Source organism: Pseudomonas sp. PLMAX (genome assembly GCF_046042685.1).
Lineage (GTDB): Bacteria > Pseudomonadota > Gammaproteobacteria > Pseudomonadales > Pseudomonadaceae > Aquipseudomonas > Aquipseudomonas putida_AE.
In genome coordinates, this window is sequence record NZ_CP064949.1 from 1,347,639 (window position 1) to 1,799,138 (window position 451,500).

The window sequence follows — 451,500 nt, forward strand, 5'->3', positions numbered from 1 at the left end:
TCCGGCAACCGTCGCCACACCTCGTTCTCCGCGGTATTCGTTTCCCCTGAGATCGATGACAAGGTGGAAATCGAGATCAATCCGGCAGACCTGCGGATCGACACCTATCGTTCCTCCGGTGCCGGTGGTCAGCACGTAAACACCACCGACTCGGCCGTACGTATCACCCACGTACCGACCAACACCGTGGTCAGCTGCCAGAACGAACGTTCCCAGCACGCCAACAAGGACACCGCCATGAAAATGCTGCGGGCCAAGTTGTACGAGCAGGAAATGCAGAAACGCAACGCCGCGTCCCAGGCGCTGGAAGATACCAAGTCGGACATCGGCTGGGGTCACCAGATCCGTTCCTACGTTCTCGATGCCTCGCGCATCAAGGACCTGCGGACCAACATCGAACGCAGCGACTGCGACAAGGTACTCGACGGCGATATCGACGAATACCTGGAAGCCAGCCTGAAATCCGGTCTGTAATACACTGACACACCGCGATCCCCTGTAGGAGCCGGCTTGCCGGCGATCCCCAGCCGCAGGCCGGGGACAACGAACCAGATGGAATATTTAAAGACATGAGCGACCTAGAACTCGACCCGCAAGCCCTGCAACAGGAAGAAAACTCCCTGATCGCCCTGCGCAAGGAAAAGCTTGCTGCCGAGCGCGCCAAGGGCAATGCCTTCCCGAACGACTTCCGCCGCGAAAACTACTGCAATGACCTGCAGAAACAGTACGCGGACAAGACCAAGGAAGAGCTGGCAGAGGCTGCAATCCCGGTCAAGGTTGCCGGTCGCATCATGCTCAACCGTGGCTCGTTCATGGTGATCCAGGACATGACCGGTCGCATCCAGGTCTACGTCAACCGCAAGACCCTGTCCGAAGACACCCTGGCTGCGGTGAAAACCTGGGACATGGGCGACATCATCGCCGCCGAAGGCACCCTGGCCCGTTCCGGCAAGGGCGACCTGTACGTTGAAATGACCAACGTGCGCCTGCTGACCAAATCCCTGCGCCCGCTGCCGGACAAGCACCATGGCCTGACCGACACCGAACAGCGCTATCGCCAGCGTTACGTTGACCTGATCGTCAACGAAGACGTGCGCCAGACCTTCCGCGTGCGTTCGCAAGTCATCGCCCACATCCGCAGCTTCCTGATGAAGCGTGACTTCCTGGAAGTGGAAACGCCGATGCTGCAGACCATCCCGGGTGGCGCGGCAGCCAAGCCGTTCGAAACCCACCACAACGCGCTGGACATGGAAATGTTCCTGCGTATCGCGCCAGAGCTGTACCTCAAGCGCTTGGTGGTTGGCGGTTTCGAGAAAGTGTTCGAGATCAACCGCAACTTCCGTAATGAAGGCGTTTCGACTCGTCACAACCCTGAATTCACCATGTTGGAGTTCTACCAGGCCTACGCCGACTACGAAGACAACATGGACCTGACCGAAGAACTGTTCCGTGAACTGGCTCAGTTGGTCCTGGGCAGCACCGACGTGCCTTACGGCGACAAAGTGTTCCACTTCGGCGAGCCGTTCGTGCGCCTGTCGGTATTCGACTCGATCCTCAAGTACAACCCTGAGTTGACCGCCGACGACCTGAACGACATCGACAAGGCTCGCGACATCGCCAAGAAGGCCGGCGCCAAGGTGCTGGGCTTCGAAGGCCTGGGCAAACTGCAAGTGATGATTTTCGAAGAGCTGGTCGAGCACAAGCTGGAACAGCCGCACTTCATCACCCAATACCCGTTCGAAGTGTCGCCGCTGGCCCGTCGCAACGACGAGAACCCGAACGTCACCGACCGCTTCGAGCTGTTCATCGGTGGTCGTGAAATCGCCAACGCCTACTCCGAGTTGAACGACGCGGAAGACCAGGCCGAGCGGTTCATGGCTCAGGTGGCCGACAAGGACGCCGGCGATGACGAAGCCATGCACTACGACGCCGACTTCGTTCGCGCGCTGGAGTACGGCATGCCGCCGACGGCGGGTGAAGGCATCGGCATCGACCGCCTGGTGATGCTGCTGACCAACTCCCCGTCGATCCGCGACGTGATCCTGTTCCCGCACATGCGGCCGCAAGCGTAAGTGTTTCAACTAAAAAGCCGCCTGAAATAGGCGGCTTTTTATTGCCTGTCTGGTACAAACGTATCAAATAGTTACTTTTGAAGTAGAGAGGAATACCTGTCGTGAACTCTGCAATAGCTCAAGAAGGTGCAGCGGGTATCGCCACTGCGGTCGCTGAAAGCGTTCAGTACCAGGGCCGCAAGGCCAGCCGGCAGGGCAGCGAACAGCGTCGACAGGACATTCTCGATGCCGCGATGCGCATCGTCGTGCGTGATGGCGTACGGGCCGTGCGCCACCGTGCGGTAGCCGCTGAGGCTGAAGTGCCATTATCGGCGACCACTTACTACTTCAAGGATATCGATGACCTGCTCACCGATACCTTCGCCCAATACGTGGAACGCAGCGCGGCCTACATGGCCAAGCTGTGGGTGAACAACGAGGGCCTGTTGCGCGACATGATCGCCAGCGGCGACGGCAGCCCGCAGGCGCGTTCAAAACTGGCGGACGACATTGCGCGGTTGATGACCGAGTATGTTCATCGGCAACTGGTGACCCGTCGTGAACACTTGATGGCCGAGCAGGCGTTCCGTCAGGAAGCACTGTTGAACCCGCGCCTGGCCGAATTGGTGCGCTCCCATCAGCAAATCCTGTTGCAGGGATCCTGCCAGCTCTTCCAGGTGCTGGGCTCCCACGAGCCGCAACAGGATGCCAAAGTGTTGACGGCGATAATCGGACGGATGGAATATCAGGGCCTGCTCAACGACGCCGAGCCGGGCGCCGAAGAGGAAATGCTCGGCATACTGACGCGTTATATGCATTTGGTGCTGGCGTCGGTTTAATCCCTGTAGGAGCGAGCTTGCTCGCGATGGTCTGACATTCAACATCTTTGTTGTCTGACACACTGCCATCGCGAGCGAGGTTTGCTCCTACAGTGGACAGTGTTGTTTCAAAGGGAGTGTTGAATGAGAGTCTGGCGTGTCGTAGTGATCGCCTTGTCGTTCCTGCTGCTCAGTGGCTGCCTGGTGACCTTCAAGGAGCCGCTGCCCACGAGCGAGCCCGTGCCCAAGGGGTTGCTCGGAAAATGGACCAGCACCAACGCCTGGGGTGAGCCGGTCAACCTGGAACTGACGCGCATCGGCGACAATCGCTATCAGGCGGTGAGCTACTTCAGGGCCAGGCCCAAGGAGCGCGAAGCCTATCCCTTCACCGTGTCGCGCCACGGCAGCCGCTGGTATCTTTCGGCGAAAGTGCCGGCGCAGTTCGGCGGGCATTTCACCATTGGCGGGTTTGAACTCACCGACAAGCATGAACTGGTGGTGTACAACCTCGACCTCGAACAAATCAAGCAGGCCCTGGGGCAGAACGTCTTGAGCGGCGAGAGCTTTCAGACCGACGACGGCGATGGCGTGTTGATCAACAGTCAGATGGACCAGGTGTCCGCCTACCTCGACGACCCGGCCAATTCCGATGTGTTCGTCGAAGTGGTGCGTTACCAGCGCCAGGCCAAAGCCAAGTAAACCAGCACAGAAGATTTCTATGGGAGTTTCGGGTGGACGATTACCAGCAGTCGATACGCATTTTGTCCGATCGCATTGTGCTGGCACAGACGCCGATTCGCGTCCTCGATGCGGTCAAATGGGACGACAACATCCGCAAGGGTTTCCTCAAGGCCAAGGGCAAGGAAATGCCGGCGGTGGACCGCGACTACTACCTCAACCGTCCGTTGGCTTTCGATTCCAGCAAGGTGAAGCTGGAGTTCCAGAACATCGAGCGCGACATCACCCGCCAGCTGGGTCAGTTCAACCCGGTCGGGCAGATCATGCGCCGCATGTGCAAGGAATACCGCATGGTGGTGCGCATGCTCGAAGCGCGCGGCACCGAGGATTTCGGCCTGATTTCCCAGGAGTTGTACGGCGCTGCGTCCGACGCGTTCCATGCCGGCGACCCGACGTTATCCGACCTGGGCATGATGTTGTCCGAATACCTGAACAACATCGACGGTCGTGGCGACCTCAAGGATGAACCGAAGACGCTGACGGCCAAGGATGCGGTCGACATGTTGCAGCATCGCCTGAACAAGGTGTTTGGCGAAGCCGAGGAAACCATCCGGGTGTTCGAGTCCGACGGGATCGTCGCCGATGCGGCGGCCGGCGCCGACTACATCAAGATCCGCTCCGACGCGATGTTCAACCAGCGCGACGTGCGCGCCCTTGAGGTTCACGAAGGGCTGGTGCACGTGGGCACCACGCTCAACGGCCTGAACCAGCCGATCTGCACCTTCCTGTCCAAGGGCCCGCCGTCGTCGACGGTGACCCAGGAAGGCCTGGCGATCCTGATGGAAATCATCACCTTCGCCTCCTATCCGAGTCGCCTGCGCAAACTGACCAACCGCACTCGCGCCATTCACATGGTGGAAGAGGGCGCGGACTTCCTGCAGGTGTTCGAGTTCTTCCGCGAACAAGGTTTCGAAATGCCCGAGAGCTACAGCAACGCCAGTCGCGTTTTCCGCGGCTCGGTGCCGACAGGTCTGCCCTTTACCAAAGACTTGTCCTACCTCAAGGGCTTCATCATGATTTACAACTACATTCAGCTGGCGGTGCGCAAAGGCAAGCTGGAGCAGATACCGCTGCTGTTTTGCGGAAAGACCACCCTGGAAGACATGCGCACCTTGCGCCTGCTGGTGGACGAAGGGTTGGTGGTACCGCCCAAATACCTGCCGGAGCAGTTTCGCGACATGAACGCGTTGTCGGCGTGGATGTGCTTCTCCAACTTCCTCAACCACCTGAGCCTGGACCGGATCGAGGCGGATTACTCCAATATCCTTTAATCACGACACCTTCTGTAGGAGCTGGCTTGCCAGCGAAGAACGATAACGCGGTGCGGCAGGTAAACCCGCGTTACGGCGTTCGCTGGCAAGCCAGCTCCTACAGGGTCAGATATTCACATATATCGCGAGGTTTCAACGGATGAGAATCCTCGGCATCTTCTGCCTTCTCCTGGCCCTGAGCGGTTGCAGCTCCCTGCTGTTCTACCCCGAGCCCGGCCAGCTGTTCACCCCGGAAAAAGCCAAGCTCGAATACCGCGAGGTCACCCTGACCACCGCCGACGGCCTCAAGCTGAACGCCTGGTGGCTGCCGGCGAAAAAGGGTGTCGAGGTCAAGGGCACCGTCCTGCACCTGCACGGCAACGGCGGCAACCTGCCCATGCACCTGGGCGGCAGCTGGTGGTTGCCCAAGGAGGGTTATCAGGTACTGCTGGTGGACTATCGCGGTTACGGCTTGTCCGAGGGCGAGCCGAGCCTGCCGGCGATCTATCAGGACATCGACGCCGCGTTCAAATGGCTCGACCAGGCACCCGAGGTCAAGGGCAAGCCGCTGATCCTGCTGGGCCAAAGCCTCGGTGGGGCGATGGCCGTTCACTACCTGGTGCAACACCCTGAGCGGCAAAAACAGCTCAAGGCGTTTGTGCTCGATGGCGTGCCCGCCAGCTACCGCAGCGTCGGTCGCTATGCGCTGAGCAATTCATGGGTGTTCTGGACGTTCCAGGTGCCGCTGTCCTGGCTGGTGCCCGACGGTGACAGCGCGATCAATTCCATGGCGCAGCTCAACGGCGTGCCGAAACTGATCTATCACAGCATCGACGATCCGATCGTGCCTCTTTCCAACGGCATCCGTCTGTATCAAGCTGCGCCGCCGCCGAGAGTGCTGCAACTGACCCGAGGCGGTCACGTGCAGACATTCGCCGACCCGGTGTGGCGCAAGGTCATGCTGCGTTTTCTTGAAGACCCGCAGCATTTCAACGGCCTGCGCCGCCTGGGCGAAATCCCCAATTACCCGGCGCCCGAACCTTCTGAAAATGAACCACCAGAGAGCCCGCAATGAGTGAAGAACGCAACGCCATCCCGCTGATCATCACCGGTATCTGCAGCATCCTGGGCACCGTCGCTGCCTTGTGGTGGTACGGCTACCTGCATTTCGCCAAGCCAGAGGATGCGTTGCTGCTCAACGAATTCACCATGCTCAAGACCGTGCCCGGCGAAGACTACAAAGTCTCCCTGGAACCGGCGGCGCAAGTGGCGCAGTGCATAGATGGGGTGTTGGTATTGTTCGACACTGAGCAGAAAGGCCTGACCGGCGTGCTTGTCAACGAGCGGAAAAAAGCCGTGCGTTGCATGGGGCAGGAAACCCCGCAGAAGCTGGAACAATAAACCGAGATCAAATGTGGGAGCGGGCTTGCTCGCGAAGGTGGTGTGTCAGTCAACATTTCTGTTGAATGTGAAACCGCCTTCGCGAGCAAGCCCGCTCCCACATTTAGTTTTGCATATAGCCAATTACTGAGTGTTGGCACTCACCGCCGAACGCGGGATCACCGGCTGGTTGTCATTGGAAATCGTCACTTCCACCCGGCGGTTCTGCGCCCGGCCCGAAGTACTGGTGTTATCCGCCACCGGGTATTCCTTGCCATAACCCTGAGCGACGATGCGGGTCGGGTCGACACCCATCTTCACCAGTGCCATGCGCACGGAGCCCGCTCGGCGTTCCGACAACGACTGGTTGTGCGAGGCGGTGCCGGTACTGTCGGTGTAGCCCTCGACAATCGCCTTGCGATCCGGGTTGTCCCGCAGGTACTGCGCCAGTTTGTTGATGTTCACCAGACCGTTGGATTTCAGCTCGGCCTTGTCGGTGGCGAACAGCACATCACCGAAGGTCACCAGCGTGCCGCGATCGGTCTGCTTGGCGTTGAGGCTGTCCTGCAGTTGTTTGATCTGCTGGTCGCGGGCGTCCAGACGGGCTTGGGCCCGTTGCGCGGAAGCGTTTTTCAGGTTGGCTTCGGCGGTGCGCAGGGCGATGGTCTGTTTCGCCACTTCGACACGCTGGTTGGTCAGGTAGGCCAACTGGTCGACCTTGGCCGCGTCTTCCTTGTCCAGATAAGCCTTGTCGGCTTTGTCCAGGTAATCGCTGGCTTCCTTGGTTTCCAGCGCCGCGACTTTGCTCGCCTGCGGGTTGGCTTGCAGGCCAGCATAGTTGGTGCGGGCCTGTTCAAGGCTAGGGTTCGGTGGCGTAGAGCACGCAGCCAGGGCGACGCTTGCGGCCAGCAGGGCAGGGATCATCACGTGTTTGTAATTCATGCTTTTGGAAATCATGGTTTCGTCCTTTTAGTCGAAAAGAAATACGTCGGGCCGCGCCGTTACTGAACGGTGCGCTGGCTTTCCTGACGCAGTTCCTGAACTCCTTTCTGAGAGTCCTTCACAGTCTGTTCGGCTTTCATCGCCTGGGCTTTGCGCTCGGCGACGCGAGCATCCCATTCAGCCTGTTCGGCCAGGGTCCTGGCTTGATCGTACTTTTTGTCGTGCATGGCAATTTCAGCTTGCTTGAGCTTGTCCTGGGCAGCCTTCATTTCCACCGCAGCGAATTCGGTACCACCGGCGCTGACGGCATCGTTGACCGCGGACTCGGTGACGGCGAATTGCTCGCTGGGTGGGTTACCGGCGCAACCGGCCAGTACCAGGCTGCCGCCGATCGCCAGTGCCGCCATTTTCAGGCTGTGCAGGGAAGAAAATGTGCCAGTTCGGGTTTTCATCGTTTTCAACTCCATGGGGCTAACTCCTGAGAAACGTGAACATCCATCCTGGGCAAGGAGCCGAAAGCTACCGTTTTGGGGGCGTTTTGATACGGCCGTCCCAGGCGTGGTTACTGGGTTGACCCGAGGCGTTTTTCGAAAGTTCAGAGAAATTAGCCTGCTACCGAAAAAAACTTCGATTCAGTGGACAGGGCTCTATATCGAGGAGTACGGCGATGAACATGGCTGTTCACGCCCCCTCGAAGGGGGGCGCGAGCAGCGGTTTTCAGAAGGGGATGAATACGGGGAAGTCAGTGTTTCTGCTTGTCGTTACCGGTCGACAAGTCGTGCAGATGACGACGGGACAACGCTAGAAAACGTGGGGTAGGGCCGATGTCTTCGTACAGCGGATCGCCTTCTTCATCCGTGGCGACCACGGTCGAACCTTTCACGTAGGGAAAGCTTTTTTCCAGCTCTTCCAGGGCGGCCCCGATCAGTTCGCCCAACAGTTCTTCGGGGCTGCGCTTGGGGTACATTTCGATGATCGCCGCAAGCCGTGCGGCAGCCTCCACGTCCAGATGAATCGAATAGCCTGTATCGGTCAGGCGACCTTTGGCGTTTTCTTCCCAGTGGTTGGCAAGCTCGCGGATTTTCATAATGACCTCATTGCGCTCCTGCTCCAGGCAGGCGGGGAATGTCCGGCAGGCGCCGGCGACAGCCGTTGTACGGCTTACTCTTGAGACTAGCTTCAACGCCAAAGGTTTACAGGCCCTTCGTCGTCTTGCTTGTAAGAACCGGTCTGGAGCGGCACTCTTAAGGTTCCTGGTCGACCGGATTTTTCCCTGGAGAACTGTTGATGACCGATATTGATGCACGCTTGCGCGAAGACGTTCACCTGCTGGGTGAGTTGTTGGGCAATACCATTCGTGAACAGTACGGGGACGGCTTTCTCGACAAGATCGAGCAGATCCGCAAGGGCGCCAAGGCGGACCGCCGCGGCTCCATGGACGCCGAACTGAGCGCCAGCCTCAACCAGTTGACGGAGGACGAATTGCTGCCGGTGGCGCGGGCCTTCAACCAGTTTCTCAACCTGGCCAACATCGCCGAGCAGTACCAGCTGATTCACCGTCGCGAAGAATCCCAGGCCGCGCCCTTCGAAGCGCGGGTGCTGCCGGAGTTGCTCGCCCGCCTGCGTGCTGAAGGTCATGGCGCCGAGGCCCTGGCCCGGCAACTGGGTCGGCTGGAAATCGAACTGGTGCTGACCGCGCACCCGACCGAAGTCGCGCGCCGCACGCTGATCCAGAAATACGACGCCATCGCCGCGCAACTGGCGGCCCAGGACCATCGCGACCTGACCAGCGCCGAGCGCGAGCAGATCAAGTCGACCTTGCAGCGCCTGATCGCCGAAGCCTGGCACACCGAAGAAATTCGCCGCACGCGCCCGACGCCGGTCGACGAAGCCAAATGGGGCTTCGCGGTGATCGAGCATTCGCTGTGGCAAGCGATCCCCAATTACCTGCGCAAGGCCGACCAGGCCCTGCACGCTGCCACCGGCCTGCGTTTGCCACTGCAAGCCGCACCGATTCGCTTTGCCTCGTGGATGGGCGGCGACCGCGACGGCAACCCGAACGTGACGGCGGCGGTGACCCGGGAAGTGCTGCTGCTGGCGCGCTGGATGGCGGCCGATCTGTACCTGCGCGATGTCGATCACCTGGCTGCCGAGTTGTCGATGCAGCAGGCCAGCGAGGAATTGAAGGCCAAGGCAGGCGACAGCGCCGAACCCTATCGCGCGGTGCTCAAACAGCTACGCGAACGCCTGCGGGCGACGAGAAACTGGGCGCACACCGCGTTGTCGACCCCGACGCCGGCACCGGCCGATGTGTTGCAGAACAATCGCGAGCTGCTCGACCCGCTGGAGTTGTGCTACCACTCGCTGCATGAGTGCGGCATGGGCGTGATTGCCGACGGTCCGTTGCTCGATTGCCTGCGCCGGGCAGTGACCTTCGGCCTGTTCCTGGTGCGCCTCGATGTGCGTCAGGACTCGTCGCGCCACACCGCGGCCATGACCGAAATCACCGACTACCTTGGCCTGGGTCGCTATGAGGACTGGAGCGAAGAAGAGCGCATCACCTTCCTGACGCGCGAACAGAATAACCGTCGGCCCTTGCTGCCGGCCCACTACAAGCCCTCGGCCGACACCGCCGAAGTGCTCGCGACCTGCCGGGAAATCGCCGCCGCGCCAGGGGCGTCGCTGGGTTCCTACGTGATCTCGATGGCCGGTGCCGCTTCCGATGTGCTGGCCGTGCAGCTGTTGCTCAAAGAGTCCGGGGTGCTGCGGCCGATGCGCGTGGTGCCGCTGTTCGAAACCCTCGCCGACCTCGACAACGCCGGCCCGGTGATCGAGAAGCTGTTGCTGCTGCCGGGTTATCGCTCGCGCCTGCAAGGCCCGCAGGAAGTGATGATCGGTTATTCCGACTCGGCCAAGGACGCCGGGACCACGGCCGCCGCCTGGGCACAATACCGGGCGCAGGAGCGGCTGGTGGATATCTGCCGCGAACAGCAAGTGGAACTGCTGTTGTTCCATGGTCGCGGTGGCACCGTGGGGCGTGGTGGCGGCCCGGCCCACGCGGCGATCCTGTCGCAGCCACCCGGTTCGGTTGCTGGACGTTTCCGCACCACCGAGCAGGGAGAAATGATTCGTTTCAAATTTGGCCTGCCGGACATCGCCGAGCAAAACCTCAACCTGTACCTGGCCGCGGTACTCGAGGCGACCTTGCTGCCGCCACCACCACCAACGCCTGAGTGGCGCCACTTGATGGACGAATTGGCCGCCGACGGAGTCAGCGCCTACCGCGCCGTGGTGCGGGAAAATCCACAGTTCGTGGAATATTTCCGCCAGTCCACCCCGGAACAGGAACTGGGGCGCCTGCCGCTGGGCAGTCGTCCGGCCAAGCGCCGCGCTGGCGGGATCGAAAGCCTGCGGGCCATCCCGTGGATCTTCGGCTGGACCCAGACCCGCCTGATGCTGCCGGCCTGGCTCGGTTGGGAAGCGGCCCTGAGCAAGGCGCTGGAGCGCGGTGAAGGCGCACTGCTTGCGCAGATGCGCGAGCAATGGCCGTTCTTCCGCACCCGCATCGACATGCTGGAAATGGTCCTGGCCAAGGCCGACGCGGATATCGCGCGGTCTTACGATGAGCGGCTGGTCGAACCGGACTTGCTGCCGTTGGGCGCGCACTTACGCGACCTATTGTCGCAGGCATGCACCATCGTTCTCGGGCTGACCGGTCAGTCGCAGCTGCTGGCACATAGCCCAGCCACCCTTGAATTCATCCGCCTGCGCAACACTTACCTCGACCCGCTTCATCTATTGCAGGCCGAGTTGCTGGCACGCTCGCGGCAACGAGATGTGGCACAGGATAGCCCGGTAGAACAGGCGTTGCTGGTGTCTGTGGCGGGGATTGCCGCCGGTTTGCGCAATACCGGCTAAGGTTTGTTGTCGTGCTTTGGAGCATCCGGCGCGAGCGTCGGATGTGCTTCGATAGCGGGTGCAAAAGTGCTGCCAAGCGACAGTTAATGATGGGGTTGCGACTTGGGGAACCGGGTTACAGGGTCACGACAGACAGCGGTTTCTCCGACTTTTGGCGGCTTGTGTGGGCGCAGCCTGCTGTGTATCTTGAGCAGCCTTTGGCCGTTTGGGCGGTCACGACCCTATTTTTGAGATTGGCCCCACGAGGCGAATCTGACGTTATCTAAATAAAAAATTGAGGAGCACATCGATGCGCGTCATTCTGCTGGGAGCTCCCGGGGCCGGTAAAGGTACTCAGGCTAAGTTCATCACCGAAAAATTCGGCATTCCACAAATCTCCACGGGCGACATGCTGCGCGCCGCGGTCAAGGCCGGCACCGAGCTGGGCATCAAGGCCAAGAGCATCATGGATGCCGGCGGCCTGGTGTCCGATGACTTGATCATCGCCCTGGTCAAGGACCGTATCGCCCAGCCCGACTGCGCCAACGGTTTCCTGTTCGACGGCTTCCCGCGCACCATTCCCCAGGCTGAAGCCCTGGTGACTGCTGGCGTCGAGCTGGATGCGGTGGTTGAAATCGCCGTTGAAGACGAAGAGATCGTGCAACGTATCGCCGGTCGCCGTGTTCACGAGGCCAGCGGCCGCGTTTACCACATCGTCTACAACCCGCCGAAAGTTGCCGGCAAGGACGACATCACTGGCGAAGAGCTGGTGCAGCGCAAGGACGACACCGAAGAAACCGTGCGTCATCGCCTGTCGGTCTACCATTCGCAGACCAAGCCGCTGGTGGCCTTCTACCAGGAGCTGTCGGCTGCCAATGGCAAGCCGAAGTACAGCCATATCGAAGGCGTCGGTTCGGTTGAAGCAATCACCGCCAAGGTGCTTGCAGCCCTGAGCTGAAAAATCGCTTGATCTTCTACGGCCCGCTTGCGGGCCGTAGTTGTTTATACTGACGCACTTTTTTCCGATCACTCTTGTGGATACATCGATGAGCACCTTGCTGGCCCTGGACACCGCGACTGAAGCTTGCTCCGTTGCCTTGCTGCATGACGGCAAAGTGACGAGCCATTACGAGGTGATTCCGCGCCTGCATGCACAGAAGCTGCTGCCGATGATCCAGCAGTTGCTCGCCGATGCCGGCACCACCCTGCAAGCGGTCGACGCCATCGCCTTCGGTCGCGGGCCGGGCGCGTTCACCGGCGTGCGCATTGCCATCGGTGTGGTGCAAGGCCTGGCGTTTGCGCTCGATCGCCCGGTGTTGCCAGTGTCGAACCTGGCCGTGCTGGCCCAACGCGCCTATCGCGAGCATGGTGTGAGCCAGGTCGCGGCGGCCATCGATGCGCGTATGGACGAGGTGTATTGGGGCTGCTACCGCGAGACGGCGGGGGAGATGCGCCTGGTCGGCGCTGAAGCGGTATTGCCACCGGAGTCGGCTGCCTTGCCGGCCGATGCCAGTGGCCAGTGGTTCGGTGCAGGCACCGGCTGGGGTTATGCCGAGCGCATCGCTGTCGAGCTGAGTGGCCAGGACGCGGGCATGTTGCCCCATGCCGAAGATTTGCTGACCCTGGCGCGCTTTGCCTGGGCGCGGGGCGAGGCGATCGTGGCGGATGAGGCGCAGCCGGTTTATCTGCGGGATAAAGTGGCGACGCCTAAGGCGCGTTAATCCTCCAGACCGAGTTGGTCCCATCGCGAGCAAGCCCGCTCCCACAGGTTCTCCACCACCCTGTGGGAGTGGGCTTGCTCCCACAGGATCTCCGCTAACCCTGTGGGAGCGGGCTTGCTCGCGAAGGCGATCTATCTGACAAAGCCAATCGTCAGTTTGTAACTCCAGCTTTTAAACCTTTTGCCTTTTATGTGTTCTAGTTATCACTAGGCGGTTTGCGATGTGGTTTAGGTGCCACTAGACTGCCATTACTGATACCGAGCATGCACCTATGCGTATAGACGGCGTTTCCTCTCAGTCCTACCCCATCAAGCGCAAGCCTCGCAAAGACCAGGTAGTGCATGACGAGTCCGTCGATATCGAGGGTGAGCTGGAGTTTGCCAGCGAAGAACAACTGGCTTCCCGTGCCGCCAAGGCCGCCGCGCAAAAGCTCAGCAATCTTCCCGCCCGTCAGCAGGACATGCTTTATCACCGCGCGATGAGCAAGAGCGTGGCAACGGCGCTGGCCAGTTACCTGAGCACCGCCAGTTTCGTCGATTGGGATGCGCAAGTGCTGGGCCTCGACCTGTACATCTGATGCTGCCTTACTACCTCGGTTGTCCGTCCTGGAGTGAAAACGCCTGGCGCGATTACCTGTACCCGCCCGCGGCCAGGCCCGCCGATTTCCTCAGTCTTTATGCCCAAGTGTTCAACGCCGTGGAAGGCAATACGACCTTCTACGCGAGCCCGGCTGCCAGCACCGTGCAGCGCTGGGCCGAGGTCATGCCCGGACACTTTCGCTTCACCGCGAAGTTTCCCCGCGAGATCAGCCACGGCGGTGACCTGCGCGAACAACTGACCGCCGCCGAAACCTTCACCCAGCTACTCAGCCCCCTCGGTGAGCGGGTGTCCCCACTGTGGTTGCAGTTGTCGAAGAGCTTCACACCACACCGCTTGCCGGAGCTGGCCGGATTTATCGATGGGCTGCAAGGGCCATTGGCGGTGGAAGTGCGCCATGACGACTTTTTCGCCAAGGGTGACAGCGAGCGCGAACTCAATCGCCTTCTACTCGATCGCGGCGTCGAACGTATCTGCCTCGATCCCCGTGCGCTGTTCAGCTGTACCTCGACCGAGCCCTCGGTGCTTCACGCCCAATCGAAGAAACCCCGGGTGCCACCACGCCCGGCAGCGTTCACGCAATTTCCGCAGGTGCGTTTCATCGGTCATCCGCAGCTTGAAGCCAACGATCCGTTCCTGGAGCCGTGGGTGGAAAAAATCGCCCTGTGGATCGAAGAGGGCCGTACGCCCTACATCTTCCTGCACACCGCCGACAACGTGCTCGCGGCGAAACTGGCGCAACGTTTTCACACACGCCTGATGTTGCGACTGCCTGGCTTGCCGGCGCTGCCTGAGCTATACAGAGAGCCCGCGGCCGAGCAACTTGGCTTGCTCTGACAGCGGACTCGTTTTCCTGCACAGGAGCCTGCCAATGGATGCGCAAACCCTTCGAGCCCAAGCGTTCAGAGTCCTGCACGAACGCCAAGGCGCTTTTGTGATTCCCAATCCGTGGGACGCCGGCTCGGCGAAAATGCTCGCCAGCCTGGGTTTCGAGGCGCTGGCGACTACCAGTGCCGGGTACGCTTTTTCCCAGGGCCGCCCCGATGGCGGCCTGACGCTGGACGACACCCTGGCCAACGTCCGGGCGATTGTCGCCGCCACCGACCTGCCGGTCGCAGTCGATCTGGAAAACGGCTTTGCCGATGATCCCGCCGAGTGTGCACAAAGCATTCTGGCAGCCGCGGCCGCCGGTGCCGTCGGCGGTTCGATCGAAGACTTCACCGGCCGTGCGGACGGTCCGATTTATTGCTTCGAACATGCTGTGGCGCGCATCGAGGCCGCCGTCGCTGCCGCCCGCAGCTTGCCTTTCGCGTTTACGCTGACTGCCCGGGCCGAGAATTACCTGCATGGCAATCCGGATCTGGCCGACACCATTCGCCGCTTGCAGGCGTTCGCCGAAGCCGGCGCCGACGTGTTGTATGCGCCAGGGTTGCGCAGCGCTGAAGAGGTATTGGCCGTGGTCCGCGCCGTGGCACCGAAGCCGGTCAACGTGTTGATGTCCGGCGGCTTGAAGCTGACGGTCGAGCAACTGGGCGAAATGGGCGTCAAGCGCATCAGTGTCGGCTCGGCGCTGGCCCTGGCGGCGTTAGGCGAGTTCTATCGCGCCGCCGAGGAGATCAAGACGTCGGGCACGTTCGGCTTCACGACGCGCTCCATGCCGTATGCCCAGGCCAATCAATTTTTCAAAGGCTGACGATGCGGTTTCGCGGGTGGCTTTTGCTGTTGATCATTGCAGCGGCGGGAGTGGGCGTCTGGCGCGGCTGGATCTCCCTGCCGCCACAGTGGAATCCCTGGGCGCCGCTCGATGTGAAAGCTGAGCCTAACCTTCTGACCCGCTACAAACTGATGCGTCTGCGCGATGATCCGCAGCTGTGCGACCAGGCGTTGAGCAGCTCCGGTTTGCGCGTGACCCGTCAGGCCGATAGCCCGGACGCCAAATGTCCGCTTACCGATACCCTGCGTGTCCAGGGCAGTGACGTGGCCCTGAGCAGCAGTTTCCTCGCCAGTTGCCGCTTGGCGGTGTCTTTCGCCCTGTTCGAGCATCACGCGCTGCAACCCGCGGCGCAGGCGGTCTATGGGCAAGCCGTCACGCGGGTCGATCATCTCGGCAGCTTTGCCTGTCGCAATGTCTACAGTCGCGAGAATGGCAGGCGTAGCCAGCATGCGTCGGCCAATGCCCTGGATATCGCCGGTTTTCGCCTGGCTGACGGTCGGACCATCAGCGTGCTCAAGGATTGGCCGAAGGGTAACCAGGACGCCGCGTTTCTAAGGCAGGTCCGCGATGGCGCCTGTGGCCTGTTCAGTGTGGTGTTGAGCCCGGATTACAACGCCGCCCATCGCAATCACTTTCATGTCGATGTCGGGCCTTGGTGGGTCTGTCGTTGAGGCTCAGGCGGCCAGGCGCAGGTTCTGCAGCACGATCGGGCGTGCCCAGCGGCTGTCGAAATCGAGCTGTTTCTGTTGCTCCACCATCTCTTCGGGCGAGAATGGCGGGAAGGGCTTGTCCAGCAGCTCGAGTTCGAACTCGGCGATGGGCAGGTGCAGCGCCCGCGGTTGCGGCGCCGGGCCAGTTTCTGGCAACGGTTGGCCGGCGGTGAGCACGATCGGGCGCACCCAGCCGCTCTCGAAGTCCTGCTGTTTTTGCTGGGCAACGATTTCTTCAGGCGGGAAGGGCGGGAACGGCTTGTCGGCCAGGTCCATTTCGAATTCGGCAATCGGCAGGAACAGCGGCTCGGGCGGACGAACTTCGTTGTCTTTCACATCGCATTCACGCTGGGAAACGATGTGCGCCAGCAAGTCGCTGCCTACGGTGGGCTCAACCGGGCTGTCGAGGTCGACCGGGGGAAAATTCAACGATTCAGGCAGCACTGCTTCACCCGACTGATCGGCCAGCGCACGGGCAAAGAAATCCTGCCAGAGGTGACTGACGCCGCTCAGCGCCTGGGTGTTGCGCAGGTTGTAATCGCCGTAGGGCGAGATAAAACCTGTGATTGTGGGTTGAATGTCTGACATTTCTCTCGGTCGACGCTCAGCTCTGGCAAAATGCTTGATAGTTTTGTTATCGGCCGTTTTTGCCGATCATTAATTTTTTGAGCGTGTTTTCCGATGATTGATCAACCAGCGGCCTGCCGCATCCATGTCGAGGCGCTGGGCGTGGCCTTCGAGCCCCAGGCCGAGCAATGGGCCGAGCGCCTGGGCCTGCCGCTGCAAGTGGCGGACGGCGAGTTCGCGTTGCAGGTGGGTGACCAGGGTTTGCAGCTGCAACAGCTGGGGCCGGATGCGCCCGGCCCGGTTCGGGTGGATTTCGTCGAGGGTGGCGCGGCGCATCGCCGGTTGTACGGTGGCGGCAGCGGGCAGATGATCGCCAAGGCCGTCGGCATCGCCCAGGGCGTGCGCCCGCGTGTGCTGGATGCCACCGCCGGGCTGGGCAAGGATGCGTTCGTGCTGGCGAGCCTGGGCTGCGAGATGAGCCTGATCGAGCGTCAGCCCTTGATCGGTGCCCTGCTCGAAGATGGCCTGGCCCGGGGCGCGGAAGATTTCGACGTGGCGCCCATCGTGGCGCGCATGCGCTTGCTCAAGGGCAACTCGATCGAGGTGATGCGCAATTGGGAAGGGGAGCCGCCGCAGGTGATCTACCTCGACCCGATGTTTCCCCATCGTGAGAAAACCGCCCTGGTGAAGAAGGAAATGCGCCTGTTCCGGCCGCTGGTGGGGGATGATCCGGATGCGCCGGCCTTGCTCGAAGCGGCGTTGGCGCTGGCCACCCACCGAGTGGTGGTGAAGCGCCCGCGCAAGGCGCCGTGCATTGAAGGGCCGAAGCCGAGTCATGCGCTGGATGGCAAGTCCAGCCGGTATGACATCTATCCGAAGAAGGCGCTCAAGCCGTAAGACCGAGTCGCCTGCTTCGCGAGCAAGCCCGCTCCCACAGGGATTTGTGTAACGCCTCGAACCCCTGTGGGAGCGGGCTTGCTCGCGAATACGCCGGCACAATCACTACAAATCCATCAGGCTCACTCAGGCCGATAAGCCCGCATGAACAACCCCACCACTTCCTGCACATGGCTCTCCGCCGCATCGCCGGTCAACGGCTCGCCGCAACCGTAAAGCAACCGGAAATTCGCCGCGCCCTTGAGCAGGCAGAAGAAGTGTTCCGCCGCGTTGCGCGGTTTATCGATACTCAACACACCACTCTCGTCGATCCGCGCCAGCAACCGCTCCATGCCATGCAGCATGCGCTGTGGCCCGGCCTCGAAGAAGATCAGCGAGAGTTTCGGGTCCTGGCTGCCCAGGGCCATGATCAGCCGGTGCAGGTTCACCGACTCGTCGCTGTTGATCAGCTGATGAAAGCCGCGGGCGATATTCAGCAGCACCGTTTCCACTGCCACGCCATCGGGCAATTCAAAGAACAGCGACGGCAATTGCTCCTCGCACTTGGCCACCACGGCAGCGGAGAACAGCGTCTCCTTGTCGTTGAAGTGGCTGTAGACCGTCAGCTTCGACACCCCGGCCTGCGCTGCAACGGCATCCATGCTGGTGTTGGCGTAACCCTTGGTCAGAAACAGCGTTTTCGCTGCATCGAGGATCGCCTGGCGCTTGGCCAGATCCTTGGGGCGGCCCGGGCCATTGGGTGCTGAAAGATTGTTCGGCATATTCGCTTTTATTACTGGACTGGTGAGTTTGCTATTAATAACATACTCGTCAGTATAATTATTCCAAGCACCATTGGCGAAAGGTCCTTCACCATGTTCCGCTATGCCTTGCCCCTCGCGTTGCCAGTCAGCCTGGCGTTCTTATTGACCGCGTGTGGTCACGAGGAGGCGCCCGTGGCCAGCGTGCGCCCGGCCATGGTGGTCCAGCCAGAGCCTTCGGCCCAGGCGATGGAAAGTTATCCCGGTGAAGTGCGCGCCCGTTTTGAACCGGACCTGGCGTTCCGCATTGGCGGCAAAGTCAGCCGACGACTGGTCGACGAAGGGCAGCGGGTCAAGGCCGATCAACCACTGGCAGAACTCGACCCCCAGGACGTGCGCCTGCAACTGGAAGCCACCCGTGCCCAGGTCGCGGCCGCCGAAGCCAATTTGAACATGGTGCGCGCCGAGCGTGATCGCTACAAAACGCTGATGGAGCGCCAGCTGGTCAGCCGCTCGCAGTACGACAATCACGAAAACCTGTACCGCTCCGGTGAAGCGCGCCTTAAACAGATCAAGGCCGAATTCAACGTCTCGACCAACCAGGCCAGTTACGCGGTATTGCGCGCGCCGCAGGATGGCATCGTTGCCAAGCGTGCGGTGGAAGTCGGGCAAGTGGTCGCGGCCGGGCAAACGGTGTTCACCTTGGCCACCGATGGCGAGCGTGAAGTGTTGATCAGCCTGCCGGAGCAAAGTTTCGGCCGCTTCAAGGTCGGCCAGCCGGTGGCGGTGGAGTTGTGGACGCAACCGGATCAACGCTTCGCCGGACACATCCGCGAGCTGTCGCCGGCCGCTGATCCCAAGTCCCGCACCTTCGCTGCACGTATCGCCTTCAATGCCGGCAAGGTGCCGGCCGAACTCGGCCAGAGCGCCCGTGTCTTCGTGCAGACGGCCGAAGCCGTGGCGTTGTCGGTGCCACTGTCGGCGCTGACTGCGGAAAACGGCGTGACCTACGTCTGGGTCGTCAGCGCCAACAACACCTTGAAGAAGACCCCGGTGCGGGTCGGCGCCTTCGGTGAGAAAACCGTTCCGGTGCTCGAAGGCCTCAATGCCAGCGACTGGGTGGTGGCCGCCGGCGTCCATGTGCTTCTCGACGGGCAGGCCGTACGCCCGGTGGATCGCTCCAACCGCGTGGTCAATCTGGCGGACAAGGAGTAATCCCCGATGGGTTTCAATCTTTCCGCCTGGGCGCTGCGCAATCGCCAGATCGTCCTGTTCCTGATGCTCTTGCTGGCGATCGTCGGCGCACTGTCCTACACCAAGCTGGGTCAAAGCGAAGACCCGCCCTTCACCTTCAAGGCCATGGTCATCCGCACCAACTGGCCGGGAGCGACCGCGCAGGAAGTCTCGCGCCAGGTCACCGAACGCATTGAAAAGAAGCTGATGGAAACCGGCGAGTACGAGCGCATCGTGTCGTTCTCCCGCCCCGGTGAATCCCAGGTAACCTTCATCGCCCGTGACTCCATGCACTCGGTGGATATCCCGGAACTCTGGTATCAGGTGCGCAAGAAGGTCAGCGACATTCGTCATACCCTGCCGCCGGGTATCCAGGGGCCGTTCTTCAACGATGAATTCGGCACCACCTTCGGCAATATCTACGCGCTGACCGGCGAGGGTTTCGATTACGCCGTGCTCAAGGACTACGCCGACCGCATCCAGATACAGCTGCAGCGGGTCAAGGATGTAGGCAAGGTCGACCTGCTCGGTTTGCAGGACGAGAAGATCTGGATCGAGCTGTCCAACGTCAAGCTCGCCACCCTCGGGCTGCCCTTGGCGGCGGTGCAACAAGCCCTTGAAGAACAGAATGCGGTGTCTACCGCGGGGTTCTTTGAAACCACCAGCGAGCGATTGCAGCTACGGGTCTCGGGGAATTTTCAGACGGTAGAGGAGATCAAGAACTTCCCGATTCGCGTCGGCGATCGGACGTTCCGCATCTCGGATGTCGCGAACGTGCGTCGCGGGTTCAACGATCCACCGGCTCCGCGTATGCGCTTCATGGCTGAAGACGCCATCGGCCTGGCGGTGGCGATGAAGGACGGTGGTGACATCCTGGTGCTGGGCAAGGCCCTGGAAATCGAGTTTGCCCGTATCCAGAAGAATCTCCCGGCCGGCATGCAATTGCGCAAGGTCTCCGACCAACCGGCCGCGGTGAAAACCGGGGTCGGCGAGTTCGTCCAGGTGTTGGTCGAAGCGCTGGCCATCGTGTTGCTGGTGAGCTTCTTCTCCCTCGGTGTGCGCACCGGCATGGTGGTGGCCCTGGCCATTCCGCTGGTGCTGGCGATGACGTTCGCCTGCATGTATTACCTGGGGATCGGCCTGCACAAGATTTCCCTCGGCGCACTGGTGCTGGCGCTGGGCTTGCTGGTGGACGACGCCATCATCGCCGTGGAAATGATGGCGATCAAAATGGAGCAGGGCTTCGATCGGATCAAGGCGGCGAGCTATGCCTGGACCAGCACCGCCTTCCCGATGCTCACCGGTACGCTGATCACCGCCGCCGGTTTCCTGCCGATCGCCACCGCGCAATCGGGCACCGGCGAATACACCCGTTCGATCTTCGAAGTGGTGACCATTGCGCTGCTGGCATCCTGGGTGGCGGCGGTGCTCTTCGTGCCGTATTTGGGGGAAAAACTCCTGCCGGACCTGGCGAAAATTCATGCAGCCAAACATGGTGCCGGCCAACCCGATCCTTACGCTACGCCGTTTTATCAGCGCGTTCGGCGTCTGGTGGAATGGTGCGTGCGCTGGCGTAAAACCGTGATCACCGCGACCGTGGTGCTGTTCATTGCCTCCATCGTGCTGTTCCGCTTCGTGCCGCAACAGTTCTTCCCGGCCTCCGGCCGTCTGGAGTTGATGGTCGACCTGAAGCTGGCCGAAGGCGCATCCCTGAGCAATACGGCCGAAGAGGTCAAGCGCCTCGAAGCGTTGCTCAAGGACAAAGCCGGAATCGACAACTACGTGGCCTACGTCGGCACCGGTTCGCCGCGTTTTTACCTGCCGTTGGATCAGCAGCTGCCCGCCGCGAGCTTCGCCCAGTTTGTCGTCCTGGCGAAAACCATCGAGGATCGCGAACCCCTGCGCACCTGGCTGATCACCACCCTCAACGAACAATTCCCGGCCTTGCGCTCGCGGGTCACGCGCCTGGAAAACGGCCCGCCGGTTGGCTATCCGGTGCAGTTCCGGGTGACCGGTGAACACATCGAGGAAGTCCGCGCACTGGCCCGCAAAGTCGCGGCCAAGGTTCGCGAAAACCCCCATGTGGTCAACGTCCACCTGGACTGGGAAGAGCCGAGCAAGGTGGTGTACCTGAACATTGATCAGGACCGTGCGCGGGCCCTGGGGGTGAGCACGGCGAACCTGTCGAAGTTCCTGCAGAGCTCGCTGACCGGTTCCAGCGTCAGCCAGTACCGCGAAGACAACGAGTTGATCGAGATCCTGTTGCGCGGCACCTTGCACGAGCGCACCGAGCTGTCGCTGCTGCCAAGCCTGGCGGTGCCGACCGACAATGGCCGCAGCGTCGCCCTGTCGCAGATTGCGACCCTGGAATACGGCTTTGAAGAAGGCGTGATCTGGCACCGCAATCGCCTGCCCAACGTCACCGTGCGTGCCGATATCTATGGCAAGGAACAACCGGCGACTTTGGTGCAGCAGATCATGCCGACACTTGATCCGATCCGCGCTGAACTGCCCGACGGCTACTTGCTGGATGTCGGCGGTACCGTGGAAGACTCGGCACGCGGGCAGAACTCGGTGAAGGCTGGCGTGCCGTTGTTCATCGTGGTGGTGTTGACCTTGCTGATGCTGCAGTTGCGCAGTTTCTCACGCACGGCAATGGTGTTCCTGACGGCGCCCTTGGGCTTGATCGGAGTGACGCTGTTCCTGATGGTGTTCCGCCAGCCGTTCGGCTTTGTCGCCATGCTAGGGACCATCGCGCTGTCGGGGATGATCATGCGTAACTCGGTGATCCTGGTGGATCAGATCGAACAGGACATCGCTGCCGGGTTGAAGCCTTGGCAGGCGATCATCGAGGCCACGGTGCGGCGGTTCCGGCCGATTGTGTTGACCGCGCTGGCGGCTGTGCTGGCGATGATACCGCTGTCGCGCAGTGTGTTCTTCGGGCCGATGGCGGTGGCGATCATGGGCGGTTTGATTGTGGCGACGGCGTTGACGCTGTTGTTCCTGCCGGCATTGTATGCGGCCTGGTTCCGGGTCAAAAAGGAGCCGATCTGACCTTGGGCGGCCTTCGGGCCGACCCTTTGCTCGCGGCTGTACCCGATCTGCTGTAGGCGCTGGCTTGCCGGCGATGACGGCCTGACAGCCAAACCGAGCCAGCGGAACTTCCTACAGCCATATCAGAACCGTCCGATATTGAGCCCGAGGCCCGGATGTTGTACTCAAGATTCGGTTTCACGAGTTCTGAGACGGCATCAATGAAAAAGCCACCCATGCTGAAGGGGAGGTCAGACCCGGTTTTCGATTTGCTGACAAAATCGCCACACAAGGAACGCCGAAAGCCCGAACAGCGCAGTACGCTAGCCTGTTGCTCGCCGGGGGTTCTGCGGGTCAACGATGACGTGGTGGTGCAGGACGGCCAGGGCAATACGGTTCATGTTCCGCCTCTCGCCGCGGGGCTCGCGGCTCGATTGCGGGTGCTGTCGAAGTGGATCAATCAATCCCATGACGATCCGCATCGGGCGGATTACCTGCACCCGTTGATCAAGGGTATCGCGCTGCATTTCGCGCTGGGTTATGAGCATCCATTTCGTGATGGCAACGGTCGCGTCGCACGGGCGTTGTTCTACTGGTTCATGTTCAAGAATGATTTCTCGGCGTTTCGTTACATCGCGATCAGCGTCTTGCTACGCAATGCGCCGGTGAAATACGGACGCTCCTATCTCAATAGCGAAGCGGATGACCTGGACTTGACGTACTTCATCGATTTCCAGTGTTGGGTGGTGCTGCGTGCTGTCAGCAGCTTTACCGAGGCTTATAGGAAAAGTCTGGTTAATGCCGAGAGCTTCGATCGTTGGTTGTCGGAGTCCGGGTTTTTTGAGCGGGTAGGAGCTGCCGAAGGCTGCGATCTTTAGATCTTGTTTTTTAAATCAAAATCAAGAGATCGCAGCCTGCGGCAGCTCCTACAGGTGGTTGTTACAGTGTGCCGAATACTTTCTTGGCCAAACTGGTCGCCGCAGCCGCCGGGTTCTGGCGGATGGTTTCTTCCTGTTTGGCAATCATCTCGAACAAGCCGTTCAACGCCTGTTCGGTCACATAGTTCTCGACGTTGGCACTCTTCGCGTCGATCACGCCCATGGTCGCGGCCTGACCGGCGAACGAGTTGTACTGCTGGGCCAGGCCGACCTGGTCGGTGGCTTGCTTGACGATCGGCAGGAACCTGGCGCGGATCTGTTCGCGGCTGGTCTTGTTCAGGTACTGGGTGGCTGAGTCATTGCCGCCACTGAGGATGCCCTTGGCGTCTGCAACGGACATTTTCTTCACCGCGTCGACGAGGATCGGCTGGGCCTGGGTCACGGCGGTTTCCGCCGCTTTGTTCATACTGGTTTCCAGTTGATCGACCTGATCACCCATGCCGAACTGTTTCATTTTGCTGGCGACCTTGCCCAGTTTGCCCGGCAGTTCGATCTTCACGTCCGGATTGTTGCTGAAGCCGCCCGGGGTGCCGAGTTGTTTCACGGCCAGTTGCGCGCCTTGGGTCAGGGCGTCCTTGAGTCCGCCGGTGGCGTCTTTCTGCGACAGGTCAGTGAGGGACAGCGCCATAGCGCTGGCAGAGATCATCAAACCTGCGCACAGGGCGGTAAAACGGATTTTTTTCATGAAGCGGATCCTTGTCATTGGCGCCTGAAGAAGAGCAGCGCCAACGACAATTTAACGGATTTCGCCTGCAATATCGCCTCGCAAACCGATCCAGGCATCTGGCATTACATCAGGCATCCGGCTGCGCGGTTGCGGCGACGTTGTCGACCCGTATGTCCAGTGGCTGCAAATAGTCGACACCCAACTCTACCGGGTAGCGTTCAGTGTTGATAAAGATGAGCCGTCCTTCGTTTTCGATTTGTGCACGGATTGCGTAGGTGTGACCTGGCTGAATATCCGCGGTGCTGTACTCAAGATTGAAACTCAACCCGGCGGTCTCAGCATTGCGGGTAACCTGGACAGCGAGCTGCCTGGCCGGTGCATCAGCCAGGGAGACGTCCTCCAGGCTGACTTGAAGTGTCGAGTTCGGTGCGAGCCCGATCCTCTGCAGATAGTGAACGGTACCGTTGATGCTCTTGGTGTTTTCGTTGTTCATCATGATTTCCTTATCCAACGATTCGTCGAAGATGACGAGTGCCAAGCATATGGTTGGATTAGCCAAACCCCTGTAGGGGAATTCGGCAAATCCACGACGAATCTTCCTGAACATCCATGTTCAGGGTCGTCAGGAATTTCAGGGCGCGGTGGGTGGCGGTTGATCCGCCGCATCTTCACTGCGATGCAACGCCACCTGACGGATCGACAAGCGAATCTCCGCCGGCAATACCCGCTTGGCCGCGCCTTCTGCCAGTTCACCGAGCAGTTCGTGGTAGCTCAGCTTGCCGGCTTCGTCGCGCTTGAGCACTTCAAGGTCGAGCATCGTCTGGATGAAGTGGCGGAACAGGCTCTTGTCGAAGAATTCCGGGGCGTTCAGGCCATGCAGGATCGACAGGCGCTGGGCCATGACCGTGCACAGGTCTTCCAGTTCTTCGGCGCTGATGCTGTTCTGGCCGCTGTTGAGCAGCAGGGAGACGGTCATGTAGAAGCGCTGCAAGGTCTGGGCGATGCTTTTCGACAGCAGCGTCAGCAATACGAAATGCCGTGAACTTGGTGCCGGACGCAGGTAGACGTCGTTCTCGAAGCGCAACAGACCTTGCTCGACGAAGGCTTGCAGCCACTGGTCGATCACCGCATCCAGCTCGTCCAGCGACCAGCGAATGAACAACTCTGCTTGCAGGTAGGGGTACAGCGCACGGGTGTAGCGCAGGATCTGTTCGCGGCTCATGCGCGACGCGCTCTGGAAGAAACTCGCCAGCAGCGCCGGCAGCGCAAAGATGTGCAGCACGTTGTTGCGGTAGTAGGTCATCAGGACGGCGTTCTGCTCGTCCAGATAGAGAATCTTGCCCAAGGCATCGCTCTGCTCGGAGAGCAGGTCCATGTCCTTCACATGCTCGATCAACGCCCGGCCGTCACCTTCCGGCAACGTGGTGTGCGGTGAGTACGGGACTTTGCGCAACAACGCCAGGTACAGGTCGAGCACCCGCGCCATGGCGCGATCGTCCAGGGCCAGGCGGCTGGTGGACAGTAGCGCCAGCGCGACCAGGTTGACCGGGTTGATCGCCGCCGCTTCGTTCAAGTGCTGTGCGACTTTCTCACCGAGGCGGTTGGTGGTTTCGTTGAGCCAGGCGGGTTTGAACTGCGGGCCCAGTTCCTGCTTGCGCCAGTCCGGCTGTTCGCTGTCGAGGAATTCCGCGAGTTTGATCGGCTCACCGAAGTTCACCGCGACCTGACCGAAGCGCTGCTTGAGGGCGCCGATGACTTTGAAGATGTCGAAGATCGATTCTTTCTTCTTGGTCGCGCCACGCAACTCGCCAAGGTAGGTGCGGCCTTCCAGCACGCGCTCGTAACCGATGTACACCGGCACGAAGACGATGGGCATGCGCGACGAGCGCAGGAAGCTGCGCAGGGTGATCGCCAGCATCCCGGTCTTCGGCTGCAGCATGCGCCCGGTGCGCGAACGGCCGCCCTCGACGAAGTACTCCACCGGGAAGCCCTTGGTGAACAGGGTATGCAGGTATTCGTTGAACACCGAGGTGTACAGCGGGTTGCCCTTGAACGTGCGGCGCATGAAGAACGCGCCGCCACGGCGCAGCAGGCTGCCGATCACCGGCATGTTCAGGTTGATACCGGCGGCGATGTGCGGCGGGGTCAGGCCGTTGCGAAACAGCAGGTACGACAGCAGCAGGTAGTCGATGTGGCTGCGGTGGCACGGGACGTAGATCACTTCGTGACCCTGGGCGACCTTCTGTACGCCTTCGATGTGGTTGACCTTGATGCCGTCGTAGATCTTGTTCCAGAACCAGCTCAGCACCACTTCCAGGAAACGGATAGCGGTGTAGGTGTAGTCCGAGGCGATCTCGTTGCCATAGCGCAGGGCCTGGGCCTTGGCTTTCTCCGGCGAGATGTTCTCGCGCTCGGCTTCGTCGAGGATCGCTTGCCGGACCAGGGGCTGGTTGACCAGGCCCTTGACCAGGTTGCGTCGGTGGGAAATGTCCGGGCCGATCACTGCGGCCTTCAGGTTGCGGAAGTGCACCCGCAGGATGCGCTGGGCCATGCGCACGGTGCGCTCGTGGCCCTTGTTGTGCTCGATCAGTTCGCGCAGGTGGATGGGTGCGGAGAACTGCACGCGGGTCTTGCGTCCCAGCACGATGATGCTGAGCAGGCGACGCAGGCGCCCGGTGACCGCCCAGCTGTCGGCGAACAACAGTTTCCATGGACTGTTTTCGCTGTCCGGCGACTGGCCCCAGAACACGCTGACCGGAATGATCTGCGCGTCTTCGGCGGCGTTCTGGCTCAAGGCGCTGACCAGGCGGGTCAGGGTGGGCGGCGCACCGCGCTTGTCCTGGCGGCCGAGCCAGTCCGGGTCCGGGGTCAGGTAGAAGAACGCGGCCGGTTCCAGCAGGTTGCCCACCGATACCGGCAACACCGGCCGCGGCAGGCCGGCCTTGGTGCATTCGGTGTCGACCACGGCGAGGTCGGTCAGCGAAGGGTTTTGCAGGACGTAGAACACCGGACGACTGCGGTCGAGGTTGAGGGTGAACGACGACTGGTTGATCGTCTCCGAGCGAACCCAGAGGTACAACAGTCGGCGCAGGGTGCCAAACACAAGACGGCGGAACGGGGAGCGGGTCATACGGCTTCTGCGTGAGTGAATAAAACCGAGCGGTTGCTCGGGCGCTCGATAGTGTGCCGTATTCATCGAAAATCGGCAAAAAAGCGGTCAACCAATCTGTAGTTGAGAGTTTCTGTGCCTGTCATATACTCGGCCGCTCAAAATAAAAACAACGGGGGTACTGAAAATGGCTACGCGCGAAACCGGCAACGTGAAGTGGTTCAACGACGCCAAGGGCTACGGCTTTATTCAACGCGAGGACGGGGTGGACGTGTTCGTGCATTACCGCGCGATTCGCGGCGAAGGGCATCGTTCGCTGACCGAAGGCCAGCAGGTTGAGTATGGGGTGGTGACTGGCGAGAAGGGGTTGCAGGCCGAGGATGTCGTAGGTCTGTAACTCGGATCTTCAGATCAGCCAGAACCAATGTGGGAGCGGGCTTGCTCGCGAATGCGGTGTGTCAGTCAACGTTGATGGCGACTGACACACCGCATTCGCGAGCAAGCCCGCTCCCACATGTGTTTGGCGTCGTTTACGCGGTTTTCCAGGTGATCTCTTCTTCACCATCGGCGCTGATGCGAATCCAGCGATCCGCCGTCTCTTCACCTTCTTCCTCGACCCAGCTACCCGGTGCGCAGCGCACTTCGACGTTCAGCGCGGCAAACGCGGCGCGGGCGCAGGCGATGTCGTCGTCCCACGGCGTCTGGTCGCTTTCCAGGTACAGGCTGTTCCACTTTCCTACGGCCTTGGGCAACCAGGTCACCGGCACATTGCCCGCCTTGCACTTGTAGGTCTGGCCTTTCTGTACCCAGTCGGTGCACGGGCCCAGTGCCGTGCCGAGCCAGGCCGAGATGGCCTTGTGGTCGACGTCGGCGTCTTTCAGGTAAATCTCGATATCGGGTTGGCGCATGGATGTCCTCACTGCGTGTCTGAAAAATCCATTCGCGGATTTAGCCGGCCTCGGGCCGTTGCCCAAGGCCAAAAATGTTTGAAGTTATTGAAGTACGAAATAATCGTAGCGCATCGATACGGTGACCTCGAAGGGTTCGACCTGCTCGATCACCGCTGCCCGGCGTTCGGCACTCGCACGCCAGCCGTGGGGCGTCATGGCCAGCAGGTTCGCCCGGTCCTGGCCGCTGGTGAGCGTCAGTTTGAAGGTCAGGGTTTCACTGTGCGCCAGCGCCATGCCTTCGGGCACCAGGTCCAGGTGCTTGTCGTCGATGTACTCGCGCACTTCGTCGTACAGCCGCTCGCGTAATTCCATCAGGTGGCCGCTGGTCGGTCCGACTTTCATCAGGCCGCCGCCGGGGCTGAGCAGGCGTTTGGCTTCGTCCCAATCCAGCGGGCTGAAGACGCTGGCGAGGAACTGACAGCTGCCCGACGCCAGAGGTACGCGGGCCATGCTGGCGATCAACCAGGTGAGCCCGGGATTGCGTTTGCACGCACGCTTGACCGCTTCCCGGGAAATGTCCAGGGCGTAGCCGTCGGCCACCGGCAAGGCGTCGGCGATCTGCGCGGTGTAGTAACCCTCGCCACAGCCGATGTCGACCCAGCGCTGTGGCGCGTAGCCGGCAGCCAGCTGCGCCAGGCGCTTGGCCACCGGCGCGTAATGGCCGGCGTTGAGGAAGTCGCGGCGGGCTTCGACCATCGCCTGGTTATCCCCAGGGTCGCGGCTGTTCTTGTGCTGCACCGGCAACAGGTTCAGGTAACCCTGGCGCGCGCGGTCGAAACGATGCCCGGCGGGGCAGGCCACGCCGTTGTCCACCGCGCCCAGCGGTTCGCTGCAGATCGGACACGCGAGCATCAGGCGAGCAACTTGATCAGGGTCTGGTAGTAAATCTCGGTCAGCACGTCGAGGTCAGCCGCCAGTACGCGCTCGTTGACCTGGTGGATGGTCGCGTTGACCGGCCCCAGTTCGACTACTTGCGTGCCCATGGTCGCGATGAAGCGGCCGTCGGAGGTGCCCCCACTGGTGGACGCCTTGGTGTCCCGACCGGTGATGTCCTTGATGCTCGACGACACCGCATCGAGCAGGGCGCCCGGCTCGGTGAGGAACGGCAGGCCGGACAATGCCCAGTCGATGTGCCAGTCCAGGCCGTGCTTGTCGAGGATGTCGGCGACGCGCTTTTGCAGGCCTTCGACGGTGGATTCGGTGGAGAAGCGGAAGTTGAACACGGCGACCAGGTCACCCGGGATGACGTTGGTCGCGCCGGTGCCGGAGTTGACGTTGGAAATCTGGAAACTGGTCGGCGGGAAGAAGTCGTTGCCGTGGTCCCAGTGCTCGGCGGCCAATTCCGCGAGGGCCGGGGCGGCGAGGTGGATCGGGTTCTTCGCCAGGTGCGGATAGGCCACGTGGCCCTGCACACCGCGTACGGTCAGCTTGGCACCGAGTGAGCCGCGACGGCCGTTCTTGACCACGTCACCGACCAGGGTGGTGCTCGACGGTTCGCCGACGATGCACCAGTCCAGACGCTCCTTGCGCGCAGCCAGGCGCTCAACCACTGCCTTGGTGCCGTGATGCGCCGGGCCTTCTTCATCACTGGTGATCAGGAAGGCGACCTTGCCTTTGTGATCCGGGTAGTCGGCGACGAAACGCTCGGCGGCCACGGTCATCGATGCCAGGCTGCCTTTCATGTCCGCCGCGCCACGGCCGCAGAGCATGCCGTGCTCGTCGATCACCGCATTGAACGGGTCGATCTGCCAGGCCGTTACCGGGCCCGTCGGTACCACGTCGGTGTGGCCGGCGAAGCACAGCACCGGGCCGTCGTGTTTGCCGTGGGTGGCCCAGAAGTTATCCACATCTTCGATGCGCATCGGTTCCAGGGCAAAACCGGCATCGCCCAGGCGCTGCATCATCTGCTTCTGGCAATCGGCGTCGACCGGGGTCACGGACGGACGGCGGATCAGGTCGATGGCGAGTTGAAGGGTCGGCGAAAGGTCGGCGTGGGCCGTCATGGAAAACTCCGGAAAACTTGAAATTGGCACCGGGCTAATGTGGGAGCGGCGGTTCGACGCTTCGACTTGCTCGCGAATGCAGTGTGTCAGAAAACATAAATGTTGATTGTTACACCGCATTCGCGAGCAAGCCCGCTCCCACAGGTATTGAGTACGGCCAGTGAGACTGTAATCACGCCAAGCCCCGCAAAATGGCGGTTATCTTAAAGCAAAACGGCGACCATTGGCCGCCGTTTAGTGTATCCGGCCTTATTTAGACCACGGGTGCCGTTTGCGCCTCGACCGACGGCTTGGGCAGCGAAGACAGGAACGCCATGATCAGCGCGGCCAGGTACGGCAGCGACTGCACCAGCAACATGGTCACCCAGAAGCGCATGTCGTTGCTCGGCATGCCGTTCACCAGGTAGATCCCCAGGGCCGCGCCCCACAACAGCAACATGATGAACACTTCTTCGCGGGCCTCGGAAATCGCCACCCAGAAGCCGTGGTTATCGGCATTCTTCGGCGTGCGGAAGAACGGAATGCTGCTGGTGAAGAAACCGTACAACACCGCCTTGGCGATGGTGTGCGACAACGCCAGCCCGGCCAGCGCCGCGCAGAAGGCATCCTTGAGGTTCACGCCCACCGCGCGACGGTAGAGGAAGATGATCTTGCCGACCTTGAACACGAACAGCGCCAGGGGCGGGATGGCGAAAATCAGCAGCGGCGGGTCGACCCGTTGCGGCACGATGATCATCGCCGCCGACCACAACAATGCGCCGACGGTGAAGAAGATGTTCATGCCATCGGCCACCCACGGCAGCCAGCCCGCGAGGAAGTGGTAGCGCTGGCCGCGCGTCAGCTCGGTGTCCTTGCCGCGCAGCAGGCTGCGGGTGTGACGCTTGATGATCTGGATCGCGCCGTAGGCCCAGCGGAAACGTTGTTTCTTGAAGTCGATGAAGGTATCAGGCATCAAGCCTTTGCCGTAGCTGTCGTGGTAATACGCCGCCGACAGGCCTTTTTCGAACACCCGCAGGCCCAACTCGGCGTCTTCACAGATGCACCAGTCGGCCCAGCCCAATTCTTCGAGCACCGAGCGGCGGGTCATGGTCATGGTGCCGTGCTGGATGATCGCGTCACGGTCGTTGCGGGTGACCATGCCGATGTGGAAGAAACCTTTGTACTCGGCGTAGCAGAGCTTCTTGAAGGTACTTTCGTTCTGGTCGCGGTAGTCCTGCGGCGACTGCACCACGGCGATCTTCGGATCGGCGAAGTGCGGCACCATGTGCTTGAGCCAGTTGGGGTGCACGCAATAATCGGAATCGATCACCGCGATCACTTCGGCATCCTTGGCGGTGTGCGGAATCAGGTAGTTCAGCGCGCCGCCCTTGAAACCGGCCAGGGGCGCGACGTGGAAGAACTTGAAGCGCGGGCCGAGGGTTGCGCAGTAGTCGCGCACCGGCTCCCAGACCGCCGGGTCCTTGGTGTTGTTGTCGATGATCAGGACTTCGAAGTCCGGATAGTCGAGGTTGGCCAAGGCGTTGAGGGTCTGTTTGACCATCTCCGGCGGCTCGTTGTAGCACGGCACGTGGATCGACACTTTCGGACGGTAGCTGGAGTCGCCTTCCACCGGCAGGAACTCGCGTCGGCGCTTATGCACCCACACGGCCTCGGCCAGTTCATGGGCCTCGGTCAGCAACACGATGAACACCCCGAGCGCACCGAGGGCGAGCAGGAACCCAACGGTCAGGCTGAACCAGGTGCTGTATTGCAGGCTGTAGTCATAACCGATCCACACCAGCACCGAACCGCAGAGGAACGCGATAAAGGTCAGGAAGGTGCGGCCACGCTGGCGCAACGCCGAGCCGTCGATCATCAACAGGGTCAACGACAGCAGGGCCAGCACCACCGAACCCACGGCCAGCACGCGCCATTGCGGAATGGCGACCACCGGGCCTTCGAAGTTGAATTTCTGTTGGCGCGCGGCGTTGAACACGCCCCAATAAGCACCCACCGAGCCTTCGTCACTGGCCTTCCACGGCTGGTCGAAGGCTTCGATCACGAAGTAGTTGAAGCCCTGGCGGTTGAGCTTGTTGACCAGGGTTCGCAGGTAGATCGCCTGGTCTGCCGGCGACGCATCGGCGCCCCCGCGCATGCGGCCGTTGCTCGGCCAGCCCACTTCGGAGAGCAGCAGCGGTTTTTTCGGGAACATCTTTTTCAGGTCGCGGGCGCGGTCGAGGACGAACTGCCCGGCCTTGTCCATCGGGATGAATTCCCAGTACGGCAGCACGTGGGCGGCGATCAGGTCGACGTGCTTGGCCAGTTCCGGGTGCTCTTCCCAGACGTGCCACTGTTCGGACGTGGTCACCGGCACTTTCACGGCAGCGCGGACGCGGTCGAGCATGACGCTGAGTTCCTGGGCGGTGATTTCCTTGCGGAAGATCGCTTCGTTACCGACCACCACGCGAACCACACTGCGTGAGGTGTTGGCGATTTCGATGGCGCGGGTGATTTCGCGCTCGTTGCGCTCCTGGTCCGGGCTGATCCAGATCCCCAGGGTCACGCGCAGGCCAAACTCTTCCGCCAGCTTGGGAATGTTCTCCAGCGTACCGTCGACCGAGTAAGTACGGATATTGTCCGTCAACTTGCTCATGATCTCCAGGTCACGACGCATTTGATCGTCGGTCGGGTACTGCTCTTTCTGCGGGAATTGACCCTGCTGGAAAGGTGAGTACGAGAAGCCGGAGATCTGTTCGGGCCAGTTGGGGGCGGTCACCGGGCGGTTGATCAGCGCCCAGAAGCCGGTAAACAAGGCAGCGATGGCGAGCACCACCACCAGGTTGAGTCCAAATTTACGCGATGACATAGTTATTTCGGGTTCCAAAGACTGTGGAACGAAGGAACGGTCGGACCGCCGAGGGGCGCGCATCCTACACTGGGCATTCTCTGAACGTACAGCGGACAGGGAATTACCCGATATTGGGCAGTTTGATTTCGTTAAAGTTCTTTCAGCTTTTCATGTAACTGATTTTGTCTTCATATCGCCATATAATGCCCGCCGGTTTTTGGGGTTATGGTCATGAGTACAGAAGATCCGCGGTTTGCAGGCATCGCCCGTTTGTATGGCATCGAAGGCCTTGAGCGCTTGAAAGCGGCGCATGTGGCGATCGTCGGTGTCGGTGGCGTCGGCTCCTGGGCGGCGGAAGCCATGGCGCGTTGCGGTGTGGGCGAGATATCACTGTTCGATCTGGATGATGTCTGCGTGAGCAACGCCAACCGCCAGTTGCATGCGCTGGACAGCACCGTCGGCAAACCCAAGGTCGAGGTGATGGCCGAGCGCCTGCGCGGGATCAACCCGGACTGCACGGTGCACGCGGTGCCGGATTTCGTCACGCGCGAGACCATGGCCGAGTACATCACGCCGAACATCGACTGCGTGATCGACTGCATCGACAGCGTCAACGCCAAGGCGGCGCTGATCGCCTGGTGCAAGCGGCGCAAGATCCAGATCATCACCACCGGCGGTGCGGGCGGGCAGATCGACCCGACGCTGATCCAGGTCTGCGACCTCAACCGCACGTTCAATGACCCGCTGGCTTCGAAAGTACGCTCCACCTTGCGTCGCGACTATGGCTTCTCGCGCACCGTGACCCGTCATTACAGCGTGCCGTGCGTGTTCTCCACCGAACAACTGCGCTACCCGAAACCGGATGGCAGCATTTGTTTGCAGAAGAGTTTTGTCGGCGATGGCGTGAAGCTCGATTGTGCCGGCGGCTTTGGCGCGGTGATGATGGTGACGGCGACCTTCGGCATGGTCGCGGCGACCAAGGCGGTGGACAAGATTGTGGCGGGTGTAAGGCGGCCGGCGGAGCGGGTCAAACCCCTGGGAGCTGCCGCAGGCTGCGATCTTTTGATCTTGAAAATAAAGATCAAAAGATCGCAGCCTGCGGCAGCTCCTACACGTCGCTTAGGCTCCGCATCCGCTGGAGAACAGCATTCAAGCCGTTACTGCGTGACTGCGACAACTGCCGCCCCAGTCCCAACTGATTGAACCACTCCGGCAAATCCACCTGCCGCAACTCGACCGCAGACAAGCCGTTGACCCGCGCCAGCAGCAATGCCACCAAACCGCGAATCAACCGCGCATCGCTGTTGGCGCTGAACTGCCAATGACCGCCCTGCAACTCGCCCACCAGCCACACCTGGCTTTCACAGCCGTGCACCCGGTTGGCGTCGCACATCTGCGCGTCGCTCAAGGCGGGCAGACGCTCGCCCCATTGCATCAGCAAACGCGCACGCTGTTCCCAGCCAGCGGCAGCCTGAAAAGTTGCGAGTGCAGTCACGGCATCGGCGGGCAAGCTCATCGCAGCAACTCCAGCGCCTGGTCCAGCGCTTCAAAGAACCGTTGAAGATCCTCGGAATCGTTGTACAACGCCAACGACACCCGAATCGCCCCGGACAGCTCAAGACTTTTGAGCAATGGCATGGCGCAGTGATGACCGGCGCGCACGGCGATGCCCTGCTCGGTCAGCAAGTGCGCCAGATCCGAGTTATGCACACCTTCGACGGTAAAACTGGCCAGTGCTACCTGCGGTTTGCCCAGCAACCGGATGCCGTTGCGTGACTCAAGGCCTTTCAACAGACAGGCATGCAGCGCCGCTTCATGGGCCGAGACCGCGTCCTGATCGAGACCGGCGAGGTAATCCAGGGTTGCCCCCAGCCCGATGACACTGGAAATCGGCGGCGTTCCGGCCTCGAAACCCAGCGGGGCAGGGCGAAAGCGCGCGCTGAGGTAATCCGCGTCCAGCACCATTTCGCCGCCGAACTGCCAATGGCGCAGTTGCTTGAGCGCTTCATTGCGCCCGAACAGAACGCCCAGGCCATCGGGGCCGTAGAGCTTGTGGCTGGAAAATACATAGAAGTCGCAGCCCAACGCCTGCACGTCATGGCGGCCATGGACCACGCCCTGGGCGCCGTCGATCACGGTCAAGGCGTTGTGTGCCTTGGCCAGCGCCAGCAGCGCGGGTAACGGTTGCCAGGCGCCAATAACGTTGGACAACTGGCTGACGGCCAGCAGGCGTGTGCGAGGGCCGATCATGGGTGCGGCGGCTTCAAGGTCGATCACACCGTCGGCATCCAGCGGCAGGATCACCAGCTTCAGGTCGCGACGGTGCGCCAGTTGCTGCCACGGCAGCAGGTTGGCGTGGTGTTCCAGGGCGCTGATGACAATCTCGTCGCCTGGATTGAAAAGAGGTTCCAGGCCATAGGCCAGGAGGTTCAGCGCGCTAGTCGCGCCGTGGGTAAAGACAATTTGACCGCTGTCGCCGGCATTCAGCCAATGGGCGGTTTTGCGCCGACTGTCCTCGAACGCCTGGGTGGCATGGGCGCCGGGCAGGTGTTGCGCCCGATGCACGTTGGCCGCGCCGTTGGCGTAGTAATGCGCCAGGGCATCGAGCAGGGCTTGCGGTTTTTGCGTGGTGGCGGCGTTGTCCAGATAGGTCTGGCCTTGCCGTTGCAGGGCGGCGATGGCCGGAAAGTCGGCACGCCAGGGAGAGAGAATCATCATGCTATCGGGCCCTGGTGAACATGGGCGGGGTGTACGCCTGACCATTATGGGTTCGATTCTGCTCACGATGGCGGTTTCGAGGACGCCATCGCGAGCAGGCTCGCTCCCACAGGCTTAGTTGTGAGCGTGCAGCGCTTCGTTCAGTTCGATGGCCGATTTGTGGGTTTTGCATTCCACGGCACCGGTTTCCGAATTGCGGCGGAACAGCAGGTCGGCCTGGCCGGCCAGTTCCCGGGCCTTCACGACCTTGACCAGCTTGTTGTTCTCGTCCAGCAGCGCCACTTTGGTACCGGCGGTCACGTACAGGCCCGACTCAACGGTGTTGCGATCGCCCAACGGGATGCCGATACCGGCGTTGGCGCCGATCAGGCAGCCTTCGCCCACCTTGATCACGATGTTGCCGCCGCCAGACAGGGTGCCCATGGTCGAGCAACCGCCGCCCAGGTCCGAGCCCTTGCCGACGAATACGCCAGCGGAAACGCGGCCTTCGATCATGCCCGGGCCTTCGGTGCCGGCGTTGAAGTTGATGAAGCCTTCGTGCATCACGGTGGTGCCTTCGCCCACGTAGGCGCCCAGGCGCAGGCGCGCGGCGTCAGCGATACGCACGCCGGCCGGTACCACGTAGTCGGTCATTTTCGGGAACTTGTCCACCGAGAACACTTCCAGCAGCTCGCCGCGCAGGCGGGCTTCGAGTTGGTGCTCGGCCAGTTCGGCCAGGTCAATCGCGCCCTGGCTGGTCCAGGCGACGTTCGGCAGCAGCGGGAACACGCCCGCCAGGTTCAGGCCGTGGGGCTTGACCAGGCGATGGGACAGCAGGTGCAGCTTGAGGTAAGCCTCAGGCGTGGAGGTCAGTTGTGCGTCTTCAGCCAGGATGGTGGCGACCAGCGGCTTGTGGCTCTCTGCCAGACGGGTCAGCAGGGCGGCCTGGGCAGCGTCGACGCCTTTCACGGCTTCAGCCAGCTGCGAAGCTTGCGCGGTGGTGAAGGTGATGGCCTGGTTGCCTTCGCTGTAGCCCAGGATCGGCGCGATGGCAGCGACCAGTTCGGCAGAAGGGTTGAGCAGTGGCTGTGCGTAGAACACTTCCAGCCACGCGCCTTGGCGGTTTTGAGTGCCGACACCAAAGGCCAGGCTGAACAGGGTAGTGGACATGTTGATACCTCTAACAAATTGGAACGGGCTGCTTACTTGAGCGCGGCCGCGTAGATATCTGGCTTGAAGCCAATCAGGGTTCGGTCACCGAGATCGAGCACCGGGCGCTTGATCATCGAAGGTTGTGCGAGCATCAGTTCGATGGCTTTCGGCTGGTCGAGATCGGCTTTGCGTTCGTCGTCGAGCTTGCGAAAGGTCGTGCCTGCACGGTTCAACACCACTTCCCAGCCGTGCTCGTTGCACCATTGGGTCAGGTGTTCACGGTCGATACCGACCGCTTTGTAATCATGGAAGTCATAGCTGACAGCGTGTTCATCGAGCCAGGTGCGCGCCTTTTTCATGGTGTCGCAGGCCTTGATGCCGAAAAGGTGCAACGTTTTACTTGAAACGGTCAAGGAATCGCCCCCTTTACAGGTGTCGGAAATAAAAGGTGTCGGATTATGCCATGGCCGGACGGTTTCGCGGCGCTTGAGGTCGATTTCCCACTGCAAAACCTGTGGGAGCCAGCCTGCTGGCGATAGCGTCGGATCTGTCGGCATCAGTATTGAATTTGGCGCCGCCATCGCCAGCAGGCTGGCTCCCACACGGGGGCTGCGACATAGGTACAACGGTCAGACGTATCCTAAGCGGCTAATATGGCAGTTCAACGCTGTCGATAGTCTGAGATTTCCGTTTTATGCAAACCGCCTACACCGTCCTGATCCTGTTGATGCTGGTAGGCGTTTCGCGCTTGCTCGGGCGGGTGATCCCCCTGCCACTGCCGTTGGTACAAATTGCCGCGGGCGCCTTGCTGGCCTGGCCGACCCTCGGCCTGCATGTGGCGTTGGACCCTGAATTGTTTCTGTTCCTGTTCCTGCCGCCTTTGTTGTTTTCCGACGGTTGGCGCATGCCCAAGCGTGAATTCTGGCAACTACGTGGCCCGATCCTGACTCTGGCGGTGGGGTTGGTGCTGTTTACCGTGGTCGGCGCCGGGTATTTCATTCACTGGTTGCTGCCGACTATCCCGCTTCCGGTAGCCTTTGCCTTGGCCGCAGTACTGTCGCCCACGGACGCCGTGGCGGTCTCGGCGATCTCGCAGAATCGCTTGCCCACGCCCTTGATGCACATCCTGCAGGGCGAAGCCTTGATGAACGATGCCTCGGGTCTGGTGACGTTCAAGTTCGCCCTTGTGGCGGCAGTGACCGGTGCGTTCTCGCTGGCCAATGCCAGCGTCACCTTCGTCTTGGTGGCAGTTGGGGGGCTGGCCATCGGCGTGGCATTGAGCTGGTTGGTGGGGCGCCTGCGCTCCTGGATGATCGCCCGTGGCTGGGATGACCCGGCCACCCACGTCGTCTTCATGTTGTTGCTGCCGTTTGCCGCTTACGTGCTGGCCGAGCGCGTGGGGGCGTCGGGCATCCTGTCGGCGGTCGCGGCGGGGATGATGCAGAGCTGGCTCGATCTGCTGCCGCGCCAGACCAACACGCGGCTGCTCAATCGCAGCGTCTGGTCATTGCTCGAGTTCGCCTTCAATGGCTTGATCTTCCTCCTGCTGGGCTTGCAGTTGCCGGACATCGTCAAGGCCGTGGCCAGCCATGAAACCTCGCTGTGGCCGACGCTGTTGTATCGATGCTTCGATGTGCTGGCCATTTTCCTGGTGTTGCTGGTACTGCGGTTCGTCTGGGTGCAAAGCATCTGGCGACTGTCCATTGTGCTGCGTCGCTGGCGTGGCAAGGATGAGATCACCCGGGTGCCGAGCGCGCGTTCCTGCTGGTTGCTGACCGTCGGTGGCGTGCGCGGGGCGGTGACGCTGGCGGGTGTGCTGTCGGTGCCGATGCTCATGGGCACCGATGCATTTCCCGAACGTGACCTGCTGATCTTCATCGCCGCCGGGGTGATTCTGCTGTCGTTGATCGCCGCGTGCATTGCCTTGCCGTTGCTGCTGCGCGGCATCGAGAAAAGCCCGGACGACAAGCGCCGCAATGAAGTGCGCGACGCCTGGCGCAAAACCGCCGAAGCGGCGATCCATGCCCTTGAAACCGAAGAGGTCAACCCACAGGACGCCGCGCAAGCGGCGCTGGCGGCAGAGCTCAAGGCGCGAATCATGTCCGAATATCGGCATCAGCTGGAGGTGTTCAATGACTCGGCCGAAGCCCAGGCACTGGCGTTCCAGATGGATTTGCTGGAGCGGCGTTTGCGCTTGAAGGCGCTGCGGGCTCAGCGCCTGGAGCTGTACAGCCTCAGTCGTCATCACCAGATCGGCGATGACGTGTTGCGTGAGGTGTTGGGTGAGCTGGATCTGAGTGAAGCCAAGCTCGGCCAGGTGAAATAACCCCGCGGTTATTTGCGGCGCTGGATGAAGTCGCGGATACGTTGCGCAGCCTCGACACACTCGGCCAACGGCGCAACCAGCGCCATGCGCACACGGCCGGCACCCGGATTGACGCCATCGACATCCCGCGACAGGTAGGAGCCCGGCACCACGGTCACGTGCTCCTGCTCGAACAGGTCGCGGCAGAAGGCTGCGTCGTCCCCGGCCACATTCGGCCACAGGTAAAAACCGCCGTCCGGGCGTTGCACGTCCAGCACCGGGCTGAGGATTTCCAGCACGGCGTCATACTTTTCGCGATACAGCGCACGGTTGGCGCGTACGTGCACTTCGTCGTTCCACGCGGCGACGCTGGCCAGTTGGGTTTGAACCGGCATCGCGCAGCCGTGGTAGGTGCGATAGAGCAGGAAGCCCTTGAGGATGTCCGCGTCACCGGCCACGAAGCCAGAACGCAGGCCCGGCAGGTTGGAGCGCTTGGAGAGGCTGTGGAAGACCACGCAACGCTTGAAGTCCTTGCGACCCAATTCCACGCAGGCGCTGAGCAGCCCGGCCGGCGGGGTCTGTTCGTCGAAATACAGCTCGCTGTAGCACTCGTCCGCGGCGATCACGAAGTCGTGTTCGTCAGCCAGGGCGATCAGCTTCTTCAGGGTCTCGACCGGAATCAGAGCGCCGGTCGGGTTACCCGGCGAGCACAGGAACAGGATCTGGCAGCGTTTCCAGATGTCCGGGGAAACGGCATCGAAATCCGGGTTGAAGCCGTTTTCGTCCAGGCACGGCAGGTAGTGCGGCTGGGCCCCGGCGAGGAACGCAGCGCCTTCATAGATCTGATAGAAGGGGTTGGGGCTGACCACCAGCGCGTCGTCGCCACGATTGACCACGGTCTGGGTGAAGGCGAACAGCGCTTCGCGGGTACCGTTGACCGGCAGCACGTTGCGCGCCGGGTCGATCCAGCCGTTCGGCACGCCGAAGCGACGCTCGCACCAGGCGGCGATGGCTTCGCGCAGGGCCGGGATGCCGAGGGTGGTCGGGTACACGGCCATCTGATCCAGGTTGCTGGCCAGGGCCTCGGCGACGAAGCTTGGCGAGCGGTGCTTGGGTTCGCCGATCGACAGCGCGATAGGGCGCTTGTCGGGGTTGGGCGTGACGCTGCCGAGCAGGGCGCGGAGCTTTTCGAACGGGTAGGGCTGGAGCTGGGTCAGGGCGTTGTTCATGAGGGCCTCGTTCAATGTGGGAGCGGGCTTGCTCGCGAAAGCGGTGTGTCTGTCGCCATCAATGGTGTTTGACAGGACGCTTTCGCGAGCAAGCCCGCTCCCACAGGGGGAATATGTATATTCAGATACTGATGCGCGACAACTTGATATCGGGTTCCTGGTTAACACTCAACTGCTCGACGATTGCGTCTTGTAACCGACTGCACAACAACGGGTCGGACAACGGCTGGTTGTTTGCGTCGGTAATGAAGAACACGTCTTCCACGCGCTCGCCGAGGGTGGCGATCTTGGCGTTTTGCAGCGACAGGTCGAACTCCAGGAAAATCGTGCCGACCCGTGCCAGCAGGCCAGGGCGGTCAGGGGCGGTCAGTTCCAGTACGGTCACCGGACGCTGGGCGTCATTGTGGATCGTCACCTGTGGCGCAAAGGCGAAATGCTTGAGCTGGCGCGGCACCCGACGCTGGATGATGGTCGGGTAGTCGTCCGGGTTGCGCAGGGCTTCGGCCAGGCCGTCACGGATCTGCTTGACCCGCGCCGGATTATCGCCGATCGAGTCGCCGTCGGTGTCGAGCACAATGTAGGTGTCGAGGGTGAACTGGCTGCTGGAGGTGATGACCCGGGCGTCATGGATGTTCAGGTTGAGCTGGTCCATCGCGGCCACGGTCACGGCGAAGAAGTCGTGCTGGTCCGGTGCGTAGATGAAGATCTGCGTGCCGCCCTCGAACTCGCGTTGGGTGGTTTCCTTGATCAGCACCAGCGGCCCGCCGTCGGCCGGCTGCTGGAGGATCGCATCGCTGTGCCAGGCGACGTCGCCGGCGGTGTGGCGCAGGAAATAGTCATCACCCAATTGCGCCCACAATTGCTCGACGTCGTCCGGGTCGGTGCCACCCCGCACGAGGATGTCCAGCGCGGCGCTCTGGGTCTGGCGGATCTGTTCTTCGCGGTCCACCGGGTTTTCCAGGCCGCGGCGCAGGGCGCGCTTGGTCTCGGTGTAGAGCTGGCGCAGCAGGCTGGCCCGCCAGGAATTCCACAGCGTCGGGTTGGTCGCGTTGATGTCGGCGACCGTCAGCACGTACAGGTAGTCGAGGCGGGTTTCATCGCCCACGGCCAGGGCGAAATCATGGATCACCTGCGGGTCGGACAAATCCTTGCGCTGGGCCGTGGTCGACATCACCAGGTGGTTTTGCACCAGCCAGACGATCAGGCGGCTGTCCCACACTGGCAGTTGATGGCGCTGGCAGAAGGCGGCGGCGTCCACTGCGCCGATCTCCGAGTGATCGCCATGCCGACCCTTGCCGATGTCGTGGTACAGGCCGGCAAGGTAGATCAGTTCGGGCTTGGGCAGCTTGGCCATGAGCTTGCTGGCCAGCGGGAATTTTTCCGAAACCTGGGTGTACTGCAACTTACGCAGGTGCTTGATCAGGTTCAGGGTGTGGGCGTCGACCGTGTAGATGTGGAACAGGTCGTGCTGCATCTGCCCGACGATGAAACCGAATTCCGGCAGATAACGCCCGAGAATGCCGTAGCGGTTCATCCGGCGCAGGTTGCGGTGGATGCCGATCTTGCATTTGAACAGCTCGATGAACAGGCTGGTGTTGCGAATGTCGTTGCGGAAGTTGTCGTCGATCAGGTGGCGATTTTCGCGCAGCAGACGAATGGTGTCGGCGCGCACGCCCTTGATTTCCGGTTGCTGGGCCATCAGCACGAAGATCTCGAGCATGGCGAACGGCGTGCGGCGGAACACATTGTCGTTACGCGCCTCGATGTAGCCGTCGTGCAGCTGGAATCGCGAGTTGACCGGCTGTGGCGGCGCTGCATCCTCCGGTGCGAGGATGACTTCCTCGAAGTGCTGGATGATCAGGTCGCTGAGCTGGGCAATGCTCATGACCACGCGGAAATACTGCTGCATGAAGTTCTCGACGGCCTGCTTGGCGTCGTCCCCTTCAAAGCCCAGCAGCCCGGCAATGGTGCGCTGGTGATCGAACAGCAGGCGGTCTTCGGCGCGCCCGGCGAGCATGTGCAGGGCGTAGCGGACCTTCCACAGGAACTCCTGGGAGGAGGCCAGCAAGGCGTTTTCGCTTTCGACCAGGAAACCTTCGCCGGCCAGTGCCCGCAGGTTCAAGGTGCCGTACTCGCGACGGGCCACCCACAGAATCGTCTGGATATCCCGCAGGCCGCCGGGCGAGCCCTTGACGTTGGGTTCCAGGTTGTATTCGGTGTCGTTGTACTTGTGGTGACGGGCTTTCTGCTCGGCGCGCTTGGCGAGGAAGAAGTCCTTGCTCGGCCACATGTGCGCGGTGCTGGTGACATCCAGCATGCGCTGGCGCAAGTGCTCCGGGCCGCAGATGGTGCGGCTTTCCATCAGGTTGGTGACGACTGTCAGGTCGGCGCGGGCTTCGATGGCGCACTCCTCGACCGACCGAACGCTCTGGCCGACTTCCAGGCCGATGTCCCACAGCAGGGTCAGGAAGCGCTCGATGGAATCGCGGAAAACCTCGTGGTCGGCGCTGTCGAGCAGGATCAACAGGTCGATGTCGGAGTAGGGGTGCAGCTCGCCACGACCGTAGCCGCCGACCGCGACCAGCGCGATGTCGGCGTCCTCACTCCAGTCGAACTGCTCCCAGGCCTTTTGCAGGAGGTTATCGACGAACCAGGCACGGTCCTCGATCAATCGGCGAATGTCCCGGCCGCTGCGAAAGCGTCCGTCGAGCACTTCGCGCGCCTGGCGGATCGCCTTCTTGAAGGCCGCGATCGGGCTGGCCTTCAGGGCCAGTTCAGCCTGGAACTGGCCACGATCGAAGAGTTCGGGATCCACCTGCGGCATTGATTGGCTTTCCTTTCTATAGGCTGGGTTCGGTGAGCGGATCAGGCCGAAACGCGGGGGATGGTGTCATCGCTGCGCAGGGTGAAGATCTCGTAACCGGTCTCGGTCACCAGCAGGGTGTGTTCCCACTGTGCCGACAGCTTGCGGTCCTTGGTGATCGCGGTCCAGCCATCGCCCAGCACCTTGGTGTCGGCCTTGCCCTGGTTGATCATCGGCTCGATGGTGAAGGTCATGCCGGCCTTCAGTTCCATGCCGGTACCGGCACGGCCGTAGTGCAGGATCTGCGGCTCTTCATGGAACACCTTGCCGATGCCGTGGCCGCAGAACTCGCGAACCACCGAGAAGCCGTTTTTCTCGGCGTGCTTCTGGATGATTTCACCAATGTCGCCCAGGCGGCAGCCAGGCTTGACGATCTCGATCGCCTTGTACATGCATTCCTGGGTCACTTGCGACAGGCGCTCGGCCCAGACCGGCACGGTGCCGACGTGGAACATGCGGCTGGTGTCGCCGTGGTAGCCATCCTTGATGACGGTGACGTCGATGTTCAGGGTGTCGCCATCCTTGAGCGGCTTGTCGTTCGGGATGCCGTGGCAGACCACATGGTTGATCGAGGTGCAGATCGACTTGGGATAGCCCTTGTAGTTCAGCGGGGCAGGGATAGCCTTCTGCTCGTTGACGATATAGTCGTGGCAGATCTGGTTCAGTTGATCGGTGGTAACGCCCGGTTTGACATGTTCAGCAATCATTTCCAGCACATCGGCGGCCAGTTTGCCGGCGACGCGCATTTTTGCGATGTCCTCGGGGGTTTTGAGGGTGACGGTCATACAGGCTCTCTCTGCGCTCGATGGCGCTTTCTTGACGAAAAGGGCGTTGCGCGATCGATCTTCGCAGCCCTGAAAAACGCGATTCTAACAGACGATCAGCGCAAATCCGCGGCTCAGTGCATCGCTTCTCCTTATAGAATGGTGCATTCTGGGCGGATTCCAAGGGCTGGCGATGTGCGTTCGCCTCGATTTGAGAATCCGGGTTCCGTTTTTTCCATCCTTGTGGTATAAAATGCGCCGCTTTCCGGGGATGCCCCGAAAAGCCTAAATCCACACACGTGTCGACACGATGACCTGGGTGCCGCAAGCGAAATGCTGGTGGTTGGTCATTGGGATACGTGGAGGCCAAACCCGACTTATTAAGGAACTATCATGTCCCAAGTCAACATGCGCGATATGCTGAAGGCCGGTGTGCACTTCGGTCACCAGACCCGTTACTGGAACCCGAAAATGGGTAAATACATTTTCGGCGCGCGTAACAAGATCCACATCATCAACCTTGAAAAAACCCTGCCAATGTTCAACGAAGCTCTGACTTTCGTAGAGCGTCTGGCCCAGGGCAAAAACAAGATTCTGTTCGTCGGCACCAAGCGTTCCGCTGGCAAGATCGTTGCTGAAGAAGCAGCACGTTGCGGTTCGCCGTACGTCGATCACCGCTGGTTGGGCGGCATGCTGACCAACTTCAAGACCATCCGTGCTTCCATCAAGCGTCTGCGTGACCTTGAAGTACAAGCCGAAGACGGTACTTTCGCCAAGCTGACCAAGAAAGAAGCGCTGATGCGCTCCCGTGACCTGGAAAAGCTGGATCGTTCCCTGGGTGGTATCAAGGACATGGGCGGTCTGCCAGACGCTCTGTTCGTTATCGACGTTGATCACGAGCGCATCGCGATCACCGAAGCCAACAAGCTGGGCATCCCGGTTATCGGCGTAGTCGATACCAACAGCAGCCCGGAAGGCGTTGACTACATCATCCCAGGCAACGATGACGCAATCCGCGCTATCCAGCTGTACATGGGTTCGATGGCTGACGCTGTTATCCGTGGTCGCAACAACGTTGCCGGCGGCACCGTAGAGTTCGCAGCTGAAGAAACTCAGGCTGCAGCTGAGTAATTGACGCCCTGGCGTTGACTCAGTAAGCAAAAAGGGGGCTTGGCCCCCTTTTTGCCACCTCGAAAACCATTTGTCGGCGCCCACTGCTCTATCTGTAACGTGCGGCAGCTAACAAGGGTGGTTCGGGAAGAATTGAACGCCCGTTCGATCGGGTGGAATGGTTGATAACCTATCCAAGAGGAATTTTGAAATGGCAGAGATTACTGCAGCGTTGGTCAAAGAACTGCGCGAGCGTACTGGCGAAGGCATGATGGACTGCAAAAAGGCCTTGACCAAGGCCGGCGGCGACATCGAGAAAGCCATTGATGACATGCGTGCTTCGGGCGCCATCAAGGCTGCCAAGAAAGCGGGCAACGTTGCCGCTGAAGGCGCCATCGCCATCAAGGCTGACGACAAGTCCGCCGTACTGCTGGAAGTGAACTCGCAGACCGACTTCCTGGCACTGCAAGACGACTTCAAGAACTTCGTTGCTGCCAGCGTAGAAAAAGCATTCGACGAAAAACTGACCGACGCAGCTCCGCTGATCGCCGCTCAGGAATCGGCTCGTGAAGCCCTGGTGGCCAAAGTTGGCGAAAACGTCAACATCCGTCGCCTGGTTCGCGTTGAAGGTGACGTGGTCGGTACTTACCTGCACGGTAACAAGATCGGTGTTGCTGTTGTTCTCAAGGGCGGTGATGTTCAGCTGGCCAAAGAGATCGCCATGCACGTGGCGGCAAGCAACCCTGAGTTCCTGCTGCCATCGCAGGTTTCGCCAGAAGCCATCGAGCGTGAAAAGGGCGTTTTCCTGTCCTTGAACGAAGACAAGATGAAAGGCAAGCCAGCTGAAATCGTCGAGAAGATGATTGCCGGCCGTATCACCAAGTTCCTGGCCGAAGCCAGTCTGGTTGAGCAAGCTTTCGTGATGAACCCGGAAGTCACCGTAGGTGCCCTGGCCAAGAAAGCCGGCGCTGAAATCGTTTCCTTCACCTACTTCAAAGTGGGCGAAGGCATCGAGAAGCCAGTTGACAACTTCGCTGAAGAAGTTGCCGCACAACTGGCTGCCGCCAAGCAATAAGACGGTTTTTTAACTGTCGCCCTGAAGAGGCTGCCCGCTCACGCGCGCAGCCTCTTTTCAGATGGGTTGCCAATTTTTAATTGGCTTCCACTTGGAACTGGCTTACAAAGCCATGTTCCGATGGCGCTGAAGCAGCGTCACGCTAGAGTGAACGCCAGCTGAAAAACAGCTCGCAAAGAATTTTTAAAATACGCCGCAGGAGAGATTCGCAATGGCTCAGCAGGGCAGTGGTTATCAGGCTCGCTATAAACGCATTCTACTCAAGCTTAGCGGCGAGGCCCTGATGGGCTCGGAAGAGTTCGGGATCGACCCGAAGGTTCTGGATCGCATGGCGCTGGAAGTCGGCCAGCTGGTCGGCATCGGTGTCCAGGTCGGCCTGGTGATCGGCGGCGGCAACCTGTTCCGCGGCGAAGCGCTGAGCAAGGCCGGCATGGATCGGGTCACGGGCGACCACATGGGCATGCTGGCCACTGTGATGAACGCCCTGGCCATGCGCGACGCGCTGGAACGTGCCAATATCTCGGCCATCGTGATGTCGGCCATCTCCATGGTTGGCGTGACCGATCACTACGATCGCCGCAAGGCCATGCGCCACCTGAACTCCAAGGATGTGGTGATTTTCGCGGCCGGCACCGGTAATCCGTTCTTCACCACGGATTCGGCGGCTTGCCTGCGTGCAATCGAAATCGATGCCGATGTCGTGCTCAAGGCAACCAAGGTCGATGGCGTCTACACCGCTGACCCATTCAAAGACCCGCATGCCGAGAAGTTCGATCATCTGACCTACGATGAAGTACTGGATCGCAAGCTGGGCGTGATGGATCTGACGGCCATTTGCCTGTGCCGCGACCACAAGATGCCGCTGCGCGTCTTTAACATGAACAAGCCCGGCGCCCTGCTGAATATCGTCCATGGTGGCGCTGAAGGGACCCTGATCGAGGAAGGCCAACAATGATCAACGAAATCAAGAAAGACGCTCAAGAGCGCATGCAGAAGTCCGTGGAATCGCTGGCGCACAACTTCGGTCGGATCCGTACCGGCCAGGCGCACCCAAGCATTCTGGAAGGTGTGATGGTTCCGTATTACGGCGCCGATACCCCGATCAAGCAAGTGGCGAACATCACCGTCAAGGACGCCCGTACCCTGCAAGTCGTTGCCTTCGAGCGCAACATGCTCGGTGCCGTCGACAAGGCCATCGGCAGTGCAGGTCTGAACCTGAACCCGACCAACCTGGGTGAGTTGCTGCTGATCTCCATGCCGGCCCTGACCGAGGAAACCCGCAAGGGCTTCACCAAGCAGGCGCGTGATGTAGCTGAAGATGCCCGTGTTGCCGTGCGCAACATCCGTCGCGATGCCAACAGCTCGCTGAAGGATCTGGTCAAGGAAAAGGAAATCAGCGAAGACGAAGAGCGTCGCGCAACTGGCGAAATCGATGATCTGACCAAGAAGTACGTGGCTCAAATCGACGCGAACCTGGCGCAGAAAGAAAAAGACCTGATGGCCGTATAAGGGTCGCGTGTTCATGGAAAAGACCAAGCAGATTGCACCTTCCGCGGTGCCGCGCCATGTCGCGATCATCATGGATGGTAATAATCGCTGGGCGAAAAAACGCTTTATGCCGGGTGTCGCCGGGCATAAAGCGGGTGTGGATGCGGTGCGTGCAGTCATTGAGGTGTGCGCCGAGGCAGGGGTCGAAGTATTGACCCTGTTCGCGTTCTCCAGCGAGAACTGGCAGCGCCCGGCCGATGAAGTCAGTGCCTTGATGGATCTGTTCTTCAAGGCATTGCGTCGTGAGGCCAAGCGCCTCAACGACAACAACATCAGCTTGCGTATCATTGGCGACCGCTCGCGCTTCCACCCGGAGCTCCAGGCCGCCATGCGTGAAGCCGAGGCCATGACGACCGGCGCCAATCGCTTCGTCCTGCAGATCGCCGCCAACTACGGCGGTCAGTGGGATATCGCTCAAGCCGCACAGCGTCTGGCGCGTGAAGTCCAGGCCGGGCATCTGCGGCCGGAAGACATTACCCCGGAACTGCTGCAAACCTGCCTGGCCACCGGCGACCTGCCGTTGCCGGACTTGTGCATCCGTACCGGTGGCGAGCATCGCATCAGTAACTTCCTGCTGTGGCAGCTGGCCTACGCCGAGTTGTACTTCTCCGACCTGTTCTGGCCGGACTTCAAACACGATGCCATGCGCAATGCGCTGGCCGATTTCGCATCTCGCCAGCGCCGCTTCGGTAAAACGAGCGAGCAGGTCGAGGCTGGAGCCCGGGTTTAATGCTTAAACAACGAATCATCACCGCGCTGATCCTGCTGCCGATTGCCCTGGGTGGGTTTTTTCTGCTGGAGGGTTCCGCTTTTGCGCTGTTCATCGGCCTGGTCGTAACCCTGGGCGCCTGGGAATGGGCGCGCCTGGCCGGTTTCGCTGCGCAAGCGTTTCGTGCCGGCTATGCCGCCGTCGTCGCCTTGATGCTGTTCGTCATGTACATCCTGCCCGGCCTTGCGCCCTGGGTGTTGGGGGCTTCGGTGCTCTGGTGGGCGCTGGCGACTTACCTGGTGCTGACCTACCCGCGCTCCAGTGAGCATTGGGCGAGCGCCGCCTGCAAGCTGCTGATCGGCCTGTTGATCCTGTTGCCGGCCTGGCAAGGCCTGGTGCAGATCAAGCAGTACCCGCTGGGCAACTGGTTGATCATGGCGGTGATGGTGCTGGTCTGGGGCGCGGATATCGGTGCCTATTTCTCCGGACGTGCGTTTGGCAAGCGCAAGCTGGCGCCGCAGGTCAGCCCGGGCAAAAGCTGGGAAGGCGTGTACGGTGGCCTGGCCCTGAGCCTGGTGATCACCACCCTGGTTGCCCTGGTGCGCGACTGGACGGTGGCCGAATTGTTCAAGGGGCTGATCGGCGCCGCGCTGATCGTGTTCGTCTCGGTGGTGGGTGATCTCACCGAAAGCATGTTCAAGCGCCAGTCCGGGATCAAGGACAGCAGCAACCTGCTGCCGGGGCATGGCGGCGTGCTGGATCGCATCGACAGTCTGACCGCGGCGATCCCGGTATTTGCCGTACTGTTGTGGATGGCTGCACCATGAGCCGTCCTCAGCAGATTACCGTCCTCGGGGCGACCGGCTCGATCGGTCTGAGCACCCTGGATGTCATCGCCCGCCACCCTGAGCGCTACCAGGTCTTCGCCTTGAGCGGTTTCACTCGCCTGAGCGAGCTGCTGGCGCTGTGCGTGCGTCACGCCCCGCGGTTTGCCGTGGTGCCTGAGGCCGCTGCTGCCCGCGGCTTGCAGGATGACCTGCGCGCTGCCGGTCTTGCCACTCGCGTGCTGGTGGGGGAGGAGGGGTTGTGCCAGGTGGCTGCCGACCCTGAGGTTGATGCGGTCATGGCGGCCATCGTCGGCGCCGCAGGCCTGCGCCCGACCCTGGCGGCCGTCGAGGCCGGCAAGAAGATCCTCCTGGCCAACAAGGAGGCGCTGGTCATGTCCGGCGCCTTGTTCATGCAGGCCGTGCGCAAAAGCGGCTCGGTATTGCTGCCGATCGACAGTGAGCACAACGCGATTTTCCAATGCATGCCCCGGGATTTTGCCCGTGGCCTGGAACCGGTCGGCGTACGCCGGATCCTGCTGACCGCTTCTGGCGGTCCGTTCCGGCAGACGCCCATCGCCGAGCTGGCGCATGTTTCACCCGAGCAGGCCTGTGCCCACCCTAACTGGTCCATGGGGCGCAAGATCTCGGTCGATTCGGCCAGCATGATGAATAAAGGGCTTGAACTGATCGAGGCCTGCTGGCTGTTCGATGCCAAGCCGTCCCAGGTTGAAGTGGTGATCCACCCGCAAAGCGTGATTCATTCGCTGGTCGACTACATCGATGGTTCGGTATTGGCCCAGTTGGGTAACCCGGACATGCGCACGCCGATCGCCAACGCGCTGGCCTGGCCGGAGCGAATCGACTCGGGCGTGCCGCCGCTGGACCTGTTTGCCGTCGCGCGCCTGGACTTCCAGGCCCCCGACGAAGATCGATTCCCGTGCCTGCGACTGGCGCGCCAGGCAGCGGAGGCGGGTAACAGCGCTCCGGCGATGTTGAATGCGGCAAATGAAGTCGCTGTCGCGGCCTTTCTCGACGGACGGGTTCGTTACCTGGAAATCGCGAGTATCATCGAGGAAGTCCTCAATCTCGAACCTGTGGTTGCAGTGAATGATCTTGAGGCGGTGTTCACGGCGGATGCCAAGGCGCGTTTGCTGGCTGAACAATGGTTGAGTCGTCAAGGGCGGTAAGTGCTGCGATGCAGGACTGGATAGGAATGCGGAGAAAATAGATGAGCGCGCTCTATATGATTGTCGGCACCCTGGTCGCTTTGGGCGTGCTGGTTACCTTCCACGAGTTCGGCCATTTCTGGGTCGCGCGTCGCTGTGGGGTCAAGGTGCTGCGTTTCTCCGTGGGCTTCGGCATGCCGCTGCTGCGCTGGCACGACAAGAAGGGTACCGAATTCGTGGTGGCTGCCATTCCATTGGGTGGCTACGTGAAGATGCTCGACGAGCGTGAAGGTGAAGTGCCGGCCGATCAGCTCGAGCAATCCTTCAACCGCAAAACCGTGCGCCAGCGCATTGCTATCGTGGCGGCGGGGCCGATTGCCAACTTCTTGCTGGCAATGGTTTTTTTCTGGGCGTTGGCGATGCTCGGCACCGAGCAGGTGCGCCCGGTCATCGGCGCTGTCGAGTCCGGTAGCCTGGCTGCCAAGGCGGGCCTGAACGCAGGTCAGGAAATCGTTGCCATCGACGGCGAGCCCACTTCCGGCTGGGCTGCGGTCAATCTGCAACTGGTCCGTCGCCTGGGTGAAAGCGGTTCCCTGCAGCTGCTGGTTCGCGAGCAGGGCACTACAGTGGATTCGCCGCGCGAGCTGGTGTTGGACAACTGGCTCAAAGGTGCCGATGAACCTGATCCGATTCGTTCCCTGGGCATTCGCCCGTGGCGCCCGGCATTGCCGCCCGTCCTGGCTGAACTGGATTCCAAAGGCCCGGCCCAGGCCGCCGGCCTGAAGACCGGTGACCGCCTGTTGGCGCTCGATGGCAAGGCCGTGGATGACTGGCAGCAGGTCGTCGATATCGTTCGTATGCATCCTGATACCAAAATCATGCTGCGGGTGGAGCGTGACGGTGCTCAAATCGACGTTCCTGTGATGTTGGCTGCCCGTGGCGAAAAAAAGGCACCCAGTGGTTACCTGGGGGCAGGGGTAAAAGCTGTCGATTGGCCACCAGAGATGATTCGCGAAGTCAGTTTCGGGCCGTTGGCAGCCGTGGGGGAAGGGGCTCGACGCACCTGGACGATGAGCGTGCTGACCCTCGATTCGCTGAAGAAAATGTTGTTCGGCGAGCTCTCGGTAAAAAACTTGAGTGGACCGATAACCATTGCTAAAGTGGCGGGCGCTTCGGCCCAGTCGGGTGTCGCTGATTTCCTGAATTTCCTTGCTTATCTGAGTATTAGCCTGGGGGTTCTGAATTTGCTGCCCATTCCTGTGCTGGATGGGGGGCATTTGTTGTTTTATCTGATCGAGTGGGCGCGTGGTCGTCCCTTGTCGGATCGGGTGCAAGGTTGGGGGATACAGATCGGCATCAGTTTGGTGATCGGGGTGATGTTGCTTGCTCTGGTTAATGATCTGGGTCGACTGTAACGCTTCGCTGAATTGCGAATCTGCCGCATTTTGCGGCAGTTTTTATTGCCAGTTGGAATAAGAAAGGACTTCATGAAACGTCTGCTGCTAACTGCGGTTCTCACCGTATTGATGATCGCCGAAGTTCACGCCGAGTCCTTCACTATCTCTGATATTCGCGTCAATGGCCTCCAGCGGGTCTCCGCGGGTAGCGTCTTTGGTGCTTTGCCGTTGAACGTCGGTGAACAGGCGGATGATCGACGCCTGGTGGAGTCCACTCGTGCGCTGTTCAAAACCGGGTTCTTTCAAGATATCCAACTGGGCCGCGATGGCAACGTCCTGGTTATCACGGTAGTCGAGCGTCCGTCGGTTGCCAGTATCGAGATCGAAGGCAACAAGGCGATCTCCACCGAAGACCTGATGAAGGGTCTCAAGCAATCCGGCCTGGCCGAAGGCGAGATCTTCCAACGCGCCACCCTCGAAGGCGTACGTAACGAACTGCAGCGCCAGTACGTCGCCCAGGGTCGCTACTCGGCTACCGTCGACACTGAAGTGATCCCGCAGCCGCGCAACCGCGTCGGCTTGAAGGTCAACATCAACGAAGGCACCGTTGCCGCTATCCAGCACATCAACGTGGTAGGCAACACGGTCTTCCCTGATGAAGACCTGATCGACCTGTTCGAACTCAAGACCACCAACTGGCTGTCGTTCTTCAAGAACGATGACAAGTACGCCCGTGAAAAACTCTCCGGTGACCTGGAGCGCCTGCGTTCCTACTACCTGGACCGCGGCTACATCAACATGGACATCGCTTCGACCCAGGTGTCCATCACGCCGGACAAGAAGCACGTCTACATCACCGTCAACATCAACGAAGGTGACAAGTACACCGTTCGTGACGTGAAGCTCAGCGGCGACCTGAAAGTCCCTGAAGACCAGGTCAAGTCCCTGCTGCTGGTACAGAAAGGCCAGGTGTTCTCGCGCAAGCTGATGACCACCACGTCTGAACTGATCACTCGTCGCCTGGGTAACGAGGGCTACACCTTCGCCAACGTCAATGGCGTGCCTCAGCCCCACGATGACGACCACACGGTAGACATCACCTTCGCTGTCGATCCAGGCAAGCGTGCCTACGTGAACCGCATCAACTTCCGTGGCAACACCAAGTCCGAAGACGAAGTGCTGCGTCGCGAAATGCGCCAGATGGAAGGCGGCTGGGCCTCGACCTACCTGATCGACCAATCCAAGACCCGTCTGGAGCGTCTGGGCTTCTTCAAGGAAGTCAACGTTGAAACCCCGGCTGTACCGGGTGTCGATGACCAGGTTGACGTCAACTACAGCGTTGAAGAGCAGGCGTCCGGTTCGATTACCGCCAGCGTCGGCTTCGCCCAGAGTGCGGGCCTGATCCTCGGTGGTTCGATCACCCAGAACAACTTCCTCGGCACCGGTAACAAGGTCAGCCTCGGCTTGACCCGCAGCGAATACCAGAGCCGCTACAACTTCGGTTACGTTGACCCCTACTGGACTGCCGATGGCGTCAGCCTGGGCTACAACGCGTTCTACCGTACGACTGACTACGATGACCTCGACGTCGACGTAGCCAGCTATGCCGTGGACAGCCTGGGTGCCGGCGTGAGCGTCGGTTATCCGATCAGCGAGACTTCGCGCCTGACCTTCGGCCTGACGGCCCAGCAGGACGAGATCAAGACCGGTGTGTATACCGTCGACGAGATCTTCGATTTTGTTAACAAGGAAGGCGACAAGTACCTGAACTTCAAGGCTTCGGCCGGTTGGTCCGAGTCCACCCTGAACAAGGGCGTACTGGCGACCCGTGGTCATTCCCAGAGCCTCGTGCTGGAATCCACGGTTCCAGGCAGCGACCTGTCGTTCTTCAAGCTCGACTACCGTGGCCAGTTGTTCCAGCCACTGAGCGACAACTACACCATGCGCCTGCATACCGAACTGGGTTATGGCGATGGTTACGGTTCGACCGATGGCTTGCCATTCTATGAAAACTACTATGCTGGTGGTTTCAACTCGGTTCGTGGCTTCAAGGACAGCACCCTGGGTCCTCGCAGTACGCCAAGTACCGGCAAGAACCCTGGCACTGCGCTCGACCCGGACCAGGATCCGCTGCCGTTCGGTGGTAACGTCCTGATCCAGGGTGGTGTTGAAGTCCTGTTCCCGCTGCCGTTCGTCAAGGACCAGCGTTCCCTGCGTACCTCGGTATTCTGGGATGTGGGTAACGTATTCGACTCATCGTGCTCTGATTCCACCAACGCTGATGGCACGAAGTCCAACACCAAGTGCAACGACATCAGTCTGAGCAATATGGCCAGTTCCGTCGGTGTGGGTGTGACCTGGGTCACCGCACTGGGTCCTTTGAGTTTCGCGCTGGCGATGCCAGTCAAGAAACCGGATGACGCTGAAACTCAAGTGTTCCAATTCTCCCTCGGTCAGACGTTCTAAGCGTCTGCCCCAAGATAACGACAATGGATTTTGTAGGAGTGCATCGTGCGTAAGTTGACTCAATTGGTTCTCCTGGCTTCCGTACTGGTTGCAGGTCCGGCATTTGCCGACATGAAAATCGCCGTCCTGAACTATCAGATGGCTCTGCTGGAATCCGATGCGGCCAAGAAATACGCCGTGGATGCCGAGAAGAAATTCGGTCCTCAGCTGAGCAAGCTCAAGACGCTGGAAAGCAGCGCCAAGGGTATCCAGGATCGCCTGATGGCCGGTGGCGACAAAATGCAGCAAGGCGAGCGTGAGCGTCTGGAGCTTGAATTCAAGCAAAAGGCCCGTGACTTCCAGTTCCAGTCCAAGGAACTGAACGAAGCCAAAGCCGTTGCCGACCGTGAAATGCTGAAGCAGCTCAAGCCGAAACTGGACAGCGCTGTGGAAGAAGTCATCAAGAAAGGTGCTTTTGACCTGGTCTTCGAGCGTGGTGCAGTGATTGATGTCAAACCTCAGTACGACATCACGCGCCAGGTTATCGAGCGCATGAATCAGCTGAAGTAATCCATGACAGTGACCATTAAGCTCGGCCAGCTGGCCGAGTTCCTCGGCGCCACGCTACGTGGCGACCCGGAGAAAGCAATTACTGGGCTAGCCACCTTGCAGGAGGCTGGCCCAGCTCAGTTGAGCTTTCTCGCAAACCCCCAATACCGCAAATACCTGGCAGGCAGTCAGGCGGCAGCGTTGTTGCTCAAGGCCGCTGACGCCGAAGGTTTTGCCGGGGATTGCCTGGTGGTGCCCGATCCTTACGCTGCTTACGCGCGTATTTCCCACCTGTTCGATCCCAAGCCCAAGGCGGCAGCCGGTGTTCATCCGACGGCAGTGATTGCCGCGGATGCGGTGGTCGATCCGGCGGCGAGTATCGGTGCATTTGCGGTGATCGAAAGCGGGGCGCATATTGCTGCCGGTACGACCATTGGTGCGCACTGCTTCATCGGCGCCCGCAGCGTCGTTGGCGAAGGCGGCTGGCTGGCACCGCGCGTCACGCTGTATCACGACGTGCGCGTCGGCAAGCGGGTGGTGATCCAGTCCGGTGCGGTGCTTGGCGGCGAAGGCTTCGGCTTTGCCAACGAGAAAGGCATCTGGCAGAAAATTGCCCAGATCGGTGGTGTCCTGGTCGGCGATGACGTGGAAATCGGCGTGAACACCGCCATTGACCGTGGTGCGCTGGCCGATACCGTCATTGGCAATGGTGTGAAACTCGACAACCAGATCCAGATCGCCCACAACGTTCAGGTCGGTGATCACACCGCCATGGCGGCCTGCGTTGGGATCTCCGGCAGCACTAAAATCGGCAAGCATTGCATGCTCGCCGGTGGCGTAGGGCTGGTGGGGCATATCGATATTTGCGACAACGTTTTCATCACCGGGATGACCATGGTGACCCACTCGATCACCGAGCCGGGTGCCTATTCTTCCGGAACGGCGATGCAGCCAGCCGCCGAGTGGCGCAAAAGCGCGGCCCGTATTCGTCAGCTCGATGACATCGCGCGGCGTCTGCGACAGCTGGAAAAGCAAACTGGGGACGTGACCCCTGGCGGTAATGCTTCATCAGATGGCTGATACCATTTCCATATCAAGTGTGCACAGCCGCTAGACTGCGTCCTTGATTTGCTAGAGGAGTGTGCATCAGTCGCGCGCTCCCAATCTTTACATAGGCTTCCCCCCGAAATGATGGACATCAACGAGATTCGCGAATACCTGCCTCACCGTTACCCGTTCCTGCTGGTGGACCGGGTAGTGGAGCTGGATGTTGAAGGCAAGCGCATTCGCGCCTACAAGAATGTCAGCATCAACGAACCCTTCTTCAATGGTCACTTTCCTGCGCATCCAATCATGCCGGGCGTACTGATCATCGAAGCGATGGCTCAGGCTGCAGGGATCCTTGGTTTCAAAATGCTCGACGTGAAACCCGCCGACGGCACCCTTTATTACTTCGTCGGCTCCGACAAGCTGCGCTTCCGCCAGCCTGTTCTGCCGGGCGACCAGCTGATCCTGGAAGCCAAGTTCATCAGCTGCAAGCGGCAGATCTGGAAGTTCGAGTGCCAGGCTTCGGTCGATGGCAAGCCGGTCTGCTCCGCTGAAATCATCTGCGCGGAACGCAAACTATGAGTTTGATCGACCCTCGCGCAATCATCGATCCGACGGCCGTCCTGGCTGACGGTGTCGAGGTCGGCCCGTGGTCGATCATCGGCGCAGGTGTGGAAATCGGCGAGGGGACCGTGATCGGGCCGCATGTGATTCTCAAGGGCCCGACCCGAATCGGTAAGCACAACCGTATCTACCAGTTTTCCTCGGTAGGTGAGGACACGCCCGATCTGAAATACAAAGGCGAGGAAACCCGCCTGGTGATGGGTGACCACAACGTCATCCGCGAAGGTGTGACGATTCACCGTGGGACCATTCAGGACCGTTCGGAAACCACCCTGGGCGATCACAACCTGATCATGGCCTACGCCCACATCGGTCACGACAGTGTCATCGGCAACCACTGCATCCTGGTCAACAACACGGCGCTGGCCGGCCACGTGCACGTGGAAGACTGGGCGATCCTGTCCGGTTTTACCCTGGTTCACCAGTATTGCCACATCGGTGCCCACAGCTTTTCCGGCATGGGTACCGCGATTGGCAAGGACGTCCCGGCCTATGTCACGGTGTTCGGCAACCCGGCCGAAGCCCGCAGCATGAACTTCGAAGGCATGCGCCGTCGCGGTTTCAGCGAAGACGCGATCCACGCCCTGCGTCGTGCCTACAAGGTGGTCTATCGCCAGGGCCTGACGGTTGAGCAAGCGCTCGCCGAACTGGCCGAATCCTCTGCCCAGTTCCCGGAAGTGGCGGTGTTCCGCGACTCCATACAGTCCTCGACCCGCGGCATCACCCGCTAACCATGGCCAATTTGCGTATTGCGCTGGTGGCGGGCGAGGCTTCCGGCGACATTCTGGGCGCGGGTCTGATGCGCGCGCTCAAGGCTCGCCATCCGGCGGTCGAGTTCATCGGAGTCGGCGGCCCGTTGATGCAGGCCGAAGGCCTGACGTCCTACTTTCCCATGGAACGTCTGTCGGTCATGGGCCTGGTGGAAGTGCTGGGCCGCTTGCGTGAATTGCTGGCGCGCCGAAAAAAGCTGGTGGCTGACCTGATCGCCGCGAAGCCGGACGTGTTCATCGGTATCGATGCCCCGGACTTCAACCTCAACATCGAACTCAAGCTGCGTCAGGCCGGGATCAAGACCGTGCATTACGTCAGTCCATCGGTCTGGGCCTGGCGGCAGAAGCGCGTGCTGAAGATTCGCGAAGGTTGCGACCTGATGCTCACCCTGTTCCCGTTCGAAGCGAAATTCTACGAAGAGAAGGGTGTGCCGGTGCGGTTTGTCGGGCACACCCTGGCCGATGCCATTCCGCTGGAAGCCGATCGCGCTGCGGCGCGGGCCGAACTGGGATTGCCCGACGGGCCGTTGGTGGCGCTGATGCCCGGCAGTCGTGGCGGCGAAGTCGGCCGTCTCGGTGCATTGTTCCTCGATACGGCCCAACGCCTGCGGGCACTGCGCCCCGGTGTGCGGTTTGTCGTGCCTTGTGCCAACCCACAGCGCCGGGCGCAGCTTGAAGAGCTGCTGGCCGGTCGCGATTTGCCGCTGACCTTGCTCGACGGCAAGTCCCATCTGGCTTTGGCAGCCTGCAACGCCGTACTGATTGCCTCGGGGACCGCAACGCTTGAAGCCTTGTTGTACAAGCGGCCGATGGTGGTTGCCTATCGCCTGGCACCGCTGACGTTCTGGATTCTCAAGCGCATGGTGAAGAGCCCGTACGTGTCCTTGCCGAACCTGCTGGCCCAGCGCCTGTTGGTGCCCGAGTTGTTGCAGGACGATGCCACGGTCGAAGCCTTGGCCCAGACCCTGTCGCCGCTGATCGAGGGTGGCGAAGAGCAAACCCGCGGTTTTGATGAAATTCACCGGACCCTTCGTCTGGATGCCTCCAACCAGGCTGCGGATGCAGTGCTGAACCTGATCGACCCAGTAAAATGAGTAAGACAAGCATGCAGATGGGGCTGGATTTCACCTTGGTCGCTGAAGTGGAAGAACTGGTTGCCGGTGTCGACGAAGTCGGTCGCGGCCCGCTATGCGGCGCCGTGGTGACCGCGGCGGTGATTCTTGATCCGAACCGTCCGATCCTCGGGCTGAACGACTCGAAGAAGCTCACCGAAGCCCGGCGCGAAAAACTCTATGACGAAATCTGCGAAAAAGCCCTGAGCTGGTGCATTGCCCGCGCGGAAGTCGAAGAGATCGATGAGCTGAACATCCTCCATGCCACAATGCTGGCCATGCAGCGCGCCATTGCCGGGCTGCACGTCCAGCCGAAACTGGCGATGATCGACGGCAACCGTTGCCCGAAGTTGCCGATGCGTGCCGAAGCGGTGGTGCAGGGCGACGGCAAGGTCCCGGCGATCGCCGCGGCATCGATTCTGGCCAAGGTCAGTCGCGACCGTGAAATGGCTGCTTTCGAATTGATCTACCCGGGTTACGGGATCGGCGGGCACAAAGGCTACCCGACGCCCGTTCATCTGGAAGCGCTGGCACGCCTGGGGCCGACACCGATTCACCGGCGCTCGTTTGCCCCGGTGCGCCTGGCCTATGAGGCCCGAGAGAGTCTCATCGAGTCTTAGTTGCAAGGCTGATTTTTTTCACCAAGGCCCGGTACAATCCGGGCCTTGTTGTTTTCATGACTTAATGCAGGATCACTATGCCGGCTTCATTCGTTCACCTACGCCTGCACACTGAATACTCCCTGGTCGACGGTCTGGTGCGGATCAAGCCGCTGGTCAAGACCCTGGTCGGCATGAACATGCCTGCCGTAGCGGTCACTGACCAGAACAACATGTGTTCCCTGGTCAAATTCTATAAAAACGCCATGGGTGCCGGGATCAAGCCGATCTGCGGCGCCGACCTGTGGTTGTCGAACAAGGATCCGGACAACCCCCTGAGCCGGATCAGCCTGCTGGTGATGAATGCCGCGGGTTATCGCAACCTCACCGAATTGATCTCTCGAGGTTTCATCGACGGTCAGCGCAATGGCTCGATCATCATCGAGCGCGAATGGGTGGCCGAAGCCAGCGACGGCCTTATCATGCTGTCGGCGGCCAAAGAGGGCGAGATCGGCCAGGCCATGCTCAGCGGCAACCCGGACGAAGCGGAAACCCTGGCGCGTGAGTGGATGGCGGTTTTTCCGGATCGTTTCTACCTGGAAATCCAGCGCACCAACCGCCCCAACGATGAAGAGCAACTGCACGGCGCCGTGGCGCTGGCCGAGAAAATCGGCGCACCGCTGGTCGCGACCAACGACGTGCGCTTCATCAAGCAGGAAGATTTCGCCGCCCACGAAACCCGCGTATGCATCGGCGAGGGCCGGGCCCTCGACGATCCGCGCCGCTCGAAGAACTACAGCGATCAGCAGTACCTCAAAAGTGCCGAGGAAATGGCCGAGCTGTTCAGCGACATTCCCGAGGCGCTGGAAAACACCGTCGAGATCGCCAAGCGCTGCAACATCGAAGTCAAGCTGGGCACGCACTTCCTGCCCAACTTCCCGATCCCCGATGGCATGACCATCGACGAATACTTCCGCAAGGTGTCCTTCGATGGCCTCGAAGAGCGGCTGTCCGTCCTGCTGCCCAAGGACACCACCGAGGACTATGAAGCCAAGCGCCAGGTCTATGTCGACCGGCTGAATTTCGAGCTGGATATCATCATCCAGATGGGGTTCCCCGGTTACTTCCTGATCGTGATGGACTTTATCCAGTGGGCCAAGAACAACGGTGTGCCGGTAGGTCCTGGCCGGGGGTCGGGTGCCGGGTCGCTGGTGGCCTATGTGCAGAAGATCACCGACCTCGACCCGCTGGAATATGACCTGCTGTTCGAACGTTTCCTCAACCCGGAACGGGTCTCCATGCCCGACTTCGACGTCGACTTCTGCATGGACGGTCGCGACCGGGTGATCGACTACGTGGCCGAGAAATACGGCCGCAACGCGGTAAGCCAGATCATCACCTTCGGTTCCATGGCGGCGAAGGCTGTGGTCCGCGACGTGGCGCGGGTGCAGGGCAAGTCCTACGGCCTGGCGGATCGCCTGTCGAAGATGATCCCGTTCGAAGTCGGCATGACCCTGGAAAAGGCCTACGAACAGGAAGAAATCCTGCGTGACTTCATCAAGGTCGATGAAGAAGCCGCGGAAATCTGGGAGATGGCCCGCAAGCTTGAAGGCGTTGTGCGTAACGTCGGCAAGCACGCCGGTGGTGTGGTAATCGCACCCACCAAGCTCACTGACTTCTCGCCCATTTATTGCGACGAAGCAGGCGATGGCCTGGTAACCCAGTTCGACAAGGATGACGTCGAAGCCGCCGGCCTGGTGAAGTTCGACTTCCTCGGCCTGCGGACCCTGACGATCATCGACTGGGCGCTGAAGACCATCAACCGCGACCGCGCCAAGGTCAACGAGCCGCCGCTGGACATCGCGTTCATCCCGCTGGACGACAAACCGACCTATTCGCTGCTGCAAAAAGCCGAAACCACAGCGGTGTTCCAGCTTGAATCCCGAGGCATGAAAGAGCTGATCAAAAAGCTCAAGCCCGACTGCCTGGAAGACTTGATCGCACTGGTGGCACTGTTCCGTCCCGGCCCGCTGCAATCGGGCATGGTGGACGACTTCATCAACCGTAAGCACGGTCGCGCGGAACTCGCGTATCCGCACTCGGACTACCAGTACGAAGGCCTCAAGCCAGTATTGGCCCCGACCTACGGCATCATCCTGTATCAGGAACAGGTGATGCAGATCGCCCAGGTCATGGCCGGCTACACCCTCGGTGGTGCGGACATGCTGCGCCGGGCCATGGGTAAGAAAAAGCCCGAGGAAATGGCCAAGCAGCGCGGCGGTTTCATCGAAGGTTGCGCGACCAACAACATCGACGCGGACCTTGCCGGTAACATTTTCGACCTGGTGGAAAAATTCGCCGGTTACGGCTTCAACAAGTCCCACTCCGCCGCCTATGGCCTGGTGTCGTACCAGACCGCGTGGCTGAAAGCGCACTACCCGGCGCCGTTCATGGCCGCGGTACTCTCGGCGGACATGCACAACACCGACAAGGTCGTGACCTTGATCGAAGAAGTGCGCACGATGAAGCTGCGTCTCGACGCGCCGGACGTGAACACTTCCGAGTTCAAGTTCACGGTGAACGACGAAGGCCGGATCATTTATGGCCTTGGCGCGATCAAGGGTGTGGGCGAGGGGCCGGTGGAGGCGATCACCGAAGCGCGGCAGGACGGTCCGTTCAAGGACCTGTTCGATTTCTGCGCCCGGGTCGACCTCAAGCGCATCAACAAGCGCACCCTCGACGGCTTGATCCGCAGCGGTGCGCTGGATCGCCTGGGCCCGTATTTCCACGACGAAGCCAAAGCCTATCAGGCCAATATCGACCGCAACCGTGCGGTACTGCTGACCGCGATGGAAGAGGCGATCAAGGCTGCCGAGCAAACCGCCCGTACCCATGACAGCGGCCATGCCGACCTGTTTGGCGGGCTGTTCGTCGAGGAAGACGCCGACGTCTACGCCAATCATCGCAAGGCCAAGGAACTGACCCTCAAGGAACGGCTCAAGGGCGAGAAAGACACCCTGGGCCTGTACCTGACCGGTCACCCGATCGACGAATACGAAGGCGAAATCCGCCGTTTCGCCCGTCAGCGCATCATCGACCTCAAGCCCGCGCGCGATACCCAGACCGTTGCCGGCATGATCATCGCCCTGCGGGTGATGAAAAACAAAAAGGGCGACAAGATGGGCTTCATCACCCTCGACGACCGTTCGGGGCGGATCGAAGCGTCGTTGTTCGCCGATGCGTTCCATTCCGCGCAATCGCTGTTGCAGACCGATGCGATGGTGGTGGTCGAAGGCGAAGTCAGCAACGACGACTTCTCCGGTGGTCTGCGCTTGCGGGTCAAGCGGGTGATGAGCATGGAGGATGCGCGCACCAACCTGGCCGAGAGCCTGCGCCTGAAGTTGCACGCCAAGGATCTCAAGGGCGATCAGCTACGCTGGCTGGGTGAGCTGTTGAAGCGTCACCGCGGTGCGTGCCCGATCACCATGGACTACACGAGTCCCGATGCGAAAGCCTTGCTGCAGTTCGGCGAAGGCTGGCGAATCGACCCGGCGGATGCGTTGATTCAAGCCCTGCGTGACCAGTTCGGGCGAGACAACGTCTTCCTCCAATACCGTTAACGGTCAGGGTGTCGCTTTTAACTTTGAGCGGGGCCCTGAGCTTGACCAGAATTTAATCTCGACCTGAACGCGCCTGTCCCTTATGGTAGGGCGCGAATAGACAACCGGCCGGCCCAAGCTCTCTTGGACGTCGACCCAAGACGGACGCCTATGAACCCGAATTTTCTAGATTTCGAACAGCCGATCGCCGACCTGCAAGCCAAGATCGAAGAGTTGCGCTTGGTCGGTAATGACAATTCGCTGAATATCGGCGATGAGATTTCCCGCCTGCAGGACAAGAGCAGCACGCTGACCGAGGACATCTTCGGCAAGCTGACCAGCTGGCAGATCGCGCGTCTGGCGCGTCACCCGAAGCGTCCATATACCCTGGACTACATCGAACACATCTTCACCGAGTTCGACGAGCTGCATGGTGACCGTCACTTCTCCGACGACGCCGCCATCGTTGGCGGTATTGCCCGTCTGGAAGACCAGCCAGTAATGGTCATCGGTCACCAGAAAGGCCGCGAAGTGCGCGAAAAGGTTCGCCGCAACTTCGGCATGCCGCGTCCGGAAGGCTACCGCAAGGCCTGCCGCCTGATGGAAATGGCCGAGCGTTTCAAGATGCCGATCCTGACCTTCATCGACACCCCGGGCGCTTACCCTGGCATCGACGCTGAAGAGCGCAACCAGAGCGAAGCGATTGCCTGGAACCTGCGCGTGATGGCTCGCCTGAAAACCCCAATCATCGCCACCGTGATCGGTGAAGGTGGTTCTGGTGGTGCGCTGGCCATCGGCGTTTGCGATCAGCTGAACATGCTGCAGTACTCGACCTACGCGGTGATCTCGCCGGAAGGTTGCGCATCGATCCTGTGGAAAACCGCCGAGAAAGCACCGGACGCCGCTGAAGCCATGGGCATCACCGCCGAGCGCCTCAAGGGCCTGGGCATCGTGGATAAAGTGATCAGCGAGCCACTTGGCGGCGCACACCGTGATCCGGCTGCTGCCGCTGCCTCGATCCGCGCCGAACTGAGCTCGCAACTGGCAATGCTGAAGAAGTTCGACAACGATGCGCTGCTGAAGCGCCGCTATGATCGTCTGATGAGCTACGGTCTCTAACGCGGTACCCCTGTAGGAGCTGCCGCAGGCTGCGATCTTTTGATCTTGATTTTTTAAGATCAAAAGATCGCAGCCCGCGGCAGCTCCTACAGGGTTCCATGAGAAGCGATCAATCTCTATGAATCCTTCGAAGAGTGATCTGCCTTTTCGGCTTTTGCTAAATCTTCAGCCTTGGCGCAATGCTGCACATTGGCACATCGCCTTCTCCGGTGGCCTCGATTCCACCGTCCTCCTGCATCTTCTCGCACACCTCGCCAAATTCCAGTCCCTGCCACCACTGAGCGCCATCCATGTCCATCACGGCCTCCAGGCTGCGGCTGACGCGTGGCCGGATCACTGTCAGTCGGTCTGTGATGCGCTGGGCGTGCCGCTGCAAGTCGTCCGCGTCCAGGTGCAACCCGGCGCAAGCCTTGAGCGTGCAGCCCGCGATGCGCGTTATGCGGCGTTCATTGACGCCACTCAAGCCAATGAAGTCCTGCTGACGGCCCAGCACCGTGACGATCAGGCGGAAACCTTGCTGTTCCGCCTGTTGCGAGGGGCCGGCGTAAGGGGGCTGTCAGGGATGCCACGCCAGCGCCCGTTGGGCAAAGGGCATCTGTTGCGGCCTTTGCTCGATGCTACCCGGGCCGAGCTTGAGGCGTATGCGGCGGAGCATCAATTGAACTGGATCGAGGACCCTTCCAACCAGGACCGGCAATTCTCGCGCAATTACCTGCGTCATCAGGTGTTTCCTGCATTGACCCAGCGCTGGCCGCAGGCGATGGCTTCCATGGCCCGCAGTGCCGCGCATTTGAGCGAGGCGCAGGGGTTGCTGGATGATCTGGCGCAAATTGACTTGAGCCACGCCAGCGCCGCCAGCGAATTCGATTGGCTGAATTTACCCTCGCTGGAATTGGCATCGCTGGAAAAACTCTCCGATGCTCGCCAGCGCAATGCGCTCAGCCACTGGCTCGAACCGCTGACTCAGCTGCCGGATAGCGACCATTGGTCGGGTTGGCTCGATTTGCGCGATGCCACCGGCGACGCCCGGCCGATCTGGCGCCTGGCCGATGGCGAACTGCATCGGGCGGGCGGGCGTATCTGGTGGTTATCCGGTGCCTGGTTGCGCGCGGCTCCAGCGCCTGGCGCATGGCTGGAACCCGCTCAGCCGCTGGCGTTGGCCGACAACGGCATGCTCACGCTCAGTGGGCAAATCCCCGATGGCCCCTTGCAGATCCGCTATCGTGAAGGGGGCGAAGTGATGGAGCTGCCCGGCCGCGGCCATCGCGACTTGAAGCGTTTGCTCAACGAACGTGGGGTGCCGCTGTTCGTGCGCGGCAGATTGCCGCTGCTGTACAAGGGCGAGCAATTGCTGGCGGTGGCTAACCTGGCGGGGCTGGATGGCGAAGCGACGGGTGGCTGGCATTTACATTGGCAACCGCCAGGCGAAGATCAAGGTTTGAGCTGAAAGGGGCTTTCCGGTAGACTACGCTCCCTTCTTGATACAACTTCTGTGGATTCGCCTGAATTGCAGGAGTTGCCGATTACCAAGCAGTCTTTGCTGGGCGATTCCAAAAAATGTGTAGCGAGCAACGAACCGGTGTTTCATTTCCCGGTCTGTCCCAACGCGGCGGTTTTTTTGAAAGGTGCACTGTGATTAATGCAGGTGATCGGGGGCTTCGGCCTTCCTTCGCTTTCCCCGGCGGCTCGGACCGCTTTAACGCAGACTTCTAGGGTTTTTCATGACGCGCTACATATTCGTCACGGGCGGTGTTGTTTCTTCATTGGGGAAAGGCATTGCATCGGCATCATTGGCGGCCATCCTGGAGGCGCGGGGACTTAAGGTCACCATGCTGAAGCTGGACCCGTACATCAACGTCGACCCGGGCACCATGAGCCCGTTCCAGCACGGTGAAGTGTTCGTCACCCACGACGGCGCCGAGACCGACCTGGACCTGGGCCACTACGAGCGGTTCATCCGCACGACCATGACCCAGAACAACAACTTCACCACCGGCCGTGTCTACGAGCACGTGCTGCGCAAAGAGCGCCGTGGTGACTACCTGGGTGCAACCATCCAGGTGATTCCGCACATCACCGACGAAATCAAGCGCCGCATCATCAAGGGCGCGGGCGATGCCGACGTGGCGATGGTCGAGATCGGTGGCACCGTGGGTGACATCGAATCGCAACCGTTCCTCGAAGCAATCCGCCAGCTGCGTTTCGAAGTCGGCGCCAAGCGCGCGATGCTGATGCACCTGACGCTGGTGCCGTACATCGCCACGGCCGGCGAAACCAAGACCAAGCCAACCCAGCACTCGGTGAAGGAACTGCGTTCCATCGGCCTGCAACCAGACGTGCTGGTGTGCCGCTCCGACCACCCGATCGATGTGTCCTCGCGTCGCAAGATCGCGCAGTTCACCAACGTTGAAGAACGTGCGGTGATCGCGCTGGAAGATGCCGACACCATCTACAAGATCCCGGGCATCCTGCACTCCCAGGGCCTGGACGATTTCGTCGTCGAGCGTTTCGGCCTGCAATGCGGCGGTGCCGATCTGTCCGAGTGGGAAGCCGTGGTCGACGCCAAGCTCAACCCTGAGCACGAAGTCACCATCGCCATGGTCGGCAAGTACATGGAGCTGCTGGACGCCTACAAGTCGCTGATCGAAGCGATGAGTCACGCCGGCATCAGCAACCGTACCAAGGTCAACCTGCGCTACATCGATTCCGAAGACATCGAGAACCAGGGCACCGCGCTGCTGGAAGGTGTCGACGCGATCCTGGTGCCAGGCGGCTTCGGTCTGCGTGGCGTGGAAGGCAAGATCACTGCCGTCCAGTACGCTCGCGAAAACAAAGTGCCATACCTGGGTATCTGCCTGGGTATGCAAGTGGCCGTGATCGAGTTCGCGCGTAACGTGCTGGGCTGGAAAGACGCCAACTCCACCGAGTTCGATCGTGCCAGCGGTCACCCGGTAGTCGGCCTGATCACCGAGTGGGAAGATGCCACCGGCGCCGTTGAAATCCGTACCGAAGCGTCCGACCTGGGCGGCACCATGCGCCTTGGCGCGCAGGATTGCCTGCTGGAGCCGGGTTCCCTGGTTCACGGCTGCTACGGCAAGGACGTGATCGTCGAGCGTCACCGTCATCGCTACGAAGTGAACAACAACCTGCTGCCGCAGATCATCGAAGCCGGCCTGAAAATCTCCGGTCGTTCCGGTGATGGCGCGCTGGTCGAAGTGGTTGAAGCGCCGGATCATCCATGGTTCGTCGCTTGCCAGTTCCACCCTGAGTTCACCTCGACGCCTCGCGACGGTCACCCGTTGTTCAGCGGTTTCGTGAAGGCCGCTTTGGCTCAACACCAGAAGAAGGCGTGAACCCCATGGCGCAGAAGATCATCCGCGTAGGCGATATCGAGATTGCCAACGACAAGCCAATGGTGCTTTTCGGTGGCATGAACGTGCTGGAAAGCCGCGACATGGCGATGCAGGTCTGCGAAGAGTACGTGAAGGTTACCCAGAAACTGGGTATCCCTTACGTGTTCAAGGCCAGCTTCGACAAGGCCAACCGTTCCTCCGTGACCTCTTACCGTGGCCCCGGCCTGGAAGAGGGCATGCGGATTTTCCAGGACATCAAGCAAGCCTTCGGCGTGCCGATCATCACTGACGTCCACGAGCCTGAGCAGGCCGCGGTCGTCGCTGAAGTCTGCGAGATCATCCAGCTGCCGGCCTTCCTGTCGCGCCAGACCGACCTCGTGGTCGCGATGGCCAAGACCGGCGCGGTAATCAACATCAAGAAAGCCCAGTTCCTCGCACCTCATGAAATGAAACACATCCTGAGCAAATGCGTGGAAGCGGGTAACGATCAGTTGATCCTCTGCGAGCGCGGTTCGAGCTTCGGCTACAACAACCTGGTGGTCGACATGCTCGGCTTCGGCATCATGAAGCAGTTCGAATACCCGGTATTCTTCGACGTGACCCACGCGCTGCAAATGCCTGGCGGTCGCTCCGATTCCGCCGGTGGTCGTCGCGCCCAGGTCACCGACCTGGCGAAGGCCGGCATGAGCCAGTCCCTGGCGGGCCTGTTCCTGGAAGCCCACCCGGATCCGGACAACGCCAAATGCGACGGCCCTTGCGCCTTGCGCCTGGACAAACTGGAGCCATTCCTGGCCCAGCTCAAAGCCCTGGACGAACTGGTGAAGAGTTTTCCTGCCATAGAAACCGCGTAATATCGGCAACCCCGATCCTGTGTAGGAGCTGGCTTGCCATCGATGAGGCCCGAAAGGACGCCATCGCCAGCAAGCCGGCTCCCACAAATGTGACCTGTAGGAGCTGGCTTGCCAGCGAAGGGGCCCGAAAGGACACCATCGCCAGCAAGCCGGCTCCCACAAAGTAATGCGAAACTTATAAATCGAGCGGTACAGCGTTTTCGTCAACTTTGGAGTGTTTACAACAATGGCTAAAATCGTCGACATCAAAGGTCGTGAAGTTCTCGACTCCCGTGGCAATCCCACCGTGGAAGCGGATGTGCTTCTCGACAACGGCATCATCGGCAGCGCTTGCGCGCCGTCCGGTGCTTCCACTGGCTCGCGTGAAGCGCTCGAGCTGCGTGATGGCGACAAGAGCCGTTACCTGGGCAAGGGCGTCCTGAAGGCCGTCGCCAACATCAACGGTCCGATCCGCGACCTGTTGAAAGGCATGGACCCAAGCGACCAGAAAGCGCTGGATCACGCGATGATCAAGCTCGACGGTACCGAAAACAAGGCAACCCTGGGCGCCAACGCGATCCTCGCCGTTTCCCTGGCCGCGGCCAAGGCAGCAGCACAGGACCAGGACCTGCCGCTGTACGCTCACATCGCCAACCTGAACGGCACCCCGGGTGTCTACTCGATGCCGGTTCCGATGATGAACATCATCAACGGTGGCGAGCACGCCGATAACAACGTCGACATCCAGGAATTCATGGTGCAGCCGGTTGGCGCCAAGTCTTTCTCGGAAGGTCTGCGCATGGGCACCGAGATTTTCCATCACCTCAAGGCTGTCCTGAAGGCCCGTGGCCTGAGCACTGCCGTGGGTGACGAAGGTGGTTTCGCACCGAACCTGGCTTCCAACGAAGACGCTTTGAAAGTGATCTCCGAAGCCGTGGCCAACGCCGGTTACAAGCTGGGCACCGACGTGACCCTGGCCCTGGACTGCGCAGCCAGCGAATTCTACGAAGACGGCAAGTACAACCTGTCCGGCGAAGGCCAGGTGTTCACCGCTGAAGGTTTCGCTGACTACCTCAAAGGCCTGACCGAGCGTTACCCGATCATCTCCATCGAAGATGGCCTGGACGAGTCCGACTGGGCTGGCTGGAAAATCCTCACCGACAAGATCGGCGAGAAGACCCAGCTGGTAGGCGACGACCTGTTTGTGACCAACACCAAGATCCTGAAAGAAGGCATCGATAAAAAGATCGCCAACTCGATCCTGATCAAGTTCAACCAGATCGGCACCCTGACCGAAACCCTGGAAGCCATCCAGATGGCCAAGGCCGCTGGTTACACCGCCGTGATCTCGCACCGCTCCGGCGAAACCGAAGATTCGACCATTGCCGACCTGGCTGTGGGCACCTCGGCTGGCCAGATCAAGACCGGCTCCCTGTGCCGTTCCGACCGCGTTTCCAAGTACAACCAACTGCTGCGTATCGAAGAGCAGTTGAATGGCAGGGCCAAGTACAACGGCCGCAGCGAATTCCGCGGCTGATGTAAAAAAAGACACCGGATTGTGTCGGAAAAATCGCTACAGCGACGTTTTTGCCACTAATCTGATGCCTTGCAAGCACAAGCCTGGTTCTTCCAGGCTTCGTGCTATCAGTAGCTTCATGTTTTGGTGTGGCTGTCTTTTTTCACTGGATACCTGATATTCGATGCGCAGTCCCAATTGGTTGTTCCTCGTCTTGCTCCTGCTGCTGGCTGGCCTGCAGTACCGCCTGTGGGTGGGAAATGGCAGTCTGGCGCAAGTGGCCGAGCTGACTCAGCAGATTGCCGATCAGCAAGCTGAGAACCAGACGTTGCTGGAGCGCAATCGGGTGATGGACGCTGAAGTCAGTGAGTTGAAAAAGGGCATGGAGACCGTTGAAGAGCGGGCTCGCCATGAATTGGGCATGGTCAAGGACGGTGAAACCCTTTACCAGTTGGCACAATGAACCTGTCTCTGCCGGCCTTCTGGGCCGTGATTCCTGCCGCGGGCGTCGGTGCCCGTATGGCCGCGGACCGTCCCAAGCAATACCTGCAACTGGGCGGGCGCACTATTCTCGAACACAGCCTTGGCTGTTTTCTCGATCATCCTGGTCTGAAGGGCCTGGTGGTCAGTCTTGCTGTTGATGATCCTTATTGGCCGAACCTGGCGTGTGCTGGCGACAAACGCATTCAACGCGTTGACGGCGGCGCCGAGCGTTCCGGATCGGTGCTCAATGCGTTGCTGCACTTGCATGCGTTGGGTGCGGACGATGAGGATTGGGTACTGGTGCACGATGCCGCGCGGCCCAACCTGAGTCGCGATGACCTGGACAAGTTGTTGGGGCAACTGGCGGATGACCCGGTGGGCGGTCTGTTGGCGGTTCCAGCGCGGGATACGCTTAAACGGGTCGACAAACAGGGTCGTGTCGTCGAGACCGTGGATCGCAGTGTGATCTGGCAGGCCTATACACCGCAGATGTTTCGCCTGGGTGCACTGCATCGGGCGTTGGCGGACAGTCTGGTGGCGGATGCTGTCATCACCGATGAGGCGTCAGCCATGGAGTGGTCCGGGATGGCACCGCGCCTGATTGAAGGGCGGGCGGATAATCTCAAGGTTACGCGCCCCGAAGACCTGGAATGGTTGCGGCTGCGATGGGCCAACCGCCGCTAAAAGATCGCAGCCTGCGGCAGCTCCTACAAGGGCCGGTACATCCGCACAATGATGGTTGTACGCGATCCCTGTAGGAGCTGCCGAAGGCTGCGATCTTTTGCTCTTAACCCTGATACTCCGGCCGTTCGGCCAATCCCTCCTTCAAATAATCCACCAACTTGCGCACCTTGGGCGACAAATGCCGTTGCTGCGGATACAACGCCCAAACCGCCGTATTGGGCGGTTGATGCGCCTCCAGCAGCGAAATCAGTGCGCCACTTTTCAAATGCTCCAACACGTAATAATCCGGCAGCTGACACAACCCCACGCCCTGTAGCGCCGCCTCCAGCACCGCTTGCCCACTGTTACACCGCCAGTTTCCCTGCACCCGTTGCGAAAACTCCCGCCCGTTCTGTTCCAGTTGCCAGAGGTCCGAACTGCCTACAAGGCAATTGTGCCGGCTCAATTCCGACAAGCTGTGTGGCCGACCATACCGTTCCACGTAGGAAGGCGACGCGCACAGATACATGCGCCGTGGCGCCAGGCGCGTGGCCACCAGTCTTGAATCCTGCAAGCGCCCCAGGCGGATTGCCAGGTCCAGGCCCTCATGCACCAGGTCAAGCTGGCGGTTGCTGAGTTCGATGTCGATCCGCAGTTGTGGATAAAGCCCCATGAAACGCGTCACCAGCGGCACGATGAAGCGTTCGCCATACGCCACGGCACAGGTCATGCGCAGCATGCCCTTGGGTTCGCTGGTCAAGTCGCCGACCGCCCGCAGCGCTTCTTCGCGGCCATCCTGCAAACGCTGGCAATGTTGCAGAAAGGTTTGTCCGGCCTCGGTCAGTGTGACCCGGCGGGTGCTGCGATAGAGCAAGCGGGTTTGCAGGCGCTCTTCCAGGCGTACGATTTGTCGACTGATATGCGAGGAAGAAACCCCCAGGCGTTCCGCGGCGGCGGTGAATTGGCTGCATTCGGCAACGGCGACAAATTCGTCGATCCCTTCCCAGCGATTTTCAGACATGAAGGATTATCCCTGTACGGCAATAATATTTTGCATTTGCCTCGATTATTCATCGTGGAGCCATGTATTACACTCCTTGTCTCGTTTTTATTCACTGGAGAATCACCATGATCAAGTCACGCGCCGCCGTTGCCTTCGAGGCCAAGAAACCGCTTGAGATCGTTGAAGTCGATGTCGCCATGCCCAAGGCCGGTGAAGTGTTGCTGCGCGTGGTGGCTTCCGGTGTCTGCCATACCGATGCCTACACCCTATCGGGCGCTGACCCGGAAGGCATTTTCCCGTCGATCCTCGGTCACGAGGGTGGGGCGATCGTTGAAGCGATCGGCGAAGGCGTGACCTCGGTGGCGGTGGGCGATCATGTGATCCCGCTGTACACCCCGGAATGTCGCCAGTGCAAATTCTGCCTGTCGGGTAAAACCAACCTCTGCCAGGCGATTCGTGCGACCCAGGGCAAAGGCCTGATGCCGGATGGCACGTCGCGTTTTTCCTACAAGGGCGAAACGATTTTCCACTACATGGGTACTTCCACTTTTTCGGAGTACACCGTGCTGCCGGAAATCTCCGTGGCCAAGATTGCCAAAGAGGCGCCACTGGAAAAAGTCTGCCTGCTGGGCTGTGGTGTCACCACCGGCATCGGTGCTGTACTAAACACCGCCAAGGTGAAACCTGGTGATACCGTGGCCATTTTCGGCCTCGGCGGCATCGGTCTGTCGGCGGTCATCGGTGCGGTCAAAGCCAAGGCTGCTCGCATCATTGCCATCGACATCAACCCGGCCAAATTCGAGATCGCCAAACAGCTGGGTGCAACCGATTGTGTAAACCCGAAAGACTTCGATCGTCCGATCCAGGAAGTCATCGTCGACATGACCGATGGCGGCGTCGACTTCTCCTTCGAATGCATCGGCAACGTGCAATTGATGCGTGCCGCCCTTGAGTGCTGCCACAAGGGTTGGGGCGAGTCGGTGATCATCGGCGTCGCCGGTGCCGGCCAGGAAATTTCGACCCGTCCGTTCCAGCTGGTCACCGGTCGCGTCTGGCGCGGTTCGGCGTTCGGCGGTGTGCGTGGCCGTACCGAGTTGCCAAGCTACGTGGAGATGGCCGAGACCGGCGAAATCCCGTTGGACACTTTCATCACCCACACCATGGGCCTTGAAGATATCAACAAGGCGTTTGACCTGATGCATGAAGGCAAGAGCATCCGTTCCGTCATTCATTTCTAAGGAGCAGCAGAAAGTCTCAAGCCGCAAGCTGCAAGTGGGTTTGACGCCCTCTTGCAGCATAGAGCTTGAAGCTTGCAGCTGAAAAAAGCCCATGACCCTGGAAAATATCTCCTGCCAGAAAAGCTTCGGCGGCTGGCACAAGCGTTATCGCCATCGCTCGGAAACGCTCGGCTGCGACATGGTGTTCGCCGTCTACCTGCCGCCACAAGCAGAGCAGGGCGGCAAATTGCCGGTGCTGTACTGGTTGTCCGGCCTGACCTGCACCGATGAGAACTTCATGCAGAAGGCCGGCGCCATGCGCGTGGCCGCCGAGCTCGGGCTGATTATCGTCGCGCCGGACACCAGCCCTCGCGGTCCCGACGTACCGGGTGATCCGGATGGTGCCTGGGATTTTGGCCTCGGCGCCGGGTTCTACCTGAACGCCACCCAGGAACCCTGGTCGCGGCACTATCGGATGCATGACTATGTCGTGCAGGAATTGCCGGCATTGGTCGAAGCGCATTTCCCGGCGTCGGACAAGCGCGGCATCAGCGGTCACTCCATGGGTGGCCACGGTGCGCTGGTCTGTGCCTTGCGCAATCCGGGGCGTTATCTATCGGTGTCGGCGTTCTCGCCGATCAACAATCCGATGGACTGCCCTTGGGGCCAGAAAGCCTTTTCCCGCTACCTGGGAGAGGACCGTTCGAAATGGCGCGAATGGGATGCCTGTGCGTTGATCGCCGAGGCTGACGAAAAGCTGCCACTGTTGGTGGATCAAGGCGATCGCGACGATTTCCTCGCCACCCAGCTCAAGCCGGAAGCCTTGCAACAGGCGACCAAACTGGCCGGTCATCCGCTGACGTTGCGTCTGCAACCGGGCTACGACCACAGCTATTTCTTCATCGCCAGTTTCATCGAAGATCACTTGCGGCATCACGCGCATGCTCTAGCAGCTCAATAGCAGGTAGAATCACGCCCTGACAAAATTCGGGGCGTTTTTTTATGCGTATTGGCCACGGCTATGATGTGCACCGTTTCGCTGAAGGCGATTTCATCACTCTGGGCGGCGTGCGCATTGCACACAGCTTCGGACTGCTCGCTCACTCCGATGGTGACGTCCTGCTGCATGCCTTGAGCGATGCCTTGCTCGGTGCCGCTGCACTGGGTGACATCGGCAAGCATTTCCCGGACACCGACCCGCAATTCAAGGGCGCCGACAGCCGTGTGCTGTTGCGCCATGTCGTCGCATTGATCCACGCCAAAGGCTGGAAAGTCGCTAACGTCGACAACACCATCGTTGCCCAGGCACCGAAAATGGCCCCGCATATCGAATCGATGCGCGCGCTGATTGCCGCGGATCTTCAAGTTGAGTTGGATCAAGTGAACGTGAAAGCTACCACCACCGAAAAGCTCGGCTTTGTCGGTCGCGAAGAGGGCATCGCCGTGCACTCCGTTGCCCTGTTGTTGCGCGCATGAACGAACTGCAATTGCTCGGCCCGCGGGCCTATGGCGAAGCGCTCGGCAGCGCCGTGCTGAAAGCCATCGCGGAAGATTTCCAGGTCGACGAAGTCCTCGATATCCCCCTGAGCGGTGACGGCGAACACCTGTGGATCTGGGTGGAAAAACGCGGCCTGAATACTGAAGAGGCGGCACGCCGAATCGCCAAGGCGGCGGGCGTGTCATTGCGTACCGTCAGCTATGCCGGGCTCAAGGATCGTCAGGCGCTGACGCGTCAGTGGTTCAGCGTGCAGCTGCCGGGCAAGGCCGATCCGGATCTGTCGGCGGCAGAAAACGATACGCTGAAAATCCTCAAGACCAGCCGGCATAAACGCAAGCTGCAACGCGGTGCCCATTCGGCCAACGGCTTCACATTGCGCCTGACGCAGTTTGCCGGCGACAAGGCGGCGATCGAAGAGCGCCTGCAGATGATCGCCAGGCAAGGCATCCCCAATTATTTCGGTGCCCAGCGTTTCGGGCATGACGGCGGCAACGTGGTCGACGCCCGTGCCTGGGCTGCGCGCAAGGCCTTGCCGGAGCAGCGTAACGTGCGTTCGCGGCTGCTGTCGACCGCCCGCAGTTTCCTGTTCAACCAGGTGTTGGCCGCGCGTGTCGCCGACGGCACCTGGCAGCGTGCCCAGGTGGGCGATCTGCTGGCGTTCACCGACAGCCGCAGCTTTTTTCCCGCAGGCGAAGCCGAGTGCAGCGACCCGCGACTGGCGATTCTCGATCTGCACCCGACCGGTCCGCAGTGGGGTGAAGGTGACTCGCCGACCACGGGCGCTGTCCATGAACTGGAGCAGGCGATCGCCGCACGCGAGGCAGATCTTCGCGATTGGTTGATCAACGCCGGAATGAGCCACGAACGTCGCATCCTGCGGCTGCCCATCGGTGGGTTGACGTGGCATTATCCCGAACCTGACATTCTGCAACTGGAATTCGTCCTGCCGGCCGGATGCTTCGCCACCGTATTGGTGCGCGAGCTTGTTGATCTGGTGCCGGTGGGGCAGACGGACAGCCCATGCGTATTCTGATTTCTAACGACGACGGGGTTACCGCACCCGGACTCGCCGCGCTTTATGCTGCGCTGGCGGATTACACCGAGTGCGTGGTTATAGCCCCGGACCAGGACAAAAGCGGCGCGAGCAGTTCGCTCACGCTCGACCGTCCGCTACATCCGCACACGCTGGCCAATGGCTTTATCAGCGTCAACGGTACGCCGACCGATTGCGTGCACCTGGGCCTCAACGGCTTGCTGGAACGTGAGGCGGACATGGTGGTGTCCGGCATCAACCTGGGCGCCAACCTGGGGGACGACGTGCTGTACTCCGGTACCGTGGCGGCGGCACTCGAAGGTCGCTTCCTGGCGCGTCCCTCCTTTGCCTTTTCGCTGGTCTCGCGACAGGTCGACAACCTGCCCACGGCGGCCTACTTTGCGCGCAAACTGGTCGAGGCCCATGCGGATCTCGAATTGCCACCGCGTACGGTACTGAACGTGAACATTCCCAATTTGCCGCTGGAGCACATCCGCGGTATCCAGTTGACCCGCCTCGGGCATCGCGCTCGCGCGGCGGCACCGGTGAAGGTGGTCGACCCGCGAGGCAGGTCCGGGTACTGGATCGCGGCGGCAGGGGATGCTGAGGATGGCGGCCCCGGCACCGATTTCCATGCCGTGATGCAGGGCTATGTTTCCATCACCCCGTTGCAACTGGATCGCACCTTCAATGATGCCTTCAGGAGCCTCGACGGCTGGTTGGAGGGGTTGCACCCATGACCCGTGGACAAGACGACATGCTGCATCGCGGCATCGGCATGACCTCGCAACGGACCCGCGAACGCCTGATTCAGCGCCTGTACGAAGAGGGGATTTCCAACGCCAAGGTGCTGGAAGTCATTCGTCGTACGCCGCGTCACCTGTTCGTCGACGAGGCGCTGGCGCACCGGGCCTACGAAGACACGGCGCTGCCCATCGGCAATAACCAGACCATCTCCCAGCCTTATATGGTGGCTCGCATGAGCGAGTTGCTGCTCGAAGCCGGGCCGTTGGACAAGGTCATGGAGATCGGTACGGGGTCGGGTTATCAGACGGCGGTGCTGTCGCAACTGGTCGAGCGGGTCTTTTCCGTTGAGCGCATCAAGGTATTGCAAGACCGGGCCAAGGAACGCCTGGTCGAGCTGAACCTGCGTAACGTGGTATTTCGCTGGGGCGATGGCTGGGAGGGTTGGCCTGCGCTGGCGCCCTACAACGGCATAATCGTGACGGCCGTGGCCACCGACGTACCCCAGGCGCTGCTGGATCAACTGGCGCCTGGGGGGCGTCTGGTGATCCCGGTCGGCTCAGGAGAAGTGCAACAATTAATGCTGATCATCCGGGAGGAACATGGCTTTTCCAGGCGTGTCCTGGGGTCGGTGCGCTTCGTCCCGTTACTCAATGGTCCACTGGCCTGAGCATTTATTTAAACGCGCTGAATTCTCTTCGATTGCCTCTGTCTTACAGCGGCATCGATTTGATTAAACGGATAGTTTTGTCAGACAGCAAACGTGTGCGCCAAGCCATTTCGCTTCAATAAGGGTAAAGCCGGCACGGCCCGTTATACTTGCGACACTTCGTGCCGAAACACGGCAAATCACATTTTCAGCCACCACAAAGGGAGCGGCGGGTGAGTCTCACAGTCATAGCGCAGCGTATGGGTACAACGAGCTTTCAGCGCCTGGTGACTGGCCTTGTCATGAGCACCTTGCTGGTCGGTTGCTCCAGTAACAAATCCAGCGATGTGGGCGTTGTCGATCGCAACAAAACAGTCGCCCAGCGTCCGGCCGTGACCACGGGGCAGTACGTCGTTCGACCCAAGGACACCCTGTTTTCCATCGCCTTTCGCTATGGCTGGGACTACAAGGCGCTGGCGGCACGCAACAACATCGCGCCGCCGTACACCATCCACCCAGGTCAGACGATTCGCTTCGATGGTCGCAGCGGTTCAACGCCGACAGCCGTGGTCAGCTCGTCCAGTTCCTCGCCTTCATCCTCGAGTAAAACCACGGTCATCCGTCGCTCTGCGGACGGTACGACCACCACCACACCAGTGGTTGTACCGTCCGTCGCCAACAAGCCGGCACCCGCTCCACTGCCTCCACCGGGTCCAGCCCCGACCGGCTGGGGGTGGCCATCTAATGGCATTTTAATTGGCAAATTCTCCTCAAACGGTAGTTTGAATAAAGGAATTGATATCGCAGGGGATTTGGGACAGCCTGTTTTAGCTGCGTCTGATGGGACGGTGGTATACGCCGGGAGTGGCTTAAGGGGCTACGGCGAATTAGTCATCATCAAACACAGTGAAACCTACGTCAGTGCCTACGGACATAACCGCAGGCTGTTGGTTCGGGAGGGGCAGCAGGTCAAGGTCGGACAGACAATTGCCGAAATGGGGTCAACGGGTACAGACCGGGTGAAACTGCATTTTGAGATTCGCCGCCAAGGTAAACCTGTAGATCCGCTGCAATTCCTGCCACGTCGTTGATCGCTTCCAGCCTGTTCCGTTTCTTACGTAGAGGGGACAGGCTCCAGCGTTGCCAAGGATAAAGGCGCCGCTTGAGCTTGAGGTCGAACTCACCAAAGGACTATAACAATGGCTCTCAGTAAAGAAGTGCCGGAGTTTGACATCGACGATGAGGTTCTCCTGATGGAGACCGGCATCGGCACGGATTCGATGTCGAATGATGAAGGGGCGGCTCCACCTTCCGTTCGTGCCAAATCCAAACACTCCGCGACATTGAAGCAACACAAGTACATCGATTACACGCGGGCACTTGATGCCACGCAGCTGTACCTCAATGAAATCGGCTTTTCCCCTCTACTGTCCCCCGAAGAAGAAGTTCATTTTGCGCGCCTGTCGCAAAGTGGTGATCCGGCCGGGCGCAAACGCATGATTGAAAGTAACCTGCGGCTGGTGGTGAAAATCGCCCGGCGTTACGTCAATCGGGGTCTGTCGCTGCTCGACCTGATCGAAGAGGGCAACCTCGGCTTGATCCGGGCGGTGGAGAAGTTCGACCCTGAACGCGGCTTCCGCTTCTCGACCTACGCAACCTGGTGGATCCGTCAGACCATCGAGCGCGCGATCATGAATCAGACCCGGACCATCCGGTTGCCGATCCATGTGGTCAAGGAGCTCAACGTGTATCTGCGGGCTGCACGGGAGCTGACGCAAAAACTCGATCATGAACCCTCCCCCGAAGAGATCGCCAACCTGCTGGAAAAACCGGTAGCGGAGGTCAAGCGCATGCTCGGCCTCAACGAACGGGTTTCTTCGGTCGACGTCTCGCTGGGTCCGGATTCGGATAAAACCCTGCTGGACACCCTGACCGACGATCGCCCAACCGATCCATGCGAACTGCTGCAGGATGACGACCTGTCTCAAAGCATCGACCAGTGGCTCTCGGAGTTGACCGACAAGCAGCGCGAGGTGGTTGTACGCCGCTTCGGCCTGCGCGGGCACGAGAGCAGCACCCTGGAAGATGTAGGCCTGGAGATTGGCCTGACCCGGGAGCGGGTCAGACAGATTCAGGTTGAAGGTCTGAAACGCCTGCGGGAGATCCTGGAGAAAAACGGGCTGTCGAGCGAGTCGTTGTTTCAATAAGCCGTTCGTTAGTGCTCACTGAAAAGCCCCGACTGGTTCGGGGCTTTTCGTTTTTGGGCGATAGCGCAGCTTTGTAGCTTCCAGATGTAAGTCATCGCTTACTCTTTTCGTAAGTGTTCACTATTTTTACAGGTTGGCAGTCGACCCTATTGTTCAGAGGTCAGTCCTATCTATCTGAAAAACCGGTAGATTTTTCTATATGAAGGGGATGTGACAAGCCATCCCAGGCCCAGGCGGGCGATTGCTCCCGGCGGTAAACACTCTAGTATCGGCGTTGTGTCTACGGACAGACACGCCCTTCACGGACGAGGGGGAAAGGACATCGCAGGAAGCGATTCATCAGGATGATGAAAAGGGAATACAGGGAATATGGAAAAAATGTGGGCGGGTCATACCGCCCCTTTTTTTTGCCTGCATGTAGGAGCTGCCGAAGGCTGCGATCTTTTGATCTTAAAAAAAGGCCCTTGTGGGGCCTTTTTCCGGAACGCGGGGGTAATCAGCGTTCGAGGTGTTCGATCTTGCCTGGCTTGCCATCCCACTCCGCAGAGTCGGGCAATGGATCTTTGCGTTCGGTAATGTTCGGCCAGATTTCAGCCAGCTCAACGTTCAGCTGGATGAAGTTTTCCATGCCTGCAGGTACTTCATCTTCGGAGAAGATGGCCACAGCCGGGCATTCAGGTTCGCACAGTGCGCAGTCGATGCACTCATCCGGGTGAATCACCAGGAAATTCGGGCCTTCGTAAAAGCAGTCCACCGGACAGACTTCTACGCAGTCGGTGTACTTGCACTTGATGCAGTTGTCGGTGACGACGAAGGTCATTTCTAATTTTCTCCTCAGGCGCGGCTTGCTGCGCCCCTTCACGTAGGGGTCGCAAGGTTTGGGAGCGATAGTCTGCAGGCCAGGCTAAAAGCCAGCAGCATCCCAAACCGCGCGAGATTCTAACAGCTTGCAAGCCAGTGCGTTAGACCCGTGTCTTTAGTGTATAGAGCATTTCGAGTGCGCGACGTGGTGTCATGTTGTCCAGATCGAGTTTGGCCAGTTCGTCCAGCACCGGATGTGGCAGGCTCGCGAACATGTCGCTCTGCTGCGGAGTGGCCGGTTTGCCTTTGGTCGGCGCAGGCGCTTCATGGGGCAGGGCAGTGTCTTCCAGGCGGCTCAAGTGCTCACGGGCACGCAGGATCACCTCGTTCGGCACGCCGGCCAACTGCGCGACCGCCAGGCCATAGCTCTGGCTGGCTGGCCCTGGCAGTACATGGTGCAGGAACACGATGCGTTCGTTGTGTTCTGTGGCATTGAGGTGCACGTTGGCCACCAGCGGCTGGGCTTCCGGCAGCACCGTCAGCTCAAAGTAGTGGGTGGCGAACAGCGTGTAGGCCCGCAGGTGCGCCAGGCGTTCCGCCGCCGCCCACGCCAGGGACAGGCCGTCGAAGGTGCTGGTGCCGCGCCCGACTTCGTCCATCAGCACCAGGCTGCGTTCGGTGGCGTTGTGCAGGATGTTCGCGGTTTCGCTCATCTCGACCATGAAGGTCGAACGGCCGCCGGCCAGGTCATCGCTGGAGCCGATCCGGGTGAAAATCCGGTCGACCAGGGACAGCTCACAGCTGGCTGCCGGGACGAAACTGCCGATGTGCGCCAGCAGTACGATCAACGCCGTCTGGCGCATATAGGTGGACTTACCGCCCATGTTCGGACCGGTGATAACCAGCATGCGGGTATTGTCGTCGAGGCTCAGGTCGTTGGCCACGAACGGGGTGGTCAATACCTGTTCAACCACCGGGTGGCGACCCTGGTTGATGCGCATGCACGGCTCGCTGACAAAACGCGGGCAGTTCAGGTCGAGGTTCAGCGCGCGTTCGGCCAGGTTGCTCAGCACGTCAAGCTCGGCCAGTGCCGCGGCCGTGTCCTGCAGCGGTGGCAGTTGGGCGATCAGGTCTTCGAGCAGCGCTTCGTAGAGCATCTTCTCGCGCGCCAGGGCACGGCTCTTGGCTGACAGTGCCTTGTCTTCAAATGCCTTCAGTTCCGGCGTGATGAAACGCTCGGCACCTTTGAGGGTCTGGCGGCGGATGTAATCGGCGGGTGCGGACTCAGCCTGCTTGCTCGGCAGTTCGATGAAGTAGCCGTGGATGCGGTTGTAGCCGACTTTCAGGTGAGACAAGCCAGTACGGGCTTTTTCCCGGGCTTCGAGGTCGATCAGGAATTGCCCGGCGTTCTCGCTGAGCGATTGCAGTTCATCGAGTTCGCTGTCGTAACCGGTTTTCAACACGCCGCCGTCACGGATCACCGCGGGTGGATTGTCGATGATGGCTTTTTCCAGCAGTGCCGCCAGTTCCGGGTAGGTGCTGGTGGTGGTTGCCAGTTGGTTGAGGTGCGGCGCTTCCAGCTCGGTCATTGCCACTTGCAGTTGCGGCAGCGCGCCGAGGGCGTCACGCAGGCGAGCAAGGTCCCGTGGACGGGCATTGCGCAGGCCGATCCGGGCAAGAATGCGCTCGATGTCGCCGATTTCCTTGAGCTGCGGTTGCAGCTTTTCGAAACGGTAGCCGTCCAGCAGGCAGGTGATCGAGGTCTGGCGCGCCAGCAAAACGTTCAAGTCGCGCAGCGGGCGATTCAGCCAGCGGGTCAACAGGCGGCTGCCCATGGCGGTCTGGCACCGATCGACCACCGATTGCAGGGTGTTGTCGCGACCACCGGCCAGGTTGGTGTCCAGTTCCAGGTTGCGCCGGCTCGCGCCGTCCAGCACGACGGTATCGTCCAGGCGCTCGTGGCGCAGGCTGCGCAAGTGCGGCAGGGCGGTGCGCTGGGTTTCCTTCGCATAGGCCAGCAGGCAGCCGGCGGCACCGATGGCCAGGGTAAGATTTTCGCAACCGAAGCCTTTCAGGTCCTGGGTCGAGAATTGCTGGCACAGACTTTTCAGTGCCGAGTCACGCTCGAAATCCCAGGGTGCACGGCGGCGCACGCCACGACGCTTCTCGGCCGGCAGATCCTTGGGCCAGTCATCCGGGATCAGCAACTCCACCGGATTCACTCGCTCCAGTTCCGCCAGCAGGTTTTCCCAGCCTTTTATTTCCAGCACGCTGAAGTTGCCGCTGGTGATGTCCAGCACCGCCAGGCCGAACAGGCGCTCATCGCCCAGGACAGCGGCGATCAGGTTGTCCCGGCGCTCATCGAGCAGCGCTTCATCGCTCACCGTGCCAGGGGTGATGATCCGCACCACCTGACGATCCACCGGGCCTTTGCTGGTGGCCGGGTCGCCGACCTGCTCGCAGATCACCACGGATTCGCCGAGCTTCACCAGTTTCGCCAGATAACCTTCCGCCGCGTGGTAAGGAATACCGCACATCGGAATCGCCTGGCCAGCCGACTGCCCGCGAGCGGTCAGGGTGATGTCGAGAAGCTTGGCGGCCTTCTTCGCGTCTTCATAGAAGATCTCGTAGAAGTCGCCCATGCGGTAGAACATCAACTGGTCAGGGTGCTGGTTCTTCAGGCGCCAGTACTGCTGCATCATCGGCGTGTGCGAGGACAGGTCGGAGAGGGCTTTATTCATCGGATTGCCAGGAAAACTCGTTCAAAAGGTGTGGGGCAAAAGCGGGCATTGGCACGGCTTTTCCGCGATGGGCGCAAGGTTACCATGGGCAGTCTTGTCGACGCAGGCATCCACGGCCGGGTGACGTTTTTATTGAGCGATTCATGCATGGGTTATGCAATTGAGCAATTGTCGTGGCAAAAAACTTCGAGCATTATGCGCATTATGCAAAAACGCAATGTTTCAACAGTTTTAAGAGCGCTGCTCGATCAGCACGGTATCTCCCCCACGGAGCTTCACCGTCGCACCGGCGTGCCTCAATCCACGCTGTCGCGCATCCTCGGCGGGAAGATTGTCGATCCTTCGGATAAACACATCTCGAAGATCGCCGATTACTTCGCCGTGAGTACCGATCAGTTGCGTGGCCGCGCAGTTATCGCGCCGACGACCACTACCCGGCGTGAAGCCGCACACTCGCAACTTACCGACATCAGTCTGTGGGACGACGACACCCCCATCGATGACGACGAGGTCTCAGTACCTTTTCTTCGCGAGGTTGAATTGGCTGCGGGATCAGGAAGATTCGTCATCGAAGAGAGCGAGCGCGCCAGCCTGCGCTTCGGCAAGCGCAGCCTGCGGCATAACGGCGTGCAGTTCGACCAGGCCAAATGCGTGACAGTGCGCGGCAACAGCATGCTGCCGGTGCTCCGCGACGGCGCCACGGTGGGCGTCAACGCCGGCAAGCGCGGGATTGGCGATATCGTCGATGGCGATCTCTACGCCATCAACCATAACGGCCAATTGCGGGTGAAACAGCTGTATCGACTGCCCACCGGGATTCGCCTGCGCAGCTTCAACCGCGAGGAGCATCCGGACGAGGACTATTCGTTCCAGGATATGCAGGAAGAGCAGATCCTGATCCTGGGTCATGTGTTCTGGTGGGGCATGTACGCCCGTTAATCACTGGTTTGCCTGCCTGAAGGAGCCATTCTTGCGGATTGAAAAATGCATTAATGCATTGACTGTATATGCATCCGTGCATAATCTGGTGCTCTACCGTTTGCGTACCCTGGAGGCCCGACATGACAAACGAGCAACAACTGTTGCTGGACCTGCCGATCTGGCTCGTCGTCACGCTCGCAGTGGTCAGCGGGGTGTCCGGGGAAATGTGGCGTGCTGACAAGGAGGGTGCCCGAGGCTGGTCGTTGTTGCGCCGACTGGCCTTGCGCTCCGGGGCCTGCATGGTCTGTGGCCTCTCGGCGATGATGTTGCTGTACGCCGCCGGGATGTCGATCTGGGCCGCGGGAGCCTTCGGGTGCCTCACCGCGATAGCCGGGGCCGACATGGCCGTCGGACTGTACGGGCGCTGGGTGGCCAGGCGTATCGGTATCGATGACAGGCCGCCGCGCGATTCTCGCCCTGACCAGCAGTGAATGGCTGTCGCTGCGCACGGCACAACACGGCGCAACAATTGCCGGCGAGGCTTATGTGGGGCAGGTCTGTAATCTTGTGCTCAGGGTGCGGCGCTCCCAGCCCCACCTTGCGAATTTCATGCATCAATCAAGGAGCGAGCGATGCACCTCACCGAGCAACAGTTACTCATGATTTTTCCAGGCGCCCGCACTCAAGCAGGGGCGTTCATCCTGGTCCTCAATAACGCCATGGGGCGCCGTAATATCAGTACCCCCGGGCGCATCGCCGCCTTCCTGGCGCAAATCGGCCACGAGTCCGGGCAGTTGCAGCATGTGCGAGAGTTGGGCAACGAGAAGTATTTCGAGAAATACGATACCGGGGACTTGGCCGAGCGCCTGGGCAATTCTCCTGAGCCCGACGGCGACGGACAACGCTATCGGGGTCGTGGCCTGATCCAGGTCACCGGCCGCAGCAATTATCTGCAGTGCAGTCGGGCGCTGTTTGCTGATGAGCGCTTGTTGCAACAACCCGAACTGTTGGAACTGCCACAGTGGGCCGCCGAATCCGCGGCCTGGTTCTGGGAGCGAAACGGCCTCAATGAACTGGCCGACGGCGATGAGTTCAACCGTATTACCCGACGTATCAACGGTGGCTTGAACGGGTTGCAGGATCGTTTGCTGCTGTGGGAACGGGCAAAGGCCGTGTTATGCCCGCCTGCAAGCCCGTGAGGCCTGTGTCAGAGCGCTTGCCCGCGCACATCTTGATAGTCCGTCACTTGCAAGCGCTACTCGCTCGTGTACGTTAGCCTCATTCCGTCCGATCAGGAGTTGACCGTGAAAGAAATCACTCAGCTGGCCGCTGAACTTGGCAGGCGTCTGCAGGTTCTCAATGCCCACGTCACCGCCGCCGAGTCCTGTACGGGCGGCGGTATCAGCGAGGCGATTACCCGGATACCGGGTAGCTCGGCGTGGTTCGAGGCCGGTTATGTCACCTATTCCAACCGCCAGAAGACGCTTCAGCTGAATGTCCCGACCGAGCTGTTTTCAACGGTGGGAGCGGTCAGTCGGGAGGTGGTCGAGGCCATGGTCCGTGGCGCACAGAAAAAAAGCAGTGCGCGTTTTGCCGTGGCGGTCAGCGGGGTGGCAGGGCCGGACGGCGGTTCTCCCAGCAAGCCGGTGGGCACCGTTTGGCTGGCGTGGGGCGTCGACGACCAGGTGTTCAGCGAGGTACAGCACTTCGCCGGTAACCGCGACGAGGTCCGCCGACAAACGGTGAAGGCCGCGCTAGAGGGGCTGCTGCGCCATGCCGCGGGAGAAATCTCAAATCAGGGGTAGGCGATCCGCAAACGCTGTGGAATAATACTGTCTACTTATACAGGTGTTGGCCGTCAGGCCTTATTGATTACGTGAGGACTTTAATGGACGACAACAAGAAGAAAGCCTTGGCTGCGGCCCTGGGTCAGATCGAACGTCAATTCGGCAAGGGTGCCGTAATGCGTATGGGCGATCAGGACCGTCAGGCGATCCCGGCCATCTCCACTGGCTCTCTGGGTCTGGACATCGCTTTGGGCATTGGCGGTCTGCCAAAAGGCCGCATTGTTGAAATCTACGGTCCTGAATCTTCCGGTAAAACCACACTGACCTTGTCCGTGATCGCCCAGGCCCAGAAAGCCGGCGCGACCTGCGCCTTCGTCGATGCCGAGCACGCCCTCGACCCTGAGTACGCCGGCAAGCTGGGCGTCAACGTCGACGACCTGCTGGTTTCCCAGCCAGACACCGGTGAGCAAGCCCTGGAAATCACCGACATGCTGGTGCGTTCCAACGCGGTTGACGTGATCATCGTCGACTCCGTGGCAGCGCTGGTGCCAAAAGCTGAAATCGAAGGCGAAATGGGTGACATGCACGTGGGCCTGCAAGCCCGCCTGATGTCCCAGGCGCTGCGTAAAATCACCGGTAACATCAAGAACGCCAACTGCCTGGTGATCTTCATCAACCAGATCCGCATGAAGATCGGCGTGATGTTCGGCAGCCCGGAAACCACTACCGGTGGTAACGCGCTGAAGTTCTACGCCTCGGTTCGTCTGGATATCCGCCGCACGGGTGCGGTGAAAGAAGGTGATGAAGTCGTCGGTAGCGAGACCCGCGTCAAGGTTGTAAAGAACAAGGTGGCTTCGCCGTTCCGTCAGGCCGAGTTCCAGATTCTTTACGGCAAGGGCATCTACCTCAATGGCGAGATGATCGACCTGGGTGTGCTGCACGGTTTCGTTGAAAAGTCCGGTGCCTGGTATGCCTATAACGGCACCAAGATCGGCCAGGGTAAAGCCAACTCGGCCAAGTACCTGGCGGATAACCCGGATATTGCCGCAACGCTCGAGAAACAACTGCGTGACAAGCTGCTGTCGCCGGCTTCGGTAGCGGACGCCAAGGCTTCTGCGGTCAAAGAGACCGAAGACGATCTGGCTGACGCTGATATCTGATTGATCCGATGACCGCCGTACTCGATACCCTCGTCGCGGTGCGGCGAACCGCAATGGACCTGCTCGCGCGACGCGAGCACGGTCGAGTCGAGCTGACGCGTAAACTGCGTCAGCGCGGCGCTCTCCCCGAAATGATCGAAACAGCACTCGACCGGTTGACGGAAGAGGGCTTGTTGTCCGAAGCCCGCTACCTTGAAAGCTTTGTTTCCTACCGTGCCCGTTCCGGCTATGGCCCCTTGCGCATTCGTGAAGAGTTGGGGCAGCGCGGCCTGCAACGCAGCGACATCGAACTCGCCTTGCGCGAGAGCGGCATCGACTGGCAGGAGCAGTTGCAAGATACCTGGCGGCGCAAATTCTCCGGGCACTTGCCTATAGACGCTCGGGAGCGTGCCAAGCAAGGCAGGTTCCTGGCGTATCGGGGATATTCCATGGAAATGATCAGCCGCTTGTTCAGCGGCCGAGGGATGGACGATTGACTGAAACGGCCCGCTATTTCGATAGCGGGCCGTTTTTTTTGCCTCACATGACCTTTACTGACTCTCGCGTACGCGGCTGCACTGTTGGTTGGTTTTGTGCCCAGTTCTCCGCCAGGTTGATGTAATCCACCAGCTCGCGCAGTCGGCCTTGATTACGGGCGGTGAAGGTGAAGGCCAGTCGCGCCAGGTGACTGAACTGTGCTTCATCGTGCTCTTCGCCGTTGTAGGCGTGTTGATGAAATTGATCGCTCAGGCACAGGTCGGCGAATGCCTCCTGCATGTGTTCCAGTGCCTGGTCACTGAGCTTGTGGTTCATGCGAATCACGAACTGATGCTTGAGCCAGCGGCTGGAGTGGTAATTGCTGTAGAACTGGTTGATCTGCTCCACCGCTTCTTCGGCACTGTAGACCAGCTTCACCAGCTTCATGTCGGCGGGCAGGATGTAGTGGTTTTCCTCCAGTTGCTGGCGGATGAAGTCCAGCGCGCCCTGCCAGAATTTGCCGCCCGGCGCGTCCAGCAGTACCACGGGCACCAATGGGCTTTTACCTGTCTGGATCAGCGTCAGGACTTCCAGTGCTTCGTCCAAGGTGCCGAAACCACCCGGGCACAACACCAGGGCATCCGCTTCCTTGACGAAGAACAGCTTGCGCGTGAAGAAAAAATGGAAGGGCAGCAGGTTGGTCGTGCCCTGGACGGTGGGGTTGGCATGTTGCTCGAAGGGCAGGGTGATGTTGAATCCCAGGCTGTGCTCAAGGCCAGCCCCTTCGTGGGCCGCGGCCATGATGCCGCCTCCCGCACCCGTGATGACCATCATGTCCGAGCGCGCCAGGGCGGCGCCGAGTTCCCGGGCGAGGCCATACAAGGGGTGTTCCACTGGCGTGCGTGCTGAGCCGAAAACAGTGACCTTGCGTCGCCCCTTGAACTGCTCCAGAACCCGGAACGCGTGCTCGAGTTCGCGCAGGGCCTGCAGGGTTATCTTGGCATTCCAGCGGTTGTGGTCTTCCTGGGCCATGCGCAGCACAGTCAGGATCATGTCGCGGTAGATCGGGATGTTCGGGCTATTGGGTGAAACCAGGTTGAGCTGTTCTTCGACCTTGCTGATGAGGTCGTGGCCGCTTTCTTGAAAATGACGGCTCAGGAGGTCATTCGGTTGGTAAGGCATTCAACTTCTCCTTCTGCACAGAGCCATCGGCGTCGACCCTTCAGCGTCGATGCCACGCCACTTCATGTGGCGCTGTCTGCCCAGGCCCATGCCTGGGCGATCCACTTGACCCGACCGGTGATCGAGTCATCCATACCGGCTCTGTTTTTCCCTTGGATGAAAGAAACGTTCGCACAGCGCAAGGTGTAACGGGCGGCACCTTTTCATGCCCTGACAAATGAACGTGGATACCTGAAATCTAGACCCTTGCGATGATTCGTGTTGCCTTGATCATTGCGCCGCAAAGTCTTTCCTGGCAACCGTTTATTGACGATTTGCGAGGTGGTTTCACCGCTCGTCTGAACCCGCCCCGAGTATGCTGTGCTCTGATTTACTAAGTTACAGGTACTACACGACAACTTGGCGTCAAGGGCAGGGCGCAAGGTACAAGCGGTTAAAGGATTTTTCGCTCATTACGAGCGAAGCGCAGGGAGCCGGTAAGCCATGGCCAGGGTCATTCTGGAGATCGATACGCAACTGTATCGATTGCTGAAGTCATCAGCCGAGATCAATCATTTGAGTCTCGAGGAGGAGTGCTGCCGGCGTCTTATGGGCGCGGAGCGGCGTTCACGCTATTTGCAGGCGCTGGTGGCGGAACTGCGCGCCGAGGATGAACAGCGGCGCGCAAAATCCCACTGACTTACTTTTTCTTCTGGGTCGCTTTCGGGCAATCCGATTCCTGGTAGCTGGCAGAGCCCACCGCACGGTTGGTCTTGACCTCGGTGAAGTCATAACGCATGACCGCGCCCTTGGCCATCAGCTTGCGGAAGGACGGGTTGTTGCAGACCGAGGCGCCAAGCTGGAAGTACACGGCCTTGGGGTCGGCGCGCATCTTGTTGGCGTGACTGCTTTGCACGCTCAGGTGGTTGATCAGCGTATTGCCCTCGACCGTGTAGCCCTGATCGAGAATGTCTTCATTGATCGCCCGTGGAGTGCCGACGCTGCTTTGCGTGGCGACGTTGCGCAGCTCTCTGTTCAGATTCTGCTCACTCAAGGACGCAGCCTGAGCGTTGAAGGACGACGCCAGCAGAATGGCAGCGGTGGGAACGATAAGGCGCAGCATGAAACTCTCCTGGGGCAGTGATGGGGGTTTGACCCATCACATGACTGTGCGTTCAGTGGCGGCGAATTATAGGGGAGCGGGCCTGGACGGTACAGGTTTGCTCTGGTGGGTCTGGTAAACTGCCTGCACTTTCAGCCTGCGAGTGCTTTTCGTGTCGATCTCTTTTTTCTGCCGTGGCCTGCGATGAACCATGCCCCCAACGCCGTAGCCCGTCTGCGCGACCAGCGCGAAGAGGAAGGCATCAAGCCGATCCAGGCTCGTGGCTGGCGGGCGACTCGCTGCCGCGCGTGCCGCGTGATCGAGAGTCACTGCCTGTGTGCCTGGCGTCCGCAGGTCGAGACCCGCTCCGGGGTGTGCCTGATCATGACCGGCAAGGAAGTGTTCAAGCCCAGCAACACCGGCTGGCTGATTGCCGATGTGGTGCGTGACAACCATGCCTTCATCTGGTCGCGTACCGAGGTCGATCAACAGTTGCTGGCGTTGCTGTCCGACCCGCAATGGCAGCCTTATCTGGTGTTCCCGGGTGAATATGTCGCGCCTGAGCGGGTGACTCACAGCGTGGCAGTCGATGACACCCGGCGACCGCTGTTCATATTGCTGGACGCGACCTGGACCGAAGCCCGCAAGATTTTCCGCAAGAGCCCTTATTTCGACTCGCTGCCGATCCTTAGCCTGTTGCCCGAGAAGCTCTCGCGCTATCAATTGCGCCGTTCCACCCGCAGCGAACACCTGTGCACCGCGGAAGTCGCGGCGTTGTGTCTCGATCTGGCGGGCGATGTAGAGGCGGCATCGGCACTCGATGCCTATTTCGATGTGTTCAGCCAGCATTACCTCGACGCCAAGCGTCAGCTGGAGATGAATGTTTCGACCCCGGCGCACACCGAGTTGATGGCCTATGTTCAGCCAGCAGTGGTATTGATGGACTGATTGTCGCCGATGCTGCAATAAAGTGTGCCGGCCATGTCGCTTGACCACCCCGGTTTCGCTGGGCATGCTTGGCGCCGATTAGGGTGCGGCCAGAGTTTGAAACGCCGTTTTTTGCGTTGAACGTGCCCTGTTGGTGCAGCTCCGTGGCTGTTACCTCGAGTTGTTTTGGCGATGCCCGAATGCATCGGGCGTCCCATGAAAAACAGGATCATTTGAAAAATGGCCACATACGAAATCCTGATTGCCGATGACCATCCGCTTTTTCGTTCCGCCCTGCATCAAGCGCTGACCCTGGGCCTGGGCCCGGATGTGCGCCTGGTGGAAGTGGCGAGCATTGCCGAGCTGGAGACCCGCCTGACCGAAAAGGCTGACTGGGACCTGGTGCTGCTGGATCTGAACATGCCGGGTGCGTACGGTTTTTCCGGGTTGGTGCTGTTGCGCGGCCAGTATCCGCAAATTCCTGTGGTCATGGTCTCGGCCCAGGAAGAAGCGACGATCATGGTGAAATCCCGGGAATTTGGTGCAAGCGGTTTCATCCCCAAGTCCAGCGACCTGAGTGTCATCCAGAAAGCCGTGCGCGCGGTGCTCGATGGCGATGTGTTCTGGCCACCGCAGGCGTTCGAAGCCGTCAGCGTTTCAGATGAAGCCAAGGCGGCGAGCGAAGGCCTTGCCAGCTTGACGCCGCAACAGTTCCGGGTGCTGACCATGGTCTGCGAAGGGTTGCTGAACAAGCAGATTGCCTACGAACTGAGTGTGTCCGAAGCGACCATCAAGGCCCACGTCACCGCGATTTTTCGTAAGCTGAATGTGCGCACTCGCACCCAGGCGGCGCTGCTGCTGCAACAACTTGAGTCAATTTCAAGCCATTAAGCGCTGGCACCTTCACGCTTTTTTGACTTTGGTTAATCTAGCTTTCCCACTCCCTTTTTTGGTCAGTTCCTACTCTATGTCACCTTTCAAAGGCCAGACCGGCCTGAAACGTATCCTCAATGCTTCCGGCTACTCGCTGGACGGCCTGCGCGCAGCCTTCACCGGCGAAGCGGCTTTTCGGCAACTGGTGTTGCTCAACGTCATCCTGATCCCACTGTCGTTCTTCTTGAACGTGAGTCGTGTCGAGCAGGCGTTGCTGATTGCGGTCTGCCTGCTGGCGCTGATCGTCGAGTTGCTCAATTCGGCCGTGGAAGCGGCCATCGACCGCATTTCCCTGGAACTGCACCCGTTGTCGAAAAACGCCAAGGACATGGGCAGTGCCGCGCAATTCGTCGCCTTGACCATGATTGCGCTGGTCTGGGCGGTGATCCTGCTTTAAGCGATCGCTGGCAGGACGATCTCGTCGCTGCGCTGCACCCCGGCGGTGAACGCGCGGCACAGGTCGAGGAACTCACGCATCGCCGAGGTCTGGTACTTCTGCTTGTGCCAGATGAAATAGAACTGTCGCGCCAGGTCCAGGTCCGGGGTCTCCACCGCGACCAGGCTGCCGCGACGGAACGCATCCCGCAGCGCCAGCCGCGAGATGCAGCCTATCCCCAGGCCGGACTCCACGGCGCGTTTGATGGCTTCGGTGTGTTCCAGCTCCAGGCGGATGTTCAGCGCGCTACGGTGATGGCGCATGGCCTGGTCGAAGGTCAGGCGCGTGCCTGAACCTTGTTCACGCAAGATCCACGCTTCATGGCTCAGTTCCTCCATGGTCGCGGTGCCGCGTTTGGCCAGCGGGTGCTGTGGCGCGCAAAAAACCACCAGCTCATCTTCGACCCAGCTTTGCACTTCGATGTCCGGGTGGCTGCAATCGCCTTCGATCAGACCCAGGTCAATTTCGTAGTGGGCGACCTGTTGCACAATGTTGGCGGTGTTCTGCACATGCAGCTTTACCTGGCTTTCCGGGTGGCGCTGCATGAAACCGCCGATCAACAGGGTCGCAAGGTAGTTGCCAATGGTCAGGGTTGCGCCCACCGCCAATGAGCCGAAACCCGACTTGCCATTGAGCAGGTCCTCGATCTCCTTGGCCTGGTCGAGCAGGGCGACCGCCTGGGGCAGCAGCTGTTTACCCAGGGCGTTGAGGCTCAGGCGTTTGCCGGCGCGATCGAACAGCTGGCAGCTGCACTGGCGCTCCAGCTCGGTAATCGACGTGCTCGCCGCCGACTGCGAGAGGTTGAGCAGGCCCGCAGCACGGGAGACGCTTTCCTGCTGGGCGACGGCGACGAACACTTGAAGTTGACGGAGAGTAAATCGCATATCGATATAACCGATAACCCTTATCTTAATAATCCAGTTAACAGATATTGTCGGCGCTATTAGAATGCGATGCAATTGCGCACCGCCGGTCTCTTCCTGAAAGAGCAAGCGCAGACCCAATCTCCAGGAGTCCCCGTACATGAGCAACATGAACCACGAGCGTGTCCTCAGTGTTCATCACTGGAACGACACTCTGTTCAGCTTCAAGTGCACCCGTGATCCGGGCCTGCGCTTCGAGAACGGTCAGTTCGTGATGATCGGCCTGCAACAGCCCAATGGCCGCCCGCTTATGCGCGCTTACTCGATCGCCAGCCCGAACTGGGAAGAGCATCTCGAGTTCTTCAGCATCAAGGTGCCTGATGGTCCGCTGACTTCCCAGCTGCAGCATCTGAAGGAAGGCGACGAGATCATCATCAGCAAGAAGCCTACCGGCACGCTGGTGCTGGATGACTTGAAGCCTGGCAAACATTTGTACCTGCTCAGCACCGGTACCGGTCTGGCGCCGTTCATGAGCGTCATCCAGGACCCGGAAACCTACGAGCGTTTCGAAAAAGTGATCCTGTGCCACGGCGTACGTTACGTCAATGAAGTCGCCTACCGCGAATTCATCACCGAGCACCTGCCGCAGAACGAGTTCTTCGGCGACGCGCTGCGTGACAAGTTGATCTACTACCCGACCGTGACCCGCGAGCCGTTCGAGAACGAAGGTCGCCTGACCGACCTGATGCGCAGCGGCAAGCTGTTCAGCGACATCGGCCTGCCACCGATCAACCCGCAGGACGACCGCGCCATGCTGTGCGGCAGCCCGAGCATGCTCGACGAGACCAGCGAAGTGTTGAACAGCTTCGGCCTGAAGGTTTCGCCGCGGATGCGCGAGCCGGGTGATTACCTGATCGAGCGTGCGTTCGTCGAGAAATAAACGCAGCCCATAAAAAACCCGCATCGCCTGTTCCGGCAATGCGGGTTTTTTTATGCCCGTCACATTCCTGCGGGAATGACTTCAAGGACCCGGATCAGCTCCGGACTCGGATAGTGCCAGCGCACATCCACATCCCAGAACTGCGCACCATATTCCCGTTCCGGCGCAGGCGTCTGGTACGCCGGACGCGGATCTTGCGCCAGGCATTGCTCAATCAGCTCAACCAAGGGCTCTGCAAGGCGCTGAGCATGCCCGTGAGCCTGTTGCAGGGCCGAGTCCGTCCACTGCACGGCGATAAGCGACGGCGCAGCGCTGGCGATACTGTTGCTGGCTGTGTCGATGATGTCTGCATATGGCACGTAGGGTTTGATATCGAGGATCGGTGTGCCATCCAGCAGATCGATCCCGGATATCCACAGGCGATCCGCTTCGACCTTGTCCAGCTTGACCACGGACTGGCCAATGCCATTGGGCCGGTGGGTAGCGCGCGTGGCGAACACGCCCATGGATTTGTTGCCGCCCAGGCGCGGAGGGCGGACTTTGAGTCGTGGCTTTTCCTCCAGGGCCTGGTGGAACAGGAACAGCAGCCACACATGGCTGACCTGTTCCAGGCCCTGCACCGCGTCCCCTTGATCGAACGGTGCCACCAGTTCCAGTACGCCACGGGCGGCCGGGGCCAGTTGCGGCTGGCGTGGAATGGCGAATTTCTCCTTGAAGCAGGAGCGCACGAAGCCGATGGGGGAAACGCTGTAGGTCATGGTTTGGGGTCGAGGCAGAATTAAGGCGCGCATGATAACCCGTTCGACCAGCATTCAGTTGTGCCTGTGCCGGCCCCTTCGCGAGCAAGCCCGCTCCCACATTTGATATAGGGTACACAGGAGATCAGTGTGGGAGCGGGCTTGCTCGCGAAGGCCGTAACGCCGATTTCAGAGGCTGAACCCACCGTCCAGCGGAATGATGTTTCCGGTCATGTAGGCCCCTGCCGTACTCGCAAGACTGATGGCCAAAGCCGCCATCTCTTCCTCGCGGCCCCAGCGCTTCATCGGGATCAACGAGGTGTCCTGCGCCAATGCCTGCTCATCATTGCCGATATGCTGGGTCATTTTGCTCGGAAAGCGCCCCGGTGCGATCACGTTTACGTTGATGTGCTGGCTCACCAGTTCCCGCGCCAGGATCCGCGACAGTTGATGCAAGGCCGCTTTGCTCGGCCCATAGGCATAGGCCTGTTCGCCAAAGGATGAAATCCCGGCGACTGAACCGATATTGATGATCCGTGCCGGGTTCGCAGGCGAACCCGCCTTGCGCAACAGCGGCAGAAATTGCTGGATGCAGTTGAATACTGACGTCACGTTCAGTTGCATGACCTTTTCCCAGCCCTTGATCGGGTAGCTCTCCAAGGGTGCCCCCCAGGTGGTCCCGGCGTTGTTGACCAGGATATCGAGGTGGGTCATCTGCTCTCCCAGTCGCGTGGCCAACTGCTGTACGCCTTCTTCCGTGGCCAGGTTGGCGGCTACCGCGTAACAGCGTCCGAGCGCACCGAGCTCATCGGCGGTTTGCCGGCAGGCTTCGACATCGCGGGCACAAACGTAGACGGTAGCGCCAGCCTCGACATAGGCCTTGGCGATCATTTTGCCGATGCCACGGGTGCCGCCGGTCACCAGTGCGGTGCGGCCTTGGAGGGAGAAGTAGGGATGCATGGCGAATCCTGAAGACTGTAGGTCATTACACCCTAGCCGTCAGCAGCGGTCAGCGGAGCCATTATTTTTGCGCGGAATGAGGGGTCATACGGCGTCGGCCCTTGTAGGAGCTGGCTTGCCAGCGAAGAGGCCCGGGAGCCTTGCGGCGATCAATCAGCCGCTTTCGCTGGCAAGCCAGCTCCTACAAGGGGTTGCAATCAGCCTTGGGGGTTATTGCGGGCGCACGCGCAGGGTCAGGCCCTTGAGGAAGTTGCGCAGCAACTGGTCGCCGCACGGGCGGTAGTTGGTGTGGCCGAACTTGCGGAACAGCGCGCTCAGCTCAGGCTTGGACACAGGGAACTCGGCGGCCTTGAGGATCGCGTGCATGTCGTCTTCTTTCAGCTCGAAGGCCACGCGCAGCTTTTTCAGGATGATGTTGTTGGTCACCGGCACTTCGATGGGCTGCGGTGGACGGCTTTCGTCCTTGCCGCGCTTGAAGATCACCAGGCCGTCGAGGAAATGCGCCATGACTTCGTCCGGGCAGCGTACGAAGCCTTCCTCGTCTTCCTCTTTCTTGTCGAGGTAGGTCAGCAGGTCGGCCAGGGTCACGTCCATGCCGCCGAGCTTGATGATCTCGATGACTTTCTTGTCGCTGATGTCGAGCATGTAGCGCACGCTGCGCAGTACGTCGTTATGAATCATGGTGTGCAATCCTGATATTCAGCAGTGGGCGCCGCACAAGCCGCGGCGCCAGAATGTGTGGCGGCGTGAGAGGCCTTAGAACTTCTCTTTGCCGGACAGGTAGCGCCATTGCCCCAGGGGCACCTTGCCGATGGACACGCCTCCGATGCGGATGCGGCGGATGCCCACGACCTTCAGGCCGACGGCCTGGCAGAACAGGGCGATCACGCCCGGTTGCGGGTTCTTCATGGCGAAGCGCAGGCGGTTTTCGTTCTGCCAGCTGGCCTTGACCGGCGGCAGTTCCTTGCCCTTGTAGGTCAGGCCGTGGTTCAGGCGGTTGAGGCCGTGTGCAACCATCTCGCCTTCAACCTCCACTACGTATTCCTGCTCGATCTTGCTGGAGTCGGCGGTGAGCTTGCGCAGGATCTTCCAGTCCTGGGTGAACACCAGCAAACCGCTGGCATTGGCCTGCAGGTCGGTGCTGGCGGTCAGGCGCTGGAAGTGGCCCTTGAGCGGGCGCTTGCCGTAGCGGTGCTCTTCGCTCAGGGTTTCGGCGCTGATGGTCGCCATGGCGCTGTCCGCGTCCATGCCCGCGGGCACGTTGAGCAGGATGGTCACCGGCTCCGGCGCGGTGGCCTTGGCGTCCTTGTCGAGCTCGACTTTCTGGGTGCCGACCTTGAACTGCGGCTCGTCGACGACTTCGCCGTCGACGGTGACCCAGCCGCCCTCGATGAACAGCTCAGCCTCCCGACGGGAACAGCCGACGAGTTCGATGAGGCGTTTGGAGAGTCGAATCGGGTCAGTCATGACAGGGCCGTAACAAAAAAGGGGTGGGCATTGTACCTGCGTGGCGCCGGTTAATCGCGATTCCATTTGTACCATGCGTTTTTTTGTAGGAGCTGTGTTGTGTCAGCCGTTGCGCGTCAGCTGTTGAGCCTGCCGCAAACGCATATGCAACAACGGATAAGGCTGCCCCATGCCATCGACCTCCGAACGACCGATGACCTCGAAGCCCTGCTTGAAGTAAAACCCCAGGGCTTGCGGGTTCTGTTCGTTGACGTCCAGTTGATCGGCGTTGAGGTTTTCCAGGGCATAACGCAGTAACCGTTTGCCCAGACCCTGGCCGCGATGCGCCGGGTCGATGAAAAGCATCTCGATCTTGCCCGCCGCGACTCCGGCGAATCCGGTAATTCGTTGCTGCGAGTCCTTGGTGCAGATCAGCATCACCGCGTCGAGGTAGCGGGTCAGCACCAGGTTCTTCAACAGTTCGATATAGCTGTCCGGCAGAAAGTCGTGGGTGGCGCGGACCGAGGCCTCCCAGACCCTGGTCAATTCTTCGTAGTCGCTTTGTTTCGGTGTGTGAATGACCGAATGTTGGCGCATGCCAGCCTGCCCCTTGGGTTGTTGGAGATGAGAATCCGTTCCTCACCAAACGATAGCCGTAAAAAAGCCCCGCATCTCTCAAGAGAGCAGGGCTTTTCGTATTTTTTGCGTTTAGATCTGTTCAGCCCACAGGTCGTATTCGTCGGCATCGGTCACTTTGCACCAGACCTTGTCGCCTGGCTTCAGGTTGCTGCCGTTGTCGATGAACACGTTGCCGTCGATTTCCGGGGCATCGAAGAAGCAGCGGCCGACCGCGCCTTGCTCGTCGACTTCATCGACCAGCACTTCGATTTCACGGCCGATGCGCATTTGCAGGCGCGCCGAGCTGATGGCCTGCTGGTGCGCCATGAAGCGCTCCCAACGGTCCTGCTTGACGTCGTCCGGCACGACTTCCAGGTCCAGATCGTTGGCCGGTGCGCCTTCTACCGGCGAGTACTGGAAGCAGCCGACGCGGTCGAGCTGGGCTTCGGTCAGCCAGTTCAGCAGGTACTGGAAGTCTTCTTCGGTCTCGCCGGGGAAGCCGACGATGAAGGTCGAACGGATGATCAGGTCCGGGCAGATTTCGCGCCAGTTCTTGATCCGCGCCAGGGTCTTGTCTTCGAACGCCGGGCGTTTCATCGACTTGAGCACTTTCGGGCTGGCGTGCTGGAACGGGATGTCCAGGTACGGCAGGATCTTGCCGGCCGCCATCAACGGGATCAGCTCGTCGACGTGCGGGTACGGGTAGACGTAGTGCAGGCGCACCCAGACACCGAGGGTGCTGAGGGCTTCGCAGAGTTCGGTCATGCGGGTTTTCACCGGCGCGCCGTTCCAGAATCCGGTGCGGTACTTCACGTCGACGCCGTAGGCGCTGGTGTCCTGGGAGATGACCAGCAGTTCCTTGACGCCGGACTTGACCAGGCGCTGGGCCTCGTCGAGCACGTCACCGACCGGACGGCTGACCAGCTTGCCACGCATCGACGGGATGATGCAGAAGCTGCAGCTGTGGTTGCAGCCTTCGGAAATCTTCAGGTAGGCGTAGTGGCGCGGGGTCAGCTTGATGCCTTGCGGCGGCACCAGGTCGATCAGCGGGTTGTGGTCCTGACGCGGCGGCACGACTTCGTGCACGGCGTTGACCACCTGCTCGTACTGCTGCGGGCCGGTCACGGCCAGCACGCTCGGGTGCACGTTGCGAATGTTGCCTTCTTCGACGCCCATGCAGCCGGTCACGATGACCTTGCCGTTTTCCTTGATGGCTTCGCCGATCACTTCCAGGGACTCGGCCTTGGCCGAATCGATGAAGCCGCAGGTGTTGACCACCACGACGTCGGCGTCCTGATAGGTGGACACCACGTCATAGCCTTCCATGCGCAGCTGGGTGAGGATGCGCTCGGAGTCGACCAGTGCTTTCGGGCAACCCAGTGATACGAAGCCAACCTTTGGATTGGCCGGCGCAGGAGTGGTGGACATGTCTAACCTCGGTGTTTTGTGACGCCGCTTGCCGGGTTGGGCAAAACCGACGGACGGGCGCTTGAACTGCGCCTCTGATCAAAAAGTGCGCAATTCTAGCGATGAGACGTTCACTTGACCAGCTTTATGCAGGGAAATACGACGAGTGCTGCGCTATGCTTCGCGCCGTTGGGCTTTACCGATTTTTTACAGTCAACAAAACGTCTGTAACAGCAAGTAAAACAGCGCATGCTGCATGACAAAGCATAGTGCTTCTTCACAGAAGCCCGGGTCTGGGTAGTAGGAGTGGTGGATGGGTCAGGCAAGTAGTCAGGCTGAGGGTGCCGGTCATACGGCGGCCAAGCCTATTGGCATGCTGGTCGCGGCGGTCGGGGTGGTTTATGGCGATATCGGCACGAGCCCGCTGTACACCCTCAAGGAAGTCTTTTCCGGGGGCTATGGCGTACCGGTCAACCATGACGGCGTGCTGGGGATTCTGGCGCTGATCTTCTGGTCGCTGATCTGGGTCGTGTCGATCAAGTACATGATGTTTGTCCTGCGCGCCGACAACCAGGGTGAAGGCGGGATCATGGCCTTGACCGCGCTGGCCCGGCGGGCGGCAGCAGGACACGCGAAATTGCGCACGATCCTGGTGGTCTGCGGACTGATCGGTGCGGCGCTGTTCTATGGCGACAGCATGATCACCCCGGCGATTTCCGTACTGTCGGCCATTGAAGGCCTGGGGCTGGCATTCGACGGCATCGACCACTGGGTGGTGCCGCTGTCGCTGATCGTGCTGGTGGCGTTGTTCCTGATCCAGCGCCACGGCACCGCGCGCATCGGCATCCTGTTCGGGCCGATCATGGTCACCTGGTTTGTGGTGCTGGGGGCATTGGGTGTCCATGGGATCATCCAGCACCCGGAAGTGTTGCAGGCGATGAACCCGGCGTGGGGCGTGCGCTTCTTCGTGGTGCATCCGGGCATGGGCGTGGCGATCCTGGGCGCGGTCGTGCTGGCACTGACCGGTGCCGAAGCGCTGTATGCCGACATGGGCCACTTCGGCCGCAAGCCGATTGCCCGCGCCTGGTTCATCCTGGTGCTGCCGGCGCTGGTGCTCAATTACTTCGGCCAGGGGGCGCTGCTGCTGGGCGATCCGGAAGCCGCACGCAACCCGTTCTATCTGCTGGCGCCAAGCTGGGCGCTGATTCCGCTGGTCGGTCTTTCGACCCTGGCCACGGTGATCGCTTCCCAGGCGGTGATTTCCGGGGCGTTCTCCCTGACCCGCCAGGCGATCCAGCTCGGCTACATTCCGCGCATGCACATCCAGCACACCTCCAGCGCCGAACAGGGCCAGATCTACATCGGTGCGGTGAACTGGGCGTTGATGGTTGGCGTGGTGCTATTGGTGTTGGGTTTCGAATCCTCCGGTGCCCTGGCCTCGGCCTATGGCGTGGCGGTGACCGGGACCATGCTGATGACCAGTATCCTGGTGTCGGCGGTGATACTGCTGCTGTGGAAGTGGCCGCCGGTGCTGGCGGTGCCGATCCTGCTGGGTTTCCTGCTGGTGGACGGGGTGTACTTCGCCGCCAATGTGCCGAAAATCGTTCAGGGCGGGGCATTCCCGGTCATCGCCGGTATCGCGCTGTTCGTGCTGATGACTACTTGGAAACGCGGCAAGCAATTGCTGGTGGAGCGTATCGACGAGGGTGGCTTGCCGCTGGAGATTTTCATCAGCAGCATCGCCGTGCAACCGCCGCATCGCGTGCAGGGCACGGCAGTGTTCCTCACCGCGCGACCGGACGCCGTTCCCCACGCGCTGTTGCACAACCTGTTGCATAACCAGGTACTGCACGAGCAGGTGGTGTTGCTGACCGTTGTCTACGAGGATATTCCACGCGTGCCGGCGAGCCGGCGCTTCGAGGTCGAATCCTACGGCGAAGGCTTCTTCCGGGTGATCCTGCATTTCGGTTTCACCGACGAGCCTGACGTGCCGAAGGCGCTGAAACTCTGTCATCTCGATGAACTGGATTTCAGCCCGATGCGCACCACGTACTTCCTCAGCCGCGAGACGGTCATCGCCTCCAAGCTCGAAGGCATGGCCCGCTGGCGCGAGGGGTTGTTCGCGTTCATGTTGCAGAACGCCAACGGCAATTTGCGCTTCTTCAATCTGCCGTTGAACCGGGTGATTGAGTTGGGGACGCAGGTGGAGATGTAAGATCAAAAGATCGCAGCCTGCGGCAGCTCCTACAGGTGTACACATTCCCCTGTAGGAGCTGCCGCAGGCTGCGATCTTTTGGGGACATCACGCATCCATAAAAAAGCCCCCGCATCCAAAAGGCTGCGGGGGCTTTTTTGTGCGGCTCAGATCACTCCTGAGCTTCTGTTTCCTGCACTTGGCGCTTCTGGATCACATCCACCAACCGCTGTGCCAGGGCCGGGTAGTTTTCGTCGAAGTGGTGGCCGCCGGGCAATTTGATGACTTCGCCCACGGCGGTCTTGTCGGTACAGCCGCTTTCGTCCACTTCTTCTTCACCGTAGATGCACACCACTTTCGCGGCGGGCAGCTTGGCCATTTCCGGGCCGGTGGCGGCTTCTTTGCCGGCGTTGCCGAGCCAGCCTTCGACTTCGATCTCGAAGCTGCCGGTGCGGGCGAAGGCCAGCAGGATAATGGCGTCGACGCGCTGCTGCTCGGACTCTGCCAGGCGGTTGTAGATCGCTGGCAGCACATCGGCGCCGAACGAGTAGCCGGTCAGGATGAAGCGCTTGGTGCCCCATTTCTGCCGGTAGTGCTGCATCAGCTCGGCGAGGTCCAGGGCGCTTTGCTCGGGGCTCTTGTGCTGCCAGTAGTAGCGCAGGGTGTCGATGCCGACCACGGGGTAGCCGATCTTGGCCATTTCGCCTGCCACGTCGCGGTCGAGGTCGCGCCAGCCGCCATCACCCGACAGGAACAGGGTCACGGTGTCCTTGGCCTGGCCGGCGGGCACTTCGACCACTGGAATCTGCAAGCCGCCCGCGTCCTTGTCGCCACCGACCAGCAGTTTGCGCAGTTCGTTGTTCAGCACTTGCGGCAGGTTGATGTCGTAGTCGCTGATGCTGGTTTCAGCGTTGGGCTGGTCGCGCACGAAGCCGGCGCTGGTGTCGTCCGGGTTGTCGTTCCACGCCACTAGCCAATGGCCATGGGCGGCGCTTTTCGGCAGCAGGTGGGTGCAGCCGGGTTTTTCCAGGGCCAGGTCCACCGACACGGCCTGGGCCTTGTCGTTCTTCTGCTCGGACAACCAGCGCCAGGCCAGCACCGCGCCCGGGCCGATGCCGCTGACCAGCGTGGCCGGGCCTTTCAGTTCCCGCAGGCCCGACTGCAGAGCACGGCTTTGCAGCAGGCAGTCCTTGGGCAGGATCACCTGGACAATCTCTGCCGAACCGCTGCGGCTCAGGGTCAGCAATTGCTTGTCGCTGAGTTTCTGTTCTTCATTGACCGCCACCAACACCTGAGCCTTTGCCGTGGTGCCAGGGATAACCCGGGTCATCGCGGCGCCGTCGTTCGGGGTCAATTGCTCAAGGGTCGGTTCCGGTGCCGGGCGTTTGAGGTACCAGTAGCCACCACCGAGAATCAGGGCAACCACTACCAGGGTGCCCAGTACATAGCGCAGGGAGCGTTGAATCATCAGCGTTTCACCAATCCAGTCAAGCCGCCCGCGATCAGGGCGGCAGTGTCGGCCAAGGCAACCAGCGGATCGAGTCCGGCGGGCACGGCCATATAACGGGGTTCCCAGTCAGGCTGGAACTTGTCTTTGAAGCGGCGCAAGCCTTGGAAGTTGTAGAGCTGCTCACCACGGCGGAATACCATCGAGCCCAGGCGCTGGGTCAAAGGTGCACCGCGACGGGGTTGCAACCCCGACAACGGCACCATACCCAGGCTGAAGCGCGCGTATCCGTGACTCTTATAATGTTGGATCAGGCCGACCATCATGAACTCCATGGTCAGCTTGGGGGCGTCCGGGTGTGCGCGCATCAGGTCGAGGCTGGCCAGGTCATGGCCGTAGGTCTCGAGCAGGTTGGCGAACGCCACCGGGCGTCCTTCGAAACGGATCACTGCAATGCGAAAGTGCTTGAGGTAATCGTCGCTGAAGCGGCCGAGGGAGAAGCCTTTCTCGCGCACGTTCTTGCCGGTCAGCCAGGCATCGGAAATTACCTTGAGTTCATCCATCGGCGCCTGGCCCGGCTCATGGATCTCCAGCGACAGGCCGTCGCGGGTGCCACGGTTCCAAGTGTAGCGCAGGTCCTTCATCTCCTTGCCCTTGGCCTCGAGGTCAAAGCGCACGAGATCGACCCTGGCCTCTTCGCCCAGCTTGATCGCGGTCAGGCCAATGTCCATGTAGTACGGCAGGTTCTCCGCACGCACTTGATAGAACACGGGGCGGGCGTGATGGATGTCGCACAGGTCGCGGAACTGCCAGATCATTTCCGCCCGTTGCTGCCCCGGACCGATCGGGTCATACAGTGCGACAAGGCTGCGGCCGCGGCGGGCATACATCAGGAACGCCTCGTCGTTGGGGTGGAACAGCAGCGCCTTGTCGCCGGTCAGGGCCAGGCCGCCATCCGGCTGGGCGGAGGCCATGAGGATCTTGCTCGCGCGCGCAAGCTCATCGGGTGTCGGCAGGTGGATCACCGGGCGAGCGGTGCGCAGCAACCAGGTCAGGGACACCACCACCAGCAGGACCGCCGCGCCGAGCAGCGAGCGCAAGCCACGGGGGGCATCGGCATCCAGGGTGAACTGCCACCAGAGTTGGTGGCTGTACGGAACGTCCTGATAGGCGAACAGCAGCAGCCACATCGAGGCGCCGAGCACGCACACGCTGGCCACCAGGTAAAGGGGCGAGAACGGCAGTTCGGTCAGGCGGCTGGGGCGATAGAACGAGCGGCGGAAAACCCCCAGCAGGCTCGCCGTCAGCACCATCAGAGTGGCTTCCTCCCAGTCGAACCCCTTGAGCAGGGAGAGCAGGGCGCCAACCAGCAGCAGAATGGTGGTCAGCATCCACGCCGCCGACAGGCGACGACGCAGGCCTTGGGCCAGCAACAGGCACAACACGCCGATCAGGCTGGCGCCAAAGTGCGAAGCGTCGACCAGGCGGTGCGGGATCAGAAAGCCGATGTGTTCAAGGCGCGTGTCGATTTCCGGAGTCGCGCCGGAGAACAGCAAGACCACGCCGGACAGGAAGACCAGCACCGCCAGGATAGGCGCGGCCAGGCCGGAAGCGGCGCGCAGGGTCTGGCGAGTCTGGAACAGACGCTGGCCTTCGCTGATCAGCAGGAACAGACAGGCCACCAGCATCGGCAGCACCACATAGATCAGGCGATAGAGCAGCAGGGCGGCAGCCAGTGGTGCGGCGCCGAGTGTGTCGGAGAAGGCCGCGAGCAAGATGGCTTCGAACACGCCGACCCCGCCCGGCACATGGCTGAGCACGCCAGCGGCCAGGGCCAGCAGGTAAACCAGCAGAAACGCGCCGAACGGCGGCGCTTCCGGCAACAACAGATAAAGCACGGTGGCGGCGGCGGCTACGTCCAGTGCGGTAATGATCAGCTGGAGGAAGGTCAGGCGGCGCCCGGGCAGGCGCAAGGTGCGGCGGCCGATCCTGACCAGCAGGTTGTCGGCGTAGGGTTGTTCCGGCAGGCGACGGCGGTAGATGCCGATGGCCAGTACCGTGAACAGCAGCAACACAGCCGTCGCCAGGGTGCCCAGCAAGACTTGCGAAAGCCCCAGGGCGGCGGAAGCGTCGGGCAGGTCGCTGAGTGTCGCCAGCGCGGCGAGCGGGGGCAGGGCGCAGCCGAGCGAGAGGCTGGCGAACAGTGTCATGCGCGCGACTTCGGTCGCCCCAAGGCCATGGCGCGCATACAGGCGGTAGCGAACCGAGCCGCCGGACAGCATCGAAAGACCAATGGCATTGCCGATGGCAAAAGCGGTGAAACCGCCCAGTGCCAGGGTTCGCGGGGCCAGGCAAACGCCGGCGTAGCGGCTGGCGGACCATTCGTAACCCAGCAAGATGATGAAACCGACGACGGTAGCGCCCAGCGCGCCCAGCAGTGCCGGTTGCGGAACCTCGAGGATCGAGTCGTGCAACGCGTTCAGGTCGAGCTCGCTCAACAGGTGACGACAGGCAATCAGCGCGATGGTGAACAACAACAGGGTAACCGCCAGGCCGATGGGTTGGCGGTATTTGCTGATTCGATCAAGCAAGCGCAGGCGTTGCGCCTTGATCGGTTGTGTCGCTGTGACGGTGTCTTGTGGATCTGACGAGTTGGCGCGCATCAATCACCTCTTGGATTGTGCGCGACAGGATGGGGGTATCCAGCCAAGTTACCAATCCCTGTAGAAAAAAATAATCACAAATATTAACGCCCGGCACCGAGTCCCGGTAACGGTTCGTCGACAGTCGTAGAGGGCTCAGCCTGGGATTGAGCATAGTCGGAACTCAGTGAATCGGTGACCCGGAGGGCTCACTGAAGAGTGACAGGTCATTGTTGCGAAAGGACTTTTTCAACAGATACAAAAAAGGCCACTCTTTCGAGTAGCCTTTTTTGATGTTTGGTTGCGGGAGCCGGATTTGAACCGACGACCTTCGGGTTATGAGCCCGACGAGCTACCAGACTGCTCCATCCCGCGTCTGTGTGGCGGCATTCTATAGAGAATCGCCGGGGTGTCAACCGTTAATCCCCAATTGGGTCAAATAAGTGTGAGAAAGGGCAAAACAGGGGAGGAGGTGACTTAAGTTTCGGAATCTGAACGATTTCTCATCACAACGTGCTTTAAGTCGTCGTGAGGAGTGGGCATGCCGATGACAAAACTGACGCGCACAAAAAAGGCCACTCTTTCGAGTAGCCTTTTTTGATGTTTGGTTGCGGGAGCCGGATTTGAACCGACGACCTTCGGGTTATGAGCCCGACGAGCTACCAGACTGCTCCATCCCGCGTCTGTGTTGGCCATTCTATAGAAATACGCGGGTGTGTCAACCTGCTATTTTGATAAAACCTGTTCCTGTTCAATCGCTTAGCTGTAAATTGCCGCACTCTGGAGGCCTGAGAGGCAGGCATGGCAAGGGCTGCGGCTCTATTGCAGTGAACTTCTCGATTGAGAAAATAAATTTCTGGCCGGTTCCAACGAATGAAAAAGATCCGTCCGGGTACTGGTGCTATATACAGTTGTCAGTGAGATACTGTTTTTCCTACACCGCGTGACGCTATTTCTACTTCATGAACACCGCGTTGAAATGACCCAGCGAAAGATCATCCACGTCGATTGTGACTGTTTCTACGCCGCCATCGAGATGCGGGACGACCCGCGCCTGGCTGGAAAACCCCTGGCGGTAGGCGGGTCGGCGGACCGGCGCGGGGTGATTGCCACCTGCAACTATGAAGCGCGGGCCTATGGCGTGCGCTCGGCCATGTCCTCCGGGCATGCCTTGAAGCTGTGCCCGGACCTGACGATCGTGAAGCCGCGCATGGAAGCTTATAGAGAAGCGTCCAGGGAAATTCACACGATCTTTCGCGATTACACCGAGATCATCGAGCCGCTTTCCCTGGATGAGGCCTACCTCGATGTGTCGGACAGCGCGCATTTTGGCGGCAGTGCGACGCGCATTGCCCAGGACATTCGCCGGCGCGTCTCCAATCAGTTGCACATCACCGTCTCTGCCGGGGTGGCGCCCAATAAGTTCCTGGCCAAGATCGCCAGCGACTGGAAAAAGCCCAACGGCTTGTTTGTCATCACCCCGGATCAGGTCGAGGCGTTTGTCAGCGGCTTGCCGGTGAGCAAGTTGCACGGGGTGGGTAAAGTCACCGCCGACAGGCTGGGCAAGCTCGGCATCGTCGACTGCTCGCAGCTGCGTGAGTGGAACAAGTTGGCGCTGGTGCGCGAATTCGGCAGTTTTGGCGAGCGACTCTGGAGCCTGGCCCGTGGGATCGATGATCGCCTGGTGCATAACGACAGTCGCCGCCAGTCCATCAGTGTCGAAAACACCTACGACGTCGACTTGCCGGACCTGCGCAGCTGCCTGGACAAACTGCCGGAACTGCTGGAAACCCTCGCATCGCGCATGGCGCGAATCGACAGCAGCTATCGGCCGGGCAAACCCTTCGTCAAAGTGAAGTTCCATGATTTCACCCAGACCACGCTGGAGCAGGCCGGGGCAGGGCGGGATCTGGGCAGTTATCAGTTGTTGCTGACCCAGGCGTTCAACCGTGGAGGTAAACCGGTGCGGTTGTTGGGGGTGGGGGTGAGGCTGGAGGATTTGAGGGGTGGGTTCGAGCAGATGGAGTTGTTTGAGCGTTAAACGTCAAAAGATCGCAGCCTGCGGCAGCTCCAGGGAATCTGAACCCCTGTAGGCGCTGCCGAAGGCTGCGATCTTTTAACAGGTGCCTCAGTTCGGTCGCGGATCCGCCGCCACCAGTCGCCCGGCATCCTTGGTCAGGGACTTGAGGAATTCGGTCTGCAACTCCGGATCGTTGCGGGTCAGCTCGATCAGGCTTTGTTCCAGTTCGGTGGCTTCTTCTTCCAGGCCCAGCTCCGACAGGCGCTTGACCCGGTGCACCCACTGGCTCACTTCGTCGTCTTCAAGGTCGTCGTAAATCAACCCGTGGGCTTCGAGCAACTTGCCGCGCAATGTGCTGCTGACGGCCAGCGACGAATCGCTGTGCACATCGTCCTTGGCGTCCTGGACGTTGATCTGCAGCTTGCTCAGGTGGTTGAGGTCATGTTCGGCGAACGGGCTGTCCAACAGGTTCAGGCGCAATACGCCATTCTTGTCGGTGCTCATCTCGAAGGTTTCCTTGCCGGCCTTGACTTCGACCGGACGCTCGCTCCAGGGCAGGCTCGAATACTCCGTGCGCTTGTCGAGCTGGACTTCGTCGATGCCGGCCAGGTTCTGCTGGGCGCGTCCGTGGGACTGCACGTTCATGAACGGGTTGAGCCCGGCGAAGCCGTAGCTGAACCAGTCCCGGGTCATGCTGTCCGGCAGATTGCCCAGCGCGAACACGTTGGCCACATTGGCGCCGACACCGGCCACCACCGCGACCGCGCCCAGCGGGATCTCATAGACCTCCCGCCAGGGTTGGTACGGGGTGTAGCGATCGTAATGACGGGTGACCTCGAACTCGGTGACTTCAAAAGTCTTCTGCTCGTGGATTTTCACCCGGCGTTGCGGCAGCTCAAGCACCTTGGGCTCGCCAACATCGATCTGCAGGCTGTGATCGAGCAGTTTGCGCTCGACACGTTCCTCGTGCTCGCTGCGTTGTGACATGTGATTGGCACAGCCGCTGACCAGCAGGGCGCCGCACAGGGCGGCACCACCGAGGCCTAAGGTGTTTCGCTTGAACATGATGTCTCTATCTGGTTTCAGCGGCGGATACGGGCCTGAAGGAAAGGCAGCACGTCGGCGACCGGCAGCGCTTGCGGCTCGGCCTCGGTACGGCTCTTGTACTCCAGGTTGCCTTCGGCAAGACCGCGGTCGCTGACCACGATCCGGTGAGGAATGCCGATCAGCTCCATGTCCGCGAACTTGATGCCCGGGCTGGTTTTCTTGTCGCGGTCGTCCAGCAGCACTTCGAAGCCGGCGGCAGTCAGTTCTGCATACAGCTTGTCGGTGGCTTCGCGAACCAGTTCGGTTTCGTAGCGCAGTGGCACCAGGGCAACCTGGAAGGGCGCCAGGGTGTCGCTCCAGATGATGCCCTTGTCGTCGTTGTTCTGCTCGATGGCAGCCGCGACCACGCGGGACACGCCGATGCCGTAGCAACCCATTTCCAGGGTAACCGGCTTGCCGTTCTCGCCCAGCACTTCGCACTTCATCGCCTTGCTGTACTTGTTGCCCAGCTGGAAGATGTGCCCGACTTCGATGCCGCGCTTGATTTCCAGGGTGCCCTTGCCATCCGGGCTTGGGTCGCCGCTGACCACGTTACGCAGGTCGGCCACGGTCGGTACTGGCAGGTCGCGTTCCCAGTTCACGCCGAAGTAGTGCTTGTCGTCGATGTTGGCACCGATGCCGAAATCGCTCATCAGCTCGACGGAGCGGTCGATGATGATTGGCAGCGGCAGGTTCAACGGACCCAGGGAACCGGCGCCGGCGCCAATGGCGTCACGCAGTTCGGCATCGCTGGCCATGACCAGCGGGCTGGCCACGCCTGGCTGGTTCGCCGCCTTGATTTCGTTCAGTTCGTGATCGCCACGGATGATCAGGGCAATCAGCTTGCCTTCTTCCTCAGCGTGCACGATCAGGGTCTTGATGGTCTTCTCAATCGGCAGATTGAATTTTTCCACCAGCGCGGCAATGGTCTTGGTGTCGGGCGTGTCGACCAGGCGCAGTTCTTCGGTCGCAGCGGCGCGCGAGGATTCGCGTGGCACGGCTTCGGCCTTCTCGATGTTCGCCGCGTAGTCGGAACCGTTGCTGAAAACGATATCGTCTTCGCCGGACTCGGCCAGCACGTGGAACTCGTGGGAACCGGCGCCGCCGATGGAGCCGTTGTCGGCTTCCACAGGGCGGAACTTCAGGCCCAGGCGGGTGAACACGTTGCAGTACGCCTGGTGCATGCGGTCGTACGTAACCTGCAGCGAAGGCTGGTCAGCGTGGAACGAATAGGCGTCCTTCATGATGAATTCGCGGCCGCGCATCAAACCGAAGCGTGGACGGATCTCATCACGGAATTTGGTCTGGATCTGATACAGGTTGATCGGCAGCTGCTTGTAGCTGCTCAACTCGTTGCGCATCAGGTCGGTGATGACTTCTTCATGGGTCGGGCCTGCGCAGAAATCGCGACCGTGGCGATCCTTGAAGCGCAGCAATTCAGGGCCGTACTCTTCCCAGCGCCCGGATTCCTGCCACAGCTCAGCCGGTTGAGTGCTCGGCATCAACACTTCGAGCGAGCCGGCGGCGTTCATTTCTTCGCGAACGACGGCTTCGACCTTGCGCATCACTCGCAAGCCCATCGGCAGCCAGGTGTACAGGCCCGAGGCGAGTTTGCGGATCATGCCGGCGCGCAGCATCAGCTGATGGCTGATCACGACCGCGTCGGAAGGCGTTTCTTTCTGTGTGGCAAGCAAAAATTGACTGGTGCGCATGGTTGGCCGTTATCGATTGCTGATGACGAGAAATGACGGAGCATTGTACGGGCGAGTTCCGCTGGCGTACAGGCGTGCGGTCGGTGCGGTGGCAGCAGGACGGAATTGACTCCGTCCTCTGTAGGAATTCTGCGGGTGTTTCCTAGGATTCTTCCACGACCTGGGTCGGAACCGGTTCAGGCGTTGGTGTCGGACCGGCGCGACGGTTCTCCTGGAACCAGTGCAGGGCGATCAGCAGCAACGTCGGAACGCCCAACAGGGCGGTGATCAGGAAGAAATTGTGATAGCCAAACTTCTCTACCATGACCCCCGAATAACCACCGATCAGGCGCGGCAACAAGAGCATGATCGAACTGAGCAGGGCGTACTGGGTGGCGGAGAACTTGAGGTTGGTCAGGCTCGACAGGTAGGCGACGAACGCCGAGGTCGCCAGGCCCGAGCTGAAGTTGTCCAGGGAAATGGTCAGGATCAGCATGTTCAGGTCGGCGCCCATGTCGGCGAGCATCAGGAACAATATATTGGTGCCCGCCGACGCGACACCGCCGATGAACAGGATCGGCAGGATGCCAAAGCGCACGATCAGCAGGCCGCCCATGCCGGCGCCCACCAGGGTCATGATCAGGCCGAAGATCTTGCTGACGCTGGCGATCTGGTCCTTGGTGAAACCCATGTCGATGTAGAACACGTTGGCCATCACGCCCATCACCGTATCGGACATCCGATAGGTGGCGATCAGCCCCAGCAACAGCAGCGCTTGCCAGCGATAACGCAGGATGAAGTCGTTGACCGGCGTCAGCACCGGCGCCAGGCCCCGGCGACCCATGGCCGACAGGCACAGGGCGGTGAGCGTGGTGTAGAGGATGGCGCGCAGGAACGCGCGGTCTTCGAGCAGCAGGTCGAGCAGGCTCTCACCTTCGAACAGCACGCTGGCAAAGTCGGTGTTGTACAGCTGGGTAAACATGGCTGGCACGGACACCAGCAGCACGATCAGGACGAACACCGAGGCCAGTTGATGGACGAAGCTGTAGCGCCCGGCTTGCAGTTGCGTACGCAGCGGTACGGCAGGTTCGCGCATGAACAACGAGGTGAGCAGTGCCGGGACCATCAAGGCGCCGAACAGCAGGTAAGTGCCGGCCCAGGCCGAATGCTTGTAGTTGAAGCCGGTGGAGCCGAAGCCTTCGGCGAAGAACAGGGCGCCGGCCGTGGCCAGCAGCGCCGCGATGCGATAACCGGACATGTAGCTGGCGGCGAGCGCCGCCTGGCGACTGTCGTCGGCGATTTCCAGGCGGTAGGCATCCACTGCAATGTCTTGCGTGGCCGAGGCGAAGGCGACGACCACCGCGATGGCGATCAGCCAGGACAAATGCTTTTGCGGGTCACAGAAGCCCATCCCGACCAGGCCGAGAATCACCAGCCCTTGCGACAATACCAGCCAGGAACGGCGTCGGCCGAGTTTGCCGAGCAACGGCAGGCGCCATTGGTCGAGCAGGGGCGACCAGACCCATTTGAAGGCATACGCCAGGCCGATCAGGCTCGCGTAGCCGATGGTTTCGCGCGCCACACCGGCTTCACGCAACCAGACCGAAAGCGTCGAGAACACCAGCATGTAGGGCAAGCCGGCGGCGAAACCCAGCAATAACAGTACAAGCGTCGAAGGGCTGGCATAGGCAGCAAGCGCGGCGCGCCAGGTTTTACGGGGCATGGGCTGGAGTCTGCCTCAAGAAATACGGAAACAAAGCGCGCACTCTAACCGCTGTGCTCTACCGGGCGCCACCCATGACGCTGAATATCAACACGATTGTTCTGGATACTGATGCCCTCCATGCGCAATCGTGCGCGCTGTTCGTCCCCGGAGGGACTGCCTGCGGGCAGGCTCAGGCGCCCGCCGGCACCGAGTACGCGGTGCCAGGGTAATTTGCTGTCGCCGGGCAGTTGGCTCAGTGTCCTGCCGACCCAGCGAGCGGCGCGTCCCAGTCCCGCCAGTTCGGCGAGTTGACCATAACTCACGACCTTGCCTTCGGGTACTGACGCGAGCGTCAGGTAGAGCGCCGTGCGTCGGATTTGCGCGGGACTGTCGGGTTGTTCTGTCGGCTCGATCACGTTCGCAGTTCCTGAAGTCGTTCGCAGTACCGTCTGTAGGGTAAATGCTGGATCGCCAATTGAGAAATGAACTCAATAGAAATAGTTGGGTCAGTCCTTGCTAGGGTCTTATTCCTGCGGATAATGCCGACTTTTTTTCGCGAACCTGAGCCTTTTATTTGCTTATGTTGTCTAGAACCTTGCTATGCCTCGCTGTCGTCACTGCCTCCACTCCCTTGCTCGCGGATACCGTCTGGTTGAAGAACGGTGACAAGCTGAGCGGCAAGATCATCCTGTTCGATGGCGGCAAGTTGCTGGTCCAGACCGAATATGCCGGCGCGGTGCCGATCGACTGGAAGCAGGTCAAGACCCTGGAAAGTGATCAGCAACTGCTGGTCAAGCAGGACGCCTACACCGGCGAGAAGGCCAAGTCGCTGCACGCGGCGGATGACGGCAAGGTGACCTTGGAAAACGGTGATGGGCCCAAGACGGTAGAGCTGGCGAGTGTCCAGCAAATCCTCAAGCCCAAGCCGGTGGTCGAGGATCTGGTGTGGAAAGGCAATATCGATGCGGCCCTCGATTACCAGCGTGCCGAGAAAGATACCGATGATTACGACATCGACTTCAAGACCACTGCGCGTCATGGCCGCTGGCGGCACATCGCAGAAGGCGAGTACAACCGCGAGTATCAGGATGACGTGACCACCACGGACAATTGGCGGGGAGAGTACTCCCTCGACCGTTTCCTGACGGACAAATGGTTCTGGCAAGGTCGCCTGGTGTACAAGCGTGACAAGGTCGAAGACCTTTCCCGCCAGCGCACCGTCGGTACCGGTCCTGGTTACCAGTTCTGGGATGACGAGCTGGGCGCATTCTCCCTGGGCTCGCTGATCAACCGCACGGATTACCAATTCAGCGATGGCAGCAAGGAGAACTTCTATTCTGTCGCGATGAAGTGGGACTACAACCGCTACCTGATTGGCAAGAAAGTGGAGTTCTTCACCAATGGCGAGGTGGGCAAGCCGCTGTCGGGCGTGGCCGAGTATGCGCTGGATGCCGAGATGGGGCTGCGTTACAAGGTGACGGATTGGGCGTCACTGAACCTCAAGGCCGAGCGAGACATTATCGACGGGACTGATGATGCTGACCTGGACAAGACCCGGTACACGGCAGGGTTTGGCGTGACCTGGTAAGACGCAAAAAGATCGCAGTCTGCGGCAGCTCCATGTAGGAGCAGCCGAAGGCTGCGATCTTTTTTTGCCTGTGAAAAACCTGCAGGCACAAAAAAGCCCCGCTGTTGAGGGCGGGGCTTTTTACTAAAGCAAGTACAAGTTAGATAACTTGAACTTCTTCAGCTTGCATGCCTTTCTGACCGCGGGTAGCGATGAAAGAAACCTGTTGGCCTTCTTTCAGGCTTTTGAAGCCGTCGGATTGGATAGCTTTGAAGTGAACGAACAGGTCGTCACCGGATTGTGGAGTGATGAAGCCGAAGCCTTTTTCATCGTTGAACCACTTAACGGTACCGGTTTGGCGATTAGACATGGTGTAACTCCTTGAACAAAGATAACTGCGACTCAGGAAAAACCCTGGCCGAGACTGAGTGCAAAGAGCAGGAAAAATTCTTGTAGATGGTTGGATCGAAATTCAACATATCGTGTAGAGATTCTCAGTGACACAAGCAGCACAGTGACGCCACCTTAACCCTTTTTCCGGAACGTGCCAATGCTTCTTGCGAAGGTTTCTCTGTTTTAAGGATCGACGGTGTGTCGGTTCGTCGCCAGCGCAGGTAATTCCAGGATGTCCGGCGAGAATTGCAGCGCGCACTTTGAACCCGGCGGCGCGCCCGGTAAGATGCCGGACAGATTTTTTCCACCTCGCTATTCAGGACACCCGCCATGAGCATCAAATCGGACAAGTGGATTCGCCGCATGGCGCAGGAACACGGCATGATCGACCCTTTCGTCGAGCGCCAGGTGCGTGGCAGCGACGATAGCCGTGTGATCTCCTACGGCGTGTCCAGCTACGGCTACGATGTGCGTTGCACCAACCACTTCAAGGTGTTCACCAACATCAATTCGGCGATCGTCGACCCGAAGAACTTCGACGCGGGCAGCTTCGTCGACATCCACAGCGACGTGTGCATCATTCCACCGAACTCCTTCGCCCTGGCCAGCACCGTCGAATACTTCCGCATCCCGCGTAACGTATTGACCATCTGCCTGGGTAAAAGCACCTACGCCCGCTGCGGCATCATCGTCAACGTGACGCCGCTCGAGCCTGAGTGGGAAGGCCACGTGACCCTGGAATTCTCCAACACCACCAACCTGCCGGCGAAAATCTACGCCAACGAAGGCGTGGCGCAGATGCTGTTCCTTGAGTCGGACGAAGAGTGCGAAGTGTCTTACAAGGACCGTGGCGGCAAGTACCAGGGGCAGCGTGGCGTCACCCTGCCGCGCACCTGAGTCAGCCGTCTGACGAACCGTGGGAATTCCTGGGCGAGCGTACACTCTATGGAGTGTACTGTTCCGATCTGCGCAAGGCGGGTCGGGCCATCGCCCAGGAGTGCTATATGAAGATCGACCCCCGTATCAGTGCCGAACTGGCAAGGCTTGAGCCCAATCAGGTTGGCGTTTTGGCCTGGTCCTTGTTGGCACATCCGCCAATCAGCATGGCCGGTGGCATCCCCGGCCAGCCTGATCCCGATACCCCCAACGAACAACCGACCGAACCTGGTGAGCCGACGCTGCCCGACGAGCCGCCTCCTGCACCGGTCGCCTGAGATATTCTCCTGTACCTGTGGGAGCGGGCTTGCTCGCGAAGGTCGTTAACGATGACGCGGGCTTCCTGACAATACGCGGTGCCCTTACGTCCATCGCGAGCAAGCTCGCTCCTACAAGGGCGAGTACACCGGCCATACTTCGTTGTCGCCGATGACAAAAATTCTGCAGTCGTCACCCCTTTCAACCTGATAGCCACCGGTGAACGCGCCGAAGGCCGGAAGCAGGCTGATTTCCTCGCCAAGCCTGAAACAGGCCAGCCGCAGGGTCTGCCGACCCCGACCGTGGAGCCGATAGACCGGATGCACGTGACCGGCAAGCACATGCCGATGCGGATGCGGCTCGGGTTCGTGCTGCAAGGCGAATGGCCCCAACAACAACGGCTCAGGCACCACGCGAATGTTCAAGGAGGCCGGCGGATCCCCGGCGCGCTTGTCGTGGTTGCCGCGAATCAGCGTCATGGCCAGCCCGGCGTTGCGTACTCTCCAGTCAGCCAAGGCTTTCAGCGTGGCGCTCGCATGGGAGCCCGGACCGTGAAGAAAGTCCCCGAGGAAAATCAGCTGGCGGCAGGGCAGGGTGGCCAGTAGTCCATCGAGCACGGCGATATTGCGGTGGGTGGTGCCTTGGGGCACCGGTTGGCCAAGGCTGCGGTAAGCGGCGGCCTTGCCGAAATGCACGTCGGCGATCAACAGGGCTTGCTGCGCGGGCCAGTAGAGGGCTTTTTCCGGCAGCAGCCAGAGCTCCTCGCCGGCCAGTTGCACAGGGTAGGGGGTACTCATCAGGCTTTCCCTGTACTGGCGGTTTTCTCGAGGTCGCTGACCATGCGCCGGATGCGGTCGGCGAGTTTTTCTGAACTCATGCTCTCGCGCATGCGTTCCACCAGCAGTGGAAACCCAAGTGGCGTAGGACGTTTGACGTGATGCAGGTCGAGACTGAGTGAACTGATGTGCGTCAACGTCTGTTCCAGGCGATGAATATCCAGTTCCTCCCGTAGGACTTCTTCGCCGGCCTGGGCCAATAGCAGATTGCCTGCGTCGTACTGTTTGAACACTTCGAAGAACAACCCGCTCGAGGCTTGAACTTGCCGTGTGCTTTTCGGTGCGCCGGGGTAACCGGCGAACACCAGCCCGGCGATCCGGGCGATTTCCCGAAAACGCCGCAAGGCCAGCTCTCCGGCATTCAGGCTGGCGACTACGTCCCCCAGCAAATGCTCTGGACTCAACAGGCTTGGGTTCAATGCTTGCGCCCAATCCACGGGGGTGGCGCTGAGCAGTTCCAGCCCATAGTCATTGACCGCGATGGAAAACGTCAGCGCCTGCTGCTGGCTGACTCGCCACGCCAGCAAACTCGCCAGGCCCAGATGCACCTGGCGGCCGGCGAAGGGATACAGGAAAAGGTGCCAGCCCTCACGGGACTTCAGCGCCTCGGCCAGCAACGATTGCGACGTCGGCAAGCCAGACCAGCGTTGCTGCACCTCCAGCAGTGGACGCAATGCCTGCATTTCCGGGCCGCTGAACTCGCCGCGCGCCGCCGCACTGAACCGCTCCACCACCGCTTGCGCCAGTTCATTGGAAAGGGGCATGCGCCCGCCATTCCAGCGCGGTACCGCAGCTTTTTTCACGGTGCTGCGCTTGACATAGGCGGTCATGTTTTCCACGCGCACCAACTCCAGCAGGCGCCCGGCAAACAAAAAACCGTCACCCGGCTTGAGCCGCGCGATGAAGCCTTCTTCGACACTGCCCAGTTGCTTGCCACCGCCGCCCTTGCTCCAGAACTTCAATTGAATGCTCGCGTCGCTGACAATCGTGCCGATGCTCATGCGGTGGCGTCGGGCCAGTCGCGCATCGGGTACCCGCCAGATACCCTGTTCATCCGGTTCGACCCGGCGGTAATCCGGATAGGCTGTCAGGGAAAACCCGCCATGGCGTACGAAAGCCAGGGCCCAGGTCCAGTCCGCCACGCTGAGATCGCGATAAGCCCAGGCTGTGCGGACCTCATCAAACAACTCATCGGGCACAAACCCACCGCCCAGGGCCATGCTGACCAGGTGCTGGACCAGCACATCCAGGGGTTTATGGGGGGAGTTTCGCGGTTCGATCCGGCGCTGCGCTACTGCATCCTGTGCCGCCGCGGCTTCGATCAGCTCCAGGCTATGGGTCGGCACCAGGGTCACCCGTGAAATTCGCCCCGGCGCATGCCCCGAACGCCCCGCACGCTGCATCAGCCGCGCCACGCCTTTGGCCGAGCCAATTTGCAGCACCCGTTCCACCGGCAGGAAATCCACTCCCAGATCCAGGCTGGAGGTGCAGACCACCGCCTTGAGTTGACCTTCCTTGAGGGCGCGTTCCACCCAGTCGCGGGTTTCCCGGGACAACGAACTGTGATGCAGTGCGATCAGCCCGGCCCAGTCCGGCCGGGCCTCAAGCAAGGCCTGGTACCAGATTTCCGATTGCGCTCGCGTATTGGTGAAGACCAGGCTGCTGGCGCTGGCATCCAGTTGCGCGGCGACCTGCGGCAACATTTTCAGGCCGATATGTCCGGCCCATGGAAAGCGTTCGATCCCGGGCGGCAGCAGCGTGTCCACCTGCAGTTTCTTGGGCGTGCGGCCTTGAACGCTGATGCCGCCGCCCTGTGGGATCAATACCTGTTCGGCGTGGGACTGATTACCCAAGGTCGCGGATACGCCCCACACGATCAATTGCGGATGCCAGCGGCGCAGACGGGCGAGGGCCAGTTGCAGTTGCACGCCGCGTTTGTTGCCAAGCAATTCGTGCCATTCGTCGACCACCACCATGCGCAAGGTCGAGAGCGCTGTTTGGGCGTCGGCTCGGGCGAGCATCAAGGTCAGGCTTTCCGGGGTGGTAATCAGCGCGGTTGGCAGGCGTCGGCTCTGGCGCGCCCGTTCGCTGCTGCTGGTATCGCCCGTGCGCAGGCCGACACTCCAGGGAATCTGCGAATCCTGCAGCGGCGCCTCCAGTGCGCGGGCCGTGTCGGCGGCCAAGGCGCGCATGGGGGTTATCCACAATACGGTCAGGGGAGCGGCCACAGGTTTGCGTTTGCGAGGTGTTTCAAGCGCAGGCGAAGAGTGGGCGAAGCGATTGAGCGCGCCAAACCAGACCGCGTAGGTTTTGCCGGCGCCGGTGCTGGCGTGCAACAAACCGGACTGTCCTTGTTTTACTGCGGCCCATACCTGTTTCTGAAAGTCGAACGGCTGCCAGTCGCGCGCGGCAAACCAGCGTTTTGCGAAGTCGGTGGTGGTTCCCATGCCGGCGGTGTGCGCTCTGAGAGTGTTCCTTCAGTGACCACGGCGCAGCGCGAAAGGTTTAATGACTGAACGCGATTCAGAATTTCTCATATTCGGAAATAACTGTGTGTTTGGTTGAAACCTATTGGCCGATTGGCCGTGGTTTTATCGCTGCGCTGTTGTCCATGAACATGAAAAGGAACATTCAGATGAAGTCAGTTCGTACGGGGCATTTGCACGCCGATATGATCACGGAGGGTGGGAGGCATCTCGCGTTTCGAGCAGCGCCAATGCTCGAATACTACGAGTTGCCAGGCCTGCACTGCCTTGGGGCGAGCAATGGTAAGGACAAAACGTTTTACATCTATTTGCCGCAGGGTATCGAGAGTGGCGGATTTCCTCTGGGGCTGTGTGAGCGCTCGCCCATGATCATTCATGTGACGGGCGACTCGGAAACGGAGTTGTATCGAGGGTCGCTTGATTTGATGGTAGGGGGCGATGCACAGTTTGCCGGAAGTTTCCGTGGCCTGGACGCCGAAGGTATCGAGGTGGAGAACGGCAGCTTCAGGCTCGAGCATGCCAGTGGCTGAGCTTCAAATGAAAGGGAAGCCCCAGCTTCCCTTCCATCGGCGACCGTTACTTCAGGTTGCCGCTGAGGAACTGTTTAAGGCGTTCGCTCTTCGGGTTGCCCAGCACGTCCTCCGGCGCGCCTTCTTCCTCCACCAGGCCCTGGTGCAGGAACAGCACCTGGCTCGACACTTTGCGCGCGAAGCTCATTTCGTGGGTGACCATGATCATGGTCCGGCCTTCTTCGGCCAGGCCCTGGATCACCTTGAGCACTTCGCCCACCAGTTCCGGGTCCAGCGCCGAGGTCGGTTCATCGAACAGCATCACTTCCGGCTCCATCGCCAACGCGCGGGCAATCGCCACCCGTTGTTGCTGGCCGCCGGAGAGGAACGCCGGGTACTGATCCGCTACGCGCGCCGCCAGCCCGACCTTGTCGAGGTAACGCCGGGCACGGTCTTCGGCTTCCTGCTTGCTGCAGCCCAGCACCCGGCGCGGGGCCATGGTGATGTTTTCCAGCACCGTCATGTGGCTCCACAGGTTGAAATGCTGGAACACCATGGCCAGGCGGGTGCGGATACGTTGCAGTTCATCGGCGTCGGCCACGTGCATGCCGTGACGATCCTTGATCATGCGGATAGCCTGGCCGTCGAGGCTCATGGCGCCGTCGTTGGGTTGTTCGAGGAAGTTGATGCAGCGCAGGAAGGTACTTTTCCCGGAGCCGCTGGCACCGATCAGGCTGATGACGTCACCCGTGTTGGCCTTGAGCGAAACGCCCTTGAGCACCTCATGATCGCCATAGCTTTTATGCAGGCCTTCAATGGTCAGTTTGTACATGGAGCATGCATCCTCAAGGCGAAAGTAGGTAGCCGCTGCGATAGGCTTCGGCGCCCGCGACGTGGGCGATCACCATGCCGGCCGTGGCCATGCGGCGCAGCGAACGGGCGTACATCAAGCCGGCGGCGGTGCAATGGACAGGCGTGACGCGGTCGCTGATCGGGTCAATGATTTCGGCGATCAGTTGCCCGGCTTCGAGGTATTGCCCCGGCAGGGCACTGAACACCAGCAAGCCGCCGACCGGTGTCGCCACAGGTTCTACCCCGGCCAGGGGAGTGGCCGGGTAGGGCAGGTCGGGCAATGGCGCCGGTTCACCGGCAATCGCGCCAAATTGAATCAGGTAATCGATCAGCGCCTGGCTGTCGAGGCTGGCCATTGGGTGGCTGACGTCGCCCTGGCCGCGCAGTTCGACGGTGACCGAAAAACTGCCATGGGGAATGTCGAAGTGTTCGCCGAAGCGCTCTTTCAGCTGCCACCAGAGCAGGGTGAAGCATTCATCGAACGACTGGCCGCCGGAATCGGTCGCCAGCAGGCTGGCCTGCGCACCGATGTAGCGGGCCAGCGGCTCGACCTGCGGCCAGGCCTCGGGTGTGGTGTACAGGTGGGCGACAGCCTCGAAATCGCAATGCAGGTCCAACACCATGTCAGCGTCGCAGGCCAGCCGTTGCAGGGTCAGGCGCTGGGATTGCAATTGGGTGCTGGCGGTCTGCCGCGCCAAGGCATGGCGCAAGCTGTCGCGGATCAGTTCGAGGTTGCGCTGCGGGTCGTCGCCGAGTTGGCCTTCGATCGCGTTGCCGACCTCTTCGCTCAAATCAACGAACCAGCGGTTGAAGTTCTGCCCGCTTTCGAGCTCATAGCGGCCCAGCGGTACATCCATCAGCACCTGTTCCAGGCCGGCCGGGTTGGCCACGGGTACCAGGACGATTTCGCTGCGCAGCCGGCCGGCGGCTTCCAGCTCCGCCAGGCGTTGCTTGAGGTGCCAGGCCACCAGCATGCCGGGCATTTCATCGGCATGCAGGGACGACTGGATGTAGATCTTGCCCTTGGCCGGTTGTGGGCCGAAGTGAAAACTGTGGATCTGTCGTGCGGTCCCCGGCAAGGGGGCCAGCAGGTCGTGTATCTGGTGGCGCATTTTTCTTGTATCCCGAAGCGGGTCCTAGTGGGTCGGCCCGAGGAAGGCCAGCCAGCGGCGTTCGGCGAGGCGGAACAGGCCGACCAGCGCAAAGGTGACGGTCAGGTAGATCAGCGCGGCGATGCCAAACGACTGGAAGGTCAGGAAGGTCGCCGAGTTGGCGTCCCGCGCGACTTTCAGGATGTCCGGGATGGTCGCGGTGAACGCCACGGTGGTCGAGTGCAGCATCAGGATCACTTCGTTGCTGTAGTACGGCAACGAGCGACGCAGCGCCGAAGGCATGATCACGTAGGCATACAGCTTCCAGCCTGTCAGGCCGTAGGCCTTGGCCGCTTCGACTTCACCATGGGCCATGCTGCGGATCGCCCCGGCGAAAATCTCCGTGGTGTAGGCGCAGGTGTTCAGGGCGAACGCCAGGATGGTGCAGTTCATCGCATCGCGGAAGAAACTGTCGAGCACCGGTTGCGCGCGCACGGCGGCCAGGCTGTAGATCCCGGTGTAGCAGATCAGCAACTGGATATACAAAGGCGTGCCGCGGAACAGGTAGGTGTAGAACTGCACCGGCCAGCGGATGTAGGCGTGCGGTGAGACCCGGGCGATCGACAGCGGAATCGAGACGATGAAGCCGATGAAGATCGACGCACTGAGCAACCACAGGGTCATGGCCAGGCCAGTGATGTTCTGGCCGTCGGTGTAGAGGAAGGCTTTCCAGTATTCCTGCAGGAGTTCGATCATCGTACGGCCTCCCGGGTACCGGCGGCGTAGCGACGCTCGAGCCAGCGCAGAATGAAGTTGGAGGCGCTGGTGATCATCAGGTAGATCAGGGCGGCGATTACCAGGAAGTAGAACAGTTGATAGCTGCTTTTACCCGCATCCTGGGCAGCCTTGACCAGGTCGGCGAGGCCGATGATCGACACCAGTGCAGTGGCCTTGAGCATCACCATCCAGTTGTTGCCGATACCCGGCAGGGCATAGCGCATCATTTGCGGGAACACCACGATGCGAAAACGCTGGCCGCGCTTGAGCCCGTAGGCAGTGGCCGCTTCGACCTGGCCGCGAGGCACGGCGAGGATGGCGCCGCGGAAGGTTTCGGTGAAGTACGCGCCGTAAATGAAGCCCAGGGTCAGAACGCCTGCGCTGAACGGGTTGATCTCGATGTATTCCCATTCCATGTAGTCGGTGAGCGACGTCAGCCAGGTTTGCAGGCTGTAGAAGATCAGCAGCATCAGCACCAGGTCCGGCACTCCGCGAATCAGTGTGGTGTAGCACTGGGCAAGCAGGCGCAGCAATTTGACTTTTGACAGCTTGGCACTGGCGCCGAGCAGGCCGAGCAATACGGCCACCAGCAGCGACATCGCCGATAACTTGATGGTCATCCAGGTGCCTTCCATCAGCAGCGGGCCAAAGCCCTTGAGGCTGAAGGCGGAGAGCCCCAGGTTTTGTAAGAGGTTTTCGAACATAAATCAGCAACCTGATCGGATGAAAAAAGCGCCCATCGCGAGATGGGCGCCGGGCATTACTTGCCGCTGTACAGGTTCAGGTCGCCAAAGTGTTTCTTTTGAATGGTGGCGTAGGTGCCATCATCGTGTAACGCTTTGATACCTTTATCCAAAAGGGCTTTCAGCTCGGTGTTACCTTTCTTAATACCGATTGCAGTCTTGGCTGGCAGCAGTTCGCTGTCGACTGGCTTGCTGATTTCGTAGCCTTCGCCTTTTGGCGACTTCAGGAAGCCGAGTTCAGCTTGCAGCATGTCCTGGATCGCGGCATCGAGACGACCGGAAGTCAGGTCGGAATACACCTGGTCCTGGTTCTGATAAGCCTGGGTTTTCACCCCTGCCTTGTCCAGCACGGCCTTGGCGTAGGCTTCCTGGATGGTGCCTTGTTCGTAGCCGACGGTCTTGCCTTTCAGCGAAGCGACGTCTTCGGTCAGGCCAGAACCTTTCTTGAACACGTAGGCGGTCGGGCCGGAGAACAGCTCGTTGGAGAAGTCGATGACTTTTTCGCGGGCTGGGGTGACGGTCATCGAAGAGATCACGCCGTCGAATTTATTGGCCTTGAGCCCAGGAATCATGCCGTCGAAATCGCTTTCGACCCATTTGCACTTGACCTTCAGCTCGGCGCAGATCGCGTTCCCCAGGTCGATGTCGAAACCTACCAGGTTGCCGTCGGCCGCTTTCGACTCGAACGGTGCATAGGAAGGGTCAACACCAAAACGCAATTCCTTGTATTCCTTTGCCAGCGCGGAACCGGCTGCCACGCACAACGCCAGTGCAGAAAGGGTCAGCAATGCTTTTTTCATTATTCAATCCCTAAGAACCAATATGAGCGCTTGTGGCGCAGAATTATTGTTACTGGTAAGCGTAAGCCCTGATGAAAGTAGCAATTTCCGAACCATAGTGCCGAACAAGCGTTTAAAAGGTGTTCGGGAAATTGCAGGAGGCGATTAGTGCACGAAATTGGGCGTCATGAAAAGCCCGCACTTTTTTGGTTCTGCGCGGTGCTCGCAAAGATTGGGTTCAGCCGAGCAAATCCTGCAATGTACCCAGGTGATCAGCTTCTTCGACCGACTTGTCCTGGCGCCAGCGCAGCATCCGTGGAAACCGCACGGCAATCCCGCTTTTGTGGCGTTTGGACAAGGCAATGCCCTCGAAACCCAGTTCAAACACCAGGCTCGGCTTGACGCTGATCACCGGGCCGAATTTTTCCACCGTGGTTCTGCGCACGATGCTGTCGACCTGGCGCATCTGCTCATCGGTCAACCCCGAATACGCTTTGGCGAACGGCACCAGCGCGCGCTCGCTGGCGTCCGGTGGCGCGTCCCAGACGGCGAAGGTGTAATCGCTGTAGAGACTGGCCCGGCGGCCATGACCGCGCTGCGCATAAATCAGCACTGCGTCGACACTGAAGGGGTCGACTTTCCATTTCCACCAGACCCCCATGTCCTTGGTGCGACCGACGCCGTAGAGGGCGTCCCGAGCCTTGAGCATCATGCCTTCGACCCCGAGCTTGCGCGATGCTTCCCGCTGCCGGGCGAGGTCGAACCAGTCTTCTCCGGTCAACAGCGGCGAGGCGAGCAGCAGTGGATTGTTGGCCTGGGCGATCACCTGCTCCAGCTGACTGCGCCGTCGGCTTTGCGGTTGGTTGCGCCAGTCCGCGCCTTCCCATTCCAGCAAGTCGTAGGCGAGGATGACTACCGGCACGTCATTGAGAATCTTGCGGGTGAGGTTCTTACGGCCGATCCGCTGCTGCAACAGGGCGAAAGGTTGCACGGCGGGGGCATCCGGGGCCGGATCAAAGGCATCTTCGGTCGCCGATCGAGTGGTTTTCCAGGCAACGATTTCCCCGTCGATCACGGTGCCGTCGGGCAGGCAGTGGATCAGGCTGTCGAATTCCGGAAAGCGATCGGTGACCAGCTCTTCACCCCGCGACCAGATCCACAGGCGCCCATCGCGCTTGACGATCTGCGCCCGGATGCCGTCCCACTTCCATTCCACCTGCCAATGGCTGGCGGCACCGAGCAGCGCTTCGAATTGTTCGACCGGTTGCGCCAGGGCATGGGCGAGGAAAAACGGATACGGCTGACCGCCGCGTTGCGCATGCTCGTCGGGCGATTGCGCGGCGATCAACTTCAGGTAGCTGGCGGCACTCGGCCGGTTGGACAGGTCGGTGTAGCCCACCATCCGCTGGGCCACGCGCTTGCTGTCCAGCTGCGCCATGGCGGCCAGGGCCCGGGTCACCAGTAACTTGGAGACGCCGACGCGAAAGCTGCCGGTGATCAATTTGATGCACAGCATCAGGCTGGGACGGTCCAGTTGCGACCAGAGCACCGGCAGGCGTTCGGCGAGCACTTGCGGGGATTCGCCGCGCAGTGGCAGCAGTTTTTCTTCGATCCACACCGCCAGGCCGTCGTTGGAGCGGTAGGGCATCTCCGGCAGCACCAGGGAAATGGTTTCCGCCATGTCGCCGACCGCCTGGTAACTCTCTTCGAACAGCCAGGGTGAAAGCCCGGAATACGCGACGGCCAACTCCCGCAGCACGCGCACCGGCACCAACTGCCTGGGGCGACCTCCGGACAAAAAGTACACCGCCCACGCGGCATCTTCCGGTGCAGCCTGGGCAAAGTAATCCTGCATCGCCGCCAGCTTGGCGTTGCTCGACGTCGTGGCGTCGAGCTCGGCGTACAACTGGGCAAACGCCTTCATGGCGACGCCTCGATGGCTTCGGCTGTCGATGCCTCCTCTTCGTCGCCGTACTCGGTACTGAATCCTTGGGCGTCCAGGCCTTGTTCACGCAAGTGGCGCACCAGTACTGCGACTGAACCGTGGGTGACCATCACCCGTTGCGCACCCGTCTGTTCGATGGCCCAGAGCAAACCGGGCCAGTCAGCGTGATCGGACAGCACGAAGCCGCGATCCACACCGCGTCGCCGACGTGCCCCGCGCAAACGCATCCAGCCGCTGGCGAAGCCGTCGCTGAAGTCACCGAAGCGGCGCATCCAGGTGCTGCCACCGGCGGAGGGTGGAGCGATGACCAGCGCTTTACGCAGGATTGGATCGTTTTTCTGGAAGTCGCCGGCATAGAGCGTCGGTGGCAGGTTTATTCCACTCTCGCGGTAAACGCGGTTCAGCGGCTCGACCGCGCCATGGGCCAGGATGGGCCCCAGGCTGGCATCGATGCCGTGGAGGATGCGCTGGGCCTTGCCGAAGGAATAGCAGAACAGCACGCTGGTTTTGTCTTGCGCGGCGTTGGCTTGCCACCACTGGTTGATCTCGGCAAACACTTGCGCCTGGGGCTGCCAGCGGTAGATCGGCAGGCCGAATGTCGACTCGGTGATAAAGGTGTGGCAGCGCACTGGCTCGAAGGCGGCGCAGGTGCCATCGGGTTCGATCTTGTAGTCGCCTGACGCCACCCAGACTTCTCCGCCATATTCCAGGCGTACCTGGGCCGAGCCGAGGACGTGGCCGGCGGGGTGGAAACTCAGGGTGACGCCGTGATGCAGCAGCCGCTCGCCATACGCCAGGGTTTGCAGGTCGATGTCCTGGCCCAGTCGCGCACGCAGAATCCCCTCGCCGGGTGCCGCCGCCAGGTAATGCTGGTTGCCAGTACGGGCGTGGTCGCCATGGGCGTGGGTGATGACCGAACGCTCGACCGGCTGCCACGGGTCGATGTAGAAATCGCCGGCAGGGCAGTACAAGCCTTCGGGTCGCGCGATGACAAGGTCCACGTTGCTATCCAGGTGGAGGGGCTTGTTAGCTAGGAGGCTGGCGCGCTGGGAGAAGTTCTATCGGGATTTCCCGGGTAAACCACCTACCTCTGTAGGAGCGAGCTTGCTCGCGAAAGCGGCCTCACATTCAACATGTATGTTGACTGGTACTCCGCCTTCGCGAGCAAGCCCGCTCCCACATTTTGGCTAGGCGTTATTTGCCAGGTGTCAGGGTCAACCGCTTGGTCCCATACACCCGGTCAAAATTCGCCGGCTGCATCGGCAAGCTCTGGTACTGCCCCTTCAGCCACGGCTCGATGCCGTTGAGGTAGTTCGGGCTGGCCGGGTTGCCGGACTGGCCGGTGGTGATCTGGCCCATCAACGGTTCGGGCTGGCCGAAGTCGACGATCAGACGCATGGCCGGTGCCCGCGTGGTGTTGAAGTCCTGGCCTACGGCATACGCGGCCGTGTTGAGGGTCGTCTGGTCGCCGCCAGCCGGTTGTGGCCCGCGCACAGTCTGCCCACTGGCGTTCTTCCACTCATAGCGGTGAAGTTTGCCCCACTGCCAGGCTTTGTGATCGCCGCCCAACTGACTGTCGCCCGCGCTGATCGCTGCTGCGAGGCTGCGGGCGAGGATCGCCGGTTTGTCTTCTTTCTGCGCGGTGTGCACATCGTCCCAGAACGGACTGTCTTCACGCCCCAGCAAGTGATCGGCCTGCGCCGCGTAGGACAACGAGCCATTGGCGATGAAGGCTTGCCAAGCCGGGCTGCCTTGCGGTCCCAATTCATCGAGGAAAATCTGCCGGGTGCTTTCCTGCAGGAACAGCTGGTAGATCGCCGCGTCGGCAGAAGTCGGGCTGAGTTTGCCGTCAAACGCCATCAGGCGGGTCAAGGCCTCGCGAGCCTTGCCACGATCGGCCACTGGCAAAGCCTCGATGGCCTGCTTGAGCGGCTGGGACATACCCGGTGCCTGGAACATTTTCTTCAGCTTGGCGGCGAAGGTGGTGGTCTGGTCGTACTGCATGGCGATCAGGCTGCGGGTGTCATGTTTGCCCACGCCGGCGAGCTCGGCCAGGCGTTCGCCACGTTCCGGTGCCGACCAGGAATTGGACAGCTGCATGCCATAGCCATGGGGAATGACCCGCTGGTTGGCGGTGCCGAGCCAGCCCTGGGCGGGGTCCTGATCGTAGGGGTGCAGCATCGGGTCGGCGTAACCGTCCCAATCGTAACGCCCCTCCCAACCCGGCGAGGGCAGCAGGCCTTCGCCTTCGCGGCGGTTCGGATAACGACCGGTGACCTGCCAGCCAATGTTGCTGGCATCGGCAAACACCAGGTTCAGGGCAATGGCGCGAATTTCGCGGCTGGCGTCCGACGCTTTTTCGACGTTCTGCGCACGGGACAAGTCAAAGAAGGCGTCCAGGCTCTTGTCGTCGGTAAAGCTTGGCGTTTGCAAGGCCAGGCCGAAACCGCTGCCCTGGGCCAGGCCCTGGGCACTGTTGAGCAGGGGACCGTGGCGGGTTTCGAACACGGCTTCGCGAATCGGCCGCTGGCCTTTGACGAAGTAGGTTTCGTTGCGCACGATCGCCGGCTGCCACTTGCCAGCGGTTTCGTAGGACAGCCCGTTGCCCTGGCGTTTGATTTTTTCCAGGAACAGGTCCTGGTTATCGCCCATGACGGTCGTCATGCTCCAGGCCACTTTGCCGTTGAACCCGTCCAGTATCATCGGCAAGCCGGCGATGGTCGCCCCGGAAGCCTGATACTTCGGTGCGCGGATCTGCACGTAGCTGAACAGCGACGGCACCCCCATCGGGCCATGGCTGTCGCTGGCCAGCAGGCTTTTACCGCTGCGGCTGCGTTGCGGGGCAATGGCCCAGTTGTTCGATGAAGTGGCGCCCAGCAGATTCAGCCCGGACAGCTGGTCGGTGGCCTTGCTGATGTCAGCCAGCCCCGGTACTTGGCCGTTGAGCTTGATGCCCTGGAGCTTTTCACTTTCGCCCAGGGGCAGTTTTTCATCCGGGGCCGAAGGGGTCAGCCACGGCAGTTTGTCGGTGGTGACGGTCTGGGCCAGCACCAGCGAGGCAATCTCCTCGGGCAGGTTGGCGGACTGGCTGAAGTTGAACAGGCAGAAAATCAGCGCCGAATCTTCCGGCTGCCAGTACTCGGGCTTGTACCCGGTGGCGACGAGGTCGGCTGGCAGCTTGTCGCGGTAGCGGAACAGATAGGCGTTGACCCCGCGGGCATAGACTTCGAAGAAGCGCTTTAGGCGCGCAGAAGAGGCCTTGTACAACTCGCCGGCGTTTTTCTTCAGGTTGACCGCGCGCATATAGCGGTCGGCGTCCAGCACGTCCGAGCCCTGCATCTCGGCCAATCGACCCTGGGCGAGCAAGCGCAGGGTGACCATCTGGGTAATGCGGTCACTGGCGTGCACATAGCCGAGGGCGAACAGCGCATCGTGAAAACTGTTGCTTTCGATCAACGGCATGCCCATGGCATTGCGCCGCACCGAAACGTTCTGCGCCAGCCCTTTGAGCGGCTGTACGCCAGAGGTGGGCGGGAGGGTGTCCTGGGCATTGAAGCTCTGACAACCGGTCAGGCTTAAAATACCCGCCACTGCTGCGGCAACGCCGAACCGGGGTAGAAAATGTGAAAGGGCTGGCGAGGCCATGGCAAAGCTCCTGCGGGGTAGAGGCGGCGGCGCGCAATAAAGGCGCTACGTTAGTGAGCAGGAGGGGCCCGCGCAAGCGGGGCGCGGGGTTATTTCAACAACCCGCCTGATGGTGCCATCCGTCGAGCCTGTTATTTCTGACAGTAGACAATCAATTGTGCCGAAGGGACTCTGGTTTCCTGCTCACGCTGAAGGTGTTCAGCGTTCCAGGCGACGGAGTTTGTGCATGAACAGCAAATGGCTGGTTAGCTTCGTGGCACTCTGCCTCGGTGTCGGCGCACTGTTCTTTTCGGCGAAGCAGGCGACGGTCGAGCGCAGCCCCTATGCCTTGTTTGAGCCACACATGACGGTTGGGCAAAAAGCCGAGGTGCAACAGCAAATCGACCGACAACTCCTTAGTCAGTCCGGAGGGCATCAAGTCAGTTCGACCCAAGTGATTTACGACAACGGTGCCGTTGTGCTGACCTTTCCGGTACCCGGCGACGAAGGTCAGTCAGATCGCGCCTGTGATTACGGTTACGTGTGTCTGTGGAGCGCTGCGGATTTCGCAGGCAGGAAATTGTCGTTGCTCAGCACTTCGAAAAGCCGGCCGGTCAATCTGTCCGACTACGGTATGAGTGCCCAGGTCGCCTCCTGGCAGCACAACAACAAGGCCCATTCAGTGAAGATCTTCGGCGTGGATGGGCCTGGCGCCAGGGGCAACATGGTGATGAGCAATATCAGGGAGGTGATCCTTGGCAAGGGCTGCTGTCCGTTCAGTATTCCCGAAGATATCCGCATCATCGACACCTGGACGGAGATCACTGCCCAGCGCCGACTGACCGGGCATAACGCTCGGATCGTGAGCATCGCATTCGCCCCCATGTCCATGTTGTTTGCGCAATAGGCAGTCGGACAAACCATCCACTCGCTGAACCGATTTTGTCCTCAATACTGGCCGACTAGTGGCCTTGCAAGCCCAAGGCCGATGTCTATGCTGACGCGTAACTAACCATGTCGACCGTTATCGGCGGATGTGGTCCCTCGAACCAGACTGTCAGAGTGCGCAACCCAAGGCACCAACACACTTGCAGGACGTTATCCGGAAATGGAGTTCGCTTATGAGCACGTTAGGGCTGGCCCGACCCCGGGCTATCAAGAGAAGGATGTCTTGATGAGAGTGTCGTTATAAGGACCCCCTCCGATCGAACATCACCAATCACCTGATGGGTTCCTCCTCCTTGGAGGAACGCGTGTGCCTGTTCTGTTGAACGTAGTGGTGGATTTGAAAGACCGGCAACTTTCATAAACGCGCAAAGGTGATACGACCATGTTTAACCTGCATCACAAGGCTGACCTGCTGGAAATCGAACGCTTCAGCTGCGCGCTGACCGAGGCCAACGCCAAGCTGGCTGCTGTCAGTCGGTCAATGGCGATGATTGAATTCACCCCCGATGGCATCGTCCTCGAGGCCAACGAGAATTTTTGCAAGGCCATGGGTTACAGCGCCGAAGAAGTGCGCGGCAAACATCACCGGATGTTCTGTGAAGAGGCGTTTTACCGCAGCGAGGAGTACGCCAGGTTGTGGCGTGATCTCGCCCGGGGCGAACCGATCAGCGGCACTTTCCTGCGCTTGAACAAGAGCGGCAAGGAGATCTGGCTCGAAGCCAGCTACATGCCGGTGTTGGGTCCCGACCGGCAGGTGCGCAGCGTGATCAAGGTGGCTACCGACATTTCCGCCCGGGTCAACCAGGACCACGAAAACCAGAGCAGGCTCGCCGCCATTGGCCGCTCCATGGCGGTGATCGAGTTCACCCCCGAAGGCCGTGTGATCACGGCGAACGACAACTTCCTGAAAACCACGCAATACTCGCTCAATGAAGTCGTGGGTCAGCATCACAGCATGTTCTGCCATCGCGCCGAAGCGGAATCCCAGGGCTACAAGAACTTCTGGGCCTCGCTGAACCGCGGCGAATATCACTCCCATCGATTCGAGCGCAAGAGCAAACAGGGCCAGACGATATTCCTGGAAGCCTCCTACAACCCGTTGTTCGACGCCAAGGGCCGCCTGTACAAGGTGGTCAAGTTCGCCAGCGACATCACCCGACAGATGACCACCCTGCAATCCGCCGCGGACTCGGCCCACAGCACCTCGGTGCAAAACGACGCCTGCGCGCGCAAGGGCTCCGAGGTAGTGCAGCAGACGGTGCAGATCATCCAGGACATCTCCAAGGACTTGAACCAGGCGGCGCTGAGCATCGATGCGGTGAACAAGCAGTCCGAGATCATTGGCACCATCGTCCAGACCATCCGCGGGATTGCCGATCAGACCAACCTGCTAGCGCTCAACGCCGCCATCGAAGCGGCCCGCGCCGGCGAGCACGGGCGAGGGTTTGCCGTGGTGGCCGATGAAGTGCGCAGCCTGGCCGCACGCACCAGCCAGGCCACCCTGGAGATTGTCGATGTGGTGCGCAAGAACCACGACCTGTCATTGAGTGCGGTGTCGAGCATGCAGTCGAGCCTGAGTCGAACCGGGCTGGGCGTGGAGCTGGCGAACGAGGCGGGGGAGGTGATCCTGGAGATCCAGCAGGGCTCGCGACATGTGGTGGACGCGATCAGCCAGTTCAACTCGACGTTGCAGTTGAACTGACCGAATTGCAGGAGCCTGCAAGCCGGCTCCTGCAGTTACCGCAAGGTCTTCAGCGATGGGCAATGTTTTCCAGTGCCAGGTTGCGGGTGCGCGGGCCAAACATGCCGATGGTCAACATGACGATCAACATGCTGCTGACGATGAACGCCAGTACGCCCGGGGTGCCGAAGTGTTCGAGGAAAATACCGATCAACAAACTGCTGAAGACAGTCGACAAACGGCTGAACGAATAGCAGAACCCTACCGCCCGGGCGCGGATGTTGGTAGGGAATAATTCGCTTTGGTACGAGTGATAGCTGAAGCTCAACCAGGCGTTGCAGAAGGTGATCATCACCCCGCAGAAGATCAGGCCGAACGCGCTGGTTTGCAGGGCGAACAATGTGCCAAAGGTCATGGCACCCAGTGCCGAGCCGACGATCTGCCACTTGTTCTCGAAACGGTTGGCAAATTTCACGAACAGTAACGGCCCCAGCGGATAGGCAAGGGTGATGATGAACGCATACATCAAGCTGTGCGTGATGCTTACACCCTGGCCATTGAGCAACGCTGGCAACCAGTTGCCGAAACCGAAGAAACCAATGGCCTGGAACACGTGAAACACGATCAGCATCAAGGCCCGGCGGCGATACGGTGGCTGCCAGATATCGGCGAAACGCCCCTTGCCCTGGATGTCCACCGCTGCCAGTTCCGGCTCGTCCAACGGTTTGCCCTGATCCTTCACGCAGCGTGCCTCGATGCGGGCGAGAATCTGGTCGGCCTCCTCGAACCGTCCGTGCTGCGCCAGCCAGCGCGGCGATTCCGGCAAGCGTGAGCGCAACCACCAGATGAACAACGCAAACACCGCGCTGGCCAAAACCACCCAACGCCAGCCCGACACACCGAACGGCGCTTGGGGTACCAGCCACCATGACATCAGCGCCACTGCCGGTACCGACAGGAATTGCACGAAAAAAGCGAAGGCGAATGCCGAGCTGCGCATGCGCTTGGGCACCAGCTCCGAGAGGTAGGCATCAATGGTCACCAGTTCGATGCCCAGGCCGATGCCCACCAGGAAGCGCATGCAGATGATGCCCAACGCCGAACTCTGCACACCCATCAATACGGTGGAAACCGTGTACCAGATCAACGCGAAGGTGAAGATCGCGCGTCGGCCGAAGCGGTCGGCCAAAGGGCTCAACAGGCTGGCGCCGAGGAACAGGCCAAGAAACGTCGCCGAAGCGAAGGCGGCTTGATCGGAGAAACCGAACACACCCTGGTTGCCAGTGGCGAAGATGCCGTCGCTGATCAGGCCGGGGCTGATGTAGGCGGTCTGGAACAGGTCGTAGAGCTCAAAGAACCCACCGATTGATAGTAGCGCCACCAGGCGCCAGAGGGTGGAGACGGCGGGCAGGCGATCGATGCGGGCGGAAATCTGCGCGGCGCGCAGTGGGTCGATGTCATCTGCCTGGGCAGCAGGGGCGTGAGCAGTCATGGGCTGGTCCAATTTTATGATGGAGAAGCTTAGCCTGCTATCGGATATCAATGATTGTGAATCCCGGTGCCTGAACACCGAGATTCGCCAAGTTATTGCAATGAATGGTTACATTTTGCTGATTTATAGCGCTCGACCGCTCAAGGCAGGCCGTTACAGCAGTGTTTAAGGAAGCCCGGATGTTGCGCCAGACGTTTGAAATACTCGTCGACGGCCGAATAATCGGGACGCTCCATGGGCGTCATCAGCCAGCGGTTGACCGAGAGGCCAATGACAATGTCGGCCACGCTGAATTTTGCCCCGGCGACATAGGCTTTGGTGGTCGCGAGCTGGTGTTCGAGGATGGCCATTTTCTGGTTCCAGCCGCGCACGCCGACTTCGATGCGATGGGCTTCCTGGTACTCCGGATCCTTGCGCACCAGCGCCATGAACGCATAGCTCCAGGACGAATTGAGATCGGTAGCCTGCCAGTCCATCCACTGCTCCACCCGGGCGCGGGCGGCCGGGTCGCTGGGCAGCAGCTCCGTGTGGTGGTGCTGGTGCCTGGCGCTCAGGTAGCGGCAGATGGTGTTGGATTCCCACAGCACTCCCGCCTCATCGATGATCACCGGCACCTGTGCGTTGGGGTTGTACCGCAGAAACTCGGGGCTGTGAGTCGAGGCAAAACCGCTGCCCCAATCCTCGCGTTCGTAGGAAAGGCCCAGCTCCTCACAGGTCCACAGGACCTTTCGGACGTTGATCGACGAGGCTTTTCCCAGAATCTTCAGTGTGTGTTCCATCGAACTACTCCAACGAGAGGCGTATATCCAATTGTAGGAGCTGCCGCAGGCTGCGATCTTTTGATCTTGATTTCAAGAGCGAAGATCAAAAGATCGCAGCCTGCGGCAGCTCCTACAGGAAGCGAGTTATAGCATCAGGTACTCTCACGCACCTTCAACTCAAACCCCATGTCCTGCACCGGTCTGGCCACGGTATTACCGGCCATCAGCGTCAGCATCTGCTCCGCCGCGCGACGGCCGATGGCTTCACGCGGGGTGTTGATGCTGCTCAGGCGCGGGACCATGTGTTCTGACATCGGCAAATCGTTGAAGCCCAGGATCGCCACCTGTTCGGGGATCTTGATCCCGCAGCGCATGGCTTCAAGCAAGGCGCCCTGGGCCAGGTCGTCGTTGCCGAAGAAGATCGCATCGACGTCCGGATGACTGGCCAGCAGTTGCAGGAACAGTTCGCCACCCAGGCCGACGGACGAAGAGCGCGGGGTCAGCACTTCCAGGTCCGGGTCGTACAGGCCGGCCTTTTTCAGGGCCTTGCGGAAACCTTCACCGCGCAGCAGCGTGCGTTGATCCAGTTGCGCGCCGATGTAGGCCAGGCGCTTGCGTCCGCGCGAGAGTAAATGCTCGGCCGCCGTTTCACCGGCCGCCAGTTGCGAAAAGCCAACGCAATTAAGACCGGCCGCGCTGTCCAGTTCCATCATGTACACGCAGGGGATGTTGCTGGCTTCGATCATCCGCCGCGAACTTTCGGTGCGGTCGAATCCGGTCAGCAGCAAACCCCGTGGCTGATAGGCCATGTAGTTGCGCAGCAGGTTTTCTTCTTCGTCGCGCGAGTAATGAAAGTTGCCGATCAGCACTTCGAAGCCCTTGGGGCGTAGTACCTGATGGATGGCTTCCAGGGTGTCGATGAACAGCAGGTTGGACAAGGACGGCACCAACACCACCACCGAATGGCTCTGCGCCGAGGCCAGGGCACGGGCCGCGGGGTTGACTACGTAGTTGAGTTCCAGCGCGGCTTTCTGGACTTTTTCCACGAGTTCCGTGGCCACCGTGCTGACCCCGCGCAGGGCCCGGGAGGCGGTAATCGGACTGACACCGGCCAGGCGTGCCACTTCGTTGAGGGTAGGGCGGCCAGTGGTGCGGGTATTTTTATCGTTTTTAGTTGGAGTCATCGACGGCTTGCCAAACAAAATTCAAGGCACTAAGGTAGCGCTGTCTCGATGCAGCTGCAAATGCGTGAGCGGGGGTTCGCCTGATCCTCGCTTTTTGGCGTTGGGAACACACATGCTGCAACCCACAAAATGACAAGAAAGGCGTCGGCAACTTCTGCTTTTGGTCTAGTGTCATAACTGGCAAAGGTAGCGCTGTCTGCGCGCTGAGGTGTTACATGAATCATCCCATCACCGCCCTGGTCATCATGGGCGTTGCCGGTTGCGGCAAGACGTGCGTCAGCGAGGCCCTGTGCCAATTGAGCGGCGCCACTGCCATCGAAGGCGACTCTTTCCACCCTGCCGCCAATATCGACAAGATGAGCGCGGGGATCCCCCTGAACGATGAAGACCGTGCCGGCTGGCTCGACAGCCTGTGCGATGAACTGCGCCGTATCGATGCCATGGGCCAGCGCCCGGTGCTGACCTGCTCGGCGCTCAAGCACATCTACCGCGAACGCCTGCGCAGCGCCTTGCCGGGCCTGGGTTTCGTGTTCCTGGAGTTGACCCCGGAAGTTGCCGCTGAACGCGTCTCCCATCGCCCGGGTCATTTCATGCCGGCCACCTTGATCGAAAGTCAGTTCGCCACCCTCGAGTCTCCCAAGGGCGAGCCGCTGACACTGGCGCTCAATGCCTCGATCCACAGCGTTGAAGAACTGGCCGTTCAGGCCCACACCTGGTGGCAGGCCAACGGCCTGAAGCAGGCGGTATGAACGTGCTTGCAAAGACAGCGCTGTCCACGCGACTTCTGATTAACCCGCTTTAATAACAACAACAACCAGGAGACACCCCTAATGTTTGGCATGTCCCACGAGACGTTCCTGCTGCTCGACGCAGTGGTTACGGTGATCGGGCTTATCGTCCTGATTACCAAGTTCAAGTTGCACCCCTTTCTTGCCCTGATCATTGCCGCCGCCTTCCTCGGCCTGACTTCCGGCATGCCGATCGGCACCATCATCAAGGCGTTCCAGGACGGCTTCGGTGGCGTGCTCGGTTTCGTCGGCATCATTCTCGCGCTGGGCACAATGCTCGGCAAAATGATGGCCGAGTCGGGCGGGGCGGACCAGATCGCCCAGACCCTGATCCGCGCTTTCGGCAAGGACAAGGTGCAGTGGGCAATGATGTTTGCGGCCTTCCTGGTCGGCATCCCGCTGTTCTTCGAAATCGGTTTCGTGCTGCTGATTCCACTGGTGTTCATCGTTGCCCGGCGCACCGGCGTGTCGATCATCAAGATCGGTATCCCGCTGCTGGCGGGTCTGTCCGCGGTACACGGCCTGGTGCCGCCGCACCCGGGTCCGTTGCTGGCCATTGGCGTATTCGGTGCCGACATCGGCAAGACCATTCTGTACGGCCTGATCGTTGCGCTGCCAACCGCCATCATCGCTGGCCCGATCTTCGGTACGTTCATTGCCAAGCACATCCCTGGTCACCCGAACCAGGAGCTGGTGGATCAACTGGCCCGCGAAACGGATTCGGCTGAACTGCCGAGCTTCGGCATCACCCTGGTGACTGTGCTGCTGCCGGTATTCCTGATGCTGCTCAAGACGTTTGCCGACGTGGCGCTGCCGGATGGCAACATCTTCCGTTCGTTCATGGACCTGATCGGTCACCCGATTTCGGCATTGCTGCTGGCATTGCTGCTGTCGCTGTACACCTTCGGCTACAAGCAGGGCATCGGTTCCAGCCAAATGATGAAATGGCTGGATGCGAGCCTGGCGCCGACCGCTGCGATCATTCTGATCATCGGTGCCGGCGGTGGCTTCAAGCAGATGCTGGTGACCAGCGGCGTGGGTGACGTGATCGGCCACATGGCGGTCAATGCACAGATCTCGCCGATCCTGCTGGCCTGGCTGGTGGCGGCGGTGATCCGCATCGCGACCGGTTCGGCGACCGTGGCGACCATTACCGGCGCGGGCATCGTGGTGCCGGTGGTGGGGATGATTCCAGGGGTTAACCGTGAGCTGCTGGTGTTGGCGACCGGTGCCGGTTCGTTGATCCTGTCCCACGTTAACGATGCTGGTTTCTGGCTGGTGAAGCAGTACTTCAACATGACCGTGGCCGAAACATTCAAGACCTGGACGGCGATGGAAACCATCCTCTCCGTAGTCGGCCTGGGCTTTATCCTGTTGTTGTCGCTGTTCGTCTAAGCGTTTAGCCAGACACGAAAAAACCGCAGCGATGCGGTTTTTTTGTGGGTGATGCATTTCAAGGCTGACATGAAACCAATGTGGGAGCGGGCTTGCTCGCGAAAGCGGTGTGTCAAAACCATCAATGTTGACTGATACACCGCTTTCGCGAGCAAGCCCGCTCCCACAGGTGTTATGTGTTAGGCGTTGGATTTGGTGACGAGCCCATCCGCCCGGAACATTCCGCGAATCCCGCGCACGGCCTGGCGAATCCGGTCCTGGTTCTCGATCAGGGCGAAGCGCACGTGATCATCGCCGTACTCGCCAAAACCGACACCCGGCGAGACGCAGACCTTGGCTTCGGCCAGCAGTTTCTTGGCGAACTCCAGTGAGCCCAGGTGCGCGTAGGCCTCGGGAATCTTGGCCCAGACGTACATCGACGCTTTCGGGTTTTCCACCATCCAGCCCAGTTCATGCAAGCCCTTGACCAGCACGTTGCGCCGCTGCCTGTACTGCTCGGCGATGTCGAGCACGCATTGCTGATCGCCTTCCAGCGCGGCAATGGCCGCCACTTGCAGCGGGGTGAAGGTGCCGTAGTCGTGGTAGCTCTTGATCCGCGCCAGGGCGTTGACCAGTTCCGGGTTGCCGACCATGAAGCCAATACGCCAGCCCGCCATGTTGTAGCTCTTGGACAGGGTGAAAAACTCCACCGCAATGTCCTTGGCGCCGGGCACCTGCATGATCGACGGGGCTTTCCAGCCGTCGTAGACGAGGTCGGCGTAGGCCAGGTCATGCACCACCAGTACGTCGTATTGCTTGGCGAGGGCGATCACCCGCTCGAAGAAATCCAGCTCCACGCACTGGGCGGTGGGGTTGGACGGGAAGCCGAGGATCATCATCTTCGGCTTCGGGATCGAGCCGCGAATGGCCCGTTCCAGTTCGGCGAAGAAGTCCACGCCCGGCACCAGCGGCACCGAACGCACCTGGGCGCCGGCAATCACGGCACCGTAGATGTGGATCGGGTAGCTCGGGTTGGGCACCAGCACGGTGTCGCCCTGGTCAAGGGTGGCCAGCATCAGGTGCGCCAGGCCTTCCTTGGAACCGATGGTGACGATGGCTTCGCTTTCCGGGTCGATGTCGACCTCGTAGCGTTGCTTGTACCAATTGGAAATGGCCCGGCGCAGGCGCGGAATGCCCTTGGACGTGGAGTAGCCATGGGTGTCTTCGCGCTGGGCGACGGTCACCAGTTTTTCGACGATGTGCGGCGGCGTGGCGCCGTCGGGGTTGCCCATGCTCAAGTCGATGATGTCTTCGCCACGACGACGGGCGGCCATCTTCAGCTCGGCAGTGATGTTGAAAACGTAGGGGGGGAGTCGATCTATGCGCGCAAAGCGGCGCGGCGAACCTTGTTCGGCCATTGTTGCCTCGGATAACGTAAGCGCCCGGAACCGTCCGAGCGACGCTGGTCACTGCGGTGACCTGTGGCGGAATGTAAGGGCAGCTGTGGCAGACTGTCCAGCCTCAAAGTAAACAAAATTTTGCGAAGGAAAGGGTTAGATGGAGTTTACCAGTGGCTTCTTGTTGAGCCTGTCGCTGTGCCTGGACATCGGCGTGGCCAATATCGCGATGATCACCCTGGCGATGCAGCGCGGCTATTTTCAAGGCTTTGCGTTGGGCCTGGGTACCTGTGTCGGCGACCTGATCTACGCCGTGCTGGCGCTGGCCGGCATGACCGTGTTGCTGCAATACGAAACGGTGCGCTGGGTGCTATGGATCGGTGGTTCGGCGCTGTTGGTGTATTTCGCGGCGAAGATGATTTACTCGGCGATCCACCATGAGGCGCTGCTGGCCGAAACCGCCGAGGTCGGCCACAACTCCCATCGCAAGGAGTTTTTCCGTGGGATTTTTCTCGCCATGTCGTCGCCCAGCGCCATTCTCTGGTTCGCCGCGGTTGGTGGCACGTTGATCGCCCGCTCCGGTGGGGGCGGTGCGCTCAGCTCGTCCTTGTTCCTCGGTGGATTCCTCTGCGCCGGGCTGTTGTGGTCCGCTGGCCTGTGCTTCGCGGCGAGTCACGGCGGCAAGTTGCTCGGCGACAAGTTGCTGCGCTATTCCTATATGGCATCGGCGGCGATCTTCTGCTATTTCGCGGTGTACGTGATCCTATCGGGCTACAACGAGTTTGTCGGTGCAGCCGCCGTCGAGCAGTTGCACGCCCTGTAACTGGGCGATTCGGGTTTGGCTTCTATACTCCCAGCCGAATCCACTTTTACTTCCAGGAGTCGAGTCATGGATGAGCAAACACGCGTCGAAGTGACGGAACCACGCTTCGAACACGGTCACTTCCTGCTGATTGCGGGGCTTGGCGGACAATTTACCCAGCAAACCGTAAAAGGCATTCCTGATCTCTGGGAAAAATTCATCCCCCACATTGGAAATGTTCCGGGGCAAAAAGGCGAAGTGACCTACGGCGTCTGCTGCAATTTCGACGGCAAGGGCGGCTTTGATTACATCGCTGGCGTCGAGATCAGCAAGCTCGATGATTTGCCTGAACAGTACCGCTGGGTAGAGGTTCAGCCTCAGCAGTATGTGGTGTTCGAACACAAAGGCTCGCTGGACACCTTGCCGCAAACCTTCCAGTACATCCATGGCACCTGGCTGCCGCAGTCCGGGCGCGAGCTGTTGAACGCCCCGGAATTCGAACGCTACAGCGAAGACTTCAACCCCAGGCTCAATACCGGCACGCTGGAACTCTGGCTACCGCTCAAGGCGTGACAAGTGCATCGGGAGGCGGATCAGCCGGTTCGTCTCTCGATGTTGCGCCGTTGCTGATTTATCATCCCCGGCCTTTCCCTCGCCGATTCCGAGCTGCCATGAACACTGTCATCCGCCACGTCACGCCTGCTGACCTGGACCGCTGCTACGCCATCGAAACCCTTGCCTACGAAGGCGACGAAGCCGCGACCCGGGAGAAAATCGCCACCCGCATCGCCACCTGGCCCGAGGGTTTCATCGTTGCTGAAGTGGACGGCGTGGTCGCCGGTTTCATCAATTCCGGCGCGGCGTTCCAGGTGGAAATGTCCGACGAGGCTTTCAAGGAACTGATCGGCCACGACCCGGCCGGACCGCACGTGGTGATCATGTCGGTGGTGGTGCACCCGGACTATCAGGGCCAGGGCCTGGCGAAGCACTTGATGGGCGAGTTCATCGAGCGCATGCGCGGGATGGGGAAAACCAGCATCGACCTGATGTGCAAGGAGCGGCATATTCCGCTGTATGCAGGCTTTGGCTTTGCCTACGTCAAGCCCTCGGCGTCCGACCATGGCGGCATGGCGTGGCACGAGATGGTGCTCAATCTCTGAACCCGACGCAGACCCCCTGTAGGAGCGAGCTTGCTCGCGAAGAACCCAGGCACACCGCGTTTATCCAGAATGCACGCGTTATCGTTGACGACCTTCGCGAGCAAGCTCGCTCCTACAGGGGCATGTGTGTCAGTCAGAACACGAGGCCCATCCGCCGCTCATACCCGATCCGCCCCTTGTACGCCTCGCCACTGTCGACAAAACCATACCTGGCATACAACGCAATGGCGGCGTCGTTGTCGGCATCCACCGACAATTCCAGCCCGCGGATTTCCGGCCACGCCAGGCGCGCCGCTTCGGGCAGCGCTTGCAGGCAAGCCTTGCCATAACCTTTGCCCTGGGCGCGTTGATCGACCTGCAAAGCGTGCAGCGTAGCGCTGTGTTCGTCAGCCCAGGCGGGCAACACCGGTGGGCGTTTGAGCAGCAGAAAGGCAACCGGCACCGCATCAGCCAGCAAGGCAAAGCCTTTGACGCCGGGGCCGGGCTTCGATAGCAGGGTGTGCAATGCACCGTGAATGTCGCCGGAAAACCTGATCTGTTCCGGATGCACTTCGATGGCCTCCACCTGCTGGCGCTGCAGCGCATTCAGGCTTTCGTAAGGCACGAGTCGGGCTGTCACTGGAGTGTCCTTTTTCCAATAGAAATGAGCCTCGGATTCTAGCGAGTTTGCGCTCGTGGATTATTTTTATTTCGACTGTCGATCTGGCGGATCGCCGGACGACTAAGGGTGTCTTCCAAGAAAAACCACGGAGAACCACCATGAGTGAGACCAATGAAATCCAGACCCTGATCGCCAATTACCGTGAGGCGGTCATCTCGAAGGACGTCGATAAAATCATGGCCCTGTACGCCGACGACATCGTCTCCTACGACGCCGTCAAGGCCCTGCAATTTCGCGGCAAGGCGGCCTATCGCGCGCATTGGCTGGAATGCATGGAAATGTGCCAGGGCCAGCACAAGTTTGATTTCGACCACATGAACATCGTGGCCGACGAGCACATAGCCTTCGCCCATTGGCTGGCCCATTGCGGCGGCACCAACGAGAAGGGCGAAACCCAGGCCTGCTGGATGCGCGTGACCGCCTGCTACCGGCGCGAGGCCGGGCAATGGCGCATCGTCCACGAACACTGGTCGGCCCCGTTCGACATGATGAGCGGCACGACCTTGTTCAACCTGGAACCCTGATCGTCGGCAAGCCGTGCGAAACGGCCCATCTGCGACCATAGTTGATCCGTTCAATCGGGAGAGCGCGATGAAGTATTTATGCCTAGTCTACAGCGATGAGCGCCTGCTGCATTCGCTGCCGGAAAGTCCCAAGGACGAGGAGTGCGTGGCCTACGCAGAGGCAATCCAGGGCAGCGGCCGGATGGTTGCCGCCGAGGCGCTGGAGTCGGTGCAGACCGCCACCACGGTGCGCATGCGCAACGGCAAGTTGTCGATCACCGATGGCCCGTTCGCCGAAACCAAGGAGCAGTTGGCCGGCTTCTACCTGATCGATGCCAAGGACCTCAACGAAGCCCTGCAGGTCGCCGGGAACATCCCGGCGGCACGGGTCGGCAGTGTCGAAGTGCGCCCCGTCCGGCAGTTGAATACTTAAGATGCCGGGGCTGCCGGTACAGGCCAGGGTCGAGCAGGTTTATCGCCAGGAGTCGCGACGCATCCTGGCGACCCTGATTCGCCTGCTCGGCGATTTCGACCTGGCCGAGGAGGCCTTGCACGAAGCGTTTTTCGTTGCCGTGGAACGTTGGCAGCAGGACGGCGTGCCGGACAATCCGCGTACCTGGCTGGTGTCCACCGGGCGTTTCAAGGCCATTGATGTGCTGCGCCGGCGCGCGCGGTTCAATGCTTCGCGGCCATTGTTACAGGCGCAGCTGGAGGCGCTGGAGCAGGCCGACTGGAGTGAAGAAGACGTGGAAGACGATCGCCTGCGCCTGATCTTCACCTGTTGTCACCCGGCACTGGCGGCAGACGCCCAGGTGCCGTTGACCCTGCGTGAAGTCTGCGACCTGACCACGGAAGAAATCGCCCGGGCCTTTCTCTCGGCACCCGCCACCATCGCCCAGCGCATCGTGCGCGCCAAGGCGAAAATCCGTGATGCGAAAATCCCCTATCAGGTGCCATCCCTGGCGGAACTGCCCGAGCGCCTCGACAGCGTGCTGCGGGTGATTTACCTGGTGTTCAACGAAGGCTATTCGGCGTCCGGCGGCGCGCAAGTGACCCGCGAAGACCTGACCCGCGAAGCGATTCGCCTGGGGCGTTTGTTGCTGGAGTTGCTGCCGGAGCCGGAGGTCATGGGCTTGCTCGCTTTGATGTTGTTGCACGAGTCCCGACGCCTGGCCAGGACCTGCGCGGACGGCGACCTGATATTGCTGGATGACCAGGACCGCTCGTTGTGGGACGCGCAGATGATCGCCGAAGGCTGTGCGCTGGTGGAGCGGGCATTGGGTACCCGACGATTCGGCCCGTATTGCCTGCAAGCGGCGATTGCCGCGGTGCATGCCGAAGCGCCGTCGATCGAGGAAACCGACTGGATGCAGATCGTCGGGCTGTATGACGTGTTACTGCGGGCGTGGCCGTCGCCGGTGATCGAATTGAACCGGGCGGCGGCGATATCCAGGCGCGATGGACCGTTGGCGGGGCTGACGCTGGTCGAGGCGATTCTGGCGCGGGGGGATCTGCTCGATTACCACCTGGCGCATTCGGCGCGGGCGGAGTTCTGTCGGCAGTTGGGCAGGGTGGAGCAGGCGCGGGCGGCCTATGAGCGGGCGCTGGAGTTGACGCAGCAGGCGCCGGAGCGGCGGTTTATCGAGGCTCGGTTGCGGGCGTTGGAGTGATGTGATGTTTGCTGGCCCCTTCGCGAGCAAGCCCGCTCCCACAGGGTAATGAGTCGACCACAATTTTTGTGTACAGCAGTGATCACTGTGGGAGCGGGCTTGCTCGCGAAGAGGCCAGTAGCTACACCCCTATTCCAGCATCTTGCCCAGCAACCAGCTTCCCGCCGGCCCCGGCGGATGCAAGCGCGACCACAAGGCATCCACCGACACCGTTTTCGGCCAACCGCGCACCTCCAACTCCTGCAACGTCCCCGCGCCAAAACGCCCTACCAACCAGCGTGGCAGTGGCGCCCAGCCAAATCCGCCCTGGGCCATTTCCAGCAGCATCAAGTAACTCGGTGCCGACCAGACCCGGCCCTTGGCGCGGCTTTCATAGGGATTGACGATGGTCGCCAGGCGCAGCTCGCGATGCTGTTGCAGCGTGTCCTGGTCAATATTTTTCTGCTTGGCCAGTGGATGTTTACGCGACACGAACAGGGCGAATTCCGTGCGTTCGTCCACGGTCGAGCTGACCAGGTCAGGCGGGTAGCTGTCCTGCATTTCGGCGAAGGCGACGTGGGCCCGACCGCTTTGCACCAGTGCCACCAGGTCCTCGCATTCGGCAATCAGGCATTCGAGTTCCAGGTCTGGATAACGCGACTCGAAGGCACTGAGTGCCACTTCGAAACGATCGGACTGGTAGGTGTCGGAAAGCGCCACGGTCAGCTTCGCCTCGACGCCCTGGGACAATTGGCTGGCGGTCATCTCCAGCCGGCTGGTGGCGGCCAGGATCTCTTCGGCCCGTTGCAGTACGACATGCCCGTCGGGGGTCAGGCTGGGCTTGCGGCTGCTGCGGTTAAACAGGGTCAGGTTCAGATCGATTTCCAGGCTGGCCACGGCGGCGCTGATGGTCGACTGGCTACGGCCCAATTTGCGTGCCGCCGCGGAAAACGAGCCTTGGGTCGCGGCCTGGACGAACGCCTGCAGCACTTCCTGGGATGCCATGAACTATCGCCTTGATCGATGGTTATTGGTTATGAAGTATCGGTAAGAAGATGGATGATGGCAACCATCGTCACTCAAGGAGTCCGGCCATGAGCGCCAATAAATCCATTACCGAACGTATTTTCCAGGCCATCGGTTTCGAGCTGCTGGCCATCCTGATCTGTACGCCATTGCTGGCCTGGATCATGGACAAACCGATGCTGGAAATGGGCGCTGTCACAGTGGTCATTGCCGTGTTGGCCCTGGCGTGGAACGTGGTCTTCAACGGTCTGTTCGACCGCGTGCTCAAGCGTTTCGCCATTGCGCACAACGCCTGGGTCCGCGTGGTGCACGCGCTGTTGTTCGAGGGCGGGCTGGTCGCCCTAGGCGTACCGTTGATTGCGTGGTGGCTGAAAGTCAGTCTGTGGCAAGCGTTCCTGCTGGATATCGGCGTGCTGCTGTTTTTCCTGCCGTACACCTACGTTTACCACTGGGTGTATGACGTGGTGCGGGAGCGGTTGGTCATTCGCTCTACCTGTAACGCGTAACCTGTAGGCGCCCGGCTTGCCGGCGAAGGCGTCCTCCAACATGGCGTTGGTCTTTCGGACGCCTTCGCCGGCAAGCCGGGCTCCTGCAAGGGCTGCTTTATTCAGAAAATCTGGGTGAACAACCAGTACAAACTGCCCGACAACACTATCGCCGCCGGCAAGGTCAGCACCCAGGCCATCAGCAGGTTGCGGATGGTCTTCATCTGCAAGCCGCCGCCATTGGCGACCATGGTCCCGGCCACCCCTGACGACAACACGTGGGTGGTCGAGACCGGCAAGCCGAACATGTCGGCGGCGCCAATGGTCAGCATGGCCACGGTTTCCGCCGAGGCGCCTTGGGCGTAGGTCAGGTGGGTCTTGCCGATTTTCTCGCCCACGGTTACCACGATGCGCTTCCAGCCGACCATGGTGCCCAGGCCCAGCGCAATTGCTACGGCGATCTTCACCCACAACGGAATGAAGCGCGTGGCGTTGTCGATCTGCTGCTTGAACAGCTGCAGTTTGCCGTTGGTGTCGGCGTCGAAGTTACCGACCTTGTTCTTGTCCATCAGGCGGATGGTTTCGCTGGTCAGGTACATGTCGTTGCGCACGTTGCCCATGGCTTCGGCCGGGACTTTGGACAGCGAACCATAGCCCTTCACTTCATTACCGATGTTGCCGGCCAGTGCCGCGAGGGCGGGGATCAGTTGCGGCGTGACCTCCTTGCTGCGCACGTAATCGGAGAGGATCGGTCGCGGATCGGCCGGTGCCGGCAACGGCGCACTCTTGACCAGCGCCTGTTGGGTCACTTCGGCCACGGCGGCGAACTGCAACGCCTGGTCTGCAGGCATGGTGCGGTTCAGTGCATAGGCCATCGGCAAGGTCCCGACCAGGATCAGCATGATCAGCCCCATGCCTTTCTGACCGTCATTGGAACCGTGGGCGAAGGACACGCCGGTGCAGGTCAGGATCAACATGCCGCGAATCCACCATGGCGGCGGGGTGTTGCCCTTGGGCTCCTTGTACAGCGCGCGGTTCTTGACGAAGGCCCGCAGGGCCAACAGCAACAGCGCGGCGCAGCCGAAGCCGACCAGCGGCGAGAGCAATAGGGCGTATCCCACCTTGGTCGCCTGCGCCCAGTCCACGCCGCTGGTGCCGTCACGCCCGTGCATCAGCGCATTGGCCACGCCGACACCGATGATCGAGCCGATCAGGGTGTGCGACGACGAGGCCGGCAGGCCCAGCCACCAGGTGCCGAGGTTCCACAGGATCGCGGCGATCAGCAGGGCGAAGATCATCGCGAAACCGGCGGATGAACCGACTTGCAGGATCAACTCCACCGGCAGCAGCGCGATGATGCCGAACGCCACCGCGCCACTGGACAGCAGCACCCCGAGGAAGTTGAAGAACCCGGACCAGACCACCGCGAAATTCGGTGGCAGCGAGTGTGTGTAGATCACGGTGGCGACGGCGTTGGCGGTGTCGTGGAAACCGTTGACGAACTCGAAGCCCAAGGCAATCAGCAAGGCCACGCCCAGCAGGATGAATGGCGTCCAGGTGGTCACCTCCGTGCCGAGTTCGTTCATGTCGTGCATCAGGCTGTAGGCGGTGAACAGCAGCCCGATGCCCAGCACTGCAAAAAACACCACGAGGGTGAGCGCACCGGGTTTTTTATCGAATTGCGGTTTGGCGCTGCTGGCGGGCGCCGGGGCGGCGGTAAAGGAGGGGGTAGCCATGCCGGACATTCCTGAGGAGGGAAGGAGTGTCGTTGATGATCGTTGCAAAATATTACAGAGAGACTGCCCTGTGTCAGTGTTTGGTTTTTTATGATTCTTGAAAGATCGCAGCCTGCGGCAGCTCCTACAGGGGCTGCGATTTTTTGACCTTAATAATCCTGCCGCTTACGGAACGCCCAACGTCCCGCAATCAAGGTAAAGGTCGCAACCAGCGCCACCAGGATCCAGAACCCTTCAGGGTCTTGGGACAGCGGCACCCCACCCACGTTCATGCCGAAAAAACCGGCAATGATGTTGATCGGCAGGGCCAGCACCGTCACCACCGTCAGGGTGAACAGGGTGCGGTTGCTCTGTTCGTTGAGGTTGGCGGCGATTTCTTCCTGCAGCAGCTTGATCCGTTCCCCCAGCGCCGTGAGGTCGTTGATGATCAAGGCAAACTCCTCGGTGGACTTGCGCAGTTCCTTGACGTCCTCCTTCTGCAGCCAGGGTGGCGGGCGATTGAGCAGGCGCAGCAACGACCCCGGCTCCAGCGCCAGCAGGCGTTGCAGGCGCACCAGCACCCGGCGATTGGCCCCCAGTTCCGCGCGGTTGGTCGACAGGCGCGAGGACAGCAGTTCATCTTCGATCTGATCCACGCTCAGGCTGGTCTTGCGCACGATCTGGGTCAGCACTTCGCCCTGGTCGCGCAGCAGATGCACCAGCAACTCCAGCGGCGAGCGGAAGCATTCACCGGCCTTGACCGATGAGCGCAGCTTGTCCACCGAATGCAGCGGTTGCAGGCGCGCGCTGATGATCAGTCGACTGCGGGCACAGACCCACAGGGTCGAGACATCGGAGGAGGTCATGCTGCTGAGGTTGAACACCACGTCGTTGACCACCGCCAGCAACGCCGAATCGACATGTTCGATGCGCGTCGATCGTGAACCTTCATGCAAGGCTTCGAAAAACTCGTCGGGCAGTTCCAGGTGGCTCTTCATCCAGCGCTCGCACGCGGCATGGGCGAGGTTCAGGTGCAGCCAGAGAAATTGCTCGGCGTCCTGCGGGTGTTGCAGGTACTGCAAGGCCCTGGCCGAATCGATTTCCTGGCCGCGTTCACCGGGGCGAAAACTGAAACCGTACAGCAGGCCGAACAGATCCGGATCGCGATGGCTGTGATCGATGCTGTGGTTCATGAGGGCTCGCATGGGGGGCGCCTGTCGCGTGTTTTACAGGTTCACGTGAGCCGCATCATCGCAAGGCTGGATGACGGATTTGTGACCTCGGCCTGATCGGTCACCCAAACGCAAAAAAGCCGCACGATGGGGAGCATCGTGCGGCTTTTTTTCGGGTGCATCAGTCGTCTTTCTTGTTCTTCAGGACTTCGCCGGTGGCGGCGTTTACGTCCACGTCCCATTCAACGTTGTTGGCGTCGCGCAGTTCCACTTCGTACTCGTAGCTATTGAAGTGGTTGTCCAGGTCACTGTCGGTAATCGTGGCACCCGGGTGCAGCTTCAGCACGATCTGGTTCAGTTCCTCCAGTGGCTTGATCTTGCCGTCCTTGACCAACTGAGGGATCTGGTCGACGGGAACATCAGCCTGGGCCAGGCCAGCGGTGAGGGTCAGGGTTGCAGCGGCGAACAGGGCAGTCAGGGTTTTCATAAGCTTCTTTCCTTGGATGAGCTGTTTAAGTGGGATCAGAATAACTGTGGCAACTTAATTCAGACTTAAATTCCCTTGAATCGAATGATCAATAGCCGTTATTGCGTATCACCTGCGCCACACTCGCCGCCGCCGGGCGTTTATAGAACTTCAGAAGCTCGCTGGCGCGGTTGGTGAAGATACCGTCGACGCCAGCCGCCATGACCTTCTGGTAATCCACCGCCTCATCGATGGTGTAGACGTGGACCAGCAGGCCCTGATCGTGGGTGTACTGGTTCATCCACGGTTGTACCAGGTCGGCGTAGCTCTGATCGCCACCCTGGGTCAGCGCGGCGGACGGGCCGGTACCGATCGCGCCCTGGGCCTTGGCGTAGTCGACCCAGCGCTGGAACTCGGCTTTGTCCTTGGGTTGCTGTTTGGCGTAGTAAGCGGCTTTGTCCTTGTCGCCGGATTGCGCGAAGCTCACTGTCGACTTGGGTTCGATGCTGCCTTCGCCAACCCACAACAACAAGATCTTCGGCACCTGTGGCATTTCCTTTTGCAGCAATTCGAGGCTGCTTTTCTCGAAGGTTTGCAGCACCACCTTGCCTTTGCCCTGGCCGACGCCCAGTGCGCTCTTGGCCAGCTTCGACCCTGCGGGGCTCAGCCAGCCGCGATCCTGGAGTTTTTCCTTGAGATCGCGTTCGATGCCGGGAAACTGCTTGGGCTCCTTGGTCTCGATGTACAGGCCGGGCTTGTGCAGCGGATTGCCCTGGGCGATGTCGATGATTTCATCGAGGGTGAGGATTTTCAGGCCGGCAAACGCAGGACGCGCGCGATCCGGGTAGGCCGCGTTGAACCAGCTGCCGGCATCCAGGGTTTTCAGCTCGGCCATGGTGAAGGCATTGGCCGGGCTGTCCTTGCGCTCGGGGAACTTGCTGGCGACGTCGGTGGTGCGTTGCAGGTTATTGTCGTGCAGGGCGAACAGCACGCCATCCTTGCTGCGCTGCAGGTCCAGCTCCAGGTAATCGGCGCCGAGGTCGCGGGCCAGTTTGTAGGCGGCGGCGGTGGATTCCGGTGCATCGAAAGATGCGCCACGGTGGGCGATCACCGCCGGGTGCGGAATGCCCATTCGGGTGGCCAGCGCGGCGGGGCCGGGCTCGCTGGCGGCCTGGGCCTGGCCGAGGCCAAGCAGCAAACTCAGGAGCAGGGCGCTGTGGGTGAAGGTGGCCGGCATGGTCGAGATCCTTTCGTGACAGGTTTCAAAGAGGTCTCTTTTAACAACTGAGCGTTGCCAGCGCTATCGCGAGACCGACATAAACGTGTTGAAAGCTGATGTCGGTCAGCGTTTTTGTGTTCTTGTCTGCATTATTCTTCGTCCCGGCAACTTCCCCGGCAGAGGGAAAACCATTCGCTGGCCATGCGTGTAAACCATCGATCACTTCTTGTGAGGTTTCCATGCGCATCACTTCCCAGCTCATCTGCCAGGCCGCCGACCAGCTCCAGGGCTTCGTCGGCCTCAATCGCAAGACTGGCCACTACATCGTGCGTTTCAGCGAAGACTCGTTCGGTATGGACGTGGCTGACGACGGCATCATCCCCACCAGCGAATTCGTCTGGGTGCCTGGCCCGGAGCAGACCATGACGCTCAAGCGCGAGTTGATCCAGTTGTTGCTGGATCAAAATATTGATGAGCGAATCAACATCACCGAGCCGTTGCGGGTGTACATGGACAGGCGGGAAGTGCCGGAGATTTCGGCGGTGAGGAGTCTGGTGCGGGGTTAGTGGGCTTTCTCGCTGTTGCTGTTGCTTTGGCTTTTGATCTTGATCTTCTTGTCCCATCGAGAGGCTTCGTTCCGGTTCTGTCCAGCGCGGCGGGCCCCTGTAGGAGCGAGCTTGCTCGCGAAAAAACCGAGAGCACCGCGGGGTGTCAGGCTCCCCGCGTCATCGTTGACCTCCATCGCGAGCAAGCTCGCTCCCACAGGTATCGCGTACAGCCGCAAAATGTCAGGCCGTCATCGCTGGCAAGCCCGCTCCTGCAGAGGTTGGGGTGAACTCATAGGCCCGCTCAACAAGGCAAACCCGGGTATGACACTGCGCATACCAGGTCGAACGCCCAAGCTCACGAATTGCCCGGTGCTCGGGATGCTGCTTCCACGCCAGGATCGCCGCCTCACTGGCCCAATATGACACCGTAATCCCCAGCCCATCATCGCCCCGCGCCGACTCTACACCGAGGAACCCCGGCTGCTCACGCGCCAGCGCCACCATCCGTCCGGCCGCTTCGGCGTACCCCTGGTCACCCTCGGTTCGTAGCGAAGTGAAGATCACTGCGTAATAGGGCGCAGCAATCATGACCGCCGCTCCACGCACGCTGCGATCAAGGCCCCCACCAGCGGCGGCAGGGTACCCTCGAGGGCAGCGCGTTCCGGCTGGAACAGCGTGGCGACAAAGAACGGATGACCGCTGAGCTCGACCGCGCGCAAACCGTGTTCGGCATCATGGCCGACGGCATGAAGCGCGTGCTGGAGCAGTTCCCGTTCGAACTCGGGATTCACTCCGTAGCGGCAGCGATAGCCCTCACGAATTTCACAGGTTTCATATGCCCTGGCGATCAGCGAGCCCTCCCGCAAATGAATAGTGTCGACCGCCTCAACCAGTGAACACGCCAGCGGCGTGAGCAATGCCCGCGATGCATCGGGAGCCGTCTCGCCATGTTCGGCATCCGCCCAGCCGAGCACGTTGCGCGCATATTCCAGCACCGCGTGTTGAAACCCGCCGCAGGTGCCGAGGAAAGGTCGCCGCTGTTCACGGGCAAAGCGAATCGCCCGCAAGGCACCGTCCATGCTGCGATACGGGCTGGCGGGCACGCACCAGAAACCGTCGAACCCGGCGAGCGGCGTGTTGGCATGCAAGCTATCGGTGGCCAGCCACTGCCCTTGCACGTTTCGGCCGCTGTGTTCGGCGGCCATGCCGAGCGCCACCGGGATGGCCTGGTGGGCGGTGACTTGAGGGTCTTGATCACCGATCAGGGCGATGCGAATGACGCGGTTTTCCATGGGTGACCTCGGCGCTTGTTGATTCCTGGCAGCCACTATAGATTGGCGTTCACGCACTCAATATTGGCGTTATCCCAAGTGATCAATGCAGCGACGCACTATCGACTGGACTACCCAGACCTGGCCCTGGTGCTCGCCTTGGTGCGCGGCGGCTCTCTGGCCCGGGCCGCGCAGCTGATGAAAGTGGATGTCTCGACGGTGTTTCGCGCCGTGCGTCGACTGGAAGCCGCACTGGGCCAGCCGTTGTTCGAAAAAAGTCGCGCCGGCTACCTGCCCACGACCTTGGCGCAGGCCCTGGCGGAACAGGCCGAGCGCGCCGAACAGGCTTTGGAAGCCGCCAGGGTCGGTGTGGAGCAGGGCGGTGAAGTGGTCAGCGGCACCGTGCGCCTGACCTGCACCGATTCGGTCCTGCAAGGCTTACTGCTGCCGGCGCTGGCGCAGTTCATGCCGAACTATCCGGCGTTGATCCTTGAGCTCAGTACGTCCAACGACTTTGCCAACCTCAGCCGCCGCGATGCCGACATCGCCTTGCGCCTGACCCGTACGCCACCTGAGCACCTGGTTGGGCGACGCCTTGCAGGGATTGGCTACCGAGTGTGTGCCAGCGCCGGTTATCTTCAAGGGGTCGATGCGACCGATCTGGTGTCACTGACCTGGATCGCCCCTGACGACTTCCTGCCTGATCACCCGACAGTGGCCTGGCGTCGTCAGGCATTGCCGGGGGTGATGCCGGCTTATCGCTGCAACAGCATGCTGTCGGTCACCGAACTGGTGCGGGCGGGGTTGGGCGTGGCGGCGTTGCCGGACTTTCTGATCGGTGATGGATTACAGCCACTGGGCGAGCCGTTGCAAGGATACGACACCGCGCTGTGGCTGCTGACCCGCCCGGATTGCCGAGCCTTGCGCTCGGTGGTGACGCTGTTTGACGAGCTGGGGCGGGCGCTGAAGTTACCCTAGGCGGTTCAGGCCTTTGGCTCGTCCTTGCGCACGAAGTGCTGATGCATTTCCGTGGTCAGGTTTTCGATGCGCTCGGTGAGGGCTTTGGTCATTTCCGTGAGGCGGGTGTTTTGCTCAAGCAGCGCCAGCAGTTGCGCGCTGTTTTTCGCCGCTTCCGCCTGGCGCTCACTGTTGGCGATCGCCAGCGCTTCGCGGTGTTGCGCATCGGCATCGGATTGGGCTTTGTCCCGCGCGGCCTGGCGGGTCTGGGCCAACAGGATCAGGGGTGCGGCATAGGCCGATTGCAGGCTGAACGCCAGGTTGAGCAGGATGAACGGGTAGGCATCGAAATGGGTGACACCGAACAGGTTCAGGCACACCCAGGCCACCACGATCAGCGTTTGTGCGCCGAGAAAGGTCGGTGTACCGAAGAACCGCGCAAAGGCCTCGGCACGCAGGGCGAATTTGTCATTGCCGAAGGTCGGCGCCAGGTGGGCATGGCGGCGATGGAAACGCAGGTGATCGACGGGGGCGGTGGTTTCGTTGCTCGTGGAATTCATGATGCTCTCTGCAGGCGCTGGGACTGAGGCTCACTATAGCCTCGGCACGAGTTTCATTCTGAAACACATTCTGCCGTACACATTGAAGCGATCAGTTCTTCGACGCCGCAGTCGAGATTGTCAATTATTGCACCTGATAGCAGGCCAGGAACATGTCCAGCGCCGATTCCACCACGGTGCCTTGCATCTCGGTCGACAAAGCCGGCAAGCCCAGGGAAATCTGCGGCCAGAAGGCAAAGGATTTGAGCATGCCATGCAGCTGTTGCGCGGCAAATTCCGGGGCGACCGCTTTCAGGCGTCCATCCGCCTGGGCGGCTCGAATCCATATCGTGAGGTTTTCTTCGCGCTCCCCCATTCGCGTCACCATGCTTTGCGCGCGCTCCGGAGAATGGATGGTGGCGGCGATGGCCACCCGCGCCAGATCGAGCAGATTTTCATCGCTCAATACCGAAAGCTTTACCGTCAGCATATGACGCATCTGGTCACGCAGGGGCAGGTCGGGGCGGTAAGGCACTTCCTGTTCCGCCGTGACCCGGACCCACAATTGATTGAGGATTTCAGCGAACAACTCTTCCTTGCTGGGGAAATGGTTGTACACCGTGCGCTTGGACACACCGGCGGTGGCGGCAATCCTGTCCATGCTGGTGATGTCGAATCCATTGGCACGGAATTCGACAATCGCCGCCTGAATGATGGCTTCGCGTTTGCGGTCGGTGAGGCGCTGTGGAGCTGTCATAAATACGCTTCGGCAGGAAGAAAGGAAAATTACACTCGGTAGTTTACTTGTGATCGGCTTTGATGCAACCTTGAAACTACACTGTGCAGTGTAATGTTTTGTTAATCCTGCCCGGTAAAACTAGAGTGCTCGGCTGATGCGTGCGTGTCTCGGCCATTTATCGTCCCAAAAACGGAAAACCGTGAAGCTTGCGGTTTTCCTGGAGTCATTGCCCCATGGCCAAATCAACTTCCGCGGCGAACAGCGCCTCCCAACCTGAAGCTTCCCGACAGGCTCAAGGACAGTTTCAAAACCACAGGCCGATTCAGCGTTTAAGCCTTGGCAAAACCTTGCGCATCCTCTGGAACGCGATGTTCCACAAACCGCGCAACACCCGGCCGACGGCGCCTGTACCGATGCAACCCCTGACGCAAGCGGCGTTGCTGGCAGCGCCCAACCACAGCGTCTATCGCCTCGGTCATTCCACGGTATTGCTCAAGCTGCGGGACAAATTCTGGATCACCGACCCGGTCTTCGCCGAACGCGCCTCCCCCGTGCAATGGGCCGGCCCCAAGCGTTTTCACCAGCCGCCGATCAGCCTCGAGCAATTGCCGCCGATTGAAGCGGTGATCCTGTCCCACGATCACTACGATCACCTGGACTATCACGCGGTGCTCAAGCTTGCCGACAAGGCCAGGTACTTCCTGACCCCGCTGGGCGTGGGTGACACTCTGATCAAGTGGGGAATCGACGCCAGCAAAATCCGCCAGCTGGACTGGTGGCAGGGTACCGAGGTCGAGGGCATCCAGTTCGTCGCCACCCCCTCGCAGCACTTTTCCGGTCGCGGCCTGTTCGATGGCAACAGCACCCTCTGGGCCTCGTGGGTGATGATCGATGGCGATACGCGGATCTTTTTCAGTGGCGACAGCGGCTACTTCGACGGCTTCAAACGCATTGGTGAACAATACGGCCCGTTCGACCTGACCCTCATGGAAACCGGCGCCTACAACGTCGACTGGCCCCATGTGCACATGCAGCCTGAGCAAACCCTGCAAGCCCACCTCGACCTCAAGGGCCGCTGGCTGCTGCCGATTCACAACGGCACCTTCGATTTGTCGACGCATGCCTGGTACGAACCCTTCGACCGCATCCTGGCCCTGGCCTGGGAGCGCAATGTCTCGATCACCACGCCGCGGATGGGCGAGGCGTTCAATATGCTGGCGGCGCAGCGCGGTACGGCGTGGTGGTATGAAGTCGAACAGCAGGTCTACCAGGATCAGCAAATCCTCGGGTGAAGCGCCTACAGAACGAGACGAGTTTTCCTATGTGATTCAGGGCAAGTGATGACGGATATTCCCGGCCACGTCGGTAGGCTGGAAAGCTCACCCCGTACCACAAGGATGTCATTCACATGGATGTAAGGATAAAAGGCTGCATGACGCGGCTGGCCCAGGTTGTTCTGCTTTCGATCGCAAGCTACGCCAACGCACAACCATTGGAGTACTTGAGTGTCGATGAAATCAGCAAGGAAATGCAGCGCGGCCAGCTGAGTGCCGAGGCGCTGGTGCAACACCTGCAACAACGCATCGACAGGCTCGATAAAAACGGACCCACGATCAATTCGGTCATCGAGCTCAACCCCGATGCGCTGGCGATTGCCAGGTCGCTGGATCGGGAGCGAGAACGAGGGCATGTTCGCGGCCCCATGCACGGTATTCCGCTGTTGTTGAAAGACAACATCGATACGTCTGACCAGATGCAGACCAGCGCCGGATCATTGGCCATGATCGGGCAACCCGCCGCCGAGGATGCCTTTATCGTGCAACGGCTAAGGGCCGCAGGCGCGATCATTCTGGGCAAGACCAACCTCAGCGAGTGGGCAAACTTTCGTGACCCCGCGGTCCCCGACGGCTGGAGTGGCCGAGGCGGGCAAACCAGGAACCCGCATCTGTTAAGCCAGACGCCCTGCGGTTCAAGCTCCGGGTCCGGTGCGGCAGTGGCCGCAGGTTTTGCACCCTTGAGCGTAGGGACGGAAACCGCCGGCTCGATTATCTGTCCGGCATCGCTCAATGGGGTGGTGGGGGTCAAGCCCACCGTGGGGTTGTTGAGTCGCAGTGGCATTGTCGCTGTGACACACAAACTCGACACCCCTGGGCCGATGGCTCGCAGCGTTCGCGATGCGGCACTGCTGCTCAACGCCATGACGGGCAATGACGCCGCCGATCCGGTCAGTAAACCCCGAGCCCTCGATGGCGTGGACTACACGGCATTGCTCCGACCTGGTTCGCTGGTGGGGCGAAGCCTCGGTTACCCACTCAAGTTCGATGTGAGCGGCGAGGCCGCGCAGAGCGATCCTCAGTTTTCCCGGGCGCTGGAAGTCATGCAGGCCGCCGGCGCAAAATTGATACCCATTGAGCTCAAAGACCCGCAGTCGGCGCAGGTGGAGGAGGCCCTGTCCATGGGAATCAAACGACACCTGCCTGAATACCTCGCGCAACGCACCGGCCTGCCCATCAAGAGCCTGGAAGACCTTGTCCGTTTCAATCAACGCATACCTGGGGTCGAAGACCATGGGCAAAGCGTGTTGATCGCGGCCAACAACCTGGTGTTTGACCCGCTTACCTACGAGCAACTGTGGCAGACAATCCAGAGTGAAAACGCCGCCGCCATCGATGACGTCCTGGTGCAGCACCAACTGGATGCCGTGGTGCTTGATGTCGGCTCACCGGGGTTGAATGTCGTTCCGCTGGCGGGCTACCCCAGCATCATGGTGCCTACCGGAGCGGATGAAGACGGGCTGCCCACGTCGGCATTATTCTTCGGTGCACGCTGGAGCGAAGCCAGCCTCCTGGCATTGGCGTATGGCTATGAACAAGCCTCCCATGCGCGGCCAATACCTGCATTCAGGCCCTAGTTTCAGTTCCATGCACGTCTGGTCGTAGCGCAAGTGATGGTGCTGCGACCTCATTCAACCATCGCAAAATCCGCCCGCGCCACCGGATTCGGCGTAGGGCCTTTCACGTTCATCCCTCTACCCGGCGCAAACCCCGGGAAAAACACCAGCCCCTCAGCTTCAAGCCTGTATGCCAAGGCCAGACGAGTGACATCCAGCACCTCCTGCCGCGCCTCGAAGCGCTCGATGGCCTGCACGGAAACCCCGGCTTCGCGGGACAAGACTTCCACGCTCCAGCCCAGCATCGCTCGGGCCTGGGCGCAGTGGGCCGGGGTGAATTGGAAAAGGGCGATACGTTCCAGGGTGATTTTCATCGCTTGAGAGGCCATGGGGGTTCTCCGGGCTCGAGAGTACTGGTTTTAAATATACTGTGTTTTTGTACAGTTGTTTTCGATCCGGATCAAACGCATTTTTCGATTTTTCTGTTTCATACCCCCATGGCCAGACGGAAGGTCACTGCCTTTATGGCTTGGATGACTCATCCAACCCCGGCGCCTCGCGTACGATAAAGTGATCCAGATTCTCGATATTGGCGCTGAACACCCCGAACGTCTGCTCGGGGTTTTTCTTGCTGGGCACCTGCCGCAACGCAGGCTGGACGCCATAAAAGAAGCAATACAATGGCTTCCCGCTCTCGATGGCGTGCTTGATTTCCTCCAGGAACGCCTTGCATTTGCGGTAGCTGTCGATCAGCTTCTTGTTCAGGTAAACGTTGACCGAGTAGGGCGTCTTCTCGAACCAGACCTTCTTTTCGAAGTCGATGCGAAAGCTCTGGGTGTAGTCCTTGATCTGCTTGATCCTGCCCCAGTAAATCAGTCCCGGGTTGTCTTGCAGGTACTCGATCTTCTTGAAAAACGAGGCATAGGGCGCGGTGTGCTGGCCAATCTTCAGCGGCATGCGCTTGAGCAGCGCCTTGTCCTCGAAGTTCGACACGAAACATTCCACCGGATGGGCGAAGACACTGGTCTTGTCCGGCGCCGACTCGCGGCCGGATTGCTCGACGCTGCTGATCGTCGATGCCGCTGCTGGCTCAGCTCCTTGCAGATCGGCAGCCACCGTCGGGTGCGACGGCTTGCGCACATACTCACGCCGACTGAGTAATAATTCCGACGGGAAATGTTCCTCGCGACTGTCATCCGTTTCCTCGCCGACCGAAGCCGGGGTCTTCAGGCTCACATAAGGACAACCCGCGACATGCCGCGTACTCGGCAGATTCTTGAAGTGCGGCGTGCGCACGTAGTTGACGTTTTTGGCGTTGAACGTGCCCAAACCGTTCGCCGCATCAAACGCCAGGCGACAGGCATCGTTGGGGCACTGGAAATGTTCCTGTGCGGAATCGAACGCCATCGACTCGTCGAAATTCAGGTCGCGCACGTCATAGATCGACAGTTTTTCCTCGAGGCCGAGGCAATAGGCGAGGTCGAATTTCATGGGGTTACCACTGCGCCCGATGGGAACCCAGTTCAGACGCTGCAAGCGTCCACTGCACGGGCGTCCCGCTGATCTTCAGCGGCACATGCAGGCGATGTGCCGGGCCCCATGGCGTTTGCTCGACCAGCATGCCCTGATCCTGTTCGTCTTCGGCCCGCAATGGCTCGGCGCTACCGGGACCCTGGTCGATCAACAGCTTCGCCGTACGCGCCAACGACAGCCGCGCCGAACCACCCAGGCCGTTGTTCAAGCGTTCTGCCAACAAGCGGATCGCACTGGCCGCCATCAGATACCCGGTGGCGTGATCGAGCGCCTGCAGTGGCAAGGGCGTCGGTTTGTCCGCCTGCTGGCTGAGCATGCCCGCGTGCGCGATGCCGCTGCTCATTTGCACCAGGCTGTCGAAGCCGCGACGGTTCTGCCACGGACCGCTCCAGCCGTAGGCGTTGAGGCAAACGTCGATCAGGCCGGGAATCCGCTGCTGTCGTTCGGCGGCACCATACCCCAGGCGCTCCAGGGCATCGGCGCGGTAACCGTGGAGCACGATGTCGGCGTCCTTGAGCAGGCTTTCGAATACCTGGCGATCGGTTTGGTCGTGCAGATCCAGGCGTGCACAACGCTTGCCCAGCGTCATCTCCGGCACCACGCCCGGCTCGTTCCAGGTGGGTGGGTCGATGCGCAGTACATCGGCGCCAAGGCTCGCGAGAAAGCGGCTGGCGACCGGGCCTGCGAGTACGCGGGTCAGGTCCAGCACCTTGATTCCGGCCAAGGGGCGCGCCACCGAACCTTGCCAGATTGTGTTCTGCGGAGTGTGGCCGGCGGTGAACTGAATCAGCGGTTCGGCGTTGACCGCGAGGCCCTGCGGATGGACCTGCCACTGTTCCCACGTGCGCATTTCGGCGGCACAGCCACCGGCATCGACCACGGCCTGTTCCAGGTCAGTCCTGGCCCATTGCGCCACTTTAGCTGCCATCGACTTGCGGTCGACGCAAGCGCCCAGCACGGCTTCAGCGGCGGCGCGGTGATGGGGCGCATTGGTGTGCAGACGAATCCAGCCGTCCTTCGTGGCGTAGTCGCCAGCAATCGGGTCCCACAGTGGCGGGACCTTCCAGCCCAGCGGGCGGATCGAACTGGAAAACCAGAAGGAGGCCAGGCGCCGGTCGACTTCAAGGCCGGGCAAGCGTCCGGTTTGCTGGTGCAGCAATTCGCTGACTGCCTGGCCGGCGGCGCCGATGCTGGCGCACGCCAGGTCGGTGACGGCGAACGCCGAGGGCAGGGCGCCGCTGGAGGTGAATGTCAGGGGGGTGAGCGGCAAGCCGAGTTCGGCTTGAATGGACGTGAGTAGATCAGTCATCGAAGGGCTCTCCGGTACGAGAGCCCGAGCATAAAAAAAAAAAACCTCAGAGCTGATGAAAACCCCGTAGGAGCTGCCGAAGGCTGCGATCTTTGATCTTGAAAAATCAAAAGATCGCAGCCTTCGGCAGCTCCTACAGGTAAGGATCACACCCGGAACTGATCCATCAGTTTCATCTGCTGGGTGGTCAGGGCATTGAGCTGGCTGCTGATCTGCGCCGATTCGGTGGCTTGGCCGGTCAGGGTTTCGGTGACCGTACGGATCGCCGAGACGTTGCGGTTGACCTCTTCGGCCACGGCACTTTGCTGTTCGGCGGCGCTGGCGATCTGCAGGTTCATGTCGCTGATCACCGTGACCGCGTCGCTGATCTTGCCCAAGGCCTGCACCGCTTGCTGGATCTGCCCGGCGTTGCTGTGGGCCTGGGTCTGGCTCGAGTGCATGGTGGCGACCACACCGCGGGTGCCGCTCTGGATGCGCTCGATCACCAGGCGAATCTCTTCCACCGAGTCCTGGGTGCGCTTGGCCAGGTTGCGCACTTCGTCGGCGACCACCGCAAAGCCGCGACCGCTCTCGCCGGCCCGGGCAGCTTCGATCGCCGCGTTGAGCGCCAGCAGGTTGGTCTGTTCGGCGATGCTGCGGATCACCTCCAGTACCGAGCCGATCTGCTCGCTGTTGACCGCCAGTGCCTCGACTTCAGTCACGGCCTTGCTGACTTCGTCGGCCAGTTGATTGATGTCGCGGGTGCTGCGCTCGATGATCTGCATGCCATCGCGGGCCGACTGATCGGCGCCCTTGGCCGCACTGGCGGCGTTCGATGCGCTGTTGGCGACATCGTGGGCGGTGGCGCTCATTTCATTGGAGGCGGTGGCGACCTGGTCGATTTCGCGAAATTGCACCTGCATGCCTTCGCTGGTCTGGCGAGCGATTTCCGAAGACTGGTCGGCGGTGCCGCGGGCATCGGTAATGCTCTGCTTGATCTGCGCGATGGTCGGCTGCAGCTTGTCGAGGAAGCGGTTGAACCAGCTGACCAGTTCACCCAGTTCATCCTTCTTGCTGTAATGCAGGCGCTGGGTCAGGTCGCCGTCGCCACTGGCAATCGCCTTGAGCATCTCGGCCACGCTGTTGATCGGCCGGGTCACGCCTGACGCGGTCAGCCACATCAGCAGCAGGCCGAGCAGGCCGGCAACGACGGCGACCAGGATCGCCTTGAGCGTGCCGCTTTGCTGGGCATCGTCGAGCACTGCTTGCAGCTTCACCGAATCGGCCAGCAGCACTTGCTTGGGCAAGTCGATCACCACGCCCCAGGGCTTGGCGTCGGCAATCGGGCTGACCGGGTACACCGCGCGGATCAGGTCGCCTTGTTGAAGAATCTTCGGCGCACCGCCGGCCAGCGATTGCTGGATGTCCTTACCCTCTGCGCCCAGGGTGTCGCCGATGCTTTTGCCGACCTTGCCAGCGTCGACACTGTAGGCGGCGAGCACGCCGGTGCCGGAGACGATCAGCATGTGCCCGGCGTTGTTGAACAGCTCGCGCTGGGAGTCGACGGCCGCGGCCTGCAGGGTGTCGAGGGCGATGTCGATACCGACGACGCCGATGACCTTGCCGTCCACCAGCAGCGGCAGGGAAATGGTGGTCATCAACACTTCCTTGTCCGCGACGGTGTCGGCGTACGGGTCCAGCAGGCAGGTACGCTTGCTGTCCCGGGGGCAGGTGTACCACACGTTGTAGGGTGTGCCGCTGAGGTTCAGGGTGGTCTTGGTCATGTCTTCTTCGACCATGATCGTGTTGAGTGCGGTCCCTGCGCTTCGGCTCCAGTAAGTGGCGAAACGACCGATTTCGTTGGACTGGCGGGCGGCGTCTCCGACGAATTCGCTGTCCTTGCCATCCAGGCCATTGGGCTCGAACGCCAGCCAGATCCCCAGCACCTTGCCGTTGCGCTCGAAGGCGGTCTTCAGGCTCTGGTTGAGCTCCTCGCGCAGGGTGCCGGCGTCCAGCGAACGCTTGGCTGCCATGTTGCGCAGGTCCTTGATCTGGTCCGCCAGGGCGGTCACCACCGTCAGGGTTTCACCGAACGTCTTCTGCACCCGCACCGCTTGCTCGGCGGCCTTGGCCTGGAGCAGGTCTTGCACACTGTCGGTGAGCATTGTGCTGCTGGAAGCGCTGACCAGTTCATCGTTCTGATTGGTCTGGTAGAGGTTCATGCCCACGATCGCTGCGACCACGCCAAGCAGGCACAGACCGGACAGCAGGACGATTTTCAGGCGGATGGACAGTGAGTCGAACATGGGGCGAGCTCGCGAATGGATGAGAGGTTGGCTGTGAGCCATGGCGGCTCGACACGCCAAATCCATTTAGCGCCATTCCAGCACATCGGCGGGGGGTACAGATTGCATGAGTGGGCTGCCGACGAACGGTCATGTTTGAACGTTTGCGCGGGAGAATGTGCCGAAAAGCCGGTGAAAAACGGGGAAGTTTGTCGGCGTTATGCCAGTGATTCCGGTCGCGACCAGATCCACAGGTTGCCCAGTCCCATGCCGGCAATCGCCAGGTAGATCGGCCAGCCATGATCGAGCATCACCAGCATGAGCCCGGCACAGAACAGCATGCTGACAGTGGCGCTGACCTTGGCCCGGCGCGCAATGATTTTGCCGTTGCGCCAGTTACTGAGAATGGGGCCGAACAGCCGATGGTTTTCCAGCCAGGCACTCAGGCGCGGTGAGCTTCGGGTGGCAGCCCAGGCGGCCAGCAGGATGAATTCGGTGGTCGGCAGGCCGGGTATGACGATGGCGACCAGGCCGATGCCGAGGCTGACGTAGGCCAGCAGGCCGAAGAGGAAGCGGGCGAGTTTGGAGGAGGCAGGCATGGGGCGCTTGATCAGAATTCTTTGGACTGACTCGGTCCCCTGTGGGAGCGGGCTTGCTCGCGAAGGCGGTGTGTCAGGCGACATTGATATCACTGACACGACGCCTTCGCGAGCAAGCCCGCTCCCACAGTGGGGGGTGGGGTGTCAGACGATTTCCGGGGTGGTGGCGTACGCTTGTTCCAGCAATACCGTGTAGCGGTTGAAGGCGTCAATGGCGCCCTTGTCCAGTTCGGCTTCTTCCTCTTCGCCAAGTTCCAATTCATCGAGGGTCTTGACGAAATTTTTCCAGCCTTGCGCGCGGCCACCTTCAGGTTCGCCAAGGTGGCGGGCGCCGAAGGTTTCGCTCAGGCCCAGGCCCACGGCACGCTTGATCAGGAACGCTGCGCCCAGCTTCGAGCCTTCGGAGACGAAAAGCCAGCCCAGGGCCTGGGCCTTGCTCGGGTTTTGCAGCGCACCAGCCACGGGCGCCGGAACTTCGGTGTCGAGGTCTGCCAGGTCGGCCTTGGCTGCATCGGCACGGCATCGGGCCGGCAGGTCCGGGACGATGGCTGTCAGTTCGGCATCGTTGTACAGCGCCACCAGCTCCGATTGGAACAGGTATTGCGCCACCACAAAACGGGCGAAGTTGGCCTGGGTTTCAAAGGGTGCGTGGGCTTTGACCAGTGCATCGAGCTTGCTGTGGGGCTCGTTGGTGACCTGGTTCAAGCGTTGCGAGCGCAGGGTGGGGCGTTGGGCGGTGTCCTGGGTGGTCATGGCAAATCCTTGAAAAGAAGAGGCGCTTGGTAACGAGACGAATGAGCAGGCGCGTGACAGTAAAAAATCCTCACCGGGCGGCTATCAGAGCGCCGCCCGGTGTGCACAGGTTCAGATGTCCCAGACCAGATTGATCGCGAAGTTGCGTCCAGGCTGAGTCAGGCGATCGAGGTTGGCCGGTTGCGTCACCGACGCTTCGCCGACGTTGTCGTAGCCACGCACGTCATCCCACAGCCAGTACTTCTTGTCGGTCAGGTTGTAGACGCCGCCGCTGACGGTCACGTCGTCGGTGACCTTGTAGTAGGCGCTCAGGTCGAGAATGCCGAAGCCCGGGGTCTTGAACTGGCTGCTGACGCCGTCCGGAGACTTGAAGTTGCTGTCGTCGACGCGGTCCTTCTTTTTCACCAGGGTCCAGCTGAGCAGGCCGCCGTAATGGTCCTGGTCATAACCGAGGCCGAACACGCCGGTCAGTGGATTGACACTGTTGATCGGCTCGCCGTTGTCGTTGTTGCGACCGTAGGCGTAGGCCACCGAGCCCTGGGTATAGAGGCCTTGGGGGGCGCCAAAGGCGTCGAGGTTCAGACGGCCCCTGACCTCCGCACCCTTGATGGTGGCGTGCTTGATGTTGGCGCTCTGGAAGGTCGGTTCGTCGTAGCCCGGGGTGACCGCGTCTTCGTTGATGAAGTCGCGGTACTTGTTATAGAACACCGCCACATCGAAGGAGCCCTGCTCGAAGTTGCCCCGCAGGCCGGTCTCGTAGCTCTGGCTTTTTTCCGGGTCCAGGTCCGGGTTCGGTTCCACCCGGTAGCCGGTAGCGGAGTTTTCAAAGCGCCCGTACAGCGCCTTGGCGGTCGGGGTGCGGAACCCTTCGGCGTACTGGCCATACCAGGTGTAGTTTTCCGTCAGGGCATAGGTCAGGCCGAATTTGGGCGAGACTTTGTGCCAGGTCTTGTTGCCGTCGCTGACGGTACCAAGGCCGTCCGGGTCCACGGTGTTGAGGAACTCCTGGGTGATGTCCGGCTTGAGTTCGGTGTAGTCGTAGCGCAGGCCGGGCAGGAAGGTCCAGTCGTTCCAGCTGATCTGGTCCTGTGCGAACAGGCTGTAGGTGTTGATGGTCGGGTCCGGGAAGTCGCTGGATTTCTTCAGCACGTCCGCCGGGCTGGGAGCACCGATGGCGGTGCAGCCGCGACCGACCGCCAGGCAGGTGGCGTTGCCGCTGCGTGAGCCGGTGACTTTCTGCTGCTTGAGGGTAGTGCCGTAGGTCAGAAGGTGTTCGGTGTCGGCAATGCTGAAGCCCTTCTCAAATTGAGCGTCGAAGACCCACTGCTTTTCTTCGTAGACCGTGTCCCGGGTACGCAACACCTTGCGGGTGATCGGGAAGTAGACCTCGTCAGTGCTCTGGTCGGTCTTGGCGATCTGGTGGTTCAGGCTCCACTTGACGTTATCCACCAGCAGGCTGTCGAGCGCGAAGCTGTGCTCCAGGCCGAAGCGTTCACGGGTAATGGTGTCGTTGCCGGTACGCGACTGGTACATGCCGCCGGGCAGGATGCTGTCGGGAATGGTCGGCGCGCCTGCAAAGTAAGGACCGCCATAGGCGCTTTTCTGATCGGTGTCGCGATCGTCCTTGTATTTCTCGTAGGTCAGGCCCAGGCGTGCATCGTCCTTGTAGTTCCAGCCGAGCTTGGCCAGCACGTTGGTGGCGCGCACATCTTCAGGGTTGGCGGCGGTGCGGGTCAGGCCGGTGCTGTTGTTGCTGCCGTAGGATTCGGTTTCATGACCGTCGCGCTGGCTGTAGTGCAGCAGGCCGTCGAACTGGTCGGCGCGACCGGCCACGGTGGCGGATTTCAGCCAGCTTTCGTCCGCGGAGCTGTAGCCGGTCTTCAGGCGGGCACCGACGTCCTGGCCTGGCTTGATGATGTCGTCCGGGTCCAGGGTGTAGTAGCTGACGGCACCACCGATGGCGTTGCTGCCGTAGAGCACCGAAGCCGGACCGCGAAGGATTTCCACGCGCTTGATGATCTCGGGGTCGACGTAGTTGCGCTGGGTCTTGGCGTAAGGACCGTTGAAGAAACCGTTGGGAATTTCGACACCGTCGATCTGGGTCAGAACTCGGTTACCGTCGATGCCGCGGATGTTGTAGCCGCTGATCCCGCCACGGGTACCGGCACCGCCCACCGAAACGCCTGGCTCGTAGCGCACCAGGTCCTTGATGGTGTTGACGTTGTTGCGGTCCAGCTCTTCGCGGGTGTGGACGGTGACGGTGCTGGGGACGCTGTTCACGTCCTGCTCGTTACGCGTGGCGCTGATCGTCACCTGTTGCAGGTTCAGGGTGCCGGCATTGCTGCGGCGTTCCAGCACGATGTTGTTGCTGCCCAGTTTTCGATAGCTCAGGTTGGTCCCCACCAACAGGCGATCCAGGGCCTTTTCCGGTGGCAGCGAGCCACGCACGCCCGGCGAGCTCATGCCTTGCGCCAGTTCGGCGGAAAAGCCCACCTGCCAGCCTGTCACGGCGGTAAAGGCATTGAGTGCCGAGACCAGCGGCTGTGGCGCAATGGTGAACGCGTAATCGCCCATTTTGCGCGACGGCTGCTCGGCTGCAGTGGCGGCCATGACCGGCGCAGTACCGGCCATCAGGATGGCGGCGGTCAGCAGCGACAGTACGCGGGAAGGTGAAGAGGCTGGGCGGGTAAGGCGAGAGGACATCGATAGCGCTCCGTGTCGCACGAATCTTTATAGGTGCTGATTGGCATCAAGGATGCGAATCAATTGCATTGGCTATAACGAGACGTACGAGCTTCGGCTATCGAGTAAAAATAATTCTCATTCAGTTCAAGATGACCAGTGCCGGGAATTCCTGGAGCCGGGCCGAGGTGATGTGCGCCAGGGAGCGGACCACGTCCAGCGGCTGGTCGAGACGGTAGTTTCCGGTCACGGCGACATCAGCCAACTGCTCGTTGTTGTTGATGATCCAGCCCGGATAGTAGCGACGCAATTCCGCCAGCACCTGGCTCAGCGGGCAGTTTTCAAACACCAGGCGGCCCTGGACCCAGGCCAGGTCGGTGGCTGCATCCAGTTTGGCCGGGCGGTCGAAACCGTTGGGGCCGATGCGGATGCTTTCCCCAGCGGTCAGGCGTACCAGGGCGTTGTCGCCGCTGGCGCGCAAGTCGACATCCCCGCGCTGCACCCGAACCTGGGTCACGCCGTCGAGGTAACGCACGGCAAACGCGGTATCGCGGACACTCGCGGTGACCCGCCCGGCGTCGATCTCCAGCGGCAGGCCGCGATGGGGCTGCACGTCGAAAAACGCCTCGCCCTGATACAGGCGGGCCACGCGCTTCTGATCGTTGATGGTGCTGGAAAAGGCCGAGTTGGTGTTGAGCAGGACTTGCGAGCCGTCCTCCAGTTGCAGGCGCTGGCGCTCACCGACCACGGTCAGGTGATCGGCCTGCAGGCGCATGGGCAGATTGCTGAAACTGAACAAACCGAGGATCAGCACGGCGGCAGTGGCCAGGGGTTTCCAGTGCGGACGCAGGCGCGACAGCACGCTGACTTTTGTGGGCTGCGTTGCCAGGGTTTGCGCGCATTGGGTGACTGGCGCACCGTTCCAGATCGCCTGGGCCCTGGCAAACGCTTCGGCGTGCGCCGGGTCGGCCGCGAGCCATTGGTGGAACTGGCGGGTCTGTTCTTCGCTCGGGCTGTCCAGCACGATCAGCCAGTCCAGGGCCTGGTCCATCGCCTCGGCTGTAGCCTGCGCCGGGGCAGGCGAAGGGGCGCGGTGGGTGTCCGTCACGGTGTTTACTCGGAAGGTTGAGAGATGCAGTTTCAAGCTTCAAGCTACATGCTGCAAGCTCGGTTCGGCGGTGGAGCTTGCAGCTTAAAGCTTGCCGCTGCTGTTCTCTGCGACAGCCATACATATCGTCATGATCAGTTTCAGCTCTTTCTGCACGGTACTGAGCGAGACGCCGAGTTTCTCGGCGATCTCCAGGTAGCTGTGGCCGTGCAGGCGGCTGAGGATGAAAATCTGCTGCTGGCGGGCACTGAGTTGACTGAGGCGCACGTTCAAACGCTCGAGCAGTTGTTCGGCATGGGCGGCGTCTTCGGCACTGCTGGCGGGGGCGGCGACGCTTTCCACCACCTCCAGTGGCACGTCGTCGACCATGGTGCGCGCATGGATGCGCCGCGCACGCAAGTGGTCCAGCGCCAGGTTGCGGGCGGTCTGGAAAACGAAGGGTTCCAGGTGATCGATGGCCCGCTCGCCGAGCGCCCGGGTTACGCGCAGGTAGGTCTCCTGCAGGAGGTCTTCGGCGGTGCTGTGATTGTTGACCATCCGCTCCAGCGTGCGCAGCAGGGAGACTCGCTGGGTGATGAAGACGTCGTTGAAGCGCGATTGACTCACGGGAGGACCTGATCCATTTTAAGCGAATGATAATGCTTATCATCTACTTGAATGGTCAAGTCCTGATTTGTGAAGGTTTACGCACGACCCTGCAAATAGGTCGCGTAATCGGGAATCCGATGGGCGTGGGCCTGATCCATCAGCGGGCTGCTGAGCAGGTAGTCGGCGCTGCATTCGTTGCATGCCACCGGGATGTTCCAGACCGCCGCGACCCGCAGCAATGCCTTGATGTCGGGGTCGTGTGGCTGTGGTTCGAACGGGTCCCAGAAGAACACCAGCATGTCGACCCTTTGCTCGGCGATGCGTGCGCCGAGCTGTTGGTCGCCGCCCAGGGGGCCGCTGATCATGCTCTCCACGGGCAGGTCCAGGCGTTGTTGCAACAACAACCCGGTGGTGCCGGTGGCGACCAGTTCATGTTGGGCCAGGCGGTCTTTCTGGCGCTCTGCCCAGTCCAGCAGGAACACCTTGCAGTGGTCGTGGGCGACCAGGGCGATGCGTTTGCGCGCAGCGATGGTCTTTTGGGTGAAGCTGATACCGATCATGGAGTGTTCCACAGGCGATTTGCGAGGGTGATTCTGAGGACGCCATCGCCAGCAAGCCGGCTCCTACAAGGCGCGTCGTATGCGATTCCTGTAGGAGCCGGCTTGCTGGCGATGGCGATCATGCAGGCGCCGAATTATTCGGCGTGGCATAGCGCCAGGCAGTTATCGAGCATGCGGTTGGAGAAGCCCCATTCGTTGTCGTACCAGGCCAGCACCTTGAGCAGCTTGCCGCTGGACTTGGTGTGGTTGGCGTCGAAGATCGACGACAGCGGGTTGTGGTTGAAGTCGCTGGAAACCAGCGGCAAGGTGTTGTAGCCGAGGATTTTCGAGTGCTGGGCGGCTTGCTTGAGCAGTTCGTTGACTTCTTCCTTCGACGCTTCGCGCTTGAGCTGCACGGTCAGGTCGACGAGGGAGACGTTGATCACCGGCACGCGCACGGCCATGCCGGTCAGTTTGCCCGCCAGTTCCGGCAGCACCAGGCCCACCGCTTCGGCAGCACCGGTCTTGCTCGGGATCATGTTCTGGGTGGCCGAACGGGCGCGGTACGGGTCGCTGTGGTAGACGTCGGTCAGGTTCTGGTCGTTGGTGTAGGCATGGATGGTGGTCATCAGGCCGCTTTCGATGCCCAGTTCGCGGTGCAGCACCTGAGCCACCGGGGCCAGGCAGTTGGTGGTGCACGAGGCGTTGGAAATAATCTGGTGCGACTGGCGCAGAATGTCGTGGTTGACTCCATATACCACGGTGGCGTCGGCGCCTGCGGCCGGGGCCGAGATGATCACTTTGCGTGCGCCGGCCGTAATATGCGCGGCGGCTTTGGCCCGGTCGGTGAACAGACCGGTGCATTCGAACACCACATCGATCTTTTCCGCGGCCCAGGGCAGGTCGGCCGGATTGCGGATGGCGCTGACCGAAATGCGGTCGCCGTTGACGGTCAGACTTTCCTGGTCATGCTGGACATCGGCTTCGAACGTGCCGTGAACCGTATCGTACTTGAGCAAGTGCGCATTGATAGCGCTGTCTCCCAGGTCGTTGATGGCGACGATCTGCAAATCCTGGCGATAGCCTTGGGTATAGAGTGCTCGAAGGACGTTACGACCAATGCGGCCAAAACCATTGATTGCGATTCGTAGAGTCATTTATCAGCGCCGCCGTCGTTTTGTTGTTGGAATTACAAGATTATTCGCAAAAAAATAGAAAACAAGCCTTTTTAATGGCAATATTTTATTCAATCTACAACGAGTGACCTGAATTAACTGGTCCAACCGATCAAGAAAACCGTCTGTCATCCCATCGACACCGGCCTTTGATCAGCATAGACAATCAGGTCGCCACATCCGTTAGCCTGGAGTTCTACACATGCATCCCCGCGTCCTTGAGGTCACCGAACGGCTTATCGCCCGCAGTCGCGCCACGCGTGAGGCTTACCTTGCACTGATTCGCGATGCCGCCAGCGACGGTCCGATGCGCGGCAAGCTGCAATGCGCCAACTTCGCCCACGGCGTGGCCGGTTGCGGCAGCGACGACAAGAACAGCCTGCGGATGATGAACTCCGCCAACATCGCAATTGTTTCGTCATATAACGACATGCTCTCGGCGCACCAGCCGTATGAAGTCTTCCCCGAACTGATCAAGAAGGCCCTGCGCGAAATCGGCTCCGTCGGCCAGTTCGCCGGCGGTACCCCGGCCATGTGCGATGGCGTGACCCAGGGCGAGCCGGGCATGGAGCTGAGCCTGCCGAGCCGCGAAGTCATCGCGCTGTCCACCGCCGTTGCGCTGTCCCACAACATGTTCGATGGCGCGCTGATGCTCGGCATCTGCGACAAGATCGTCCCGGGCCTGATGATGGGCGCGCTGCGCTTCGGCCACCTGCCGATGATCTTCGTCCCGGGCGGGCCGATGGTGTCGGGTATTTCCAACAAGCAGAAAGCCGACGTGCGCCAGCGCTACGCCGAAGGCAAGGCCAGCCGCGAAGAGCTGCTGGAGTCGGAAATGAACTCCTACCACAGCCCCGGCACCTGCACCTTCTACGGCACCGCCAACACCAACCAGCTGTTGATGGAAGTCATGGGCCTGCACTTGCCGGGCGCTTCCTTCGTCAACCCGAACACGCCGTTGCGCGACGCCCTGACCCGCGAAGCGGCGCACCAGGTGACGCGCATTACCAAGCAGAACGGCGACTACCTGCCGATCGGTGAAATCGTCGACGAGCGTTCGCTGGTCAACTCCATCGTCGCCCTGCATGCCACCGGCGGCTCGACCAACCACACCTTGCACATGCCGGCGATCGCCATGGCGGCGGGCATCCAGCTGACCTGGCAGGACATGGCCGACCTCTCCGAGGTGGTGCCGACCCTGAGCCACGTCTACCCGAATGGCAAAGCCGACATCAACCACTTCCAGGCCGCGGGCGGCATGTCGTTCCTGATTCGCGAACTGCTGGACGCCGGGCTGCTCCACGAAAACGTCAACACCGTGCTCGGTCACGGCCTGCGCCGGTACACCATGGAGCCGTTCCTCGACAACGGTGAACTGGTCTGGCGCGAAGGCATCACCGAAAGCCTCGATGAAAGTATCCTGCGTCCGGTCGCCCGCGCATTCTCGCCGGAAGGTGGTCTGCGGGTGATGGAAGGCAACCTCGGTCGCGGCGTCATGAAAGTTTCCGCGGTGGCGTTGGAAAACCAGATCGTCGAAGCGCCCGCCATGGTGTTCCAGGATCAACAGGACCTGGCCGATGCGTTCAAGGCCGGTTTGCTGGAGAAGGATTTTGTCGCGGTGATGCGCTTCCAGGGCCCGCGTTCCAACGGCATGCCGGAACTGCACAAGATGACGCCGTTCCTTGGCGTGCTGCAGGATCGCGGCTTCAAGGTGGCACTGGTCACCGACGGGCGGATGTCCGGTGCGTCGGGGAAAATCCCGGCGGCCATCCATGTCAGCCCCGAAGCTTATGTGGGCGGCGCTTTGGCACGGGTGCAAGAGGGCGATATCATCCGCGTCGATGGCGTTAAAGGCACCCTGGAGCTTAAGGTGGACGCCGAAGAATTTGCAGCGCGCACACCAGCCAAGGGTTTGTTGGGCAACAACATCGGCACCGGTCGCGAACTGTTTGGTTTCATGCGCATGGCCTTCAGCTCGGCGGAGCAGGGGGCCAGCGCCTTCACTTCTGCCCTGGAGACGCTTAATTGAAACTGGCTTTGGTCGGTGACATCGGAGGCACCAACGCACGTTTCGCGTTGTGGAAAAACCAGCAATTGGAAAGCGTCCAGGTGCTGGCGACGGCCGACCACGCCAGCCCGGAAGAGGCGATCAGCCTCTACCTGAGCGGACTCGGCTTGGCGCCGGGTTCCATCGGCTCGGTATGCCTGTCGGTGGCAGGCCCCGTGAGCGGCGACGAATTCAAATTCACCAACAATCACTGGCGTTTGAGCCGCAAGGGTTTCTGCAAGACCTTGCAGGTCGATCAGCTGCTGCTGGTCAACGATTTCTCGGCCATGGCCCTGGGCATGACCCGTCTGCAACCCGGTGAGTTTCGCGTGGTGTGCGAAGGCACGCCGGAGCCGTTGCGCCCGGCGGTGGTGATTGGCCCGGGTACGGGGCTGGGCGTTGGCACGTTGCTCGATCTGGGCGACGGGCGTTTTGCCGCGTTGCCGGGGGAGGGCGGTCACGTCGATCTGCCGCTGAGCAGCCCGCGCGAGACTCAACTGTGGCAGCACATCTTCAACGAGATCGGCCATGTCAGCGCTGAAACGGCGTTGAGTGGCGGCGGCTTACCCCGAGTCTATCGGGCGATCTGTGCGGTGGACGGTCATACGCCTGTGCTCGAAACCCCGGAGGCGATTACGGCTGCCGGGTTGGCGGGCGATCCGATTGCCCTGGAAGTGCTCGAACAATTCTGCTGCTGGCTCGGTCGCGTGGCCGGCAACAATGTGCTGACCACCGGTGCGCGTGGTGGTGTGTTCATCGTTGGCGGGGTGATCCCGCGCTTCGCCGATTTCTTCCTCGAAAGTGGCTTCGCTCGATGCTTTGCCGACAAGGGTTGCATGAGCGATTACTTCAAGGGGATTCCGGTGTGGCTGGTGACGGCGCCGTATTCCGGGTTGATGGGGGCAGGGGTAGCACTGGAACAATCTGTCCCAGTGTGAAATGCGATCAAAAATGTGGGAGCAGGCTTGCTCGCGAAAACGGTTTTACATTCAACACATTCGTTGATTGACACACCGCTTTCGCGAGCAAGCCCGCTCCCACAATTGTTTCTGTGGTGTTTGTAAAAATGGTGCTTAAGGCATAATCCGCCCAATTCAAATAATAAGGACGCCTTCCTGTGAGCTCAGTCAACAAGTCGATTTTGTTGGTCGATGACGATCAAGAGATACGCGAGTTGCTGGACACCTACCTGACCCGCGCGGGTTTCCAGGTGCGTACCACGCCCGATGGCGCAGGCTTTCGCCAGGCCCTCAACGACGCTCCCAGCGACCTGGTGATCCTCGACGTGATGCTGCCGGACGAAGACGGTTTCAGCTTGTGCCGCTGGATTCGCCAGCACCCGCGTCAGTCCCAGGTGCCGATCATCATGCTCACCGCCAGCTCCGACGAGGCCGACCGGGTCATCGGCCTGGAGCTGGGGGCCGACGACTACCTGGGCAAGCCCTTCAGCCCCCGGGAATTGCAGGCGCGCATCAAGGCCTTGCTGCGCCGGGCCCAGTTCGGCCAGGAGCGCTCCGGCGGCGAAGTGCTGGCCTTCGATGACTGGCGCCTGGACATGGTCAGTCATCGCCTGTTCCACATCGATGGCGAAGAGGTGATTCTGTCCGGTGCCGATTTCGCCCTGTTGAAGCTGTTCCTCGATCACCCCCAGGAAATCCTCGACCGCGACACCATCGGCAACGCCACCCGGGGCCGGGACCTGATGCCCCTGGACCGCATCGTCGATATGGCGGTCAGTCGTCTGCGCCAGCGTCTGCGCGATACGGAAAAACCACCGCGGCTGATTCGCACCGTACGGGGCAGCGGCTATCAGCTGGCAGCCAGTGTGGTTGCCGCCAATGGTCACTGATTTCCTGCGCAACTTGGCCGGCCGCGTGCCGGTGCCACGCTCGCTGCTCGGGCGCATGTTGCTGCTGACGTTACTCGCGGTGTTGTTTGCCCAGACCTTGTCGAGCGTGATCTGGGTTTCCCAATTACGTGCGACCCAGCTGGAAGGCCTGGTCACCAGCGCGCGCAGCCTCGCTCACTCGATGAACGCCAGCGTCAGTTACCTGCGCTCGTTGCCGGTGGCCTATCGCCCGCTGGTGCTCGACCAGCTGCGCAGCATGGGCGGTACGCGGTTCGTGGTGACGCTCAATGACAAACCCCTGGGCATGGAAGTGTTGCCGATCACGCCCCGCAAGGAAGCGGTGATCAAGGCGGTGGACCAGGTGCTGCGCCAGTCCCTCGGCCAGGACACCGACATCTCGGTAACCTTTGTCAGCCCCGAAGACCTGCGGATCTTCAACGCTGGTCTCAAGCTCGACGAACTGCCACGTTCCTGGGCGCACTACGCGCTGACCCTGGAGCCGGTGAACCCGCCGGTGCTGGTCACGCAGATCCAGATGGCGCCGGGCGAATGGCTGTACATCGCCTCGCTGTTGCCTGAGCCCTACACCAGTCTTGAAGAACAAGGCCTGCCGGCGCAGCAGGTGTGGTTCATCGTCCTCACCAGCGGCTTCCTGCTGTTGTTCATCGGCCTGTTGGTGCACTGGCAAAGCCGGCCGCTCAAGCGCCTGGCGCGGGCGGCGAGGGACCTGTCGCTGGGCGCCGACGTCGAGCCGGTGGCCGAAGGCGGCGGCAGTGAAGTGGTCGAAGTCGGCCGCGCCTTCAACACCATGCGCGAGCGCATCAGCCGTTACCTGACCGAACGCAGCCAGTTGTTCAGCGCGATTTCCCACGACTTGCGCACCCCGATCACCCGTTTGCGCCTGCGGGTCGAATTGCTCGAAGACGAACAGCTGCAAGCCAAGTTCGGGCGTGACCTGGATGAGCTGGAGCTGCTGGTCAAGGGCGCGCTGCAATGTGTGAAAGACACCGACATCCACGAGAACATCGAGCAGGTCGACCTCAACCATGTGCTTGAATGTCTGGTCGAGCCGTACCTGTCACCCAACGGTAACGGTCGCGTGACCCAGCAAGGCCGCGCCCTGGCGGCCTATCCGGGCAAACCGCTGGCGCTCAAGCGTTGCATCGGCAACCTGATCGACAATGCCCTGAAGTACGGCCAGAACGCCCACCTGCACATCGATGATGACGACAGCGCGTTTGTCCTGCATGTCGATGATGAAGGGCCAGGGGTTCCCGAGCAGCGACTGGAGCAGGTGTTCGAGCCGCACTTTCGTCTGGCCGGGCAGCAGCAGGGGTATGGGTTGGGGTTGGGGATTGCGCGCAATATTGCCCATAGTCATGGAGGGGAAGTGAGTTTGCAGAATTTGCGTGAGGGGGGGTTGCGGGTGACCCTGCAACTGCCCCGCAGTGTTGATTAGCAATACCGCGTTATCGTTCTTCGCGAGCAAGCCCGCACACAGTTGGAATGCATTCCAATGTGGGAGCGGGCTTGCTCGCGAAGGCGTCAGTGCATTCAACGCAATTTCAAAAGGGAAATGTCACAGCTTGGTGACATAACACGCCCCCTTCGTTACAAGCCCACCACCGCCCGTTGTTTAGACTGCCCCTCAGTCATAACAACAAAAAAGGCACCCCATGGACTCTTCTCAACCCGCCTTCAGCAGCTGGCTGAACGCACCGGCCCATCAGCAATGGCTCGCCGCCGAAGGCTTGCGCCTACTGGCATTCGCCAAGGCATCAAGACTGCCTGAAGGCTTCGGCAATCTCGACGAAAAAGGTCGTCTGCCGGCCGACGCCCAAGCCCACACCATGAACACCGCGCGCATGACCCACAGCTTCGCCATGGCGCATATCCAGGGCCTGCCGGGTTTTGCCGACCTGGTGGATCACGGCATCCAGGCCCTGCGCGGACCCTTGCGCGATGCCGTGCACGGTGGCTGGTTCGCGCTCGCCCAACACCGTGACGGTAACACCGGCAAGAACGCCTACCTGCATGCCTTCGTGGCCCTGGCCGCGAGTTCCGCGGTGGTCGCGCAACGGCCCGGTGCGCAGGCCTTGCTCGATGACGCGATCGACATCATCGACAGTTGTTTCTGGAGCGAAGAAGAAGGCGCCATGCGCGAATCCTTCAATCGCGACTGGAGCGAAGAGGAGGCGTACCGCGGCGCCAACAGCAACATGCACGCCACCGAAGCTTTCCTCGCCCTGGCCGATGTCACCGACGACAAGCGCTGGTTAAACCGCGCCCAGCGCATCGTCGAGCGAGTGATTCATGGTCACGCCGCCGCCAATGACTATCTGGTGATCGAGCATTTCGACCGCGACTGGCAACCGCTGCGCGAGTACAACCACGACAACCCGGCCGATGGTTTTCGCCCCTACGGCACCACGCCGGGACACGGTTTCGAATGGGCTCGATTGCTCTTGCATCTCGAGGCTGCGCGAGTACGCGCCGGCATGCTCACCCCAGGCTGGCTGGCCACCGACGCGCAAAAACTCTTCGAGCACAACTGCCGCCACGGCTGGAACATCGACGGCGCGCCGGGCCTGGTCTACACCCTCGACTGGGACAACAAGGCAGTGGTCCGCCATCGCCTGCACTGGACCCATTGCGAAGCCAGCGCCGCCGCCAGTGCCTTGCTCAAGCGCACCGGCGATGCGCAATACGAATACTGGTACCGACTGTTCTGGGAATTCTGTGACAGTCATTTCATCGACCGATGCGATGGCAGTTGGCATCACGAACTCGACCCCTTGAACCGCCCAAGTGCCGATATCTGGCCCGGAAAACCCGACCTCTATCACGCCTGGCAGGCGGTGCTGATCCCGCGCCTGCCGTTGGCGCCGAGCATGGCCAGTGCGCTGGCAGCATTGTCCCAGAGCGGTTCTGTGTAACCATGCGGTGACATTCGCGCGTCCCTTCGTTACCTGCGAAGGGCCGTCCCCTGTTTAAAATCCTCTGCAGCGCAAGCACCAGACTTGCATGCATAACAACAAGAAAGGTACTTCTCGATGAATGCGATTTCTCGCCTCGCTACTGTCATTTCCCTCGTCTCCCTGTCTGCGCTTCCGCTCAGTGTGCTTGCCGCCGAATCCAAAGGTTCCGTGGAAGTCGTTCACTGGTGGACCTCGGGTGGTGAAAAGGCAGCGGTCGATGTGCTCAAGGCTCAAGTCGAAAAAGACGGCTTCACCTGGAAGGACGGCGCAGTCGCCGGTGGCGGCGGTGCGACGGCCATGACCGTGCTGAAAAGCCGAGCCGTAGCGGGTAACCCGCCAGGCGTTGCCCAGATCAAGGGCCCGGACATTCAGGAGTGGGCATCGACCGGTCTGCTCGACACCGACGTCCTCAAGGACGTTGCCAAAGAAGAGAAGTGGGACAGCCTGCTCGACAAGAAAGTCTCCGATACCGTGAAGTACGAAGGTGATTACGTGGCCGTGCCGGTGAACATTCACCGGGTGAACTGGCTGTGGATCAACCCGGAAGTCTTCAAGAAAGCCGGTATCACCAAGAACCCGACCACCCTCGAAGAATTCTACGCTGCAGGCGACAAGCTCAAGGCTGCCGGCTTCATTGCGCTCGCCCACGGCGGCCAGCCTTGGCAGGACAGCACCGTGTTCGAAGCCGTTGTGCTTTCGGTCATGGGTGTCGATGGTTACAAGAAAGCCCTGGTTGATCTCGACAACGGCGCGCTGACCGGTCCGGAAATGGTCAAGGCGCTGACCGAACTGAAGAAAGTAGCGACCTACATGAACGCCGACGGCAAAGGTCAGGACTGGAACCTGGAAGCGGCCAAGGTCATCAACGGCAAGGCCGGCATGCAGATCATGGGTGACTGGGCCAAGTCCGAGTGGACCGCCGCCAAGAAGGTCGCCGGCAAGGACTACGAGTGCGTAGCGTTCCCGGGTACCGACAAGGCCTTCACCTACAACATCGACTCGCTGGCAGTGTTCAAGCAGAAGGACAAAGGCACTGCTGCCGGTCAGCAGGACATCGCCAAAGTCGTATTGGGTGAGAACTTCCAGAAAGTCTTCAGCATCAACAAGGGCTCGATCCCGGTGCGCAACGACATGCTGGCGGACATGGGCAAGTACGGTTTCGATGCGTGCGCCCAGACCGCGGCCAAGGACTTCCTGACTGACGCCAAGTCCGGCGGCCTGCAACCGAGCATGGCGCACAACATGGCGACCACGCTGGCGGTACAGGGTGCGTTCTTCGACGTAGTGACCAACTACATCAACGACCCGAAAGCCGACCCGGCTGATGCGGCCAAAAAACTCGGCGCGGCGGTTCAGTCGGCCAAGTAACCCTTAGCACCGCAGGCCCCTCCTGTGGGAGCGGGCTTGCTCGCGAAGGCGTCGCTTCAGTTGATACATGTTTCGCCTGACACACCGCTTTCGCGAGCAAGCCCGCTCCCACAAGGGAATGCCCTTGTAATCTTTATTGTGGATTTCCCCATGAGTTCTGTTGCTGTGTTCAGCAAGGCCTCGCCGTTCGATGCATTGCAACGCTGGCTGCCAAAACTGGTGCTGGCGCCGAGCATGTTCATCGTGCTGGTGGGCTTCTATGGCTACATCCTGTGGACGTTCGTGCTGTCGTTCACCACATCGACCTTCCTGCCCAACTACAAGTGGGCGGGCCTGGCGCAATATGCGCGGCTGTTCGACAACGACCGCTGGTGGGTGGCGAGCAAGAACCTGGCGCTGTTCGGCGGCATGTTCATCGGCATCACCCTGGTGATCGGCGTGCTGCTGGCGGTTTTCCTCGACCAGCGCATCCGTCGAGAAGGCTTCATCCGCACCATTTACCTGTACCCGATGGCGCTCTCGATGATCGTCACCGGTACTGCATGGAAATGGCTGCTCAACCCGGGCATGGGCCTGGACAAATTGTTGCGTGACTGGGGCTGGGAAGGCTTCCGCCTGGACTGGCTGATCGACCCGGATCGCGTGGTCTATTGCCTGGTGATTGCCGCTGTCTGGCAAGCCTCGGGCTTTATCATGGCGATGTTCCTCGCCGGCCTGCGCGGCGTTGATCAATCGATCATCCGTGCCGCGCAGATCGATGGGGCGAGCATGCCGCGCATCTACTGGGAAGTGGTGCTGCCAAGCCTGCGCCCGGTGTTCTTCAGCGCGGTGATGATCCTGGCGCACATCGCGATCAAGAGTTTCGACCTGGTGGCGGCGATGACCGCCGGTGGCCCGGGCTACTCCTCGGACCTGCCAGCGATGTTCATGTACTCCTTCACCTTCAGTCGCGGCCAGATGGGCATGGGTTCGGCCAGTGCGATTCTGATGCTCGGTGCGATTCTCGCAATCATCGTGCCTTACCTGTACTCCGAGCTGAGGACCAAGCGTCATGACTAGTCTCGCTGCCAAACCTGCCATCAGCTTGAGTCGCATCGCGATCTACGCCGTGCTGATCCTCGCCGTGATGCTCTACCTGATTCCGCTGGTGGTCATGCTGTTGACCAGTTTCAAGACCCCGGAAGACATCAGCACCGGCAACCTGCTGAGCTGGCCGACCGTGGTCAGCGGCATCGGCTGGGTCAAGGCCTGGGCCACGGTTGACGGTTATTTCTGGAACTCGATCAAGATCACCGTTCCGGCGGTGCTGATCTCCACGGCCATCGGTGCCCTGAACGGCTACGTGCTGTCGATGTGGCGTTTCCGTGGTTCGCAGCTGTTTTTCGGCCTGTTGCTGTTCGGTTGCTTCCTGCCGTTCCAGACCGTCCTGCTGCCGGCCTCGTTCACCCTCGGCAAGATGGGCCTGGCGAGCACCACCACGGGCCTGGTGTTCGTGCACGTGGTCTATGGCCTGGCGTTCACCACGCTGTTCTTCCGTAACTACTACATCAGCATTCCCGATGCGCTGGTGAAAGCGGCACGCCTCGACGGCGCGGGTTTCTTCACCATCTTTCGCCGGATCATCCTGCCGATGTCGACGCCGATCATCATGGTCTGCCTGATCTGGCAGTTCACTCAGATCTGGAACGACTTCCTGTTCGGGGTGGTGTTCTCCAGCGGGGATTCACAACCGATCACGGTGGCGCTGAACAACTTGGTCAACACCAGTACCGGGGCCAAGGAATACAACGTTGATATGGCCGCGGCGATGATCGCCGGGCTGCCGACCCTGCTGGTCTATGTGGTCGCAGGCAAGTATTTCGTGCGCGGGCTGACGGCCGGCGCAGTCAAGGGGTAATCATGGCTACGCTCGAACTTCGCAATGTAAACAAGACCTATGGCGCCGGCCTGCCGGACACCCTGAAGAACATCGAACTGTCGATCAAGGACGGTGAGTTCCTGATCCTTGTCGGCCCGTCGGGCTGCGGCAAGTCGACCCTGATGAATTGCATCGCCGGTCTCGAGACCATCACCGGCGGCGCAATCATGATCGGCGACCAGGACGTCAGCGGCATGAGCCCCAAGGATCGCGACATCGCCATGGTGTTCCAGTCCTACGCGCTGTACCCGACCATGAGCGTGCGCGAGAACATCGAGTTCGGCCTGAAAATCCGCAAGATGAGCCAGTCCGCCATCGATGAGGAAGTCACTCGCGTCGCCAAGCTGTTGCAGATCGAACACCTGCTCAATCGCAAGCCCGGCCAGCTCTCCGGTGGTCAGCAACAGCGTGTGGCGATGGGCCGTGCCCTGGCGCGGCGGCCGAAGATCTATCTGTTCGACGAACCGCTGTCCAACCTCGACGCCAAGCTGCGGGTCGAGATGCGCACCGAAATGAAACTGATGCACCAGCGCCTCAAAACCACCACGGTGTACGTGACCCACGACCAGATCGAGGCCATGACCCTGGGGGACAAAGTGGCGGTGATGAAGGACGGGATCATCCAGCAGTTCGGCACGCCGAAGGATATCTACAACAACCCGGCCAACCTGTTCGTGGCGAGCTTCATCGGTTCGCCGCCGATGAACTTCATCCCTCTGCGTTTGCAGCGCAAGGACGGTCGCCTGCTGGCGCTGCTCGACAGCGGCCAGGCCCGTTGCGAGCTGCCGCTGGGCATGCAGGACGCCGGGCTCGAAGACCGCGAAGTGATCCTTGGCATGCGCCCTGAGCAGATCGTACTGGCCAGCGGCGAGCCCAATGGCTTGCCGAGCATTCGCGCCGAAGTCCAGGTCACCGAGCCAACGGGGCCGGACACCCTGGTGTTCGTCAACCTCAACGACACCAAGGTCTGCTGCCGCCTGGCGCCCGATGTTGCGCCGCAGGTTGGCGAGACTCTGACGTTGCAATTCGATCCGGCGAAAGTGCTGCTGTTCGATGCCAAGACAGGTGAGCGGCTGGGGGTGGCTGGCTTGCCGAAAACCGAAGCTCACGCCGCCAACGTGGCCCAATTCAAAGGCCGCTGAAGATCAAAAAATGTGGGAGCAGCCCGCTCCCACAGGGGATGTAACCGCGTTAGATAAAAACAGTTAATAACAATAAGACGAGGATGTAGGGATGAAGAAGAACAACAACGCTCAGCTTATCTGCCAGTTATCGGCGATTGCGGCAATGATGCTGGCCGGTAGCGTGCACGCGGCTGATGCGTTCAGCGCCGATTCCGAATGGATGACGGGCGATTGGGGTGGTGAGCGGACCAGGCTGATCGAGCAGGGCATCGACATCAAGATGGACTACGTCGGTGAAGTGGGCGGCAACCTCGATGGCGGTTTCAACGATGACAAGACCGCACGCTACAGTGACCAGTTCGGCCTGGGGGCGGCGCTGGACCTGGAGAAACTGTTCGGCTGGGACAACACCCAGGCCAAGATCCAGCTCACCAACCGTAACGGTGAGAACATCTCCAACGATCGCATCGGCGACCCGCGTGCCGGCACCTTGAGTTCCTCCCAGGAAGTCTACGGCCGTGGGCACATGGTCCGGCTGACCCAACTGTGGATCAAGCATCAGTTCTTCGACAACAAACTCGACATCAAGGCCGGTTACTTCGGTGAAGGTGAAGACTTCAACACCTTCCCCTGCGAATTCCAGAACCTGGCGTTCTGCGGCTCCCAGGTGGGCAACTGGGCCACCAACATCTGGTACAACTGGCCGGTCAGCCAGGCGGCGATCCGCGTGAAGTACAACTTCTCGCCCGAGTGGTATGCGCAGATCGGCGCGTACAACCAGAACCCGTCGCAACTGGAGCACGGCAACGGCTTCAAGCTCAGCGGCAGCGGTACCGAAGGCACCGTCCTGCCGGTGGAACTGGTGTGGTTGCCCAACCCAGGCAAGTTGCCGGGCGAATACCGTGTTGGTTACTACAAAAGCACCGCCAGCGCCGATGACGTGCTTGAAGACGACAACGGCAACAACGCGGCCACCAGCGGCAACGCCTATCGCAGCCACAGCAGCAAGCACGGCTACTGGTTCGTGGCGCAACAGCAACTCACCAGCCATAACGGTGACGCGACCCGCGGTCTGAACATCGCCGCCAACGCGACGTTCCACGACAAGGACACCAACATCGTCGACAACTACCAGTCGCTGATGTTCGTCTACAAAGGCCCGTTCGATGCACGTCCGAAAGATGACATGGGGATCGGTTTCGCCCGCATCCATGTCAACGATGACGTGAAGAAAAACGCCGAGCTGGTCAACGCCTCCAATGGTGTCAGCGATTACAACGATCCGCTGTTCTCGCCGCTGCGCGACACCGAATACAACTACGAGCTCAACTACGGCTTCCACGTGACCAACTGGCTGACCGTGCGTCCCAACCTGCAATACATCACTCACCCGGGCGGTGTGGATGAAGTCGATGACGCTTTGGTCGCCGGCCTGAAAATTCAGTCGGTGTTCTAACGCGACTGCGATAAGCTCCTCACCATGTGCGCATTTTGCGGACGGCCAAGGCTGTCCGCTTTTTTTTGCCGGCGGCGCACCCCGGTAACAGATGATTTTCAGGACCGTGGCACATGCTTGAGCATCCGCTACAACGCTTCTTCAAATCCTTGCGTGAACGGCCGGTGTTCGCGTGGGAGCGCTATCAGAAGCGCGACGTGCTGGTGATCGATCATCCGCTGTGTCAGGCGGTGTTCAGTCGCCAGGGTGCGCAGTTGCTGCACTTCCAGCCCAAGGGCCAGAAACCCTGGCTGTGGTGCGCGGCGAAGTGGCCGCAGGTCGGGGCCATTCGCGGAGGCGTGCCGGTGTGCTGGCCATGGTACGGCCGCCACCCGAGCGAAAACGCCTGGCCGTCCCACGGTTGGGCGCGTTTACTCGACTGGAAACTGATCGACAGCAGTAACGATGACGATGGCGTGCGCCTGCACTGGCAGCTGGAGCTGTGCGACTGGCAGGTAGACCTGCATGCGCACCTGGGGGAACGCATGGATTTGCGCCTGAGCACCGAGCATCAGGACGACATGCCGTGCCAGTTGAGCCAGGCTTTGCACGCTTACTGGCGTATTGGTGATGTCGGTGAGGTAGCGCTGTCTGGGCTCGATGGCGCGCAGGGTTACGACCAGTTGAACCGGCAGGTTTGCCAGCAGGAAGGCGAGTTGCGCGTCGAAGGTGGCTGCCAGCGGGTGTTCCAGCATGACGGTGAGTTACAGCTTAACGATCACGCCTGGGAGCGGGCGTTGTGCATCGATACGGGCGCCAGCGCTGACACGGTTGTGTGGCATCCGGGTTCGCGGCCGTTGCTGGGGGTGAGTTGGAGCGAGATATCCGAATTCGTTTGTGTAGAGGCGGCGAGTGGCGGCACCGACAGCCTGTGCCTGAAGCCTGGGGAGCGGGCGCATTTGAGTTTGCAGGCGCGGGTGGGGGCATGATTTTGTGGTGTTGCCGCTGGCCTCTTCGCGAGCAAGCCCGCTCCCACATTCGACCGCATTCCAACTGAAGAAACCGGATCAAATGTGGGAGCGGGCTTGCTCGCGAAGACGGTCTGACAGGCCGCAAAGAAATCAAACCTGACTAGTTGAACTCGTCGCCCACCGGATACCGGCTGGCATTCAAGCTCTCCTTGATCTTGCGCAAATGCGGCTGGAAATCCACCCCGCGCCTCAAGGTCATGCCAGTGGCGAGCACATCGAGCACGGTCAGCTGGATGATCCGCGAAGTCATCGGCATGTAGATGTCGGTGTCTTCCGGCAGCGGAATGTTCAGGCTCAAGGTGCTGGCCTTGGCCAGGGGCGAGTTCTCTGCAGTCAGGCCCAGCACCGAAGCACCGTTCTCCCGGGCAATGCGTGCCACTTCCACCAGTTCGCGGGTGCGGCCGGTGTAGGAAATAATCACGAACAACTCGCCGGTGTGCGCCACCGAGGCAATCATGCGCTGCATCAGCACATCGGCATGGGCGGTCACGGCGAGGTTGAAGCGGAAGAACTTGTGCTGCGCATCCAGCGCCACCGGAGCCGAGGCGCCGAGGCCGAAGAAGTGGATCTGCCGGGCCTGGATCAACAGGTCGACGGCGCGGCTGATCAGGTTCGGGTCCAGCGCCTGCAGGGCACTGTCCAGGGAGGCGATGGCGCTGCCGAAAATCTTCTTGGTATAGGCTTCAGGGTTGTCATCCGCCTCGACCGCACGGCTGACATAGGCCGCGCCACTGGCCAGGCTCTGGGCCAACTGAAGCTTGAGCTCGGGGTAACCGCTTACGCCGAACGAACGGCAGAAACGGTTGACCGTCGGTTCGCTGACGGACGCCGCCTGGGCGAGGGCGGCGATGCTGAAGCGGGTGGCCTGCTGCGGGTTGAGCAGGATCACCTCGGCCACTTTGCGTTCGGCCTTGTTCAGCTCTTCAAGGCGACTCTGGATTTGCTCCAGTAAATTTCGCACGCGGTCCATATAAGTATCCTTTACACCTGCGCCGATAAGCGCGCGGCTAATGCAAAAAGGGCCTTTGGTGTGGCCCATAACGGTGGCCTATCCTACTGATGGCTCCGACCGACCACCACACGGAATCTGTATTTTGCGAAAATGTTGTGGTTATTACTACATTTTCCCTTGAGTGAAGCCTTGAAAAAAGGTATTTGTAGCTTAACTTGATAAAAGAACAAACATCATGCCTTCGATTACGGTTGAACCGTGCACCTTCGCCTTGTTCGGCGCCTTGGGCGATCTGGCCCTGCGCAAGCTGTTTCCTGCCCTTTATCAACTCGACGGCGCAGGCCTCTTGCACGAGGACACGCGGGTCATCGCGCTGGCCCGGGAGCCTGGCAGCGAACAGGAGCACCTGGCGTTCATTACGTCCGAGCTGCGCCGCTACGTCGGTGCCAAGGAGCTGGACGAAGCCGTGCTTGAGCGCTTCCTCGCACGCCTGAGCTACCTGCACGTCGACTTCCTCAAGTCCGAAGACTATGTGGCCCTGGCTGAAGTGGCCGGCAGCGCGCAACGGGTCATCGCCTATTTCGCCACACCGGCAGCCGTCTACGGGGCGATCTGCGAGAACCTGGCCAAGGTCGGCCTGGCGGAAAACACCCGCGTGGTACTGGAAAAACCCATCGGTTCGGACCTGGAGTCCTCGCGCAAGGTCAATGACGCCGTGGCGCAGTTCTTCCCGGAGAACCGCACCTATCGCATCGACCACTACCTGGGCAAAGAGACCGTCCAGAACCTGATCGCCCTGCGTTTTGCCAACAGCCTGTTCGAAACCCAGTGGAACCAGAACTACATCTCCCACGTGGAAATCACCGTGGCCGAGAAGGTCGGCATCGAAGGCCGCTGGGGCTACTTCGACAAGGCCGGCCAGCTGCGGGACATGATCCAGAATCACCTGCTGCAACTGCTTTGCCTGATCGCCATGGACCCGCCGGCCGACCTGTCCGCCGACAGCATCCGCGACGAGAAAGTCAAAGTGCTCAAGGCACTGGCACCGATCAGCCCGGAAGGCCTGACCACCCAGGTGGTGCGTGGCCAGTACATCGCCGGCTACAGCGAAGGCAAACCGGTGCCCGGATACCTGGAAGAACCCAATTCCAACACCCAGAGCGACACCGAGACGTTCGTCGCCCTGCGTGCCGACATCCGCAACTGGCGCTGGGCCGGCGTGCCGTTTTACCTGCGTACCGGCAAACGCATGCCGCAGAAGCTGTCGCAGATCGTCATCCACTTCAAGGAACCGTCGCACTACATCTTCGCTCCCGAGCAGCGCCTGCAGATCAGCAACAAGCTGATTATCCGCCTGCAACCGGACGAAGGCATTTCCTTGCGGGTGATGACCAAGGAACAAGGCCTGGACAAGGGCATGCAGCTGCGCAGCGGTCCGTTGCAGCTGAATTTTTCCGACACCTGGCGCAGCGCACGGATTCCCGATGCCTACGAGCGGTTGTTGCTGGAAGTGATGCGCGGCAATCAGAACCTGTTTGTCCGCAAAGATGAAATCGAAGCCGCGTGGAAGTGGTGTGACCAGTTGATCGCCGGGTGGAAAAAATCCGGTGATGCACCCAAGCCGTACGCGGCCGGGTCCTGGGGACCGATGAGCTCCATTGCTCTGATCACGCGGGATGGGAGGTCGTGGTATGGCGATATCTGATTTGAAACTGCCGCAGGGCGTCAGCGCCCATGCGTTCAAGAGCCCGGTGCTGCTGGCTGAAAGCCTGGCACTGAATGTGGCCAAGCACCTGAGCGATGCCATTGAAGCCCAGGGCACGGCGACCCTGGTGGTCTCCGGTGGTCGCAGCCCGGTGGCGTTTTTCCAGCACCTGGCCAAGCAGGCGCTGGACTGGTCGAACGTGGTGGTCAGCCTCGCCGATGAACGCTGGGTGCCGGTAGAGCACGCCGACAGCAATGCCGGCCTGCTGAAGAAATATCTGTTGCAGGGGCCTGCGGCCAAAGCGCAGTTCCTGAGCCTGTACAGCGCCAGCGCCAACCTTGAACAGGCCGCCGATCACGCCGACCGTTTGCTTTCCGAGCTACCGGTGATCGACGTGCTGGTGCTGGGCATGGGCGATGACGGCCACACCGCGTCGCTGTTCCCCGGCAGCCCGAACCTGGCCGAAGCCTTGAAGGCTGACGGGACCCGTCGTTGTTACCCGATGCTGGCACCCACCGTGCCGCGTCAGCGCCTGACCATGAGTCGTGCGCTGCTGGCCTCGGCCAAACACAAGATTCTGTCGATTTCCGGTCAGTCCAAGCTGACCACCCTGGATACCGCACTGGCCGGTGACGATGTCGCCGCACTGCCGATTCGCGCGTTTTTGCAACCCACGTTAGAGATTTACTGGTGCCCATGAGCCAAGGAACAGCCGCTATGACAAACCCATCCCCGACCGTTTCCATGGCGGACAAAGTTGCCCTGATCGACAGCCTCTGCGCCAAGGCGCGGATCCTGCCGGTCATTACCATTGCCCGCGAGCAGGACATCCTGCCGCTGGCCGATGCCCTCGCGGCCGGTGGCCTGACCGCCCTGGAAGTGACCCTGCGCTCGCAGTTCGGCCTCAAGGCCATCCAGGTGCTGCGTGAGCAGCGTCCGGAGCTGGTGACCGGTGCCGGCACCGTGCTGGATCGGCACATGCTGGCCGCGGCCGAAGCTGCGGGTTCGCAGTTCATCGTCACGCCAGGCATCACCCGTGACCTGCTCGAAGCCAGCGTCGCCAGCCCGATTCCCCTGTTGCCAGGCATCAGCAATGCCTCGGGCATCATGGAAGGCTACGGCCTGGGCTATCGCCGCTTCAAGCTGTTCCCGGCGGAAGTCAGCGGCGGCGTCGCGGCCATCAAGGCCCTGGGCGGCCCGTTCGGCGAAGTGAAATTCTGCCCGACCGGCGGCGTGGGTCCGTCCAACATCAAGAGCTACATGGCATTGAAGAACGTCATGTGCGTGGGCGGTAGCTGGATGCTTGATCCGGAGTGGATCAAGAACGGCGACTGGGCCCGCATTCAGGAATGCACCGCCGAGGCCCTGGCGCTGCTGGACTGATCAGCTTCACCCCAACACTTCGTTGTGTGCTTTACGGCTTTACGGTGCGCTTGGTCGGTGCACCGTTTTTTTTGCCCGCAAAAAAAACCTGTAGGAGCGAGCTCGCTCGCGAAAAACCTGGGAACAACGCGGGGTGCCAGGCAACCCGCGTTATCGTTAACGTCCATCGCGAGCAAGCCCGCTCCCACAGTAATCTCAGCGCAACTCAGTCAACGCCGACGTCAACACCATCATATCCGCCGCCGTAGTCGTCAGCCCCGGCGTGATACGAATACACGGCCCACACGCCGCCCCGCTGCGCACCACGGTGAACAGGTTGTAGTCCTTGAGCAGGCGTTCGACCATCGGCTGTTGATCGGCATGCGCAGTAAAGCGCATCGACGTGATGCCGCAATACAACCGTGGGTCATCCGGCGTCATCACTTCGATGCCCGGCAGCTCCCGTGCCGGCCTCACCCACAGGTTGCGCAAGTAGTTGAGTCGCGCACCCTTGGCGGCGGCACCGCCCATCGCATGATGCTCCTCGATGACCAGCGGCAGGGTGAGCAAGGCCGGAATGTTCGGTGTGCTGTACGGCGTGCGGGCGCGGATGTCGGTGGCCGGGAAATGCATCTCGCCCATGTCCGGGTCGATGTCGGCCAGGCGCTCGGGGGCGATATGGACGAAGCCCAGGGTCAGCGGCGCACCGATCCACTTGTGCAGGTTGTAGGCGGCGAAGTCGATGCCCAGCTCAGCGAGGTCGAACTCGAACTGGCCCAGCGCATGGGCGCCGTCGAGAATCACGTCGATGCCATGTTCTTTGGCGGCGGCGGCAATCGCCTGGACCGGCATCACCAGGCCCGTGCGGTGGGTGACGTGGGTCAGGGCCATCAGCTTGAGCCGCGGATAACGCGCGAAGGCTTCGCGATAAGTGCCTAGCAGGCTGTCGAAACTGGCGGGATGCCGGTGTTCGATCTCGACCACTTCAACGCCGCGGTGGCGCGCCAGCCAGCGCATGGCGCCCTTGACCGTGTCGTACTCCAGATCGCTGAACAGTACCTGGTCGCCTGGCTGTAGAAGGTTGTAGTTGCGGATCAACGATTGCAAACCGTCCGTCGCGTTGCGGGTGAGGGCGACGCTTTCTGCGGCAACGCCAACCAACCCGGCTACCTGCGCGCTGATCTTCTGGCTCTCGCCCTGTTCGAAACGCTGGCGCACATAGACCGAGTTGCTGCGGTTGATCAGTTCGATGTTGCGCTGATATTCCTCGACCACCGTGCGCGACATACGGCCGAAGTAACCGTTTTCCAGGTTGATCGGGCCGGGTTGCACAGCGTAGCGGTCGGCAAAGGTTTTCCAGAATGCTTCATCACGGGCGCGGCGGGTGTTATCGGGCATGGGGTTACTCGGTTCAATGACGGGGTGCGGGTTTGCCATGTTTGGCGCGCAAGGGCTCGAGCAACTCGGACAAGCCGTTGTGATCGATTTCCTGCATCAGGGCCAGCAGCCCGCCCAATTCGCCGTGGGGAAAACCTTTCCGGGCGAACCAGTTGAGGTAGGGGCCCGGCAGGTCGGCGATGATGCGGCCCTTGTATTTGCCGAATGGCATTTGCCGGGTAATCAGTAATTCGAGCTTTTCAGGGTTCATCAATCGGCCGTCTTGAATCAATCAGTCTGGAAAATACAGGCATTCTGCATGCAGGCCAAATGACAGATCATGCAAATAAAACGGATACAGGTTTTAGGATAAATTCTAAGTAATTGAAAAATAACGAATTACCAATCAATTCCGGGCTGGCATGACCAGTGCAATAGCTATTGCATCTTTCATCAACCCGCGAGGAATTGAAAATGACCGACATGAATAAAGAAGCGATTTCTGTACTCAACGACCTGATCGAAACCTGCAAGGACGGTCAGGAAGGGTTCAAGACTTGCGCTGAAGACATCAAACAACCTGAACTCAAAACCCTGTTCGTGGAACGTTCTGCCGATTGCGCACGCGCTGCCGCTGAACTGCAGAGCCTCGTACGCTCGATGGGTGGCGATCCGGAAACTTCCACCAGTGTTAGCGGTGATCTGCACCGTCGCTGGGTCGACGTGAAGTCGATGTTCACCGGCAAGGACGAAGAGGCTGTGTTGAATGAAGCCGAGCGTGGTGAAGACCATGCGAAGAAGGCTTACAAGGACGCCATTGAAAAAATCAGCAAGCACAACCTGGTAAGTATTCGCGATGTGGTTGAGCGTCAGTACCACGGCGTACAGCGCAATCACGATCAGGTGAAAGCCCTGCGTAACCAGGCTCGCGCACGCTCGTAAGCGTTCGTAAGCTGTCAAAAACGCCAGCCAGCCTGGCGTTTTTTTGTGCCCTGTGAATAACACCGCAAAAACCCTTGTAGGAGCTGCCGAAGGCTGCGATCTTTTGGCGGCTTTGAACCCGCTGAAGAGCAAGATCAAAAGATCGCAGCCTTCGGCAGCTCCTACAGAATCCGCGTTTTATGAGAGGTCGTGGGAGAAGCCGTCTATCGTTAAATCGTCCTCTCGAGAGTCCATTTAGTGCCTATCACCCTGCAGGCTTTGTTCGCGCCTGACCTGCGCGCCGTGCAATTCGCGATCAAGACCCTGATCGGCGGGGGCGTGGCGCTGTGGCTCGCGTTGCGCTGGGGCCTGGAGCAACCGGCCTGGGCGTTGATGACGGCCTTCATCGTGGCCCAGCCGTTGTCCGGGATGGTCCTGCAAAAAGGCCTGGCGCGACTGTTGGGGACATTGGTCGGGACGATCATGTCGGTGGTGTTCATGGGCGTCTTTGCCCAGACTCCCTGGCTGTTCCTGCTGGCCCTGGCGTTGTGGCTCGGGCTGTGTACCGCCAGTTCAACACTGCTGCGCAGCGCCTGGTCCTATTCATTCGTGCTGGCCGGTTACACGGTGGCGATCATTGCCTTGCCGGCCATCAACCATCCGTTGACGGTGTTCGATCAGGCCGTGGCGCGTTGCACGGAAATCAGCCTGGGGATTATCTGCGCCACGGTCAGCAGTGCCTTGATCTGGCCGCTGCGGGTGGAACGCCAATTGGCCGAGCAGGCCCGGGCCGCCTGGCAAAGCGGGATCAATGCCGCGCGGGCGACCCTGGCTGGCGATGGCCAGGCGCGCAAAGGCCTGCTGGAAATCCTCGGACGAATCGTCGCGGTGGACGCCCAGCGCGAACACGCCTGGTTCGAAGGCGGCCAGGGACGCCAACGTGCGCGGGCCATCAGCGGTTTGAGCCAGAAGCTGTTGATGCTGTTGCGCATTGCCCGTTCGGTGCGCCGGCAGTGGAAGCAGTTGGAACCGCAGGAGTCCGAGCAGTTGTTGCCGTGGATGAACGAGGTCCAGGAGGCGCTGGGCAGTGCCGATGCCGCGATCCTGCAAGCCTTGCGCCCGCGTTTGCTCGATGCTTCCCATGACCCGCACATCAGTTCTGCGCAGAGTTATTGCCTGGTCCGTTTCACTTTGTTGATGGACACCGCCATGGCGGCCAATGCGGCGCTGAAAGCGGTGGAGGAGGGCCGTGACGCAGTGGTTCCGCCGAGAACCCTGACGCCGCACCGCGACCTGTCGTTAGCCCTGGTCTTCGGCGCCCGCAGCGCCTTGGCCTTCCTGGTGGTGTCGTGCTTCTGGCTGGCAACCGCCTGGCCCGCCGCGGCGGGTGCACTGGTGTTGACCTGCGTGGTGTGCAGCCTGTTTGCCAGCCGCGAGAACGGCGCGCAGATCGGCATGAGTTTCATGCGCGGTATTTTCCTGGCCATTCCGGCGGCGTTTGTCGTCGGGCAGATTTTGCTGCCGCAATGGAGCAGTTTCGCCATGCTCTGCCTGGGCATGGGCGTGCCGCTGTTTTTCGGCGCGCTGGGCATGGCCAAGCCGCAGATCGGCGCCACGGCCACTTCGTTCTGCCTGCATTTCATTGTGCTGGTGGCCCCGCTGAACCAGATGCAGTTCGGCGTCGCGACCTTCTTCAACAGTGCCCAGGCCATGGTGATCGGCGTCGGTGCGGCGGTGCTGGCGTTCCATTTGCTGATCCTGCGCAACCCGACCTGGCATGGCCGACGTTTGCTGGTGGCAACCCTGGACGACCTGGTGCGCCTGACCCGGCGCAACCTGGCCGGTGCCGAAAGCTGGTTCGGCGGGCGCATGGCCGACCGTTTGCTGCAACTGGCTCGGCACTATCCGGAACTGCCGGAACCGGCGCGCAGTCGCTGGGACGACGGCCTGCTCGGCCTGGACATCGGCGACGAATTGCTGCACCTGCGCTTGAGCCTGGCGGTGGCGCAGGTACCGGTCACGGCGCCGCAGCGGCGTTATCTCGACGACCTGGAAAATGTCCTGCGCCAGGGCCCTGCCGGCAGTCGCGCCGAGGCCTTGGCCGAACCCAGCGAAGCGTTGCTGCAAACCCTGTACGCCTTGCCCCCCAGCGATGCGCTGAAGCTGGCCCAGGGCGCGGTGCTGCAATTGCAAAACAGCTGGCGCGCCTGGTGCCGCCAGCAGGAGGAAATTCATGGGCTTGCGTGAGTGGTCGGTGGGCGGCGTGCTGCTCAGCCCATTCCTGATTTACCTGGTGCTGGCACTGCTGGTCACCGGCGCCTTGCGCCTGTTATTGCGCCTGACCCCGGTGAGCCGCTGGATCTGGCATGAAGCATTATTCGATTGCGCCTTGTACGTCTGTGTATTGACCGTGATCACCGTCGTCCTCGGACCTTTATAAGGAGTTGAACATGCGTACCCCCGTACGTGTAGCCGTCACCCTGTGCCTGGTGGCCGTGGCGATTTTTGCCGGCGTCCATCTGTGGCAGTACTACATGCTGACCCCCTGGACCCGGGACGCGCGCATCCGTGCCGATGTGGTGGTGATTTCCCCGGATGTGTCGGGCTGGGTGCGTGAGCTCAAGGTCCACGACAACCAGGAAGTAAAGGCCGGCGACCTGTTGCTGAGCATCGACCGCGATCGTTTCGAGGCAGCGCTGGAGAAGGCCCAGGCGGTGGTGCAGACCCGCCAGCAGCAACTCAATCTGCGCGAGCGCGAAGCCAGCCGACGCGCCAGTCTCGGGCCGCAGGCGATCAGTGCCGAGCTGCGGGAAAATGCGCAGATCAACGCCGGCATCGCCCGGGGCGAATTGCGCGAGGCCCAGGCCGAAGCCAAGGCCGCACAAATCAATCTCGACCGCAGCCAGATCCACGCCCCGCGCAACGGCCACATCACCAACCTGCGCCTGGCCCAGGGCAACTATGTGAACGCCGGGCAGTCAGTCATGGCCTTGATCGACGACTCGACCTTCTATGTGCAGGCGTACTTCGAAGAAACCAAGCTGCCGCGGATTCGCGTCGGCGACCCGGTGAAAGTCTGGTTGATGAGCGCCGGGGACGCTTTGCAGGGGACGGTGGAAAGCATCAGCCGGGGGATTACCGACCGCAATACCACGCCGGATGGGCAGTTGCTGGCGGAAGTCGAGCCGACGTTCAACTGGGTGCGGCTGGCGCAACGGATTCCGGTGCGGATCAAGCTGGACAAGTTGCCGGAAGGGCTCAACCTGAGTGCGGGGATGACGGCGAGCGTGCAGGTGCAGGAGCCTTGAAAAATCAAAAGATCGCAGCCTTGTAGGAGCTGTCGAGTGAAACGAGGCTGCGATCTTTTAACGTAATCAACCGATACTGATCGCCGGCAACTCGGTCAAAGTCACCGACTGTTGCTTGCGCGGCGCCAGGATCTCCGCCTCGCCATCCACCACCAGCTCGTCGCGCTGGTTGAACACGCGAGTGGCAATGCGCACACGAAACTTCGGCAGTTTCTCGAGGATTTCCAGGCGCACGGTCAGGGTGTCGCCAATCTTCACCGGCTTCTGGAAGCTCATCTGCTGGCCGATGTAGATGGTGCCCGGCCCAGGCAGCTCGCAGGCGACCGCGGCACTGATCAGCGCACCGCTGAACATGCCGTGGGCGATACGTTCCTTGAACATGGTGGTCGCGGCGTATTCGGCGTCCAGGTGCACCGGGTTGTGGTCGCCGGACATGGCGGCGAACAGCTGGATGTCGCGCTCTTCAACGGTTTTGCTGAAGCTGGCGGTCTGGCCGATTTCGAGGGCTTCGTAAGGGGTGTTGGTAACCTGGGTCATGTGTCTGGATTCCTGTGACGAATTAAAAAATTCACAAAAAACTATTCGGTTCGCTGTGGTCGCGGATTGCTCAACGCCTGGTTGATCCAGGCCAACACGTCGCTCGTCACTTCATCGCGGTTGATGTCGTTGAACAGTTCGTGCCGTGCCTGCGGGTAAACGGTCAGTTGCAGGCTCTGGCTGCCAGCCTCGCGCAGCGCGTTGGCCAGATCATTCAGACGCTTGCCCTCACTCACCGGATCACATTCGCCGCCGATCACCAGCAGCGGCAGGCCCGGATCGATCTGGGCGAGATTGGACGCTTTGCTGATTTGCTGCAAGCCGCCGAGTAAATCGATCCACAGCTGGTTGGTGCAGCGAAAGCCGCACAGCGGATCGCTGGCGTACAGGTCGACCTCGACCGGGTCACGGCTGAGCCAGTCGAAGCGGGTGCGCGCCGGTTTGAATTTCTTGTTGAACGAGCCGAACGACAGCCATTCGATCAGGGCGCTGCGGCCCTTGGGGCCCTGGCGCAGACGTTCGATACGCGCGATCTGGCGGGCCGCCCGATAAAGGGCCACGGGCTGGAAGTTCGAACCGCTGAGAATGGCCCCGTGCAGGCTGGCGCTGTGATGCAACAGATAGGCCTGGGCGATGTAGCTGCCCATGCTGTGCCCCAGCAACACAATCGGGGTCCCGGGGTGCTGCTGGCCGAGGTGCTGGTTGAGGCACGCCAGGTCGCCCACTACCTTGGCCCAGCCATCGCTGTCGGCGAAGTGTCCGAGCGTCCCGTTTTCGGCAGTTTTGCCATGTCCACGCAGGTCCGGCGCGTAGACGCCGTAGCCCTGTTCGCAGAGTTTTTCCGCCAGGCGCCCGTAGCGACCGCTGTGTTCTGCCATGCCGTGGGCCAGCAGGATCACGGCCCTGGGGCTGCCAGCAGGTAGCCACTGGTTGACGAAGAGGCGGCTGCGGTCACTGGCGGTCAGCCAGAACGTGTCGTGGATCATGGCGATTCCTTTCCATGCATGGGCGCGGGGTGGTTGCATTGTATAGCGCATAACGGCGCTGGCATCAGCCCACGCCACGGCGGGAAGATTCACACGGTCTATGACGCCCTTGCCCATATTTGCCTGATTCGCCATAGCTGCTAGTGTCCGTGAAGCTCCGCGTTCTGTATTTGAGAAATGACAGATCAGCGGCCCCGGATCGGTTCAGGTAAAGAGGACAAGAACAATGCAACCTGATTTCTGGAATGACAAACGCCCGGCCGGCGTCCCCCTGGACATTGATGTCGCTGAATACAAGTCGGTCATCGAGGTGTTCGAGCGTTCCTGCAAGAAGTTCGCAGATCGCCCGGCCTTCACCAACATGGGCGTCACCCTGACCTACGCCGAACTGGAACGCTACAGCGCCGCGTTCGCCGGTTACCTGCAAGCCCATACCGACCTGGTGCCGGGGGATCGCATCGCGGTGCAGATGCCCAACGTCCTGCAATACCCCATCGCCGTGTTCGGCGCCTTGCGCGCCGGGCTGATCGTGGTCAACACCAACCCGCTGTACACCGCGCGGGAGATGCGTCACCAGTTCAAGGATTCCGGCGCCCGGGCACTGGTGTACCTGAACATGTTCGGGCAGAAAGTCCAGGAAGTGCTGCCCGACACCGACATCCAGTACCTGATCGAAGCGAAGATGGGCGACCTGATGCCGGCCGCCAAGGGCTGGCTGGTCAACACGCTGGTGAGCAAGGTGAAGAAAATGGTCCCGGCCTATTCCTTGCCCCAGGCGATTTCCTTCAAGAGTGCGTTGCGCATGGGCCGCGGCCTGGGCATCAAGGGGTTGAAGGCAGGCCTCAACGACATCGCCGTGCTGCAATACACCGGCGGCACCACCGGCCTGGCCAAGGGCGCGATGCTGACCCACGGCAACCTGGTGGCCAACATGCAGCAGGCCCGGGCCTGTCTCGGCCAGTTCGCGGCCGACGGCCGGCCGCTGCTGCGCGAAGGCCAGGAGGTGATGATCGCGCCGCTGCCGCTGTACCACATCTATGCATTCACGGCCAATTGCATGTGCATGATGGTGACCGGCAATCACAACGTGCTGATCACCAATCCCCGGGACATCGGCGCTTTCATCAAGGAGCTGAAGAACTGGCGGTTCTCGGCATTGCTGGGGCTCAACACGCTGTTCGTCGCGCTGATGGACCACCCGGACTTCAAGACCCTGGACTTCTCCAGCCTCAAGCTCACCAACTCCGGCGGCACCGCGCTGGTCAAGGCCACGGCCGAGCGCTGGGAGCAACTGACCGGTTGCCGCATCACCGAAGGCTACGGCCTGACCGAAACTTCGCCGGTGGCCTGCACCAACCCCTATGGCGACCAGTCGCGCATCGGCACGGTCGGCCTGCCGGTGCCGGGCACCACGCTGAAGGTGATCAACGACGAAGGCGTCGAGCAGCCATTGGGCGAGCGTGGCGAGCTGTGCATCAAGGGCCCGCAGATCATGAAGGGCTACTGGCAGAAACCCGAGGCGACCAACGAAGTGCTGGATAGCGAGGGCTGGTTCAAATCCGGCGACATCGCGGTGATCGACCCGGACGGCTTCGTGCGCATCGTCGATCGCAAGAAGGACATGATCATCGTCTCGGGTTTCAACGTGTACCCGAACGAAATCGAAGACGTGGTCATGGCTCACCCGAAAGTCGCCAACTGCGCGGTGATCGGTGTGCCGGACGAGCGTTCGGGCGAGGCGGTGAAGTTGTTCGTGGTGGCCCGTGAGGCGGGGGTCAGCCTTGAAGAGCTGAAGGCCTACTGCAAGGAAAACTTCACGGCGTACAAGGTGCCCAAGCACATCGTCCTGCGTGAGTCGTTGCCGATGACGCCGGTGGGCAAGATTCTGCGGCGGGAGTTGCGGGATATCGCGTAACAGGTTGTAGAGCGGGGCGCTCTCCAAAGATCGCAGCCTTCGGCAGCTCCTACAGGAATCACATTCCCCTGTAGGAGCTGCCGAAGGCTGCGATCTTTTGTTTTGAGCCCCCGATTTTCGGGGGTTTCAAGGCGATATAGGTTTTTTGCTCTAAAATGACCGCTTGTCATTCTTGAGTCACAATTGTGACTGTAGAGGCCGCTTTTGGCTCTAGGCGACCCTTGGCAAAGCTGCTACTCTCGGCGCGTTTTGTGCTTCTCGGCCTGTATGAAAGCCCAGATTCACCAATAACCAAACACCAATAATAATCGCATCAAATGCGGTGCTGAATTCGCGTTGCTGAGGAGTGGGCTTCCATGATCGAAGACTTTTGGAAGGATAAGTACCCAGCTGGAATTGCTGCCGACATCAATCCAGACGAGTACCCGAATATTCAGGCAGTGTTGAAGCAATCCTGCCAACGCTTCGCCAACAAACCGGCATTCAGCAACCTGGGCAGGACTATCACCTACGGTGAGCTGTACGAATTGTCCGGTGCCTTTGCCGCGTACCTGCAACAGCATACCGATTTGCAGCCGGGCGATCGAATCGCCGTGCAGCTGCCGAACGTGCTGCAGTACCCGGTTGCCGTCTTCGGTGCCATCCGCGCCGGGCTGATCGTGGTCAATACCAACCCGCTGTACACCGCGCGGGAAATGGAACACCAGTTCAATGACTCCGGTGCCAAAGCCCTGGTTTGCCTGGCTAACATGGCGCACCTGGCTGAAACCGTGGTGCCGAAAACCGGGGTCAAGCACGTCATCGTCACGGAAGTGGCGGACCTGTTGCCACCGCTCAAGCGTCTGCTGATCAACAGCGTGATCAAGTACGTGAAGAAGATGGTGCCGGCCTATCACTTGCCAAAAGCGGTGAAGTTCAACGACGTGTTGAGCAAGGGCCATGGCCAACCCGTGACTGAAGCCAACCCGGCCAGCAGCGATGTCGCAGTGCTGCAATACACCGGCGGCACCACTGGCGTGGCCAAGGGCGCTATGCTGACCCACCGCAACCTGGTGGCGAACATGCTGCAGTGCAAGGCACTGATGGGCTCCAACCTCAATGAAGGTTGCGAGATCCTGATCACGCCGCTGCCGCTGTACCATATCTATGCGTTCACCTTTCATTGCATGGCGATGATGCTGATCGGCAACCACAACATCCTGATCAGCAACCCGCGCGACCTGCCGGCGATGGTCAAGGAACTGTCGAAGTGGAAGTTCAGCGGTTTCGTCGGCCTCAACACCCTGTTCGTGGCCCTGTGCAACAACGAAGGCTTCCGCAAGCTGGATTTCTCGGCGTTGAAAGTCACCCTGTCCGGCGGCATGGCCCTGCAACTGGCGGCGGCGGAGCGCTGGAAAGCGGTCACCGGTTGCGCCATCTGCGAAGGTTACGGCATGACCGAAACCAGCCCGGTGGCCACGGTCAACCCGATCCAGAAGATCCAGATCGGTACCATTGGCATTCCGGTGCCGTCGACCCTGTGCAAAATTGTCGACGATGCTGGTGTCGAACAGCCAATGGGCGAAATCGGCGAACTCTGTGTGAAAGGTCCGCAGGTGATGAAGGGTTACTGGCAGCGCCAGGAAGCCACCGATGAAATCCTCGACAGCGAAGGCTGGTTGAAGACCGGTGACATCGCGCTGATCCAGCCTGACGGCTACATGCGCATTGTCGATCGCAAGAAAGACATGATCCTGGTCTCCGGATTCAACGTGTACCCGAACGAACTGGAAGACGTGCTGGCGACCCTGCCGGGCGTTCTGCAGTGCGCGGCCATCGGCGTGCCGGACGAGAAGTCGGGGGAAGCGATCAAGATTTTCATCGTCGCCAAACCGGGCGTGACCCTGACCAAGGAACAGGTGATGGAGCACATGCGCGCCAATGTCACCGGCTACAAGGTTCCGCGCTCCGTGGAGTTCCGCGATGCGCTGCCAACCACCAACGTCGGCAAGATCCTGCGTCGTGAGTTGCGCGATGAAGAGTTGAAGAAGATCAAGGCGAAGAACGCCGCGTAAAACAAAAAGCCCCGCAGATGCGGGGCTTTTTGTTGAAGATCAAAAGATCGCAGCCTTCGGCAGCTCCTACAGGGCTGCGGTCTTTTCGATTATTGGCGGAACGGCGCGAAATTGACGTTGGTGCCCGCCGGGCGCATGTCCTGCAGGAAGGAATCCTTGTCGGCGCTCAGTTCCAGGCTCAATGCCGCCTTGCGCTTGCCTTCGTTGCGTACCACCAGGCCTTCGAGCTTCTCGCGCAGGAACACGGTCGGCACTTTCAGGTGCAGCAGTTGGTCGGTGTCCGGGGTGTGCATCAGCAGGTGAATCCACTCGTACTGACCAACGGCCAGGCGCGTCACCGGGATATCGAACCACCAGATGTTGCGGTTGCGGTTCAGTTCGGTGAAATGGCAGTTGTTGACGCCAAGCACAGCACCGCCCAGTTCCAGGTTTCTGCGGGCAATGGCCTGCTTTTTATCGATTTTCATAACATTCCTACAAAATTGGATCTTCAGCGCCGGGGCCTGAATACGTTGCGCATTCTCGGGGGTTGGCCGGTAAACATAAAGCCCAACCTGCCCGGATCGATGAAATGTCGCGGTAAAAATAAATGAAACTCCGTGCAAACGCCTCCGGTCAACCTTCTGTAACCACTTTATTCATCAATATTGTTCGGGAGAAACACCATGAGCAGCACAGGCGATAAAGTAAAAGGCATGGCCAACGAAGCAGCCGGCAACGTCAAGCAAGGCGTTGGCAAGGCCACCGGTAATGACAAGATGCGCGCCGAAGGCGTGGTGCAGGAAAAGAAAGGCGAAGCTCAACAAGCAGTGGGCAAAGCCAAGGACGCTGTTAAAAAAGGTGTCGACAAGGCCTGATTCGGCCTTGATTGGTGACAGCGACGGCCATCCACGGATGGCCGTTTTTATGTCAGCCTGAACTTGAGCAGGGAAATTGTTTCAAAGTCGCCAGGTAATCTACTTTTGATGTAGAAAACAGCCCCTGAGTCGCCATGACTTCAACCCATCCTGATTGCGGCGAATGGAGACGCTAATGATTTTTCCGGACATGAAAGGTCTGCCCATGCACCGTGTGATGATGCGCACGGTCACTGAATTCGTCGACGACGAAATGTCGACCTATGCCTCGGCGCTGGCGTATCAGATGCTGTTTTCGCTGTTCCCCTTCATTCTGTTCCTGATCGCCCTGATCGGTTTCCTGCACCTGCCGGACTTCTTTTCCTGGCTGCGCCTGCAGTCGGAACTGGTGTTGCCGCCCCAGGCGCTGGAGCAGGTCAACCCGGTGATCGACCAGCTCCAGCAATCCAAGGGTGGCCTGCTGTCGGTGGGTATCGTGATTGCCCTGTGGACCGCGTCGGCCGGCGTGCGGCTGATGATGAGCGCGATGAACGCCGCCTACGATGTGGTCGAAGGCCGTCCGGCGTGGAAGCGTTTTCCCTTGTCGATCATCTACACCGTCGGCATCGCCGGCATGCTTTTGATCGCCGCCGCGCTGATGGTGCTCGGCCCACAAGTGATGGGCTGGATCGCTGCGCAAGTCGGTCTCGAGTACTTCATCGTCACCCTCTGGACCATTGCACGCTGGCCGGTGATCGTGATCCTGCTGATGGTCGCCGTGGCGCTGATCTATTACGTCATGCCTGACGTCAAGCAGGAGTTTCGCTTCATCACGCCCGGCTCGGTCCTGGCGGTGGTGGTGTGGATCATCGCGTCGCTGGGCTTCGGTCTGTACGTCAAGGAGTTCGCCAACTACAACGCCATGTATGGCAGTATCGGCGCGATCATTGTGCTGTTGCTGTACTTCTACATCTCCGCCGCGGTGTTGCTGCTGGGCGCGGAGATGAATGCGGTGATCGAGCACATGTCGCGAGAGGGCAAGGACCCTGGCGAAAAGGTCCCCGGCGAGCATGGCCCCGTGCATGAGGAAAAACAGCACGTATCGGGACTGGGCCGCGATCACTCACAACCGAAACCGACCATAGACGAAACCTGACCATGATTCGTGAAATTCTGAAGATGGGCGATGAGCGCCTGTTGCGCATTGCCCCGCCGGTGCCGGCCGAGATGTTCGACAGCCCCGAGTTGTGGCAACTGATCGACGACATGTTCCAGACCATGGAAAGCGTTGGCGGGGTCGGCCTGGCCGCGCCTCAGATCGGCGTCGACCTGCAACTGGTGATCTTCGGCTTCGAGCACAGCGAACGGTACCCGGACGCCGAAGCGGTGCCGCAGACCATCCTGATCAATCCGCTGATCACGCCGCTGAGCCCGACTTTGGAAGAAGGTTTCGAAGGTTGCCTGTCGGTGCCTGGGCTGCGCGGTGCGGTGGATCGCTATCAACACATCCGCTACGAAGGCTTCGACCCCAAGGGTGAGCCGATCGTGCGCATCGCTTCGGGCTTTCATGCGCGGGTGGTGCAGCATGAGTGCGATCACCTGATCGGTCGATTGTACCCGTCGCGCATCAGCGATTTCAGCAAGTTCGGGTTTACCGAGGTGATGTTCCCGGATCTGGATCCCAACGCAGACGACTGATCCGTTACCGCGCAAGGCCCATGGCAATCATCGGCTTGCTGCGCGCGTATCGACTCAGGCGCTCGACCAGGGCGTAAGGCATCGGCGGATCGAAGACGAAGCCACGACGCTGATAGAACTCCCGCAAGTCCGGATGACAGAACAGCCATACCGGTCTTTCAACCTGGTTGATCGCTGCGGCGATCAATGCGCCCGCGACACCCTGTTCGCGACAGGCCGGGTCGACAAACAGCCCGGTCAGCCAAAACCCGCCGGACACCGGCCGCAAACACAGCGCACCGACGATCCCGTCGCGCCGCGCCACCCACAATTGTGCGTCGCGAACCGCCTTCATCGACGATTGGTGGGCGCGATAAAACTTGTTCATCAATGGCCATAACGGCTCGTCGAGCCGGGTGTACAGGGTATCGGGCATGGTCTGGGACTGTCGGTGCGCAAAGCCTGCGATTATAAAAGAACACGCCGGCGGCGATAGGTGTATACCTGATCTCACATCCCCAGTCAGTGGAGTACGCATCATGTCCAAAGGTATGGATTCAAAGAAAGCAGCGAAGAAAAAACCGCTGAAATCGGCGATCGAAAAGCGCACGGAAAAGAAAGCCAAGAAGGTGGGCGTGTTCGGTCATTGATCTGGTGCTGATGACCGCTCCCATGCAAGATGGGAGCGGTACAGCCAATGACCCGAGGGAGAAAGGCCGGCATGGAGCTCAAGACAAACGCGGCGCTGATCATCATCGACCAACAGAAAGGCATCCTGCAGCCGAAACTCGGTCGCCGGAACAATCCCCACGCCGAAGAACGCATGCTGGAACTGCTGGCCCACTGGCGCCACAGCGCCAGGCCGGTGATCCACGTGCAGCATTTGTCCAGGTCAGAGGATTCAGTGTTCTGGCCCGAGCAATCCGGGGTGGAATTTCAGTCGCGGTTTCAGCCAGCGGCAGGCGAACGACACATTCAAAAACAGGTGCCGGATGCGTTTTGTTCCACGGGGCTGGAGGCGGTTTTACGTAAGGCGGGGATCGAGCAATTGGTCATCGTCGGCGTAGCGACGCACAACTCGGTGGAATCCACGGCGCGCACCGCAGGCAATCTGGGGTTTGACACCTGGGTAGCGGAGGATGCCTGCTTTACCTTCGACAAGGCCGACTTTTTCGGCAATGCCCACTGCGCCGAAGAGGTCCATGCGATGTCGCTGGGCAACTTGCATGGCGAGTACGCCACGGTCGTCAGCACCGCACATATTCTGGATAAAGCTTTGTAGGAGCCGCATCGCAGCTCCTACCGATCAGTCAATCAGGCGCCGTGGCACTTCTTGAACTTCTTGCCGTTGCCGCATGGGCAAGGATCGTTGCGGCCAACGTCTTTCAAGGCGTTGCGCACCGGTTCCTGGTGGGCGTGGCCGCAGTTCGGGCCGTGGACATGGCCATGGTCGTGATCATGCTGGTGATGGTCATGATCGTGATTGCAGTCTGGGCCATGGACATGGGGTTGCTGGGTCATCGGGGTTACTCCGGAATTAGATCGGCGGGGATTATCACGCCATTACGCGTCAGGTGCACGTAGTGGGCGATGAATAAACCGGTTTCCATCTCACCTTCCAGACGATAGGGAACGGCCTGCTCGGGGTTTTTCAGCTGTTTGACCAGGTCCTTGACCTTGGGCCACAGGTTGGTGCGGATCGGCACCTTGTAGAAACGGCTGCTCCTGGGGTTCACGGTGACCCAGTGCTCATGCTCGCCTTCGGCCAGCAGGATGTCGCCCAAGTGGATGCGATATTCCAGGCCACGCACGGTCAACTCGCTGTCATTGCGGTTGTCGATGCGAAAATGCAGGACGAACCGTTGCTCCATCAGCTTGGCCCGCACGACTTCGACCCTGACCAGATGGACCTCGGGGTCCGGCTCGTCGGAGCTGAACCAGGATGCACAACCGCCGAGCCCCAGACAAAGAACCAGCGTGAGCAGAAAGCGTTCGAGTCTCTGGGTGATCATGGTCGTTTCTCCCTTGAACCCTGTAGGAGCTGGCTTGCCAGCGAAGGCGGAGTGGCTGGCACACCGTGTCGTATGCATCGCCAGCAAGCCGGCTCCTACAGACCGCGTCGCCTGCATCGCCAGCAAGCCGGCTCCTACAGATCGGGTCGATCTCCTGACCTTGTATCAGCTACCGAAATACCCCGAACAGCACTTCTTGAACTTGTGCCCGCTGGCGCAAGGGCAGGCGTCGTTGCGTCCGATGTCCAGTTGCACGGTCGGGTCGATGAAGTACCAGCGCCCCGCATTCTGTACGAAGGACGAGCGTTCACGGTGGCTGTGTTCGCCGCTGCCGTCGTGCCAGCGCGCGGTGAACGTGACGAAGGCATGCTCCGGCTGGCCGCCGAGCACTTCGGAGCTTTCGACTTCAAGGCCCAGCCAGGTGCTCTGGGCGCTCCAGTCGGTGATCGATTGACGGTCGAGTCCGGCCTGCTGGGCGGGCAGGGTGGTCGCCACCAGATAATCGATCAGGCCCAGCACGTAGGCGCTATAACGCGAGCGCATCAGGGCTTCGGCGCAGGGTGCCGGATGTCCGGCATGGTAATGGCCGCAACAGGCGTCGAGCAGGGTGCCGCTGCCGCAGGGGCAAATGGATGTACTCATTGCGTTACCACCAATATTTCCCGAAGTTTTCCGGATTGGCCCAGAACCGCGAGTTGAGCCAGTCGGGTACTTGTTTGTATTCAAGCAGATCATAGGTGAACAGGGTCAGTACCTGCTCGTCACGCTGGAAACGTTCGCTGGCTTGCAGTGCCAGTGAGAAAAAATCTGTTTCCTGCCAGCCGCTCGCCGGCAAGTCGGCCAGTACCGCGATGCGGCTGGCGTTGAGGTTGCGGATGCCGCCAAGCAGGTTCAGGCCATCACGCTTGGGCAAATGTTCGAGGCAATCGACCACCAGCGCCAGGTCAAAGCGCAGCGCCGCCAACTCTGCGGGCAACGGCCCGGGCGCTGCGTGCGCCACGCTGCTGTCCGGATGCGCCAGCTTGAAAGCCTCAAGCGCGGGGAACTCGCTGGCGCCAATCAACAACAGGCGCGCGGGGGCGTAACGGTCGAGCAAAGCGGCCAGCGCCTGCTGCGGCGTGCGCGAAGAAATACCTGCAATCATCGAAGATCCTCAATCAGATTTGCCAAGACTAGCCTGCCCGCCAGTTCGATCCTAGAGCGGGTTTGCGGCAAAAGTCACAATCCCCCGCGAACACGAGACAAAACTGCTATGGCCTATTGCTGGCGGAGATTAAAACTCCGGTCTTTACTCCCTGAATCGGTTCTAAGCCGATCCTTCAGGAGAAAACTAGATGAGCATAGTTCGGACAGCATTACCCCTGGTTCTGCTAACCAGTGTGTTGACTGGTTGTGCAGGTTTGCAGAAAACCGACTGGCCGATCTGTGCGGCGGTCGGTGGTGTCGTCGGCGCAGGTCTCGGGGCAATCGAGAGCTCGTCATGGGCCGGCTACGGCGCGCTGATTGCCGGCGGTACGGCGGCAGCCTATTGCTGGGTCCATGGTGATGGTGACGAAGACGGTGATGGTGTACTCGACAGCCGCGACAAGTGCCCGGGCACGCCAAAAGGCGTACGGGTCGATGCCGATGGCTGCCCACCACCAGCACCTGCTCCAGTGGTTGAAGAGGCCGTGGTGGTCAAGGAAGAAACCATCGTCATTCGCGATGTCAACTTCCAGTTCGACTCGGCCAAGCTGACAGCCGCCGATAAAGACAAACTCAACACCATTGCCACTCACCTGAAACAGGAAGCAGCCAGCGCCCAACTGACCGTGACCGGTCACACCGACAGCGTGGGCAGCGATGCCTACAACCAGAAACTGTCGGACAAACGCGCCCACTCGGTGGTGGAGTATCTGATCGAAAGTGGTGTGCCTCGCAGCAGCTTCGTGTCGGTCACCGGGGCCGGTGAAAGCCAGCCGGTTGCCGATAACAAAACCGCTGACGGCCGCGCGATGAACCGTCGCACGGAAATCAAAATCAACCGCTAAACCCCTCGCATCCACGGCTTGTGCAGTCGTGGATGCGGGTCTTTACTCCTGTGTAACCGGCATTGGCCGGTGACACAGGAGCTTTCAAAAATGAGCAATCTCACACGGACCGTCTTGCCGGTTCTGCTGCTGGGCAGCCTGTTGACCGGTTGCGCTACTCACAGCGATGGCACTGCCCCCCTCAATCAACGTACCTGGCCGATCTGCAGCCTCCTTGGCGGACTCGTCGGCGGAGGTCTGGGCGCTATCGGAAGTAGCGGTTGGGCGGCCGGTGGAGCGGCGCTGGGTGTCTTGACCGGTGGTTTGATCTGTTATGCCCAGGACGGCGACGAAGACGACGATGGCGTATTCGACCGTCGCGATCGCTGCCCCGACACGCCCGCCAATACCCCTGTGGAGCATCATGGTTGTCCGCTGCCCCAATACCCGGCCAGCGTGAAACCTGAACCTGTACAAGCCGAAGTCATCACCCTGAGCGATGCCGACGATGTGCTGTTTGCCTTCAATAGCGCTGACTTGACCCCCTCCATGCAAAGCAAACTCGATTCGATCATGGGCAAACTGCAGGACGCCAGCGTCGCGAGCATCAAGGTGGTCGGTCATACCGACAGCGTTGGATCGGATGAGTACAACCTGCAACTGTCGCAGCAACGTGCAAGCAGCGTCGCCGGCTATCTGCTGAGCCAGGGCGTTGCACCGAACAAGGTCACCAGCGAAGGCAAGGGCGAAAGTGAGCCTGTTGCCGATAACGAAACCGAAGAAGGGCGCGCGAAGAATCGTCGCGTGGAATTGCACGTCAATCGCTGAGCCGCGCAATAGAGCCGTCGGGCGATGATTTTCGTCGTTCCGTCGGCCATTTGCCATCTTCCTCGAGAATTTCCGTTTGCCCTCTGGCTTATCCTGCATGGAAGCCGTTACTGTGCGAGCAAATAATAATTCTCATCGGGGGCGCGTATGAAGGTGATATGGGGGCTGGGGAAGCTGTTGACCCTGGTGTTCTGGCTGGTGGTGCTGGTCAATCAGCTCACGCCGTTCGTCTATCCGCTGCACCTGCTGGTCGACCTGACCGGCTGCCTGCTGGCGGGGCTTCATCTGCTGGAGGCGGTGTTCTGCTTCCGCACGCTCAGGGGCCGCGCCCACCCTTGGCTCGATCGCCTGAAGATCCTCTTTTTCGGCGTTTTCCACCTGCAAACCATCCCGGCTCCCACCGTATCTAAGGCTTCCCATGCGTAAACTCTGTCTGCTCGCTGCCCTCATCAGTCCATTGGCTTGCGCCCAGGTGGTGAGCGTTGAAACCAACTCGTTGATGCGCCTGCCCAACACCGCCAGCACCTTGCGACTGGAACGCCTGGAAGTGGCCGACTACGGCACCTTGCTGATTCCCTCGAACGTGACCGAAGTCACCGTCGGCGAACTGCACTTGGGTCGCGATGCGCGAATCACCATCGTCCCCGGCGAACAGGCGCTGGAACTCAAGGTCAATCGGGCCGAGTTGTCCGAGGGCAGCCAGATCACCGCGCGGGGTGCACCGGGGACTTACCAGAAGGCCGCCCGTTCCGGGCGCAATCTGGACTTGCAGATCAAGGCCCTGAATGCCCCGCAATTACGGGTGGATGCTCGCGGTGGCGCGGGTGCGCCAGGGTTCGTCGGCCTCGACGGGGCCAACGGTCAGGCACCGGGTTGCGCCTGGGGCCAGGCGGGTCGCGGTGCCGATGGCAGCGATGGCAGTGATGGCCAGGCCGGTGCGCCGGGCGCGGCGGTCAAGCTGGCCGTGCCGCGCGATTACCCGGCAGACAAGATCAAGGTTCAAGTGGCCGGCGGTGCCGGTGGCGTGGCCGGGCCTGGTGGCAAGCCAGGTGCCGGCGGCAAGGCCAAAGGCTGTCTTGTCTACAAGGCCGATGGCGGCAAGAGCGGCAAGCCTGGTATTGACGGACAGCCAGGAATGGAGGGGGCTGCAGGGTCTGTGACGGTGCAGCGGTTGTAAACCATTTTTTGAATGGTGATTTTCCTGTAGGAGCTGGCTTGCCAGCGATGACGCCAGCACAGCCTACACCTCCGTCGCCTGACTCACCGCCTTCGCTGGCAAGCCAGCTCCTACAGGGGATCACCGCCAGACACAAATCCCGGCAACACCCAAAAAACCTGTAATTGGATGGACTCGCCCCAGCCGAGGCGTCAATGCGCCACGGTGGCAGTCTAAACAGCCAACGACAGCGAGGGCGTGTCCATGAAAAAGCATAGTTCGATTGATCAATCCCTGTCTTCTACCGATTTGTCGGCCTGCACAACCTTGGCGGTCGATCTGGCCAAGCAGGTTTTTCAGGTCGCCGGTGAAGATGTTCTCGGCCAGGTGCGCTTCGAGCAACGGATCAAGTCGCGCGAGGCGTTCTATGAGTTTCTCCAAAAGTTGCCGCCTCATGTTGTGGTTTTGATGGAGACCGGTCCGGGTGCTCAAGCCTGGGCCCGGCAACTGCAAGACCAAGGTAATTCGGCGCGAATTCTTCCAGCCGGTTTGGTGGCCAAACATCGCAGTGGGCCAAAAAATGATCGCAACGATGCGTTGGCGATTCTGCGGGCTGGTCGCGATGAAAAAATCTGCGCAGTACCGGTCAAAAGCGTCGCGGCGCTGGCCATGCAGGCGTTGCATCGCGCCCGTCAGGGCTATGTGCGTCGGCGCACGGCCGTCAGTAATCAGATGCGCGGCCTGCTGCTCGAGCACGGTGTCGCCTTGGCGCAAGGCGATGTTGCGATCAGCCAGAAAATTCCGCGGGTGCTGGAAGATGCTACCCAGCCGGTGCCGGCCCTGCTGCGTGAACTGATCGACGAACTGCTGGCCGAGTGGCGCCATTTGGGCGAGCGCATCAGCGTACTGACGGGACGCCTGGAAGTGGCCGCCAACGCCGACATGACGGCGAAGCGACTGATGACTGTGCGCGGCATCGGACCAGTCACCGCCACGGCCCTGGTGGCCAAAGGAAACCAAGCCTGAGCGATTTCCCAATGCCCGCAAGTTTGCCGCGTACTTTGGCATGGTGCCTGACCAGCACAGCAGCGGGGAAAAGATCCGGCTGGGGGACATGACCAAGCGAGGTGATGCTTATTTACGCAGCCTGATGATCCAAGGAGCCCACGCGGTGCTGCAACAACTACGACCTGATTCCCAGCAACCCGATGACCGCCGCTTGTTGCACTGGATGAGCCGGTTGGGTCGTAAGGAAGCTGCGATCAGGCTAGCCAACCGCAACCTGCGAATCGTCTGGGTGCTTCTACAGAATGACCAGACTTATCGTCGCCACGCCGGAGATGGCCAGCAGGCAACGATGAGCCACTGAGCGACAGAGTTCTGCCACCGAGGTACCAACTGTCCGACCCTTTGCTGAAAAAAATTGACCCCAGGTAAGACCGGCGTGGATTGATGCCTAAGCTCCTACTGGCCTTCGAGGCCTGAATGTAATCGGCATACCACGAGCTTTTCCAATTTTGGCCAGAAGCCGAAGACGGCTTCCACGAATAGGCCTTATACATAGATGCAACGGGGCGACGGTTTTTTAAAAGCGGGTAGACAGTGGGGGCGAGTCCATACATAGGAGCTGGCTTGCCAGCGATGACGCCAGCACAACCAACACCTCCTTCGCCTGACACACCGCCTTCGCTGGCAAGCCAGCTCCTACAAGGGATCACCGCCAGGCACAAATCCCGGCAACATCCAAAAAACCTGTAGGAGCTGGCTTGCCAGCGATGACGCCAGCACAACCAACACCTCCTTCGCCTGACACACCGCCTTCGCTGGCAAGCCAGCTCCTACAAGGGATCACCGCCAGGCACAAATCCCGGCAACACCCAAAAACCTGGAGCTGCCGCAGGCTGCGATCTTTTGATCTTGTTTTTAAAAGCAACATCAAAAGATCGCAGCCTGCGGCAGCTCCTACAGGGGAATTATCTAGAACATCGGTCGTGCCGCCGCAATCGCCACCAACACCAACCCGACAATCAGATTGATCCCCACCAACCGACGAATCCTTCCCAGTACCGCAGCCCCCGCCGGCCAATCCTGGGCCGTCACCGCCGTGCGCAACTCCGGCAACATCAACGCCTGGATCCGGATGAACAACGCGGTCATCACCACATACAAGCCCATCATCACCTGCACGTAACGCGGTGCGCTTTCAAAACCTGTGTATTGCAGATGAATCATGCCGACGCCGCTGATCGGCAACAGCACCACCGCGACCCAGACCCAGCGAAAGAAACCTTGAAACACTTCCACCCACAGCTTCAGCCGGGCAGGGCCCTCCAATGCCTTCAAGGCCGCGGGGCGCAAGACCATCCAGGCGAAAAACATGCCGCCGACCCACACCAGTGCGGCGAGGACATGCAGGCTATAAATGAGGCTAAAAGGTGTCATCGGGTTACTCCGTTCTGCGCGGGATTCATTAGCGGGGTATGATAGCGACCGAACCGAACTACTGAAAATTTATCCAGCGTTTTTTGCGCCCGACAATCCATGATCAGCACCGAACTCAAAACCACGATCCAGGGCGCCTATTCGCGTTTTCTCGAAGCCAAGAGCCTCAAGCCGCGCTACGGCCAACGCCTGATGATCGCCGAAATCGCCAAGGTCCTCGGTGACATCGACACCGACGACGAAGGCCGGCGCAGTGGCGACCCCGCGATTGTCGCGGTGGAAGCCGGCACCGGTACCGGCAAGACCGTAGCCTATAGCCTGGCGGCCATCCCCACTGCCAAGGCGGCGGGCAAGCGCCTGGTGATCGCCACGGCCACCGTCGCCCTGCAGGAGCAGATCGTCTACAAGGATCTGCCTGACCTCATGCGCAACAGCGGGCTGAATTTCAGCTTTGCGCTGGCCAAGGGGCGTGGACGCTACATGTGCCTGTCCAAGCTCGACATGTTGCTCCAGGAAGGTCACGCACAAACCGCCACCGCCCAGCTGTTCGAAGAAGAAGGCTTCAAGATCGAGGTCGATGAGGCCAGCCAGAAGCTGTTCACCAGCATGATCGAGAAACTTGCCGGCAATAAGTGGGACGGTGACCGCGACAGCTGGTCCACCGCCCTGGAGGACGCCGACTGGGCGCGCCTGACCACCGATCACAGCCAGTGCACCAACCGCCATTGCCCGAACTTCGGCCAGTGCGCCTTCTACAAGGCCCGCGAAGGCATGGGCAAGGTCGATGTGATCGTCACCAACCACGACATGGTCCTGGCCGACCTGGCGCTGGGCGGCGGTGCCGTGCTGCCCGATCCGCGCGACACCATCTACGTGTTCGACGAAGGCCATCACCTGCCGGACAAGGCCATCGGCCACTTTGCCCATTACACGCGCCTGCGCTCCACCGCCGACTGGCTGGAAACCACCGCGAAGAACCTCACCAAGCTGCTGGCCCAACACCCGTTGCCCGGTGATCTGGGCAAGCTGATCGAGCAGGTGCCGGAGCTGGCGCGGGAGATCAAGACCCAGCAACAGTTCATGTTCACCGCCTGTGAGCAGATCGCCGATTTCAAGCCCGGCGAAGATGTCGAGGGCCGCGAACGCCCACGCCACCGTTTCGTCGGCGGGGTGATTCCCGAGCACATGCGCGAAATGGGCGTCGAGCTGAAGAAGGGCTACGCGCGCCTGACCGACCTGTTTACCCGCCTCACTGAATTGCTCAAGGAAGGCATGGACGGCGAGGTCAATATCGGCATCGCCAGCAACCAGGCCGAGGAGTGGTATCCGTTGTTCGGCAGCCTGTTGTCGCGCTCATCCGGCAACTGGGAATTGTGGGTCGCGTTCACCGCTGAAGACCCGGAAGACAACCCGCCCATGGCCCGCTGGCTGACCCTGGCGGAAAGCGGCTCGCTGTTCGATATCGAAGTTAACGCAAGCCCGATCCTGGCGGCGGAAATGCTCCGGCGCAACCTGTGGAACGTTGCCTATGGCGCGCTGGTGACGTCGGCCACCTTGACCGCCCTGGGCACCTTCGACCGCTTCCGCATGCGCGCCGGCCTGCCGAAAAAGGCCGTGACCGCCGTGGTGCCGAGCCCGTTCCATCACGCCGACGCCGGTGTATTGCGGGTGCCGAACCTGAACGCCGATCCCCGGGATGCGGCGGCCCATACCGCCGCGATCATCCGTGACCTGCCAGACCTGGTCGAAGGGTCTCGGGGCACGCTGGTGCTGTTTTCCTCGCGCAAGCAGATGCAGGACGTGTTCGACGGCCTGGACCGCGACTGGCGCAAGCAGGTGTTCATTCAAGGCAACCTGTCGAAACAGGAAACCCTGAACAAGCACAAGGCGCGGGTCGATGGCGGTGATTCCAGCGTGCTGTTCGGCCTGGCGAGTTTTGCCGAAGGGGTCGACTTGCCCGGTGCCTACTGCGAGCACGTAGTGATCGCCAAGATTCCGTTCTCGGTGCCGGATGACCCGGTCGAAGCGGCGCTGGCCGAATGGATCGAGGCCCGAGGCGGCAATCCGTTCATGGAGATTTCCGTGCCGGACGCCTCGCTGAAACTGGTCCAGGCCTGCGGGCGCCTGCTGCGCACCGAAGAAGACCGCGGCACCATCACCTTGCTCGATCGGCGCCTGGTCACCCAGCGTTATGGCAAGGCGATCCTCAATGCGTTGCCTCCCTTCCGCCGTGAAATTTCCTGATAAACCGGTGGGCAGTTTTGCCCGCCGCGTTGTCTATCTCTCTACCATCGCTTTTCCATTGGCCCGCCCGGGTCGCTAGGGAGAATTCCGTTCTCATGATTCGCTGTTCGCTACCTGCCGTTCTTGCCCTGATGTTCGCCACGCCCTTGCTGGCAGCGCCCGCCGGGCAGCAGACGCTGTTCAATTTCGTGCGCCCCGCCGACGTGGTCCAGGTGGCGACCCAGGACGCCAGCCTGCCGCAGTCCAACGCCGAACAGACGCCCGAAGGCGAAGTGCTGCGCCGGGTCACCTTCAACCCTGTTGCGCGGCCAACGCTGCGCCTGTCGCCGCAGACCGGTGCCTGGGACTGGTCGCAGTCGGGCGTCATGAGCTTGCGGATCCAGAGCGCCATGAATTGGGCCGTGACCCTGTACGTGACCATTCAGAGTAACGACGGCAAGACGTTGGTCAGTCGCGTCGACCTGCCAGCCGGCCCCGCACAGACCCTGTTGGTGCCATTGCAGCCGACTTCGCCGCTGAGCCAGGGCCTGAAGGCGGGTCCGCCGATGCCGATGACGATCGACGGCCAGCGCATTTTGCTGGCCAGCAGTGCCGGTGAGCTGGACCGCAGCCAGGTGGTGTCGGTCAGCCTGTCCATGGATCAACCGAAAGTCGCCCAGAGCATCCTGCTGGAGCGCTTTGGCGTGCAGGATGGCGAAGGTGTGACCCAAGCGGTCTATGGCGGCCTGGTGGACGCCTATGGCCAATCGACCCGGGCCAAATGGCCAGAAAAGGTCGGTAGCGACGAACAACTGAAAAGCGCCGCAGCCAAGGAACAACAGCAGCTGAAAACCTGGCTGGGTGAGCGCGAAAAGTCCTCCCTGGACACGTTCGGCGGCTGGACCAACGGGCCGACGTTCAAGGCCAGCGGTTTTTTCCGCACCGAGAAACGCGACGGTCGTTGGTACCTGGTGACGCCGCAGGGGCATCCGTTCTATTCGCTGGGGGTCAACACCGTTGCGGCGGACGTCAACCAGACGTATGTCGCCGGTCGGGAATGGATGTTCGAATCCCTGCCCAAGGCTGATGAACCACTGGCCAATCACTTCGGGGAAGGCGACAACCGCGGTGGTAATGGTGTCGACAAGGGGCGGGGTTTCAGTTCTGGAAAGTGGTATGACTTCTATGGCGCCAATCTGCAGCGTCTGTACGGTGACCCTTGTGCACTGGGCAGCAATACCAAGGCCGGCGTTGCTGAAGCGGCCAAGGCCGACGCGGTAGAAGCAACGGCCGAGAAGGCTGCCGAGCCTGCCGTCGCACCCTCAACGGCCGAATCCGGAGTCGCCGAAGCGGCCAAGGCCGGCGCCGCCGATGCGACGGTGGCAAAAGCGGCTGAGCCACCACCTGCCGAACCCTGCAAAACGACCTTTGATGAGCAGCGCTGGACCGGCCAAACCCTGGAGCGCCTGCAAGCCTGGGGATTCAACACCCTCGGCAACTGGAGCGCACCGGCACTGGGTGACGCGCAGCGCATGCCGTACACCTTGCCATTGTCGATCGTCGGCGATTACGCCAGCATCAGCACTGGCAACGACTGGTGGGGCGGGATGCCCGACCCATTCGACCCGCGTTTCGCCATGGCGACCGAGCGCGCGGTGGCCATTGCTGCCCGCGACCACCGCGACGATCCATGGCTGATCGGTTACTTCGCCGACAACGAACTGGCCTGGGCCGGTCCCGGCGATGACCCGAAAGCCCGTTATGCGCTGGCCTATGGCACCTTGAAAATGACCACCGACGTGCCGGCCAAGCGCGCGTTCCTCAAGCAGTTGCGTGACAAATACCGCAACCAGGCGGGCTTGTCGAAAGCCTGGGGTATCGATCTGCCAGCCTGGGAACTGATGGAGGACCCGGGCTTCGTGCCGCCGCTGCCAAGCGCCGAGCACCCGGAAATCGAGGCCGACTTCAAATACTTCCAGAAGGTCTTCGCCGACACCTACTTCAAGACCATTTCCGATTCGCTGGAGTGGCACGCGCCGAACCAGCTCCTGCTTGGTGGCCGGTTTGCCATCAGCACCCCGGAAGCCGTTGAGGCCTGTGCGCAGTACTGCGACGTATTGAGTTTCAACATGTACACCTTGCAACCCCAGGACGGTTACGACTTCGCCAGGCTGCGCAGTCTGGACAAACCGGTATTGGTCACCGAGTTCAACTTCGGCTCGACCGATCGCGGCCCGTTCTGGGGCGGCGTGACGCAACTGGCGAAGGAAGAAGACCGTGGCCCGGCCTACGCGAATTTCCTGAAGCAGGCGCTGGGCGAGCCGTCGATTGTCGGCGTGCACTGGTTCCAGTACCTCGACCAACCCGTGACCGGGCGCCTGCTGGATGGCGAAAATGGTCACTTTGGCCTGGTGGGGATAACCGATCTGCCGTTCCAGGGCTTTGTCGACAGCGTGCGCAAGAGCAATCTGGCGACGGTCGATCAATTGGCCAAAGAGGCCCAGAAGGCCGCCGCCGAGGTCGACAAGGCGAACCACGACGCCGAGGGCGGGCGCAAGGCCGAAGCCGGCAAAGGCCCGGGGAAGGGCGCTGGTGGGCATTCCGGTCAAGGTCATTAAACGCCGGGATCGCAACCCTGTAGGAGCTGCCGAAGGCTGCGATCTTTTGATTTTAACCTGGGTGTTGAATTGACCGCCCAGCCCGCCCCTGTTCCCAAAACCCTCAAGGGCTGGAACAATGCGGCCCACTTTATAGAACGTTTCCGGGGAGTTGCGGGTGCAGATTCAGGGTCATTACGAGCTTAAGTTCGAGGCAGTGCGTGAAGCGTTCGCGGCGCTGTTCGACGATCCTCAGGAACGTGGCGCCGCGTTGTGCATCCGGGTCGGCGGCGAAACCGTCGTCGACTTGTGGGCCGGCACCGCAGACAAGGACGGAGCCGAAGCCTGGCACAGCGACACCATCGCCAACCTCTTCTCCTGCACCAAGACCTTCACCGCCGTCACCGCCCTGCAACTGGTGGCCGAAGGCAAGCTGCAACTGGATGCCCCGGTGGCCCGCTACTGGCCTGAATTCGCCGCCGCCGGCAAAGAATCGGTGACCCTGCGCCAACTGCTTTGCCATCAGGCCGGTCTGCCGGCGTTACGCGAGTTACTGGCCCCCGAAGCGCTTTACGACTGGCAAACCATGGTCGACGCCCTGGCCGCCGAAGCGCCATGGTGGACGCCGGGTGAGGGCCACGGTTATGCGGCCATCACCTATGGCTGGCTGGTCGGCGAGCTGCTGCGCCGTGCTGACGGTCGTGGCCCCGGTGAATCCATCGTGGCGCGGGTTGCCAAGCCTTTGGGCCTGGATTTTCACGTCGGCCTGGCCGATGAAGAGTTTCATCGCGTGGCGCACATTGCCCGTGGCAAGGGCAATGTCGGCGATGCCGCGGCCCAGCGCCTGCTGCAAGTGACCCTGCGCGAGCCAACGGCCATGACCACCCGTGCTTTTACCAATCCACCTTCGGTGCTGACCAGTACCAACAAACCTGAGTGGCGGCGCATGCAGCAGCCGGCGGCCAATGGCCACGGCAATGCCCGCAGCCTGGCCGGGTTTTACGCCGGTTTGCTCGATGGCAGCCTGCTGGAAGGCGAATTGCTCGACGAGCTGACCCGCGAGCACAGCCTCGGCGAAGACAAGACACTGTTGACCCGAACCCGTTTCGGCCTGGGCTGCATGCTCGACCAACCGGATGTGCCCAATGCGACCTTTGGCCTGGGCGCGCGAGCCTTCGGGCATCCGGGTGCGGGTGGCTCTGTTGGTTTCGCTGACCCGGAACATGATGTGGCATTCGGTTTTGTGACAAATACCCTGGGGCCGTACGTCTTGATGGATCCGCGCGCACAAAAGCTTGTGCGGGTACTGGCCACTTGTCTGTAAATCACGCTCAAGGGTTCCGGAGCTGGAACCCGACGGCCTTTTCAGTTTCCAAGCGTCTGTTTATGCGGGCTGACCCGGCCTGATTTTATTACTTCATTTTTGTGGATATCCAATGTCAACCAAACCCACCCTCGCCTTGGCACTGTGCTTCGCTATTACCGGTTGCGCGCAGACTCCTAAAAATGATGCAGACGGCGGCAGTTGGTGGCCGTTCGGGTCTTCCGACAAAGTCGCGGCCAAAGAGCCTGTCAAAGAGCCGGCCAAAGAACCGGCCCCAGCTCCCTTGAAGCCCACCGCAGCCGCTGCGGTGACCAAGACTGACAGTTCCAGCCCTTGGTACTGGCCGTTCGGCTCCGAGGAAGTGCTCGACAAGAAACCAGAGGTAAAACCTGAGGCCAAGCCCGTCGAAGTCGCCAAGGCCGAGGCCGAGGCGGGCGGCAAGTGGTGGTGGCCGTTCGGCGGCAAGGATCAAAGCACTGCCAAAGCCGTACCGATGCCTGATCCGAAAGTCACCCAAGCCTGGCTTGACGACTACGAGCCGCGTCTGCGTACAGCGATCAAGGACAGCAACCTGCAACTCGAACGCCGTGAAAACGTCCTGGTGGTCACCGCGCCGGTAGAAGGCTCGTTCAACCCGGACCGCCCGGCCATGCTGCTGCCGGTAACGCTCGGCCCGTTCACTCGCGTTGCGAAAATCCTTGAAGCCGATCCGAAGACTGCCGTGCTGGTACTCGGCCACAGTGACACGTCGGGCGCAGCGCCGGCTAACGTGAAGCTGAGCCAGGAACGTGCGCAATCGGTGGCTGCGATCTTCCGCCTCAGCGGTCTGCAGCGCGATCGCCTGATGCTGCGTGGCATGGGTGGTGAAGCCCCGCGTGCCGCCAACGACAGCAATGAAGGCCGTGCCCTGAACCGCCGCGTGGAGCTGCTGGTAACGCCGCAAAACACCATGGTCGCCTTGCTGAGCAAGTACAACATGCCGGCCCCGGCGCCTGTGCGCATGGTCGCTGCCCAGGACATCAAGCCGGTTGCCAAGCCTGTGACGCCAGCACCTGCCGATGCGAAGAAAGCGGCTGCACCGGTGGCGAAGAAAGCGCCGGCCAAGAAAGCCGCCGCGAAGAAGACCCCGGCTAAAACGGCAACGCCCGCGAAGAAGACGACACCGGCCAAAGCCGCAGCCGACACTAAAAAAGTCGCCGCCGCCGATACTACAAAGAAGTAATTCGTCAACCATAAGGAATGCGCCATGACCAAGGCCCTGGCTGATATGCGCCGCGACTACACCCGTGATGGCCTGACCGAGGCGCAAGCCCCGGCCGAGCCGTTCGCGCTGTTCCACCAATGGTTTGCCGACGCGGTGAAAACCGAGCAGGCACCGGTGGAGGCCAATGCCATGACCTTGGCCACTGTCGACCAGGAGGGGCGGCCGCATTGCCGCATCCTGCTGCTCAAGGGCCTGGACGCCCAAGGCTTCACCTTCTTCACCAACTACGACAGCGCCAAAGGCCAGCAACTGGTGGCGAATCCATTCGCGGCCATGACGTTTTTCTGGCCGACCCTGGAGCGTCAGGTGCGGATTGAAGGTCGGGTGGTGAAAGTCACCCCAGAAGAATCCGATGCGTACTATCAGGTGCGCCCGCTGGGCAGTCGCCTCGGTGCCTGGGCTTCGCCGCAGAGCCGGGTGATTGCCGATCGGGGTGAGCTGGAGTCGCTGCTCAAGGATACCGAGCAACGTTTCAGCGATAGCCAACCCCACTGCCCTGAACACTGGGGCGGTTATCGCCTGCTGCCAGAACGCATCGAGTTCTGGCAGGGCCGTCCGAGCCGTCTGCACGACCGGCTCAACTATCGCCTGCAGGGTGCCCACTGGATTCTTGAACGCCTGGCACCTTAAGCAGTCTACCGCTCGGGATATGCTGCCGCTGCGGCCTCAAGCCACTGCGGCAGGTCTCGACGCCTGATTTTCTGAGCCCGGGCGCTCGCCAACCGTTCGAGCATGAACGCTTTTTTCTGCTCGTCCTTGCCGGCCAGCGCCAACGCCAGGTCCCGGTCCATCCAGCGTCTGATGCGCACGTACAGCCACCCATGGAAGTACAGCCCGGCGACGGTAGTGACGACAATGATAAAGTAATCCATCCATATCCCTGCTCAGTGGCGCTGTTCTGCGAACAGACCGCGACTGTGTGGTGAGTGCGTGGACAGGCCTGTACGAAGCCTGAATCGAAACATTTTTATCCGGGCAAGACCGTGACAGGCGTCTGGCTGCGGAGTTTAATGGTTACTTGTCCTTTGGAGTTGATGCTATGCGTAAGTCTGTTCTGCTGGTTGCTTCCTTTTCCACCATGGCGATGTTGCTCACTGGCTGCCAATCGAGCTTGACCGGTGACTCCTATTCCCGTGACGAAGCGCGTCGCGTGCAGACGATTCGCATGGGTACCATCGAAGCCCTGCGACCGGTGAAAATCGAAGGTACCAAGACGCCAATCGGCGGCGCGGCGGGTGCAGTGGTGGGCGGTGTCGGTGGTAGCGCCATCGGTGGTGGCCGCGGCAGCATTGTCGCAGCAGTTATCGGTGCCGTCGCAGGCGGCCTGGTAGGCTCGGCAGCCGAAGAAGGCCTGACCCGCACCCAGGGCGTGGAAATCACCGTGCGCGAAGACGACGGCAGCATGCGCGCCTACGTGCAACAGGTTCAGGAAAACGAAGTGTTCCGCGTTGGCGAGCGCGTGCGCATTGCCACGGTTGATGGCACCAGCCGCGTTTCCCACTAAGCGGGAATACGGGTAAAAGAAAACCCCGACCAGGTGACTGGATCGGGGTTTTTCTTTAGCACATGAATTGTTCCCTACGCGGTTTGCAGCACAGGCTTGCGACTGGCCGCCGCCGTTACGGCATAGCCAATCAATGCGGCCAGGATCGAACCGGTCAGGATCCCCATGCGGTCCATGCCTGCGTAGTCACTGACGCCCGGCTCAAAGGCCAGCGAACCGACGAACAGGCTCATGGTGAAGCCGATGCCGCAGAGAATCGCCACGCCCAGCACCTGGCCCCAATTGGCCCCCTGGGGCAGGGCGGCGATGCCGGTTTTCACCGCCAGCCAGGTCAGGCCGTACACGCCGACGGTCTTGCCCAGCAGCAGGCCGATCGCGATGCCCATTGGCACGGCGTGGGTGAAGCTTTCGGCGGTCACGCCACTGAGGGACAGGCCGGCGTTGGCGAAGGCGAACAGCGGCAGGATGCCATAGGCCACCCACGGGTGCAGCGCGTGCTCCAGTGAAAGCAGGGGAGAGGGTTCGGCGTTTTTCGTACGCAAGGGGATGCAGAATGCCAGCGTCACGCCGGCCAGCGTGGCATGCACTCCACTCTTGAGCACGCAGACCCAGAGGATCAGGCCAATGATCATGTAGGGGCCGAGCTTGACCACGCCGAGGCGGTTCATCCCGATCAGCGCCGCGATGCAGGCGGCGGCCAGTGCCAGGGACAGGGTCGACAGTTCGCCGGAATAGAAAATCGCGATGATGACGATCGCGCCGAGGTCGTCGATGATCGCCAGGGTCATCAGGAACAACTTCAGCGACACCGGCACGCGTTTGCCCAGCAGCGCCAGTACGCCCAGCGCGAAGGCGATGTCGGTGGCGGTCGGGATCGCCCAGCCGTCCAGGGCCGGTGGGTTGTCACGGTTGAGGAACCAGTAGATCAGCGCCGGGACCACCATGCCGCCAATGGCGGCCGCGCCGGGCAGGACGATCTGCGACGGTTTGGACAGCTGCCCGTCGAGGACCTCACGCTTGACCTCCAGCCCGATCAGCAGGAAGAACAGCGCCATGAGCCCGTCGTTGATCCACAGCAGCAGCGGCTTGGCGATTTTCAGCGCGCCGACCTGAGCGACCACGGGGGTTTCCAGCAGGCCGTTGTAGAGCCACGACAATGGGGAGTTGTTGATGATCAGCGCGAGGATAGCCGCGGCGATCAATAACAGACCGCTGGCAGCTTCCAGCTGAAAGAAACGCGTGAACGTGCTACGCAGAGGCAAAGTCGCTCTCCATCGATAAAGTCAAAAGGTGGCACACCCTAACCCGTACCGTTTGTTGTTAAAACAAAAGTTATATTCTTTTTTGTTATATGTCGTTACAGCGCGATTCTTCGGGCAAGGACCTGAGCCTAGCAGTTGCCGGATGTATTGGAACTCAGCTGTACCTGTGTTTGATGTAGGATTTTTCCTAAGCTTGCAGGTTGAGGCTTTTGACAGGGCCGCCTATTGCCTGATCCATCGAGATAACCACCATGAGCGACAACCGACAGTGGTCCCGCGAAGCCATCCGGATCATCGAAGCCGACTTCCAGCGCAGCGCCGACACTCACCTGATCCCCTTGTCGCTGCCAGGTTTTGCCGGCATCGAGTTGTACTTCAAGGATGAGTCGAGCCATCCCACCGGCAGCCTGAAACACCGCCTGGCGCGGTCGCTGTTCCTGTATGCGCTGTGCAATGGCTGGCTCAAGCCCGGTGCGCCGGTGATCGAGGCGTCCAGCGGCTCGACGGCGATTTCCGAGGCATACTTCGCGCGTTTGCTGGGGGTGCCGTTCATTGCCGTGGTGCCGGCCAGTACGTCGAGGGAAAAGATCGCACAAATCGCGTTCTATGGCGGGCAGACGCATCTGGTCGCGGATCCGACGCAGATCTACGCCGAGTCCGAACGCCTGGCGCGCGAGCACGACGGCCACTTCATCGACCAGTTCACCTACGCCGAGCGTGCGACCGACTGGCGTGCGAACAACAACATCGCCGAATCGATTTTCCAGCAGATGCGTTTCGAAAAGCACCCGGAGCCGAGCTGGCTGGTGTCCAGCCCCGGGACTGGGGGGACGACGGCGACCCTGGGGCGTTACGTACGTTATCGGCAGCACGCCACCCGCGTGTTGTGTGCCGATGCCGAGCGCTCGGTGTTTTTCGATTACTACCAGACCGGCGATGCCAGCCTGCGCCTGGATCACGGTTCGCGGGTCGAAGGCATTGGTCGGCCCCGGGTGGAAGCGTCATTCCTGCCCAAGGTCATCGATGCGATGGTCAAGGTGCCGGACGCATTGTCACTGGCAGCCATGCATTACCTGGCTGAACGTCTGGGGCGGCATGTCGGTGGATCGAGCGGGACCAACCTGATTGGCGCGTTGATGGCGGCGCAGCAGATGGCGGCGGCGGGGGAGCAGGGGTCGATCGTGGCGATTCTGTGCGACAGCGGCGAGCGCTATGCCACGACCTATTACGATCAGGCGTGGCTCAAGGCCGAGGGGTTTGAGTTGAGCGGGTTGATCGATGCGGTGGCCGCGACGGTCGAGCGCGGGGAGCCGCTGCCGGCGAGCGTGTTGCGCGCCAATATCTGACCCCCCTGCACCTGTAGGAGCTGGCTTGCCAGCGAATGCGGTTCGTCATTCAACAGAAACGTTGGCTGATCCACCGCCTTCGCGAGCAAGCCCGCTCCCACAGGGGGTTGGCGTCAGGCTTCGAGGCCCAGGATGTCCCTGGCCACCGCTTCGGCGATGCGAATGCCATCGACCCCCGCCGACAAAATCCCGCCCGCATAACCCGCGCCTTCACCCGCCGGGAACAAGCCTTTCACGTTCAGGCTCTGCATCGACTCGTTACGCGTAATGCGCAGCGGCGACGAAGTACGGGTCTCGATCCCGGTCAACACCGCGTCATGCAGCGAGTAACCGCGAATCTGTTTCTCGAACGCCGGCAAGGCTTCACGAATCGCTTCGATGGCGAAGGCCGGCAAGGCCAGCGCCAGGTCGCCCAGGGCAACGCCCGGTTTGTAGGAGGGTTCGACGCTGCCCAGCGCGGTGGACGGCTTGCCGGCGATGAAGTCGCCGACCAATTGCGCCGGTGCTTCGTAGTTGCTGCCACCGAGCACAAAGGCGTGGGATTCCAGGCGTTCCTGCAGCTCGATACCGGCCAGCGGGCCGCCCGGATAATCGACTTCCGGGGTAATCCCGACAACGATCCCGGAGTTGGCGTTGCGCTCGTTGCGCGAGTACTGGCTCATGCCATTGGTGACCACGCGGTTCGGCTCGGAGGTCGCCGCCACCACCGTACCGCCCGGGCACATGCAGAAGCTGTAGACCGAACGGCCGTTCTTGGCGTGGTGCACCAGTTTGTAGTCGGCGGCGCCGAGTTTCGGGTGGCCGGCGTACTTGCCCAGGCGCGCGCGGTCGATCAGCGACTGCGGGTGCTCGATACGGAAACCGACCGAGAACGGCTTGGCTTCCATGTACACGCCGCGACCGTGGAGCATGCGGAAGGTGTCCCGGGCACTGTGGCCCAGGGCCAGGATCACGTGTTTGGAGTGGATCTGCTCGCCGCCATCGAGTTCGACGCCGACCAGTTGGCCGTCTTCGATCAGCACGTCGGTCACCCGTTGCTGGAAGCGCACTTCGCCGCCCATGGCGCGAATCTGCTCACGCATGTTTTCCACCACGCCCGTCAGACGGAACGTACCGATGTGCGGTTTGCTGACGTAGAGGATTTCTTCCGGGGCGCCGGCCTTGACGAATTCATTGAGGACTTTACGGCCGATGAACTTCGGGTCCTTGATCTGGCTGTAGAGCTTGCCGTCGGAGAAGGTCCCCGCGCCGCCCTCGCCGAATTGCACGTTGGACTCGGGGTTGAGCACGCTTTTACGCCACAGGCCCCAGGTGTCCTTGGTGCGCTGGCGCACTTCGGTGCCGCGTTCGAGGATGATCGGCTTGAAGCCCATCTGCGCCAGCAGCAGCCCGGCGAAGATCCCGCACGGTCCGAAGCCGACGACGACAGGGCGCACGCTCAGGTCGGCCGGCGCCTGGCCAACCATTTTGTAGCTGACATCCGGTGCCACGTTGACGTTACGGTCATCGGCGAACCTGTTCAGTACCGAGGCCTCATCGCGAACATCGAGGTCGATGGTGTAGATGAAGCACAGCTCGGAGGACTTTTTGCGCGCATCGTAGCTGCGCTTGAACAAGGTGAAATCGACCAGGTCATCGCTGGAGATGCCCAGGCGCTGCAGGATGGCAGGGCGCAGGTCTTCATCGGGATGGTCGATCGGCAGCTTGAGTTCGGTGATTCGTAACATGGCAGGATCCGGTTCGCGGGGCGCACAACTGCGCCAGGGCGTTTGAAACCGGCGATTATAAGCCCCAAAGGCGCAGGCCCGTGAGGCTAAAACGATCAGTCGTCGCGCGAACCGCCGAAATACCCGCAACCGCGCTGTACCTTGCCATCGATGCGCAGTTCGGCAGTCATGTGCTGCAGACTGCCTGTGCTGTTGTCGATGCAGCGTTGTGGCGCGACCCACAGTTCTATGTGCTGGTTGTTGGCTTCGGTGCTGAGGTTGAAGCGGCCTTCGCCCAATTGTTCTTCGACGTAGGGCACGGCCAACGGTGGCTGGCCGGCGCGTTCCACGACCATGCCTTTGCCGGTGACGCTCACGCTCCACTCGGGGGCATGGCCGGTGGCGCGCAGGATCAGCGGCTTGAAATTTGGATCGGCGCAGGCGGTGGCGGAGCGCTCGACGCGGTACAGCGTTTCCACGTCGAGCTGATCTTCGCCGTTACCGGGAACGATGCGCCCACGCACGTCGGCAAACAGCTTGCCCTGGGCATCGGCGAGGCTCGCGGCCTGTTGCAGGACGCTGGTGCTGCCCGTGTCATTGACCAGGTAACGGCGTTGCTCGCCGCACGGCTGGAACAGCAGTTTGCCGTCGGCGGCGCTCAACTGGCCCTGCAGGCGGGTCTGCCCGACGTGGGAGGCACTTTCACGCTGGCCGTCGAACAACTGGCAGGCCGCGAACAGGGGGAACAGGGCAACAAGGACTAAGGAACGGGCAGCACGCATCTTGGGGTCTCCTGACAAGTGCCGCCACGTTACTCAGCCTGACCGTTCATCACAACCCTGCATTACGCCGGGCTTTTTGTAGGAGCTGGCGCAGCCTGCGATCTTTTGATGTTGTTTGAGGCGATTGAAAATCAAAAGCCAGATCAAAAGATCGCAGCCTGCGGCAGCTCCTACCCCACGTGAAAGGTCTGGCCCGTCTGCAAGCCTTCGACGCTTTTGGCGTAGGCCAATGCCACATCCTCGGCAGGAACCGGCTTGTAGCCACGGAAATAGGGGGCATAGCTGCCCATGGCTTCGACGAGGACGGTCGGGCTGATCGAGTTCACGCGTAAGCCGCGTGGCAACTCGATGGCGGCAGCGCGGACGAAACTGTCCAGCGCACCGTTGACCAGCGCAGCGGATGCGCCACTGCGGATCGGGTCGTGGCTGAGTACGCCGGTGGTGAGTGTGAAGGATGCACCTTCATTGGCGAACTCACGGCCGATCAGCACCAGGTTGACCTGGCCCATCAGCTTGTCCTTGAGGCCCAGGGCAAAACTCTCTTCGCTCATTTCGGCCAACGGTGCGAAGGTCACGTTACCGGCGGCGCACACCACTGCATCGAATTTGCCGGTCTGTTCGAACAGTCGGCGAATCGACGTGCTGTCACTGATGTCCACCTGAAAATCACCGCTGCTGCGGCCAATGCGGACGATCTCGTGGCGCTGGGACAGCTCTTTGTCGACGGCCGAACCGATGGTGCCGCTGGCGCCAATCAAAAGAATTTTCATACTGGCTGATCCTCGTTGGATTGAGTAAGGCTTCAGTTTAGAGTGGTTTTTTCCGGCGATAAGCGCACTAATGGGCAACCTTTGGTTTTCAAATGGAAACAATCCATGAGCGAAATGGATGACCTGGCCGCCTTCGCGATATTGATCGAAGCGGGCAGTTTTACCCTGGCGGCGCAGCAGTTGGGTTGCAGCAAGGGCCAGTTGTCCAAGCGCATCAGCCAGTTGGAAGCGCAGTTTTGCGTGGTCCTGCTGCAGCGCACCACGCGGCGCTTGAGCCTGACGGCGGCGGGCGCGGCGTTGTTGCCCCAGGCCCAGGCGCTGGTGGTGCAAGTCGAGCGCGCGCGCCAGGCCCTGGCACGCCTGAAGGACGACATGGCGGGCCCGGTGCGGATGACGGTTCCGGTGTCGCTTGGGGAAACTTTCTTCGATGGTTTGTTGCTGGAGTTCTCCGCCCAGTATCCCGAGGTGCAGATCGAACTGGAGCTCAACAACAATTACCGTGACCTGTCCCGGGACGGCTTCGATCTGGCGATCCGCTCCGATGTGGCGATCGATCAGCGCCTGGTGGCGCGGCCGTTGTTGGCGTGGCGGGAATTGACCTGCGCCAGCCCGGCCTATCTGGAGCAATACGGTGAACCGCAGACGCCTCAGGCGCTGGCCGAGCACCGCTGCCTGCTCAATAGCCACTACAGCGGTCGGGAGGAGTGGCTGTATCACCAGCAACACGAACTGTTGCGGGTACGGGTTTCCGGTCCGTTCGCCAGCAACCATTACAACTTGTTGAAAAAAGCCGCCCTGGCTGGCGCCGGCATTGCCCGTTTACCGTCCTACGCCTTACCGGAGGAATTGGCTGACGGGCGTTTGCGCTGGCTCCTGCGTGATTATCAGACCCGGAGCATGCCGATGTACCTGGTGCACCCGTATCAAGGTGGGTTGCCCAGGCGCACGCAGGTGCTGGCGGATGATTTGATCGGCTGGTTCAAGCGCAGCGGCGAGGCGCTGGACAGGCTTTAACGTGAAAGCCTGACACGACACAAAACCTGTGGGAGCGGGCTTGCTCGCGAATGCGGAGTGTCAGCCAGCATTGATGTTGAATATGAAACCGTATTCGCGAGCAAGCCCGCTCCCACAAGGTTTCTCATTGTCAGTTAGGTTGTGGCGGGCATAAAAAAACGGCCCGCGAAGGCCGTTTTCTGGTTACCCCGAAGGCTTAGCCACCGAGGTACGCATCACGCACTTTCGGATCGGTCAGCAGCGCTTCACCGGTGCCTGTCATCACTACCCGGCCGTTCTCCAGAACGTAGGCGCGGTCAGCGATTTTCAGGGCCTGGTTGGCGTTCTGCTCGACCAGGAACACCGTCACACCGTCCTTGCGCAGCTGTTCGATGATGTCGAAGATCTGCTGGATGATGATCGGGGCCAGGCCTAGCGAAGGCTCGTCGAGCAGCAGCAGCTTGGGCTTGCTCATCAGCGCGCGGCCGATGGCGAGCATTTGCTGTTCGCCGCCGGACATGGTGCCGCCACGCTGGCTGAAGCGCTCTTTCAGGCGTGGGAAAAGTCCGAGGACCTTGTCCATCTGTTCCTGATAGTCGCCCTTGGCGGTGAAGAAACCACCCATGGAGAGGTTTTCTTCCACGGTCAGGCGGGAAAACACCCGACGACCTTCCGGCACCACGGCAATGCTCTTGCGCATGATCTGCGAAGAATCCTGGCCGACCAGTTCCTCACCCATGTAGCGGATGCTGCCGCTGTGGGCCCGAGGCGAACCGCACAGGGTCATCAGGAGTGTGGACTTGCCGGCACCGTTGGCGCCAATCAGGGTCACGATCTCGCCCTGGCGGACTTCGACGTTGACGCTGTGCAGGGCCTGGATCTTGCCGTAGAAGGTGGAAACGTTTTCGAATTGCAGCATTTACGCTTCCCCCAGGTAGGCTTTGATCACTTCAGGATTGTCGCGGATCTGTTCCGGCGTACCGTTGGCCAGGGGGGTGCCCTGGTTGATCACGACGATGTGGTCGGAAATGCTCATGACCAGTTTCATGTCGTGTTCGATCAGCAGCACAGTGACGTTGTGCTCTTCACGCAACATGCCTATCAGCGCCTTCAGGTCTTCGGTTTCCTTCGGGTTCAGGCCGGCGGCCGGCTCGTCGAGCATGAGGATCCTCGGACGGGTCATCATGCAGCGGGCGATTTCCAGGCGCCGTTGCTGACCGTAGGCCAGGGTACCGGCCGGACGGTTGGCGAACTCCTTGAGGTTGACCTTTTCCAGCCAGTACTCGGCGAACTCCATGGCCTCGCGTTCGCTCTTGCGGAAACCCGGGGTCTTGAACAGGCCGGACAGGAAGTTGGTGTTCAGGTGGCGATGCTGGGCGATCAAGAGATTCTCGACCGCGGTCATGTCCTTGAACAACCGCACGTTCTGGAAGGTACGCACCACGCCCTTGAGGGCGATCTTGTGGCCCGGCAGGCCCTCGATCGGCTCGCCATCGAGCAGGATGCTGCCGCCGCTCGGCTTGTAGAAGCCGGTCAGGCAGTTGAACACGGTGGTCTTGCCGGCGCCGTTGGGGCCGATCAAGGCAACCACTTGTTTCTCTTTCACGCTCAAGGCAACGCCGTTGACCGCCAGCAAGCCGCCGAAGCGCATGCTCAGGTTTTCTACTTTAAGGATCTCGCGGCTCATTTGCGCAGCTCCATGTGAGGACGTTGCATGGGCAGCAGACCCTGAGGGCGCCAGATCATCATCAGTACCATCAAGGCACCGAACATCAACATGCGGTACTCACTGAACTCACGCATCATTTCCGGCAGCAGGATCATCACCACCGCCGCCAGGATCACACCCAGCTGCGAGCCCATGCCACCCAGCACCACGATGGCGAGGATGATCGCCGACTCGATGAAGGTGAACGACTCCGGTGTCACCAGGCCCTGGCGCGCAGCGAAGAAGCTACCGGCGAAACCGGCGAAGCTGGCACCCAGGGTGAACGCCGAGAGCTTGATGATGGTCGGGTTCAGACCCAGTGCACGGCAGGCGATTTCGTCTTCACGCAATGCTTCCCACGCGCGGCCAAGCGGCATGCGCAGCAAGCGGTTGATGACGAACAGCGCACCCAGGGCCAGCAACAGCGCAACCAGGTAGAGGAAGATCACCTTGTTGATCGAGTTGTATGCCAGGCCGAAATACTCGTGGAAGGTTTGCATGCCTTCCGCGGCTTTACGTTCGAAGGTCAGGCCGAAGAACGTCGGTTTCTCGATGTTGCTGATGCCGTTCGGACCGCCCGTGAGGCCGGTCAGGTTACGCAGGAACAGACGGATGATTTCACCGAAGCCCAGGGTCACGATCGCCAGGTAGTCACCGCGCAGGCGCAGCACCGGGAAGCCGAGCAGGAAGCCGAAGGTGGCGGCCATCAGGCCGGCGATCGGCAGGCAGATCCAGAAGCTCAGGCCGTAGTAGTGCGACAGCAGCGCATAGCTGTAGGCGCCCACGGCGTAGAAGCCGACGTAACCGAGGTCGAGCAGGCCCGCCAGGCCGACCACGATGTTCAGGCCCAGGCCGAGCATCACGTAGATCAGCACCAGCGTCGCGATATCCACCGCGCCGCGAGAACCGAAGAACGGCCAGACCAGGGCGCCGGCGATCAAGGCAATGATGATCCAGCGCTGGGTGGTCGGCAGGGTCAGGAAGTTACTGGCCTTGGCCGGGATCAGCGGCATGCTTGGCGACGAGCGCCAGGCCGAGCTGATCTGCTGGTCGAACAGCACGCGCAGGAACATCAGCACCGAACACACGGCGATGGTGATCAGGGTGGCGTCGCTGGTGCCATGAACTTCGAGGTTGATGCCGACGATGGTCAGCTTCAGGCCGAGTACCGGGTAGGCCACGGCCCATACCAGCAAGGCACTGAACAGTGCCTGTTTAAGATTCCTAGTCATACCTTCTCAACCTCCGGACGGCCCAGCAGGCCGGTTGGCCGGAACAACAACACCAAAACCAAGAGACCGAAAGCCACGACGTCCTTGTACTGGTCGCCGAAGACATCGGCACCGAAGGCTTCCGCCACACCCAGTACCAGCCCGCCGAGCATGGCGCCCGGAATGCTGCCGATACCGCCCAGTACCGCCGCGGTGAAGGCCTTGAGGCCGACCAGGAAACCGGCGTTGGGGTTGATCACGCCGTATTGCATGCTCAGCAGCACGGCCGCGATGGCCGCCAGCGCAGCACCGATGACGAAGGTCAGGGCGATGATGTTGTTGGTGTTGATACCCAGCAGGTTGGCCATCTTGATGTCTTCGGCGCAGGCACGGCAGGCGCGACCCAGGCGAGAGCGGGAGATGAACAGCGTCAGGCCGAGCATGGCGACCAGGGTCACCACGAACACCACGATTTGCATGTAGGAAATCAGCACTTCATGTGCACCACCTGGCCCGAAGGTAAAGTTGCCCGGAATCAGGTTGGGGATGGATTTGTCCTTGGAGTCTTGCGCCAGCAGAACCGTGTTCTGCAGGAAGATCGACATGCCGATGGCGGAAATCAGCGGGATCAGACGGTTGCTGCCGCGCAACGGGCGGTAGGCGATCCGTTCGATGCTGTAGCCGTAGGCACTGGTGACGACGATGGTCGCCAGGAAAGCGGCGGTCATCAACAGCGGAACACTGTCGAGTCCCAGCATGGCCAGCCCGGCGATGGCGATGAACGCCACGTAGGAGCCGATCATGTACACCTCGCCGTGGGCGAAGTTGATCATTCCAATGATGCCGTAAACCATCGTATAGCCGATGGCGATCAGGGCATACGTGCTGCCAATGGTCAGGCCATTAACCAGCTGTTGGAAGAAGTGATAGATGTCAGGCATTACAGCGCTCCTAAAAACCTGATACGCATTTCACTGGTGGAGTCATTTTCCCGCCCGGGCCCCGTGGATCTGCATCCACTTCGAATCCGGGGTTTGCCAGCGAACCGCTGATGACGGTTTTGAGATTTTCAGGTGGGGAGACTGGCGGATCACGCCAGCGCGGCCCAGGTACGTTCGTAAAACAAAGCCCACGGCACGCCGTGGGCTTTATTGGCAGTCAGTCAGGCAAGACCTTACTGAGGCTTGGCTTCAGTTTTTGGTTTGCCGAAGTGCCACTCGTAGACCACGAATTTGAAGTCTTTCAGGTCGCCTTTCTCGTCGAAGGCCAGGTCGCCAGTTGGAGTCTTGAAGGTACCCGCGTGGATGGCTTCAGCCACTTTGGTCGCGTCTTCGGACTTGGCGGCCTTGATGCCGTCGGCGATCACGGTCACAGCCGAGTAGGCCGGGAACACGAACGGACCGCTCGGGTCTTCTTTCTTGGCCTTGAACGCATCAGCCAGGGCAACGTTGGCCGGATCCTGGTCGAAGGATTTCGGCAGGGTCACCAGCAGGCCTTCGGAAGCGTCCTTGGCGATCTGCGAGATGGAGTCGTTACCCACGCCTTCCGGACCCATGAACTTGGCTTTCAGGCCTTTTTCCTGGGCTTGACGCAGGATCAGGCCCAGCTCCGGGTGGTAGCCGCCGTAGTAGACGAAGTCGACGTTGGCTTGCTTGAGCTTGGCGATGATCGAGGAGAAGTCCTTGTCGCCGGCGTTGACGCCTTCGAACACGGCAACCTTGGTGCCTTTCTTCTCGAGGGTCTGTTTAACGGCGGTGGCGATGCCTTCACCGTATTGCTGTTTGTCGTGCAGGACGGCAACGATTTTCGGTTTGACGAAATCGGCGATGTAGTTACCGGCGGCAGGGCCTTGGGCGCTGTCCAGGCCGATGGTGCGGAACACCATTTTGTAACCACGAGCGGTGATGTCCGGGCTGGTGGCAGCCGGGGTGATCATGATCACGCCTTCGTCTTCGTAGATGTCCGAAGCCGGTTGAGTGGAGCTGGAGCACAGGTGACCGACCACGAACTTGACGCCGTCGTTGACGACTTTGTTCGCGACCGCTACCGCTTGTTTTGGATCACAGGCGTCATCGTATTCGACGGCTTCGAGCTTCTTGCCGTCTACGCCGCCTTTGGCGTTGATCTGTTCAATGGCCATTTTGGCGCCGCTGAACTGCATGTCGCCGTATTGGGCTACAGGACCGGTCTTGGGGCCGGCGATGCCGATCTTGATGGTGTCAGCTGCGAACGAATGGCTGGCAACCCCGGCCAGAACCATAGCGGCAAACAGTTTGGAAATCTGCTTAGTAGCCTTAGTCATAGTGCTCCACTCTTACTGTTGTAATTTTTATAGTCCTGGCGCCGTTGGCAGCAGAACCGGGTCAGATATCTACGACATCCCCCGGAAAAGCCCCCCGGCAACTGTACCGGTACAGTGTAGAGCGCCGATTGTCAGCCTGGGAAGCTGGCGCCAGGGGGCAAAACTTGGGGGTGTCGCTTTTTTGAAAGAAAAAGTCAGAATTGCGGCGGGGTTTTGACGGGCTTATAGCCAGATTCCGTGCATTCCTTGGCTTTCCTGCGCTTTTCATTCGGTCACTCAAATTGCATCTGGGTTTTTCTGCCTGACCACCGACGTTATCATTGCGTCGATTTCTTTTCCGGACCGGACCCATGACTGAAGAACCTAGCACCCTCTATGCCAAACTGCTCGGAGAAACCGCATCTATTTCCTGGAAGGAACTGGAGCCGTTCTTCGCCAAGGGTGCCCTATTGTGGGTCGACCCGAGCCTCGATTTGATCGCCGCAGCCGAAGCTGTAGCCACTGATGAAGGCGAGAAAGTGGCTGCCTGGCTGGCCGAAGACAAGGTCGCCAAGCTGTCTGAAACGCGGGCGCTGGATCTTTTCGAGCGCGATCCACAGCTGTGGGCTGTGGTGGTTTCGCCGTGGATCCTGATCCAGGAAAGAGCGCAGGCCTGAGTGCGCGCACCATGGTGGTGCCATGGCTGAGACAAGGAAAGTGTGTAGCCGAGTAGCGTGATGGCAGGTTGCCGTAGAGAAAGGCCACGCTTCACGGTGACGTAAACGTAACGGGAACAGTTGGTAGGACAGCTGAGCGGCTGACCAATTGTTTCTGGATGTTGAAAGGCCGTTGAATTCGAGATCGTTTTCGCTGGCAAGCCAGCTCCTGCAGGAATTGATATCGAACACCTATTTCGTGAACGACACCGAACCCTGTAGGAGCTGGCTTGCCAGCGACGGGAGCGACTCGGTATCACGCCTTGATCAGTAACTCTTGCCTGTGTGGTTATTCAACGAAATCACCTTGGTCTTGCCAATCCGGTGACGATAGATCTCACGCAGGTACTTGATCGCTTTCTTCACGCAATCGCGCGACAGCCGTATGTCGTTGATCGAGACGAACTTGTCCTTGTCGTTGATCAGCTCGCGATACTTCTTCTCGTACATCGGCTTGATTGCGTACCAGTTGGTATCGAGGATTTTCGCCGGGTTCTCGAACTCGTTGAGCAGGTCGTCGATCAGGTCTTCATCGAAATGTTCGTTGATGATGAAGTCCAGGACCGAGTTGTCCAGGGTGTCATCGAAGCGGTACGGCGTACGGGCAAAGCAGCGCTTGATGAACGCCACGATCAAGGTCAGGAAATCGTCCGACAGGCACGGGCTCTTGGCGATCAGGGTGGTCAGCGACAGGTTGGCCGAGGCGCCGATCACCAACGCATAGCGCTTGAGCGTGGTGTTGGGGAACAGGCTGTTGAGGTGGGTCTTCAAGCGGTTCAGGTCCATGTAGGACAGCTTGTAGTCCTTGGGCAGGGAAACGATCGACACCACCGATGAGCAGTTCTTGAAGAAGTGCAGATCGTGCAGGGCGGCCGCGTCATACCCCGAATTCTTGTACTGCTCCAGCGCCGCGCGATAGCGCTTGGACTCGATGGGCAGCAGGCTGATGCCTTCGATGGCCTGGGTGACCTTGTTGAAGTGCGGCAGGTCGATGGAGCGGAAGAACAGGTCGTCGATGTTCAGGCGCTGCGGTTCTTTGTCGAAGACCTTGAACTTGTCGCTGCTCGGCGGCGGGGTTTCCGGCACCACGGATTCGGCATAGGCAATGGCCACCGGGCCGGCGAGACTCATGAACAGGTCGTTGGCGTCCAGGCGAATGGTTTCGCCGATGTCGATGCCCGCACGGCGGAAATAGTTCTGGTCGTAGTCGGTGGTGACCGCCTGAGCCGTCAGAATGTTGAAGATCTGCTGCGAGATGTACTGGTTGGCATGCTTTTCCATCGCGTTGACGTCGATGTTCTGGATGTTGCCGTCATCGCTTTCTTCGGCATAACGCATGATGTCGTTGGAGATCAGCATCATCGCGTTCCATGGGCGGATACGACCCATGACGCTGGCTTCACTGCTGTCTTCGTTGGCGAAGTTGTAGGAGAAGTCCCATTCTTCCGACAGGTATTTGCACAGCAGGCGGCCGGCGTTGATGTGCAGCGCCTCGGACATTTCACTGCGGTGATCGGATATGTTTGGCAGTACGCAGATGCCGCTGGTGAAGATCGGTTCGAAGACGAAGGAATGACCGCTTTTGCTGTCGTGCTCGTCCATCGGCCGGGTGTCGAACGTCTTGTTCATGTACGAGTGTTGCTGGGCCAGGCCGAATTCCGAAGCCATGCCCGAACCGGTACCGCCACCGGCACTGAAGATCGAGAAATACAGGCGCGACTGGTTGGCCTTGATGCCACAGCTGTCGATCAGGTACGAGTGGATCATCTTCCAGTCGGGGCTGGAGAAACGCTGGGTGTCCTTGTTCAGGATGATCTTGGCCAGGTACTGGCCGAGAATCGGCGCGTTACCGGCACCACCGGCATGGACTTCCGACAGGTCCATGATTTTCATTTTGCTGTAGTCGCGCAGGAAACCGCTCTTTTCGCCTTTGCGCGAGAAGCGGATACGCCCGGCGATGTCCTTGTCCAGGTCGCCCAGCATCACCAGCGGTTCGACCAGGAACACCGGTTTGGTCGCCTTGTTCGACCCCAGGCGCAAATTGTTGCGAATCCACTGTGCCGGGCTATAGCCTTTTTCCGCATAGCGCTTGTCTGGCGACAGGCGATCTTCGTTGTTGAATTCGTTGAGGTAGAACTTGCGGGCGTTGTAGACCAGTTCCGCGACATCCAGCGCGATGTTCGAACCGCAGCGGCCCAGGCCAATCAGGCACACCGAAGGGAATTCCTGATCGTTGTGCTGTTCGTTGTCACCTTCCAGATGCGCTGGGCGCGGGAACACCATGTCGCGCAGGCCGTCGAGGTTGTCGAGGATGCGATCGGTGTTGGTTTCGGTGAAGTACAGGTATTGCTGGGTCGCCAGCGGGCGCGACGGCGTCAATGGCTTCGACGGTGCGGGGCTGTTCGCCGCCGGGCTCAGCGTCAGGTCGGAAAGCGCAGGGGCTGGATTGTTTTTAGAAGTCATTGTTCGCCATGTACCTGGGCTGGTGGGTCGGGCAACCTGTTGTCGTCGACCATCACGGAATGAGAACTCGCGTCTTTTATCAGCGCGAATTGTCCCGGGCGGCGCAGCCAATTGGCGCGTCGCCCGGCGGAATCCTTTCCTGAGTCTTGATAAATCGGCCAGTATTCGCTGTTCTTTAATCAAAAGGAGGCAAAATGATGTCAACGCTACCGTCCCTGGGTTTTGCCGGAATCGGCCTGATGGGCTTGCCGATGTGCCAGCGTTTGCTCGCCGCGGGTTACCCGCTGACGGTGTGGAACCGCAATCCGGCCAAGTGCGCAGAGCTGGTCGAGGCCGGGGCACGCCAGGTCGCCACACCTGCCGAGTTGTGCCAGCACGCCGAGGTGGTGATGTTGTGCCTGGCGGATACCTCAGTGGTCCGGGAGGTGGTTTTCGGCGAGTCGGGCATTGCCGAGGGGGCGAAAAAGGGTCAGCTGCTGGTGGATTTTTCCAGTCTGGAGCCCACGGCGACCCGGGAAATGGCGACAGAACTCGGCAAGACCGGCATGGGTTGGCTGGATGCGCCGGTGTCCGGTGGGGTGGTGGGGGCCGAAGCCGGCAGCCTGGCGATCATGGTCGGCGGCAGCGCGGCAGACCTTGAGCGGGTCAAACCGGTTTTGCAGAGGCTCGGCCAGCGGGTGACGCACATGGGCGCGGTGGGAGCAGGGCAGGTGACCAAGGCCTGCAACCAGATGATCGTTGCCTGCAATGCGCTGGTCATCGCCGAAGTGGTGGCCCTGGCGGAGCGCTCCGGGGTCGATGCCAGCCTGATCGCCGAGGCATTGGCCGGTGGGTTTGCCGATTCGAGGCCCTTGCAGTTCCTTGCACCGCAAATGGCCCAGAGCCGTTTCGAACCGGTCAAATGGCACGTGCGGACCTTGCTCAAGGATCTGGATTCAGCGGTGAAGTTTTCCCGCGAACAAGGTTCGGCGACGCCGATCAGCGGCCTGGCCGCGCAATTGATGCGCCTGCATGGGGCCCAGGGTTTCCTCGAGAAAGACCCCTCTACATTAGTGCAGATGTACCGTGCACAAGACTCAGGGGCGTGACGCTGTACGATTGCTTGCGCTGGTTGATTTCGTTCAGCACGGGCCGCAGTTCCGCCAGCGGTACCGGGCGACTGAGCAGGTAACCCTGGACGAAGTCGCAGCCGTGGCGCTCGAGAAACTGGTACTGCTCGAAGGTTTCGACGCCTTCGGTGACCACCTCCAGATGCAGGGTGTGGGCCATGACGATAATGGCCTGGACGATCTCCATGTCCTGGGTGGCGATTGGAATGTCCTGGATGAATGAGCGGTCGATCTTCAGCGTGTTCAGCGGCAAGCGCTTGAGGTAAGCCAGGGATGAGTAACCGGTGCCGAAGTCATCGATCGACAGCGACACGCCGAGGGCGCGTACCTGGCGCAGCGACACCAGCGTATCGGCGATGCTGCCCATCAGCGCATTCTCGGTGACCTCCAGTTCCAGTCGGTGGGGCTCTACCCCGGCGCTGTGCAACGCCAGGGAGATTTCGTCGCTCAATTCTTCGCGCGCCAGGGTCAGGGGCGAGCAATTGATGGCGATCTTCAGGTTCGCGCAACCCTGGTGCGACAGCTCGCCCAGGTCCTCGCAGGCCTTGCGCAGCACCCAGTTGTCCAGTTCGGTGATCAGGCCATTGGCCTCTGCGATGCCAATGAAGCGGTCCGGCGCAAGAAATCCATGGACCGGGTGCTGCCAACGGATCAAGGCTTCGAGTTTGCTGACCTGGCCGGTTTTCAGGTCATAGATCGGTTGGTAATAGAGCATCAGGCCGGTGTCTTCGCGCAGGGCATGGCGCAGTTCTTCTTCCAGTTGCAGTTCCAGCATGGCGCGCGCCTTGAGGTTGGCACTGAAGAAATTCAGCCCATTGCGGCCACTGTCCTTGGATTGATACAGCGCCAGGTCGGCGTTTTTCAGCAGTTCTTCGCAAGTCTTGCCGTCCTCGGGGAACACGCTGATGCCGATGCTGGTGGTCATGACCATGCGCCGCCCGGACAGCTCGATGGGTTCCTTGAGCTTCTGCATGATGCGCTGGGCCATCTGGCGCGCTTCATCACGGTCATGCAGGTCGATGAGGATGCAGAATTCGTCGCCACCAAAGCGTGCCACCACATCTTCATGGGTGCGCACCGAGCTCTTGATGTGCCGGGCGAGCACCTTGAGCAGTTCATCGCCGGCATCGTGGCCGAGGCTGTCGTTTATGCGCTTGAAATGATCGATGTCGAGGAACAGGACGGCGAGCATGCCGCCTGCCTGGGTGCGCTCCAGGAGCTTCTCGGCGAACAGCTGGTTGAACCCGCGACGGTTGACCAGGTTGGTCAGGGCGTCGTAGTGCGCCACCTGTTGCAGGGACATGCGCGCCTGGTCCAGTTGGCTGAGCAGCGAGTTGACCCGCAGCAGGTCGCGGTCCTTGTGCTGCAGCTTCTTGTCCGCCAGCGCCGCGCTGATGCAACTGCCGATGATCAGCAGGGTCATGACGGCGACCGTCAGGCCCAGTTGCAGATGGTTGTTTTCACCCGGCTGGGGCAGCAGGCTGCCGTTTGGCAGGACCAGGGAGAAGGCGGCCATGCCGGTGAAATGCAGGGTGAAGATGCCGGCTCCCAGCACCAGGCTGCCGCCGCATTTGAGCAACTGATTGAACAATCCCTCACCCGTGCGCAGATAGCTGGCCAGCAGCAACGCCGCCAGACTGGCGCCGATGGCGATCATGATCGAAAGGATGAACAGCCCGGGATGGTAATAAGCCGTCGCTTGCGTACGCATGGCGGCCATGCCCACGTAATGCATGGTGGCGATGCCCAGGCCGATGATGATCGACGCCTTGCAGCATTGCCGGAAATTCAGGGCGGGCAGGCTGAGGGTGTGCATCGCCAGCCATGACGCACACAGGGCGATCAACAGGGACACAAGGGTGATGGGCAAATGGTACTGCACGTCGATCGGCGCCTGGAACGCCAGCATGCCAATGAAGTGCATGGCCCAGATTCCGCCGGCCAGGCATCCGGCGCCGATCCAGCGCCAAAGGCGTTGGGACGCTGGTTTTTGCGCCTGGGCAACCCGTTCGGCCATATCCAGTGTGGCAAAACTGCCAGCGCAGGCGACCAGAAAAGCCAGCAGCACCAGGAAAGGGTCATGTGCGCAATGGAGTATGACCTGTCCGCTGTCTGCCAGCTCTGTGGTGAAATGCAGACCAAGCCACTCCATAGCGTGCCCCGTGGTTGTCTCCCTGCCGGCAATCAACGCTGGCGAATGTGTTGGAGTATAGAAGCCGTGCATCGAACGCAAGGAATAGTGGCACATTGTCTCCCAATGATTTTGGAATGGGCTTTAGTGCGTTTGGAAATAAAATGTCGCATGGGCCGCGTCGGTGCCCATGGGCGGGTATCAGCTTTACGAATAATTACAGACAGTCCCGGCCCGCATGACTAGATTGCAGGTTCCGGGTGGCAGGCAAGCCCCCATAACAATAAAAAAGAGACGGACCCATGCAGAACTCGACCCAAGCGGCGAATGCCTGGCGCATTCTGTTCCTGCTGTTCCTGGCCAACCTGTTCAACTTCTTCGACCGCACCATCCCCGCCATCATCATCGAACCGATCCGCATGGAGTGGCACCTCAGCGACTTTCAATTGGGGATCATCGGTACGGCATTCACCATCGTCTACGCGATCGCCGGCCTGCCGCTGGGGCGAATGGCCGATACCGGCTCGCGCAGCAAGTTGATGGGCTGGGGCCTGGCGGCATGGAGCGGCCTGACCGCAGTCAACGGCATGGTCGGCAGCTTCTGGAGTTTCCTGATCGTGCGCATGGGCGTCGGCATCGGCGAAGCCAGTTACGCGCCAGCCGCCAATTCGTTGATCGGCGACCTGTTTCCGGCACATCGCCGGGCGCGGGCCATGGGCATCTTCATGCTCGGGCTGCCGTTGGGTCTGCTATTGGCGTTCTTCACTATCGGCGCGATGGTCAAGGCCTTCGACAGCTGGCGCGCCCCGTTCTTCATTGCCGCGGTACCGGGGCTGATCCTGGCGATCTTCATGTTTTTCATCAAGGAACCGAAACGTGGCGCGGCCGAAAGCGTGCAGGTGTCCCAGGAGAAGATCGACCGGCCGATCCGCCGGGTGCTGGCAGTGCCGACCTTCCTGTGGCTGGTGATGGCGGGACTCTGTTTCAACTTCGCCACCTATGCCTGTAACTCGTTCATGGTGCCGATGCTGCAACGTTATTTCCTGATGCCGTTGCAGGAGGCCGCAGTGGCGACGGGGGTGATCGTCGGCGTCACCGGGTTGTTCGGCCTGACGTTGGGCGGCTGGGTGGCGGACAAGATCCATCAGCGGGTTGCCAACGGTCGTCTGCTGTTCGCCGCGTTCAGCCTGATCATTTCAACCCTGTGCACGGCGTGGGCGCTGCATTCGGGGCGGATCGAGATCGGCGTGTTCGTGGCCATCTTCAGCCTGGGCTGGTTGTTTGCCTATAACTTCTATACCTGCGTTTACACGGCAATCCAGGACGTGGTCGAGCCGCGCCTGCGGGCCACCGCCATGGCCTTGTTCTTCGCCGGGCTGTACCTGTTGGGCGGTGGGTTGGGGCCCGTGGTGGTCGGCGCCTTGTCCGATCACTTTGCCCACACGGCGATGCTCGCGGCGGGTGCCGGGCAGATGACCGAGGCGTTCAAGGCGGTGGGCCTGCATGACGCGATGTACCTGATCCCGGTAGCGCTGTTCTTCACCATGGTGTTCCTGGTGTTGGCGTCGCGGTGTTTTGTGCGCGATGCCAAGCGGATGAAGGATGGGTTGGGTAGCGTAGTCGAGCCTGAGGGGGCCGCGGCGACTGCTTAATCGCTTTCGCGAGCAAGCCCGCTCCCACAGGGGGATTGCATTCCAGATGTGGGAGCGGGCTTGCTCGCGAAGAGGTAATAAGTAGCACTACAAAACTCAAGCAAACAAAAAAGGCCCGCATCGCTGCGGGCCTTTTTGTTCAAGCGGTGAAGCGGGGGGACTTAACCCGCCACCAACACCCGAATCGCTTCCAGTCGCAGCGCAGCCTTGTCGAGCATGGCCAGGCCTTGTTCGCGTTGTTTGCGCAGCGCAACCAGTTCGCTGTCACGTACGGTCGGGTTGACCGCTTGCAACGCGGTCAGGCGTGCCAGTTCTTCGTCGGTATCGGCGGCGAGGCGACGTTGCGCCTCTGCCACGCGTTCGGCGTGACGTGGGTAGATCTTGTCTTCGCCGGCGTTGATGCGAGGCGTCAGCTGATCGCGCTGGGCCTGGATGAACTTGTTGGCGCTGGCGCGCGGTACGCTTTCGAGTTGATCGTTCAAGGTCTCGAACGAGACCCGGGCCGACAGGTCATTGCCATTGGTGTCGAGCAGGCAGCGCAGGGCGGCCGGCGGCAGGTAGCGGCCCAGTTGCAGCGAACGCGGGGCAACCACTTCGCTGACGTAGAGCAGTTCCAGCAACACGGTGCCGGGTTTCAGCGCCTTGTTCTTGATCAGCGCCACGGCGGTGTTGCCCATGGAGCCGGACAACACCAGGTCCATGCCACCCTGGACCATCGGGTGTTCCCAGGTGATGAACTGCATGTCTTCGCGAGACAGCGCCTGGTTGCGGTCGTAGGTGATGGTCACGCCTTCGTCGTCGCCCAGCGGGAAGCTGGCGTCGAGCATTTTTTCGCTCGGCTTGAGGATCAGGGCGTTTTCCGAATGGTCTTCGCTGTCGATGCCGAATGCATCGAACAGGGTTTCCATGTAGATCGGCAGGGCGAACTGGTCGTCCTGCTCGAGGATGGCCTCGACCAGCGCTTCACCTTCGCCGGCACCGCCGGAATTGAGCTCCAGCAAGCGGTCGCGGCCGGTGTGCAGCTCGGCTTCCAGGCGCTCGCGCTCGGTGCGGGCTTCGTCGATCAGCGCTTGCCATTCGCCATCGTCGGCTTCTTCGAGCAACGGCAGCAGGCGCGGGCCGAACTGATGTTGCAGGGCGTTGCCGGTCGGGCAGGTGTTGAGGAAAGCATTCAGGGCTTCGTGGTACCACTGGAACAGGCGCTCTTGCGGGCTGGTTTCCAGGTACGGCACGTGCAGTTCGATGGTGTGCTTCTGGCCGATCCGGTCCAGACGACCGATACGTTGTTCCAGCAGGTCCGGGTGGGACGGCAGGTCGAAAAGCACCAGGTGGTGGGAGAACTGGAAGTTGCGGCCTTCACTGCCGATTTCCGAACAGATCAGCACTTGCGCGCCAAACTCTTCGTCGGCGAAGTAGGCGGCGGCGCGGTCACGCTCGAGGATGTTCATACCCTCGTGGAACACCGTGGCCGGAATGCCGGAACGCACGCGCAGGGCGTCTTCCAGGTCCATGGCGGTTTCGGCGTGGGCGCAGATCACCAGCACCTTGGTGCGCTTGAGCATTTTAAGCTGGTCGATCAGCCACTCGACGCGCGGGTCGAATTTCCACCAGCGCTCTTCTTCGTTGGCGTCCGGCTGGGCCTGGAAGCTGACTTCCGGGTACAGCTCGGCGTGATCGCCCAGCGGCAGTTCGAGGTATTCGTCCGGGCACGGTAGCGGGTAAGGATGCAGATTGCGCTCCGGGAACCCCTGGACCGCGGCCCGGGTATTACGGAACAGCACGCGGCCGGTGCCGTGGCGGTCCAGCAGTTCACGCACCAGGCGGGCGCTGGCTTCGGTGTCGCCATCGTTGACGGCGGTCAGCAGGGCTTCGCCTTCGTTGCCGAGGAAGCCGTGAATGGTTTCATGGGCTTGCGGCGACAGGCGACCTTTTTCCAGCAGCTCCTGAACGGCCTCGGCTACCGGGCGATAGTTTTCGCTCTCGGCGCGGAAGGCAGCCAGGTCATGGAAGCGGTTTGGGTCGAGCAGGCGCAGACGCGCGAAGTGACTATCCTGGCCCAGCTGTTCCGGGGTGGCGGTCAACAGCAAGACGCCCGGGATGGTTTCAGCCAGTTGCTCGACCAGCGAGTATTCCGGGCTGACCTGGTCTTCGTGCCACACCAGGTGGTGGGCTTCGTCGACCACCAGCAGGTCCCAGCCGGCCGCGAACAGCGCGTCCTGGGCTTTCTCGTCATCCACCAGCCATTCCAGGGCCACCAGCGCGAGCTGGGTGTCTTCGAACGGGTTGGAGGCATCGCTTTCGATGAAGCGTTCTTCGTCGAACAGCGCGACCTGCAGGTTGAAGCGTCGGCGCATTTCTACCAGCCACTGGTGCTGGAGGTTTTCCGGCACCAGGATCAGCACGCGATTGGCGCGGCCCGAAAGCAGTTGGCGATGGATCACCAGACCGGCTTCGATGGTTTTGCCCAGGCCCACTTCGTCGGCCAGCAGAACCCGAGGCGCGATGCGGTCGGCCACTTCGCGGGCGATGTGCAGCTGGTGCGCGATCGGTTGCGCACGCACGCCACCCAGGCCCCACAGCGACGACTGCAGTTGGCGGCTGGTGTGTTCGAGGGTGTGATAACGCAGGGCGAACCAGGCCAGGGGGTCGATCTGCCCGGCGAACAGACGGTCGCTGGCGAGACGGAACTGGATGAAGTTCGACAGTTGGGTTTCCGGCAGGGTGACCACTTCGTTCTGCGCGTCGAGGCCGTGATAGACCAGCAGGCCATCGACGTCGTCGACTTCGCGTACGGTCAGTTTCCAGCCTTCGAAGTGAGTGATGGTGTCACCCGGCGAAAACCGCACACGGGTGAGGGGCGCATTCCGTAGCGCGTACTGGCGAGTGTCGCCAGTGGCCGGGTAGAGCACGGTCAGCAAGCGGCCGTCCTGTGCCAGAACGGTGCCCAAACCCAGCTCCGCTTCGCTGTCACTGATCCAGCGTTGCCCCGGTTGATACTGCTGCGCCATGCTGCCTGACTCCCACCTTGAAAAAGCGGGCTATCTTAACGGAATCAGGTCTCCAGACCAAAGGATTACCTGTGTGGGAACTGCCTTGGGCTGCGATCTTTTGATCTTGCCAGGCTGAAGAAATCGTAGCCTGCGAACGTTCCCACCGTGCCAATCGACTCACAGTTTGCGACCGATGGCTCAAGTCGCCGTTACTGCGGCCGACAGCCTGCTGACAGGAGACTGATAATATGCTGCCACCGATGCTCCCCTTGAGTGCCGTGCCGATCACTTCCCAGCACGACCCGGTTCGCCCGCGCCCGGACATCGCGCCCGTCGTGCCGGTGCAGGAAAGCGCCAGCGACAGCACCATCGACCTGCAAAACCGCGATCCGGAAGAGGCCGCGCTGCTGCTGCGCGAAGAACAGCGGCGCAAGCAGGAGCAGCAACGCCGCCGCCGTGAAGCCGACGAGGACCCCGAAGCGCACCTGGCGATCCCGGGTGACGAACTCAATGCCGACAACACCGTGCCGGTGGCTCCGTTGATGGAAGACCAGCCTCGTCAGGGCCTGTGGGTCGATATCGAGATTTGAGCCCGTGACTGGTCAGCGCCGTCGCCAGACCGCATTATTGGCACATTCCTGCCAAGCGATGCACTGACACCATGAGCCAAGACGACAAGCTGATCGACCTGAATGCCGAACGCGCCAAGCGTGTCCATGACCTTAACGACAAGCGCCTGAACGAAGTGCGCCAGGCGTTCGAGCAGGCCATGCCATTGGGCAAGGCGAAGAAAAAGCCGAAGAACAAACCGAAAAAGCGTTGAGTCTTCCTGCATCGATTGATGCAGGTCAGTTTTCCCCCGCCTTCCAGGCCCGGTCCCGGGCAACATTGATCCCGGTCAATATTTTCTCCTGCCCGATTGGTTACCTTGGCCCCATCGCAACAGGGCAACTGCAGGAGACGCGTCATGTTTTTCGATAACGTGGTGATCGCCGGAGTGCTGACCGTCAGCCTCATGGTTGTATTTTTTGCAGGGTTCGGATTTTTTATCTGGAAAGACTCGCACAAGCGCAAAGAGCCGTAGGTCTTTCTGGATGCAATGAGCACGCAAGGCATTTTGGGCAACTTCGGTTGCCCTTTTTTTTGCCTGCGCAAACGTGTCTGACCATGCACAACCCTGTGGGAGCGGGCTTGCTCGCGAATGCGTAGTATCAGTCGATACAAATATCGCCTGACATTCCGCATTCGCGAGCAAGCCCGCTCCCACAGGGGGAATGACGGTGTCTGGAATATTCAGGCAATAAAAAAGGCGCGGTCCATACGGAGCGCGCCTTTCTCAGTTCGGCTGCCTGTCAGCTGCCGAGTGCCTTCGACGCCAGCCAGAACAAGCCGGCCGACAGCGCCACGGTGGCTGGCAGGGTCAGGACCCAGGCCAGCAGGATGGTCTTGACGGTGCCGCCTTGCAGGCCGCTTTTGTTGGCGACCATGGTACCGGCAACGCCCGAGGACAGGACGTGGGTGGTGGACACCGGCAGGCTGAAGATGTTGGCCATGCCAATCAGGCTCGCGGTGGTGATCTGCGCCGACATGCCCTGGGAATAGGTCATGCCTTGCTTGCCGATCTTTTCGCCGATGGTCAGTACCACGCGTTTCCAGCCGACCATGGTACCCAGGCCCAGGGCCAGGGCGACCGCCAGGATCACCCAGAACGGAGCGTATTCAGTGGTCGTGGTCAGGTCTTTGCGCAGCTTGTCCAGGTCAGCCTTTTCCCGCGGGGCCAGGGTTGGCAGTTTGCTGACTTTCTTCGCCGTGTCGTCCAGGCAGAGCAGGTAGCGACGCACTTCGATGCGGCTTTCCGGCGGCAGCGAGTGATAGTCGGCTACACCCTTGAGGGTGCCAAGCAGGGCATTGATGGTCGGTTCGGTCTGTTGCGGGTTGCAGCGGAATTTCTCCGGCAGATCGCCTTCGACGCTTTTGCCCAGGGCCAGGAATTCGCCGAGGGTTTCGGCGTTGCGCTGGTAGAACTGGTTCAGGTGCAAGGTGGCGTCGCGGGTACGTTCGATCTGGTAGGTGGTGCTGTTCAGATCAAGTACGAACTGCGCCGGCACGATGCCGATCAGCACCAGCATGATCAGGCCGATACCTTTCTGACCATCGTTGGAACCGTGCACGAAGCTCACGGCCATGGCCGAGATCACCAGCACCAGGCGGTTCCAGAATGGCGGGTGTTTCTTGTCGTCGATCTTGCGGCGCTGCTCCGGCGTCTTGTGCATCTTCGACAGCGGGCGCCACCATTTCAGACCGATCAGAATCAGCGCAGCGATCAGGAAGCCTGCCATTGGCGAGAACACCAGCGACATACCGATATCAATCGCCTTCTGCCAGTTCACGCCATCGGCCAACGCAATATCGTTGATCAGGGCGTTGGCCAGGCCTACGCCGAGGATCGAACCGATCAGCGTATGGGAGCTGGAGGCAGGGATACCGAAGTACCAGGTGCCCAGGTTCCAGGCGATGGCGGCGGCGAGCAACGAGAACACCATGGCCAGTCCGTGACCGGTGTTCACATTGATCAGCAGCTCCACCGGCAGCAGGTGGACAATGGCATACGCCACGCCAACGCCGCCCAGCAAAACGCCGAGGAAGTTGAACACACCGGAAAAGAACACCGCCAGATGAGGCGGCATGGCTTTGGTGTAGATAACAGTGGCTACCGCGTTAGCGGTGTCATGAAATCCGTTGATGAACTCGAAGGCGAGGACAAAAGTCAGGGCGAGCAGGAGGCTCACAAGCACCCAAGCATCCAGTCCGCTGAATAAATCGATCATGAAGGTTTTCTGACCCGGTCATAAGGGGGCGCGATTATGCCAGAAAAGACTGGAAATCGATGCACTTGCTGCTCATCGGTAACATTCTTCAACGAATTATTTTGCTTTGGAGCCTGAATTTCCTGCGCTTTTGCGGGTCTTGCAAGTACTTGAATTTCTTTGGAAAGCCCGCAGGCACAGGGGTTCGCCACGCCTGGAGGGACCTTGCGCGCGCTTGTATGAAATTTCTGAAAATAGTGTCAGATACGTGCCTTCAGCCTTATCAGGTCGGCAAGGCGGCCGCTGCCCGCTCGTGGCGGGCGCAAAAAGGCAACATCAGTACATCCCGCTTTTAACGGATGCAATGCAGACCCCGGCAGGTATTAAAAGCCCAGGACGTCACGGCTCCTCGGCTTTCAGTTCCTTTTCCATTTTTTCCAGTTCCTGCTTGAATACCTGATCCTGAACGGTGGCGCGTTTGCGCCAGGGCTTGCGTTCCGGTTCGGGCTGGGCGGCGTAGGTGGTGACTTCCCCGCCGTAAACTTCCTTGTAACGTTGTTCCTGGCGCTCAAGTTCCGCGCGCAGTTCGTCTTTTGTCACGGTGCTACCTGATTGAGTTGAGGTGAATTCTGGTGAAACGCGCTGCACTCGATGTATTGACCGCACTCGTCAAAAGCAAAAAGCCCTTACAGGCATCATTTTTGCGACAGTGTGCTCATTACTTCCATGTTGCAGGCGGCCACGGCACCAGAGATATATAGCTGACGTAGCATCAGTTCCTGTTTCAGCGAGCGCGTTGGCGCGATGCGGATGCAGTCGGCGTCATGGGCTTGCTGAGGAGAGCGGCGATGGAACATCGCGCCACCGGTAGCGGGATCGGCTAATAAAAAACCGATTGGCTACTGAATTACATTATAGCGAGCGATTGACAGAACACTATCACGATAGAGTTAAAAGTGGATCTTGATGTGTGATTGTTTTCTACCCATAACCCGTTAGTGGCAACTTGGGCACTGGATGATGCCATTGTACGGCGATGCCTTTTTGGCGCCATTAAGTCGCACAACTTAAGACCATTACATTGCGCCTTGAAGTCGGCAGATGCGCCCGCGCAAAAAAAACATGGATTGCGATTATCGATCGATGGTTCGATAATCGCCCAATCTTGTCGGCCCGGGCTTGTGTACCCTACAGCCAGTCGCCTGTAATGGATCGACGATCCGTCTGGGAAAAGGACCTAGTATGAACGATCAACTGCGCAACTCCTTCGCTTCGGTGGCACCGCCGATCGTTGCTTCCCCCGCCAAGCGGATCCAGGCCCTGACCGGCGACCCGGACTTCATGACCTCGCTGGCGCGTGGACTGGCCGTGGTGCAGGCGTTCCAGGAGCGCAAGCGGCACCTGACCATTGCCCAGATCAGCCACCGGACGGAAATTCCCCGCGCCGCCGTGCGCCGTTGCCTGCATACGTTGATCAAGCTCGGTTACGCCACCACCGATGGCCGCACCTATTCGCTGCTGCCCAAAGTGCTGACCCTGGGCCACGCCTATGTGTCCTCGACGCCGCTGGCGGTTTCTGCACAGCCTTACCTGGACCGCATGAGCGAGCAACTTCACGAGGCCTGCAACATGGCCACGCTTGAAGGCGATGACATCTTGTACATCGCCCGCTCGGCCACCACCCAGCGCCTGATATCGGTCGACCTGTCGGTGGGTGGGCGCTTGCCGGCCTATTGCACGTCGATGGGCAGGATCCTGCTCGCCGCCCTCGATGACACGTCATTGCACGAGTATCTCGACCACGCCGACCTGCAAGCCAAGACCAGTCGAACCCTCCATACCCCCGAGGCATTGCTCGAATGCCTGCAGGAGGTGCGACAACAAGGGTGGTGCATCGTCGACCAGGAACTGGAGCAGGGGCTTCGTTCGATCGCGGTGCCGGTGTACGACGCTTCCGGCCAGGTGGTCGCGGCGCTCAACGTCAGTACCCACGCCGGGCGGGTCAGCCGCAGCGAACTTGAACAGCGTTTCCTGCCGGGCCTGTTAAGTGCCAGCCGCGACCTCAGCACCCAGCTGTTTACCTAAGCTGTTCGATAATCGCACAGACTCGCGTCTGGCGAATTGACGCTCTTTCCCTTGGCTCATTAATGTCGCGGCAGCGTCATCCGGCGCTGTCGATCTCGATCCGGCACCGGACGACGACCCCATAATAATGAGAAGAGGCACCCGATGCGCACATTCCCCGACTGTCGCCGTTCTCCCCGGTTTTTGTGCCGGAACCCGATCGCCTGATCCTGACACCCCCTTTACCGTGACAGCCCTGTTAAAGGCTGGCACCTGTTCGACTGCGTTTTGCGTGGAAAAAAATAATGAACCAGCCCCAGTCTGCTGTAGGTAACTGCCTCGACGTGCAGTCCTTCATCAATGCCCAACCCATTTCGCGCTATCAGTGGCGCGTGGTGATCCTGTGTTTCCTGATTGTCTTCCTCGATGGCCTCGATACCGCGGCCATGGGTTTCATCGCGCCCGCGCTGTCCCAGGATTGGGGCATCGACCGGGCCAGCCTCGGCCCGGTGATGAGTGCGGCGCTGATCGGCATGGTCTTCGGCGCACTGGGTTCCGGTCCGCTGGCTGACCGCTTTGGGCGCAAGGTCGTTCTGGTCGGGGCGGTGCTGCTGTTCGGTGCCTTCAGCCTGGCTTCGGCCTACAGTACCAACGTCGACCAGTTGCTGGTGTTGCGTTTCCTGACCGGTCTCGGCTTGGGCGCGGGCATGCCGAACGCAACCACGCTGCTGTCGGAATACACCCCGGAGCGCAAGAAGTCCCTGCTGGTGACCAGCATGTTCTGCGGCTTCAACCTGGGCATGGCCGGGGGTGGATTCATTTCGGCGAAGCTGATTCCGGCCTTCGGCTGGCACAGCCTGCTGCTGATCGGCGGGATCCTGCCGTTGATCCTCGCTGTCGTATTGCTGGTCTGGCTGCCGGAGTCGGCGCGTTTCCTCGTGGTGCGTAATCGCGGCACCGACAAGGTACGCAAGACCCTGGCACCCATCGACCCGACAGTGGTGGGCCAGGCCTCGAGCTTCAGCGTGCCGGAACAGAAAACCGTGAAGGCGCGTAACGTGTTTGCGGTGATCTTCTCCGGCACCTACAGCGTCGGTACCTTGCTGTTGTGGCTGACCTACTTCATGGGCCTGGTGATCGTCTACCTGCTGACCAGTTGGCTGCCGACCCTGATGCGTGACAGTGGCGCGAGCATGGAGCAGGCCGCGTTCATCGGCGCGTTGTTCCAGTTCGGCGGGGTGTTGAGCGCGGTGGGCGTAGGCTGGGCGATGGACCGCTTCAATCCGCACAAGGTCATCGGCATTTTCTACCTGCTGGCCGGGGTGTTTGCCTACGCGGTAGGGCAGAGCCTGGGCAACATCACAATCCTGGCGACCCTGGTGCTGGTGGCCGGTATGTGTGTCAACGGCGCGCAATCGGCGATGCCGTCGCTGGCCGCGCGCTTTTATCCGACTCAAGGGCGGGCCACCGGGGTTTCGTGGATGCTCGGGATTGGCCGCTTCGGCGCGATCCTCGGTGCATGGATGGGCGCGACGCTGCTGGGGCTGGGCTGGAATTTCGAGCAGGTGCTGACGGCATTGGTGATTCCGGCGGCATTGGCAACAACGGCGGTGCTGATCAAGGGGGTGGTCAGTCATGCAGATGCGACCTGATCATGCCTTTGTAGGAGCTGCCGCAGGCTGCGATCTTTTGCAGGCGACAAAACGATAGCCAGACAACAATGTGTTCGATAAACGAACACTCAGTCGATTATCGAATTGTTTGGCCTGTGCCATGGGCTTAATCTTTAACCATTGCGGCGCTGCGCATCGGCGCCTTTTTTTACTACGTCGAAATAACAAACGGGAGCTCGCTCTGCGTGATCTCGAAGCCCGGAGAAGCATGATGCGTGAAGTTTATATCTGCGACGCGATTCGCACCCCCATCGGCCGTTTCGGCGGCGGCCTGTCGGCAGTTCGCGCCGACGACCTGGCCGCGGTGCCGATCAAGGCGCTGATGGAGCGCAACCCTTCGGTGGACTGGACGGCGGTGGACGAAGTGTTCCTCGGCTGCGCCAACCAGGCCGGTGAAGACAACCGCAACGTGGCGCGCATGGCGCTGCTGCTGGCGGGGCTGCCGGAAACCATTCCGGGCGTGACCCTCAATCGCCTGTGCGCTTCGGGCATGGACGCCATCGGCACCGCGTTCCGCGCCATCGCCAGTGGCGAAATGGAGCTGGCGATTGCCGGTGGCGTCGAGTCGATGTCCCGCGCGCCATTCGTGATGGGCAAGGCTGATGCAGCGTTCTCGCGCAACATGAAGCTGGAAGACACCACCATCGGCTGGCGCTTCATCAACCCGTTGATGAAAGCCCAGTACGGTGTGGATGCGATGCCGCAAACCGCCGACAACGTCGCCGATGATTACCAGGTGTCCCGCGCCGATCAGGACGCGTTCGCCTTGCGCAGCCAGCAACGCACCGCCGCCGCGCAAGCCGCGGGCTTCTTCGCCGAAGAAATCGTCGAAGTGCGCATTGCCCACAAGAAGGGTGAAACCGTGGTCAGCCAGGACGAACATCCGCGCGCCGACACCACCCTCGAAGCCCTGACCAAACTCAAGCCGGTCAACGGCCCGGACAAAACCGTCACCGCCGGCAACGCTTCGGGCGTCAACGACGGTGCCGCCGCCTTGATCCTGGCTTCGGCCGAAGCGGTGAAAAAACACGGCCTGACCGCCCGCGCCAAAGTGCTGGGCATGGCCAGCGCCGGTGTTGCGCCACGGGTGATGGGCATCGGCCCGGTGCCCGCCGTGCGTAAACTGATCGAACGCCTCGGCGTGGCCGTCAGCGATTTCGACGTGATCGAACTCAACGAAGCCTTCGCCAGCCAAAGCCTGGCGGTACTGCGTGAACTGGGAATCGCCGACGACGCGGCCCAGGTCAACCCGAACGGTGGCGCCATTGCCTTGGGCCATCCGCTGGGCATGAGCGGTGCGCGCCTGGTACTGACCGCATTGCATCAGCTGGAAAAAACCGGTGGCAAGAAAGGCCTGGCGACCATGTGCGTCGGTGTCGGCCAGGGTCTGGCCCTGGCGATCGAGCGCGTCTGACGCGCTCTGCCACTAACAAGAAATCGAGGAAAGCTTCATGACTGACAAGCCTGGTTATCGTCGCCCGCAGGAAGGCACTCAGCCTGAGTACCTGCATCCGACCTACCAATCCACCAACCTGCGCTCGCCGTCCAAGCCATTGGTGTTTTTGCCGCATTCGTTGTCGGAAATCACCGGTCCGACCATTCGTGCCGAGCGCGTCAATGAGAAGGATAACGACCTGACCGCCCAGCATGAAGGCGAACCACAGGGCGAACGCATCATCATTCACGGCCGTGTGCTGGATGAGAACGGCCTGCCGGTGCCGGGGATCCTGGTGGAGATCTGGCAGGCCAACGCCGCCGGTCGCTACAACCATGCCCGTGACCTGCACGACGCGCCGTTGGACCCGAACTTCACCGGCACCGGCCGCACCGTGACCGACGCCGATGGCTGGTACCAGTTCCAGACCATCAAGCCCGGCGCGTATCCGTGGGGTAACCACCACAACGCCTGGCGCCCGGCGCACATCCATTTCTCGCTGTTCGGACCGAGCATCCTGACGCGCCTGGTCACCCAGATGTATTTCCCGGGCGACCCGCTGCTGGCGTACGACCCGATCTACAACTGCGTGCCCGATACCCGCGCCAAAGAGCGTTTGATCGCCTCGTTCGATCTGGAAAAAACCATCCCGTCCTATGCCCTCGGTTATCGCTGGGACATCGTCTTGCGCGGCCGCGACGCCACGCCGATGGAGAAATAAGATGACGCTGAATGCGACCACGTCCCACACCGTCGGGCCGTACTACCACATCGGACTGACCTGGCTGAACCGCGAAGACCTGACCGTCGAGCAAACCCTGGGCGAGCGCGTGGCGATCACCGGGCAGGTGGTCGATGGCAACGGCGATGTGGTCAACGACGCGATGCTGGAAGTCTGGCAGGCCAACGCCGCCGGCAAGTACGACCACCCCGAAGACGAGCAGGACAAACCCCTGGACCCGAACTTCGAAGGCTTTGGCCGGGTGCCGGTGGATGCCGAAGGGCGCTTCCGTTTCACCACCATCAAGCCGGGCACGGTCGAAGGCCTCAAGGGCACGACCCAGGCACCGCATCTGGTGGTGCTGGTGTTTGCCCGTGGCCTGGTGAAGCACTTGCTGACGCGGATCTACTTCGATGGCGAGCCGGCTAACGTGGCGGATCCGTTGCTCGAATGCGTGCCGGCAGAACGTCGCGGCACCTTGCTGGCGAAGCAGGATGCGTCGGGTGTATACCAGTGGAACGTTGTTCTGCAGGGTACCGATGCCGAGACGGTGTTCTTCGATTATTAAGTGAACACCGCATCCCCTGTAGGAGCTGGCTTGCCAGCGATGGTCGTTAACGATGACGAGTATCCATTGGTTTACCGTGTCGCTCTTGCGTCCATCGCTGGCAAGCCAGCTCCTGCAGGGGGTTGATGCATTTGTGGAACGGGACTGTTGCAAAGTATGTCTAGACTCTCTCAGTCCCCATTGAGTAAAAAACAATGACATCGATCACCGCTACAGAACCTCTGTACACCGGCGAAGAACGTAACAAGCGGATCTTCGCCATTGTCGGCGCTTCGTCCGGCAACCTCGTCGAATGGTTCGACTTCTATGTCTATGCCTTCTGTGCGATCTACTTCGCGCCTGCCTTTTTCCCCTCCGACAACCCCACCGTGCAGTTGGTCAACACCGCGGGCGTATTTGCCGCCGGGTTCCTGATGCGCCCGATTGGCGGCTGGATCTTCGGCCGGGTCGCGGACAAGCACGGGCGCAAGAATTCGATGCTGATATCGATTCTGATGATGTGCTTCGGCTCGCTGCTCATCGCCTGCCTGCCGACCTACAAGGACATCGGTGTCTGGGCGCCGATCATGCTGTTGTTCGCGCGCTTGCTCCAGGGCCTGTCGGTGGGTGGCGAATATGGCACCACCGCCACCTACATGAGCGAAGTCGCCCTCAAGGGCCAGCGCGGTTTTTTCGCCTCGTTCCAGTACGTCACGCTGATCGGCGGGCAGTTGCTGGCGGTGTCGCTGGTGGTGGTCCTGCAGCAGTTCCTCAGTGAGGACGAATTGCGTGCCTACGGCTGGCGGATTCCGTTCGTGGTCGGTGCGATGGCGGCGCTGGTTTCGCTGTATCTGCGCCGTTCGCTGAAAGAAACCACCAGCAAGGAAATGCGCGAAAACAAGGACGCCGGCAGCATCCGCGCACTGTTCCGCGACCATAAAGCCGCGTTCATCACCGTGCTCGGCTACACCGCCGGTGGCTCGCTGATTTTCTACACCTTCACCACGTACATGCAGAAATACCTGGTGAACACCGCCGGCATGCACGCCAAGACCGCCAGTTACATCATGACCGGCGCACTGTTCCTTTATATGTGCATGCAGCCGTTCTTCGGCATGCTCGCCGACAAGATCGGCCGACGTAACTCGATGCTGTGGTTCGGCGCCTTGGGTACTTTGTGCACCGTGCCGATCCTGCTGAGCCTGAAAAGCGTCACCAGTCCGTTCCTGGCCTTTGTGCTGATTACCGTGGCACTGGCAATCGTCAGTTTCTACACCTCGATCAGCGGCCTGGTAAAAGCCGAAATGTTCCCGCCCGAAGTACGCGCACTGGGCGTCGGCCTGGCGTACGCGGTGGCGAATGCGATCTTCGGCGGTTCGGCGGAGTATGTTGCCTTGAGCCTTAAAGCGGTCGGGATGGAAAACTCCTTCTACTGGTACGTGACGGTGATGATGGCAATCGCGTTCCTGTTCAGCCTGCGCCTGCCCAAGCAAGCCAAGTATCTGCATCACGACCTTTGATCCATACCCGCGGGCCCGAGCGGCCCGCGCCTGCAGGGATTGTTTATGAACGAGCGACCGGGCAATCAATTGTTCGATGCCTATTTCACTGCCCGCGACATGCGTGAAGTGTTCTGCGATCAGGGCCGGGTCCAGGCCATGCTCGATTTCGAAGCGGCCCTGGCCCGTGCCGAAGCGCGGGTTGGCCTGATTCCGCACACGGCGGTGGCGCCGATCGAAGCCGCTTGCCAGGCCGGGCATTACGATTTTGCGGCCCTGGGCGAGGCGATTGCCACGGCGGGTAATTCTGCGATTCCGTTGGTCAAGGCGCTGGGCAAGCAGATCGCGGCGAGCGATGCCGAAGCCGAGCGCTACGTGCATCTGGGCGCCACCAGTCAGGACGTGATGGACAGCGGCCTGGTGCTGCAATTGCGCCGGGCGCTGGAATTGATCGACAGCGATCTGGCGCAACTGGGCCAGACTCTCGCTACCCAGGCCCAACGTCATGTGGCCACGCCACTAGCCGGGCGCACCTGGTTGCAGCACGCGACGCCGGTGACCCTGGGCATGAAAATCGCCGGTTGGCTGGGGGCGGTGACCCGCAGTCGTCAGCGTCTGCTGGAACTCAAGCCACGTCTGCTGGTGCTGCAATTCGGCGGCGCTTCCGGGACCCTCGCGGCCCTCGGCGAGCAGGCGATGCCGATTGCCCAGGCGTTGGCCGAAGAGCTGCAACTGACGCTGCCCGACCAGCCCTGGCACACCCAGCGCGATCGCCTGGTGGAGTTTGGCTCGGTACTCGGACTGATCGCCGGCAGCCTGGGTAAACTCGGTCGCGACATCAGTCTGTTGATGCAGACCGAAGCCGCCGAGGTGTTCGAGCCTTCGGCGCCGGGCAAGGGCGGCTCCTCGACCATGCCGCACAAACGCAATCCCGTCGGCGCGGCCGTGCTGATTGGCGCGGCGACGCGCGTACCAGGCCTGCTGTCGACCTTGTTCAGCGCGATGCCCCAGGAGCACGAGCGCAGCCTGGGGCTGTGGCACGCCGAGTGGGAAACCCTGCCGGAGATCTGCTGCCTGGTCTCCGGCAGCCTCAAGCAAGCACTGCTGATCACCGGTGGGCTGGAAGTGGACGCCGCCCGCATGGCGCGCAACCTCGACCTGACCCAGGGCCTGGTGCTCGCCGAGGCGGTGAGCATCGTCCTTGCGCAACGGGTCGGCAGGGACACCGCGCATCATCTGTTGGAGCAATGCTGCAAACGCGCCGTGGCCGAGCAACGTCATCTGCGCGCGGTACTCGGCGACGAACCGCAAGTGACCGCCGAGTTGTCGGCGGCTGAACTCGATCATCTGCTGGACCCCGCCCACTACCTCGGTCAGGCCCGTACCTGGGTCGAGCGAGCGGTGGCTGAACATTCTGCGTTGACTGCGTGAAGGAGACTGCTGTGGCTTTCGTACAACTCGCCGATGGCGAACTGCACTACCAAATTCAAGGGCCGCAACTCGACGGACCGGTCGATGCGCCGGTGCTGGTGCTGTCCAACTCGCTGGGTACTGACCTGCACATGTGGGACGCGCAAATTGCGGCGTTCAGCGAGCATTTTCGCGTGCTGCGTTTCGACACCCGCGGCCATGGCAAGTCCTTGGTGACGCCGGGACCGTACAGCATCGAGCAACTGGGCCGCGACGTACTGGCGCTGCTGGATGCGCTGCACATCGAGCGCGCGCATTTCTGTGGACTGTCCATGGGCGGGCTGATCGGCCAGTGGCTGGGCATCAATGCCGGCGAGCGCCTGAACAAACTGGTGGTGTGCAACACCGCGGCGAAAATCGGCGATCCGTCGGTGTGGAACCCACGCATCGAAACCGTGCTGCGCGATGGCCAGGCCGCGATGGTCGCCCTGCGCGATGCGTCGATTGCGCGCTGGTTCACCCCGGATTTCTCAGCGGCCAATCCGGCCGCGGCCAAGCAAATTACCGACATGCTGGCGGCCACTTCGCCTGAAGGTTACGCGGCCAACTGCGCAGCGGTGCGTGATGCCGACTTCCGCGATCACTTGTCTTCGATCAAGGCACCGCTGTTGGTGGTTGCCGGGACTGAAGATGCAGTGACGCCGCCCTCCGGTGGACACTTCATCCAGGAGCACGTGCAGGGCGCCGAGTACGCCGAGTTCTACGCCGCGCACTTGTCCAACGTCCAGGCTGGCGCTGCGTTCAGCGAGCGGGTACTGGCGTTCTTGTTGGCTCATTGAAGGGGATTGTTGTGGACGAGAAGCAACGTTACGACGAGGGCATGAATGTCCGTCGCGCGGTACTGGGCGACGCCCATGTCGACCGCAGCCTGACCACCCTGACCGAGTTCAACTCGGAGTTCCAGGAAATGATCACCCGCCACGCCTGGGGTGACATCTGGACCCGTCCGGGCCTGCCGCGCCACACCCGCAGCCTGATCACCATCGCCATGCTGATCGGCATGAACCGCGAGGGTGAACTCAAACTGCACCTGCGCGCCGCCGCCAACAACGGCGTGAGCCGTGGCGAGATCAAGGAAGTGATCATGCAGAGCGCGATCTACTGCGGCATTCCCGCCGCCAACGCGACATTCCACCTGGCCGAGTCGGTGTGGGATGAGTTGGGGACTGAATCGCGGGTGTGAATGCACCGTAGATTTTGAACATACCGAAGATCTAGTGTGGGAGCGGGCTTGCTCGCGAATGCGGTGTTTCAGTCGACATCATTGCTGGCTGACCGTCCGCTTTCGCGAGCAAGCCCGCTCCCACATTTGTTTTGTGTTTACAACAGGCTGATCGGATAGCTGACGATCACGCGGTTTTCATCGAACTCATTGTTGCTGTAGTCGCGACGCATGGTCGAGTTGCGCCATTTCACGTTCAGGTCTTTCAGCGCACCGCTTTGCACGGTGTAGCCCAGTTCACTTTCACGCCCCCATTCCTTGCCATCGGTGATCGTCCCCGTGTGCACGTTGTCGCCGCTGATGTAGCGGTTCATCAGGGTCAACCCCGGCACGCCAAGGGCGACGAAGTTGTAGTCGTGGCGCACCTGCCAGGATTTTTCCCGGGCGTTGTCGTAGCTGGAGTTGTAGCTGTCGTTGGCCAGGGTTCCGCCGCTGGTGCCGTTGACGCGCATCCACGGGCTGTCGCCGGTGAGTTTCTGCAGGCCGACGTAAAAGGTGTTGCCACCGTACTTGGCCGAAAGCAGCCCGTACATCGTCTTGTTGTCCAACTCGCCGGCCCGGGCGCTGCCGTCATCCTTGCCGTAGAAGAAGCCGAGATTGGCACCCAGGGTCCAGGCGCCGAGCGGTTGGCTGTGGGTCAGGTTGATGAATTGCTGGCTGTAGATGTCCTTGAGTTCGGCGTTCCACACAGCGATCTGGGTGCGTTTCTCGTTGAACAGGTACTCGCCGCCCTGGAAGTTGAAGCGATCGGAGGTGAATGCGGCTTTGCCGGTCATCGACATGTCGCTCATGCTGCTGTCGTCGCGCGGGCTGTTCTGGCGGAACTGGCCGCCGTACAGCGTCAGGCCGTCGAATTCCTTCGAGGTGATCTGGCCGCCACGGAAGGTCTGCGGCAGCGAGCGGCCGTCGTCCGAACGCAGGATCGGCAGCACCGGCATCCATTCGCCCACCTTCGCTTCGGTCTGCGACAGCTTGGCCTTGAACGCCACGTTGGTGCGCCCGAAGTTGTCGGCCGGGCGGCCGTCACTGTCCAGCGGCAGCAACTGTGTGCCACCGGTGCCTTTGCCGCCATCGAGTTTCACCGAGTACAGGCCCAGCACATCCATGCCGAAGCCGACGATGCCCTGGGTATACCCGGACTTGGCGTCAAGAATGAAGCTTTGTGTCCACTCTTCGGCCTTGCCCTGGGTCTTGGTCGGGTTGGTGAAGTTGCGGTTGATGTAGAAGTTGCGCAGGTTCAGGTTGACCTTGGCTCCTTCGACAAACCCCGACTCTTCGGCCTGGGCGGGCAGGGCTGCGCTCGCCAGGGCGATGGCAATCAGGCTGGGAACGAAGTAATGCGCGGGAGAAGGCATGGGCTCGGGTCTCTCTAATTCTTGGGGATGAAACAGGGTGATGCCGCAACCTGGGGTTGCAGACGTGCATGCGAGATCGGGACAAGCGGGGCGGATCAGCCGGAGAGGGTAGAGTGCGGGGGCATCGTATCGAACCTGTTGTTATTGGTTTTGTGGATCAAATGGTGATGTGAATGTACTAGGTGGTTCAATCTGTGAAAGCAGGTTTTGGGCGATTATCGAACGTAAGATTGGCCGGGGTTTGTGTTGTCGATACTGGCCCCTTCGCGAGCAAGCCCGCTCCCACATTCAACCGGGTTCCTCCAGAAAGAATACGATCGAATGTGGGAGCGGGCTTGCTCGCGAAGGGGCCGGATCTGACAACGCATACTTTCCTGCAACCAACAAAAAGCCCACCAAAAGGTGGGCTTCATGTTTTTTCACAGCACCATCAGAACAACTTCAACTTCGGCGCTTCTTCCTTCAACGGCTCGTTCTTCGCCGTCTGTTCGTTCCAGCCACCACCCAGGGCCTTGTACAGGTTGACCTGGCTGACCAGCTGCGCCAGGCGGTCGGTGATCAGTGCCTGTTGGGCACTGAACAGCTGACGCTGGGCATCGAGGAAGGTCAGGTTGCTGTCGACACCGATGCGGTACCGACGCTCGGCAAGACGGTAGTAGTCCTGGTTGGCATTGACGAAGTCCTGCTGTGCCTGCAACTGCTGCACGTAGGTCTGGCGCGCGGCCAGGCCATCGGCGACTTCCTGGAAGGCCGTCTGGATGGACTTCTCGTAGTTCGCCACGCCAATGTCTTTCTGGATTTTCGAGTAATCCAGGCTGGCGCGCAGGCTGCCGGCGTTGAAGATCGGCAGGTTGATCTGCGGCTGGAACAGCCAGGTGCCCGAGCCACCCTTGAACAGGCCGGACAGGTCCGGGCTCAGGGTGCCGGCGTTGGCCGTCAGGCTGATGCTCGGGAAGAACGCCGCCCGCGCCGCGCCAATGTTGGCGTTGGCGGCCTTGAGGTTGTACTCGGCTTGCAGGATGTCCGGACGACGCTGCAGCAAGTCCGACGGCAGGCCTGGCGGTACTTCGGCCAACAGATCGTCCGCCAGCGGTTTGGCCGCCTGCAGGTTGGCCGGGATGCCGGTGCCGAGCAGCAATACCAGGCTGTTCTCATCTTGAGCGACCTGACGGGTGTACTTGGCCAGTTGCGCACGGGCGTTTTCCACCGAGGTGCGCGACTGCGCCAGGTCCAGGGCCGAAGCGACCCCCACTTCGTTGCTGCGCGCGGTGAGCTTGTAGCTCTCCTCGAACGCGGCGAGGGTGTCCTGGGTCAGCTTGAGCAGTTCCTTGTCGGCCTGCCAGGTCAGGTAGGCGTTGGCCACACTGGCCACCAGGCTGATCTGCGTGCTGCGGCGGCCTTCTTCGGTGGCGAAGTACTGCTGCAGCGCTTCTTCGTTCAGGCTGCGAATCCGCCCGAACATGTCGAGCTCGTAGGCACTGATGCCGACCGTGGCCGAGTAGGAACTGCTGATGCCCGCTTCACCGGTCTGCGAAGCGTCAGCCGGCAGGCGCTGACGGCTGCCGCTACCGTTGGCCGAAACGGCCGGGAACAGATCGGCGCGCGAGATGCGGTATTGAGCCGCAAAGGCATCGATGTTCAGGGCCGCGACACGCAGGTCGCGGTTGTTTTCCAGGGATACCTGAATCAGCTGCTGCAGCGCCGGGTCATGGAAGAACTGCCTCCAGCCCTGCTCGGCAGCAGCCTGCGCCGGTGCCTGGGCCGGCGAATACGCCGGGCCCTGAGGGTATTGACCTGCCACCGGAGCGTCCGGCCGCTGATAGTCAGGTATCAGCGAGCAGCCACTTAGCACGAAGGCGGCGACTGCCAGGGAGAGTAGCGACTTGCTCATTGGCCAGCCTCTTTAGGAGTTTCAGTAGCGTCTTCCTGGTCGACGTTTTTACGCTGACCCATGGCCGACACGGTGACGAAGAACAGTGGGACCCAGAAGATCGCCAGAACGGTTGCCGTGATCATACCGCCAATCACGCCGGTGCCGATGGCATGCTGGCTACCGGAACCTGCGCCCGTGGAGATCGCCAGGGGTACCACACCGAGCACGAAGGCGAGGGAGGTCATGATGATCGGTCGCAGACGCATGCGGCAGGCTTCGATGGCTGCCTCACGCAGGCTGCGCCCTTGTTCGTGCAGTTCCTTGGCGAATTCGACGATCAGGATGGCGTTTTTCGCCGCCAGGCCGATGGTCGTCAACAGGCCCACCTGGAAGTACACGTCGTTGGACAAACCACGCAGGCTGGTGGCCATCAGCGCACCGATGATCCCCAGCGGAACGACCAGCATCACCGCGATCGGAATCGACCAGCTCTCATACAGCGCCGCCAGGCACAGGAACACCATCAGCAGCGAAAGGGCGTACAGCGCCGGCGCTTGCGAGCCGGACAGCCGTTCCTCGTAGGACAGGCCGGTCCAGGAAATACCGACACCCTTCGGCAGTTTGGCGGCAAGGGCTTCAACTTCGGCCATGGCTTCACCGGTGGAATAACCCGGAGCCGGGGCGCCGAGGATTTCCATCGCTTCTACGCCGTTGTAGCGGGCCAGTTTCGGCGAGCCGTAGATCCACTCGCCCTTGGCGAACGCCGAGAACGGGACCATGGTGCCGACGCTGTTGCGCACGTACCACTTGTTCAGGTCTTCAGGGCTCATGCGTGAACCCGGCTGGCCTTGCACGTAAACCTTCTTCACCCGACCACGGTCGATGAAGTCGTTGACGTAGCTACTGCCCAGGGCGATCGACAGGGTGTTGTTGATGTCGGCGATGGTAATGCCCAGGGCACTGGCCTTCTCGTCGTCGATTTCCAGTTGGAATTGCGGTTCGTCGTTCAGGCCGTTCGGACGGACCTGGGTGAGGATCTTGCTTTGCGCCGCCATGCCGAGGAACTGGTTACGCGCTTCCATCAACTTGTCGTGACCGATACCGGCGCGGTCCTGCAGGAACACGTCGAAACCGGTGGCGTTACCCAACTCCAGTACCGCAGGCGGGGCGAAGGCAAACACCATGGCGTCACGGAAGGTGAAGAAGTGCTGTTGGGCACGGGCCGCGACCTTGAACACGCTGTTGTCGGCGTTTCGATCTTCCCATGGGCGCAGCATGATGAACGCCATGCCCGAGCTCTGGCCACGGCCGGCGAAGTTGAAGCCGGTCACGGTAAACACCGAGTTCACCGCATCGCCTTCACCGCCATCCTTGCCAGGACGCAGCAGGTATTCGCGCATTTCGTCCACGACCACCTGGGTGCGCTGGGCGGTCGAACCGGCTGGGGTCTGTACCTGGGCGAACAGTACGCCCTGGTCCTCTTCCGGCAGGAACGCCGTCGGAATGCGGGTGAACAGCCAGATCATGCCGACGACGATGATCAGGTAGGCCAGCAGGTACGGCGCCTTGTGCGTGAGCATGTTGCCCACGCCACGCTCGTAGCTACTGACACCACGGTCGAAGTTGCGGTTGAACCAGCCGAAGAAGCCGCGTTTCGGGGTGTGATGCTCGCCTTTCGAAATCGGCTTGAGCATGGTGGCGCAGAGCGCCGGGGTGAAGATCAGGGCAACCAGTACCGACAGGGCCATGGCCGAGACGATGGTGATCGAGAACTGCTTGTAGATCACACCGGTGGAACCGCTGAAGAACGCCATCGGCAGCAATACCGCCGAGAGCACCAGGGCGATACCGACCAGGGCACCCTGGATCTGGCCCATGGATTTCTTGGTCGCTTCCTTGGGCGACAGGCCTTCTTCGCTCATCACCCGTTCGACGTTTTCCACCACGACGATGGCGTCGTCCACCAGCAAGCCGATGGCCAGCACCATGCCGAACATGGTCAGGGTGTTGATGCTGAAACCGGCCGCCGCGAGGATGCCGAATGTCCCGAGCAATACCACCGGAACCGTCATCGTGGTGATGATGGTGGCACGGAAGTTCTGCAGGAACAGGAACATCACCAGGAACACCAGCGCAACCGCTTCGACCAGGGTGTGCACCACGCCCTTGATCGATTCGGTCACCACCGGCGTGGTGTCGTACGGGAACACCACTTCCATCCCTTCAGGGAAGAACGGCTTGAGGCTGTCGATGGTCGTGCGCAGGGCCTTGGCGGTATCCAGGGCGTTGGCACCGGTGGCCAGCTTCACGGCCAGACCGGACGCCGGGGCGCCGTTGAACTGGGCGTTGATGCTGTAGTTCTCGCCACCCAGGCCGACTTCGGCGACATCTTTCAGGCGAACCTGGGAACCGTCCTTGTTGACCTTGAGCAGGATCTTGTTGAATTGCTCGGCGGTCTGCAGGCGCGTCTTGCCGATGATCGTCGCGTTCAGCTGGGTGCCGGGCAGGGCGGGCAGGCCGCCGAGCTGGCCGGAGGACACCTGGACGTTCTGCGCGGCGATGGCGGTCTTGACGTCGACCGGGGTCAGATTGAAGTTGTTCAACTTGGCCGGGTCGAGCCAGATACGCATGGCGTACTGCGAACCGAACACCTGGAAGTCGCCGACGCCGGCGGTCCGCGAGATCGGGTCCTGCATGTTCGACACGATGTAGTTGGACAGGTCGTCCTTGGTCATGCTGCCGTCACGCGACACCACGCCGATCACCAGCAGGAAGTTCTTCACTGCCTTGGTCACGCGGATACCTTGTTGCTGCACTTCCTGCGGCAACAGCGGGGTGGCCAGGTTCAGCTTGTTCTGGACCTGGACCTGCGCGGTATCGGAGTTGGTGCCTTGCTCGAAGGTCGCGGTAATGGTCATGGTGCCGTCGGAGTTACTTTCCGAAGACACATAACGCAGGTTGTCGATACCGTTGAGCTGTTGCTCGATCACCTGGACCACAGTGTCCTGCACGGTTTGCGCGGAAGCGCCCGGGTAGGTCACGGAAATTGCGATGGCCGGCGGTGCAATGCTCGGGTACTGGTTGATCGGCAGCTTGAGGATCGACAGTGCCCCGACCAGCATGATCACCAGGGCTATTACCCAGGCGAAAATCGGACGGTCGATGAAAAATCTGGACATGAGTTACTCCCCTTTGCCGCTGGCAGCCTGCTCAGCTGGCTTGGCGGGGGCCGGGTTCTTGGCGCCTACGTTAGTGGCGTCAGTGGCCTTGACTTCGATGCCTGGCTTGACGAATTGCAGGCCTTCGGTGATCAGGCGATCGCCGGCTTTCAGGCCGTCTTCGATCAACCATTGGTTACCGACGGTGCGGCTGGCCTTGAGCTGACGCAGTTCAACCTTGTTGTCAGGGCCGACGACCAGTGCGGTCGGACTGCCCTTGAGGTCGCGGGTCACGCCTTGTTGCGGGGCCAGGATCGCCGCGCTGTTCACACCAGCCTGCAACTGTGCGTGCACGAACATGCCCGGCAGCAGGGTGTGATCAGGGTTCGGGAACACGGCACGCAGGGTCACGGAACCGGTGGTCTGGTCGACCGAGACTTCGGAGAACTCCAGTTTACCGTCCAGTTTGTATTCGCTGCCGTCCTCGAGGGTCAGCTTGACCTTGGCGGCGTTGTCACCGGCCTTCTGCAGGCGACCGCTTTCCAGTTCGCGCCGAAGTTGCAGCAGTTCGACCGAGGATTGCGTTACATCGACGTAGATCGGGTCAAGTTGCTGGATCACGGCCATCGCTTCGGTCTGCGCGTTGCTGACCAGCGCGCCCTCGGTCACCGTGGAACGACCGATGCGGCCGGTCAGCGGCGCGTAGACCTTGGTGTAGCGCACGTTGATCTGCGCCGATTGCAACGAAGCTTCCGATTGCAGGCGGTTGGCCACGGCCGTGTCGTATTCCTGGCGGCTTACGGCCTGTTCGTTGACCAGTTGCTGGTAGCGATCGGAAATCGACTTGGTCGAACGCAGGTTGGCTTCGGCGCTTTTCAGGGTCGCCTCATAGACCGATGGATCGATCTGATAGAGCTGCTGGCCGGCCTTGACGTCGCTGCCTTCCTTGAACAGGCGCTTGAGAATGATGCCGTTGACCTGTGGACGAACCTCGGCAATGCGGAACGCGCTGGTGCGCCCCGGCAGTTCCGAGGTGAGCGTAAACGTTTGCGCTTGCAGGGTAACGACGCCGACCTGAGGCGGTGGTGCGGCCGGTGGAGCTTCTTCCTTTTTGCATCCGCTGAGCAGCGATGCCAGGGCGACGGCGGCGACCAGAGCGGTAACAGCTGGCTTGAATTGCATGAAAATCCTCGGGTCAGGCGCGAAAAAAAACGCACAAGAAAAGATGGAAGGTTAAAAAGTGGGGTCCGGGTGGATAAGTAGCATGCTAAGGAATATACTTACATTCACGGCTGTTTGTAAAGGCCCTGGCCGTGTACCCAGGTCGTTACAAACGTCCTGGAAAGGTTCAAATCGTAAGCCCGGGGACGATACCCAAGAGCTCTCGCCCCGCTTTTATTCAGCTGATATCCAGACATCGCTGAAGCATCCTGATTGAGGTTGTACTGCCATGGTCCGTCGTACCAAAGAGGAAGCCCAAGAAACCCGCAGCCAGATACTCGAAGCGGCCGAGAAAGCCTTTTTCGAGCGGGGTGTGGCGCGAACGACCCTGGCGGACATCGCGACCCTGGCCGGCGTTACCCGCGGGGCGATCTACTGGCATTTCAGCAACAAGGCGGACCTGGTGCAGGCCATGCTCGATACCCTGCATGAGCCTCTGGATGAAATGGCCAAGGCCAGCGAAAGCCCGGACGAACCCGACCCCCTGGGCTGCATGCGCAAGCTGTTGATTCATTTGTTTCATCAAATTGCGCTGGACCCGAAAACCCGACGCATCAACGAAATTCTGTTTCATAAGTGCGAGTTCACCGATGAAATGTGCGACTTGCGCCAGCAGCGTGTGGCGGCCAGCCTGGACTGCAATGTACGGATCGGCCTGGCCCTGAGTAACGCCGTGAATCGCGGGCAACTGCCGGAAAACCTCGACACGGCTCGCGCGGCCATCAGCCTGCATGCCTATATCGATGGCATCCTGTACCAGTGGCTGCTGGCCCCCGACAGCTTTCAACTGCACAGCGAGGCTGAGCGTTGGGTCGATACCGGGCTGGACCTGTTGCGCTTCAGCCCCAGCTTGCGCAAATGAAGCAAGATGCGTAATTGGCTGCAGCCGTGTCAATCGATGCAGTGCCAAATGAACCTTTCTTCACGCGACTTGCGGTATGGGGTGCTTTTATATACGTATGCTCGACCGGTTAACAGTCAATGAATTACGTATTTTGTAGGAAATTTGTGTTGTCGCCGGGAGGGAGCTTGATTCGCAGACTGATCGATGGAAAGCGGGAACTGCGTCAACGAAGTACAGGGCAAGCGCCTGCTATCAAGCGCTTGCGTGTTTTGTTCAGGTCTTGCTGTTAACCGAGCTTAATCACGACGCTGTAGCTGTAAGGTTTCTTTGGCATTGTTCTGGTGATGCTGGAGGTGCACTTCAATTTTTCCCTACCAATAGATCGAACAGTATGTTCAATATGGGGAATGTCTTTAGGTGAAAAGGAGAATCCCTGATGTTCACCTCTGATACTCAGCGACGTCGAGAATTGGAATGCAAGTTTGCCACTTTCATAGGAGAAGTGATGATTGACTTGAGAGGCAGGAATTTTTCCAGCACGTCTTCTAGGTGGCTCACTGCGCAGTATGAATGACAAGTAGTCCCAGGGTTCAAGGTCATATTTCTCTTTGGGGTGAATGCCGTTATCCCAGCTTGATGTGGTGAGGCTGAACGTTTTTGCGGTGGCATTGAAGATGTAGAAGATAACGCTGTTGGGAGACTGAACGTTACTGATGGAGCGCCAGGCCTGTTCCTCGTCCCGCTTACCTTCGCGGATGAATTCGTCGAATTCCTCCACGGTTTTCTGTTTGTCTATGGCGTTATCTATGTCTGCTCTATCTTCGGCAAAACTGACCAGGTGCTGCAAATAGGCGGGCAGCATGGCGCGGGTCATGTCTTTAAGGAAGTTCTGTTCAAAGGTTACATCTTTAATGTCTTCGTTGCTGTTTTCTTGATTGTTTTCTTTGTCGTCCATGATATTACCTGTTTTCGGTGGTTGGTATTTATAGATAATAACAGGGATGCGATTAAGGTGTTTTTTATTGGTGTAATGGATTGTTGCTGGTGGCGAAAATCAAACGCCTAAATGCCACGCTTGCCCAGTTCGCGAGCGACGTAGGTGAAGGTCTCTGCCAGGTTGTCACGTGTTCTGTTCAGGTTTTGCTGTTAACCCAGCCTGATCACGACGCTGTAGCTGTAAGGTTCCTTTGCCAGGCTTCTGGTGATACTGGAGGTGCACTTCAATTGTTCCTTACCAATAGATCGCACAGTATGTTGAATGTGGGGAGTGAATGTAACCTTGAGGACAAAAGGACCATCACCTTTCAAACTCAGCGATGTATTGAATTGGAATGCAAATTTGCCACTTTCAAAAGAGAGGTCATGATTGACTTTGATGTTAGGGTTTTTTTTAGTAGGTGGCTCGCTGCGCAGTATGATTGACGCGCAGTTCCAGGGTTCGAGGACACAAGCCTCTCTGGGGGGAGCGCCGTTATACGAGCTTGTTGTGGTGAGGCTGAACGTTTTTGCGGTGGCATTGAAGATGTAGACAATCACGCTGTTGGGAGACTCATCGTTACTGATGGAGCGCCAGGCCTGTTCCTCGTCCCGCTTACCTTCGCGGATGAATTCGTCGAATTCCTCCACGGTTTTCTGTTTGTCTATGGCGTTATCTATGTCTGCTCTATCTTCGGCAAAACTGACCAGGTGCTGTAAATAGGCGGGCAGCATGGCGCGGGTCATGTCTTTAAGGAAGTTCTGTTCAAAGGTTACATCTTTAATGTCTTCGTTGCTGTGTTCTTGATTGTTTTCTTTATCGTCCATGATATTACCTGTTTTCGGTGGTTGGTATTTATAGATAATAACAGGGGTGCGATTAAGGTGTTTTTTATTGGTGTAATGGTTTATTGCCGGTGGCGATAATCAAAATGCCTAAACAAAAAAAACCTCGGCTTTTTCAAGCCGAGGCTATTGCGTGTTAACGGTAACGCTTACAGTGTTGGGTAGTCGATGTAGCCGACCGGGCCCTTGGCATAGAACAGCTCAGGACGCGCGTCATTCAGTGGCGCATCCGCTTTCAAGCGCGCCGGCAGGTCCGGGTTGGCAATGAACGGTACGCCGAAGGCGACGGCATCGGCTTTGCCGCTGGCCAGCCATTGGTTGGCACTGTCCTTGGTGAAGCGTTCGTTGATGATGTACGGGCCGCCAAAGGCTTCCTTGATCTGCGGGCCGAGGCTGTCGGCGCCTTCTTTCTCACGCGAGCAGATGAATGCGATGCCACGCTTGCCCAGTTCGCGAGCCACGTAGGTGAAGGTCTCTGCCAGGTTGTCATCGCCCATGTCATGGGAGTCGGCGCGCGGTGCCAGGTGCACACCGACACGGCCGGCGCCCCAGACTTCGATCGCGGCGTCGGTCACTTCCAGCAACAGGCGAGCACGGTTTTCCACGGAACCACCATAGTTGTCGGTGCGCTGGTTGGTGCTGCTTTGCAGGAACTGGTCGAGCAGGTAACCGTTGGCGCCGTGGATTTCCACGCCGTCGAAACCGGCGGCCTTGGCGTTCTCGGCACCGGTGCGGTAGGCGTCGACGATGTCGGCGATTTCCTCGGTTTCCAGGGCGCGCGGGGTCGGGTAGTCGGCCAGTGGACGAACCAGGCTGACATGACCCTTGGGCTGGATGGCGCTCGGAGCGACCGGTGCTTCACCGCCCAGGTACGATGGGTGCGATACACGACCCACGTGCCACAGTTGCAGGAAGATCTTGCCGCCCGCGCCGTGGATCGCCTTGGTCACGTTGGCCCAGCCACGCACCTGGTCGTTGGACCAGATACCCGGGGTGTCCGGGTAGCCGACGCCCATCGGCGTGACCGAAGTGGCCTCGCTGAGGATCAGGCCGGCGGAGGCGCGTTGTACGTAGTACTCGGCCATCAGGGCATTCGGTACGCGGCCTTCATCGGCGCGGCAACGGGTCAGCGGGGCCATGATGATGCGGTTGGCCAACTCGAGGTCGCCCAGTTTGATCGGATCGAAAATAGTAGTCATTTATTGCATCCCTCGTGAGGTATCAGTTGGTAGCGGGGGCCAGTTCGGGATTACCGCTCTGACGGAAAGTGATCAGGGTGACCAGCAGGGCGAGCACCGCCAGTACGGCTGCCGCGAGGGGCACGCTGGTCAGGCCGAAACCGTGGGCAATCACGCTGCCGCCGACCCAGGCGCCGAGTGCGTTGCCGACGTTGAAGGCGCCGATGTTCAGGGTCGAGACCAGGTTCGGCGCGGCCTTGCCGTAGGTCACCACGTTGACTTGCAGGGCGGGTACGGCGGCAAAACATGCAGTGGCCCAGAGGAACAGGGTGATTTCTGTGGGGATCAGCGCGACGCTGGTCCAGGTCAGCACGGTGGAGACCACGGCCATGGCGATGAAGACGCCGATCAGCGTCGCGGCCAGGCCTTTGTCCGCCAGCTTGCCGCCGATGATGTTGCCCACCGTCAGGCCCAGGCCGATCAGCATCAGGGTCCAGGTCACGCCACGGGGCGAGACGCCGGTGACTTCGCCCAACAGCGGCGCGACGTAGGTAAACAGGGTGAACACCGACGCGGCGAACAGTGCGGTCATGCTCAGCGACAGCCAGATGCCGGCGCCTTTGAGAGCGCGCAGCTCGGCGCGCATGTCGAGTTTCTCTTCATCGCGCTTGGCCGGCAGGAAGCGGATCAGGCCGATCAGTGCGATCACGCCGATCACGGTCACTGCCCAGAAGGTCGAACGCCAGCCGGCCTGCTGACCGAGCGCGGTACCCAGCGGCACGCCCAGCACGTTGGCCAGGGTCAGGCCAGTGAACATCAGGGCCACGGCCGATGCGCGCTTGTTGGCCGGCACCAGTCCCGCCGCCACGACCGAGCCGATACCGAAGAACGCACCGTGACACAGCGCGGTGACCACGCGGGCAAACATCAGCACGTTGTAGTCGCTGGCCACTGCGCAGAGCAGGTTGCCGATAATGAAGATGCCCATCAACGCGACCAGGGCGGCCTTGCGCGGCAGCCGGGCGGTGGCCAGTGCCATGAACGGCGCACCGATGGCCACGCCCAGGGCGTACCCGGTCACCAGCCAGCCGGCGCCGGGGATCGACACACCGAGGTCGGCAGCCACGTCGGGCAGCAAGCCCATGATGACGAACTCGGTGGTGCCGATGGCGAAGGCGCTCAAGGCCAATATGAGTAGCGAGAGGGGCATGGGTTAAATCCTTTTCGGCTGGCTGACGTAAAGGGTCAGAGCTCTTTGCTGAAGACTTTGAGGAACTCCTGAATGGTTTCCTCATTGCGTTTAAAGAAATGCCACTGGCCGACTTTGCGGCTGCTGATCAGGCCGGCGCGTTGCAGGGTGGCCAGGTGCGCGGACACCGTGGACTGCGACAAACCGCAACGTTGATCGATCTGCCCGGCGCAAACGCCGTGCTCGTTGCTGTGGGACTGGTCTGGAAATTCGACGTCCGGATTTTTGAGCCAGTGCAGGATTTCTCGCCGTACCGGGTGCGCCAGGGCTTTTATTATTTCGTCGAGTTCAAGGTTCATGGTTGGGGGCTCGTGATGTGTAAAACGCTATATCGCGATGAAGCGAACTTTAAATCGGTATTTCGCGATACACCAATATGATTTTGGTCTGACGACCAAATAAATCGGTATATCGGGTTATAACGATATGTTGGGTGTAGAGACACAGGCGCAATGCTAAGCTGCGCCCATGAACTATCTCGCACATCTTCACCTCGGTGGCCAGCGTCCTGGTCAATTGCTCGGCAGCCTGTATGGCGATTTCGTCAAAGGGCGGCTGCAAGGGCAGTTCGACCCGGAGATCGAAGCGGCCATCCAGCTGCATCGCAGCATCGACGTATTCACCGATCGCCATCCGCTGGTGGATACCGCGTTGTCGCGGTTTTCCCTGACGCGTCGGCGCTATGCCGGCATCGTGCTCGACGTGTTTTTCGACCATTGCCTGGCCCGGGACTGGGCGCTGTATGCCGACCGGCCGCTGGAGTTGTTCACTTCGGACGTGTACCGGGTGCTGTCCACACAAGCGCAACTACCGGAACGCCTGGCGAAAATCGCACCGCACATGGTGGCCAACGACTGGTTGGGCTCGTATCAGGAATTTGAAGTGTTGGAGCAGGTGTTGCGGGGGATTTCGCGGCGCCTGACCCGGCCGGAAGAGCTGGCGGCTGCGATGCAGGAACTGCGGGTGCTGTATGAGCCGTTGAGCGAGGATTTCCGGTTGTTCTATCCGCACCTTCAGGATTTCGCCCAAGCAACGCAGATCTAATGTGGGAGCGGGCTTGCTCGCGAATGCGGTATGTCAGTCAACATCAATGGTGAAGGAGAATCCGCATTCGCGAGCAAGCCCGCTCCCACAGGGGAACTGCGTCAGGCCGCTATGGCAGGGCGCATCGGGGCTTGCTGTTTCTCTGGTATGACTCCAAACAACGCCTTCTGCACCGCCTGCTGGGCCTCGAACGCCAATGCCGCACGCTCGCGACCTTCGCAGGCAATCGGCTTGAGCAGGTGAATCTCCACACCGCCCCGGTCATTGGCAAACAGGCGCATCAAGTGCGACAACAGATCATCGTCGCCAACGAACGGCGCCAGGGTGTCGGGCTCGCCGTTGCGCACATAACGAATCGCCACCGGTTGCAGCGCCACTTCGGAGTCGATGGCGGCTGACAGCAAGCGACCGTGGAAGGTGCGCAGCGAGCGACCGTCCGTGGTGGTGCCCTCGGGGAACATCAGCAGCGGGTGGGCGTGCGCCAGGTGGCGGGTCATCTGTTTGCGGATCAACTGGCTGTCGCCCGAACCGCGACGGATGAACAGGCTGCCGGCCTTGGCTGCCAGCCAGCCGGCGACGGGCCAGGTGCGCACTTCGGCCTTGGACAGGAATGACAGCGGCGTGAGCATGCCCAGCAGCGGTATATCGGTCCAGGACACGTGATTGCTGACCCACAGCATCGGCACTTGCGGCAGCTTGCCGTGAACCGTCACATCGAAGGGCAGGGCGTTGCCCAGGCGCGCCATGAAAAACCGCGACCAGCGCTGGCGGCGTTCCATCGAGTGGGCCAGCCCCAGTCGCTCGAACACGCCGAACACGCTGGCCATGCTCAAGCCGAGCCCGACCACCAGCAACACCCGTGCGATTCGCGCGTACACGCGCAAGCGACTCATTACACGGCCGCCTTGAAGTGTTTGGCGTAACGCGGGCAGAGTTCGTCGCGCTTGAGCAGGATGAACACATCGGCCACCTGGAAATCTTCATCCCAGCACGGCTCGCCGCAGATCTTCGCGCCCAGGCGCATGTAGGCCTTGAGCAGCGGCGGCATTTCGGCGATCACGTTGGAGGGAATATCCAGGGTCGGCAACGGCTTTTTCGGTTCGGCGCGCAGGTGTTCGGTGCACAGGTAGCGTTCGCGCAAACGCTGCATGATCGCATGGGCCTGGATCCCGCCGTCCTGCATCGGAATGCTCGCGCAACCCATCAGGTAGCTGTAGCCACCCTGGTTCAAGACTTCGGCCAGCTCACCCCAGAGCATGGCGATGGTGCCGCCGTTGCGGTAGGCCGGGTCGACGCAGGTGCGGCCGATTTCCAGGATCGGGCCTTGCAGATGGACCAGGCCGTGCAGGCTGAATTCTTCTTCGCTGTAGAACTTGCCCAGGCTGCTGGCGGCGGTGTGGTCGAGCAGGCGGGTGGTCGCCACCAGGCGCCCGGTGTTCAGGTCGCGCACGCCGATGTGGGTGCAGTGAGCATCGTAGTCGTCCATGTCCAGACCCAGTTCCGCGCCTTTGAGCTTGGCGTTGAATTCGCCGCTGAACACGTTGAAGCGCAGGGCCTGGGCTTGCTGCAAAGCCTCTTCGCCCACCAGGCGTTCGGCTTGCAGGCGGCGTTCGTTGCCGGTGTCGCTGATGCGGGCGATCTGAGTCATGACGAATCTCCGTGCGGGCTGCTCACCCGTCTTTGGGTTACAGCGAATCGACTTTCTTTATCCAGCCGTGTTGTGCAAAGTCAGGCTATGTAGCCCCGGTGTCATCGCCATTAAGCTTTGGTGATGCTTGTATGACAGCCCACAAGGAGCCTCTTATGCCCTGGCAAACCCTGTTGAACCGCCACGCTCGCCTGCCCGCCAACCCGGATCTGGGCGAAGGGTTCGCCACGTTGTTGCAGCAGCTGGGTCACGTCACTCCGTTTGAACTGGCCGTGGTCGGCGCACGCATGATGGCGACGCCGGGGCTGGCGTTCCTGGTGGGGTATCAGGCGGCGTTGCGCATGCTCTGGCCAAGCGCGCCGCCGAGCCTTGGCGCGTTGTGCGCCACCGAGCAACGCAGCCTGCGGGTGGCTGACATGCAGACCCGCCTGCACGATTTGCGCTTGAGCGGGCGCAAGGATTTCGTCACCGCAGGCGATGCCGCCGACTGGCTGCTGATTGCCGCGCGCAGCGAACAGCCCGGCGAAACGCCGCGCCTGAGCCTGGCGGTGGCCTACCCCGATGAGCCGGGCGTGCGGGTGGAGAAACTGCCGCCGATCCCGTTGATGCCGGAGATCAGCCATGGCCGCCTGATTCTCGATAACGCACTGTGCGAACTGCTGGCGGGGGATGGCTGGGATGCCTACGTCAAGCCGTTCCGAACCCTGGAAGACAGCTATGTATTGAGTGCCATGACCGCCTGGCTGTACGGCGTCGGTCAGGACTGTGACTGGCCGCAGGCCTTGCAATTGCGCTTGCTGGCGCTGCTGGCAGGGTGTGCGGAGGTCAGTCGACACCCGCCCGTCAGTCCGGCTGGGCATGTATTGCTCGGTGGGTTGTTTGCGCAGTTCGAGGGGCTCAAGGGTGAGATCAATGAAGCGCTGGCCGAGGGGCCGCCGGAGTGGGCGGCCATGTGGCAGCGGGATCAGGGGGTGATGGAACTGGCGGCTGAAGCGCGGGGCAAGCGATTGGCTAAGGCACTCGTGAATTTTCAGTGAATTGACCGGCCCCTTCGCGAGCAAGCCCGCTCCCACATTTTGAAATGCGTTCCCCCTGTGGGAGCGGGCTTGCTCGCGAAGGCGGCCGCATTAACAACACCAATCCCGGAACTGTCATCAACCTCTACTAGGCTCAGCAGTTCATCCCCACGAGCCCCCGCCATGCCCAAAGGCCTGTCCCTGTTTTTCATGCTGCTGCTCAGCCTCACGGCCCGCGCTGAAAACTGGCCCGCCGAACAATGGTCGCCCGGCCCGACCGTCACCGGGCCAGCACTCCAGGCCCTGGAAAACTACGCCTTCCCACCCCGCGACGACACCACCCATCAAGGCATCCGCACCGACGCCTTGCTCGTCATCCGCGACGGCCAGTTGATCTACGAGCGCTACGCCGGCCCGACCACTGCCCAGACACCGCATCTCACCTGGTCCATCAGCAAAAGCCTGATGGCCACCGTCCTCGGCGTGGCGTATGGCGAAGGCCGGTTCAAGCTGCAGGACAAGGTGGCCAAATTCTATCCGCCACTGCAAAAACACCCGGACCTGACCCTGGCCGACCTGCTGCACTGGGCCTCGGGTCTCGACTGGCAGGAAGATTACGAATACGCACCGCTCAACTCCTCAGTGGTGGCCATGCTCTACACCCGAGGTCACCGCGATATGGCCGCCTTCACCGCCGATCACGGCAGATACGCCGCACCGGGGCAGGCGTTTCGTTATTCCAGTGGCGACACCAATCTGCTGTCCGCCGCGCTGAAAGCCATCGTCGGTGCGCAGCGCTACGCGGACTATCCGTGGACCGCGCTGTTCGAACCCCTGGGCATTCGCCGAGCGATCTGGGAAACCGACGCCGCGGGCACCTTCGTCGCCTCGTCCTATGCCTACCTCACCGCTCGGGACCTGGCCCGCATCGGACTGTTGATGGCGCGGGACGGTCGCTGGGGCGATCAACAACTGCTGCCCAAAGACTGGGTGGCCTTCAACCGCGAACCCTTCGCGGGCTATCGCGCCAACCAGGATGATGCAGTGCCCGGCGGCCACTGGTGGCTCAATCGAGCAGTAGGAGGGGGCGCCAGACCCTGGCCCGATGCCCCCGCCGATACCTTCGCCGCCCTGGGTCATTGGGGCCAGGCGCTGTACATGATTCCCGGGGAAAACCTGGTGATCGTGCGTTATGGCGATGACCGCGATGGCCTCTACCAGCACAACGAATTGCTCAAGCTCGCGCTGAAGGCCTTTGCCGGGACGGTGAAACCATGAGCGGTTTCATGAGGCGCCGACCGATCAGTTCATTGTTGTTGATCCTGCTGCTCGCCTTGCTTGGCTGGGTCTGGCAGGAGCGGGTGGCGCTATGGGCCTTCCCGGACATCATCAGCGCCTACACCGCCAAGGAATACTGTTCGTGCCGCTACGTGATGAACAACGACGCCGGGTATTGCCGTGGCTACGTCAAGCAATGGCTGCCATTCAGCGGCTTTACCGATGACGCGGCCAGCAAGCGCATCACGGTCAGCGGGATGGGGCGCAGCAATATGGCCGTATGGATCGGCGAGCACCAGGGCTGTCGCCTGAACCCCTGACCTGCAGGTTCCATCTGGTGGAACCACATTCGATTGTCCTCGCGCGCGACTCGCGGTTATCTGGCGGTGAGCGCGACCTGCCTTTTTAAACGTCGCGAAATCATAACGAACAAAAAGAACGGGAATACACCCGGCCCGAGGAAATCGTCATGACCCGACATCAACACATTCTTGCCTGGCTCAACGACGTCGCCAGCGATCTGCACGCCACCCGCCAGGACATCCACGCCCACCCGGAACTCGGCTTCGAGGAAAACCGCACCTCGGCGCTGGTGGCCAGATCCCTTTCGGAATGGGGCTACGAGGTGCACACGGGCATCGGCAAGACCGGTGTAGTCGGTGTGCTGCGCAACGGCAACAGCCTGCGCAAACTCGGCTTGCGCGCGGACATGGACGCGCTGCCGATCATCGAGAATACCGGCGCCGCTTACAGCAGCCGGCATCAGGGCTGCATGCACGCCTGCGGGCATGATGGGCATACCACAATGTTGTTGGGCGCGGCCCGTTACCTGGCGGCGACTCGCCAGTTCGACGGCACCCTGACCCTGATTTTCCAGCCGGCCGAAGAAGGCCAGGGCGGCGCCGAAGCGATGCTCGCCGATGGCTTGCTCGAACGTTTTCCCTGCGACGCACTGTTCGGCATGCACAACATGCCGGGCCTGCCAGCGGGGCACCTGGGCTTTCGCGAAGGGCCGATGATGGCTTCCCAGGATTTGCTCAACGTCACGATTGAGGGTGTCGGCGGTCACGGCTCTATGCCGCACTTGGCGGTCGATCCATTGGTGGCGGCGGCCAGCGTAGTGATGGCCCTGCAAACCGTGGTTGCGCGCAACATCGATGCGCAACAGGCAGCGGTGGTGACGGTCGGTGCATTGCAGGCCGGGGAGGCCGCCAACGTCATCCCTCAGCAGGCGATCCTGCGCCTGAGCCTGCGTGCATTGAATGCCCAGGTGCGTGAGCAGACCCTCGAGCGGGTGCGCGCGATCATCGAATCCCAGGCCCAAAGTTTTGGTTGCAGTTCGACCATCGAACACCGTCCGGCCTATCCGGTGCTGGTCAACCACGCCGCCGAAACCGAGTTCGCCCGGCAAGTCGGCGTCGAGCTGGTCGGTGCCGACGCGGTGGACGGCAACACGCCCAAGCTGATGGGCAGCGAAGACTTCGCCTGGATGCTGCAACGCTGCCCCGGCGCCTACCTGTTCATTGGCAACGGTGTGTCGCGGCCGATGGTGCACAACCCCGCCTACGACTTCAACGACGACATCCTGCTGACCGGCGCGGCGTATTGGGGCGCGCTGGCCGAGAGCTGGCTCAAGCCGGCCTGAGCCTTTCACTTTCTACTGCCGCTGGACCGGGCGCGTCATGTCGCGCCCGGCATCACCCAACAGGTTTCTGGAGAGTTCCCCATGCACACTTCGAGCACCGGTGTTTCGCGCACCCGGCAAGTGGTCGCGGCCGTTATCGGCAATGCGCTGGAATGGTATGACTTCATTGTCTACGGCTTTCTGGCGAGCATCATCGCCCGGCAATTTTTCCCTTCCGAAGACGAGTACGCCTCACTGCTGATGGCCCTGGCGACCTTCGGCGTCGGTTTCTTCATGCGCCCGGTGGGCGGCATCCTGCTGGGCATGTATTCGGACCGCAAAGGCCGCAAGGCGGCGATGCAGATGATCATCCGCCTGATGACCGTGTCGATCGCGCTGATCGCCTTCGCGCCGAACTACGCCGCCATCGGCATGGGTGCGCCGCTGTTGATCGTGGTCGCGCGGATGCTCCAGGGCTTCGCCACCGGTGGTGAATACGCCAGCGCCACGGCGTTCCTGGTGGAAAGCGCGCCGGCGCACCGCAAGGGTCTGTACGGCTCGTGGCAATTGGTCGGGCAATGCCTGGCGGTGTTTTCCGGGGCGGGCATGGTGGCGCTGTTCACCCATCTGTTGACCCCCGAGGCCCTGGACAGCTGGGGATGGCGGATTCCGTTCATGATCGGCCTGTTGATCGGCCCGGTCGGCCTGTGGATTCGCAAGCACATGGAGGAACCCGAAGAGTTTCTTGAGGCGCGCAAACAGGCCAAGGGCGAAAGCCCGGGTTTGCTGCAAGTGATCCGCGAACATCGCCGCGCCATTCTGGTGTCGATGGGCCTGGCCTGTGGTGCGACGGTGTCGTTCTACGTGGTGCTGGTGAACATGCCGACTTTCGCCCACAAGAACCTCGGCCTGCCGCTGGACCAGGTGCTGCTGGTGCAGATGCTCGCGGTGGCGGTGATGACCGTGGTGATCCCGCTGTCCGGCGCCTTGTCGGATCGCCTCGGCCGTCGCCCGGTGCTGATGGCCTTCACCCTGGCGTTTTTCCTGATGGTCTATCCGCTGTACGTGTGGGTCGCGGCGGCGCCCTCGGTGGAGCGCTTGCTGGTGATGCAACTGTTGCTGTGCACGGCAATCGGCGGGTTTTTCGGCCCGGCACCGACGGCGCTTGCCGAACAGTTTCCGATTGAAGTGCGCTCCACCGGGGTGTCGGTGGCCTATAACGTCGCGGTCATGGTGTTTGGCGGTTTTGCCCCGCTGATCGTGACCTGGCTGAGCAAGGTCCTGGCCACGCCGGTGGCGCCATCCTTCTACGTGTTGTTCGCTTGCGTGCTGACGCTATTGGGCACTTACTGCATGCAGGAAGCACCACGGGCGAAGAAATCCGTAGCTCTTAACCTTGGGGTGAAACCTTGAGCATGAATCCGATTGTTGAAATGGACGCCGATGCATTGTCCCGGGCGATTCACGGGCGGCAGGTGTCCTGCCGTGAAGTGATGCAGGCGTATCTGGCGCAGATCGAGCGCTTCAATCCGCAGGTCAATGCGCTGGTGTCGCTGCGACCCGCCGAGGAGCTACTGGCAGAGGCCGACGCCTGCGACCGGCAACTGGACCAGGGCCAGTCCCGGGGCTGGATGCACGGCATGCCGCAAGCGGTCAAGGACCTGGCGGCCACCGCCGGCTTGCGCACGACCATGGGCTCGCCGCTGTTCGCCGAGCAAATACCGCAGCACGACGCCATCAGCGTGGCGCGGGTGCGTGACTGCGGCGCGATCATCATCGGCAAGAGCAACGTGCCGGAATTCGGCCTCGGCTCGCAGACCTACAACAGCGTGTTCGGCACCACCACCAATGCCTACGATCCGACGCTGGTCGCCGGCGGCAGCAGCGGCGGGGCGGCGGTGGCGCTGGCGTTGCGCATGCTGCCGGTGGCCGACGGCAGTGACATGATGGGCTCGCTGCGCAACCCGGCGGCGTTCAACAACGTGTTCGGCTTTCGCCCGTCCCAGGGCCGCGTGCCCCATGGCCCGCAGCCCGAGGTGTTTGTCCAGCAACTGGCCACCGAAGGGCCGATGGGCCGCACCGTCACCGATGTTGCGCGGTTACTTGGCACCCAGGCCGGGTACGATTCGCGCGCGCCGTTGTCGCTGACCCAGGATCCGGAGATTTTCCATCAGTCGCTGGCCCAGGATTTCAGCGAGGTGCGCGTAGGTTGGCTGGGCGACTACAACGGCTACCTGCCGATGGACCCGGGCGTGATGAGCCTGTGCGAGGCGGCGCTGCAGGACTTCACGGCCCTGGGTTGCAAGGTCGAGACCTGCCAGCCGGATTTTTCCATGGAACGCCTGTGGCAGGCCTGGCTGGTGCACCGTCACTGGCTGGTGCAGGGCGGCCTCGGTAGCCTGTATGCCGATCCGCACAAACGCGAGCAGCTCAAGCCCGAAGCCCAATGGGAAATCGAGGGTGGCCTGCGCCTGACGGCGGCGGATGTCTATCAGGCCTCGGTCAGTCGCAGCGAGTGGTATCGCGCCTTGAACGATTTGTTCGAACGTTACGATTTCCTGCTGCTGCCCACTGCCCAAGTGTTCCCTTTTGATGCACAAACCCCTTGGCCACGTGTCGTCGGCGGGCAAAGCATGGACACTTATCACCGCTGGATGGAAGTGGTGATCGGACCGACCCTGGCCGGTTTGCCGAGCATGAACGTGCCGGTGGGTTTCAATCCGGCCGGGCTGCCGATGGGCCTGCAAATCATTGGCCCGGCCCAGGCCGATCGTGCGGTGCTGCAACTGGCTTATGCCCACGAGCAACTGACCCAGTGGGTCAAGCGCCGACCGCCCGGCTGTCTGCAAAGTGCGTAAAACTTGTGGGCAGGCCCACATCTTGCTGCAAGAATCGATCATCCATTAGCGCCCAAGGAGATCGAACACATGGACAGCAAGGCTGAAACCGGCAGCGTACGTTCAGTCGAGCGCGCCCTGGCGATCGTCGAGTTGCTGGGTGAGCATCAGGCGTTGGGCCTGGAGGAGTTGCACTACCTCACCTGTCTGCCCAAGGCCACGGTGTCGCGCATGTTGCTGACCTTGCAGGAGCAAGGCTGGATCTATCGCGGCTTGAGCGACCGGCGTTACCGCCTGTGCGCCAAGCGCCTGTTCGGTGACAGCCGGCAGCGCTTCAAGCGGCGCCTGGTGGAAAACGCCGCGCCGCTGCTGCTGGAGTTGAGCGAGCGCACCGGCCTGGTGGCGGACCTGTCGTGCTTCGATGGCGAACGGGTGGAGGTGATGGAAAGTGCGATCCCGCAGGTGTTGCGCAAGCGCTATCCGAACAACTGCCAGATCGTCGGCCAGCACGCCAGCCTGTTCCATTCGGCCATGGGCCGCGCCTGCCTGGGTGAGTTGCAAAGCCATGAAGTGGAGCGCCTGGCCGAGCGTGAGCGCCTCTGCGACGAATCGCTGTTCAGCGCCACCGAACAGGCGTTGCATCAAGGTTTCGGTCAGCGCACCGAGGGCTACTGGGAATACCCGGTGCGGCTGCCCTTCCTGATCCGGGCGGTGGCCTTGCCGATTCACACCGATGGCCGGCTGGTCGGCAGCATGGCGTTGCACTGGCCGATGGATCAGGCGCCGGTGGAACGGGTGCTGAGCCTGCACCTGAACAGCCTTGCCGCGACCATTGGCAATGTGCAGCAGGCGATGGCGTAAGGCCCAAAAAGATCGCAGCCTGCGGCAGCTCCTACAGGATCCGGGTGCGAATGCGATCCTGTAGGAAGCTGCCGCAGGCTGCGATCTTTTGATCGTGGGTTTGCAATAGCGGCGGGGGCAGTTAAGGTTCAGCACAGGTTTATCTGCCCCCCGAGTTTTTATGTTCCAGCGGTCTGTCTGCAAAACCCTTGCCTGCCTGTTGTTGGCCGGCGCTTCGTTGTCGGCCCAGGCCAATTGGTACCTGGACGGCGAATCCTCGCGGCTGTCGTTCGTCAGCACCAAAAACGCCAATGTGTCCGAAGTGCAGCGCTTCCTGGTGTTGCACGGCAAAGTCGACCCCGGCGGAAAAGCCGAAGTGGAGGTCGAGCTGGAATCGGTCAACAGCGGCATTCCCTTGCGCGATGAACGCATGCGCAAGGAGCTGTTCGAGATCGAGAAATTTCCCGAAGCCCTGATCACCACGCAAATCGACCTGCGCCCGATCAATGACCTCGCGCCCGGCGCGCAACTGGAATTGCGCCTGCCGCTGACCGTCGACCTGCACGGCAAGCAACACACCTACAACGCCGAACTGCTGGCCACCCGTCTCGATGACCGGCGTTTCCAGGTGGTGACTCTGGAGCCGGTGGTCATCAGTGCCGAAGACTTTGATCTGGCGCCCGGGCTGGAAGCGTTGCGCAAGGTCGCCGGCCTGTCGGCCATCAGCCTGTCGGTGCCGGTGGGTGCGGTGCTGATCTTCACGGCGCGTTGACATGGCCGGCCCGATCTTTCCCTGGCGTGAAGGCAATAGTTTCCAATTGCTGGTCGACGGTCCGGAGTTTTTCCCGCGCATGCTGGTGGCGATCGCCCGCGCCGAAGAACAGGTCGAGCTGGAACTGTATCTGGTGGAGGCGGGCGCCTGCGCCGAGGCCATGGTCCAGGCGCTGGTCCAGGCCGCCGAGCGCGGTGTGCGGGTGCGTTGCCTGTTCGATGATTACGGCAGCCTGGCCTTTACCCTGACCCTGCGCCAGCGCCTCACGGCCGCCGGCGTCGAGCTGCGCTTCTACAATCGCCTGAGCTGGCGACGCTGGGTCGGCAATTTCTACCGCGATCACCGCAAGCTGCTGCTGGTGGACCAGAGCCTGGCCGTGGTCGGTGGCACCGGCGTGACCGATGAATTCTGGACGCCCAACGAAGACGTCAGCGAGTGGCACGAAGTGATGGTGGAAATCACCGGCCCGCTGGTGCTCGACTGGCAATTGCTGTTCGACCGCCAATGGATCGCCAACCGCCATCGCCGCGCCTGGCGCCCGGCTTCGCACTTCGGCCTGCCGCGCCTGCCCCGCGTGCCGTCCACGGGTGAGGGCATGGGCCGCGTCGCCTATGCCGACGCCCGCCAGCACCGGGACATCCTGCAATCGCTGATTCGTGCATTGAACAGCGGCCAGAAACGCATCTGGCTGGCCACGCCGTATTTCCTGCCGACCTGGAAAGTCCGTCGCTCACTGCGCCGCGCAGCCTCCCGCGGCGTCGATGTGCGGCTGCTGTTGACCGGCCCGCGCACCGATCACCCGTCGGTGCGTTACGCCGGGCATCGCTACTACCCGCGACTGCTCAAGTCAGAGGTGAAGATTTTCGAATACCAGCCGTGTTTCCTGCACCTGAAAATGGTCCTGATCGATGACTGGGTGAGCATTGGTTCGTGCAATTTCGACCACTGGAATTTGCGTTTCAATCTGGAGGCCAACCTTGAAGCATTGGACGCTGGATTGACCCGTGACGTGGTGGCGAGTTTCGAAAAGGACTTCTCTCTGAGCCAGGAAGTCAGCCTGGAGGCATGGCAGCGCCGCCCGCTGTGGAAGCGGGTCAAGCAGCGAGTGTGGGGGTGGGTGGATCGGTTGGTGGTCAATCTGCTGGATCGACGGGGCTAGTCGCTACACCAAAGACCCCTGTAGGAGCTGGCTTGCCAGCGAAGGCGGTATAACATCCAACCAAGATGTTGAATGTTATGGCCTCTTCGCTGGCAAGCCAGCTCCTACAGAGGATCGCGGGGTTACAGCAGTTCAAAGCTCTGCTGCGTCACATCCTGGGAATCCAGGCCGATCTGCACGTTGAACTTGCCCGGCTCCGCCGCATACTTGAGCTGGGTGTTGTAGAACTTCAGGTCGTCTTCGGTGATGGTGAAGTGCACGACTTTCTGTTCGCCGGCCTTGAGCATGATCTTCTGGAAGTTCTTCAGCTCCTTGATCGGGCGGATCATCGAGCCGGTCTCGTCCTGGATGTACAACTGCACCACGGTCTCGCCGTCGCGCTTGCCGGTGTTTTTCACCGTGATGCTGGCGTCGAGCTTGCCGGTCTTGTTCAGTGTGGTCGACGACAGCGCCATGTCGCCCAGGCTGAAATCGGTGTAGCTCAGGCCATAACCAAACGGGTACAGCGGGCCGGTGGTGTCATCGAAATACTGCGAGGTGTAGTTGCCCGGTTTGCCCGGGGTGAACGGCCGGCCGATGGTCAGGTGGTTGTAGTAGGTCGGAATCTGGCCCACCGAGCGCGGGATGGTGATCGGCAGTTTGCCCGACGGGTTGTAGTCGCCGAACAGCACGTCGGCAATGGCGTTGCCGCCTTCGGTGCCGCTGAACCAGGTTTCCAGGATCGCGTCGGCCTGTTCCTTCTCCTCGAGAATCGACAACGGACGGCCGTTCATCAGCACCAGTACCAACGGTTTGCCGGTGGCTTTAAGGGCACGGATCAGCTCGCGCTGGTTTTCCGGGATGTTCAGGTCGGTACGGCTGGACGATTCGTGGGACATGCCGCGGGACTCGCCCACGGCGGCAACCACCACGTCGGCATCCTTGGCCGCTTTCACCGCTTCGTCGATCAGCACGTTCGCCGGACGCGGGTCATCCACCACTTCCGGGGCGTCGAAGTTGAGGAAGTTCAGGTAACCGAGGATCTTCGGGTCGCTGGTGATGTTGGCGCCACGGGCGTAGATCAGCGTCGACTGTGCGCCCAGAGCGTTGGTCATGCCATCGAACAGGGTCACCGATTGCGCTGGGCGACCGGCGGCGGCCCAGCTGCCCATCATGTCGATTGGCGCTTTGGCCAGCGGGCCAACCAGGGCGATTTTCGCGGTTTTCTTCAGCGGCAGGGTTTCGCCCTGGTTTTTCAGCAACACCAGGCTACGGCGCGCCACATCGCGGGCCTCGGCACGGTGCAGGCGGCTGTCGGCGTAGGTGTCGACCGGGTCATCCTCGGCCTTGCCGATGCGCAGGTACGGGTCCTTGAACAGGCCCATGTCGTACTTGGCGTCCAATACCGCACGCACGGCGTTGTCGATGTCGCTCTGCTGGATCTCACCGGCTTTGAGCAGCCCTGGCAGTTCCTTGCCGTACAGGGTGTCGTTCATGCTCATGTGGATGCCGGCCTTGATCGCCAGCTTCGCCGCTTCACGGCCATCGCGGGCGACACCGTGCTTGATCAGCTCGAAAATCGCTCCGTGGTCGCTGACCGCCAGGCCCTTGAAGCCCCATTCCTTGCGCAACAGGTCGTTCATCAGCCAGGTATTGGCCGTGGCCGGCACGCCGTTGATCGAGTTCAGCGCGACCATCACCCCACCCGCGCCGGCATCAATCGCGGCGCGGTACGGCGGCAGGTAGTCCTGGTACATCTTGACCGGGCTCATGTCGACCACGTTGTAGTCGCGACCGCCCTCGACCGCGCCATACAGGGCGAAATGCTTGACGCTGGCCATGATGCTGTCGGCAGCGTTCGCACCGGCACCCTGGAACGCCTTGACCATTACGCCGGCAATGCGTGACACCAGGTAGGTGTCTTCGCCAAAGCCTTCGGACGTACGGCCCCAGCGCGGATCGCGGGAGATGTCGACCATGGGCGCGAAGGTAATGTCGAGGCTGTCAGCCGCGGCTTCCTTGGCGGCAATGCGCCCGGACAGGCCGATGGCGTCCATGTCCCAGCTCGACGCCAGGGCCAGCGGGATCGGGAAAATGGTGCGATGGCCGTGGATCACGTCGTAGGCGAAGAACATCGGGATCTTCAGGCGGCTGCGCATGGCCGCGTCCTGCATTGGACGGTTTTCCGGGCGGGTGATCGAGTTGAACGTACCGCCGATGTTGCCCGCCGCGATTTCCTTGCGGATCATTTCGCGTGGCATTTCCGGGCCGATGCTGATCAGGCGCAACTGGCCGATTTTTTCATCGAGGGTCATTTGCTTCATCAGGTTGCTGACGAAGGCGTCCTTGTTCTCCAGGGGTGCGGGCGTCGTGGCGGCCAGTACGTTATGACTGGCCAGGCTGACGAACAGGCCCAGCAAACACAGCTTCTTCATGAATAGTTTTCTCAAGGGCCCAAGCGGCGATGTACACGCCGGCCAGCCAAAATTTAGGGAGCGACTATTGTTGTTCGGGTGCTGACTCAAAAAGCGACGGCCGAAAACGGCAGTCGAACACCGGAAGCGGTTTTTCTGCAGGGCATCTTTTAGCCCATTTGCCCCGACGCAATCCAGTGCCGCGCCGATTATGCCCGAAGAGCCGGCCGAGAGGGTCGCCGGTTGTTTTTTCCATGAAATGTGAACGGAGCATCACTCTGATGAATGTACGACAGTCCTACCGGTCGAGCCTGCAAGTGGCCACGTTGCTCGTGTTGGCCACGTTGCTGACGGCCTGCGGCATCAACAACATCCCGACCCTCGATGAACAGGCCAAGGCTGCCTGGGGCCAGGTGCAGAACCAGTATCAGCGCCGTGCCGACCTGATTCCCAACCTGGTGGAAACCGTCAAGGGCTATGCCGCACATGAAAAGGACACCCTGACGGCCGTGATCGAAGCCAGGGCCAAGGCCACCTCGATCCAGGTCGACGCCTCCACCCTCGACAACCCGGAAAAGCTCAAGCAGTACCAGCAGGCCCAGGATCAGCTCAGCGGTGCCTTGAGCCGCCTGATGGTGGTGTCTGAGCGCTACCCGGACCTCAAGGCCAACCAGAACTTCCTGGCCCTGCAATCGCAGCTTGAAGGCACCGAGAACCGGATCAGCGTGGCCCGACGCGACTTCATCCTGGCGGTGCAGAAATACAACACCGAGATCCGCACCTTCCCCGGTCGCCTGTGGCACAGCGTGATGTACAGCAATCTGCCGGAACGCGCGACCTTCGAGGCCACGCCGGGGTCGGAGAAACCACCCGAGGTCAAATTCTGAATCCTGATGGCGTGTAGATACCCTGTAGGAGCTGCCGAAGGCTGCGATCTTTTGACTTTGTTTTTCAGCGGTTTCGAAAAGATCAAGATCAAAAGATCGCAGCCTTCGGCAGCTCCTGCAAGGACGTGCGAGGTTGCCAATGCGAGCGTTGAAGATCGGTCTGGTGTTGTTGCTGTGGCTGTTTGCCCTGGCGGTCCAGGCCCAATTGAAGTTCCCGGAGCTGACCGGGCGGGTGGTGGATAACGCCCAGATGATCGAGCCAGCGGTGCGCGAGCAGCTGGTTCAACAGTTGCAGGCCCATGAAAAGACCACCGGCGAGCAGTTGGTGGTGGTCACGCTGGCAGACTTGCAGGGCACCGATATCGCCGATTTCGGCTATCAACTGGGCCGCTACTGGGGCATTGGCCAGAAAGACAAGAACAACGGCGCGCTGCTGATTGTTGCCCGTGATGAGCGCAAACTGCGCATCGAAGTCGGCTACGGCCTGGAAGATCGCCTGACCGACGCCCAGAGCTCGGTGATCATCAACCAGGTCATCACTCCGGCGTTCAAGGCGGGCAATTTCAGCAAGGGCATCAGCGACGGGGTGGCGGCGATGCTGGTGGTGCTGGGTGGCAATCCCCTGGACGAGCCCTCGACGGTCTATGAGTCCAGCGGCGATCCGGGTGACGATTTCGTCTCGCGGCATCCGGGGTTGTTCGTGTTTCTGGTGTTGTTGTTCATCCTGACAGTATTTGTTTGCCAGATGCTCGGTATCCTTCCTGCCGGTCGTGGCGGCTCCGGTGGTTCCGGTGGCGGTTTTGGTGGCGGTGGTTTCGGCGGTGGCGGTGGCGGTGGATTCAGCGGCGGAGGGGGCAGTTTTGGTGGCGGCGGTTCGTCGGGCGGCTGGTGATGACACGGAAATAAATACATTAGCGAGCAGGCATTCAACAGATGGCATTACTGACTGAACACGAACAACGCAAGGTCGCCGAGGCGATTGCCCGGGTCGAGCGCGACACCGACGCGGAGCTGGTCACCGTGCTCGCGGCCCGCGCCGACGACTATGTGTACATCCCGCTGCTCTGGGCCAGTCTGCTGGCACTGGTGCTGCCGGGAATCGTGCATTACCTGACGGGCTGGCTGACCTTGCACAGCCTGCTGATGGTGCAATGGAGCACCTTCATCGTGCTGTGCCTGGTATTGCGAATTCCGAAAATCACCACGCACCTGATTCCGCGGTCGGTGCGCCATTGGCGCGCCTCGAACCTGGCGCGCCGGCAGTTCCTCGAACAGAACCTGCACCATACGGTCGGCAGCACCGGCATCCTGATTTTCGTCTCTGAAGCCGAGCGCTATGTGGAAATCCTGGTGGACGAGGGTATCTCCAGTCGGCTGGACAACAGCCATTGGGACGCGATTGTCGCGCAGTTCACCCAGCAGGTGCGCCAGGGCCAGACGTTGCAGGGCTTTATCGCCTGCGTCGAGGCCTGCGGTGAGTTGCTCAAGGTGCACGTTCCAGTGACCCATGTGCGCAACGAACTGCCAAACCGCCTGGTCGTGCTCGGCTAGGCTGGCCGTCGCACACTTTTGTAACGCTTGGCGGTACAACTACGGCCGGTTGTCTGGCTCCTGCCCGGTCTTCAACATCTCCCTCCAATAGCGAACGCCCTGTGACGGGCGTCCTGACGTAGAGGGAGTACTTATGTCAACGCATCTACCGCTCGACTCTTTTGCCGGTGCAGCGCCTGACGGCGGGAGAAATGAAACGCCGATCCATCTGACAACTAAAGAAACACAAGCCTTGATCTGGTGCTACAAAGGCAAGACTTCCTGGGAAATCGCCAGGATTCAGAATTGCTCGCCCACCACGATCAACTTCCACTTTGCCAGTATTCGCCGCAAGTTTGCTGTCAGGTCCCGGCATGCCGCCTTGCTCAAAGCCATTGAGTCGGGCGCCATTGTCATCGACGAGGTCGATGAGCGAGGTGTGCATGAATCTGACTGACTCGGCCTATAACAGTATCAGTGGACTGCTCCTGGGATTGGGCATCGCGACATTGCCCGCGATAGATGGCGAAGCGCTGTTCGGTGCATCGCTGGGGGCGTGGCTGGTTATCACGACGCGCGTTGAATTCAAAGCCTGGCAGCGGATCGGCTCGTGGTTGCTGTCGGCGGGCGTCGGCTATCTTTTTACCCCTGTCGCACTGCCGTTGGCGCCTTTCCTGACTGCAGGGGTAACGGCATTTCTTTGCGCGCTGATCATTATTCCCATCAGCGTCAAGATCATGCAGTGGGTCGACGGCGCTGGCCTTGGGGAAATCATTGAGCGCCTCAAAGGGCGACGCTGACGGGTATCAACTCGTCATGATTAAACCGATTGCGAACTACATATGTACTCATGTTTCGTTCGCCTGTTGAAGTGTCGACAGAATAGACGCCATCTCTGAAAGTTTGAGTTCCATTTCACGCAGGCGGCGTTTTTCCTCCAGGGCATTTTGTATGGCGCAGCGATCTTCTTCACCGAGCAATCGCCACATCGCGAGAATTGTATTTTCCCGATTGGCTGTTTCCTGGTGGTGTTCGAGTTCATTGGCTGCAGCGCTGTGACGCAGGATTGGACCTTCGCCCAGCAACAACCAGTCGAGTGAAATGCCGCGCGACTGTGCAATTTCTACGCATAATGAGTATGGCGTACTGTCGCGACCCTTCCAGCTACTAAGGGTCTGCGGGCTGACTTGTAACGCCGAAGACAAAGAGGCATCGCTTTTTGTGCCGGTAATTTGCTTCAGTCGCGCTAAAACAGCCTGAGATTTTTTGCTACGCAATTTGAGCCTCTTCCTTTTGACACACGCTTTTTGAGTGCTTAATGTATGCGCAATGAGTAACTTTTTTATTGTGAGGAATCAATCTTCAACTATGAATCAGATGAATATGATGTCGAAACTTCCTAATGGTAGCAGGGTGATTTCCTACATGTTTGGTTCCTGCCCATTACGCCGTTATTCCTTGCACTTTCTTCTTTCGGGTGGGCGTTACTTGCAATGCCGGGTTGCAGCGATCATCGCATCAAGCAGTATTGCGTTTGATTATGTTGATTACCACCCGACGAACAGCGGGATCCAGGTATGAGTACTTACAAAATGGTGTGCCCGCACTGCTTGAGCCGGATGCGCATCCGCACCAGTGAGGGTCGTCATATTTTCCTGCGGGTGGCGTACTTGCAATGCACGTCGGAAGCCTGCGGCTGGTCGGTGCGGGCCGAGTTCGAAATGACCCACGAACTTTCACCCAGTGGCATGCCCAACCCCGCCGTGCGTTTGCCTTGCGCCGGGCCCGATTTGCGGCACGCCGCGCGTCCGCTTGCACCGACGGCGCCTGAGTCGACGGAGTCATGAACATGTCCGCCATTGTTGAAAACGAGGATTTGAACGAGCAATTGTTGGCCATCGCCCAGGCATTCCTGGCCCGTCACGAAAGTGATGCGGTAATTGATGACCAGGTGCTGTTCTGTCGTGCCGTGAAGCACCTGCAAGGGATTGATGTGCCGATGCACCTGGCGGAGCGACTGGTCAGCCACGCCTACGGGGAGCTCAAGTCCTGCAACGATCGACGACGCCTGGACATCGGCGCCAGCTCCGAAACCGTCGCTGTCATTACGGACCCCGCCAATGGCCTGACGTGGGCCGTACCGGTGGGATTGATCGTCAGGTATGTGATCAATTCACCGATCAATCGCAAACTTAGGCTGGTGGAGCCCTGACGGCACGCCGGATACTCGCAGGTCCGAGGGGCATTTGCGGGCCTGCGAAAAATAACCCCGTGCCCAAAACCGTCATCCCCCCTAAAATATCGAGCATTCTCCGATTCGCACTGCCCGAGGCCGTTTTTCCATGTCCGTCACCGCTACTCCCGCCAGCCTCGCGCCGGACCACCACGCCCAGTTCATCGGCCTGCTGCAATCGAGCCTCGACCAGAATGCCTTCATCAAGCTGGTGCTGGCCAAGTACGCCGGCGAGGAAGCGGACCTGCAGCGGATCATCATCAAGCCGGTGACGGTCAAGGCGCAGGCTTGCCTGTCCTTCGTCTATCGGTACAAGACACGCGACATCACCAAGAACCTGCCATTGACCGAAGGTGTGGCAGTCATCGCCGGTTTGTTGCCGGCGTCGTTCAAGAATGCGCATTTGTTGTCATTGACCGACGAAGCCCAGCTCGAATACAGCAAAAAGGGCAAGTCTTCGCTGTTCAAGAGCAAACCCCAGCAATTGCGCGAAGTGCCGTCCGCCGGGCACAACCGCGAGAAAAACCGCTTTCTCGATCTCGAACGGCCGTTTCTCGCCGACCTGGGCGTCACCAACAAGCAGCATGAACTGATCCCGGCGATGTCGCGCAAGTGGAAACAGATCAACAAGTTCATCGAGGTCTTCAGCCATGCGCTGACCTCGTCGCCCCTGGCGCTGGACAGCCCGGTGCGGGTGGCGGACTTCGGATCCGGCAAGGGTTACCTGACCTTCGCGATCCATGACTATCTGCGCAATACCTTGAAGGCCGAAGCGCAGGTGACCGGAGTCGAACTGCGCGAAGACATGGTCACCCTGTGCAACACCGCCGCGGCCAAGCTGGAGCATCCCGGGCTGGTCTTCAAGTGCGGGGATGTGCGCAGCGTGGCACCGAGCGAGCTGGATGTGATGATCGCGCTGCATGCCTGCGACATCGCCACGGACTATGCGATCCATACCGGCATTCGTTCCGGGGCCTCGATCATCATGTGCTCGCCGTGCTGTCACAAACAGATTCGCCTGCAAATCCAGAGCCCGGCATTGCTCAAGCCGATGCTGCAATACGGCTTGCACCTGGGACAGCAGGCGGAAATGGTCACCGACAGCTTGCGTGCACTGTTCCTCGAAGCCTGCGGCTACGAGACCAAGGTGTTCGAGTTCATCTCGCTGGACCACACCAACAAGAACAAGATGATCCTGGCGGTCAAGCGCGCCGAGCCGGGTGATCCGGCCCAGCTGCTGGCGAAGATCGAGGAACTCAAGGCGTTCTACCACATCACCGAGCATTGCCTGGAAACCCTGTTGCGGGCTGACGGTTACCTCTGACAGGTATTACGCGGTGGCAATGCGTGCGGGCTTGACCGCCGTCTTGCGGCCCAACACGACGGTCACGATCACCCCGCCGGCGAACAGCCAGGTGATCGGCTCGACCTGTTCGCCAAAGAACAGTGCGGAAAAGCCGATGGTGAAGAAAATCTGCAAAAGCTGGATCTGGCTGACCCGGGCAATGCCACCGATGGCCAGCCCGGCATACCAGGCAAAGAAGCCGATGAATTGCGAAAACAGCGAGACGTAGCCGAAGGCCCACCAGGTTTTGGCGGAAATCTCGCCCTGATGTTGCAACGCAAGGTACAGCACCGGGCCGATCAACAGCGGTGTCGACAGCACCAGCGCCCAGCAGATCACTTGCCAGCCACCCATTTCCTTGGCCAACCGGCCACCCTCGGCGTACCCCAGGCCGCCTACCGCAATCGCGCCCAGCATCAACAAGTCTCCGGCCTGGATGCTGCCGGCCCCGCTGATCAGCGCATAACCGAGCACCAGGGCACTGCCCAGCGCGGCGCAGGCCCAGAAGGCTTTCGATGGGCGTTCGTGGGACAGCCACGCGGCGTACAGTGCCACGCACAGTGGCTGCAAGCCATTGACCAGGGCGCCATGGGACGCCGGCAAGGTTTGCATGGCCCAGGCCGACAGCACCGGGAACCCGAGGATCACCCCGGCAATGACCAGCGTCAGGCCCTTGACCTGCTGCCAGGTTGGCCATTTCTCACGCCGCCACAGCAACAGCAACGCCGCGGGAATCGCCGCGAACAGGGCCCGGCCCAGGCCATTGAGCAGTGGATGCAGTTCCTGCACGACGATGCGTGTGAAGGGCAGGGTGAGGCTGAAGATCACAACGCCGAGCAGGCCCAGGGCCATGCCGGTGTTTTCGCGCGAGGTCATGATGGCAACCAGAATCGTGGGTGATGGGAAGTGCCTTCATCTAGCCATAAACCGTGGCGTCTGCGCTGTTACAGCTAAGTGCAGAGTTATCCGTACAGTTGGGAGCGAAGCTCCCAACGTAGGAGCTGCCGCAGGCTGCGATCTTTTGATCCTGCTTTCAAGATCAAGATCAAGATCAAGATCAAGATCAAGATCAAAAGGTCGCAGCCTCCGGCAGCTCCTGCACAAGGAGATCGCGTAGTAGCAGGTTATTACCCACCCCAGCGGATAAGGACTACCTTGAACACTCCTACGCATTTCCCAGAGGAGTCCTCCCCATGGCGGCGAAAAAAATTCTGATGCTGGTCGGCGATTACGTCGAAGACTACGAAGTGATGGTGCCATTCCAGGCCCTGCTGATGGTCGGTCACACGGTGCATGCCGTTTGCCCGGACAAGACCGCCGGCCAGACCGTGCGCACAGCCATCCATGACTTCGAAGGCGACCAGACCTACAGCGAAAAGCCCGGTCACCTGTTTGCCCTGAACTTCGATTTTGCCAAGGTCAAGGCGGCGGATTACGATGCGGTGCTGATACCGGGCGGTCGTGCGCCGGAGTACTTGCGCCTGAATGAAAAAGTCCTGGAACTGGTGCGCGACTTCGACAAGGCCGGCAAGCCGATCGCCGCCGTGTGCCACGGTGCACAGTTGCTCGCCGCCGCGGGAATTCTCGAAGGGCGTGAATGCAGCGCCTACCCGGCCTGTGCGCCAGAAGTGCGCCTGGCGGGCGGTACGTTTATCGATATCCCGGTGACGGACGGCCATGTTCAAGGCAATCTGGCGACGGCGCCGGCCTGGCCTGCCCACCCTAGCTGGCTGGCCGGATTCCTCGGTTTGCTGGGCACCAAAATCACGCTGTAACGGGGGACCCGTCCATGTGCGAGCTGTACGTCAAAGCCGATCCGATCCTCTACGAATCGCGCTCGCGCTCGCTGCGCATCTGCGGGGTGGTTACCACCCTGCGGCTGGAGAATCAGTTCTGGGACATCCTCAGCGAAATCGCCGAGACCGACGGCATGACTACCAACCAGCTGATTGCCAAGCTGTATGAAGAGGTCATGGACTACCGCGGCGAAGTGGTCAATTTCGCTTCGTTCCTGCGGGTGAGTTGTACGCGGTATCTGAGTCAGCGGCGGGTAGCTGCTCCGGAGTTGTCGGTGGTGAAGCGTTCAGTCAATTAGGTTTGCAGCTTGCTTACGGGCCCCATCGCCAGCAGGCTGGCTCCCACAGTGGATTGGTGTGCATCAGTCCAATGTGGGAGCTGGCCTGCTGGCGATAGGGCCCACACAGGCGACAGAAACAGCAGGCTGGTCTTTACTCTGAAGCGCGCAACCTTCCAATCGCCAAGGAGAAAGAGCATGTCCGGATGGTACGAAGTGAGCAAGAGCAGCAGCGGTCAGTTCAGGTTTGTGCTGAAGGCGGCGAATGCCGAAACCATTCTGACCAGCGAGTTGTACACCACCCGCGCCGCGGCCGACAAAGGCATAACGTCAGTCCAGGCCAACAGCCCGCTCGATGAGCGCTACGAGAAAAAAACCACCAAGGATGGCCATCCTTATTTCAACCTCAAGGCGGGTAACCACGAGATTATCGGCAGCAGTGAGTCCTATTCCTCCGATGCCGCCATGGAGAAAGGCATCGCCAGTGTGAAGGCCAATGGGCCGAGCAAGGTGATCAAGGACAAAACCCTGCCCGTACTCTGAAAACACCGATGATCTAATGTGGGAGCGGGCTTGCTCGCGAATGCGGAGTGTCAGGCAACAGGGTTGTGACTGGCATACCGCATTCGCGAGCAAGCCCGCTCCCACATTTGTTTATGTGAGTCTGAGATCAGCGCAGGGTTTTCAGCAGCCCTTGCAGCTGACTGACTCCTGCCTCATCCAACGGAAACACCGGCAACCGCGGATCACCCACCTCCAGCCCTGTCGCTCGTAAACCCGCCTTGATCGTCGCCGGCAACCCCCCCTTGAGAATGAAATCCAGCAACGGCAACTGGCGATAGAACAGTTCACGTGCCTTGTTCAGGTCGTTGGCCAGCACGGCGTCGTACAGGTCGAGATTGAGCTGCGGGATCAGGTTCGGCGCCGCGGTGCACCAGCCTTTTGCCCCGGCCGCGAAGGCTTCCAGCGCCAGCGGGTTGCAACCGTTGTAGAAGGGCACCTGACCTTCGCCCAGGCGTTGCAATTGATGCATGCGCTGGATGTCACCGGTGCTCTCCTTAACCATGGTCACGTTCTCCACGCTTTTGACGATGCGCAGAATCAGGTCCACCGACATGTCGGTGCCGCTGGTGGCCGGGTTGTTGTAGAGCATGATCGGCACGCCGATGCTGTCGCCGATGGCGCGGTAGTGCGCGAGGATCTGCGCTTCGCTGAGTTTCCAGTACGACGTCGGCAGCACCATCACCACGTCGGCGCCATGGGCTTCGGCGAAACGGGCGCGACGCACCGCTTTGGCGGTGGTCAGGTCGGACACGCTGACGATGGTCGGCACTCGCCTGGCCACGTGCTTGATACTGAATTCGGCGACCTGGTCCCACTCCGCGTCGCTCAGGTAAGCACCTTCGCCCGTGCTGCCCAGGGGTGCGATGGAATGCACGCCGCCGTCGATCAAACGGTCGATCGAGCGCCCGAGCGCGTCCAGGTCAACGCCCTCGCCATCGGCGGTAAAAGGGGTGATGGTGTAGCCGATGATGCCGTGAATGTTTGCAGTGGACATGGGGTCTCTCCGTACAAAAAAGGTCTGGGGTTCAGTTCAGGCAATCGGCGTGTCGACGCAGGTTCTGCCGGGCGTAGTAATTGAAAGCGGCGGCATGACGCTTGGGCCGGGCGATCCAGTCATGGGCTTCTCGGCCCAGCTCGGGAATGATCGGCTTGATGGTTCCGGCGCTCATCGCCAGCAGCTGCAACCTGGCGGCGCGTTCGATCAGTTGGGCAATCACGCAGGCCTCCTCGATGGTGGTGCCGGTGGACAACTGGCCGTGGTGGGACAGCAGGATCGCCCGCTTGTCGCCCAGGGCACCGGCAATCAATTCGCCTTCTTCATTACCCACCGGTACGCCGGGCCAGCCTTCGAGAAACGCGCAGTCGTCATAGAGCGGGCAGAGGTCCATGTGGGAAATCTGCAGCGGCACTTCCAGCATCGACAACGCCGCGACGTGGGTCGGGTGGGTGTGGATGATGCAATTCACATCCGGCCGGGCGCGGTACACCCAGCTGTGGAAGCGGTTGGCCGGGTTGGGCATGCCGTGGCCTTCGAGCACTTCCAGGTCTTCGTTGACCAGCAACAGGTTGCCCGCGGTGATTTCGTCGAAACCCAGGCCCAGTTGTTGAGTGTAATAGGTGCCCGGCTGCGGGCCACGGGCGGTGATTTGCCCGGCCAGGCCGGAGTCATGGCCATTCTCGAACAGAATGCGGCAGGTCAGGGCCAGCTTTTGCCGGTCGGTCCACGTATTATCCGCGAGGGTGTTTTGCATCTGGTTCAGCGCTTGCTTGACCAGTTGATCTTTGGGCAGTGCTAATGTCGTGGCCATATCGATGTCCTCTTTGGCTGGGTCATGCAGATGACACGAAAGATGCTATATGACACCTTGTGTCATGAGCAAGGACAATTCGTCACCTCCTTGATGGATTAATCGTTCTACATGTCTATCCGTTTGAAATTATTGAGAAAAAAACTTGGCGTAACCCTTGAGGCATTGGCGGAAAAATCCGGCATGACCAAGAGTTATCTGTCGAAAGTCGAACGCGGCCTGAACACGCCGTCGATTGCGACCGCGTTGAAACTGGCCAAGGCACTGAACGTGAAGGTCGAGGAGCTGTTTTCCGAAGACAAGGTCAGCCTCGACAGCTACAGCCTGGTGCGCAGCCATGAGCGCCAGCCACTGGGTGCCAGCGGCGACAATCCGGGCTACGCGGTGCTGGCCCATCAGGTCAGCGAACGCAGCCTGCTGCCGTTCATCATTTACCCGCCGACAGAATTTACCGACAAAGCCTTCAAGGAACACCTGGGCGAAGAATTTCTATTCGTCCACGAGGGGCAGGTGGAAGTGGATTTCGTCAACGAGCGGGTGCTGCTCAGCCGTGGCGATGCGCTGCACTTCAACTCACAGAAACCGCACCGGATACGCTCGGTGGGCGAGGTGCAGGCGCAGTTGCTGGTGGTGGTGCATAGCAGCGAGGAATGAGTCAGCTTTAAAAGCTTCGCGAGCAAGCCCGCTCCCACAGGGAATTTGTGCACGCCGCAGATCAACTGTGGGAGCGGGCTTGCTCGCGAAAGCGTCAGATCGGGCAACACTAAACTTCGACTGGTACCGATAGCTTCGGGCTACCCAGCCCATGTGTCTTCGAATCAAAAAACCGCAACTCCACGCCGGTCCCTTCGAACACCTTCGCGTAATGCCGCTTCTGATGCTGGATGAACGCCTTGCTGCGCGGGTAGATCGAGATCGCCACCACTTTGGGTTTTGCCTGGCGCAAGGCATGCACGATGTGGCTGTCCTGCTCACCCAGCGCATGCCCGAAAATGCACAAGCCATCGCCATGGCCGAGCAACTGGTCATAGCAGAACGACAGGTAATCGGAGCTGCGGATGGTCTTGAGCTTGTCCGCGCTCGGCCCTTCGTTGATGAACAAGGGTACGTCGTCGAGGGTCTTGATCGTGTTGTTGATGGCGAAGTTGCCCAGCAACGTGCCCTCGGTCGACATCAGTTTGCGCGCCGTGCCGTCCTGGTTGCGCACCAGGTGCAGGCCGCCGTGCAGGTACAGCAGGCGGGTCTTGTCGGTGGCGGTAACGCTCAGGTCGAAGGCCGGTTCTGCCCCCTGGAACAGATCGGTGATCGCCTCGGGTTGCTGCTGGATCGCCCAGTAATTGAGCAAGTCGTAGTTGGTGGTGAACACCGTGCGATACCGGCCCAGTTCCTGGCTGATGGTCGCCAGGCTCGACGCCTCGACCAACCGCCACGGAATGTGCACCGCGTGCACGGTGTTGATCAGCGCTTCCTTGATCGCGTAGTAACGATTGCGCGGCGCGGCGGAGCTGACGGCCAGGGCCTTGTTGACCCGGCTGGTGGTTTTCAACGCGCTGAGCACCTGCTCGAAACTGCGCGTCTGCAGCGCCTCGAACACGCTCAGCTCGGACGGGCTGAGGGGTTTTTCCTCGACGGTGCGGGCGTTTTCGAACAGCGAGTCGTAGCCGAAGTCGTCCCACACCGCCCGGCTGGCTCCATTACCCACCAGCAGACCGTCGAACGCAGCGCTGGCGCGCAGGGCGTTCCAGTCTTCAAGTTGGGCATCGACATCCTGGAAATCGGTCATTGCGGTGGTCGTCTCGAAGCAAAAGGTCTGATGGGCGGCGACTTTATCATGGTCGGGCGGTTCAACCACGGCACGTCGCGGGCAGGACAAACTGGTGGTGTTGATGCCGCCGCATCATCCATTGGCGAGCCGGTCGAGCCTGGCGTTTGCCGATACGCTGGACAGCGATTACGTCGGGTTGCACGCCGCCAGTTCCATCAACATGCGCACCCATGCGGCGGCGCGCGAGGCGGGCAGGGTGCTGCGGGTGCGGATCCATGTGCCGGGCTTCGACGCCATGTGCCGCATGGTCCAGGCCAACATGGGGATTGGCGTTCTCCCGCAGCGGGCCTATGAATTGTTCGGTCGGGCCCTTGGGCTGACGGCCGTGCCATTGACCGATGAGTGGTCGGATCGCGCCTTGATCGTGGTGGTGCGTGATGAGGCACTGCTGTCGCCGGTGAGCCGGATGTTGTTTGAGCATTTGCGGGAGCAACTCTGAGTTTTCATTGGCCGGGCCGGCGTCTTCGCGAGCAAGCCCGCTCCCACAGGGAAATGCATTCCAAATGTGGCGGGCTTGCTCGCGAAGGCGGCCCTGAGGTCACGACAATCTCCCAAAGCATTCGCGTTTCGCGAACGCCCGTTGACAACTGAAGGTTGGATTCCCAAGCTCCCTGTCCTCTAGCCTTGGCGCATATTCCAAGAACAAGAGGTACCCCGCGATGACTGCCCCCTTGAGTGCGATCAAAGTGATCGAGATCGGCACGCTGATTGCCGCGCCGTTCGCCGCGCGCATGCTCGCCGAGTTCGGCGCCGAAGTGATCAAGATCGAAGCCATGGGCCAGGGTGATCCCCTGCGTAAATGGCGCAAGCTGCACGAAGGCACCTCGCTGTGGTGGTACCTGCAATCGCGCAACAACAAGTCCCTGGCGCTAAACCTCAAATCCCCTGAAGGCATCGAACTGGTCAAGCAACTGGCGACCAGCGCCGACGTGCTGATCGAAAACCTGCGTCCCGGCGCCCTGGAAAAACTTGGCCTGGGTTGGGACGTGCTGCATGCCCTCAACCCCAACCTGACCCTGGTGCGGATTTCCGGTTACGGCCAGACCGGTCCGTACCGCGATCGTCCGGGTTTCGGTGCCATAGGCGAGGCCATGGGCGGCATCCGCTACACCACCGGCACCCCCGGTTCGCCACCGGCGCGGGTGGGCGTCAGCCTCGGCGATTCCCTGGCCTCGTTGCACGCGGTGATCGGCGCGCTGATGTCGCTGCTGCGGGTCAAGACCGGGCAGGGTGGTGGGCAGATCGTCGATGTGTCGTTGGCCGAAAGCGTGTTCAACGTCATGGAAAGCCTGGTGCCGGAATACGACATGCTCGGCCATGTGCGTGAGCGCAGTGGCGGCGCCTTGCCGGGCATCGCACCGTCCAACACCTACCTCACGGCCGATGGCGCCTACGTTGTGATCGCCGGCAACAGCGACCCGATCTACAAGCGCCTGATGTTGACCATCGGCCGCCCGGATCTGGCCGAAGCCCCCGAATTCGCCCATAACGACGGGCGTGCGGCCAAGAGCAACCTGCTCGATGCGGCGATCACCCACTGGACCAGCAGCCTGCCGATCAACGACGTACTGGCGGCGCTGGAAGCCGCCGAAGTGCCGGCCGGACGTATCTACTCGGTGGCCGACATCGTCGCCGATCCGCATTATCAGGCGCGAGACATGCTGCTCAATGCCGAACTGCCGGGCGGCGCCACGGTGAAGATGCCGGGCATCGTGCCGAAATTGTCGGAGACCCCCGGTGGCGTCAACTGGTCGGGCCCGGGACTGGGCCAGCACACCGATGGCATCCTTGCGCAACTGGGCCTCACCGTGGCAGACATCGAACGCCTGAAAGTCGAAGGAGTGGTGCAATGATCACTGATTATTCCGAGCGCCTGATCGTTCAGGAAGTCTCCCCGCGCGACGGCTTGCAGATCGAGCCGACCTGGGTGGAAACCGTCGACAAGATCGCGCTCATCAATCAACTGTCGCTGGCCGGGTTCAGCCGTATCGAGGCCGGCTCGTTCGTGTCGCCCAAGGCCATACCGGCATTGCGCGACGGAGAGTTGGTGTTCAAGGGCATCAGCCGCCAACCTGGGGTGATCTATGTCGCGCTGATCCCTAACCTCAAGGGCGCGTAACGGGCGCTGGCCTGTAGCGCCGATGAACTGAACCTGGTGATGTCCGCCAGCCAGACCCACAACCTGGCGAACATGCGCATGCGCTGCGAAGACTCGTTGGCGGCGTTTGGCGAGATCGTCCAGTTAGCGCAGGGCACGCCGGTTCGCCTGAACGCGAGCATCGCCACCACTTTTGGTTGCCCGTTCGAAGGCAAGATCGATGAGGACCGGGTGTTGCAGATCGTCGAGGCCTATCAGGAGCTCGGCATCCAGGGCATCACCCTGGCCGATACCACCGGCATGGCCAATCCGCGGCAGGTCGAGCGCCTGGTGCGGCGGGTGTTGCAGCGGGTATCGCCAGCGGACCTGACCCTGCATTTCCACAACACCCGCGGCCTGGGCCTGTGCAACGTGCTGGCCGCCTACGAGGCCGGCGCCCGACGTTTCGACGCGGCGCTGGGTGGTCTTGGCGGCTGCCCGTTTGCGCCGGGCGCTTCGGGGAATATCTGTACTGAAGACCTGGTGAACCTGTGCGATGAAATCGGCATAACGACCGGCATCGACCTGCCGCTGTTGCTCAAGCTGTCCCGAGGATTGCCGGCGCTGCTCGGCCACGATGTGCCGGGCCAGCTGGCCAAGGCCGGACGCAATTGCGACCTGCACCCCGTGCCCTCCTGACCACCGCGAACCTGTAGCTGCCGCAGACTGCGATCTTTTGATCTTCAAGACGTCGCAGTCATCGCTTTTCCAGCCCAATCACCAAACTGAATCAACACCACCCCGCCAATCAACAACACCGCCCCGAACACTTTGGGCAACGTCACCTGCCGCTCCACCAACCCAAACCAGCCAAAGTGATCCAGCAACAGCGACGCCACCACTTGCCCCGCCAGCGCCAACGCCATGAACCCTGAAGCGCCAAGCCTGGGCAGCAAAACCAAGGCCAACGAAATAAAACACACCCCGAAAGCCCCACCCGCCCACATCCACATCGGCGCCTTGGCGATGAACGCCAGCGATGGCAACGGCAAGCGCATTGCCAACATGATCGGCAACAACACCAAAATGCTCACCACCAATGAAGCGAGGGTCGCCCACAATGGATGACCCAGGCTGCGCCCGAGATTGACATTGATCGCACTCTGAAACGGCACTACCGCACCGGCGAACGCGGCAAGCAGCAACAGGCCCGCCCAATGCAACGTACTCATGGTTATTCTCCAGCAAGTTTTGCTGGACTCTAGAGTATTCGTCGCGCAGATTTAAATTCCGTTTTACTATCCAGAACATGCATCAGATGAATGATCTGCGCCGCATCGATCTCAACCTGCTGGTGATCCTCGACGCCTTGCTCAACGAGCAACATGTGACCCGTGCGGCCGAGCGCCTGCACCTTAGCCAGCCTGCCGTCAGCCATGCATTGGCGCGGCTGCGTGATCTGCTTGACGACCCGCTGCTGGTGCGCGCCGGCGCCAGCCTGGTGCCGACGCCAAGAGCGCTGGAGTTGACGGCGCCGCTGGCCGAGGCCCTGGCCCAGGTGCAATCGCTGCTGGCGCCGAACACCTTCGATCCGGCCACGGCCAAACGAACCTTTCGCCTGGCGATGTCAGACTACGGCGCCGCCATCGTCCTGCCAGGGTTGATCCGTACGCTGCGTCGCGAAGCGCCTGGCATCGACCTGCAAATCAGTCATGGCAGCCGTGAAGGCATGCTCGATGGAGTCCTCAACGGCGATATCGATGTCGCCGCCGGGGTGTTTCCGGAAATGCCCAACGAGCTGCGCAGCACGGCGCTGTTCGAGGAACACTACGCCTGCCTGGTGGACCGCCACAGCCTGCCCGCCGACGGTGTCCTCGACCTGCCGAGCTATCTGGCGCGGCCCCATGTGCTGCTGGAAATGCGCGGCAGCGGCACCCCGGAAATCGAACGAGCCCTGACCGCCTTGCGCGAGCGCCGTCGCGTCGCGATCAGCCTGCCGCACTGGAGCGTCGCGCCGCAGTTCATCAGCGGCACCGACCTGATCCTCACCGTCGCTTCCCGGGGTTTGCGCGACATCGACGAGTCGTCGTTGATCGTCGTCCCGCCACCGTTTCACATTCCGTCGTTCACCTTTGTCCTGGTGTGGCACAAGCGGCGGGGCGGGGATCAGGCCCTGAACTGGTTGAATGCACAAATCGAGCGCGCCGCAGGTGATATAGACTGGCGCCCATTCAGCAAAACAACTCATAAGGACTCCCCATGACCCCCTCACTGCTAATGGCCGTTCTCGCCTCGGGCTTCATTTATGGCATCACGCCAGGGCCGGGCGTATTGGCGGTGTTCGGTATCGGCGCGGCGCACGGGCGGCGGGCGGGAGCTGGGTTTCTCTGCGGGCATTTGCTGGGCGACGTGGTCTGGTGCAGCACCGCGCTGGTGGCGATCGTCGGTGCGCGGGAAATCGGCAGCACCGCGTTCGATGTGCTGGGCGTGCTTAGCGGGCTCTACCTGTTCTGGCTCGGCTGGCGCGCGGTGCGGGCGCGTCAACGGGGTGTCGAGGCGCCGCAGGGGCCGGCGCGGCGGCCGTTCTGGCACGGCATTCTGTTCGGCCTGACCAATCCGAAAGCCTACCCGGTGGCCGTCGCCACTTTCACGGCGCTATTGTCCAGCCGGGCAGAGTTGCTGACCTGGTCGATGTTGCCATGGCTGATCGTGTTGAGCTTCGTCGGCGGCCTGATGGCCTACGCTATCCTCATCGGCATCGTCGGTGCGCGCCAGGTACGCACCTTGTATCAACGCCATGAGTTGGCTATCACCCGCTTGTGCGGGGTAATGTTCATCGGTTTTGCCATCAACGCCCTGGCGCATGCACTGCCTGGGCTGGTGACGAACAAGGCTTGACGCTGGACGTAGGGACGCGTCAGTTGCACTGCGACTCGTCTGAAAATTTCGCCACCGTTCGTCGAGACGATTCCAGGTTTTCTAAACCTTTTGATGCGCGCAAATTCAGATTCTATGCGGGCTACAGCTCGCCGAGATCATCATCAAGAGGTAGAGAATCATGCCTAACTCAAGAAACTCGAACTCGGGAAACTTCGCCAATGATCGAACGAAGGCGTCTGAAGCCGGTCGCAAAGGTGGGAAAACCACTACCACGACCGTCGATAAAGAGCCTACGAAACCCATGGGCCGCAAGCCTGGACAGAAGTCCAAGTAATCGATGCAGGTGGTTTTGATCGAGAAGCGGGAGCGAAAGCTCCCGTTTGAATTTTTACCGAGGAGGGCGCGACCATGAACCGCATGGCCACCCGATTACGCAATGGCGGCCTGGCCGCATTACTGGGCCTGTGTGCCACCAGTGCCTTCGCCCAGAGCCCCACCGAATTCATCAACGATGCGTCGGCCCAAGGCATTGCCGACATCGAAGCCAGTCGCCTGGCGCACCAGAAGTCCGAGTCCAAGGAGGTCAAGGACTACACCATCGTGGTCATCAACGATCGCACCACCGCCAACCAGCATCTGGCGAAAATCGCCAAGCAACTGGATCTGCCGGTGGCACCGCGCGAAGAGGTAGTGGAAAAAGCCAAGGCCCTGATGCCGCCAGTCTCGGAGGGTGCGTCCTTCGATGAGGCTTACGCGGCCAGTCAGGTCAAGACCACCGAGCAAGCCATCGAGCAGCTCGAGCAAACGGCGCAGACCACCGACGTGCCGCAGATCAAGGCGTTCGCTGAAGAGACCCTGCCAAAGCTGCAAAATCACCTGCAGATGGCCAGGGCCCTGCAAGCCAGTCGCTGACCCTTCGCATACGCGGGTGACCTTGGGTCACCCGCGTAACATCGATCAGCATTTATTCAGATCCTGTTTACCTTTCTCCTGGACCACGGTGCCGTCGATGGAAATGGTCTGGCCTTCGCCGAGGCTGCGGTAGTGTTTTCTCAAGGCTTCCAGCTCCTTGAGGTCCAGCGCCTCGAGCCCGAGCATCGCGTTCTGCGCCTCCTTCGTCACCCGCAGCAACTCATCGACCTTCAGGTGCAGGATGTCCGTGTCGCGGTTCTGGGTGTTCTGAATCAGGAACACCATCAGGAAGGTGATGATGGTGGTCGAGGTGTTGATGACCAGCTGCCAGGTATCGTTGAAACCGAAAATCGGGCCACTCACGCCCCACACTAAAATCAGGATAATCGCCCCGAGGAACGTCGTGGGGCTGCCGGTCCAGAGAGCCAGTTTCTGGGCGATTTTTGCGAATTTCATGGCCGTTTTCCTTATTGGGGATGCACCTGAAATTCAGACACTGGCGGCGGGGTGAAAATTCGGCTTTATACCCGCTACCCAATGGAAAATCCCGTAGGCGTCCTCATAACCGACCAACCTCCGCGGCCGCACCCAATCCACTGTAGGAGCTGGCTCGCCAGCGAAGGCGCCCTCATGGCCGCCCCCTCTCTACCGGCCCCACCCGATCCACTGTAGGAGCTGGCTCGCCAGCGAAGGCGGCGGAAAGACCACCGCAATCTTCAAGGTGCAATAGAGCACCACCCACCAGTCGATGTATCGTAGCGAACCCGTTGTCAGCCAAGCCCCAGACAACGCACCAACAGGAGAACGCAATGAGTTGGTCCGCCAAACAATACGTCGCTTTTGAAGATGAACGCACCCGTCCCGCTCGCGACCTGCTGGCCGCCATCCCCGCTGGATCAGTGCGCTCGGCCATCGACATCGGTTGCGGTCCCGGTAACTCGACCGAGTTGCTGGTGGAACGCTTCCCCGACGCCACGGTGCGCGGGCTGGACAGTTCAACCGACATGATCGAGGCCGCACGCAAGCGCCTGCCCCAAGTGCAGTTCGACATCGCGGACATCGACACCTGGAATGATACTGGCCCATTCGACGTGATCTTCGCCAACGCCGTGCTGCAGTGGGTACCCGATCACGCCACATTGCTGCCTGCGCTGGTGAGCAAACTCACCCCCGGTGGCAGCCTGGCGATCCAGATGCCGGACAACCTCAATCAACCCTCGCACCGCTTGATGCGCGAAGTCGCGGCACAAGGCCCGTGGGCCGAAAAACTGGCGAGCGTCGCCGCACAACGGACCGAAATGGCCGATGCCAGCGCGTATTACTCAATGCTCAAAGCCTGTTGCACCCGCGTCGATGTATGGCGCACCACGTACCATCATCCGCTGGCGGGCGGCGCGTCGGGTGTAGTGGAGTGGTTCAAGGGCAGCGGCTTGCGGCCGTTCCTCGAACCATTGGATGAGGCACAACGCGCGCAGTATCTGCAGCAGTATCAGACTGCAATCGAGCAGGCCTATCCGGCATTGGCCGATGGTTCGGTATTGCTGCCGTTCCCGCGTTTGTTTCTGGTGGCGACGCGCTGAGGTGAAAAAGGCAGAGATGAGGAAAGAATCATCTCTGCCTTTTCCTTGCGCGCCTGGCACCCAGGTATTCAAAAATAAACGAAGCAAAGCCGAACAACCCGATCATTGAAATGACCATGATCCCCAACTCTGAACTGTCCATGCTGACCTCTTGGCGAACGGTGAGCAGGGAGAATAAGGGATCCGTTGTCTGGCGAAACGCAGCTATACAGCATCTTTACTGGCGTGCGCGGATCCATACGCAACCTATACAAGTGCTTGCGACAAACACTCAGCGCTGAACGTGCTCGCTGTCCCGACGGCAAAACCAGCCATAACCGCACCCGAGATCCACCACCTTCAAGCCTTGCATCGGCGGCAGCATCGCCATAGGCGCAGGCGCTTCCGGTGCGGCATCGAGGCCGCCAATCGAGCGGGCCATCTGGCTATAGCCCTGGAAAAAACCGGGAGCGTCGTAGATGTTTTGAGTCATGGTAGTGGTGCTCTGCTGAGATGGTTTGGGTTATCGCAAACCCTGTGGGAGCGAGCCTGCTCGCGATGACGGTCGCACAGTCACATCTGTGTTGCCTGCCAGACCACCATCGTGAGCAAAGTGTTACGTCAGGACGGTTCGGCATCCATGCGCCGAGCGATGACATCCAGCACATCGCAGCCATCGCGCAAAGGAATGCAACACAACAATGCGAAGTCGCTGAGGATGACTGAGTCTGTGCTGATCTCACCTCGCATCGCGAGGTTTTCGAGAACCTGCGTCACGGCACCGATTCGGGTAACGGGCACTGCTGAGCAGCGAGTGCAGCGGTTGAGTGGTGTTGACGTAAAACGAGGGGAGGTCGTCGGCGTTGCTGGTTAGAGCCATATATTCATTCATGAGTGATTACCTTGAAGTTAGGTGAACTACCACTCATCGTCGCCAAACAAAGGGTGGTAGCTGTACGCGGGTTGGCGAACCGGACAAGGCACAAACCGGCAGACCCGAAGATCTCCCACGCACAGCCACCAAAAAACAGGTAGCCAAGTGCGTTCAGAAACGCTCCGAGCTGGCCGGAGATTTCTGTGCCTTGCCATCGAGTCGCCAAACCCGATACGCCATTTGGGGCGCGCTCGGACTATAGATCTCATGACAATGGCACAGCAATGCGCGAGTGTACGGACATTTCCCAGACTATTGTAGGACGTTGCTTTTTTTAGAAATGGTGTCGCCTGAGATCCAACATTCATTAAATTCCGGCCACAAAAAACCGGCCACTCGGGCCGGTTGATAGATCACTGCAATAAGCTTATCAGCTCTGCTGCAATACCTTGAGTGCTGCCGAAGCCAGAAAGCCCGAACGGCTTTTCTCTTCCGGATGGTGCAGCACGTATTCATCGATACGGTTTAGCAGGTACCCAGGCAGTGTGATGTTCAGCTTCTGGGCCTTGCCCAGATATTTGGTAACGTCGATGTCCACCAGTGCCCACGCACATCCCGCGTACTTTGGGTTGGCTGCGTGCAGTGTCACTTTATTTGCGGGGGGAATGGCTGAACCCCCTTCGGCCAAGATCTCGAAATGGCCTTCAATGGCTTCTCGGGCCATCGCCATCGCATCATCCAGATCTTCCCCGGCGGAAAAGCAGCCCGGGATGTCAGGGACTTCAACGCCCCAGGCGTGCTCCTCATCTCCCATTGAAATCGCAATCGGGTAAAGCATTGTCATTGTCCTCCGAGGACTCGGCACAGCGTCTGTCAGAGCAGCGCCTGTTGCAAAATACTGATGGCCGTTTTCTTGAGAAGATCTTTCTTCGGGTGAGGGACTGTCACCAGGCCCGGTTTGGTCGGATGCTTGAAGTGATGATGGCTGCCTCTGATACGTACCAGATACCAGCCGTCCGCAACGAGTTGGCTTATCAAAAATCGGCTATTCACATCACCTCCCTGTGGTGTGCTTGTGGTTACTATACCTACTGGTTGTTTTTAATCAACACTATAACCACCAAGTCGTCCTGGCTCGGTGGGACAGCGATAGGAATCGAGTCTAGAAGGCCGCTGCGGACATGGCTTTGGGCAAGCCTGAAAGGAGAGGGTTGGTGTATTGCGAGGTTTTGCGTGCAGGAGCCAACAAGCCGGCACCTATAGATCCAGTGCTTGTGGAAAGGCTAATGCCTGATGAGATTCGAGAGCAAATCCACGTCTTAGCTGCTTGAGCGTCTGATTGTCCTGGCTGCGGAATTAGTTTCATCTATGAATTGCAGTTGCGGAAGCTCGCTCATCCGGGCTGTGTGAAGCTCGGGTTGATTCAAGAGGTTCTCCTGGTCTCTCGCAAGCCGTGTGCTTTGCGATAGACGTCCAGCTTGAGGTGATGCACCGCGTGCAGTCGAATGTATGGGGGCAATGGGAGTCAGGGCTATCGATTGACTGTATGGTGGCGGTGGACCAAGGTTCACGGTGGAGTACGATGGCGGCAAATCCCGAACTGACAAAGTTGAGTATCTTGGCGGACCCTCGGTGGCCCCCCTAGCCACCGTCTGAAACCATTGGCTACCTCTTGCCGTTGCTGCTCTTGCCGCTTTGACACCCAGCGCTATGGCGGTTCCCCCTGCCGTCATACTCGCACTCGCCAGAAAGGGTGCTATTACCGAGGCTGGATTTGCAGCCGCCCCTAAACCGGCCAGCATGCCTGCCGTTCCCATACCCACAGTCAAAATTCCTTGCACACGAGAATGACTACTTGCATACATTCCCAGAATCAGTGCTGTCGATGATGTAAAGCTTCCACCGCCTGCAAGCATAAGCACGGTCGGTATAGCGAAGCGCCCTGTGGGATCTCGATGATTTACTGGATCTGCGACGCAATAGGTGTACGCGTTTAATCCACCGGCGGCGAATGGGCTCAATTTGTCAGGAGAGTGGAACCGCATCAGTACCGGGTTGTAGGTTCGATAACCGTTGCCCAATAAATACCAATGAGTCTGTGCTTCCTTAAGCTCACCATTGAAACCAAGACGGGTACAACGGTGATCGCCTGATCGGTACCCATAGGCAGTGTATGCCAATGGATTCACCTCGCCTTGACTCACCTGCGCCACAACGGATTGGTTCTGATGGGTCGCAAGTAGAATCGTTTTTGGTTCGTTTTTCTCGATTCGAGTGGGCGTGACCATAAGGGGCTTCTGGATACTGAAAGGACGATACTGTTGTTTTACAGATTTTGGTCCCGCGTCGGTACTAGCAGAACTGATAGTACGTTGGCCTAGCTCCAGTCTACATTTAGCGAGAGCGGCGAGGATCTTGAAACAGGGAAAAGTAGGGAAAAGTAGGGAAAAGGGGAGACGGATTTATTTCTCTTCACTGCTTCCCATCTCGCGATCTTCAAACGCCGAACGCACAGCCTCCACAACTCGTTCCGCCATGCGCTCATCCTCAAGCTGCGGATACCCTTTCTTCAGCTTGCCCGAAACCACCCAACCATTCTCCTTGATGGAGCGGATGATGCGATTCGCATCCTGGTCGGGCATCTCCAGCACCTCTTTCAACTGCTCCTGTGCTCGCTGAAAGATCAACAGTACGCGCGCTTCATCCGCCATTTCCGTGCGAATCGTGTGCTCGACAACGCGCGCGGTGTACAGGACGTGTTCGGTCAGGTCCGGATACCGCCAGGCAAAACAGCCATCTTCATATTCATCGAAGATGAAGTTGCTGAGGGTCCCGTCCTCGTCGGTCACCAGTTCGCCGAAGCGATACGCCGTCGCGTAACGGCGCATGAAAGGTCGCGAGAACACTTCGAGCGTACGGTCGTAGCCGGCCCGGAAGTCGATCGAGCTGGTGATGGTGGCTGATACTGGCAGAATGACGCCATCGGGCACTGCCTTGTCTCGAATCAAAGTGTCGTTGATCAGGAAACGGTGGATCCGACCATTGCCATCGCGCATGGGATGGATATAGACGAAGCCAAATGCCAACACAGCGGCACGCGCCAGCGATTCCGCACCACGTGTTGCAATCTCAAATTCGTTGAGGCCCGCCAGTAGTGAGTCAAGGTCCCTGGAGTGGGGCGCAATGTAGTGCACGATGTCCTCGCGCATCGTGGCTTGCCCCACAAATACAGGAGAGCGCCGCAAACCCAGGCCGATGGCGTCATGTCCCAGAATGCCGGCTTGCAGGGACTGCAGTCTGTCGTTGCTCAACGGGTTTTCGATATGACCGCAGTATTGGGCAATGACATGGGCAAACCGTTGGATGCGATCAGCCTGGTCGGCTTCCTTTTCGATCAGAAAACTAGCGCGCGATTCCTTGAACGTCAGCCAACTGGCCGTACGCATCAGGATGTCAGCGCCAAAGGTCTGATCCAACTCGGCCAATGCTTCGCGCAGATCAAATTGCAGAGCGTCCTGCACGGGCGCTGTTCGACGAACCAAGGGACAGAACTGAGCCGTTCCCGGCAGATTGTTATTGATTCGCCAACGCCGAATTCGTAACGACTGGCGACGAGTCAGGTATTTTTTTGGCGAAAGTGCATCAACGTAGGCACCATTGGTCACGTCCGGCACATCCAGGTGTTCACCTGTCAGCCATTCATAAAGGAATCCTGTGCGACGGGCGTACTGGCCGAAAGGCTCTCGTCGACACCAGTCTTCGACAGGCTGCGGCCCTACGACCGCAAACAGGCGGGCAAAAAATTCGAGATGAATGTCTTCGTACTTGAGGCCGAATTCGAAATGTCCTGCAAAGTCGTCTGCGGGTCGGTAGCTTGGCGGATACCGGTTCTCCACATGCCCGTCGCTTTCGCGGCTGACCCGTGTGCTGCCGATCGTGGACTCGACGCGCAGAGGCTGCGCCAATGCGATGTCGTAGCGGTTCGCGAGGGTGTTAAAACCGACTTGCATTGACGAGATCCTTTACTGAGGAAAGAAAAACGCTAACAGAACGTCGATCCTATGCGAAAACGCTAATTTATGCAGGTGTGAAAAGGCTAATGTTTGATGAAAAATGATACTAAAACCGGGTTCTGAGAAAAAAACGCTAACGAGTCCAGATTAGTCACTACAGCGGTGGGGTTACATGCTTATCGAAAGTGGAAATGAAACGCTGAATTTCACCAAATATTAGACACAAAAAAACCGGCCATCTAAGCCGGTTTTTTCTTTACCTGCATCCCCCGTCAACAAACAACGTGAGACAAGAATTCGGTTGGAGCGGGTGAAGGGAATCGAACCCTCGTTATCAGCTTGGGAAGCTGGAGTAATGCCATTATACGACACCCGCTCAGAGCGGAGACTTTGTACCAGATGTGCGCGTGGAAATGAAGTTTTTCTTTGCGTTTGATGGCTTTAGCGCGGGTGAAGCACATGCACGGACCCTGTGACGGTCGTTCGCGGGCAAGCCTCGCGCCTACGGGAGTACGTAAGGGCTGCGGGGCTTGCTCGCGACGACGCTGTTTCAGAGGGACAATGCATGGTGGTCCTGAACGTAGTGGTAACGCGGTCGGCTATCGTGCTGTGCCGGCTTCAGGAACCCCAGTAATGCGTTGCGGCTGTCTCGGCAGGCGGCTTTGTGTTCCATGTCGAGAAAGTGGCCGGTAGCGCCCAGGGTTGTGAAGGTGGCGTCTTGCACGTGATCGGCGAACAACCGGGCGCCATCGGCGGCGGTGTATTCGTCCCATTCGCCGTTCATGAACAGCACCGGTACGTTGATTTTCTGCGCCGCCTTGAAGAAGCACTGGCGGTCGCTGTGCAGCAGGTCGCTGATGTGGAAGTGCATCTGCCCGTATTCGTGATCGGCCAGGCTGCTGACGTGGCGATAGTTGAAGCGCTTGAACAGCGTCGGCAGGTGTTTGCCGATGGTGCTGTTGACCAGGTTGCCGACCCGGTCACCGTCACGGCTGCCCAGGTAATCCACGCCGCGCTCAAGGTAGTCGAGCATGTGCGCATTGATCTCCGGGGAGAACGAGCTGATCACGGCTTTTTCGATGCGCCGAGGCTGTTGGGCCAGGGCGACCAGGGTCGCGGCGCCACCCCAGGAAAACGACAGCACGTGTTCGGCGGCGAAGTGGTCGATCAGCTCCAGGAGGATCTGCCCTTCGACTTCCTTGGTCAGCAATTTCTCGTGCAGGTTGTGGGCTTTGGACCGGCCCGCGTAGGGCTGGTCGTAGCAGACCACATTGAACTGCGGGTGGAGATTCTTCACGGTTTGTGCAAACGACGCAGTCGTGGCCATCGAGCCGTTGACCAGGATAATGGTCTTCTCTGCGGCGTCTGCGCGATAGAACTCCGTGTAAACCCGATACTGACCCTGTATATCCAACACAGCGATTTCTGGCCTCATGTCATAAGACTCCTGGCAAGCGGGTATGCGCGCAAAAGAGATTGCACGAGCTTTGTGACAGGTAGGCATACGCCCTGGAAATTGTTAGCCCATGTCGATCCAATGCAGTCCGGTCGACGGGTATTGTTATTGGCGGGCAGTTTGCCGGGTGAGGCCGGAACCCTAGGGTCCCTACCGGCAAAAAGTTTCTTAGATACAGCTTGTGACTCATCGGTCACATTTCGGCCGACGTCCTGATTCAAGCAGGGGTCACGTCATCGCGCAAGTGCCTTTGGCAAATTGTTCGACAACTTCTGCTCAGCGGTAGGCTGCTTAGATCAATTCGATCTCATCGACGCTCAGCGGGCGGTATTCACCCGGTTTCAACGCGTTGTCGAGCACCAGTGGGCCCATGGATTCGCGATGCAGGCGCAGCACCTTGTTGTCGAAGTGACCGAACATGCGCTTGACCTGGTGGTAGCGTCCTTCGACGATGCTCAGGCGTGCGCATTTCGGGCCCAGCAGCTCCAGCCCGGCGGGTTGGGTGGTGAGGTCTTCGAAGGCGAAGTACAGCCCCTCGCGGAAAGTGATCGCGTATTCGGGGCCGATGTCCTGCTCGGTTTCAACGTAGTAGACCTTCGCCAGTTTGGTCTGCGGCTGGGTCAGGCGTCGCGACCAACTGCCGTCGTTGGTGATGAGCATCAGGCCGGTGGTGTTGAAATCCAGGCGCCCGGCGATGTGCAGATCATCCTTGTCCGGTTCTGCGATCAGGTCGAGGACGGTGGGGTGCTGCGGGTCGCGGGTGGCGCTGACGCAGCCGGCGGGTTTGTTGAGCATGAAGTGGCGTAGCGGCTTGCCGGCTTGCAGCACTTCGTTGTCGACTTCGACGCGGCTGAATTCGCGCACGTCAGTGTGGGGATCGCTGACGGTCTTGCCGTCGATCCGGACGCGTTTTTCCACCAGCAACAGGCGCACCTGCTTGCGGTTGAAGCAGGGCAGGTTGCTGAGAAAACGGTCGACGCGCATGACGTGAGGATCAGTGAAGAAAGGGGGCGCGCATCTTACTTGATCGACGGCGGCGTTGCTTGCAACTGCGCCTCAACCTCGGCGCAACGAGGACACAGGCAGGCTGTGTTGCGCAGTTCGGCGGGCAGCGCCTGGAGCACCGCCGGGTCGATGCTGACGCCGTAGCACCAGCAGGCCCGGTCAGCGGTTCGCGGGTCGGCCAGGGTGCAGTCGTTGGCTGCGCCGCAGGCGGGGCAGAGGTCAGGCTTTTTCATAGGCAGGTTGAGGCAGTTCCACGCAGATTCGGTTGCGGCCCGATTGTTTGGCCCGGTACATCGCATGATCGGCCCGTGACAGCAGGGTGTGCAAGGTGTCATCGGGCTGCAGGGTGGTCAGGCCGATGCTGACGGTCAGTTGCAAGCGGTTGCCATTGTACGCATAGGGCTGTCGCTCCACATGCTGGCGTATTTTCTCGGCGATCACCTGTCCGCCGTCACCGTCGGTGTCCTTGAGCAGCACGATGAATTCTTCACCGCCCCAGCGACAGACGATGTCGGAGTGGCGCAGGCAGCTTTCCAGGTCTCGGGCGAAGCCGATCAGCACTTGATCGCCGGCCAGGTGGCCGTAGGTGTCGTTCAAGGCCTTGAAGTGGTCCAGGTCCAGCAGCAGCGCCGTCAGCGGCCTGGGTTCACGCTGGGCCTCATGCATCGCTTGCGCGGCCAGCAGGTCGAAGCCGCGGCGGTTGGGCAGTTCCGTCAGGCTGTCGAGCGTGGCCTGGGTCTGGATCTGTCCCTGGTAGCGCTTGATCACGCGGTTGAGCAGGGCCAGCACGATCAGTGTGACGATCAGGCAAATCAGCAGGTTGAGGTACAGCGAGCGGCGGATGTCGCTGAGGTCGCCGTCTTCGCGCTTGTCGACGAACAGGTACCAGTTCAGCTCCGGGATGAAGCGCACGTTGAGGAAATGGCCCTGGCCCTGGCCGGAATATTCGTAGCTGCCGCTGTGGGGCTTGGGCAGTTGGCTGAGCAGGTTTTTCATGCTGTCGAGCTCGGCCAGGGTCTGCCCGGCCAGGGCGCCTTGTGGCCCGCCCTCGGCCCCGGTGAGCACCAGGCGGCCGAAGGTGTCGACGAAGTAGACGCTGCGCTGGTAGCGCTGCTGGTATTTGTCGATCAGCTTGATCACCGCATCGACGGTCAGCCCGACACCCGCGGCGCCGATGAAGCGGTTGTGGTAGTCGTAGACCTTGTAGTTGATGAAGACGGTCAGGTTGTCCTTGTTGGCGAGGTCCGGATCGACGTTGATCTCGTAGGGATCCTTCATGTCACGCACACGGAAGTACCAGGCATCCCGGGGTTCGGTGACCCTGACCTGCTTGAGCACACCCTTGGCGTGGTAGTAGGTGAGGCTCGCGTCGGAGACGAAAAACGCCGTGTAGGCACCGTAGTGGGTCATGACCTCGTCGAGGTAGCGGGTCATCTGCCCGGTGTCGCGTTCGCCATTGACCACCCAGTCGCGCATGAAGGTGTCGCGGGACATCATCGAGGAAATCAGGATCGGCCGGACCAGGTCTTTCTGGATTTCCGAGTAGACGGTGTCCGATGTCAGCGGCAGCTCGGTGTTGACGATGTTGTCGCGGATCGACGCTCGCGAGGCGTAGTAACTGAGAAAGGAAGTGGCCAGGAAGCCTGCGCCCAGCAACGCGACCAACGTGAGGACCAACGACCGTTGGGAATACAGCGGCGAACGAAGTGGCATGGCAGTTCCATTGTCAGCAATCCGATGGCAAGCATTCTAAGGGCTGGCGCGGGAAATAACTGCTCCATGTGCGTCGCGAATGGTCGTTCCCATGCATGACGCAAACAATCCCTGTAGGAGCTGCCGCAGGCTGCGATCAAAAACAAAGTCAAAGATCGCAGCCTGCGGCAGCTCCTACAGGGGGACGGGGTCAGGCTAGGGTTTTGAGGTAGGCGCGCCATCCGCCCAGATGGCTGATGTCCACCGCGCCCTCCAACCCATAGGCCTCACAGATGAATCCGCTTTCCCAGCGACCATCCGCCAGCTGTACCTTGCCCAGCCCCAACGGTGCCGGGATGCCGGTGAGGAACGAGCCCAGTTCGCTGCTTGGCAATTCCCAGACTTCCACGGCAATCGCCACGCCGCCGTGCTTGACCCGAACCATGCCCGGACGCAACGGCGGGCCACCGGCCAACGCATGCAGCTGATAATCGGCCGAGCTGAACGTGGTTTCCACCAGGCGCGCGCCGCGCTGTTTCAGTTGCCAGTTCAGCGCCAGGCCATCCAGGTGGGCGCCACAGACCACCAGCCGCGCGCGGTCATTGCGCGCGACCGCGGTCGGTGCCGGGGCCGCCAGTCCTTGCTGGCGCTGCAAGCCATCGGCCAGGCTCAACAGGTACTGATCGGTGAACGCCCGCCCCAACAGGGTCACACCCCAAGGCAAGCCGTTGTCCATGAACGCGCTGGGCACCGCGACGGCAGCGTAATCGAGCAGGTTCATGAAGTTGGTGTAGTAGCCCAGTTCGCTGTTGCGCAGGACCGGTTCGGCGTCGAGTTCTGCCAGGGTGACCGGGCGGCCAATGGACGGCGTGACCACGCAATCGAGGCCTTGTAGCGCTTTGTCGCACAGGGCTTTCAATGCTTGCAGCCGATATTGAGCGCGGAAGGTCTGCACGCCCGTGACGGCCGGGGCCTTGGCCAGTACGGCGCGAAGGACAGGCAGTACGGCCTGCGGATTGTGTTCCATCAATTCGCCGGCCACGCTGTAACGTTCGGCCACCCACGGGCCTTCGTAAAGCAAACGCGCCGCTTCGAGAAAGGGCGACAGGTCCAGCTCTACCGCTTCACCACCGAGGGCCTTGAGTCGGTCGATTGCATCGGAAAATAGCTGCGGGCCTTGAGCGCAGCCGAAAAATTCCAGGTCTTGCGCACGGGGCACACCGAAACGGAACCCACGCACTGCGCCGAACGCCGAGCCGTCATTCCACAGCGGATTAGCGCGGCTGTACTCGTCCCGTGGATCGAGTTTGGCGGTCAATGCGAGCAACTGACTCGCTTCCCGGGCGGTCGCGGTAAAGGTCGTCACGCAATCGAGCGTGCGACAGGCCGGCACCACACCCGCGGTGGAAATCAGGCCCTTGGTCGCTTTCATCCCCACCAGATTGTTCAACGCCGCCGGCACGCGCCCGGAGCCCGCGGTGTCGGTGCCCAGGGAAAAACTCGCGACACCGAGCGCCACCGCCAGGGAAGAACCGGCGCTGGAGCCACCCGATGGATACTCCGGCAACACGCTATTGGGGCACGCGCCATAGGGCGAGCGCGTGCCGTTGAGGCCGGTGGCGAATTGATCGAGGTTGGTCTTGCCCAGCGGCACGGCGCCCAGGGCCAGCAGTTGCTCGACGATGGTCGCCGAACGTTGCGGCACGTAGGCAAATGCCGGGCAGGCCGCCGTGGTCGTGATGCCCGCCAGGTCGATGTTGTCCTTGATCGCGAACGGCACGCCGTACAAAGGCAGGCTGTCGATGTCACGGCCGTCGAGGGCGGCGAGGTAGGGTTCCAGTTCTTCGGCGCTGAGCACATGGATGAACAAGTGATAGTCCGGGTTCAAGGCCGCTGCCTTATCGCGCAGGCTTGATAGCAGTTGACGAGGCGTGGTGCTGCCGTCGCGGTAGGCGTTGCGCAGGGCGTCGAGTTGCAGATTGATGTTCATGCTATTCGTCCTTTCGAAATGGGTTCAGTCGAGTTCCAGCACCACGACGCGTTGTCCGGCACGCACTGCCGAACCCGGCTGCACGCGAATCTCGCGCACCACGCCGGCCATTGGCGCGAGCAGCGGGATTTCCATCTTCATCGACTCCAGGATCACCAGCACATCACCGGCCTCGACGCGGCTGCCGGCCTGCACCTGGACTTGCCAGAGATTGCCTGCGATGTGGCTGTCGACGCTCTGTTGACCGCTGGCCAGAGGGGCGTCTTCGCTCACCTCTGGAACCAGCTCTTCGCTGTCGAAATGCGCCTGGCCGCTGGCGATCCAGCGCTCGCGTTCGGCATTGAAGGCGCCTTTTTGCTGATCGCGAAACGCGTTGATGCTCTGGGCTTCCTGCGCCAGGAACGCCTGGTAATCCGCCAGGTTCAGCTGACTGTGCTCGATGTTCAGATCGAAACGCCCGAGGGGGAAATCCCGGCGGATGCGCAGCAGTTCATCGGCGCTGACCGGGTAGAAACGGATCTGGTCGAAGAAGCGCAGCAGCCAGGGTTTGCCATCGAACGCGGCGACTTCGCGATAGCGATTCCACATCTGCAAAGTGCGCCCAACAAACTGATAACCGCCGGGGCCTTCCATGCCGTACACGCACATGTAGGCGCCACCGATGCCCACCGAATTTTCCGCGGTCCAGGTGCGCGCCGGGTTGTACTTGGTGGTCACCAGGCGATGGCGCGGGTCGAGCGGAGTGGCGACCGGTGCGCCGAGGTAGACGTCACCCAGGCCCATCACCAGGTAGCTGGCGTCGAACACCGTGCGTTGCACTTCATCGAGGTTCGGCAGGTCGTTGATGCGACGGATGAACTCCAGGTTGCTCGGGCACCAGGGGGCGTCCTTGCGCACGGTGGTCATGTATTTTTCGATCGCCAACTGGCAGGCCGGGTCGTCCCAGGACAGCGGCAGGTGGACGATGCGCGAGGGCACCTGCAGGTCCTTGGCGGCGCACACGGCGTCCCATTCGCCAGCGACGATGCCGAGCAGGTCGGCGAGCGGAAGTTGCTCGGGTTGGTAATGCACTTGCAGCGAGCGGATGCCTGGGGTCAGGTCGATCACGCCGTGCAGGTGTTTGCTTTCCAGGGCTTGCATGAGGGCGTGGGCGCGGAAGCGCAGGACGAGGTCGAGTTCGGGGGCGCCGATTTCGAGAAGAAGATGAGTATCCCCCGACAGCCTCGCGACCAGTCGCGTATCCCCCTGACCCAAATCCAGCACCACAGGCGACACAACCCCCTGTAGGAGCTGGCTTGCCAGCGAAGAAGTTGATGCGGTGTCTGTTAGGGCCTCTTCGCTGGCAAGCCAGCTCCTACAGGTTTTCCATTTCAAGGCGAGGGTGCGCGCGGTCTTGAGATCGACTGGGTGGAACTGCACCTTGTCCCCAGCCTTGAGCTGGCCCAGCTGCCAAAGATCCGCTTCGATCACCGTCACCGGGCACACGAAACCGCCCAGGCTTGGGCCGTCCGGGCCGAGGATCACCGGCATGTCACCGGTGAAATCCACAGCGCCGATGGCGTACGGATTGTCGTGGATATTCGAAGGGTGCAGCCCGGCTTCACCGCCGTCGGCGCGCACCCACTCAGGCTTCGGCCCGATCAGGCGCACGCCGGTGCGGCTGGAATTGAAGTGCACTTCCCACTGCGTGGCGAAGAAGGTGCCGATGTAGTTTTCCGTGAAGTATTCCGGTGCGCCGTGGGGGCCGTAGATCACGCGGATTTGCCGTACGGCGGGCAACTCTGCGATTTCAGGCAGTTGCGCACCGACGCTACGGTCGTTCAACGCCGGCAGATGCAACACATCACCCGCCCGCAAGGCACGACCGCCATGCCCGCCAAACTGACCGAGGGTAAAGGTGCTTTTGCTCCCCAGATAATCCGGAACCTGCAAGCCACCGCGCATGCACAGATAGCTGCGCGCACCAGCACCGGCGATCGTGCCGAGGCTTAAAGTCGCGCCAGTCGGAACCAGCAGCGCGGTGTTCATCGGCACGGCTTCACCGTTCAGCGTCAGCGGAATCATCGCACCGGTCACCGCCACCACCGCATCACAATTGAACCGCAGCAACGGCCCGCTCATGGTGATTTCCAGCGCTGCGGCGCCTTCGTCATTGCCCAGCAGGAGGTTGCCCAGGCGCAACGCACGGCTGTCCATCGGCCCCGATGGCGGCACGCCGACCGCCCAGTAGCCGAGGCGGCCGGGATAGTCCTGGACGCTGGTCTGGGTGCCGGCGCTGAGCACTTCGAAGGTATTGGCGCGGTACTCCAGGCCCTCCAGGCAACGGGTCCATGGCTGGCCGCTGGCGAAGGGCGCATCGAGCAGAATCTGCCGCAGGTAATCGCGGTTGGTTTCCACCCCGTACAGCAGGCTGTCGCCCAAGGCTTGATGCAGATCGGCAGCCGCTTGTTCGCGGGTCGATGCCCAGCTGATGACCTTGGCGATCATCGGATCGAAGTAGGGCGGGATCTCGCAACCGGCCTCGACCCAGGTGTCGATGCGCAGCTGTTTGCCGTCGGCGACGGGAAAATCAACGGCGGTCAGCAAGCCCGGACTCGGTTGAAAATCCCGCCCCGGATCCTCGGCATAAAGTCGTGCCTGAATCGCATGGCCGTCAGCTTTCAAACCTCGGCTCAACTCGCTCAACGGCGGCAGATCACCCGCGGCCAGTTGCACCATCCAGCGCACCAGGTCGACGCCCCAGACTTGCTCGGTGACGCCGTGCTCCACCTGCAACCGGGTGTTCACTTCCAGGAAGTAGAACCGCTGGGCATCGCTGTCGAAGACGAACTCGACGGTGCCGGCGCTGCGGTAGTTCACCGCCTTGGCCAGCTTGATCGCCGCCGCGCACAGTTCATCGGCCATGCCCTCGGGCAGGTTCGGCGCCGGGGTTTCCTCGAGGACTTTCTGGTTGCGCCGCTGCACCGAACAGTCGCGCACGCCGAGGGCTATCACCTCTCCACGGCCGTCGCCAAACACCTGCACTTCCAGGTGCCGGGCGCGCTGGATGTACTTCTCGATGAACACGCCGGCGTCGCTGAAATTGTTCTGCCCGAGGCGCTTGACCGCCTCGAAGGATTCGCTCAACTCGGCCGCGCTGCGGCACACGCGCATGCCGATGCCGCCACCGCCGGCGGTGCTCTTGAGCATCACCGGGTAACCGACCTGTTCGCCGGCGATCAGCGCTGCGTCGAGGCTGTCGAGCAGCTCGGTGCCTTCGAGCATCGGCACGCCGTGTTGTTTGGCCAGGGCGCGGGCGGTGTGCTTGAGGCCGAACACCCGCAGTTGTTCCGGCGTCGGGCCGATGAAGGCGATGTTGGCGGCTTCGCAGGCTTCGGCGAACGCTGCGTTTTCCGAGAGAAAACCGTAGCCGGGATGGATTGCGGTGGCGCCGGTGGCTTTGGCGATGGCGAGGATTTTTTCCACCGCGAGGTAGGTGCCAGCGGCCGCGCCTTCACCGAGGCAATGGGCCTCGTCGGCTTGCAGGATGTGCAGGCTCGCGGCATCGGCTTCGGAATACACGGCAACGCCTGCGACCTGCAGTTCGCGCAAGGTGCGCAGGATGCGGCAGGCGATGGCGCCACGGTTGGCAATCAGGACTTTTTCGAACATGGCATAACCCCTGGAGGGGATGCGGGCCGTCCCGCAGTTTTTCGATGAGCGCCAGGGTCGTCCCCGACGGGAAAATCAACTTTCTTCAAACACCACCGCCCCCTGTAGGAGCTGGCTTGCCAGCGAAAGCGGTGTGTCAGTCACACCATTGTTGAATGTGCTGGCCCATTCGCTGGCAAGCCAGCTCCTACAAGGCACTGGCTTGAGCGGGCCTGGCACAGGGCAAACAACCAGCGGCGCAATTTCGGGAATTTCAGTTCCATACCAGCAGCTCCGCAGGGGTCGGGTTGTAGGCGTTGCACGGGTTGTTCAGTTGCGGGCAGTTGGAGATCAGCACGATCACGTCCATCTCGGCCCGCAGGTCGACGTATTTGCCCGGTGCGGAAATCCCGTCTTCGAAGGTCAGCCCGCCGTCCGCCGTGACCGGTACGTTCATGAAGAAATTGATGTTCGGCCCGATGTCGCCTTTGCCCAGGCGCCCGTCATGCACGCAGGCGCGCAGGTAGTTGTCGCGGCAACTGTGCATGTGGCGTTTTTCCAGGGCGTAGCGCACGGTGTTGCTCTCCTGCGCGCACGCGCCGCCGAGGGTGTCGTGGCGCCCGCAGGTGTCGGCGACGATGGTCAGCATCGGCTTGCCGAGGTTGGAATACAGCACGCTGCCGGTGGTGAGGTACACGCTGTTCTGGCGGCGCAGGGTGCGCTGCACGTCGTAGCGTTCCTTGGGATTGGCGACGCTGTAGAACAGGGTGTCGACGGCCTGGTTGCCTTCCAGGTCGAGGATGCGCAGGGTCTGGCCGGCCTTGACCTCCATCAGCCAGGGTTCGCCGGCGGGGATGGTGGCGCGGTAGACCGCGGTTTCGGGTTGCCTGCTCGTAGTAACGTCAGCGGTAGCGATTGCGAGTGACATGGCAGCGATCCTCAGGCGAACAGACGGTCGGTATTGATGAAGCCGCGCTCGTTTTCCGGGCGCGAGGTGCGGCAGTGTTCGGCGACGCTGGGGTCGGCGTTCATCCAGCTGAGCTTCAAGGGTTTAGGTGAGTATTCCGGCGACGGGTCCATCGGATGCTGCAGGGCGGTGAGCACCACCAGGGTGTCCATCGGCGCGTACAACTCGATGTAGTCGCCAGCCTTGGAGTTGCCCTCGACGAAGTGAAAGCGCCCGGCGTCGTCGACGTTGACCCGGCTGAACAGGTTGAGGGTCATCAGCAGGTCGGACAGCCCCAACCCCCACTTGCCCAACTCCACCAGCAGGTTGTCCGTGCCGTTGCGGAAGAAGCCGTTGCGCAGTTCCTGATAGCGGCCCTGGCCATATTTTTCCGCCACTTCTTCAGCGCAGAGCACGCCGCCAAGGCTGTCGCTCCAACCGCAGGTATCGGCAGTGATGGCGGCCAGCACGCGGCCCATGTCCGAGTACAGGCAATGGCCGGCGGTAAGCTTGGCGGTGTGTTGGCACTTGAGGCTGTCGGGCAGGTTCAGGCGTTCGGTTTTTTCGTTGGCGTTGAGCAACGTCAGGCTGACGTTGGCGCCGCCGCGCAGGTCGGTCAGGCGCAGCAGCTGGCCGCGTTTGAGCACGAAGGAACGGTGGCCGCCGCCGGGCAGCATTTCTTCGGCGAAGGGCGGGAACAGTTGAGTCGAGTCGGTCATTTTCATATTCCTCTAAGCGATACGAAGCGTGCTTGCCAGTTGCACGGGCAAGGCGTCGACGGCGGCACGGCAGGTGCGGCGGTCGCTGTTCAAAGGGATGTCGTAGGTGATGCGTGCGCCATAGGCACCTGGGGCGTGCGGGTCGAGGCGGACCTTGTCGAACACCAGCAGGCGAGTACCGAGGCTGAAACCTTCGGACAGGTCGTGGGTGACCATGAACACCGTCAGTCGTGTCTCGCGCCACAGCTCCAGCAGCAGGGCGTGCATGTCTTTGCGGATGCCCGGATCGAGGGCGCCGAAGGGTTCGTCGAGCAGCAACACCCGCGGCTTCATGATCAGCGCCTGGGCGATGGCGAGGCGTTGTTGCATGCCGCCGGACAGTTGCGCCGGGTACTTGTCCAGCGAGTGACCGAGACCGACTTTGTGCAGCAGCACCGAAGCCTGTTCGCGAGCCTCTTTTTTAGCGCTGCCGAACAGGCGTCCGAGCAAACGCGAGCGGGGCAGTTCGAGACCAAGGGCGACGTTGTCCAGCACGCTCAGGTGTGGGAACACCGAATAACGTTGGAACACCACGCCACGGCTGGAATCCGGTTCGCCGGCCAGGGTTTGGCCGTCGAGCAGGATCTCGCCGCGACTGGCTTTTTCCTGGCCAAGCAGCAGGCGCAGGAAAGTTGACTTGCCGCAACCGGAGGCGCCCACCAGGGTGCAGAACTCACCCTCGGCGACGCTCAGGTTCAGGCCTTCGAGCACCACCTGGTCGGCGTATTGCTGCCAGACGTTTTTCACAGTGATGAAACTCATGCCCGCGCTCCTTCATACCAAGGGAAAGCACGCAGGGTCAGGCGCTTGAGGCCCCAATCCATCAGCCAGGCAAGCAGGGTGATCCACACCACGTACGGCAGGATCACGTCCATCGCCAGGTAGCGGCGCACCAGGAAAATCCGGTAGCCGAGGCCGTCGGTGGAGGCGATGGCTTCGGCGGCGATCAGGAACAGCCACGCCGAACCCAGCATCAGGCGCAGCGAGATCAGCAGGCGTGGCAGCAATTGCGGCAGCACCACCCGCAGCATCAGGGTCCAGGTCGATGCTCCGAGGGTCTGCGCCTTGATCAGCAGTTCCACGGGGATTTCCCGGGCACGCTGTTCCAGGTCGCGGGCCAGGGCCGGTGTGATGCCGATCACGATCAGCATCACTTTCGACAACTCACCCAAACCGAAGACGATGAACAGGATCGGCAGGATCGCCAGCGGCGGCACCATCGACAGCACGGTCAGCAAGGGTGACAACGGCGCGCCGAACAACGGCAGCGTCCCGGCGGCGATGCCCAGGCACAGGCCGGCCAGCGCGCTGATGCCCAGGCCGATGGCCAGGCGTCGCAGGCTGGACGCTGTGTCCTGCCAGAGCAGGTAGTCGCCGGTGCGGCTGTCGGCCACGAAGGCCAGGCGCTGCACCGCGTCGCTCATCTGTACGGCGCTGGGCAGCAGTTTGTCGTTGGGGTTATCCGCCAGGCGCTCGGCCGAGCCCATGAAGTAGGCGAGCAGCAGCAGGGCGAAGGGCAGGATCACCAGCAACAGGCGGCTCGGGCGATCCGGGTGGCGATTGATCAGGCGCATGGCCAAGTCCTCTGGTTACAACTTGGCGTCGGCAGCCATCTGCACGTAACTGGGGTCGAAGCGCAGCTTGAGGTTGCCCTTGTCGCCGCTGGTCACGCCGTTGGCGAAGGCCATGCCCACCGCGCTGGTGTCTTTGGCGCCTTCACCGAGCAAGCCGTGCTGGAAGGAAAACTCGGCCACCTTGCGCATGGTTTCCGGCAGTTGTTTGCTGGTGCTGAACGCCAGGGCTTCCTGCGGGGTGGCGAACAATTTGGTGGTGTCCAGTTGCGCCTGGAAACCGGCCAGGTCGGTGCCCGAGGCTTTGGCCATGTGCTCCAGTGCGGCCTTGCCCGCGGCGTTTTTCGCATTCATCAACTCGACCACTTCGAACCAGGCGCCGGTCAGCGCCTTGCCCAGTGCCGGGTTGTCCTTTAGGGTCTGGGAGTTGACCACCATCATGTCCATGATCTCGCCGGGGATCTGGCTGGAATTGAACACCTCGGTCACCCCGGGCTGGGCCTTGATGTCCGAAAGCATCGGGTTCCAGGTGGTGACGGCGCTGACCTGATCGGTGTTGAAAGCGGCGGAGATATCGGCGTCGGAGGTGTTGACCACTTTCAGGTCTTTCTCGGTGAGGTCCACCGAATCCAGGGCCCTGGCCAGCAGGTAGTGCGACACCGAAAGCTCGACCAGATTGACATCGGTGCCCTTGAGGTCGGCGACTTTCTTGCCTTCGCCCTTGAGCACGATGCCGTCGTTGCCGTTGGAGAAGTCGCTGACGATCAGCGCAGTGCTGTCGACGCCGCCAGCGGCCGGAATGGTCAGCGCATCCATGTTGGTCATGGTGCAGCCATCGAACTGGCCGGCGGTGTACTGGTTGATCGATTCGACGTAGTCATTGAGCTGGACCACATCGATCTTGATGCCGTACTTCTTCGCCCACTTGTCGACGATGCCTTGGCTGCCGGCGTATTCCCAGGGCATCCAGCCGGCGTAGATCGTCCAGCAGACGCTGAACTGGTCTTTCTGGGCGGCGGGGGACGAGAGGCTCACCAGGGCTGCGAAGGCAGCGGCGAGCAGGGCGGGTAAACGATGCTGGGACATGGTGGTTCTCCAGTTGATCAAGGGCGGACAGGAAGGCAGCGGCACCGCGAACGGTGGCTTGTCTCCCGGGCTTTTGTCCCGCCGTGTAACCTCAACTGGAGGTCGCCAACTCTCGGACCAGCCACTCGCGCTTGCGAGCCGGAACCCTAGTCAGCCATTGCAAATTGTGGTGCCGCGAACCTGTGATGACTCCTGCACGTGTTTGCTTAAGCGAGAGACGTGCCAAGTCGGTTGAAGCGCTCTGGCATGCGGGATTGATCGACTGAAGCGCTAGCAAGGTTGCTTGCGCCTGCCTTGTGATGGTGCGCGGGTGCACCGCAATGGGACGTGCTGGCCAGCGTTAATAGATGAACAACTTTTCATCGGCGACATGTTTCAACGTGTTGCAGGGACGCACCAGATCTCGAATTCGATGTCTGATCTATCGACAGTTGGAACATTTGGCTGTCGCCTGCCAGCGTCGCTGGTTTGGCTCATTCGCGGTCCAGGAGGCCGCTATGCATCGACAAATTCTTCTCATTGCCGTGTTGGGTTTGTTCCTGGGTGGTTGCGTACCTTATTCCGATGGAGGAGCCGGTTACTACAGTTCCGAGGTCTACACCTCGCCAGCGCCTTATTACGCCGGTGGAGGCTCCTATTATTCCAACGGCGGTGGTTATTACACACCACCACGCCGGTACTACGCGCCGCCTGCCCGGTATTACCAGCCAACGCCGCGCTATTACCACCAGCCGCGGGTTTATCAACCGGCGCCACGCTATTACCAACCGGCACCTCGCTATTACCAGGCTCGCCCAGACTACCGGGCGCATGGTTGGGACGGCCGTAACCGCGGCGGCTGGAACAACGATAACCGAAGTGGACGCAACAACAAGCACGGTGGTCGAGGTGACCATAACGGCCGTGGCGACCACCGCTAGTCCCTTGGATTAACGCAACACCTGTGGGAGCGGGCTTGCTCGCGAAGAGGGAGTGTCAGACAACGATAATGTCGACTGACACTCCGCCTTCGCGAGCAAGCCCGCTCCCACATTTAGTTTCAGTAATTCGACAGATCTGCCAGCGGGTGTCGACCTTCCCAGACCTTATGGAAATGCGCCTCCACCACCGCATCCGGCACATTGTTGACGTCCGGCCAGTGCCAGTGGGGTTTCTGGTCCTTGTCGAGCAACCGCGCGCGCACGCCTTCGCTGAATTCGGGATGGCGACAGCAGTTGAGGCTCAGGGTGTATTCCATCTCGAAGACTTGCGCCAGCGACAGGTGGCGGGCGCGTTTGATCTGTTCCCAGACCAGATGCGCGGTCAGCGGCGAGCCTTCGATCAGGTTGCGCGCCGCGCGGTTGAGCAGCGGGTCGGCGTGATCGCGCAGCGTGCTGATGGCCTTCCAGGCGCAACGCACATCACTGACATCCAGCAGTTCATCGATCTGCTGGCGGCGTGGCAGCCACTGGGCTTCGGGCATCTGCGCAACCGCCTCCTGCTGCAAGGCCTTGAGCAGGCTGTTGAGCTGCATCGGCGTCTGTTCCTGCCAGTTCAACTGCAGCAGGCCTTCGATCAGCTGTGGCTGTTGCTCATCGAGCAGGAAACGATCAGCCAGGTCCAGATCGATCGCATCGCGACCGTTCATGTGGGCACCGGTCAAGCCGAGAAACAAGCCGAGCTTGCCGGGCAAGCGTGACAGGAACCAACTGGCGCCGACGTCCGGGTACAGGCCGATGGTGATCTCCGGCATGGCCAGCCGGCTGCTCGGCGTGACAATCCGGATGCTCGCCCCCTGCAGCAGCCCCATGCCGCCGCCGAGCACATAACCGTGGCCCCAACAGATCAGCGGTTTTGGATAGGTGTGCAGGCTAAAGTCCAGCCGATACTCCGCGGCGAAGAAGTTGGCGGCCAGGGGCGGCACTTCGCCCGGATGGGCACGACAGGCCTCGACCAGACTGCGCACTTCACCGCCGGCGCAGAAGGCCTTGATGCCTTTGCCGCGCAGCATGACGCAAACGATTTGCGGTTCCTTGGCCCAGGCGTCCAACCTGTCGCGCAGGGCGTTGATCATCGGCAGGGACAGGGCGTTCAACGATTGCTCGGCATCCAGGGTGGCAATGCCGATACGGGCGCCGTCAGTGCCGGTGAGTTCTTCGAAGTGCAGATTCATCGGTGACCTCGCTGGGGAATTTGAGGGGTAAGTATGATCGCTGTGTGGGAAAGTGCCGGATCTGCGTCAGATCAATTGACAAGCGTGATGGGCTTTCCTAGGGTTCGCCCCATTGTTTTTGCCGGATGTAACCATGACTGCTGACGACCGTATCAAACTCGAACCGAGCTGGAAGGAGGCACTGCGTGCCGAATTCGACCAGCCCTACATGGCAGAGTTGCGACAATTCCTCCAGGACGAGCGGGCGGCGGGCAAGGAAATCTATCCGCCGGGCCCGATGATCTTCAACGCGCTCAATTCCACGCCGCTGGACAAGGTCAAGGTGGTCATTCTCGGCCAGGACCCCTATCACGGCCCGGGCCAGGCCCACGGCCTGTGCTTCTCGGTGCAACCGGGCGTGCCGGCGCCGCCGTCGCTGGTCAATATCTATAAAGAGTTGAAGCGCGACCTGAACATCGACATCCCCAGCCACGGCTACCTGCAAAGCTGGGCCGAGCAGGGCGTGTTGATGCTCAATACCACCATGACCGTGGAGCGTGCCAACGCCAATGCGCACAAGGACAAGGGCTGGCAGTTTTTCACCGACCGGATCATTGAAGTGGTCAGCCAGCAGCAACCGCACCTGGTGTTCATGCTGTGGGGCGCCCATGCCCAGAGCAAACAGAAGCTGATCGATGCCACCAAGCACCTGGTGCTGACCTCGGTGCACCCGTCACCGCTGTCGGCCTATCGTGGTTTTCTCGGGTGCGGGCACTTCAGCCGGACCAACAAGTTTCTGGAGCAGAATGGCGAAACGCCGATCGAGTGGCGATTGCCGCCGGTTTAAGCGGCGATGGTGAGGGCCTCTTCGCGAGCAAGCCCGCTCCCACATGGTTTTTGCGGTGTCCACAAAACCTGTTTGGGAGCGGGCTTGCTCGCGAAGAAGGCGCCTCGGTTTATCAGACTGAATCCGGATTGCGGTTCCAGTACTTGAACAACGGCTCCGCCAGAAACAACACAAACAACAACCGCATCACCTGCATCGCCGTCACCAGCGGCACCGACAACTGCAGGGTTTCCGCCGTCAGGCTCATCTCGGCGATCCCGCCGGGCATCATGCCCAATGTCAGTGAACGCAAATCCAGGTGGGTCAGCGCACTCAAGCCCAGCGCCGCCGCCGTGGCGATCAGCATGGTCAGCACCGTACCGATCAACGTCCGCCCCATGAACGATGGCGCACGCCGGAAAAACTGCCGGTTGAAGTGACAGCCCAGGCCGCTGCCGATCAACCACTGGCCAATCTGGCTGCCACCGTTGGGCAAGCCGATGTGCAGGTCCCAACCGATGCTTACCGCTGCGCTCACCAGCAAGGGGCCGAACAACCAGGGATTGGGTTGGCGCAGGCGTTCCCAGATCCAGGCCGCCAGCGCCCCCGCCGGAAACAACAACGCCAGCCAGTACCAATCGATGCTGCCCGCGTGGGAAATCGGCGCACCGTCGCCCAACAGATACTTGAACGCCGCCGGTACGCACAGCACCACCACCAGCACCCGCAGGCTTTGCCCGGCAGCCACTCGACTGAGCACTGCGCCATTGCGCGCACCGAGGTTGACCATCTCCCCGGAGCCGCCGGGCATGCTGGAAAAAAATGCCGTGGCGCGATCTTCGCCGGTACGGCGCATCAACCACACCCCGACCACCGCCGACAGGCTGGTGACCAGGGCGCCGAAGAAGATCAGGCCGAAATGACTCAGTACCTGCTCCATCACCACCGGGGTAAAGTGCAGGCCTATACCGATGCCGACGATCCACTGGCCACACTTGCGCCCGCCAGGGATTTCCGCCAGTTGCCAGGGTGTCAGGCAGCGCACGAGGATGATCGCCAGCAACGAGCCGACCATCCACGGCAAAGGCCAGCCGACCTGGCTGGCGAGGAAACCGCCAAGCAGGCCGACCAGCGGGGTTCCCCACCAGAGTTTGAAGGGAGACCTATCAGACATCGGCGATAACGCGTTGCGCGGCCGCGCGTTTGCGCCAGATGCGGATGATCGGCATCAACAGCATGATCGCCGTCAGGACCCAGCAACCGAACGTGATCGGGCTCGACCAGAGGATGTCCAGCGCACCGTTGGAAATCGACAGGGCGCGGCGCAGGTTCTGTTCCATCAGGCCGCCGAGGATGAACCCCAGCAATACTGGCGACAGCGGGAAGTCCAGCTTGCGCAGGATGTAACCGAAGATGCCGATGCCGATCATCAGGAACAGGTCGAAGGTGGTGGCGTGCACCGCGTAGACGCCGATCCCGGTAATGATCGCGATCACTGGCACCAGCGCCCAGTTCGGCACGGCGAGGATACGGGTGAAGATGCGGATCATCGGGATGTTGAGGATTACCAGCATCACGTTGGCGATGAACAACGACGCGATCAGGCCCCAGACGATGTCCGGTTGCTGTTGGAACAGCAACGGCCCCGGCGTGATGTTGTACAGCGACAGGGCACCGATCATCACCGCCGTGGTACCCGAGCCCGGAACGCCGAGGGTCAGCATCGGCACCAGCGCACCGCAGGCCGCGCCGCCGATGGCGGTTTCCGGGGCCGCGAGGCCACGCATGTCACCCTGGCCGAAGGTGCCCTTGGCGCCCGCCATGCGTTTTTCGGTCATGTAGGCCACGGCGCTGGCCAGGGTTGCACCGGCACCGGGCAACACGCCCATGATGAAACCCAGTACGCCGCAACGGATGTTCACCACGAACACCGATGCCGCTTCCTTGAAGTTGAACATCATGCGCCCGGTGGCTTTCACCGCTTCCTGGCCGTGGTGGGTTTTCTCCAGCAGCAGGAGGATCTCGCTGATGGAGAACAGGCCCAGCACCAGCACGACGAACTGGATGCCGTCGGTCAGGTGGATGTTGTCCCCGGTGAAGCGGTACACGCCGCTGTTGGCGTCGATGCCGACCGTCGACAGGAAGAGGCCGATCAGCGCCGCGATGAAGGTTTTCAACGGTCGATCACCGGCCATGCCACCAAGGCAGACAATCGCGAACACCATCAGCACGAAGTATTCCGCGGGGCCGAAGGCGATCGCCCATTTCGCCAGCAGCGGGGCGAACAGCACCATGCCGCAGGTGGCGATGAAGGCACCGATGAACGAGCTCCACGCCGACAGCGACAACGCCACACCGGCCAAGCCTTTGCGGGCCATCGGGTAGCCGTCGAGGGTGGTCATCACGGTGGAGGCTTCGCCCGGAATGTTCAGCAGGATCGAGCTGATCCGCCCGCCATATTCGCAACCCAGGTACACCGCCGCCAGCAGGATCAGCGCCGACTCAGGTGGCAGGCCGAGGGCGAATGCGATGGGGATCAGCAGCGCCACGCCGTTGATCGGCCCCAGGCCCGGCAACAGGCCGACCACGGTGCCGATCAGGGTGCCGCACAAGGCGGTCACCAGGTTGTACGGGCTCAGCGCGACGCCGAAGCCCTGACCCAAATAGCCAAGAGTATCCATATCAGTTCTCCAGAACGTCGAGCACGCCAAGGGGCAGCGGCACGTCCATCAACTTGTCGAACAGCAGGTAGAGGCCGACGGCCATCAGACTGATGATCACGCTGCTTGGCACCCAGCGACCGCCGTACAGACGGGCCATGGGCACGCCGATCAGGATGCTGGCGACGATGAACCCCAGGGGTTCGAAAGTGCCGGCGAACACCAGCAACAGCACCACACAGATACCGATCTTGGTCAGGGTTTCGCGATCCAGCGGCGGCTCGTCATCACTGTGCTTGATCGGTGCCGGACGGAACACCATGTACAACAGCGCCGAGCCCATCAGGCCCAGCATCAACAGCGGAAAGGCCCGAGGCCCCACCGGTTCGTAGGAAAAAGCCGCTTGATACGGCCAGGCCATCAGCGCCAGGCCGACACAGGCCAGCAACAGCACCGAAGCAAAAATGCGTTGTAAGAGCATGGGGAACTCCTGTGCCGCGGCTCCGCCAGACGGAGCCGCAGCCGCTAGACAGAGACGATCACTGGATCAGGCCGAACTCTTTGGCCAGCACTTTGTAGTCCGCTACCTGCTTTTTCACGTAGGTGTCCAGTTCCTGGCCGGTCATGGCGAACGGGAACAGTTCGCGCTGATCGCGCAGCTTGGCGAACTCGGACGAGGCCAGCAGTTTGTCGAAGGAATCTTTCCACCAGGCGTAGTCTTCATCGCTGACCTTTGGCCCGAGGTAGAAACCGCGCACCACTGGCCAGACGATGTCGTAGCCTTGCTCGCGGGCGGTCGGGATGTCTTTCATTTCCGGCTCGTCCAGGCGCTTGTCGGAGAACACTGCCAGCAGGCGCATGTCGCCGCTCTGGATGTGCGGCATGGAGTCGGAGATGTCGGTGCTGCCGACCTGGATGTGGCCGCCGAGCAGGGCGGTGGCGATTTCACCGCCGCCTTCGAGGGCGACGTAACGCAGGTCACGCGGGTTGATCCCGGCGGCCTTGGCGATCAGGGCGGTCTGCATCCAGTCCTGGCTGCCGACGGTGCCGCCGGAACCGATCACCACTTTGCTCGGATCTTTTTTCAGCGCCTGCACCAGATCGTCGAGGTTCTTGTAGGGCGAATCGCTTTTCACCGCGATGGCGCCGTAGCTGGTGCCGACGGCGGCCAGCCAGCGCACGTTGGTTTCATCGAAACGACCGAACTTGCCCTGGGCCAGGTTCAGCAGCGAACCGCTGGACCAGGCCACCAGCGTGCCGGCATCGGCCGGGCGCTGGGCGACCACGGCGTTGTAGGCCACCGCGCCGACTCCGCCGGGCATGTAGGTCACGCGCATCGGCTTGGTCAGCAGCTTTTCGTTGACCAGGGCGCTCTGCGCCAGTTTGCAGGTCAGGTCGAAACCGCCGCCGGGGGAGGCCGGGGCGATGCATTCCGGGCGCTTGGGCTCGGCCATCAGTTGGCCGGCAAACATCATGACGCTGGCGGCGAGGGCGAAACGGCGCAGTGATCGATTCATTGTTGTCTCCACGGGAGTTGTTGTTTTTGGGGATGTTTCAGATGCGGCGGTTTCGCTTCGCGCAGCCGATGACGGCGCCGGCAAGCGTAAACGATGGGGAGCGGGAAAAGGGGCGGGGCGGGCAAATCTGGCGCTGTGTGGACAGCATGGCAAAGTACCTCGTTATTGTTCTTATTGGCGAAAACGCATCGAGGCGTTTTTCGGGAGCTACATTTCAAAGCAGGAGCGATGGCTGTGATCGAAACCATCCGTGGGTCGACTCTAACGGTCGAACCTTTCGCTAACCTTTCATCGGGCTTTCACGGTTTTTCGGGCTTCACAGCGACGGATGCCGCTGTAAACTCCGCGCCAAACAATGGCGTCGACCATCCCTGAACGAGGTAATGATCCATGCGTGTCCTGCTCGTCGAAGACCATCTGCAGCTCGCCGAAAGCGTCGCCCAGGCGCTCAAGAGCACCGGCTTGACCGTGGATGTGCTGCACGACGGTGTCGCGGCCGACCTGGCGCTGGGCAGCGAGGAATACGCCATGGCGATTCTCGATGTCGGCCTGCCGCGCATGGATGGTTTCGAGGTGCTGGCGCGCCTGCGTGCCCGCGGCAAGAACCTTCCGGTGTTGATGCTGACGGCCCGCAGCGACGTCAAGGATCGGGTCCATGGCCTGAACCTGGGCGCCGACGATTACCTGGCCAAGCCTTTCGAGCTCACCGAACTCGAAGCCCGGGTCAAGGCCTTGCTGCGCCGCAGCGTGTTGGGAGGCGAGCGTCTGCAGCGCTGTGGTGTGCTGGCCTACGACCTGGAGACCCGGCGCTTCACTCTCGGTGAGGAGTTGCTGACCCTGACTTCCCGCGAGCAGGCGGTACTCGAAGCCCTGATCGCCCGTCCCGGCCGGGTGATGAGCAAGGAGCAACTGGCCTCCCAGGTCTTCGGCCTGGACGAGGAGGCCAGTCCCGACGCCATCGAAATCTACGTACACCGCTTGCGCAAGAAACTCGACGGCCACCCGGTGGCCATCGTCACGTTCCGCGGTCTCGGTTATCTGCTGGAAAGTCGTGATGCATAAGGCCAGCAGCCTGCGTTGGCGGTTGCTGTGGAACCTGGCGCTGTTGCTGGTGGTATTGATGCTGGCCAGTGGCTTGAGCGCTTACTGGAACGGGCGCGAAGCGGCCGACACGGCCTATGACCGGACGTTGCTGGCCTCGGCGCGGACCATCGCCGCCGGCTTGTCCGAGCGTGATGGCAGCCTCAGCCTGGACGTGCCTTATGTGGCCCTCGACACGTTCGCCTACGACAGTGCGGGGCGGATTTTCTACCTGGTCAACGACATCAACCAGAAGCTGATTTCCGGCTACGAAAACCTGCCACCACCGCCACCCGGTACGCCGCGAACCGACGACTACCCGGCGCTGGCGCGTTTTTACAATGCGACTTACCAGGGGCAGAACGTGCGCGTGGTCAGCCTGCTCAAGGCGGTCAGCGAGCCGAACATGAACGGCATGGCGGAAATCCGCGTGGCGGAGACCGATGAGGCCCGTGTCAGCATGGCCCGTAGTCTGGCCGGCGATACTTTGCTGCGCCTGGGCATGCTGGCGATCGGGGCCCTGATGATCGTGTGGTTTGCGGTCAGTGCGGCGCTGCGTCCGCTGGAGCGTTTGCGCACCGCGGTGGAGGAGCGTCAGCCCGATGACCTGCGGCCGTTGCCCCTGGTCGAAGTGCAGCGCGAACTGTGGCCACTGGTGCGCGCACTCAATCATTTCACCGAGCGTCTGCGCGGGCAGTTCGAGAAGCAGGCGCAATTCATCGCCGATGCCGCCCACGAACTGCGCACGCCGTTGGCGGCACTCAAGGCCCGGCTGGAATTGGGCTTGCGCTCGAACGATGCGCAAACCTGGCGCAGTACGCTGGAAACCGCCGCCCAGGGCACGGATCGCCTGACCCACCTGGCCAATCAACTGCTCTCGCTGGCCCGGGTGGAAAACGGTGCCAGGGCGATTGCCGAGGGCGGCGCGCAATTGCTCGACCTCAGCCAGTTGGCGCGTGAGCTGGGCATGGCCATGGCGCCGCTGGCCCACAAGCGCGGCGTGGCCCTGGCGCTGGAAGCGGACGAGCCGGTCTGGTTGCGCGGCGAACCGACGTTGCTCAACGAACTGTTGAGCAACCTGGTGGATAACGCCCTGGCCCATACGCCTGCGGGCGGCAACGTGATCCTGCGGGTGTCGACCCCGGCGGTGCTGGAGGTCGAGGACGATGGCCCGGGGATTCCCCTTGATGAGCGGGATCGGGTGTTTGAACGGTTCTACCGGCGCAATCAGCAGGTGGCGGGGTCAGGGTTGGGGTTGGCGATTGTTGGAGAAATTTGTCGGGCGCACCTGGCGCAGATCAGCCTGCATGATGGGGAGAAGGCGGGGTTGAAGGTGCGGGTGAGTTTTAATGCAGGGGAGTGATGTGCCTGTTCTGGCCTCTTCGCGAGTAAGCCCGCTCCCACATTGAAATGCATTCCAATGTGGGAGCGGGCTTGCTCGCGAATGGAGCGACGCGGTGTCTGATCAATAAAACATCAAGCGGGTGTCTTCCAGGTCAGCACACATCGCCTTGTTGTCCGGATCGATCCCCAGCTTGACGAAGGCCGACGCCAAAGGGGTCGATGCGCGAAATCGGGTGGTCGGTGCCTTTGTGGCAGTACAGGCTGGCCACCTGGACCAGGTCGACATAATCGATTCGCGCGGACTGTCGCTTGAAGTCGAGATAGAGCTGCGGCACCTGCACCAATTTTTCCGGAAACTCCCAGACCCGCAGCAGTTTATCGCCGAGCAACGGATGAATGCGGTCGATCACATGGTTGAGGCTGACCGGATCGGCCAGCAGTTCATAGTGATCTTCGGCGTACGTCAGGATCGGCAAGACCCCGATCTGGTGCACCAGCCCGCCAAGGGCCGCCTGATCGGGCTTGAGCTGGGTGTAGTTACGGCACAGCGCATAGCTGACGCCGGCAATTTCCAGGCTTTTGCGCCAGACATCGCGCATTTTCTGTTCAACCACCGCAGAGCGGGCATGGAAAATCTGTTCCATGACCAGACCGATGGCCAGGTTGCTGCTGTAATTGATGCCCAGGCGTGTGATCGCCGTGTGCAGATCGGTGACTACCTGCGCCGCGCGCAGCAGTGGGCTGTTGACCACTTTGATCAGGCGCGCCGACAGCGCGGCATCGCGGCCAATCACTTTGCTCAGGCTACCGATACTGATTTCCGGGTCTTCAGCGGCCTTGCGAATCTGCAAGGCCACTTCCGGTAACGTTGGCAGAACCAGGTCATCGTTATCGATGGCCTCAACCAAATCCTGTTGGACCTTTTCCGCCAGCTCACTCATTACGCTTCTCTAGGTGTTGCAAAAAAGTACCGCGGTTAACGCTGGATTTCGCGATCGCGGTCCAGTTCATACGGCAGGTCGAGCAAATTCAGGGCTGGGCCGTCGAGTGCGCCCAGATGAATGTCGCTGCCTTCTGCAGCTTCGGCTTGCAACACGGCCAACAGTTCAATCTGATTGGCGGCATTGGCGGCCAGCACCACTTCACCGATCGAGCTGCCGTGACTCGGGGCAAACAGCTGGGTGCCGGGTTCTGGCAGTTCGCCGCCAGCCAGTTGCAGGCGATACAAGCGGCGCTTGAGTTTGCCGAGGTACTGCATGCGCGCGACGATTTCCTGGCCGGTGTAGCAGCCTTTCTTGAAGCTCACGCCGCCGACCGCTTGCAGATTGAGCATCTGCGGGATGAACAGCTCGCGGGTACTTGGCATCACCTGGCCGATCCCGGCACGGACCTGGCCCAGCAACCATTGATTGAGTTCACCTTCAGGCAGCAGGGCGGACAGCTTGCCCTTGATGCCATCGGCCTGATCGGCGGCAACCCAGAGTTCGGCGCGTTCGGGCGAGACGCGAATGGCGATCAAACCGTCATGGCGCACCAGGCTGTCGGTCTCTGCAGGCAGTTCCAGGCCGAGGCTTTTCAATGCCTCATCGCCCTGCTCGACGCCGAAGCGAACCCAGGCAGCGCTTTCATCGGTCAGTTTGGACTTGGAAAACACCGCGTATTTCTTCAGGTCCGCCAATTGCGGTTCGAGCAACTCGCTGGCCATGGCCAGGAGTACGCCATCACCTTCGAGCAGGATGCGAAAGCTCGACTGCATCCGGCCTTTCTGCGTGCAGCGCGCGCCGAGGCTGGCCCGGTTGTCGCTCAGGTAATTGAGGTTGCAGGTCAGTTGGCCTTGCAGGAACTTGCCGGCGTCCGCGCCGCGGACCGCCAGGACACCTTCATGAGACAACGTGCAGAAAAAAGCGGAATCGGCCATGGGTCATCGCAGGGTAAAGAGTCTGGCAGACATGATAAGGGGCTGCCCCTGAAATGGGTAGTTCACAAAGGATCGTCGTGCCCGACCAAAGCCGACTGTTCGATGGGGCGCGGGGCTGTATACTTGCGGCCTATTTGAGGAGCGCTCCATGGTCGAAGATGTTGAACTGAATCGCCTCTACTGGCACAGCCGCCGCGGCATGCTTGAGCTTGACGTGTTGCTGGTGCCGTTTGTGAAAGAGGTTTATCCGCACCTCAACGAAGTGGATCGCGCCTGCTACGTCAGGCTGCTCGAATGCGAAGATCAGGACATGTTCGGCTGGTTCATGGAGCGCGCCGAATCGGAAGATCCGGAACTTCAGCGCATGGTTCGCATGATCCTGGATCGTGTCCAACCCAAGTAACGGCTTCGAATGCCGCTGGCATGCCTCTCGGCAGTTGCTGGCGGCGTATCTTTTGGCCCAGGCGTTCGCGTTGGGTTCGTTGTTCCTGCTCGCCATACCGCTCTGGGCCAGTCTGCCCGGTGCCTTGTGCTGTCTGTTGCACGGTGCCTGGGCGTTGCCTCGACAGATTCTACTGACCCACCCACAGGCTTTTCGCGGCTTGCGTCGTGACGCCGATGGCTGGCAGCTGTGGAATCAGGCGAAGGGATGGCTGCCGGTACAACTGCGCCCGGACAGCCTGGCGTTGCCGTTGATCGTGGTGTTGCGCTTTCGTCTGCGCGGTGAGCGGCGGGTCAGGACAATCTGCGTGCCCCGGGACTCGCAGGCGGCGGATCTGCACCGACGCCTGCGGGTGCGGCTCAAGTTCACTCGGCGTAGGTGGGCGGCACCAGAATAGTGTCCATGGCGACAGGTAGCATGTTCGGGTAGTCGAGGGTGTAGTGCAGGCCGCGACTCTCCTTGCGCTCCATGGCTGACAGGATCATCAGCTCGGCCACTTGGGCCAGGTTGCGCAACTCGATCAAGTCCCGGCTGACTTTATAGTTGCTGTAGAACTCGTCGATTTCGTCGAGCAACAGGCGCACCCGGTGCTGGGCCCGTTGCAGGCGCTTGTTGGTGCGCACGATTCCGACGTAGTCCCACATGAAGCGGCGCAATTCGTCCCAGTTGTGCGCAATGATCACGTCTTCATCGGAATCGGTCACCTGGCTGGCGTCCCAAGCCGGGAGGGCGACAGGGGCCGATACCTGTGGCAATTGCTCCAGGATGTCCGCCGCCGCCGAGCGCGCGTAGACAAAGCACTCCAGTAACGAATTGCTGGCCATGCGGTTGGCGCCGTGCAGGCCGGTGAAGCTGGTTTCGCCAATCGCGTACAGCCCTGGCACGTCGGTGCGACCTTGCTGGTCGACCATCACGCCGCCGCAGGTGTAGTGTGCCGCCGGTACCACCGGGATCGGCTGTTTGGTGATGTCGATGGAAAATTCGAGGCAGCGTTCGTACACCGTCGGGAAGTGCGTCTTGATGAAATCTTCGGACTTGTGGCTGATGTCCAGATAGACGCAGTCGACGCCGAGCCGCTTCATTTCATGGTCGATGGCCCGGGCGACGATGTCCCGGGGCGCCAGTTCTGCGCGGGGGTCGAAGCGCTGCATGAAGCGTTCGCCATTGGGCAGCTTCAGGTGCGCACCTTCTCCGCGCAGGGCTTCGGTGATCAGGAAACTCTTGGCTTGCGGGTGATACAGGCAGGTGGGATGGAACTGGTTGAATTCCAGGTTCGCCACCCGGCAGCCCGAGCGCCAGGCCATGGCGATGCCATCACCGCAGGCGCCATCGGGGTTGCTGGTATAGAGGTAGACCTTGGCGGCGCCGCCGGAGGCGAGGATCACGAAACGGGCGCCGTAGGTGTCGACTTCCCCGGTGCCACGATTGAGCACGTAGGCACCCAGGCAGCGATCACCTTCAAGGCCCAGGCGCTTTTCGGTAATCAGGTCGACCGCGACCCGCTGTTCCAGCAACTCGATGTTGGGCCGTTGCTGGGCCTGGGTGAGCAGCGTCCTGAAAATCGCGGCACCGGTGGCATCGGCGGCATGGATGATGCGCCGATGGCTGTGACCGCCTTCACGGGTCAGGTGGAACTCGAATCCGCCATCTTCGGTGCCGGATTGTTCGTCGCGGGTAAACGGCACGCCCTGGTCGATCAGCCATTGAATCGCTTCCCGGCTGTGCTCGACGGTAAAACGCACGGCATCTTCGTGACACAACCCGCCACCGGCGTTGAGGGTGTCGTCGACGTGGGACTCGACGGTGTCGGTGTCATCCAGTACGGCGGCGACCCCTCCCTGGGCCCAGAACGTCGAACCATTGGCGAGGTCGCCTTTGCTCAATACGGCAATGCGCAAATGACCGGGCAAGGTCAGCGCAAGGCTCAAGCCGGCAGCACCGCTGCCAATTACCAGGACATCGTGTTGAAACTGTTGGCTCATTTCAGGATTCCGCTCAAAGCGACCCGGGTCGGGGTAGGCGCCAGACATCTGGACAGGCATGCCCGGCAACCGCACAGCCCACTAGTATATAGAGGGGGGGAGCGGCACAATAGCCGAGCCGATATGGCATTGTGAAACTACTGTGACGGAAATCTGCCGACGCTTCGTCGGATGTTTTTTCCACCGGTTCGGCGACAAGCGAACTGTATCGTGGATTTAACACTCTTTTTCGCTTCAGGGTTGCACAATGTCGATTCTGTGCAGCTATAAATATTTGGAACTTTTGCCAAAGGCCCAAGATCAATAGACGGTTGCCTGAATCAAGGGACAGTGTCGGTTTCATCGCAGGATCGCGGTTGGATCCCTGGCGGTCAGACCGATGACAAGATTATTCGCGCAGCCGGGGAATCTCGAGCTGCGTTTTTCGTGCGTGCCGAATCAGAGCCCGCAGGAAACTTGCCTGGAGGGGGAGAACTTTTGCGAAAAGCCCGAGTCTATGTTTGCAAGCCCGGTCGTTTAGTAATGCAAGCCTCCTCCAAGCTTATCGAGGAGTGTTCATGCTAACCCAGGAAGAGGATCAGCAGCTGGTCGAACGCGTTCAGCGCGGCGACAAGCGTGCATTCGATCTGCTAGTGCTGAAATATCAGCACAAAATTCTCGGGTTGATCGTGCGTTTCGTGCACGACACCCATGAAGCCCAGGATGTAGCGCAGGAAGCCTTCATCAAGGCCTACCGCGCACTTGGTAATTTTCGCGGAGACAGCGCGTTTTATACGTGGCTTTACCGCATCGCCATCAACACGGCGAAGAACTATCTGGTTTCACGCGGCCGTCGGCCGCCGGATAGCGATGTCAGTTCCGAGGATGCAGAGTTCTACGATGGCGATCATGGCCTCAAGGATCTCGAGTCGCCAGAACGGGCTTTGCTGCGGGATGAGATCGAAGGCACCGTCCATCGAACCATTCAGCAACTGCCAGAAGATTTGCGTACGGCTTTAACTTTACGTGAATTCGATGGTCTGAGTTACGAGGACATTGCGAGCGTCATGCAATGTCCGGTGGGTACCGTGCGCTCCCGGATCTTCCGCGCCCGGGAGGCCATCGATAAAGCCCTGCAGCCTTTGTTGCAGGAAAACTAAAGACAGCGGCGACAGCCAAGAGAGGAACGCCATGAGTCGTGAAGCCCTGCAGGAATCGCTGTCCGCAGTGATGGATAACGAAGCGGACGAATTGGAATTGCGTCGGGTACTCAGTGCCTGTGACGATGTTGAAACCCGTGAAACCTGGGCTCGTTATCAGATCGCTCGGGCAGTGATGCACAAGGACCTGCTGCTTCCACGCCTGGACATTGCCGCGGCTGTTTCTGCTGCATTGGCCGACGAAGCCGTACCGGCAAAAGCCACCCGTGGTCCATGGCGCAGCCTGGGTCGACTGGCCGTTGCCGCATCGGTAACCCTGGCGGTGCTGGCAGGTGTTCGTCTGTACAACCAGGACGAGATCGCTGGCGTCGAGCTGGCGCAGCAATCCACCCAACCTGGCCTGGCGGTTCCACAAGTCAAGGGCCCGGCTGTGCTGGCAGGCTACAATGAGAGTTCGGAAGCCACTGGTCCCATGGCCAATGGTGTGTTGCAAGGTCAGCCAGGCTGGAACGATCAACGTTTGCCAGGTTACTTGCGCCAACATGCTCAACAGGCTGCACTGAAAGGTACCGAGAGCGCTCTGCCTTACGCGCGTGCAGCAAGCCTGGAAAACCGTTAAGGAGGATCATGCGCGCCATACCTCTACTTACGCTTTTGCTCAGTGGCTGGTTCGTTGTTCCAGCCCATGCCGATCAGGCTCAAGACTGGTTGACCCGTCTGGGCCAGGCCGAGCAGAAGCAAAGCTTCCAGGGTACTTTTGTCTACGAGCGTAACGGTAGTTTCTCTACCCACAACATCTGGCACCGCGTCCAGGATGGCAAGGTCCGCGAGCGTTTGATCCAGCTCGACGGCTCCGCTCAGGAGGTCGTACGCATTGATGGGCATACTCAATGCGTCAGCGGCAACCTGATGGCAGGGCTGGGGGATACCTCCAACTCCACCGCTCGTGCACTCGATCCACAAAAGCTCAAGAATTGGTATGACCTTGCTGTCATCGGCAAGTCGCGCGTGGCCGGTCGCCCGGCAGTGATTGTTTCCCTGACACCCCGTGACCAGCATCGTTACGGTTTTGAACTGCATCTCGATCAGGAAACCGGCCTGCCCCTGAAGTCATTGCTGATCGATGACAAGGGCCGTCTGCTCGAGCGCTTCCAGTTTACTCGACTCGATCCCGCCACGGTTCCCACCGACAGTGACCTGCAACCGGGCGCTGACTGCAAGGCGGTCAAGCTCGACAGCGACAAGGCTTCGGCGGTCAAGGACGCCCGGGTCTGGCATTCGGACTGGTTGCCACCGGGTTTCGAACTGACCAGCAGTACGACCCGCAAGGATCCAGAGACCAAGGCCCAAGTCAACAGCCTGCTGTATGACGATGGTCTGGCGCGTTTTTCAGTGTTCCTCGAGCCCTTGAGCGGTGCAGGTACCACCGACACCCGTACGCAACTGGGCCCAACCGCCGCCGTCTCCCGGCGCTTGAGCACGCCGCAAGGCGAGATGATGGTGACTGTGGTGGGTGAGATCCCGATCGGCACCGCTGAACGGATCGCCTTGTCCATGCGCACCGACGCTACTGCAACCCAGCAGTGACTTGAAATCGAAATGTTTAGTGAGCATTTCAATTTGCAAATCCCCCCAATATTTTTTATAGGTCAGAGCCCCTCGGCTCTGGCCTTGTTTGTTGTTCCCGGAACAAAAATACCGGCGTATCTTTCCCGGTGTTCCTTGCTCCATATCGCTTAACCATGCTCGTCGTAACGGGAGCCGTATGTCGATACCACGCTTGAAGTCTTACCTCTCCATTTTTGCCACCGTGCTGGTGCTCGGTCAGGCGGCCGCTGTCCAGGCGGTCGAATTGCCTGATTTCACGCAACTGGTCGAACAGGCGTCGCCTGCGGTGGTGAACATCAGTACCACGCAAAAATTGCCTGAGCGCAGAGTCAACCAGCAGATGCCTGACCTCGAAGGCTTGCCGCCGATGCTGCGCGAGTTTTTCGAACGTGGCATGCCGCCACAGCAACCTCGATCCCCCCGTGGCGACCGCCAGCGCGAGGCGCAATCCCTGGGTTCGGGTTTCATCATTTCGCCTGACGGCTACATCCTGACCAACAATCATGTGATCGCCGATGCCGACGAAATCCTCGTGCGTCTGTCCGACCGCAGTGAAATGAAGGCCAAGCTGATCGGCACCGATCCGCGCTCCGACGTGGCGCTGCTGAAAATCGAAGGCAAGGATCTTCCGGTCCTGAAGCTGGGCAAATCCCAGGATCTGAAAGCCGGGCAATGGGTCGTGGCCATCGGCTCGCCGTTCGGTTTTGACCATACCGTGACCCAGGGCATCGTCAGTGCCGTCGGCCGCAGCCTGCCGAATGAAAACTACGTGCCGTTCATCCAGACCGACGTGCCGATCAACCCGGGTAACTCGGGTGGGCCGCTGTTCAACCTCAACGGTGAGGTGGTCGGTATCAACTCGCAGATCTACACCCGTTCCGGTGGTTTCATGGGCGTATCGTTCGCGATCCCTATCGACGTGGCCATGGACGTTTCCAATCAGCTCAAAAGCGGTGGCAAGGTCAGCCGTGGCTGGCTGGGCGTAGTGATCCAGGAAGTTAACAAGGACCTGGCCGAATCGTTCGGCCTGGAAAAACCAGCCGGTGCGCTGGTCGCGCAGATCCAGGATGACGGCCCGGCTGCCAAGGGTGGGCTGCAGGTAGGCGATGTGATCCTGACCATGAATGGACAGCCGATCGTCATGTCCGCCGATCTGCCACACCTGGTGGGCGCATTGAAGGCCGGCTCCAAGGCCAATCTGGAAGTGATCCGCGAAGGCAAGCGCAAGAATGTCGAGCTGACGGTTGGCGCTATCCCGGAAGAAGGCAAGGAGCTTGATGACCTGCCGCAGTCGAGCATCGAGCGCAGCAGCAACCGCCTTGGCGTCTCGGTAGTCGAACTGACGGACGAGCAGAAGAAAACCTACGACCTCAAGGGCGGCGTGCTGATCAAGGAAGTTCAGGACGGTCCTGCGTCGATGATCGGCCTGCAGCCGGGCGATATCATCACTCACCTGAACAATCAGGCGATCGGTTCGGCCAAGGAGTTCACGGACATTGCCAAGGCCTTGCCGAAGAATCGCTCGGTGTCGATGCGCGTACTGCGCCAGAACCGCGCGAGCTTCATCACCTTCAAGCTGGCTGAATAACCCGCCTGTTGGTTGAATAAAAAAACCGCCTCGAATGAGGCGGTTTTTTTTGTCGCTGAAAACGTCAGCCCATCATGTCCTTGATCATGCGTTCCTGCTCCATCAGCTCGCGCTGGCGGGCATCGATTCGCGACGACAGCGGGAAATTGCTGCCGGCCTTGCGCTTGGCAAAATCCAGTTGCTGGATGGCCTGGCGATAGTCGCCCACCAGTGCGAAATACTCGGCGCGCGCCTGGTGCAGGCCGATGATGTTGCCCGACAGGCCGCGGGTTTCGGCCACCTGATACCACACGTCCGGATCGTCCGGGCGCGATTTGAGTAGGCCTTCGAGGGCCTTTTCGGCATCGGCGGCGCGGTTCTGTTTCAGCAGCAGGTCGACGCGAACCTGGTTCAGTGGATAGTTGCCGGGGTATTGCGTCAGCAGGCGGTCAACCCTGGACTGTGCATCCGGCAGGCGATTGTTGGTGATGTCCAGATCGACCTGGGCGAGGTTGTAGATGATCTCGTTCGGCGCCTTGGCCAGCAACTGCTTGAGGTTTTCCCGTGCTTCGTTCAGCTGTCCGCCCTTGATCTGGGCGATCGCCAGACCATAGCGCGCCACATCGCTTTTCGGGTTTTCATCCAGCAGGGCGCGGAAGCGCTTGGCGCCCAGGCCTGGGGTTTCTTCATAGATCAGCTGGACCCGGGCACGAATCAACTGATAACGCAGGGTGTCTTCGATGCCGCCCTGCCGGGCCTGCTCGGCGCGGTTGCGGGTGTCGGCGATACGCGATTCGGTCACCGGGTGAGTCAGCAGGAATTCCGGCGGCTTGGCATCGAAGCGGTACTGACGCCCCAGGCGTTCGAACATGGTAGGCATGGAGCGGGGGTCGTAGCCTGCCTTTTCCAGATTGAGGATACCGATGCGATCGGCTTCCTGTTCGTTCTGGCGCGAGAATCGCCGTTGTTCCTGGATGGCTGCCGCCTGTGTCCCTGCAATCGCCGCAATACCGGCATCGCCGGCACCTGCCGCGGCAATCACGATACCGGCCAGCAGCGCGGCCATCATCGGTACCTGCATGCGCTGCTGGGCCTCGACGCCACGGGCAAAGTGGCGCTGCGACAAGTGAGCCAGTTCGTGGGCCAGTACCGAGGCATACTCGCCTTCGGTCTGCGCATTGAGGAACAGGCCGCCGTTGACCCCGACAATCCCGCCGGGCGCCGCGAACGCGTTGAGCTGCGGGCTGTTGATCAGGATGAATTCCAGGCGCCGGTCATTGACCTGGCTGGTCTCCACCAGGCGGTAGACGCTGGACTCGACGTAGTCCTTGAGCTGCGGGTCATTGAGCTGAGCTACCTGGCTGCGCAACAGGGCAAGCCAGGCGCGACCCAACTGATACTCCTGTTGCGGCGAGACGATGGCAGAACTGGCGTCGCCGAGTGACGGCAGGTCGTCGGCGAAGCCCGGTGAGGCAAGCAGGCAAGCGAGCGTCAGCAGGGTAGGGCGCAAAAAAGTCATGCACAAAGCCTTAGTCGACAAAGAGCTTACTGTAGCCGGACACCAGCCCTGCGACCAGATATTCTAGGCAACTCAGCCACCTGACCCGGAGTGATGCAATGATCGACGCTGTAGCCCATGACGTTGAACTGGACGCCAGTGGCCTCAATTGCCCCTTGCCGTTGCTCAAGGCCAAGATGGAACTCAATAAGATGTCCAGTGGTACGGTGCTCAAGGTCATCGCCACCGATGCAGGCTCGCAGCGTGATTTCCGCACCTTTGCCCGATTGGCCGGTCATACGCTGCTGCGTGAAGAAGATGAAGCGGGCATTTACCGTTACTGGTTGAAAAAAGCCTGAAACCAGCTGCGTTCGTTACTAAGGATTATTGATGTTCAAAGTGTTGCGCGACTGGATTCAGCGCTACTTCTCCGACGAAGAAGCCGTGGTACTGGCGGTCCTGTTGTTCCTGGCGTTCACCGCGGTGCTGACCCTGGGCGGCATGCTGGCGCCGGTGCTGGCCGGGATGGTGCTGGCCTACCTGATGCAGGGTCTGGTGGTGAGCCTGGAGCGCCTGCGGGTGCCGGGTGGCGTCGCAGTGGGGCTGGTCTTCGCGCTGTTCATGGGGCTGCTGCTGGTGTTCATCGTGGTCGTGGTGCCGTTGCTCTGGCACCAACTGATCACCCTGTTCAACGAATTGCCCGGCATGCTTGCCAAGTGGCAGACCCTGTTGCTGCTGTTGCCGGAGCGTTATCCGCACCTTGTGTCCGACGAGCAGGTGCTGCAGGCCATTGAAGTGGCCCGGGGCGAGATCGGCAAGTTCGGTCAATGGGCGCTGACGTTTTCGCTGTCGAGCCTGCCGCTGCTGGTCAATATCATGATCTACCTGGTACTGGTGCCGATCCTGGTGTTCTTCTTTCTCAAGGACCGGCAAATGATCGGCGAGTGGGTGCGCGGCTACCTGCCCCGTGAGCGGGCGCTGATCACCCGTGTCGCCCATGAAATGAACCGGCAGATCGCCAACTACATTCGTGGCAAGGTCATCGAGATTTTCATTTGCGGCGGGGTGACCTACATCGCCTTTGTCGTCCTGGAACTCAATTATGCGGCGCTGCTGGCCTTGCTGGTGGGCATTTCGGTGGTCGTGCCCTACGTCGGGGCGGTGGTGGTGACCGTGCCGGTGTTCCTGATTGCGCTGTTCCAGTGGGGCTGGAGCGATCAGTTCATCTATCTGATGGCGGTCTACGGGATCATCCAGACCCTGGACGGCAACGTGCTGGTACCACTGTTGTTCTCGGAAGCGGTGAACCTGCATCCGGTGGCGATCATTTGCGCGGTGTTGTTGTTTGGCGGGTTGTGGGGCTTCTGGGGGGTGTTCTTTGCGATTCCCCTGGCGACGCTGTTCAAGGCCGTGCTGGATGCCTGGCCGCGTAAAGAGCCGGTGGTGGCGCCGCTGCTTTGAATGCTGGCTCTGAGGGCCTCTTCGCTGGCAAGCCAGCTCCTACAATGGTCGCGCGTACCTTGTAGGAGCTGGCTTGCCAGCGAAGGCGTCAGAACAGACACCCAATTAATCAGGCTTGGTTAAGGGTCTGGGCGGCCGCCAGAACCGCATCCACATGCCCCGGCACCTTCACGCCACGCCATTGCTGACGCAACACACCGTCCTTGTCGATGAGGAACGTGCTGCGATCCACGCCCATGTATTCCTTGCCATAGAGCTTTTTCAGCTTGATCACATCAAACAGCTGGCAGAGCGCTTCTTCCTTGTCGCTGATCAGCTCGAAGGTGAAGGCCTGCTTGGCCTTGAAGTTCTCGTGAGACTTGAGGCTGTCGCGGGACACGCCGAACACTTCGGTGTTGGCCGCCTTGAAAGCGTCCAGCTGGTCGCGAAAACCCTGGCCCTGGGTGGTGCAGCCCGGTGTGCTGTCCTTGGGGTAGAAGTAGATGACTACCTGCTTGCCCTTGAGGTCGGCGAGGCGCACGGTTTGCCCGCTGGTGGCGGGTGCTTCGAAGTCGGCAACCGGTTGGTCGAGTGCAACGGCCATGAATGCTTCCTTACATTGGGTTCTGTGGACGCCACGGTTCGATCAGGGCGTCGAGGTTCAGCGCGTCGGCGAAGTCCAGGAACTGGTCACGCAGCCAGCTGATCTGCACACCGGCCGGCAAGGTCACGGTAAACGTGGCATTGAGCATGGTGCCGCCGGTCTGCGGCGCCTGGTAGGTGTCACAGGTCAGGTTTTCCAGTTCGACGTTGTGGTCCATGAAGAACTGGCACAGCTCGTTGATGATGTCCGAGCGGTAGGCCGAGCTGACATAGGCCACGTAGGGCAGGGCCTGGGGACGGTTCTCCAGGGCGGCGCTGCGCACCACGTTGACGGTGAAGGCGTGGCGTTTTGCCAGGGTCGGCAGGCTGCCCTCCAGGCGAGCCAGGGCGTCCCAGCTGCCGGAGATTTCGAGGACCAGCGCACTGCACTCGCCATGACGCGTCAGGCGGGAGGTGACCACGGCGCAGCGATTTTCATGGCTGGCGCGGCACAGGACGTTAGTCAGCTCCATGGGGTTGGCGCCGAGGGCACTGATGACAAGGAATTGTTCGCGAACTGTGGGGGTGGACATGCAGCATTCCTAAAGCGATGAGCGGTCGGTACTTCTATCGGCTGGTTTTGCCGGGAGCGAGCCTGCGCATGCGAACTCCCAAAGCTTCGGGCACAAGGTCGCAACGTGGCTCCAGAGTAGCAGGAGCGGGGGTGGCAACCCTGGATCGGGGGCTTGGGATGTCGAAAGTGGAGGCGCAAACCCGAAATACGAGCTTAGCAGTATCGATCAAAGTCTGAAGGGTAGCGAAAAGCGGCGCCAAGGGGAATGGCGGCAGCGCAGTACTTCGCTTGTACAAGCATCTTGGCGCCAGTACCATTACGGCTCTCTTTTTCCGGCAGGAGCGGTTGCATGATTGCGGGCAGTATGGTGGCACTGGTCACACCCATGGATGCACAAGGTCGTCTCGACTGGGACAGCCTGAGCAAACTGGTGGACTTTCACCTGCAAAACGGCACCCACGCCATCGTGGCGGTCGGCACTACAGGTGAATCGGCCACCCTTGATGTGAGCGAACACATCGAAGTGATCCGTCGCGTAGTCAAGCAGGTCAACGGCCGCATTCCGGTCATCGCCGGTACCGGCGCCAACTCGACTCGCGAGGCGATCGAGCTGACCACCAATGCGAAGACCGCCGGCGCCGACGCTTGCCTGCTGGTCACACCGTACTACAACAAGCCGACCCAGGAAGGCCTGTACCAGCACTTCAAGGCGATCGCCGAAGCCGTCGATATCCCGCAGATCCTCTACAACGTGCCAGGCCGCACCGCCTGCGACATGCTGGCCGAGACCGTGATCCGCCTGTCGAGCGTCAAGAACATCATCGGGATCAAGGAAGCCACGGGCGACCTGCAGCGCGCCAAGGCCATCATCGACGGCGTCGACAGCAACTTCCTGGTCATTTCCGGTGACGATGCCACCGCGGTCGAGCTGATCCTGCTGGGCGGCAAGGGCAATATTTCGGTGACCGCCAACGTCGCCCCGCGTGACATGGCCGACCTGTGCATTGCCGCGCTGAACGGCGAAGCCGAGAAGGCGCGCGCCATTCACCAAAAACTGATGCCACTCAATAAAATCCTGTTTATCGAGTCCAATCCAATTCCCGTGAAATGGGCGCTGCATGAGATGGGCCTGATGCCGGACGGAATCCGTCTGCCGCTCACCTGGCTCAGCGCCGAATGTCACGAACCGCTGCGGCAGGCCATGCGCCAGTCCGGCGTCCTGGTTTAATTGAGGAAGTACAACGCATGAAGCGAATGGCCGGACTTTCCGCGCTTGCCTTGATCATCTCCAGCACCAGTGGCTGTGGGTGGCTGTGGGGCCCGGATGGTTATTTCCGTGACCGTGGTAGCGACTACCTGGAAGCGCAACAGACCGCACCGATGCAACTGCCACCGGATATCACCACTGCCAAGCGTCTGGATCCGCTGTTGCCGATTCCGCGCAATGTCGCCGATGACACCGCCAAGGGCGAATACATCGTGCCTCGTCCGCAGCCATTGACCGCTGCCGCCGACGCCAGTGCCTACTCGCTGCAAAAGAGCGGCGATACGCGCTCGATCCTGGCGCAGAATCCGCCAGCGGAAGCCTGGCCCGTGGCCGTACAGTTCTTCCAGGACAACGGTTTCCGCCTGGACGAACAGCGCCCTCAGACTGGCGAATTCACCACCACCTGGCAGCGTTCCGACGAACTGTCCGCAGCCATGGCCAAGCGCCTGAGCGCAGCCGGCGTCGCCTCTGACAGCGAAATCCGTGCCCGGGTACGTATCGAGCCGGGTGTGCAGCGCAATACCAGTGAGATCTACGTGGTCACCGCCGAGCGTCCTGCCGGCAGCACGGCCGACGTCGCTTTCACCAACCGTTCGGTCAACACTGGCCTGGACGCGGCACTGGTCGACGACATGCTGGCGAGCATGAGCCGCATCTCCGAGAAGGGCGGTTCGGTCTCCATGCTGGCTTCTCGCGATTTCGACGCGCCAAGCCGCATCAGCCTGAGCGAAGACGGCAGCGGCAACCCGGTGCTGAACGTCGGCACCGACCTGGATCGTGCCTGGTCGAGCGTCGGCCGTGCGCTGGAGCAGGGCGAATGGCGTGTTGAAGACATCAACCGCAGCCTGGGCCTGTACTACATCAACCTCGCTGAAAAAGCCGAGAAGAAAGACGACAAGCCCGGGTTCTTCAGCAGCCTGTTCGGCAGTGCGCCGAGCAAGGAAGAAGTCGAGTCCCGTGCCGAGCGTTATCAGGTTCGCCTGAGCAAGGTCGGCGAAAGCGTCCAGGTCACCGTCGAGAAAAACATCAACACCGTGGCGCCGGCTGACGTGGCGCGCAAAGTGTTGAGCGTGATTCAGGACAATCTGGGCTGATCACATGCGTTTTGCCGTTCTCGGCAGCGGTAGCCAAGGGAATGGCACGCTGATAGCCAGCGCTGATACGTACGTGCTGGTGGATTGTGGTTTCTCCCTGCGGGAAACCGAAAAACGCTTGCTGCGCCTGGGTGTGAACCCTGCGCAGCTGAGCGCGATACTCGTGACCCACGAACATGCCGACCACGTGCATGGCGTGGGTTTGCTGTCTCGGCGCTACAATCTGCCTGTCTACCTCAGTCGCGGCACCCTGCGCGGGATGCGCAAACCGGTGGAACCCGCGGGCTTCCTGGCCGGTGGCGAACAACTGCAGATCGGCAACCTGAGCATTGGTGTCATTGCCGTGGCCCACGATGCGCAGGAGCCGACGCAATACGTGTTCAGTGACGGTGAGCGGCGCTTCGGCCTGTTGACCGACCTGGGCTCGTATTGCGACAAGGTGCTGGAAGGCTATCGCGACCTCGATGCATTGATGATCGAGGCCAACCATTGCCGGGACATGCTGGCTCGCGGTCATTACCCCTACTTTCTCAAGCAGCGGGTGGGCGGTGAGCTGGGACATTTGAACAACCATCAGGCGGCATTCCTGGTGTCCGAGTTGGGCTGGAAAGACCTGCAACACCTGGTCCTGGCCCATCTGAGCAGCAAGAACAACCTGCCGCGGCTGGCCCGGCAATGTTTTGTCGACACCCTCGGGTGCGACCCGGACTGGCTGCAACTGGCCGATCAAGATTCAGGGCTCGACTGGCGACACATCGCCTAGCCCACCTACTTAGCAAGCGGAGCCCATCATGGAAAAACGTGAAGAACTCTACCGCGGCAAAGCCAAATCGGTTTACAAGACCGACGACGCCAACCGCTTGATCCTGCTGTTTCGCAACGACACTTCGGCGTTCGACGGCAAGCGCATCGAACAACTCGACCGCAAAGGCATGGTGAACAACAAGTTCAACGCCTTCATCATGCAGAAACTCGAAGAAGCCGGCGTACCGACCCAATTCGACAAACTGCTGGGCGACAACGAATGCCTGGTGAAGAAGCTCGACATGATCCCGGTCGAGTGCGTCGTGCGTAACTACGCCGCCGGCAGCCTGGTCAAGCGCCTGGGCGTTGAAGAAGGCATGAAGCTCAAGCCTTACACCTTCGAACTGTTCCTGAAGGACGACGCCAAGGGCGACCCGTTCATCAACGAATCCCACGTCGTGGCCTTCGGTTGGGGCACTGCCGAGCAACTGGCGCGCATGAAGGAACTGTCGCTCAAGGTCAACGAAGTCCTGAGCAAACTGTTCGACGACGCCGGCCTGCTGCTGGTCGACTTCAAACTGGAATTCGGCGTGTTCCACGACGGCTCCATTGTCCTGGGCGACGAATTCAGCCCGGACGGCTGCCGCCTGTGGGACAAGGCCACCAAGAAGAAAATGGACAAGGATCGCTTCCGTCAGGGCCTCGGTGACGTCATCGAAGCCTACGAAGAAGTCGCCAATCGTCTGGGTGTACCGCTTTAATCGACGCAAGCATCTGATAGCACAGAAAAAATTTTCGAAAGAGGGTTTGCTTTCGGCAAAAGTGTTGTTATGATGCGCGCCGTTGGAGAGATGCCAGAGTGGCCGAATGGGACGGATTCGAAATCCGTTGTACCTTCACCGGTACCTAGGGTTCGAATCCCTATCTCTCCGCCATTACATGGAAAAAGCCCCGTAGCTGAAAAGTTACGGGGCTTTTTTGTTTACGCAAAAAACTGTCAGGTTTTTATTCGCACGGGGTGCGCAGGGCGAATCAGTTACCCATGGTGGCGTGGGTGATGATTTCGTTCTCGACCTTCAGATTGATTCGTGCAGGGTTGTAGTCCTTGGTCATTCTGAACGCGATACCTATCGGCCGAACTTTCAGGCCGGTCTTCTTCGCGAGATCGGCGCGAAGCTCCTCGGTGTATGGCTGACCGATGTACTGTTTGGCAGTTTCCAGGTGTTGATTCAAATCGATAGTCATGTATTGCTTCCTTGCGATAATGAAATGAGCGAATGTGCTCCCGTTATCCGGATTGGATGACGCAGGAGCATTCTGTAAGAACGGTAGTTATTTATCATCCGTCGGAGTGTATCGCGATGTTTGACTCCATTGTCGGTTATTGTTTGGCGAAAGATCTTGTTTCAAAAGTTTCAAGTAAACTTAAGGGGCAAGTTTCATAATGGATGGATGGTGCGCAATGATGAGGTTGTAGTGCACTAATCTGCAGAATATTCCTACGCAATATCTAATGATTTCCTACAATTACAACGAGGTCACATATGCTCAGGAGTATTGCCGCTGCCATCCTGGTTGTTTCCGTTCCCGCGTGGGCTGCCCAGGCCCCTGCGGCCTTTACCGGTACCGATTATAGTGGGCGCTATGAATGTATTGGCAAGGACAGCCATATTGGGGGATTTAAAGGGGTGGTCGACATGACACTCAATGCCGAACAGAGTACCGGGAAGTATGGCGCTTATAACTTTGTACTGACGCTGGAGGACAAGTCCAGGTATGACGGGTTCGCTGCCGGCACGTCCGACTCGCTGGCCATTTATTTTGCGCATACCGATCCGTCATTGAAGGATTATGGAGTCGGTGTTGCACAGGTTGTTTCAACGCCGGAGGGGAAAGTGTCGTTCACCAAGTATTATTATGGTCCTGAATACAGTGGCGGCGGTCACGGTATGGAGCATTGCGTTAAAAGCTGAATTGATCGAGCAAGTCGGTGAAGCTGCTCGTCAAGAGCAGCTTCCTGTTGCCCGGGCAGTCTTACGGCTGCGAGTGGCCCAGTTTTCTCTTGATCAAGTCGTAGACGTCCTTGTGGGTTGAGTTGTGCAGGGATTTGTCCTGGCAGGCCGATGCCAGGAAGTTTTTCACTTCGTCCCTGGCGTGAGGATAAAGCCCGGCGACGTAGTCGGCTTCATGCGCCTGGGTGCAGTTGAAGTGCTTGTCGTCTTTCGCTTTGTCTCTAGCCATTGAAACTCTCCTGTTGTGTTCGAAGGTTATAGGTCCGGGCCGGTTTTGCCCGAAGCCCCCTGAGCTTAGGGGCGCGAGGCTGTACCGCCAGGGGTGCGACGAAATCAGGAAGGGGCTGTAGGACCCGTCGCGTGAGCCTGTTGGCATTAAACACAAATCACTTGAGGCATTCGTTCAGTCGCATAGACGCCGATTGTTACATCTCCCTAAACTGTCGATAGTTTTACAGCGCGGGGTCAATGGATGAATCGCAACGAACTACGCAAGGCCGACATCAACCTGATGGTGGTGTTTGAAACGCTGATGCTCGAACGCAATGTCACCAAGGTGGCGAAGAAGCTGTTTCTTGGTCAGCCGACCATCAGTTCGGCGCTCAATCGCTTGCGTACCATGTTCAACGACCCGTTGTTCATCCGCGTCGGGCATCGCATGGAGCCGACGGCGCGGGCTGAAGAGATCTTTCGGCATCTGTCGCCGGCGCTGGATTCGTTGTCGGTGGCGTTGAGCCTGACCCATGATTTCGACCCGAGCAGCAGCACCATGACCTTTCGCATCGGGATGTCGGACGATGTCGAGTTCGGCCTGTTGCCGCCGTTGCTGCGGGCGTTGCGCCAGGAAGCGCCGAAGGTAGTGTTCGTGGTGCAGAATGTCGACTACTGGCGCATTCCCGACTTGCTGGCGTCTGGCGACATCACGGTTGGCGTCACCCAGACCCGCGGCCTGCCAGCCAACGCCAAGCGCAAGTTGTTGCGGCACATCCGTCCCAGCGTTTTACGCGCCGACGCCAGCGATACACCGCTGACGCTCGATGAATACTGCTCGCGCCCCCATGTGCTGGTGTCGCATATCGCCAACGTCAGTGGTTTCGCTGACGAGTGGCTGTCAGCAATCGGCCGCACGCGCCAGGTGGTGCTCTCGGTGCCGCAATACAGTTCGTTGCCAGCCTTGCTCGCCGGGACCGACCTGATTGCCAGCCTGCCGGATTACACGGCAGAGGCCATGGCGGCGTCCGGTCAGGTGTTCATGGAGCCGTTTCCGTTCAGTACGCCGACCCTGGAGTTGTCCATGGTCTGGCTCAGCCATGTCGACAGCGACCCTGCCGAGCGCTGGTTGCGCTCGCGACTCGAAGCGTTCATGGGCGAGCGCAATCTTTTGTCGTTACCCCAGTGAGCAAGGCAGCGCCGTGTTATACCTATGAACTTTTCCACCGACCTACAGGAGTAATGCCATGCCTCACCTGCACCTGGAATACACCGCCAACCTGCCTGATCTGAACGCTGACGTGGCGTTGATGCGTATGAACAATGTGCTGGTGGGCTCCGGTCAATTCGGTGCCGAATTCGACATCAAGAGTCGCGCGGTGAAGCTCGAGACGTTCAAGGTCGGCACGGCATTGGCCGAGCGGGCGTTTGTGCATGTGAAACTGGCCGTGCTGAGCGGTCGCTCCGCGGAGATCAAGAAGCAGCTGTCCGACAGCCTGCTGGCCGTGGTCAAGGATCTGTGTGAATGGCCGACGGGGGTGGAGGTGCAGTTGTGCGTGGAGATTCTCGACATCGATCGCGAATCCTATGCCAAGACTACCGTCGGCGTCTGAGTTTCAGGCCGTGTCCAGTTCGGCGCAAGCCTCGATTACTTCCTCACGTAACCAGATGTTCGCGCTGTCCTGATCGGCGCCCTGGCTCCACTGCATGTCGAGGGTGAAACCCGGCAGGCCGCTGGGCGCTTCGCAGCGCTCGAAGACGGTGTCATCGGCCAGCAATTGCTGGATGCGCCGGGGCAGGGTGAGGATGAAGTCGGTGCCGCTGATCATCTTCAGGGCTGCGCCGTAGCTATTGGCCCGTGCGACGATCTGCCGTTGTCGGGTTTGCTGCGCCAGCCAGCCGTCGACCATGTTGCTGGTGGAGGTCCAGGGCGTCGGGAACACATGACGGCGCTCGACGAAGGTTTGCAGGCTCAGGTGTGGGTGCGATGGGGCGTTGCGTTTGTCGAAGACGCAGACGAAATCGTCTTCCAGCAGTGTGCGCACCTTGAAGTCGGCGTGGCTTCGATGAAAGTCCGGACCGAAACCTATCGCCAGATCCAGGCTGCCATCACGCAGTGCCTGGGCCGGGATGTCGGTCTCGAGCTTATGCACATTGACCACCACCGCAAGCTCGGCGCACGCGAAGCGCTTCAACAGGCGCGGCAGCACCAGCTGCTCGAAGTATTCCGGAGCGCAGAGGTTGAAAACCGTTGGTTGTTGGGTGGGGTCGAACTTTGAGGCACTGGCGTGGCACAGGTTGATGCTGTCGAGGATCGTCAGCACGTGGGGGTACATGCCGTCGGCTTTGTAGGTGGGGCGCATCCCGGTGCGGGTATTGATGAACAATTCGTCGTCAAACACTGCGCGCAGTTTTTTCAGGCAGTAGCTCACGGTGGACTGGCTGACGCACAGCGTCTCGGAAACGCCGGAGACGCTGTTTTGCTCAAACACGGCGACGAACACCATCAAGTCCTGCATGTCGAGCTTTCGTAGCACGTTGCTGTTCAGCATCCTTTCTGGCTCATGTGCAAACTTGAGCGAATGATCCTAGCGCAATGAAGGCAACAGGAGAATGCACTGCAAGCATTCGGAGTCAGTGCATGTGCCTGGCGTAATGCCGTGGATCGAAGCGCAAGGCCATCAGGATCATCAGCGCCATGACCCCGGTGAGTGACCACCAGGCCCATTCGAAACTGCCGAGCCGGTCGCGGATCATCCCGGCCGCCAGCGGCGAGAGACCTGCGATCAGGTAGCCGATGCCTTGCACGAAGGCCGTAAGGCCACCCGCTTGCCGAGGCTCGTCCAGGTGATCCAGCGACACGATCAGGCTCATTGGGAACAGCCCGCCGATCCCCAGCCCCAACAGGCACGGCCACAGGAGGCCGAGGTTTCCCGGGCTGAGAATCAACCCGCAAAAACCGACCATGATCAGCGCCAGCAACACCACCAGCACCAGGCGTCGATCACGGCTGCGGTTGGCAATGGCCGGAACCAGCAGGCCGGACAACACCTCCATGGCGGTCAGGAAGCCAAGCAACAATCCGGCATCCTGTTCGCTCCAGCCCTTTTCCACGTAGTACGGCGCCAGCCAGGCCAGCACGCAGGTGTAGGACGCCGTGCCCAGGCCGAAAAACGCCGCGAGCAACCAGGCGCGAGGATGGCTGAAGAAGGAGCGGTGGCTGGTTGAACCCGGCGTCGGTGCCCCCACGCGTTGACTGCACCAGAACAGCAGCGCGAGCACGGCCAGCACCGCCCAGATGGCCAGGCCCATGCGCCAACTGCCTGTGTGGAGCATCACCAGGGGGGAGAAAGAGGCGGCAATGGCGGCACCACCCATGATCGAGGTGACATAGAGCCCCATGCACAAGGCCACGTTGTCGCTGAATCGGGATTTGATCAGCGTCGGCATCAGCGCCTGGATCAGTGCGATGCCGATGCCGGCCAATACGGCACTGAGGATCAGTTCCAGCGCCGAATCGAGGAACAATCGCGATGCAGTGGCCAGGCCGATGACCAGCAGCGACAGCACCACCGTGCGGCGCTCGCCAAGGCGTTGGCTGATCGCCAGTCCAAAGAACATCGCCAGCCCCATGGTCATGACCGGCAGCAGGGTCAGCAGCGAGGCGAGACTGAAACTGAGCGGGATGTCGCCGCGAATCGCCGACAGCAAAGGACCGACTGCAGCCATGGAGGGCCGCAGATTCAGGGCGACCAAAACAATGCTGAACATCAACCACAGGGCAGGGCGGGAGGTAGCGCGAATATTTTCCATGATCGGACCTTGATGAATCAGGGGCCGATTAGGCGCGAGTGGTTCGCAGGCGGCAAATCAGAAAATCCCGGGCCGTATCGGGAAATTAAATACTGCTGCGATGAGACCTCTTCAGATGTTCGGACCTTAGCTCTTGCTGAACCGGAACTGAACCATTCTCAAATAAGCGGAAAGTTTCATCGAGTGTAGTAGAGGCAACTAATCGTTGGCTTCTTTTTCACGAAAAATTGATGGTCGGCTACCTACAGTTAGTGTCGCCGCGATAAATGAAATTTTCACATTTGTTGACGGCGCTTCTTTTCAGGAACAGCCGAAAATCATGTTGAAGATTAAAGCCGTGCGCCCGGAGTGGGTGACACTGATTGCCAGTGCCTTTTTATTGACTGCCTGCAATTTTGTCCTGTGGCAGCACCTTTTAGATATCACCGCGGCTGACGGTAAAGGCATCGTCCTGCGCGTGGCGTTCGGGGCGATGATTCTCGCGGCCTTCAACATTGTCCTGACCTTGCTGGCTTTCCGGTCGGTGCTTAAACCCCTGCTTACCCTGCTGTTCATGATCAGTGCCGGCGTCGCTTATTTCATGGGCCAATACGGTGTCCTGATCGACGTGGGCATGTTGCGCAACTTCGCTCAAACCAATGCCACGGAAGTGCGCGACTTATTGTCTTTGAAGTTACTGGCTTATATTGTTTTTCTTGGTGTGCTGCCGTCCTGGTTGTTGTGGAGAACGCCGGTTAATTACCGCCGCTGGCATCGGGAGTTATTAAGCAAGGCACTGGTGACTGTTGCCTCGGCGGCGGTCATTGGCGGTGTTGCACTGGTTAACTATCAAGGCCTGTCTTCATTGTTTCGCAATCACCACGAACTGCGCCTGATGGTGGTTCCGAGCAACTATATTGGTGCCTCCGCCGGTTACTTGCGCGAACAGGTCGCCTCGGCACGCCAGCCCTTTGTCAAAGTCGGTGAAGATGCCCGGCGCGATTCTGCCTGGCAAACCCATGGTCGCAAGTCGCTGACGGTCCTGGTGGTGGGGGAGAGTGCCCGGGCAGAGAACTTCGGTATTCTCGGCTACAACCGCGATACCACGCCGAAACTGGATAAGGAAGCCGGGCTCATCGCCTTTACCGACGTGAAGTCATGCGGCACTGAAACAGCGGTGTCGGTGCCCTGCATGTTTTCCAACATGGGGCGCAAGGATTACAACGCGAGCAAGGCCAGGAACGAAGAAGGCCTGCTGGATGTGCTCAAGCGTGCCGGTCTCGACGTGATCTGGCGTGACAACCAGTCTGGCTGCAAGGGGACTTGCGATAGGGTCACCCTCGACGACCTCAGCAACCTGAAAGACCCGGTGCTGTGCGCCAACAGTGAATGCCGCGATGAAATCCTCCTGCAAGGCCTGCAACATTTCATCGATACCCTGGATAAAGACACGGTGTTGGTACTGCACCAGATGGGCAGTCACGGTCCGGAGTACTACAAACGTTATCCAAAGGAATTCGAACGCTTTACCCCGGTCTGCAAGAGCAATGCACTGAACAATTGCAGCCGCGAAAGCATCATCAACGGCTACGACAACACCCTGGTGTACACCGACCATGTGCTGTCGACCCTGATCGATCTGTTGCGCAGCAACCAGGACAAAGTCGATACCGCGATGCTTTATCTGTCGGACCACGGCGAATCCCTGGGTGAATACAACCTGTTCCTGCATGGCACGCCTTACATGCTGGCACCGGATCAACAGAAGCATGTGGCAATGCTGGCCTGGTTCTCCGACAGCTATCAGAAGTCGTTCTCGGTGGACACCCATTGCCTGCAACTGAGTCGGGAAAAGCCCTTGAGCCAGGACAACCTGTTCCATTCGATGCTGGGGCTGCTGGAGGTCAACAGCCAAGTTTATAACCAGGACCTGGATATGTTTGCCGGGTGCCGCAGAGCCGCAATCGATGGCGTGCTGGCCAAGGGGTGAGGGTTTAGGTGGCTGGGAAAGGTCGGTTAGGCCTTGTTTGCCGGACTATTCTTACGATCAGGAAGGCATTTTCGCTAAAGCTCTTGTTCAGTGAATGCGCGGAAATCGTCGGGGGCGATATATACTGCGCGCCATTCTTCAAGGGAGAGCCGTGTGGCCATCGATATTCACTGGATTCGCGACAACGAAAGCCTCGGTCGGTTTTGCACCGAGTGGCAGCAACTGCCGTTCGTTGCCCTCGACACCGAATTCATGCGGGTCGACACCTTCTACCCGATCGCAGGCCTGCTGCAGGTCGGCGATGGCGAACGTGCCTACCTGATCGATCCGCTGACCATCGACAACTGGCAGCCCCTGGCCGCCTTGCTGGAAAATCCGGCGGTGGTCAAGGTTGTTCATGCGTGCAGCGAAGACCTCGAAGTCCTGCTGCGCCTGACCGGTAGCCTGCCGGCGCCGCTGTTCGATACCCAACTGGCCGCCGCTTACCTGAACCTGGGTTTCTCCATGGGCTATTCGCGGCTGGTGCAGGAAGTGCTGGGCATCGACCTGCCCAAGGGCGAAACCCGTTCCGACTGGCTGCAACGTCCGCTTTCCGAAACCCAGATCAGCTATGCCGCCGAAGACGCCGTGCACCTAGCGGAAGTCTTCGTCAAGTTGCGCCCGCAACTCTCGGACGACAAATACGCCTGGGTCCTGGAAGACGGAGCGGAGCTGGTGGCCAACCTGCGCCGCGAGATCGACCCGTACGAGGTCTATCGCGACGCCAAACTGGCCTGGAAGCTGTCCCGCGCGCAGCTGGCCGTATTGCGTGAACTCTGCGCCTGGCGCGAGCAGGAGGCGCGTGCCCGCGACCTGCCGCGCAACCGCATCATCCGCGAGCATTCGCTGTGGCCGTTGGCGCGCACCCAGCCGGACAACCTCGGTGCACTGGCGAAAATCGAAGACATGCACCCGCGTACCGTGCGTCAGGACGGCGAGTTTCTGCTTGATCTGATCAAGCGCTCTGGCAGTGTGTCGCCGGAACAATGGCCGCCCGCCGTGCCTGAACCGTTGCCGGTGGACGCCGCCGCGCTGCTCAAGCGGCTCAAGGCCATCGGCCAGGCCGAGGGCGAACGCCTGAACATCGCGCCTGAGGTGATGCTGCGCAAGAAAACCCTGGAAGCGCTGCTCAAGAGCGGCTTCCCCAATGGTCCCTACCAATTGCCTGATTCATTGCGTGGCTGGCGCCGCGAATTGATGGGCCAGGCGCTGCTCGACAGCCTGGCCACCGCCGGAGAACAGCCTTGAAACGTATTTGCTCGATCTACCGCAGTTCGAAGAAAAACGAGATGTACCTCTATGTGCTCAAGAGCGATGCCCTGGAGCGTGTACCGGAACCCTTGATGGCCGCCTTCGGCAAAGCGATCCACGCGTTCGACCTGGTGTTGAGCCCCGAGCGTAAATTGTCGCGCGAGGACATCACCGTCGTGCTGGATAACCTCGAAAAGCAGGGCTACCACCTGCAAATGCCGCCGGCGGAAGAGGAATACATCGAACACTTGCCGGAAGAATTGCTGCGACGCAACGATCCCATGTGATCGATAGACGGGCTTCGGTTCGAAGCCTTGATCAACACTGGAATGATTTTGGCGATGGCCGCACGGACGGAGCAGGACTCTGTCGGCGGCCGTCTGCACTGTTTTTCGAAAGGTTTGAAGCATGCGCGTCCTGATTGCTGAACACGACCACCCGGTGTACGCCCGACTGTTGCAAGAAACGGCGCCTGATGTGGAAGTACTGACCAGCGGCGATTCCGCCGAACTGGCACGCCTGGCGGCCGATTGCCCGGTCTGGCTCGGCCAGCCCGACTTGCTGGCGACCCTGCTGCGTCAGGGCCATCAGCCGCAATGGCTGCAGTCGACCTGGGCGGGCATCACGCCGCTGCTGGCCGACGGCTTGCCTCGGCACTATCGCCTGACCCGCGCGGTGGGGATTTTCGGTCAGGTCATGGCCGAATACGTGCTCACCTACATGCTCGGCCACGAACGTGAAGTGCTGGCGCGGCTGGTCAGCCAGGTCGAGCGCAAATGGGACAGTCGTCATGGCCAGAGCCTGGCGGGGCGCAAGGTATTGATCGTCGGCACCGGTGATATCGGGCAGACGGTGGCGCAGTTCCTCGTGCCTTTTGGTGTGCAGTTGTATGGCATCGCCAGTGAGGCCCGTGAGCAGGCCCCCTTTATCGAAGTCGGTTCGCTGGCGGATCTGCCACGCTTGGTCGGTGAAGTGGATTATGTGGTCAACCTGCTGCCAAATACACCGAACACCCACGATATCTACGATGCGGCGCTGTTCAAGCAGTTCAAGCCGAGCGGCTTGTTCATCAACGTCGGGCGCGGTGTGGCGGTGGTGGATGCGGATCTGGTGGAAGCCTTGAAGGAAGGCCATCTGGTGGGCGCCGTGATCGACGTCTGTCGCCAGGAGCCGCTGCCGCAACGGCATCCGTTCTGGACGGCCTTCGGCCTGCTGCTGACGGGCCACAGCTCGGCACCGACGTCGCCGTCGTTGATGGTAGAGCTGTTTGTCGCGAACCTGCGGGCGTATCAGGCGGGTGAAGCGTTGCGCGGGGAAGTGGATTTCAATCGCGGCTACTGAATCTACCCCAATCAACATGTGGGAGCGGGCTTGCTCGCGAAGGCGGTGTGTCAGTCAACAACTTTTGTGACTGACACACCGCCTTCGCGAGCAAGCCCGCTCCCACATTGGTTTTGCAGTGTGGCTTAGAGGGTGAAGTCGCCTTCAGCAGCCAGTTCGCTCAGCGGACGCCGCGGGCTCGGCTCTTCACGGGCTTGCAGGTAATCTGCCAGCGTCGCTTTATCCCCCAGCTTGCCCACTGCCACGGCCGCATGCAGGGCGTAGCCTTCAGGAATGTTCAGCTCCTTGCGGGTCAGTTCCTGATCGAAACCGGCCATGCCGTGGGTGTGCCAGCCGCTGATGCTGGCTTGCAGCGCCAGGTGGCCCCAGGCGGAGCCGGTGTCGAAGGTGTGCCACAGTGCCGGGGTCTCTTCGCTGGCGCCAGGCGCGGTGAAGGTGGTTTTCGAGATCACGATCACCAGTGCCGAGGCGTGTTGCGCCCAGCTGCGGTTGAATTCATTCAGCAGGCCCAGGTAACGCTCCCAGTTCGGCGTATCGCGACGCGCATAGAGAAACCGCCAAGGCTGCGAGTTGTACGCCGACGGTGCCCAGCGCGCGGCTTCGAAGAAGCTCAGCAGGGTTTCTTCAGGAATGCTTTCGCCGGTGAAGGCGCGGGGCGACCAGCGATCGGTGAACTGAGGGTGAATGACATAATCGGCAACGCGTGGGTTGGCACTCATCAAGAGATTCCTGGCTACGTTTGAAAGTGGGAGCGACGCAAAACCCTACTTGGCGGCGCGATGACTGACAAGCGTGTTCTACCGGCAGTCGCCAATGCTTGGCCCGCGGGGCTGCGGGCACTAGACTGGCGGCCTTTTCACCACCTGATGTCGATGCTCGAACCATGGCCGCCAAAGTAGAACCGTTCTGGATACGCAAAACCCTCGATCAACTTGATCAGCAGGAATGGGAATCGCTGTGCGACGGCTGTGGCCTGTGCTGCCTGCAAAAGCTCGAAGACGAAGACGACAACAGCGTCTATTACACGCGCATCGCCTGCAAACTGCTGGACCTGAAAACCTGCCAGTGCAGCGATTACCCCAACCGTCGCGCCTCGGTGCCGGATTGCATCCAGCTCACACCGGGCAAGGCCGACGAGTTCAAATGGCTGCCACCGACCTGTGGCTATCGCCTGGTCAGCGAGGGCAAGGACCTGCCGCTGTGGCATCACCTGGTGTGCGGTGATCGCGACGCGGTGCACCACGAACGTATTTCCCAGTCCGGGCGCATGCTCGCCGAAGGCAGCGTGGCGGAAGAGGATTGGGAAGACCATCTGATTTTCCGCGCAGGTTAAAGCGCAGCGCAGGTCAAGGTTTCACGAAGGAGTGTGTATGGCTGTGGGATGGCGGCGGGCGCTGGTCGTTGGGTTGTGCGCCCTGAGCGCGCCCGTGTGGGCGGCGAAGAAAGTCGATCTGGATTACCACGTGCGCCTGTTGCCGCAAAGCGACCAGGCTGAAGTGCGCCTGACCCTGGCCCAGGGCGCGGCGGTCCGCAGCCTGGATTTCGACCTCGGCGACGGCAGCCACTACAGCGATTTCAAGGCCGACGGCCAATGGCAGCTGACCGAGGGCAAGCCGGCCCGCGGCGTGTGGCGCCCGGCGGCCGAAAAGGCCAGCCTGACCTGGCGGGTAAAGATCAGTCACGGGCGCAAGAGCGGCAGCTTCGACACCCGCATGACCCCGACCTGGGCACTGATGCGCGGTGACGATCTGGTGCCGCCAGCCAGGCTCGATCAGCAGGACGGCATCGAGCTGGTTTCACGCCTTGAATTCGAGTTGCCCACTGGCTGGCAAAGCGTCGAAACCGCCTGGCCGCGCATCGGCAAGAACAAGTTCCGCATCGATAACGTTTCCCGGCTTTTCGATCGGCCCACAGGCTGGATGCTCGCCGGGCACCTCGGCAGCCGTCGCACCCGCTTGGGCGAAACCGAAGTCACCGTCGCTTCACCGCGTGGCCAGGGCATGCGGCGCATGGATGTGCTGACGCTGCTGACGTTTGTCTGGCCCCAGGTACAGGCGGTGTTTCCTCGTCACCCGACCAAGTTGCTGATTGTCGGCGCCAACGATCCGATGTGGCGCGGCAGCCTGTCGGCGCACGAATCGATCTACCTGAATAGTCGCCTGCCGCTGGTCAGCGAAAGCGGGACCAGCCCGGTTGTGCGCGAGTTGGCCCAGGTGTTCGGGCGAATCAACGATCAGCAGCGCAGCGACTGGATCAGTGAAGGTTTTGCCGAATACTACGCCATCGAACTGGTGCGCCGGGCCGGTGGCATGAGTGATGAGCGGTATGAGGGCTTGCACGGGAAGCTGGTCAAGGACAGCCAGAAAGTCACCACCTTGCGGGGCGAGCAGATCAGTGCGGCGCAGGTGGCCAAGGCGGTGTTGTTGCTACAGGAACTGGATCGCGAGATTCGCCTGAAGACGCGCAACAAGCGTTCGCTGGATGATGTGCTGCGCGGGGCTATGCATCTGGGGAGCATTGATACCAAGGAATTCGTACAGCTCAGTGAGAGCGTGCTTGGTGAGTCTTCCAAGGTCCTGGATACCGGGTTGCTTCAGTAACACCGCCATCGCCAGCAGGCTGGCTCCCACAGGGTGTGTGAACACGGAAGATCACTGTGGGAGCCAGCCTGCTGGCGATGAGGCCATAAGCCTTGGCGCAAATTCCCGATCAAACCCCGGTTTTAGGCGACTTCAAGGAATCGTTGCCGGTGACGGTCGCGGTGTTGGTCGCTGCCTCGGCATTGGCTTTCAGCCGGTTCAACTCTTCGCCCGCGCGCTGAATCTTCGCCCGCACGTTGTTCATGTCCTGGCGGCTTTTTTCCAGCAGGCTTTTCGCCGAGCTGTGGCCGGTGATGCCGCGGGCCAGGGCCACGCCGCCGATGGCCACCTGAATCAGGCCGAACAGGCCGCCGCGACGCAAGCCCTTGCCGACCATGACCACGCCGCCCGCCAATGAACCGATGCGTTCCCAGCCATGCACATTCTGCTCGGAAGGGGTCTGGAACGGGGTGGATTCGATGCGCTCTACGCGTTTGAGTTCGCTCATGATCTGACTCCAGGCTTGAGTAGTGGATAGATAAGCTGACTGCCGGAGCAGGCCACTTGTTCCATCGGATGTGCGGCGATTCAGCGGAATTTCGGCCCCGAGCGGGTGTTGAGGCCCTTGGCCATGCGGTCGTAGAGCACGACGTTGACCGTGGCAGCGAGGTTCATGCAGCCGGTGGTCGGGATGTAGACCACGTCTTCGCACCAGTCACGAATCTCTTTATCCAGCGAGCCGTCTTCCGGGCCGAAGATGTAGAGCGCGCGGTCCGGGTGGGTGTACTCCGGCAACGGGCGGGCGCCGTCGACCAGTTCCACGGCAACGGGAACACAGTTGAGGGGCAGGATTTTCTTCAGGTCGTCGATGCCGATCAGCGGGATGTCGTAGTGGACGCGCTTGGTATCGGTGACGAAGTCGGCGGCGCGTTCATAACGCTTGCCGGTGTAGAACACCGACGCCACGCCGTAACAGCCAGCGGCGCGCATCACCGAACCGACGTTCTCCGGTGATTTGGGGTTATACAAACCAATGCAGCTGTACCGTTTGTCTGCCACGAGCGGGGTGCCTTTCAGGAAAAAGCGCGATTATACGGGGATTGGGAGGTCGTGGTCAGTTTGGGGATTGATGGTGTCCGGTGAGCCGTCTTCGCGAGCAAGCCCGCTCCCACACTTGATCTGCGTCGTTCACAAAACCAATGTGGGAGCGGGCTTGCTCGCGAAGAGGCCGGGTCAGGCGATGAAGATCATTCGTCCTTCTTCATTAACCCCGCCAACGCGGCAAACGGGTTGTGCGTCGCCTTGGCGATTTTCGGCGTGCTCAGCGAGCCCTCGCCGAAATACTGCTGGTCGGTATAACGCGAGTGTTCGTTATCGTGGCAGTACAGGCACAACAATTCCCAGTTCGAACCGTCCTGGGGGTTGTTATCGTGGTTGTGGTCGCGGTGGTGCACGGTCAGTTCGCTCAGGCGCTTGCCGGAGAATTCACGGGCGCAGCGGCCGCACACGTGCGGGTACATCTTCAGGGCCTTGTCGCGGTAGCCCATTTCCTTGTCGCGCTGGTTGTCGGCCAGGATGCGGTCCAGCTTCGAGGTGTTGGTCGGGGTGGACGAACTCATGGGTTCACCTTTGTTGAATGACTAATGACGGTATAACACGCAGTTTAGCTCAGCCCTTGAGCTTCTCGGCAATCCAGATGGTGTGGCGGGTGCCCTTGTTGCCGTGGGCGAAGACCTGTACTTCCTCGGCCTTGAAACCGGCTTTCTTCAGTTTGTCGGAAAACTGCCGGTCGGCGCTGGCCGACCAGACCGCCAGCACGCCTTTTGGTCGCAGGGCCTTGGCGCAGGCGCTCAGGCCGCCGGCGGAGTAGAGCCAGCTGTTGGCTCTCTGGGTCAGGCCTTCGGGGCCGTTGTCGACGTCGAGCATGATCGCGTCGAAACCTTGCGGCTCTGCCTGCAGGACCTTGGCCACGTCTTCCAGGCGGATCACCGTGCGCGGGTCTTGCAGCGGGTTGCCGGCTTTCTCGCCCAGCGGCCCGCGGTTCCACTCCACGACGCCGGGCACCAGTTCGGCGACTACCACTTCGGCGGTCTTGCCCAGGTGCTTGAGCGCCGAGGCGAGGGTGAAGCCCATGCCCAGGCCACCGATCAACACCCGCGAGTTCGGTCTTCCTGCGACCTTGCGGCAGGGGATCTCGGCCAGGGCATCCTCAGAGCCGTGCATGCGCGTATTCATCAATTGTCCGCCGTCACCACCCTGGATCTTGATGACGAAATCCTCGCCGTACTCGAACAGGCACAGGGCACCGCCGTTCTCGGGAATAGGGGCGGTATCGAGCAGAACAAAACGTTTCATGGGGCTCACTTGAGGAAAAATGGCAGCACAGGGGAAGGCAAACCGGCGCAGTTGGGAGTAGCCTGCAATCGACCACAAGGCCAACGGAGCCATTGATGAAGCGCACCATTCTAACGGCCATTGCCCTGACCGCGCTCTCGATAACTGCAGTGCAGGCGCAGCAGTTGCAGACCATGCCGATCAGTCCCGCGCCAATGCCCGGTTCGCCGGGCACCGCAACGCCCACGCCGTATCCGCAGATCAGCCCGGCACCCCTGCCGAAAGTAGGCCCGGGCAGTGGCGGGCCACCCTTGGTGCCGATCGAGATGCCGAGCCCGCCGACCAAGGACCAGCCGGTGCCGGGGATCGAGCAGAACCCGCCGAAGGTCAAGTCGCCCGGCGGTTAGACCTGCTGCGACAGCAGTTGCCCATCGGCCATGCGCAAGCGTTTGGAGAGCGAGACGGCGAGGGCGCGGATGATCTTGGCGGCGATTTTCGGTGCCTCGTTGAGCATCTTTTCCAGCGAATCCTTGCCCAGGTTGAGCAACTGGCAGTTGCTCGCGGCCACGCAACTGGCCGAACGGCGTTCGCCGTCGAGTACGGCCATTTCGCCGAACGAGCGACCGCTGCGCAGGGTCGCGATGGTCACCTGCTGGCCGTCGCTGGTGGTCTTCTGCACCGCCACCTGGCCGGTATGGATGATGCACATGAAGCTGCCGGCATCGCCCTCGTGGAAGATTTCTTCGCCCTGGACAATGGTGCTGAGGCTGAAATAGCCCGAAGCCGCGGCGAATTCCGCCGGCAGCAGTTGGTTGAACAGGCCGCAGTCCATCAGCCAGTTGCGGATTTCGTTGTTCAATAAGGTGGGTTCTGACATGTCGGGCGGTCTTTTTTGTTGTACGGAACCCTGTGGGAGCGGGCTTGCTCGCGAAGAGGCCAAAATATTCAACACATAGGTTGACTGAAAAATTGCCTTCGCGAGCAAGCCCGCTCCCACAGTTGGGTCAATGTTGTATCGGCTTGCGGTGTGCGCAATTAAGACCCGCACACCCAGCCAAGTTCCTCAGGCCACACCCAGCACCTTGAACAAAAATGCATATTCGAGCGCTACGTCACGCAATCCCTGATAGCGACCGCTCATCCCGCCATGCCCCGCGCCCAGTTCGGTCTTGAGCAGCAGCGGGTTGTTGTCAGTCTTGGTGGCGCGTAATTTCGCCACCCATTTGGCCGCTTCCCAATACTGCACACGGCTGTCGTTGTAGCCGGCGATCACCAGGGTCGGCGGATAAGCCTGGGCGCTGACGTTTTCGTACGGCGCGTAGGCCTTGATCCGATCGTGCACGTCCGGCTCTTCAGGGTTGCCCCACTCGTCGTATTCGGTGACGGTCAATGGCAGCTCCGGGTCGAGCATGGTGTTGAGCACATCGACGAACGGTACCTCGGCTATCGCGGCGCCAAACAGCTCCGGTCGCTGGTTAAGCACCGCCCCGATCAACAGGCCGCCGGCACTGCCGCCGCTGATCGCCAGTTGTGGCGCGGTGGTCAGGCCATTGGCGATCAAGTGTTCGGCGCAGGCGATGAAGTCGCTGAAGGTGTTCTGCTTGTGCTCCTGCTTGCCGGCGCGATACCAGGCTTCGCCCAGTTCACCACCGCCGCGCACGTGAGCGATGGCGAACGCCATGCCGCGATCGAGCAGGCTCAGGCGCGCGTGGGAGAACCACGGGTCGAGGCTTTCGCCATAGGCGCCATAGCCGTACAGGTAAAGCGGAACCGGCTTGCCGAGTGCTTCGCGCTTGACCACCAGGCTGATCGGCACTTGCGTGCCATCGGGCGCCGTGGCCCACAGGCGCTGGCTGACGTAGGCGTCGGCGTCGAACGGGCCCAGCACCGGGGTTTGCTTGAGCACTTGCTGCGCACCGCTGACCAGTTCCAGTTGGCGGATCTGCGCCGGACGGTTCAACGCTTCGTAGCGCAGGCGAATCCGCTCGCTGACGAATTCCAGGCTGTTCTGCACGTGCAGGCTGTAGGCGGCATCCGGCAGTTGCACCCGATAGCTCGGCAGGTCCTGGGGGTGAACTTCGATCACCGGCAAGCCGCCGACCCGCAGGCTCAGGGTCATGGCCCCGGCGTTCAGGCTCATGCCATCGATCATCACCGTGTCGCTGTGAGGGATCAGGTTCTGCCAGTCGGCTTCGGTGGGTGCCACGCCGCTGTCGACGGCGGTGTACAGGGCAAAATTGATGCCGTCGCGATTGGTGCGGATGAACCAGGTCCATTGGCCGTCGAGCGCGCCGTGGTCAAGGTCATACTCATGGTTTTCCTGGCGCGGCGCGACGCAGGTAAAGGGCCGTTGCGGGTGATTGGCATCCAGCACCCAGACTTCGCTGGTGGTCTTGCTGCCCACCGACAGCAGCAATTGCTGTTCGGAGCTCGATCGGTAGCAGTGCATGAAGAAGCGGCCGTCGGTTTCATGGAACACTTCTTCGGCCGCCGTGCCGTCCAGGCGATAGCGCAACAGCTTGTGCGGGCGATGGGTGTCGTCCAGCTCGCCGAAAAACAGGGTCAGGCTGTCATTGGCCCAGGTCATGCTGCCGTCGCAGTCCTGGAACTCCAGTTCACTGACGCGACCGTCGGACAATTCCTTCACGAACAGCGTATAGATCTCGTCGCCCGTGGAATCGATGCTGTAGGCCAGGCGCTGGTGATCGGGACTGATGCTGAACGCGCCGAGGGAAAAGAAGCCGCCTTGGGCCAGTTCATTCGGGTCCAGCAGCAGTTGCTCCCGACTTTCATCAAGGACCAGGCTGTCATCGGCCGGGCGCGGGCAGCGGTAGTGACGGGCGTATTCGTCACCGGCCGTGGTGCGGGTGTAATACAGGTAGGGTCCCCACGGCGAGGGCAGGGACAGGTCGGTTTCGAGAATCCGGCCCTTGATCTCCTCGAACAGGGTTTCGCGCAACCCGGCCTGATCGGCGGTTTGCGCCTCCTGGTATAGATTTTCAGCCTTGAGGTAGTCGAGCACCGCTGCGCTGTCGCGCTCCTGCAGCCAGGCGTACGGGTCGGATCCTTCGGCCTTGCGGGCAATCGGGGCGTCGGAAACGTTGGCGGATAGGGGCATGAAGGTCTCTCGAACAAGATACTGAATAGGGGCGCAACCTGTAGGAGCTGCCGCAGGCTGCGATCTTTTGATCTTGTGTTTTCAAGATCAAAAGATCGCAGCCTGCGGCAGCTCCTACATGAAGGAGCCTGATGGACGAAAAGCCGTTATCATAAGCGCCTCTTTGCCTGCCTTGCCATGGACACCATGACCGAGAACGACTATCTGATCGCTTGGGGCCTCTACGCCTTTGCCGCTTTTGGCTGCCTGCTGGTGTGGATGCGCATCACCCGCTGGATGTGGCGCTGGCTGCGCGAACCCCTGCGTTTACTGGTGGCGGTGCTGCTGTTCAGCCCGACCATCATCGACCCGGTGAAGGAAAAAGTGGCCCCGGCCCTTGCCATCACGGCCCTTGACCTGTTGTTCAAGGTCGGCAACAACGCGTGGCGGGCGATTTCCGACCTGTTCATGTACGGCATGATCGCTTTTGGCATCTACCTGGTGTTCGCCGGTGCGCGTTTTATCCTCGAACGTGGCGCCAGGGCCCGCAAGGAACAGGCAGCCGCCGCCCAGGCCGCTCTTCGTGCCGACGAACCGGAAGAGGATCACCCCTTCGGCGGTGCCGGCGATGATCGTTACGGTCGTCCACCTGTGCCAGGCAATCCCCAGCGGATGCGCGTCGAACCCCGTCTGTAACCGTGCCCCTGCCATGAAGCGAGAGTCCAAGCATGTGTGAGTTATTGGGCATGAGCGCCAATGTCCCGACCGATATCGTGTTCAGCTTCACCGGGCTGATGCAGCGTGGTGGGCGTACCGGGCCGCACCGTGACGGTTGGGGCATCGCTTTTTACGAAGGCCGGGGTTTGCGCCTGTTCCAGGACCCGGCGGCGAGCTGCGAGTCGGAAGTGGCGAACCTGGTGCAGCGCTACCCGATCAAGAGCGAAGTGGTGATCGGGCATATCCGCCAGGCCAACGTCGGCAAGGTCTGCCTGTCCAACACCCATCCCTTCGTGCGCGAGTTGTGGGGGCGTAACTGGTGCTTCGCCCATAATGGCCAGTTGGCAGATTTTCAGCCCACGACCAGCTTCTATCGCCCGGTTGGTGATACCGACAGCGAGGCGGCGTTCTGTGACTTGCTCAACCGCGTGCGGGCAGCGTTTCCGGAGCCGGTGGAGGTCGAGGAACTGCTGCCGGACCTGGTCGCCGCCTGCGCCGAATACCGCAGCAAGGGTGTTTTCAACTGCCTGCTCAGCGATGGCGACTGGCTGTTCTGCTATTGCTCGACCAAGCTGGCGCAGATCACCCGTCGTGCCCCGTTCGGCCCGGCGCGCCTGAAGGACGTCGATGTGATCGTCGACTTCCAGGCCGAAACCACGCCCAACGATGTGGTCACGGTGATCGCCACCGAACCCCTGACCGAAAATGAAACCTGGACCCGCTACGAGCCAGGCCAATGGAGCCTGTGGCGACGCGGCGAATGCGTCAGCCAGGGCAGGACCGAATAAGGATCATCCCCCATGTTGCTCAGTTATCTACGGCTGGTGTTGTTTGCGGCGGGCCTGTTGATCGGTGTCCAGGTGCCGGGGTTCATCAATGATTACGCCAAGCGGGTCGAAGCCCACCTGATTGAAGCGCAGGCCGGGTTGAGCGGGTTCCAGAACACCGCCAATCAATTCTTCAAGGGCGACATGCAGGCCCTGGTCGCCCACTATCGTGCCAGTGAAGACCCGATCTTTCGCAGCGACGCCGACAGCCTGGGCAACCTGCTGACCCGCCAGGTGGCCTTGGACAAGCAATTCCAGGCGATGCAAGGGCCGTGGTACATCCGCTTCCTCCAAGTGGTGCTGGCCGCTGATCCGGACATTCGCAAGGAAACCTGGAATGGCTACAGCTACCAGATCCTGCTGACTCCAGAGGCGATGATCTGGGGCATGAGCGGGGCGTTGCTGCTGTCATTCGGGATCGAGTGCCTGTTCCGCCTGATCGATTGGGTGGTGTTGGGCGGCAAGCGTCTGCGCCAGAGCCGGCCGATCGAAGAGCGGGATTTGCGCGGTCTGTAGGAGCTGGCTTGCCAGCGAATCAAGCGATGCGGTGTGTCAGGCATTGCGCCTTCGCTGGCAAGCCAGCTCCTACAGGTCAACGTTGCAAAACGATGTAATTCTCCCCCACCCGACGCGCATAGCCCTCCAGCACCTGCTGACACAACGCCACGATCTCCTCGACCCATTCCACGCCCACCCGCCACGACACCACCACTTGCAGGTCCGGTGGTCGCTGGTCGATGTCCAGCAAGGTCAATTCACCCCGCGCCAGTTCCTCGGCCACCAGCACCGGTGGCAATGCGCCGATGCCAAAACCGTCGCGCAGCAGGCGGGTGATCGCCGAGACCGAGTTCACGCAGTTCAGCCGAGGCGCGATGACGCCGTTGGCCTGCATCAGCGCGAGCACTTCCTGATGGGGATGGGAGTTTTTCGAGTAGGTAATGATCCGCTCATTGGCCAGGTCGGCGATGCCTGAGTAGTCGCGGTTGTAGAGTGAATTGCTGGCGACGATCCAGCCCATGGGGTGGCTGGCCAGTTCCAGGCTGCGCACGCTTTCCTGGCGCAGCAGGTCAGTTTGCAGGATCACATCGAGAAAGCCTTTTTGCAGTTGATCGCAGAGGTTGAGCGAGGTATCGGCCACCAGTTCGATCTCCACCAGCGGGTAATGATCGGTCATCTGCGCCACCAACGGGCTCAGCCAGGTGTGGATCACCGTGTCCATCACGCCGATGCGCACGCGACCGGCCTTGCAGGAGCGGGTCTCGATCGACTGTTTGAGCGCTTGCATGGTGTCCATCATCTGCTCGGCGTATTCGAGCACTTTCAAGCCTTCCGGCGTCAGGCTCACCCCTCGTGAATCGCGCAGGAACAGCTTCACCCCAAGCTCGCCTTCGAGCACGGCGATGCGGCTGGAAATCGACGCCTGGGTGGTGAAGAGCTTGTCGGCGGTGAGGCGGAAACTCTTGAGCCGGGCGACCCAGACGAAGGTCTCGAGAAACTTCAGGTTCATGTGATCAAGTTTTTCTTATGGCTAGGGCAGGTTTTTATTAGTTGGACGCAGAGCGCTGGCGCGTCCAAAAATCGACACATCCGGTTCCCACGATAGGCGTCGTCGGGGCTCAGAACAATACCAATAAAATCAGCGCGGAGATTTGCCATGAGTGCGCCCGACACCACCGCCATTCCGAAAGCCACGGCTCGCCCGGGACCTTTCGACTGGTATCGCAACATCAACCAGCAGGAACGCCGCACCTTCTGGAGCTGCAAGATCGGCTATGGCCTTGATGGCATGGACACCCAGATGCTCAGCTTCGTGGTGCCGACCCTGATTGCCATGTGGGGCATCACCACCGGCCAGGCCGGGCTGATTCACACCAGCACGCTGATCGCCTCGGCCATCGGTGGCTGGGTGGCGGGGATTCTCTCCGACCGCATCGGTCGCGTGCGCACCTTGCAACTGACGGTACTGTGGTTTGCCTTCTTCACCTTCCTCTGCGGTTTCGCCCAAAACTATGAACAACTGCTGATTGCACGGACCCTGATGGGCTTTGGTTTCGGCGGCGAGTGGACCGCCGGTGCGGTGCTGATCGGCGAAGTCATTCGTGCCCAGGACCGCGGCAAGGCCGTTGGCATGGTGCAATCGGGCTGGGCGCTGGGTTGGGGCCTGACCGCGATCCTGTACGCGCTGCTGTTCTCGATCATGCCGCCGGAAGACGCCTGGCGCGCGCTGTTCATCCTCGGCATCGTGCCGGCGATTTTCGTGATCTTCGTCCGCCGCCTGGTCAAGGACCCGGAAATCTACCGCGAAGCCAAAGCCAAACAGGAACCGAGCAACCCGGCGAAGTTCTACGAGATCTTCGCGCCCGGCATGCTCTTCACCACGATTCGCGCTTCGTTGCTGACCACCGGTGCCCTGGGCGGCTACTACGCCATCACCTCCTGGCTGCCGACCTTCCTGAAGAACGAACGCGGCTTGAGCGTACTCGGCACCGGCGGTTATCTGGCGATGGTGATCGTCGGTTCCTACGTCGGTTATGTCATCAGCGCCTATCTGACCGACATCCTCGGCCGCAAGAAGAACTTCATCCTGTTCGCCGTCGGCTCGTTCACCATTGTGCTGCTGTACACGCAAATGCCGGTGAGCAATGGTGTGATGCTGTGGCTGGGCTTTCCGCTGGGCTTCTTTGCCTCGGGTATCTTCAGTGGCATGGGCGCCTTCCTGACCGAGTTGTTCCCGACGCGCATTCGTGGTTCGGGCCAGGGGTTTTGCTACAACATCGGCCGCGCGCTGGCGGCGTTGTTCCCGCTGCTGATCGGCCTGCTCAGCCAGACGGTGCCGCTGAGCGTCGGCATCGGTGCCTTTGCGGCGGTGTCCTACGGCGTGGTGATCCTCGCGGCCCTGAGCTTGCCGGAAACCCGTGGCAAGCAACTCGACGCCCAGTAACTGGTAATCTGCGGGCGTGTCATACGGATATGTCCCACAGCTAACAAGAATAAAGCCTACAGGAGTGTTCAGCGTGAGCCGCCTGCTATTGAACTGCGACATTGGCGAAAGCTTTGGCAACTGGACCATGGGTCTGGACGCCGAAGTCATGCCCTTCATCGATTGCGCCAACATCGCCTGCGGTTTCCATGCCGGCGACCCGAGCATCATGCGCAAGACCGTCAGCCTGGCCCTCAGCCACGGCGTGCAGATCGGGGCCCACCCGGCCTATCAGGATCTGGTCGGTTTCGGCCGCCGCTCCATGGCCTATGCCACCCAGGAACTGCAGGACATCCTGCATTACCAGATCGGCGCCCTCGACGGCATCTGCCGGGCTCAGGGCGGTCGGGTCAGCTACGTCAAGCCCCACGGCGCCATGTACAACGACATGATGGCCAACCCGGCTCAGCTGCGCGCCGTCCTGCAAGCAGTGGCGTCCTATGACCGCAGCCTGCCGTTGATGCTGATGGCCACCCGCGACAACAGCGCCGCGCAGCAGTTGGGCGAGGAATACGGCGTGACCCTGTGGTTCGAAGCCTTCGCCGACCGCGCCTACGACAGCGCCGGCATGCTGGTGTCGCGGCAACTGCCGGGGGCGGTGCATCACGAACCGGAGAAAATCATCGAGCAGGCGTTGATCATTGCCCGTGGCGATCACCTCACCGCCAGTGACGGCAGCGCCTTGCACCTGCAGGCCAACACCCTGTGCGTGCACGGCGACAATGCCAGTTCAGTGGCCGCCGTGCGGCGCATCCGTGAAGCCTTGAACCAGCAGGGCGCGTCATGAAAATGCGGGTAGAAGTGGTCGCGCTCGATTGCCTGATGGTGCGTCTGTTCGATGAGATCGCCGAAGCCAACATGCCGTGGATGCTCGCCGCCAGCGAAAGCCTGCGGACTGCGTTCGGTGACCGGCTGATCGATCTGGTGCCGTCCTACACAACCTTGATGGTGCATTACGACCTGACTGCGCTGAATCCGGTGCAGGCCCGGGAATTGATCGCCGAGGCCTTGATCGACTTGTCGCCCAACGCGCGTACTCGCGGCAAATGCCATGTGCTGCCGGTGTGGTACGACTTGAGTGTCGGTCCGGAATTGAGCCTGTTGTCGCAACGCAGTGGGCTGGCGGTGGAAGAAGTGATCCGTCGTCACAGCGAGCGTGAATACCAGGTGTTCGCCCTGGGCTTCGCCCCGGGGTTCGCCTTCATGGGCCTGGTGGAAGAAGTACTCGCCGCACCACGCCTGAGTACACCGCGCAAGAAAGTCGCTGCGGGCAGTGTCGGCATCGCCGAACGGCAGACGGCCGCCTATCCGGTGGTATCGCCGGGCGGCTGGAACCTGATCGGTCGCACGCCGGCCAAATTGTTTGACCGCAACCGAGACGGCTACAGCCTGATGCAACCGGGCGACACCGTGCGCTTTGAAGCGGTCGGCCGTGCCGAGTTCATCAATTTGGGCGGTGACGACACGCCACTGGAGGCCCAGGCATGAGCCGTCTGACGATTGAAGCGAGTACGCCGCTGTGCCTGTTGCAGGATGCTGGTCGTTTTGGCGTGCGGCACCTGGGCGTGACCCAGGGTGGCGCGGCTGATTGGCGTTCAATGTCCTGGGCCAATTGGTTGCTGGGTAACGGGCTGGATGCGCCGGTGATCGAAATCACCCTCGGCGGGTTCACCGTAGTGGCCGAGGACGAATGCGTGCTGGCGCTGGCCGGGGCCGATCTTGGCGCGAAGGTGGACGGTGAACCCTTGGCACCGTGGCGCAGCTTCAGGCTGCAAAAGGGCCAGCGTCTGCAATTCACCCAGCCATTGCTCGGTGCCCGGGCCTATCTGGCCGCACCGGGTGGCTTCGATGCGCCGAAGGTGTTGGGCAGCAGCGCGACGGTGGTTCGCGAGGAGCTCGGCGGCCTGGATGGCATGGGGCGTGCGCTGGGTGAAGGCGCGTGCCTGAGCTATTCGGGTAACTCAGTGATGTTGCTGCGAGAGTTGACCGCAGACCAGCGGCCGGACCTGAACCTCAAGGCGCCGTTGGACCTGGTGCTCGGTGCGCAGATCGGTGAATTCAGCGGGCAGAGCCTGTTCGATGCGTTCAACAGCACTTGGAGCCTCGACAGCCGTGCCGATCGCATGGGCATTCGTTTGTTGGGCACAGCGTTGCAGTACCTGGGCAAACCGATGATTTCCGAAGGTATTCCGCTGGGCGCGGTGCAGGTGCCGCCGGACGGGCAGCCGATTGTGCTGCTCAATGATCGGCAGACCATTGGCGGTTATCCGCGGCTGGGGGCGTTGACGCCGTTGGCGTTGGCGCGATTGGCGCAGTGTCTGCCGGGGGCGCAAGTTCGGTTGCGGCCGGTGGTGCAGGAAGTCGCCCATCGCGAGCAGGTCGAGTATTTGCACCGTTTTACTGTTTGAAGATCAAAAGATCGCAGCCTGCGGCAGCTCCTACACCGATCTCTTTAGGAGCTGCCGCAGGCTGCGATCTTTTAGACCGTCACCCGATCATTTGGACAGAAACCGCATCCCTTCCTCCAACCCCCGCAGGGTCAACGGATACATCTGGTCCTCAATCAAATCCCGCACAATATTGGTCGACGAGGTATAACCCCAGGTGTCCTTCGGATACGGATTGATCCAGATGAGCTTCTTGTACTTCTCCTTGAACCGCTGCATCCACACATAACCGGCTTCTTCATTCCAGTGCTCGACGCTGCCACCCGGCTGGGTGATTTCGTAGGGCGCCATGGCGGCGTCACCGATGAAGATCACTTTGTAGTCGGCGCCGTACTTGTGCAGCAGGTCCATGGTCGAGGTGCGCTCGGAGGTGCGACGCATGTTGTTCTTCCACACCGACTCATAGATGAAGTTGTGGAAGTAGAAGTATTCCAGATGCTTGAACTCGGTCTTGCAGGCCGAGAACAACTCTTCGCAGATCTTCACGTGGGCGTCCATCGAGCCGCCGATGTCGAACAGCAGCAACAGCTTCACCGTGTTGCGCCGCTCCGGTCGCATCTGGATGTTCAGCAAGCCGGCATCCTTGGCGGTGTGATCGATGGTGCCATCGATGTCCAGCTCTTCCGCCGCGCCCTGACGGGCAAATTTGCGCAAGCGGCGCAGGGCGACCTTGATGTTGCGCGTGCCCAGCTCGACTGAATCGTCGAGGTTCTTGTACTCGCGCTGGTCCCAGACTTTCACGGCCTTGCCCTGGCGCTTGCCGGCATCGCCGACCCGAATGCCTTCCGGGTTGAAACCGCCGGAACCGAACGGGCTGGTACCACCGGTGCCGATCCACTTGTTGCCGCCGGCATGGCGTTCCTTCTGTTCTTCCAGGCGTTTCTTGAATTCTTCGATCAACTTGTCGAGGCCGCCAAGGGACTGGATCGCTGCCCGTTCTTCATCGGTCAGCGAGCGCTCGAACTCCTTGCGCAACCAGTCTTCCGGAATCAGGGCCTGGAGGTGATCGTCGAGCTTTTCCAGGCCATTGAAGTAGGCCCCGAAGGCCCGGTCGAACTTGTCGAAATGCTTTTCGTCCTTCACCAGGATCGCCCGGGACAGGTAATAGAACTCGTCCATGTCGGCGAAGGTCACGCGCTGTTTCAGCGCGTTGATCAGGTCCAGCAGCTCGCGCACCGAGACCGGCACCTTGGCTGCGCGCATTTCATTGAACAGGTTGAGCAGCATGGCATCAGCCTCTTATCGACTGCCGCGACGGCTCATGAACGCCAGACGCTCCAGCAATTGCACGTCCTGTTCGTTCTTCACCAAAGCGCCGGCCAGCGGCGGGATGGCCTTGGTCGGATCGCGCTCGCGCAGCACCGCTTCGCCGATGTTGTCGGCCATCAGCAGCTTCAGCCAGTCAACCAGTTCGGACGTCGATGGTTTTTTCTTCAGGCCCGGCACCTTGCGCACGTCGAAGAACACATCCAGCGCTTCGCTGACCAGGTCTTTCTTGATGTCCGGGTAATGCACGTCGACGATCCGCTGCATGGTCGTGCGATCCGGGAACGCGATGTAGTGGAAGAAGCAGCGGCGCAGGAAGGCGTCCGGCAGCTCTTTCTCGTTGTTGGAGGTAATGATGATGATCGGGCGCTTCTTGGCCTTGATGGTCTCGTCGATCTCGTAGACGTAGAACTCCATCTTGTCGAGTTCTTGCAGCAGGTCGTTGGGGAACTCGATGTCGGCCTTGTCGATTTCGTCGATCAGCAGGATGACCCGCTCTTCGGATTCGAAGGCTTCCCAGAGCTTGCCCTTTTTCAGGTAGTTGCGAACGTCGTGGACCTTTTCCGTGCCGAGCTGCGAATCGCGCAGGCGGCTGACCGCGTCGTACTCATAGAGGCCCTGGTGAGCCTTGGTGGTGGACTTGATGTGCCAGGTGATCAGCTTGGCGCCAAAGGAGTCGGCCAGTTGTTCGGCGAGCATGGTCTTGCCGGTGCCAGGTTCGCCCTTGACCAGCAGTGGCCGCTCCAGGGTGATGGCGGCGTTGACCGCCAGCTTCAGGTCATCGGTGGCGACGTAGGCCTGGGTGCCTTCGAACTTCATCTGCTAATCCTCGAACGGTAACGCCGGCCTGAGCGAGGCAGGGCGCAGGGGTGCAATGAAAGGTGCAATAAAAGGTGCAATAAAATGGTCAGCCCCGACTATAACGCGGTGTCCGGTCGACTGTGAACGCAGACGGCTTATTCAGTCTCTGAATGGAGCGTCACATCTTGACTCAGTCTCGGCGGCTGGCCAGTATTGAGATATCGCCATTTTGGCGATAGCTTGCCGGGCATGTCTACTAAATACCGATTTCGAGATACGTATCGCATTCAGCTGCGAGAGAAGGGCCATCCGCCGCCTCACGTTCATCTGTCCGGTGGAGGGCTGGATGTCATGCTGAGCCTGGAAACCGTCGAAGTGATGGCAGGCAAGGCGCCGCCGCTGATTATCAAGGAGCGCTCGGGTGGATCAGAGCCCATCAGGCGCAATTGCTGGAGGATTGGAAACGATGTTACCCATGAAGCGACCACGACTATCAGCAGTGGAAGTACTGCCGGATTATCGGCTGGCGTTGACGTTCATCGATGGTCAACAACTGACCCTGGACCTGAGTCGCGACCTGCAGGTTTTTGCCGGCCTGCAGCCTTTGCGTGGCAGCGCTTTCGAGGGGGCCATGCTGGGTGACGATGGCTGGTGCGTGGAGTGGCCTGAGCAGGACATCCAGATCGGTGCCGACACCCTGTACCTGGATGCGCTGGCGCAAAACGCGTCGGACGAAAATACCCGGATTTTCATCGACTGGCGCGCTCGAACCGGATTGCCGCTGAATCAGGCCGCCGAGGCGTTGGGCGTCAGCGCCCGCAGCATCAGTCGGTACAGCAGTGGCCGAGAGGCGGTACCGCGATCACTGGCCCTGGCCTGCCTGGGATGGGATTTCCTGCAACAGCAAGCCAATCCACTACGGGCAGCCGAAGACACCGGGCGTTACACTGTCACGCGTAAAAACTAATCGGCCTCCGGCTTGGGTCGTTCATAGCGCGCATTGAATGCCTGGATGAAACCATTGCGTAAAATCTGCAAAAACGCCTGGAACGCGCTGATATCTTTTTGATGGACGTTGCCGCTGAGCTCTACCCGGGTGGCAAACTGGTTCTTGCCCTGGTTTTTCAGCACGGTTTCCGAGCCGCCGACGATAGCCTCCCAGATGGAACGAAAGATCCCCTTGTCCTTGTTTTCCACATCCTGTTGCCAGTTGAACACGTCGACATCCCGCAGCAGCGGTTTGATATAGCCAGTCAGTTTGGCTTTATTCGCCTTGGCTTCGATGACCACGTCGCCATGGCCGGCATTGAAATCGAACTTGCCGTAGGCCGAAGCGAAGTCATTCATGCGTTTGAGCTCAATGTTCCGGGCCCGCATGCGAAATTCGAAATCTTCGAAGTTGCTCAGGGGGTCGAAGGTGGCCGTGGTTTCCAGGGGCGCGTGACCCAGCAGTAGCGCCTTGCCTTCGAAGCGGGCGTCGCGTTTGCCTTTGGCATCGACCACGTTAGTCAGGTTGTAGATGCTCAGGTCGACCTTGGTGGCATTCATGTTCACCGGTGGCTTGGAATTGAAGTTGCGAAAGCTGATCTTGCCATCGTCGATCCGCACTTCATCCAGGGTGATCGGCAGCAATTTCCCCAGTTGGGCACGCCAGTCGGTGCCTTCGCCGGTTTGCGAGTTCTGTTTGTTGGCCCCGCCGTCGACAAAGTTGACCTCGGGCCTGAGGAACGTCACTTGGGCGACCACCGCGTGGTCGTGCCACAGCGAATGCCAACTGACCGAGAGATCGATCAGCGGCGCATTGACGAAGGGCACAGGCACCTTGCCCTCGACCTTGACGATTTTCAGGCCGTTGATCTTGTAGGCACCGCGCCACAGGGCCAGGTCCACGTCGGTGATCTGGCCACGGTAATCGCCCATGTTCGCCAACCGGTCATTCAGGTAGTCGCGCACCAGGTAGGGCAGGGCGAAATGCAGGGCAATCAGCAACACAAGGAGGCCGGTGAAGCTCCACAACGGCCAGCGGTATCGACGTTTCATGGTGGTAATTCTCTGACGTTCTAAAGCCATTGACTGCGGTTACATCCGGACGTTCGACCTGACTGGACGCCCAGGGGCAAGAGGCTTACCTTGATGCCCTATTTCAATGCTGTCGTTAAGGACCCAGCCATGAGCCGTATCTACGCTGACAATGCCCATTCCATCGGCAACACGCCGTTGGTGCAGATCAACCGTATCGCGCCGCGTGGCGTTACCATCCTGGCCAAGATAGAGGGGCGCAACCCCGGTTACTCGGTCAAGTGCCGGATTGGCGCCAACATGATCTGGGACGCCGAAAGCACAGGCAGGCTCAAGCCGGGCATGACCATCGTCGAGCCGACGTCCGGCAATACCGGCATCGGCCTGGCCTTCGTTGCCGCCGCCCGTGGCTACAAATTGATGCTGACCATGCCGGCATCCATGAGCATCGAGCGCCGCAAGGTACTCAAGGCGCTGGGGGCGGAACTGGTGCTGACCGAGCCGGCCAAGGGCATGAAAGGCGCGATCGAGAAGGCCGGGGAAATAGTCGCCAGTGATCCGGCCCGCTTTTTCATGCCGGCGCAATTCGACAACCCGGCCAACCCCGCCATCCACGAAAAAACCACCGGGCCCGAGATCTGGAACGATACCGACGGCGCGGTGGATGTCCTGGTGGCCGGTGTCGGAACCGGCGGAACCATTACCGGCGTTTCACGGTATATCAAGAATACCCAGGGCAAACCCATCGTCTCGGTGGCGGTGGAGCCAGCGGTATCACCGGTGATTTCCCAGGCATTGGCCGGTGAAGAAATCAAGCCGAGCCCGCACAAGATCCAGGGCATCGGTGCCGGTTTCGTGCCGAAAAACCTCGACCTGTCGATCGTTGACCGGGTGGAGCTGGTCACCGACGAGGAGTCCAAGGCCATGGCGCTGCGCTTGATGCAGGAAGAAGGCATCCTGTGCGGCATCTCCTGCGGCGCCGCGATGGCCGTGGCGGTACGCCTGGCCGAGACCCCGGAGATGCAGGGCAAGACCATTGTGGTGATCCTTCCGGATTCCGGTGAACGTTATTTGTCGAGCATGCTGTTCAGCGATCTGTTTACCGAGCAGGAGAACCAGCAGTAACGGGTAGGGAAGGCTGGATGATGGAGAAGGGGAGTCCCCTTCTCCATCAGGTGTCCTGACGCGGATCAGCAAGCGTTCAGGCACCTTGTGTTAAGACATGCTTTGTTGCGCATTCCTTAACACTGTATGTCGGGTTACACGGGTTTTTCCCGCGATTGGTAATGTTTATCATGCCAACGGCCGCGTCGAGGAATGGCGTTGCGTAGATTATCGATCAAGGAGTTGTAAATGAGCGTTTCGGTTGCCGCGAAAGCGTCGTTGTTGCTGCTGTTTCTGGGCAGTACCCTCTATGTACATTTGCGTGGCAAGGCGCGCTTGCCGGTCTTGCGTCAGTTCGTCAACCATTCGGCCCTGTTTGCCCCCTATAACGCCTTGATGTATCTGTTCTCCGGCGTGCCTTCAAAACCCTACCTGGACCGCAGCAGGTTTCCCGAGCTGGATGTGCTCAAGGACAATTGGCAAGTTATCCGCGAAGAAGCGCTGCACCTGTTCGATGAGGGGTACATCCGCGCCGCGGAAAAAAACAACGATGCCGGCTTCGGTTCGTTTTTCAAGAAGGGCTGGAAGCGCTTCTACCTCAAGTGGTACGACCAACCCTTGCCCTCGGCCGAGTTGCTGTGCCCGCAGACCGTAGCGCTGGTCAGCGCGATTCCCAACGTCAAGGGGGCCATGTTTGCCCTGCTGCCGGGGGGCAGTCATCTCAATCCGCACCGCGATCCATTTGCCGGCTCTTTGCGCTACCACCTGGGGCTGTCGACGCCCAACAGCGACGCTTGTCGCATCTTTGTCGACGGTCAGGCCTACGCCTGGCGTGATGGTGAAGACGTGATGTTCGACGAAACCTATGTGCACTGGGTCAAGAACGAAACCGACAAGACCCGGGTCATTCTGTTTTGCGACATCGAGCGGCCGCTCAGTAACCGCTTGATCACCGGCATCAACCGCTGGATCAGCCGCCTGCTGGGGCGCGCCACCGCGCCGCAGAACCTTGCGGATGAACGGGTGGGCGGGATCAACCAGGCCTATGCCTGGAGCAAGCAGTTCAGCGACAGGTTCAGCGGGCTGGTCAAGCAGTGGAAACGCCGTCACCCCAAGGCGTATCGGGCAATGCGGCCGATCTTGGCGATTGGCGTGCTGGGGTTACTGGGCCATTGGCTGATAGGCTGAGCACTCGATGGCCAAAGGCCGGGAAAAAAGATCGCCACCAGGCGATCTTTTTTTTTATTTTTGGGAGCTAAGCTATATTACGAATGTCGCCTGTTAATGCCGTTCAGGGCGTCGGGGGAGTCTATACAGAGCCAGTCGTAGAGCTGGCGAGCGCTGGTTGAATGTTCAAACCCTTATCCAAAATCCTTGCGACAGCAGAGTTTCCTTGGCAGTAACGCCATTGGGGGGCCGATCCTCGCAACCTTACTGAAAAAGGTCTGAATCAATGACCATCCTGGTAACTGGCGGTGCAGGCTTCATTGGGGCAAATTTCGTATTGGATTGGCTGGCTCACTCCGATGAAACCGTAGTCAATCTGGACAAGCTGACCTATGCCGGCAACCTGGATAACCTCAGCAGCCTGTCGGGCAATACCCGGCATGTATTCGTGCAGGGCGATATCGGTGACAGTGCCCTGGTCGAGCGCTTGCTCGAAGAGCACCAGCCCCGTGCCATTCTCAATTTTGCCGCCGAGTCCCATGTCGACCGCTCCATCCACGGGCCGCAGGCCTTCATCGACACCAACATCGTCGGCACTTTCCGCTTGCTCGAAGCCGTGCGCGCCTACGCCAAGGGGCTGGCGCCCGATGCGCTGCAGGCCTTTCGCTTCCTGCACGTGTCCACCGACGAAGTCTACGGCTCACTGGCCAAGGACGAAGCGGCGTTCAACGAAAACCACCCCTATGAACCCAACAGCCCTTACTCGGCCAGCAAAGCCGCCAGCGACCACCTGGTGCGCGCCTACCATCACACCTATGGCCTGCCGGTACTGACCACCAACTGCTCGAACAACTACGGTCCGTATCACTTCCCGGAAAAGCTTATTCCGCTGATGATCGTCAACGCGCTGTCCGGCCAGGCATTGCCGGTCTATGGCGATGGCCAGCAGATTCGCGACTGGTTGTACGTCAAGGACCACTGCAGCGCCATCCGCCGCGTGTTGGAGGCCGGCAACGTGGGTGAGGTCTACAACGTCGGTGGCTGGAACGAAAAAACCAATCTCGAGATCGTGCACACCGTCTGCGCGTTGCTCGATGAGCTGCGTCCGCGTGCCGACGGCCAGCCCTACCATGCACAGATCAGCTACGTGACCGATCGGCCCGGGCACGATCGACGTTATGCCATCGATGCCCGCAAGCTTGAGCGTGAACTGGGCTGGAAGCCGGCGGAAACCTTCGAGACCGGCATTCGCAAAACCGTGCAGTGGTACCTGGACAACCAGGATTGGGTACGCAATATCCAGTCCGGCGCCTACCGCGAATGGGTCGAGAAAAACTATGCCGGGCGCAATGCATGAAACTGCTATTGCTCGGCAGGAACGGCCAGGTGGGTTGGGAGCTGCAACGCAGTCTCGCGCCCCTTGGCGAGGTGTTGGCGCTGGACTCCGCAAGTCAGGAGTACTGCGGCGATCTGACGGATTTGCCAGGGCTGGCTGCCACCGTGCAGCGCTTCGCGCCTGACGTTATCGTGAACGCAGCGGCCTACACCGCGGTCGACAAGGCTGAAAGCGAATCGCAGCTGGCCCATCGGGTCAATGCCGATGCACCGGCGGTGCTGGCTCGCGAGGCGTTACGGCTCAAGGCTTTGCTGGTGCATTACTCCACCGATTATGTGTTCGCAGGGCTTGGCCATACGCCCTGGCAGGAACAGGATCCGGTCGCGCCTTTGAGTGTCTATGGGGCCAGTAAGCTGGCCGGCGAACAGGCGATCGCCGCCAGCGGCTGTGCGCATCTGATCCTGCGTACCAGTTGGGTGTATTCCGCTCGGGGCAACAACTTTGCCACGACCATGCTGCGCCTGGCCCGGGAACGTGAACGCCTGGCCGTGATCGACGATCAGTTCGGCGCGCCAACCGGTGCCGAATTGCTCGCGGATGTGACCGCCCATGCCATCCGTAGCCTGCTGGCCGACCCGCAATTGAGCGGGATCTACCATCTTGCAGCCGCTGGCGAAACCACCTGGTGTCGCTATGCTCGTTTTGTACTCGAACATGCCGAGCGGGCAGGGATGAAGCTCAAGGTTGGCCCGGCAATGGTCGACGCGATCGGCACCGAGGCGTACCCGACGCCGGCACGACGCCCATGCAATTCCCGACTCGATACGCAAAAACTGCAAAAGGCCTTTGCGCTGAGCTTGCCTGACTGGAAAGTCGGCGTGACACGGATGCTCGCAGAAATACTGGAGAAATGAATATGCTCAATCGTAAAGGCATCATCCTTGCCGGCGGCTCTGGTACTCGACTGCATCCGGCGACATTGTCCATTTCCAAGCAGCTGCTGCCGGTCTACGACAAACCGATGATCTACTACCCGCTGAGCACCCTGATGCTGGCGGGTATCCGCGATATCCTGATCATCTCCACGCCACAGGACACCCCACGCTTCGAACAGCTGCTGGGGGATGGCACCCGTTGGGGCCTGAACATTGCCTATGCGGTGCAGCCTTCGCCCGATGGCCTGGCACAGGCCTTCATCATCGGCGAAGACTTTATCGGCAACGACCCCAGCGCCCTGGTCCTGGGTGACAACATCTATCACGGCCACGACTTCATCAATATTCTGCAAAGTGCCATGGCGCGTCAGGCGGGGGCGAGTGTCTTTGCCTATCACGTCAATGACCCGGAGCGTTACGGCGTGGTCGAGTTCGACAGCCAGGGCACGGCGATCAGCCTCGAAGAAAAGCCACTCAAGCCCAAGTCGAATTTTGCGGTCACCGGGCTGTATTTCTATGACAACGACGTTGTCGAGATGGCCAAGAGCATCAAGCCATCGGCGCGGGGTGAGCTGGAGATTACCGATATCAACAGTCTCTACCTGGAACAGGGCAACCTGTCGGTAGAAATCATGGGCCGCGGTTACGCCTGGCTGGATACCGGAACCCACGACTCATTGCTCGATGCCAGCCAGTTCATTGCCACGCTCGAGCGTCGCCAGGGCCTCAAAGTCGCTTGTCCTGAAGAGATTGCCTTCCGGCAGAAATGGATCGATGCCGATCAGCTGCAGAAACTGGCGGCGCCATTGGCAAAAAATGGTTATGGCCAATACCTTAACCGTCTTTTGCAAGAGGGTTGATGCCTGCCACACCTCTGGTTATAGTCAGCTCAAGCAGGTCTGCATGACCTGCTTTTCAACTTTTCGAAAAAGATCAGCCCAATGCCTGCAACCCTCATCAACGCGGTAGTCGATTCAGCGGTCAACGCTGGCGTCGTGCCGTGCGGGAACCAGCAGCCTGTGCAGATCAGTCATTACCCCCCACCTGTCCGTAGCACGCCGGTGTACGCAGTCGTATCACCGCCGGGTGTTGGCATTTCGGGCTGATCAGCATTGCTCTGCTGACCCTCTCCGAAACGCGCCCGCTTGAAAAAACTACTGGATTTCAGCTTCGGCTGAATTGGCTTCTTGCCTGACTACAGGTGGTATTCATGTTTGTCCTTTCGAAAAAGTCCGCGCTCGCGGCGGCTTCCACGAGCCTGTTCGTTCTGCTGTGGAGCAGCGGGGCGATCTTCTCCAAGTGGGGGCTGGCCCACGCATCACCCTTTGCCTTTCTGTTGATTCGCTTCGTCATCGCGTTGTGCGGCCTGGTGTTGCTGATGCCGCTGCTGAAGCTGAAGTTGCCCAAGGGCGGCAGGCCGATGTTGTATGCGATGGCGACTGGTGTGGTGTTGCTGGGGGCGTATCAGATTTTTTATCTGCTGGCGCTCGACCTAAAGGTCACGCCCGGTGTAATGGCGACCATCATGGGCGTGCAACCGATTCTCACGGTGGTGCTCATGGAGCGCCAGCGCTCGGCCAGCCGCATGTTCGGCCTGTCGATGGGCCTGGCCGGGTTGATCATGGTGGTCTATCAGGGCATCGGCCTGGCCGGCATGTCGCTGGCCGGGATGCTCTTCGGCCTGCTGGCGCTGGCAAGTATGACCTTCGGTTCGATCATGCAAAAACGCATCACCGATAATCCCCTCGGCACGCTCCCGGTGCAGTACCTGGCCGGGTTGTTGCTCTGCGGGATATTTGTGCCGTTCCAGCCGTTTCATTTCGAACACGGCAGCGGTTTCATCGTGCCGGTGTTGTGGATGGGGCTGGTGGTGTCGGTGCTGGCGACCCTGTTGCTGTACCGCTTGATCGCCCGGGGCGACCTGGTGAATGTCACCAGCCTGTTCTATCTGGTGCCGGCCGTGACGGCCGTGATGGATTACCTGATTTTCGGCAATCGTCTGGCGCTGTTGAGTATCCTCGGCATGGTGCTGATTATCGTTGGCCTGGTGTTCGTGTTCCGTAAAACCGCGTAAACGCATTTCCCTGTAGGAGCTGCCGAGTGCAACGAGGCTGCGATCTTTTGACCTTTTAAAAGCAAGATCAAAAGATCGCAGCCTCCGGCAGCTCCTACAGGGGCCTTTTTATTTGCTCAGCGCATGCTCGGCCCGCACCGAGTTCATGAACGCCTGCATCGCCGAGGATTGAATGCGATGGCGGCGGGTGATCAAGCCGTAGGGTGGCAGTCGTGCTTCGAATTTGATCGGCAACACCGCCAGCAGGTCTCGACCGGGATAATCCTCGACCACCGACACCGGTGTGACACCGAGCATATCGGTCTGCTGGATCAACGAGAGCAGGGTCATGATCGAGGTGGTTTCGACGATGCTGCTGGGAATGTCGACCCGCGCATTGTGGAACACCTGATTGATGATCGCGCGCATCGGGCTTGGCTGCTGTTGCAGCACCCAGGTCATGTTCTGCAATTCTGCCCAACCCAGTTGCTTCTCCTGCGCCAGCGGATTTTGCGCACCGGCAATCACGCACAGGGCTTCTTCGCCCAGGCTGTCGAACAGCAGTTCTTCGGCCCGTGCTCCGGGCGGAATCCTTCCTAAAACGATGTCCAGTTGATCCTGCAATAGCGCCTGTACCAGCACGTCGCTGGTGTCGACCTGGATGCTCATGGACAAGCGTGGATGGCTTTGCTTCAAGGTCGCGATGGTGCGGGTCAACAGCCCGGAAGCCAGCGCCGGAATCGCGCCAACGGCGACCCGCCCCAGGTTGCCCGATTGCAGCGCCACCAGTTCTTCGCGCATGCCGCTGAGCTCAGCGAAGACCATGCGTGCGTAGTAGATGACGGTTTCACCGAACGGGGTCGAGCGCATGCCCCGAGGCAGCCGTTCAAACAGCTCGACGCCGAGCAGGTCCTCGGCCTCATGCAGCATCTTGGTCGCTGCCGGTTGGGTCATGCCGATGTGGTCGGCGGCGCGGCGCAAAGAACCGAACTCCTCCAGCGCGAGCATCAGCCGCAGCTGGCGCAGCCGCAGTCGACTGTGGATTACATTGGCATCAGGAATTCGGGACATGGGCCGCACTCGCAATCAGGACTGCGGCAAGCCTGACAACAAATGTCAGGCGTTGCCAGCATTGCTGTGTCACAGCACCGATTTTGGCTTGGCGACCTGGGGTTTACGAAAGCCCATCAGGGCTGCCAGGGCCTTGGAAATCAGCGGCCAGAACAGCATCAGCAGCGCCGCCGTGGTCAGGCTGCCGACCAATGGGTTGGACCAGAAGATCCCCAGGTGCCCGTCAGAGAACAGCATCGACTGACGGAACGCATCTTCGGCCTTGTCACCCAATACCGCCGCCAGTACCAGTGGCGCAATCGGGTAGCCGAGTTTCTTGAACAGATAACCCAACGCGCCGAAACCGAGCATCAGCACCACGTCGAAGAACGAGTTGTGTACCGAGTAGGCACCGATGGCGCAGACCATGATGATGATCGGCGCGATGATCGAGAACGGAATGCGCAGGATCGAGGCGAACAGCGGCACGGTGGCCAACACCACGATCAGGCTCACCACGTTGCCCAGGTACATGCTCGCGATCAGGCCCCAGACAAAGTCATGCTGCTCGACGAACAGGGTTGGCCCAGGGTGCAGGCCCCAGATCATCAAGCCGCCGAGCATCACCGCTGCGGTGGCGGAACCGGGAATACCCAGGGTCAGCATCGGCAGCAAGGCGCTGGTGCCGGCGGCGTGGTCGGCGGTTTCCGGGGCGATCACGCCTTCGAGTTCACCCTTGCCGAAGTTGTCGCGGTTCTTCGAGAAACGCCGCGCCAGGCTATAGCTCATGAACGATGCGGCGGTCGGCCCGCCCGGGGTAATGCCCATCCAGCAACCGACCAGGGTGCTGCGCACAATGGTCCACCAGTAGCGCGGCAACTTGGCCCAGGTGCGCAAAATCACCATCGGCGTGATGCGCGCGTGTTCGCCACGGAACACCAGGCCTTCCTCCACGGTGCAGAGGATTTCGCCGATACCGAACAGGCCGATCACCGCCACTTCGAAACTGATTCCGGTCATCAGGGTCGGCTGATCGAACGTCAACCGCAGGTTGCCGGACACGGTGTCCATGCCGACCGCCGCCATGGCGAAACCGATCATCATCGCCACCACGGTTTTCAGCGGCGGGTTCTTGCTCATGCCGATGAAGGTGCAGAACGCCAACAGGTACACCGCGAAGAACTCCGGCGAACTGAACGACATGGCGAAGGCGGCAATCTTCGTCGAGAGGAAGGTCAGCAGCAACACCCCGGCCAGTGCACCCAGCAATGCCGAACTGAACGCGGCGGTCAGGGCTTCGGCGGCGCGACCTTCGCGGGCCATCGGGTAGCCGTCGAACGTCGTCGCCACCGATGAGGGCTCACCGGGGATGTTGAACAGGATCGAGGTGATCGAGCCGCCAAACAGCGCGCCCCAGTACATGCACGACAGCAGGATGATCGCCGACACCGGCGACATGGTGAAGGTCAGCGGCAGCAACAGTGCCACGCCATTGGGGGCGCCGAGGCCGGGCAAGACGCCGACCAGGATGCCCAGCAGCACGCCGATCACCATCAGGCCGATGTGGCCTGGGGTCAGGATCAGGTTCATGCCTTGCAACAGGGAATCGAATTCGCTCATTTGAAGTTTCTCCCGGCCAGGGCAATCCAGTCGCCCAACGGGCCGGCATCCAGCGGGACCTTGAACCACAGCGCGAAAATCAGGTAACTGGCGAGTACCGCGCCGAGGGATATACAGGCAATCATCAGTTTGCCGTAAGGCTTGGCGCGGTCCTTGTCACGCCACATGAACCAGGCGATGAAGCACGCCGAGGCGACATAGATGCCGGTCAGTGGCATGGCCGCGACGAACAGTGCAATCGGGATGAACACCGACAGCACTTGCCTGAACGCACTGCGACTGACGAAGGCAACGCTCAGCGCTTGCCAGCGCACCAGGGTCAGCACAAAGTTGGCCACGCTTGCGGCGCTCAGCATCAGGCCGATGTAGAAGGGGAAGTAACCCGGCTCGGGGCCGGCATCGCCCCAGCCGATACCCTGTTCGACACTGCCGAACATCACCACCACGCCGATCAGCGCCGTGAAGAGGGTCAGGCCGAGCTCGACCCAACGGGTGCCGACCAGCGCGGGTGAATCCGAAGAATGGGACATGAAGACACCTCCAGCAGATGACGGCCGCCCGCAGGCGAGCGGCCGTGACAACGTCAGTTTTTCAGCCAGCCGGCTTCCTTGAAGACCGGGGTGACGCGGGCGGTGTCTTTTTCGATGTAGGCGGTCAGCGGCTCGCCCTCGAGGAAGGTCGGCACCAGCGCGTTCTGCTTGACGTAGGCCTTGAACTCCGGCGTTTCGGTGACCTTGCGCATCAGCTCGACATAGAACGCGCGTTGCTCGGCGGAAATGTCGCCAGGCATGAACACGGTGCGCGGGAAGCGGTATTGATCGATGCCCAGGCCTTGTTCGTGGCAGGTCGGTACGTCGGCCCAGGATTTGTCGCCGGCGACTTTTTCGGTGTAGGCCATGCGCTCCTTACTGAACACGCAGAGCGGTTCGACCTGATCGCCGCGCCATTGGCTGATGCTTTCGCTGGGGTTGTTGACGTTGGCGGCGATGTGCTTGCCGGCCAGCTGGGTCGCGGCCTCGCTGCCGCTTTTGAACGGGATATACACCAGTTTGCTGTTGGTGGTCTGGTTCAGCAGCAGGGTCAGGGTCTGGTCGACATCCTTGGACTGGCTGCCACCCATGCGCAGTTTCGACGGGTCGGCCTTGACCGCTTCGTAGAAGCTTTTCGCATCCTTCCACGGTGCGCCTTTGTAGCTCCAGAGAATGAAGTCATCCTCGGCCACGGCGGCAATCGGGGTCAGCTCCTGCCATTGATAGCCGAGCTTGGACACCAGCGGCAACAGGTAGATGTTGTTGGTGCCGATCACCAGCTTCTCGGCATCGCCCTTGTTCATTTTCATGTCGAGGAAAGCCTCGGCGCCGTTGCCTCCACCCTTGTTCAGGACGATGGTATTAACGTCGAGCAGTTTATGCGTGGTGATGATCGACTGGATCAGGCGACCGAGTTGGTCGGTACCGCCACCGGGGCCACCGGCGACGACGATTTCGACGTTCTTGTCCGGTTGCCAGGCGGCTTGAGCGAGCGCGGGAAGGGCGCCGGCGGCGATCAGGGTGCAGCCAAGAAACAGACGGGAAGTGCGACGGACGAATGCATTTCGCATGGGAGGGCCTCGTTTCTGTGTTTTTGTAATTGTTATGAGCGACTTGTTTGAGCGGTAAAGCCGCAAGCCTGGAGTGAGTGTGGGAAGAGGCAGCCCCCGCGTCTAGTCAAAACAATACATACACCGATAGCCTGGGGTTATAGCTAGTCAAACGAAGCAAGACTTCTGTAGGAGCAAGCTTGCTCGCGATGGACTCACGAGCGCTGCGCTAATTCAGGAAACACGCGTTTTCGTTGACGATCATCGCGAGCAAGCTCGCTCCGACAGAAAAGAAAGGTCCAACATTGAAAGATCGTTGAAAGCACGGCGTGCCATAACCCGAAGCTATCGCCTGATTTCAAGTTTTGATTAGACGGTTATCACCGGGCCTTCGATAGTGCTCATCAACACCGTGAAAAACGCGGCACAGGTTAATGTCTGCAACTGTACAACAATAAAAATTGAGGGACGCGCAATGGCTCGTCACCAGTGCGGTGTGATTATGCAAATGAGCGGTGGATTTGTCCCGGTACCGGGATTCTTCGCGGTGTGCTCGGCAGTGTTCGTGCTGGCTACGTTGTTCATCAGTCTCGACGAGGTGCGCCATGGGTGAACTGTGGAACGGTCCCATCATCGATGCCCATCATCACTTCTGGGACCCAACGATCAACGACCATCCGTGGCTGGCGCCGGAGGCGAACATCCCGTTTCGCTACGGCGATTACTCCGCGATCAAGCGCCGTTATTTGCCCGACGATTACTTCGCCGATGCCGGCGACCAGCGAGTCGTGCAAACGGTGTATGTCGAGACCGAATGGAACCCGCAGGACCCGATTGGCGAAACCCGTTTCATCGAGCAACTGGCCGCCCGCTACGGCGTGCCGAATGCGATCGTCGCGCAAGCCTGGCTCGACCACCCGGACGCCATTGCCGTGCTGCGCGAGCAGGCCAGTCACAAGTGCGTGCGCAGCGTCCGGCACAAGCCCGGGGGACCGACGTCACCCGTGCAGTTCGGCCGGGTGCGCAGCCTGATGAGCGACGAGCACTGGCGGCGCGGTTATGCCGCGCTGGAGGGCTTGGGCCTGCACTTCGATCTGCAAACCCCCTGGTGGAACCTGCCCGAAGCTGAGCGACTGGCCCGGGATTTCCCCGGTATCACCCTGATTCTCAACCACGCCGGCTTGCCCAGCGACCGCAGCGCCGAAGGCCTGGCCGGTTGGCGCGCCGCGATGGCGCGGCTGGCGCAGTGGCCCAACGTGCAGGTCAAGATTTCCGGCCTGGGCCAGGCGGGGCGAGCGTGGCGCGCCATCGACAACGCCTGGATCGTGCGCGAAATCATCGCGATGTTCGGCAGCAAGCGGGCGATGTTCGCCAGTAACTTTCCGGTGGACAGCCTGTGTGGCTCGTTCAACGACATCTACAACGGTTTCAAATCCATCGTCGCCGATCTGCCAGTTGCCGATCAGGAGCGACTGTTCTACAGCAACGCGCGGCGCATCTACCGCTGCGAACCTTGCGCCATTGACCGGGCGCGGCCTGAATCCTTGAGGAGAGAAGCATGAACAAGACAACCATCGCGATGGTCCTGGGCGACCCCGCGGGCATCGGTCCGGAACTGATCGCACGCTTGCTCGGCGAGCCCGATGTACGCAGCCAGGCGAATGTGATCCTGATTGCCGACGAAGCGGAAATGCGGCGCGGCATGCGCATCGCCGGTGTGGAGTTTCCCTATCGCCGGGTGGAGTCGCTGGAGCAGCTGTCATTCGTTGACGACACACCGCTGTTCTACGACTTTCGCGGCGACACTGTCGGTGAATTTCCGCGCAGCGAGTCCAGTGTCATTGGCGGTCGCTACAGCCTCGACACCCTGGAGGTCGCCCTGCGCCTGACCGAGGCCGGGACCACCGACGCGATATTGTTCGGGCCGCTGAACAAGACTTCGTTGCACATGGCCGGCATGGCCCACAACGATGAGTTGCATTGGTTCGCCGAGCTGCTGGACTTCCACGGGCCGTTCTGCGAATTCAACGTGCTCGACAATCTGTGGACTTCCCGTGTGACCTCCCACGTGGCGTTGGCTGAAGTTCCGGGCCTGCTCAGCCAGGCGCGGGTGGTGGAAGCGATTCAACTGATCGACACCGCGCTCAAGCGCAACGGCCTGGAAAAACCGCGCATCGGCGTCTGCGGCTTGAACCCGCACAACGGCGACAACGGTTCGTTCGGTCGCGAAGAGCTGGACATCATCGGCCCGGCCGTGCGTTCGGCCCAGGCATTGGGGATCGCGGCGGAAGGGCCGTATCCGGGGGACACGATTTTCCTCAAGGTCCAGGGTGATGCCAGTGCCTTTGACGCGGTGGTGACGATGTACCACGACCAGGGGCAGATCGCGATCAAGTTGATGGGCTTCTCCCGTGGCGTCACGGTCCAGGGCGGCCTGCCCATCCCGATCACCACACCGGCCCACGGCACCGCGTTCGATATCGCGGGGCAGGGCAAGGCGAATGTCGGCGCGACTCGCCAGGCGTTCGAGATTGCCTGCCGGATGGGTGGCAACAGCTACTGACACAACGCAATACCCCTGTAGGAGCTGGCTTGCCAGCGAAGACGGCCTGACAGACACCCCTGAGGTGCCTGTCGGGCCGCTTTCGCTGGCAAGCCAGCTCCTACAGTTTTATGTATTGCCCCGATAACTCGATCTAGGGGATTACTGCTCTTTCCTATCACCCCAGGTTATCGCCGGATACGCATAAGTGATTATCCGCACCCTCGGGCGCTGGCTACAGTCGCTCCATCGAATGCCTGGAACCGCCATCCGAGCGGCTCCACGCAGCGACACAACAATGACAAGAAGCCGGCAGCGCAAGGAAACCGTATTCATGAAAATCAAAGCGATCCGTACCCGCGTATTCGAGTGGAAAGGTAAAGTCGTCCCACCTCAAGCGCACTTCTGCACCAACGCCAGCGACATCCTGTTCGAGCGCGGCGACGCCATGGGCTCGTTCCGTTTCCACGGCTGGCTGGTGGTGGAAGTCGAGACCGACACCGGTCTTGTCGGCATCGGCAACTGCGCCCTGGCGCCCCGTGTAGCCAAGGAAATCATCGACACCTACCTGGCACCCATCGCGATTGGCGAAGACCCGTTCGACAACGAATACATCTGGCAGAAAATGTACCGCCAGAGCCACGCCTGGGGCCGCAAGGGCATTGGCATGGCGGCCATCTCGGCGATCGACATCGCCATCTGGGACATCATGGGCAAGGCGGTCAACAAGCCGGTGTTCAAACTGCTCGGCGGCCGCACCAAGGAAAAGATCTGGACCTACGCCTCCAAGCTCTACGCCAACGACAACCTCGACCTGTTCCTCGAAGAGGCCCAGGGCTATCTGAACCAGGGCTTCACCGCGCTGAAAATGCGCTTCGGCTACGGCCCGAAAGACGGTCCGGCGGGCATGCGCAAGAACATCGAACAAGTGCGCGCCCTGCGTAACCTGGCCGGCCCCGACGTCGACATCATGCTCGAATGCTACATGGGCTGGACCCTGGAATATGCCCGCCGCATGTTGCCCAAACTGGCCGAGTTCGAGCCGCGCTGGCTGGAAGAACCGGTGATCGCCGACGACATCGAGGGCTACATCGAGCTGAAAAAAATGGGCATCATGCCGATCTCCGGCGGCGAGCACGAGTTCACCTCGTACGGCTTCAAGGACCTGCTGGAACGCCGTGCGATCGACGTGATCCAGTACGACACCAACCGCGTCGGCGGCATCACCGCCGCGCGCAAGATCAACGCCATGGCCGAGGCCTGGTCGGTGCCGGTGATCCCCCACGCCGGGCAGATGCACAACTACCACCTGACCATGTCCACCACGGCGTCGCCGATGGCCGAGTTCTTCCCGGTGTTCGACGTCGAGGTCGGCAACGAACTCTTCTACTACGTGTTCAAGGGCGAGCCGCAACCAGTTAACGGCTACATCCAGCTCGACGACAACAAGCCGGGCCTGGGCCTGGAAATCTCCGATGAGTACTTGAGCGACTTCAACATCATCGAGTGACCTTGAGGCGCCGTCATCCGGCGGCGCCGTCCATGACTTTGCGGAGGCGACATGCGCCTGATTCAATTTGAAAACACCGCCGGTGAGCGCCAGGTCGGGCTGGTCGACGGGGCACAGGTCCAGGTGCTCAACGGCACCCGCAGCACCCGTGAACTGGCACTCGCGGCGATCCGCGGCCAACGCAGCCTGCAGGAAGAAGTCGCCCTGCGCGGCACCGAACCGGGCCCGGACTACGCCCAGCTGTTGCAGCAGCGCCAGGTGCTGCCACCGCTGGACCACGAAGATCCGGCCCACTGCCTGATCAGCGGCACCGGCCTGACCCACCTGGGCAGCGCCTCGGCGCGGGACAAGATGCACCAGCAGGAAGGTGCCGTCGAAACCGCCATGACCGACACCATGCGCATTTTCAAATGGGGCCTGGAGGGCGGCAAGCCCGCGGCCGGGCAGGTCGGTGCGCAGCCGGAATGGTTCTACAAGGGCGACGGCAGCATCGTCGTGCGTCCCGGCGCGGACTTTCCGGTGCCGCCCTTTGCCGAAGACGCCGGCGAAGAGCCGGAGCTGACCGGGCTCTACGTGATCGGCGACGACGGCCTGCCGTATCGCGTCGGTTATGCATTGGGCAATGAGTTCTCCGACCATGTAATGGAACGGCGCAACTACCTGTACCTCGCCCATTCGAAACTGCGCTGCTGCTCCTATGGCCCGGAGCTGCGCGTCGGCGAATTGCCCAGGCACCTGGAGGGCACCAGCCGCATCAAGCGCGATGGCAAGACGATCTGGGAAAAGGAGTTTCTCAGCGGCGAAGACAACATGTGCCACAGCCTGGCCAACCTCGAATTCCACCACTTCAAGTACGCGCAGTTCCTGCGTCCCGGTGATGTGCATGTGCACTACTTCGGCACCGCCACGCTGTCGTTTGCCGATGGCATCAAGACCCAGCCGGGGGACCGCTTCCAGATCAGCCTCGATGAGTTCGGAGCGCCGCTGGTGAACGGCATCGGTGAAAGTGCCCAGCCGTTGGCAATCGGTCAGGTGCGTGCGCTTTAACCCCTGTAGGAGCCGGCTTGCCGGCGAAAGCGATTTTTCACGCGACGTTGATGTTTGCCGTGCCGTGGCCTTCGCCGGCAAGCCGGCTCCTACAGGTCTGTAATCGATCAAGGAATCCGCAATGACCACGATACTTGGACACAATTACATCGGCGGCCGCCGTAGCGCCAACGGCAACTTGCACCTGCAAAGCCTCGACGCGACCACCGGTGAGCCATTGCCCGGCACCTTCTTCCAGGCATCCGAAGCCGAGGTGGATGCCGCCGCCAAAGCCGCCGCCGCGGCGTGCCCGATCTACCGTAATCTCAGTGCAGAAAAGCGCGCGACCTTCCTCGATGCCATCGCCGATGAAATCGATGCCCTGGGCGATGACTTCGTCGCCACCGTGTGCCGCGAAACCGCATTACCGGCCGGGCGTATCCAGGGTGAACGCGGTCGCACCAGCGGCCAGTTGCGCCTGTTCGCCAAAGTCCTGCGTCGTGGTGATTTCTACGGTGCGCGCATCGACCGGGCGTTGCCGGATCGCCAGCCATTGCCACGCCCGGACCTGCGTCAATACCGCATCGCCCTGGGGCCGGTAGCGGTGTTTGGCGCCAGCAACTTTCCGTTGGCATTCTCCACCGCCGGTGGCGATACCGCCTCGGCCCTGGCCGCCGGATGCCCGGTGGTGTTCAAGGCCCACAGCGGGCACATGGCAACCGCCGAGTGGGTGGCGGACGCGATCATCCGCGCCGCCGAGCGCACGGAAATGCCTGCGGGGGTGTTCAACATGATCTACGGCGGTGGCGTCGGTGAGTGGCTGGTCAAGCACCCGGCGATCCAGGCCGTGGGTTTCACCGGCTCGCTCAAGGGCGGCAATGCCCTGAGCCACATGGCGGCGACCCGGCCACAGCCGATCCCGGTGTTTGCCGAGATGTCGAGCATCAACCCGGTGTTCCTGCTGCCCGAGGCGCTGGCCGTACGGGGTGAACAGATCGCGACGCAGCTTGCCGGTTCAGTGACCTTGGGCTGTGGCCAGTTCTGTACCAACCCTGGCCTGGTCATCGGCCTGCGTTCGCCGCAGTTCAGCACGTTTCTGGAAACCTTTTGCGCGAGCATGAACCAGCAACCTGCGCAAACCATGCTCAATGCTGGCGCGCTGGCCAGTTACAGCCGAGGCCTGGGCGAGCTGCACGAACATCCGGGGCTGACCCATCTGGCGGGCAAGCCGCAGCAGGGCAGTCAGGCGCAGCCGCAAGTGTTCAAGGCCGATGTCGGCCTGTTGCTCAAGGGTGATGAACTGCTTCAGGAAGAAGTGTTCGGGCCGACCACCATCGTCGTAGAAGTCGAGAGCCGTGCGCAGTTGGCGCAGGCGCTGCAAGGGTTGCGTGGGCAATTGACAGCGACCTTGATCGGCGAGGCGGATGAGCTGCTGGAATACCGCTGGCTGGCGGAGATGTTGCAGGAAAAGGTCGGGCGGATCCTGCTCAATGGTTATCCGACCGGGGTCGAGGTGTGCGAGGCGATGGTGCATGGCGGGCCTTATCCGGCAACGTCCGATTCGCGCGGGACCTCGGTGGGGACGTTGGCGATCGACCGCTTCCTGCGCCCGGTGTGCTTCCAGAATTATCCGGATGCGTTGTTGCCCGAGGCGTTGCAGAACGCCAATCCGCTGGGGATTCGGCGGTTGGTGGATGGGGAGGTGAGTCAGTCAGCCCTGTAGGAACTGGGCAATCGCCTTCGCGAGCAAGCCCGCTCCCACACTGGATCTTCGTTGTTGCGTAGATCAAATGTGGGAGCGGGCTTGCTCGCGAAGGCGTCATCAGCCTCAGCACAAATTACTTGGCAGTCACCTCAGCCACCCTCACCACCGCAGGCTTCAACACCAGCCACAACGCCGCCGCAATCAACACCCCGCCATACACATGCGCCATCGACAACGGCTCACCCAGCAACAGCGCCCCCCACAACACCCCGAATGGCGGGATCAGGAAGGTCGTGGTCATCGACCTCACCGGCCCGACCGAGCTGAGCAAGCGGAAGTAAACGATGTACGCCAACGCAGTACACACCAGCCCCAATCCCAGCAAAGACAACCAGACATCCCAGCCACCCCAGCTCGCTGGCGGCTGGCTGATCACGCTGTAGCCGAACAGCGGCAGCAGGAACAACGTCGCCCCGAGCATGCTGCCCAGCGCAGACAAACGGCTGTCGAGCCCACCGGCCTGATCCAGCCAGCGGCGTGCTAGAAAACCGGCAAAGCCATAACAGGTGGTGGCGAGCAGGCAGGCGAGGGCGCCCATCAGCAATTGCATATCGAATGCCACCGGGCCCGCGCGCGTCAGCACGCCAACGCCGAACAAGCCGAGAAATACCCCGCCGAGCTTGGCGCCGGTCAGCCGCTCATGGAAGAACAGGCCGCCGATCAACACGCCCATCAGCGGTGTGGTGGCGTTGAAAATGGCCGAGTACCCAGCCGGCAGCACCTGGGCGGCCACGGAATACAGGGTGGCCGGAATCCCCGAGTTGATCACCCCGAGCAGCATCACGGTCTTGAGTTTGCCTTTGAAATCCCAGCTGATGCGCATCAGCCCGAGGATCAGCAACAGGCCGGTAGCGGCAATCGACACGCGGAAAAAGGCCGTGGGGATGGTACCAATCACCGGGGCGATGATGCGCATGAACAGAAAGCTCGCACCCCAGATGGCCGCCAGTGACAGTAAACGGACAATATCGACGGGGTTCACGCTGCTCTCCTTCCTTTATGGGGACGAGAGTGTTGCCGAGCGGCTGATCGATGGCAACCGAAAAACCGGCAAATAACCCGGGCGCAAAATTACGCTTCTCCTGCACCCGCTTCACTGGCTAAGCTCAGGGCTCACGAATTCCCGCAGAGGTCTCACCATGCCGCAGCAATGGCCAGCCGCCGATATCGCCCGAATGATCCTCGATGGCTTTGACGATTACCGCGAGCATTTCCGGCAGATCACCGACGGTGCGCGGGCCCGCTTCGAGCAGGCCCAGTGGCAGGAGACGCAGGTCGCGTCGGCCGCGCGGATCAATCTCTACGAAGAAAAAGTCAGCGAAACCGTGGAACGGCTGCGCATCGCGTTCGACAGTGACACCCTGGACGTCAGTTGCTGGCCGCTGGTCAAGAGCGCCTACATCAGCCTGATCGACCTGCGTTTCGACGATGAATTGTCCGAGACCTGGTACAACTCGATTTTCTGCGGGCTGTTCAGCCATGACCTGATCAGCGACGGCTGCATGTTCATCCACACCACGCGGCCGAGCCTGCGCCGGGCCCGCGCCGCGCAAACCCGCACCTACAAACCCCAGGGCCAGTTGGCGGGCATGCTGGCGAGCATCTTTGCCGACTATCGCTTCAGCGAGGAATACGCCGACCTGCCCGGCGACCTGCGCCGCCTTGAAGCGCAACTGCGCGAGAACCTGCCGGACTGGGTGTGCAAGGATCCCGAGCTCGGCGTCGAACTGTTTTCCTCGGTGCTCTACCGCAACAAGGGCGCCTACCTGGTGGGGCGCATCTACACCGCCGATGAGCAATGGCCGCTGGCGATCCCGCTGCTGCACCTGGAGGGGCGCGGTATCCAGATCGACGCGCTGATCACCGACGAAGCGGACGTGTCGATCATCTTCTCGTTCACCCGTTCCTATTTCATGGTCGATGTGCCGGTGCCGGCGGAGTTCATCGGCTTCCTCAAGCGCATCCTGCCGGGCAAGCACATCGCCGAGCTGTACACCTCGATCGGTTTCTACAAGCATGGCAAGTCCGAGTTCTATCGGGCGTTGATCAACCACCTGGCCAACACCGACGACCAGTTCATCATGGCCCCCGGCGTGCGCGGCATGGTCATGAGCGTGTTCACCCTGCCGGGGTTCAACACCGTGTTCAAAATCATCAAGGACCGCTTCTCGCCGTCAAAAAACGTCGACCGCGCGACTGTGATCGAGAAGTACCGGCTGGTAAAAAGCGTCGACCGCGTCGGGCGCATGGCCGACACCCAGGAATTCGCCGATTTCCGCTTCCCGCTGAGCAAGTTCGACCCGGCGTGCCTGGAAGAACTGCTGGACGTCGCGCCGTCCACGGTGTCGGTGGAAGGCGACACGGTGCTGATCCGTCACTGCTGGACCGAGCGGCGGATGACGCCGCTGAACCTGTACCTGGAAAACGCCAACGACGCGCAGGTGCGCGAGGCCCTGGAGGATTACGGCCTGGCGATCAAGCAACTGGCGGCGGCGAATATCTTTCCCGGTGACATGCTGCTGAAGAACTTCGGCGTTACCCGCCACGGTCGCGTGGTGTTCTACGACTATGACGAGATCTGCTTCCTGACCGAGGCCAACTTCCGCCACATCCCGCAACCGCGTACGCCGGAAGATGAAATGGCGTCCGAGCCGTGGTATTCGATCGGACCGCTGGATGTGTTCCCCGAGGAATTCCCGCCGTTTTTGTTTGCCGATTCGGGGCAGCGCAAGTTGTTCGATCAGCTGCATGGCGAGTTGTACAACGCTGACTACTGGAAAAGCCTGCAGGAGGCGATTCGGGCAGGGAAGGTGATCGATGTGTTTCCGTATCGGCGTAAAGGCCACGATACCGAGTAACCCCATCCCCCCTGTAGGAGCCGGCTTGCCGGCGAAGGCAATCCTGAGCCTTGCATCGCCAGTGCCGACGCCTTCGCCGGCAAGCCGGCTCTACAAGGGATCTCGCTCGTCCTTCAAATCTGCGACAATCCCCGACCTGCGCCACTAGACGACTGAATTGCGTACCCGATGACCGACGAATCGCCCTCCATCGACAAACTGCTGAAAAACCTCGATCACGCCATGCTTGCCGACCGCCACCGGCTGCGGCGGCAGTTGCTTGAGCTGCGCAAGAAACCTGACGAGGCCAAGCTGGCCCAGTGGGGGGCGCGGATGCAGGCGTCCTGTGACCAGGTGCTGGCCCGGCGCGCCAGCCTGCCGGTGATTCGTTACGACGACAGCCTGCCGATCGCCGCCAAGCGCGACGAAATCAAGAAAGCGCTGGAAAAGCACCAGGTGCTGATCATCGCCGGCGAGACCGGCTCGGGTAAAACCACCCAGTTGCCGAAGATCTGCCTGGAAATCGGCCGCGGCCAACATGGCCTGATCGGCCACACCCAACCACGGCGAATCGCCGCACGTAGCGTGGCAGCCCGGGTTGCCGAAGAACTCGGCACGCCGTTGGGCGCGCTGGTCGGCTATCAGGTGCGCTTCGAGGATCAGAGCGATTCCAACACCCTGATCAAACTGATGACCGACGGCATCCTGCTGGCGGAAACCCAGAACGACCGCTATCTGGAACGCTACGACACCATCATCGTCGACGAAGCCCACGAACGCAGCCTCAACATCGACTTCCTGCTCGGTTACCTGAAAACCCTGCTGCCCCGTCGTCCGGACCTGAAAGTCATCATCACTTCGGCAACCATCGACCTGGAGCGTTTCTCCAAGCATTTCGACGATGCGCCCATTGTCGAAGTCTCCGGCCGTACCTTCCCGGTGGACACCTGGTATCGCCCGCTGACCCTGGAACAGGATGAGGAGGGCAACCGGGTCGAGGACGACCTGACGGTGGATCAGGCGATCCTCGCCACCCTCGACGAAATTGCCGCCTACGAGCGCAGCGAACGCCGCAGCCCTGGTGACGTGCTGGTGTTCCTGCCCGGCGAGCGCGAGATTCGCGATGCCGCCGACATGCTGCGCAAGGCCCAGCTCAAGCACACCGAGATCCTGCCGTTGTACGCGCGCCTGTCGCCGGCCGAGCAGCAGCGGATTTTCCAGTCGCACCCGGGCCGTCGCGTGGTGCTGGCGACCAACGTCGCGGAAACCTCGCTGACCGTGCCGGGCATCCGTTACGTGATCGACAGCGGCACCGCGCGCATCAGTCGCTACAGCTACCGCGCCAAGGTCCAGCGCCTGCCCATCGAAGCCATTTCCCAGGCCAGCGCCAACCAGCGTAAAGGCCGCTGCGGACGGGTCGAGCCGGGTATCTGCGTGCGCCTGTACAGCGAAGAAGATTTTCTCGGTCGGCCGGAATTCACCGATCCGGAAATCCTGCGCACCAACCTCGCCGCCGTTATCTTGCAGATGCTGCACCTGCGCCTTGGCGAGGTCAGCGCATTCCCGTTCATCGAGCCGCCGGATGGCAAGGCGATCAGTGACGGCTACAACCTGCTGCAAGAGCTCTCGGCGGTGGACCGCAACAGCCAGTTGACCCCGCTCGGTCGGCAACTGGCGCGACTGCCGGTGGACCCGCGCATGGGTCGCATGCTGCTCGAAGCGGCCAAGCTCGGCAGCCTGCAGGAAGTGCTGATCGTCGCCAGCGCCATGTCGATCCAGGACCCGCGCGAGCGTCCGCCGGAGCGCCAGCAAGCCGCAGACCAGGCCCACGCGCAATGGAAGGATACCGACTCGGACTTCGCCGGGCTGGTCAACCTGTGGCGCGGGTTCGAAGAGCAGCGCCAGGCGCTGACCGCCAGCCCGCTGCGTAACTGGTGTCGCAAGAATTTCCTGAACTACCTGCGCCTGCGTGAATGGCGCGACTCCCATCGCCAGTTGAGCCTCATCTGCCGCGACATGCAGCTGAGCCTTAACAAAGAGCCGGCGGATTACCCGAAACTGCACAAGGCAGTACTGGTGGGCTTGCTCAGCCAGATCGGCCAGAAAACCGAAGACGGCGATTACCTCGGCGCGCGGCAGCGGCGTTTCTGGATTCATCCGTCGTCGGGTATCGGCAAGAAACGCCCGCAGTGGCTGATGACCGCCGAACTGGTGGAAACCACCAAGTTGTATGCGCGGATGGTGGCCAAGATCGATGCCGACTGGATCGAGCCGCTGGCCGGGCACTTGATCAAGAAAAACCACTTCGAACCCCATTGGGAGAAGAAGCGTGGCCAGGTCGTGGCCTTCGAGCAGATCACCCTGTTCGGGCTGATCGTGGTCGGCCGCCGGCCGGTGCACTACGGCCCGATCGATCCGGTGGTGTCCCGTGAACTGTTCATCCGCGAAGCGCTGGTGCGTGGCGAAATCCAGTCGAAAGCCAAGTGCCTGACGGCCAACAAGCAGTTGCTGGAGCAACTCGACGAACTGGAGGCCAAGGCCCGTCGCCGGGACATTCTCGCCGACGAAGAAACCCTCTACGCCTTCTACGATGCGCGGTTGCCGGCAGAGATTCACCAGACCGCGACGTTCGACAGCTGGTATAGGATCAACAGCCAGAAAGACCCGCAGCTGCTGATCATGCGCGAAGAAGACGTGCTGGCCCGCGAAGCCAGCGAAGTCACCGCCCAGCATTACCCGGACACGCTGCACATCGGCGACCTCGAATTGGCCCTGAGCTACCACTTCGAACCGAACCACCCGCGCGACGGCGTGACCCTGCGGGTACCGGCACCGCTGTTGCCGATGCTGCCGCCGGAACGCCTGGAATGGCTGGTGCCGGGGGTGATCGAAGCCAAGTGCATTGCCCTGGTGCGCAACCTGCCCAAGGCCTTGCGCAAGAATTTCGTGCCGGTGCCGGATTTCGTCAAGGCCGCGTTGCAGCGCATGACCTTCGCTGAAGGTTCATTACCCCAGGCCCTGGGTCGGGAGTTGCTGCGCATGACCGGCGCCCGGGTCAGCGATGAAGCCTGGGCCGAGGCAGCTCAGCAGGTCGAAAGCCATCTGCGGATGAACCTGGAGATCGTCGATGCCCAGGGCAAGTTCCTCGGTGAAGGGCGCGACCTGGCCGAACTGACCGCGCGTTTCGCCGAAGCCAGCCAGGCTGCCCTGGCCGTGCCGCAAACCGCGAAAAGCCAGCAGCCGGTCGAGCCGAAGGTGTTTGCCGCCGTGGCCGAGAAAACCCAGCAGAAGATCGCCGGGCTGTCGATGACGGTCTATCCGGCGCTGGTGGAAGAGGCGGGGACGGTCAAGGAAGGACGTTTCTCGACCCCGGCCGAAGCCGAGTTCCAGCATCGCCGCGCCTTGCAGCGCCTGCTGATGCAGCAACTGGCGGAGCCGGCGAAGTTCCTCCGTGGCAAGTTGCCGGGCCTGACCGAACTGGGCCTGCTGTACCGCGACATGGGGCGTGTCGATGCCCTGGTCGAAGACATCCTGTTGGCCAGTCTCGACAGCTGCATCCTCGACGGTGAAGACCCGCTGCCACGGGATGGCGCCGGATTGGCCGCGTTGGCCGAACGCAAGCGCGGCGCCTGGACCGAACATGCCGAACGCGTGGCCAGGCTGGCCCTGGAAATCCTCAAGCACTGGCACGGCCTGCAAAAACGCTTCAAGGGCAAGATCGACCTGGCGCAAGCCGTGGCCCTGAACGACATCAAGCAGCAGCTCAGCCATCTGGTGTATCCGGGGTTTGTCCGGGAAACGCCGATGCAGTGGCTCAAGGAACTGCCGCGCTACCTCAAGGCCATCGAACAGCGTTTCGAAAAAATCGGCGCCCAGGTGCAACGGGATCGGGTCTGGAGCGGCGAGTTGTCCGGCCTCTGGACGCAATACCAGACCCGCGCCAACAAACACGCCCAGGAAGGCAAGCGCGACCCGCAGCTGGAGTTGTACCGCTGGTGGCTGGAGGAATACCGGGTTTCGCTGTTTGCCCAGCAGTTGGGAACCAAGGTGCCGATCTCCGACAAGCGCCTGAGCAAGCAGTGGAGTCAAGTCGAAACCTGACCGGACCCTTGTAGGAGCTGGCTTGCCAGCGAAAGCGTCCTTGAGCCCTGCATCGCCCATGAAGACGCCATCGCCGGCAAGCCGGGCTCCTACAGGGTTTGCGTCGTTCTTTAAGCGGATTCGACATTCAGCAAAAAGGCGCCAAAATCCAAGGTTTATGGCAAACTTCGCGCCTATAAACACCGGCCCCGCGATTTTGAGCCTTCGCCGCCGCGGGCAGGTCGGAATAAAGCGATGCCAGGTTTGCGTCCACGGATGGGAATAGACCCTTTATGCATTGGTACGTTTGTACCAATGCTTTCTGCCTGAACAGATCAGAGACACGACCATGCATAACGTCGTCATCAGCGGCACCGGCCTGTACACCCCGGCCAACAGCATCTCCAACGAAGAGCTGGTGCAGTCTTTCAATGCTTATGTCGCTCAATTCAACGCTGACAACGCCCAGGCCATTGCCCGCGGTGAAGTCGAGGCGTTGACCGAGTCCAGCGCAGCCTTCATCGAAAAAGCCTCTGGCATCAAAAGCCGCTTTGTCATGGACAAGGAAGGCATTCTCGACCCGCAACGCATGGCGCCACGCTTGCCGGAGCGTTCCAACGACGAATGGTCGGTGCTCTGCCAGATGGCCATCGGCGCCGCCGAACAAGCCTTGCAGCGTGCCGGCAAAACCGCCGCAGACATCGACGGCGTGATCGTCGCCTGCTCCAACCTGCAACGCGCCTATCCGGCCATTGCCATCGAAGTCCAGGAAGCGCTGGGCATCCAGGGTTTCGGTTTCGACATGAACGTGGCGTGCTCTTCGGCCACCTTCGGCATCCAGGCCGCAGCCAATAGCGTGCAGCTGGGCCAGGCCCGGGCGATCCTGATGGTCAACCCGGAAGTCTGCACCGGTCACCTGAACTTCCGCGACCGCGACAGCCACTTCATCTTCGGCGATGCCGCCACCGCCGTGATCATCGAGCGCGCTGACCTGGCCACCTCCAGTCACCAGTTCGACATCGTCAGCACCAAACTGCTGACCAAATTTTCCAACAACATTCGCAACAACTTCGGCTTCCTCAACCGCGCCGCGGAAGAGGGCATCGGAGCCAAGGACAAGCTGTTCGTGCAGGAAGGCCGCAAGGTGTTCAAGGAAGTCTGCCCGATGGTCGCCGAGCTGATCGCTGCGCACCTGGAAGAGAACCAACTCAACGTCAATGACGTGAAACGCTTCTGGCTGCACCAGGCCAACCTCAGCATGAACCACCTGATCGTCAGGAAGCTGCTGGGACGTGAAGCCACCGAGCAGGAGGCGCCGGTGATTCTCGATACCTATGCCAACACCAGTTCGGCAGGTTCGGTGATTGCGTTCCACAAGCACCAGGATGATCTGGCTGCCGGCTCGCTGGCGGTGCTCAGCTCGTTTGGTGCGGGTTATTCGATTGGTAGCGTGCTGTTGCGCAAGCGCTGATTTTTTTCGCTGTCGCCGAAAAGATCGCAGCCTGCGGCAGCTCCTACATGGATCGATGTTCAATCGCGATATCGCGGTTGAAACCCGATCCTGTAGGAGCTGCCGAAGGCTGCGATTTTTTTTGCGCCAATAGAAACAGCCTGGCGTTGAAATATCGGAGGATGATGGGGACCGATAGATCAACGCCAGGCTGTAAAAGGGGCTCAGGCATCCATGCCGGAGTCTGTAGCGGGGGAATCAGAACTTCGCTTCAGCATCCAGTTGCAGGGTGTTGATGTCGGAGTCTTTCAGGTTGACGCTGGCGTTGGTGTAGTCGGAAGTCGCCATGAAGTACGTCGCACCCAGGGTGAAGTTCTTGTCCAGCTCGTAGCTGACTTTCAGCTTGCTGCCGCGCGAACCGGTGAAGCCGTTGGCGAAGTCGGAGTCGGTGAAGGCACCCACCACCGCGTTCTGCTGTATGTCGCGGTAGTTGTAGTCCAGGCCGAAGCCGTAGAGCTTGGTCTTGACGCCGGCCAGCCAGCCAGTGTCCTGATTGTTGCTGGCTTCGGCGTTGTGTACGTACTGGCCGTAGAGCGACAGCGGCATTGGCAGGCCGCCGATATCGATCTGGCTAAAACCTTCCCACAGGCGGAACTCTTCGCCCGGGCTGTTACCGTTGACGGCCAGAGCGCATGGCGAGGTGGTGGCGGTGCAGGTGCTGTCTTCGTCGTTGTCGTAGTTGTAGAGGCTGCCGCCGACGGTCAATTTCAGGTTGTCGGTAATGGCGAAGCGCGCACCCAACTGGCCAGCGTACAGACGCAGGTCGTGCTTGAACTGCACGCCGTCGCCATCGACGTTGTCCTTGAGCGTGTAGTGACCGGCACTGCCGAACAGTTCGGTATTGCCCAGCGGGTACTTGTAGGTCAGGGCCAGGCCTTCAGGGTTGATGTCGCTGTCCCAGATGATGTCGCCCATGCTCACCCACGGTTGCAGCATCTTGCCGCCGATCACGTGCAGGTTCTTGATGGCGTCGGGGTGGTAGTCGACATAGCCCAGGTCCAGCCAGATCTGCTTCTTGTCGAAGTAGTTGTTCAGGTCCTGGTTGGTGGAGCGAGCGTCGTCGCTGCTGCCGGTGGCGATACGGATGCCGGTGTCCACTTGCGGGTTGATTTCGCTGAACGCACCCAGGCGGGCACGAATGCGCTGGCGGTCCTGGTCTTTGTTGTTGGAAACGCCGTCGTTGTGGACGTTTTCCTGACGGAAACGCACGTCGCCCTTGAATTGGGTCTTGGCCGCCCACGCCAGTTTCTGGTCGAAGGTGCTCAGCTCATTGGTTTTCTTCGCGGTGGCCGCGATCTGCTCGTTGGTCTCTTGCTGGGCCTGACGAGCGATTTGCTGGTCCTTCTGATCCCTTGCCAACTCGGCTTGCAATTCGCTGTACTGGGCGTTGGTAATCGAACCGTTAGCCCGGAGCATGTCGAGCAGTTTGGCGTCGACTGCGGCGCTGGCCGGAACACTCATGGCCAGCAACAGGCCGCCACACAAGGCCGCCGCAGTTTTCGTGGAAGCAAGACGCATATCAATCTCCGAAGATGAGAGTGGATGGCTGGACCATCCTGGGCACAACCGACCATGGGGTGGACGGAAAACAGTGGCCGGATATAACCCGGCGCTCTAAAAACAGGCGCCAGTATCGCGATGGTTTATTACAGTGCAGTGGCAGAGTGATGGCATGTCTGTGACGATGTACAGTCGTTGCGAACCCTTGATCTAGAGCGCTGTCGTCGAAATGCCCGTGTGCAATGCACACCGATAGGCGATACTCGCGAGGCTTTCACGCCATGAAGAGTGAGGATGGTGATGCCGTTGCAACGCTTGCAAAGTCTGTCCGAAATCAACCCGCAAACCTGGGATGCGCTGGTACCCGAGAATCAACCATTCCTGCGTCACGGGTTTCTCGGCGCGCTGGAAGACAGCGGCAGTGTCGGGCCCCATTCCGGCTGGCAACCCGAGCATTTGCTGCACATGGAAGGGGATCGGCTGATCGCGGCATTGCCCAGCTACCGCAAATGGCATTCCTATGGCGAGTACGTGTTCGACCACGCCTGGGCTGATGCCTGTGAACGCGCGGGCATCGATTACTACCCCAAACTGCTGACCGCCGTGCCATTCAGTCCGGTCAGCGGCCCGCGCTTGCTGGCGGCGCGGGTGGAGGATGGTTTTGAATTACTCAAGAGTCTGCCGGGCTATCTGGAGATCGAACAACTCTCCAGTGCCCACATCAACTTCAGCGACCCGTTCACCGACGCTGCACTGGCCGAACAACCGGGCTGGTTGCAGCGCATCGGCTGTCAGTATCACTGGCAGAACCGTGGTTATCGGGATTTTCAGGACTTTCTCGACGTCCTGAGTTCGCGCAAACGCAAGCAGATGCGCAAGGAACGCGAGCAAGTGGCGGGGCAGGGGATCGATTTCGAATGGCTCGAAGGCCGGGAATTGACCGAGTCGCAGTGGGATTTCGTCTACGCCTGCTACGCCAATACCTACGCGGTGCGTCGGCAAAGACCCTACCTGACGCGGGCGTTTTTCAGTCTGCTGGCTGAGCGCATGCCGCAATCCATTCGCGTGGTATTGGCCAGGCAAGGGGCCCGTCCCGTGGCGATGGCGTTCAGCCTGATCGGCGGCGACAGTTTTTACGGGCGTTACTGGGGCTGCCTGGCGGAGTTCGATCGGCTGCACTTCGAGACGTGCTTTTATCAGGGGATGGACTACGCGATCGCCAATGGCTTTGCGCGTTTCGACGCCGGAGCCCAGGGTGAGCACAAGTTGATTCGCGGTTTCGAGCCGGTCATCACGCACTCCTGGCATTACTTGCGCCATCCGGGTTTGAAAGCAGCCGTGAAGGACTTTTTGCAGCAGGAACGGGTCGGGGTATTGGCCTACGCGGATGAGGCGAAGACCGCCTTGCCTTACCGGCAAGGCTGATCTTCGCGGTACTGTAGGTCAGCTGCTTTCCTTGCCCAGAAAGCGATACAGCACGCCGCCGACGACCGCACCGAGCAGCGGCGCGACCCAGAACATCCACAACTGCTGGATCGCCCAGCCGCCAACGATCAGCGCCGGGCCGGTGCTGCGTGCCGGGTTGACCGAGGTGTTGGTGACCGGGATCGAGATCAGGTGGATCAGGGTCAGTGCCAGGCCAATGGCGATCGGCGCGAGCCCCGCTGGTGCGCGGTTGTCGGTGGCGCCAAGGATGATCAGGATGAACATGGCGGTCATCACCAGCTCACAGACAAATCCCGCCGCCATCGAGTAGCCGCCAGGGGAGTGTTCACCAAAGCCGTTGGACGCCAGGCCCGACGCCAGTTCGAAACCGGGCTTGCCGCTGGCAATGAAGTACAGCAGGGCGGCGGCAATCACCGCGCCAAGCACCTGGGCGATGATGTAGGCCGGCAGTTCACTGGCCGGAAACCGTCCGCCGACCACCAGCCCCAGCGACACCGCCGGGTTGAGGTGACAACCGGAAATGTGGCCGATGGCGAATGCCATGGTCAGCACCGTCAGGCCAAACGCCAGGGAAACCCCGAGCAAACCGATGCCGACGTCCGGGAAAGCAGCGGCCAGCACCGCACTGCCGCAACCACCCAACACCAGCCAGAAGGTACCTACCAACTCTGTAGCGGAACGTTTGAACAGAGACATGAGAGAGTGTCCTTTCGAGATTTTGCTGCCTTGTGCATCCAGCAGATGGACTGCAGAACCACCTCCAGAACCTTGGCTGAGTACAGCACTGTTTTTCCAAAGTTCCAGTGGGCATAAAAAAACCGCCAGCGCCCGGGGTAGCGGGCGTGGCGGTTTTTTAGCGGGTGCAGGGCCTAATCGATCCCGACAAAACCCCCAGTCTGGTGTTGCCACAACCGCGCATACAAACCGCCATGGGCCAGCAATTCTGCGTGGCTGCCGGTTTCGGCGATCCTGCCGTTTTCCAGCACCACCAGCCGGTCCATCCGGGCGATGGTCGAGAGCCGGTGGGCGATGGCGATCACGGTCTTGCCCTGCATCAGGGTTTCGAGGCTTTCCTGGATAGCCGCTTCGACTTCCGAGTCCAGTGCCGACGTGGCCTCGTCCATGATCAGGATCGGCGCATCCTTGAGCAATACGCGGGCGATGGCGATGCGTTGGCGCTGGCCGCCGGAAAGCTTCACCCCGCGTTCCCCGACATGGGCATCGAAACCGCTGCGGCCTTCGGCGTCCGAGAGAGTGGGAATGAAACCATCGGCCCGGGCCTTGTGCACCGCCTCCCAGAGTTCGGCGTCGGTGGCGTCGGGTTTGCCGTAAAGCAGGTTGTCGCGGATCGAACGATGCAGCAGGGACGTGTCCTGGGTGATCATGCCGATGCGTTCGCGCAGGCTTTCCTGGCTGACGTCGGCGATGTTCTGGCCGTCGATGAGGATGCGCCCGCCCTCGACGTCGTAGAGGCGCAGCAGCAGATTGACCAGGGTCGATTTGCCCGCGCCGGACGGACCGATCAGGCCGATCTTCTCGCCGGGTTTGATCGTCAGGTTGAGCCCGCCGATGATCCCGCTCCGCTTGCCGTAGTGGAAGTCCACGTTGTCGAAGCGTACTTCGCCACGGGCCACCGCCAGCGGTTTGGCCTGGTCACGGTCGGTGACGCTGACTGGCTGCGAGATGCTTTGCAAGCCGTCCTGGACCATGCCGATGTTTTCGAAGATGCCGGTGACCACCCACATGATCCAGCCGGACATGTTGACGATGCGGATCACCAGCCCGGTGGCCAGGGCAATGGCGCCCACGCTGATCAGCGACTGCGTCCACAGCCACAAGGCCAGGCCTGTGGTGCCGACGATCAACAGGCCGTTCATGCTGGTGATGACCACGTCCATGCTGGTGACGACACGGCCGGCCAGCTGGGCTTTTTCGGTTTGCTCCTTGATCGCTTCGCGGGCGTATTGCTGCTCGAAGTTGGTGTGGGCAAACAGCTTCAGGGTGGTGATGTTGGTGTAGCCGTCGACGATCCGCCCCATGAGTTTGGAGCGCGCATCGGAGGACACCACCGAACGTTCCTTGACCCGTGGCACGAAGTAATAAAGGGCGCTGATGAACGCGAAGATCCAGGTCAGCAGCGGGATCATCAGGCGCCAGTCGGCTTCGGCGAACAGCACCAGGGAGCTGATGGCGTAGATCAGCACATGCCACAGCGCGTCCACCGCCTGCACCGCTGAATCGCGCAGGGAGTTGCCGGTCTGCATGATGCGTTGGGCGATGCGCCCGGCGAAGTCGTTCTGGAAAAAATTCAGGCTCTGCTTGAGCACGTAGCTGTGGTTCTGCCAGCGGATCAGGCTGGTCATGCTGGGGCTGAGGGTCTGGTGCACCAGCAGGTCATGCAGGCCGACGAATACCGGGCGCAGCACCAGCGCCACCACTACCATCCAGGTCAGTTCGAGACCGTGTTCCTTGAAGAAGTCGACGTTTGGCGTGCCTTGGGCCAGGTCGATGATGCGGCTCAGGTAACTGAACAGCGCCACTTCGATCAATGCGCCGAACAGGCCGACGATCAGCAGGGCGGCGAAACTCGGCCAGACTTGCTTGAGGTAGTAGGTATAGAACGGCAGGACCCGATCTGGCGGGGCGGCTGTCGGGGCGTCGCGGAATACGTCGATCAGTTTTTCAAAGCGGCGATAAAGCATCGGTTATTCACCCGCGAACGGGCTCTCCTTCAACGGTTTGAGCGTTGCCGGCAGAAGCCGGCAACGGCTCGGACATCCATGTCCAGCTTGGTTTCAGTCGATGCGCTTGGCCGACTTGATGAACACCGGGTCTGCCGGCACATCCTTCATGCCGCTGCGCACGGTGGTAGGCGAATTGACGATGATGTCCACCACGTCCATGCCCTTGACCACTTTGCCGAATACCGCGTAACCGTCACCCTGGTCGAGGAAATCGTTGTCCTTGACGTTGATGAAGAACTGGCTGGTGGCCGAGTCAGGCACCGAGGTACGGGCCATGGACAGGGTGCCACGCACGTTGACCAGACCGTTCTTGTGCTCGTTCTTGATCGGCGCCTTGGTTTCTTTCTGCTGCATCTGTTGAGTGAACCCGCCGCCCTGGACCATGAAGCCCGGAATCACGCGGTGGAAAATCGTGTTGTTGTAGAAGCCGCTGTCCACATACTCAAGGAAGTTCTTGGTACTGATCGGGGCCTTGACCGGGTCCAGTTCGATTTCGATCTGGCCGTTGGTGGTGTCCAGCAGAACGTGCGGCGCCTTGGCAGGCGTTGCTGCCATCAGGTTGGCGGCAAACAGAACGGAGCCAGCGGCGAGGGCGATTTTTTTCAGCATGGGTCAGTGATCCTGAGGGGTGGTGTCGACTGCGGCGAGAAACTCCAGCAGCGTCTGGTTGAAGCGTTCGGGCTGGTCCAGCGGGGTGGCGTGACGCGAATCGGCGATCACTGCCAGCCGAGCATTGGGCAGCAGTCTTACGTAGTTTTCCTTCAGCGCGACCGGCGTGTAGTCACGGTCGGCGCTGACGATGAGGGTTGGACAGGTGACCTTCGACAGTCGTTCCTGAACCCCCCAGCCAACAATGGCATCGAAGCTGGCGAGATAAGCACGTTTGTCGTTTTTTGCCCAGCGATCGGCCATCTTTTGTCGCAATTGGGCCTGCTCCGGCTTGGGAAACAATTTGCCGCCCAGGGCTTCGCCGATGGTGCGCAGGCTGAGCGCACGCATCAGGCTCCAGCGCTTGAACCACTGCCAGTAATCGTCGCGGCTGCGCAGCTTGACCTCGGGTGCGCTATTGACGATGCACAGGCTCTTGAGCAATTGCGGCTGGTCCACCCCCAGTTGAAAGCCGATCATGCCGCCCATGGACAACCCTACGTAGTGGGCCGGCCCCAGGTTCAGGTGCTCGATAAGCGCCACCAGGTCGGCGCTGAACCCCGCGATGCTATAACGCTCGCGGGGTTTGTCGGAGCGCCCGTGGCCGCGCACGTCCGGCACGATCACCCGGTAGCGGGCGGCCAGCGCCGGGATCTGTTCTTCCCAGTCCAGGGTGCTGGAACCCAGGCCGTGGACCAGCAGCAACGGCGTGCCGTGCCCATATTCCTCATAGTGCAGGTTGCAACCTTCGTGTTCGAAATAGGCCATGCGTTACCTCCGTGTCAGGCTTGTTCTGGGGCGGCGAACGGTGCGTCCAGGGGGGCGGTGTCGAATGTGCGCAACAGCTCGATAAGAATCTGCGTCGCCGGGCCGAGCGGCTTGTCCTTGTTCGAATACAGGTAAAAACTCGGGTTACGGCTGCCGCCCTGGTCCAACGGTAGCAGCTTGAGCGTACCTTCCTTGAGTTCCCGTTCGATCATGTGCCTTGGCAACCAGGCAAATCCCAGGCCGCTGCCAACGAACGTGGCGGCGGTGGCCAGGCTACCGACGGTCCAGCGCTGTTCGGCACCGAGCCAGCCGACGTCCCGTGGCTGCTGGCGACCGGAGTCGCGGATGACCACTTGCAGCTGGCTTTCCAGATCCTGGAAATTCAGTTCGCGATTGAGCCGGTGCAGCGGATGTTCCGGATGGGCGACCGCGACGAACTCGACGTCGCTCAACTCCGCGCCCAGGTAACCGGGAATGCTGAAACCGCTGATGGCCAGGTCGGCCACGCCCTCGAGCAGCACCTCTTCGACACCCGACAGCACCTCTTCGCGCAGGCGCACGCGGCAGCCACGGCTTTGCGGCATGAACGCGGTCAGTGCGCGGACCAGGCGGGCGCTCGGGTAGGCGGCATCGACCACCAGGCGCACTTCGGCTTCCCAGCCTTGCTCCATGTGATGGGCCAGGTCTTCGAGCTGGCTGGCCTGTTTCACCAGTTGGCGGGAACGGCGCAACAACACGCCGCCAGCCTCGGTGAGCACCGCCTTGCGACCGTCGATGCGCAACAACGGCACGCCGAGTTGGTCCTGCATGCGCGCCACGGTGTAGCTGACCGACGATTGCGAGCGATGCAGCGCCTCGGCGGCCTGGGCGAAACCACCGTGGTCGACCACGGCCTGCAGCGTTCGCCATTGATCAAGGGTCACGCGGGGCGCTTTCATGATGGGCTCCTATTGTCCTAAGCTGCGCAGTTCTTATTGGAGACTGCTGAATGAAAAAAATCTGTTGTTTATTACTGGCAATGTTGCCGTTGACTGCGTTTGCTTATCCGATCGATGTACAGAAAGAGCTCAATGGACTGAAAATCGACTACACCACCTACGCCTCCGATTACGACATGGGTTCGATCACCGTGAACAACTACGGCGACACCGCTGCCGAATGCGCGGTGGTGTTTCGCAACGGTCCTGAATCGCCAAAGACCCGCAGGATCAATCTCGACGCCGGCAAAAGCGCCGATCTTTCCGCCAAGTTCAACCGCAAGATCATCAAGCTGTACATCACCATGACCTGCAAGCCGAAATGACCTTCAGCGGAGCAAGCCCATCGCTGATGCTCCGCTTATAAACGAAATTCTTGATCGGTTATAGCAGTTATTTGCGCTTTTTAATCGATATGACGCTGTTTAACCTTCACTCCATCGACCTACAGCATTCTCAGATGGAGGCTACAGCCCATGTCCCGCGTTCTGATCATCGAAAGCAGTGCCCGTCAGCAAGACTCGGTTTCCCGTCAACTGACCCAGACCTTCATCGCCCAGTGGCAAGCCGCGCATCCGAAGGACCAGATCACCGTTCGTGACCTGGCCGTCAACCCGGTGCCACATCTGGATATCAACCTGTTGGGCGGCTGGATGAAACCCGCCGATCAGCGCAGCGATATCGAGCAAGTATCCCTGGAACGCTCCAACCAGCTGACCGACGAGTTGCTCGCCGCCGACGTGCTGGTGATGGCCGCGCCGATGTACAACTTCGCCATTCCCAGCACGCTCAAGGCCTGGCTCGACCATGTGCTGCGTGCCGGCGTGACCTTCAAGTACACCGAAACCGGCCCGCAAGGCCTGCTCAGCGGCAAGCGCGCTTACGTACTGACCGCTCGCGGCGGGATCTACGCTGGCAGCACCGCGGATCACCAGGAACCCTACCTGCGCCAGGTCATGGGCTTCATCGGCATCCACGACGTGACGTTCATCCACGCCGAAGGCATGAACCTGGGCGGCGACTTCCAGGAGAAAGGCCTGAACCAGGCGAACGCCAAGCTTTCCCAAGTGGCCTGAGTCGTTAATCGCCAGATAATCACCGGATGGTCTAGTGACCTGGCGCGTTACCCTTCAAGCCTGCACGCGCATCGAACCTCCCTTTGCACTTGTTGCTCCTGAGTGCTCTGGCCCGATTGAACGCTTTAGCGAGATCGGGCTTTTTTTTGCCCAGGATTTTGTGGGAGCGGGCTTGCTCGCGAATGCGGTGTGTCATTCAGCATTTCAGTCGACTGACACACCTTATTCGCGAGCAAGCCCGCTCCCACAGGGTTTTTGTATCGTTTGACTGTTCGCGATCCCCGTCAAAAACCGCTATCTTCGCCGCCATTCAAAACGAGGCGAGCATGGGCTATCTACTTTTTGTCACGCTGATCCAGGCGTTTTCCTTCAGTCTGATCGGCGAATACCTGGCCGGTCATGTCGACAGTTACTTCGCGGTGCTGATACGCGTGCTGCTGGCGGGGCTGGTGTTCATCCCGCTGACCCGCTGGCGTTCGGTGGAACCGGCGTTCATGCGCGGCATGTTGCTGATCGGTGCATTGCAGTTTGGTGTGACCTACGTCTGCCTGTACCTGAGCTTTCGCGTGCTGACGGTGCCGGAAGTGCTGCTGTTCACCATCCTCACGCCTCTGCACGTGACCCTGATCGAAGACGCGTTGAACCGTCGTTTCAATCCTTGGGCCTTGATCGCGGCACTGGTGGCGGTGGGCGGCGCAGCGGTGATTCGCTATGACCGGATCAACCCGGACTTCTTCATGGGCTTCCTGCTGCTGCAACTGGCCAACTTCACCTACGCCGCCGGGCAGGTGCTCTACAAACACCTGGTGGCGCGCCATCCGAGTGACCTGCCGCATTACCGGCGCTTCGGTTATTTCTACCTGGGTGCATTGGCGGTGGCGTTGCCGGCGTTCCTGATGTTCGGCAAATCCAACTTCCTGCCCGAAGCACCACTGCAATGGGGCGTGCTGCTGTTCCTCGGCCTGGTCTCGACCGCGCTCGGGCTGTACTGGTGGAACAAGGGCGCGTGCCTGGTCAACGGCGGGACGCTGGCGGTGATGAACAACCTGCATGTGCCGGTGGGGCTGCTGATCAATCTGCTGATCTGGAATCAGCATGAAGAGCTGGGGCGGTTGTTGCTGGGGGGATCGGTAATCTTGATGGCGGTGTGGATCAGTCGGTTGGGCATTCGCCAATCCGCGGTCGCACACTGAAAAGCTGAGGGAGAGAGCCGGCGCTAAAAAAACAAAACCCCTGAGGCCATCAGGCATCAGGGGTTTGGAAATCATGGTGCCCAGAGACGGAATCGAACCGCCGACACGGGGATTTTCAATCCCCTGCTCTACCGACTGAGCTATCTGGGCCGCGGCGGCATTAAACGTTTTTACGGCTGAGGCGTCAAGCAAGAAATCACAAAAACCTAATGAATACCTAAGCTTACGACTAGATTACATGACGTGTTTTTCAGGTGTGGGGATGTGGCTCGCGCCCAACACCACCGGTAGCAGCCCGGCGCGCAGATCCGTTCCACTGGGCTGCTGATAAAGGCTCAAGCCAAATTCCGGCAACACCGCCAGCAGGTAATCGAAAATATCCCCCTGGATCCGCTCGTAATCGGCCCACGCGGTGGTGCGGGTAAAACAGTAGATCTCCAGTGGAATACCCTGGGCCGTGGTCTGCATCTGCCGGACCATGCAGGTCATGTTGGGCTGGATCTCCGGATGACTCTTCAGATACGCCAGTGCATAGGCGCGAAAAGTGCCGATATTGGTCATGCGGCGGCGGTTGGCTGACATCGCTGCGACATTGCCCTGGGCTTCGTTCCAGGCCTTGAGTTCGGCCTGCTTGCGGCTGATGTAGTCCGTGAGCAGATGAACCTGGGACAGCTTCAGCTCCTCGTCATCGCGGATGAACCGCACGCCACTGGCGTCGATGAACAGGCTGCGCTTGATCCGCCGGCCACCGGACTGCTGCATGCCGCGCCAGTTCTTGAAGGACTCGGACATCAGGCGCCAGGTCGGGATCGAGACAATGGTCTTGTCGAAATTCTGCACCTTGACCGTGTGCAGGGTGATGTCCACTACATCGCCGTCGGCACCGACCTGGGGCATCTCGATCCAGTCGCCGACCCGCAGCATGTCGTTGCTGGTCAGCTGCACGCTGGCGACGAACGACAGCAGGGTGTCCTTGTAGACCAACAGGATCACCGCCGACATCGCTCCCAGGCCCGACAGCAGCAACAGCGGCGAACGGTCGATCAAGGTGGCGACGATGATGATCGCGCCGAATACGTACAAGACCATTTTCGCCAGTTGCACGTAGCCCTTGATCGAGCGGGTGCGGGCGTGTTCAGTGCGGGCGTAGATGTCCAGCAGGGCATTCAGCAAGGCGGAGACGGACAAGAGCAGGAACAGGATGGTGAACGCCAGCGCCACGTTGCCGAGGAACAGCATCGCGGTTTTGCCCAGCTCCGGCACCAGGTGCAGGCCGAACTGGATCACCAGCGACGGAATTATCTGCGCCAGACGCTGGAACACCTTGTTGTGCCGCAAGTCGTTGATCCAGTGCAGCGCGGGCTGGCGGCCCAGTATTTTGCTGGCGTGCAGGATCAGGTAGCGCGCCACTCGTCCGAGGGCCAGCGCAATGAGCAACAACACCACGAGTGCCAGGCTGGCGTGCACGATCGGATGCTGGTCGAGGGCACCCCAGAGGTCTTGGGCATTGAGCCAGAGCTGTTTGATATCCATGGGCAAAAAACGATTCTTCTGTGGGACGCGATGGGCGATTAGAGCATTTAAGACGCTTTGTATTACCGTCGGTGACAATTCGAGCAACAAAAAAACCACTGTTTACCGCCATTTGTATAAAGAAACTCGGCCTGAGCGCTCGAAACCGGTACCCTATGCAGCTGTTTTTTTGCATTTCTTCGAGGTAGCACCCGTGTTTTCCGAATTCGCCTTGCACGAACGCCTGCTCAAAGCCGTGGCCGAGCTGAAATTTGTCGAGCCAACGCCTGTGCAAGCAGCGGCTATTCCGCTGGCGCTCCAAGGTCGTGACCTGCGGGTGACAGCGCAAACCGGTAGCGGCAAGACCGCTGCATTCGTTTTGCCGATCCTCAACCGCTTGATCGGCCCGGCCAAGATCCGCGTCAGCATCAAGACCCTGATCCTGCTGCCGACCCGCGAGCTGGCCCAGCAAACCCTGAAGGAAGTTGAACGCTTCGCGCAGTTCACCTTCATCAAGTCCGGCCTGATCACCGGCGGCGAAGACTTCAAGGTCCAGGCTGCCATGCTGCGCAAGGTGCCGGACATCCTGATCGGTACCCCGGGCCGGATGATCGAGCAACTGAATGCCGGCAACCTCGACCTCAAGGAAGTCGAAGTGCTGGTGCTCGATGAAGCCGACCGCATGCTCGACATGGGTTTCGCCGAAGACGTACAGCGCCTGATGGACGAGTGCACCAACCGCCAGCAGACCATGCTGTTCTCCGCCACCACGGGCGGTTCCGGCCTGCGCGAGATGATCGCCAAGGTCCTGAACAACCCTGAGCACCTGCAGCTCAACGCGGTCAGCCAGCTGAACGAAACCACCCGCCAGCAAATCATCACCGCTGACCACAACCAGCACAAAGAACAGATCGTCAACTGGCTGCTGGCCAACGAGACCTACCAGAAGGCCATCGTCTTCACCAACACCCGGGCCATGGCCGATCGCATCTACGGTCGCCTGGTGGCCCAGGAATACAAGGCGTTCGTGCTGCACGGCGAGAAAGACCAGAAGGATCGCAAACTGGCGATCGACCGTCTGAAGCAGGGCGGGGTAAAAATCCTGGTCGCTACCGACGTCGCCGCTCGCGGCCTGGACGTGGACGGCCTGGATCTGGTGATCAACTTCGACATGCCGCGCAGTGGCGACGAATACGTGCACCGCATTGGCCGTACCGGTCGTGCCGGCAACGATGGCCTGGCCATCTCGCTGATCTGCCACGGCGACTGGAACCTGATGTCGAGCATCGAGCGCTACCTCAAGCAAAGCTTCGAGCGCCGCACCATCAAGGAAGTCAAAGGCACCTACGGCGGGCCGAAAAAGGTCAAGGCCTCCGGCAAGGCCGTTGGCGTGAAGAAGAAAAAGACCGACGCCAAGGGCGACAAGAAAAAAGTCGCCGCCAAGACCCCGACCAAACGCAAGAGCGTCAACCGCCCGAAGAGCGACTCTCTGGTGAGCAAGGACGGCATGGCCCCGCTCAAGCGCCGCAAGCCGGAAGCGCCGGCTGCTGAATAAGGCCCCGTAAAAATCAAAAGATCGCAGCCTGCGGCAGCTCCTACACTGGACCACCTGTAGGAGCTGCCGAAGGCTGCGATCTTTTGATCTTGTCTTTTTAGCTCTCGGCTTTCTTCTCTGCCGTCCCGAGCTCCTTCAATCGCTGATCGATCAACTGGCACTTGTCCGGCAAATCCTTGGAGGCCGTTCCAAGGTCCATCTTCTGCAGCTCGTCGTTGATTTCCTTGGCCTTGGCCGGGTTCTGTTCGGTGAGCCTGGTGACTTCCTTGGCCAGCTGCTCGCGCTTGAGGGTGGCCTCCTCGGGAGTGCAGGCCCAGACGGGCAGGGCGCAGGCGAGGGTGGTGGCGAGGGTGAGTTTCAGCAGGATCTTCATCTGTCGGGCCTCAGTTCCGGTTAAGGCGGGTTAACCGGTTGAGGGCTGGAACAGGGAAAAAGTTCACCCTCATCCGCCATGGCAGCAGCTCTTGGGCGCCTGATCCTCATACCGGTCATGGTGCCGCACCCAATCCATGATTTCGTCTTCATTGCGCCCCTTGGGCGTCAGGTCCAGGTAGTTGTAGGTACCGACCAGCAGATCCAGGCCCCGTGCATACGTCGAGTAAGTGTGGAAAATCTCGCCGGCCTCATTGCGATAAAACACGCTGAGACCGGGAAGTTCTTCTTCGCTGCCATCGGTTTTTTCGTAGTTGTAGGTGGCCTTGCCGGCGGCGACGTCTTCGGGGCGAGCCGTCACACCGAAGTCATAATTGAAATCGCAGCCTTCGGACGACACCCAGTCGAATGTCCAGCCCATGCGCCGTTTGAACGCCTGGAACTCGGCGAACGGTGCATGGGACACCGCCACCACCGCGACGTCGTGGTGCGCCAGGTGCTGGTTGGCGCCGTCGATGTGGTCGGACAGGAACGAGCAACCCGGGCAGCCCTCATCCCAGCCTTCAGCGAACATGAAATGGTAAATGACCAACTGGCTGCGGCCACCAAACAGGTCGGCGAGTTTCAGTTCGCCGTCGGGACCCTGGAAGTGGTAGTCCTTGTCGATTTTTACCCAAGGCAGGGCGCGGCGCTCGGCGCTGAGTCTGTCGCGTTCCCTGGTGAAGGCCTTTTCGTGGGCCAGATGTTGCTTGCGGGCGGCGAGCCAGTCTTCCCGGGACACGACCGGGTGATTCTGAATGTTCATCGGGCTTTCTCCTGCGTGAGGCGGGGAGGTGACTTACACAGCCTAGTCGTTTGACTTGCCGGTAATTCGACATGCCGCCGGTCGGTAGCGCTAAAAAGGTGGGCTGAACGGCTACCCCGCACTCGTGTCACAACCTATGAAGGCCCTCTCTCACGGGTACCGGAGGTTGAAACGGGATGACGACTTATAACTGGGATTTGATTGAACGCTTGCTGCACGAAGTCCAGAACGGTGCGAGCAGCTTCACGCCACGGCCCTACGCCGAGCAGTACGCCGCAGAGAAAGCATCGGAAGGCGAGCAGACGGAAAACCTGGATCACTTGAAGGCAGTTGCCGGCGAGTACGAAAAGCTGCTGCTGGAGCGAGGTTATATCGAACCTCGGCCGGAAGAGCAGGGTGGCACCGGTTCGAATTACATTCTGACGATCCGGGGTTCGAGGTTGTTGAGCCTGATCGACAGCAGTATTCCGGGCAATGACCATCCGCGGCAGGTTCTCGATGATCAGGAAGATGCACTGGACGAGCTGACGTTCGATGAAGTGGCTTCGAAGGCGCAGATTGCCTGAATAAAAAGATCGCAGCCTGCGGCAGCTACATGGATCGAGTGATTCTGTAGGAGCTGCCGCAGGCTGCGATCTTTTGATCTTTCAACCCTGCTTAGCCGCTTTCAGGCACTTCAAATCACTGAAATCCTTCCTCACGCCCTCGATTTTCGTCAGCAAGCGTTGACGTTGTTGCGGCGTACTTTCCGCCATCAAATCCACAAACAGCGCCCGCGCCTGGGCTTCGGTCTTGGCAAAAGCCTCGCGGTAAGCCGGTGTCCACAAGCTCTCGCGATTGACCAGAAGCGTCTCGATCCGCTGTGGGAATTGTGCGGTATGGCGCTGCGCCACGGCGGCACTGAATTGTTTCTGCCAGTGGATGCGGTTGGCGATCCATTGCGTATTCTGGTCGCCCAAGGCATTCGACCAGGCCATGACCCGCTGGTGTTGAGAGGCGTTGAGCGGTCCGAGCCATTCATTCAGGCGTTTTTCCATGCGCGCGCCACGCTGCTTGATCTGCTGCTCCAGCGACGGTTTGAGGTATTGCTCCTGGCGCTTGCGCTGGTCCTTGGCGAAGGCCTCGTTCATTTCCGCGACCTGATTGTCATCCAGGCCCTGCAGCAATTCGATGGCCGATGGTGTGATTTCCCGGGCCGTCTCGGCAATCGCCGCTTCGGCTTCCGCGGTGCGCGCCTGCAGCGCGGCATCGGTCACCTTATTGGTCTCGATCATTGACTGCAAGCGGTCCAGCCAGTCGAGATACCCCGGCATTTGCGTGGTGCAATGCCAATCCAGGTGTTCCTTCAGGCGTTCGCTCAGCCAGTTCTTTTGCTCACCGTTCATGTCCAGGTAGTCGCTAAGCGTCCAGGGAATGATCACGTCGAGGTTGCGATAGGCCAGGCCCATACGGCTGCACGCGCCGAGGGCAAGGGTGAACATGAGCACAAAGGCGATGTTTTTGATCCAGCAAGACATGGGCGAATCCTTGCGAAAGCCTGGCTTCTGCAACTGTTTTTCATCTGAACGCAGAATCAACCCGGCAGTTCAGCCCGTCAGTAGAACGCGTGTTCGGCCTTGAGGGTGAGAAGCGCGTCGCACTGGCTATTTTGCCCGGTATAAGCTGAACAATAGCTGCCGCTGAGGCTGGAGTCGCTGTAGATCAGGTCGAGGTCGATGCCCATGAACGGCCGGGACAGTTTCACCGACCAGTCGGTGAAGCTGCCGACGTAACCGCCGTCCACCGCGACCGGCGTGTTCAGCTGATGGGTGGTGTATTTCATGCTCACCCCGATGCCGAACGGCTGGTTGCCCCGCAGGTCGGCAAACAGGGTGCTGTTCTGTTTGTCCGGGTCGTTGCTCAAGGCTGCGCCGAAACGGCTGCCCAGCAGGGTCAGGCCACCGAACACTTCCTGGCTGTCGAGGGTGTCGACTTCGGGATAGCTGTAATGGATGACGCCCACTTCGTAGCCAAGGACCTGGTCGAAGGGTTGCTTGAAGCCGGCGTAAGAGTCGATCTCGAGGTTTTTTCCCGGGCTGATGCCCATGCTCGGCGACCATTGGCCAAAGTAGAAGCCGCTGTCATGGGTCAGGTCCAGGCCGCCATGAAACGAGCCGACGGCCGATGGCTTGACGAGGCCCTGGGCCATGCTGCGGCTGGGGCTGGTTCCGAGCTTGAGGTCGAAATCCCCCAGCTCGCGCTGAAAGATTTGCCCATGCACCGCCGGACACGCCAGCAGGCCGGCAAGCAGCAAGGATAAACAAGAAGGTATGCGCATGCGTCACTCCATGAACAGCGAGCGCAAGCTTGGGCCTGCTGAAACGCTTGATCCAGACGCGTGCAAGGATACCGACGAATGACAGGCAGCGTGGCCCGTTCGTCGATTTCTACAAGATTGGAGGTTTTGCAGCGGGGGTGTAGCAGGGTTCCAGTCCAAGCGCTTCGAAGCTCAAAGCGCTTAGGGACCAGGTGCAGCGCAGGGTATTACTTCTTGCCGAGCGTGATCTGCTTGGACGGGCCGAATGTCTGGCCGCTGACACCTTTGGCAATTTGCTGGATTTCACCACCGGATTTGAGAAACGCAGCGATCTGGCTGTTGATCGACTCGCTGGTTTCGACGGCTGGAGCTGGCTTTGCTTTGCTGTTGGATGCTTTTACACGCATGGCGGCCATTAACCTGTAGAAAATTAACTTGGCCAGGCATCGTACAGGATTGACTGCCTATTTGCTTGGTAAATATCCGCTGGAGGACATTGGGCGGTGGTGCGACAAAATGCAAGTTGTTATTTGCGATATTGCCCTAAGCCGCTGTTTTAAATAAGAACCTGGCTTGGAAAACAGCGTCCCGTCCAGCGTGGGCGGCAGGGAAACTGACGGATCAGTCAGACGAGCGGCCGATCAGTGAGTGCAAAACCGAGAAAAATTAAGGCTTTGCGGGGAATTTCTGGCTCCACCGGGCTGACCGCCGAACCTGACCGCTAAAACCGGGTAGAATGGCGCCACGCAATGAGGGTATTGGACATGGCTTTAGTCGGGCGTTACAACAGTTTGCAAGTAGTTAAACACACTAACTTCGGTTTATATCTGGACGGTGGCGCGGATGGCGAAATCCTGTTGCCGAATCGTTATATTCCCAAGGATATTCCCAGCGAAGACGAAGACTGGCTCAACGTTTTTGTTTATCTGGATAGCGATGACAAACTTATCGCAACTACTGAAAAGCCGAAAGTTCAAGTCGGTGAATTCGCCAGCTTAAAAGTTGTTGAAGTCAACAGCATTGGCGTGTTCCTGGATTGGGGGCTGCCCAAAGACCTGTTGTTGCCGTATTCGGAAGAAAAGCGCCAGATGCAGGCCGGTGAATACGCCGTGGTGCATGTATACCTCGACAAGCACACCCGCCGCATAACCGCGACGGCGCGTCTGGACCGGTACCTGGACAAGACGCCCGCCAACTACACCCCGGGGCAGGAAGTTGACCTGCTGGTGGCCGAAGCGACCGACATGGGCTTCAAGGCGATCATCAACAACAAGCACTGGGGCCTGATTCACAAGAACGAAATCTTCAAGTTCATGCGCGCCGGCAAAGAAGAGAAGGGCTTCATCAAGGAAGTTCGCAGTGACGGCAAGATCAGCCTGAGCCTGCAACCGGTGGGCGTCGAAGCGGCCAGCAGCCTGAACTCGAAGATCCTCGCCAAGTTGCGCGAGAACAACGGTAGCCTGGCCGTCAGCGACAAGAGCGATCCGACCCTGATCAGCAGCATGTTCGGCGTCAGCAAGGGCAACTTCAAGAAGGCCATTGGTGCGTTGTACAAGAACGGCCAGATTGTCATTCATGCCGATCGTATTGAACTGAGCTGAACGTCCCATGTTCCGTGTTGCCGAGGTAGAACGGTGAGCGCCACCCGGCGCAGCGCCGATGGATTTGCCCTGCAAGTGATGGTGGGCTTGTGCCTGGTCTGGGGTATTCAGCAGGTGATGATCAAATGGGCGGCGCCCGATATTGCGCCGGTCATGCAGGCAGCCGGACGTTCGGGCCTGTCCGCGCTGCTTGTGGGGTTGTTGATCTGCTGGAAGGGCGGCTGGGATCAGGTGGGCGCCACCTGGCGCGGCGGGCTGTTGGCCGGGGCCCTGTTTGGCCTGGAGTTCCTGTTCATTTCCGAAGGCCTGCAGCTGACCACGGCGGCGCACATGTCGGTGTTCCTCTATACCGCACCGATTTTCACCGCGCTGGGCGTGCACTGGTTGTTGCCCAGCGAGCGTTTGCGCCCCGTGCAATGGCTGGGCATTTTCCTCGCCTTCGTCGGGATCGGCATTGCCTTTGCCGGTGGAGTGTCCTGGGATAACCTCGATCGCCGCATGTTGCTCGGCGATGCGCTGGGCGTCCTGGCAGGAGCTTGCTGGGGGGCGACCACCGTGGTGGTGCGTGCATCGCGCCTGTCTGAGGCGCCGGTGACCCTGACCCTGTTTTACCAACTGATCGTCGGTTTCGTCGGCCTGTTGCTGATTGCGCTGCTGAGTGGCCAGATCACCCACGTCAGCCTGACCCGCGTGGCGGTGGCCAGCGTGCTGTTCCAGGGCGTCGTGGTGTCGTTCTTCAGCTACCTGGTCTGGTTCTGGCTGCTGCGTCGTTACCTGGCGGCCAACCTGGCGGTGTTTTCCTTCATGACGCCCTTGTTCGGCGTGACGTTCGGGGTTGTCCTGCTGGGGGAGGCGCTGAGCCTCAATTTCGTCATCGGTGCCGTGCTGGTGCTGCTGGGGATCACCTTTGTCAGCGCCGAACAGTGGGTGCGTCGCCGTTTGCGCAGGGCGCTCGGGCAGTCTTGAGTATGCCGGTCGTCATCTGCAACGCGCCTGGCTGAACGCTTGTCGTCGGATTGTGATCCATTCAGTAACAGATCGTTGCTATGTTTGGCGAGCATTGCTCGGCACTTCGGACTATTATCAGTGCGAAGCGACTACAGAATTCCGGTCGCCCGGCACTACCCTGAAGGGGGCATCATGAAAGAGAAAATCCAAAACTGGCTGCACGACCTGGGTGTTGCGCTCGGTTTGATTGAACCGCCTCTGCAACCTGTGCCTATTCGTACCGACGACGAACAACGCCGTCGCCAGCAGCGTCGCCGGTAAACGCGACGCCGTTTTGCAGCAGCAGCCAAAGGCTGCTGCTCGATAAGCAATGAGTGCTTCCAGGGAGATCGGCCAGGTCAACGCCGTCCGATCTCCATCAAGAACCGGCTCAAGTCGTTCGCCGTCCTGGCGGTCTTGAGCATCCGGTCTTCCTCGACGGTGAACGCCGTCAAGCCGAGTTCGTCTTCCAGATGGAAGATCAGCTCTTCGATATCCGCTTTGTCCAACCCCAACGACTTCAGGCGTGCGAGCGTTGCCACTGGTCAATCATGTGGCGCAGGTGCTCCCCGGAAAAACTGCCGAAATGCCCGCCATGCACCGTACGGATCGGCAGGGCGCGCAGGCGCTGTAGACTGTGTGCGTAGTCGTCCAGGTTGGAGTGGTAGGCGTCTTCGATCAACGGCCCGTCGTAGATGATGTCGCCGCTGAACAGGGTCTCGGTGGCCGCTTCGTACAGGCTGATGCCGCCCGGCGAGTGCCCCGGCGTGTGCAGCACTTGCAGCACCCGGTTGCCCAGGTCCAGTACATCGCCTTCCTCGATGGTCCCGGTGGCCGGTGCGGCCTTGACCCGATATTCGGCGTAGCACAATGGGCAATCGGGGTGCGCTTCGAACATGTCGTCGCCGACGAAAGCCTTGCTCAAGTCATTTTCGCCGTCCGGTGCGGCCAGGATGTCCGCCTCCGCTGGATGCACCAGGCGCTCGGCGAATTCGTGGTGCCCGGCAATGTGGTCGAAATGGCAGTGACTGGCCACCGCCACCAGCGGCCGCTCGGTGATCCACGGCAGTTGTTCGCGCAGGCTGACCAGTCCCGAGCCGCTGTCGAGCAGCAGGTCTTTGTCGCGGCCTTGGATGTGCCAGAGGTTGCAGCGATAGAAGGGGCGAATCCAGGGTTCATGAATCAGGCGGATGCCGTCACTGAGCTGTTTGACTTCGAACCACTGATCGCGGCTGACGATCTTCATGGGGCAGTTTCCTTCAGGCGAAAAAAAACGAGTGTGGCAACCGACGCCACACTCGTCGAAGAAAGCATCAAGTCGTTATGTTCAGCTTAGGCGGCGCTGGCCAGTGTCATCGGGCGACGAGACAGCAGGCTGACCACCACGAAGCTCACCAGGCTGACACCGAGGCTGTAGTAGATCGGCGTGTTGGCATCCATTCCGTCCTTGAACATGAAGACCAGGGCGGTGACAAAACCCAATGCCATGGCGGTGATTGCACCCGCCGTGGTGGCGCGTTTCCAGAAGATTGCACCCATTAGCGGGACCAGCATGCCACCTACCAGCAGGTTATAGGCCAGGGTCAGGGCGCTGATGACGTCATTCACAACCAGAGCGATACCCAGCACGACAACCCCGGTCAACAGGGTGAACAGGCGGTTGATGGTGACGTTCGACTGTTTGCCACCACGCAGTTTTGGCAGCAGGTCTTCGGTCAGAGTGGTGGACGCGGCCAGCAGGCCGGCGCTGGCGGTGGACATCATGGCTGCCAGGGCCGCAGCAATCACCAGGCCACGGATGCCGTCTGGCAGCGAGACTTTGACGATAGCGGCAAAGGCGTTGTTGACGTTATCCAGGTCCGGGATCAGAACGTGGGCGGCCATACCGATCAGTGCGCACACCAGGCCGTAGATGATGCAGTAGATACCGGCCGAAGTGCCGGCATACTTCGCCACTTTTTCGCTGCGAGCGGTGAACACCCGTTGCCAGATGTCCTGGCCGATCAGGATGCCGAAGAAGTAGATCATGAAGTAAGTGATGATGGTGTCCCAGCCAATGCTGGTGAAGCTGAAGCTGGCGGCCGGCAGTTGTGCGACCAGTTGATCCCAGCCACCGACACGGTACAGGCAGATCGGCAGCAGCAGGAACATCAGGCCGACGGTCTGGATGCCGAACTGGACGATGTCGGTCAGGGTCAGCGACCACATGCCGCCAATGGTCGAGTAGATCACGACGATGCCGCCACCCAGGAGCACGGAGATCCAGAAGGGCAGGTCGAACAACACCTGCAGCACCGTGCCGATGGCCAGGATCGAAGTCACGCCGATCATCAGGGCGTAGGCCAGCATGATGGTCGCGCTGGCGGTACGGGCCATTGGGTTATAGCGTTTCTCCAGCACCTGGGTGACGGTGAACACTTTGAGTTTCAGCAAAGGTTTGGCAAGGAACAGGTTCAGCGCGACGATCCCGCAACCCAGTGCAGCGCAGAGCCAGAAGCCAGAGATGCCATGCACGTAGCCCAGACGCACGGTGCCCACGGTGGACGCACCGCCCAGGACGGTGGCGGCCATGGTGCCCATATACAGGCTCGGGCCGAGGTTACGACCGGCAACCAGGTAGTCTTCGTGGGTCTTGGCCTTGCGCATGCCGTAATAGCCGAGTATCAGCATCGCAGCGGCGTAGATGAGTACGACGAATAAATCCAAAGCCATGATGGCGTGTCTCCGATTGTCTTTTTTATGTGAGGCTGAAAATCAATCCCATGTGGGAGCGGGTTTGCTCGCGAAGGCGGCGGCACATTCAAAATTAATGTGACTGACCGATCGCTTTCGCGAGCAAGCCCGCTCCCACAGGGGTAATGCGTTTACTCAGGCGACCTGTCGCATCGCCGGTTTAACGAGCGGGTCCGTGCTCTTGCTGCGTGGATCATTCGGGCCGAACACCGCGCGGGGTTCCGGGAACAGGCTCAGCAGCGCCAGGTACACCAGCGAAGCCAGGCCCAGGGTGACCGGCAGGCTGACGTCGATACCGCCGGCCAATTCGCCCAGTGGTCCGACGAACTGCCCCGGCAGGTTCACGAAGCACAAGCCGACGGCCGCGCTCGGGATCCAGGCACCCAGGCCACGCCAGTTCCAGCCGTGGGTGAACCAGTAGCGGCCACCTTTCTCGCCGCGGGTGAACACTTGCAGGTCATCCGGGCAGTAGAAGCCGCGACGCACCAGCAGGCCGATGATCATGATCACCATCCATGGGGTGGTGCAGGTGATGATCAGCACGGCGAAGGTCGACACGCTTTGCACCAGGTTCGCCGCGAAGCGTCCGATGAAGATGAAGGCAATCGACATCACCCCGATCAGCAACGTCGCCTTGACCCGCGACAGCACCCGTGGAAACACGCTGGACATGTCCAGCCCGGTGCCATAGAGCGAGGTGGTGCCGGTGGACATGCCGCCGATCACCGCAATCAGGCACACCGGCAGGAAGAACCAGCTCGGTGAAACCGCCAGCAGGCCGCCGACATAGTTGTTGGCCGCGATGTAGTCCGGTGCCTTGATCGCTACGATGGTGGCGGTGGTCAGGCCAAACAGGAACGGGATGAAGGTCGCGATCTGCGAGATCACCACAGCGGCCATGATCCGGCGCTTGGAGGTTTCACGCGGAATGTAGCGCGACCAGTCGCCGAGGAACGCACCGAAGGAGATCGGGTTACTCATGGCCACCAGCGCAGCGCCGATGAAGGCCGCCCAGAAACCCGGTTGCCCCATGTTCACAGTGCCGGCGTAGTTCGCATCGAAAGGCCCTGCAAACGCGAAGACGCCCAGCAGGAACAGCAGGCTGGCGCTCCACACCGCGATCTTGTTGACCCACAGCAGGAAACGGAAGCCGTAGATGCACACGGTCAGCACCAGGATCGCGAACAGACCGTAGGCCAGGCCCAGGGTCAAGTCGGTTTCCGGCAGGCCGATCAGGCGTTTGGCGCCACCGATCAGCGCATCCCCCGAACTCCACACCGAGAGCGAGAAGAAGGCGATGGCGGTCAACAGCGACAGGAACGAACCGACGATCCGCCCGTGCACGCCGAAGTGCGCACCGGAAGACACGGCGTTGTTGGTGCCGTTGATCGGACCGAACAGGCCCATCGGCGCGAGGATCAGCGAACCCAGCAACACGCCCAGCACGATCGCCAGCACGCCCGCCTGGAAAGACAGGCCGAACAGTACCGGGAAGCTGCCGAGCACGGCGGTGGCAAAGGTGTTGGAACCCCCGAAGATCATCCGGAACAGGTCCGTGGGGCCGGCGGTGCGTTCGTTGTCCGGGATCTGTTCGACCCCGTGGGTTTCAATCTGCGTAAGGCTTTGGTCGTTGTTGTTGTTATTCATGATCTGCTCCGATCATAAAGGCGCGCTCATCGTGTGTGAGCGTCACCTGTTTGGCTAAGGGGTTGGCAGCCCTTCCGGCATCGCGGACAAATGTTCGTGGCAGGCCAGCCATAGGCCTTGTTGTTCTTGGCCAGACGCTTGTTTCTTGAAAACAATCGTCTCGCGCTCCTGGCTGAAGTGTTGCTCCCCTTGCATGCGCAACTCGGTGGCCACGTCATGGATGAAAATCGCCGCGTCACCCTGCAGGCTGACGAAGGCGTTGCTCGAGGTGCACGAAAGCACCTCGAAGCCGTCCTCGGCACGCCAGCTGTCCCACAACGCCTGGTAGGCATCGCGCGACAGCAGCGGCTGTTCGAGGGTGTAGAAGACGAAGCTGGCGTCGGCACTGAACGCGCCGAAGTAGGCTTCGCGATCGTTACGGGCGAAGGCGGACACCAGGTCGGCGGCCGCTTTCAAGACCTGATCACGTTGGTTCATGACCGATCCTCAGCGATGGACCACGCCAGGCAGTACGCAGAGCATTTCGTACAGCAGGTTGGCGGCCAGCAGCGAGGTGTTACCGGTGGTGTCGTAAGCGGGCGAGACTTCTACCAGATCGCAACCGATCAGGTCCAGGCCTTGGCAGCCGCGAACGATCTCGATGGCCTGAATGGTCGTCAGACCACCGATTTCCGGGGTGCCAGTACCCGGTGCCCAGGCCGGATCGATACCGTCGATGTCGAAGCTCAGGTACACCGGACCGCCGCCGACCTTCTCGCGTACTTCGGCCATCAATGGCGCCAGGGATTTGTGCCAGCACTCTTCGGCCTGGACCACACGGAAGCCCTGGTTGCGGCTCCAGTTGAAGTCGTCAGCGGTGTAGCCCTGGGCGCGCAGGCCGATCTGGACCACACGGTCCGGGTCGATCAGGCCTTCTTCGACGGCGCGACGGAAGGTGGTGCCGTGGGCGATTTTCTCGCCGAACATGTGATCGTTGACATCGGCGTGGGCGTCGATGTGCACCAGGCCGACCTTGCCGTGCTTTTTATGGATGGCACGCAGGATCGGCAGGGTGATGGTGTGGTCGCCGCCCAGGGTCAGCGGGATCACATCGTGTTCGAGGATGTTGTCGTAGGATTCTTCGATGATCCGCACGGCATCCAGCAGGTTGAAGGTGTTGATCGCCACGTCGCCGATATCGGCAACCGACAGCGAGTCGAACGGTGCAGCGCCAGTGGCCATGTTGTACGGGCGGATCATCACCGATTCGGCGCGGATTTCGCGAGGTCCGAAACGAGTGCCAGGGCGCAGGGAGGTACCGATGTCCAGCGGCACGCCGACAAAAGCAGCGTCCAGACCTGCAGCGGTCGGTACATGGGGGAGTCGCATCATGGTGGCGATGCCGCCGAAGCGCGGCATTTCGTTGCCGCCCAGTGGTTGGTGAAGAATCTTGTCCACGGGTAGGGCCTCATCGTCGTTGTTTTATTTATTGGGTTTCGCCGTTCACGGAAGGCACGGGCGAACCTTGTGGCGGCGATTCTGCGAAATGTAGTGGCCGGGAAGAATCGCTACGGGCAAATACTTAGTTCAGATTTTTCTAAACTAATGGCGGGAGCGGCGATAGACTTCCCGGCTTGAGAGATGTGTTGTCTGGGCGGGCTGATCGCCAGCAAGCCGGCTCCTACAGATTTGCGTTACGTCAGACCTGATCGCTGAACCTGTAGGAGCCGGCTTGCTGGCGATCGGTTGCGCAGCAACCGCCCATCCGACAACGCGGACTCACCTGAACAGGTTACGGAGCCCCCATGGCCAACGCTTTACCCGACCTCAAACTATTGCGCATTTTCGTCAGCGTGGTGCGTCATCAGGGCTTCGCCAACGCCCAGCAAGAGCTCAACCTCTCGACGTCGGCCATCAGTACCTACATGAGCCAGCTCGAAGCCGCCCTGGGCCTGGTCCTGTGCCATCGCGGCCGCGGCGGGTTCAGCCTGACCAGCAAGGGTGAACTGTTTCATCAGGAAACCCTGCGCCTGTTAGCCGAGCTTGAAGGTTTCGAACAATATGCCGCCGCGCTCAAGGGCGAATTGCGTGGCACGCTGAACCTGGGGGTGATCGACTCCACGGTCAGCGACAAGGCCCTGCCGTTCGCCGAAGCCATCGGCGCCTACAGCCAGGAGCACCCGGCGGTGCACTTGCACCTGTCGGTGATGAGCCCCTATGAACTGCAATTGGGTGTGCAGGACAACCGCCTGGACCTGGCCATCGGCGCGTTTTCCACGCGCATGAGCGGCCTGGTGTACATGCCGCTGTACCGCGAACAGCACTGGTTGTATTGCAGCACCCGGCATCCGCTGTTCAATGAACGGCGCATCCCCGAGCAAGTCATCACCCAGCAACGCATGGTCGGTCGCGGCTACTGGAGCCAGGCCGAACTGGCCCGTCATGGTTTCAAGCACAGCGCCGCAACCGTGGAGAGTATGGAGGCGCAGCTGATTCTGGTGCTGTCCGGCGCCTACATCGGTTACCTGCCGGAACACTACGCCCAGGCCTGGGCCGACAAGGGCGACCTGCGCGTGCTGCTGCCGGCCACCTTCGGTTACCAGGCGCCGTTCTCGATGATCGTGCGCCGGGGCCGCAGCCGCGAGCCGCTGATCCAGACCTTTCGCGACCTGCTCAAAGCACAACTCAACCAGGCGTGAAGAAGATGCCGAGAATTCAATGTCCCCGCTGCCTGCGCCCGCAAAGCCATTGCCTGTGCCCGCTGATCCCCAGCCTCGACAGCCGCACCCGGGTGTTGCTGTTGCAACACCCCAGCGAAGTGAACCATGCCCTGAACACCGCGCGGTTGGCGGCGCTTGGGTTGAACAATGCCGAGTTGATCGTCGGTGAGGTGTTCGAGGATCTACCGACGTTGTTGAACCAGCCGGGCTATCGGGCGCGGTTGCTGTTTCCCGGGGACGACGCGCAGCCGATGCAGGCCTGTGCCGCCGGCGATGAGCCGCTGTTGCTGGTGGTACCGGATGGCACCTGGCGCAAGGCGCGCAAGATGCTGCATCTGAATCCGTTGCTGGCAGCGTTGCCGAGGGTGACGCTGGCGGAGGGCGGGGTGTCCCGTTATCGCTTGCGCAAGGCACCGGGGCCTGGGGCGTTGTCGACGGTGGAGGCGATTGTGCAGGCGCTGGAAACCCTGGAAGCGCCAACCCGCTTTGCGCCGTTGCTCAGACCATTTGAAGCGTTGATCGAGGGGCAGATTGCGGCGATGGGGGAGGAGGTTTTTCAGCGTAATCATGGCGACAGATGATGTTGTATGTGCCGGCCTCTTCGCGAGCAAGCCCGCTCCCACATTTGACCGTATTTTTCCTGGAGGAACTCGGTCGAATGTGGGAGCGGGCTTGCTCGCGAAGGCGGCAGATCATCACCACAACTTTCGAATAACTACCGCTCGCGCATCGCCTCGGTCCGCGCTTTCAACACCGGTTTCAGCAGATAATCCAACACCGTCTTCTCCCCGGTAATGATATCCACCGTCGCCACCATCCCCGGAATGATCAGCAACGGTTTCACATCCCCACCCAAGTGGTTTTTGTCGGTGCGCACCTGGATCAGGTAGAAACTGTTGCCCTTGTCGTCGGTGATGGTGTCGGCGCCGATCAGCTCCAGCTTGGCACTCAAGCCGCCATAGATGGTGTAGTCATAGGCACTGAACTTGACCATGGCTTTCTGGCCCGGATGCAGGAACGCCACGTCCTGTGGCCGGACTTTGGCCTCGATCAGCAGGTTGTCTTCCAGCGGCACGATTTCCACCATGTCACTGCCCGGCTGGACCACGCCGCCGATGGTGTTTACCTTCAGCATCTTGATGATGCCCTTGACCGGCGAGAGCACCGTGGTACGGGTCACGCGGTCGTCGATGGCGATGCTCGAGGCTGTGATTTTCGACAGGTCGGTGCGTTTCTCGTTCAGCTCTTTGGCCGCCTCCGAGCGGAATGTCTGTTCGGATTCATCAATCTTGCTCCTGATCTCGGCAATCGCCGATTCCGCCCGGGGAATGGCCAGGGTGGTGGCGTTCAGCGAACCACGGATTTCCACCGCGCTGCGCTTGAGCCGCAGGATCTCCACCGGCGACACGGCGCCGGTCTTGACCAGGGGCTCGGACATGGCCATTTCCTGGTTGACCAGCGCCAGGCTGGAGCCGTATTGCCCGGCTTTGGAGCGAAATTCCGCCAGTTCCTGGGTTTTTTGCCGCAGTTGTTCGGTCAGCGTGCGTTGTTCGCTGGCCAGTCGACGTTGCCGCTGTTCGTACAGCGAGCGTTCGTCTTCGGCCACTTGCGGCGCCTTGGCAATCACTTCTTCCGACAGCTTGAAGGGTCGGCCTTCGGCTTCGGCCGACAGGCGTTCGACCTGCGCGGTCAGTGCGTAGCGATCGACCTCGCTTTCGCCCTTGTTCGACAGGTAGCGCGTGTCATCCAGGCGCAGCAAGGTGTCGCCCTTGTTCACCATCTGCCCTTCACGCACGAAGATCTCGGTGACGATGCCACCCTCGAGGTTCTGGATCACCTGGACCTTGCTCGACGGAATCGCCTTGCCTTCGCCCATGGTGACTTCCTGCAGCACCGCGAACCTGGCCCAGGCCAACGCGCTGATCAGCAACGCGGCGGCCAGCCACACGGTAATCCGCGACCAGCGTGGGGAATCCTGCAACGCGGCGCCGGCCGTTTCCGGCATGAACTCGGCTTCGGCACTCTTGCTGAAGCTGTCGAAGTAGCCACGTGCTTTCGAAGAATCCGATGAAGCGGACATAGGCAACTCCTAGACGGCCGCAGAGCCGACACGGCCCTTGCGCAGTGCATCGATGACCGCTTCTTTCGGGCCGTCGGCGACGATCCGCCCGTTGTCCAGCACGACCAGGCGATCGACCAGGCTGAGCATCGAGGTGCGATGGGTCACCAGCAGCAGGGTCTTGCCCTGCACCCAGGTGTGGAGTTTTTGCCGCAGGGCGTCTTCGCTGCTGTTGTCCATCGCACTGGTGGGTTCGTCGAGCAGCATGATCGGCGGGTCGAGCAGCAACGCCCGGGCCAGCAACACGGCCTGGCGTTGGCCACCGGAGAGCAATTGCCCGCGCTCGCCGACTGGGCGGTCGAAGCCTTGCGGGTGTTGCCGGGCCAGTTCGGTGACGCCGGTCAGTTCAGCCACCTCGAGCATGCGCGCGTCACTGATGTAGCGCGCCCCCAGGGTCAGGTTGTCGCGCAGGCTGCCGGCCAGCAGCGGCAGGTCATGGGCGACGTAGCCGATCTGATGGCGCAGGTCCGCGACGTCCAGTTGCCGCAGGTCCAGGCCATCGAGCAGCAATTGGCCCTGGGCCGGTTCGTAGAAGCCCATCACCAGGCGCGCCAGGGTGCTTTTGCCCGAGCCGCTGCGACCGATGATGCCGATCCGTTCGCCGGGTTTCACGCTGAAGCTGACATTGGCCAGCGCCGGGGCATTCTGGCCGTTGTAGTGGAAGGTCACGCCGACCACATCCAGGGCGCCTTGCAGTTGCGTGCGTTCCAGCGGCCTTTGATTGGCATCGCGTTCTTGCGGCAGGGACATCAGTGCGTCGGTGCTTTTCATGGTCAGTTGCGCTTGCTGGTAGCGCGTGATCAGGCCGGCGATCTGTCCCAGTGGTGCCAGTACCCGGCTGCCGAGCATGTAGGTCGCCACCAGTGCGCCGACGCTGAGGTTACCGGCGATGATGCTGTAGACCCCGGCGACGATGGTCGCCATGCCGGAAAACTGCTGGATGAACAGCGTGCCGTTGGTGGCCAGTGCCGAGAGGTTGCGCGCATGGCTGTCGAGGCGGGTGAGGGCGCCGTGGGTGCTTTCCCATTTGTGCTGGCGCTCGCTTTCGGCGCTGCAGGCCTTGAGGGTTTCCAGGCCGCCGAGGGTCTCGATCAGCAGGGCCTGGCGTTCGGCGCCCAGGCTCAGGCTTTTCTGCACGGTGTCGCGCAAGCGCGCCTGGATGATCATGGCGAAAATGATCGTGATCGGAAACGCCAGGACCGGGATCACCACCAGCCAGCCGCCCAGCAGGCCGATCACCACCAGCATCAGCAGGGCAAAGGGCAGGTCGATCAGGCTGGTGAGGGTCACGGCGGTGAGAAACTCGCGCAGCCCCTGGAAGTCGTGAATGCTCTGGGCAAAGCCACCGATGGTCACAGGCTTGGCCTTCATCGCCATGCCGGTGATGCGTTCGAACAGGGTCGCCGAGAGAATCACGTCGGTCTTCCTGCCGGCGGTGTCCAGCAAGTGCGCGCGCACCACCCGCAGCACCAGTTCGAAACCGGTACCGATCAGCAGGCCGATGGCCAGCACCCACAGGGTCGAGGTGGCCTGGTTCGGCACCACGCGGTCGTAGGTCTGCATCACGAACAGCGGCACCATCAGGCCCAGCAGGTTGATCAGGAAGCTCGCCAGGATCGCGTCGCTATACAACCATTTCGACAGCTTCAACGTGTCGCGAAACCAGGCCTCTACCCGCGGCACCAAGGGGGAACGGAGGTCTTCGAGTTCATGCCGGGGTCGGGCGAACAGCGCCTGGCCACTGTAGTGTTCGGCAAGCTCTTGAGTGGTGGTCCATTGCTCGCCGCCATCGGCTTCGCTGGGCAGGACCAGGACCCGGCCATCCTCGCCAAAGCGGCGCAGCACGGTGGTGCGGCCGTTGTTGAGCAACAGCAGCACCGGCAGGTTGAGCGCGCTGATGTCTTTCAGGTCGCGGCGCAGCAGACGCGCCTGCAATCCCGCCCGGGCCGCTGCGCGGGGCAGCAGGTCCAGGCTCAGGCGTTGGTGTGCCATTGGGAGCCCGGCACTGAGGCTGGCGCGACTGACCGTCGCGCCGTGGAGTTTGCAGAGGATCAACAGACCGTCCAGAAGCGGGTCATCGAAGCTCAGGCGTGGATCGACACCGGTGTTGGCGGTTTCCATGCTGGTCACATTGATCGCTCCCGTTGCGCTACGGCATATGGCATGGGTATCTGCTTGAACACCTCCCCCTGTAGGAGCTGCCGCAGGCTGCGATCTTTTGATTTTGTTTTTAAGAAGCAAGATCAAAGATCGCAGCCTGCGGCAGCTCCTACACAGGAGTCATCTAAGTTCAGGCAGGCGAGCTTCGCTTTTCACTTCCGCCTGGGCGACGGCGTCGGCCGGCAGCACCACGTGTTGCTTGCTCAGCAACTGGCCCATGTTCGCCAGCACGCGGTACATCGAATACTCCTCGGTGTAGCGGACCTCGGTGTAGCGGCGGTTGGCGTTGTACAGCTCGTTTTCGCTGTCCAGCAGGTCGAGCAGGGTACGTTGGCCGAGGCCGAACTGATCCTGATACGCCACGCGCACGCGTCGGCTGGTCTCGGCGTACTCGCGGGCGGTCGGCGTTTGTTTCTTGGCGTTGACCATGGCGTTCCAGGCCAGGTTGATGTTTTCGTTGAGCTGGCGCAGGGCGTTGTTGCGGATGTCCATCGCCTGATTGATCTTGTGGGCATCGGACTGCAGGCGCGCCTTGTCGCTGCCGCCGCGGAACAGGTTGTAGTTCATCACCACGCCGACCCGCCATTCGTTGTCATGGCCTTCTTCGCCGGCGATGTTGTTGTTCGCGCCCACCGCGGCTTCGGCGTCGAAGCGTGGGTAGAACGGCGACTTGGCGACTTCGTACTGGCTCTCGGCCGATTGCACGTCGGCCTGGGCGGATTTCAGGTAGGGGTTGTTGTCGACCATGCTTTGCTGGGCATCGGTCAGCGAGGCGGGCACTTCACCACGGATCGACGGCGGCGCTTCGAGCTCATCGGGCAGGCGCCCGACCACGGCGGCGAAGTTCGACTCGGCGTCGGCCAGATCGACTTCGGCGGTGTCGAGGTTGTTTTCTGCCAGGGCCCGACGGGCGCTGGACTGGTCGGCGTCGGCGTTGCTGCCGACCCCGCGCTCGGTGCGCAAGCCGATCTGTTCGTTGACGCGCAAGTGCGCCTGCAGGTTGTTCTTGGCCAATGTCACCAGCTCGCGGCGCTTGAGCACTTCGAGGTAGACCTCGGTGGTGCGCAGGGCCAGGTCCTGGGCGGTGCCCTGGGCGTAATACGCCCGGGAGTTGACGACGCCCTTGGTCCGCTCGACTTCGTTGGCGGTGTTGAACCCGTCGAAGAGCATCTGCCGCAGACGCAGTTCCGACTGGGTGTAATTGAGGATTTCGGTGTGGTGATTGCCCAGCGCCCGGGTGTTGGTGTTGTCGCTGTACCCGCGCCCGTACGCGGCATTCAGGTCCACCGATGGATAAAAACCGCCCTTGGCGACCTTCACGTCTTCGTCAGCCGACAGACGGCTGTCCACCCGCGATGCCAGCTCCGGGTGGGTCGCGATAGTGCTCTGGATCGCTTCGGTCAGTGACATGGCATGCGCTTGGGAACTGCAGGCAATTGCCAGCAAAACCGCGCTGCAGAGGGGGTTTAAAAGGCGCATGGTCCATCTCCCTGAATCCTAGTGGTACTTTATGCGTCGCCAATTATTTGACGACATTTATAGGTAAAACCGTTTCATGCTTGTAACAAGAGAGCTAAGAACATTTTCAGGCGGACCTAAGAAGTTTTTCTCATAAGACTTATGCCAAAAAAAACTTATGTACTCTGCCAAATCCAGCACATTGTTCACTGCGAAAGCCCTTGATTTATGTGCCTTATGGCGCTCATCACGGCTTGAGGAAAGTTCAAGTCCACTTATCGACAAAGAGCGGAGAAGTGCTGGAGGGGAGGGATGCGAGGCAGACTGGGGTGACGGTTTTTTGTCGCCAAGGTGATTCAGGACTGTTACGCAATGCTGGCGGATGACGTTATTTTCGACAGGTAGCCCAATGCCATTGATTGCAAAGGGGTTATCCGGTTCGCGAACAGCGGCGGCAATTCGCCAGGCAACCTGCTTGAGCCCATGTGCATGTTCTCCGCATTCAGACAGGGTGCCGACAAAGCGTTGGCAGCGGAGGGAATGCACATGGCTACGCTCATCGGTATCGTCAGCAAGGTTGTCGGTCAGGTCTTCGCGGTGGCGGGTGACGGCGCCCGTCGAGTGCTGGTCGAGGGGGACCGGTTGTTTGCCGGCGATCAACTGGTGACCGGGGCCGAAGGCGCGGTGGCGGTGCATCTGCAAAACGGCCAGGAATTGACGCTGGGCCGTGGCAGTAGCCTGCAAATGACTGACCAGTTGCTGGCGCAAACTTCGCCCCATGTGGATACCGCTGAAGCGACGACCCCGAGCCAGGCGCAGTTGACCGATGTCGAGCAACTGCAAAAAGCCATTGCCGCCGGTGACGACCCGACCCAGACCGCTGAAGCCACGGCGGCCGGCCCGGGTTCGACCGGACCTGCTGGGGGCGCACTGGGCGGGGGCCACAGTTTTGTCATGCTTGAGGAAGTGGGGGGGCATGTCGATCCGACCATCGGTTTCCCAACCGCCGGGTTCAACGGTATTCCGGAGTTTCCGCGGGAGCGGCACGACGGCGATCGCAACCCTGATGATGGCGCCTCTGCACCGCTGATTACGCCGCCAGTCATTACACCGCCTGTGGTGGTGGTACCACCCTTGGTAACACCACCTGAAGTCACGCCGCCGGTAGTCACACCACCGGAAGTCATACCCCCTGTCGTCACCCCGCCCGAGAACAATCCGGTCAGCCTCAACGGGCTGTCGGTGGCGGGCGGTGAACTGACCGTCAAGGAAGCCAACCTGGCCGAAGGTTCGGCGAGCAATCCCGACGCGCTGACCCAGAGCGGCACCTTCACCGTCACGGCAGCTGACGGCCTGACCAGCCTGAGCATCGGCGGGATCAGCGTGATCAGCGCTGGCGTGGCCAACGGTTTTCCGCAATCGATCACCACGCCGCTGGGCAGCACCCTGACCATCACCGGCTACAACCCGACCACGGGCGTGGTGAGTTACAGCTACACCCTCAACGGTAGCGAAAACCATTCGACCGGCGACGGTACTCAACTCAGCGAACACTTCACCGTGGTGGCCGGTGACAGCAACGGCGACACCGCCACCGGTACCCTGGACGTCAACATCACCGACGACGCGCCCAAGGCGATCGATGACGCCCACGCCAATGCCGCCTCGGAAACCCTGCTCACCCTCGAAGGCAACGTCCTGGGCAATGACGTGCAAGGCGCCGACCGCGTCGCGACCGGCGCCAACAGCGGCCCAATCACCCCCGGCACCTTCGTCGGCACCTACGGCACCCTGGTGCTCAACGCCAACGGTACCTACACCTACACCCTCAATCCCGGCGACGCCGACTTCAAGGCCTTGCACGCCGGCGGCAACGGCACCGAGACCTTCACCTACACCCTGACCGACGCCGACGGCGACAGCAGCACCGCCAACCTGGTGCTGAACGTACACAATAACGACGACGGGGTGACCCTCGGTGGCCTGGACGTCGCAGGCGGCGAACTGATCGTCTACGAGAAAAACCTCACCTACGGCAGCGACCCCGACGCCCCGGCGCTGACCCAGCACGGGACCTTCACCGTGAACGCCCCGGACGGCCTGCAGAGCCTGAGCATTTCCGGCGTCCAGATTATCAGCGGTGGCGTGGTGCAGGGCTTGCCGATCTCCGGCAGCACCTGGATAGGCAGCACCCTGACCATCACCGGCTTCGACCCGGCCACCGGCGTCGTGAGCTACAGCTACACCCTCAACTACACCGAAACCCATCCCAACGCCGACGGCGCCAACAGCATCACCGAAAACTTCGAAGTCATCGCCGTGGATGCCGACGGCAGCGAGGCGCGCGGCGAAATCAACGTCAAGGTCGTCGACGACCTGCCGACCGCTCGCGCCGATGCAACCTCGGTGGCCGAGGGCGGCACCGTCACCGGCAACGTGCTGGTAAACGATATCGGCGGTTCCGATGGCTCCGCCGGTGGCGTGGTCGGCGTGCGTGCCGGCTCCGACACCTCGACCCCGGTGGATGGCGGCCTGAACAGCCAGATCAACGGCACCTACGGTTACCTGACCCTGGATGCGGCGGGCAACGCCGTGTACCACAGCTACCCGAACTCGGTGAGCGCGCCGGGCGCGAGCGATGTGTTCACCTACACCCTGCGCGATGCCGATGGTGACGAAAGCACCACCACCGTCACCATCGACGTGCACAACAGCTGCCTGGTCGCGGCCAGCGATCACGACGTGACCGTGTATGAAAAAGCCCTGGACCCGTACCAGGACGGTCAGGACCTGGCGCCCGGCAGCGTGACCGGCAGCCAGCCATACAACACTGGCGAAACCGCCAGCGGCACTCTGGTCGGTGCAGTTCACGGCGGCAGCGGCGCCATTACCTACAGCCTGCTCAGCAATGCCATCGGCACCTACGGCCAGCTGCTGCTGAACCCGGACGGCAGCTACACCTACACCCTGACTTCGCCAGCCAGCACCGCACCGCAAGCCAACGACGGCGCCAACACCCTGCACGAAAGCTTCACCTACCAGGCCGTCGATGGCCTGGGTAATGTGGTCACCAGCACTATCGTGATCAACATCGTCGATGACGTGCCAACCGCTATCCCGGACATCGCCTCGGTGGGAGAGGGCGGCTATATCGGCGGCAACGTGATCTGGAACGACAACGTGGGTGCCGATGGCCAGTTTGCTGGCGGTGGCGTGGTCGGCGTGCGCGCAGGCTCCGACACCTCGACCCCGGTGCACGGCGGCCTGAACACCCAGATCAACGGCACCTACGGTTACCTGACCCTGGATGCGGCAGGCAACGCGCTGTACCACAGCTACCCGAACGCGGTGAGCGGCCCGGGTGCGAGCGATGTGTTCACCTACACCCTGCGCGATGCCGACGGTGACGAAAGCACCACCACCGTCACCATCGACGTGCACAACAGCTGCCTGGTCGCGGCCAGTGACCAGGACGTGACCGTCTTCGAAAAAGCCCTCGACCTGACCCAGGACGGCCAGGACCTGGCCCCCGGCAGCGTGATCGGCAGCCAGCCTGGCAATACCGGCGAAACCGCCAGCGGTACCCTGGTCGGCGCGGTCCACGGCGGCAGCGGCGCCATCACCTACAGCCTGGTCAGCAATGCCATCGGCACCTATGGCCAATTGCTGCTGCACCCTGACGGCAGCTACACCTACACCCTGACCTCACCGGCCAGCACCACGCCGCACGCGGACGACGGCGCCAATACCCTGCACGAAAGCTTCACCTACCAGGCCACTGACGGCCTGGGCAACATCGTCACCAGCACCATCGAGATCAACATCGTCGACGACGTGCCCAAGGCGATCGATGACCACCACCTCGACACCGCCTCGGAAACCCGACTCACCCTCGAAGGCAACGTCCTGGGCAACGACGTGCAAGGCGCCGACCGCGTAGCGACCGGCCCCAACAGCGGCCCGATCACCCCCGGCACCTTCGTCGGCACCTACGGCACCCTGGTGCTCAACGCCAACGGTACCTACACCTACACCCTCAATCCCGGCGACGCCGACTTCAAGGGTTTGCACGGCGGTGGCAACGGCACCGAGACCTTCACCTACACCCTGACCGACGCCGACGGCGACAGCAGCACCGCCAACCTGGTGCTGAACGTGCACAACAACGACGACGGGGTGACCCTCGGCGGCCTGGACGTCGCAGGCGGCGAACTGACCGTCTACGAGAAAAACCTCACCTACGGCAGCGACCCCGACGCCCCGGCGCTGACCCAGCACGGGACCTTCACCGTGAACGCCCCGGACGGCCTGCAGAGCCTGAGCATTTCCGGCGTCCAGATTATCAGCGGTGGCGTGGTGCAGGGCTTGCCGATCTCCGGCAGCACCTGGATAGGCAGCACCCTGACCATCACCGGCTTCGACCCGGCCACCGGCGTGGTGAGCTACAGCTACACCCTCAACTACACCGACACCCACCCCAACGCCGATGGCGCCAACAGCATCACCGAAAACTTCGAAGTCATCGCCGTGGATGCCGACGGCAGCGAGGCGCGCGGCGAAATCAACGTCAAGGTCGCCGACGACCTGCCGACCGCCAAGCCCGATGCGACCTCGGTGGGCGAGGGCGCAACCGTTACCGGTAATGTGCTGGTGAACGACGTTGGCGGCGCCGATGGCTCCGGCGGTGGCGTGGTCGGCGTGCGTGCCGGCTCCGATACCTCGACCCCGGCGCATGGCGGCCTGAACAGCCAGATCAACGGCACCTACGGTTACCTGACCCTGGATGCGGCGGGCAACGCCGTGTACCACAGCTATCCGAACTCGGTGAGCGAGCCGGGCGCGAGCGATGTGTTCACCTACACCCTGCGCGATGCCGACGGTGACGAAAGCACCACCACCGTCACCATCGACGTGCACAACAGCTGCCTGGTCGCGGCCAGCGACCAGGACGTGACCGTCTACGAAAATGCCCTGGAACAGCCATGCAACACCGGCGAAATCGCCAGCGGCACCCTGGTGGGTGCGGTACACGGCGGCAGCGGCGCCATCACCTACAGCCTGGTCAGCAACGCCATCGGCACCTACGGCCAATTGTTGCTGCACCCTGATGGCAGCTATACCTACACCCTGACTTCGCCAGCCAGCACCACGCCGCTGGCCAACGATGGCGCCAACGTCCTGCACGAAACCTTCACCTACCAGGCCACTGACGCCCTGGGCAACATCGCCACCAGCACCATCGTGGTCAACATCGTCGATGACGTGCCGACCGCAATCCCGGACATTGCGTCCGTGGGAGAGGGCGGCTACATCGGTGGCAACGTAATCTGGAATGACCACGCAGGGGCCGATGGCCAGTTCGCCGGCGGTGGTGTGGTCGGCGTGCGCGCTGGCGACGACACCTCGACGCCGGTGTATGGCGGGCTCAACAGCCAGATCAACGGCACCTACGGTTACCTGACCCTGGATGCGGCAGGCAACGCGCTGTATCACAGCTACCCGAATACGGTGAGTGGCCCGGGTGCGAGCGACGTGTTCACCTACACCCTGCGCGATGGTGACGGTGACGAAAGCACCACCACGGTCACCATTGACGTGCACAACAGCTGCCTGGTCGCGGCCAGCGACCACGATGTGACCGTCTACGAAAGTGCCCTGGAGCAGCCGTGCAACCCCGGCGAAATCGCCAGCGGTACACTCGTCGGCGCGGTCCACGGCGGCAGCGGCACCATCACCTACAGCCTGGTCAGCAATGCCATCGGCACCTACGGCCAATTGTTGCTGCACCCTGATGGCAGCTATACCTACACCCTGACTTCGCCAGCCAGCACCACGCCGCCAGCCAACGATGGTGCCAACGTCCTGCACGAAACCTTCACCTACCAGGCCATCGACGGCCTGGGCAACATCGCCACCAGCACCATCGTGGTCAACATCGTCGATGACGTACCGACCGCTACTGCCGACATTGCGTCCGTGGGAGAGGGCGGCTACATCGGTGGCAACGTGATCTGGAACGACCACGTGGGGGCCGACGGCCAGTTCGCCGGCGGTGGTGTGGTCGGCGTGCGTGCTGGCGACGACACCTCGACCCCGGTGCATGGCGGCGTGGGCAGCCAGATCAACGGCACCCATGGCTACCTGACCCTGGATGCGGCAGGCAACGCGCTGTATCACAGCTACCCGAACTCGGTGGGCGGGGCCGGTGCGAGTGATGTGTTCACCTACACCCTGCGCGACGGTGACGGTGATGAAAGCACCACCACGATCACCATCGACGTGAACAACAGCTGCATGGTGACGGCCCACGACAGCGGTGCGAGCGTCCACGAAAAAGCCTCGGAGCCCGCAAAAGGGGCAGACTTTACCGGGACCAAACCGAACTACAGTGTCTCCGGCGACAATGCCGATATCGCCCGCAGCGCCTTCGTCGCGAATACGGCGGCCATGACCGCGGTCCTGGTGGTCAGCGGAGCGCTGGGTGCGGTCAACGGTCACAACAGCGATGACCTGATCACCGTCAATCTCAAGCAGGGGGAAACCCTCAACCTGGATCACAACCTCACTGCCGGTCAGGTCAGCCTGGAGTACTCGATCAACGATGGCGCCTACACGCCCATCGCTGATGGCCAGACCCTTACGGCGAAGGAGGATGCGACCTATCACATCCACATCAGCAACATCCCCGACGGTCCGGGCCCAGGCGCAAACAGCGCTGAAAACTACGAGTTGAAGATGACCGTCGATTACTCCGCGGCCAAGGACACTGCGCCGGACCACAGCTACTCCGCCAGCGACCACCATGGCGGCAGCGACAGCATCAGCTACCAGGCTGACCACATCCTCACCGGGACAGCGGGGGATGACGTGCTGGTCGCCGACACCGGCAACAACGAGCTGCACGGTGGAGCAGGCAACGACTTGCTCTACAGCGGACCGGGCAACGACCTGCTCGATGGCGGCACGGGCATCGACACCGCGAGCTATGCCCACGCCACCGCCGGGGTCACGGTCAATCTCGGCGAGAGCGGCGCACAGAACACCATCGGTGCCGGCACCGACACCCTGACCGCCATCGAAAACCTGACCGGCTCCAACTTCAATGACTTGCTTACCGGCGATCACAACAGCAACATCATCACCGGTGGCCTGGGTAACGACGTGCTCAACGGCGCGGGTGGCGACGACTTCCTGATCGGCGGCCTGGGCAATAACACCCTCACCGGCGGAAGTGGCGCCGACACCTTCCAGTGGCTCAACGGCAACAGCGGTCACGACGTCATCACCGACTTCACACCGGGTGCCGACAAGCTCGACCTGTCGCAACTGCTGCAAGGAGAGACCAACACCGCGGCTTCACTGGATGACTACCTGCATTTCACCGTCAGCGGCAGCGGCGCGTCACTGGTGACCAGCATCGACGTCAGCGCCATGGCCGGCGCCGCGCCGAACCAGACCATCGACCTGGCCGGCGTCAACCTGGCCAGCCACTATGGGGTCATGCCGGGGGCGGGCGGGGTCGTTGGCTCAGCGGATGCGGCCACCATCATCAACGGCATGCTCAATGATCATTCATTGAAGGTGGATACCGTGTGACCTGAAAGCCGCAATAAAAAACCGCTCTTCCTGTGACAGGGGAGAGCGGTTTTTTTTGCCTGCGACCGTCCGCAGATCACATCGGCTGCGGCTCACCGATCAAGCGCCCCATCACGCCAAACACCCCCAATGCCCGGATCGCTTCCAGCTCCCCCTGGGTTTCCACTTTCTCGGCTATCAAGGGTAAGTCGATGCTGTGGGTCGTGCGGCAAACCGCCTCGATGAACAGCCGTTTATCATGCTCTGCATCGATGCCACGGATGTAGGCACCGTCGATTTTAAGGTACGCCAGCCCCAGTTGCGTGAGGTTGCCGATCTGGCTGAAATGGCCGCCAAAATGCTGCAGCCCGATGCGGTAACCGGTGGCGAGCAGGCTGTGGCTCAAGCGTTGCAACGGGTCTGGCGGAGGCAGTTGGCGCTCATCGATTTCCAGGGTCAGGAAGGGCGCCAGTTCCGGCAGGGATTCAAGCATGTCGAGGATCAGTTGCACCTGCGCCTGATCGCGCAAGGTGCTGCCGGACAGGCTCAATGCCAGGGGCATCCGGTTGATGACGAGGTATTCGAGGGTGGCTTCGAGCATCGCCAGGTCAAAGCGCGCCGACCAGCCAAACCGCTCGATCCACGGCAGGAACTGGCCGGCGGCAACCGCTTCGCCCTGTGGGTCGAGCAGGCGTGCGAGGACTTTGTGATGCAGCACCTGACGAGTGTCGGCGCATAACACCACCGGTTGAAAATACAACTGCAGCTGGCCTTCGTTCAGGGCAGCGTCGAGCCAGGTGTGCCAGTGGTGTTGGGCCTTCTTTGGTGCGCTGTCGCTGTGGCCCAACACGGCCCAGGGGCGCTCGGGATGTTGCCGGGCTTCGTTCAGTGCCTGGTCAAGTTGATGCAGCACGTGGCTCGCCGGGTCGCCGGGATGGAAGGCGACGATGCCCAGATGGGCGACGGGCATGCAATCACTCTCACCAGTCAGGCGCAGGTTTTCCAGGGTGGCGCTGAGCTCGGCGGCCAGGCGCGTCGCCTCCTCGGTATCGAGATCCGGTGCCAGCAGGCTGAATTCGCCACCGCGATTGCGCGCTGCCAGCCAGGTGCGCCGTTGCGGTACCTGAGTCAGGCGCTTGAGCAAGTCGCCGACCGCGCCAATCAACGCATCGGTGCGCTGCCCGCCAAGGCGTTGATTGAGCCCGGCCAAATCGTTGAGCTGCAGCATCAGCAGATGACCGTCGCCATTTTGCTCGGAGATCCGCAATTGATCGGCCAGTTGTTCATCGAGCAATCGCCGGTTGGCCAGCCCTGTCAGGCTGTCCCGGTAGGACTCGCCGAGCAGTTTTTCACTGCGCGCCGCCTCTTCGGCGAACAGCGTCTTGAGCTTCTCGACCATCTGGTTCATCGCCAGCACCACGCGTTTCAACTCCGGTGTGCGCGGCAGCGTCGGCAAGCTGAGAAACTCGCGTTTGCTGATAGCGTCGGCCTGGCGAACCATGGTGTCGAGCGGGCGTAATTGCCGACGCAGCAGCCAGCCACCGAACACTGCACTGAGCAGCCCGCAGAGCAGCAACCAGACGAGGCTTCCCAGTGTGCTGTCCCAGAGCTTGGCCAGGGCGAACTGGGGATTGCTCAACACTTCAACGCGCGCCACCTGTTGCCAGCCACGGGTGATCAATGCATCGCCGCCCTCGGGGCGCAAATTCACCAGGTTGACGAACCAGCCGGGCACGCCGTCGATTCGCTCGGGGACGCTGCGCTGCACCAGCACCTGCCGATTCTCCAGGTGGGTGACGCGGATGTCGCTGTAATAGCCGCTGTCGAAAATCGAGCTGACCATCAACTCCATCATCGCCGGGTCGTCGACCTGGGTGGTCAAGGTCAGGCCCAGGGCGGTCGCGGCGTCCTGGGCATGGGCGCGCAACTGGCCCAGCGTTTGCTCGCGAGAGCTTTCCAGGCTGGCATAAAAACTGCCGCTGAACGCCACCAGCAAGAACAGGCAGATGGCAAGAAACAACTGGTTGCGCAGTTTCATCGAGCGCTCCTTGGCGTGGCGACTAACCGTCGCCGACGGCGAATCCTTCGGTTTGCATTTTTTTCAGGACGTCTTGCCAGCGCGACAGTTTTTTCGAGTCGCCGCTGCGCGGGTGGCCAGGTTTGCCGGGCAGGTACAGGCCTTCGGCGTTGAAGGCATACACCGGCAACAGGTCCTTGCGCTGCGAGGCGGGGCGGATTTCGCCGATCAGGTTGTCGAGCACCAGCGGTTCGGCGCCAGGGCTGCTGTAATAGGTCAGCACCATGTGCGCCTGGTTCTGTTTCAGGGCCTTGACGTAGGTAATGCGCAGTTTGTCGCTGGGAATGCCCAGCTGGCGCAGGCTGAAATATTTCGCCAGGGCATAGTCTTCGCAATCGCCCGCGGCCTTGATCAGCGCCTCGACGGGCGTGGCCCAGTAATCGGCCTGGCGCCAGAGGCGGGCGTCGTCCTGGAAATCCAGCTGCTGGTTGAAGAAGCGATTGACCGCAGTTAATTGCTCCAGCTCGGGCAGGTTGCGTTCACCTTGCAGCATTTCACTCCAGGGTTGGAGACGTCCCTGGGTCGGCCCCAGGCTGGCATAGCGTTTTTGTGCGCTATGCGAAATCTGCGCGAAATCCCAGGCGGGCCAGGCGCTGGCAAGCCCGGCCAGGGGAAAACTGGCCAGCAGCAGCCATCCGCCAAACCGAAGTCGGAGTGTTGGCCATCCTGGACTACCCGGACTGCGCGGCATGACTGGCTGCTCGAGTGCAGAGACCTGAAGTCTAGGTGGTGGTCGGGTCAGCGTCGACCTGCAGGCGGGGGAATCTCAGGACTTGTGCAGGGTTTTCTGCTTGAGGATGTACAGGGTCACCAGCACCGCACTGGTCAGCATGAACGCCCGCGCCCAGGGCATCGGCACCAGGTAGCAGGAGAACAGGATGCTGGCCCACATCAGGCCAATGGCATAGACCTTGCCCTTGAGCGGAATGCCATTACCTTCGAGATAGTCACGAATCCACGGCCCGAGCCGCGGGTGATTGACCAGCCACTGATAGAAACGCGGCGAACTGCGGGCGAAACAGGCAGCCGCCAGCAACAGGAAGGGTGTGGTGGGCAGCACCGGCAGGAAAATCCCGATCACCCCCAGCGCCACGCTCAGCCAGCCGATGGCCAGCAGCACGTAGCGCAACATCAGGGAGCGGTTGCCTATGGGGTTGTCCATAGGCGGGACCTTAGTGATGGCGTGGCTTGAGGATCGCCGGTTTTTCGTCTGGTGCGTTGCACAGCAGGTACAGCGCAGTCAGGGCTTCCGGGATCTGCACGATCATGTCGTCCATCAGGTTGGCGTCGGCGGCGATGTCGGAGAACTCCGGTTGCTCGTCGAACAGGCCCGAACCGACCATGATCGGCAGGAGCATTTCGCTGACTTCGTCTTCGGCGGTTTCGAACCAGGCTTCTTCGCGCAGGAACACGCCTTCCATGAAACCGATGCACCAGCCGCGCAGTTCGGAGTCGTCCGGATCGTCGCCCAGGTCGAGGTCGCACGGCAGTTCGAACTCTTCATCGGAGGCCAGCTGGCGGGCGATGTGAGCCTTGAGGCCGATCAGCGTGGCTTCGATTTCTTCGCGTTGGGCTTCGCCGCTGTAGTGCGGCTCTTCGGCGAAGAGGGCGTCGATCCATTCACGGTCGGGAACGGTTTCGGAACAGATCGACAGCGCGGTGAGGTAGCCGTGGGCGGCCACGTAGTCCAGCGCCTCGTCATGCAGTTCATCGGCGTCGAGGAAGACTTGCAGGCGGGTTAGTTGCTCAGCGAAGGACATTAAAGGGCTACCTTGGGGAATATTCGATGCGGGAATTCTAGGCCTTCTTGAGCGCTTGGGCCAGCCGCGCGGCATATTTGCCCCTCTTGGATGCAGCATTCCCTGTAGGAGCTGCCGAAGGCTGCGATCTTTTGATCTTGCTTCTCAAAAAACAAAATCAAAGATCGCAGCCTTCGGCAGCTCCTACAGGTTCATCTTCATCCGCTCTTATCAGCGGTGCCCTGCGCGAGGGAGGGCTCGGGTATACTCGCGCGTTTTGTGATGCCCTGCTGGCGTCATGGCTGAAATGTGAAGCGACATGCAATGCGCACTTACGATTTGTCGGTGCAAAGTTGCGGGTTCTGCACCAGCCTTGCAGGGATGTTTCGGTGATTTTTGGAGTTTTTATGCTCGAACAGGCTCAGCGCGTCCTCAAGGACATCTTCGGCTACGACAGTTTCCGTGGCCGCCAGGGTGCAATCATTGAGCGCGTGGCCAGTGGCGGCGATGCCCTGGTCCTGATGCCTACCGGTGGGGGTAAATCCCTGTGCTTCCAGGTGCCGGCGCTGCTGCGCGACGGCCTGGCGGTCGTGGTTTCGCCGCTGATCGCGCTGATGGACGATCAGGTCGCGACCCTGGAAGAACTGGGTGTGGCCGCCGCGGCATTGAACTCCACGCTCAGTGCCGAGCAACAGCGTGACCTGGCGGCAAGGATCCGCCGCGGTGAAGTGAAAATGCTCTACCTCGCGCCCGAGCGTCTGGTGCAGCCGCGCATGCTGAGCTTCCTGCAAGGGCTGAACATCTCGCTGTTCGCCATCGACGAAGCCCACTGCGTGTCCCAATGGGGCCATGACTTCCGCCCGGAATACCTGCAACTGGGCCAGTTGGCGGAGCTGTTCCCCGACGTACCGCGCATCGCCCTGACCGCCACCGCCGACAAGCGAACCCGGGAAGAGATCGTCACCCGCCTGCACCTGCAGAATGCCGAGCGCTTCCTGTCGAGTTTCGACCGGCCGAACATTTTTTATCGCATCGTGCCCAAGGAGCAGCCGCGCAAGCAGTTGCTGGCGTTCCTCACCGAGCGTCGCAGCGATGCCGGTATCGTCTATTGCCTGTCGCGCAAGAAAGTCGAGGAAGTGGCGACCTTCCTCAGCGAGCAAGGCTTCCCGGCGCTGCCGTATCACGCCGGCCTGCCCAACGATCTGCGGGCCCACAACCAGAAACGCTTCCTCAACGAGGAAGGCCTGATCATGGTCGCTACCGTGGCCTTTGGCATGGGCATCGACAAGCCCAACGTGCGCTTTGTCGCGCACCTCGACTTGCCGAAGTCGCTTGAGGCCTATTACCAGGAAACCGGGCGCGGCGGCCGTGACGGTCTGCCCGCCGATGCCTGGATGGCCTATGGCCTGCAGGACGTGGTGATGCTCAAGCAGATGCTGCAGAACTCCGAAGGCGACGAGCGCCACAAGCGTCTGGAGCAACACAAGCTCGATGCCATGCTCTCGCTGTGCGAGGAAACCCGCTGCCGTCGCCAGACGCTGCTGGCCTACTTTGACGAAGACATGCCAGAGCCCTGCGGCCATTGCGACAACTGTGTCGATGGCGTGCAGACCTGGGACGCCACCGAACCCGCCCGTCAGGCCCTTTCGGCGATCTACCGCACCGGCCAGCGCTACGGCGTCGGGCACCTGGTGGATGTCCTGCTGGGCAAGGACAACGAAAAGGTGCGCAACTTCGGGCACCAGCACCTTTCGGTGTACGGGGTCGGCAAGGCGATGGCCGAAGGCGAGTGGCGTTCGCTGTTCCGCCAGTTGGTGGCTCGCGGCCTGGCCGACATCGACCTGGAAGGCTACGGCGGCCTGCGCCTGAGCGACACCTGCCGTCCGCTGCTCAAAGGCGAAGTGACCCTGGAACTGCGTCGCGACCTGAAGGCGCAAACCACGGCCAAGAGCAGCAAGAGCCAGGCGAGCCAGCTGGTGCGAGGCGAAGAGCGCGAACAGTGGGAAGCCCTGCGTGCCCTGCGGCGCAAGCTGGCCGAAGAACACGGCGTACCGCCGTACGTCATTTTCCCCGACTCGACCTTGCTGGAAATGCTGCGCAGCCAACCAACCTCGCTGGCGCAAATGGCCCGGGTCAGTGGCGTCGGCGCACGCAAGCTGGAGCGTTATGGCGAGGCGTTCCTCGAAGTCCTCGGTGGCCAGGTCGAGGCACCGAAAGTTGTCGCAGACCTGCGCCACGAGCTGATCACCCTGGCCCGTGCCGGCATGACGCCGTTGCAGATCGCCGGTCAGTTGCAATGCTCGGAAAAGAACGTCTACACCCTGCTCGCCGAGGCGATCGGCAAGCAGCAGTTGTCGCTGGAGCAGGCGCTGGACTTGCCGGAGGACTTGATGGGCGAAGTCCAGGACGCGTTCCTCGACGGAGAGGGCGAACTGCCGCCGGTAGCGGAAATTTCCGCGCTGTTCGCAGGGAGGGTGCCCGAAGGGGTCCTGTACTGTATTCGGGCGGCTTTGCAGTCCGAATTCGAACTTTGAATGACCAGCCTCATTGATGTAACGATTCAGTACAGAACAAGCCTTGCCTCCAGCCAAGGCTCATGCTTAGCTGACTAATTATTAGTATTTCTCTTATTTCAGTCTGATCATGAGTGTTTTATGTCGTTGACCGATCAACACCGTTTTGGCATGCAGTTGGCACAAATGTCCCGTGGCTGGCGCGCCGAGCTCGACCGCCGCCTTGCCGGACTTGGCCTGTCCCAGGCCCGCTGGCTGGTGCTGCTGCACCTGGCGCGCTTCGAGCAAGCCCCGACCCAGCGTGAGCTGGCGCAAAGCGTCGGCGTCGAGGGACCAACCCTGGCGCGGCTGCTCGACAGTCTGGAAAGCCAGGGCCTGGTGCAACGCCAGGCGGTGGTGGAAGACCGTCGGGCGAAAAAAATTGTGCTTTGCGCGCCGGCGCTGCCGCTGATCGAACAAATTGAAACCATTGCCACCCAGCTGCGTCATGAACTCTTCGAAGGTGTCGATGAGGCGGACGTAAAGGTCTGCATGCGTGTTCACGGGCACATCCTGGCCAACCTCGAAAAATCCTGAGACATAACCTCCCGCCCAGGCTTTTGAGCCAGGGCATTGGGCGGACTATAAGAACTAGTCGGCAATATCGTGTTCGTACCGCAGGTGCGAACACGTGCAGATTGGTTTTTGGTTTACCTAAGGGATGTTCATGCTCCAGAGTCGGCTATTGGTTGTACGGTATGGCGCCAGGCTGTTGCTGGCCTGTGCCGCTGTTACTTATTCGGCCTGGGTGCTGGCGTTGGGCCTCGGTGAAATCACCCTGCACTCGGCACTGAATCAGCCGCTGCGCGCGGAGATCGCCCTGGTGGATGCCGCCGCAGTGGCTGAGGGCGAGCTGTCGGTCAGCCTGGCGACGGCGGACGAGTTCAGCCGCGCCGGCGTCGAGCGCGTGGCCTTCCTCAACGACCTGACCTTCACGCCCATCCTGCGGGGCGATCGCAGCCTGGTCCGGGTCAGCTCCAACAAACCGGTCAAGGAACCCTACCTGGATTTTCTGGTGCAACTCGACCAGCCCAATGGCCGCGTGTTGCGCGAGTACACCGTGCTGATCGATCCTCCAGGTGCAGAAAACCTGGCACCGATCAGTGATGAACCAGCGGTGAACCGTCCTTCTTCAGCATTCCCGAGTGTCGAGCCGGCAGTCGCACCATTACCTGCACGCACGGAATCGGCAGCAAGGCCTGTCGCCGATCCCCTGGCTGAACAACTGGCCACCAGCGTCCTGCACAACCAACAGTTGCAGGCGAGCGTCGATGAACTCAACGTGAAACTTCAGGCCCGGGACGAGCAGATCGCCGTTGAGAAAAAGCAGGTCGCCGAGTTGCAAGCCCGATTGGCCGAGGTCAAGCAGGCACCCACGGAGCCTGTTGCGTCGGTTGACGTGGCGCCAGCGCCAGTGGCGGAGCCTGGGTCGAACTGGCTAGCGATCGGAGGGTTGCTGGCGCTGGTGGCGTTGGCGTTACTGCTGGTTCGGGTTCGTCGGCAAAGACAGCAGGACCAGGTATCGCTGGAACCATCGCAACCAGACCCGCAGCCCGATGGGCAGAGCCTTCAGGAAGTGCCCGTCCGCCAATCGCCATTGCAACCTCTTGCGCCGGTTGTGCTTGCAGCACCGGTACTTTTGCCCCTGGTGACGCCATCGCCGCCATTACCCTTCGATGAGTTCCAGCTGAATCTGGACGACTTGTCGATGGAAACGAACTGGGATCTGGGCCCGATGGACCCTTCTCCTACCGCCGAGCAGCCGCCGAAAGCGCCAGCGCTGCCCGAGCCTGAGATTGAATGGGTAATCGAACCCGCCGAACCGGGTAACAGGCAATAAACACCGTTATCATGGTGGCGCCCTCTGCCTCAGGAGTTTCGCCGATCATGACCGCCAGCAAACCGGAAATCGTCATCACCTATTGCACCCAATGCCAGTGGCTGCTGCGTGCGGCCTGGCTCGCCCAGGAGCTGCTCAGCACCTTTGGCGATGACCTGGGCAAGGTGTCCCTGGTGCCCGGCACGGGTGGGGTCTTTCACATTTTCTGTGACCAGGTGCAGCTCTGGGAGCGCAAGGCTGACGGCGGTTTCCCCGAGGCCAAGGTGCTCAAGCAGCGGGTCCGCGACCAGATCGATCCGGACCGCGACCTGGGGCACAACGATCGCACTCAGTGAGACACCGCCTCGGCGGCAACGGTTTTCTTGCTCGCACCACTCGATAGCCTGCTGGACACCACGATCGCGACGATGATCAATGCGCCACCCAGCAGCATGCGCAGGGTCGGGTTTTCATCGAACAGCAGCCAGGCGATGGTGATCCCGTAGACCGGCTCCAGGGCGAAGACCACGGCGGCGGTCCGTGCCTTGATCACCGCCAGGCTGGCGACAAACAGGCTGTGGGCGACGCCGGTGCAGAACACCCCGAGCAGGCCGATCCACAGCCAGTCGATGGCGCGCACTTCACTCAGGTGCGGGGCTGCGGCTGGCAGCAGGCACAATCCGACCACCACGTTCTGGCACAACGCCGCCTGCACCGGCGGGATGCGCGCGGAGCTGGCGCGGTTGGTCAGCGACAACAAGGAAAACAGCAAGCCCGAGGCGATCGACCAGAGCAGGCCGGTGGTGGCGCCACTGCCCAGATCGAACGCAGGCGTGACCAGCACCAGCCCGACACTCACCAGCGCCACCAGCAGAATTTCATTGGCGCGGATGCGCTCACGGAACATCAGCCCTTCAAGGATCACGGTAAAGGCCGGGAAACTGGTAAAACCCAGGGTCGCGATGGCAACGCCAGCGACCTTCACCGAGATGAAGAAACTCACCCAGTGCCCGGCCAGCAGCAAGCCGCTGAGCAGCAGTCGGCGCACATCCACCGCTTCGAGTCTTCGCCAACGGCTTTGGCTGGCAAAGCGCGCAAAGAACGCCAGCGCCAGCACCGCGAACGCCGCCCGGCCGAAGACGATGATCGCCGGCGAAGCGGCGGCGAGTTTGCCGAACACGCCGGTCAGGCCGAACATCAATGCGCCGATATGCAGGGCGCCCAGGGCGGTACGGGGAGTCATGGCAATCCTTGATAAACGTGGCCGACAACACCGCCGACCCTTGTAGGAGCTGCCGCAGGCTGCGATCTTTTGATCTTGATCCTGAAAGCAAGATCAAAGATCGCAGCCTGCGGCAGCTCCTACATTGAACGTGTAAACGAACCCTGTGTCTGTCGCCAGACTCGCGTCATTTGTCGCCAGCCTCGCGCCGCAGTCTGCCCGGCGATGCGCCGAACTCGCGCAGCACCGCGGCGGCAAAGGCACTCTGGGAGCTGTAGCCGACCCGACAGGCAATCTCGCCAATGGGCAGCGCCGAATTGCGCAGCAATCCCACGGCCTTGTGCAGGCGTCGGCTGCGGATGTAGTCCATCGGCGTCTGCCCGCATTCGGCCACGAACCGGGCATGCAAACGGGCACTGGAAAGGCCGGCCACGCGCGCCAGATCGGCGACTTGCAGCGGGTAGGCGGCGTATTGGTCGATGTGTGCATTCAGGGCGGCGTAGGGCAGGCGCCGGCCGCCGACCGAGTCGGGCCTGGCGTTGTTGAGGCTCGCCAGCAACAGCACCGCGCCCTGTTGCGCAATGACCGGATCATCGACCGGGCTGTTGGCCAGCCACTCGACCAACTGGCTCTGTCCCGCATCCAGCGACAAGCGGCCGGCGTTGTCGAGCAGGCGTCGACTGGCATCGGCATGATCGCCCAGGGACTGGCCAAGCCATTGATCGCCGGGCACGTCGAGGACCAGGCAGCGGCTGCCGTTGGGGCTGCCGCAGGCATGATGAAAGCCGCCCGGAATCACCACGAAGCTTTGCTGGACCACCTGGCTGCCATGCCCGTCGACTTCGAAATCCAGCGCACCCGACAGCCCGAACACCAGTTGCGCATGCTCATGGCTGTGGACGATCAGGTCGTGGGTGTACTGGCGCAGGGTGAGGATCGGTCTCATCTCGGCTCTCGTTGCAGGGTTGATGCGTCAGGTCGCAGTCTACACCGACACCACCTGCGCGCGCTGTCACAGGACTGACTCGGCGCTGTCATGGGCCATTAACCCGTACGCGGCAAGCTTGCCAAAACTTGTCCTGAGGGTTGCCCATGACCAGCGCCGAGCTCGCCAAACCCAGTCGTAAGCAACGTGTGCGGACCCTGTGGATTTCCGATGTGCACCTGGGCACCCGCGATTGCCAGGCCGAGCATCTGTCGCATTTTCTCAAGGGTTATCACGCGGACAAGGTCTACCTGGTCGGTGACATCATCGACGGCTGGAAACTGCGCGGCGGCATGTACTGGCCCCAGGCGCACACCAATGTGATTCGCCGTCTGCTGACCATGAGCAAGCGCGGCACCGAGGTGATCTACGTCACCGGCAACCACGACGAATTCCTGCGCCGCTATTCGAAGCTGATCCTGGGCAACATCCAGTTGGTGGACGAAGCGGTGCACGTGACCGCCGATGGTCGGCACTTGCTGGTGATCCACGGCGATCAGTTCGATGTGATTACCCGCTATCACCGCTGGCTGGCGTTTCTCGGCGACTCGGCCTACGAATTCACCCTGACCCTCAACCGCTGGCTCAACCACTGGCGCGCCCGATACGGCTACGGCTACTGGTCGCTGTCGGCGTACCTCAAGCACAAGGTGAAAACCGCGGTGAGCTTCATCAGCGATTTTGAAGAAGCCATCGCCCACGAGTGCGTCAAGCGCGAACTGCACGGCGTGGTGTGCGGCCATATTCACCATGCCGAGATTCGCAAGGTGGGTGGGGTCGACTACCTCAATTGCGGCGACTGGGTGGAGTCGTGCACGGCGCTGATCGAGCATTGGGATGGCACGATCGAGTTGTATCGGCTGGCGGATGCGCAGGAGGCGCAATTGAAGGCAGTTAAAATGGCAGAGCCTGCGTAGACAGGTCCGGCGCCTTCGCTGTAGGAGCAAGCTTGCTCGCGATGGAATTCAACGATGACGCGGGAAACCAGACACCCCGCGGCGACCTCAGGTTTTTCGTCGGAACGCCGCCCGGAGCAAGCTCGCTCC

The 451,500-nt window shown here is 60.8% G+C and carries 421 protein-coding genes, 5 tRNA genes, 13 pseudogenes and 1 riboswitch (2 of these 440 running past the window's edge); of the genes and pseudogenes, 236 read left to right on the forward strand and 203 right to left on the reverse strand.

The genetic code is table 11. The annotated features are described in order from the left end of the window. From prfB to DKB71_RS06105, 7 genes are all read left to right on the forward strand, one after another. The gene (gene prfB, locus DKB71_RS06075) for a peptide chain release factor 2 (protein ID WP_109790603.1) occupies positions 1-474 on the forward strand (it extends 622 nt beyond the left edge of the window). Within the gene, positions 1-474 belong to an annotated coding region that runs on past the window's edge; the region does not span the whole gene. Between the two features lie 95 nt (positions 475-569). Beyond that, on the forward strand, positions 570-2,072 hold the full coding sequence (gene lysS / locus DKB71_RS06080) for a lysine--tRNA ligase (protein WP_274077199.1): 1,503 nt from the start codon (positions 570-572) through the stop codon (positions 2,070-2,072). 101 nt (positions 2,073-2,173) lie between these two features. Then, positions 2,174-2,890, forward strand: a complete 717-nt coding sequence (locus DKB71_RS06085; RefSeq protein ID WP_274077198.1) for a TetR/AcrR family transcriptional regulator — start codon at positions 2,174-2,176, stop codon at positions 2,888-2,890. Positions 2,891-3,013: 123 nt separating this feature from the next. After that, positions 3,014-3,568, forward strand: coding sequence for a hypothetical protein (locus tag DKB71_RS06090; RefSeq protein ID WP_323628190.1), 555 nt, complete (start codon positions 3,014-3,016; stop codon positions 3,566-3,568). Positions 3,569-3,600: 32 nt separating this feature from the next. Beyond that, the gene (locus tag DKB71_RS06095; protein ID WP_274077196.1) at positions 3,601-4,878 is read left to right on the forward strand and encodes a flavohemoglobin expression-modulating QEGLA motif protein; all 1,278 of its coding nucleotides are present in this window, start codon (positions 3,601-3,603) and stop codon (positions 4,876-4,878) included. A 139-nt stretch (positions 4,879-5,017) separates the two neighbouring features. Continuing rightward, the gene (locus tag DKB71_RS06100) at positions 5,018-5,932 is read left to right on the forward strand and encodes an alpha/beta hydrolase (RefSeq protein ID WP_323608731.1); all 915 of its coding nucleotides are present in this window, start codon (positions 5,018-5,020) and stop codon (positions 5,930-5,932) included. Continuing rightward, complete coding sequence (locus DKB71_RS06105) at positions 5,929-6,258, forward strand: hypothetical protein (protein ID WP_274077194.1); 330 nt, start codon at positions 5,929-5,931, stop codon at positions 6,256-6,258. Before DKB71_RS06100 ends, DKB71_RS06105 begins: the two co-directional genes overlap by 4 nt. Before the next feature lie 123 nt (positions 6,259-6,381). Here the strand turns inward: DKB71_RS06105 and DKB71_RS06110 are convergent, their stop codons facing one another. The 3 genes from DKB71_RS06110 to DKB71_RS06120 form a co-directional block, all read right to left on the reverse strand. Next, the gene (locus DKB71_RS06110; RefSeq protein WP_274077216.1) at positions 6,382-7,179 is read right to left on the reverse strand and encodes an OmpA family protein; all 798 of its coding nucleotides are present in this window, start codon (positions 7,177-7,179) and stop codon (positions 6,382-6,384) included. Positions 7,180-7,238: 59 nt separating this feature from the next. Continuing rightward, positions 7,239-7,646 carry a DUF4398 domain-containing protein gene (locus DKB71_RS06115; RefSeq protein WP_274077193.1) on the reverse strand — a complete coding sequence of 136 codons (408 nt, stop codon included), beginning with the start codon at positions 7,644-7,646 and terminating at the stop codon, positions 7,239-7,241. Positions 7,647-7,921: 275 nt separating this feature from the next. After that, complete coding sequence (locus DKB71_RS06120) at positions 7,922-8,266, reverse strand: pilin assembly protein (RefSeq protein WP_274077192.1); 345 nt, start codon at positions 8,264-8,266, stop codon at positions 7,922-7,924. A gap of 200 nt (positions 8,267-8,466) precedes the next feature. On the opposite strand from DKB71_RS06120, the gene ppc reads away from it, so the two are divergent. The 7 genes from ppc (at position 8,467) to DKB71_RS06155 (ending at position 15,779) form a co-directional block, all read left to right on the forward strand. Continuing rightward, positions 8,467-11,097: a phosphoenolpyruvate carboxylase gene (ppc, locus tag DKB71_RS06125; protein ID WP_274077191.1), complete on the forward strand. Its 2,631-nt coding sequence runs from the start codon at positions 8,467-8,469 to the stop codon at positions 11,095-11,097. A gap of 289 nt (positions 11,098-11,386) precedes the next feature. Continuing rightward, the gene (gene adk / locus DKB71_RS06130) at positions 11,387-12,034 is read left to right on the forward strand and encodes an adenylate kinase (RefSeq protein ID WP_274077190.1); all 648 of its coding nucleotides are present in this window, start codon (positions 11,387-11,389) and stop codon (positions 12,032-12,034) included. A gap of 88 nt (positions 12,035-12,122) precedes the next feature. Then, entirely contained in the window at positions 12,123-12,797 is a 675-nt protein-coding gene (gene tsaB, locus DKB71_RS06135; RefSeq protein WP_323628187.1) for a tRNA (adenosine(37)-N6)-threonylcarbamoyltransferase complex dimerization subunit type 1 TsaB, read from the forward strand. 271 nt (positions 12,798-13,068) lie between these two features. Next, positions 13,069-13,374, forward strand: coding sequence for a hypothetical protein (locus tag DKB71_RS06140; RefSeq protein ID WP_274077188.1), 306 nt, complete (start codon positions 13,069-13,071; stop codon positions 13,372-13,374). Continuing rightward, on the forward strand, positions 13,371-14,231 hold the full coding sequence (locus DKB71_RS06145; RefSeq protein WP_408601060.1) for a DUF72 domain-containing protein: 861 nt from the start codon (positions 13,371-13,373) through the stop codon (positions 14,229-14,231). Before DKB71_RS06140 ends, DKB71_RS06145 begins: the two co-directional genes overlap by 4 nt. A 34-nt stretch (positions 14,232-14,265) precedes the next feature. Next, a complete protein-coding gene (locus DKB71_RS06150) occupies positions 14,266-15,087 on the forward strand; it encodes an oxaloacetate decarboxylase (protein ID WP_408599878.1) in 822 nt (273 codons plus the stop codon). A gap of 2 nt (positions 15,088-15,089) precedes the next feature. Further along, positions 15,090-15,779 carry an extensin family protein gene (locus tag DKB71_RS06155; RefSeq protein WP_274077186.1) on the forward strand — a complete coding sequence of 230 codons (690 nt, stop codon included), beginning with the start codon at positions 15,090-15,092 and terminating at the stop codon, positions 15,777-15,779. A 3-nt stretch (positions 15,780-15,782) separates the two neighbouring features. Here DKB71_RS06155 and DKB71_RS06160 read toward each other — a convergent pair whose 3' ends face one another. Then, positions 15,783-16,406 (reverse strand): energy transducer TonB, encoded by a 624-nt coding sequence (locus tag DKB71_RS06160; protein ID WP_274077185.1) that lies wholly within the window; start codon positions 16,404-16,406, stop codon positions 15,783-15,785. A 93-nt stretch (positions 16,407-16,499) separates the two neighbouring features. Here DKB71_RS06160 and DKB71_RS06165 point away from each other — a divergent pair, with 93 nt between their 5' ends. Then, a complete protein-coding gene (locus DKB71_RS06165; protein ID WP_408599879.1) occupies positions 16,500-17,282 on the forward strand; it encodes a class I SAM-dependent methyltransferase in 783 nt (260 codons plus the stop codon). Between the two features lie 122 nt (positions 17,283-17,404). Here DKB71_RS06165 and DKB71_RS06170 read toward each other — a convergent pair whose 3' ends face one another. Beyond that, the gene (locus tag DKB71_RS06170) at positions 17,405-18,043 is read right to left on the reverse strand and encodes a TetR/AcrR family transcriptional regulator (RefSeq protein ID WP_408599880.1); all 639 of its coding nucleotides are present in this window, start codon (positions 18,041-18,043) and stop codon (positions 17,405-17,407) included. Between the two features lie 93 nt (positions 18,044-18,136). Between DKB71_RS06170 and DKB71_RS06175 the strand changes: the two genes are divergently transcribed. The 3 genes and pseudogenes from DKB71_RS06175 to DKB71_RS06185 form a co-directional block, all read left to right on the forward strand. Then, positions 18,137-19,237, forward strand: a complete 1,101-nt coding sequence (locus DKB71_RS06175; protein WP_323608743.1) for an efflux RND transporter periplasmic adaptor subunit — start codon at positions 18,137-18,139, stop codon at positions 19,235-19,237. Between the two features lie 6 nt (positions 19,238-19,243). Continuing rightward, positions 19,244-22,309, forward strand: a complete 3,066-nt coding sequence (locus DKB71_RS06180; RefSeq protein WP_274077182.1) for an efflux RND transporter permease subunit — start codon at positions 19,244-19,246, stop codon at positions 22,307-22,309. 314 nt (positions 22,310-22,623) lie between these two features. After that, positions 22,624-23,166 (forward strand): annotated as a pseudogene (locus tag DKB71_RS06185) (Fic family protein); the annotation flags it as partial. 61 nt (positions 23,167-23,227) lie between these two features. Here DKB71_RS06185 and DKB71_RS06190 read toward each other — a convergent pair. From DKB71_RS06190 to plsB, 3 genes are all read right to left on the reverse strand, one after another. After that, positions 23,228-23,911, reverse strand: coding sequence for a DUF4197 domain-containing protein (locus DKB71_RS06190; RefSeq protein ID WP_274077181.1), 684 nt, complete (start codon positions 23,909-23,911; stop codon positions 23,228-23,230). 109 nt (positions 23,912-24,020) lie between these two features. Beyond that, the gene (locus DKB71_RS06195; RefSeq protein ID WP_408599882.1) at positions 24,021-24,386 is read right to left on the reverse strand and encodes a YbaY family lipoprotein; all 366 of its coding nucleotides are present in this window, start codon (positions 24,384-24,386) and stop codon (positions 24,021-24,023) included. 138 nt (positions 24,387-24,524) lie between these two features. Beyond that, positions 24,525-27,023, reverse strand: coding sequence for a glycerol-3-phosphate 1-O-acyltransferase PlsB (plsB, locus tag DKB71_RS06200; RefSeq protein ID WP_323628180.1), 2,499 nt, complete (start codon positions 27,021-27,023; stop codon positions 24,525-24,527). A gap of 166 nt (positions 27,024-27,189) precedes the next feature. Here plsB and DKB71_RS06205 point away from each other — a divergent pair, with 166 nt between their 5' ends. Beyond that, positions 27,190-27,399: a cold-shock protein gene (locus DKB71_RS06205; protein ID WP_008035470.1), complete on the forward strand. Its 210-nt coding sequence runs from the start codon at positions 27,190-27,192 to the stop codon at positions 27,397-27,399. Positions 27,400-27,532: 133 nt separating this feature from the next. Here DKB71_RS06205 and DKB71_RS06210 read toward each other — a convergent pair whose 3' ends face one another. From DKB71_RS06210 to DKB71_RS06225, 4 genes are all read right to left on the reverse strand, one after another. Then, positions 27,533-27,910, reverse strand: coding sequence for a hypothetical protein (locus DKB71_RS06210; protein ID WP_046816499.1), 378 nt, complete (start codon positions 27,908-27,910; stop codon positions 27,533-27,535). 84 nt (positions 27,911-27,994) lie between these two features. Then, positions 27,995-28,804, reverse strand: coding sequence for a putative RNA methyltransferase (locus DKB71_RS06215; protein ID WP_408599883.1), 810 nt, complete (start codon positions 28,802-28,804; stop codon positions 27,995-27,997). Beyond that, complete coding sequence (dapE, locus tag DKB71_RS06220; RefSeq protein ID WP_323608748.1) at positions 28,804-29,955, reverse strand: succinyl-diaminopimelate desuccinylase; 1,152 nt, start codon at positions 29,953-29,955, stop codon at positions 28,804-28,806. The genes DKB71_RS06215 and dapE overlap by 1 nt, the downstream gene beginning before the upstream one ends. A gap of 253 nt (positions 29,956-30,208) precedes the next feature. Continuing rightward, entirely contained in the window at positions 30,209-32,800 is a 2,592-nt protein-coding gene (locus DKB71_RS06225; RefSeq protein ID WP_408599884.1) for a glycosyltransferase, read from the reverse strand. Between the two features lie 213 nt (positions 32,801-33,013). Between DKB71_RS06225 and tcdA the strand changes: the two are divergent. Continuing rightward, positions 33,014-33,808, forward strand: a pseudogene (tcdA, locus tag DKB71_RS06230) (tRNA cyclic N6-threonylcarbamoyladenosine(37) synthase TcdA); the annotation flags it as partial. An 82-nt stretch (positions 33,809-33,890) separates the two neighbouring features. Here tcdA and DKB71_RS06235 read toward each other — a convergent pair. From DKB71_RS06235 to DKB71_RS06250, 4 genes are all read right to left on the reverse strand, one after another. Continuing rightward, positions 33,891-34,298 carry a SufE family protein gene (locus tag DKB71_RS06235; protein ID WP_323607296.1) on the reverse strand — a complete coding sequence of 136 codons (408 nt, stop codon included), beginning with the start codon at positions 34,296-34,298 and terminating at the stop codon, positions 33,891-33,893. Next, a complete protein-coding gene (locus tag DKB71_RS06240) occupies positions 34,295-35,500 on the reverse strand; it encodes an aminotransferase class V-fold PLP-dependent enzyme (protein WP_274077173.1) in 1,206 nt (401 codons plus the stop codon). The genes DKB71_RS06235 and DKB71_RS06240 overlap by 4 nt, the downstream gene beginning before the upstream one ends. A gap of 114 nt (positions 35,501-35,614) precedes the next feature. Then, on the reverse strand, positions 35,615-36,649 hold the full coding sequence (gene dapD, locus DKB71_RS06245; protein WP_274077172.1) for a 2,3,4,5-tetrahydropyridine-2,6-dicarboxylate N-succinyltransferase: 1,035 nt from the start codon (positions 36,647-36,649) through the stop codon (positions 35,615-35,617). 32 nt (positions 36,650-36,681) lie between these two features. Further along, positions 36,682-37,044, reverse strand: coding sequence for an ArsC family reductase (locus tag DKB71_RS06250; RefSeq protein ID WP_046816507.1), 363 nt, complete (start codon positions 37,042-37,044; stop codon positions 36,682-36,684). 281 nt (positions 37,045-37,325) lie between these two features. Between DKB71_RS06250 and DKB71_RS06255 the strand changes: the two genes are divergently transcribed. Next, positions 37,326-38,957 carry a Na+/H+ antiporter gene (locus DKB71_RS06255; protein ID WP_408599885.1) on the forward strand — a complete coding sequence of 544 codons (1,632 nt, stop codon included), beginning with the start codon at positions 37,326-37,328 and terminating at the stop codon, positions 38,955-38,957. 8 nt (positions 38,958-38,965) lie between these two features. Here DKB71_RS06255 and dapC read toward each other — a convergent pair whose 3' ends face one another. The 3 genes from dapC to map form a co-directional block, all read right to left on the reverse strand. Continuing rightward, complete coding sequence (gene dapC, locus DKB71_RS06260) at positions 38,966-40,165, reverse strand: succinyldiaminopimelate transaminase (protein ID WP_408599886.1); 1,200 nt, start codon at positions 40,163-40,165, stop codon at positions 38,966-38,968. A 121-nt stretch (positions 40,166-40,286) separates the two neighbouring features. Next, on the reverse strand, positions 40,287-42,989 hold the full coding sequence (locus tag DKB71_RS06265) for a [protein-PII] uridylyltransferase (protein WP_274077170.1): 2,703 nt from the start codon (positions 42,987-42,989) through the stop codon (positions 40,287-40,289). Between the two features lie 41 nt (positions 42,990-43,030). Further along, positions 43,031-43,813, reverse strand: a complete 783-nt coding sequence (map, locus tag DKB71_RS06270) for a type I methionyl aminopeptidase (RefSeq protein ID WP_046816511.1) — start codon at positions 43,811-43,813, stop codon at positions 43,031-43,033. A 372-nt stretch (positions 43,814-44,185) separates the two neighbouring features. Between map and rpsB the strand changes: the two genes are divergently transcribed. From rpsB to ispD, 23 genes are all read left to right on the forward strand, one after another. After that, positions 44,186-44,923: a 30S ribosomal protein S2 gene (gene rpsB / locus DKB71_RS06275; protein ID WP_003222119.1), complete on the forward strand. Its 738-nt coding sequence runs from the start codon at positions 44,186-44,188 to the stop codon at positions 44,921-44,923. Between the two features lie 190 nt (positions 44,924-45,113). Continuing rightward, positions 45,114-45,977: a translation elongation factor Ts gene (tsf, locus tag DKB71_RS06280; protein WP_274077169.1), complete on the forward strand. Its 864-nt coding sequence runs from the start codon at positions 45,114-45,116 to the stop codon at positions 45,975-45,977. Positions 45,978-46,188: 211 nt separating this feature from the next. Beyond that, positions 46,189-46,932 carry a UMP kinase gene (gene pyrH, locus DKB71_RS06285; RefSeq protein WP_003222124.1) on the forward strand — a complete coding sequence of 248 codons (744 nt, stop codon included), beginning with the start codon at positions 46,189-46,191 and terminating at the stop codon, positions 46,930-46,932. Next, the gene (frr, locus tag DKB71_RS06290; protein WP_274077168.1) at positions 46,929-47,486 is read left to right on the forward strand and encodes a ribosome recycling factor; all 558 of its coding nucleotides are present in this window, start codon (positions 46,929-46,931) and stop codon (positions 47,484-47,486) included. Before pyrH ends, frr begins: the two co-directional genes overlap by 4 nt. Positions 47,487-47,499: 13 nt before the next feature. Beyond that, complete coding sequence (uppS, locus tag DKB71_RS06295; protein WP_408599887.1) at positions 47,500-48,255, forward strand: polyprenyl diphosphate synthase; 756 nt, start codon at positions 47,500-47,502, stop codon at positions 48,253-48,255. Then, positions 48,255-49,061 (forward strand): phosphatidate cytidylyltransferase, encoded by an 807-nt coding sequence (locus DKB71_RS06300; RefSeq protein ID WP_274077167.1) that lies wholly within the window; start codon positions 48,255-48,257, stop codon positions 49,059-49,061. Before uppS ends, DKB71_RS06300 begins: the two co-directional genes overlap by 1 nt. Continuing rightward, entirely contained in the window at positions 49,058-50,248 is a 1,191-nt protein-coding gene (gene ispC / locus DKB71_RS06305) for a 1-deoxy-D-xylulose-5-phosphate reductoisomerase (RefSeq protein WP_408599888.1), read from the forward strand. The genes DKB71_RS06300 and ispC overlap by 4 nt, the downstream gene beginning before the upstream one ends. 41 nt (positions 50,249-50,289) lie before the next feature. Further along, complete coding sequence (rseP, locus tag DKB71_RS06310) at positions 50,290-51,642, forward strand: RIP metalloprotease RseP (protein ID WP_408599889.1); 1,353 nt, start codon at positions 50,290-50,292, stop codon at positions 51,640-51,642. A 72-nt stretch (positions 51,643-51,714) separates the two neighbouring features. Beyond that, positions 51,715-54,090 (forward strand): outer membrane protein assembly factor BamA, encoded by a 2,376-nt coding sequence (gene bamA / locus DKB71_RS06315; protein WP_274077164.1) that lies wholly within the window; start codon positions 51,715-51,717, stop codon positions 54,088-54,090. 45 nt (positions 54,091-54,135) lie between these two features. Then, positions 54,136-54,639: an OmpH family outer membrane protein gene (locus DKB71_RS06320; protein WP_008057318.1), complete on the forward strand. Its 504-nt coding sequence runs from the start codon at positions 54,136-54,138 to the stop codon at positions 54,637-54,639. 3 nt (positions 54,640-54,642) lie between these two features. Continuing rightward, positions 54,643-55,698, forward strand: coding sequence for a UDP-3-O-(3-hydroxymyristoyl)glucosamine N-acyltransferase (gene lpxD / locus DKB71_RS06325; RefSeq protein ID WP_408599890.1), 1,056 nt, complete (start codon positions 54,643-54,645; stop codon positions 55,696-55,698). Positions 55,699-55,806: 108 nt separating this feature from the next. Beyond that, complete coding sequence (fabZ, locus tag DKB71_RS06330) at positions 55,807-56,247, forward strand: 3-hydroxyacyl-ACP dehydratase FabZ (protein ID WP_007978374.1); 441 nt, start codon at positions 55,807-55,809, stop codon at positions 56,245-56,247. After that, positions 56,244-57,020 (forward strand): acyl-ACP--UDP-N-acetylglucosamine O-acyltransferase, encoded by a 777-nt coding sequence (gene lpxA / locus DKB71_RS06335; protein ID WP_274077162.1) that lies wholly within the window; start codon positions 56,244-56,246, stop codon positions 57,018-57,020. Before fabZ ends, lpxA begins: the two co-directional genes overlap by 4 nt. A gap of 2 nt (positions 57,021-57,022) precedes the next feature. Further along, positions 57,023-58,153: a lipid-A-disaccharide synthase gene (lpxB, locus tag DKB71_RS06340; protein WP_272604841.1), complete on the forward strand. Its 1,131-nt coding sequence runs from the start codon at positions 57,023-57,025 to the stop codon at positions 58,151-58,153. A gap of 11 nt (positions 58,154-58,164) precedes the next feature. Then, positions 58,165-58,791 (forward strand): ribonuclease HII, encoded by a 627-nt coding sequence (gene rnhB / locus DKB71_RS06345; protein WP_274077213.1) that lies wholly within the window; start codon positions 58,165-58,167, stop codon positions 58,789-58,791. Positions 58,792-58,868: 77 nt separating this feature from the next. Continuing rightward, positions 58,869-62,390 (forward strand): DNA polymerase III subunit alpha, encoded by a 3,522-nt coding sequence (dnaE, locus tag DKB71_RS06350; protein ID WP_274077161.1) that lies wholly within the window; start codon positions 58,869-58,871, stop codon positions 62,388-62,390. 150 nt (positions 62,391-62,540) lie between these two features. Beyond that, positions 62,541-63,488: an acetyl-CoA carboxylase carboxyltransferase subunit alpha gene (locus DKB71_RS06355; protein ID WP_274077160.1), complete on the forward strand. Its 948-nt coding sequence runs from the start codon at positions 62,541-62,543 to the stop codon at positions 63,486-63,488. 118 nt (positions 63,489-63,606) lie between these two features. Further along, positions 63,607-64,935, forward strand: coding sequence for a tRNA lysidine(34) synthetase TilS (tilS, locus tag DKB71_RS06360; protein WP_408599891.1), 1,329 nt, complete (start codon positions 63,607-63,609; stop codon positions 64,933-64,935). A 274-nt stretch (positions 64,936-65,209) separates the two neighbouring features. After that, positions 65,210-66,841 carry a CTP synthase gene (locus DKB71_RS06365; RefSeq protein WP_274073291.1) on the forward strand — a complete coding sequence of 544 codons (1,632 nt, stop codon included), beginning with the start codon at positions 65,210-65,212 and terminating at the stop codon, positions 66,839-66,841. 5 nt (positions 66,842-66,846) lie between these two features. After that, on the forward strand, positions 66,847-67,692 hold the full coding sequence (gene kdsA / locus DKB71_RS06370; RefSeq protein ID WP_077184445.1) for a 3-deoxy-8-phosphooctulonate synthase: 846 nt from the start codon (positions 66,847-66,849) through the stop codon (positions 67,690-67,692). 226 nt (positions 67,693-67,918) lie between these two features. Further along, positions 67,919-69,208 carry a phosphopyruvate hydratase gene (eno, locus tag DKB71_RS06375; protein ID WP_408599892.1) on the forward strand — a complete coding sequence of 430 codons (1,290 nt, stop codon included), beginning with the start codon at positions 67,919-67,921 and terminating at the stop codon, positions 69,206-69,208. 163 nt (positions 69,209-69,371) lie between these two features. Beyond that, a complete protein-coding gene (ftsB, locus tag DKB71_RS06380; RefSeq protein WP_008057335.1) occupies positions 69,372-69,650 on the forward strand; it encodes a cell division protein FtsB in 279 nt (92 codons plus the stop codon). Then, a complete protein-coding gene (ispD, locus tag DKB71_RS06385; RefSeq protein ID WP_274073293.1) occupies positions 69,647-70,354 on the forward strand; it encodes a 2-C-methyl-D-erythritol 4-phosphate cytidylyltransferase in 708 nt (235 codons plus the stop codon). Before ftsB ends, ispD begins: the two co-directional genes overlap by 4 nt. 103 nt (positions 70,355-70,457) lie before the next feature. Here the strand turns inward: ispD and DKB71_RS06390 are convergent, their stop codons facing one another. Next, complete coding sequence (locus DKB71_RS06390) at positions 70,458-71,354, reverse strand: LysR substrate-binding domain-containing protein (RefSeq protein ID WP_406592387.1); 897 nt, start codon at positions 71,352-71,354, stop codon at positions 70,458-70,460. Positions 71,355-71,461: 107 nt separating this feature from the next. On the opposite strand from DKB71_RS06390, the gene DKB71_RS06395 reads away from it, so the two are divergent. From DKB71_RS06395 to rpoS, 8 genes are all read left to right on the forward strand, one after another. Beyond that, positions 71,462-72,574 (forward strand): S-(hydroxymethyl)glutathione dehydrogenase/class III alcohol dehydrogenase, encoded by a 1,113-nt coding sequence (locus DKB71_RS06395; RefSeq protein WP_015093777.1) that lies wholly within the window; start codon positions 71,462-71,464, stop codon positions 72,572-72,574. A 91-nt stretch (positions 72,575-72,665) separates the two neighbouring features. After that, on the forward strand, positions 72,666-73,514 hold the full coding sequence (fghA, locus tag DKB71_RS06400) for an S-formylglutathione hydrolase (protein WP_323607290.1): 849 nt from the start codon (positions 72,666-72,668) through the stop codon (positions 73,512-73,514). Between the two features lie 41 nt (positions 73,515-73,555). Then, a complete protein-coding gene (gene ispF, locus DKB71_RS06405; RefSeq protein ID WP_274073297.1) occupies positions 73,556-74,029 on the forward strand; it encodes a 2-C-methyl-D-erythritol 2,4-cyclodiphosphate synthase in 474 nt (157 codons plus the stop codon). Then, complete coding sequence (truD, locus tag DKB71_RS06410) at positions 74,026-75,084, forward strand: tRNA pseudouridine(13) synthase TruD (RefSeq protein ID WP_408599893.1); 1,059 nt, start codon at positions 74,026-74,028, stop codon at positions 75,082-75,084. Before ispF ends, truD begins: the two co-directional genes overlap by 4 nt. Continuing rightward, a complete protein-coding gene (surE, locus tag DKB71_RS06415) occupies positions 75,072-75,824 on the forward strand; it encodes a 5'/3'-nucleotidase SurE (protein ID WP_274073299.1) in 753 nt (250 codons plus the stop codon). Before truD ends, surE begins: the two co-directional genes overlap by 13 nt. A 38-nt stretch (positions 75,825-75,862) precedes the next feature. Further along, positions 75,863-76,498 (forward strand): protein-L-isoaspartate(D-aspartate) O-methyltransferase, encoded by a 636-nt coding sequence (locus DKB71_RS06420; RefSeq protein ID WP_274073596.1) that lies wholly within the window; start codon positions 75,863-75,865, stop codon positions 76,496-76,498. A 212-nt stretch (positions 76,499-76,710) separates the two neighbouring features. Then, complete coding sequence (locus tag DKB71_RS06425) at positions 76,711-77,568, forward strand: peptidoglycan DD-metalloendopeptidase family protein (RefSeq protein WP_274073300.1); 858 nt, start codon at positions 76,711-76,713, stop codon at positions 77,566-77,568. A 108-nt stretch (positions 77,569-77,676) separates the two neighbouring features. Continuing rightward, positions 77,677-78,684, forward strand: a complete 1,008-nt coding sequence (rpoS, locus tag DKB71_RS06430; protein WP_046816537.1) for an RNA polymerase sigma factor RpoS — start codon at positions 77,677-77,679, stop codon at positions 78,682-78,684. 496 nt (positions 78,685-79,180) lie between these two features. Here the strand turns inward: rpoS and fdxA are convergent, their stop codons facing one another. Together fdxA and mutS are read right to left on the reverse strand one after the other, a co-directional pair. Then, the gene (gene fdxA, locus DKB71_RS06435) at positions 79,181-79,504 is read right to left on the reverse strand and encodes a ferredoxin FdxA (protein WP_274073301.1); all 324 of its coding nucleotides are present in this window, start codon (positions 79,502-79,504) and stop codon (positions 79,181-79,183) included. A gap of 142 nt (positions 79,505-79,646) precedes the next feature. Continuing rightward, complete coding sequence (gene mutS / locus DKB71_RS06440; protein WP_408599894.1) at positions 79,647-82,226, reverse strand: DNA mismatch repair protein MutS; 2,580 nt, start codon at positions 82,224-82,226, stop codon at positions 79,647-79,649. A 204-nt stretch (positions 82,227-82,430) separates the two neighbouring features. Here mutS and DKB71_RS06445 point away from each other — a divergent pair, with 204 nt between their 5' ends. From DKB71_RS06445 to recX, 6 genes are all read left to right on the forward strand, one after another. After that, entirely contained in the window at positions 82,431-83,165 is a 735-nt protein-coding gene (locus DKB71_RS06445; protein ID WP_408601061.1) for a helix-turn-helix transcriptional regulator, read from the forward strand. Between the two features lie 122 nt (positions 83,166-83,287). Continuing rightward, entirely contained in the window at positions 83,288-83,638 is a 351-nt protein-coding gene (locus tag DKB71_RS06450; RefSeq protein WP_408599895.1) for a phage holin family protein, read from the forward strand. A 141-nt stretch (positions 83,639-83,779) separates the two neighbouring features. Further along, positions 83,780-84,346, forward strand: coding sequence for a glycoside hydrolase family 19 protein (locus DKB71_RS06455; RefSeq protein WP_408599896.1), 567 nt, complete (start codon positions 83,780-83,782; stop codon positions 84,344-84,346). A 105-nt stretch (positions 84,347-84,451) separates the two neighbouring features. Continuing rightward, positions 84,452-84,952 carry a CinA family protein gene (locus tag DKB71_RS06460; protein ID WP_274073309.1) on the forward strand — a complete coding sequence of 167 codons (501 nt, stop codon included), beginning with the start codon at positions 84,452-84,454 and terminating at the stop codon, positions 84,950-84,952. Positions 84,953-85,035: 83 nt separating this feature from the next. Further along, positions 85,036-86,094: a recombinase RecA gene (recA, locus tag DKB71_RS06465; protein ID WP_008060630.1), complete on the forward strand. Its 1,059-nt coding sequence runs from the start codon at positions 85,036-85,038 to the stop codon at positions 86,092-86,094. An 8-nt stretch (positions 86,095-86,102) separates the two neighbouring features. Then, entirely contained in the window at positions 86,103-86,570 is a 468-nt protein-coding gene (gene recX / locus DKB71_RS06470; RefSeq protein ID WP_274073310.1) for a recombination regulator RecX, read from the forward strand. 43 nt (positions 86,571-86,613) lie between these two features. Here the strand turns inward: recX and DKB71_RS06475 are convergent, their stop codons facing one another. Next, positions 86,614-87,732 carry a TIGR00730 family Rossman fold protein gene (locus DKB71_RS06475; protein ID WP_323628652.1) on the reverse strand — a complete coding sequence of 373 codons (1,119 nt, stop codon included), beginning with the start codon at positions 87,730-87,732 and terminating at the stop codon, positions 86,614-86,616. Between the two features lie 483 nt (positions 87,733-88,215). Between DKB71_RS06475 and DKB71_RS06480 the strand changes: the two genes are divergently transcribed. After that, on the forward strand, positions 88,216-88,410 hold the full coding sequence (locus DKB71_RS06480; protein ID WP_180203236.1) for a hypothetical protein: 195 nt from the start codon (positions 88,216-88,218) through the stop codon (positions 88,408-88,410). 1 nt (position 88,411) lies between these two features. On the opposite strand, the gene DKB71_RS06485 is transcribed toward DKB71_RS06480, so the two are convergent. Next, positions 88,412-88,834, reverse strand: a complete 423-nt coding sequence (locus DKB71_RS06485; RefSeq protein WP_274073312.1) for a PA3611 family quorum-sensing-regulated virulence factor — start codon at positions 88,832-88,834, stop codon at positions 88,412-88,414. Positions 88,835-89,017: 183 nt separating this feature from the next. Between DKB71_RS06485 and DKB71_RS06490 the strand changes: the two genes are divergently transcribed. From DKB71_RS06490 to DKB71_RS06500, 3 genes are all read left to right on the forward strand, one after another. Next, positions 89,018-89,761, forward strand: coding sequence for a tRNA-uridine aminocarboxypropyltransferase (locus DKB71_RS06490; RefSeq protein WP_408599898.1), 744 nt, complete (start codon positions 89,018-89,020; stop codon positions 89,759-89,761). Between the two features lie 219 nt (positions 89,762-89,980). Beyond that, positions 89,981-90,631 carry a response regulator transcription factor ErdR gene (gene erdR, locus DKB71_RS06495; protein WP_034149864.1) on the forward strand — a complete coding sequence of 217 codons (651 nt, stop codon included), beginning with the start codon at positions 89,981-89,983 and terminating at the stop codon, positions 90,629-90,631. 76 nt (positions 90,632-90,707) lie between these two features. Next, a complete protein-coding gene (locus DKB71_RS06500) occupies positions 90,708-91,070 on the forward strand; it encodes a diacylglycerol kinase (RefSeq protein ID WP_034149863.1) in 363 nt (120 codons plus the stop codon). Here the strand turns inward: DKB71_RS06500 and DKB71_RS06505 are convergent. Beyond that, positions 91,067-91,993 (reverse strand): LysR family transcriptional regulator, encoded by a 927-nt coding sequence (locus DKB71_RS06505; RefSeq protein ID WP_274073314.1) that lies wholly within the window; start codon positions 91,991-91,993, stop codon positions 91,067-91,069. The genes DKB71_RS06500 and DKB71_RS06505 overlap by 4 nt on opposite strands. A gap of 139 nt (positions 91,994-92,132) precedes the next feature. Between DKB71_RS06505 and fpr the strand changes: the two genes are divergently transcribed. Beyond that, a complete protein-coding gene (fpr, locus tag DKB71_RS06510) occupies positions 92,133-92,912 on the forward strand; it encodes a ferredoxin-NADP reductase (protein WP_008054100.1) in 780 nt (259 codons plus the stop codon). A gap of 59 nt (positions 92,913-92,971) precedes the next feature. Here the strand turns inward: fpr and tsaA are convergent, their stop codons facing one another. The 6 genes from tsaA to rimO all read right to left on the reverse strand — a co-directional run bounded on the left by tsaA (position 92,972) and on the right by rimO (position 98,101). Continuing rightward, positions 92,972-93,670, reverse strand: coding sequence for a tRNA (N6-threonylcarbamoyladenosine(37)-N6)-methyltransferase TrmO (tsaA, locus tag DKB71_RS06515; protein ID WP_408599899.1), 699 nt, complete (start codon positions 93,668-93,670; stop codon positions 92,972-92,974). 168 nt (positions 93,671-93,838) lie between these two features. Further along, a complete protein-coding gene (locus DKB71_RS06520; protein WP_408599900.1) occupies positions 93,839-94,609 on the reverse strand; it encodes an SDR family oxidoreductase in 771 nt (256 codons plus the stop codon). Between the two features lie 210 nt (positions 94,610-94,819). Further along, entirely contained in the window at positions 94,820-95,290 is a 471-nt protein-coding gene (locus DKB71_RS06525) for a DUF1456 family protein (RefSeq protein WP_103394455.1), read from the reverse strand. A gap of 75 nt (positions 95,291-95,365) precedes the next feature. Beyond that, entirely contained in the window at positions 95,366-96,076 is a 711-nt protein-coding gene (locus tag DKB71_RS06530; protein WP_274073317.1) for an rRNA pseudouridine synthase, read from the reverse strand. A gap of 102 nt (positions 96,077-96,178) precedes the next feature. Beyond that, positions 96,179-96,652: an acetyltransferase gene (locus DKB71_RS06535; protein WP_274073318.1), complete on the reverse strand. Its 474-nt coding sequence runs from the start codon at positions 96,650-96,652 to the stop codon at positions 96,179-96,181. A gap of 111 nt (positions 96,653-96,763) precedes the next feature. Then, positions 96,764-98,101 (reverse strand): 30S ribosomal protein S12 methylthiotransferase RimO, encoded by a 1,338-nt coding sequence (rimO, locus tag DKB71_RS06540; RefSeq protein WP_008052161.1) that lies wholly within the window; start codon positions 98,099-98,101, stop codon positions 96,764-96,766. Between the two features lie 292 nt (positions 98,102-98,393). Here rimO and DKB71_RS06545 point away from each other — a divergent pair, with 292 nt between their 5' ends. Further along, positions 98,394-100,295 (forward strand): potassium transporter Kup, encoded by a 1,902-nt coding sequence (locus DKB71_RS06545; protein WP_274073319.1) that lies wholly within the window; start codon positions 98,394-98,396, stop codon positions 100,293-100,295. A 151-nt stretch (positions 100,296-100,446) separates the two neighbouring features. Here DKB71_RS06545 and DKB71_RS06550 read toward each other — a convergent pair whose 3' ends face one another. The 4 genes from DKB71_RS06550 to DKB71_RS06565 all read right to left on the reverse strand — a co-directional run bounded on the left by DKB71_RS06550 (position 100,447) and on the right by DKB71_RS06565 (position 105,045). Then, positions 100,447-101,742 (reverse strand): AcvB/VirJ family lysyl-phosphatidylglycerol hydrolase, encoded by a 1,296-nt coding sequence (locus DKB71_RS06550; RefSeq protein ID WP_408599901.1) that lies wholly within the window; start codon positions 101,740-101,742, stop codon positions 100,447-100,449. Further along, the gene (mprF, locus tag DKB71_RS06555) at positions 101,742-104,384 is read right to left on the reverse strand and encodes a bifunctional lysylphosphatidylglycerol flippase/synthetase MprF (protein WP_408599902.1); all 2,643 of its coding nucleotides are present in this window, start codon (positions 104,382-104,384) and stop codon (positions 101,742-101,744) included. The genes DKB71_RS06550 and mprF overlap by 1 nt, the downstream gene beginning before the upstream one ends. 277 nt (positions 104,385-104,661) lie before the next feature. After that, positions 104,662-104,738 (reverse strand) — tRNA-Met (locus DKB71_RS06560). Positions 104,739-104,968: 230 nt separating this feature from the next. Next, a tRNA-Met gene (locus DKB71_RS06565) sits at positions 104,969-105,045 on the reverse strand. Between the two features lie 297 nt (positions 105,046-105,342). Between DKB71_RS06565 and dinB the strand changes: the two genes are divergently transcribed. Further along, a complete protein-coding gene (gene dinB, locus DKB71_RS06570; protein WP_274073322.1) occupies positions 105,343-106,404 on the forward strand; it encodes a DNA polymerase IV in 1,062 nt (353 codons plus the stop codon). A gap of 87 nt (positions 106,405-106,491) precedes the next feature. Here the strand turns inward: dinB and DKB71_RS06575 are convergent, their stop codons facing one another. The 4 genes from DKB71_RS06575 to DKB71_RS06590 form a co-directional block, all read right to left on the reverse strand. Continuing rightward, positions 106,492-107,448 (reverse strand): hypothetical protein, encoded by a 957-nt coding sequence (locus DKB71_RS06575; protein ID WP_274073323.1) that lies wholly within the window; start codon positions 107,446-107,448, stop codon positions 106,492-106,494. Between the two features lie 17 nt (positions 107,449-107,465). Then, a complete protein-coding gene (locus DKB71_RS06580; RefSeq protein WP_274073324.1) occupies positions 107,466-109,181 on the reverse strand; it encodes a proline--tRNA ligase in 1,716 nt (571 codons plus the stop codon). Between the two features lie 142 nt (positions 109,182-109,323). Continuing rightward, entirely contained in the window at positions 109,324-110,883 is a 1,560-nt protein-coding gene (locus tag DKB71_RS06585; protein ID WP_406592419.1) for an AmpG family muropeptide MFS transporter, read from the reverse strand. Positions 110,884-110,927: 44 nt separating this feature from the next. After that, entirely contained in the window at positions 110,928-111,308 is a 381-nt protein-coding gene (locus DKB71_RS06590; protein WP_408601062.1) for an MGMT family protein, read from the reverse strand. A 137-nt stretch (positions 111,309-111,445) separates the two neighbouring features. Here DKB71_RS06590 and DKB71_RS06595 point away from each other — a divergent pair, with 137 nt between their 5' ends. Then, the gene (locus tag DKB71_RS06595; RefSeq protein ID WP_408599904.1) at positions 111,446-112,453 is read left to right on the forward strand and encodes a DUF481 domain-containing protein; all 1,008 of its coding nucleotides are present in this window, start codon (positions 111,446-111,448) and stop codon (positions 112,451-112,453) included. Between the two features lie 139 nt (positions 112,454-112,592). Here DKB71_RS06595 and DKB71_RS06600 read toward each other — a convergent pair whose 3' ends face one another. Beyond that, a complete protein-coding gene (locus DKB71_RS06600) occupies positions 112,593-112,802 on the reverse strand; it encodes a cold-shock protein (protein ID WP_002554837.1) in 210 nt (69 codons plus the stop codon). 353 nt (positions 112,803-113,155) lie between these two features. On the opposite strand from DKB71_RS06600, the gene dcd reads away from it, so the two are divergent. Both dcd and DKB71_RS06610 read left to right on the forward strand, forming a co-directional pair. Continuing rightward, on the forward strand, positions 113,156-113,722 hold the full coding sequence (gene dcd / locus DKB71_RS06605; protein WP_046816561.1) for a dCTP deaminase: 567 nt from the start codon (positions 113,156-113,158) through the stop codon (positions 113,720-113,722). Between the two features lie 107 nt (positions 113,723-113,829). After that, positions 113,830-114,039 carry a hypothetical protein gene (locus tag DKB71_RS06610; RefSeq protein ID WP_017336784.1) on the forward strand — a complete coding sequence of 70 codons (210 nt, stop codon included), beginning with the start codon at positions 113,830-113,832 and terminating at the stop codon, positions 114,037-114,039. Positions 114,040-114,150: 111 nt separating this feature from the next. On the opposite strand, the gene pdeM is transcribed toward DKB71_RS06610, so the two are convergent. Continuing rightward, on the reverse strand, positions 114,151-114,816 hold the full coding sequence (gene pdeM / locus DKB71_RS06615; protein ID WP_408599905.1) for a ligase-associated DNA damage response endonuclease PdeM: 666 nt from the start codon (positions 114,814-114,816) through the stop codon (positions 114,151-114,153). Beyond that, positions 114,816-117,302: a ligase-associated DNA damage response DEXH box helicase gene (locus DKB71_RS06620; RefSeq protein WP_408599906.1), complete on the reverse strand. Its 2,487-nt coding sequence runs from the start codon at positions 117,300-117,302 to the stop codon at positions 114,816-114,818. The genes pdeM and DKB71_RS06620 overlap by 1 nt, the downstream gene beginning before the upstream one ends. 188 nt (positions 117,303-117,490) lie before the next feature. Here DKB71_RS06620 and DKB71_RS06625 point away from each other — a divergent pair, with 188 nt between their 5' ends. Then, positions 117,491-117,871: a hypothetical protein gene (locus DKB71_RS06625; RefSeq protein ID WP_274073330.1), complete on the forward strand. Its 381-nt coding sequence runs from the start codon at positions 117,491-117,493 to the stop codon at positions 117,869-117,871. A 46-nt stretch (positions 117,872-117,917) separates the two neighbouring features. On the opposite strand, the gene DKB71_RS06630 is transcribed toward DKB71_RS06625, so the two are convergent. From DKB71_RS06630 to DKB71_RS06665, 8 genes are all read right to left on the reverse strand, one after another. After that, positions 117,918-118,682, reverse strand: a complete 765-nt coding sequence (locus DKB71_RS06630) for an ABC transporter ATP-binding protein (RefSeq protein WP_020797089.1) — start codon at positions 118,680-118,682, stop codon at positions 117,918-117,920. Positions 118,683-118,695: 13 nt separating this feature from the next. After that, positions 118,696-119,814, reverse strand: a complete 1,119-nt coding sequence (locus DKB71_RS06635) for a succinylglutamate desuccinylase/aspartoacylase family protein (protein WP_274073331.1) — start codon at positions 119,812-119,814, stop codon at positions 118,696-118,698. 24 nt (positions 119,815-119,838) lie between these two features. Then, a complete protein-coding gene (locus DKB71_RS06640; RefSeq protein ID WP_274073332.1) occupies positions 119,839-120,549 on the reverse strand; it encodes an ABC transporter permease in 711 nt (236 codons plus the stop codon). Continuing rightward, on the reverse strand, positions 120,546-121,274 hold the full coding sequence (locus tag DKB71_RS06645) for an ABC transporter permease (RefSeq protein WP_408599907.1): 729 nt from the start codon (positions 121,272-121,274) through the stop codon (positions 120,546-120,548). Before DKB71_RS06645 ends, DKB71_RS06640 begins: the two co-directional genes overlap by 4 nt. A gap of 56 nt (positions 121,275-121,330) precedes the next feature. After that, positions 121,331-122,113 carry a transporter substrate-binding domain-containing protein gene (locus DKB71_RS06650; protein ID WP_274073334.1) on the reverse strand — a complete coding sequence of 261 codons (783 nt, stop codon included), beginning with the start codon at positions 122,111-122,113 and terminating at the stop codon, positions 121,331-121,333. A 217-nt stretch (positions 122,114-122,330) separates the two neighbouring features. After that, complete coding sequence (locus DKB71_RS06655) at positions 122,331-124,016, reverse strand: ATP-dependent DNA ligase (RefSeq protein ID WP_274073335.1); 1,686 nt, start codon at positions 124,014-124,016, stop codon at positions 122,331-122,333. Then, positions 124,013-125,038 carry a ligase-associated DNA damage response exonuclease gene (locus DKB71_RS06660; protein ID WP_408599908.1) on the reverse strand — a complete coding sequence of 342 codons (1,026 nt, stop codon included), beginning with the start codon at positions 125,036-125,038 and terminating at the stop codon, positions 124,013-124,015. Before DKB71_RS06660 ends, DKB71_RS06655 begins: the two co-directional genes overlap by 4 nt. A 193-nt stretch (positions 125,039-125,231) precedes the next feature. After that, positions 125,232-127,682 carry a penicillin acylase family protein gene (locus DKB71_RS06665; protein ID WP_408599909.1) on the reverse strand — a complete coding sequence of 817 codons (2,451 nt, stop codon included), beginning with the start codon at positions 127,680-127,682 and terminating at the stop codon, positions 125,232-125,234. A gap of 226 nt (positions 127,683-127,908) precedes the next feature. On the opposite strand from DKB71_RS06665, the gene DKB71_RS06670 reads away from it, so the two are divergent. From DKB71_RS06670 to DKB71_RS06680, 3 genes and pseudogenes are all read left to right on the forward strand, one after another. Beyond that, complete coding sequence (locus tag DKB71_RS06670; protein WP_323627427.1) at positions 127,909-128,568, forward strand: peptidase inhibitor family I36 protein; 660 nt, start codon at positions 127,909-127,911, stop codon at positions 128,566-128,568. A 528-nt stretch (positions 128,569-129,096) separates the two neighbouring features. Continuing rightward, positions 129,097-129,762, forward strand: a pseudogene (locus DKB71_RS06675) (PAS domain-containing protein); the annotation flags it as partial. A 132-nt stretch (positions 129,763-129,894) separates the two neighbouring features. Continuing rightward, positions 129,895-130,311: pseudogene (locus DKB71_RS06680) on the forward strand (methyl-accepting chemotaxis protein); the annotation flags it as partial. A gap of 49 nt (positions 130,312-130,360) precedes the next feature. Here the strand turns inward: DKB71_RS06680 and DKB71_RS06685 are convergent. The 3 genes from DKB71_RS06685 to DKB71_RS06695 all read right to left on the reverse strand — a co-directional run bounded on the left by DKB71_RS06685 (position 130,361) and on the right by DKB71_RS06695 (position 133,727). Next, positions 130,361-131,782 carry an MFS transporter gene (locus tag DKB71_RS06685; RefSeq protein ID WP_408599910.1) on the reverse strand — a complete coding sequence of 474 codons (1,422 nt, stop codon included), beginning with the start codon at positions 131,780-131,782 and terminating at the stop codon, positions 130,361-130,363. Between the two features lie 140 nt (positions 131,783-131,922). After that, on the reverse strand, positions 131,923-132,561 hold the full coding sequence (locus DKB71_RS06690) for a glutathione S-transferase family protein (RefSeq protein WP_274073341.1): 639 nt from the start codon (positions 132,559-132,561) through the stop codon (positions 131,923-131,925). Positions 132,562-132,695: 134 nt separating this feature from the next. After that, complete coding sequence (locus DKB71_RS06695) at positions 132,696-133,727, reverse strand: LacI family DNA-binding transcriptional regulator (RefSeq protein WP_046816578.1); 1,032 nt, start codon at positions 133,725-133,727, stop codon at positions 132,696-132,698. Between the two features lie 215 nt (positions 133,728-133,942). Here DKB71_RS06695 and DKB71_RS06700 point away from each other — a divergent pair, with 215 nt between their 5' ends. After that, entirely contained in the window at positions 133,943-134,476 is a 534-nt protein-coding gene (locus DKB71_RS06700) for a gluconokinase (protein ID WP_406592412.1), read from the forward strand. A gap of 81 nt (positions 134,477-134,557) precedes the next feature. Next, positions 134,558-135,910 (forward strand): GntP family permease, encoded by a 1,353-nt coding sequence (locus DKB71_RS06705; protein ID WP_274073344.1) that lies wholly within the window; start codon positions 134,558-134,560, stop codon positions 135,908-135,910. A 179-nt stretch (positions 135,911-136,089) separates the two neighbouring features. Here DKB71_RS06705 and alaC read toward each other — a convergent pair whose 3' ends face one another. After that, positions 136,090-137,307: an alanine transaminase gene (gene alaC, locus DKB71_RS06710; RefSeq protein ID WP_408599911.1), complete on the reverse strand. Its 1,218-nt coding sequence runs from the start codon at positions 137,305-137,307 to the stop codon at positions 136,090-136,092. A gap of 139 nt (positions 137,308-137,446) precedes the next feature. Between alaC and DKB71_RS06715 the strand changes: the two genes are divergently transcribed. The 3 genes from DKB71_RS06715 to DKB71_RS06725 all read left to right on the forward strand — a co-directional run bounded on the left by DKB71_RS06715 (position 137,447) and on the right by DKB71_RS06725 (position 139,248). Further along, positions 137,447-138,109 carry a LysE family translocator gene (locus tag DKB71_RS06715; RefSeq protein WP_408599912.1) on the forward strand — a complete coding sequence of 221 codons (663 nt, stop codon included), beginning with the start codon at positions 137,447-137,449 and terminating at the stop codon, positions 138,107-138,109. 66 nt (positions 138,110-138,175) lie between these two features. Beyond that, positions 138,176-138,661, forward strand: a complete 486-nt coding sequence (locus DKB71_RS06720) for a GyrI-like domain-containing protein (RefSeq protein WP_408599913.1) — start codon at positions 138,176-138,178, stop codon at positions 138,659-138,661. A 98-nt stretch (positions 138,662-138,759) separates the two neighbouring features. Then, on the forward strand, positions 138,760-139,248 hold the full coding sequence (locus DKB71_RS06725) for a GNAT family N-acetyltransferase (RefSeq protein WP_408599914.1): 489 nt from the start codon (positions 138,760-138,762) through the stop codon (positions 139,246-139,248). 133 nt (positions 139,249-139,381) lie between these two features. Here DKB71_RS06725 and DKB71_RS06730 read toward each other — a convergent pair whose 3' ends face one another. Next, positions 139,382-139,867: a GNAT family N-acetyltransferase gene (locus tag DKB71_RS06730; protein ID WP_323607268.1), complete on the reverse strand. Its 486-nt coding sequence runs from the start codon at positions 139,865-139,867 to the stop codon at positions 139,382-139,384. 140 nt (positions 139,868-140,007) lie between these two features. On the opposite strand from DKB71_RS06730, the gene DKB71_RS06735 reads away from it, so the two are divergent. From DKB71_RS06735 to DKB71_RS06745, 3 genes are all read left to right on the forward strand, one after another. Further along, a complete protein-coding gene (locus DKB71_RS06735; RefSeq protein ID WP_408599915.1) occupies positions 140,008-140,433 on the forward strand; it encodes a YybH family protein in 426 nt (141 codons plus the stop codon). Positions 140,434-140,500: 67 nt separating this feature from the next. Then, positions 140,501-140,845 (forward strand): YciI family protein, encoded by a 345-nt coding sequence (locus DKB71_RS06740; protein WP_408599916.1) that lies wholly within the window; start codon positions 140,501-140,503, stop codon positions 140,843-140,845. Position 140,846: 1 nt separating this feature from the next. After that, a complete protein-coding gene (locus DKB71_RS06745; RefSeq protein WP_408599917.1) occupies positions 140,847-142,082 on the forward strand; it encodes an RNA polymerase sigma factor in 1,236 nt (411 codons plus the stop codon). Positions 142,083-142,211: 129 nt separating this feature from the next. On the opposite strand, the gene DKB71_RS06750 is transcribed toward DKB71_RS06745, so the two are convergent. Further along, positions 142,212-143,066, reverse strand: a complete 855-nt coding sequence (locus DKB71_RS06750) for a LysR family transcriptional regulator (RefSeq protein WP_408599918.1) — start codon at positions 143,064-143,066, stop codon at positions 142,212-142,214. Between the two features lie 89 nt (positions 143,067-143,155). On the opposite strand from DKB71_RS06750, the gene DKB71_RS06755 reads away from it, so the two are divergent. After that, positions 143,156-143,593: a multidrug/biocide efflux PACE transporter gene (locus DKB71_RS06755; RefSeq protein ID WP_274073355.1), complete on the forward strand. Its 438-nt coding sequence runs from the start codon at positions 143,156-143,158 to the stop codon at positions 143,591-143,593. Between the two features lie 101 nt (positions 143,594-143,694). Here the strand turns inward: DKB71_RS06755 and DKB71_RS06760 are convergent, their stop codons facing one another. The 5 genes from DKB71_RS06760 to DKB71_RS06780 form a co-directional block, all read right to left on the reverse strand. Further along, positions 143,695-145,308, reverse strand: coding sequence for an inorganic phosphate transporter (locus tag DKB71_RS06760; protein ID WP_274073356.1), 1,614 nt, complete (start codon positions 145,306-145,308; stop codon positions 143,695-143,697). 149 nt (positions 145,309-145,457) lie between these two features. After that, entirely contained in the window at positions 145,458-146,480 is a 1,023-nt protein-coding gene (locus tag DKB71_RS06765; RefSeq protein WP_274073598.1) for a transporter, read from the reverse strand. Positions 146,481-146,640: 160 nt separating this feature from the next. Further along, positions 146,641-146,946 (reverse strand): PepSY domain-containing protein, encoded by a 306-nt coding sequence (locus DKB71_RS06770; protein WP_274073357.1) that lies wholly within the window; start codon positions 146,944-146,946, stop codon positions 146,641-146,643. An 88-nt stretch (positions 146,947-147,034) separates the two neighbouring features. Beyond that, positions 147,035-148,162, reverse strand: a complete 1,128-nt coding sequence (locus tag DKB71_RS06775) for a glycerophosphodiester phosphodiesterase (RefSeq protein WP_408599919.1) — start codon at positions 148,160-148,162, stop codon at positions 147,035-147,037. Positions 148,163-148,202: 40 nt separating this feature from the next. Continuing rightward, positions 148,203-148,385, reverse strand: a complete 183-nt coding sequence (locus tag DKB71_RS06780; protein ID WP_274073359.1) for a hypothetical protein — start codon at positions 148,383-148,385, stop codon at positions 148,203-148,205. On the opposite strand from DKB71_RS06780, the gene DKB71_RS06785 reads away from it, so the two are divergent. After that, positions 148,384-148,710, forward strand: a complete 327-nt coding sequence (locus DKB71_RS06785) for a DUF2025 family protein (protein ID WP_323627409.1) — start codon at positions 148,384-148,386, stop codon at positions 148,708-148,710. The genes DKB71_RS06780 and DKB71_RS06785 overlap by 2 nt on opposite strands. A 222-nt stretch (positions 148,711-148,932) precedes the next feature. On the opposite strand, the gene DKB71_RS06790 is transcribed toward DKB71_RS06785, so the two are convergent. After that, entirely contained in the window at positions 148,933-149,280 is a 348-nt protein-coding gene (locus DKB71_RS06790) for an antibiotic biosynthesis monooxygenase family protein (protein ID WP_408599920.1), read from the reverse strand. Further along, positions 149,277-149,984, reverse strand: coding sequence for a CTP synthase (locus DKB71_RS06795; RefSeq protein WP_408599921.1), 708 nt, complete (start codon positions 149,982-149,984; stop codon positions 149,277-149,279). Before DKB71_RS06795 ends, DKB71_RS06790 begins: the two co-directional genes overlap by 4 nt. A gap of 15 nt (positions 149,985-149,999) precedes the next feature. Here DKB71_RS06795 and DKB71_RS06800 point away from each other — a divergent pair, with 15 nt between their 5' ends. After that, positions 150,000-150,941 (forward strand): LysR family transcriptional regulator, encoded by a 942-nt coding sequence (locus DKB71_RS06800; protein WP_408599922.1) that lies wholly within the window; start codon positions 150,000-150,002, stop codon positions 150,939-150,941. A gap of 5 nt (positions 150,942-150,946) precedes the next feature. Here DKB71_RS06800 and DKB71_RS06805 read toward each other — a convergent pair whose 3' ends face one another. Together DKB71_RS06805 and DKB71_RS06810 are read right to left on the reverse strand one after the other, a co-directional pair. Beyond that, positions 150,947-151,480 (reverse strand): DUF1003 domain-containing protein, encoded by a 534-nt coding sequence (locus DKB71_RS06805; RefSeq protein WP_408599923.1) that lies wholly within the window; start codon positions 151,478-151,480, stop codon positions 150,947-150,949. 124 nt (positions 151,481-151,604) lie between these two features. Continuing rightward, a complete protein-coding gene (locus DKB71_RS06810; protein ID WP_323607256.1) occupies positions 151,605-152,216 on the reverse strand; it encodes a TetR/AcrR family transcriptional regulator in 612 nt (203 codons plus the stop codon). Between the two features lie 215 nt (positions 152,217-152,431). On the opposite strand from DKB71_RS06810, the gene DKB71_RS06815 reads away from it, so the two are divergent. Beyond that, entirely contained in the window at positions 152,432-153,490 is a 1,059-nt protein-coding gene (locus DKB71_RS06815; protein WP_323627401.1) for an MBL fold metallo-hydrolase, read from the forward strand. 116 nt (positions 153,491-153,606) lie between these two features. Then, the gene (locus DKB71_RS06820) at positions 153,607-155,109 is read left to right on the forward strand and encodes an amidase family protein (protein WP_408599924.1); all 1,503 of its coding nucleotides are present in this window, start codon (positions 153,607-153,609) and stop codon (positions 155,107-155,109) included. Between the two features lie 50 nt (positions 155,110-155,159). On the opposite strand, the gene DKB71_RS06825 is transcribed toward DKB71_RS06820, so the two are convergent. The 12 genes and pseudogenes from DKB71_RS06825 to gap all read right to left on the reverse strand — a co-directional run bounded on the left by DKB71_RS06825 (position 155,160) and on the right by gap (position 167,620). Continuing rightward, on the reverse strand, positions 155,160-155,477 hold the full coding sequence (locus tag DKB71_RS06825; protein WP_323607252.1) for a helix-turn-helix transcriptional regulator: 318 nt from the start codon (positions 155,475-155,477) through the stop codon (positions 155,160-155,162). A 133-nt stretch (positions 155,478-155,610) separates the two neighbouring features. After that, positions 155,611-156,579: a hypothetical protein gene (locus DKB71_RS06830; protein WP_408599925.1), complete on the reverse strand. Its 969-nt coding sequence runs from the start codon at positions 156,577-156,579 to the stop codon at positions 155,611-155,613. Between the two features lie 4 nt (positions 156,580-156,583). Then, positions 156,584-157,930 carry a CoA transferase gene (locus tag DKB71_RS06835; protein WP_408599926.1) on the reverse strand — a complete coding sequence of 449 codons (1,347 nt, stop codon included), beginning with the start codon at positions 157,928-157,930 and terminating at the stop codon, positions 156,584-156,586. 146 nt (positions 157,931-158,076) lie between these two features. Next, complete coding sequence (locus DKB71_RS06840) at positions 158,077-158,832, reverse strand: methyl-accepting chemotaxis protein (protein WP_408601063.1); 756 nt, start codon at positions 158,830-158,832, stop codon at positions 158,077-158,079. A gap of 150 nt (positions 158,833-158,982) precedes the next feature. Further along, positions 158,983-160,281: pseudogene (locus DKB71_RS06845) on the reverse strand (chemotaxis protein); the annotation flags it as partial. 131 nt (positions 160,282-160,412) lie between these two features. Continuing rightward, on the reverse strand, positions 160,413-160,793 hold the full coding sequence (locus tag DKB71_RS06850; RefSeq protein ID WP_408599927.1) for a YbaN family protein: 381 nt from the start codon (positions 160,791-160,793) through the stop codon (positions 160,413-160,415). A 144-nt stretch (positions 160,794-160,937) separates the two neighbouring features. Continuing rightward, positions 160,938-161,546, reverse strand: a complete 609-nt coding sequence (locus DKB71_RS06855) for a biliverdin-producing heme oxygenase (protein ID WP_408599928.1) — start codon at positions 161,544-161,546, stop codon at positions 160,938-160,940. Positions 161,547-161,657: 111 nt separating this feature from the next. Beyond that, positions 161,658-164,249 carry a TonB-dependent receptor gene (locus tag DKB71_RS06860; protein ID WP_408599929.1) on the reverse strand — a complete coding sequence of 864 codons (2,592 nt, stop codon included), beginning with the start codon at positions 164,247-164,249 and terminating at the stop codon, positions 161,658-161,660. A 121-nt stretch (positions 164,250-164,370) separates the two neighbouring features. After that, positions 164,371-165,336, reverse strand: a complete 966-nt coding sequence (locus DKB71_RS06865; RefSeq protein ID WP_323607245.1) for a FecR domain-containing protein — start codon at positions 165,334-165,336, stop codon at positions 164,371-164,373. Between the two features lie 84 nt (positions 165,337-165,420). Then, a complete protein-coding gene (locus DKB71_RS06870; protein WP_408599930.1) occupies positions 165,421-165,942 on the reverse strand; it encodes an RNA polymerase sigma factor in 522 nt (173 codons plus the stop codon). A 77-nt stretch (positions 165,943-166,019) separates the two neighbouring features. Further along, on the reverse strand, positions 166,020-166,484 hold the full coding sequence (locus tag DKB71_RS06875; protein WP_408599931.1) for a methylglyoxal synthase: 465 nt from the start codon (positions 166,482-166,484) through the stop codon (positions 166,020-166,022). A gap of 134 nt (positions 166,485-166,618) precedes the next feature. Further along, positions 166,619-167,620, reverse strand: a complete 1,002-nt coding sequence (gap, locus tag DKB71_RS06880; RefSeq protein WP_274073378.1) for a type I glyceraldehyde-3-phosphate dehydrogenase — start codon at positions 167,618-167,620, stop codon at positions 166,619-166,621. A 220-nt stretch (positions 167,621-167,840) separates the two neighbouring features. Between gap and edd the strand changes: the two genes are divergently transcribed. The 11 genes from edd (at position 167,841) to DKB71_RS06935 (ending at position 181,346) form a co-directional block, all read left to right on the forward strand. Beyond that, a complete protein-coding gene (gene edd / locus DKB71_RS06885) occupies positions 167,841-169,667 on the forward strand; it encodes a phosphogluconate dehydratase (RefSeq protein WP_008056761.1) in 1,827 nt (608 codons plus the stop codon). Next, on the forward strand, positions 169,664-170,623 hold the full coding sequence (locus DKB71_RS06890) for a glucokinase (RefSeq protein ID WP_408599932.1): 960 nt from the start codon (positions 169,664-169,666) through the stop codon (positions 170,621-170,623). Before edd ends, DKB71_RS06890 begins: the two co-directional genes overlap by 4 nt. 179 nt (positions 170,624-170,802) lie before the next feature. Further along, positions 170,803-171,534: a response regulator gene (locus DKB71_RS06895; RefSeq protein ID WP_408599933.1), complete on the forward strand. Its 732-nt coding sequence runs from the start codon at positions 170,803-170,805 to the stop codon at positions 171,532-171,534. After that, positions 171,524-172,993 carry an ATP-binding protein gene (locus DKB71_RS06900; protein WP_408599934.1) on the forward strand — a complete coding sequence of 490 codons (1,470 nt, stop codon included), beginning with the start codon at positions 171,524-171,526 and terminating at the stop codon, positions 172,991-172,993. Before DKB71_RS06895 ends, DKB71_RS06900 begins: the two co-directional genes overlap by 11 nt. Positions 172,994-173,210: 217 nt before the next feature. Beyond that, entirely contained in the window at positions 173,211-174,470 is a 1,260-nt protein-coding gene (locus DKB71_RS06905; RefSeq protein ID WP_408599935.1) for an AGE family epimerase/isomerase, read from the forward strand. 117 nt (positions 174,471-174,587) lie between these two features. Next, entirely contained in the window at positions 174,588-175,880 is a 1,293-nt protein-coding gene (locus DKB71_RS06910; protein ID WP_408599936.1) for an ABC transporter substrate-binding protein, read from the forward strand. Positions 175,881-176,030: 150 nt separating this feature from the next. Continuing rightward, positions 176,031-176,939, forward strand: coding sequence for a carbohydrate ABC transporter permease (locus DKB71_RS06915; protein ID WP_408599937.1), 909 nt, complete (start codon positions 176,031-176,033; stop codon positions 176,937-176,939). Then, positions 176,932-177,777: a carbohydrate ABC transporter permease gene (locus DKB71_RS06920; RefSeq protein ID WP_047532453.1), complete on the forward strand. Its 846-nt coding sequence runs from the start codon at positions 176,932-176,934 to the stop codon at positions 177,775-177,777. The genes DKB71_RS06915 and DKB71_RS06920 overlap by 8 nt, the downstream gene beginning before the upstream one ends. Positions 177,778-177,779: 2 nt before the next feature. After that, on the forward strand, positions 177,780-178,940 hold the full coding sequence (locus DKB71_RS06925; RefSeq protein WP_274073384.1) for an ABC transporter ATP-binding protein: 1,161 nt from the start codon (positions 177,780-177,782) through the stop codon (positions 178,938-178,940). Positions 178,941-179,031: 91 nt separating this feature from the next. Beyond that, positions 179,032-180,378, forward strand: coding sequence for a carbohydrate porin (locus tag DKB71_RS06930; RefSeq protein WP_274073385.1), 1,347 nt, complete (start codon positions 179,032-179,034; stop codon positions 180,376-180,378). Positions 180,379-180,491: 113 nt separating this feature from the next. Then, the gene (locus DKB71_RS06935; protein ID WP_408599939.1) at positions 180,492-181,346 is read left to right on the forward strand and encodes a D-hexose-6-phosphate mutarotase; all 855 of its coding nucleotides are present in this window, start codon (positions 180,492-180,494) and stop codon (positions 181,344-181,346) included. Between the two features lie 142 nt (positions 181,347-181,488). Here the strand turns inward: DKB71_RS06935 and DKB71_RS06940 are convergent, their stop codons facing one another. Further along, entirely contained in the window at positions 181,489-182,349 is an 861-nt protein-coding gene (locus DKB71_RS06940; RefSeq protein WP_173668879.1) for a MurR/RpiR family transcriptional regulator, read from the reverse strand. A 226-nt stretch (positions 182,350-182,575) separates the two neighbouring features. Here DKB71_RS06940 and zwf point away from each other — a divergent pair, with 226 nt between their 5' ends. Genes zwf through DKB71_RS06955 form a run of 3 tightly spaced genes read left to right on the forward strand, consistent with a single transcriptional unit; the run spans position 182,576 to position 185,428 of the window. Further along, positions 182,576-184,045, forward strand: a complete 1,470-nt coding sequence (zwf, locus tag DKB71_RS06945) for a glucose-6-phosphate dehydrogenase (protein ID WP_274073387.1) — start codon at positions 182,576-182,578, stop codon at positions 184,043-184,045. Next, positions 184,032-184,745, forward strand: a complete 714-nt coding sequence (gene pgl, locus DKB71_RS06950) for a 6-phosphogluconolactonase (protein WP_323607238.1) — start codon at positions 184,032-184,034, stop codon at positions 184,743-184,745. The genes zwf and pgl overlap by 14 nt, the downstream gene beginning before the upstream one ends. Before the next feature lie 17 nt (positions 184,746-184,762). Beyond that, entirely contained in the window at positions 184,763-185,428 is a 666-nt protein-coding gene (locus DKB71_RS06955; RefSeq protein ID WP_408599940.1) for a bifunctional 4-hydroxy-2-oxoglutarate aldolase/2-dehydro-3-deoxy-phosphogluconate aldolase, read from the forward strand. Between the two features lie 195 nt (positions 185,429-185,623). Here the strand turns inward: DKB71_RS06955 and DKB71_RS06960 are convergent, their stop codons facing one another. Both DKB71_RS06960 and DKB71_RS06965 read right to left on the reverse strand, forming a co-directional pair. Next, a complete protein-coding gene (locus tag DKB71_RS06960) occupies positions 185,624-186,805 on the reverse strand; it encodes an aminotransferase class V-fold PLP-dependent enzyme (protein ID WP_408599941.1) in 1,182 nt (393 codons plus the stop codon). Positions 186,806-186,818: 13 nt separating this feature from the next. After that, positions 186,819-187,055 carry a DUF3820 family protein gene (locus tag DKB71_RS06965; RefSeq protein WP_408599942.1) on the reverse strand — a complete coding sequence of 79 codons (237 nt, stop codon included), beginning with the start codon at positions 187,053-187,055 and terminating at the stop codon, positions 186,819-186,821. 203 nt (positions 187,056-187,258) lie between these two features. Between DKB71_RS06965 and DKB71_RS06970 the strand changes: the two genes are divergently transcribed. The 4 genes from DKB71_RS06970 to DKB71_RS06985 all read left to right on the forward strand — a co-directional run bounded on the left by DKB71_RS06970 (position 187,259) and on the right by DKB71_RS06985 (position 191,013). Further along, positions 187,259-187,726: a ferritin-like domain-containing protein gene (locus DKB71_RS06970; protein ID WP_408599944.1), complete on the forward strand. Its 468-nt coding sequence runs from the start codon at positions 187,259-187,261 to the stop codon at positions 187,724-187,726. Positions 187,727-187,963: 237 nt separating this feature from the next. After that, positions 187,964-189,952: an FUSC family protein gene (locus DKB71_RS06975; RefSeq protein ID WP_408599945.1), complete on the forward strand. Its 1,989-nt coding sequence runs from the start codon at positions 187,964-187,966 to the stop codon at positions 189,950-189,952. After that, positions 189,939-190,145 carry a DUF1656 domain-containing protein gene (locus DKB71_RS06980; RefSeq protein ID WP_046816627.1) on the forward strand — a complete coding sequence of 69 codons (207 nt, stop codon included), beginning with the start codon at positions 189,939-189,941 and terminating at the stop codon, positions 190,143-190,145. The genes DKB71_RS06975 and DKB71_RS06980 overlap by 14 nt, the downstream gene beginning before the upstream one ends. 10 nt (positions 190,146-190,155) lie before the next feature. Next, positions 190,156-191,013 (forward strand): HlyD family secretion protein, encoded by an 858-nt coding sequence (locus DKB71_RS06985; protein ID WP_274073392.1) that lies wholly within the window; start codon positions 190,156-190,158, stop codon positions 191,011-191,013. 66 nt (positions 191,014-191,079) lie between these two features. On the opposite strand, the gene DKB71_RS06990 is transcribed toward DKB71_RS06985, so the two are convergent. Beyond that, complete coding sequence (locus DKB71_RS06990; RefSeq protein WP_274073393.1) at positions 191,080-191,550, reverse strand: MaoC family dehydratase; 471 nt, start codon at positions 191,548-191,550, stop codon at positions 191,080-191,082. Positions 191,551-191,591: 41 nt separating this feature from the next. Continuing rightward, positions 191,592-192,536, reverse strand: a complete 945-nt coding sequence (locus DKB71_RS06995) for a lysophospholipase (RefSeq protein WP_408599946.1) — start codon at positions 192,534-192,536, stop codon at positions 191,592-191,594. A 226-nt stretch (positions 192,537-192,762) separates the two neighbouring features. Here DKB71_RS06995 and fadD2 point away from each other — a divergent pair, with 226 nt between their 5' ends. Further along, a complete protein-coding gene (fadD2, locus tag DKB71_RS07000) occupies positions 192,763-194,451 on the forward strand; it encodes a long-chain-fatty-acid--CoA ligase FadD2 (protein WP_323607235.1) in 1,689 nt (562 codons plus the stop codon). A 356-nt stretch (positions 194,452-194,807) separates the two neighbouring features. Further along, entirely contained in the window at positions 194,808-196,505 is a 1,698-nt protein-coding gene (gene fadD1, locus DKB71_RS07005) for a long-chain-fatty-acid--CoA ligase FadD1 (RefSeq protein WP_274073396.1), read from the forward strand. 89 nt (positions 196,506-196,594) lie between these two features. On the opposite strand, the gene DKB71_RS07010 is transcribed toward fadD1, so the two are convergent. Continuing rightward, entirely contained in the window at positions 196,595-196,972 is a 378-nt protein-coding gene (locus tag DKB71_RS07010; protein ID WP_274073397.1) for a hypothetical protein, read from the reverse strand. 198 nt (positions 196,973-197,170) lie between these two features. Here DKB71_RS07010 and DKB71_RS07015 point away from each other — a divergent pair, with 198 nt between their 5' ends. The 3 genes from DKB71_RS07015 to def all read left to right on the forward strand — a co-directional run bounded on the left by DKB71_RS07015 (position 197,171) and on the right by def (position 199,039). Then, the gene (locus tag DKB71_RS07015) at positions 197,171-197,362 is read left to right on the forward strand and encodes a CsbD family protein (protein ID WP_020798093.1); all 192 of its coding nucleotides are present in this window, start codon (positions 197,171-197,173) and stop codon (positions 197,360-197,362) included. 175 nt (positions 197,363-197,537) lie between these two features. After that, the gene (locus tag DKB71_RS07020; RefSeq protein WP_274073398.1) at positions 197,538-198,497 is read left to right on the forward strand and encodes a YihY/virulence factor BrkB family protein; all 960 of its coding nucleotides are present in this window, start codon (positions 197,538-197,540) and stop codon (positions 198,495-198,497) included. 2 nt (positions 198,498-198,499) lie between these two features. Beyond that, entirely contained in the window at positions 198,500-199,039 is a 540-nt protein-coding gene (gene def / locus DKB71_RS07025) for a peptide deformylase (protein ID WP_130210077.1), read from the forward strand. Positions 199,040-199,043: 4 nt separating this feature from the next. On the opposite strand, the gene DKB71_RS07030 is transcribed toward def, so the two are convergent. Next, a complete protein-coding gene (locus tag DKB71_RS07030; protein WP_408599947.1) occupies positions 199,044-199,454 on the reverse strand; it encodes a GNAT family N-acetyltransferase in 411 nt (136 codons plus the stop codon). Between the two features lie 285 nt (positions 199,455-199,739). Here DKB71_RS07030 and DKB71_RS07035 point away from each other — a divergent pair, with 285 nt between their 5' ends. After that, on the forward strand, positions 199,740-200,300 hold the full coding sequence (locus tag DKB71_RS07035; protein ID WP_408599948.1) for a cysteine hydrolase family protein: 561 nt from the start codon (positions 199,740-199,742) through the stop codon (positions 200,298-200,300). A 32-nt stretch (positions 200,301-200,332) separates the two neighbouring features. On the opposite strand, the gene DKB71_RS07040 is transcribed toward DKB71_RS07035, so the two are convergent. The 4 genes from DKB71_RS07040 to DKB71_RS07055 form a co-directional block, all read right to left on the reverse strand. Then, a complete protein-coding gene (locus DKB71_RS07040; protein WP_008056806.1) occupies positions 200,333-200,539 on the reverse strand; it encodes an SEC-C metal-binding domain-containing protein in 207 nt (68 codons plus the stop codon). A 5-nt stretch (positions 200,540-200,544) separates the two neighbouring features. Beyond that, positions 200,545-201,030 (reverse strand): LEA type 2 family protein, encoded by a 486-nt coding sequence (locus DKB71_RS07045; protein WP_408599949.1) that lies wholly within the window; start codon positions 201,028-201,030, stop codon positions 200,545-200,547. A 165-nt stretch (positions 201,031-201,195) separates the two neighbouring features. Next, positions 201,196-201,672 carry a YchJ family protein gene (locus tag DKB71_RS07050; RefSeq protein WP_046816639.1) on the reverse strand — a complete coding sequence of 159 codons (477 nt, stop codon included), beginning with the start codon at positions 201,670-201,672 and terminating at the stop codon, positions 201,196-201,198. 4 nt (positions 201,673-201,676) lie between these two features. After that, positions 201,677-202,174, reverse strand: a complete 498-nt coding sequence (locus DKB71_RS07055; RefSeq protein WP_274073402.1) for a DUF6231 family protein — start codon at positions 202,172-202,174, stop codon at positions 201,677-201,679. Between the two features lie 190 nt (positions 202,175-202,364). On the opposite strand from DKB71_RS07055, the gene DKB71_RS07060 reads away from it, so the two are divergent. The 5 genes and pseudogenes from DKB71_RS07060 (at position 202,365) to DKB71_RS07080 (ending at position 206,392) form a co-directional block, all read left to right on the forward strand. Next, positions 202,365-203,060: an OmpA family protein gene (locus DKB71_RS07060; protein WP_408599950.1), complete on the forward strand. Its 696-nt coding sequence runs from the start codon at positions 202,365-202,367 to the stop codon at positions 203,058-203,060. A gap of 90 nt (positions 203,061-203,150) precedes the next feature. Further along, complete coding sequence (locus DKB71_RS07065) at positions 203,151-203,867, forward strand: OmpA family protein (protein WP_408599951.1); 717 nt, start codon at positions 203,151-203,153, stop codon at positions 203,865-203,867. A gap of 147 nt (positions 203,868-204,014) precedes the next feature. Beyond that, complete coding sequence (locus tag DKB71_RS07070) at positions 204,015-204,293, forward strand: DUF1145 domain-containing protein (RefSeq protein ID WP_408599952.1); 279 nt, start codon at positions 204,015-204,017, stop codon at positions 204,291-204,293. After that, positions 204,286-205,044, forward strand: a complete 759-nt coding sequence (locus DKB71_RS07075) for a collagen-like protein (RefSeq protein ID WP_274073406.1) — start codon at positions 204,286-204,288, stop codon at positions 205,042-205,044. The genes DKB71_RS07070 and DKB71_RS07075 overlap by 8 nt, the downstream gene beginning before the upstream one ends. A 288-nt stretch (positions 205,045-205,332) precedes the next feature. Then, positions 205,333-206,392 (forward strand): annotated as a pseudogene (locus DKB71_RS07080) (IS110 family transposase). Between the two features lie 608 nt (positions 206,393-207,000). On the opposite strand, the gene DKB71_RS07085 reads toward DKB71_RS07080, so the two are convergent. Further along, a complete protein-coding gene (locus DKB71_RS07085; protein ID WP_274073407.1) occupies positions 207,001-207,465 on the reverse strand; it encodes a CopD family protein in 465 nt (154 codons plus the stop codon). Between the two features lie 99 nt (positions 207,466-207,564). On the opposite strand from DKB71_RS07085, the gene dinG reads away from it, so the two are divergent. The 5 genes from dinG to pdxH all read left to right on the forward strand — a co-directional run bounded on the left by dinG (position 207,565) and on the right by pdxH (position 215,503). Further along, complete coding sequence (gene dinG / locus DKB71_RS07090; protein ID WP_274073408.1) at positions 207,565-209,709, forward strand: ATP-dependent DNA helicase DinG; 2,145 nt, start codon at positions 207,565-207,567, stop codon at positions 209,707-209,709. Positions 209,710-209,804: 95 nt separating this feature from the next. Further along, positions 209,805-212,306 (forward strand): beta-agarase, encoded by a 2,502-nt coding sequence (locus DKB71_RS07095; RefSeq protein ID WP_408599953.1) that lies wholly within the window; start codon positions 209,805-209,807, stop codon positions 212,304-212,306. Between the two features lie 157 nt (positions 212,307-212,463). Then, positions 212,464-213,609, forward strand: a complete 1,146-nt coding sequence (locus DKB71_RS07100) for a serine hydrolase domain-containing protein (protein ID WP_323608780.1) — start codon at positions 212,464-212,466, stop codon at positions 213,607-213,609. 112 nt (positions 213,610-213,721) lie between these two features. Next, positions 213,722-214,831, forward strand: a complete 1,110-nt coding sequence (locus DKB71_RS07105; protein ID WP_406591723.1) for an OmpA family protein — start codon at positions 213,722-213,724, stop codon at positions 214,829-214,831. A gap of 24 nt (positions 214,832-214,855) precedes the next feature. Next, on the forward strand, positions 214,856-215,503 hold the full coding sequence (pdxH, locus tag DKB71_RS07110; RefSeq protein WP_408599955.1) for a pyridoxamine 5'-phosphate oxidase: 648 nt from the start codon (positions 214,856-214,858) through the stop codon (positions 215,501-215,503). A 5-nt stretch (positions 215,504-215,508) separates the two neighbouring features. On the opposite strand, the gene DKB71_RS07115 is transcribed toward pdxH, so the two are convergent. Continuing rightward, positions 215,509-215,745, reverse strand: a complete 237-nt coding sequence (locus DKB71_RS07115; protein WP_274073413.1) for a hypothetical protein — start codon at positions 215,743-215,745, stop codon at positions 215,509-215,511. Positions 215,746-215,912: 167 nt separating this feature from the next. On the opposite strand from DKB71_RS07115, the gene DKB71_RS07120 reads away from it, so the two are divergent. Next, positions 215,913-216,377 (forward strand): glycine zipper 2TM domain-containing protein, encoded by a 465-nt coding sequence (locus tag DKB71_RS07120; protein WP_274073414.1) that lies wholly within the window; start codon positions 215,913-215,915, stop codon positions 216,375-216,377. Positions 216,378-216,451: 74 nt separating this feature from the next. Here the strand turns inward: DKB71_RS07120 and nhaA are convergent, their stop codons facing one another. Beyond that, positions 216,452-217,639, reverse strand: a complete 1,188-nt coding sequence (gene nhaA, locus DKB71_RS07125; protein ID WP_274073415.1) for a Na+/H+ antiporter NhaA — start codon at positions 217,637-217,639, stop codon at positions 216,452-216,454. Positions 217,640-217,890: 251 nt separating this feature from the next. Between nhaA and DKB71_RS07130 the strand changes: the two genes are divergently transcribed. Next, a complete protein-coding gene (locus DKB71_RS07130; RefSeq protein WP_323628747.1) occupies positions 217,891-218,985 on the forward strand; it encodes a PLP-dependent cysteine synthase family protein in 1,095 nt (364 codons plus the stop codon). 113 nt (positions 218,986-219,098) lie between these two features. On the opposite strand, the gene DKB71_RS07135 is transcribed toward DKB71_RS07130, so the two are convergent. The 3 genes from DKB71_RS07135 to DKB71_RS07145 all read right to left on the reverse strand — a co-directional run bounded on the left by DKB71_RS07135 (position 219,099) and on the right by DKB71_RS07145 (position 222,243). After that, positions 219,099-220,712: an NAD(P)/FAD-dependent oxidoreductase gene (locus DKB71_RS07135; protein ID WP_408599956.1), complete on the reverse strand. Its 1,614-nt coding sequence runs from the start codon at positions 220,710-220,712 to the stop codon at positions 219,099-219,101. 95 nt (positions 220,713-220,807) lie between these two features. After that, positions 220,808-221,473: a COG3650 family protein gene (locus DKB71_RS07140; RefSeq protein ID WP_408599957.1), complete on the reverse strand. Its 666-nt coding sequence runs from the start codon at positions 221,471-221,473 to the stop codon at positions 220,808-220,810. 170 nt (positions 221,474-221,643) lie between these two features. Beyond that, positions 221,644-222,243: a short chain dehydrogenase gene (locus tag DKB71_RS07145; protein WP_408599959.1), complete on the reverse strand. Its 600-nt coding sequence runs from the start codon at positions 222,241-222,243 to the stop codon at positions 221,644-221,646. A 105-nt stretch (positions 222,244-222,348) separates the two neighbouring features. On the opposite strand from DKB71_RS07145, the gene DKB71_RS07150 reads away from it, so the two are divergent. Further along, entirely contained in the window at positions 222,349-223,257 is a 909-nt protein-coding gene (locus tag DKB71_RS07150; protein WP_408599961.1) for a LysR family transcriptional regulator, read from the forward strand. A gap of 196 nt (positions 223,258-223,453) precedes the next feature. Here DKB71_RS07150 and DKB71_RS07155 read toward each other — a convergent pair whose 3' ends face one another. The 5 genes from DKB71_RS07155 to DKB71_RS07175 form a co-directional block, all read right to left on the reverse strand. Next, the gene (locus DKB71_RS07155) at positions 223,454-224,155 is read right to left on the reverse strand and encodes an ABC transporter ATP-binding protein (protein WP_020798122.1); all 702 of its coding nucleotides are present in this window, start codon (positions 224,153-224,155) and stop codon (positions 223,454-223,456) included. Further along, positions 224,156-224,923, reverse strand: a complete 768-nt coding sequence (gene livG / locus DKB71_RS07160) for a high-affinity branched-chain amino acid ABC transporter ATP-binding protein LivG (protein ID WP_274073421.1) — start codon at positions 224,921-224,923, stop codon at positions 224,156-224,158. It lies immediately after the preceding gene. Continuing rightward, a complete protein-coding gene (locus DKB71_RS07165) occupies positions 224,920-226,176 on the reverse strand; it encodes a high-affinity branched-chain amino acid ABC transporter permease LivM (protein ID WP_274073422.1) in 1,257 nt (418 codons plus the stop codon). The genes livG and DKB71_RS07165 overlap by 4 nt, the downstream gene beginning before the upstream one ends. After that, positions 226,173-227,096, reverse strand: a complete 924-nt coding sequence (gene livH, locus DKB71_RS07170) for a high-affinity branched-chain amino acid ABC transporter permease LivH (RefSeq protein ID WP_274073423.1) — start codon at positions 227,094-227,096, stop codon at positions 226,173-226,175. Before livH ends, DKB71_RS07165 begins: the two co-directional genes overlap by 4 nt. Before the next feature lie 233 nt (positions 227,097-227,329). Beyond that, the gene (locus DKB71_RS07175; RefSeq protein ID WP_274073424.1) at positions 227,330-228,457 is read right to left on the reverse strand and encodes a branched-chain amino acid ABC transporter substrate-binding protein; all 1,128 of its coding nucleotides are present in this window, start codon (positions 228,455-228,457) and stop codon (positions 227,330-227,332) included. Between the two features lie 350 nt (positions 228,458-228,807). Here DKB71_RS07175 and DKB71_RS07180 point away from each other — a divergent pair, with 350 nt between their 5' ends. Beyond that, a complete protein-coding gene (locus DKB71_RS07180) occupies positions 228,808-229,113 on the forward strand; it encodes a DUF2288 domain-containing protein (protein WP_274073425.1) in 306 nt (101 codons plus the stop codon). A gap of 306 nt (positions 229,114-229,419) precedes the next feature. Here the strand turns inward: DKB71_RS07180 and DKB71_RS07185 are convergent, their stop codons facing one another. Then, positions 229,420-231,615, reverse strand: coding sequence for a hypothetical protein (locus tag DKB71_RS07185; protein ID WP_274073426.1), 2,196 nt, complete (start codon positions 231,613-231,615; stop codon positions 229,420-229,422). Between the two features lie 194 nt (positions 231,616-231,809). Between DKB71_RS07185 and DKB71_RS07190 the strand changes: the two genes are divergently transcribed. Next, on the forward strand, positions 231,810-232,703 hold the full coding sequence (locus tag DKB71_RS07190) for an NAD(P)-dependent oxidoreductase (RefSeq protein WP_408599962.1): 894 nt from the start codon (positions 231,810-231,812) through the stop codon (positions 232,701-232,703). On the opposite strand, the gene DKB71_RS07195 is transcribed toward DKB71_RS07190, so the two are convergent. After that, the gene (locus tag DKB71_RS07195; RefSeq protein ID WP_408599963.1) at positions 232,660-234,876 is read right to left on the reverse strand and encodes a putative bifunctional diguanylate cyclase/phosphodiesterase; all 2,217 of its coding nucleotides are present in this window, start codon (positions 234,874-234,876) and stop codon (positions 232,660-232,662) included. The two genes, DKB71_RS07190 and DKB71_RS07195, sit on opposite strands and share 44 nt — an antisense overlap. 281 nt (positions 234,877-235,157) lie before the next feature. Between DKB71_RS07195 and DKB71_RS07200 the strand changes: the two genes are divergently transcribed. Further along, positions 235,158-236,507, forward strand: coding sequence for a spinster family MFS transporter (locus tag DKB71_RS07200; RefSeq protein ID WP_408599964.1), 1,350 nt, complete (start codon positions 235,158-235,160; stop codon positions 236,505-236,507). 161 nt (positions 236,508-236,668) lie between these two features. On the opposite strand, the gene rapA is transcribed toward DKB71_RS07200, so the two are convergent. Then, positions 236,669-239,515, reverse strand: a complete 2,847-nt coding sequence (rapA, locus tag DKB71_RS07205) for an RNA polymerase-associated protein RapA (protein ID WP_408599965.1) — start codon at positions 239,513-239,515, stop codon at positions 236,669-236,671. 230 nt (positions 239,516-239,745) lie between these two features. On the opposite strand from rapA, the gene DKB71_RS07210 reads away from it, so the two are divergent. The 3 genes from DKB71_RS07210 to ccoM all read left to right on the forward strand — a co-directional run bounded on the left by DKB71_RS07210 (position 239,746) and on the right by ccoM (position 240,581). Further along, a complete protein-coding gene (locus DKB71_RS07210) occupies positions 239,746-240,087 on the forward strand; it encodes an aspartate-semialdehyde dehydrogenase (protein WP_274073431.1) in 342 nt (113 codons plus the stop codon). 71 nt (positions 240,088-240,158) lie between these two features. Further along, positions 240,159-240,320 (forward strand): hypothetical protein, encoded by a 162-nt coding sequence (locus DKB71_RS07215; RefSeq protein WP_008016476.1) that lies wholly within the window; start codon positions 240,159-240,161, stop codon positions 240,318-240,320. A 144-nt stretch (positions 240,321-240,464) separates the two neighbouring features. Continuing rightward, positions 240,465-240,581, forward strand: coding sequence for a cytochrome c oxidase subunit CcoM (ccoM, locus tag DKB71_RS07220; RefSeq protein WP_323608795.1), 117 nt, complete (start codon positions 240,465-240,467; stop codon positions 240,579-240,581). A 268-nt stretch (positions 240,582-240,849) separates the two neighbouring features. On the opposite strand, the gene DKB71_RS07225 is transcribed toward ccoM, so the two are convergent. The 3 genes from DKB71_RS07225 to DKB71_RS07235 all read right to left on the reverse strand — a co-directional run bounded on the left by DKB71_RS07225 (position 240,850) and on the right by DKB71_RS07235 (position 243,161). Then, the gene (locus DKB71_RS07225) at positions 240,850-242,325 is read right to left on the reverse strand and encodes an inorganic phosphate transporter (protein ID WP_274073432.1); all 1,476 of its coding nucleotides are present in this window, start codon (positions 242,323-242,325) and stop codon (positions 240,850-240,852) included. Positions 242,326-242,703: 378 nt separating this feature from the next. Next, positions 242,704-242,904, reverse strand: a complete 201-nt coding sequence (locus tag DKB71_RS07230) for a hypothetical protein (protein WP_008056863.1) — start codon at positions 242,902-242,904, stop codon at positions 242,704-242,706. 95 nt (positions 242,905-242,999) lie between these two features. Then, positions 243,000-243,161, reverse strand: a complete 162-nt coding sequence (locus DKB71_RS07235; protein ID WP_323626632.1) for a hypothetical protein — start codon at positions 243,159-243,161, stop codon at positions 243,000-243,002. Between the two features lie 385 nt (positions 243,162-243,546). On the opposite strand from DKB71_RS07235, the gene pcaR reads away from it, so the two are divergent. The 9 genes from pcaR to pcaC all read left to right on the forward strand — a co-directional run bounded on the left by pcaR (position 243,547) and on the right by pcaC (position 252,896). Further along, positions 243,547-244,389: a pca regulon transcriptional regulator PcaR gene (gene pcaR, locus DKB71_RS07240; protein WP_274073433.1), complete on the forward strand. Its 843-nt coding sequence runs from the start codon at positions 243,547-243,549 to the stop codon at positions 244,387-244,389. A 284-nt stretch (positions 244,390-244,673) separates the two neighbouring features. Then, complete coding sequence (locus DKB71_RS07245; RefSeq protein ID WP_408599966.1) at positions 244,674-246,020, forward strand: MFS transporter; 1,347 nt, start codon at positions 244,674-244,676, stop codon at positions 246,018-246,020. A gap of 229 nt (positions 246,021-246,249) precedes the next feature. Further along, entirely contained in the window at positions 246,250-247,455 is a 1,206-nt protein-coding gene (pcaF, locus tag DKB71_RS07250) for a 3-oxoadipyl-CoA thiolase (protein ID WP_408599967.1), read from the forward strand. 37 nt (positions 247,456-247,492) lie between these two features. Continuing rightward, positions 247,493-248,197, forward strand: coding sequence for a protocatechuate 3,4-dioxygenase subunit beta (gene pcaH, locus DKB71_RS07255; RefSeq protein WP_408599968.1), 705 nt, complete (start codon positions 247,493-247,495; stop codon positions 248,195-248,197). Position 248,198: 1 nt separating this feature from the next. After that, the gene (gene pcaG, locus DKB71_RS07260; RefSeq protein ID WP_274073437.1) at positions 248,199-248,765 is read left to right on the forward strand and encodes a protocatechuate 3,4-dioxygenase subunit alpha; all 567 of its coding nucleotides are present in this window, start codon (positions 248,199-248,201) and stop codon (positions 248,763-248,765) included. Between the two features lie 194 nt (positions 248,766-248,959). Then, complete coding sequence (locus tag DKB71_RS07265; RefSeq protein ID WP_274073438.1) at positions 248,960-250,264, forward strand: MFS family transporter; 1,305 nt, start codon at positions 248,960-248,962, stop codon at positions 250,262-250,264. 45 nt (positions 250,265-250,309) lie between these two features. Then, a complete protein-coding gene (locus tag DKB71_RS07270; protein WP_408599969.1) occupies positions 250,310-251,674 on the forward strand; it encodes a 3-carboxy-cis,cis-muconate cycloisomerase in 1,365 nt (454 codons plus the stop codon). A gap of 11 nt (positions 251,675-251,685) precedes the next feature. Then, entirely contained in the window at positions 251,686-252,492 is an 807-nt protein-coding gene (pcaD, locus tag DKB71_RS07275) for a 3-oxoadipate enol-lactonase (RefSeq protein WP_408599970.1), read from the forward strand. A gap of 11 nt (positions 252,493-252,503) precedes the next feature. Further along, complete coding sequence (gene pcaC / locus DKB71_RS07280; RefSeq protein ID WP_323626637.1) at positions 252,504-252,896, forward strand: 4-carboxymuconolactone decarboxylase; 393 nt, start codon at positions 252,504-252,506, stop codon at positions 252,894-252,896. Between the two features lie 137 nt (positions 252,897-253,033). Here the strand turns inward: pcaC and DKB71_RS07285 are convergent, their stop codons facing one another. From DKB71_RS07285 to emhA, 4 genes are all read right to left on the reverse strand, one after another. After that, on the reverse strand, positions 253,034-254,290 hold the full coding sequence (locus DKB71_RS07285; RefSeq protein ID WP_408599971.1) for an OprD family porin: 1,257 nt from the start codon (positions 254,288-254,290) through the stop codon (positions 253,034-253,036). A gap of 430 nt (positions 254,291-254,720) precedes the next feature. Continuing rightward, complete coding sequence (gene emhC, locus DKB71_RS07290) at positions 254,721-256,181, reverse strand: efflux RND transporter outer membrane subunit EmhC (RefSeq protein WP_274073443.1); 1,461 nt, start codon at positions 256,179-256,181, stop codon at positions 254,721-254,723. Then, on the reverse strand, positions 256,178-259,342 hold the full coding sequence (gene emhB / locus DKB71_RS07295; RefSeq protein WP_408599972.1) for an efflux RND transporter permease subunit EmhB: 3,165 nt from the start codon (positions 259,340-259,342) through the stop codon (positions 256,178-256,180). Before emhB ends, emhC begins: the two co-directional genes overlap by 4 nt. 3 nt (positions 259,343-259,345) lie before the next feature. Further along, complete coding sequence (gene emhA, locus DKB71_RS07300) at positions 259,346-260,503, reverse strand: efflux RND transporter periplasmic adaptor subunit EmhA (RefSeq protein ID WP_274073445.1); 1,158 nt, start codon at positions 260,501-260,503, stop codon at positions 259,346-259,348. Positions 260,504-260,771: 268 nt separating this feature from the next. Between emhA and emhR the strand changes: the two genes are divergently transcribed. Continuing rightward, positions 260,772-261,404: an efflux system transcriptional repressor EmhR gene (gene emhR / locus DKB71_RS07305; protein ID WP_274073446.1), complete on the forward strand. Its 633-nt coding sequence runs from the start codon at positions 260,772-260,774 to the stop codon at positions 261,402-261,404. A gap of 268 nt (positions 261,405-261,672) precedes the next feature. On the opposite strand, the gene DKB71_RS07310 is transcribed toward emhR, so the two are convergent. The 5 genes from DKB71_RS07310 to DKB71_RS07330 form a co-directional block, all read right to left on the reverse strand. Then, entirely contained in the window at positions 261,673-262,341 is a 669-nt protein-coding gene (locus tag DKB71_RS07310; RefSeq protein ID WP_408599973.1) for a hypothetical protein, read from the reverse strand. Between the two features lie 191 nt (positions 262,342-262,532). After that, the gene (locus DKB71_RS07315; protein WP_408599974.1) at positions 262,533-263,189 is read right to left on the reverse strand and encodes a hypothetical protein; all 657 of its coding nucleotides are present in this window, start codon (positions 263,187-263,189) and stop codon (positions 262,533-262,535) included. Positions 263,190-263,356: 167 nt separating this feature from the next. Further along, positions 263,357-264,406, reverse strand: coding sequence for an alkene reductase (locus DKB71_RS07320; protein WP_323606655.1), 1,050 nt, complete (start codon positions 264,404-264,406; stop codon positions 263,357-263,359). A gap of 22 nt (positions 264,407-264,428) precedes the next feature. After that, positions 264,429-265,595: an MFS transporter gene (locus DKB71_RS07325; protein WP_408599975.1), complete on the reverse strand. Its 1,167-nt coding sequence runs from the start codon at positions 265,593-265,595 to the stop codon at positions 264,429-264,431. Positions 265,596-265,630: 35 nt separating this feature from the next. Beyond that, on the reverse strand, positions 265,631-265,933 hold the full coding sequence (locus tag DKB71_RS07330; RefSeq protein ID WP_046816689.1) for a helix-turn-helix transcriptional regulator: 303 nt from the start codon (positions 265,931-265,933) through the stop codon (positions 265,631-265,633). A gap of 169 nt (positions 265,934-266,102) precedes the next feature. Between DKB71_RS07330 and DKB71_RS07335 the strand changes: the two genes are divergently transcribed. Then, on the forward strand, positions 266,103-266,678 hold the full coding sequence (locus DKB71_RS07335; RefSeq protein WP_274073451.1) for an ACP phosphodiesterase: 576 nt from the start codon (positions 266,103-266,105) through the stop codon (positions 266,676-266,678). A gap of 101 nt (positions 266,679-266,779) precedes the next feature. On the opposite strand, the gene DKB71_RS07340 is transcribed toward DKB71_RS07335, so the two are convergent. Both DKB71_RS07340 and olsB read right to left on the reverse strand, forming a co-directional pair. Next, positions 266,780-267,571, reverse strand: coding sequence for a lysophospholipid acyltransferase family protein (locus tag DKB71_RS07340; protein ID WP_408599976.1), 792 nt, complete (start codon positions 267,569-267,571; stop codon positions 266,780-266,782). After that, on the reverse strand, positions 267,571-268,326 hold the full coding sequence (olsB, locus tag DKB71_RS07345; RefSeq protein WP_408599977.1) for an L-ornithine N(alpha)-acyltransferase: 756 nt from the start codon (positions 268,324-268,326) through the stop codon (positions 267,571-267,573). The genes DKB71_RS07340 and olsB overlap by 1 nt, the downstream gene beginning before the upstream one ends. Positions 268,327-268,481: 155 nt before the next feature. Between olsB and DKB71_RS07350 the strand changes: the two genes are divergently transcribed. From DKB71_RS07350 to DKB71_RS07390, 9 genes are all read left to right on the forward strand, one after another. Beyond that, on the forward strand, positions 268,482-269,363 hold the full coding sequence (locus tag DKB71_RS07350; protein WP_408599978.1) for an acyl-CoA dehydrogenase: 882 nt from the start codon (positions 268,482-268,484) through the stop codon (positions 269,361-269,363). A gap of 162 nt (positions 269,364-269,525) precedes the next feature. Beyond that, on the forward strand, positions 269,526-270,620 hold the full coding sequence (locus tag DKB71_RS07355) for a serine hydrolase domain-containing protein (protein WP_408599979.1): 1,095 nt from the start codon (positions 269,526-269,528) through the stop codon (positions 270,618-270,620). Further along, complete coding sequence (locus DKB71_RS07360; RefSeq protein WP_408599980.1) at positions 270,617-270,940, forward strand: amidase; 324 nt, start codon at positions 270,617-270,619, stop codon at positions 270,938-270,940. Before DKB71_RS07355 ends, DKB71_RS07360 begins: the two co-directional genes overlap by 4 nt. A gap of 149 nt (positions 270,941-271,089) precedes the next feature. Beyond that, positions 271,090-272,265 (forward strand): M20 aminoacylase family protein, encoded by a 1,176-nt coding sequence (locus tag DKB71_RS07365; protein WP_408599981.1) that lies wholly within the window; start codon positions 271,090-271,092, stop codon positions 272,263-272,265. Positions 272,266-272,346: 81 nt separating this feature from the next. After that, a complete protein-coding gene (locus DKB71_RS07370) occupies positions 272,347-273,657 on the forward strand; it encodes a citrate-proton symporter (protein WP_274073458.1) in 1,311 nt (436 codons plus the stop codon). A 2-nt stretch (positions 273,658-273,659) separates the two neighbouring features. After that, positions 273,660-275,102: an amidase gene (locus tag DKB71_RS07375; RefSeq protein WP_408599982.1), complete on the forward strand. Its 1,443-nt coding sequence runs from the start codon at positions 273,660-273,662 to the stop codon at positions 275,100-275,102. Between the two features lie 69 nt (positions 275,103-275,171). Further along, positions 275,172-275,942: an IclR family transcriptional regulator gene (locus DKB71_RS07380; protein ID WP_274073460.1), complete on the forward strand. Its 771-nt coding sequence runs from the start codon at positions 275,172-275,174 to the stop codon at positions 275,940-275,942. Positions 275,943-276,102: 160 nt separating this feature from the next. Then, complete coding sequence (locus DKB71_RS07385) at positions 276,103-276,693, forward strand: YceI family protein (RefSeq protein ID WP_408599983.1); 591 nt, start codon at positions 276,103-276,105, stop codon at positions 276,691-276,693. A gap of 1 nt (position 276,694) precedes the next feature. Continuing rightward, on the forward strand, positions 276,695-277,852 hold the full coding sequence (locus DKB71_RS07390; protein ID WP_408599984.1) for a phospholipase D-like domain-containing protein: 1,158 nt from the start codon (positions 276,695-276,697) through the stop codon (positions 277,850-277,852). Between the two features lie 122 nt (positions 277,853-277,974). On the opposite strand, the gene bglX is transcribed toward DKB71_RS07390, so the two are convergent. After that, entirely contained in the window at positions 277,975-280,266 is a 2,292-nt protein-coding gene (gene bglX / locus DKB71_RS07395; RefSeq protein WP_408599985.1) for a beta-glucosidase BglX, read from the reverse strand. Between the two features lie 260 nt (positions 280,267-280,526). Here bglX and DKB71_RS07400 point away from each other — a divergent pair, with 260 nt between their 5' ends. The 5 genes from DKB71_RS07400 to DKB71_RS07420 all read left to right on the forward strand — a co-directional run bounded on the left by DKB71_RS07400 (position 280,527) and on the right by DKB71_RS07420 (position 283,462). Beyond that, positions 280,527-281,132, forward strand: coding sequence for a LemA family protein (locus tag DKB71_RS07400; protein ID WP_274073464.1), 606 nt, complete (start codon positions 280,527-280,529; stop codon positions 281,130-281,132). Positions 281,133-281,271: 139 nt separating this feature from the next. Further along, positions 281,272-282,024, forward strand: a complete 753-nt coding sequence (locus DKB71_RS07405) for a TPM domain-containing protein (RefSeq protein ID WP_408599986.1) — start codon at positions 281,272-281,274, stop codon at positions 282,022-282,024. 41 nt (positions 282,025-282,065) lie between these two features. Further along, entirely contained in the window at positions 282,066-282,683 is a 618-nt protein-coding gene (locus tag DKB71_RS07410) for a TPM domain-containing protein (RefSeq protein WP_274073466.1), read from the forward strand. A 133-nt stretch (positions 282,684-282,816) separates the two neighbouring features. Beyond that, a complete protein-coding gene (locus DKB71_RS07415; protein WP_274073467.1) occupies positions 282,817-283,119 on the forward strand; it encodes a helix-turn-helix domain-containing protein in 303 nt (100 codons plus the stop codon). Further along, positions 283,106-283,462 (forward strand): putative holin, encoded by a 357-nt coding sequence (locus DKB71_RS07420; protein ID WP_274073468.1) that lies wholly within the window; start codon positions 283,106-283,108, stop codon positions 283,460-283,462. The genes DKB71_RS07415 and DKB71_RS07420 overlap by 14 nt, the downstream gene beginning before the upstream one ends. A gap of 48 nt (positions 283,463-283,510) precedes the next feature. On the opposite strand, the gene DKB71_RS07425 is transcribed toward DKB71_RS07420, so the two are convergent. Next, a complete protein-coding gene (locus tag DKB71_RS07425) occupies positions 283,511-283,939 on the reverse strand; it encodes a helix-turn-helix domain-containing protein (RefSeq protein WP_274073469.1) in 429 nt (142 codons plus the stop codon). Between the two features lie 300 nt (positions 283,940-284,239). Here DKB71_RS07425 and DKB71_RS07430 point away from each other — a divergent pair, with 300 nt between their 5' ends. The 3 genes from DKB71_RS07430 to DKB71_RS07440 all read left to right on the forward strand — a co-directional run bounded on the left by DKB71_RS07430 (position 284,240) and on the right by DKB71_RS07440 (position 286,219). Continuing rightward, entirely contained in the window at positions 284,240-284,509 is a 270-nt protein-coding gene (locus tag DKB71_RS07430; protein WP_274073470.1) for an ogr/Delta-like zinc finger family protein, read from the forward strand. Positions 284,510-284,511: 2 nt separating this feature from the next. Beyond that, positions 284,512-284,874, forward strand: a complete 363-nt coding sequence (locus tag DKB71_RS07435) for a hypothetical protein (RefSeq protein WP_274073471.1) — start codon at positions 284,512-284,514, stop codon at positions 284,872-284,874. A gap of 130 nt (positions 284,875-285,004) precedes the next feature. After that, positions 285,005-286,219: an SAM-dependent methyltransferase gene (locus tag DKB71_RS07440; protein ID WP_274073472.1), complete on the forward strand. Its 1,215-nt coding sequence runs from the start codon at positions 285,005-285,007 to the stop codon at positions 286,217-286,219. 6 nt (positions 286,220-286,225) lie between these two features. Here DKB71_RS07440 and DKB71_RS07445 read toward each other — a convergent pair whose 3' ends face one another. After that, a complete protein-coding gene (locus DKB71_RS07445) occupies positions 286,226-287,116 on the reverse strand; it encodes a DMT family transporter (RefSeq protein WP_274073473.1) in 891 nt (296 codons plus the stop codon). A gap of 317 nt (positions 287,117-287,433) precedes the next feature. Between DKB71_RS07445 and DKB71_RS07450 the strand changes: the two genes are divergently transcribed. The 3 genes from DKB71_RS07450 (at position 287,434) to DKB71_RS07460 (ending at position 288,857) form a co-directional block, all read left to right on the forward strand. After that, positions 287,434-288,015: a DJ-1/PfpI family protein gene (locus tag DKB71_RS07450; protein ID WP_274073474.1), complete on the forward strand. Its 582-nt coding sequence runs from the start codon at positions 287,434-287,436 to the stop codon at positions 288,013-288,015. Positions 288,016-288,029: 14 nt separating this feature from the next. Further along, a complete protein-coding gene (locus DKB71_RS07455) occupies positions 288,030-288,335 on the forward strand; it encodes a ribbon-helix-helix domain-containing protein (protein WP_274073475.1) in 306 nt (101 codons plus the stop codon). 177 nt (positions 288,336-288,512) lie between these two features. Then, positions 288,513-288,857 (forward strand): YegP family protein, encoded by a 345-nt coding sequence (locus tag DKB71_RS07460; protein ID WP_323606666.1) that lies wholly within the window; start codon positions 288,513-288,515, stop codon positions 288,855-288,857. Positions 288,858-288,984: 127 nt separating this feature from the next. On the opposite strand, the gene DKB71_RS07465 is transcribed toward DKB71_RS07460, so the two are convergent. Beyond that, positions 288,985-289,872, reverse strand: a complete 888-nt coding sequence (locus tag DKB71_RS07465; protein WP_408599987.1) for a dihydrodipicolinate synthase family protein — start codon at positions 289,870-289,872, stop codon at positions 288,985-288,987. Positions 289,873-289,903: 31 nt separating this feature from the next. Next, entirely contained in the window at positions 289,904-290,686 is a 783-nt protein-coding gene (locus tag DKB71_RS07470; protein WP_274073478.1) for an aldolase, read from the reverse strand. Positions 290,687-290,797: 111 nt separating this feature from the next. Here DKB71_RS07470 and DKB71_RS07475 point away from each other — a divergent pair, with 111 nt between their 5' ends. Then, positions 290,798-291,340 (forward strand): helix-turn-helix domain-containing protein, encoded by a 543-nt coding sequence (locus tag DKB71_RS07475; protein ID WP_274073479.1) that lies wholly within the window; start codon positions 290,798-290,800, stop codon positions 291,338-291,340. Positions 291,341-291,449: 109 nt separating this feature from the next. Here the strand turns inward: DKB71_RS07475 and DKB71_RS07480 are convergent, their stop codons facing one another. Beyond that, positions 291,450-292,469 carry a DUF4917 family protein gene (locus DKB71_RS07480; protein ID WP_408599989.1) on the reverse strand — a complete coding sequence of 340 codons (1,020 nt, stop codon included), beginning with the start codon at positions 292,467-292,469 and terminating at the stop codon, positions 291,450-291,452. Between the two features lie 82 nt (positions 292,470-292,551). On the opposite strand from DKB71_RS07480, the pseudogene DKB71_RS07485 reads away from it, so the two are divergent. The 3 genes and pseudogenes from DKB71_RS07485 to DKB71_RS07495 all read left to right on the forward strand — a co-directional run. Next, positions 292,552-292,950, forward strand: a pseudogene (locus tag DKB71_RS07485) (LysR substrate-binding domain-containing protein); the annotation flags it as partial. A gap of 220 nt (positions 292,951-293,170) precedes the next feature. Beyond that, positions 293,171-294,364, forward strand: a complete 1,194-nt coding sequence (locus tag DKB71_RS07490) for a CaiB/BaiF CoA transferase family protein (RefSeq protein ID WP_408599990.1) — start codon at positions 293,171-293,173, stop codon at positions 294,362-294,364. After that, positions 294,361-295,287, forward strand: a pseudogene (locus tag DKB71_RS07495) (hydroxymethylglutaryl-CoA lyase). Before DKB71_RS07490 ends, DKB71_RS07495 begins: the two are co-directional and overlap by 4 nt. A 44-nt stretch (positions 295,288-295,331) precedes the next feature. Here DKB71_RS07495 and DKB71_RS07500 read toward each other — a convergent pair. After that, positions 295,332-295,820, reverse strand: coding sequence for a DMT family transporter (locus DKB71_RS07500; RefSeq protein WP_408599991.1), 489 nt, complete (start codon positions 295,818-295,820; stop codon positions 295,332-295,334). 77 nt (positions 295,821-295,897) lie between these two features. On the opposite strand from DKB71_RS07500, the gene DKB71_RS07505 reads away from it, so the two are divergent. From DKB71_RS07505 to DKB71_RS07520, 4 genes are all read left to right on the forward strand, one after another. Then, positions 295,898-296,851 (forward strand): LysR substrate-binding domain-containing protein, encoded by a 954-nt coding sequence (locus DKB71_RS07505; protein WP_408599992.1) that lies wholly within the window; start codon positions 295,898-295,900, stop codon positions 296,849-296,851. After that, positions 296,848-297,486: a LysE family translocator gene (locus DKB71_RS07510; protein ID WP_274073487.1), complete on the forward strand. Its 639-nt coding sequence runs from the start codon at positions 296,848-296,850 to the stop codon at positions 297,484-297,486. The genes DKB71_RS07505 and DKB71_RS07510 overlap by 4 nt, the downstream gene beginning before the upstream one ends. A gap of 160 nt (positions 297,487-297,646) precedes the next feature. After that, positions 297,647-297,802, forward strand: a complete 156-nt coding sequence (locus DKB71_RS07515) for a KGG domain-containing protein (protein WP_077184220.1) — start codon at positions 297,647-297,649, stop codon at positions 297,800-297,802. 74 nt (positions 297,803-297,876) lie between these two features. Then, a complete protein-coding gene (locus DKB71_RS07520; protein WP_323606677.1) occupies positions 297,877-298,380 on the forward strand; it encodes a DUF4142 domain-containing protein in 504 nt (167 codons plus the stop codon). A 45-nt stretch (positions 298,381-298,425) separates the two neighbouring features. Here the strand turns inward: DKB71_RS07520 and DKB71_RS07525 are convergent, their stop codons facing one another. Further along, a complete protein-coding gene (locus DKB71_RS07525) occupies positions 298,426-298,836 on the reverse strand; it encodes a low affinity iron permease family protein (protein WP_323626666.1) in 411 nt (136 codons plus the stop codon). 353 nt (positions 298,837-299,189) lie between these two features. Here DKB71_RS07525 and tam point away from each other — a divergent pair, with 353 nt between their 5' ends. Next, positions 299,190-299,960 (forward strand): trans-aconitate 2-methyltransferase, encoded by a 771-nt coding sequence (gene tam / locus DKB71_RS07530; protein ID WP_323626668.1) that lies wholly within the window; start codon positions 299,190-299,192, stop codon positions 299,958-299,960. Positions 299,961-300,246: 286 nt separating this feature from the next. On the opposite strand, the pseudogene DKB71_RS07535 reads toward tam, so the two are convergent. From DKB71_RS07535 to DKB71_RS07620, 18 genes and pseudogenes are all read right to left on the reverse strand, one after another. Further along, a pseudogene (locus tag DKB71_RS07535) lies at positions 300,247-300,432 on the reverse strand (SAM-dependent methyltransferase); the annotation flags it as partial. 128 nt (positions 300,433-300,560) lie between these two features. Then, a pseudogene (locus tag DKB71_RS07540) lies at positions 300,561-300,831 on the reverse strand (short-chain dehydrogenase). 412 nt (positions 300,832-301,243) lie between these two features. After that, the gene (locus DKB71_RS07545) at positions 301,244-301,651 is read right to left on the reverse strand and encodes a type II toxin-antitoxin system HicB family antitoxin (RefSeq protein WP_274073492.1); all 408 of its coding nucleotides are present in this window, start codon (positions 301,649-301,651) and stop codon (positions 301,244-301,246) included. A 35-nt stretch (positions 301,652-301,686) separates the two neighbouring features. Next, positions 301,687-301,866, reverse strand: coding sequence for a type II toxin-antitoxin system HicA family toxin (locus DKB71_RS07550; protein WP_077184214.1), 180 nt, complete (start codon positions 301,864-301,866; stop codon positions 301,687-301,689). A gap of 266 nt (positions 301,867-302,132) precedes the next feature. Then, on the reverse strand, positions 302,133-303,101 hold the full coding sequence (locus DKB71_RS07555; RefSeq protein ID WP_408599993.1) for an RHS repeat-associated core domain-containing protein: 969 nt from the start codon (positions 303,099-303,101) through the stop codon (positions 302,133-302,135). A 174-nt stretch (positions 303,102-303,275) separates the two neighbouring features. Next, a complete protein-coding gene (locus DKB71_RS07560) occupies positions 303,276-304,823 on the reverse strand; it encodes a Fic family protein (protein WP_408599994.1) in 1,548 nt (515 codons plus the stop codon). A gap of 305 nt (positions 304,824-305,128) precedes the next feature. Then, positions 305,129-305,202, reverse strand: a tRNA-Gly gene (locus tag DKB71_RS07565). A gap of 174 nt (positions 305,203-305,376) precedes the next feature. Continuing rightward, the gene (locus DKB71_RS07570; protein ID WP_046816730.1) at positions 305,377-306,261 is read right to left on the reverse strand and encodes an alpha/beta fold hydrolase; all 885 of its coding nucleotides are present in this window, start codon (positions 306,259-306,261) and stop codon (positions 305,377-305,379) included. 312 nt (positions 306,262-306,573) lie between these two features. Continuing rightward, entirely contained in the window at positions 306,574-307,266 is a 693-nt protein-coding gene (locus tag DKB71_RS07575; RefSeq protein WP_406591996.1) for a pseudouridine synthase, read from the reverse strand. Between the two features lie 35 nt (positions 307,267-307,301). Beyond that, positions 307,302-307,520, reverse strand: a complete 219-nt coding sequence (locus DKB71_RS07580) for a cysteine-rich CWC family protein (protein WP_323606725.1) — start codon at positions 307,518-307,520, stop codon at positions 307,302-307,304. Further along, positions 307,507-309,000 (reverse strand): diguanylate cyclase domain-containing protein, encoded by a 1,494-nt coding sequence (locus DKB71_RS07585; RefSeq protein ID WP_408599995.1) that lies wholly within the window; start codon positions 308,998-309,000, stop codon positions 307,507-307,509. The genes DKB71_RS07580 and DKB71_RS07585 overlap by 14 nt, the downstream gene beginning before the upstream one ends. Positions 309,001-309,190: 190 nt before the next feature. Continuing rightward, entirely contained in the window at positions 309,191-310,969 is a 1,779-nt protein-coding gene (gene atzF, locus DKB71_RS07590) for an allophanate hydrolase (RefSeq protein WP_408599996.1), read from the reverse strand. A gap of 24 nt (positions 310,970-310,993) precedes the next feature. Then, positions 310,994-314,620, reverse strand: coding sequence for an urea carboxylase (gene uca, locus DKB71_RS07595; protein WP_408599997.1), 3,627 nt, complete (start codon positions 314,618-314,620; stop codon positions 310,994-310,996). Positions 314,621-314,873: 253 nt separating this feature from the next. After that, positions 314,874-315,527: an urea amidolyase associated protein UAAP2 gene (locus DKB71_RS07600; protein ID WP_274073500.1), complete on the reverse strand. Its 654-nt coding sequence runs from the start codon at positions 315,525-315,527 to the stop codon at positions 314,874-314,876. Positions 315,528-315,538: 11 nt separating this feature from the next. Further along, positions 315,539-316,264 carry an urea amidolyase associated protein UAAP1 gene (locus DKB71_RS07605; RefSeq protein WP_408599998.1) on the reverse strand — a complete coding sequence of 242 codons (726 nt, stop codon included), beginning with the start codon at positions 316,262-316,264 and terminating at the stop codon, positions 315,539-315,541. 12 nt (positions 316,265-316,276) lie between these two features. Continuing rightward, positions 316,277-317,065 carry an ABC transporter ATP-binding protein gene (locus tag DKB71_RS07610; protein WP_408599999.1) on the reverse strand — a complete coding sequence of 263 codons (789 nt, stop codon included), beginning with the start codon at positions 317,063-317,065 and terminating at the stop codon, positions 316,277-316,279. Further along, positions 317,062-317,877, reverse strand: a complete 816-nt coding sequence (locus DKB71_RS07615) for an ABC transporter permease (RefSeq protein ID WP_408600000.1) — start codon at positions 317,875-317,877, stop codon at positions 317,062-317,064. The genes DKB71_RS07610 and DKB71_RS07615 overlap by 4 nt, the downstream gene beginning before the upstream one ends. Before the next feature lie 15 nt (positions 317,878-317,892). Further along, complete coding sequence (locus DKB71_RS07620; protein WP_274073504.1) at positions 317,893-318,960, reverse strand: putative urea ABC transporter substrate-binding protein; 1,068 nt, start codon at positions 318,958-318,960, stop codon at positions 317,893-317,895. A 60-nt stretch (positions 318,961-319,020) separates the two neighbouring features. Further along, positions 319,021-319,121, reverse strand: a riboswitch (guanidine-I (ykkC/yxkD leader). 336 nt (positions 319,122-319,457) lie between these two features. Between DKB71_RS07620 and DKB71_RS07625 the strand changes: the two genes are divergently transcribed. Further along, positions 319,458-319,880 (forward strand): hypothetical protein, encoded by a 423-nt coding sequence (locus DKB71_RS07625; protein WP_408600001.1) that lies wholly within the window; start codon positions 319,458-319,460, stop codon positions 319,878-319,880. 119 nt (positions 319,881-319,999) lie between these two features. On the opposite strand, the gene DKB71_RS07630 is transcribed toward DKB71_RS07625, so the two are convergent. After that, the gene (locus tag DKB71_RS07630; RefSeq protein WP_408600002.1) at positions 320,000-321,112 is read right to left on the reverse strand and encodes an enoyl-CoA hydratase/isomerase family protein; all 1,113 of its coding nucleotides are present in this window, start codon (positions 321,110-321,112) and stop codon (positions 320,000-320,002) included. A gap of 133 nt (positions 321,113-321,245) precedes the next feature. Between DKB71_RS07630 and ung the strand changes: the two genes are divergently transcribed. Continuing rightward, positions 321,246-321,938, forward strand: coding sequence for a uracil-DNA glycosylase (gene ung, locus DKB71_RS07635; protein WP_408600003.1), 693 nt, complete (start codon positions 321,246-321,248; stop codon positions 321,936-321,938). 112 nt (positions 321,939-322,050) lie between these two features. Here the strand turns inward: ung and DKB71_RS07640 are convergent, their stop codons facing one another. Genes DKB71_RS07640 through DKB71_RS07655 form a run of 4 tightly spaced genes read right to left on the reverse strand, consistent with a single transcriptional unit; the run spans position 322,051 to position 326,094 of the window. Continuing rightward, positions 322,051-323,091, reverse strand: a complete 1,041-nt coding sequence (locus DKB71_RS07640; protein WP_408600004.1) for an AbrB family transcriptional regulator — start codon at positions 323,089-323,091, stop codon at positions 322,051-322,053. Beyond that, positions 323,084-324,598 carry a tripartite tricarboxylate transporter permease gene (locus DKB71_RS07645; protein ID WP_406592002.1) on the reverse strand — a complete coding sequence of 505 codons (1,515 nt, stop codon included), beginning with the start codon at positions 324,596-324,598 and terminating at the stop codon, positions 323,084-323,086. Before DKB71_RS07645 ends, DKB71_RS07640 begins: the two co-directional genes overlap by 8 nt. Before the next feature lies 1 nt (position 324,599). After that, complete coding sequence (locus DKB71_RS07650) at positions 324,600-325,058, reverse strand: tripartite tricarboxylate transporter TctB family protein (RefSeq protein WP_274073510.1); 459 nt, start codon at positions 325,056-325,058, stop codon at positions 324,600-324,602. A 58-nt stretch (positions 325,059-325,116) separates the two neighbouring features. Continuing rightward, a complete protein-coding gene (locus DKB71_RS07655) occupies positions 325,117-326,094 on the reverse strand; it encodes a Bug family tripartite tricarboxylate transporter substrate binding protein (RefSeq protein WP_408600006.1) in 978 nt (325 codons plus the stop codon). Between the two features lie 390 nt (positions 326,095-326,484). On the opposite strand from DKB71_RS07655, the gene DKB71_RS07660 reads away from it, so the two are divergent. Then, positions 326,485-327,156, forward strand: coding sequence for a response regulator (locus tag DKB71_RS07660; protein ID WP_008055965.1), 672 nt, complete (start codon positions 326,485-326,487; stop codon positions 327,154-327,156). Then, a complete protein-coding gene (locus DKB71_RS07665) occupies positions 327,149-328,537 on the forward strand; it encodes a sensor histidine kinase N-terminal domain-containing protein (RefSeq protein WP_408600007.1) in 1,389 nt (462 codons plus the stop codon). Before DKB71_RS07660 ends, DKB71_RS07665 begins: the two co-directional genes overlap by 8 nt. A 102-nt stretch (positions 328,538-328,639) precedes the next feature. Here the strand turns inward: DKB71_RS07665 and DKB71_RS07670 are convergent. Both DKB71_RS07670 and DKB71_RS07675 read right to left on the reverse strand, forming a co-directional pair. Next, positions 328,640-329,459: pseudogene (locus tag DKB71_RS07670) on the reverse strand (HDOD domain-containing protein). Between the two features lie 35 nt (positions 329,460-329,494). Further along, positions 329,495-330,436, reverse strand: a complete 942-nt coding sequence (locus DKB71_RS07675) for a YgfZ/GcvT domain-containing protein (RefSeq protein ID WP_408600008.1) — start codon at positions 330,434-330,436, stop codon at positions 329,495-329,497. Positions 330,437-330,584: 148 nt separating this feature from the next. Between DKB71_RS07675 and DKB71_RS07680 the strand changes: the two genes are divergently transcribed. Both DKB71_RS07680 and DKB71_RS07685 read left to right on the forward strand, forming a co-directional pair. Next, the gene (locus DKB71_RS07680; protein ID WP_007898624.1) at positions 330,585-330,839 is read left to right on the forward strand and encodes a succinate dehydrogenase assembly factor 2; all 255 of its coding nucleotides are present in this window, start codon (positions 330,585-330,587) and stop codon (positions 330,837-330,839) included. Continuing rightward, on the forward strand, positions 330,823-331,275 hold the full coding sequence (locus DKB71_RS07685; protein WP_408600009.1) for a protein YgfX: 453 nt from the start codon (positions 330,823-330,825) through the stop codon (positions 331,273-331,275). Before DKB71_RS07680 ends, DKB71_RS07685 begins: the two co-directional genes overlap by 17 nt. Here the strand turns inward: DKB71_RS07685 and nadB are convergent. Then, complete coding sequence (gene nadB, locus DKB71_RS07690; RefSeq protein WP_274073516.1) at positions 331,244-332,860, reverse strand: L-aspartate oxidase; 1,617 nt, start codon at positions 332,858-332,860, stop codon at positions 331,244-331,246. The genes DKB71_RS07685 and nadB overlap by 32 nt on opposite strands. A gap of 557 nt (positions 332,861-333,417) precedes the next feature. On the opposite strand from nadB, the gene rpoE reads away from it, so the two are divergent. The 4 genes from rpoE to DKB71_RS07710 all read left to right on the forward strand — a co-directional run bounded on the left by rpoE (position 333,418) and on the right by DKB71_RS07710 (position 337,195). After that, on the forward strand, positions 333,418-333,999 hold the full coding sequence (gene rpoE, locus DKB71_RS07695; protein WP_003172477.1) for an RNA polymerase sigma factor RpoE: 582 nt from the start codon (positions 333,418-333,420) through the stop codon (positions 333,997-333,999). A gap of 31 nt (positions 334,000-334,030) precedes the next feature. Continuing rightward, entirely contained in the window at positions 334,031-334,618 is a 588-nt protein-coding gene (locus DKB71_RS07700; RefSeq protein ID WP_077184187.1) for a sigma-E factor negative regulatory protein, read from the forward strand. 8 nt (positions 334,619-334,626) lie between these two features. Then, positions 334,627-335,586, forward strand: a complete 960-nt coding sequence (locus DKB71_RS07705; protein ID WP_274073517.1) for a MucB/RseB C-terminal domain-containing protein — start codon at positions 334,627-334,629, stop codon at positions 335,584-335,586. Between the two features lie 178 nt (positions 335,587-335,764). After that, positions 335,765-337,195 (forward strand): DegQ family serine endoprotease, encoded by a 1,431-nt coding sequence (locus DKB71_RS07710; protein ID WP_408600010.1) that lies wholly within the window; start codon positions 335,765-335,767, stop codon positions 337,193-337,195. A gap of 64 nt (positions 337,196-337,259) precedes the next feature. On the opposite strand, the gene DKB71_RS07715 is transcribed toward DKB71_RS07710, so the two are convergent. After that, positions 337,260-338,693, reverse strand: coding sequence for a M48 family metalloprotease (locus DKB71_RS07715; RefSeq protein ID WP_323626691.1), 1,434 nt, complete (start codon positions 338,691-338,693; stop codon positions 337,260-337,262). Positions 338,694-338,791: 98 nt separating this feature from the next. On the opposite strand from DKB71_RS07715, the gene DKB71_RS07720 reads away from it, so the two are divergent. After that, on the forward strand, positions 338,792-339,031 hold the full coding sequence (locus DKB71_RS07720; protein ID WP_274073520.1) for a sulfurtransferase TusA family protein: 240 nt from the start codon (positions 338,792-338,794) through the stop codon (positions 339,029-339,031). A gap of 31 nt (positions 339,032-339,062) precedes the next feature. Continuing rightward, entirely contained in the window at positions 339,063-340,133 is a 1,071-nt protein-coding gene (locus DKB71_RS07725) for an AI-2E family transporter (protein WP_274073521.1), read from the forward strand. 109 nt (positions 340,134-340,242) lie between these two features. On the opposite strand, the gene DKB71_RS07730 is transcribed toward DKB71_RS07725, so the two are convergent. Together DKB71_RS07730 and DKB71_RS07735 are read right to left on the reverse strand one after the other, a co-directional pair. Next, entirely contained in the window at positions 340,243-340,716 is a 474-nt protein-coding gene (locus tag DKB71_RS07730; RefSeq protein WP_274073522.1) for a peroxiredoxin, read from the reverse strand. Positions 340,717-340,726: 10 nt separating this feature from the next. After that, positions 340,727-341,287 carry a glycine cleavage system protein R gene (locus DKB71_RS07735; RefSeq protein ID WP_008055980.1) on the reverse strand — a complete coding sequence of 187 codons (561 nt, stop codon included), beginning with the start codon at positions 341,285-341,287 and terminating at the stop codon, positions 340,727-340,729. Positions 341,288-341,617: 330 nt separating this feature from the next. Here DKB71_RS07735 and dapA point away from each other — a divergent pair, with 330 nt between their 5' ends. The 5 genes from dapA to DKB71_RS07760 all read left to right on the forward strand — a co-directional run bounded on the left by dapA (position 341,618) and on the right by DKB71_RS07760 (position 345,308). Then, positions 341,618-342,496, forward strand: a complete 879-nt coding sequence (dapA, locus tag DKB71_RS07740) for a 4-hydroxy-tetrahydrodipicolinate synthase (RefSeq protein ID WP_408600011.1) — start codon at positions 341,618-341,620, stop codon at positions 342,494-342,496. Positions 342,497-342,513: 17 nt separating this feature from the next. Further along, positions 342,514-343,629, forward strand: coding sequence for an outer membrane protein assembly factor BamC (gene bamC, locus DKB71_RS07745; protein ID WP_274073523.1), 1,116 nt, complete (start codon positions 342,514-342,516; stop codon positions 343,627-343,629). A gap of 4 nt (positions 343,630-343,633) precedes the next feature. Next, complete coding sequence (locus DKB71_RS07750; protein WP_274073524.1) at positions 343,634-344,392, forward strand: MBL fold metallo-hydrolase; 759 nt, start codon at positions 343,634-343,636, stop codon at positions 344,390-344,392. A gap of 28 nt (positions 344,393-344,420) precedes the next feature. Beyond that, positions 344,421-345,134 carry a phosphoribosylaminoimidazolesuccinocarboxamide synthase gene (purC, locus tag DKB71_RS07755; RefSeq protein ID WP_408600012.1) on the forward strand — a complete coding sequence of 238 codons (714 nt, stop codon included), beginning with the start codon at positions 344,421-344,423 and terminating at the stop codon, positions 345,132-345,134. Positions 345,135-345,218: 84 nt separating this feature from the next. Further along, positions 345,219-345,308, forward strand: a tRNA-Ser gene (locus DKB71_RS07760). A 97-nt stretch (positions 345,309-345,405) separates the two neighbouring features. Here the strand turns inward: DKB71_RS07760 and DKB71_RS07765 are convergent. Next, on the reverse strand, positions 345,406-345,618 hold the full coding sequence (locus tag DKB71_RS07765; protein ID WP_323606750.1) for a hypothetical protein: 213 nt from the start codon (positions 345,616-345,618) through the stop codon (positions 345,406-345,408). Between the two features lie 299 nt (positions 345,619-345,917). On the opposite strand from DKB71_RS07765, the gene DKB71_RS07770 reads away from it, so the two are divergent. After that, the gene (locus tag DKB71_RS07770) at positions 345,918-346,346 is read left to right on the forward strand and encodes a hypothetical protein (RefSeq protein ID WP_323626695.1); all 429 of its coding nucleotides are present in this window, start codon (positions 345,918-345,920) and stop codon (positions 346,344-346,346) included. A gap of 61 nt (positions 346,347-346,407) precedes the next feature. Here DKB71_RS07770 and DKB71_RS07775 read toward each other — a convergent pair whose 3' ends face one another. After that, the gene (locus tag DKB71_RS07775) at positions 346,408-346,614 is read right to left on the reverse strand and encodes a hypothetical protein (protein WP_274073528.1); all 207 of its coding nucleotides are present in this window, start codon (positions 346,612-346,614) and stop codon (positions 346,408-346,410) included. Between the two features lie 243 nt (positions 346,615-346,857). On the opposite strand from DKB71_RS07775, the gene DKB71_RS07780 reads away from it, so the two are divergent. Together DKB71_RS07780 and DKB71_RS07785 are read left to right on the forward strand one after the other, a co-directional pair. Further along, entirely contained in the window at positions 346,858-347,784 is a 927-nt protein-coding gene (locus DKB71_RS07780) for a LysR family transcriptional regulator (protein WP_323626696.1), read from the forward strand. Between the two features lie 58 nt (positions 347,785-347,842). After that, complete coding sequence (locus DKB71_RS07785) at positions 347,843-348,208, forward strand: 5-carboxymethyl-2-hydroxymuconate Delta-isomerase (RefSeq protein ID WP_408600013.1); 366 nt, start codon at positions 347,843-347,845, stop codon at positions 348,206-348,208. A gap of 3 nt (positions 348,209-348,211) precedes the next feature. Here the strand turns inward: DKB71_RS07785 and DKB71_RS07790 are convergent, their stop codons facing one another. Beyond that, a complete protein-coding gene (locus DKB71_RS07790) occupies positions 348,212-349,147 on the reverse strand; it encodes a LysR family transcriptional regulator (protein ID WP_408600014.1) in 936 nt (311 codons plus the stop codon). 82 nt (positions 349,148-349,229) lie between these two features. After that, the gene (locus DKB71_RS07795; RefSeq protein WP_408600015.1) at positions 349,230-350,408 is read right to left on the reverse strand and encodes a cyanate transporter; all 1,179 of its coding nucleotides are present in this window, start codon (positions 350,406-350,408) and stop codon (positions 349,230-349,232) included. Positions 350,409-350,727: 319 nt separating this feature from the next. Between DKB71_RS07795 and DKB71_RS07800 the strand changes: the two genes are divergently transcribed. The 4 genes from DKB71_RS07800 (at position 350,728) to DKB71_RS07815 (ending at position 355,008) form a co-directional block, all read left to right on the forward strand. Next, complete coding sequence (locus tag DKB71_RS07800) at positions 350,728-352,377, forward strand: phosphoethanolamine transferase (RefSeq protein ID WP_408600016.1); 1,650 nt, start codon at positions 350,728-350,730, stop codon at positions 352,375-352,377. Between the two features lie 153 nt (positions 352,378-352,530). Continuing rightward, a complete protein-coding gene (gene rnd, locus DKB71_RS07805; protein WP_323606755.1) occupies positions 352,531-353,664 on the forward strand; it encodes a ribonuclease D in 1,134 nt (377 codons plus the stop codon). Next, positions 353,661-353,954: a YcgL domain-containing protein gene (locus DKB71_RS07810; protein WP_274073535.1), complete on the forward strand. Its 294-nt coding sequence runs from the start codon at positions 353,661-353,663 to the stop codon at positions 353,952-353,954. Before rnd ends, DKB71_RS07810 begins: the two co-directional genes overlap by 4 nt. 121 nt (positions 353,955-354,075) lie before the next feature. Then, the gene (locus DKB71_RS07815; RefSeq protein WP_274073536.1) at positions 354,076-355,008 is read left to right on the forward strand and encodes a D-2-hydroxyacid dehydrogenase; all 933 of its coding nucleotides are present in this window, start codon (positions 354,076-354,078) and stop codon (positions 355,006-355,008) included. A gap of 125 nt (positions 355,009-355,133) precedes the next feature. Here DKB71_RS07815 and DKB71_RS07820 read toward each other — a convergent pair whose 3' ends face one another. After that, on the reverse strand, positions 355,134-355,727 hold the full coding sequence (locus DKB71_RS07820) for a nitroreductase family protein (RefSeq protein ID WP_274073537.1): 594 nt from the start codon (positions 355,725-355,727) through the stop codon (positions 355,134-355,136). 164 nt (positions 355,728-355,891) lie between these two features. On the opposite strand from DKB71_RS07820, the gene DKB71_RS07825 reads away from it, so the two are divergent. Together DKB71_RS07825 and DKB71_RS07830 are read left to right on the forward strand one after the other, a co-directional pair. Continuing rightward, on the forward strand, positions 355,892-356,341 hold the full coding sequence (locus tag DKB71_RS07825) for a YcgN family cysteine cluster protein (protein WP_020797823.1): 450 nt from the start codon (positions 355,892-355,894) through the stop codon (positions 356,339-356,341). A 37-nt stretch (positions 356,342-356,378) separates the two neighbouring features. Next, positions 356,379-357,608, forward strand: a complete 1,230-nt coding sequence (locus DKB71_RS07830; RefSeq protein WP_408600017.1) for a hypothetical protein — start codon at positions 356,379-356,381, stop codon at positions 357,606-357,608. 109 nt (positions 357,609-357,717) lie between these two features. On the opposite strand, the gene DKB71_RS07835 is transcribed toward DKB71_RS07830, so the two are convergent. From DKB71_RS07835 to DKB71_RS07850, 4 genes are all read right to left on the reverse strand, one after another. Further along, on the reverse strand, positions 357,718-358,095 hold the full coding sequence (locus DKB71_RS07835; RefSeq protein ID WP_274073539.1) for a DUF2892 domain-containing protein: 378 nt from the start codon (positions 358,093-358,095) through the stop codon (positions 357,718-357,720). Between the two features lie 80 nt (positions 358,096-358,175). Continuing rightward, on the reverse strand, positions 358,176-358,646 hold the full coding sequence (locus tag DKB71_RS07840) for an RNA methyltransferase (protein ID WP_046816778.1): 471 nt from the start codon (positions 358,644-358,646) through the stop codon (positions 358,176-358,178). Positions 358,647-358,834: 188 nt separating this feature from the next. Further along, a complete protein-coding gene (locus tag DKB71_RS07845; RefSeq protein WP_110966870.1) occupies positions 358,835-359,206 on the reverse strand; it encodes a YajD family HNH nuclease in 372 nt (123 codons plus the stop codon). A 49-nt stretch (positions 359,207-359,255) separates the two neighbouring features. After that, positions 359,256-359,942, reverse strand: a complete 687-nt coding sequence (locus tag DKB71_RS07850) for a spermidine synthase (RefSeq protein WP_408600019.1) — start codon at positions 359,940-359,942, stop codon at positions 359,256-359,258. Positions 359,943-360,037: 95 nt separating this feature from the next. Between DKB71_RS07850 and DKB71_RS07855 the strand changes: the two genes are divergently transcribed. Next, entirely contained in the window at positions 360,038-360,328 is a 291-nt protein-coding gene (locus DKB71_RS07855) for a hypothetical protein (protein ID WP_274073540.1), read from the forward strand. Here the strand turns inward: DKB71_RS07855 and DKB71_RS07860 are convergent. Beyond that, positions 360,325-360,798 (reverse strand): cyclic nucleotide-binding domain-containing protein, encoded by a 474-nt coding sequence (locus DKB71_RS07860; RefSeq protein WP_323606757.1) that lies wholly within the window; start codon positions 360,796-360,798, stop codon positions 360,325-360,327. The two genes, DKB71_RS07855 and DKB71_RS07860, sit on opposite strands and share 4 nt — an antisense overlap. 186 nt (positions 360,799-360,984) lie before the next feature. Then, a complete protein-coding gene (locus DKB71_RS07865) occupies positions 360,985-363,039 on the reverse strand; it encodes a S9 family peptidase (protein ID WP_408600020.1) in 2,055 nt (684 codons plus the stop codon). A gap of 177 nt (positions 363,040-363,216) precedes the next feature. On the opposite strand from DKB71_RS07865, the gene DKB71_RS07870 reads away from it, so the two are divergent. From DKB71_RS07870 to DKB71_RS07880, 3 genes are read left to right on the forward strand one after another with little or no spacing between them, the layout of a single operon-like run. Beyond that, complete coding sequence (locus DKB71_RS07870) at positions 363,217-363,714, forward strand: MFS transporter (RefSeq protein WP_408600021.1); 498 nt, start codon at positions 363,217-363,219, stop codon at positions 363,712-363,714. 32 nt (positions 363,715-363,746) lie between these two features. Next, a complete protein-coding gene (locus DKB71_RS07875) occupies positions 363,747-364,523 on the forward strand; it encodes a class II glutamine amidotransferase (RefSeq protein ID WP_274073545.1) in 777 nt (258 codons plus the stop codon). Positions 364,524-364,535: 12 nt separating this feature from the next. Then, positions 364,536-365,078: a DUF2937 family protein gene (locus DKB71_RS07880; protein ID WP_020797831.1), complete on the forward strand. Its 543-nt coding sequence runs from the start codon at positions 364,536-364,538 to the stop codon at positions 365,076-365,078. Positions 365,079-365,154: 76 nt separating this feature from the next. Here the strand turns inward: DKB71_RS07880 and DKB71_RS07885 are convergent, their stop codons facing one another. Further along, positions 365,155-366,069 carry a LysR family transcriptional regulator gene (locus DKB71_RS07885; RefSeq protein ID WP_274073546.1) on the reverse strand — a complete coding sequence of 305 codons (915 nt, stop codon included), beginning with the start codon at positions 366,067-366,069 and terminating at the stop codon, positions 365,155-365,157. 147 nt (positions 366,070-366,216) lie between these two features. Between DKB71_RS07885 and DKB71_RS07890 the strand changes: the two genes are divergently transcribed. The 4 genes from DKB71_RS07890 to DKB71_RS07905 all read left to right on the forward strand — a co-directional run bounded on the left by DKB71_RS07890 (position 366,217) and on the right by DKB71_RS07905 (position 369,950). Further along, positions 366,217-367,503 (forward strand): MFS transporter, encoded by a 1,287-nt coding sequence (locus DKB71_RS07890; RefSeq protein ID WP_408600022.1) that lies wholly within the window; start codon positions 366,217-366,219, stop codon positions 367,501-367,503. Between the two features lie 73 nt (positions 367,504-367,576). Continuing rightward, positions 367,577-368,329, forward strand: a complete 753-nt coding sequence (locus tag DKB71_RS07895; protein ID WP_323606761.1) for a 5-oxoprolinase subunit PxpA — start codon at positions 367,577-367,579, stop codon at positions 368,327-368,329. Further along, on the forward strand, positions 368,326-369,030 hold the full coding sequence (pxpB, locus tag DKB71_RS07900; protein WP_408600023.1) for a 5-oxoprolinase subunit PxpB: 705 nt from the start codon (positions 368,326-368,328) through the stop codon (positions 369,028-369,030). Before DKB71_RS07895 ends, pxpB begins: the two co-directional genes overlap by 4 nt. Continuing rightward, positions 369,027-369,950 (forward strand): biotin-dependent carboxyltransferase family protein, encoded by a 924-nt coding sequence (locus DKB71_RS07905; RefSeq protein ID WP_408600024.1) that lies wholly within the window; start codon positions 369,027-369,029, stop codon positions 369,948-369,950. The genes pxpB and DKB71_RS07905 overlap by 4 nt, the downstream gene beginning before the upstream one ends. An 87-nt stretch (positions 369,951-370,037) precedes the next feature. Here DKB71_RS07905 and DKB71_RS07910 read toward each other — a convergent pair whose 3' ends face one another. Both DKB71_RS07910 and DKB71_RS07915 read right to left on the reverse strand, forming a co-directional pair. After that, positions 370,038-371,216, reverse strand: coding sequence for a VWA domain-containing protein (locus DKB71_RS07910; RefSeq protein ID WP_046816791.1), 1,179 nt, complete (start codon positions 371,214-371,216; stop codon positions 370,038-370,040). Between the two features lie 12 nt (positions 371,217-371,228). Then, entirely contained in the window at positions 371,229-372,074 is an 846-nt protein-coding gene (locus DKB71_RS07915; protein ID WP_008055443.1) for a MoxR family ATPase, read from the reverse strand. A 231-nt stretch (positions 372,075-372,305) separates the two neighbouring features. Between DKB71_RS07915 and DKB71_RS07920 the strand changes: the two are divergent. Together DKB71_RS07920 and DKB71_RS07925 are read left to right on the forward strand one after the other, a co-directional pair. Then, positions 372,306-372,535 (forward strand): annotated as a pseudogene (locus tag DKB71_RS07920) (DUF4160 domain-containing protein). Further along, entirely contained in the window at positions 372,523-373,023 is a 501-nt protein-coding gene (locus tag DKB71_RS07925; RefSeq protein ID WP_408600026.1) for a DUF2442 domain-containing protein, read from the forward strand. The pseudogene DKB71_RS07920 and the gene DKB71_RS07925 overlap by 13 nt, the downstream one beginning before the upstream one ends. Here DKB71_RS07925 and DKB71_RS07930 read toward each other — a convergent pair. After that, positions 373,020-374,096: a DUF748 domain-containing protein gene (locus DKB71_RS07930; protein ID WP_408600027.1), complete on the reverse strand. Its 1,077-nt coding sequence runs from the start codon at positions 374,094-374,096 to the stop codon at positions 373,020-373,022. The two genes, DKB71_RS07925 and DKB71_RS07930, sit on opposite strands and share 4 nt — an antisense overlap. A 129-nt stretch (positions 374,097-374,225) precedes the next feature. On the opposite strand from DKB71_RS07930, the gene cysK reads away from it, so the two are divergent. From cysK to DKB71_RS07960, 6 genes are all read left to right on the forward strand, one after another. Further along, on the forward strand, positions 374,226-375,200 hold the full coding sequence (cysK, locus tag DKB71_RS07935; RefSeq protein WP_274073553.1) for a cysteine synthase A: 975 nt from the start codon (positions 374,226-374,228) through the stop codon (positions 375,198-375,200). Between the two features lie 228 nt (positions 375,201-375,428). After that, positions 375,429-376,367 (forward strand): aspartyl/asparaginyl beta-hydroxylase domain-containing protein, encoded by a 939-nt coding sequence (locus tag DKB71_RS07940; protein WP_274073554.1) that lies wholly within the window; start codon positions 375,429-375,431, stop codon positions 376,365-376,367. Positions 376,368-376,632: 265 nt separating this feature from the next. Then, a complete protein-coding gene (rfbB, locus tag DKB71_RS07945; RefSeq protein WP_408600028.1) occupies positions 376,633-377,703 on the forward strand; it encodes a dTDP-glucose 4,6-dehydratase in 1,071 nt (356 codons plus the stop codon). Then, the gene (gene rfbD, locus DKB71_RS07950; protein WP_408600029.1) at positions 377,700-378,596 is read left to right on the forward strand and encodes a dTDP-4-dehydrorhamnose reductase; all 897 of its coding nucleotides are present in this window, start codon (positions 377,700-377,702) and stop codon (positions 378,594-378,596) included. Before rfbB ends, rfbD begins: the two co-directional genes overlap by 4 nt. A gap of 2 nt (positions 378,597-378,598) precedes the next feature. After that, positions 378,599-379,477 carry a glucose-1-phosphate thymidylyltransferase RfbA gene (gene rfbA, locus DKB71_RS07955; protein WP_408600030.1) on the forward strand — a complete coding sequence of 293 codons (879 nt, stop codon included), beginning with the start codon at positions 378,599-378,601 and terminating at the stop codon, positions 379,475-379,477. Positions 379,478-379,827: 350 nt separating this feature from the next. Further along, positions 379,828-380,691, forward strand: a complete 864-nt coding sequence (locus tag DKB71_RS07960) for a DMT family transporter (protein ID WP_274073558.1) — start codon at positions 379,828-379,830, stop codon at positions 380,689-380,691. Positions 380,692-380,799: 108 nt separating this feature from the next. Here the strand turns inward: DKB71_RS07960 and DKB71_RS07965 are convergent, their stop codons facing one another. The 4 genes from DKB71_RS07965 to DKB71_RS07980 form a co-directional block, all read right to left on the reverse strand. Next, positions 380,800-381,741 (reverse strand): LysR family transcriptional regulator, encoded by a 942-nt coding sequence (locus DKB71_RS07965; protein ID WP_274073559.1) that lies wholly within the window; start codon positions 381,739-381,741, stop codon positions 380,800-380,802. A 69-nt stretch (positions 381,742-381,810) separates the two neighbouring features. Further along, entirely contained in the window at positions 381,811-383,340 is a 1,530-nt protein-coding gene (locus DKB71_RS07970) for a tripartite tricarboxylate transporter permease (RefSeq protein ID WP_274073560.1), read from the reverse strand. Then, the gene (locus tag DKB71_RS07975; RefSeq protein ID WP_323606768.1) at positions 383,337-383,870 is read right to left on the reverse strand and encodes a tripartite tricarboxylate transporter TctB family protein; all 534 of its coding nucleotides are present in this window, start codon (positions 383,868-383,870) and stop codon (positions 383,337-383,339) included. The genes DKB71_RS07970 and DKB71_RS07975 overlap by 4 nt, the downstream gene beginning before the upstream one ends. Before the next feature lie 53 nt (positions 383,871-383,923). After that, positions 383,924-384,940, reverse strand: coding sequence for a tripartite tricarboxylate transporter substrate binding protein (locus tag DKB71_RS07980; RefSeq protein ID WP_274073562.1), 1,017 nt, complete (start codon positions 384,938-384,940; stop codon positions 383,924-383,926). Positions 384,941-385,394: 454 nt separating this feature from the next. Here DKB71_RS07980 and DKB71_RS07985 point away from each other — a divergent pair, with 454 nt between their 5' ends. The 6 genes from DKB71_RS07985 (at position 385,395) to DKB71_RS08010 (ending at position 391,720) form a co-directional block, all read left to right on the forward strand. Further along, positions 385,395-385,532, forward strand: a complete 138-nt coding sequence (locus DKB71_RS07985) for a hypothetical protein (protein WP_408601189.1) — start codon at positions 385,395-385,397, stop codon at positions 385,530-385,532. Continuing rightward, a complete protein-coding gene (locus DKB71_RS07990; protein ID WP_408600031.1) occupies positions 385,525-386,481 on the forward strand; it encodes an amidohydrolase family protein in 957 nt (318 codons plus the stop codon). Before DKB71_RS07985 ends, DKB71_RS07990 begins: the two co-directional genes overlap by 8 nt. Beyond that, positions 386,478-387,482 (forward strand): 4-hydroxythreonine-4-phosphate dehydrogenase PdxA, encoded by a 1,005-nt coding sequence (locus tag DKB71_RS07995; protein ID WP_408600033.1) that lies wholly within the window; start codon positions 386,478-386,480, stop codon positions 387,480-387,482. The genes DKB71_RS07990 and DKB71_RS07995 overlap by 4 nt, the downstream gene beginning before the upstream one ends. A 313-nt stretch (positions 387,483-387,795) precedes the next feature. After that, a complete protein-coding gene (locus DKB71_RS08000; protein WP_034150001.1) occupies positions 387,796-388,971 on the forward strand; it encodes an L-rhamnonate dehydratase in 1,176 nt (391 codons plus the stop codon). 51 nt (positions 388,972-389,022) lie between these two features. Continuing rightward, complete coding sequence (gene araD1, locus DKB71_RS08005; protein WP_408600034.1) at positions 389,023-390,018, forward strand: AraD1 family protein; 996 nt, start codon at positions 389,023-389,025, stop codon at positions 390,016-390,018. A gap of 121 nt (positions 390,019-390,139) precedes the next feature. After that, positions 390,140-391,720, forward strand: a complete 1,581-nt coding sequence (locus DKB71_RS08010) for an aldehyde dehydrogenase (NADP(+)) (protein ID WP_408600036.1) — start codon at positions 390,140-390,142, stop codon at positions 391,718-391,720. 115 nt (positions 391,721-391,835) lie between these two features. Here DKB71_RS08010 and DKB71_RS08015 read toward each other — a convergent pair whose 3' ends face one another. Then, entirely contained in the window at positions 391,836-392,744 is a 909-nt protein-coding gene (locus tag DKB71_RS08015) for a DMT family transporter (RefSeq protein ID WP_408600037.1), read from the reverse strand. Positions 392,745-392,901: 157 nt separating this feature from the next. Here DKB71_RS08015 and aceK point away from each other — a divergent pair, with 157 nt between their 5' ends. The 3 genes from aceK (at position 392,902) to DKB71_RS08030 (ending at position 400,150) form a co-directional block, all read left to right on the forward strand. Continuing rightward, on the forward strand, positions 392,902-394,620 hold the full coding sequence (gene aceK, locus DKB71_RS08020; RefSeq protein WP_323606771.1) for a bifunctional isocitrate dehydrogenase kinase/phosphatase: 1,719 nt from the start codon (positions 392,902-392,904) through the stop codon (positions 394,618-394,620). A 168-nt stretch (positions 394,621-394,788) separates the two neighbouring features. Continuing rightward, positions 394,789-398,700, forward strand: coding sequence for an ATP-dependent RNA helicase HrpA (gene hrpA, locus DKB71_RS08025; protein ID WP_408600038.1), 3,912 nt, complete (start codon positions 394,789-394,791; stop codon positions 398,698-398,700). 328 nt (positions 398,701-399,028) lie between these two features. Then, positions 399,029-400,150, forward strand: a complete 1,122-nt coding sequence (locus DKB71_RS08030; RefSeq protein ID WP_408600039.1) for a beta-ketoacyl-ACP synthase III — start codon at positions 399,029-399,031, stop codon at positions 400,148-400,150. A gap of 237 nt (positions 400,151-400,387) precedes the next feature. Here the strand turns inward: DKB71_RS08030 and DKB71_RS08035 are convergent, their stop codons facing one another. Next, positions 400,388-401,707: a putative porin gene (locus DKB71_RS08035; protein ID WP_274073572.1), complete on the reverse strand. Its 1,320-nt coding sequence runs from the start codon at positions 401,705-401,707 to the stop codon at positions 400,388-400,390. 282 nt (positions 401,708-401,989) lie between these two features. Here DKB71_RS08035 and DKB71_RS08040 point away from each other — a divergent pair, with 282 nt between their 5' ends. Beyond that, positions 401,990-403,114, forward strand: coding sequence for a GNAT family N-acetyltransferase (locus DKB71_RS08040; RefSeq protein WP_408600040.1), 1,125 nt, complete (start codon positions 401,990-401,992; stop codon positions 403,112-403,114). 18 nt (positions 403,115-403,132) lie between these two features. Here DKB71_RS08040 and aqpZ read toward each other — a convergent pair whose 3' ends face one another. From aqpZ to DKB71_RS08065, 5 genes are all read right to left on the reverse strand, one after another. Beyond that, on the reverse strand, positions 403,133-403,831 hold the full coding sequence (gene aqpZ, locus DKB71_RS08045; RefSeq protein ID WP_274073574.1) for an aquaporin Z: 699 nt from the start codon (positions 403,829-403,831) through the stop codon (positions 403,133-403,135). 173 nt (positions 403,832-404,004) lie between these two features. Further along, positions 404,005-405,837, reverse strand: a complete 1,833-nt coding sequence (locus DKB71_RS08050; protein ID WP_408600041.1) for an ABC transporter ATP-binding protein — start codon at positions 405,835-405,837, stop codon at positions 404,005-404,007. Positions 405,838-405,930: 93 nt separating this feature from the next. Beyond that, positions 405,931-406,488 (reverse strand): peptidylprolyl isomerase A, encoded by a 558-nt coding sequence (locus DKB71_RS08055; RefSeq protein ID WP_008060092.1) that lies wholly within the window; start codon positions 406,486-406,488, stop codon positions 405,931-405,933. Positions 406,489-406,491: 3 nt separating this feature from the next. Then, positions 406,492-407,295, reverse strand: coding sequence for an alpha/beta fold hydrolase (locus DKB71_RS08060; RefSeq protein ID WP_274073576.1), 804 nt, complete (start codon positions 407,293-407,295; stop codon positions 406,492-406,494). A gap of 14 nt (positions 407,296-407,309) precedes the next feature. Beyond that, positions 407,310-408,233, reverse strand: coding sequence for a LysR family transcriptional regulator (locus tag DKB71_RS08065; RefSeq protein ID WP_110964427.1), 924 nt, complete (start codon positions 408,231-408,233; stop codon positions 407,310-407,312). 50 nt (positions 408,234-408,283) lie between these two features. Here DKB71_RS08065 and DKB71_RS08070 point away from each other — a divergent pair, with 50 nt between their 5' ends. From DKB71_RS08070 to DKB71_RS08080, 3 genes are all read left to right on the forward strand, one after another. Then, positions 408,284-408,598 carry a 3-phosphoglycerate kinase gene (locus DKB71_RS08070; RefSeq protein WP_274073577.1) on the forward strand — a complete coding sequence of 105 codons (315 nt, stop codon included), beginning with the start codon at positions 408,284-408,286 and terminating at the stop codon, positions 408,596-408,598. 150 nt (positions 408,599-408,748) lie between these two features. Further along, positions 408,749-409,348, forward strand: a complete 600-nt coding sequence (locus tag DKB71_RS08075) for an FMN-dependent NADH-azoreductase (protein ID WP_274073578.1) — start codon at positions 408,749-408,751, stop codon at positions 409,346-409,348. A 326-nt stretch (positions 409,349-409,674) separates the two neighbouring features. Next, entirely contained in the window at positions 409,675-410,541 is an 867-nt protein-coding gene (locus DKB71_RS08080; RefSeq protein ID WP_274073579.1) for a carboxylate/amino acid/amine transporter, read from the forward strand. Between the two features lie 74 nt (positions 410,542-410,615). Here DKB71_RS08080 and DKB71_RS08085 read toward each other — a convergent pair. Both DKB71_RS08085 and DKB71_RS08090 read right to left on the reverse strand, forming a co-directional pair. After that, positions 410,616-410,691: transfer RNA gene (locus tag DKB71_RS08085), tRNA-Phe, on the reverse strand. 84 nt (positions 410,692-410,775) lie between these two features. Further along, on the reverse strand, positions 410,776-412,074 hold the full coding sequence (locus DKB71_RS08090) for a mechanosensitive ion channel family protein (RefSeq protein WP_408600042.1): 1,299 nt from the start codon (positions 412,072-412,074) through the stop codon (positions 410,776-410,778). Positions 412,075-412,267: 193 nt separating this feature from the next. On the opposite strand from DKB71_RS08090, the gene DKB71_RS08095 reads away from it, so the two are divergent. Beyond that, on the forward strand, positions 412,268-413,608 hold the full coding sequence (locus tag DKB71_RS08095; protein ID WP_408600043.1) for a DEAD/DEAH box helicase: 1,341 nt from the start codon (positions 412,268-412,270) through the stop codon (positions 413,606-413,608). Positions 413,609-413,705: 97 nt separating this feature from the next. On the opposite strand, the gene DKB71_RS08100 is transcribed toward DKB71_RS08095, so the two are convergent. Then, complete coding sequence (locus DKB71_RS08100; protein WP_274073581.1) at positions 413,706-413,981, reverse strand: hypothetical protein; 276 nt, start codon at positions 413,979-413,981, stop codon at positions 413,706-413,708. A 69-nt stretch (positions 413,982-414,050) separates the two neighbouring features. After that, on the reverse strand, positions 414,051-414,785 hold the full coding sequence (locus tag DKB71_RS08105; protein ID WP_274073582.1) for a thioredoxin family protein: 735 nt from the start codon (positions 414,783-414,785) through the stop codon (positions 414,051-414,053). Positions 414,786-414,961: 176 nt separating this feature from the next. Here DKB71_RS08105 and DKB71_RS08110 point away from each other — a divergent pair, with 176 nt between their 5' ends. Next, positions 414,962-415,351 (forward strand): transcriptional regulator, encoded by a 390-nt coding sequence (locus DKB71_RS08110; RefSeq protein WP_274073583.1) that lies wholly within the window; start codon positions 414,962-414,964, stop codon positions 415,349-415,351. Positions 415,352-415,432: 81 nt separating this feature from the next. Here the strand turns inward: DKB71_RS08110 and DKB71_RS08115 are convergent, their stop codons facing one another. The 3 genes from DKB71_RS08115 to DKB71_RS08125 all read right to left on the reverse strand — a co-directional run bounded on the left by DKB71_RS08115 (position 415,433) and on the right by DKB71_RS08125 (position 417,497). Beyond that, the gene (locus DKB71_RS08115; protein ID WP_408600044.1) at positions 415,433-416,302 is read right to left on the reverse strand and encodes a DUF6279 family lipoprotein; all 870 of its coding nucleotides are present in this window, start codon (positions 416,300-416,302) and stop codon (positions 415,433-415,435) included. Between the two features lie 77 nt (positions 416,303-416,379). After that, entirely contained in the window at positions 416,380-417,102 is a 723-nt protein-coding gene (locus tag DKB71_RS08120) for a TorF family putative porin (protein ID WP_408600045.1), read from the reverse strand. 206 nt (positions 417,103-417,308) lie between these two features. Next, positions 417,309-417,497, reverse strand: a complete 189-nt coding sequence (locus DKB71_RS08125; protein WP_172668627.1) for a hypothetical protein — start codon at positions 417,495-417,497, stop codon at positions 417,309-417,311. Between the two features lie 348 nt (positions 417,498-417,845). Here DKB71_RS08125 and DKB71_RS08130 point away from each other — a divergent pair, with 348 nt between their 5' ends. The 3 genes from DKB71_RS08130 to DKB71_RS08140 all read left to right on the forward strand — a co-directional run bounded on the left by DKB71_RS08130 (position 417,846) and on the right by DKB71_RS08140 (position 419,951). After that, on the forward strand, positions 417,846-418,682 hold the full coding sequence (locus DKB71_RS08130) for a S1 RNA-binding domain-containing protein (protein WP_008060121.1): 837 nt from the start codon (positions 417,846-417,848) through the stop codon (positions 418,680-418,682). Between the two features lie 33 nt (positions 418,683-418,715). Further along, the gene (locus DKB71_RS08135) at positions 418,716-419,648 is read left to right on the forward strand and encodes a DMT family transporter (RefSeq protein ID WP_408600046.1); all 933 of its coding nucleotides are present in this window, start codon (positions 418,716-418,718) and stop codon (positions 419,646-419,648) included. A gap of 174 nt (positions 419,649-419,822) precedes the next feature. Continuing rightward, positions 419,823-419,951, forward strand: a complete 129-nt coding sequence (locus DKB71_RS08140; protein ID WP_007914492.1) for a PA1414 family protein — start codon at positions 419,823-419,825, stop codon at positions 419,949-419,951. Positions 419,952-420,028: 77 nt separating this feature from the next. Here the strand turns inward: DKB71_RS08140 and DKB71_RS08145 are convergent. The 6 genes and pseudogenes from DKB71_RS08145 to speB form a co-directional block, all read right to left on the reverse strand. Continuing rightward, a pseudogene (locus DKB71_RS08145) lies at positions 420,029-420,193 on the reverse strand (acyl carrier protein); the annotation flags it as partial. After that, the gene (locus DKB71_RS08150) at positions 420,190-420,915 is read right to left on the reverse strand and encodes an MBL fold metallo-hydrolase (RefSeq protein WP_408600047.1); all 726 of its coding nucleotides are present in this window, start codon (positions 420,913-420,915) and stop codon (positions 420,190-420,192) included. The gene DKB71_RS08150 and the pseudogene DKB71_RS08145, both read right to left, overlap by 4 nt. An 86-nt stretch (positions 420,916-421,001) precedes the next feature. Then, positions 421,002-422,381 (reverse strand): sodium:solute symporter, encoded by a 1,380-nt coding sequence (locus DKB71_RS08155; RefSeq protein ID WP_408600048.1) that lies wholly within the window; start codon positions 422,379-422,381, stop codon positions 421,002-421,004. 156 nt (positions 422,382-422,537) lie between these two features. Then, entirely contained in the window at positions 422,538-424,049 is a 1,512-nt protein-coding gene (locus tag DKB71_RS08160; protein WP_274073589.1) for a cytosine permease, read from the reverse strand. A gap of 54 nt (positions 424,050-424,103) precedes the next feature. Then, positions 424,104-424,526 carry a YybH family protein gene (locus tag DKB71_RS08165; protein WP_408600050.1) on the reverse strand — a complete coding sequence of 141 codons (423 nt, stop codon included), beginning with the start codon at positions 424,524-424,526 and terminating at the stop codon, positions 424,104-424,106. A 9-nt stretch (positions 424,527-424,535) separates the two neighbouring features. Beyond that, positions 424,536-425,486 (reverse strand): agmatinase, encoded by a 951-nt coding sequence (gene speB, locus DKB71_RS08170; protein ID WP_110752643.1) that lies wholly within the window; start codon positions 425,484-425,486, stop codon positions 424,536-424,538. A gap of 347 nt (positions 425,487-425,833) precedes the next feature. Here speB and DKB71_RS08175 point away from each other — a divergent pair, with 347 nt between their 5' ends. Then, a complete protein-coding gene (locus tag DKB71_RS08175) occupies positions 425,834-426,727 on the forward strand; it encodes a LysR family transcriptional regulator (protein WP_323606787.1) in 894 nt (297 codons plus the stop codon). Positions 426,728-426,732: 5 nt separating this feature from the next. After that, complete coding sequence (locus DKB71_RS08180; protein ID WP_408600051.1) at positions 426,733-427,329, forward strand: tRNA-uridine aminocarboxypropyltransferase; 597 nt, start codon at positions 426,733-426,735, stop codon at positions 427,327-427,329. A gap of 134 nt (positions 427,330-427,463) precedes the next feature. On the opposite strand, the gene DKB71_RS08185 is transcribed toward DKB71_RS08180, so the two are convergent. The 4 genes from DKB71_RS08185 to DKB71_RS08200 all read right to left on the reverse strand — a co-directional run bounded on the left by DKB71_RS08185 (position 427,464) and on the right by DKB71_RS08200 (position 433,031). Then, complete coding sequence (locus DKB71_RS08185; RefSeq protein WP_274073591.1) at positions 427,464-428,828, reverse strand: HlyD family type I secretion periplasmic adaptor subunit; 1,365 nt, start codon at positions 428,826-428,828, stop codon at positions 427,464-427,466. A gap of 9 nt (positions 428,829-428,837) precedes the next feature. After that, positions 428,838-430,997 carry a type I secretion system permease/ATPase gene (locus tag DKB71_RS08190; RefSeq protein WP_323627448.1) on the reverse strand — a complete coding sequence of 720 codons (2,160 nt, stop codon included), beginning with the start codon at positions 430,995-430,997 and terminating at the stop codon, positions 428,838-428,840. A gap of 150 nt (positions 430,998-431,147) precedes the next feature. Then, positions 431,148-432,506 carry a TolC family outer membrane protein gene (locus DKB71_RS08195; RefSeq protein WP_408600052.1) on the reverse strand — a complete coding sequence of 453 codons (1,359 nt, stop codon included), beginning with the start codon at positions 432,504-432,506 and terminating at the stop codon, positions 431,148-431,150. A 57-nt stretch (positions 432,507-432,563) separates the two neighbouring features. Then, positions 432,564-433,031, reverse strand: coding sequence for a hypothetical protein (locus DKB71_RS08200; RefSeq protein WP_408600054.1), 468 nt, complete (start codon positions 433,029-433,031; stop codon positions 432,564-432,566). Here DKB71_RS08200 and DKB71_RS08205 point away from each other — a divergent pair, their 5' ends adjacent. Beyond that, positions 433,032-440,081, forward strand: a complete 7,050-nt coding sequence (locus DKB71_RS08205) for a retention module-containing protein (protein WP_408600055.1) — start codon at positions 433,032-433,034, stop codon at positions 440,079-440,081. It abuts the gene before it with no gap. Between the two features lie 76 nt (positions 440,082-440,157). On the opposite strand, the gene lapD is transcribed toward DKB71_RS08205, so the two are convergent. From lapD to DKB71_RS08225, 4 genes are all read right to left on the reverse strand, one after another. After that, the gene (gene lapD, locus DKB71_RS08210; protein WP_408600056.1) at positions 440,158-442,098 is read right to left on the reverse strand and encodes a cyclic di-GMP receptor LapD; all 1,941 of its coding nucleotides are present in this window, start codon (positions 442,096-442,098) and stop codon (positions 440,158-440,160) included. Positions 442,099-442,120: 22 nt separating this feature from the next. After that, positions 442,121-442,828 carry a cysteine protease LapG gene (lapG, locus tag DKB71_RS08215; protein WP_408600057.1) on the reverse strand — a complete coding sequence of 236 codons (708 nt, stop codon included), beginning with the start codon at positions 442,826-442,828 and terminating at the stop codon, positions 442,121-442,123. A 75-nt stretch (positions 442,829-442,903) separates the two neighbouring features. Beyond that, positions 442,904-443,299: a YbaN family protein gene (locus DKB71_RS08220; protein ID WP_274074807.1), complete on the reverse strand. Its 396-nt coding sequence runs from the start codon at positions 443,297-443,299 to the stop codon at positions 442,904-442,906. A 10-nt stretch (positions 443,300-443,309) separates the two neighbouring features. Then, positions 443,310-443,897, reverse strand: a complete 588-nt coding sequence (locus DKB71_RS08225) for a YecA family protein (RefSeq protein ID WP_046816855.1) — start codon at positions 443,895-443,897, stop codon at positions 443,310-443,312. A 386-nt stretch (positions 443,898-444,283) separates the two neighbouring features. Between DKB71_RS08225 and recQ the strand changes: the two genes are divergently transcribed. The 4 genes from recQ to DKB71_RS08245 all read left to right on the forward strand — a co-directional run bounded on the left by recQ (position 444,284) and on the right by DKB71_RS08245 (position 448,603). Further along, the gene (gene recQ / locus DKB71_RS08230) at positions 444,284-446,410 is read left to right on the forward strand and encodes a DNA helicase RecQ (protein ID WP_323608662.1); all 2,127 of its coding nucleotides are present in this window, start codon (positions 444,284-444,286) and stop codon (positions 446,408-446,410) included. Between the two features lie 120 nt (positions 446,411-446,530). Further along, positions 446,531-446,965, forward strand: coding sequence for a MarR family transcriptional regulator (locus DKB71_RS08235; RefSeq protein ID WP_274074810.1), 435 nt, complete (start codon positions 446,531-446,533; stop codon positions 446,963-446,965). 130 nt (positions 446,966-447,095) lie between these two features. Beyond that, on the forward strand, positions 447,096-448,268 hold the full coding sequence (locus DKB71_RS08240) for a FimV family protein (protein ID WP_408600058.1): 1,173 nt from the start codon (positions 447,096-447,098) through the stop codon (positions 448,266-448,268). A 47-nt stretch (positions 448,269-448,315) separates the two neighbouring features. Next, positions 448,316-448,603, forward strand: a complete 288-nt coding sequence (locus DKB71_RS08245) for a SelT/SelW/SelH family protein (protein ID WP_046816858.1) — start codon at positions 448,316-448,318, stop codon at positions 448,601-448,603. On the opposite strand, the gene DKB71_RS08250 is transcribed toward DKB71_RS08245, so the two are convergent. Together DKB71_RS08250 and DKB71_RS08255 are read right to left on the reverse strand one after the other, a co-directional pair. Then, positions 448,597-449,490: a DMT family transporter gene (locus DKB71_RS08250; RefSeq protein WP_408600059.1), complete on the reverse strand. Its 894-nt coding sequence runs from the start codon at positions 449,488-449,490 to the stop codon at positions 448,597-448,599. The two genes, DKB71_RS08245 and DKB71_RS08250, sit on opposite strands and share 7 nt — an antisense overlap. A 166-nt stretch (positions 449,491-449,656) precedes the next feature. After that, positions 449,657-450,415, reverse strand: a complete 759-nt coding sequence (locus tag DKB71_RS08255) for an AraC family transcriptional regulator (protein WP_274074813.1) — start codon at positions 450,413-450,415, stop codon at positions 449,657-449,659. Between the two features lie 146 nt (positions 450,416-450,561). Between DKB71_RS08255 and DKB71_RS08260 the strand changes: the two genes are divergently transcribed. Then, the gene (locus DKB71_RS08260; RefSeq protein WP_408600060.1) at positions 450,562-451,371 is read left to right on the forward strand and encodes a UDP-2,3-diacylglucosamine diphosphatase; all 810 of its coding nucleotides are present in this window, start codon (positions 450,562-450,564) and stop codon (positions 451,369-451,371) included. Positions 451,372-451,499: 128 nt separating this feature from the next. On the opposite strand, the gene DKB71_RS08265 is transcribed toward DKB71_RS08260, so the two are convergent. Continuing rightward, position 451,500: a 1-nt sliver of an HD domain-containing protein gene (locus DKB71_RS08265; RefSeq protein ID WP_274074815.1), read on the reverse strand. Its footprint extends 572 nt past the window's final position; only 1 of the gene's 573 nt is visible here; its start codon lies off the right edge, out of view — the gene reads right to left on this strand; the stop codon is cut by the window's right edge — 1 of its three bases falls inside, at position 451,500.

Bases quoted from the DNA above. Each gene is read 5' to 3' on its own strand.
- lysS (WP_274077199.1), top strand. From the start codon at position 570: ATGAGCGACCTAGAACTCGACCCGCAAGCCCTGCAACAGGAAGAAAAC.
- DKB71_RS06090 (WP_323628190.1), top strand. From the start codon at position 3,014: ATGAGAGTCTGGCGTGTCGTAGTGATCGCCTTGTCGTTCCTGCTGCTC.
- DKB71_RS06100 (WP_323608731.1), top strand. From the start codon at position 5,018: ATGAGAATCCTCGGCATCTTCTGCCTTCTCCTGGCCCTGAGCGGTTGC.
- DKB71_RS06105 (WP_274077194.1), top strand. From the start codon at position 5,929: ATGAGTGAAGAACGCAACGCCATCCCGCTGATCATCACCGGTATCTGC.
- DKB71_RS06110 (WP_274077216.1), bottom strand. From the start codon at position 7,179: ATGAATTACAAACACGTGATGATCCCTGCCCTGCTGGCCGCAAGCGTC.
- DKB71_RS06115 (WP_274077193.1), bottom strand. From the start codon at position 7,646: ATGGAGTTGAAAACGATGAAAACCCGAACTGGCACATTTTCTTCCCTG.
- DKB71_RS06120 (WP_274077192.1), bottom strand. From the start codon at position 8,266: ATGAAAATCCGCGAGCTTGCCAACCACTGGGAAGAAAACGCCAAAGGT.
- ppc (WP_274077191.1), top strand. From the start codon at position 8,467: ATGACCGATATTGATGCACGCTTGCGCGAAGACGTTCACCTGCTGGGT.
- adk (WP_274077190.1), top strand. From the start codon at position 11,387: ATGCGCGTCATTCTGCTGGGAGCTCCCGGGGCCGGTAAAGGTACTCAG.
- tsaB (WP_323628187.1), top strand. From the start codon at position 12,123: ATGAGCACCTTGCTGGCCCTGGACACCGCGACTGAAGCTTGCTCCGTT.
- DKB71_RS06140 (WP_274077188.1), top strand. From the start codon at position 13,069: ATGCGTATAGACGGCGTTTCCTCTCAGTCCTACCCCATCAAGCGCAAG.
- DKB71_RS06150 (WP_408599878.1), top strand. From the start codon at position 14,266: ATGGATGCGCAAACCCTTCGAGCCCAAGCGTTCAGAGTCCTGCACGAA.
- DKB71_RS06155 (WP_274077186.1), top strand. From the start codon at position 15,090: ATGCGGTTTCGCGGGTGGCTTTTGCTGTTGATCATTGCAGCGGCGGGA.
- DKB71_RS06160 (WP_274077185.1), bottom strand. From the start codon at position 16,406: ATGTCAGACATTCAACCCACAATCACAGGTTTTATCTCGCCCTACGGC.
- DKB71_RS06165 (WP_408599879.1), top strand. From the start codon at position 16,500: ATGATTGATCAACCAGCGGCCTGCCGCATCCATGTCGAGGCGCTGGGC.
- DKB71_RS06170 (WP_408599880.1), bottom strand. From the start codon at position 18,043: ATGCCGAACAATCTTTCAGCACCCAATGGCCCGGGCCGCCCCAAGGAT.
- DKB71_RS06175 (WP_323608743.1), top strand. From the start codon at position 18,137: ATGTTCCGCTATGCCTTGCCCCTCGCGTTGCCAGTCAGCCTGGCGTTC.
- DKB71_RS06180 (WP_274077182.1), top strand. From the start codon at position 19,244: ATGGGTTTCAATCTTTCCGCCTGGGCGCTGCGCAATCGCCAGATCGTC.
- DKB71_RS06190 (WP_274077181.1), bottom strand. From the start codon at position 23,911: ATGAAAAAAATCCGTTTTACCGCCCTGTGCGCAGGTTTGATGATCTCT.
- DKB71_RS06195 (WP_408599882.1), bottom strand. From the start codon at position 24,386: ATGAACAACGAAAACACCAAGAGCATCAACGGTACCGTTCACTATCTG.
- plsB (WP_323628180.1), bottom strand. From the start codon at position 27,023: ATGACCCGCTCCCCGTTCCGCCGTCTTGTGTTTGGCACCCTGCGCCGA.
- DKB71_RS06205 (WP_008035470.1), top strand. From the start codon at position 27,190: ATGGCTACGCGCGAAACCGGCAACGTGAAGTGGTTCAACGACGCCAAG.
- DKB71_RS06210 (WP_046816499.1), bottom strand. From the start codon at position 27,910: ATGCGCCAACCCGATATCGAGATTTACCTGAAAGACGCCGACGTCGAC.
- DKB71_RS06215 (WP_408599883.1), bottom strand. From the start codon at position 28,804: ATGCTCGCGTGTCCGATCTGCAGCGAACCGCTGGGCGCGGTGGACAAC.
- dapE (WP_323608748.1), bottom strand. From the start codon at position 29,955: ATGACGGCCCACGCCGACCTTTCGCCGACCCTTCAACTCGCCATCGAC.
- DKB71_RS06225 (WP_408599884.1), bottom strand. From the start codon at position 32,800: ATGTCATCGCGTAAATTTGGACTCAACCTGGTGGTGGTGCTCGCCATC.
- DKB71_RS06235 (WP_323607296.1), bottom strand. From the start codon at position 34,298: ATGAGCTTGCCCGCCGATGCCGTGACTGCACTCGCAACTTTTCAGGCT.
- DKB71_RS06240 (WP_274077173.1), bottom strand. From the start codon at position 35,500: ATGATGATTCTCTCTCCCTGGCGTGCCGACTTTCCGGCCATCGCCGCC.
- dapD (WP_274077172.1), bottom strand. From the start codon at position 36,649: ATGTCCACTACCCTGTTCAGCCTGGCCTTTGGTGTCGGCACTCAAAAC.
- DKB71_RS06255 (WP_408599885.1), top strand. From the start codon at position 37,326: ATGCAAACCGCCTACACCGTCCTGATCCTGTTGATGCTGGTAGGCGTT.
- dapC (WP_408599886.1), bottom strand. From the start codon at position 40,165: ATGAACAACGCCCTGACCCAGCTCCAGCCCTACCCGTTCGAAAAGCTC.
- DKB71_RS06265 (WP_274077170.1), bottom strand. From the start codon at position 42,989: ATGCCGCAGGTGGATCCCGAACTCTTCGATCGTGGCCAGTTCCAGGCT.
- map (WP_046816511.1), bottom strand. From the start codon at position 43,813: ATGACCGTCACCCTCAAAACCCCCGAGGACATCGCAAAAATGCGCGTC.
- rpsB (WP_003222119.1), top strand. From the start codon at position 44,186: ATGTCCCAAGTCAACATGCGCGATATGCTGAAGGCCGGTGTGCACTTC.
- tsf (WP_274077169.1), top strand. From the start codon at position 45,114: ATGGCAGAGATTACTGCAGCGTTGGTCAAAGAACTGCGCGAGCGTACT.
- pyrH (WP_003222124.1), top strand. From the start codon at position 46,189: ATGGCTCAGCAGGGCAGTGGTTATCAGGCTCGCTATAAACGCATTCTA.
- frr (WP_274077168.1), top strand. From the start codon at position 46,929: ATGATCAACGAAATCAAGAAAGACGCTCAAGAGCGCATGCAGAAGTCC.
- uppS (WP_408599887.1), top strand. From the start codon at position 47,500: ATGGAAAAGACCAAGCAGATTGCACCTTCCGCGGTGCCGCGCCATGTC.
- DKB71_RS06300 (WP_274077167.1), top strand. From the start codon at position 48,255: ATGCTTAAACAACGAATCATCACCGCGCTGATCCTGCTGCCGATTGCC.
- ispC (WP_408599888.1), top strand. From the start codon at position 49,058: ATGAGCCGTCCTCAGCAGATTACCGTCCTCGGGGCGACCGGCTCGATC.
- rseP (WP_408599889.1), top strand. From the start codon at position 50,290: ATGAGCGCGCTCTATATGATTGTCGGCACCCTGGTCGCTTTGGGCGTG.
- bamA (WP_274077164.1), top strand. From the start codon at position 51,715: ATGAAACGTCTGCTGCTAACTGCGGTTCTCACCGTATTGATGATCGCC.
- lpxD (WP_408599890.1), top strand. From the start codon at position 54,643: ATGACAGTGACCATTAAGCTCGGCCAGCTGGCCGAGTTCCTCGGCGCC.
- fabZ (WP_007978374.1), top strand. From the start codon at position 55,807: ATGATGGACATCAACGAGATTCGCGAATACCTGCCTCACCGTTACCCG.
- lpxA (WP_274077162.1), top strand. From the start codon at position 56,244: ATGAGTTTGATCGACCCTCGCGCAATCATCGATCCGACGGCCGTCCTG.
- lpxB (WP_272604841.1), top strand. From the start codon at position 57,023: ATGGCCAATTTGCGTATTGCGCTGGTGGCGGGCGAGGCTTCCGGCGAC.
- rnhB (WP_274077213.1), top strand. From the start codon at position 58,165: ATGCAGATGGGGCTGGATTTCACCTTGGTCGCTGAAGTGGAAGAACTG.
- dnaE (WP_274077161.1), top strand. From the start codon at position 58,869: ATGCCGGCTTCATTCGTTCACCTACGCCTGCACACTGAATACTCCCTG.
- DKB71_RS06355 (WP_274077160.1), top strand. From the start codon at position 62,541: ATGAACCCGAATTTTCTAGATTTCGAACAGCCGATCGCCGACCTGCAA.
- tilS (WP_408599891.1), top strand. From the start codon at position 63,607: ATGAATCCTTCGAAGAGTGATCTGCCTTTTCGGCTTTTGCTAAATCTT.
- DKB71_RS06365 (WP_274073291.1), top strand. From the start codon at position 65,210: ATGACGCGCTACATATTCGTCACGGGCGGTGTTGTTTCTTCATTGGGG.
- kdsA (WP_077184445.1), top strand. From the start codon at position 66,847: ATGGCGCAGAAGATCATCCGCGTAGGCGATATCGAGATTGCCAACGAC.
- eno (WP_408599892.1), top strand. From the start codon at position 67,919: ATGGCTAAAATCGTCGACATCAAAGGTCGTGAAGTTCTCGACTCCCGT.
- ftsB (WP_008057335.1), top strand. From the start codon at position 69,372: ATGCGCAGTCCCAATTGGTTGTTCCTCGTCTTGCTCCTGCTGCTGGCT.
- ispD (WP_274073293.1), top strand. From the start codon at position 69,647: ATGAACCTGTCTCTGCCGGCCTTCTGGGCCGTGATTCCTGCCGCGGGC.
- DKB71_RS06390 (WP_406592387.1), bottom strand. From the start codon at position 71,354: ATGTCTGAAAATCGCTGGGAAGGGATCGACGAATTTGTCGCCGTTGCC.
- DKB71_RS06395 (WP_015093777.1), top strand. From the start codon at position 71,462: ATGATCAAGTCACGCGCCGCCGTTGCCTTCGAGGCCAAGAAACCGCTT.
- fghA (WP_323607290.1), top strand. From the start codon at position 72,666: ATGACCCTGGAAAATATCTCCTGCCAGAAAAGCTTCGGCGGCTGGCAC.
- ispF (WP_274073297.1), top strand. From the start codon at position 73,556: ATGCGTATTGGCCACGGCTATGATGTGCACCGTTTCGCTGAAGGCGAT.
- truD (WP_408599893.1), top strand. From the start codon at position 74,026: ATGAACGAACTGCAATTGCTCGGCCCGCGGGCCTATGGCGAAGCGCTC.
- surE (WP_274073299.1), top strand. From the start codon at position 75,072: ATGCGTATTCTGATTTCTAACGACGACGGGGTTACCGCACCCGGACTC.
- DKB71_RS06420 (WP_274073596.1), top strand. From the start codon at position 75,863: ATGACCTCGCAACGGACCCGCGAACGCCTGATTCAGCGCCTGTACGAA.
- rpoS (WP_046816537.1), top strand. From the start codon at position 77,677: ATGGCTCTCAGTAAAGAAGTGCCGGAGTTTGACATCGACGATGAGGTT.
- fdxA (WP_274073301.1), bottom strand. From the start codon at position 79,504: ATGACCTTCGTCGTCACCGACAACTGCATCAAGTGCAAGTACACCGAC.
- mutS (WP_408599894.1), bottom strand. From the start codon at position 82,226: ATGAATAAAGCCCTCTCCGACCTGTCCTCGCACACGCCGATGATGCAG.
- DKB71_RS06445 (WP_408601061.1), top strand. From the start codon at position 82,431: ATGCAAAAACGCAATGTTTCAACAGTTTTAAGAGCGCTGCTCGATCAG.
- DKB71_RS06450 (WP_408599895.1), top strand. From the start codon at position 83,288: ATGACAAACGAGCAACAACTGTTGCTGGACCTGCCGATCTGGCTCGTC.
- DKB71_RS06455 (WP_408599896.1), top strand. From the start codon at position 83,780: ATGCACCTCACCGAGCAACAGTTACTCATGATTTTTCCAGGCGCCCGC.
- recA (WP_008060630.1), top strand. From the start codon at position 85,036: ATGGACGACAACAAGAAGAAAGCCTTGGCTGCGGCCCTGGGTCAGATC.
- recX (WP_274073310.1), top strand. From the start codon at position 86,103: ATGACCGCCGTACTCGATACCCTCGTCGCGGTGCGGCGAACCGCAATG.
- DKB71_RS06475 (WP_323628652.1), bottom strand. From the start codon at position 87,732: ATGCCTTACCAACCGAATGACCTCCTGAGCCGTCATTTTCAAGAAAGC.
- DKB71_RS06480 (WP_180203236.1), top strand. From the start codon at position 88,216: ATGGCCAGGGTCATTCTGGAGATCGATACGCAACTGTATCGATTGCTG.
- DKB71_RS06485 (WP_274073312.1), bottom strand. From the start codon at position 88,834: ATGCTGCGCCTTATCGTTCCCACCGCTGCCATTCTGCTGGCGTCGTCC.
- DKB71_RS06490 (WP_408599898.1), top strand. From the start codon at position 89,018: ATGAACCATGCCCCCAACGCCGTAGCCCGTCTGCGCGACCAGCGCGAA.
- erdR (WP_034149864.1), top strand. From the start codon at position 89,981: ATGGCCACATACGAAATCCTGATTGCCGATGACCATCCGCTTTTTCGT.
- DKB71_RS06500 (WP_034149863.1), top strand. From the start codon at position 90,708: ATGTCACCTTTCAAAGGCCAGACCGGCCTGAAACGTATCCTCAATGCT.
- DKB71_RS06505 (WP_274073314.1), bottom strand. From the start codon at position 91,993: ATGCGATTTACTCTCCGTCAACTTCAAGTGTTCGTCGCCGTCGCCCAG.
- fpr (WP_008054100.1), top strand. From the start codon at position 92,133: ATGAGCAACATGAACCACGAGCGTGTCCTCAGTGTTCATCACTGGAAC.
- tsaA (WP_408599899.1), bottom strand. From the start codon at position 93,670: ATGACCTACAGCGTTTCCCCCATCGGCTTCGTGCGCTCCTGCTTCAAG.
- DKB71_RS06520 (WP_408599900.1), bottom strand. From the start codon at position 94,609: ATGCATCCCTACTTCTCCCTCCAAGGCCGCACCGCACTGGTGACCGGC.
- DKB71_RS06525 (WP_103394455.1), bottom strand. From the start codon at position 95,290: ATGATTCATAACGACGTACTGCGCAGCGTGCGCTACATGCTCGACATC.
- DKB71_RS06530 (WP_274073317.1), bottom strand. From the start codon at position 96,076: ATGACTGACCCGATTCGACTCTCCAAACGCCTCATCGAACTCGTCGGC.
- DKB71_RS06535 (WP_274073318.1), bottom strand. From the start codon at position 96,652: ATGCGCCAACATTCGGTCATTCACACACCGAAACAAAGCGACTACGAA.
- rimO (WP_008052161.1), bottom strand. From the start codon at position 98,101: ATGTCCACCACTCCTGCGCCGGCCAATCCAAAGGTTGGCTTCGTATCA.
- DKB71_RS06545 (WP_274073319.1), top strand. From the start codon at position 98,394: ATGGGTCAGGCAAGTAGTCAGGCTGAGGGTGCCGGTCATACGGCGGCC.
- DKB71_RS06550 (WP_408599901.1), bottom strand. From the start codon at position 101,742: ATGATTCAACGCTCCCTGCGCTATGTACTGGGCACCCTGGTAGTGGTT.
- mprF (WP_408599902.1), bottom strand. From the start codon at position 104,384: ATGCGCGCCAACTCGTCAGATCCACAAGACACCGTCACAGCGACACAA.
- dinB (WP_274073322.1), top strand. From the start codon at position 105,343: ATGACCCAGCGAAAGATCATCCACGTCGATTGTGACTGTTTCTACGCC.
- DKB71_RS06575 (WP_274073323.1), bottom strand. From the start codon at position 107,448: ATGTTCAAGCGAAACACCTTAGGCCTCGGTGGTGCCGCCCTGTGCGGC.
- DKB71_RS06580 (WP_274073324.1), bottom strand. From the start codon at position 109,181: ATGCGCACCAGTCAATTTTTGCTTGCCACACAGAAAGAAACGCCTTCC.
- DKB71_RS06585 (WP_406592419.1), bottom strand. From the start codon at position 110,883: ATGCCCCGTAAAACCTGGCGCGCCGCGCTTGCTGCCTATGCCAGCCCT.
- DKB71_RS06595 (WP_408599904.1), top strand. From the start codon at position 111,446: ATGTTGTCTAGAACCTTGCTATGCCTCGCTGTCGTCACTGCCTCCACT.
- DKB71_RS06600 (WP_002554837.1), bottom strand. From the start codon at position 112,802: ATGTCTAATCGCCAAACCGGTACCGTTAAGTGGTTCAACGATGAAAAA.
- dcd (WP_046816561.1), top strand. From the start codon at position 113,156: ATGAGCATCAAATCGGACAAGTGGATTCGCCGCATGGCGCAGGAACAC.
- DKB71_RS06610 (WP_017336784.1), top strand. From the start codon at position 113,830: ATGAAGATCGACCCCCGTATCAGTGCCGAACTGGCAAGGCTTGAGCCC.
- pdeM (WP_408599905.1), bottom strand. From the start codon at position 114,816: ATGAGTACCCCCTACCCTGTGCAACTGGCCGGCGAGGAGCTCTGGCTG.
- DKB71_RS06620 (WP_408599906.1), bottom strand. From the start codon at position 117,302: ATGGGAACCACCACCGACTTCGCAAAACGCTGGTTTGCCGCGCGCGAC.
- DKB71_RS06625 (WP_274073330.1), top strand. From the start codon at position 117,491: ATGAAGTCAGTTCGTACGGGGCATTTGCACGCCGATATGATCACGGAG.
- DKB71_RS06630 (WP_020797089.1), bottom strand. From the start codon at position 118,682: ATGTACAAACTGACCATTGAAGGCCTGCATAAAAGCTATGGCGATCAT.
- DKB71_RS06635 (WP_274073331.1), bottom strand. From the start codon at position 119,814: ATGCGCCACCAGATACACGACCTGCTGGCCCCCTTGCCGGGGACCGCA.
- DKB71_RS06640 (WP_274073332.1), bottom strand. From the start codon at position 120,549: ATGATCGAACTCCTGCAGGAATACTGGAAAGCCTTCCTCTACACCGAC.
- DKB71_RS06645 (WP_408599907.1), bottom strand. From the start codon at position 121,274: ATGTTCGAAAACCTCTTACAAAACCTGGGGCTCTCCGCCTTCAGCCTC.
- DKB71_RS06650 (WP_274073334.1), bottom strand. From the start codon at position 122,113: ATGAAAAAAGCATTGCTGACCCTTTCTGCACTGGCGTTGTGCGTGGCA.
- DKB71_RS06655 (WP_274073335.1), bottom strand. From the start codon at position 124,016: ATGAAGGCGTTTGCCCAGTTGTACGCCGAGCTCGACGCCACGACGTCG.
- DKB71_RS06665 (WP_408599909.1), bottom strand. From the start codon at position 127,682: ATGGCCTCGCCAGCCCTTTCACATTTTCTACCCCGGTTCGGCGTTGCC.
- DKB71_RS06670 (WP_323627427.1), top strand. From the start codon at position 127,909: ATGAACAGCAAATGGCTGGTTAGCTTCGTGGCACTCTGCCTCGGTGTC.
- DKB71_RS06685 (WP_408599910.1), bottom strand. From the start codon at position 131,782: ATGACTGCTCACGCCCCTGCTGCCCAGGCAGATGACATCGACCCACTG.
- DKB71_RS06690 (WP_274073341.1), bottom strand. From the start codon at position 132,561: ATGGAACACACACTGAAGATTCTGGGAAAAGCCTCGTCGATCAACGTC.
- DKB71_RS06695 (WP_046816578.1), bottom strand. From the start codon at position 133,727: ATGACTCCAACTAAAAACGATAAAAATACCCGCACCACTGGCCGCCCT.
- DKB71_RS06700 (WP_406592412.1), top strand. From the start codon at position 133,943: ATGAATCATCCCATCACCGCCCTGGTCATCATGGGCGTTGCCGGTTGC.
- DKB71_RS06705 (WP_274073344.1), top strand. From the start codon at position 134,558: ATGTTTGGCATGTCCCACGAGACGTTCCTGCTGCTCGACGCAGTGGTT.
- alaC (WP_408599911.1), bottom strand. From the start codon at position 137,307: ATGGCCGAACAAGGTTCGCCGCGCCGCTTTGCGCGCATAGATCGACTC.
- DKB71_RS06715 (WP_408599912.1), top strand. From the start codon at position 137,447: ATGGAGTTTACCAGTGGCTTCTTGTTGAGCCTGTCGCTGTGCCTGGAC.
- DKB71_RS06720 (WP_408599913.1), top strand. From the start codon at position 138,176: ATGGATGAGCAAACACGCGTCGAAGTGACGGAACCACGCTTCGAACAC.
- DKB71_RS06725 (WP_408599914.1), top strand. From the start codon at position 138,760: ATGAACACTGTCATCCGCCACGTCACGCCTGCTGACCTGGACCGCTGC.
- DKB71_RS06735 (WP_408599915.1), top strand. From the start codon at position 140,008: ATGAGTGAGACCAATGAAATCCAGACCCTGATCGCCAATTACCGTGAG.
- DKB71_RS06740 (WP_408599916.1), top strand. From the start codon at position 140,501: ATGAAGTATTTATGCCTAGTCTACAGCGATGAGCGCCTGCTGCATTCG.
- DKB71_RS06745 (WP_408599917.1), top strand. From the start codon at position 140,847: ATGCCGGGGCTGCCGGTACAGGCCAGGGTCGAGCAGGTTTATCGCCAG.
- DKB71_RS06750 (WP_408599918.1), bottom strand. From the start codon at position 143,066: ATGGCATCCCAGGAAGTGCTGCAGGCGTTCGTCCAGGCCGCGACCCAA.
- DKB71_RS06755 (WP_274073355.1), top strand. From the start codon at position 143,156: ATGAGCGCCAATAAATCCATTACCGAACGTATTTTCCAGGCCATCGGT.
- DKB71_RS06760 (WP_274073356.1), bottom strand. From the start codon at position 145,308: ATGGCTACCCCCTCCTTTACCGCCGCCCCGGCGCCCGCCAGCAGCGCC.
- DKB71_RS06765 (WP_274073598.1), bottom strand. From the start codon at position 146,480: ATGAACCACAGCATCGATCACAGCCATCGCGATCCGGATCTGTTCGGC.
- DKB71_RS06770 (WP_274073357.1), bottom strand. From the start codon at position 146,946: ATGAAAACCCTGACTGCCCTGTTCGCCGCTGCAACCCTGACCCTCACC.
- DKB71_RS06775 (WP_408599919.1), bottom strand. From the start codon at position 148,162: ATGCCGGCCACCTTCACCCACAGCGCCCTGCTCCTGAGTTTGCTGCTT.
- DKB71_RS06785 (WP_323627409.1), top strand. From the start codon at position 148,384: ATGCGCATCACTTCCCAGCTCATCTGCCAGGCCGCCGACCAGCTCCAG.
- DKB71_RS06780 (WP_274073359.1), bottom strand. From the start codon at position 148,385: ATGGAAACCTCACAAGAAGTGATCGATGGTTTACACGCATGGCCAGCG.
- DKB71_RS06790 (WP_408599920.1), bottom strand. From the start codon at position 149,280: ATGATTGCTGCGCCCTATTACGCAGTGATCTTCACTTCGCTACGAACC.
- DKB71_RS06795 (WP_408599921.1), bottom strand. From the start codon at position 149,984: ATGGAAAACCGCGTCATTCGCATCGCCCTGATCGGTGATCAAGACCCT.
- DKB71_RS06805 (WP_408599923.1), bottom strand. From the start codon at position 151,480: ATGAATTCCACGAGCAACGAAACCACCGCCCCCGTCGATCACCTGCGT.
- DKB71_RS06810 (WP_323607256.1), bottom strand. From the start codon at position 152,216: ATGACAGCTCCACAGCGCCTCACCGACCGCAAACGCGAAGCCATCATT.
- DKB71_RS06815 (WP_323627401.1), top strand. From the start codon at position 152,432: ATGGCCAAATCAACTTCCGCGGCGAACAGCGCCTCCCAACCTGAAGCT.
- DKB71_RS06820 (WP_408599924.1), top strand. From the start codon at position 153,607: ATGGATGTAAGGATAAAAGGCTGCATGACGCGGCTGGCCCAGGTTGTT.
- DKB71_RS06825 (WP_323607252.1), bottom strand. From the start codon at position 155,477: ATGGCCTCTCAAGCGATGAAAATCACCCTGGAACGTATCGCCCTTTTC.
- DKB71_RS06830 (WP_408599925.1), bottom strand. From the start codon at position 156,579: ATGAAATTCGACCTCGCCTATTGCCTCGGCCTCGAGGAAAAACTGTCG.
- DKB71_RS06835 (WP_408599926.1), bottom strand. From the start codon at position 157,930: ATGACTGATCTACTCACGTCCATTCAAGCCGAACTCGGCTTGCCGCTC.
- DKB71_RS06840 (WP_408601063.1), bottom strand. From the start codon at position 158,832: ATGCAGGTGCAATTTCGCGAAATCGACCAGGTCGCCACCGCCTCCAAT.
- DKB71_RS06850 (WP_408599927.1), bottom strand. From the start codon at position 160,793: ATGCCTGCCTCCTCCAAACTCGCCCGCTTCCTCTTCGGCCTGCTGGCC.
- DKB71_RS06855 (WP_408599928.1), bottom strand. From the start codon at position 161,546: ATGACCACCCAGGACACCGCCCAACGCCCCACCCTGCGCTCGCAACGC.
- DKB71_RS06860 (WP_408599929.1), bottom strand. From the start codon at position 164,249: ATGTCCTCTCGCCTTACCCGCCCAGCCTCTTCACCTTCCCGCGTACTG.
- DKB71_RS06875 (WP_408599931.1), bottom strand. From the start codon at position 166,484: ATGATCGGTATCAGCTTCACCCAAAAGACCATCGCTGCGCGCAAACGC.
- gap (WP_274073378.1), bottom strand. From the start codon at position 167,620: ATGACTCTACGAATCGCAATCAATGGTTTTGGCCGCATTGGTCGTAAC.
- edd (WP_008056761.1), top strand. From the start codon at position 167,841: ATGCATCCCCGCGTCCTTGAGGTCACCGAACGGCTTATCGCCCGCAGT.
- DKB71_RS06900 (WP_408599934.1), top strand. From the start codon at position 171,524: ATGGTCACTGATTTCCTGCGCAACTTGGCCGGCCGCGTGCCGGTGCCA.
- DKB71_RS06905 (WP_408599935.1), top strand. From the start codon at position 173,211: ATGGACTCTTCTCAACCCGCCTTCAGCAGCTGGCTGAACGCACCGGCC.
- DKB71_RS06910 (WP_408599936.1), top strand. From the start codon at position 174,588: ATGAATGCGATTTCTCGCCTCGCTACTGTCATTTCCCTCGTCTCCCTG.
- DKB71_RS06915 (WP_408599937.1), top strand. From the start codon at position 176,031: ATGAGTTCTGTTGCTGTGTTCAGCAAGGCCTCGCCGTTCGATGCATTG.
- DKB71_RS06920 (WP_047532453.1), top strand. From the start codon at position 176,932: ATGACTAGTCTCGCTGCCAAACCTGCCATCAGCTTGAGTCGCATCGCG.
- DKB71_RS06925 (WP_274073384.1), top strand. From the start codon at position 177,780: ATGGCTACGCTCGAACTTCGCAATGTAAACAAGACCTATGGCGCCGGC.
- DKB71_RS06930 (WP_274073385.1), top strand. From the start codon at position 179,032: ATGAAGAAGAACAACAACGCTCAGCTTATCTGCCAGTTATCGGCGATT.
- DKB71_RS06935 (WP_408599939.1), top strand. From the start codon at position 180,492: ATGCTTGAGCATCCGCTACAACGCTTCTTCAAATCCTTGCGTGAACGG.
- zwf (WP_274073387.1), top strand. From the start codon at position 182,576: ATGCCTTCGATTACGGTTGAACCGTGCACCTTCGCCTTGTTCGGCGCC.
- pgl (WP_323607238.1), top strand. From the start codon at position 184,032: ATGGCGATATCTGATTTGAAACTGCCGCAGGGCGTCAGCGCCCATGCG.
- DKB71_RS06955 (WP_408599940.1), top strand. From the start codon at position 184,763: ATGACAAACCCATCCCCGACCGTTTCCATGGCGGACAAAGTTGCCCTG.
- DKB71_RS06960 (WP_408599941.1), bottom strand. From the start codon at position 186,805: ATGCCCGATAACACCCGCCGCGCCCGTGATGAAGCATTCTGGAAAACC.
- DKB71_RS06965 (WP_408599942.1), bottom strand. From the start codon at position 187,055: ATGAACCCTGAAAAGCTCGAATTACTGATTACCCGGCAAATGCCATTC.
- DKB71_RS06970 (WP_408599944.1), top strand. From the start codon at position 187,259: ATGACCGACATGAATAAAGAAGCGATTTCTGTACTCAACGACCTGATC.
- DKB71_RS06980 (WP_046816627.1), top strand. From the start codon at position 189,939: ATGGGCTTGCGTGAGTGGTCGGTGGGCGGCGTGCTGCTCAGCCCATTC.
- DKB71_RS06985 (WP_274073392.1), top strand. From the start codon at position 190,156: ATGCGTACCCCCGTACGTGTAGCCGTCACCCTGTGCCTGGTGGCCGTG.
- DKB71_RS06990 (WP_274073393.1), bottom strand. From the start codon at position 191,550: ATGACCCAGGTTACCAACACCCCTTACGAAGCCCTCGAAATCGGCCAG.
- DKB71_RS06995 (WP_408599946.1), bottom strand. From the start codon at position 192,536: ATGATCCACGACACGTTCTGGCTGACCGCCAGTGACCGCAGCCGCCTC.
- fadD2 (WP_323607235.1), top strand. From the start codon at position 192,763: ATGCAACCTGATTTCTGGAATGACAAACGCCCGGCCGGCGTCCCCCTG.
- fadD1 (WP_274073396.1), top strand. From the start codon at position 194,808: ATGATCGAAGACTTTTGGAAGGATAAGTACCCAGCTGGAATTGCTGCC.
- DKB71_RS07010 (WP_274073397.1), bottom strand. From the start codon at position 196,972: ATGAAAATCGATAAAAAGCAGGCCATTGCCCGCAGAAACCTGGAACTG.
- DKB71_RS07015 (WP_020798093.1), top strand. From the start codon at position 197,171: ATGAGCAGCACAGGCGATAAAGTAAAAGGCATGGCCAACGAAGCAGCC.
- DKB71_RS07020 (WP_274073398.1), top strand. From the start codon at position 197,538: ATGATTTTTCCGGACATGAAAGGTCTGCCCATGCACCGTGTGATGATG.
- def (WP_130210077.1), top strand. From the start codon at position 198,500: ATGATTCGTGAAATTCTGAAGATGGGCGATGAGCGCCTGTTGCGCATT.
- DKB71_RS07030 (WP_408599947.1), bottom strand. From the start codon at position 199,454: ATGCCCGATACCCTGTACACCCGGCTCGACGAGCCGTTATGGCCATTG.
- DKB71_RS07035 (WP_408599948.1), top strand. From the start codon at position 199,740: ATGGAGCTCAAGACAAACGCGGCGCTGATCATCATCGACCAACAGAAA.
- DKB71_RS07040 (WP_008056806.1), bottom strand. From the start codon at position 200,539: ATGACCCAGCAACCCCATGTCCATGGCCCAGACTGCAATCACGATCAT.
- DKB71_RS07045 (WP_408599949.1), bottom strand. From the start codon at position 201,030: ATGATCACCCAGAGACTCGAACGCTTTCTGCTCACGCTGGTTCTTTGT.
- DKB71_RS07050 (WP_046816639.1), bottom strand. From the start codon at position 201,672: ATGAGTACATCCATTTGCCCCTGCGGCAGCGGCACCCTGCTCGACGCC.
- DKB71_RS07055 (WP_274073402.1), bottom strand. From the start codon at position 202,174: ATGATTGCAGGTATTTCTTCGCGCACGCCGCAGCAGGCGCTGGCCGCT.
- DKB71_RS07060 (WP_408599950.1), top strand. From the start codon at position 202,365: ATGAGCATAGTTCGGACAGCATTACCCCTGGTTCTGCTAACCAGTGTG.
- DKB71_RS07065 (WP_408599951.1), top strand. From the start codon at position 203,151: ATGAGCAATCTCACACGGACCGTCTTGCCGGTTCTGCTGCTGGGCAGC.
- DKB71_RS07070 (WP_408599952.1), top strand. From the start codon at position 204,015: ATGAAGGTGATATGGGGGCTGGGGAAGCTGTTGACCCTGGTGTTCTGG.
- DKB71_RS07075 (WP_274073406.1), top strand. From the start codon at position 204,286: ATGCGTAAACTCTGTCTGCTCGCTGCCCTCATCAGTCCATTGGCTTGC.
- DKB71_RS07085 (WP_274073407.1), bottom strand. From the start codon at position 207,465: ATGACACCTTTTAGCCTCATTTATAGCCTGCATGTCCTCGCCGCACTG.
- dinG (WP_274073408.1), top strand. From the start codon at position 207,565: ATGATCAGCACCGAACTCAAAACCACGATCCAGGGCGCCTATTCGCGT.
- DKB71_RS07095 (WP_408599953.1), top strand. From the start codon at position 209,805: ATGATTCGCTGTTCGCTACCTGCCGTTCTTGCCCTGATGTTCGCCACG.
- DKB71_RS07105 (WP_406591723.1), top strand. From the start codon at position 213,722: ATGTCAACCAAACCCACCCTCGCCTTGGCACTGTGCTTCGCTATTACC.
- pdxH (WP_408599955.1), top strand. From the start codon at position 214,856: ATGACCAAGGCCCTGGCTGATATGCGCCGCGACTACACCCGTGATGGC.
- DKB71_RS07115 (WP_274073413.1), bottom strand. From the start codon at position 215,745: ATGGATTACTTTATCATTGTCGTCACTACCGTCGCCGGGCTGTACTTC.
- DKB71_RS07120 (WP_274073414.1), top strand. From the start codon at position 215,913: ATGCGTAAGTCTGTTCTGCTGGTTGCTTCCTTTTCCACCATGGCGATG.
- DKB71_RS07130 (WP_323628747.1), top strand. From the start codon at position 217,891: ATGAGCGACAACCGACAGTGGTCCCGCGAAGCCATCCGGATCATCGAA.
- DKB71_RS07135 (WP_408599956.1), bottom strand. From the start codon at position 220,712: ATGTTACGAATCACCGAACTCAAGCTGCCGATCGACCATCCCGATGAA.
- DKB71_RS07140 (WP_408599957.1), bottom strand. From the start codon at position 221,473: ATGCGTGCTGCCCGTTCCTTAGTCCTTGTTGCCCTGTTCCCCCTGTTC.
- DKB71_RS07145 (WP_408599959.1), bottom strand. From the start codon at position 222,243: ATGAAAATTCTTTTGATTGGCGCCAGCGGCACCATCGGTTCGGCCGTC.
- DKB71_RS07150 (WP_408599961.1), top strand. From the start codon at position 222,349: ATGAGCGAAATGGATGACCTGGCCGCCTTCGCGATATTGATCGAAGCG.
- DKB71_RS07155 (WP_020798122.1), bottom strand. From the start codon at position 224,155: ATGCTGCAATTCGAAAACGTTTCCACCTTCTACGGCAAGATCCAGGCC.
- livG (WP_274073421.1), bottom strand. From the start codon at position 224,923: ATGAGCCGCGAGATCCTTAAAGTAGAAAACCTGAGCATGCGCTTCGGC.
- DKB71_RS07165 (WP_274073422.1), bottom strand. From the start codon at position 226,176: ATGACTAGGAATCTTAAACAGGCACTGTTCAGTGCCTTGCTGGTATGG.
- livH (WP_274073423.1), bottom strand. From the start codon at position 227,096: ATGCCTGACATCTATCACTTCTTCCAACAGCTGGTTAATGGCCTGACC.
- DKB71_RS07175 (WP_274073424.1), bottom strand. From the start codon at position 228,457: ATGACTAAGGCTACTAAGCAGATTTCCAAACTGTTTGCCGCTATGGTT.
- DKB71_RS07180 (WP_274073425.1), top strand. From the start codon at position 228,808: ATGACTGAAGAACCTAGCACCCTCTATGCCAAACTGCTCGGAGAAACC.
- DKB71_RS07185 (WP_274073426.1), bottom strand. From the start codon at position 231,615: ATGACTTCTAAAAACAATCCAGCCCCTGCGCTTTCCGACCTGACGCTG.
- DKB71_RS07190 (WP_408599962.1), top strand. From the start codon at position 231,810: ATGATGTCAACGCTACCGTCCCTGGGTTTTGCCGGAATCGGCCTGATG.
- DKB71_RS07195 (WP_408599963.1), bottom strand. From the start codon at position 234,876: ATGGAGTGGCTTGGTCTGCATTTCACCACAGAGCTGGCAGACAGCGGA.
- DKB71_RS07200 (WP_408599964.1), top strand. From the start codon at position 235,158: ATGCAGAACTCGACCCAAGCGGCGAATGCCTGGCGCATTCTGTTCCTG.
- rapA (WP_408599965.1), bottom strand. From the start codon at position 239,515: ATGGCGCAGCAGTATCAACCGGGGCAACGCTGGATCAGTGACAGCGAA.
- DKB71_RS07210 (WP_274073431.1), top strand. From the start codon at position 239,746: ATGCTGCCACCGATGCTCCCCTTGAGTGCCGTGCCGATCACTTCCCAG.
- DKB71_RS07215 (WP_008016476.1), top strand. From the start codon at position 240,159: ATGAGCCAAGACGACAAGCTGATCGACCTGAATGCCGAACGCGCCAAG.
- ccoM (WP_323608795.1), top strand. From the start codon at position 240,465: ATGTTTTTCGATAACGTGGTGATCGCCGGAGTGCTGACCGTCAGCCTC.
- DKB71_RS07225 (WP_274073432.1), bottom strand. From the start codon at position 242,325: ATGATCGATTTATTCAGCGGACTGGATGCTTGGGTGCTTGTGAGCCTC.
- DKB71_RS07235 (WP_323626632.1), bottom strand. From the start codon at position 243,161: ATGTTCCATCGCCGCTCTCCTCAGCAAGCCCATGACGCCGACTGCATC.
- pcaR (WP_274073433.1), top strand. From the start codon at position 243,547: ATGAACGATCAACTGCGCAACTCCTTCGCTTCGGTGGCACCGCCGATC.
- DKB71_RS07245 (WP_408599966.1), top strand. From the start codon at position 244,674: ATGAACCAGCCCCAGTCTGCTGTAGGTAACTGCCTCGACGTGCAGTCC.
- pcaF (WP_408599967.1), top strand. From the start codon at position 246,250: ATGATGCGTGAAGTTTATATCTGCGACGCGATTCGCACCCCCATCGGC.
- pcaH (WP_408599968.1), top strand. From the start codon at position 247,493: ATGACTGACAAGCCTGGTTATCGTCGCCCGCAGGAAGGCACTCAGCCT.
- pcaG (WP_274073437.1), top strand. From the start codon at position 248,199: ATGACGCTGAATGCGACCACGTCCCACACCGTCGGGCCGTACTACCAC.
- DKB71_RS07265 (WP_274073438.1), top strand. From the start codon at position 248,960: ATGACATCGATCACCGCTACAGAACCTCTGTACACCGGCGAAGAACGT.
- DKB71_RS07270 (WP_408599969.1), top strand. From the start codon at position 250,310: ATGAACGAGCGACCGGGCAATCAATTGTTCGATGCCTATTTCACTGCC.
- DKB71_RS07285 (WP_408599971.1), bottom strand. From the start codon at position 254,290: ATGCCTTCTCCCGCGCATTACTTCGTTCCCAGCCTGATTGCCATCGCC.
- emhC (WP_274073443.1), bottom strand. From the start codon at position 256,181: ATGAGCAAGTCGCTACTCTCCCTGGCAGTCGCCGCCTTCGTGCTAAGT.
- emhB (WP_408599972.1), bottom strand. From the start codon at position 259,342: ATGTCCAGATTTTTCATCGACCGTCCGATTTTCGCCTGGGTAATAGCC.
- emhA (WP_274073445.1), bottom strand. From the start codon at position 260,503: ATGCAATTCAAGCCAGCTGTTACCGCTCTGGTCGCCGCCGTCGCCCTG.
- emhR (WP_274073446.1), top strand. From the start codon at position 260,772: ATGGTCCGTCGTACCAAAGAGGAAGCCCAAGAAACCCGCAGCCAGATA.
- DKB71_RS07310 (WP_408599973.1), bottom strand. From the start codon at position 262,341: ATGGACGACAAAGAAAACAATCAAGAAAACAGCAACGAAGACATTAAA.
- DKB71_RS07315 (WP_408599974.1), bottom strand. From the start codon at position 263,189: ATGGACGATAAAGAAAACAATCAAGAACACAGCAACGAAGACATTAAA.
- DKB71_RS07320 (WP_323606655.1), bottom strand. From the start codon at position 264,406: ATGACTACTATTTTCGATCCGATCAAACTGGGCGACCTCGAGTTGGCC.
- DKB71_RS07325 (WP_408599975.1), bottom strand. From the start codon at position 265,595: ATGCCCCTCTCGCTACTCATATTGGCCTTGAGCGCCTTCGCCATCGGC.
- DKB71_RS07330 (WP_046816689.1), bottom strand. From the start codon at position 265,933: ATGAACCTTGAACTCGACGAAATAATAAAAGCCCTGGCGCACCCGGTA.
- DKB71_RS07335 (WP_274073451.1), top strand. From the start codon at position 266,103: ATGAACTATCTCGCACATCTTCACCTCGGTGGCCAGCGTCCTGGTCAA.
- DKB71_RS07340 (WP_408599976.1), bottom strand. From the start codon at position 267,571: ATGAGTCGCTTGCGCGTGTACGCGCGAATCGCACGGGTGTTGCTGGTG.
- olsB (WP_408599977.1), bottom strand. From the start codon at position 268,326: ATGACTCAGATCGCCCGCATCAGCGACACCGGCAACGAACGCCGCCTG.
- DKB71_RS07350 (WP_408599978.1), top strand. From the start codon at position 268,482: ATGCCCTGGCAAACCCTGTTGAACCGCCACGCTCGCCTGCCCGCCAAC.
- DKB71_RS07355 (WP_408599979.1), top strand. From the start codon at position 269,526: ATGCCCAAAGGCCTGTCCCTGTTTTTCATGCTGCTGCTCAGCCTCACG.
- DKB71_RS07360 (WP_408599980.1), top strand. From the start codon at position 270,617: ATGAGCGGTTTCATGAGGCGCCGACCGATCAGTTCATTGTTGTTGATC.
- DKB71_RS07365 (WP_408599981.1), top strand. From the start codon at position 271,090: ATGACCCGACATCAACACATTCTTGCCTGGCTCAACGACGTCGCCAGC.
- DKB71_RS07370 (WP_274073458.1), top strand. From the start codon at position 272,347: ATGCACACTTCGAGCACCGGTGTTTCGCGCACCCGGCAAGTGGTCGCG.
- DKB71_RS07375 (WP_408599982.1), top strand. From the start codon at position 273,660: ATGAATCCGATTGTTGAAATGGACGCCGATGCATTGTCCCGGGCGATT.
- DKB71_RS07380 (WP_274073460.1), top strand. From the start codon at position 275,172: ATGGACAGCAAGGCTGAAACCGGCAGCGTACGTTCAGTCGAGCGCGCC.
- DKB71_RS07385 (WP_408599983.1), top strand. From the start codon at position 276,103: ATGTTCCAGCGGTCTGTCTGCAAAACCCTTGCCTGCCTGTTGTTGGCC.
- DKB71_RS07390 (WP_408599984.1), top strand. From the start codon at position 276,695: ATGGCCGGCCCGATCTTTCCCTGGCGTGAAGGCAATAGTTTCCAATTG.
- bglX (WP_408599985.1), bottom strand. From the start codon at position 280,266: ATGAAGAAGCTGTGTTTGCTGGGCCTGTTCGTCAGCCTGGCCAGTCAT.
- DKB71_RS07400 (WP_274073464.1), top strand. From the start codon at position 280,527: ATGAATGTACGACAGTCCTACCGGTCGAGCCTGCAAGTGGCCACGTTG.
- DKB71_RS07405 (WP_408599986.1), top strand. From the start codon at position 281,272: ATGCGAGCGTTGAAGATCGGTCTGGTGTTGTTGCTGTGGCTGTTTGCC.
- DKB71_RS07410 (WP_274073466.1), top strand. From the start codon at position 282,066: ATGGCATTACTGACTGAACACGAACAACGCAAGGTCGCCGAGGCGATT.
- DKB71_RS07415 (WP_274073467.1), top strand. From the start codon at position 282,817: ATGTCAACGCATCTACCGCTCGACTCTTTTGCCGGTGCAGCGCCTGAC.
- DKB71_RS07420 (WP_274073468.1), top strand. From the start codon at position 283,106: ATGAATCTGACTGACTCGGCCTATAACAGTATCAGTGGACTGCTCCTG.
- DKB71_RS07430 (WP_274073470.1), top strand. From the start codon at position 284,240: ATGAGTACTTACAAAATGGTGTGCCCGCACTGCTTGAGCCGGATGCGC.
- DKB71_RS07435 (WP_274073471.1), top strand. From the start codon at position 284,512: ATGTCCGCCATTGTTGAAAACGAGGATTTGAACGAGCAATTGTTGGCC.
- DKB71_RS07440 (WP_274073472.1), top strand. From the start codon at position 285,005: ATGTCCGTCACCGCTACTCCCGCCAGCCTCGCGCCGGACCACCACGCC.
- DKB71_RS07445 (WP_274073473.1), bottom strand. From the start codon at position 287,116: ATGACCTCGCGCGAAAACACCGGCATGGCCCTGGGCCTGCTCGGCGTT.
- DKB71_RS07450 (WP_274073474.1), top strand. From the start codon at position 287,434: ATGGCGGCGAAAAAAATTCTGATGCTGGTCGGCGATTACGTCGAAGAC.
- DKB71_RS07455 (WP_274073475.1), top strand. From the start codon at position 288,030: ATGTGCGAGCTGTACGTCAAAGCCGATCCGATCCTCTACGAATCGCGC.
- DKB71_RS07460 (WP_323606666.1), top strand. From the start codon at position 288,513: ATGTCCGGATGGTACGAAGTGAGCAAGAGCAGCAGCGGTCAGTTCAGG.
- DKB71_RS07465 (WP_408599987.1), bottom strand. From the start codon at position 289,872: ATGTCCACTGCAAACATTCACGGCATCATCGGCTACACCATCACCCCT.
- DKB71_RS07470 (WP_274073478.1), bottom strand. From the start codon at position 290,686: ATGGCCACGACATTAGCACTGCCCAAAGATCAACTGGTCAAGCAAGCG.
- DKB71_RS07475 (WP_274073479.1), top strand. From the start codon at position 290,798: ATGTCTATCCGTTTGAAATTATTGAGAAAAAAACTTGGCGTAACCCTT.
- DKB71_RS07480 (WP_408599989.1), bottom strand. From the start codon at position 292,469: ATGACCGATTTCCAGGATGTCGATGCCCAACTTGAAGACTGGAACGCC.
- DKB71_RS07490 (WP_408599990.1), top strand. From the start codon at position 293,171: ATGACTGCCCCCTTGAGTGCGATCAAAGTGATCGAGATCGGCACGCTG.
- DKB71_RS07500 (WP_408599991.1), bottom strand. From the start codon at position 295,820: ATGAGTACGTTGCATTGGGCGGGCCTGTTGCTGCTTGCCGCGTTCGCC.
- DKB71_RS07505 (WP_408599992.1), top strand. From the start codon at position 295,898: ATGCATCAGATGAATGATCTGCGCCGCATCGATCTCAACCTGCTGGTG.
- DKB71_RS07510 (WP_274073487.1), top strand. From the start codon at position 296,848: ATGACCCCCTCACTGCTAATGGCCGTTCTCGCCTCGGGCTTCATTTAT.
- DKB71_RS07515 (WP_077184220.1), top strand. From the start codon at position 297,647: ATGCCTAACTCAAGAAACTCGAACTCGGGAAACTTCGCCAATGATCGA.
- DKB71_RS07520 (WP_323606677.1), top strand. From the start codon at position 297,877: ATGAACCGCATGGCCACCCGATTACGCAATGGCGGCCTGGCCGCATTA.
- DKB71_RS07525 (WP_323626666.1), bottom strand. From the start codon at position 298,836: ATGAAATTCGCAAAAATCGCCCAGAAACTGGCTCTCTGGACCGGCAGC.
- tam (WP_323626668.1), top strand. From the start codon at position 299,190: ATGAGTTGGTCCGCCAAACAATACGTCGCTTTTGAAGATGAACGCACC.
- DKB71_RS07545 (WP_274073492.1), bottom strand. From the start codon at position 301,651: ATGCTTTACCCGATTGCGATTTCAATGGGAGATGAGGAGCACGCCTGG.
- DKB71_RS07555 (WP_408599993.1), bottom strand. From the start codon at position 303,101: ATGGTCACGCCCACTCGAATCGAGAAAAACGAACCAAAAACGATTCTA.
- DKB71_RS07560 (WP_408599994.1), bottom strand. From the start codon at position 304,823: ATGCAAGTCGGTTTTAACACCCTCGCGAACCGCTACGACATCGCATTG.
- DKB71_RS07570 (WP_046816730.1), bottom strand. From the start codon at position 306,261: ATGAGGCCAGAAATCGCTGTGTTGGATATACAGGGTCAGTATCGGGTT.
- DKB71_RS07575 (WP_406591996.1), bottom strand. From the start codon at position 307,266: ATGCGCGTCGACCGTTTTCTCAGCAACCTGCCCTGCTTCAACCGCAAG.
- DKB71_RS07580 (WP_323606725.1), bottom strand. From the start codon at position 307,520: ATGAAAAAGCCTGACCTCTGCCCCGCCTGCGGCGCAGCCAACGACTGC.
- DKB71_RS07585 (WP_408599995.1), bottom strand. From the start codon at position 309,000: ATGCCACTTCGTTCGCCGCTGTATTCCCAACGGTCGTTGGTCCTCACG.
- atzF (WP_408599996.1), bottom strand. From the start codon at position 310,969: ATGAACATCAATCTGCAACTCGACGCCCTGCGCAACGCCTACCGCGAC.
- uca (WP_408599997.1), bottom strand. From the start codon at position 314,620: ATGTTCGAAAAAGTCCTGATTGCCAACCGTGGCGCCATCGCCTGCCGC.
- DKB71_RS07600 (WP_274073500.1), bottom strand. From the start codon at position 315,527: ATGTCACTCGCAATCGCTACCGCTGACGTTACTACGAGCAGGCAACCC.
- DKB71_RS07605 (WP_408599998.1), bottom strand. From the start codon at position 316,264: ATGACCGACTCGACTCAACTGTTCCCGCCCTTCGCCGAAGAAATGCTG.
- DKB71_RS07610 (WP_408599999.1), bottom strand. From the start codon at position 317,065: ATGAGTTTCATCACTGTGAAAAACGTCTGGCAGCAATACGCCGACCAG.
- DKB71_RS07615 (WP_408600000.1), bottom strand. From the start codon at position 317,877: ATGCGCCTGATCAATCGCCACCCGGATCGCCCGAGCCGCCTGTTGCTG.
- DKB71_RS07620 (WP_274073504.1), bottom strand. From the start codon at position 318,960: ATGTCCCAGCATCGTTTACCCGCCCTGCTCGCCGCTGCCTTCGCAGCC.
- DKB71_RS07625 (WP_408600001.1), top strand. From the start codon at position 319,458: ATGCATCGACAAATTCTTCTCATTGCCGTGTTGGGTTTGTTCCTGGGT.
- DKB71_RS07630 (WP_408600002.1), bottom strand. From the start codon at position 321,112: ATGAATCTGCACTTCGAAGAACTCACCGGCACTGACGGCGCCCGTATC.
- ung (WP_408600003.1), top strand. From the start codon at position 321,246: ATGACTGCTGACGACCGTATCAAACTCGAACCGAGCTGGAAGGAGGCA.
- DKB71_RS07640 (WP_408600004.1), bottom strand. From the start codon at position 323,091: ATGTCTGATAGGTCTCCCTTCAAACTCTGGTGGGGAACCCCGCTGGTC.
- DKB71_RS07645 (WP_406592002.1), bottom strand. From the start codon at position 324,598: ATGGATACTCTTGGCTATTTGGGTCAGGGCTTCGGCGTCGCGCTGAGC.
- DKB71_RS07650 (WP_274073510.1), bottom strand. From the start codon at position 325,058: ATGCTCTTACAACGCATTTTTGCTTCGGTGCTGTTGCTGGCCTGTGTC.
- DKB71_RS07655 (WP_408600006.1), bottom strand. From the start codon at position 326,094: ATGAATCGATCACTGCGCCGTTTCGCCCTCGCCGCCAGCGTCATGATG.
- DKB71_RS07660 (WP_008055965.1), top strand. From the start codon at position 326,485: ATGCGTGTCCTGCTCGTCGAAGACCATCTGCAGCTCGCCGAAAGCGTC.
- DKB71_RS07665 (WP_408600007.1), top strand. From the start codon at position 327,149: ATGCATAAGGCCAGCAGCCTGCGTTGGCGGTTGCTGTGGAACCTGGCG.
- DKB71_RS07675 (WP_408600008.1), bottom strand. From the start codon at position 330,436: ATGGCCGATTCCGCTTTTTTCTGCACGTTGTCTCATGAAGGTGTCCTG.
- DKB71_RS07680 (WP_007898624.1), top strand. From the start codon at position 330,585: ATGGTCGAAGATGTTGAACTGAATCGCCTCTACTGGCACAGCCGCCGC.
- nadB (WP_274073516.1), bottom strand. From the start codon at position 332,860: ATGAGCCAACAGTTTCAACACGATGTCCTGGTAATTGGCAGCGGTGCT.
- rpoE (WP_003172477.1), top strand. From the start codon at position 333,418: ATGCTAACCCAGGAAGAGGATCAGCAGCTGGTCGAACGCGTTCAGCGC.
- DKB71_RS07700 (WP_077184187.1), top strand. From the start codon at position 334,031: ATGAGTCGTGAAGCCCTGCAGGAATCGCTGTCCGCAGTGATGGATAAC.
- DKB71_RS07705 (WP_274073517.1), top strand. From the start codon at position 334,627: ATGCGCGCCATACCTCTACTTACGCTTTTGCTCAGTGGCTGGTTCGTT.
- DKB71_RS07710 (WP_408600010.1), top strand. From the start codon at position 335,765: ATGTCGATACCACGCTTGAAGTCTTACCTCTCCATTTTTGCCACCGTG.
- DKB71_RS07715 (WP_323626691.1), bottom strand. From the start codon at position 338,693: ATGACTTTTTTGCGCCCTACCCTGCTGACGCTCGCTTGCCTGCTTGCC.
- DKB71_RS07720 (WP_274073520.1), top strand. From the start codon at position 338,792: ATGATCGACGCTGTAGCCCATGACGTTGAACTGGACGCCAGTGGCCTC.
- DKB71_RS07725 (WP_274073521.1), top strand. From the start codon at position 339,063: ATGTTCAAAGTGTTGCGCGACTGGATTCAGCGCTACTTCTCCGACGAA.
- DKB71_RS07730 (WP_274073522.1), bottom strand. From the start codon at position 340,716: ATGGCCGTTGCACTCGACCAACCGGTTGCCGACTTCGAAGCACCCGCC.
- DKB71_RS07735 (WP_008055980.1), bottom strand. From the start codon at position 341,287: ATGTCCACCCCCACAGTTCGCGAACAATTCCTTGTCATCAGTGCCCTC.
- dapA (WP_408600011.1), top strand. From the start codon at position 341,618: ATGATTGCGGGCAGTATGGTGGCACTGGTCACACCCATGGATGCACAA.
- bamC (WP_274073523.1), top strand. From the start codon at position 342,514: ATGAAGCGAATGGCCGGACTTTCCGCGCTTGCCTTGATCATCTCCAGC.
- DKB71_RS07750 (WP_274073524.1), top strand. From the start codon at position 343,634: ATGCGTTTTGCCGTTCTCGGCAGCGGTAGCCAAGGGAATGGCACGCTG.
- purC (WP_408600012.1), top strand. From the start codon at position 344,421: ATGGAAAAACGTGAAGAACTCTACCGCGGCAAAGCCAAATCGGTTTAC.
- DKB71_RS07765 (WP_323606750.1), bottom strand. From the start codon at position 345,618: ATGACTATCGATTTGAATCAACACCTGGAAACTGCCAAACAGTACATC.
- DKB71_RS07770 (WP_323626695.1), top strand. From the start codon at position 345,918: ATGCTCAGGAGTATTGCCGCTGCCATCCTGGTTGTTTCCGTTCCCGCG.
- DKB71_RS07775 (WP_274073528.1), bottom strand. From the start codon at position 346,614: ATGGCTAGAGACAAAGCGAAAGACGACAAGCACTTCAACTGCACCCAG.
- DKB71_RS07780 (WP_323626696.1), top strand. From the start codon at position 346,858: ATGAATCGCAACGAACTACGCAAGGCCGACATCAACCTGATGGTGGTG.
- DKB71_RS07785 (WP_408600013.1), top strand. From the start codon at position 347,843: ATGCCTCACCTGCACCTGGAATACACCGCCAACCTGCCTGATCTGAAC.
- DKB71_RS07790 (WP_408600014.1), bottom strand. From the start codon at position 349,147: ATGCTGAACAGCAACGTGCTACGAAAGCTCGACATGCAGGACTTGATG.
- DKB71_RS07795 (WP_408600015.1), bottom strand. From the start codon at position 350,408: ATGGAAAATATTCGCGCTACCTCCCGCCCTGCCCTGTGGTTGATGTTC.
- DKB71_RS07800 (WP_408600016.1), top strand. From the start codon at position 350,728: ATGTTGAAGATTAAAGCCGTGCGCCCGGAGTGGGTGACACTGATTGCC.
- DKB71_RS07815 (WP_274073536.1), top strand. From the start codon at position 354,076: ATGCGCGTCCTGATTGCTGAACACGACCACCCGGTGTACGCCCGACTG.
- DKB71_RS07820 (WP_274073537.1), bottom strand. From the start codon at position 355,727: ATGAGTGCCAACCCACGCGTTGCCGATTATGTCATTCACCCTCAGTTC.
- DKB71_RS07825 (WP_020797823.1), top strand. From the start codon at position 355,892: ATGGCCGCCAAAGTAGAACCGTTCTGGATACGCAAAACCCTCGATCAA.
- DKB71_RS07830 (WP_408600017.1), top strand. From the start codon at position 356,379: ATGGCTGTGGGATGGCGGCGGGCGCTGGTCGTTGGGTTGTGCGCCCTG.
- DKB71_RS07835 (WP_274073539.1), bottom strand. From the start codon at position 358,095: ATGAGCGAACTCAAACGCGTAGAGCGCATCGAATCCACCCCGTTCCAG.
- DKB71_RS07845 (WP_110966870.1), bottom strand. From the start codon at position 359,206: ATGAGTTCGTCCACCCCGACCAACACCTCGAAGCTGGACCGCATCCTG.
- DKB71_RS07850 (WP_408600019.1), bottom strand. From the start codon at position 359,942: ATGAAACGTTTTGTTCTGCTCGATACCGCCCCTATTCCCGAGAACGGC.
- DKB71_RS07855 (WP_274073540.1), top strand. From the start codon at position 360,038: ATGAAGCGCACCATTCTAACGGCCATTGCCCTGACCGCGCTCTCGATA.
- DKB71_RS07860 (WP_323606757.1), bottom strand. From the start codon at position 360,798: ATGTCAGAACCCACCTTATTGAACAACGAAATCCGCAACTGGCTGATG.
- DKB71_RS07865 (WP_408600020.1), bottom strand. From the start codon at position 363,039: ATGCCCCTATCCGCCAACGTTTCCGACGCCCCGATTGCCCGCAAGGCC.
- DKB71_RS07870 (WP_408600021.1), top strand. From the start codon at position 363,217: ATGGACACCATGACCGAGAACGACTATCTGATCGCTTGGGGCCTCTAC.
- DKB71_RS07875 (WP_274073545.1), top strand. From the start codon at position 363,747: ATGTGTGAGTTATTGGGCATGAGCGCCAATGTCCCGACCGATATCGTG.
- DKB71_RS07880 (WP_020797831.1), top strand. From the start codon at position 364,536: ATGTTGCTCAGTTATCTACGGCTGGTGTTGTTTGCGGCGGGCCTGTTG.
- DKB71_RS07885 (WP_274073546.1), bottom strand. From the start codon at position 366,069: ATGAACCTGAAGTTTCTCGAGACCTTCGTCTGGGTCGCCCGGCTCAAG.
- DKB71_RS07890 (WP_408600022.1), top strand. From the start codon at position 366,217: ATGAGTGCGCCCGACACCACCGCCATTCCGAAAGCCACGGCTCGCCCG.
- pxpB (WP_408600023.1), top strand. From the start codon at position 368,326: ATGAAAATGCGGGTAGAAGTGGTCGCGCTCGATTGCCTGATGGTGCGT.
- DKB71_RS07905 (WP_408600024.1), top strand. From the start codon at position 369,027: ATGAGCCGTCTGACGATTGAAGCGAGTACGCCGCTGTGCCTGTTGCAG.
- DKB71_RS07910 (WP_046816791.1), bottom strand. From the start codon at position 371,216: ATGCTGCTCAACCTGTTCAATGAAATGCGCGCAGCCAAGGTGCCGGTC.
- DKB71_RS07915 (WP_008055443.1), bottom strand. From the start codon at position 372,074: ATGAAGTTCGAAGGCACCCAGGCCTACGTCGCCACCGATGACCTGAAG.
- DKB71_RS07925 (WP_408600026.1), top strand. From the start codon at position 372,523: ATGTTACCCATGAAGCGACCACGACTATCAGCAGTGGAAGTACTGCCG.
- DKB71_RS07930 (WP_408600027.1), bottom strand. From the start codon at position 374,096: ATGAAACGTCGATACCGCTGGCCGTTGTGGAGCTTCACCGGCCTCCTT.
- cysK (WP_274073553.1), top strand. From the start codon at position 374,226: ATGAGCCGTATCTACGCTGACAATGCCCATTCCATCGGCAACACGCCG.
- DKB71_RS07940 (WP_274073554.1), top strand. From the start codon at position 375,429: ATGAGCGTTTCGGTTGCCGCGAAAGCGTCGTTGTTGCTGCTGTTTCTG.
- rfbB (WP_408600028.1), top strand. From the start codon at position 376,633: ATGACCATCCTGGTAACTGGCGGTGCAGGCTTCATTGGGGCAAATTTC.
- rfbD (WP_408600029.1), top strand. From the start codon at position 377,700: ATGAAACTGCTATTGCTCGGCAGGAACGGCCAGGTGGGTTGGGAGCTG.
- rfbA (WP_408600030.1), top strand. From the start codon at position 378,599: ATGCTCAATCGTAAAGGCATCATCCTTGCCGGCGGCTCTGGTACTCGA.
- DKB71_RS07960 (WP_274073558.1), top strand. From the start codon at position 379,828: ATGTTTGTCCTTTCGAAAAAGTCCGCGCTCGCGGCGGCTTCCACGAGC.
- DKB71_RS07965 (WP_274073559.1), bottom strand. From the start codon at position 381,741: ATGTCCCGAATTCCTGATGCCAATGTAATCCACAGTCGACTGCGGCTG.
- DKB71_RS07970 (WP_274073560.1), bottom strand. From the start codon at position 383,340: ATGAGCGAATTCGATTCCCTGTTGCAAGGCATGAACCTGATCCTGACC.
- DKB71_RS07975 (WP_323606768.1), bottom strand. From the start codon at position 383,870: ATGTCCCATTCTTCGGATTCACCCGCGCTGGTCGGCACCCGTTGGGTC.
- DKB71_RS07980 (WP_274073562.1), bottom strand. From the start codon at position 384,940: ATGCGAAATGCATTCGTCCGTCGCACTTCCCGTCTGTTTCTTGGCTGC.
- DKB71_RS07985 (WP_408601189.1), top strand. From the start codon at position 385,395: ATGGCTCGTCACCAGTGCGGTGTGATTATGCAAATGAGCGGTGGATTT.
- DKB71_RS07990 (WP_408600031.1), top strand. From the start codon at position 385,525: ATGGGTGAACTGTGGAACGGTCCCATCATCGATGCCCATCATCACTTC.
- DKB71_RS07995 (WP_408600033.1), top strand. From the start codon at position 386,478: ATGAACAAGACAACCATCGCGATGGTCCTGGGCGACCCCGCGGGCATC.
- DKB71_RS08000 (WP_034150001.1), top strand. From the start codon at position 387,796: ATGAAAATCAAAGCGATCCGTACCCGCGTATTCGAGTGGAAAGGTAAA.
- araD1 (WP_408600034.1), top strand. From the start codon at position 389,023: ATGCGCCTGATTCAATTTGAAAACACCGCCGGTGAGCGCCAGGTCGGG.
- DKB71_RS08010 (WP_408600036.1), top strand. From the start codon at position 390,140: ATGACCACGATACTTGGACACAATTACATCGGCGGCCGCCGTAGCGCC.
- aceK (WP_323606771.1), top strand. From the start codon at position 392,902: ATGCCGCAGCAATGGCCAGCCGCCGATATCGCCCGAATGATCCTCGAT.
- hrpA (WP_408600038.1), top strand. From the start codon at position 394,789: ATGACCGACGAATCGCCCTCCATCGACAAACTGCTGAAAAACCTCGAT.
- DKB71_RS08030 (WP_408600039.1), top strand. From the start codon at position 399,029: ATGCATAACGTCGTCATCAGCGGCACCGGCCTGTACACCCCGGCCAAC.
- DKB71_RS08035 (WP_274073572.1), bottom strand. From the start codon at position 401,707: ATGCGTCTTGCTTCCACGAAAACTGCGGCGGCCTTGTGTGGCGGCCTG.
- DKB71_RS08040 (WP_408600040.1), top strand. From the start codon at position 401,990: ATGCCGTTGCAACGCTTGCAAAGTCTGTCCGAAATCAACCCGCAAACC.
- aqpZ (WP_274073574.1), bottom strand. From the start codon at position 403,831: ATGTCTCTGTTCAAACGTTCCGCTACAGAGTTGGTAGGTACCTTCTGG.
- DKB71_RS08050 (WP_408600041.1), bottom strand. From the start codon at position 405,837: ATGCTTTATCGCCGCTTTGAAAAACTGATCGACGTATTCCGCGACGCC.
- DKB71_RS08055 (WP_008060092.1), bottom strand. From the start codon at position 406,488: ATGCTGAAAAAAATCGCCCTCGCCGCTGGCTCCGTTCTGTTTGCCGCC.
- DKB71_RS08060 (WP_274073576.1), bottom strand. From the start codon at position 407,295: ATGGCCTATTTCGAACACGAAGGTTGCAACCTGCACTATGAGGAATAT.
- DKB71_RS08065 (WP_110964427.1), bottom strand. From the start codon at position 408,233: ATGAAAGCGCCCCGCGTGACCCTTGATCAATGGCGAACGCTGCAGGCC.
- DKB71_RS08070 (WP_274073577.1), top strand. From the start codon at position 408,284: ATGAAAAAAATCTGTTGTTTATTACTGGCAATGTTGCCGTTGACTGCG.
- DKB71_RS08075 (WP_274073578.1), top strand. From the start codon at position 408,749: ATGTCCCGCGTTCTGATCATCGAAAGCAGTGCCCGTCAGCAAGACTCG.
- DKB71_RS08080 (WP_274073579.1), top strand. From the start codon at position 409,675: ATGGGCTATCTACTTTTTGTCACGCTGATCCAGGCGTTTTCCTTCAGT.
- DKB71_RS08090 (WP_408600042.1), bottom strand. From the start codon at position 412,074: ATGGATATCAAACAGCTCTGGCTCAATGCCCAAGACCTCTGGGGTGCC.
- DKB71_RS08100 (WP_274073581.1), bottom strand. From the start codon at position 413,981: ATGAAGATCCTGCTGAAACTCACCCTCGCCACCACCCTCGCCTGCGCC.
- DKB71_RS08105 (WP_274073582.1), bottom strand. From the start codon at position 414,785: ATGAACATTCAGAATCACCCGGTCGTGTCCCGGGAAGACTGGCTCGCC.
- DKB71_RS08110 (WP_274073583.1), top strand. From the start codon at position 414,962: ATGACGACTTATAACTGGGATTTGATTGAACGCTTGCTGCACGAAGTC.
- DKB71_RS08115 (WP_408600044.1), bottom strand. From the start codon at position 416,302: ATGTCTTGCTGGATCAAAAACATCGCCTTTGTGCTCATGTTCACCCTT.
- DKB71_RS08120 (WP_408600045.1), bottom strand. From the start codon at position 417,102: ATGCGCATACCTTCTTGTTTATCCTTGCTGCTTGCCGGCCTGCTGGCG.
- DKB71_RS08125 (WP_172668627.1), bottom strand. From the start codon at position 417,497: ATGGCCGCCATGCGTGTAAAAGCATCCAACAGCAAAGCAAAGCCAGCT.
- DKB71_RS08130 (WP_008060121.1), top strand. From the start codon at position 417,846: ATGGCTTTAGTCGGGCGTTACAACAGTTTGCAAGTAGTTAAACACACT.
- DKB71_RS08140 (WP_007914492.1), top strand. From the start codon at position 419,823: ATGAAAGAGAAAATCCAAAACTGGCTGCACGACCTGGGTGTTGCGCTC.
- DKB71_RS08150 (WP_408600047.1), bottom strand. From the start codon at position 420,915: ATGAAGATCGTCAGCCGCGATCAGTGGTTCGAAGTCAAACAGCTCAGT.
- DKB71_RS08155 (WP_408600048.1), bottom strand. From the start codon at position 422,381: ATGGCTTTGGATTTATTCGTCGTACTCATCTACGCCGCTGCGATGCTG.
- DKB71_RS08160 (WP_274073589.1), bottom strand. From the start codon at position 424,049: ATGAATAACAACAACAACGACCAAAGCCTTACGCAGATTGAAACCCAC.
- DKB71_RS08165 (WP_408600050.1), bottom strand. From the start codon at position 424,526: ATGAACCAACGTGATCAGGTCTTGAAAGCGGCCGCCGACCTGGTGTCC.
- DKB71_RS08175 (WP_323606787.1), top strand. From the start codon at position 425,834: ATGGCCAACGCTTTACCCGACCTCAAACTATTGCGCATTTTCGTCAGC.
- DKB71_RS08180 (WP_408600051.1), top strand. From the start codon at position 426,733: ATGCCGAGAATTCAATGTCCCCGCTGCCTGCGCCCGCAAAGCCATTGC.
- DKB71_RS08185 (WP_274073591.1), bottom strand. From the start codon at position 428,828: ATGTCCGCTTCATCGGATTCTTCGAAAGCACGTGGCTACTTCGACAGC.
- DKB71_RS08195 (WP_408600052.1), bottom strand. From the start codon at position 432,506: ATGCGCCTTTTAAACCCCCTCTGCAGCGCGGTTTTGCTGGCAATTGCC.
- DKB71_RS08205 (WP_408600055.1), top strand. From the start codon at position 433,032: ATGGCTACGCTCATCGGTATCGTCAGCAAGGTTGTCGGTCAGGTCTTC.
- lapD (WP_408600056.1), bottom strand. From the start codon at position 442,098: ATGAAACTGCGCAACCAGTTGTTTCTTGCCATCTGCCTGTTCTTGCTG.
- lapG (WP_408600057.1), bottom strand. From the start codon at position 442,828: ATGCCGCGCAGTCCGGGTAGTCCAGGATGGCCAACACTCCGACTTCGG.
- DKB71_RS08220 (WP_274074807.1), bottom strand. From the start codon at position 443,299: ATGGACAACCCCATAGGCAACCGCTCCCTGATGTTGCGCTACGTGCTG.
- DKB71_RS08225 (WP_046816855.1), bottom strand. From the start codon at position 443,897: ATGTCCTTCGCTGAGCAACTAACCCGCCTGCAAGTCTTCCTCGACGCC.
- recQ (WP_323608662.1), top strand. From the start codon at position 444,284: ATGCTCGAACAGGCTCAGCGCGTCCTCAAGGACATCTTCGGCTACGAC.
- DKB71_RS08235 (WP_274074810.1), top strand. From the start codon at position 446,531: ATGTCGTTGACCGATCAACACCGTTTTGGCATGCAGTTGGCACAAATG.
- DKB71_RS08240 (WP_408600058.1), top strand. From the start codon at position 447,096: ATGCTCCAGAGTCGGCTATTGGTTGTACGGTATGGCGCCAGGCTGTTG.
- DKB71_RS08245 (WP_046816858.1), top strand. From the start codon at position 448,316: ATGACCGCCAGCAAACCGGAAATCGTCATCACCTATTGCACCCAATGC.
- DKB71_RS08250 (WP_408600059.1), bottom strand. From the start codon at position 449,490: ATGACTCCCCGTACCGCCCTGGGCGCCCTGCATATCGGCGCATTGATG.
- DKB71_RS08255 (WP_274074813.1), bottom strand. From the start codon at position 450,415: ATGAGACCGATCCTCACCCTGCGCCAGTACACCCACGACCTGATCGTC.
- DKB71_RS08260 (WP_408600060.1), top strand. From the start codon at position 450,562: ATGACCAGCGCCGAGCTCGCCAAACCCAGTCGTAAGCAACGTGTGCGG.